This is a genomic window from Mesorhizobium sp. B2-4-19 (genome assembly GCF_006441315.1).
Taxonomy (GTDB): domain Bacteria; phylum Pseudomonadota; class Alphaproteobacteria; order Rhizobiales; family Rhizobiaceae; genus Mesorhizobium.
Genome location: NZ_VFUV01000001.1, coordinates 1 through 457591, shown reverse-complemented (window position 1 = coordinate 457591; position 457591 = coordinate 1). Strand labels below are relative to the sequence as shown.

423 protein-coding genes, 3 tRNA genes, 5 pseudogenes and 2 riboswitches (1 of these 433 cut by a window edge) are annotated in these 457591 nt (G+C 62.9%); of the genes and pseudogenes, 229 read left to right on the top strand and 202 right to left on the bottom strand.

What is annotated here, in order from left to right; all coding sequences use genetic code 11:
* The 5 genes in view from FJ546_RS02160 to FJ546_RS02140 are tightly spaced (at most 49 nt apart) and all read left to right on the top strand, a layout consistent with a single transcriptional unit that may run on beyond the window.
* Window positions 1–1242, top strand: partial view of an FGGY-family carbohydrate kinase gene (locus FJ546_RS02160; protein ID WP_140887698.1) — the 3' portion only. 312 nt of this gene lie to the left of the window's left edge; only the last 1242 of its 1554 coding nucleotides appear in the window; its start codon lies beyond the left edge, outside the window; its stop codon occupies window positions 1240–1242.
* Window positions 1243–1252: 10 nt separating this feature from the next.
* Complete coding sequence (locus FJ546_RS02155; RefSeq protein WP_140887697.1) at window positions 1253–2293, top strand: 2-hydroxyacid dehydrogenase; 1041 nt, start codon at window positions 1253–1255, stop codon at window positions 2291–2293.
* Between the two features lie 45 nt (window positions 2294–2338).
* Window positions 2339–3856 (top strand): glycerol-3-phosphate dehydrogenase, encoded by a 1518-nt coding sequence (locus tag FJ546_RS02150; protein ID WP_140887695.1) that lies wholly within the window; start codon window positions 2339–2341, stop codon window positions 3854–3856.
* Window positions 3856–4914 (top strand): class II aldolase, encoded by a 1059-nt coding sequence (locus tag FJ546_RS02145; protein WP_181167778.1) that lies wholly within the window; start codon window positions 3856–3858, stop codon window positions 4912–4914. The genes FJ546_RS02150 and FJ546_RS02145 overlap by 1 nt, the downstream gene beginning before the upstream one ends.
* Window positions 4915–4963: 49 nt before the next feature.
* Entirely contained in the window at window positions 4964–5905 is a 942-nt protein-coding gene (locus tag FJ546_RS02140; protein WP_140887692.1) for a TIM barrel protein, read from the top strand.
* Between the two features lie 62 nt (window positions 5906–5967).
* On the opposite strand, the gene fba is transcribed toward FJ546_RS02140, so the two are convergent.
* A complete protein-coding gene (gene fba / locus FJ546_RS02135; RefSeq protein WP_140887690.1) occupies window positions 5968–7032 on the bottom strand; it encodes a class II fructose-bisphosphate aldolase in 1065 nt (354 codons plus the stop codon).
* 275 nt (window positions 7033–7307) lie between these two features.
* On the opposite strand from fba, the gene FJ546_RS02130 reads away from it, so the two are divergent.
* From FJ546_RS02130 to FJ546_RS02120, 3 genes are read left to right on the top strand one after another with little or no spacing between them, the layout of a single operon-like run.
* Complete coding sequence (locus FJ546_RS02130; protein WP_140887688.1) at window positions 7308–8078, top strand: DeoR/GlpR family DNA-binding transcription regulator; 771 nt, start codon at window positions 7308–7310, stop codon at window positions 8076–8078.
* 47 nt (window positions 8079–8125) lie between these two features.
* Window positions 8126–8884 carry a triose-phosphate isomerase gene (locus FJ546_RS02125; RefSeq protein ID WP_140887686.1) on the top strand — a complete coding sequence of 253 codons (759 nt, stop codon included), beginning with the start codon at window positions 8126–8128 and terminating at the stop codon, window positions 8882–8884.
* A gap of 27 nt (window positions 8885–8911) precedes the next feature.
* Entirely contained in the window at window positions 8912–9355 is a 444-nt protein-coding gene (locus tag FJ546_RS02120) for an RpiB/LacA/LacB family sugar-phosphate isomerase (RefSeq protein ID WP_096455674.1), read from the top strand.
* Between the two features lie 79 nt (window positions 9356–9434).
* Here FJ546_RS02120 and FJ546_RS02115 read toward each other — a convergent pair whose 3' ends face one another.
* A complete protein-coding gene (locus FJ546_RS02115) occupies window positions 9435–10169 on the bottom strand; it encodes a FadR/GntR family transcriptional regulator (RefSeq protein WP_246686713.1) in 735 nt (244 codons plus the stop codon).
* A 249-nt stretch (window positions 10170–10418) separates the two neighbouring features.
* Here FJ546_RS02115 and FJ546_RS02110 point away from each other — a divergent pair, with 249 nt between their 5' ends.
* Window positions 10419–12344 (top strand): autotransporter domain-containing protein, encoded by a 1926-nt coding sequence (locus tag FJ546_RS02110; protein WP_140887684.1) that lies wholly within the window; start codon window positions 10419–10421, stop codon window positions 12342–12344.
* Here the strand turns inward: FJ546_RS02110 and dhaL are convergent.
* The 4 genes from dhaL to FJ546_RS02090 all read right to left on the bottom strand — a co-directional run bounded on the left by dhaL (window position 12339) and on the right by FJ546_RS02090 (window position 16052).
* Window positions 12339–12983 (bottom strand): dihydroxyacetone kinase subunit DhaL, encoded by a 645-nt coding sequence (dhaL, locus tag FJ546_RS02105; protein ID WP_140887683.1) that lies wholly within the window; start codon window positions 12981–12983, stop codon window positions 12339–12341. The two genes, FJ546_RS02110 and dhaL, sit on opposite strands and share 6 nt — an antisense overlap.
* A 15-nt stretch (window positions 12984–12998) precedes the next feature.
* Window positions 12999–14012, bottom strand: coding sequence for a dihydroxyacetone kinase subunit DhaK (locus FJ546_RS02100; protein WP_181167777.1), 1014 nt, complete (start codon window positions 14010–14012; stop codon window positions 12999–13001).
* A gap of 68 nt (window positions 14013–14080) precedes the next feature.
* Entirely contained in the window at window positions 14081–14554 is a 474-nt protein-coding gene (locus tag FJ546_RS02095; RefSeq protein ID WP_140887679.1) for a 6,7-dimethyl-8-ribityllumazine synthase, read from the bottom strand.
* Between the two features lie 77 nt (window positions 14555–14631).
* A riboswitch (FMN riboswitch) is annotated at window positions 14632–14776 on the bottom strand.
* Window positions 14777–14876: 100 nt separating this feature from the next.
* Entirely contained in the window at window positions 14877–16052 is a 1176-nt protein-coding gene (locus tag FJ546_RS02090; protein ID WP_140887677.1) for an MFS transporter, read from the bottom strand.
* A 48-nt stretch (window positions 16053–16100) separates the two neighbouring features.
* On the opposite strand from FJ546_RS02090, the gene FJ546_RS02085 reads away from it, so the two are divergent.
* Window positions 16101–16640 (top strand): Lrp/AsnC family transcriptional regulator, encoded by a 540-nt coding sequence (locus tag FJ546_RS02085; protein WP_140887676.1) that lies wholly within the window; start codon window positions 16101–16103, stop codon window positions 16638–16640.
* 12 nt (window positions 16641–16652) lie between these two features.
* Here the strand turns inward: FJ546_RS02085 and mtnA are convergent, their stop codons facing one another.
* Together mtnA and mtnK are read right to left on the bottom strand one after the other, a co-directional pair.
* A complete protein-coding gene (gene mtnA, locus FJ546_RS02080; protein WP_140887674.1) occupies window positions 16653–17747 on the bottom strand; it encodes an S-methyl-5-thioribose-1-phosphate isomerase in 1095 nt (364 codons plus the stop codon).
* Entirely contained in the window at window positions 17744–19015 is a 1272-nt protein-coding gene (gene mtnK / locus FJ546_RS02075) for an S-methyl-5-thioribose kinase (protein ID WP_140887672.1), read from the bottom strand. The genes mtnA and mtnK overlap by 4 nt, the downstream gene beginning before the upstream one ends.
* Window positions 19016–19152: 137 nt before the next feature.
* On the opposite strand from mtnK, the gene FJ546_RS02070 reads away from it, so the two are divergent.
* From FJ546_RS02070 to FJ546_RS02060, 3 genes are all read left to right on the top strand, one after another.
* The gene (locus tag FJ546_RS02070; RefSeq protein ID WP_140887670.1) at window positions 19153–20664 is read left to right on the top strand and encodes a sugar ABC transporter ATP-binding protein; all 1512 of its coding nucleotides are present in this window, start codon (window positions 19153–19155) and stop codon (window positions 20662–20664) included.
* An 81-nt stretch (window positions 20665–20745) separates the two neighbouring features.
* The gene (locus FJ546_RS02065; protein ID WP_140887668.1) at window positions 20746–21741 is read left to right on the top strand and encodes an ABC transporter permease; all 996 of its coding nucleotides are present in this window, start codon (window positions 20746–20748) and stop codon (window positions 21739–21741) included.
* 49 nt (window positions 21742–21790) lie between these two features.
* Window positions 21791–22843 carry a substrate-binding domain-containing protein gene (locus FJ546_RS02060; RefSeq protein WP_140887667.1) on the top strand — a complete coding sequence of 351 codons (1053 nt, stop codon included), beginning with the start codon at window positions 21791–21793 and terminating at the stop codon, window positions 22841–22843.
* Between the two features lie 70 nt (window positions 22844–22913).
* Here FJ546_RS02060 and FJ546_RS02055 read toward each other — a convergent pair whose 3' ends face one another.
* From FJ546_RS02055 to FJ546_RS02040, 4 genes are all read right to left on the bottom strand, one after another.
* Window positions 22914–23201, bottom strand: a complete 288-nt coding sequence (locus tag FJ546_RS02055) for a type II toxin-antitoxin system RelE/ParE family toxin (RefSeq protein ID WP_140887665.1) — start codon at window positions 23199–23201, stop codon at window positions 22914–22916.
* Window positions 23194–23469 (bottom strand): type II toxin-antitoxin system ParD family antitoxin, encoded by a 276-nt coding sequence (locus tag FJ546_RS02050; RefSeq protein ID WP_140887664.1) that lies wholly within the window; start codon window positions 23467–23469, stop codon window positions 23194–23196. The genes FJ546_RS02055 and FJ546_RS02050 overlap by 8 nt, the downstream gene beginning before the upstream one ends.
* Before the next feature lie 110 nt (window positions 23470–23579).
* Complete coding sequence (locus tag FJ546_RS02045; RefSeq protein ID WP_140887662.1) at window positions 23580–25634, bottom strand: bifunctional aldolase/short-chain dehydrogenase; 2055 nt, start codon at window positions 25632–25634, stop codon at window positions 23580–23582.
* Window positions 25635–25722: 88 nt separating this feature from the next.
* Entirely contained in the window at window positions 25723–26688 is a 966-nt protein-coding gene (locus FJ546_RS02040; RefSeq protein WP_140887660.1) for a sugar-binding transcriptional regulator, read from the bottom strand.
* A gap of 201 nt (window positions 26689–26889) precedes the next feature.
* Here FJ546_RS02040 and FJ546_RS02035 point away from each other — a divergent pair, with 201 nt between their 5' ends.
* The 5 genes from FJ546_RS02035 (at window position 26890) to FJ546_RS02015 (ending at window position 35431) form a co-directional block, all read left to right on the top strand.
* A complete protein-coding gene (locus FJ546_RS02035) occupies window positions 26890–28530 on the top strand; it encodes an acyl-CoA synthetase (protein ID WP_140887648.1) in 1641 nt (546 codons plus the stop codon).
* 185 nt (window positions 28531–28715) lie between these two features.
* Entirely contained in the window at window positions 28716–29321 is a 606-nt protein-coding gene (locus tag FJ546_RS02030; protein ID WP_140887647.1) for a TetR family transcriptional regulator, read from the top strand.
* 47 nt (window positions 29322–29368) lie between these two features.
* On the top strand, window positions 29369–30511 hold the full coding sequence (locus tag FJ546_RS02025; RefSeq protein WP_140887645.1) for an efflux RND transporter periplasmic adaptor subunit: 1143 nt from the start codon (window positions 29369–29371) through the stop codon (window positions 30509–30511).
* A 240-nt stretch (window positions 30512–30751) separates the two neighbouring features.
* Complete coding sequence (locus tag FJ546_RS02020) at window positions 30752–33892, top strand: efflux RND transporter permease subunit (RefSeq protein ID WP_140887643.1); 3141 nt, start codon at window positions 30752–30754, stop codon at window positions 33890–33892.
* A gap of 189 nt (window positions 33893–34081) precedes the next feature.
* Window positions 34082–35431 carry an LLM class flavin-dependent oxidoreductase gene (locus tag FJ546_RS02015; protein ID WP_181167776.1) on the top strand — a complete coding sequence of 450 codons (1350 nt, stop codon included), beginning with the start codon at window positions 34082–34084 and terminating at the stop codon, window positions 35429–35431.
* 52 nt (window positions 35432–35483) lie between these two features.
* Here FJ546_RS02015 and FJ546_RS02010 read toward each other — a convergent pair whose 3' ends face one another.
* The 16 genes from FJ546_RS02010 to FJ546_RS01935 form a co-directional block, all read right to left on the bottom strand.
* Window positions 35484–37193: an APC family permease gene (locus FJ546_RS02010; protein WP_140887642.1), complete on the bottom strand. Its 1710-nt coding sequence runs from the start codon at window positions 37191–37193 to the stop codon at window positions 35484–35486.
* A 253-nt stretch (window positions 37194–37446) separates the two neighbouring features.
* On the bottom strand, window positions 37447–39816 hold the full coding sequence (locus tag FJ546_RS02005; protein WP_140887640.1) for an aminomethyltransferase family protein: 2370 nt from the start codon (window positions 39814–39816) through the stop codon (window positions 37447–37449).
* A gap of 234 nt (window positions 39817–40050) precedes the next feature.
* Entirely contained in the window at window positions 40051–40677 is a 627-nt protein-coding gene (locus FJ546_RS02000; protein ID WP_246686712.1) for a sarcosine oxidase subunit gamma family protein, read from the bottom strand.
* Window positions 40670–43651, bottom strand: coding sequence for a sarcosine oxidase subunit alpha (locus FJ546_RS01995; RefSeq protein ID WP_140887638.1), 2982 nt, complete (start codon window positions 43649–43651; stop codon window positions 40670–40672). The genes FJ546_RS02000 and FJ546_RS01995 overlap by 8 nt, the downstream gene beginning before the upstream one ends.
* Entirely contained in the window at window positions 43651–43926 is a 276-nt protein-coding gene (locus FJ546_RS01990) for a sarcosine oxidase subunit delta (protein ID WP_140887637.1), read from the bottom strand. The genes FJ546_RS01995 and FJ546_RS01990 overlap by 1 nt, the downstream gene beginning before the upstream one ends.
* A 16-nt stretch (window positions 43927–43942) precedes the next feature.
* A complete protein-coding gene (locus tag FJ546_RS01985; RefSeq protein ID WP_140887636.1) occupies window positions 43943–45196 on the bottom strand; it encodes a sarcosine oxidase subunit beta family protein in 1254 nt (417 codons plus the stop codon).
* Between the two features lie 36 nt (window positions 45197–45232).
* A complete protein-coding gene (gene glnT / locus FJ546_RS01980) occupies window positions 45233–46540 on the bottom strand; it encodes a type III glutamate--ammonia ligase (RefSeq protein WP_140887635.1) in 1308 nt (435 codons plus the stop codon).
* Between the two features lie 65 nt (window positions 46541–46605).
* Complete coding sequence (locus FJ546_RS01975) at window positions 46606–47934, bottom strand: FMN-binding glutamate synthase family protein (protein WP_095771140.1); 1329 nt, start codon at window positions 47932–47934, stop codon at window positions 46606–46608.
* Window positions 47935–47940: 6 nt separating this feature from the next.
* Window positions 47941–48672 carry a GXGXG domain-containing protein gene (locus FJ546_RS01970; protein WP_140887634.1) on the bottom strand — a complete coding sequence of 244 codons (732 nt, stop codon included), beginning with the start codon at window positions 48670–48672 and terminating at the stop codon, window positions 47941–47943.
* Window positions 48673–48676: 4 nt separating this feature from the next.
* Window positions 48677–49573 (bottom strand): glutamine amidotransferase family protein, encoded by an 897-nt coding sequence (locus FJ546_RS01965; RefSeq protein ID WP_095786683.1) that lies wholly within the window; start codon window positions 49571–49573, stop codon window positions 48677–48679.
* Window positions 49574–49658: 85 nt separating this feature from the next.
* Entirely contained in the window at window positions 49659–49988 is a 330-nt protein-coding gene (locus FJ546_RS01960; RefSeq protein ID WP_140887633.1) for a hypothetical protein, read from the bottom strand.
* On the bottom strand, window positions 49985–50674 hold the full coding sequence (locus FJ546_RS01955) for a hypothetical protein (RefSeq protein WP_181167775.1): 690 nt from the start codon (window positions 50672–50674) through the stop codon (window positions 49985–49987). Before FJ546_RS01955 ends, FJ546_RS01960 begins: the two co-directional genes overlap by 4 nt.
* A gap of 45 nt (window positions 50675–50719) precedes the next feature.
* Window positions 50720–52117 carry an amino acid permease gene (locus tag FJ546_RS01950; protein WP_095771136.1) on the bottom strand — a complete coding sequence of 466 codons (1398 nt, stop codon included), beginning with the start codon at window positions 52115–52117 and terminating at the stop codon, window positions 50720–50722.
* A 13-nt stretch (window positions 52118–52130) separates the two neighbouring features.
* Complete coding sequence (locus FJ546_RS01945) at window positions 52131–52292, bottom strand: hypothetical protein (protein WP_140887632.1); 162 nt, start codon at window positions 52290–52292, stop codon at window positions 52131–52133.
* A 32-nt stretch (window positions 52293–52324) separates the two neighbouring features.
* Complete coding sequence (locus FJ546_RS01940) at window positions 52325–52702, bottom strand: hypothetical protein (RefSeq protein WP_140887631.1); 378 nt, start codon at window positions 52700–52702, stop codon at window positions 52325–52327.
* A 12-nt stretch (window positions 52703–52714) separates the two neighbouring features.
* Complete coding sequence (locus tag FJ546_RS01935; RefSeq protein ID WP_095771134.1) at window positions 52715–53002, bottom strand: hypothetical protein; 288 nt, start codon at window positions 53000–53002, stop codon at window positions 52715–52717.
* 284 nt (window positions 53003–53286) lie between these two features.
* On the opposite strand from FJ546_RS01935, the gene FJ546_RS01930 reads away from it, so the two are divergent.
* The 4 genes from FJ546_RS01930 to FJ546_RS01915 all read left to right on the top strand — a co-directional run bounded on the left by FJ546_RS01930 (window position 53287) and on the right by FJ546_RS01915 (window position 57152).
* Window positions 53287–54420 (top strand): aminomethyltransferase family protein, encoded by a 1134-nt coding sequence (locus FJ546_RS01930; RefSeq protein ID WP_140887629.1) that lies wholly within the window; start codon window positions 53287–53289, stop codon window positions 54418–54420.
* A gap of 41 nt (window positions 54421–54461) precedes the next feature.
* Window positions 54462–55058 carry a dimethylamine monooxygenase subunit DmmA family protein gene (locus FJ546_RS01925; protein ID WP_140887628.1) on the top strand — a complete coding sequence of 199 codons (597 nt, stop codon included), beginning with the start codon at window positions 54462–54464 and terminating at the stop codon, window positions 55056–55058.
* Window positions 55055–56020, top strand: coding sequence for a PDR/VanB family oxidoreductase (locus tag FJ546_RS01920; protein WP_140887626.1), 966 nt, complete (start codon window positions 55055–55057; stop codon window positions 56018–56020). Before FJ546_RS01925 ends, FJ546_RS01920 begins: the two co-directional genes overlap by 4 nt.
* A gap of 91 nt (window positions 56021–56111) precedes the next feature.
* Window positions 56112–57152 carry a DUF3445 domain-containing protein gene (locus tag FJ546_RS01915; RefSeq protein ID WP_019856866.1) on the top strand — a complete coding sequence of 347 codons (1041 nt, stop codon included), beginning with the start codon at window positions 56112–56114 and terminating at the stop codon, window positions 57150–57152.
* On the opposite strand, the gene FJ546_RS01910 is transcribed toward FJ546_RS01915, so the two are convergent.
* The gene (locus FJ546_RS01910) at window positions 57149–57862 is read right to left on the bottom strand and encodes an XRE family transcriptional regulator (protein ID WP_064983208.1); all 714 of its coding nucleotides are present in this window, start codon (window positions 57860–57862) and stop codon (window positions 57149–57151) included. The two genes, FJ546_RS01915 and FJ546_RS01910, sit on opposite strands and share 4 nt — an antisense overlap.
* A 261-nt stretch (window positions 57863–58123) precedes the next feature.
* On the opposite strand from FJ546_RS01910, the gene FJ546_RS01905 reads away from it, so the two are divergent.
* Window positions 58124–59482 carry an NAD(P)/FAD-dependent oxidoreductase gene (locus FJ546_RS01905; protein WP_140887625.1) on the top strand — a complete coding sequence of 453 codons (1359 nt, stop codon included), beginning with the start codon at window positions 58124–58126 and terminating at the stop codon, window positions 59480–59482.
* Between the two features lie 18 nt (window positions 59483–59500).
* On the opposite strand, the gene FJ546_RS01900 is transcribed toward FJ546_RS01905, so the two are convergent.
* The 6 genes from FJ546_RS01900 to FJ546_RS01875 all read right to left on the bottom strand — a co-directional run bounded on the left by FJ546_RS01900 (window position 59501) and on the right by FJ546_RS01875 (window position 67577).
* Window positions 59501–61480, bottom strand: coding sequence for an ABC transporter permease subunit (locus FJ546_RS01900; protein WP_140887623.1), 1980 nt, complete (start codon window positions 61478–61480; stop codon window positions 59501–59503).
* A complete protein-coding gene (locus FJ546_RS01895) occupies window positions 61477–62550 on the bottom strand; it encodes a glycine betaine/L-proline ABC transporter ATP-binding protein (RefSeq protein WP_140887622.1) in 1074 nt (357 codons plus the stop codon). The genes FJ546_RS01900 and FJ546_RS01895 overlap by 4 nt, the downstream gene beginning before the upstream one ends.
* A gap of 77 nt (window positions 62551–62627) precedes the next feature.
* Window positions 62628–63602: an ABC transporter substrate-binding protein gene (locus FJ546_RS01890; protein ID WP_140887620.1), complete on the bottom strand. Its 975-nt coding sequence runs from the start codon at window positions 63600–63602 to the stop codon at window positions 62628–62630.
* Between the two features lie 421 nt (window positions 63603–64023).
* Window positions 64024–64788, bottom strand: a complete 765-nt coding sequence (locus FJ546_RS01885) for an SDR family oxidoreductase (protein ID WP_140887619.1) — start codon at window positions 64786–64788, stop codon at window positions 64024–64026.
* An 89-nt stretch (window positions 64789–64877) separates the two neighbouring features.
* Complete coding sequence (locus tag FJ546_RS01880) at window positions 64878–65735, bottom strand: DUF427 domain-containing protein (protein ID WP_181167774.1); 858 nt, start codon at window positions 65733–65735, stop codon at window positions 64878–64880.
* 186 nt (window positions 65736–65921) lie between these two features.
* Window positions 65922–67577 (bottom strand): ABC transporter substrate-binding protein, encoded by a 1656-nt coding sequence (locus FJ546_RS01875; RefSeq protein WP_140887616.1) that lies wholly within the window; start codon window positions 67575–67577, stop codon window positions 65922–65924.
* 116 nt (window positions 67578–67693) lie between these two features.
* On the opposite strand from FJ546_RS01875, the gene FJ546_RS01870 reads away from it, so the two are divergent.
* Window positions 67694–68536 (top strand): LysR family transcriptional regulator, encoded by an 843-nt coding sequence (locus FJ546_RS01870; RefSeq protein WP_140887614.1) that lies wholly within the window; start codon window positions 67694–67696, stop codon window positions 68534–68536.
* A 78-nt stretch (window positions 68537–68614) separates the two neighbouring features.
* Here FJ546_RS01870 and FJ546_RS01865 read toward each other — a convergent pair whose 3' ends face one another.
* The 4 genes from FJ546_RS01865 to FJ546_RS01850 form a co-directional block, all read right to left on the bottom strand.
* Complete coding sequence (locus FJ546_RS01865) at window positions 68615–70657, bottom strand: ABC transporter ATP-binding protein (RefSeq protein ID WP_140887612.1); 2043 nt, start codon at window positions 70655–70657, stop codon at window positions 68615–68617.
* Window positions 70650–71528 (bottom strand): ABC transporter permease, encoded by an 879-nt coding sequence (locus tag FJ546_RS01860; RefSeq protein ID WP_140887611.1) that lies wholly within the window; start codon window positions 71526–71528, stop codon window positions 70650–70652. Before FJ546_RS01860 ends, FJ546_RS01865 begins: the two co-directional genes overlap by 8 nt.
* On the bottom strand, window positions 71525–72478 hold the full coding sequence (locus tag FJ546_RS01855; RefSeq protein WP_095771121.1) for an ABC transporter permease: 954 nt from the start codon (window positions 72476–72478) through the stop codon (window positions 71525–71527). The genes FJ546_RS01860 and FJ546_RS01855 overlap by 4 nt, the downstream gene beginning before the upstream one ends.
* Before the next feature lie 71 nt (window positions 72479–72549).
* Complete coding sequence (locus tag FJ546_RS01850) at window positions 72550–74214, bottom strand: ABC transporter substrate-binding protein (protein ID WP_140887609.1); 1665 nt, start codon at window positions 74212–74214, stop codon at window positions 72550–72552.
* Between the two features lie 116 nt (window positions 74215–74330).
* On the opposite strand from FJ546_RS01850, the gene FJ546_RS31065 reads away from it, so the two are divergent.
* Window positions 74331–74483, top strand: a complete 153-nt coding sequence (locus tag FJ546_RS31065) for a hypothetical protein (RefSeq protein WP_181167773.1) — start codon at window positions 74331–74333, stop codon at window positions 74481–74483.
* Here the strand turns inward: FJ546_RS31065 and FJ546_RS01845 are convergent.
* From FJ546_RS01845 to FJ546_RS01830, 4 genes are all read right to left on the bottom strand, one after another.
* Entirely contained in the window at window positions 74480–75664 is a 1185-nt protein-coding gene (locus tag FJ546_RS01845) for a mandelate racemase/muconate lactonizing enzyme family protein (protein WP_140887607.1), read from the bottom strand. The genes FJ546_RS31065 and FJ546_RS01845 overlap by 4 nt on opposite strands.
* A gap of 1 nt (window position 75665) precedes the next feature.
* Complete coding sequence (locus tag FJ546_RS01840; protein ID WP_140887605.1) at window positions 75666–76769, bottom strand: mandelate racemase/muconate lactonizing enzyme family protein; 1104 nt, start codon at window positions 76767–76769, stop codon at window positions 75666–75668.
* A gap of 36 nt (window positions 76770–76805) precedes the next feature.
* Window positions 76806–77498 (bottom strand): GntR family transcriptional regulator, encoded by a 693-nt coding sequence (locus tag FJ546_RS01835; RefSeq protein WP_140888042.1) that lies wholly within the window; start codon window positions 77496–77498, stop codon window positions 76806–76808.
* A gap of 121 nt (window positions 77499–77619) precedes the next feature.
* Window positions 77620–78408 carry a 2OG-Fe(II) oxygenase gene (locus FJ546_RS01830; RefSeq protein ID WP_140887604.1) on the bottom strand — a complete coding sequence of 263 codons (789 nt, stop codon included), beginning with the start codon at window positions 78406–78408 and terminating at the stop codon, window positions 77620–77622.
* A gap of 12 nt (window positions 78409–78420) precedes the next feature.
* Here FJ546_RS01830 and FJ546_RS01825 point away from each other — a divergent pair, with 12 nt between their 5' ends.
* Entirely contained in the window at window positions 78421–79305 is an 885-nt protein-coding gene (locus FJ546_RS01825; RefSeq protein WP_140887602.1) for a LysR substrate-binding domain-containing protein, read from the top strand.
* Between the two features lie 38 nt (window positions 79306–79343).
* Here the strand turns inward: FJ546_RS01825 and FJ546_RS01820 are convergent, their stop codons facing one another.
* A complete protein-coding gene (locus tag FJ546_RS01820; protein WP_140887601.1) occupies window positions 79344–80498 on the bottom strand; it encodes an efflux RND transporter periplasmic adaptor subunit in 1155 nt (384 codons plus the stop codon).
* A 15-nt stretch (window positions 80499–80513) separates the two neighbouring features.
* Window positions 80514–83699 (bottom strand): multidrug efflux RND transporter permease subunit, encoded by a 3186-nt coding sequence (locus tag FJ546_RS01815; protein WP_181167772.1) that lies wholly within the window; start codon window positions 83697–83699, stop codon window positions 80514–80516.
* Between the two features lie 481 nt (window positions 83700–84180).
* Between FJ546_RS01815 and FJ546_RS01805 the strand changes: the two genes are divergently transcribed.
* Entirely contained in the window at window positions 84181–84771 is a 591-nt protein-coding gene (locus FJ546_RS01805) for a TetR/AcrR family transcriptional regulator (protein WP_140887597.1), read from the top strand.
* A 333-nt stretch (window positions 84772–85104) separates the two neighbouring features.
* On the opposite strand, the gene FJ546_RS01795 is transcribed toward FJ546_RS01805, so the two are convergent.
* The 12 genes from FJ546_RS01795 to FJ546_RS01740 form a co-directional block, all read right to left on the bottom strand.
* Window positions 85105–86127: a LacI family DNA-binding transcriptional regulator gene (locus tag FJ546_RS01795; RefSeq protein ID WP_140887596.1), complete on the bottom strand. Its 1023-nt coding sequence runs from the start codon at window positions 86125–86127 to the stop codon at window positions 85105–85107.
* Window positions 86128–86257: 130 nt separating this feature from the next.
* Window positions 86258–87049 carry an ATP-binding cassette domain-containing protein gene (locus tag FJ546_RS01790; protein ID WP_140887594.1) on the bottom strand — a complete coding sequence of 264 codons (792 nt, stop codon included), beginning with the start codon at window positions 87047–87049 and terminating at the stop codon, window positions 86258–86260.
* Window positions 87050–87052: 3 nt separating this feature from the next.
* Entirely contained in the window at window positions 87053–88039 is a 987-nt protein-coding gene (locus tag FJ546_RS01785; protein WP_140887592.1) for an ABC transporter permease, read from the bottom strand.
* Between the two features lie 118 nt (window positions 88040–88157).
* Window positions 88158–89093, bottom strand: coding sequence for a substrate-binding domain-containing protein (locus FJ546_RS01780; RefSeq protein WP_140887591.1), 936 nt, complete (start codon window positions 89091–89093; stop codon window positions 88158–88160).
* A 382-nt stretch (window positions 89094–89475) separates the two neighbouring features.
* Complete coding sequence (locus tag FJ546_RS01775; protein WP_140887589.1) at window positions 89476–90633, bottom strand: fumarylacetoacetate hydrolase family protein; 1158 nt, start codon at window positions 90631–90633, stop codon at window positions 89476–89478.
* 160 nt (window positions 90634–90793) lie between these two features.
* Window positions 90794–91663: an aldose 1-epimerase gene (locus tag FJ546_RS01770; RefSeq protein WP_246686711.1), complete on the bottom strand. Its 870-nt coding sequence runs from the start codon at window positions 91661–91663 to the stop codon at window positions 90794–90796.
* Between the two features lie 16 nt (window positions 91664–91679).
* Window positions 91680–92435, bottom strand: coding sequence for an SDR family oxidoreductase (locus tag FJ546_RS01765; RefSeq protein ID WP_140887585.1), 756 nt, complete (start codon window positions 92433–92435; stop codon window positions 91680–91682).
* Window positions 92436–92450: 15 nt separating this feature from the next.
* The gene (locus FJ546_RS01760; RefSeq protein WP_140887584.1) at window positions 92451–93182 is read right to left on the bottom strand and encodes an ATP-binding cassette domain-containing protein; all 732 of its coding nucleotides are present in this window, start codon (window positions 93180–93182) and stop codon (window positions 92451–92453) included.
* A gap of 3 nt (window positions 93183–93185) precedes the next feature.
* A complete protein-coding gene (locus tag FJ546_RS01755; protein ID WP_140887582.1) occupies window positions 93186–94163 on the bottom strand; it encodes an ABC transporter permease in 978 nt (325 codons plus the stop codon).
* Between the two features lie 78 nt (window positions 94164–94241).
* Complete coding sequence (locus FJ546_RS01750; protein ID WP_140887581.1) at window positions 94242–95219, bottom strand: sugar ABC transporter substrate-binding protein; 978 nt, start codon at window positions 95217–95219, stop codon at window positions 94242–94244.
* Between the two features lie 24 nt (window positions 95220–95243).
* The gene (locus tag FJ546_RS01745; protein ID WP_140887579.1) at window positions 95244–96446 is read right to left on the bottom strand and encodes a mandelate racemase/muconate lactonizing enzyme family protein; all 1203 of its coding nucleotides are present in this window, start codon (window positions 96444–96446) and stop codon (window positions 95244–95246) included.
* Window positions 96443–97165, bottom strand: a complete 723-nt coding sequence (locus FJ546_RS01740) for a FadR/GntR family transcriptional regulator (protein WP_140888038.1) — start codon at window positions 97163–97165, stop codon at window positions 96443–96445. Before FJ546_RS01740 ends, FJ546_RS01745 begins: the two co-directional genes overlap by 4 nt.
* A gap of 105 nt (window positions 97166–97270) precedes the next feature.
* Between FJ546_RS01740 and FJ546_RS01735 the strand changes: the two genes are divergently transcribed.
* The 9 genes from FJ546_RS01735 to FJ546_RS01690 all read left to right on the top strand — a co-directional run bounded on the left by FJ546_RS01735 (window position 97271) and on the right by FJ546_RS01690 (window position 104791).
* Window positions 97271–98176, top strand: coding sequence for an SMP-30/gluconolactonase/LRE family protein (locus FJ546_RS01735; RefSeq protein ID WP_140887578.1), 906 nt, complete (start codon window positions 97271–97273; stop codon window positions 98174–98176).
* A 198-nt stretch (window positions 98177–98374) separates the two neighbouring features.
* A complete protein-coding gene (locus tag FJ546_RS01730; RefSeq protein ID WP_140887576.1) occupies window positions 98375–99259 on the top strand; it encodes an ABC transporter permease in 885 nt (294 codons plus the stop codon).
* Window positions 99256–100077 carry an ABC transporter permease gene (locus FJ546_RS01725; RefSeq protein ID WP_140887575.1) on the top strand — a complete coding sequence of 274 codons (822 nt, stop codon included), beginning with the start codon at window positions 99256–99258 and terminating at the stop codon, window positions 100075–100077. The genes FJ546_RS01730 and FJ546_RS01725 overlap by 4 nt, the downstream gene beginning before the upstream one ends.
* A gap of 25 nt (window positions 100078–100102) precedes the next feature.
* Window positions 100103–101173, top strand: coding sequence for an ABC transporter substrate-binding protein (locus FJ546_RS01720; protein ID WP_140887573.1), 1071 nt, complete (start codon window positions 100103–100105; stop codon window positions 101171–101173).
* 54 nt (window positions 101174–101227) lie between these two features.
* On the top strand, window positions 101228–101836 hold the full coding sequence (locus FJ546_RS01715) for a cupin domain-containing protein (RefSeq protein WP_140887571.1): 609 nt from the start codon (window positions 101228–101230) through the stop codon (window positions 101834–101836).
* Window positions 101826–102911 (top strand): ABC transporter ATP-binding protein, encoded by a 1086-nt coding sequence (locus FJ546_RS01710; protein ID WP_140887570.1) that lies wholly within the window; start codon window positions 101826–101828, stop codon window positions 102909–102911. Before FJ546_RS01715 ends, FJ546_RS01710 begins: the two co-directional genes overlap by 11 nt.
* A gap of 136 nt (window positions 102912–103047) precedes the next feature.
* Entirely contained in the window at window positions 103048–103686 is a 639-nt protein-coding gene (locus tag FJ546_RS01705) for a 2'-5' RNA ligase family protein (RefSeq protein ID WP_140887568.1), read from the top strand.
* Between the two features lie 128 nt (window positions 103687–103814).
* Window positions 103815–104168, top strand: coding sequence for a SnoaL-like domain-containing protein (locus FJ546_RS01700; RefSeq protein WP_140887566.1), 354 nt, complete (start codon window positions 103815–103817; stop codon window positions 104166–104168).
* A gap of 275 nt (window positions 104169–104443) precedes the next feature.
* On the top strand, window positions 104444–104791 hold the full coding sequence (locus FJ546_RS01690) for an ArsC family reductase (protein ID WP_140887564.1): 348 nt from the start codon (window positions 104444–104446) through the stop codon (window positions 104789–104791).
* A 102-nt stretch (window positions 104792–104893) separates the two neighbouring features.
* On the opposite strand, the gene FJ546_RS01685 is transcribed toward FJ546_RS01690, so the two are convergent.
* From FJ546_RS01685 to FJ546_RS01675, 3 genes are all read right to left on the bottom strand, one after another.
* The gene (locus FJ546_RS01685; protein WP_140887562.1) at window positions 104894–105250 is read right to left on the bottom strand and encodes a DUF488 domain-containing protein; all 357 of its coding nucleotides are present in this window, start codon (window positions 105248–105250) and stop codon (window positions 104894–104896) included.
* Between the two features lie 23 nt (window positions 105251–105273).
* On the bottom strand, window positions 105274–106530 hold the full coding sequence (locus FJ546_RS01680) for an aminopeptidase (RefSeq protein WP_140887561.1): 1257 nt from the start codon (window positions 106528–106530) through the stop codon (window positions 105274–105276).
* 184 nt (window positions 106531–106714) lie between these two features.
* A complete protein-coding gene (locus tag FJ546_RS01675) occupies window positions 106715–107629 on the bottom strand; it encodes a LysR substrate-binding domain-containing protein (RefSeq protein WP_140887559.1) in 915 nt (304 codons plus the stop codon).
* 96 nt (window positions 107630–107725) lie between these two features.
* On the opposite strand from FJ546_RS01675, the gene FJ546_RS01670 reads away from it, so the two are divergent.
* The 3 genes from FJ546_RS01670 (at window position 107726) to sbmA (ending at window position 110605) form a co-directional block, all read left to right on the top strand.
* Complete coding sequence (locus FJ546_RS01670) at window positions 107726–107950, top strand: hypothetical protein (protein WP_140888037.1); 225 nt, start codon at window positions 107726–107728, stop codon at window positions 107948–107950.
* 115 nt (window positions 107951–108065) lie between these two features.
* Complete coding sequence (locus FJ546_RS01665; protein ID WP_140887558.1) at window positions 108066–109226, top strand: YbfB/YjiJ family MFS transporter; 1161 nt, start codon at window positions 108066–108068, stop codon at window positions 109224–109226.
* Between the two features lie 116 nt (window positions 109227–109342).
* On the top strand, window positions 109343–110605 hold the full coding sequence (sbmA, locus tag FJ546_RS01660) for a peptide antibiotic transporter SbmA (protein WP_140887556.1): 1263 nt from the start codon (window positions 109343–109345) through the stop codon (window positions 110603–110605).
* Window positions 110606–110627: 22 nt separating this feature from the next.
* Here the strand turns inward: sbmA and FJ546_RS01655 are convergent, their stop codons facing one another.
* Window positions 110628–111635: a polysaccharide deacetylase gene (locus FJ546_RS01655; protein ID WP_140887554.1), complete on the bottom strand. Its 1008-nt coding sequence runs from the start codon at window positions 111633–111635 to the stop codon at window positions 110628–110630.
* A gap of 215 nt (window positions 111636–111850) precedes the next feature.
* On the opposite strand from FJ546_RS01655, the gene FJ546_RS01650 reads away from it, so the two are divergent.
* Together FJ546_RS01650 and der are read left to right on the top strand one after the other, a co-directional pair.
* Window positions 111851–112516, top strand: a complete 666-nt coding sequence (locus tag FJ546_RS01650) for a tetratricopeptide repeat protein (protein ID WP_140887553.1) — start codon at window positions 111851–111853, stop codon at window positions 112514–112516.
* A gap of 62 nt (window positions 112517–112578) precedes the next feature.
* Complete coding sequence (gene der / locus FJ546_RS01645) at window positions 112579–114018, top strand: ribosome biogenesis GTPase Der (protein ID WP_140887551.1); 1440 nt, start codon at window positions 112579–112581, stop codon at window positions 114016–114018.
* A gap of 18 nt (window positions 114019–114036) precedes the next feature.
* Here der and FJ546_RS01640 read toward each other — a convergent pair whose 3' ends face one another.
* Entirely contained in the window at window positions 114037–114954 is a 918-nt protein-coding gene (locus FJ546_RS01640) for a LysR substrate-binding domain-containing protein (RefSeq protein WP_140887549.1), read from the bottom strand.
* Window positions 114955–115074: 120 nt separating this feature from the next.
* Between FJ546_RS01640 and FJ546_RS01635 the strand changes: the two genes are divergently transcribed.
* From FJ546_RS01635 to FJ546_RS01605, 7 genes are all read left to right on the top strand, one after another.
* Window positions 115075–116367, top strand: a complete 1293-nt coding sequence (locus tag FJ546_RS01635) for an MFS transporter (protein ID WP_140887548.1) — start codon at window positions 115075–115077, stop codon at window positions 116365–116367.
* 145 nt (window positions 116368–116512) lie between these two features.
* Complete coding sequence (locus FJ546_RS01630) at window positions 116513–117697, top strand: cell wall hydrolase (protein ID WP_140887546.1); 1185 nt, start codon at window positions 116513–116515, stop codon at window positions 117695–117697.
* A gap of 256 nt (window positions 117698–117953) precedes the next feature.
* The gene (locus tag FJ546_RS01625; protein WP_010914825.1) at window positions 117954–118361 is read left to right on the top strand and encodes an AtpZ/AtpI family protein; all 408 of its coding nucleotides are present in this window, start codon (window positions 117954–117956) and stop codon (window positions 118359–118361) included.
* Between the two features lie 84 nt (window positions 118362–118445).
* Complete coding sequence (locus FJ546_RS01620) at window positions 118446–119204, top strand: F0F1 ATP synthase subunit A (RefSeq protein WP_140887544.1); 759 nt, start codon at window positions 118446–118448, stop codon at window positions 119202–119204.
* Between the two features lie 64 nt (window positions 119205–119268).
* On the top strand, window positions 119269–119493 hold the full coding sequence (locus FJ546_RS01615; protein WP_010914827.1) for a F0F1 ATP synthase subunit C: 225 nt from the start codon (window positions 119269–119271) through the stop codon (window positions 119491–119493).
* A gap of 62 nt (window positions 119494–119555) precedes the next feature.
* On the top strand, window positions 119556–120137 hold the full coding sequence (locus FJ546_RS01610; RefSeq protein ID WP_140887542.1) for a F0F1 ATP synthase subunit B: 582 nt from the start codon (window positions 119556–119558) through the stop codon (window positions 120135–120137).
* A 10-nt stretch (window positions 120138–120147) separates the two neighbouring features.
* The gene (locus FJ546_RS01605) at window positions 120148–120639 is read left to right on the top strand and encodes a F0F1 ATP synthase subunit B (RefSeq protein WP_140887541.1); all 492 of its coding nucleotides are present in this window, start codon (window positions 120148–120150) and stop codon (window positions 120637–120639) included.
* Window positions 120640–120784: 145 nt separating this feature from the next.
* Here the strand turns inward: FJ546_RS01605 and FJ546_RS01600 are convergent, their stop codons facing one another.
* Both FJ546_RS01600 and FJ546_RS01595 read right to left on the bottom strand, forming a co-directional pair.
* The gene (locus FJ546_RS01600; protein ID WP_140887539.1) at window positions 120785–121480 is read right to left on the bottom strand and encodes a ribonuclease HII; all 696 of its coding nucleotides are present in this window, start codon (window positions 121478–121480) and stop codon (window positions 120785–120787) included.
* Between the two features lie 151 nt (window positions 121481–121631).
* The gene (locus tag FJ546_RS01595; protein WP_140888035.1) at window positions 121632–122786 is read right to left on the bottom strand and encodes a PA0069 family radical SAM protein; all 1155 of its coding nucleotides are present in this window, start codon (window positions 122784–122786) and stop codon (window positions 121632–121634) included.
* 150 nt (window positions 122787–122936) lie between these two features.
* Here FJ546_RS01595 and FJ546_RS01590 point away from each other — a divergent pair, with 150 nt between their 5' ends.
* Window positions 122937–123464: a glycosyltransferase gene (locus FJ546_RS01590; RefSeq protein WP_140887537.1), complete on the top strand. Its 528-nt coding sequence runs from the start codon at window positions 122937–122939 to the stop codon at window positions 123462–123464.
* A gap of 137 nt (window positions 123465–123601) precedes the next feature.
* Window positions 123602–124576 carry a hypothetical protein gene (locus FJ546_RS01585; RefSeq protein WP_140887535.1) on the top strand — a complete coding sequence of 325 codons (975 nt, stop codon included), beginning with the start codon at window positions 123602–123604 and terminating at the stop codon, window positions 124574–124576.
* A gap of 31 nt (window positions 124577–124607) precedes the next feature.
* On the opposite strand, the gene moaB is transcribed toward FJ546_RS01585, so the two are convergent.
* The 6 genes from moaB to FJ546_RS01555 form a co-directional block, all read right to left on the bottom strand.
* A complete protein-coding gene (gene moaB / locus FJ546_RS01580) occupies window positions 124608–125153 on the bottom strand; it encodes a molybdenum cofactor biosynthesis protein B (protein WP_140887534.1) in 546 nt (181 codons plus the stop codon).
* A 1-nt stretch (window position 125154) separates the two neighbouring features.
* Window positions 125155–126042 (bottom strand): 4-(cytidine 5'-diphospho)-2-C-methyl-D-erythritol kinase, encoded by an 888-nt coding sequence (locus tag FJ546_RS01575; RefSeq protein ID WP_140887532.1) that lies wholly within the window; start codon window positions 126040–126042, stop codon window positions 125155–125157.
* A gap of 26 nt (window positions 126043–126068) precedes the next feature.
* On the bottom strand, window positions 126069–126254 hold the full coding sequence (locus tag FJ546_RS01570) for a hypothetical protein (protein ID WP_140887531.1): 186 nt from the start codon (window positions 126252–126254) through the stop codon (window positions 126069–126071).
* Window positions 126255–126393: 139 nt separating this feature from the next.
* Window positions 126394–127257 (bottom strand): S49 family peptidase, encoded by an 864-nt coding sequence (locus FJ546_RS01565; RefSeq protein ID WP_140887529.1) that lies wholly within the window; start codon window positions 127255–127257, stop codon window positions 126394–126396.
* Window positions 127258–127336: 79 nt separating this feature from the next.
* A complete protein-coding gene (locus FJ546_RS01560) occupies window positions 127337–128152 on the bottom strand; it encodes a tRNA1(Val) (adenine(37)-N6)-methyltransferase (protein WP_140887528.1) in 816 nt (271 codons plus the stop codon).
* Entirely contained in the window at window positions 128152–128376 is a 225-nt protein-coding gene (locus FJ546_RS01555) for a DUF2007 domain-containing protein (protein ID WP_140888033.1), read from the bottom strand. The genes FJ546_RS01560 and FJ546_RS01555 overlap by 1 nt, the downstream gene beginning before the upstream one ends.
* A 204-nt stretch (window positions 128377–128580) precedes the next feature.
* Between FJ546_RS01555 and FJ546_RS01550 the strand changes: the two genes are divergently transcribed.
* The 5 genes from FJ546_RS01550 (at window position 128581) to FJ546_RS01530 (ending at window position 133550) form a co-directional block, all read left to right on the top strand.
* Complete coding sequence (locus tag FJ546_RS01550) at window positions 128581–129597, top strand: polyprenyl synthetase family protein (protein ID WP_019856937.1); 1017 nt, start codon at window positions 128581–128583, stop codon at window positions 129595–129597.
* Between the two features lie 110 nt (window positions 129598–129707).
* Window positions 129708–130376: a GntR family transcriptional regulator gene (locus tag FJ546_RS01545; RefSeq protein ID WP_095771071.1), complete on the top strand. Its 669-nt coding sequence runs from the start codon at window positions 129708–129710 to the stop codon at window positions 130374–130376.
* Window positions 130377–130563: 187 nt separating this feature from the next.
* The gene (locus tag FJ546_RS01540) at window positions 130564–131157 is read left to right on the top strand and encodes a biotin transporter BioY (RefSeq protein WP_140887526.1); all 594 of its coding nucleotides are present in this window, start codon (window positions 130564–130566) and stop codon (window positions 131155–131157) included.
* On the top strand, window positions 131154–131591 hold the full coding sequence (locus tag FJ546_RS01535) for a DUF1284 domain-containing protein (RefSeq protein WP_140887525.1): 438 nt from the start codon (window positions 131154–131156) through the stop codon (window positions 131589–131591). The genes FJ546_RS01540 and FJ546_RS01535 overlap by 4 nt, the downstream gene beginning before the upstream one ends.
* A gap of 183 nt (window positions 131592–131774) precedes the next feature.
* Window positions 131775–133550, top strand: coding sequence for a tetratricopeptide repeat protein (locus FJ546_RS01530; protein WP_140887523.1), 1776 nt, complete (start codon window positions 131775–131777; stop codon window positions 133548–133550).
* A gap of 69 nt (window positions 133551–133619) precedes the next feature.
* Here FJ546_RS01530 and FJ546_RS01525 read toward each other — a convergent pair whose 3' ends face one another.
* Window positions 133620–134081, bottom strand: coding sequence for a GNAT family N-acetyltransferase (locus FJ546_RS01525; RefSeq protein ID WP_140887522.1), 462 nt, complete (start codon window positions 134079–134081; stop codon window positions 133620–133622).
* A 289-nt stretch (window positions 134082–134370) separates the two neighbouring features.
* Between FJ546_RS01525 and FJ546_RS01520 the strand changes: the two genes are divergently transcribed.
* From FJ546_RS01520 to FJ546_RS01510, 3 genes are all read left to right on the top strand, one after another.
* Window positions 134371–135291, top strand: a complete 921-nt coding sequence (locus tag FJ546_RS01520; protein WP_179297852.1) for a glycine--tRNA ligase subunit alpha — start codon at window positions 134371–134373, stop codon at window positions 135289–135291.
* Between the two features lie 434 nt (window positions 135292–135725).
* Window positions 135726–138104, top strand: a complete 2379-nt coding sequence (glyS, locus tag FJ546_RS01515; RefSeq protein WP_140887520.1) for a glycine--tRNA ligase subunit beta — start codon at window positions 135726–135728, stop codon at window positions 138102–138104.
* 196 nt (window positions 138105–138300) lie between these two features.
* Complete coding sequence (locus FJ546_RS01510) at window positions 138301–138615, top strand: ATPase (protein ID WP_140887518.1); 315 nt, start codon at window positions 138301–138303, stop codon at window positions 138613–138615.
* 237 nt (window positions 138616–138852) lie between these two features.
* Here FJ546_RS01510 and FJ546_RS01505 read toward each other — a convergent pair whose 3' ends face one another.
* Both FJ546_RS01505 and FJ546_RS01500 read right to left on the bottom strand, forming a co-directional pair.
* Complete coding sequence (locus tag FJ546_RS01505) at window positions 138853–139242, bottom strand: hypothetical protein (protein ID WP_140887517.1); 390 nt, start codon at window positions 139240–139242, stop codon at window positions 138853–138855.
* 178 nt (window positions 139243–139420) lie between these two features.
* The gene (locus FJ546_RS01500) at window positions 139421–139861 is read right to left on the bottom strand and encodes a hypothetical protein (RefSeq protein WP_140887515.1); all 441 of its coding nucleotides are present in this window, start codon (window positions 139859–139861) and stop codon (window positions 139421–139423) included.
* A 162-nt stretch (window positions 139862–140023) separates the two neighbouring features.
* Here FJ546_RS01500 and FJ546_RS01495 point away from each other — a divergent pair, with 162 nt between their 5' ends.
* The 3 genes from FJ546_RS01495 to FJ546_RS01485 all read left to right on the top strand — a co-directional run bounded on the left by FJ546_RS01495 (window position 140024) and on the right by FJ546_RS01485 (window position 143189).
* On the top strand, window positions 140024–140998 hold the full coding sequence (locus FJ546_RS01495; protein ID WP_181167771.1) for an L-threonylcarbamoyladenylate synthase: 975 nt from the start codon (window positions 140024–140026) through the stop codon (window positions 140996–140998).
* A gap of 9 nt (window positions 140999–141007) precedes the next feature.
* Window positions 141008–142438 (top strand): FAD-binding oxidoreductase, encoded by a 1431-nt coding sequence (locus tag FJ546_RS01490; protein ID WP_140887512.1) that lies wholly within the window; start codon window positions 141008–141010, stop codon window positions 142436–142438.
* A 184-nt stretch (window positions 142439–142622) separates the two neighbouring features.
* Window positions 142623–143189, top strand: coding sequence for a DUF6101 family protein (locus tag FJ546_RS01485; RefSeq protein ID WP_140887510.1), 567 nt, complete (start codon window positions 142623–142625; stop codon window positions 143187–143189).
* 32 nt (window positions 143190–143221) lie between these two features.
* Here FJ546_RS01485 and ubiA read toward each other — a convergent pair whose 3' ends face one another.
* Window positions 143222–144205: a 4-hydroxybenzoate octaprenyltransferase gene (ubiA, locus tag FJ546_RS01480; protein ID WP_181167806.1), complete on the bottom strand. Its 984-nt coding sequence runs from the start codon at window positions 144203–144205 to the stop codon at window positions 143222–143224.
* Window positions 144206–144273: 68 nt separating this feature from the next.
* Window positions 144274–145185: a LysR family transcriptional regulator gene (locus FJ546_RS01475; RefSeq protein ID WP_140887507.1), complete on the bottom strand. Its 912-nt coding sequence runs from the start codon at window positions 145183–145185 to the stop codon at window positions 144274–144276.
* Between the two features lie 90 nt (window positions 145186–145275).
* Here FJ546_RS01475 and FJ546_RS01470 point away from each other — a divergent pair, with 90 nt between their 5' ends.
* Complete coding sequence (locus FJ546_RS01470) at window positions 145276–146097, top strand: phytanoyl-CoA dioxygenase family protein (protein WP_140887506.1); 822 nt, start codon at window positions 145276–145278, stop codon at window positions 146095–146097.
* A gap of 153 nt (window positions 146098–146250) precedes the next feature.
* Window positions 146251–147528, top strand: coding sequence for a phosphoribosylamine--glycine ligase (gene purD, locus FJ546_RS01465; RefSeq protein WP_140887504.1), 1278 nt, complete (start codon window positions 146251–146253; stop codon window positions 147526–147528).
* Window positions 147529–147545: 17 nt separating this feature from the next.
* Here the strand turns inward: purD and FJ546_RS01460 are convergent, their stop codons facing one another.
* The 4 genes from FJ546_RS01460 to FJ546_RS01445 form a co-directional block, all read right to left on the bottom strand.
* On the bottom strand, window positions 147546–148658 hold the full coding sequence (locus FJ546_RS01460; protein ID WP_140888032.1) for a glycoside hydrolase family 25 protein: 1113 nt from the start codon (window positions 148656–148658) through the stop codon (window positions 147546–147548).
* A 128-nt stretch (window positions 148659–148786) separates the two neighbouring features.
* The gene (locus tag FJ546_RS01455) at window positions 148787–149290 is read right to left on the bottom strand and encodes a GNAT family N-acetyltransferase (RefSeq protein ID WP_140887503.1); all 504 of its coding nucleotides are present in this window, start codon (window positions 149288–149290) and stop codon (window positions 148787–148789) included.
* Window positions 149287–149574: a DUF1778 domain-containing protein gene (locus FJ546_RS01450; RefSeq protein ID WP_140887501.1), complete on the bottom strand. Its 288-nt coding sequence runs from the start codon at window positions 149572–149574 to the stop codon at window positions 149287–149289. The genes FJ546_RS01455 and FJ546_RS01450 overlap by 4 nt, the downstream gene beginning before the upstream one ends.
* A gap of 58 nt (window positions 149575–149632) precedes the next feature.
* A complete protein-coding gene (locus tag FJ546_RS01445) occupies window positions 149633–149869 on the bottom strand; it encodes a hypothetical protein (RefSeq protein ID WP_140887499.1) in 237 nt (78 codons plus the stop codon).
* A 213-nt stretch (window positions 149870–150082) separates the two neighbouring features.
* Here FJ546_RS01445 and FJ546_RS01440 point away from each other — a divergent pair, with 213 nt between their 5' ends.
* On the top strand, window positions 150083–151852 hold the full coding sequence (locus FJ546_RS01440) for an acyl-CoA dehydrogenase (RefSeq protein ID WP_140887498.1): 1770 nt from the start codon (window positions 150083–150085) through the stop codon (window positions 151850–151852).
* Window positions 151853–151883: 31 nt separating this feature from the next.
* Window positions 151884–152636: a crotonase/enoyl-CoA hydratase family protein gene (locus FJ546_RS01435; RefSeq protein ID WP_140887496.1), complete on the top strand. Its 753-nt coding sequence runs from the start codon at window positions 151884–151886 to the stop codon at window positions 152634–152636.
* Between the two features lie 12 nt (window positions 152637–152648).
* On the opposite strand, the gene pdxH is transcribed toward FJ546_RS01435, so the two are convergent.
* Window positions 152649–153266 carry a pyridoxamine 5'-phosphate oxidase gene (pdxH, locus tag FJ546_RS01430; RefSeq protein ID WP_140887495.1) on the bottom strand — a complete coding sequence of 206 codons (618 nt, stop codon included), beginning with the start codon at window positions 153264–153266 and terminating at the stop codon, window positions 152649–152651.
* A 40-nt stretch (window positions 153267–153306) separates the two neighbouring features.
* Between pdxH and FJ546_RS01425 the strand changes: the two genes are divergently transcribed.
* The 7 genes from FJ546_RS01425 (at window position 153307) to FJ546_RS01395 (ending at window position 159022) form a co-directional block, all read left to right on the top strand.
* Window positions 153307–153768, top strand: a complete 462-nt coding sequence (locus tag FJ546_RS01425; protein ID WP_140887493.1) for an RT0821/Lpp0805 family surface protein — start codon at window positions 153307–153309, stop codon at window positions 153766–153768.
* A gap of 99 nt (window positions 153769–153867) precedes the next feature.
* Window positions 153868–154797, top strand: coding sequence for a J domain-containing protein (locus tag FJ546_RS01420; protein ID WP_140887491.1), 930 nt, complete (start codon window positions 153868–153870; stop codon window positions 154795–154797).
* Window positions 154798–154902: 105 nt separating this feature from the next.
* A complete protein-coding gene (fabI, locus tag FJ546_RS01415; RefSeq protein ID WP_140887490.1) occupies window positions 154903–155721 on the top strand; it encodes an enoyl-ACP reductase FabI in 819 nt (272 codons plus the stop codon).
* Between the two features lie 52 nt (window positions 155722–155773).
* Window positions 155774–156361, top strand: a complete 588-nt coding sequence (locus FJ546_RS01410) for a histidine phosphatase family protein (RefSeq protein WP_140887488.1) — start codon at window positions 155774–155776, stop codon at window positions 156359–156361.
* Window positions 156362–156520: 159 nt separating this feature from the next.
* Window positions 156521–157426, top strand: coding sequence for a transglutaminase family protein (locus FJ546_RS01405; RefSeq protein WP_181167770.1), 906 nt, complete (start codon window positions 156521–156523; stop codon window positions 157424–157426).
* Between the two features lie 94 nt (window positions 157427–157520).
* Complete coding sequence (locus FJ546_RS01400; protein WP_140887487.1) at window positions 157521–158372, top strand: hypothetical protein; 852 nt, start codon at window positions 157521–157523, stop codon at window positions 158370–158372.
* 11 nt (window positions 158373–158383) lie between these two features.
* Window positions 158384–159022 carry a hypothetical protein gene (locus tag FJ546_RS01395; protein WP_140887485.1) on the top strand — a complete coding sequence of 213 codons (639 nt, stop codon included), beginning with the start codon at window positions 158384–158386 and terminating at the stop codon, window positions 159020–159022.
* Window positions 159023–159207: 185 nt separating this feature from the next.
* Here FJ546_RS01395 and FJ546_RS01390 read toward each other — a convergent pair whose 3' ends face one another.
* Window positions 159208–159468 (bottom strand): DUF1344 domain-containing protein, encoded by a 261-nt coding sequence (locus tag FJ546_RS01390; RefSeq protein ID WP_095771047.1) that lies wholly within the window; start codon window positions 159466–159468, stop codon window positions 159208–159210.
* A gap of 184 nt (window positions 159469–159652) precedes the next feature.
* Between FJ546_RS01390 and aroC the strand changes: the two genes are divergently transcribed.
* Together aroC and ribB are read left to right on the top strand one after the other, a co-directional pair.
* Entirely contained in the window at window positions 159653–160768 is a 1116-nt protein-coding gene (gene aroC / locus FJ546_RS01385) for a chorismate synthase (RefSeq protein ID WP_140887484.1), read from the top strand.
* A gap of 76 nt (window positions 160769–160844) precedes the next feature.
* Complete coding sequence (gene ribB / locus FJ546_RS01380) at window positions 160845–161945, top strand: 3,4-dihydroxy-2-butanone-4-phosphate synthase (protein WP_140887482.1); 1101 nt, start codon at window positions 160845–160847, stop codon at window positions 161943–161945.
* Between the two features lie 57 nt (window positions 161946–162002).
* On the opposite strand, the pseudogene FJ546_RS01375 reads toward ribB, so the two are convergent.
* A pseudogene (locus FJ546_RS01375) lies at window positions 162003–163243 on the bottom strand (MFS transporter).
* 119 nt (window positions 163244–163362) lie between these two features.
* On the opposite strand from FJ546_RS01375, the gene FJ546_RS01370 reads away from it, so the two are divergent.
* Together FJ546_RS01370 and FJ546_RS01360 are read left to right on the top strand one after the other, a co-directional pair.
* Window positions 163363–163971, top strand: a complete 609-nt coding sequence (locus tag FJ546_RS01370) for a TetR/AcrR family transcriptional regulator (protein WP_140887481.1) — start codon at window positions 163363–163365, stop codon at window positions 163969–163971.
* A gap of 236 nt (window positions 163972–164207) precedes the next feature.
* Complete coding sequence (locus FJ546_RS01360) at window positions 164208–165191, top strand: hypothetical protein (protein ID WP_246686710.1); 984 nt, start codon at window positions 164208–164210, stop codon at window positions 165189–165191.
* Between the two features lie 173 nt (window positions 165192–165364).
* On the opposite strand, the pseudogene bluB reads toward FJ546_RS01360, so the two are convergent.
* Window positions 165365–165871, bottom strand: a pseudogene (gene bluB / locus FJ546_RS31455) (5,6-dimethylbenzimidazole synthase); the annotation flags it as partial.
* 172 nt (window positions 165872–166043) lie between these two features.
* Window positions 166044–166224: riboswitch (cobalamin riboswitch) on the bottom strand.
* Window positions 166225–166344: 120 nt separating this feature from the next.
* Here bluB and FJ546_RS01350 point away from each other — a divergent pair.
* From FJ546_RS01350 to FJ546_RS01325, 6 genes are all read left to right on the top strand, one after another.
* Window positions 166345–167271 (top strand): histone deacetylase family protein, encoded by a 927-nt coding sequence (locus FJ546_RS01350; RefSeq protein ID WP_140887478.1) that lies wholly within the window; start codon window positions 166345–166347, stop codon window positions 167269–167271.
* Window positions 167272–167274: 3 nt separating this feature from the next.
* Window positions 167275–167526, top strand: coding sequence for an exodeoxyribonuclease VII small subunit (locus tag FJ546_RS01345; RefSeq protein WP_027046614.1), 252 nt, complete (start codon window positions 167275–167277; stop codon window positions 167524–167526).
* Window positions 167527–167624: 98 nt separating this feature from the next.
* Window positions 167625–167891: a DUF2277 domain-containing protein gene (locus FJ546_RS01340; protein WP_010914875.1), complete on the top strand. Its 267-nt coding sequence runs from the start codon at window positions 167625–167627 to the stop codon at window positions 167889–167891.
* Between the two features lie 39 nt (window positions 167892–167930).
* The gene (locus tag FJ546_RS01335) at window positions 167931–168851 is read left to right on the top strand and encodes a pirin family protein (protein WP_140887476.1); all 921 of its coding nucleotides are present in this window, start codon (window positions 167931–167933) and stop codon (window positions 168849–168851) included.
* 101 nt (window positions 168852–168952) lie between these two features.
* Entirely contained in the window at window positions 168953–170866 is a 1914-nt protein-coding gene (gene dxs / locus FJ546_RS01330; protein ID WP_140887475.1) for a 1-deoxy-D-xylulose-5-phosphate synthase, read from the top strand.
* A 147-nt stretch (window positions 170867–171013) separates the two neighbouring features.
* Window positions 171014–171307 (top strand): hypothetical protein, encoded by a 294-nt coding sequence (locus FJ546_RS01325; protein WP_140887473.1) that lies wholly within the window; start codon window positions 171014–171016, stop codon window positions 171305–171307.
* 17 nt (window positions 171308–171324) lie between these two features.
* Here the strand turns inward: FJ546_RS01325 and FJ546_RS01320 are convergent, their stop codons facing one another.
* Window positions 171325–171726: a GFA family protein gene (locus tag FJ546_RS01320; RefSeq protein ID WP_140887471.1), complete on the bottom strand. Its 402-nt coding sequence runs from the start codon at window positions 171724–171726 to the stop codon at window positions 171325–171327.
* A 167-nt stretch (window positions 171727–171893) separates the two neighbouring features.
* Between FJ546_RS01320 and FJ546_RS01315 the strand changes: the two genes are divergently transcribed.
* From FJ546_RS01315 to FJ546_RS01300, 4 genes are all read left to right on the top strand, one after another.
* Entirely contained in the window at window positions 171894–172658 is a 765-nt protein-coding gene (locus FJ546_RS01315; protein WP_140887470.1) for a TlyA family RNA methyltransferase, read from the top strand.
* Window positions 172655–173893, top strand: coding sequence for a class I SAM-dependent RNA methyltransferase (locus FJ546_RS01310; RefSeq protein WP_140887468.1), 1239 nt, complete (start codon window positions 172655–172657; stop codon window positions 173891–173893). Before FJ546_RS01315 ends, FJ546_RS01310 begins: the two co-directional genes overlap by 4 nt.
* 130 nt (window positions 173894–174023) lie before the next feature.
* Window positions 174024–176588, top strand: a complete 2565-nt coding sequence (locus FJ546_RS01305; protein WP_140887467.1) for a caspase domain-containing protein — start codon at window positions 174024–174026, stop codon at window positions 176586–176588.
* Between the two features lie 230 nt (window positions 176589–176818).
* Complete coding sequence (locus FJ546_RS01300; protein WP_140887465.1) at window positions 176819–177094, top strand: hypothetical protein; 276 nt, start codon at window positions 176819–176821, stop codon at window positions 177092–177094.
* A 207-nt stretch (window positions 177095–177301) separates the two neighbouring features.
* Here FJ546_RS01300 and FJ546_RS01295 read toward each other — a convergent pair whose 3' ends face one another.
* The 5 genes from FJ546_RS01295 to FJ546_RS01275 all read right to left on the bottom strand — a co-directional run bounded on the left by FJ546_RS01295 (window position 177302) and on the right by FJ546_RS01275 (window position 181004).
* Window positions 177302–178063 (bottom strand): transglutaminase-like cysteine peptidase, encoded by a 762-nt coding sequence (locus tag FJ546_RS01295; RefSeq protein ID WP_140888030.1) that lies wholly within the window; start codon window positions 178061–178063, stop codon window positions 177302–177304.
* 82 nt (window positions 178064–178145) lie between these two features.
* Complete coding sequence (locus FJ546_RS01290; RefSeq protein ID WP_140888028.1) at window positions 178146–178535, bottom strand: type II toxin-antitoxin system VapC family toxin; 390 nt, start codon at window positions 178533–178535, stop codon at window positions 178146–178148.
* Window positions 178522–178797, bottom strand: a complete 276-nt coding sequence (locus tag FJ546_RS01285; RefSeq protein ID WP_140887463.1) for an AbrB/MazE/SpoVT family DNA-binding domain-containing protein — start codon at window positions 178795–178797, stop codon at window positions 178522–178524. The genes FJ546_RS01290 and FJ546_RS01285 overlap by 14 nt, the downstream gene beginning before the upstream one ends.
* 74 nt (window positions 178798–178871) lie before the next feature.
* Window positions 178872–180284 (bottom strand): metalloprotease TldD, encoded by a 1413-nt coding sequence (gene tldD / locus FJ546_RS01280; RefSeq protein ID WP_140887462.1) that lies wholly within the window; start codon window positions 180282–180284, stop codon window positions 178872–178874.
* A 159-nt stretch (window positions 180285–180443) separates the two neighbouring features.
* Entirely contained in the window at window positions 180444–181004 is a 561-nt protein-coding gene (locus tag FJ546_RS01275) for an invasion associated locus B family protein (RefSeq protein WP_140887460.1), read from the bottom strand.
* 376 nt (window positions 181005–181380) lie between these two features.
* On the opposite strand from FJ546_RS01275, the gene coxB reads away from it, so the two are divergent.
* The 13 genes and pseudogenes from coxB to FJ546_RS01215 all read left to right on the top strand — a co-directional run bounded on the left by coxB (window position 181381) and on the right by FJ546_RS01215 (window position 191263).
* A complete protein-coding gene (gene coxB, locus FJ546_RS01270) occupies window positions 181381–182265 on the top strand; it encodes a cytochrome c oxidase subunit II (protein WP_095786887.1) in 885 nt (294 codons plus the stop codon).
* A 38-nt stretch (window positions 182266–182303) separates the two neighbouring features.
* A complete protein-coding gene (gene ctaD / locus FJ546_RS01265; RefSeq protein WP_140887459.1) occupies window positions 182304–183956 on the top strand; it encodes a cytochrome c oxidase subunit I in 1653 nt (550 codons plus the stop codon).
* A gap of 74 nt (window positions 183957–184030) precedes the next feature.
* The gene (locus FJ546_RS01260) at window positions 184031–184975 is read left to right on the top strand and encodes a heme o synthase (RefSeq protein ID WP_140887457.1); all 945 of its coding nucleotides are present in this window, start codon (window positions 184031–184033) and stop codon (window positions 184973–184975) included.
* Window positions 184976–184977: 2 nt separating this feature from the next.
* Window positions 184978–185136 carry a hypothetical protein gene (locus FJ546_RS01255; RefSeq protein ID WP_080512128.1) on the top strand — a complete coding sequence of 53 codons (159 nt, stop codon included), beginning with the start codon at window positions 184978–184980 and terminating at the stop codon, window positions 185134–185136.
* Complete coding sequence (locus FJ546_RS01250) at window positions 185136–185768, top strand: cytochrome c oxidase assembly protein (protein WP_140887456.1); 633 nt, start codon at window positions 185136–185138, stop codon at window positions 185766–185768. Before FJ546_RS01255 ends, FJ546_RS01250 begins: the two co-directional genes overlap by 1 nt.
* Window position 185769: 1 nt before the next feature.
* A complete protein-coding gene (locus FJ546_RS01245) occupies window positions 185770–186651 on the top strand; it encodes a cytochrome c oxidase subunit 3 (protein WP_140887455.1) in 882 nt (293 codons plus the stop codon).
* 78 nt (window positions 186652–186729) lie between these two features.
* Window positions 186730–186867: pseudogene (locus FJ546_RS31980) on the top strand (L,D-transpeptidase family protein); the annotation flags it as partial.
* Between the two features lie 2 nt (window positions 186868–186869).
* Entirely contained in the window at window positions 186870–187256 is a 387-nt protein-coding gene (locus FJ546_RS01240; RefSeq protein ID WP_140887453.1) for a DUF983 domain-containing protein, read from the top strand.
* Window positions 187253–188008 (top strand): SURF1 family protein, encoded by a 756-nt coding sequence (locus FJ546_RS01235; protein ID WP_181167768.1) that lies wholly within the window; start codon window positions 187253–187255, stop codon window positions 188006–188008. The genes FJ546_RS01240 and FJ546_RS01235 overlap by 4 nt, the downstream gene beginning before the upstream one ends.
* Window positions 188009–188113: 105 nt before the next feature.
* Window positions 188114–189124: a 4-hydroxy-3-methylbut-2-enyl diphosphate reductase gene (gene ispH, locus FJ546_RS01230; RefSeq protein WP_140887452.1), complete on the top strand. Its 1011-nt coding sequence runs from the start codon at window positions 188114–188116 to the stop codon at window positions 189122–189124.
* 5 nt (window positions 189125–189129) lie between these two features.
* On the top strand, window positions 189130–190092 hold the full coding sequence (locus FJ546_RS01225; protein WP_140887450.1) for a homoserine kinase: 963 nt from the start codon (window positions 189130–189132) through the stop codon (window positions 190090–190092).
* Between the two features lie 11 nt (window positions 190093–190103).
* Window positions 190104–190637, top strand: a complete 534-nt coding sequence (rnhA, locus tag FJ546_RS01220; protein ID WP_140887449.1) for a ribonuclease HI — start codon at window positions 190104–190106, stop codon at window positions 190635–190637.
* Between the two features lie 41 nt (window positions 190638–190678).
* On the top strand, window positions 190679–191263 hold the full coding sequence (locus FJ546_RS01215; protein WP_140887447.1) for a histidine phosphatase family protein: 585 nt from the start codon (window positions 190679–190681) through the stop codon (window positions 191261–191263).
* 4 nt (window positions 191264–191267) lie between these two features.
* Here the strand turns inward: FJ546_RS01215 and FJ546_RS01210 are convergent, their stop codons facing one another.
* From FJ546_RS01210 to FJ546_RS01200, 3 genes are all read right to left on the bottom strand, one after another.
* Window positions 191268–191744, bottom strand: a complete 477-nt coding sequence (locus FJ546_RS01210; protein ID WP_140887445.1) for a DUF2938 domain-containing protein — start codon at window positions 191742–191744, stop codon at window positions 191268–191270.
* Window positions 191745–191838: 94 nt separating this feature from the next.
* Window positions 191839–192321: a peroxiredoxin gene (locus FJ546_RS01205; protein WP_140887443.1), complete on the bottom strand. Its 483-nt coding sequence runs from the start codon at window positions 192319–192321 to the stop codon at window positions 191839–191841.
* A 95-nt stretch (window positions 192322–192416) separates the two neighbouring features.
* On the bottom strand, window positions 192417–193223 hold the full coding sequence (locus tag FJ546_RS01200) for a protein-disulfide reductase DsbD domain-containing protein (RefSeq protein ID WP_140887442.1): 807 nt from the start codon (window positions 193221–193223) through the stop codon (window positions 192417–192419).
* A 171-nt stretch (window positions 193224–193394) separates the two neighbouring features.
* Here FJ546_RS01200 and FJ546_RS01195 point away from each other — a divergent pair, with 171 nt between their 5' ends.
* A complete protein-coding gene (locus tag FJ546_RS01195; RefSeq protein ID WP_140887440.1) occupies window positions 193395–194003 on the top strand; it encodes a YqgE/AlgH family protein in 609 nt (202 codons plus the stop codon).
* Window positions 194004–194072: 69 nt separating this feature from the next.
* Here FJ546_RS01195 and FJ546_RS01190 read toward each other — a convergent pair whose 3' ends face one another.
* Genes FJ546_RS01190 through thrC form a run of 4 tightly spaced genes read right to left on the bottom strand, consistent with a single transcriptional unit; the run spans window position 194073 to window position 200280 of the window.
* Entirely contained in the window at window positions 194073–196961 is a 2889-nt protein-coding gene (locus tag FJ546_RS01190; protein ID WP_140887439.1) for an EAL domain-containing protein, read from the bottom strand.
* 3 nt (window positions 196962–196964) lie between these two features.
* On the bottom strand, window positions 196965–197561 hold the full coding sequence (locus FJ546_RS01185; RefSeq protein WP_140887437.1) for a GNAT family protein: 597 nt from the start codon (window positions 197559–197561) through the stop codon (window positions 196965–196967).
* A 14-nt stretch (window positions 197562–197575) separates the two neighbouring features.
* The gene (locus FJ546_RS01180) at window positions 197576–198868 is read right to left on the bottom strand and encodes a pitrilysin family protein (protein ID WP_010914907.1); all 1293 of its coding nucleotides are present in this window, start codon (window positions 198866–198868) and stop codon (window positions 197576–197578) included.
* A gap of 14 nt (window positions 198869–198882) precedes the next feature.
* Window positions 198883–200280 (bottom strand): threonine synthase, encoded by a 1398-nt coding sequence (thrC, locus tag FJ546_RS01175; RefSeq protein ID WP_140887435.1) that lies wholly within the window; start codon window positions 200278–200280, stop codon window positions 198883–198885.
* Between the two features lie 129 nt (window positions 200281–200409).
* On the opposite strand from thrC, the gene FJ546_RS01170 reads away from it, so the two are divergent.
* Window positions 200410–201138: a hypothetical protein gene (locus tag FJ546_RS01170; protein WP_140887434.1), complete on the top strand. Its 729-nt coding sequence runs from the start codon at window positions 200410–200412 to the stop codon at window positions 201136–201138.
* A 40-nt stretch (window positions 201139–201178) separates the two neighbouring features.
* Here FJ546_RS01170 and FJ546_RS01165 read toward each other — a convergent pair whose 3' ends face one another.
* A complete protein-coding gene (locus FJ546_RS01165; RefSeq protein WP_140887432.1) occupies window positions 201179–201868 on the bottom strand; it encodes an HAD family phosphatase in 690 nt (229 codons plus the stop codon).
* 176 nt (window positions 201869–202044) lie between these two features.
* Between FJ546_RS01165 and FJ546_RS01160 the strand changes: the two genes are divergently transcribed.
* A complete protein-coding gene (locus FJ546_RS01160; RefSeq protein WP_019857009.1) occupies window positions 202045–203178 on the top strand; it encodes a site-specific DNA-methyltransferase in 1134 nt (377 codons plus the stop codon).
* Between the two features lie 39 nt (window positions 203179–203217).
* Here the strand turns inward: FJ546_RS01160 and FJ546_RS01155 are convergent, their stop codons facing one another.
* Window positions 203218–203856, bottom strand: coding sequence for an HAD family phosphatase (locus FJ546_RS01155; protein WP_140887431.1), 639 nt, complete (start codon window positions 203854–203856; stop codon window positions 203218–203220).
* Window positions 203857–203866: 10 nt separating this feature from the next.
* Window positions 203867–204985, bottom strand: a complete 1119-nt coding sequence (gene mutY, locus FJ546_RS01150; RefSeq protein WP_181167767.1) for an A/G-specific adenine glycosylase — start codon at window positions 204983–204985, stop codon at window positions 203867–203869.
* Window positions 204986–205040: 55 nt separating this feature from the next.
* Here mutY and FJ546_RS01145 point away from each other — a divergent pair, with 55 nt between their 5' ends.
* From FJ546_RS01145 to smc, 3 genes are all read left to right on the top strand, one after another.
* Window positions 205041–205550, top strand: a complete 510-nt coding sequence (locus FJ546_RS01145) for a DUF721 domain-containing protein (protein ID WP_140887427.1) — start codon at window positions 205041–205043, stop codon at window positions 205548–205550.
* Between the two features lie 154 nt (window positions 205551–205704).
* Complete coding sequence (locus FJ546_RS01140; protein ID WP_095786596.1) at window positions 205705–206448, top strand: DsbA family protein; 744 nt, start codon at window positions 205705–205707, stop codon at window positions 206446–206448.
* A 60-nt stretch (window positions 206449–206508) separates the two neighbouring features.
* Window positions 206509–209967 carry a chromosome segregation protein SMC gene (gene smc, locus FJ546_RS01135; protein WP_140887425.1) on the top strand — a complete coding sequence of 1153 codons (3459 nt, stop codon included), beginning with the start codon at window positions 206509–206511 and terminating at the stop codon, window positions 209965–209967.
* 153 nt (window positions 209968–210120) lie between these two features.
* On the opposite strand, the gene FJ546_RS01130 is transcribed toward smc, so the two are convergent.
* From FJ546_RS01130 to FJ546_RS01120, 3 genes are all read right to left on the bottom strand, one after another.
* Complete coding sequence (locus FJ546_RS01130; protein WP_140887423.1) at window positions 210121–212211, bottom strand: O-antigen ligase family protein; 2091 nt, start codon at window positions 212209–212211, stop codon at window positions 210121–210123.
* A 142-nt stretch (window positions 212212–212353) separates the two neighbouring features.
* Window positions 212354–212428 (bottom strand) — tRNA-Gln (locus tag FJ546_RS01125).
* A gap of 127 nt (window positions 212429–212555) precedes the next feature.
* On the bottom strand, window positions 212556–212900 hold the full coding sequence (locus FJ546_RS01120; RefSeq protein ID WP_140887422.1) for a VOC family protein: 345 nt from the start codon (window positions 212898–212900) through the stop codon (window positions 212556–212558).
* A 227-nt stretch (window positions 212901–213127) separates the two neighbouring features.
* Here FJ546_RS01120 and ppdK point away from each other — a divergent pair, with 227 nt between their 5' ends.
* Together ppdK and FJ546_RS01110 are read left to right on the top strand one after the other, a co-directional pair.
* Window positions 213128–215806, top strand: a complete 2679-nt coding sequence (gene ppdK, locus FJ546_RS01115; RefSeq protein ID WP_140887420.1) for a pyruvate, phosphate dikinase — start codon at window positions 213128–213130, stop codon at window positions 215804–215806.
* 207 nt (window positions 215807–216013) lie between these two features.
* Window positions 216014–216754: a polysaccharide deacetylase family protein gene (locus tag FJ546_RS01110; RefSeq protein ID WP_140887419.1), complete on the top strand. Its 741-nt coding sequence runs from the start codon at window positions 216014–216016 to the stop codon at window positions 216752–216754.
* Window positions 216755–216785: 31 nt separating this feature from the next.
* Here the strand turns inward: FJ546_RS01110 and FJ546_RS01105 are convergent, their stop codons facing one another.
* Both FJ546_RS01105 and FJ546_RS01100 read right to left on the bottom strand, forming a co-directional pair.
* Entirely contained in the window at window positions 216786–217175 is a 390-nt protein-coding gene (locus tag FJ546_RS01105) for a DUF427 domain-containing protein (RefSeq protein ID WP_140887417.1), read from the bottom strand.
* A gap of 131 nt (window positions 217176–217306) precedes the next feature.
* Window positions 217307–217663, bottom strand: a complete 357-nt coding sequence (locus FJ546_RS01100) for a hypothetical protein (RefSeq protein WP_140887416.1) — start codon at window positions 217661–217663, stop codon at window positions 217307–217309.
* A 321-nt stretch (window positions 217664–217984) separates the two neighbouring features.
* On the opposite strand from FJ546_RS01100, the gene FJ546_RS01095 reads away from it, so the two are divergent.
* A complete protein-coding gene (locus tag FJ546_RS01095) occupies window positions 217985–219613 on the top strand; it encodes a fatty-acid--CoA ligase (RefSeq protein ID WP_140887414.1) in 1629 nt (542 codons plus the stop codon).
* 80 nt (window positions 219614–219693) lie between these two features.
* Window positions 219694–220479: a DUF1499 domain-containing protein gene (locus tag FJ546_RS01090; RefSeq protein ID WP_140887413.1), complete on the top strand. Its 786-nt coding sequence runs from the start codon at window positions 219694–219696 to the stop codon at window positions 220477–220479.
* A gap of 56 nt (window positions 220480–220535) precedes the next feature.
* Here the strand turns inward: FJ546_RS01090 and FJ546_RS01085 are convergent, their stop codons facing one another.
* Window positions 220536–221444: an MBL fold metallo-hydrolase gene (locus FJ546_RS01085; protein ID WP_140887411.1), complete on the bottom strand. Its 909-nt coding sequence runs from the start codon at window positions 221442–221444 to the stop codon at window positions 220536–220538.
* 114 nt (window positions 221445–221558) lie between these two features.
* On the opposite strand from FJ546_RS01085, the gene FJ546_RS01080 reads away from it, so the two are divergent.
* From FJ546_RS01080 to FJ546_RS01015, 14 genes are all read left to right on the top strand, one after another.
* A complete protein-coding gene (locus FJ546_RS01080; RefSeq protein WP_140887410.1) occupies window positions 221559–222149 on the top strand; it encodes a biotin transporter BioY in 591 nt (196 codons plus the stop codon).
* A 64-nt stretch (window positions 222150–222213) separates the two neighbouring features.
* Window positions 222214–223233, top strand: coding sequence for an NAD-dependent epimerase (locus tag FJ546_RS01075; RefSeq protein ID WP_140887408.1), 1020 nt, complete (start codon window positions 222214–222216; stop codon window positions 223231–223233).
* 128 nt (window positions 223234–223361) lie between these two features.
* Window positions 223362–224243 (top strand): glucose-1-phosphate thymidylyltransferase RfbA, encoded by an 882-nt coding sequence (rfbA, locus tag FJ546_RS01070; protein WP_140887407.1) that lies wholly within the window; start codon window positions 223362–223364, stop codon window positions 224241–224243.
* A gap of 3 nt (window positions 224244–224246) precedes the next feature.
* Window positions 224247–224807 carry a dTDP-4-dehydrorhamnose 3,5-epimerase gene (gene rfbC, locus FJ546_RS01065; protein ID WP_140887405.1) on the top strand — a complete coding sequence of 187 codons (561 nt, stop codon included), beginning with the start codon at window positions 224247–224249 and terminating at the stop codon, window positions 224805–224807.
* 11 nt (window positions 224808–224818) lie between these two features.
* Entirely contained in the window at window positions 224819–225889 is a 1071-nt protein-coding gene (gene rfbB / locus FJ546_RS01060; protein ID WP_140887403.1) for a dTDP-glucose 4,6-dehydratase, read from the top strand.
* Window positions 225886–226764 carry a dTDP-4-dehydrorhamnose reductase gene (rfbD, locus tag FJ546_RS01055; protein ID WP_140887401.1) on the top strand — a complete coding sequence of 293 codons (879 nt, stop codon included), beginning with the start codon at window positions 225886–225888 and terminating at the stop codon, window positions 226762–226764. Before rfbB ends, rfbD begins: the two co-directional genes overlap by 4 nt.
* 300 nt (window positions 226765–227064) lie before the next feature.
* The gene (locus tag FJ546_RS01050) at window positions 227065–228075 is read left to right on the top strand and encodes a glycosyltransferase family 2 protein (RefSeq protein WP_348641948.1); all 1011 of its coding nucleotides are present in this window, start codon (window positions 227065–227067) and stop codon (window positions 228073–228075) included.
* A gap of 1 nt (window position 228076) precedes the next feature.
* Window positions 228077–228700 carry a methyltransferase domain-containing protein gene (locus FJ546_RS01045; protein WP_140887400.1) on the top strand — a complete coding sequence of 208 codons (624 nt, stop codon included), beginning with the start codon at window positions 228077–228079 and terminating at the stop codon, window positions 228698–228700.
* 64 nt (window positions 228701–228764) lie between these two features.
* Complete coding sequence (locus FJ546_RS01040; protein WP_140887398.1) at window positions 228765–229637, top strand: hypothetical protein; 873 nt, start codon at window positions 228765–228767, stop codon at window positions 229635–229637.
* Window positions 229634–232129: a YfhO family protein gene (locus tag FJ546_RS01035; RefSeq protein WP_140887396.1), complete on the top strand. Its 2496-nt coding sequence runs from the start codon at window positions 229634–229636 to the stop codon at window positions 232127–232129. The genes FJ546_RS01040 and FJ546_RS01035 overlap by 4 nt, the downstream gene beginning before the upstream one ends.
* 295 nt (window positions 232130–232424) lie before the next feature.
* A complete protein-coding gene (locus tag FJ546_RS01030; protein WP_140887395.1) occupies window positions 232425–233483 on the top strand; it encodes an NAD-dependent epimerase/dehydratase family protein in 1059 nt (352 codons plus the stop codon).
* Window positions 233484–233585: 102 nt separating this feature from the next.
* Complete coding sequence (locus FJ546_RS01025) at window positions 233586–235520, top strand: rhamnan synthesis F family protein (RefSeq protein ID WP_140887393.1); 1935 nt, start codon at window positions 233586–233588, stop codon at window positions 235518–235520.
* 49 nt (window positions 235521–235569) lie between these two features.
* Complete coding sequence (locus FJ546_RS01020; protein ID WP_140887392.1) at window positions 235570–237483, top strand: rhamnan synthesis F family protein; 1914 nt, start codon at window positions 235570–235572, stop codon at window positions 237481–237483.
* Between the two features lie 345 nt (window positions 237484–237828).
* On the top strand, window positions 237829–239658 hold the full coding sequence (locus tag FJ546_RS01015) for a rhamnan synthesis F family protein (protein ID WP_140887390.1): 1830 nt from the start codon (window positions 237829–237831) through the stop codon (window positions 239656–239658).
* Between the two features lie 99 nt (window positions 239659–239757).
* On the opposite strand, the gene FJ546_RS01010 is transcribed toward FJ546_RS01015, so the two are convergent.
* The 3 genes from FJ546_RS01010 to FJ546_RS01000 form a co-directional block, all read right to left on the bottom strand.
* On the bottom strand, window positions 239758–240978 hold the full coding sequence (locus tag FJ546_RS01010) for a sulfotransferase family protein (RefSeq protein ID WP_246686709.1): 1221 nt from the start codon (window positions 240976–240978) through the stop codon (window positions 239758–239760).
* Between the two features lie 383 nt (window positions 240979–241361).
* A complete protein-coding gene (locus FJ546_RS01005; RefSeq protein ID WP_246686708.1) occupies window positions 241362–242009 on the bottom strand; it encodes an ATP-binding cassette domain-containing protein in 648 nt (215 codons plus the stop codon).
* Between the two features lie 59 nt (window positions 242010–242068).
* Entirely contained in the window at window positions 242069–242860 is a 792-nt protein-coding gene (locus tag FJ546_RS01000; protein WP_140887387.1) for an ABC transporter permease, read from the bottom strand.
* Window positions 242861–243362: 502 nt separating this feature from the next.
* Here FJ546_RS01000 and FJ546_RS00995 point away from each other — a divergent pair.
* The gene (locus tag FJ546_RS00995) at window positions 243363–244295 is read left to right on the top strand and encodes a glycosyltransferase family 2 protein (protein ID WP_140887385.1); all 933 of its coding nucleotides are present in this window, start codon (window positions 243363–243365) and stop codon (window positions 244293–244295) included.
* A gap of 179 nt (window positions 244296–244474) precedes the next feature.
* On the opposite strand, the gene FJ546_RS00990 is transcribed toward FJ546_RS00995, so the two are convergent.
* Window positions 244475–245929: a phosphomannomutase gene (locus FJ546_RS00990; RefSeq protein ID WP_140887384.1), complete on the bottom strand. Its 1455-nt coding sequence runs from the start codon at window positions 245927–245929 to the stop codon at window positions 244475–244477.
* 396 nt (window positions 245930–246325) lie between these two features.
* On the opposite strand from FJ546_RS00990, the gene FJ546_RS00985 reads away from it, so the two are divergent.
* Together FJ546_RS00985 and FJ546_RS00980 are read left to right on the top strand one after the other, a co-directional pair.
* A complete protein-coding gene (locus tag FJ546_RS00985; RefSeq protein ID WP_140887382.1) occupies window positions 246326–248314 on the top strand; it encodes a nucleoside-diphosphate sugar epimerase/dehydratase in 1989 nt (662 codons plus the stop codon).
* 153 nt (window positions 248315–248467) lie between these two features.
* The gene (locus tag FJ546_RS00980) at window positions 248468–249013 is read left to right on the top strand and encodes a sugar transferase (RefSeq protein WP_181167803.1); all 546 of its coding nucleotides are present in this window, start codon (window positions 248468–248470) and stop codon (window positions 249011–249013) included.
* On the opposite strand, the gene FJ546_RS00975 is transcribed toward FJ546_RS00980, so the two are convergent.
* Both FJ546_RS00975 and FJ546_RS00970 read right to left on the bottom strand, forming a co-directional pair.
* The gene (locus tag FJ546_RS00975; RefSeq protein ID WP_140887381.1) at window positions 249001–249954 is read right to left on the bottom strand and encodes an SDR family oxidoreductase; all 954 of its coding nucleotides are present in this window, start codon (window positions 249952–249954) and stop codon (window positions 249001–249003) included. The two genes, FJ546_RS00980 and FJ546_RS00975, sit on opposite strands and share 13 nt — an antisense overlap.
* A gap of 18 nt (window positions 249955–249972) precedes the next feature.
* Window positions 249973–251325, bottom strand: coding sequence for an O-antigen ligase (locus FJ546_RS00970; protein WP_140887379.1), 1353 nt, complete (start codon window positions 251323–251325; stop codon window positions 249973–249975).
* 491 nt (window positions 251326–251816) lie between these two features.
* On the opposite strand from FJ546_RS00970, the gene cysD reads away from it, so the two are divergent.
* From cysD to cysQ, 3 genes are read left to right on the top strand one after another with little or no spacing between them, the layout of a single operon-like run.
* The gene (gene cysD, locus FJ546_RS00965; protein WP_246686707.1) at window positions 251817–252722 is read left to right on the top strand and encodes a sulfate adenylyltransferase subunit CysD; all 906 of its coding nucleotides are present in this window, start codon (window positions 251817–251819) and stop codon (window positions 252720–252722) included.
* A gap of 2 nt (window positions 252723–252724) precedes the next feature.
* Complete coding sequence (gene cysN, locus FJ546_RS00960; protein WP_181167766.1) at window positions 252725–254662, top strand: sulfate adenylyltransferase subunit CysN; 1938 nt, start codon at window positions 252725–252727, stop codon at window positions 254660–254662.
* A gap of 10 nt (window positions 254663–254672) precedes the next feature.
* On the top strand, window positions 254673–255464 hold the full coding sequence (gene cysQ / locus FJ546_RS00955) for a 3'(2'),5'-bisphosphate nucleotidase CysQ (RefSeq protein ID WP_181167801.1): 792 nt from the start codon (window positions 254673–254675) through the stop codon (window positions 255462–255464).
* A gap of 13 nt (window positions 255465–255477) precedes the next feature.
* Here the strand turns inward: cysQ and FJ546_RS00950 are convergent, their stop codons facing one another.
* From FJ546_RS00950 to FJ546_RS00935, 4 genes are all read right to left on the bottom strand, one after another.
* Window positions 255478–256620 (bottom strand): DegT/DnrJ/EryC1/StrS aminotransferase family protein, encoded by a 1143-nt coding sequence (locus tag FJ546_RS00950; protein ID WP_140887376.1) that lies wholly within the window; start codon window positions 256618–256620, stop codon window positions 255478–255480.
* Window positions 256621–256880: 260 nt separating this feature from the next.
* Window positions 256881–257804, bottom strand: coding sequence for a carbohydrate kinase (locus FJ546_RS00945; RefSeq protein ID WP_140887374.1), 924 nt, complete (start codon window positions 257802–257804; stop codon window positions 256881–256883).
* Window positions 257801–258247, bottom strand: coding sequence for an RbsD/FucU family protein (locus FJ546_RS00940; RefSeq protein WP_140887373.1), 447 nt, complete (start codon window positions 258245–258247; stop codon window positions 257801–257803). The genes FJ546_RS00945 and FJ546_RS00940 overlap by 4 nt, the downstream gene beginning before the upstream one ends.
* The gene (locus FJ546_RS00935; protein WP_095770826.1) at window positions 258248–259474 is read right to left on the bottom strand and encodes an ROK family transcriptional regulator; all 1227 of its coding nucleotides are present in this window, start codon (window positions 259472–259474) and stop codon (window positions 258248–258250) included.
* 227 nt (window positions 259475–259701) lie between these two features.
* On the opposite strand from FJ546_RS00935, the gene FJ546_RS00930 reads away from it, so the two are divergent.
* The 10 genes from FJ546_RS00930 (at window position 259702) to FJ546_RS00885 (ending at window position 275954) form a co-directional block, all read left to right on the top strand.
* Complete coding sequence (locus FJ546_RS00930; RefSeq protein ID WP_181167800.1) at window positions 259702–260718, top strand: sugar ABC transporter substrate-binding protein; 1017 nt, start codon at window positions 259702–259704, stop codon at window positions 260716–260718.
* A gap of 160 nt (window positions 260719–260878) precedes the next feature.
* Window positions 260879–261940, top strand: a complete 1062-nt coding sequence (locus tag FJ546_RS00925; RefSeq protein ID WP_140887370.1) for an ABC transporter permease — start codon at window positions 260879–260881, stop codon at window positions 261938–261940.
* Entirely contained in the window at window positions 261916–262719 is an 804-nt protein-coding gene (locus tag FJ546_RS00920) for an ATP-binding cassette domain-containing protein (RefSeq protein ID WP_245318013.1), read from the top strand. The genes FJ546_RS00925 and FJ546_RS00920 overlap by 25 nt, the downstream gene beginning before the upstream one ends.
* A gap of 131 nt (window positions 262720–262850) precedes the next feature.
* Window positions 262851–265319: a glycogen/starch/alpha-glucan phosphorylase gene (locus FJ546_RS00915; protein ID WP_140887368.1), complete on the top strand. Its 2469-nt coding sequence runs from the start codon at window positions 262851–262853 to the stop codon at window positions 265317–265319.
* A 106-nt stretch (window positions 265320–265425) separates the two neighbouring features.
* Window positions 265426–267660 (top strand): 1,4-alpha-glucan branching protein GlgB, encoded by a 2235-nt coding sequence (gene glgB, locus FJ546_RS00910; RefSeq protein ID WP_140887366.1) that lies wholly within the window; start codon window positions 265426–265428, stop codon window positions 267658–267660.
* 19 nt (window positions 267661–267679) lie between these two features.
* On the top strand, window positions 267680–268945 hold the full coding sequence (gene glgC, locus FJ546_RS00905; RefSeq protein WP_140887365.1) for a glucose-1-phosphate adenylyltransferase: 1266 nt from the start codon (window positions 267680–267682) through the stop codon (window positions 268943–268945).
* A gap of 83 nt (window positions 268946–269028) precedes the next feature.
* Complete coding sequence (gene glgA, locus FJ546_RS00900) at window positions 269029–270474, top strand: glycogen synthase GlgA (protein ID WP_140887363.1); 1446 nt, start codon at window positions 269029–269031, stop codon at window positions 270472–270474.
* 3 nt (window positions 270475–270477) lie between these two features.
* Window positions 270478–272106: an alpha-D-glucose phosphate-specific phosphoglucomutase gene (locus tag FJ546_RS00895; protein ID WP_140887361.1), complete on the top strand. Its 1629-nt coding sequence runs from the start codon at window positions 270478–270480 to the stop codon at window positions 272104–272106.
* Between the two features lie 154 nt (window positions 272107–272260).
* A complete protein-coding gene (glgX, locus tag FJ546_RS00890; protein ID WP_140887360.1) occupies window positions 272261–274330 on the top strand; it encodes a glycogen debranching protein GlgX in 2070 nt (689 codons plus the stop codon).
* Window positions 274320–275954: an alpha-glucosidase family protein gene (locus FJ546_RS00885; protein WP_140887358.1), complete on the top strand. Its 1635-nt coding sequence runs from the start codon at window positions 274320–274322 to the stop codon at window positions 275952–275954. The genes glgX and FJ546_RS00885 overlap by 11 nt, the downstream gene beginning before the upstream one ends.
* Before the next feature lie 51 nt (window positions 275955–276005).
* Here FJ546_RS00885 and FJ546_RS00880 read toward each other — a convergent pair whose 3' ends face one another.
* Window positions 276006–277763 carry a TadG family pilus assembly protein gene (locus FJ546_RS00880; protein ID WP_140887356.1) on the bottom strand — a complete coding sequence of 586 codons (1758 nt, stop codon included), beginning with the start codon at window positions 277761–277763 and terminating at the stop codon, window positions 276006–276008.
* Window positions 277764–278210 (bottom strand): TadE/TadG family type IV pilus assembly protein, encoded by a 447-nt coding sequence (locus tag FJ546_RS00875; RefSeq protein ID WP_140887355.1) that lies wholly within the window; start codon window positions 278208–278210, stop codon window positions 277764–277766.
* A 283-nt stretch (window positions 278211–278493) separates the two neighbouring features.
* On the opposite strand from FJ546_RS00875, the gene FJ546_RS00870 reads away from it, so the two are divergent.
* The 4 genes from FJ546_RS00870 (at window position 278494) to FJ546_RS00855 (ending at window position 283922) form a co-directional block, all read left to right on the top strand.
* Complete coding sequence (locus FJ546_RS00870) at window positions 278494–280086, top strand: peptide ABC transporter substrate-binding protein (RefSeq protein WP_140887353.1); 1593 nt, start codon at window positions 278494–278496, stop codon at window positions 280084–280086.
* A 162-nt stretch (window positions 280087–280248) separates the two neighbouring features.
* A complete protein-coding gene (locus tag FJ546_RS00865; protein ID WP_019857069.1) occupies window positions 280249–281172 on the top strand; it encodes an ABC transporter permease subunit in 924 nt (307 codons plus the stop codon).
* Window positions 281165–282286 (top strand): ABC transporter permease subunit, encoded by a 1122-nt coding sequence (locus FJ546_RS00860; protein WP_140887352.1) that lies wholly within the window; start codon window positions 281165–281167, stop codon window positions 282284–282286. The genes FJ546_RS00865 and FJ546_RS00860 overlap by 8 nt, the downstream gene beginning before the upstream one ends.
* Before the next feature lie 16 nt (window positions 282287–282302).
* The gene (locus FJ546_RS00855) at window positions 282303–283922 is read left to right on the top strand and encodes an ABC transporter ATP-binding protein (protein ID WP_140887350.1); all 1620 of its coding nucleotides are present in this window, start codon (window positions 282303–282305) and stop codon (window positions 283920–283922) included.
* Between the two features lie 43 nt (window positions 283923–283965).
* Here FJ546_RS00855 and FJ546_RS00850 read toward each other — a convergent pair whose 3' ends face one another.
* The 7 genes and pseudogenes from FJ546_RS00850 to FJ546_RS00820 all read right to left on the bottom strand — a co-directional run.
* Complete coding sequence (locus FJ546_RS00850) at window positions 283966–284310, bottom strand: hypothetical protein (protein WP_140887348.1); 345 nt, start codon at window positions 284308–284310, stop codon at window positions 283966–283968.
* Window positions 284311–284633: 323 nt separating this feature from the next.
* On the bottom strand, window positions 284634–285071 hold the full coding sequence (locus FJ546_RS31060) for a hypothetical protein (RefSeq protein ID WP_181167765.1): 438 nt from the start codon (window positions 285069–285071) through the stop codon (window positions 284634–284636).
* A gap of 4 nt (window positions 285072–285075) precedes the next feature.
* Window positions 285076–285291, bottom strand: a complete 216-nt coding sequence (locus tag FJ546_RS00840; protein ID WP_140887347.1) for a hypothetical protein — start codon at window positions 285289–285291, stop codon at window positions 285076–285078.
* A 598-nt stretch (window positions 285292–285889) separates the two neighbouring features.
* The gene (locus FJ546_RS00835; protein WP_140887345.1) at window positions 285890–286171 is read right to left on the bottom strand and encodes a hypothetical protein; all 282 of its coding nucleotides are present in this window, start codon (window positions 286169–286171) and stop codon (window positions 285890–285892) included.
* A gap of 120 nt (window positions 286172–286291) precedes the next feature.
* Window positions 286292–286684 (bottom strand): hypothetical protein, encoded by a 393-nt coding sequence (locus FJ546_RS00830; protein WP_140887344.1) that lies wholly within the window; start codon window positions 286682–286684, stop codon window positions 286292–286294.
* Between the two features lie 280 nt (window positions 286685–286964).
* Window positions 286965–287041 (bottom strand) — tRNA-Pro (locus tag FJ546_RS00825).
* Between the two features lie 75 nt (window positions 287042–287116).
* A pseudogene (locus FJ546_RS00820) lies at window positions 287117–287292 on the bottom strand (NmrA/HSCARG family protein); the annotation flags it as partial.
* Window positions 287293–287362: 70 nt separating this feature from the next.
* Between FJ546_RS00820 and FJ546_RS00815 the strand changes: the two are divergent.
* Both FJ546_RS00815 and FJ546_RS00810 read left to right on the top strand, forming a co-directional pair.
* Window positions 287363–288262: pseudogene (locus FJ546_RS00815) on the top strand (LysR family transcriptional regulator).
* Window positions 288263–288304: 42 nt separating this feature from the next.
* Window positions 288305–290545 carry an AGE family epimerase/isomerase gene (locus FJ546_RS00810; RefSeq protein ID WP_140887342.1) on the top strand — a complete coding sequence of 747 codons (2241 nt, stop codon included), beginning with the start codon at window positions 288305–288307 and terminating at the stop codon, window positions 290543–290545.
* 7 nt (window positions 290546–290552) lie between these two features.
* On the opposite strand, the gene betB is transcribed toward FJ546_RS00810, so the two are convergent.
* From betB to betI, 5 genes are all read right to left on the bottom strand, one after another.
* A complete protein-coding gene (betB, locus tag FJ546_RS00805; protein WP_140887340.1) occupies window positions 290553–292016 on the bottom strand; it encodes a betaine-aldehyde dehydrogenase in 1464 nt (487 codons plus the stop codon).
* A gap of 79 nt (window positions 292017–292095) precedes the next feature.
* Complete coding sequence (gene betA, locus FJ546_RS00800; protein WP_140887339.1) at window positions 292096–293748, bottom strand: choline dehydrogenase; 1653 nt, start codon at window positions 293746–293748, stop codon at window positions 292096–292098.
* Window positions 293741–294742, bottom strand: coding sequence for a threonine/serine dehydratase (locus FJ546_RS00795; protein WP_140887337.1), 1002 nt, complete (start codon window positions 294740–294742; stop codon window positions 293741–293743). Before FJ546_RS00795 ends, betA begins: the two co-directional genes overlap by 8 nt.
* On the bottom strand, window positions 294742–296271 hold the full coding sequence (gene betC, locus FJ546_RS00790) for a choline-sulfatase (RefSeq protein WP_140887335.1): 1530 nt from the start codon (window positions 296269–296271) through the stop codon (window positions 294742–294744). Before betC ends, FJ546_RS00795 begins: the two co-directional genes overlap by 1 nt.
* Entirely contained in the window at window positions 296268–296858 is a 591-nt protein-coding gene (gene betI / locus FJ546_RS00785) for a transcriptional regulator BetI (protein WP_140887334.1), read from the bottom strand. The genes betC and betI overlap by 4 nt, the downstream gene beginning before the upstream one ends.
* A gap of 267 nt (window positions 296859–297125) precedes the next feature.
* On the opposite strand from betI, the gene FJ546_RS00780 reads away from it, so the two are divergent.
* Together FJ546_RS00780 and FJ546_RS00775 are read left to right on the top strand one after the other, a co-directional pair.
* Window positions 297126–298292: an acetyl-CoA acetyltransferase gene (locus FJ546_RS00780; protein WP_140887332.1), complete on the top strand. Its 1167-nt coding sequence runs from the start codon at window positions 297126–297128 to the stop codon at window positions 298290–298292.
* 124 nt (window positions 298293–298416) lie between these two features.
* Entirely contained in the window at window positions 298417–299421 is a 1005-nt protein-coding gene (locus FJ546_RS00775; protein WP_140887330.1) for an asparaginase, read from the top strand.
* On the opposite strand, the gene FJ546_RS00770 is transcribed toward FJ546_RS00775, so the two are convergent.
* Window positions 299414–300790: a TIGR03808 family TAT-translocated repetitive protein gene (locus FJ546_RS00770; RefSeq protein ID WP_140887329.1), complete on the bottom strand. Its 1377-nt coding sequence runs from the start codon at window positions 300788–300790 to the stop codon at window positions 299414–299416. The two genes, FJ546_RS00775 and FJ546_RS00770, sit on opposite strands and share 8 nt — an antisense overlap.
* 131 nt (window positions 300791–300921) lie before the next feature.
* On the opposite strand from FJ546_RS00770, the gene greA reads away from it, so the two are divergent.
* Window positions 300922–301395 carry a transcription elongation factor GreA gene (gene greA / locus FJ546_RS00765; protein ID WP_064982947.1) on the top strand — a complete coding sequence of 158 codons (474 nt, stop codon included), beginning with the start codon at window positions 300922–300924 and terminating at the stop codon, window positions 301393–301395.
* On the opposite strand, the gene FJ546_RS00760 is transcribed toward greA, so the two are convergent.
* From FJ546_RS00760 to FJ546_RS00745, 4 genes are all read right to left on the bottom strand, one after another.
* Window positions 301392–301775 (bottom strand): type II toxin-antitoxin system death-on-curing family toxin, encoded by a 384-nt coding sequence (locus FJ546_RS00760; RefSeq protein WP_140887327.1) that lies wholly within the window; start codon window positions 301773–301775, stop codon window positions 301392–301394. The two genes, greA and FJ546_RS00760, sit on opposite strands and share 4 nt — an antisense overlap.
* Complete coding sequence (locus FJ546_RS00755) at window positions 301772–302002, bottom strand: AbrB/MazE/SpoVT family DNA-binding domain-containing protein (RefSeq protein WP_140887325.1); 231 nt, start codon at window positions 302000–302002, stop codon at window positions 301772–301774. Before FJ546_RS00755 ends, FJ546_RS00760 begins: the two co-directional genes overlap by 4 nt.
* Before the next feature lie 71 nt (window positions 302003–302073).
* Complete coding sequence (scpA, locus tag FJ546_RS00750; protein ID WP_140887324.1) at window positions 302074–304194, bottom strand: methylmalonyl-CoA mutase; 2121 nt, start codon at window positions 304192–304194, stop codon at window positions 302074–302076.
* Window positions 304191–305633 carry a methylmalonyl-CoA mutase subunit beta gene (locus FJ546_RS00745; protein ID WP_140887322.1) on the bottom strand — a complete coding sequence of 481 codons (1443 nt, stop codon included), beginning with the start codon at window positions 305631–305633 and terminating at the stop codon, window positions 304191–304193. Before FJ546_RS00745 ends, scpA begins: the two co-directional genes overlap by 4 nt.
* A 307-nt stretch (window positions 305634–305940) precedes the next feature.
* On the opposite strand from FJ546_RS00745, the gene FJ546_RS00740 reads away from it, so the two are divergent.
* Window positions 305941–307488, top strand: a complete 1548-nt coding sequence (locus FJ546_RS00740) for a helicase HerA-like C-terminal domain-containing protein (RefSeq protein WP_140887321.1) — start codon at window positions 305941–305943, stop codon at window positions 307486–307488.
* Between the two features lie 62 nt (window positions 307489–307550).
* Here FJ546_RS00740 and FJ546_RS00735 read toward each other — a convergent pair whose 3' ends face one another.
* The gene (locus tag FJ546_RS00735) at window positions 307551–308381 is read right to left on the bottom strand and encodes a L,D-transpeptidase (protein WP_140887319.1); all 831 of its coding nucleotides are present in this window, start codon (window positions 308379–308381) and stop codon (window positions 307551–307553) included.
* A gap of 174 nt (window positions 308382–308555) precedes the next feature.
* Entirely contained in the window at window positions 308556–309215 is a 660-nt protein-coding gene (locus tag FJ546_RS00730; protein ID WP_140887318.1) for a haloacid dehalogenase type II, read from the bottom strand.
* A gap of 154 nt (window positions 309216–309369) precedes the next feature.
* Between FJ546_RS00730 and FJ546_RS00725 the strand changes: the two genes are divergently transcribed.
* From FJ546_RS00725 to FJ546_RS00710, 4 genes are all read left to right on the top strand, one after another.
* On the top strand, window positions 309370–310248 hold the full coding sequence (locus FJ546_RS00725) for a branched-chain amino acid aminotransferase (protein WP_140887316.1): 879 nt from the start codon (window positions 309370–309372) through the stop codon (window positions 310246–310248).
* Window positions 310249–310425: 177 nt separating this feature from the next.
* Window positions 310426–311025 (top strand): superoxide dismutase, encoded by a 600-nt coding sequence (locus FJ546_RS00720; protein ID WP_095786539.1) that lies wholly within the window; start codon window positions 310426–310428, stop codon window positions 311023–311025.
* A gap of 162 nt (window positions 311026–311187) precedes the next feature.
* Window positions 311188–311625, top strand: a complete 438-nt coding sequence (locus FJ546_RS00715) for a cytochrome c (protein ID WP_140887315.1) — start codon at window positions 311188–311190, stop codon at window positions 311623–311625.
* A 9-nt stretch (window positions 311626–311634) separates the two neighbouring features.
* Window positions 311635–312582 carry a cytochrome c gene (locus tag FJ546_RS00710; RefSeq protein ID WP_140888016.1) on the top strand — a complete coding sequence of 316 codons (948 nt, stop codon included), beginning with the start codon at window positions 311635–311637 and terminating at the stop codon, window positions 312580–312582.
* Between the two features lie 7 nt (window positions 312583–312589).
* Here the strand turns inward: FJ546_RS00710 and FJ546_RS00705 are convergent, their stop codons facing one another.
* From FJ546_RS00705 to FJ546_RS00695, 3 genes are all read right to left on the bottom strand, one after another.
* A complete protein-coding gene (locus FJ546_RS00705; RefSeq protein ID WP_140887313.1) occupies window positions 312590–312979 on the bottom strand; it encodes an SET domain-containing protein-lysine N-methyltransferase in 390 nt (129 codons plus the stop codon).
* 152 nt (window positions 312980–313131) lie between these two features.
* Window positions 313132–313758: a LysE family translocator gene (locus FJ546_RS00700; protein WP_140887312.1), complete on the bottom strand. Its 627-nt coding sequence runs from the start codon at window positions 313756–313758 to the stop codon at window positions 313132–313134.
* The gene (locus FJ546_RS00695; RefSeq protein WP_140887310.1) at window positions 313755–315878 is read right to left on the bottom strand and encodes a S9 family peptidase; all 2124 of its coding nucleotides are present in this window, start codon (window positions 315876–315878) and stop codon (window positions 313755–313757) included. Before FJ546_RS00695 ends, FJ546_RS00700 begins: the two co-directional genes overlap by 4 nt.
* 115 nt (window positions 315879–315993) lie before the next feature.
* On the opposite strand from FJ546_RS00695, the gene FJ546_RS00690 reads away from it, so the two are divergent.
* Window positions 315994–316179 (top strand): hypothetical protein, encoded by a 186-nt coding sequence (locus tag FJ546_RS00690; protein ID WP_246686706.1) that lies wholly within the window; start codon window positions 315994–315996, stop codon window positions 316177–316179.
* A 429-nt stretch (window positions 316180–316608) separates the two neighbouring features.
* Window positions 316609–317034 (top strand): MucR family transcriptional regulator, encoded by a 426-nt coding sequence (locus FJ546_RS00685; protein ID WP_019857114.1) that lies wholly within the window; start codon window positions 316609–316611, stop codon window positions 317032–317034.
* Between the two features lie 81 nt (window positions 317035–317115).
* Here FJ546_RS00685 and FJ546_RS00680 read toward each other — a convergent pair whose 3' ends face one another.
* Together FJ546_RS00680 and FJ546_RS00675 are read right to left on the bottom strand one after the other, a co-directional pair.
* Window positions 317116–317544, bottom strand: a complete 429-nt coding sequence (locus FJ546_RS00680) for a SufE family protein (protein ID WP_140887309.1) — start codon at window positions 317542–317544, stop codon at window positions 317116–317118.
* A 100-nt stretch (window positions 317545–317644) separates the two neighbouring features.
* Window positions 317645–317995, bottom strand: a complete 351-nt coding sequence (locus FJ546_RS00675; RefSeq protein WP_140887307.1) for a DUF5330 domain-containing protein — start codon at window positions 317993–317995, stop codon at window positions 317645–317647.
* A 533-nt stretch (window positions 317996–318528) separates the two neighbouring features.
* Between FJ546_RS00675 and FJ546_RS00670 the strand changes: the two genes are divergently transcribed.
* The 3 genes from FJ546_RS00670 to FJ546_RS00660 all read left to right on the top strand — a co-directional run bounded on the left by FJ546_RS00670 (window position 318529) and on the right by FJ546_RS00660 (window position 321479).
* Window positions 318529–320277, top strand: a complete 1749-nt coding sequence (locus tag FJ546_RS00670) for an ATP-binding protein (protein WP_140887305.1) — start codon at window positions 318529–318531, stop codon at window positions 320275–320277.
* Entirely contained in the window at window positions 320252–321049 is a 798-nt protein-coding gene (locus tag FJ546_RS00665) for a peptidoglycan-binding protein (protein ID WP_140887303.1), read from the top strand. Before FJ546_RS00670 ends, FJ546_RS00665 begins: the two co-directional genes overlap by 26 nt.
* 82 nt (window positions 321050–321131) lie before the next feature.
* Window positions 321132–321479 (top strand): DUF1491 family protein, encoded by a 348-nt coding sequence (locus FJ546_RS00660; protein ID WP_140887302.1) that lies wholly within the window; start codon window positions 321132–321134, stop codon window positions 321477–321479.
* Here the strand turns inward: FJ546_RS00660 and FJ546_RS00655 are convergent.
* Window positions 321457–322491, bottom strand: coding sequence for a hypothetical protein (locus tag FJ546_RS00655; protein WP_140887300.1), 1035 nt, complete (start codon window positions 322489–322491; stop codon window positions 321457–321459). The genes FJ546_RS00660 and FJ546_RS00655 overlap by 23 nt on opposite strands.
* Before the next feature lie 209 nt (window positions 322492–322700).
* On the opposite strand from FJ546_RS00655, the gene FJ546_RS00650 reads away from it, so the two are divergent.
* On the top strand, window positions 322701–322886 hold the full coding sequence (locus FJ546_RS00650) for a hypothetical protein (protein WP_140887299.1): 186 nt from the start codon (window positions 322701–322703) through the stop codon (window positions 322884–322886).
* Between the two features lie 109 nt (window positions 322887–322995).
* Here the strand turns inward: FJ546_RS00650 and FJ546_RS00645 are convergent, their stop codons facing one another.
* The 14 genes from FJ546_RS00645 to FJ546_RS00580 all read right to left on the bottom strand — a co-directional run bounded on the left by FJ546_RS00645 (window position 322996) and on the right by FJ546_RS00580 (window position 337859).
* Window positions 322996–323565, bottom strand: a complete 570-nt coding sequence (locus FJ546_RS00645) for a DUF1254 domain-containing protein (protein ID WP_140887297.1) — start codon at window positions 323563–323565, stop codon at window positions 322996–322998.
* Complete coding sequence (locus FJ546_RS00640; protein WP_140887296.1) at window positions 323558–324142, bottom strand: DUF1214 domain-containing protein; 585 nt, start codon at window positions 324140–324142, stop codon at window positions 323558–323560. Before FJ546_RS00640 ends, FJ546_RS00645 begins: the two co-directional genes overlap by 8 nt.
* Before the next feature lie 111 nt (window positions 324143–324253).
* Window positions 324254–326404, bottom strand: coding sequence for a penicillin-binding protein 1A (locus tag FJ546_RS00635; protein WP_140887294.1), 2151 nt, complete (start codon window positions 326402–326404; stop codon window positions 324254–324256).
* Between the two features lie 239 nt (window positions 326405–326643).
* The gene (locus FJ546_RS00630; protein ID WP_140887292.1) at window positions 326644–327888 is read right to left on the bottom strand and encodes a Zn-dependent hydrolase; all 1245 of its coding nucleotides are present in this window, start codon (window positions 327886–327888) and stop codon (window positions 326644–326646) included.
* Window positions 327885–328733, bottom strand: coding sequence for a BtpA/SgcQ family protein (locus FJ546_RS00625; protein ID WP_140887291.1), 849 nt, complete (start codon window positions 328731–328733; stop codon window positions 327885–327887). The genes FJ546_RS00630 and FJ546_RS00625 overlap by 4 nt, the downstream gene beginning before the upstream one ends.
* Window positions 328730–329641, bottom strand: a complete 912-nt coding sequence (locus FJ546_RS00620; RefSeq protein WP_140887289.1) for a ribokinase — start codon at window positions 329639–329641, stop codon at window positions 328730–328732. The genes FJ546_RS00625 and FJ546_RS00620 overlap by 4 nt, the downstream gene beginning before the upstream one ends.
* A gap of 2 nt (window positions 329642–329643) precedes the next feature.
* Complete coding sequence (locus FJ546_RS00615) at window positions 329644–330414, bottom strand: glutamine amidotransferase (protein WP_140887288.1); 771 nt, start codon at window positions 330412–330414, stop codon at window positions 329644–329646.
* A gap of 34 nt (window positions 330415–330448) precedes the next feature.
* Window positions 330449–331537 carry a phosphotriesterase gene (locus FJ546_RS00610; RefSeq protein ID WP_140887286.1) on the bottom strand — a complete coding sequence of 363 codons (1089 nt, stop codon included), beginning with the start codon at window positions 331535–331537 and terminating at the stop codon, window positions 330449–330451.
* A gap of 1 nt (window position 331538) precedes the next feature.
* Window positions 331539–332552, bottom strand: coding sequence for an ABC transporter permease (locus FJ546_RS00605; RefSeq protein ID WP_140887285.1), 1014 nt, complete (start codon window positions 332550–332552; stop codon window positions 331539–331541).
* Complete coding sequence (locus FJ546_RS00600; RefSeq protein ID WP_140888014.1) at window positions 332549–333346, bottom strand: ATP-binding cassette domain-containing protein; 798 nt, start codon at window positions 333344–333346, stop codon at window positions 332549–332551. The genes FJ546_RS00605 and FJ546_RS00600 overlap by 4 nt, the downstream gene beginning before the upstream one ends.
* 94 nt (window positions 333347–333440) lie before the next feature.
* Entirely contained in the window at window positions 333441–334382 is a 942-nt protein-coding gene (locus FJ546_RS00595) for a substrate-binding domain-containing protein (protein WP_095770772.1), read from the bottom strand.
* 140 nt (window positions 334383–334522) lie between these two features.
* Window positions 334523–335140, bottom strand: coding sequence for a cupin domain-containing protein (locus FJ546_RS00590; protein WP_140887283.1), 618 nt, complete (start codon window positions 335138–335140; stop codon window positions 334523–334525).
* A gap of 159 nt (window positions 335141–335299) precedes the next feature.
* Complete coding sequence (locus FJ546_RS00585; protein WP_140887281.1) at window positions 335300–336232, bottom strand: dimethylarginine dimethylaminohydrolase family protein; 933 nt, start codon at window positions 336230–336232, stop codon at window positions 335300–335302.
* 40 nt (window positions 336233–336272) lie between these two features.
* On the bottom strand, window positions 336273–337859 hold the full coding sequence (locus FJ546_RS00580) for an amidohydrolase (protein ID WP_181167763.1): 1587 nt from the start codon (window positions 337857–337859) through the stop codon (window positions 336273–336275).
* A 75-nt stretch (window positions 337860–337934) separates the two neighbouring features.
* Here FJ546_RS00580 and FJ546_RS00575 point away from each other — a divergent pair, with 75 nt between their 5' ends.
* From FJ546_RS00575 to FJ546_RS00485, 19 genes are all read left to right on the top strand, one after another.
* Entirely contained in the window at window positions 337935–338822 is an 888-nt protein-coding gene (locus tag FJ546_RS00575; protein WP_140887277.1) for a LysR substrate-binding domain-containing protein, read from the top strand.
* 150 nt (window positions 338823–338972) lie between these two features.
* Window positions 338973–340067 carry an ABC transporter ATP-binding protein gene (locus FJ546_RS00570; RefSeq protein ID WP_140887276.1) on the top strand — a complete coding sequence of 365 codons (1095 nt, stop codon included), beginning with the start codon at window positions 338973–338975 and terminating at the stop codon, window positions 340065–340067.
* 70 nt (window positions 340068–340137) lie between these two features.
* Window positions 340138–341250 carry an ABC transporter substrate-binding protein gene (locus tag FJ546_RS00565; RefSeq protein WP_140887274.1) on the top strand — a complete coding sequence of 371 codons (1113 nt, stop codon included), beginning with the start codon at window positions 340138–340140 and terminating at the stop codon, window positions 341248–341250.
* Between the two features lie 19 nt (window positions 341251–341269).
* On the top strand, window positions 341270–342103 hold the full coding sequence (locus FJ546_RS00560; RefSeq protein WP_140887273.1) for an ABC transporter permease: 834 nt from the start codon (window positions 341270–341272) through the stop codon (window positions 342101–342103).
* Window positions 342103–342909 carry an ABC transporter permease gene (locus tag FJ546_RS00555; RefSeq protein ID WP_140887271.1) on the top strand — a complete coding sequence of 269 codons (807 nt, stop codon included), beginning with the start codon at window positions 342103–342105 and terminating at the stop codon, window positions 342907–342909. The genes FJ546_RS00560 and FJ546_RS00555 overlap by 1 nt, the downstream gene beginning before the upstream one ends.
* Window positions 342910–343185: 276 nt before the next feature.
* Window positions 343186–343593: a DUF3168 domain-containing protein gene (locus tag FJ546_RS00550; protein ID WP_140887269.1), complete on the top strand. Its 408-nt coding sequence runs from the start codon at window positions 343186–343188 to the stop codon at window positions 343591–343593.
* 173 nt (window positions 343594–343766) lie between these two features.
* Complete coding sequence (locus tag FJ546_RS00545; protein ID WP_140887268.1) at window positions 343767–344066, top strand: hypothetical protein; 300 nt, start codon at window positions 343767–343769, stop codon at window positions 344064–344066.
* Between the two features lie 71 nt (window positions 344067–344137).
* Window positions 344138–344803 (top strand): response regulator transcription factor, encoded by a 666-nt coding sequence (locus FJ546_RS00540; protein ID WP_140887266.1) that lies wholly within the window; start codon window positions 344138–344140, stop codon window positions 344801–344803.
* 40 nt (window positions 344804–344843) lie between these two features.
* Window positions 344844–346214 carry an ATP-binding protein gene (locus FJ546_RS00535; RefSeq protein ID WP_181167797.1) on the top strand — a complete coding sequence of 457 codons (1371 nt, stop codon included), beginning with the start codon at window positions 344844–344846 and terminating at the stop codon, window positions 346212–346214.
* 209 nt (window positions 346215–346423) lie between these two features.
* A complete protein-coding gene (locus tag FJ546_RS00530; protein ID WP_140887262.1) occupies window positions 346424–346861 on the top strand; it encodes a hypothetical protein in 438 nt (145 codons plus the stop codon).
* Window positions 346862–347047: 186 nt separating this feature from the next.
* Window positions 347048–348187 carry a c-type cytochrome biogenesis protein CcmI gene (gene ccmI / locus FJ546_RS00525; protein ID WP_140887261.1) on the top strand — a complete coding sequence of 380 codons (1140 nt, stop codon included), beginning with the start codon at window positions 347048–347050 and terminating at the stop codon, window positions 348185–348187.
* Window positions 348188–348195: 8 nt separating this feature from the next.
* On the top strand, window positions 348196–348639 hold the full coding sequence (ccmE, locus tag FJ546_RS00520) for a cytochrome c maturation protein CcmE (protein WP_140887259.1): 444 nt from the start codon (window positions 348196–348198) through the stop codon (window positions 348637–348639).
* A 5-nt stretch (window positions 348640–348644) separates the two neighbouring features.
* Window positions 348645–350636 (top strand): heme lyase CcmF/NrfE family subunit, encoded by a 1992-nt coding sequence (locus tag FJ546_RS00515; protein WP_140888013.1) that lies wholly within the window; start codon window positions 348645–348647, stop codon window positions 350634–350636.
* A complete protein-coding gene (locus tag FJ546_RS00510; RefSeq protein WP_140887258.1) occupies window positions 350633–351100 on the top strand; it encodes a cytochrome c-type biogenesis protein in 468 nt (155 codons plus the stop codon). Before FJ546_RS00515 ends, FJ546_RS00510 begins: the two co-directional genes overlap by 4 nt.
* Window positions 351101–351233: 133 nt before the next feature.
* Complete coding sequence (locus tag FJ546_RS00505; protein ID WP_140887256.1) at window positions 351234–352784, top strand: Do family serine endopeptidase; 1551 nt, start codon at window positions 351234–351236, stop codon at window positions 352782–352784.
* Between the two features lie 355 nt (window positions 352785–353139).
* Window positions 353140–353814: a response regulator transcription factor gene (locus FJ546_RS00500; protein WP_027046649.1), complete on the top strand. Its 675-nt coding sequence runs from the start codon at window positions 353140–353142 to the stop codon at window positions 353812–353814.
* 109 nt (window positions 353815–353923) lie between these two features.
* Window positions 353924–355402 (top strand): ATP-binding protein, encoded by a 1479-nt coding sequence (locus FJ546_RS00495; protein ID WP_140887254.1) that lies wholly within the window; start codon window positions 353924–353926, stop codon window positions 355400–355402.
* Window positions 355402–358362 carry a bifunctional [glutamine synthetase] adenylyltransferase/[glutamine synthetase]-adenylyl-L-tyrosine phosphorylase gene (locus FJ546_RS00490; protein ID WP_140887253.1) on the top strand — a complete coding sequence of 987 codons (2961 nt, stop codon included), beginning with the start codon at window positions 355402–355404 and terminating at the stop codon, window positions 358360–358362. Before FJ546_RS00495 ends, FJ546_RS00490 begins: the two co-directional genes overlap by 1 nt.
* Window positions 358363–358501: 139 nt before the next feature.
* A complete protein-coding gene (locus FJ546_RS00485; RefSeq protein WP_140887252.1) occupies window positions 358502–358972 on the top strand; it encodes a hypothetical protein in 471 nt (156 codons plus the stop codon).
* A gap of 45 nt (window positions 358973–359017) precedes the next feature.
* Here FJ546_RS00485 and FJ546_RS00480 read toward each other — a convergent pair whose 3' ends face one another.
* The gene (locus FJ546_RS00480) at window positions 359018–361339 is read right to left on the bottom strand and encodes a PAS domain-containing sensor histidine kinase (protein ID WP_140887250.1); all 2322 of its coding nucleotides are present in this window, start codon (window positions 361337–361339) and stop codon (window positions 359018–359020) included.
* A 197-nt stretch (window positions 361340–361536) separates the two neighbouring features.
* Complete coding sequence (gene pepN / locus FJ546_RS00475) at window positions 361537–364179, bottom strand: aminopeptidase N (RefSeq protein ID WP_140887248.1); 2643 nt, start codon at window positions 364177–364179, stop codon at window positions 361537–361539.
* 152 nt (window positions 364180–364331) lie between these two features.
* Between pepN and FJ546_RS00470 the strand changes: the two genes are divergently transcribed.
* Window positions 364332–366638 (top strand): xanthine dehydrogenase family protein molybdopterin-binding subunit, encoded by a 2307-nt coding sequence (locus FJ546_RS00470; protein ID WP_140887247.1) that lies wholly within the window; start codon window positions 364332–364334, stop codon window positions 366636–366638.
* A complete protein-coding gene (locus FJ546_RS00465) occupies window positions 366635–367594 on the top strand; it encodes a DMT family transporter (RefSeq protein ID WP_140887245.1) in 960 nt (319 codons plus the stop codon). The genes FJ546_RS00470 and FJ546_RS00465 overlap by 4 nt, the downstream gene beginning before the upstream one ends.
* Here FJ546_RS00465 and FJ546_RS00460 read toward each other — a convergent pair whose 3' ends face one another.
* Genes FJ546_RS00460 through FJ546_RS00450 form a run of 3 tightly spaced genes read right to left on the bottom strand, consistent with a single transcriptional unit; the run spans window position 367595 to window position 370037 of the window.
* The gene (locus tag FJ546_RS00460) at window positions 367595–368407 is read right to left on the bottom strand and encodes a helix-turn-helix transcriptional regulator (protein WP_140887244.1); all 813 of its coding nucleotides are present in this window, start codon (window positions 368405–368407) and stop codon (window positions 367595–367597) included. It abuts the gene before it with no gap.
* Between the two features lie 58 nt (window positions 368408–368465).
* Complete coding sequence (locus tag FJ546_RS00455; RefSeq protein WP_181167762.1) at window positions 368466–369341, bottom strand: uracil-DNA glycosylase; 876 nt, start codon at window positions 369339–369341, stop codon at window positions 368466–368468.
* A 51-nt stretch (window positions 369342–369392) separates the two neighbouring features.
* Window positions 369393–370037: a hypothetical protein gene (locus FJ546_RS00450; protein WP_140887242.1), complete on the bottom strand. Its 645-nt coding sequence runs from the start codon at window positions 370035–370037 to the stop codon at window positions 369393–369395.
* Window positions 370038–370258: 221 nt separating this feature from the next.
* On the opposite strand from FJ546_RS00450, the gene FJ546_RS00445 reads away from it, so the two are divergent.
* Window positions 370259–371938 (top strand): electron transfer flavoprotein-ubiquinone oxidoreductase, encoded by a 1680-nt coding sequence (locus FJ546_RS00445; RefSeq protein WP_140887240.1) that lies wholly within the window; start codon window positions 370259–370261, stop codon window positions 371936–371938.
* A gap of 139 nt (window positions 371939–372077) precedes the next feature.
* Window positions 372078–372674, top strand: a complete 597-nt coding sequence (locus FJ546_RS00440; protein ID WP_140887239.1) for a DUF922 domain-containing protein — start codon at window positions 372078–372080, stop codon at window positions 372672–372674.
* Between the two features lie 140 nt (window positions 372675–372814).
* Here FJ546_RS00440 and FJ546_RS00435 read toward each other — a convergent pair whose 3' ends face one another.
* The 6 genes from FJ546_RS00435 to FJ546_RS00415 all read right to left on the bottom strand — a co-directional run bounded on the left by FJ546_RS00435 (window position 372815) and on the right by FJ546_RS00415 (window position 376776).
* The gene (locus FJ546_RS00435) at window positions 372815–373891 is read right to left on the bottom strand and encodes an endonuclease/exonuclease/phosphatase family protein (protein ID WP_246686704.1); all 1077 of its coding nucleotides are present in this window, start codon (window positions 373889–373891) and stop codon (window positions 372815–372817) included.
* Window positions 373892–373957: 66 nt separating this feature from the next.
* Window positions 373958–375421 (bottom strand): AMP nucleosidase, encoded by a 1464-nt coding sequence (locus FJ546_RS00430; protein ID WP_245318004.1) that lies wholly within the window; start codon window positions 375419–375421, stop codon window positions 373958–373960.
* A 116-nt stretch (window positions 375422–375537) separates the two neighbouring features.
* The gene (locus FJ546_RS00425) at window positions 375538–375732 is read right to left on the bottom strand and encodes a hypothetical protein (protein WP_140887237.1); all 195 of its coding nucleotides are present in this window, start codon (window positions 375730–375732) and stop codon (window positions 375538–375540) included.
* A 37-nt stretch (window positions 375733–375769) separates the two neighbouring features.
* Window positions 375770–375925, bottom strand: a complete 156-nt coding sequence (locus FJ546_RS31055) for a hypothetical protein (RefSeq protein WP_167514750.1) — start codon at window positions 375923–375925, stop codon at window positions 375770–375772.
* 222 nt (window positions 375926–376147) lie between these two features.
* Entirely contained in the window at window positions 376148–376489 is a 342-nt protein-coding gene (locus FJ546_RS00420) for a DUF2147 domain-containing protein (RefSeq protein WP_140887235.1), read from the bottom strand.
* Between the two features lie 68 nt (window positions 376490–376557).
* Window positions 376558–376776, bottom strand: coding sequence for a hypothetical protein (locus FJ546_RS00415; RefSeq protein WP_140887233.1), 219 nt, complete (start codon window positions 376774–376776; stop codon window positions 376558–376560).
* A 151-nt stretch (window positions 376777–376927) separates the two neighbouring features.
* Here FJ546_RS00415 and FJ546_RS00410 point away from each other — a divergent pair, with 151 nt between their 5' ends.
* Window positions 376928–377194, top strand: coding sequence for a sel1 repeat family protein (locus tag FJ546_RS00410; RefSeq protein ID WP_010915070.1), 267 nt, complete (start codon window positions 376928–376930; stop codon window positions 377192–377194).
* A 428-nt stretch (window positions 377195–377622) separates the two neighbouring features.
* Entirely contained in the window at window positions 377623–378744 is a 1122-nt protein-coding gene (locus FJ546_RS00405; RefSeq protein WP_140887231.1) for a branched-chain amino acid ABC transporter substrate-binding protein, read from the top strand.
* Window positions 378745–378827: 83 nt separating this feature from the next.
* Here the strand turns inward: FJ546_RS00405 and FJ546_RS00400 are convergent, their stop codons facing one another.
* From FJ546_RS00400 to FJ546_RS00360, 8 genes are all read right to left on the bottom strand, one after another.
* The gene (locus FJ546_RS00400; RefSeq protein WP_140887230.1) at window positions 378828–380810 is read right to left on the bottom strand and encodes an acetyl/propionyl/methylcrotonyl-CoA carboxylase subunit alpha; all 1983 of its coding nucleotides are present in this window, start codon (window positions 380808–380810) and stop codon (window positions 378828–378830) included.
* Between the two features lie 175 nt (window positions 380811–380985).
* Entirely contained in the window at window positions 380986–381354 is a 369-nt protein-coding gene (locus FJ546_RS00395) for a hypothetical protein (protein WP_140887228.1), read from the bottom strand.
* A 120-nt stretch (window positions 381355–381474) separates the two neighbouring features.
* Window positions 381475–382005 carry an O-acetyl-ADP-ribose deacetylase gene (locus tag FJ546_RS00390; RefSeq protein WP_140887227.1) on the bottom strand — a complete coding sequence of 177 codons (531 nt, stop codon included), beginning with the start codon at window positions 382003–382005 and terminating at the stop codon, window positions 381475–381477.
* Window position 382006: 1 nt separating this feature from the next.
* Window positions 382007–383614 (bottom strand): carboxyl transferase domain-containing protein, encoded by a 1608-nt coding sequence (locus FJ546_RS00385; RefSeq protein WP_140887225.1) that lies wholly within the window; start codon window positions 383612–383614, stop codon window positions 382007–382009.
* Between the two features lie 2 nt (window positions 383615–383616).
* Window positions 383617–384780 carry an isovaleryl-CoA dehydrogenase gene (locus tag FJ546_RS00380; RefSeq protein ID WP_140887224.1) on the bottom strand — a complete coding sequence of 388 codons (1164 nt, stop codon included), beginning with the start codon at window positions 384778–384780 and terminating at the stop codon, window positions 383617–383619.
* Window positions 384781–384851: 71 nt separating this feature from the next.
* Window positions 384852–385493 (bottom strand): TetR/AcrR family transcriptional regulator, encoded by a 642-nt coding sequence (locus tag FJ546_RS00375; RefSeq protein WP_140887222.1) that lies wholly within the window; start codon window positions 385491–385493, stop codon window positions 384852–384854.
* A gap of 84 nt (window positions 385494–385577) precedes the next feature.
* Window positions 385578–385862: an acylphosphatase gene (locus tag FJ546_RS00370; protein ID WP_140887220.1), complete on the bottom strand. Its 285-nt coding sequence runs from the start codon at window positions 385860–385862 to the stop codon at window positions 385578–385580.
* Between the two features lie 454 nt (window positions 385863–386316).
* Complete coding sequence (locus FJ546_RS00360; protein ID WP_140887218.1) at window positions 386317–387429, bottom strand: pyridoxal phosphate-dependent aminotransferase; 1113 nt, start codon at window positions 387427–387429, stop codon at window positions 386317–386319.
* Between the two features lie 120 nt (window positions 387430–387549).
* Here FJ546_RS00360 and FJ546_RS00355 point away from each other — a divergent pair, with 120 nt between their 5' ends.
* Together FJ546_RS00355 and FJ546_RS31050 are read left to right on the top strand one after the other, a co-directional pair.
* Window positions 387550–389202: a sulfotransferase gene (locus FJ546_RS00355; protein WP_140887216.1), complete on the top strand. Its 1653-nt coding sequence runs from the start codon at window positions 387550–387552 to the stop codon at window positions 389200–389202.
* Window positions 389203–389340: 138 nt separating this feature from the next.
* Window positions 389341–389499, top strand: a complete 159-nt coding sequence (locus tag FJ546_RS31050; protein ID WP_181167761.1) for a hypothetical protein — start codon at window positions 389341–389343, stop codon at window positions 389497–389499.
* A 290-nt stretch (window positions 389500–389789) separates the two neighbouring features.
* Here the strand turns inward: FJ546_RS31050 and FJ546_RS00350 are convergent, their stop codons facing one another.
* Window positions 389790–390938, bottom strand: a complete 1149-nt coding sequence (locus FJ546_RS00350) for a porin (protein ID WP_140887215.1) — start codon at window positions 390936–390938, stop codon at window positions 389790–389792.
* A 450-nt stretch (window positions 390939–391388) separates the two neighbouring features.
* Between FJ546_RS00350 and FJ546_RS00345 the strand changes: the two genes are divergently transcribed.
* The 3 genes from FJ546_RS00345 to FJ546_RS00335 all read left to right on the top strand — a co-directional run bounded on the left by FJ546_RS00345 (window position 391389) and on the right by FJ546_RS00335 (window position 394032).
* Window positions 391389–391479, top strand: a tRNA-Ser gene (locus tag FJ546_RS00345).
* A gap of 138 nt (window positions 391480–391617) precedes the next feature.
* A complete protein-coding gene (locus FJ546_RS00340; RefSeq protein ID WP_140887213.1) occupies window positions 391618–392721 on the top strand; it encodes a porin in 1104 nt (367 codons plus the stop codon).
* A 243-nt stretch (window positions 392722–392964) separates the two neighbouring features.
* Window positions 392965–394032, top strand: coding sequence for a site-specific integrase (locus tag FJ546_RS00335; protein ID WP_246686703.1), 1068 nt, complete (start codon window positions 392965–392967; stop codon window positions 394030–394032).
* 336 nt (window positions 394033–394368) lie between these two features.
* On the opposite strand, the gene FJ546_RS00330 is transcribed toward FJ546_RS00335, so the two are convergent.
* From FJ546_RS00330 to FJ546_RS00310, 5 genes are all read right to left on the bottom strand, one after another.
* The gene (locus FJ546_RS00330; RefSeq protein WP_140887211.1) at window positions 394369–395286 is read right to left on the bottom strand and encodes an alpha/beta hydrolase; all 918 of its coding nucleotides are present in this window, start codon (window positions 395284–395286) and stop codon (window positions 394369–394371) included.
* Window positions 395283–396089 (bottom strand): hypothetical protein, encoded by an 807-nt coding sequence (locus FJ546_RS00325; RefSeq protein ID WP_140887210.1) that lies wholly within the window; start codon window positions 396087–396089, stop codon window positions 395283–395285. The genes FJ546_RS00330 and FJ546_RS00325 overlap by 4 nt, the downstream gene beginning before the upstream one ends.
* A gap of 7 nt (window positions 396090–396096) precedes the next feature.
* On the bottom strand, window positions 396097–397179 hold the full coding sequence (locus FJ546_RS00320) for a fused MFS/spermidine synthase (RefSeq protein WP_140887208.1): 1083 nt from the start codon (window positions 397177–397179) through the stop codon (window positions 396097–396099).
* Between the two features lie 47 nt (window positions 397180–397226).
* Window positions 397227–397733 carry an adenosylmethionine decarboxylase gene (speD, locus tag FJ546_RS00315; protein ID WP_140887207.1) on the bottom strand — a complete coding sequence of 169 codons (507 nt, stop codon included), beginning with the start codon at window positions 397731–397733 and terminating at the stop codon, window positions 397227–397229.
* Window positions 397734–397880: 147 nt separating this feature from the next.
* A complete protein-coding gene (locus FJ546_RS00310) occupies window positions 397881–399911 on the bottom strand; it encodes a lytic transglycosylase domain-containing protein (protein ID WP_140887205.1) in 2031 nt (676 codons plus the stop codon).
* 301 nt (window positions 399912–400212) lie between these two features.
* Between FJ546_RS00310 and dapA the strand changes: the two genes are divergently transcribed.
* The 3 genes from dapA (at window position 400213) to FJ546_RS00295 (ending at window position 402522) form a co-directional block, all read left to right on the top strand.
* Window positions 400213–401094, top strand: a complete 882-nt coding sequence (gene dapA / locus FJ546_RS00305) for a 4-hydroxy-tetrahydrodipicolinate synthase (protein WP_140888007.1) — start codon at window positions 400213–400215, stop codon at window positions 401092–401094.
* 151 nt (window positions 401095–401245) lie between these two features.
* On the top strand, window positions 401246–401725 hold the full coding sequence (gene smpB / locus FJ546_RS00300) for an SsrA-binding protein SmpB (RefSeq protein WP_006202221.1): 480 nt from the start codon (window positions 401246–401248) through the stop codon (window positions 401723–401725).
* An 86-nt stretch (window positions 401726–401811) separates the two neighbouring features.
* On the top strand, window positions 401812–402522 hold the full coding sequence (locus FJ546_RS00295) for a GH25 family lysozyme (protein WP_140887204.1): 711 nt from the start codon (window positions 401812–401814) through the stop codon (window positions 402520–402522).
* A 9-nt stretch (window positions 402523–402531) separates the two neighbouring features.
* Here FJ546_RS00295 and FJ546_RS00290 read toward each other — a convergent pair whose 3' ends face one another.
* Both FJ546_RS00290 and FJ546_RS00285 read right to left on the bottom strand, forming a co-directional pair.
* On the bottom strand, window positions 402532–403188 hold the full coding sequence (locus tag FJ546_RS00290) for a uracil-DNA glycosylase (protein WP_140887202.1): 657 nt from the start codon (window positions 403186–403188) through the stop codon (window positions 402532–402534).
* Between the two features lie 11 nt (window positions 403189–403199).
* Entirely contained in the window at window positions 403200–403781 is a 582-nt protein-coding gene (locus FJ546_RS00285; RefSeq protein WP_010915096.1) for an NYN domain-containing protein, read from the bottom strand.
* Window positions 403782–404100: 319 nt separating this feature from the next.
* Between FJ546_RS00285 and rpoZ the strand changes: the two genes are divergently transcribed.
* From rpoZ to FJ546_RS00200, 17 genes are all read left to right on the top strand, one after another.
* On the top strand, window positions 404101–404502 hold the full coding sequence (gene rpoZ, locus FJ546_RS00280) for a DNA-directed RNA polymerase subunit omega (RefSeq protein WP_140887201.1): 402 nt from the start codon (window positions 404101–404103) through the stop codon (window positions 404500–404502).
* Between the two features lie 128 nt (window positions 404503–404630).
* The gene (locus tag FJ546_RS00275; protein ID WP_010915098.1) at window positions 404631–406859 is read left to right on the top strand and encodes a bifunctional (p)ppGpp synthetase/guanosine-3',5'-bis(diphosphate) 3'-pyrophosphohydrolase; all 2229 of its coding nucleotides are present in this window, start codon (window positions 404631–404633) and stop codon (window positions 406857–406859) included.
* A 30-nt stretch (window positions 406860–406889) separates the two neighbouring features.
* Window positions 406890–407468, top strand: coding sequence for an orotate phosphoribosyltransferase (gene pyrE, locus FJ546_RS00270; RefSeq protein WP_140887199.1), 579 nt, complete (start codon window positions 406890–406892; stop codon window positions 407466–407468).
* 46 nt (window positions 407469–407514) lie between these two features.
* A complete protein-coding gene (locus tag FJ546_RS00265; RefSeq protein ID WP_140887198.1) occupies window positions 407515–407916 on the top strand; it encodes a VOC family protein in 402 nt (133 codons plus the stop codon).
* A 264-nt stretch (window positions 407917–408180) separates the two neighbouring features.
* Window positions 408181–408780, top strand: a complete 600-nt coding sequence (locus tag FJ546_RS00260; protein WP_140887196.1) for a DUF2062 domain-containing protein — start codon at window positions 408181–408183, stop codon at window positions 408778–408780.
* Window positions 408777–409190 (top strand): holo-ACP synthase, encoded by a 414-nt coding sequence (gene acpS / locus FJ546_RS00255; RefSeq protein WP_140887194.1) that lies wholly within the window; start codon window positions 408777–408779, stop codon window positions 409188–409190. Before FJ546_RS00260 ends, acpS begins: the two co-directional genes overlap by 4 nt.
* A 77-nt stretch (window positions 409191–409267) precedes the next feature.
* Window positions 409268–410017: a signal peptidase I gene (gene lepB / locus FJ546_RS00250; protein WP_140887193.1), complete on the top strand. Its 750-nt coding sequence runs from the start codon at window positions 409268–409270 to the stop codon at window positions 410015–410017.
* A gap of 4 nt (window positions 410018–410021) precedes the next feature.
* Complete coding sequence (gene rnc, locus FJ546_RS00245) at window positions 410022–410735, top strand: ribonuclease III (RefSeq protein WP_140887191.1); 714 nt, start codon at window positions 410022–410024, stop codon at window positions 410733–410735.
* Window positions 410720–411652 carry a GTPase Era gene (era, locus tag FJ546_RS00240; RefSeq protein WP_140887189.1) on the top strand — a complete coding sequence of 311 codons (933 nt, stop codon included), beginning with the start codon at window positions 410720–410722 and terminating at the stop codon, window positions 411650–411652. Before rnc ends, era begins: the two co-directional genes overlap by 16 nt.
* 668 nt (window positions 411653–412320) lie before the next feature.
* The gene (locus tag FJ546_RS00235) at window positions 412321–413490 is read left to right on the top strand and encodes a porin (protein WP_140887187.1); all 1170 of its coding nucleotides are present in this window, start codon (window positions 412321–412323) and stop codon (window positions 413488–413490) included.
* Between the two features lie 305 nt (window positions 413491–413795).
* Complete coding sequence (gene recO, locus FJ546_RS00230; protein ID WP_140887186.1) at window positions 413796–414557, top strand: DNA repair protein RecO; 762 nt, start codon at window positions 413796–413798, stop codon at window positions 414555–414557.
* 185 nt (window positions 414558–414742) lie between these two features.
* Complete coding sequence (locus FJ546_RS00225; protein WP_140887184.1) at window positions 414743–417493, top strand: DUF2339 domain-containing protein; 2751 nt, start codon at window positions 414743–414745, stop codon at window positions 417491–417493.
* A 161-nt stretch (window positions 417494–417654) separates the two neighbouring features.
* Window positions 417655–418173 carry an RNA polymerase sigma factor gene (locus FJ546_RS00220; RefSeq protein WP_140887183.1) on the top strand — a complete coding sequence of 173 codons (519 nt, stop codon included), beginning with the start codon at window positions 417655–417657 and terminating at the stop codon, window positions 418171–418173.
* A complete protein-coding gene (locus tag FJ546_RS00215) occupies window positions 418170–418961 on the top strand; it encodes an anti-sigma factor (RefSeq protein WP_140887181.1) in 792 nt (263 codons plus the stop codon). The genes FJ546_RS00220 and FJ546_RS00215 overlap by 4 nt, the downstream gene beginning before the upstream one ends.
* A gap of 208 nt (window positions 418962–419169) precedes the next feature.
* Window positions 419170–420276, top strand: a complete 1107-nt coding sequence (locus FJ546_RS00210) for a peptidase C39 family protein (protein ID WP_140887179.1) — start codon at window positions 419170–419172, stop codon at window positions 420274–420276.
* Complete coding sequence (locus FJ546_RS00205) at window positions 420273–421736, top strand: RimK family protein (RefSeq protein ID WP_140887178.1); 1464 nt, start codon at window positions 420273–420275, stop codon at window positions 421734–421736. The genes FJ546_RS00210 and FJ546_RS00205 overlap by 4 nt, the downstream gene beginning before the upstream one ends.
* A gap of 20 nt (window positions 421737–421756) precedes the next feature.
* On the top strand, window positions 421757–422029 hold the full coding sequence (locus FJ546_RS00200; protein WP_140887176.1) for a DUF3303 family protein: 273 nt from the start codon (window positions 421757–421759) through the stop codon (window positions 422027–422029).
* Window positions 422030–422047: 18 nt separating this feature from the next.
* Here FJ546_RS00200 and FJ546_RS00195 read toward each other — a convergent pair whose 3' ends face one another.
* On the bottom strand, window positions 422048–422962 hold the full coding sequence (locus FJ546_RS00195; RefSeq protein ID WP_140887175.1) for a LysR substrate-binding domain-containing protein: 915 nt from the start codon (window positions 422960–422962) through the stop codon (window positions 422048–422050).
* A gap of 113 nt (window positions 422963–423075) precedes the next feature.
* On the opposite strand from FJ546_RS00195, the gene FJ546_RS00190 reads away from it, so the two are divergent.
* The gene (locus FJ546_RS00190) at window positions 423076–423966 is read left to right on the top strand and encodes a fatty acid desaturase family protein (protein ID WP_140887173.1); all 891 of its coding nucleotides are present in this window, start codon (window positions 423076–423078) and stop codon (window positions 423964–423966) included.
* Window positions 423967–423975: 9 nt separating this feature from the next.
* Here the strand turns inward: FJ546_RS00190 and FJ546_RS00185 are convergent, their stop codons facing one another.
* From FJ546_RS00185 to FJ546_RS00175, 3 genes are all read right to left on the bottom strand, one after another.
* The gene (locus FJ546_RS00185) at window positions 423976–426117 is read right to left on the bottom strand and encodes an EAL domain-containing protein (RefSeq protein ID WP_140887172.1); all 2142 of its coding nucleotides are present in this window, start codon (window positions 426115–426117) and stop codon (window positions 423976–423978) included.
* Window positions 426118–426182: 65 nt separating this feature from the next.
* A complete protein-coding gene (locus FJ546_RS00180) occupies window positions 426183–426818 on the bottom strand; it encodes an HD family hydrolase (RefSeq protein WP_140887170.1) in 636 nt (211 codons plus the stop codon).
* Window positions 426818–427678, bottom strand: coding sequence for a folate-binding protein YgfZ (locus FJ546_RS00175; RefSeq protein ID WP_140887169.1), 861 nt, complete (start codon window positions 427676–427678; stop codon window positions 426818–426820). Before FJ546_RS00175 ends, FJ546_RS00180 begins: the two co-directional genes overlap by 1 nt.
* A gap of 75 nt (window positions 427679–427753) precedes the next feature.
* Here FJ546_RS00175 and FJ546_RS00170 point away from each other — a divergent pair, with 75 nt between their 5' ends.
* Window positions 427754–429085 carry a dihydroorotase gene (locus tag FJ546_RS00170; protein WP_181167760.1) on the top strand — a complete coding sequence of 444 codons (1332 nt, stop codon included), beginning with the start codon at window positions 427754–427756 and terminating at the stop codon, window positions 429083–429085.
* Window positions 429086–429118: 33 nt separating this feature from the next.
* On the opposite strand, the gene FJ546_RS00165 is transcribed toward FJ546_RS00170, so the two are convergent.
* From FJ546_RS00165 to FJ546_RS00150, 4 genes are all read right to left on the bottom strand, one after another.
* Window positions 429119–429910: a hypothetical protein gene (locus FJ546_RS00165; RefSeq protein WP_181167759.1), complete on the bottom strand. Its 792-nt coding sequence runs from the start codon at window positions 429908–429910 to the stop codon at window positions 429119–429121.
* A gap of 71 nt (window positions 429911–429981) precedes the next feature.
* Window positions 429982–430239: a hypothetical protein gene (locus tag FJ546_RS00160; RefSeq protein WP_008874920.1), complete on the bottom strand. Its 258-nt coding sequence runs from the start codon at window positions 430237–430239 to the stop codon at window positions 429982–429984.
* 352 nt (window positions 430240–430591) lie between these two features.
* Window positions 430592–430969: a TIGR02301 family protein gene (locus FJ546_RS00155; RefSeq protein WP_140887165.1), complete on the bottom strand. Its 378-nt coding sequence runs from the start codon at window positions 430967–430969 to the stop codon at window positions 430592–430594.
* Between the two features lie 62 nt (window positions 430970–431031).
* Window positions 431032–431454, bottom strand: coding sequence for an NUDIX hydrolase (locus FJ546_RS00150; protein WP_140887164.1), 423 nt, complete (start codon window positions 431452–431454; stop codon window positions 431032–431034).
* Window positions 431455–431581: 127 nt separating this feature from the next.
* Between FJ546_RS00150 and FJ546_RS00145 the strand changes: the two genes are divergently transcribed.
* Window positions 431582–432343, top strand: coding sequence for an SOS response-associated peptidase (locus FJ546_RS00145; RefSeq protein WP_140887162.1), 762 nt, complete (start codon window positions 431582–431584; stop codon window positions 432341–432343).
* A gap of 58 nt (window positions 432344–432401) precedes the next feature.
* Here FJ546_RS00145 and FJ546_RS00140 read toward each other — a convergent pair whose 3' ends face one another.
* Entirely contained in the window at window positions 432402–432557 is a 156-nt protein-coding gene (locus FJ546_RS00140; protein ID WP_095203266.1) for a hypothetical protein, read from the bottom strand.
* Between the two features lie 416 nt (window positions 432558–432973).
* Here FJ546_RS00140 and cysS point away from each other — a divergent pair, with 416 nt between their 5' ends.
* From cysS to rarD, 8 genes are all read left to right on the top strand, one after another.
* A complete protein-coding gene (gene cysS / locus FJ546_RS00135) occupies window positions 432974–434407 on the top strand; it encodes a cysteine--tRNA ligase (RefSeq protein WP_140887160.1) in 1434 nt (477 codons plus the stop codon).
* A gap of 178 nt (window positions 434408–434585) precedes the next feature.
* Window positions 434586–434993 carry a DUF559 domain-containing protein gene (locus tag FJ546_RS00125; protein WP_140887156.1) on the top strand — a complete coding sequence of 136 codons (408 nt, stop codon included), beginning with the start codon at window positions 434586–434588 and terminating at the stop codon, window positions 434991–434993.
* Entirely contained in the window at window positions 434990–435376 is a 387-nt protein-coding gene (locus tag FJ546_RS00120) for a VOC family protein (RefSeq protein WP_095770709.1), read from the top strand. The genes FJ546_RS00125 and FJ546_RS00120 overlap by 4 nt, the downstream gene beginning before the upstream one ends.
* Before the next feature lie 3 nt (window positions 435377–435379).
* Window positions 435380–435871, top strand: coding sequence for a GFA family protein (locus FJ546_RS00115; RefSeq protein WP_140887155.1), 492 nt, complete (start codon window positions 435380–435382; stop codon window positions 435869–435871).
* Window positions 435868–436344 carry a GFA family protein gene (locus FJ546_RS00110; RefSeq protein ID WP_140887153.1) on the top strand — a complete coding sequence of 159 codons (477 nt, stop codon included), beginning with the start codon at window positions 435868–435870 and terminating at the stop codon, window positions 436342–436344. The genes FJ546_RS00115 and FJ546_RS00110 overlap by 4 nt, the downstream gene beginning before the upstream one ends.
* Complete coding sequence (pip, locus tag FJ546_RS00105) at window positions 436341–437291, top strand: prolyl aminopeptidase (RefSeq protein WP_140887152.1); 951 nt, start codon at window positions 436341–436343, stop codon at window positions 437289–437291. Before FJ546_RS00110 ends, pip begins: the two co-directional genes overlap by 4 nt.
* Window positions 437288–438910, top strand: coding sequence for a citramalate synthase (gene cimA / locus FJ546_RS00100; RefSeq protein WP_181167758.1), 1623 nt, complete (start codon window positions 437288–437290; stop codon window positions 438908–438910). Before pip ends, cimA begins: the two co-directional genes overlap by 4 nt.
* A gap of 83 nt (window positions 438911–438993) precedes the next feature.
* A complete protein-coding gene (gene rarD, locus FJ546_RS00095) occupies window positions 438994–439926 on the top strand; it encodes an EamA family transporter RarD (protein ID WP_140887148.1) in 933 nt (310 codons plus the stop codon).
* Here rarD and FJ546_RS00090 read toward each other — a convergent pair.
* Both FJ546_RS00090 and FJ546_RS00085 read right to left on the bottom strand, forming a co-directional pair.
* The gene (locus tag FJ546_RS00090; protein WP_140887147.1) at window positions 439904–440899 is read right to left on the bottom strand and encodes a transporter; all 996 of its coding nucleotides are present in this window, start codon (window positions 440897–440899) and stop codon (window positions 439904–439906) included. The two genes, rarD and FJ546_RS00090, sit on opposite strands and share 23 nt — an antisense overlap.
* A gap of 174 nt (window positions 440900–441073) precedes the next feature.
* The gene (locus FJ546_RS00085) at window positions 441074–441364 is read right to left on the bottom strand and encodes a muconolactone Delta-isomerase family protein (RefSeq protein ID WP_095204962.1); all 291 of its coding nucleotides are present in this window, start codon (window positions 441362–441364) and stop codon (window positions 441074–441076) included.
* 109 nt (window positions 441365–441473) lie between these two features.
* Here FJ546_RS00085 and FJ546_RS00080 point away from each other — a divergent pair, with 109 nt between their 5' ends.
* Entirely contained in the window at window positions 441474–442358 is an 885-nt protein-coding gene (locus FJ546_RS00080; protein ID WP_140887145.1) for a LysR substrate-binding domain-containing protein, read from the top strand.
* Between the two features lie 101 nt (window positions 442359–442459).
* Here FJ546_RS00080 and FJ546_RS00075 read toward each other — a convergent pair whose 3' ends face one another.
* A complete protein-coding gene (locus tag FJ546_RS00075; RefSeq protein WP_140887143.1) occupies window positions 442460–443071 on the bottom strand; it encodes a TIGR00730 family Rossman fold protein in 612 nt (203 codons plus the stop codon).
* A 142-nt stretch (window positions 443072–443213) separates the two neighbouring features.
* On the opposite strand from FJ546_RS00075, the gene FJ546_RS00070 reads away from it, so the two are divergent.
* A complete protein-coding gene (locus FJ546_RS00070) occupies window positions 443214–444626 on the top strand; it encodes a LysM peptidoglycan-binding domain-containing protein (RefSeq protein ID WP_140887142.1) in 1413 nt (470 codons plus the stop codon).
* A gap of 13 nt (window positions 444627–444639) precedes the next feature.
* On the opposite strand, the gene FJ546_RS00065 is transcribed toward FJ546_RS00070, so the two are convergent.
* Window positions 444640–445437 carry an NAD(P)H-dependent oxidoreductase gene (locus tag FJ546_RS00065; RefSeq protein WP_140887140.1) on the bottom strand — a complete coding sequence of 266 codons (798 nt, stop codon included), beginning with the start codon at window positions 445435–445437 and terminating at the stop codon, window positions 444640–444642.
* 93 nt (window positions 445438–445530) lie between these two features.
* On the opposite strand from FJ546_RS00065, the gene FJ546_RS00060 reads away from it, so the two are divergent.
* The 4 genes from FJ546_RS00060 to FJ546_RS00045 all read left to right on the top strand — a co-directional run bounded on the left by FJ546_RS00060 (window position 445531) and on the right by FJ546_RS00045 (window position 449269).
* Window positions 445531–446463, top strand: a complete 933-nt coding sequence (locus FJ546_RS00060; RefSeq protein WP_140887139.1) for a LysR family transcriptional regulator — start codon at window positions 445531–445533, stop codon at window positions 446461–446463.
* Window positions 446464–446576: 113 nt separating this feature from the next.
* Window positions 446577–446924 (top strand): metalloregulator ArsR/SmtB family transcription factor, encoded by a 348-nt coding sequence (locus FJ546_RS00055; RefSeq protein WP_140887137.1) that lies wholly within the window; start codon window positions 446577–446579, stop codon window positions 446922–446924.
* A gap of 25 nt (window positions 446925–446949) precedes the next feature.
* Window positions 446950–448833 carry an ABC transporter ATP-binding protein/permease gene (locus tag FJ546_RS00050; protein WP_140887135.1) on the top strand — a complete coding sequence of 628 codons (1884 nt, stop codon included), beginning with the start codon at window positions 446950–446952 and terminating at the stop codon, window positions 448831–448833.
* 88 nt (window positions 448834–448921) lie between these two features.
* The gene (locus tag FJ546_RS00045) at window positions 448922–449269 is read left to right on the top strand and encodes an antibiotic biosynthesis monooxygenase (RefSeq protein WP_140887134.1); all 348 of its coding nucleotides are present in this window, start codon (window positions 448922–448924) and stop codon (window positions 449267–449269) included.
* A 22-nt stretch (window positions 449270–449291) separates the two neighbouring features.
* Here FJ546_RS00045 and FJ546_RS31450 read toward each other — a convergent pair whose 3' ends face one another.
* Both FJ546_RS31450 and FJ546_RS31445 read right to left on the bottom strand, forming a co-directional pair.
* Window positions 449292–449753, bottom strand: a complete 462-nt coding sequence (locus FJ546_RS31450) for an SMP-30/gluconolactonase/LRE family protein (protein ID WP_246686702.1) — start codon at window positions 449751–449753, stop codon at window positions 449292–449294.
* Complete coding sequence (locus FJ546_RS31445; RefSeq protein ID WP_246686701.1) at window positions 449747–450154, bottom strand: hypothetical protein; 408 nt, start codon at window positions 450152–450154, stop codon at window positions 449747–449749. Before FJ546_RS31445 ends, FJ546_RS31450 begins: the two co-directional genes overlap by 7 nt.
* Window positions 450155–450490: 336 nt before the next feature.
* Between FJ546_RS31445 and FJ546_RS00035 the strand changes: the two genes are divergently transcribed.
* Together FJ546_RS00035 and FJ546_RS00030 are read left to right on the top strand one after the other, a co-directional pair.
* Window positions 450491–451189 carry a phosphatidylserine decarboxylase gene (locus FJ546_RS00035; RefSeq protein ID WP_095770693.1) on the top strand — a complete coding sequence of 233 codons (699 nt, stop codon included), beginning with the start codon at window positions 450491–450493 and terminating at the stop codon, window positions 451187–451189.
* Window positions 451190–451192: 3 nt separating this feature from the next.
* Window positions 451193–452011 (top strand): phosphatidylcholine/phosphatidylserine synthase, encoded by an 819-nt coding sequence (locus tag FJ546_RS00030; protein ID WP_032929550.1) that lies wholly within the window; start codon window positions 451193–451195, stop codon window positions 452009–452011.
* A 3-nt stretch (window positions 452012–452014) separates the two neighbouring features.
* On the opposite strand, the gene FJ546_RS00025 is transcribed toward FJ546_RS00030, so the two are convergent.
* The 4 genes from FJ546_RS00025 to FJ546_RS00010 all read right to left on the bottom strand — a co-directional run bounded on the left by FJ546_RS00025 (window position 452015) and on the right by FJ546_RS00010 (window position 456468).
* Window positions 452015–452617 (bottom strand): TetR/AcrR family transcriptional regulator, encoded by a 603-nt coding sequence (locus FJ546_RS00025; protein WP_181167757.1) that lies wholly within the window; start codon window positions 452615–452617, stop codon window positions 452015–452017.
* A gap of 75 nt (window positions 452618–452692) precedes the next feature.
* Window positions 452693–453520: an NAD-dependent epimerase/dehydratase family protein gene (locus FJ546_RS00020; RefSeq protein ID WP_140887131.1), complete on the bottom strand. Its 828-nt coding sequence runs from the start codon at window positions 453518–453520 to the stop codon at window positions 452693–452695.
* Between the two features lie 190 nt (window positions 453521–453710).
* On the bottom strand, window positions 453711–455933 hold the full coding sequence (locus FJ546_RS00015; protein ID WP_140887129.1) for an AMP-binding protein: 2223 nt from the start codon (window positions 455931–455933) through the stop codon (window positions 453711–453713).
* Window positions 455934–456060: 127 nt separating this feature from the next.
* Window positions 456061–456468: a 4-oxalocrotonate tautomerase family protein gene (locus FJ546_RS00010; protein WP_140887127.1), complete on the bottom strand. Its 408-nt coding sequence runs from the start codon at window positions 456466–456468 to the stop codon at window positions 456061–456063.
* Window positions 456469–456582: 114 nt separating this feature from the next.
* Here FJ546_RS00010 and FJ546_RS00005 point away from each other — a divergent pair, with 114 nt between their 5' ends.
* The gene (locus FJ546_RS00005; RefSeq protein WP_140887126.1) at window positions 456583–457446 is read left to right on the top strand and encodes a LysR substrate-binding domain-containing protein; all 864 of its coding nucleotides are present in this window, start codon (window positions 456583–456585) and stop codon (window positions 457444–457446) included.
* Window positions 457447–457591: the final 145 nt, after the last annotated feature.

Genomic DNA, 457591 nt, shown 5'->3' with positions numbered 1-457591 from the left:
CGCGCCGCGGCCATCGTCGAGGAGATCCGCGCGCGGCCCGAGGACCGGCTCCGCTTCGAGAAGACCGGCAGCGGGCTCGCCGCCTGCCAGCAGGGTTCGCAATTCGTCTTCATGAAGCGCGCCATGCCCGAAATGCTTGGCAAGGCGGCAACGGCATTCCATTGCAAGGACTGGCTCTATTTCAAGCTGACCGGTGAACGCGCCACCGATCCGTCCGAGGGCACCTTCACCTTCGGCGATTTCCACACCCGCGACTACAGCGACGATGTGCTCGACGTGCTCGGCGTCACCGATCTCAGACATCTGCTGCCGCCGATCGTCGATGGCACCAGGCACAGCACCGCTCTGTCGCAGGCGGCAGCCGATGCCACCGGCATACTGGCTGGCACGCCGGTCGTGCTCGGCTATGTCGACGTCGTCTGCACCGCGCTCGGCGCCGGCCTGCTCGACCGCGAGCGCAAGCCCGGCTGCTCGATCATCGGTTCCACCGGCATGCATATGCGGCTGGCCGAAACCCCTGACGACGTGCAACTGAACGAGGCGGCGACCGGTTATACGATGGCGATGCCGGCGCCCGGCGTGTTCGCGCAGATGCAATCCAACATGGCGGCGACGCTCAACATCGATTGGGTGCTTGGGCTCGCCTCGGGCATTCTCGCCTCGCAAGGCATTTCGCGCAGCAATGGCGAGATGATCGCGCTGGTCGATGCCTGGATCGCGGCCGCGCAGCCGGCCTCGCTGCTCTATCAGCCCTATGTGTCGGAAGCCGGTGAGCGGGGGCCATTCGTCGATGCCAATGCCAGGGCCGGCTTCGTCGGCATTTCCTCGCGGCACGGCTATGCCGACCTTGTCCGCGCCGTCTTCGAAGGCTTGGCCTTCGCGGCACGCGACTGCTACGCCGCCATGGGGCCGCTGCCGCGCGAAGTCCGCCTCACCGGCGGCGCTGCCAGAAGCCCGGCGCTGCGCAAGATCCTGGGGGCGGCGGTGGGGGCCGATATCCGCACCAGCGCGCGCGAGGAGGCGGGCGCTGCGGGCGCGGCAATGATCGCCGCGGTCTGCGTGGGTCTCTACCCGTCCATGGATGCGTGCGTCGGCGAATGGGTGACGCCGCTGCTTGGCGAGGCCGAGCCGAGCGACCGGAACCTCGCCGCGATCTACGACAAGATGACCCCGTCCTACATGTTGGCGCACCAGGCGTTGCGGCCTGTCTGGCGCGCGATGGCTTCAGTGCAGGCAAATTGAGAAGTCGAGTATGCGTAAGAAAATAGCGATCATTGGCGACAACTTCATGCTTCCGCAGGTGTTTCGCGCCGAAATCGAGAAAGTCTCGCGCGGTGACCTCGATATCAGGACATTGCAGACGGCCTGGCCCGATGAACCGATGGAATTCGGCAATCCGGCGCTCGGCCTCGACAAGGTCAAGGAGTATTTCGGCCATCCCGACGAGGTCGTTGATTTCATCGGCGATGCCGAGATCCTCGTCACCCAGCTGGCGCCCCTGTCGGAGGCCATGATGCGGCGCTTGCCGGCGCTTAGACTGGTCGCGGTTTCGCGCGGCGGACCGATCAATATCGACATGGCGGCGGCCAGGGTGCACGGCATCACCGTGGTTAATGTGCCCGGCCGCAACGCGAGTGCCGTGGCTGAGTTCACCCTTGGCGCCATCCTGGCCGAGACACGGCTGATCCGGGTCGGCCACGAGGCCTTGCGCAAGGGCGAATGGCGTGGCGACCTCTACCGCGCCGACCGCACCGGCCGCGAGCTCAGCGAAATGACCGTCGGCGTCATCGGCTACGGCAACATCGGCACCAAGGTCGTTCGGCTGCTGCGCGCCTTCGGCTGCCACGTCCTGGTTTGCGACCCCTATGTGCAGTTGAGCGCGGACGATCGCAATGCCGGTGTCGAACTCGTCGCTCTGGACAATCTGCTCGTCCGCTCCGACGTGGTCACGCTGCATCCCCGGGTGACCGAGGAGACGCGCGGCCTCATCGGCAAGGACACCATCGCGCTGATGAAACCGGGCGTGATTCTCATCAACACCGCGCGCGGGCCGCTGGTCGACTATGACGCGCTCTACGAGGCGCTGGTTTCAGGACAGATCGCCAGCGCCATGCTGGAGACGTTCGCGGTCGAGCCGGTGCCGTCGGACTGGCCCTTGCTGCTGCTTCCCAACGTGACGCTGACGCCGCACATCGCCGGTGCCTCGGTGCGCACCGTCACTTATGCCGCCGAACAGGCCGCCGAAGAGGTGCGCCGCTACCTCGCCGGCCTGCCTCCGGTCAATCCGTGCTGAGGCAGTGGCCATGACGCATCAAACCGGCATCGAGGCTACGGCGACATGAACGGCGGCCTGGAAATCGTCGACCTCTTCGTTGTCGGCGGCGGCGTCAATGGCGCCGGCATCGCCCGCGACGCAGCGGGCCGCGGTCTTTCCGTCATCCTGTGCGAAAAGGACGATCTCGCCGAAGGCACCAGTTCGCGCTCGGGCAAGCTCGTCCATGGCGGCCTGCGCTATCTCGAATATTACGAGTTCCGCTTGGTGCGGGAGGCGCTGATCGAGCGTGAGGTGCTGCTGGAATCGGCGCCGCACATCATCTGGCCGATGCGCTTCGTGCTGCCGCACAGCCCCGACGACCGGCCGGCCTGGCTGGTGCGGCTCGGCCTGTTCCTCTACGACCATCTCGGCGGCCGCAAGCGGCTGCCGGCGACTCGAACGCTCAACCTGCGCACCGCGCCCGAGGGCGCGCCGATCAAGGATGCCTTCCGGCGCGGCTTCGAATATTCCGACTGCTGGGTCGATGATGCCCGCCTCGTCGTCATCAATGCGCTCGACGCCGCCGAGCGGGGCGCCACGGTTTTCACGCGCACCGCCTGCACCGCCGCCCGCCGCGAGAACGGCCTGTGGGTTGTTGAGATGCAGGAGGGCAGGACGGGTATCAGGACGGTGGTCCGGGCGCGCGCGCTGATCAATGCCGCCGGCCCCTGGGTCAACGACATCGTCAACCGCGTTGCCGGCCAGAACTCCAGGCGCAACGTGCGCCTGGTCAAGGGCAGCCACATCGTCGTGCCGAAATTCTGGGAGGGGCGGCAAGCCTATCTCATCCAGAACAGCGACAAGCGCGTGATCTTCATCAACCCCTATCAGAACGATCTCGCTCTGATCGGCACCACCGACATTCCCTATGAGGGCCGGCCCGAGGACGTGGCGGCGGATGAGAGCGAGATCGATTACCTGATCAAGGTGGTCAACCGCTATTTCAAGCGGGGCCTTGCGCGCGGCGATGTCGCCTATTCGTTCTCCGGCGTCAGGCCGCTTTATGACGACAATGCCGACAACCCAAGTGCTGTGACCCGCGACTATATTTTCGAGCTCGACGCGCCGGACGCACAGGCGCCGCTGCTCTCCGTCTTCGGCGGCAAGATCACCACCTTCCGCAAACTGGCCGAGCATGCGCTGGACAGGATTGCGCCGTTCTTTCCCAGAATGGGCAAGCCCTGGACCGCGAAGGCGCATCTGCCCGGCGGCGATATCGCCAATGCCGATTTCGAACAGTTCCTCGGCGATCTCGCAGGCGAATATCCCTGGATGCCGGCATCCCTGCTGAAGCATTACGGCCGGCTCTACGGCACTAGGACACGGGCTTTGGTTGGCGCGGCGCGTTCGCTCGATGAGCTCGGGCGCTGCTTCGGCAAGGATTTCTTCGAGCGCGAGGCCGCCTATCTCTTCGACCGGGAATGGGCGGTGACGTCAGCCGATATTCTCGAGCGGCGCACCAAGCATGGCCTGCATCTGTCCGCCGAGGAAAGGGTGGCCTTCGAGCATTGGTGCGCGAACCGGCTGGCGAGGGCAGGCTGATGGTCCATTCCGTCGATACTGGCACCACGGAATTCCGCATGCTGCGCTCCTTGTCCGCCAGCATCGGCGCCGACCCGTTGCTGGTTCAGGGCGCCGGCGGCAACACCTCCATCAAGCAGGCCGGTGTGCTGTGGATAAAGGCGTCGGGCACCTGGCTGAAGAACGCGCGCGACGACGAGATCATGGTGCCGGTCGCGCTGGCGCCGTTGCTCGATGCCGTGGCGCATCGCAGCCCGGTGGCGGAGACCGCGGGGCAGTTCACGCTGGCGGACCTCAACCCTCGTCAGCTGCGGCCCTCCATCGAGACGACGGTGCACGCGCTGCTGCCGCAGAAGATCGTGGTTCACGTCCATTGCGTGGAGACGATCTCGATCGCCGTGCAGGCCAATGCCGAAGCCTTGCTGGAGGGGCGCCTGCGCGGCCTCGACTGGGCCTTCGTGCCCTATCGCCGACCCGGCCTGCCGCTGGCGCAGGCGATCGCCGAGCGGCTGAAGCCCGCGACCAACGTGCTCGTGCTTGGCAATCACGGCTTGGTGGTCGCCGCCGATACGGTCGCCGAGGCAGCCTTGCTGCTGCAACAAGTGACCGGGCTGCTCGCACGGCAGCCGCGTCCGGCTCCGACGCCCGATCTCGATGCGCTGCTGAGGCTAGCCGCAGGCAGCGACTACCGGCTGCCGGCCTCGACCGCTGCGCATGCCGTTGCGACCGACCTCGCCAGTTGCCGCATCGCCGCCTCCGGCAGCCTATACCCGGATCATGTGATCTTCCTTGGCGTCGGCTCGGTGATCGCCGGCCCCGGCGAGAACGCGGCGACGGTCGTTGCCCGCACTGAAGCCGCGCCGACATCCATCCTCTTTCCCGGCAAGGGTGTGCTGATGCGCCGGGATGCCAATGCCGGCGCCGAAGCGATGGCGCGTTGCCTGGCCGATGTCGTCGCGCGCGTCGATGGCGCCGCGCGCGTCAACTATCTCAGTCCGAAGGAGAATGCCGAACTGCTGAACTGGGACGCCGAGAAATACCGCCAGCAACTCAACCGCGAAGGGGCGACGCTGCAATGACGGCGTTCCGCTCCAATGTCTTGCTTTGCTTCGGGGAGGGATAACGGCCTTGGCCTTCACGCTCTCCCTCAACACCAATCCGCTGGTCAATCGCTTCGCCGATCCGGACGACCTGATCGACACCATCGCCTATGAGATCGGCATAAGGGACGTGCAGCTCACGCATGAATTCATCAATCCCGGCTGGCCCGCCGCGACGATCGTCAAATTCGTCCGCCTGTTTCGCGGCGCACTTGCCCGCACCGGCGTGCGTGTCACGTCCGGCATGACGGGTCCTTACGGCAGGCTCAATCATTTCGGCCACCCCGATGCCGATGTGCGTCGCTACTATGTCGACTGGTTCAAGACCTTTGCCGACATCTCGGCCGAGCTTGGCGCCGGCGGCATGGGCACGCAGTTCGCCATCTTCACCCATCGCGACTTTGACGACCCCCAGCGCCGCGCGCGGTTGTTCGACATCGCGCTGGACTGCTGGCGCGAGGTCGCCGAGCATGCCAGAGCCGCCGGCCTGACTTATCTGTTCTGGGAGCCGATGTCGGTTGGCCGCGAGTTCGGCCACACCATAGAGAATTGCCGGCTGCTGCAGTGTACGATCGACGACGCAGGCATGGCGATCCCGCTGGAGATGATGGTCGACATCGACCATGGCGACGTCACCTCGAGCAATCCGGCCGACATCGATCCGTACGCCTGGGCCGAAGCTTTTCCCAGGAAATCGCCGATCATCCACATCAAGCAGTCGTCTATGAACAAGGGCGGCCATTGGCCGTTCACATCAGCCTACAACAAGGACGGCCGCATCACGCCGCAAAAGCTGCTGGACACGGTGCGGCGCGGCGGCGGCACCGACAACGAGATCTGCCTCGAACTGTCGTTCCGCGAGCGCGAGCCGGTCGACCATCAGGTGGTCGCCATGATCCGCGAGTCCGTCGACTACTGGGCGCCGTTCATCGAGACAGGCAGGTCCGATCTTCTGCCAAAGGCCGGTTAGAAAACGGGCAGGGGCCGATGCGGCTCCTGCCCGTTGAATTCAGCAGATCAATCGACCGGAGCTCAGCCGAATTTCGGGTCGAGGCTGCCCGACTTGTAGCGCTTGGCCATTTCGGCGACCGGCAGCGGCTTGATCTTAGGTGCGTTGCCGGCGGTGCCGAACTGCTCGAAGCGTTCCTTGCAGAGCTTGCGCATCGCGGCCATTGCCGGCGTCAGGTATTTGCGCGGATCGAACTCGCTGGGGTTTTCCGTCAGCACCTTGCGGATCGCTCCGGTCAGCGCCATGCGGTTGTCGGTGTCGATGTTGATCTTGCGCACGCCATGCTTGATGCCGCGCTGGATTTCCTCCACCGGCACGCCCCAGGTCGGCTTCATCTGGCCGCCATATTTGTTGATGATCTCCTGCAGGTCCTCCGGCACCGAGGACGAACCGTGCATGACCAGATGCATGTTCGGCAGGCGGCGATGGATCTCCTCGATGACGTTCATCGCCAGCACCGCGCCGTCCGGCTTGCGCGAGAATTTATAGGCGCCGTGGCTGGTGCCCATGGCAACCGCCAACGCGTCGACATGGGTGTCCTTGACGAACTCGACCGCCTGTTCGGGGTCAGTCAAAAGCTGGTCGTGGCTGATCGCGCCTTCGACGCCGTGGCCGTCTTCCTGCTCGCCGCCGCCGCTCTCCAGCGATCCCAGCACGCCGATCTCGCCTTCGACGGACACGCCACCCCAATGCGCCATGTCGACGACGCGCTTGGTGATGCCGGAATTATAGGCGTAGTCGGCCGGCGACTTGCCGTCTTCCTTGAGCGAACCGTCCATCATCACCGAGGTGAAGCCGTACTGGATCGCGGTGACGCAGGTGGCTTCGTTGTTGCCGTGATCGAGATGCATGCAGACCGGGATGTCGGGATGGATCTCGACCAGCGCGTCGATCAGCTTGGCCAGCACCACGTCATTGGCATAGGCACGCGCACCGCGGCTTGCCTGCAGGATAACAGGCGATTTGGTCTCTTCCGCCGCCTCCATGATGGCGAGGCCCTGCTCCATGTTGTTCATGTTGAAGGCCGGCACGCCATAGCCGTATTCGGCGGCGTGATCGAGCAATTGTCTCAATGTGATGCGAGCCAACGAATAGTCTCCCGTATCTGGTTTCAAACCTGATGGTTGCGGACTGTCCGCGCATCGTCCAGCCCACCGATGCTTCTGGCCGGATTTCCGCGCAACCGCAACCGTCACCGGCCGTCCCGCCAGCAATTCTTGTTACAGCGCCGCGATCGAGGCAAGCGGGATATCCCAAGAATTTATCCCATTATCACAAAAGATTTGATACTTTTGCGATGATAGCTGTTATATCTCTGAACTCCGATCAAGCAGCCGCGCTTCGGCGTTGGCGGTCAGCGGCAATGAAGAGCGACATCAGGCGGCAAGGCATCATGGAGTTTCTGATGGACGCCGGTCAGGCCGGCGTCGACGATCTCGCCTTGCGCTTTGGCGTCTCGAAGATGACCGTGCATCGCGACCTCGACGAGCTCGAGGAAAGCGGTTTCCTGCGCAAGGTGCGCGGCGGCGCTTCGATCCAGCCGAGCAGCCTGTTCGAAAGCGACTTCCGCTACCGGCAGAAGCAGGCGACCGAGGAAAAGCAGCGTCTGGCGGCGGCTGCCGTGGCCATGATCGAACCTGGCCAGACGGTGATCGTCGATGACGGCTCGACGGCGGGTGGCATTGCGCACCATCTCGCCGATCTGCGGCCGCTGACGGTGATCTCCAACAATCTGGCCGTCATCCAGGAACTGGCCGGCGTCGTGGGGATCAACCTGATCGCGCTCGGCGGCCAATACAGCAAGAAGTTCCACGGCTTCTTCGGCCTGCTGGCCGAGGCTTCGCTCAAATCGCTGCGCGCCGACGTCGCCTTCCTGTCGTCTTCGGCCATCCATGGCGCTTCCGCCTTCCACCAGGATCAGGAGGTGGTGCAGGCCAAGCGGCTGATGATGGCGGCGGCGACCCGCAAATATCTGCTGGTCGATCACGGCAAGTTCGGCCGCACGGCGCTGCATTTCCTGACTGATCTCAGCGCATTCGACACGGTCTTCACCGGCCGCGCACCCGAGCCGGGCGTGCGCGCGGTGCTGGATGCCGCCGGCGTCTCGCTGACGGTGGTCGACAAGGGATCATGATCCCGGCATCGGGAGATCGTGATCAGCAAAATTAAGGAGCAGCACGCGTGGTCTACTGGGTCGGTACTAGCTGGAAGATGAACAAGACGCTCGCCGAGGCGCTGGATTTCGCGCAGCGCCTGGCCGGCTTCATCCCCGGTTTCGACGACCGCATCCAGCCCTTCGTCATACCGCCCTTCACGGGGGTGCGCGAGGTCAAGCGGGCGCTGTCGTCGACGCGCATCAAGGTCGGTGCCCAGAATATGCATTGGGCCGACGCCGGCGCCTGGACCGGCGAGATCTCGCCGCTGATGCTGAGGGATTGCGGGCTCGATCTGGTCGAACTCGGCCATAGCGAACGGCGCGAGCATTTCAGCGAAACCGATCGCACGGTTGGCCTGAAAACGGCGGCCGCCGTGAAGCACGGGTTGATCCCGTTGATCTGTGTCGGCGAGACGCTGGCCGAGCGCGAAAACGGGCAGGCCGACGCCGTGCTGAGCGCCCAGGTCGAGGGCGCGCTGCAATTCCTTGAAGGCGAGGCGAAGGGCGCGAAAATCCTCTTCGCCTACGAGCCGGTCTGGGCGATCGGCGACAAGGGCATTCCGGCCAGCGCCGACTATGCCGACAAGCAGCAGGCATTGATCAAGACAGTGGCCGGCGGTCTGCTGCCGTCGCTGCCGCCGGTGCTTTATGGCGGCAGCGTCAATCCCGGCAATGCCGCCGAACTGGTCGGCCAGCCCAATATTGACGGCCTCTTCATCGGCCGCTTCGCCTGGCAGGCGGACGGCTACATCGACATTCTCGGCCGCGCCTCGGCGGCGATCTGAAATCATCCGAACCGGAAAGGGAAAACCATGAAAATAGCCATTGGAGCCGACAGCGCCGGCAAACCGCTGCTCGACGTCATCGCCGCCCACCTTGCCACCAAATCCGGCCTGACGGTCAGCGATCTCAGCCAGGCCGGCTACTATGCCGACCTGTCGCAAAAACTCGCCCAGACCATCATCGACGGCGAGAACGATCGCGGCATCCTGTTCTGCGGCACCGGCATCGGTGTCTCGATCTCGGCCAACAAGGTGCCGGGCATCCGCGCCGCGCTCACCCACGACACCTATTCGGCCGAGCGCGCGGCGAAATCCAACAACGCGCAGATCATCACCATGGGCGCCCGCGTCATCGGCCCCGAACTGGCCAAGGCGATCGTCGATACGTGGCTTGCCTCCGAGTTCGACGAACAAGGTCCCTCGGCCGGCAATGTCCAGGCGATCAACAGGCTCGACGCGGCGAAACCCGCATGATCCGCGCGGGCAAGCCTGCGGCATAGGCTGAGAAAAGTACGATCCTGGCGTACCGGGCCGGCATGCGGCGCTGTCGGCTTTATTTCTGCCTGCCGAGCCTGGCCGCGAGGGAACGCCGCACGTCCTCTTCCGCTCCGTCCAGCAGGTCGATCAGCACTTTGCTGGTGGCTGCCGGGTCGCGCTTTTCGATGTTCTCGACAATCTGCCGGTGCAGGCTGAGCGAGTGGCGCTGACCGTCTGGATTGTCGTCCGAAAGCCGGAAGCTGATCACCAGCGCCGTCTCGATCAAGGCCGCCAGCGAACCGATCAGCTCATTGCCCGACATATGAAGGATCGCCTGGTGGAAGGCCAGATCCGGTACCGCGAAGCGTTCGCCGTCATCGCCGGCCTGTTCCATCTCCGCCAGGAGTGCCCGCAATTCGGCAATCTGCTCCGGGCTGGCGCGCTCCGCCGCCAAGGCCCCGGCCGTAGGCTCGATCGCGCGGCGCAGTTCGAACAGGGAACGCGCCTCCTCGGCCGTCGTTCTCGAGCCGAAACGCCACAAGAGCACATCCGGGTCGAGGAAATTCCAATCCTTGCGCGGGCGCACCCTGGTTCCGGTCCGGGGGCGCATTTCCACCATGCCCTTGCCCGCCAGTACCTTGACGACTTCCCGCAGGCCGGTGCGGCTCGCGCCGTAGGAGGCGCTCCAATCGTCGCCGTTCGGCAACTGGTCGCCCGGGATCAATTCGCCGCGCACGATGCTGAGGCCGATTTCGTTGAGCAGCCTGGCGTGGAGGCCGGAATGGGACGAGCCGGCCATACGCGACGTCATCCGGGATGCCCTGGGGTGGGCTGTTAAATTCTTCATACTATTCCCATTATTCATATGATTGTCACGTGCCCACCCTAGTGAGCACATCGTTGAACTCCCCGCCAGAGCGATCGACGAACCACACGCAGATAGCACCCGAAGAACCACAAAATCTCGCGTCTTGCCATCGGCGACGGCCGCCACCGTCGTTGGCCGATGTCGTGCGCGTCGAGCCGTCGATCATAAACACCAACAGGAACGCGCCAGAAAATGTCTCCCAAGATGATCGATCACGCCAGCAAAGCCGCCCCGAAGGGAGCGGCTCGCCTTCCGAAAACCATAAGCTCCTGCATCTTCGTGTCCAGCGCGCTTGCCGTGACATCGGTGCCGGCATTTGCCGTGGAGCCCTGGATCATGGTCGAGAAGACGACCTTCACCGGCAGCGCCATACCCTCAAAGCAGCAGGGTGTGACGACGGACGGCACGAACTGGTACTTCTCCGGCACCAATATTCTCGAGCGTACGGACAGGAACTACAACCCGTCGCTGAGGGTCTCGCCTGCCATTCCCGATGCCCTCAAGCTTCCGTCCCAATATTCCGACATCGGCCTGAACCATATCGGCGACATCGATTATGCCGACGGGCTTCTCTACATCTCGCTGGATTCGAGCAAGCGTGATCCGGTCACCGGCGGCAAGTATGAAAACCCGGTTTTCGCGGTGTATCGCGCCAGCGACCTCAGCTTCACCGGCCAGGCCTTTTCGCTTAATCCGCCTCACGGCATCCATGATATCGCCAGCTGGGTGGCCGTCGACGCCAAGAACGGGCTGGGCTACGGCATGGCCTATGAGGATGCGACGGAGATAGCCGTCTACAATCTGTCGGACTGGAGCTTCAAGGAATACATCCCGCTGACGCAAAAGATCGACCAGGCACAGGGCGGCAAGTTGCTCGACGGCTGGATGTATTTTTCGACTGACAATGATCAGAAGATCATCTACCGGGCGAACCTCAAGACCGGCGAAGTCGAGAATCTCGGCAATTTGAAGATCGGTCGCGAGCAGGAAGTCGAAGGGCTTTCCTTCAACCAGACGAAGGATGGCTGGTCGATGTACATCCTCAATCGGGAAGCGCTGGAGAGCGACCCCACCGTTGAGGCGGTCGGCTTCTATCGCTATCTGCGCCCCTACGGAAACGCGCTTTCCGGCGAGATCCACGCCGACATCAACGGCGCGCTTGTCGAGGACAGCCGCTTCGCGCGGGACGCCGCGAACAGCCGGATTCGCTCCGCCTTCGACGCGGTCTCCGCGCCCGTCCTGACCACCGCCAGCATCGACACCTACGGCTCGCACGCCGCGCCCGCCAATGCCGACGGCATCGTGATCTGGAGCCAGGCGCTTGCGATGACGGGCGATGCGAACGACTCCGGCGATGCCGCCGCCTTCGGCCGCAACACGACTGGATTCATCGGCGGCGCCGACGCGCCGGTCGGAAACTGGCGAGTTGGCGTGCTCGGCGGTTACAGTCATTCGCGCTTCGATGTCACCGACCGCGCTTCATCCGGCTCGAGCGACAACTACAATCTCGGTCTCTATGCCGGCACGCAATTGGGCCAGTTCGGTTTCCGCGCCGGCGCGATCTATGGCTGGCATGACATCGAGACCAGGCGCAGCGTGGTCTTCCCTGCCTTCAGCGAACAGCTCTCCGCCGGCCATAATGCCGCGACGGCGCAGGCTTTCAGCGAACTGGCCTATCGGTTCGACATCGGCCGCAATGCCTTCGAACCCTTCGCCAACCTCGCCTATGTCCAACTGAACACCGATGGTTTCGCCGAGACCGGCGGCACGACGTCAGCGCTGACGGCACAGAAGACGACGACCGAGAACACCTTCTCGACATTTGGCGTTCGCGCTTCGACCCGGTTCGACACAGGGGCGACCAAGACCGCCCTGCACGGCATGCTGGGCTGGCAGCACGCTTATGGCGACGTCGGTTCGACCGCCGATCTGGCCTTCAATACCGGGGCATCCTTTACCATCTCGGGCGTGCCGATCGCCAGGGACGCGCTGGCGGTCGAAGCCGGACTGGATGTCTCCCTGTCGTCCAATGCCACGCTCGGCGCGTCCTATTCCGGGCAGATCGCCAAGGACGCCCAGGGACAAGCCTTCAAGGTCAGCTTCGATTTGAAGCTATAGATCCGAAGCCAGACCCTTGCGCATCGCGCCGATCACGGTGACGGCCGATGCCGCGCCGGGGTCGATATGCCCGAGCGATCGCTCGCCGAGCCGCGAGGAGCGGCCCTTGGCGGCGATCATGTCCTTGGTTGCTTCCGCCCCACGCTCGGCGGCGGCAAGGGCCGCCTCGAGACACTGAGCCAAGGTCTTGCCGGCTACAGTGGCCGCGGCGACCGCTTCGGCCGCCGGTTGCCAGGCATCGACCATCGTCTTTTCGCCCGGTTCGGCCTTGCCGCGATCCTTGATGCCTTGTGCCATGGCCTGGAACAGGGCGGTGAAGTCCGCGTCCGCCAGCGTCGCCTTGCCCTTGACGGCGGCGCCGCCGCGCATGAAGGCCGTCGCATAGAGCGGGCCCGAGGACGCGCCGACGGCGTTGAGGAACGATTTCGCCGCCGTGTTGAGCAACGCCGTCGGCTCGGTCGCCGCGAGGTCGAGCGAGCCCAGCGCATCGCGCACGGCATTGAAGCCGAGCGCCATGGCAATGCCATGATCGGCGTCGCCAATGACGCCGTCGAGCTGGCAGAGCCGGTCCTTGTCGGCCTCGATCGCCACCGCGATCGTATCGAACATTCTTTTCAGGTCAGCGGCGTCGATGGTCACGGGAGCGCTCTTTCGTCAGCCGGCACGGAACATGGCGCAGTCGCAGGGGTGGTCGAGCATGGTCTGCAATTCATCATCGAGATGGAAAAGCGTCACCGAGGCGCCGGCCATTTCCAGCGAGGTGCAGTAATTGCCGACCCAGGTCACATGAATGGATACACCGATGTCGTCGAGCCGCTGCTTGACCCGCCGGTTCATGATGTAGAGCTCCATCAGCGGCGTCGAGCCGAGCGAATTGATCAGCACCGCGACCTTGTCGCCGCGCTTCGGCGCCATCTCGGCGAAAATCTTGTCCAGCATCTCGTCGGTGATCGCGTCGGCGGTCCCGAGCTTGCCGCGGGCGATGCCGGGTTCGCCATGGATGCCCATGCCGATCTCCATTTCGTCCGCGCTGATCTCGAAATTCGGCCGCCTTGTCTGCGGCAGCGAGCAGGGCGACAGCGCCACGCCCATGGTGAAGGCGTGGTCGTTGGCCTTGCGCGCGATGCGCTCCACCTCGTCCAGGGAGAGCATCCGGTCGCAGGCCGCACCGGCCGCTTTGAAGATGAAGAAATTGCCGGCGACGCCACGGCGCTTCTGCCGCTGGCCGCGCGGCGCCGAGGCGACGTCGTCGGTGGTCAGCACCGTGCGCACCTCGATGTCGTCCATCGCAGCCATCTCGGCCGCCATGTCGAAATTCATCACGTCGCCGGCATAGTTACCATACATGAACAAGACACCGGCGCCGCCGCTGGCCGCCTTGGCGCATTCGAGGATCGGATCGGGCGGCGGCGAGGCAAAGACATTGCCGATCGCCGCCGCATCCGCCAATCCCTTGCCGACAAAGCCGAGAAAGGTCGGCTCATGGCCGGAACCGCCGCCGATCACCAGCCCGACCTTGCCGGGCCGTGGCCCGTCGCGGGCGATGATCGAGCGCGGACTGCCGTCCGCGCTCCTGAGGTGGCGAGGATGCGCGGCGAGGATCCCTTCGAGCATTTCGTCGACGGCGCGGTTGCCGTCATTGATGATCTTCTTGGTCTGCACCGGCATCCTCCCGAACTCGGTATTTCGCAAATACTACCGGGTGTTATCGCGATTTCCACCCGGCCGGGAAGATTTCATGCCGCGATCTTTTCCCGCGCCGCGAGAATTTCCACGCAGGCCCTGGCCGCCTCCTTGCCCTTGACGGTGAAGTGCTCGAAGAAGAAGCGATGGTGCTCGGCGCTGTCGTGATAATTGTGCGGCGTCAGCACCGCCGAAAGCACCGGAACGCCGGTCGACAACTGCACGTTCATCATGCCGTCGATGACGGCGCTGGCGACGAACTCATGCCTGTAGATGCCGCCATTGACGACGAAGGCCGTGCCGAGGATCGCGCCATAGCGGCCGGTCTCAGCCAAGGTTTTGGCGTGCAGCGGGATTTCGTAGGCGCCGGGCACATCGAAGACATCGACGGCGAAGCGGTCGCCTCCGATGTCGGCCAGTTCCACCACGAAGGCGTTGACGCACTGATCGACGATATCCGCATGCCAGCGCGCGCGGATGACGGCGATGCGAACAGTTTCATAGTCTTTGTGGGAATGCTGATTCATGGGTCCATCCTTCCGTTTCGAACCAGAATCAGGACGCACGATACGCAATCCGGCCCGCCGGAGCGGTCCGTTTTCCGTTTCGTTCTCTTTCATCCGGACTGTAACCGTCGGCTCCGGGATCACACCGGATCTGCTGACCTTTCCGATTTCGGAAAGCGCTCGCGGGCTTTGGCCGAAACCATTACCGCCGGTGGGGATTTTCACCCCGCCCTGAGAACATTGACGCCTCTGTATGGAAGGGCAGGGGTGCCGATGTCAACCAGGCGACAGGCCGGTGGCCAATCACGTTCTGTCGCCTGGCGCAATTCCGTGAAGAGCCGCTCTATCGTGTGCGCCACGCGGCAGCCGCTGCGGCAACCAGCATCAGCAGCGCCGCAACCATCGCACAGACGGCAAAGCCGAAGCTGGAATAGATCGGCCCGAAGCCGGTGGTGCCGATAAAGACCGCGAGATAGGTCACGGCGCTGTTCAGGCCCATGATCGTGCCGCGCTGCGAGGGATCGAGCGCCGACAGCCGCATCACCAGAACATTCAATCCGAAATGATTGGCAAGCCCCCAGATAGCCACCATGGCGAGCGTCAGGCCGAAACTGTTGCTCGTCGCGGCAATGGCGACATAGACGGCCGCGACAAGAAGATAGGCGAACGGCATGACGCGGCGGGCGCCCAGGCGATCGATCGCGCCATCGAGGAGGGCAGCCGTGCCGAAGCCTATGCCGTAAGCGAGCGCGGCCCAGCCATTGGCGCTCACCGGCTTGCCCAGTCCGCTGTGCAGGTGGTCGCCGAGATAGCCATAGACACCGTAGAAGGCGGTCATGAAGGCCGCGCAGGCGATGAGAAGCGGCACAATGCCGGGAATGCCGAGCGCCGCCAGCGGCGTTGGTGCCGGGCCGCTCTTCCTGATGTCGCTCAGCGACGTCATGGTGAGGCTGGCCAGCGCCAGCACTGCCAGCACCGCGACGGCGGCGAATACGGCGCGCCAATGCACGAGATCGGCAAGCACGGCCGAGAGCGAAACGCCGGCCACCATGCTGAGCGTCCATCCGGTCAGCACCACGCCGATGGTGCCGCTTTCGCGGCCGGGCGGCGCGATCGCCGCTGAACTGGCATAGATCGCCGGCATGGCGACGCCGGCGGCGATGCCGGCGATCAGTTGCGCCGCGACAAGCATCATCACCGTCGGTGCTGCCGCGCTGGCGACGAGAGCAATGGCCAGCAACAGCAATGCCCCTTGCAGCATCCGGCGGGCGCCGAGCCGGTCGATGTAGCGGGCCAAGAACAGGGCGCTCGCCGAGGTTCCGAGGCCAAAGGCGGCCGCCGCGATCATCACGGTCGGGACGCTGCATGAGAAGGACGATGCCACGGCCGGGGCTATGGGCCCCAGGACCAGCGAATTCGAGCCGATTACGGCGATGCATCCGGTCAACAGATAGGCGAGGGCCGGGATCGGCGGCCTGGCGTCTGCTGGCAGGGCGGCGGCTTGATTGCTGTTCGACATATCACCATAATGGCCGTATTAAATTCCGTGGCAATCAGGATTGTCGAGATGGATGAAGAAACAGATGGCATTCTGCGGAACACACCAGCGCCCCGCGACGTCGATGCAATTGACCGAAAAATATTAGGCGTTCTCGTTGACGACGCGACGGTCAGCTATGCCGAACTTGGTGATCGCGTCGGGCTTTCGCCGCCCGCCGCGCATGAACGGGTCAAACGTCTTCGGCGCAGCGGCGCCATTCGCGGCACGGCAGCGATCATCGATCCCAAGGCGGTGAAGAAGCCGCTGCTCGCCTTCGTGCATATCGACACCAGGGGCTGGGGCAAGACCCCGGAGCTGATGGCGGTTTCGCAGTATCCGGAAGTCGAGGAGATCCACACCGTCGCCGGCGATACCTGCATGTTGCTGAAGGTCCGCACGGAAGATACGAGGGCGCTGGAAGGCCTGCTTGCTCGCCTCTACGAAACGCCGGGCGTCACCTCGACGCGCAGCTATGTGGTGCTGTCGACCTATCTCGAGCGGCCGGTGCAGCCCGGCATCACCGACAAGTGGCCGACGCCGGGGCACATGAGCAAGCCGTTGTACTAGCCGGCGTCGGCGCTATGCCCGTTCGGGGAACATTGCCTTCAGGCCCTCGCGCGAGGCCTTGGCGATGCCGCGTTCGGTGATCAGCCCGGTCACAAGCCGTGCAGGGGTCACATCGAAGGCTGGGTTCGCGGCCGGCGTCGCTTCGGGCGATATGCGCACCTGGGCGATCTCGCCGCTGTCGGTCTTGCCCCAGACAAGCGAAACCTCGTCGGCCGAGCGCTGCTCGATCGGGATCTCCTCGAGCCCGTCATGCACCGTCCAGTCGATGGTCGGCGAGGGCAGCGCGACATAGAACGGTACGTCATTGTCGGCGGCGGCGAGCGCCTTCAAATAGGTGCCGATCTTGTTGCAGACATCGCCATCGGCGGTGGTGCGGTCGGTGCCGACGATGACCATGTCGATCGCGCCGCGCTGCATCAGATGGCCGCCGGCATTGTCGACGATCAGCGTGTGCGGCACGCCGTGGCCGGCCATCTCCCAGGCGGTGAGCTGGGCGCCCTGGTTGCGCGGCCGCGTTTCGTCGACATAGACATGGACCAGGATGCCGGCTTCGCTTGCCAGATAGATCGGCGCGGTGGCGGTGCCGTAGTCGACGGTCGCCAGCCAGCCGGCATTGCAATGGGTCAGGATATTGACCGTCTCGCCCGGCTGCTTGCGCGCCGCGATCGCCTTGATGATGGCAAGTCCGTTCTCGCCAATGGCGCGGTTCAATCCGACATCCTCGTTGGCGATCTCGGCGGCACGCCGATAGGCGGCTGCGGCGCGTTGGTCTGTCGGCAGCGGCTTGAGGAAGCGCCGCATCTCGTCCAGCGCCCAGCGCAAATTGATCGCCGTCGGGCGCGTCTCGTGCAGCGTCTCCCACACCGCATCGAGCGCGGCGTCGGACGGATCATCCGCCATCTGCATGGCGACGCCGTAGGCCGCGGTGACGCCGATCAGCGGCGCGCCGCGCACCCACATGTCGCGGATGGCGGTGGCGATGCCGGCAACCGTGCCGATTGTCTCGATGCGGAAATCATGCGGCAGCCAGCGCTGGTCGATGATCTCGACCGAACGCCCGTCATCGCTCAGCCAGATGGTGCGGTAGTGGCGGTCGCCGACGTTCAAATGCTGCTCTCCTGTTCGATCAGCGCGGCCAGGGTGTTGACCTCGTCGATGCTGTGTATCTGGCGCCGGTTGACGGCGATGTGACGGCCGAATTTCAACGCCTTTGCCTCACAACTGGCGCGAAGCTCTTCATCGGCAATGGTCTCGAAATCGGCATTGTGGGCGAGGCCGAGGATACGCCTGTGCACCTCGATGCCGGCAAAGCCGAGCAGGTCGGTCCAGATCTGGTGCAGCACATGGTCGAGCGCCTGTTCCGCACCCAGCCTGTCGCCCTGATCCTCGAACAGGCTTTTTTGGTAGAGCATGCCGGTGCGCTCGGTGCGCCACAGATGCGAGAATTCGGTGCGGAACACCGCCCATGTCTCTGCGGTAACCCCGAGCAGATAGGCGCGCATGGCATCGCGCTTGCCCTTCTCCTCATGTCCACGCTGCGAAAAGAAGGACATCCAGAAATTGGCGAGCAGCATGCCGACATCGAAGGCCATCGGTCCGTAGAAGGCGAATTCCGGGTCGATCATCCGGGTCTCCGTGTCGGTGACCATGATCGAGCCGGAATGCAGATCGCCATGCAGCAATGTCTCGGCATTGGCGGCGAAAATGTGCTTCAGCCGCTGCGCCTCGACCTTGACGTCGCGATCGGCGCGCAGTTCGGCAACGACGCCGTCGAGCTGCGGCGTATGCCGGTTCATCTTGGCGTCGAAATAGGGATCGGAGAACACCAGGTTCTCGGTGATGTCGCAGAGCTCGACATTGTCGGCGAACAGCGCCAGATCGGCCTTGCGATCCCTGGTCACCATCGACAGGTCGGAACCGCGAAACAGCGTGCGGGCCATGAACAGGCCGATATCCCTGGCAATGTTCGGAAGCTGCCGCCCGTCGATCAGGGCACGCCTGAGAATGACGTGCGGCGGCGCCAGATACTCCATGATGATCAGCGCCTGGCCTTCATCGAAATGATAGATCGCCGGCACCGAGCCCGGCGCGCGCGCCTCTTGCCTTGTCAGCGCGTGATACTCGAAGAAGGAACGTTTCAGCGGCAGCGGCCAGCTGTCGCCGACCAGCCGGACATAGGGTAGGGCCTGTTTGACCACGGCCGCGCCGCCGGCGCCCTCGACGATGAAGACGAGGTTGAGATTGCCGTCGCCGACCTCGCGGACCTTCCAGTGTGTGGTGTCCCTGCCGATCTTGGCGCACAGCGCCGCGTTCGTGCCGAGGCGCGTTGCAAGCGTCTCCACCGACAGTGCTTCGAACGGCAATTTCCCGGTCATTCGTGTCCCTCCCGCCTGTGCGCTCCGATCATAAGGGAGCCGTGACGGCGGGGCCAAGCTAGGAAGCGATCTGGCAATTGTCAATCGTGTTGACAATTGCCGATATAGCCCATAGCGTCATGGTCAGGGAGGAACGCATGGTCGGCAATGCCGTGTTCCGTGTAGAGGGACTGAGGAAATCCTTTGGCCGCAACGAGGTGCTTGGCGGCATCTCGCTCGAGCTGCATTCCGGCGAAGTCACCGTGCTGATGGGCGCCAATGGCGCCGGCAAATCCACCCTCGTCAAGATCATAAGCGGCGTCTACGAGCGCGGCGGCGGCACGATGACCCTGGCGGACCAGGATTTTGCGCCGAACGCGCCGGCGGAGGCAATCCGCGCCGGCGTCGTCACCGTGCACCAGAACATCAATGACGGTGTGGTCGCCGACCTCGACGTCGCCACAAACCTCACACTCGACAGGTTGAGCGGCAGGGGCGTGCCGACGCTGTTCAATCCGACCCGCGTGCGCCGCGAGGCCAAGGCCGTCGCCGACCGCATGGGGTTGGCCATCGATCTCAAGGCCCGCGTCAACGACCTTTCGCTGGCCGATCGCCAGATGGTGGCGATCGCGCGCGCCTTGGCACATCAGCCGAAAGTGCTGATCCTCGACGAGCCGACGTCCTCGCTCTCCAGCGCCGAGGCCGACCGGCTGTTCGCGCTGGTCGACAGGCTGCGCGAACAAGGCGTGGCGATCCTCTATATCTCGCACCGCATGTCCGACATCAGGCGGCTCGCCGATCGCATCGTCTCGATGCGTGACGGCATTATTTCGGGTGTCTTTGATACCAAGCCGCTCGATTATGAAGGCGCGGTCAATGCCATGCTCGGCCGCAAGATCCATCTCGACCAGATCGTTGCCAGGAGTTCCGCCAAACCGGTCCTGACGGTCGAAGGCCTGCGCATCGGGCATGGGGCCAGGCCGATTTCGCTGACGCTTGGCGATGGCGAGGTCGTTGCCATCACCGGCCTCGTCGGCGTCGGCAAGACCGCGCTTGCCGAGACGCTGTTCGGCGTGCGCAAGCCGCTGGCCGGCACCATGACGATGAACGGCAAGCCCTATGCGCCGCGATCGGCCGGTGACGCGATCGCCTCCGGCGTGTTCCTCGTCGCCAAGGATCGCGCCACCAGCGGCATCGTCGGCGGCTTCAACATCGAGCGCAATGTCAGCCTGCCGTTCCTCAAGCGCATGTCGAATCTTGGTGTGCTCAAGCGCCGCCTCGAACGCGCCACCGCGCGCCGGCAGATCGAGGAACTCAGCATCGTCTGCCGCTCCGAGAAGGACGAGATGTCGGCATTGTCCGGCGGCAACCAGCAGAAGGTCATGGTCGCCCGCTGGATGGCGCAGAATGCCGCGCTGTTCATCCTCGACGAGCCCTTTCAGGGCGTCGACATCTCGGCCAGGCGCGACATCGCCGCCAAACTGAGGGCAAGCGCCAATGGCCGCGCGACGCTGTTGTTCGTCACCGAACTCGACGAGGCGCTGGAGACGGCCGACCGCATCCTGGTCATGTCGGAACACACGATCGTCGGTGAACACCGCAACGCCGAAGTCGATCTCGATCGCCTGCTGGCCGAGGTCGCCGGCGGGCCGCTGCACAGCGCCGCCTGAGCCGCGCGGCGGGTAGAATTGGAATGGAGAGACTATGGGTCCGAGTTGGATAAGAATGGCTGCGTCGCGCGGGTGGGCTGAATGACGCTGCGCGACCACGCCATACGCTATGGGTTCATCGTCCTCTTGTTCGGGCTGGTCGCCTATTTCGCGATCGCCGCCGACGGGTTCGTCTCGCCGCAAAGTGCCGTCTTCATCTTCCAGTCGGTGGCCATCACCGGCGTGCTGGCGCTCGGCGTCACCGCCACGCTGGTCGTCGGCGGCTTCGACCTGTCGATCGGCTCGGTCGCCACATCGGCCATGATGGCGGCTGCCTATGTCATGGTGGTGCTCGAGCAGAACGCTGTCGTGGCGGTCGTCGTCTGCCTGCTGATCGGCGCCGTTGTCGGCCTGATCAATGGCTGGCTGATCGTCTATATGCGCGTGCCCGATCTCCTGGCGACGCTCGGCATGATGTTCCTGCTGGTCGGCCTGCAGCGCATCCCGACCGAAGGCCGCTCGATCGCCACCGGCATGACCATGCCAGACGGTTCGGTCGCCAACGGCAAGTTCGGCGACGCCTTCCTGGCGCTCGGCCGCCACCGCTTCGATTTCTTCATCCCGAACCTCATTCCGGTGTCGGTGGTGGTGCTGCTGGTTCTGGCCGTGCTGATCTGGTTCTTCCTCGAATACACCCGCTTCGGCCGCATGATGTATGCGGTCGGCTCCAATGAGCGAGCGGCCGAGCTCGCTGGTGCGCCTGTCAAGGCATACAAGATCTGGGCCTACGTTATTTCAGGAGTTTTTGCCTCGATCGGCGGCATTTTGCTCGCCGCCCGGCTTGGACGCGGCGACATCGCCTCGGGTAATAATCTGCTGCTCGATGCGGTTGCCGCGGCGCTGATCGGCTACGCGGTGCTCGGTGCCGCCAAGCCGAACGCCTTCGGCACCGCCGTCGGCGCGCTGTTCGTCGGCATCTTGCTGCAAGGCCTGACGATGATGAACGCGCCTTACTACACGCAGGATTTCGTCAAGGGCGTGGTTCTGGTCGTCGCCCTTGTCTTCACCTTTGCCCTTTCGGGCAGGGGCAGGGGGTAGTCTCGACCGGACAGGATTTTTGGGTTCAACAAGAGTGGAGGAAAACAAGGTGAACATCACGAGAAGACTTCTGGGGAAGGTGGCGCTCGGGCTGGCCGGCGCAACCATGCTGATGCAGGTCCCGGCTTTTGCCGCGGACAAGCCGGCCCCGTTCGACAAGCCCGGCGTCAAGATCGCGCTGGTGCGCTATCTCTCGACCGGTGACTTCTTCCAGGCCTATCTCTCGGGCGTCGAGGCGCAGTCCAAGGCGCTTGGCATCGACCTGCGCGTGCTCGACAGCCGCCAGGATGCCGCCCTTCAGTCCGACATGGTTGACCAGGCCATCGCGCTCGGCGTGCAGGGCATCATCATCCAGCACGGCCTGACGGAATCGATGAAGGATGCGGCCCAGCGCGCGGTCGACGCCGGCATCAAGGTCGTGGCCTTCGACGTCAATGTCGAAAACCCCAAGATCCCGCAGATCGAACAGTCGGACAAAGACCTTGCCCGCCTCGCGCTCGAGCAGGCGGTGAAGGACAATGGTGAGGGCTGGAATGCCGGCTATGTCTACGTCGCCGGTATCGCGCCGCTCGACCGCCGCAACGAGACCTGGGTCGACGTCAAGAAGAAATATGCCGGCATCAAGGAAGTCGCGATGTTCGGCACGCTCGACAACCCGATCGCCAACTCGGTCGCCAACCAGGCGCGTTCGGTGCTGTCGGCTCATCCCGACATCAAGGTGATGTTCGCCCCCTATGACGAGTTCGCCAAGGGCGTGAAGATCGCCGTCGACGAAGCCGGCCTGAACAAGGGCATCAAGATCTATTCGGCCGACATCTCGACATCGGACATATCAGCGATGCGCGAGCCCGACAGCGCCTGGGCGGCGACCGCCGCCACCAATCCGGCCGTCGTCGGCCAGGTCTCGGTGCGCGCTCTGGCGCAACTGCTCGCCGGTGAAGACCCTGGCCACAACGTCATCGTGCCGCCGACGCTGATCACCCAGAAAGAGCTGATCGACAAGGACATCAAGAACATGGAAGACCTTTCGGCCAAGCTGCCGCAGTTCGCCCATGCAGATGTCGCCATGCCGGCCTGGATGCCGAACCCGAACGCGAAGTAGGGCTGCGCGTCCGACAAAACCGAAAGGGCGGCCACGAGCCGCCCTTTTTATATGGATGCAGCCGCTCGCTTTACAGCCAGTGTTCCGGATCGCGCATCCCGTGGACAATCGCCACGACCAGGACGCCGTCCGGCTGCGGTTCGTAGATGACGATGTAGCGGCCCTCGATGAGCACACGGGCCGTCGCGCTCAAGTCCGGCCGGGCCGTGCCCAACTTGGGATGCTGCGTCGCCAGGTCCAGCTTCTCAAAAATGCGCATCAGCAGCCTGTCCGCTGCCTTTTCGTTGTCGATTGCTATTGTGTACCAGATATCCCGCAAATCCTGCGCGGCGCGCGGTGTGAGGCGATATCTAGCCACGGGCGCGGCGTTCTGCCTTCAGGCTACGCAGGAACTCGGCGGGTTCGACTTCCACCGGCTTGCCGCTGGCCATGCCATCGGCATAGGCGCGTTTCAAGTGCTCGAGCTCAAGGGCGCGCAATTCTTCGCGCTGCTCCCACAGGCGAAGAGCGTCGCGGACAATCTCGCTGTTGGAGGCATATGCTCCGCCTTCGATGGCGCTTTGCAGGCGAGCACTCTGCTTCGCGGTAAGCGAGATGGTGAGGGTGCGCATCGGTTCGGCTTTCATGCCGATCCTGTATCACGCCTCACAAGAACTAGCAATATTTGTTAGGATTCCGGTATCGCGTGCTTGTGATCCCCTGCCATGCGGCCGGGGATCACAAGGCAAAGCTCTGCCTACCGCAGCGCCGCCGCGATGTTGCCTCCATCCACCGTCGTCACGTCGGCGGTGGTGCGTTCGGCCAGCGCGTGATGCAGGAAGGCCTGCGCCACGTCCTGCGCCGTCACTTCCTGGCCGAGCAGATTGCCGGACATATATTCCTTCTCCGATACGCCGCGCGCGCCCGAGCGGCTGGCGATCATGGTGTCGGTCAAAAGGCCGGAGCGGATGCGGTCGGCGTTGACGGCGTTCGAGCGGATGCCATGGGCGCCGTAGTCGAGCGCATATTGCCTGGACAGGAACAAAGTCGCCGCCTTCGGCACGCCATAGGCGCCGAATTTCGGACCCGGATTGACCGCTTGCTTGGAGGTGTTGAACAGCAGCACGCCGCCAGTGCCCTGTTCCAGCATGATGCGCACGGCATTCTGCGCCACCGACTGGTGGGCGAAGAAGTTGAGCTCGAAACTCTTGCGCAGCAGCGCATCGTCGAGTTCGCCGATCCGGCCTTCCCAGGCCGCGCCCGCATTGGAGACCAGGATATCGACGCCGCCGAAGACGGCGACCGCCTTGTCGAAGGCGGCCCGGACCTGGGCCGGGTCGGTGATGTCGGCGGCGACGCCGATCGAATTGTTGCCGGCTTTCTTGGCGGCATCGGCGGCCTTCTCGGCATCGAGATCGACGACGACGGCATGGGCGCCATTGTCGGCGAACAGCTTTGCCGTTGCGGCCCCGATCGCGCCGGCGCCGCCGGTGATCAGCACCACCTGGCCGGTCAGCGGCTTCGGCTTGTTGGAGGCAAGCTTGGCCTGTTCGAGCGACCAGTATTCGAGCGGGAACAAATCGGCCTTGGACAGCGGATGGAAACGGCCGACGGCTTCGGCGCCGCGCACCGCCTCGATCCACATCTCGCCGACATCGGAGGCGATCCTGGCATCCTTCAGCGTGCGGCCGTGGCCGAACATGCCGAGCCCCGGCACCAGCGTCAGCCGCGGCATCGGGTCGAGCATCGTGCGCTTGACGTCGTCGAGCGCGTCATTGGTCTCGAAATAGGCCCGGTACTCCTTGGCGAAAGCGTCGACATGGCTTTTGATGACGGCCTTGTAGTCGCCAACCTTGTCGGCATCGGGCGCCGGCACCGCCATCGGCCCGGTCTTGATGCGGATCGACAGGTCCGGTGTCGACACGCCGCGTCCGGCATAGTCGGCGATGGCGGCCGAATTGATGAAATCGACGATCGCATCGGAGGTGCGGAAGTCAGAGATCATGCGGTCGAAGCGGCCTTCGCCGCGCGCCACCGCAACGGCGCCGCGCAGCATCGGCGCGATGGATGCCGGCGTCGCGAGCTTTGCCGGCAACGCCGCCTTGGCAGCCTTCGGCTTGGCGTTCCTGGCGACGTACTCCTCGGCGACGTTCACATAGTGGATCATCCGGTCGTAAGCCTGTTTGGCATCGTCGCCAAAGGTGAAGATGCCGTGCTTGTCGAGGATCAGTCCTTCCACCGTCGGGTCGGCATCGAAGACGTCGGCCGCCGCCTTGGCAAGGTCGAAGCCCGGCATGATGTAGGGCACGTAGCCCATCTTCTCGCCGAAGACCGTCTTTACCAGCGGCTTTGAGTCTTCCTGGTCGACGATGGCCAGGATGGCGGTCGAATGGGTGTGGTCGACGAATTTATGCGGCAGGAAGGCATGCAGCAGCGTCTCGACCGAGGGGTTAGGCGAGGACGGATCGATGAGGTTTGCCCGCTGCAGCGCCACCATGTCCTCGTCCGCGAGCTTGTCCAGCGCGCGCGCCTTGAGCAGTGCGCCCATCTTGACCGCCGGCAGTCCCTGCGGCTCGATGACGGCCATGTCCCAGCCGCTCCCCTTGACGCACAGCACATCCCATTCATCGCCGACGAGGTCGGTCGCCTTGATCTTGCAGGACGTGTTGCCGCCGCCATGCAGGACCAACTGCGGCACGCCGCCCAGCAGCCGCGTCGTGTAGACGCGCAGCGCGAGGTCGCGGCCGACGCCCTTCTTGGCATAGTCGGCGACGAGTTTCTCGGCCGTGTCGTCGTTCCACAAATTCTTCATGTTCGCTTCGTCCAGTTGCTGTCTTGGGTGGTGAAACAGGAATGCCGCGACGCCTTGATGACGATGCGCCGGGCGAAGAGTTGCCTTTTCAGGATGCTTTTTGTGGTGCCGCTCCGGCATGATCGAGCAGCCGTTGCGCCATATGCGCGCCGACCACAAGATGCGTGCAAAGCCCGCCCGCGAGCGCCGCGAGCAATGGCTCGAACTTGCTGTCCTCCTGCACCACCATCAAGCGTTTTTCGATGGCACGCAGCGAGCCGAGTTCAGCCGAAATGACCCGGCGGTTGTAGCTGCAATCGAGCGCCTCGCCCCTGGCGTCGATGATCTGTCCGGCAATCACCCCGGCTGCGCCGATGCCGCGCAGCGCGGCCATTTCGTCCGGGTCGAGCGCGCCGCATTTGACGACATGGCTGTCTGCATCGACGGTGCCGACGGAGAAAAGCGCGAGATTGCAATCGCCGATGCCGGCAAGCTGTTCGCGGATCACCGGCTCGGCGCGCAACGCACGCGCGAGATCTTCCGTCGACAGCACCAGAGGCGCATAGAAATTGAGCCCCTTGGCGTTGAGCCGGCGCGCAATTTCCATGGTGCACTGGTCGGGCCGATAGGAGTAGGGCGCGCCGAGATTGCCGCAGAGCTGCACCACCGTGACATCCTGCAGGTCGGCATAGGACATGATGTCGGCGATCGTATAGACGGTGCGACCCCAGGCGACGCCGATGCGGTCGCCCTTCTTGACCAGTTCGAGAAAGACGCTCGCCGCCAGCACGGCGATATCCGTCGACGGGTCCGGGATATAGCCGTTCTCCGGCGCGATCCAGACCGCGTCGAGCTTCAAGGCGTCCTCGAGCCTGCGCGCCATCACGTCGTGGGTGAACAGCTGCGTCGAGGTCGAGATGTTGACGATGCCGGTCTCGCGCGCCTTGCGCAGATACATGGCCACCGAAGCACGCGAAATGTTAAGCTGGCTCGCGACCTGGTCCTGCCGCAGGCCATGCGCATAGTAGAGCCAGGCGGCTTTGTGAATGAGTTGTTCTGCCGGTCGGATCGCCATGCCGTCTCCTCGACTGACATTAGTCACGGCTCTCGACAAAAGTCAAATTGGCATGCGTGAGGGCGAACGCCTCTAAACAAAACGCATCCGGGATGGTCGTTCTACAAAGCCCGGACAGCATAGCATTTTCGGCCATTCAGGGGGATGGCCTGACGAAAGCCGTAAGGTTAGAAAGCTCGAAAAGGACTTGGGGAGGACGGGATGGGCAAACCTTACGAACAGGACCTCGACAAGAACGCGGCCAACCACCAGCCGCTGACGCCGCTCACCTATCTGGAGCGCGCGGCAAAGACCTATCCCGGCCACATCGCCATCATCCACGGCCGCCAGCGCATCAGCTACCGCGATTTCTGGCGCCGCTCGCTGAAGCTCGCATCGGCGCTGCAAAAGCGCGGCATCGGCAAGGGCGACACGGTCACCGTGATGCTGTCCAACACGCCGCCGATGCTGGAGGCGCATTTCGGCGTGCCGATGACCAAGGCGGTGCTGCATTCGCTCAACACTCGCCTCGACGCCGCGGTCATCGCATTCCAGCTCGACCATGCCAAGACCAAGGTGCTCATCGTCGACCGCGAGTTCTCCGGCGTCGTCCGGCAGGCGCTCGATCTGGCCAAGGTCAAGCCGCTGGTCATCGACTATGACGATCCCGACTACACGGCCGACGCCCCGTATCCGAAGGGAGAGCGGATTGGTGCGCTCGACTATGAGGATTTTGTCGCCGACGGCGATGAGGATTTCGCCTGGTCGATGCCCGACGATGAATGGGACGCCATCTCGCTCAACTACACCTCGGGCACGACGGGCAATCCGAAGGGCGTCGTCTATCACCATCGCGGTGCCGCCCTGATGGCCTACACCAATACCATCCATGCAGGCGTGGCCAAGCACGCCGTCTATCTCTGGACGCTGCCGATGTTCCACTGCAATGGCTGGTGCTTTCCGTGGACGCTGGCCGTCCAGGCCGGCACCCATGTCTGCCTGCGCTGGGTGCGGCCGAAGCCGATCTACGAGGCCATCGCCGATCACGGCGTCACCCATCTATGCGGCGCGCCGGTCGTCATGTCGGTGCTGATCAACGCCCGGGATGAGGACAAGCGCACGTTCGCGCAGACGGTGACCTTCAACACCGCGGCCGCGCCGCCGCCGGAAGCCGTGCTGTCGGGGATGGCCGATGCAGGCTTTGCCGTCACCCATCTCTATGGCCTGACCGAGACCTATGGCCCGGCCGTGGTCAACGAATGGCACGGCGAATGGGACGATCTCGCAAAGGGCGAGCGCAGCGCCAAGAAGGCAAGGCAGGGCGTGCGCTATGCCGCGCTCGAAGGCCTGACCGTCATGGACCCCGAGACGATGCAGGCGACGCCCGCCGACGGCAAGACCATCGGCGAGGTCATGTTCCGCGGCAACATCGTCATGAAGGGCTATCTCAAGAACCGCAAGGCCAGCGACGAAGCCTTCGCCGGCGGCTGGTTCCATTCCGGCGATCTAGGCGTCATGCATCCCGATGGATACATCCAGCTCAAGGACCGTTCCAAGGACATCATCATTTCGGGCGGCGAAAACATTTCCTCGATCGAGGTCGAGGATGCGCTCTACAAGCACCCGTCCGTCGCCTCCTGCGGCGTTGTGGCGCGCCATGACGACAAATGGGGCGAGGTGCCGGTCGCCTATGTCGAGCTGAAGCCCGGCAAGACGGCGAGCGAGGCCGAGATCATTGAGCACTGCCGCGCGCTGCTTGCCCGCTTCAAAGTGCCGAAAGCGGTGATTTTCGCCGAGATTCCAAAGACCTCGACCGGCAAGATCCAGAAATTCCGGCTCCGGGAAATGGCCAAACTCGCCTGAAGCGCCGACTGCCTCTCAAAAAATATTTCGAGTTGCCCGCATCCTTGGGCCGCTTGGTGACGTCTGCTGGATGTCACCATCTGTCACGATCTTGTACGCGTACGTCGATTTAGCGTTGACATTCCACCTTCTTCAATTTACGACTGACGAAAATTGAAATTCGTCACTTGTCAAACGAAAGAGCTATGTCCGAAGCCGCCAACATCATGGTCGATGCCGCCAGACAGGAGAATGTGACGCGCATTCTCGACTGCGCCGAGCGCCTTTTCCGGCACTATGGCTACGGCAAGACCAATGTCGCCGACATTGCCCGCGAGCTCGGCATGTCGCCGGCCAACATCTACCGTTTCTTTGCCTCCAAGGTCGAAATCCACCAGGCGGTGTGCGGCCGGATGCTCGGCGCCAGCTACAAGATGGCTTACGAGATCATGCACCTGCCAATCAGCGCGGAGGAGCGGCTGCGGCGCTACATTCACGCCCAGTACAAGATGACGCTGGAGACCATGCTGGACGAGCAGAAGGTCCATGAGATGGTCGTCGTCGCGCTCGAGCGCGACTGGGCCGTCATCGACAAGCACGTCAACAGCATCCACGACTTGTTCGCCGAGGTGATCCGCGAGGGCGTCGAGACCGGCGAGTTCAGGGAGCAGGATCCCGAAACTTCCTCGCGCTGCTTTGGCGCCGCGACCGTCATTCTTTGCCACCCGCAGATGGTGGCGCAGTGCCTTGCCAAGACCAATCGGGCAATGCCCGACGAACTTATCGACTACGCCATCAGAGCCTTGAAATAACCGCCGGCGCCGGTGTCGGCAGTCCGCCTCCAGTCGGGAGTATTACTATGTCCTTGTCCCATTCCATCATCCGCGGGTTGCCGGTCGCGGGCCTGGTTGTCGCGGCGCTCGCTCTTGCCGGCTGCAGCCAGGAGAAGGCCGAGGTCAAGGAGATCATCCGCCCGGTCAAGGTCGTCGAGATCGCCCAGGCGCATGACTCCCGCACGCTCTCCTATTCGGGGTCGGTGCGGGCCCGCACCGAAAGCGCCCTGGCTTTCCGCGTCAACGGCAAGATCACCGAACGTCTGGTCGACATCGGCCAGCATGTGGTGCCCGGCGATGTGCTCGCCCGTATCGATCCCACCGACTACGATCTGTCGGTCAAGAGCGCGCAGGCAGCGCTCGATGCCGCCGAACGGCAGGTCGAGACGACGGAGCTTGCGCGCAAGCGCGCCGAGCAGCTTTTCGCCAAAAACTTCGCGCCGAAATCGCAGCTCGAACAGGCGACGCTGACCCATGACCAGGCGGTCGCCACGCGCGACTCCGCCCGTTCGTCGCTTGACCAGGCCAAGAACCAGGTCGGCTATACCGACCTCAAGGCCGACAGGGACGGCATCGTCACGGCTGTCAACGCCGATGTCGGCCAGGTGGTCGGCTCCGGCACGCCTGTGGTCACTGTCGCGGTCGACGGCGAAAAGGAAGTGCTGATCGCGGTGCCGGAAATGGAGATCGCCGAGTTCAAGCCCGGCAAGTCGGTCAAGGCCGGGTTCTGGTCCGACAGCGCGCTGGCGCTCGACGGCAAGGTCCGCGAGGTTGCCGGCAGTGCCGATCCACAGTCGCGCACCTTCGCCGTCCGTGTCAGCCTGCCCAATGATCCACGTGTGCTTCTCGGCATGACCGCCAATATCGAGGCCTCGGCCGCCAACGAAAAGCAACTGGTTTCGATCCCCTTGAGCGCCTTGGCAGAGAAAGACAGCCAGTCGATCGTCTGGACCGTCGATCGTGACGCCGACACCGTTCATGCCCGTCCGGTGAAGGTTGCCAAGTTCGCCGCCGATGGCGTGCGTGTGGCCGAAGGATTGAAACCCGGCGATGTCGTGGTCGCCGCCGGCACCCAGTTCATGACCGAGAATCTGAAGGTCAAGCTCGCCGGCGGCGTGGCGCAGCAATCCGCGTCCGTCGAGGGCGACGACGCCAGCCGGCTGCGCTGAGGACAGATAGGTCGGCCGCGTTCCCGCGGCCGCAGGTTTCCGGGCGGCGTGCGCCCGAAGGTTGAGACATCACGGCCGATGTACCCCCGCATCGACCTAGCGTCCCACCGCGATGAGTGTCTCTCCGCTCGGAAAGCCTCGCCGCCCGGAAGCCAGATCGAACGCGGATGATTTCGTTTCGCGCGCCCTGCTTCTTCGAAGCGCCAGGCGCCGGCAAACAAGCAAAGTGGACCTGCAACGATGACGACCTCCACTGAAGAAAAGCGGCCCTTCAACCTGTCGCGCTGGGCCATCGGTCATCCCTCCATCGCGCGTTTCCTGTTCGGGCTGATCATCATCGCCGGTGCGCTCGGCCTAATGCGCATGGGCCAGAAGGAAGACCCGGATTTCACCTTCCGGGTGATGGTCGTCCAGGCGATCTGGCCGGGCTCTTCTATCCAGGAGATGGAGGACCAGGTCGTCAACAAGATCGAGCGCAAGCTGCAGGAAACGCCGCATCTTGACTTCGTGCGCTCCTTCACGCGCGCCGGCAGCGCCATCATCACCGTGCAGATCAAGGGCGACACCAACGCCGCCGAGGTGACGGACGCCTTCTATCAGGTGCGCAAGAAGGTCGGCGACATCTCCGGCGACCTGCCGCAAGGCCTGCTCGGCCCCTATTTCAACGACGAGTTCGGCGACACCTTCATCACCCTGCATTCGATCAGCGGTGACGGCTTCTCCTATCCAGAGCTGAAGAAGTTCGCCATCCAGGCGCGCGACATGCTGTTGACCACGCCAGGCGTCGAGAAGGCCGTCATCATCGGCGACCAGCCGGAAAAACTCTATATCGACGTCTCGTCCAAGGCGCTGGCCGAGCGCGGCCTGACGCTGACCGACCTGCAGAACGCCATCAAGGGCCAGAACAATGTCGATCCGGCCGGTGCCGTCGACACCGGCGTCAATTCGGTGCGCATCTCCGTCGAAGGCGACGTCACCAAGGCCGCCGACATCAGGGAATTGCGCCTGCGTGCCGGTGGGCAGGTCACCCGTCTCGGCGATATCGCCACCGTGACCTCCGGGCTCGAGGACCCCTTCCAGCGCAAATACCGCTTCAACGGTCATGACAGCGTGCAGCTTGGTGTCGTCATGGCCAAGGGTTTCAAGGTCACCGATGTCGGCAAGGACGTCGAGGCGACCTACAAGCGCTTTGAAGAAGCGCTGCCTTATGGCGTGTCGGTCGACCAGATTTCCGACCAGCCGGGCGTCGTCACCGATGCTGTGGCCGAGTTCATGCATGCACTCGGCGAAGCGCTGTTGATCGTGCTCGTCGTCTCGTTCCTGTCGATCGGCTGGCGCTCGGGCCTGGTCATCGCCATCGCAATCCCGCTGGTTCTGGCCGCTACCTTCGCCATCATGTACGAGCTCGGCATCGACCTGCAGCGCATTTCGCTGGGCGCCCTGATCATCGCGCTCGGTCTGCTCGTCGACGACGCCATGATCGTCGTCGAGATGATGGAGCGCAAGCTGGAGGAGGGGTTGGTCAAGATCGAGGCCGCGAGCTTTGCCTATACATCGACCGCTTTCCCGATGCTGACCGGCACGCTCATCACCACCGCCGGGTTCATCCCGGTCGGCTTCGCCGCTTCCACGGCCGGCGAATATGTGCGCACGCTGTTTTATGTCGTCGGCATCGCGCTGATCGTCTCGTGGTTCGTCGCGGTCTATTTCACGCCGTGGCTCGGCAACATGATCCTCAAGCAGCGCAAGCATGCCGGCAGCCATCACGATGTCTTCGACACGCGTTTCTACCGCCGGCTGCGCTCGACCGTCGGCTGGGCCGTGCGCCACCGCATCATCGTGCTCGCCATGACGCTGGTGACTTTCGGCACCAGCCTGTGGGCGTTCCAGTTCATCCCGCAGAACTTCTTCCCGCAATCGTCGCGGCCGGAAATCCTCGTCGACCTCTGGCTGCCGGAAGGCACCAGCATCAAGGAGGTCGAGGCGCAGGCCAAGGCGCTGGAAGCCAAGATGATGGACGACAAGGACAAGCGCTTCATCGCCACCTATATCGGCGAAGGCGCGCCGCGCTTCTTCCTGCCGCTCGACCAGCAGTTGCGCAACCCGAACTTCGCCCAGATGCTTGTCATGGCCAATGATGAGCCGGCGCGCGAGCGGCTGATCGTCAAGCTGCGCACGGTTCTGGCTGAGGATTTCCCCTCGATCCGCGCCAAGGTCGATCGCCTGTTCCTCGGACCCCCGACCGGCTGGCCGGTGCAGATGCGCGTCATGGGTCCCGATCGCCAGGAGGTGCGCCGCATCGCCGACCAGGTGAAGGCGAAATTCCGCGAGGATCCGCTGCTGGGCGCCGTGCATGACGATTGGCTCGAGCCGGTGCCGGCAATGAAGCTGGTCATCGACCAGGATCGTGCCCGGGCGCTCGGCGTTACCTCGCAGCGCATCCGCCAGATGCTGCAGGCGACTATGGCCGGTGCGCCGCTCGACGACTTCCGCGATGGCGAGGAGACGGTCTCCATCGTCGCCCGCGAGCCGGATGCCAGCCGCAGCCTGCTGTCCTCGGTCGACTCGGTCTACATCCCGACCGATTTCGGCGGCTTCGTGCCGCTGTCGCAGGTGGCCAAGGTGGTGCCGGTGCTGGAGCAAGGCATCGAGTGGCGCCGCGACCGCCTGCCGACCATCAGCGTGCGGGCAACGCTGCCCGATGGCGTGCAGTCCAACGACGTCGTCACCAAGATGTACAAGGACATGCAGGGGCTGCGCGACGGCCTGGCCCCCGGCTACAAGATCGAGATCCAGGGCGGTGCCGAGGATTCTGCCGAAAGCCAGGCGTCGATCGCCGCCAAGGCGCCGGTCATGCTGGCCATCATCGTCGTGCTCCTGATGATCCAGCTGCAGAACTTCGGCAAGGCGATGCTGGTGCTGGCCACCGGTCCGCTCGGCATCATCGGGGCTGCCGCCGCGCTTTTGATCAGCGGTGCGCCGTTCGGCTTCGTCGCCATTCTTGGCGTCATCGCGCTGCTCGGCATCATCATGCGCAACTCGATCATCCTGGTCGACCAGATCGACCAGGACATCGCCAGAGGCATGGAACGCTCGGAGGCCATCATCGGCTCGGCCGTGCGCCGTTTCCGGCCGATCGTGCTGACGGCGATGACGGCGGTGCTGGCGCTGATCCCGATCTCGCGCGCCGTGTTCTGGGGGCCGCTCGCCTACGCCATGATGGGCGGCATCGTGGTTGCCACCGTGCTGACCATCCTGGTGCTGCCGGCCGGCTACGCCCTGTTCTTCGGCCGCGAGCCGAAGAAGGTGGTGAACAACGAGCAGGCGCCCGAGCCAGAACTGGCGACCGAGCGGCCGCAACTGGCCCTGGCCGCGGAATAAAGAGGTTTCATCGCATCATCCGCCATCAGTTATGGCGGATGATGCGGTGTGACGGCTGGTCCGTCGCACCGATGAAAATGCTCCCCGCTGCCGATTTTGCAAAACAGAATTCCTTCCCGGGGCCGCAAAGCGGTTCCATGTTGAGCGACACCGGAGCGGCAACGCTCGTCCTCATCAGGATGTCTTCCCATGATTGAAAAACGGCAATTGCGGCTTGGCGCCTTCATGCGCCCGGTCAGCTTGCACACCGGCGCCTGGCGCTATCCCGGCGCCTATCCTGACGCCAATTTCAACTTCGCGCATCTGAAGCGCTTCGCCCAGACGCTGGAGGCGGCGAAGTTCGACGCTTTCTTCATGGCCGACCATCTGGCCGTGCTCAACATGCCGGTCGAGGCGCTGCGCCGCAGCCACACCGTGACCTCGTTCGAGCCGTTCACGCTGCTGTCGGCGCTGGCGGCTGTCACCGATCACATCGGGCTGGTCGCCACTGCGTCGACGACCTTCGACGCGCCCTATCACATCGCACGGCGCTTCGCGTCGCTCGACCATATCAGCGGCGGGCGCGCCGGCTGGAACATCGTCACCACGTCCAACCCCGATGCGGCGCTCAACTTCGGGCTGGACGAACATGTCGAGCATGACGAGCGCTATCACCGGGCACGGGAATTCTACGATGTCGTGACCGGCCTGTGGGACAGTTTTGCCGACGACGCCTTCATCCGCGACGCCGAAAGCGGGCTCTATTTCGATCCCGCCAAATTGCATGTGCTGGACCATAAGGGCGAGCACCTCTCCGTGCGCGGCCCGCTCAACATTGCACGGCCGGTGCAGGGCTGGCCGGTCATCGTCCAGGCCGGTGCCTCGGAGGCCGGGCGGCAACTGGCCGCCGAAACGGCCGAGGTGATTTTCGCCGCCCATGGCGATCTCGCGGCCGGGCAGCGCTTTTTTGCCGACGTCAAGGGCAGGGCACAGAAACTCGGCCGGTCGCGCGACGACATCAAGATCCTGCCTGGCGCTTTCGTCATTGTCGGCGACAGCGTCGAGGGCGCGCGGGCCAAGCGGACGAAGCTCGACAGCCTGGTCTATTACGAGAGCGGCATTGCCTCGCTGTCGATCGCGCTTGGGCATGACGCGTCGGCCTTTGATCCCGATGCAACGCTGCCGGACATACCCGAGACCAATGCCTCGAAGAGCAGCCGCGAGCGCGTCATCGAGCTTGCCCGGAACGAAAACCTGACCGTACGCCAGCTTGCCCAGCGGCTGGGCGGTTATTCCGGTCTCGCCTTCATCGGCACGCCGCAAACCATTGCCGACGAGATGGAGGAATGGCTGGTCACCGAGGGATCGGACGGCTTCAACGTCATGTTTCCCTATCTGCCCGCCGGGCTCGACGATTTCGTCGAGAAGGTGGTGCCCGAACTGCAGCGGCGCGACATCTTCAGGCGGCAGTACGAGGGCTCGACGCTGCGCGAGAATCTCGGCCTGAAGCGGCCGCCCAACCGGTTCTTCGAGAAGACGACGATCCGCAAGGCTGGTTGACGAAAAACATCGGGCGCGCCGAAGCGCGCCCGATGTTTCATAAGTCGGCCTGTCAGATGACGAATATCCAGTTGGCGATCAGCATCACCGCCACACCGGCGATCAGTGTCAGATAGGGCAGCATGCCCGCTTTCTTCACCGCGAGGTCAGCTCCCGTCATGCCGAGATCGGCCAGCATGTGGTCGGGGAACTTGCCCTTGTCCTGGATGTAGTGGCGGAAGCAGAACACCGGGATAATCAATGCCGCGGTGATCAGCCCGGCCCACAGCGCCATCGGGTTCCATACCTTGGCGCCGGCGCCCATGAAGATCGCGTTGACATAGGCGAAGATCGCCCCGATCCCGAGAAGCCAGGTCGGCGCTTTCCACGGCCGCGCGATATGGCCGTTGTCGATGCGATGGATCCAGCCGGCATTGAGGTTGAGGAAGTTGAAGATGATGTAGCCGCAATTCGACACGGCGAGGATGAAGAAGAAGCTCGTCGCGTCGGCCGAGGCGATGGCCAGCACGATCAGGTTGAAGCACAGGTCGGTCCACATCGCCCGCGTCGGCGCGCCATGTTCGTTGACGTGGCTGAGATAGCGCGGCAGCCAGCCATCGACCGAGCCCTGGTAGAGCGTACGCGAGGAGCCGGCCATCGCCGTCATGATGCACAGCACCAGCGCCAGGATCATCAGCATCACCAGCAGGCTGTGGATAATCTTGCCGCCGCCGACCATGCCGGCCAGTGCATCCGCCACACCCGAGCCGTCGACGATCGGTGTCGCCAGCATGCCGTTCAAGCCCAGCACACCCTGGAAGGTGAAGGGCACCAGGATGAACAGAAGCATGCAGAGCAGGCCGGAATAGAAGATGGCCTTGAACGTGTCGGTGCCGGGGTTCTTGAACTCGGAAGTGTAGCAGACGGCGGTCTCGAAACCGTAGGTCGACCAGGCGGCGATGAACATGCCGCCGAGCACCAGCGTCCAGCCGGCGATGTTCCAGGCGCCCGGGTCCGGCGCATAGGCGGCCGCCAGCGGCAGCAGCGGCGAGAAATTGGCCCAGTTGATCTGCCCGGTGAAGATCGGCACGACGCCGACGATCAGCATCGGGATGATGACCAGCAGGCCGATATATTTCTGCACATTGGCCGTGCCGAGGATGCCGCGATGCTGGATCGAGAAGATGATCAGCATCAGCACCGCGCCGATGAAGAAGGTGGCGTTGAGGGTGAAGGAGACCGGACCCAGCGTGTGGCTGTACAGCGTCCAGTTGCGGATCGCCGGTGTCGCGGCCGCGGTCACCGCCGTTATGGCGTCGGCGGGCGCCGTTCCGGCATGCGCCGCTATATAGGCGACGACATCAGGCGAGGTCTCGGTGAACAGCGGCACCGGCGCCAGCGCGTTGAGGATATAGGCGGCGGCGATCGAGCAGCCGAGCGACAGCACCGGCGACCAGGCGAACCAGTTGCACCACACCGACAGCGGCGCGATGAACTTGGAATAGCGCAGCCAGGCGGTGGCGCCGTAGATCGAGGCGCCGCCGGACTTGTTCGGGAACAGGCCGGCAATCTCGGCGTAGGTGAAGGATTGCAGGAAACCCATGATCATCGACACCGTCCAGATCAGGAAGGCCAGCGTCCCGGTCGTGCCGGCGATGCCGCCGATCGAAAACAGGACCAGTGCCGGAACGCCGCTCGCCACCCAGAAGGCGCCGCGCCAGTCGATATGCCTGAGCAGCTTGCTTTCGACAGGCTGCTCAAGGGCCGTGCTTATGGTGCTCATGTCAGTGACTTCCCCTTTTTCTCGTGTTCCCCGCCAGCGATGCCTCGGCTTTGCGAAGCTTGCTCCCTGGCACATGACCTGACGACTCCGGTGTTTCCACTCAGTTGTATTTTTTTCTTAGGAGTGAAGATTGATCCGGCGCGCTTTCACGTCAAGCGTTTTGTGACGCCGTGCACATCACGCTTGCGCGCGCAGGCGGCAATACATCTCGCGGCACCGCTGACGCGCGTTTTACCTGTCCGGATAGCAACAGTCAGGAGCGCGGCCGGGTCTTCTGCGGATCGTAATGGGCGAAGGCGACGACACGCGCCGGCAGCCGTTTGGCGAGGCCGTCGAGCTTGCCGATCTCGACCTCCGTGCCGATGGCCGCGTGGGTGACGTCGAGCCTGGCCAGCGCGATGTTCTTGCCAAGCACCGGCGACCGCATGCCCGAGGTGACAACGCCGATCTGGGCGCGGCCGACATGGACACAGTCACCATGGCCGACCGCGACATTGCTGTCGATGTCGAGGCCTACCAGTTTCGTCTGCGGGTTCTCCTTGCGACGGATCAGCGCCTCGCGGCCGATGAAGTCGTCGGTCTTGCTTTTCAGCGGCACGGTGAAGCCGATACCGGCCTCGAACGGATCGGTCTGGTCGGAGAATTCGTAGCCGGCGAAGATCAGCCCGGCCTCGATGCGCACCATGTCAAGCGCTTGCAGGCCCATCGGCTTTAGTCCACGCGGCTGGCCGGCTTCCCAGATCGCGTCGAACACTTTTTCGGCGTCGCGCGGATGGCACCAGATCTCATAGCCGAGCTCGCCGGTATAGCCGGTGCGCGAGACGACGACCGGAATGCCGTTGCCGCCGCCGATGCGGGCGACCGCGAAGCGGAACCATTCGAGCTCATCGATCGAAGGCTGCAGTGGCGAAGTCCAGATCACTTCTCTGAGGATATCGCGGCTTTTTGGGCCCTGTACGGCGACATTGTGCATCTGGTCCGTGGAGGAGCGCACCAGGACATTAAGCCCAAGCTTCTTAGCGGTCTCTCGCAGCCATTCGCCGGACAGATCGTCGCCGCCGACCCAGCGGAAATTGTCCTTGCCGAGCCGCAGCAGCGTGCCGTCGTCGATCATGCCGCCATGCTCGTAGCACATGGCGGAGTAGACGACCTGGCCGACGCCGAGTTTTTTCACGTCGCGGGTCAGCGTGTATTGCAGCAGCGCTTCGGAATCCGGGCCGGTGACCTCGAACTTTCTGAGCGGCGACAGGTCCATGATCACGGCGTCCCGCCGGCAGGCCCAGTACTCGGCGATGGGGCCTTCCTTGGCGAAGGAGTTGGCCAGCCAGTAGCCCCTGTATTCCGAGAAATTGCGGGTGTGCTTGGCAAAGGATGAATGGAAGGAGGTCTCGCGGGTCATTTTCGGTTCCGAATCGGGCGTCATGCGTCTGGCGATCGCTCGCGAGAATTTGTGCCGGCCGGAATAGGTCCGCACATGGATGTCGGTGAGATCCCAGCCATTGGCCGGCGTCGTGTCGTCGGGGCAGGCGGAGGAGACGCAGACGATGTCGGTCAGCGCCCTGAGCAGCACATAGTCGCCCGGCCGCGACCATGGTTCGTCGGACACCATCACGCCATGCGCGTCGATGGCGGTGTTGAAGAAGAAGTTGATCGCCATCCAGCCGGCGCGGGGATTGACGCCCTTGCCGGCCAGCGCGCCGTTGAAATTCTCAGAGCAGTTGGTGTGGCCGGGATAGCCGATGTCGTCGTAATATTTCGCAGCACAGGCGAGCGCGAAGGCATCATGCCGGCCGCATGTGTCCTGCACCACCTCGACCAGCGGCTCCATGTCCTGGTCGTAATATTTCGAGTGCAGGCCAGGCATCGGATAGCTCGACCCCATCAAGGTGCGCGTCGTCGTCACGTCGAGCGGATGGTTGAGGCCCTTGTCCAGCTTGCGCGCCGAAAAGCATTGGAAGTCGGTGCATTGCCGGCCGTCGACATCGATGATCTGCAGATAGTCGCCGGCCTTGACGAAATAGGATTCCGCCGTTGCCGAATGGACGCGCAGATCGAGCACCGGATCGGCGAGGGGATCGGCCAACTGCGATTTTGTCTTCAGGCGGATCGTGGCGCGGCGCACGATGACGGTAAGCGGCGTTGCCGTGTCATGGCTGTCGACCAGCATCGGTCCGCCGGGCGCGGCGATGGCCATCGAGCCGTCGCGCGTGACGGTGAAACTCTGCTCCGTCCCGGTGGGTGTCACGCCGCCGAACACGCGCAGCGCCTTTGCCTGATCAAGCTGCACCTGCCGGCGCGCCAGCCCGCGGCGCAAGGATGCGAGACTGTCATCGCCTTCGGCGAGGAGCGCCTTGACGCCGGCGGCATTGCTGTTGGACTTTTCGCCGAAGATGCCGGGATCGGTGGTGCCTTTGGTGTCCCAGGCCAGAAGTTCGCAGGCCTGGCCGCCTTCGACATTGCGTACGGTGACGATATCGCCGGCCTCAACCTCGATCAGCAAAGCCCCGTTGCCCTGGATCGTGTAACGCTCCATGCCCGGCGGCAGCGCGATCTGACCGGGCCTCAGGATGAGGCTCGGGCGCGGCGGTCCGGCTGTGACTGTTGGGTAGGGCGACTGGCTCATCTCAGCCTTGCGGTTCGAGAAACAAGTTTGCCTGTGCGTGAAATTATTTTAGCAGCAAGAATAGCAGCGCGGTTGCGTTTGGCAAGGCGGACCACCCTTTCCTCCTTCTCCCCTTGTGGGTTGAGGGGTGGGTGACGGAGTGCCGCCGGTGCCAAGCTGGAGCACCCCTCATCCGACCTCGCTTCGCGAGGCCACCTTCTCCCGCAAGGGGAGAAGGGAAAAAGCGCACGAGCGCTACGCCAAATCCTCGGAATGCGCGATCGCCGCGCCGTACTCCGCAGCCGAGTCCAGCATCGTGTGCCAAAGGCTCTCGGCGAAGGTCGCGAACACCAGAACGTTGAACACCGCCAGCCCATCCGCCAAGTCATTCCCACGCCAGAGCGTGACGCTAGTGTGATCCATCGACGTGGCCGCCGCCGCGCCGACGGCGAAGACACCCGAATGCAGATCGATCGACGACAGCTTGGCCAGCATCGCTCGCGCCTTGACACCAGAAACGCTGATCAGCACACGGGCATGCGACTGGTCGGAGAGCGAAGCCGATTGCGCGAACGCTTGGCCAAGCGCCCCAATCCCGTGTTTGCCGCCCTTCGACAGGACAAAAAACTGATCAGGTCCCGACCAGATCAGCGTGGCATCCGAGGCCTGCACCGCCTGCGGCGTTTCCGGAGCCGCAGCGCCGAAGCGTGCCTTCGCGGCCTTGGCCATCGCCGGCGCCCTGCCGCGCCGCGCCATCACCTGGACGAGGTCGAAATTGCGGATCTCGGTCAGCGTCACGCCGGCATCGCCATGCGCACCATACCGCCCCACCGCGAGCGCGCGATCGAGCGGACTGCGAACGTCCCACGAAAACTCAGCCACGCTGGCGCCCTCCATCTGGATCATAGAAGACGGAATTGCAGAGCTCGACGTCATAGTCTTCGCCGCGCAGCGGGTCATGCGCATGGGCGATCTCGCCGATGCGCTCGCGTCCTCGCTCGACAAGCGCCAGCCCGATCCACTGGTCTGATGCCGGCGAAAAGCAGACCGAGGTGACATAGCCCTGGTCGTTGCCTGGCCCGGGCGTCTGCCCCTTTGGGATGATGTGCGCGCCCGAACGCAGCCGGCGCGCTCTGTCTGTCGGCTTGATGCCGACGACGACCTGACGGTCGGGCGCGACAAGCGCCTCGCGACCGGCCATGACGCGGCCGATGAAGTCTTTCTTGGTCGACATCATCTTGCCGAGGCCAAGATCGGCGGCCGTCGTCGTGCCGCTCAGTTCCGGTCCGGCTACGTGGCCCTTTTCGATGCGCATCACGCCGAGCGCCTCGGTGCCGTAAGGCGTGACGCCGAACGGCTCGCCGGCCAGCATCAGATTGCGCGCCATCGCCTCGCCGTAGCGTGCCGGCACGGAAATCTCGAACGCCATCTCGCCGGAGAAGGAGATGCGGAACAGCCTTGCCTTGATGCCGCCGCGCAAGGCGACTTCCCGCGCGCCCATGAAGGGAAAGCCTTCATTGGAAAGGTCCTCCGCCGGGTCGACGATCGCCTTCAGCAGGTCGCGGGTTTTGGGGCCGGCGATCGAGAATTGCGCCCACTGGTCGGAGACGGAAGTTAGCTGCACGTCGAGTTCGGGAAATAGCACCTGTCGGCAGAATTCGAGATGCTGCATCACCAAACCGGCCTTGGCGGTGGTGGTGGTCAGGAAATAGTGGTCCTCGGTCAGCCGCGACGTCGTGCCGTCATCATAGACGATGCCATCCTCGCGCAGCATCAGCCCGTAGCGCGCCTTGCCGACGGCGAGGTTGGAGAAGGTGTTGATGTAAACGCGGTCGAGAAAGGCGCCGGCATCGGGGCCGTGCACGTCGATCTTGCCAAGCGTCGAGACATCGCAGAAGCCGACGCCGCTTCGCACGGCCTTGACCTCGCGGGTCACCGATTCCAGCCAGTCCTTCTCGCCGGCGCGCGGATACCATTGCGCGCGTTTCCATAGGCCGGTGTCGACGAAGACAGCACCCTGTTCGGCGGCCCAGTGATGCGACGGCGTCAGCCGCGTCGCGTGGAACGTCTCGTCGCGATGATGGCCGGCAAAGGCGCCGATGGCGACCGGCACGTAAGGCGGCCGGTAGATGGTCGTGCCGGTCTCTGGAATGGATTTTCCGGTCACCGCAGCCATGATGGCTAGGCCGGCGACATTGGACGTCTTGCCCTGGTCGGTCGCCATGCCGAGCGTGGTGTAGCGCTTCAGATGCTCGACCGATTCAAAACCCTCGCGCTGCGCCAGTTCGATGTCGGAGGCGGTGACATCGTGCTGGTAGTCGACGAAGGCCTTGCCCTTGCCGGCGACATGCCAGAGCGGCGTCAGCGAGAATGCCTCGTCGTTGGCGACGGGCGCGGTGCCTGCCTTGCCACTATGTCCGGCATCATGTGCCGCTGCCGCGCCGGCGGCAAACCCTTGGGCCAGGCAGGCGCCAAGGCCGAAGTCGCCGTTGGCCGCACCCGCTGCGACCATGCCGGGAGGCGCGCCGTCAGGCACGAACGCCGCTATGTCGTCGCGCCATTTCGGCCGTCCGCGATGATAGGAGGTGAGCCCGACCGCCGGATTCCAGCCGCCGGAAACGGCGAGCCCGTCGGCCTCGACTTCGGCGCGCGCGCCGCCGGCGAGCGACACCGCGATTTTCCGAACACCATCCTTGCCGCCGTGAACGCCGCTGACGGAGCCGTGCAGCACCGTGAAGCCATTCCTGGAGGCCAGCGATCGATGTGACGGCGAAATGTCCGGCCGCGCGTCGACCACCGCCGCGATCTGCAGCCCCGCACCAAGTGCGGTCTCGACCGTGCGCCAGCCATCCTCATTGTTGGTGAACAGCGCGATGCGCTTCGCAGGAACAGCGGCGTAGCGTCCGACATAGGTTCGCATTGCCGAAGCCATCATCACGCCGGGCGTGTCGTTGCCGGCGAAAACGATCGGCCGCTCAAGGGCGCCGGCCGCGACCACGCAGCGCTTGGCCACGATGCGCCACAGCCGCTGGCGCACCTGATGTTCGGGCGGGGAGGTCAGATGGTCGTTGACCCGCTCCAGCGCGCCATAGGTGCCGCCGTCATAAACACCGAACAGCGTCGTGCGGGTCATGATGCGGACATCGGGCATTGCCGCCAGCTCAGCCAGCGTCCGCGACAACCATTCGGCGGCCGGCAGGCCATCGATCGTGCCGCCATCCGACAGCAGGCGACCGCCGAACGCAAAATCCTCTTCGCACAGGATGACGCGGGCGCCGCTGCGGCCGGCGGCCAATGCTGCCGCCAGACCGGCCGGACCGGAACCGGCGATCAGCACATCGCAATGCGCCCACGCCTTGTCGTAGTGGTCGGGGTCGGCAACACCGGCGGCACGGCCAAGACCGGCGGCGCGGCGGATCGCCGGCTCGTAGATGGCTTCCCAGAATTTCGCCGGCCACATGAATGTCTTGTAATAGAAGCCGGCAACGAAGATCGGCGCGAACAACTGGTTCACCGACATCACGTCGAAGCGCAGCGACGGCCAGCGATTTTGGCTGGCGGCCTCGAGGCCTTCGTAAAGCTCGGCCGCCGTCGCCTTGGTGTTCGGCTCGCGCCGGGCACCGGTGCGCAGTTCGACCAGCGCGTTGGGTTCTTCCGAGCCCGCGGTCAGGATGCCGCGCGGGCGATGATACTTGAACGAGCGCCCGACCAGCTTGACGCCATTGGCAACCAGCGCCGACGCCAGCGTGTCGCCTTGGAAGCCGGAAAAGCTCTTGCCGTCGAAGCGGAAGTTCAGCGCCGCCGAGCGGTCGATGAGGCCGCCATTGTTCAGCCGGTTTGTCTGCGCGCCGACCATCACGCGCCAACCTTCGCCGCACCGGCGCCCGCCGCCGGTTCGATCGCCGAAATCTCATGCGTCAGCGTGTTGCGGGTGACCTTCAGCCACGCCCGGCAGCCGCCGCCGTGATACCAGTTCTCACTCATCACGCCGGCGATGTTGTCGCGCAGATAAACATAATCGTAGACGGCATCTTCACCGGCACCCGCCGCCGGCCGCACCGGTTTGGCGTCGCCGAGATAGGTGAACTCGCCGAGTTCGCGTTCGCCGCAGAAAGGACAGACAATGCGCATGATTTTCCGGCCGTCCTCAGTGCAGGTTCGGTTGGGCGCCCTGGCCCTTTTCGTCGATCATGGCGCCAGTCCGGAACCGGTCGAGGCGGAACCGTGCGGCTTCCTCATGCGGCGTGTCGCGGGCCAGCAGATGAGCGAAGACGAAGCCTGAGCCGGGCGTCGCCTTGAAGCCGCCATAGCACCAGCCCGCGTTGAGATAGAGGCCGTCGACCGGCGTCTTGTCGATGATCGGCGAGCCATCCATCGACATGTCCATGATGCCGCCCCACTGGCGCAAAAGCCGCACGCGGCCGATCATCGGCATCAGTGCCATGCCGCCCTCGCAGACATCCTCCATCACAGGCAGATTGCCGCGCTGGGCGTAGGAATTGTAGCCGTCAATATCGCCGCCGAAGACAAGGCCGCCCTTGTCCGATTGGCTGACATAGAAATGGCCGGCGCCGAAGGTCATGACATTGGGGATCAACGGCTTGATCGCCTCGGAGACGAAGGCCTGCAGCACATGGCTTTCGATCGGCAGGCGCAGGCCCGCCATTTCAGCGACGCGTGACGAGGAGCCGGCGACCGCCATGCCGATCTTGCCGGCGCCGATCCTGCCGCGCGAGGTTTCGACGCCGGTCACCTTGCCGTTGGCGTCCCTGACAAAGCCGGTCACCTCGCAATTCTGGATGATGTCGACGCCGAGCCCGCTCGCCGCATGGGCATAGCCCCAGACCACGGCATCGTGCCGCGCCGTGCCGCCGCGCCGCTGCAGCAATCCGCCTTGCACGGGAAAGCGCGCATTGTCGAAGTTCAGGAACGGCATCATCTTCTTGACCGCCGCGAGGTCGAGCAGTTCGGCGTCGATGCCGTTGATGCGCATGGTGTTGCCGCGCCGCGCATAGGCGTCGCGCTGCGCGTCGGAATGGTAGAGATTGATGACGCCGCGCTGGCTGACCATCGCATTGTAGTTGAGGTCCTGCTCCATCCGCTCCCACAGCTTCATCGACAATTCGTAGAAGCCGGTATTGCCGGGCAGGCCGTAATTGGAGCGGATGATGGTGGTGTTGCGGCCGGCATTGCCGGAGCCGATCCAGCCCTTTTCCAGCACGGCGACGTTCTTGATGCCGTATTCGCTGGCGAGGAACCAGGCGGTGGCCAGGCCATGGCCGCCACCGCCGATGATCACCACGTCGTAGCGATCCTTCGGCGTGGCGTCGCGCCAGGTGCGCTGCCAGTTCTTGTGGCCGGACAAGGCGGCCCGGGCGAGCGAGAAGATCGAGTATTTCATCAGTTCATTCCGAGGTCGCTCGCACCGGCAGGACGGTCATATGTCCAGCGTGTGGTCGCGCTCCCATTGCGTGAAGTGCGAAGCATAAGAATTCCATTCCTGGTGCTTCAGCTTTAGGTATGCCGACGAGAATTCCTCACCCAGCGCCGCCTTGAGCGATTTGTCCTTGTCGAACTCGCGCAACGCATCGAGCAGGTTGAGCGGCAGTTTCGGAGCGCCCTTCACCGTGTGGCCATGCTGGTACATGTCGATGTCGTATCGCTTGCCCGGATCGGCCTTCGAGCGGATGCCGTCGAGGCCGGCGGCAATGATCACCGCCTGCAAGAGATAGGGGTTTGCAGCACCATCGGGCAGGCGCAGTTCGAAGCGGCCGGGGCCGGGCACGCGCACCATGTGGGTGCGGTTGTTGCCGGTCCAGGTCACCGTGTTCGGCGCCCAGGTCGCGCCCGAAATTGTGCGCGGAGCGTTGATGCGCTTGTAGGAATTGACCGTCGGGTTGGTGATCGCGGCAAGCGCGGAGGCATGCTTCATGATGCCGCCGAGGAAGTTCTTGCCCTTGGCCGACAGGCCAAGCTCCATCGAATTGTCGGCGAAGACATTGGTCTTGCCCGCCTTGTCCCACACCGAGATGTGGGCATGGCAGCCATTGCCGGTCAGGCCCTGGAAGGGTTTCGGCATGAAGGTGGCCCGCAGGCCGTGCTTCTCGGCCACCGACCTGACCATGAACTTGAAGAAGGAGTGCTTGTCGGCGGTGGCGAGCACGTCGTCAAAGGCCCAGTTCATCTCGAACTGGCCGTTCGCGTCTTCATGGTCGTTCTGGTAGGGTCCCCAGCCGAGCGCCAGCATGTGATCGCAGATCTCGGCGATGACGTCGTAGCGGCGCATCACCGCCTGCTGGTCGTAGCAGGGCTTTGAGGCCGTGTCGTACTGGTCAGAGATGACGCTGCCGTCCGGCGAGATCAGGAAGAACTCGGCCTCGACGCCGGTCTTGACATGCATGCCGTCGCCGGCGGCCTCCGCGATCAGCCGCCTCAGCGTGTTGCGCGGCGTCTGGTTGACCTCCTTGTCGTCCATGACGCAGTTGGCGGCGACCCAGGCCACCTCCTTTTTCCACGGCAACTGGATAACCGAGTCCGGATCCGGTACCGCCAGCATGTCCGGATGCGCCGGCGTCAGGTCGAGCCAGGTGGCGAAACCGGCAAAGCCGGCGCCATCCTTCTGCATGTCTGATATCGCCTGCGCCGGCACCAACTTGGCGCGCTGGCCACCGAACAGGTCGGTGTAGGAAATCATGAAATATTTGACGTTTTTCGCCCTTGCGAATTCTGCAAGATCAGCTGTCACGGAAGTTCCCCACTTTTTTTTGTCTATCGTTGCCCCAGAGCGTGCGGGCTTCGGCCCTTCGTTGATCAGAAGCCGTTCTTCCCCGGTATCCAGTTGGTGCCGGCCAGCGGCACGCCGGCCATGGCGGCTGCCTCGATCGTCAATGCGACGAGGTCCTCGGGTTCGAGATTGTGCAGGCTGTTCTTGCCGCAGGCGCGTGCGATCGTCTGCGCCTCGAGCGTCATCACCTTCAGATAGTTGGCCAGCCGCCGTCCAGCAGCCACAGGATCGACCCGCTTCATCAGCTCCGGGTCCTGCGTGGTGATGCCGGCAGGGTCGCGGCCTTCATGCCAGTCGTCATAGGCGCCTGATGTGGTGCCGAGCTCGTTATACTCCGCCTCCCAGCGGGGATCATTGTCGCCGAGCGCGACCAGCGCCGCCGTGCCGATCGAGACCGCGTCGACGCCCAGCGCCAGCGCCTTGGCGACATCGGCGCCATTGCGGATGCCGCCCGAGACGATCAGCTGCACCTTGCGGTGCATGCCGAGATCCTGCAATGCCTGCACCGCCGGCCGGATGCAGGCGAGCGTCGGCTGGCCGACATTCTCGATGAACACTTCCTGCGTTGCCGCCGTGCCGCCCTGCATGCCGTCGACCACGACGACATCGGCGCCGGCCTTCACAGCAAGCGCGGTATCGTAATAGGGGCGGGCGCCGCCGACCTTGACATAGATCGGCTTTTCCCAGTCGGTGATCTCGCGCAGCTCGAGGATCTTGATCTCGAGATCGTCCGGGCCGGTCCAGTCGGGATGGCGCGAGGCGGAGCGCTGGTCGATGCCTTTCGGCAGGGTGCGCATCTCCGCGACCCGGTCGGAAATCTTCTGGCCAAGCAGCATGCCGCCGCCACCGGGCTTGGCGCCCTGGCCGACGACGACTTCGATGGCATCAGCACGGCGCAGGTCGCGCAAATTCATGCCGTAGCGCGACGGCAGATATTGATAGACCAGTTGCTTGGAGTGGCCGCGCTCTTCCTCGGTCATGCCGCCATCGCCCGTCGTGGTCGACGTGCCCGACAGCGTCGCGCCGCGGCCGAGCGCCTCCTTGGCCGGACCGGAGAGCGAACCGAAGCTCATGCCGGCAATGGTGATCGGGATCTTCAACTCTATCGGCTTCTTGGCATGGCGCGAGCCGAGCACGACGCTGGTGTCGCAGCGCTCGCGATAGCCTTCGAGTGGATAGCGCGAGATCGAGGCACCGAGGAACAAAAGGTCGTCGAAATGCGGCAGCTTGCGCTTGGCGCCGGCGCCCCTGATGTCATAGATGCCGGTCGCCGCGGCGCGGCGGATTTCGGAAAGCGTGTAGTCGTCGAAGGTCGCGGATTTGCGCGGCGTCGTCGGCGGGTTGCGATAGGTCATGCTGCCTCAATACGCGTCGGCGTTGTCGATATTGAAATTGTAGAGGGCGCGCGCCGAGCCATAGCGCTTGAACTCCGATGGCTTGACGCCGGTGATGCCGGCGCGGTCGAGCAGCCCCTGCAGCAGTTCCAGGTGTTCCCCCCGCATCTCCTTGGCGATGCAGTCGGCGCCGAGGCTGTCGACCTTGCCGCGCACGAACAGCCGCGCCTCGTAGATGGAATCGCCCAGCGCATCGCCGGCATCGCCCAGCACCACCAGATTGCCGGACTGCGCCATGAAGGCCGACATATGGCCGATATTGCCGTGCACGACTATGTCGATGCCTTTCATCGAGATGCCGCAGCGCGACGAGGCATTGCCCTCGATGACCAGTAGGCCGCCCTTGCCGGTGGCGCCGGCATATTGGCTGGCGTCGCCTTTCACGATGATCGAGCCCGACATCATATTCTCGCCGACGCCGGGTCCGGCCGAGCCGTGCACGGTGATGGTGCTGCCGGAATTCATGCCGCCGCAATAATAGCCGACGCTGCCGCGCACATCGATGGTCACGGGCTGGTCGACGCCGACGGCAACCGAATGACTGCCCTTCGGGTGCAGCACTTCCCACGCCGTTTCGTTCGAACCGGGCGTCAGATTGTGCAGCGCCTGGTTGAGCTCGCGCAGCGACGACACATCGAGATCGAAGATCCGCGAGGCGTGGTCGTGGGTCGCCGCCTTTGAAAGTTTGGTTGCCGTCATGAACTCAATGCTCCCAGAAATAGACGGTTGCGGGTTCCGGTTCCCAGACCCTCGCATTGTCTATGCCGGGCAGTTTGGTCAGCGCGCGATACTCCGAGCCGAAGGCGACATACTGGTCGGTTTCGGCCATGACGGCGGGCTTGCAGGCGATCGGGTCGCGCACCACGCCAAAACCGTTCTTGGTGCCGACGACGAAGGTGAAGAAGCCGTCGAGATCCGAGAGCGTGCCTTCCAGCGCTTCGCCGAGGTTCTTGCCATGCGCCATCTGGGACGAGAGATAGGCGGCGGCGACCTCGGTATCGTTCTCGGTCTCGAATTTCATGCCTTCGCGGATCAGCTCGCGACGGACATTGTTGTGGTTGGAAAGCGAGCCATTGTGCACCAGGCACTGGTCGGCGCCGGTCGAGAAGGGATGAGCGCCCATCGTCGTCACCGCCGATTCCGTTGCCATGCGGGTGTGCCCGATGCCATGCGTGCCGGCCATCTTGCGGACGTCGAAGCGATCGACCACCGCTTCCGGCAGGCCGACTTCCTTGTAGATCTCGACGACGTCGCCGGCGCCCATGATGCGGATGTCGGGGCGAAGTGCCTGGATGGCCTCGCGCGCTTCGTCGATCTTGGCCGGCGTCGTCCGAACGACGGCGTGCGTCGACTTGACCGCAATGCTCACCGGCGCACCGATGGCCTTGGCAAGCTCGGTATCGAGGTCGCGAAAATCGCGCGCGGGCTTCGCCGACTGGATGGTGATCTTGGCTTCATTCCTGGAAGGCGCGCCATAGATGGCAATGCCTGCACTGTCGGGCCCGCGATCGCTGAGCGATACCAGCATCTCCGACAGCATCGCGCCGAGCTTCGGCTCCAGCGACTTGTCCTTTAAAAACAGTCCGACAATTCCACACATGTCAGCCTCCCGGCGTTTGTAGCTAGAAGATGATGTATCGAATGAGTCCCGCAAATTCAATCATATGAAAAAAATTTTCCTCTAGTTACGTATGAGGCGCAATGCCGCCATGCGAATTATCGCTGCCCTGCGCGGCATTGTGAACCCACCGGGCGTGGCGGACACGGGCGAGCCTGTAGGCGTCCAGGATGGATAGCGCATAGATCAGGAAGCCGCCGGCGTGACGGCCGATGAAGCTGGCGTCGGGCGGCGCGATCTTGGCGGTCACCCATGCCAGGATCACCATGAAGAAAAGGAACTGCAGCCCGCGCACCGGCACGCCCAGAATGACATGGCCGCTCGCCGGCAACACGATTGACGCGCCGAGGACGAGATAAGGGCTCACCGGCGCCGGCTGCGTGTTCGAACTGGTCATGCGGCTTGCCGTTCGCTACGGTTGATGGCGTCGCGCAGCGCCGAGAGCGAGGTGAGCAGCCGCTCGATCAGCGTCGGATCGATCTGTGCCTCACCGAACGCGGCCTGCCGGAAAACGCCGTAGCGCGCCCGTTCGGCCTCGGCCAGAAGCCACACGATGCGCACCCCGTTTGGCGTGATCAGCAGCTCCTTGGCGCGCCCATCCGAAAAGGGTTGCAGGTGATCGGCGATGATGCCTTGCGGGAACCGCGTGCCGCGGCGGTCGGTCCGCAGCACCGCCTCGAGGGGAAATCCCGGAGCCTTCGGCAGCGTATGCTGGAGATGGTCGAAATTGGAGAAGGTCGTCGGCGAGCCCGGCCGCATCATCATGTCGAAGGTCGCTGGGACGGCGACTTTTTCGGTGATCGAAACGCTGAGCCAACGCGCCGGCAGTTTTCGTGTCGCCAGCGTGTCGACGATGGTGCGCAACTGAACCCGCTGGCTGTTCCACGACCCTTCCCAGGTGACGACACCGGCGGTGCCGTCCGAAACATCAGCGGCGTCGGCGACAATGGTGCGTATGCCGGCCTCCTCGGCGGCGAGCGCCGCCAATGCCCTGTTGCGGTTGCGCCGCGCCAGCCACGCAAGATGGAGGACAAGAGCCAGGACAATGGCCCCGGCGAGCAGTGCTGATGTCACGTCGGACATTTTGTCATGTCCGGCCCGCCAAGGATCGGGGCGAGCCGTCTCCCATCAATAGCCCTGCGGTTTCGGCCACGGCATGGTGAACTGGTCGCCGCGCCGCACGAATTTGTAGCGGTAGAAATGGAACCACAGCGAGATCAGGAAATAGAAGATGGTCATCGCGATCAGCTGCGAGCCGAAACCGAGGAAGATGGCGAAGAAGGTCACCACGCAAAGGCAAAATAGCACGATCGCCGGCAGCGGATGGAAGGGGTGCGTGTAGCCGCGGCGGATCGTGCCGAGCGGCCACTTCTTGCGGAACATCATGATGTTGATGCTCATGAAGGTGTATTGCAGCACGCCCGACAGGATCGAGAACGTGATCGCCTGGTTGAGGTCGGCAATGAAGGCGAAGGCGAGCGCGATCGGCAGCAGGAACAGGATCGAGCGGTAGGGCGTGCGGTATTTCGGGTGCACGGCCGAGAACCAGCTCGGCAGATAACGGTCGCGGCCGAGCGAGAACCATGCGCGCGCCGCATCGTTGATGCAGCCATTGGCGGAAGCCAGCGCAGCCAGCAGCGTCGCGATGAACAAGAGGTTTTCCAGCAGCGGACTGCCGGTCAGCTTGCCGGCGTCCCACAGCGGATAATAGGTGATGCCGAGATATTCCCAGGGCATCAGCGAGGCGCAGACATACCAGGTCATGGCGGCGGCGATCAAAAGCGTGATCATGCCGGCCATCGTGCCGTAGGGCAGCGAGCGGGCCGGCGAACGCACTTCCTCGGCCGCCTGCGTGGTGCCTTCGATGCCGAGATAATACCAGATGCCGAACTGGAAGGCGGCGATGACGCCGATCCAGCCATAGGGCAGCGCATTGCCCGGCGTCACCAGCTCGTTGAGCTTCAGCACCGCGCCTTGCGTCCACGGGCTGACCGAGAAGAACAGGATGACGATCGAAATATAGGCAATTGCGGTGATGACGAAGTTGACGTTGAGCGTCATCAGCACGCCGCGATAGTTGAGCCAGGCCAGCACGACGATGGTGGCGGCGATGAAGGAATTGTGGGTGAGCCCCTCGACGCCGGCCTTGGCGACGATGGTGTCGCCGAGCAGGATGGCGTCCGAGACCTCCAGCATCGTGTAGGCGAAGACCAGGAACAGCGCGACGTTGAAGGCCATCAGCGGCCCGACAATATGCTTGGCCTGCGCATACTGGCCGCCGGCCGCCGCCACCGTCGACGTCACTTCGGAATCGATCATGGCGACCGAGGTGTAGAGCAATCCTACGATCCAGCAGACGATCAGCGCGGCGAGCGCGCCGCCCTTGTCAGCCGAAAAATTCCAGCCGGTGAATTCACCGACCAGAACGATGCCGACGCCGAGTGCCCAGACATGGGCCGGGCCGAGCACCCGCAGCAGTGAAACCCTGTCGCCGTGAATTGCCGGTTCAAGTACGGTCGTCGTCATTGTTCGTCCCCACTCAAATCCGGTGTTTCTCGGAAACGGCTTCAAGCTCGCCTTCGCGTGACGAGGTCAGAACGTCTTCGGAATAGGTCGTGTCGACCCTGAACCAGTCGTAGAGCATCCACAGCGCGAGCACGATCGAGATGCCCCAGCATGCGTAAGAGAGTGAAATCCACATGGCGCGTCCCCGATTGCTTGTCTTCGGAACTCTTACTTGTCGTCGAATTTTTCGTTGATGACGTCGCGATATTCGCGGTCGGAGGCTCGGAACAGGAAGACGAAATAACCGATCAGCACCGCCGCCATGATGATCAGGGTCGGCCAGTCGATGACATAGTGGAAGTGATTCTGGATGATGTCATGCGCGGTCTCGGGTGTGTAGCCGAGCTTCTCCCAGATGGCAGCCATGGTCGGGTTCTGGCCGAGCGCTTCCCAGGTCTTGGCATCGAGCGCGTCGATGGATTTGGCGGCTCCGGCAAGACCGAGCTTCAGCGGCAGCCACAACGCCACGAAGATGGCGACAACCACGACGACGATATCGAAAACCTGGCCGGCCTTGCTCTGCTCCGGCGGCGTATAGCGGGACATTTCTTGTACCCCTCAGGACTGGCGGTTGCGGGATGCGTCGGCGTTCTTGATATCGAGGCCGTAGATGAAGTCCTTGTCTTCCTTGTAATGTTTGACCATCGCCAGGATCGCGGCCGTGTTGAAGATCAGCACGGCGGCGGCGGCAATTGCGACGACGGCCTTGATGCCGGCGTGCGGGATGTACGGCCATGTCATGAACAGGACGAAGAGGATCGTCGCCCACAGGCAGACGATCAGCAACGCGGATCCGCGCAAATCGGAACGGTACAGCGCCTCGATGCGCTGCTGCAGGTCTGACATCGGTTTTCCCCTTTTTCCGACGCCCGGTTCCGAATCCACCGCGCGCCGCTCTCTTTCAAGAGAGTGAAATTTTTTTCATAAATTCAGGCCGTTCACCGCAATTGTCAAGACGAATTTACGCTGAGTTAACTGTTTGCTCGGGCGGTCAATTTTGCCTGACAATGAAATTATTTGCTTTCAGGGGATTGCGGCTCTCCCGCGTTTGCGGTCAATATTCGCTCCAAAGCTCCGGCCACCGCGCAAAGGAGCGGGGAACAGTGGATTTTTGAACGGAGGACGAGCGGATGACGGCATCCTGGAGATTTTCGACCCTGGCGGATCGCCATCGCGCGCTGGGTTCGAAGCTCGAAGACTGGAGCGGCATGGGCACCGCCTGGACCTACGACAAGGATGCCGACGAGGAGTACATCGCCATCCGCACCAAGGCCGGGCTGATGGATGTGTCGGGCCTGAAAAAGGTGCACATCACAGGGCCGCACGCCTCGCATCTCATTGATCTCGCTACCAGCCGCGACGTGGAAAAGATCTACCCCGGCAAGTCGGCCTATGCCTGCATGCTGAACGAGGCGGGAAAATTCACCGACGACTGCATCCTCTACCGCACCGGCCCGAACAGCTGGATGGTCGTGCATGGCTCGGGCACCGGCCATGAGGAATTGCAGCGCGCCGCCATGGGCCGCGATGTCTCGCTGCGCTTCGACGACAATCTGCACGATCTGTCGCTGCAGGGGCCGACAGCGGTCGACTATCTGGCCAAGCATGTGCCGGGGATTCGCGACCTGAACTATTTCCATCACATGCAGACGCAGTTGTTCGGTTTCCCGGTCATGATCTCGCGCACCGGCTATACTGGCGAGCGCGGCTACGAGATCTTCTGCCGTGGCCAGGATGCCGGCACGATCTGGGACAGGATTCTCGACGAGGGCAAGAGCGCCGGCATCATTCCTTGCCGCTTCACCACGCTCGACATGCTGCGCGTCGAAAGTTATCTGCTGTTCTATCCCTACGATAATTCGCAAAAATATCCGTTCGAGAATGAAGGCCCCGGCGATACGTTGTGGGAACTCGGCCTCGACTTCACCGTCAGTCCCGGCAAGACCGGCTTCCGTGGGGCCGAGGAACACTACCGCCTGAAGGGCAAGGAGCGCTTCAAGATCTACGGCGTGCTGCTCGACGGCAAGGAGCCGGCCGACGAAGGCGCGCCGGTCTACCGCGACGGCAGACAAGTCGGCGTGGTGACCTGCGCCATGTATTCGCCTCTGGTCAAGAAATCGATGGGCATCGCCCGCCTCGACGTCGATTGCGCCGTCAAGGACACCAAGCTCGAAATCCGCAACAAGAGCGGATCGATCAAAGCGACGGCGCAGCCATTGCCGTTCGACGATCCCAAGAAGACCAAGCGCACGGCGAAAGGCTGAGGCATAATCAACAGCGAGGGGTTCGAGGCACGAAGATTTAAATGGCAGCAAAAAGCATCATCAGCCGGCCGGTCTACGGAACGCTCTCTCCGCAGCCCGGCAAACACCATCTTTTCATCGCCGATGCCGAAGGTGCGCTCGCTATTTCAGACATGGCCGCAAAAGCGCCTGCCGGGTTTTTCGATGGCGCCGAAATCGACTTTATCCCAGAGCCGGACAACAAACACGTCGCCGCCCTCGAAGCGCTGAAGCCGGCGCAGTTTCATCAGGCACCATCCTTCGCCAGCCTGCTGCCGAGGCTGAAGCAGACGCTGGGCAATGCCCATATGGGCCTGCGCCTCTACCTCGCCGGCACCGAGGGTCTGATCGGCCAGGCCATGCAGGTGGCGCTCGAAGCCGGCATCGATCACACCTCCATGCAGACGGAGCATCGCGGCTCGCTGGCAAGGCGCATGCAGTGCGTTCACTGCAAGGGCATCACCGAGAATGTCACGACACAGCCCGCGACCTGTTCGCATTGCGGCTTGCTGCTTCTGGTGCGCGATCACTATTCGCGGCGCCTCGCCGCTTTCCAGGGCGTCTGCATCAATGCCGAGGATCGCTCGGAGATTCCTCCAATGGAGGAGGCCTTCCCATGAGCACCGGCACCACAAAACTCGATGTCGTCGTCAGCGACGTCGTTCCGGTCAACGAACTGGTCACTCGCTTCCATTTCCGCCGGCGCGACGGCGAGCTGTTGCCGACCTTCTCCGGCGGCGCCCATGTCGTGGTCGAGATGCGCGACGGCGATCGCACCCGGCTCAATCCCTATTCGCTGATGGGTTCGCCGCTCGACACGCGCGAATACACGATCTCGGTGCGCCGCGACGATGTCGGGCGTGGCGGCTCGCTATTCATGCACAGGTCCGTCAAGCCGGGCCTGGAGATGGTGATCAGCTATCCCGTCAATCTGTTCTCCCTCGACTTGCGTGCCAAGAAACACCTGATGCTGGCCGGCGGCATCGGCATCACGCCCTTCATGGCGCAGACAGCGCAACTGGCGGGCGAGGGCGGCAATTTCGAACTGCACTACACCTGCCGGACCGCCTCTCTGGGTACCTATGCCGACGTGCTGCGGGAGCGCTACGACAGGCGCATCCGGCTCTACCATGACGACCGCGACGAGCGCATCGATCTCGATCGATTGCTGTCGACGCAGCCGCTCGGCACGCATCTCTATGTCTGCGGTCCCGCCGGCATGATCAACTGGGTGCGCGAGCGCGCGGCCGCCTTGGGCTGGCCGTCCGAGGCCGTGCATTTCGAGCATTTCGCCGCACCGCAGCCCGGCCTGCCTTTCGATGTGACGCTGGCGATCAGCGGCAAGACGATCCGCGTCGATGAACAGCAGAGCCTGCTGGAAGCGATCGAGGCGGCCGGCGTCGACCCGCCCTATCTCTGCCGCGGCGGCGTCTGTGGCCAGTGCGAGACCAACGTCATCTCCTACGATGGCAAGTTCATCCACAACGACCACTGGCTGAGCGAGGACGACCATCGCTCCGGCTGCAAGATCATGCCGTGCGTGTCGCGCTTCGAGGGCCGGTCGCTGGTGCTGGAGCGGTGAAGCATTTTGCAGCCAAGTGGATACACTTGGCGTCGCAGAAATGCGGCTGAAACAAATAGATAGAGCGGGCATCCCGCTCTAGGAGGAAATCATGGGCATCACCTTTCGCAAGGAAACCTTCCGCGACGATTTCACCTTCAGGAACAGCCCGGAGCACATCAGGCGCTTCCCGTTCCCGTTCCATGAAGACGCCTACATGTATGCGGTCAACATCGAGCCGCATGTCGTCGGGCCTAAGGGCTCAGTGCTGGAGAACCTGATCGACGTCGACGAGCACTACGTCGCCGAGATGCAGGACCGCGCTTTGGTGCTGGCCGAAGACCCGCTGCGCTGCCAGTCGCTGCCGCACATGACGCTGGCCGGCTGGGATCTGCTCGAACTGCTGATGGAACAGCAGGCGCTGGGTTATCCCGAGCATTTCACGCTGACGCGGGACGGCGATCGCTGGCGCTGGATCAACCGGCCACTCGGCATCGACGACACCTTCACCTTCGGCGACACCTCGACCCTGCCTTATGGTCCGATGGAATACATCACCCGCCAGAGCCAGGGCGATTTCTGCATCCTCGACCAGCGCGACGGCAATCTGTGGATGGATGCCGGCATGGTCACCACCCAGGCCGACTGGTCGCTCGATTTCGACATCGGCATGAATTTTTTCGAGTGGCACGCGCCGGTGCCGCTGGCGCATGAGAAGGGCATTTTCACCAGGGCGCTGAAATTCCTCACCAACATCCAGCAGGGCAAGCCGGCGCGGCGCCTCAACTGGACGATGACCATCAATCCGCGGCTCGATACCAGCCCGGAAAATTACCACAAATGGGGTCCGGACCGGACGACCGTGACGCCCGAAAATGTCGGCGACAAGGTGCATCTGCGCGTCGAGCTGCAGAGCTTCTGGCGGCTGCCGCGTTCCAACGGCATCGTCTTCCCGATCCGCTGCTACCTGATCAAGATGGACGAGCTGGTGACGCAACCGAAATGGGCGCGCCGCCTGCACCGCGTCATCCGCGACCTGCCCGAGGAACTCGCCACCTACAAGGGCCTCACGCGGTATCGGCCAACCTTGGTGGAGTGGCTGTCGAAGCTGGACGATGGAAGCGCGACGTCACCGGGGTTTGGGCCTGATTAACCCGCGCTGTTCTGCGGATAGCAGATGATCGACAAATACCGCATTGGCAGTTTCGTCAGCTGCTCCGGTCCGTGCGGCGCATCGGCGTCGAAGAACAGGCTGTCGCCGGGCTTCATCGGGTAGAGGTTGCTGCCGTGCCGGTAAACGACTTCGCCCTCCAGCATATAGAGGAACTCCATGCCCTCATGCTGGAACGTCGGGAACACGTCCGAATCTTCGGTCAGGGTGATCAGGTAGGGTTCGACGACGACGCCGCTGGTGTTCGACCCGATATGGCCTAGCAGATTGTACTGGTGGCCGGCGCGCGTGCCGCGGCGCTCGACATCCAGCCCTTCGCCGGCCTTGACGAAGACGGCGCTGCGCTCCTCCTCGAAGCGGCGGAAGAAGGCGGTGACGGGAACGCCGAGCGCCCGCGACAGCGCCTGCAGCGTGGTCAGCGACGGCGAGGTGATGCCGTTCTCGATCTTCGACAGCATGCCCAGTGAAATGTCGGTGGCGACGGCGAGATCGGCGACGGTGATGCCGAGCTTCTTGCGGAACGCCCGCACCTCGCGGCCGATGGCCACCTCTAGCACCTTCTCGCGTGTGTCGCGGATGGCGTGGGGGTTCTGCGTCAGTGGTGCGCGGATGGTCTTGCCGTCCGCCGAGACCTTTGGCTGGGGCTTCGGCTTGGCGCCGGCAAGCCCGGCCTTGGAACTGTCTTTTGCCATGTCGCCCCCGGACTTCGCGGATTTATTTCACTCAAGGTGAACATGTCAGGTGGCGATACAGCAGCGCGGCGGTGTCGGCAAGCTGTCTTAAGTCCCATCGGACGATCCCATGGCTCTGTCCGTGAACGTCTTTCGCCAGGAATCCTTTGCGGGCAAACGCCGTTCCCGCAGATGTCTGTTGACAGCACGGAAGGGCCAATTAGTGTCACTGTCAGTGAAATTTGTTTCGCTGGGGAAATCAAAAATGAGGAGGCCCTGGAAATGAAAACGCGCGTTGCCGTCATCGGCGCCGGACCGTCCGGCCTGGCACAGCTCAGGGCCTTCAAGTCGGCTGAAGACAAGGGCGCCGACATCCCCGAAATCGTTTGCTTCGAAAAGCAGTCGGACTGGGGCGGCCTGTGGAACTACACCTGGCGCACCGGCCTCGACGAGCATGGCGATCCCGTGCATGGCTCGATGTACCGCTACCTCTGGTCGAACGGACCGAAGGAATGCCTGGAATTCGCCGACTATACTTTCGAGGAGCATTTCGGCCGGCCGATCGGCTCCTATCCGCCGCGCGCCGTGCTGTGGGATTACATCAAGGGCCGCGTCGAAAAGTCGGGCCTGCGCAAATGGGTGCGCTTCAACAGCCCGGTGCGCATGGTGACCTTCTCGGACGAAACCAAGAAATTCACCGTCACCGCGCATGACCGCACCAACGACGTCACCTATTCGGAAGAGTTCGACAACGTCGTCGTCGCCTCCGGGCATTTCTCGGTGCCCAACGTTCCCTATTTCGAAGGGTTTTCCAGCTTCAACGGCCGTATCCTGCACAGCCATGATTTCCGCGACGCGATGGAATTCAAGGGCAAGGATATCCTGATCATCGGCCGTTCCTATTCGGCCGAGGACATCGGCTCGCAATGCTACAAGTACGGCGCCAGATCGATCACCTCCAGCTATCGCTCCAAGCCGATGGGCTTCAGATGGCCGGAGAATTGGAAGGAAGTGCCGCTCCTGCAGAAGGTCGTCGGCAAGACCGCCCACTTCAAGGACGGCACGTCAAAGGATGTCGACGCCATTATCCTGTGCACCGGCTATCTCCATTCCTTCCCCTTCCTCACCGACGACCTCAAGCTCAAGACCGCCAACCGCATGTGGCCGCTTGATCTCTATGAAGGCGTGGTGTGGGAAAAGAATCCGAAGCTGTTCTATGTCGGCATGCAGGACCAGTTCTACACCTTCAACATGTTCGACGCGCAGGCCTGGTTCGCCCGCGATGTCATCATGGGCCGCATCAAGCTGCCCTCCGCCGAGGCGATGGCCAAGCACAGCGCCAAGTGGCGCGCCCGCGAGGAAACGCTGGAAGAAGCCGAGCAGATGATCTGGTTCCAGGGCGACTATACCAAGGAACTGATGGACCAGACCGACTATCCCGGCTTCGATGTCGAGGCGGTCAACCAGACCTTCATGGAGTGGGAACACCACAAGGCGGAAGACATTATGAGCTTCCGCGACCATGCCTACCGCTCGCTGATGACCGGCACCATGGCACCGTTGCATCACACGCCCTGGCTGCAGGCGCTGGACGATTCCATGGAGAGCTATCTTGAGGTGAAGGGCGTCGCGGCGGAGTAGCCGCGGCGCATCTTCTGCCTATCCCAGCCTTGCCCGAGCCTTCGCCGTCCAGGCGTTGAACAGCCGGTCGGCGACGATGCCGATGAAGGCGATGGCCAGGCCCGCGACGATGCCGCGGCCGGAATCGGCCTTGGACAGCGCGATGAACACCTCCTGGCCGAGATCGCGCGTGCCGACCATGGCGCAGATGATGATCATCGCCAGTGCCATCAGGATCGTCTGGTTGACGCCGAGCATGATCTCCGGCAGCGCCAGCGGCAATTGCACGCGAAAGAAGGTCTGGCGCGGCGTGCAGCCCGACACCTTGGCCGCCTCGATCAGCGCCGGCGGCACCTGTCTTATGCCGTGATTGGTGTAGCGGATCGCCGGCACCACGGCGAAGGCTATCGTTGCAATCATGGCGGTCACGTCGCCGACTCTGAACAGCATCACCACCGGGATGATGAAGCAGAAGGACGGCAGCACCTGCAGCGTGTCGATGATGGGCGTGACGATCTTCTCGAAACGGTCGCTGCGCGCTGCCATCAGCCCGATCGGGATGCCGATCAGGCAGGCGATGAAGGCCGAGATGCCGCAGAGATAGACCGTCGCCATGGTCTTCTCCCACAGCCCGGTGACCGCGCAGAAAGCGGTCAGCGCGGCGACTAGGGCCGCCAGGCGCAGGCCCGAGAGCTGATAGCCGGCAAGGCCGAGCAGGAACACCGCGCCAAGCCACGGAAAGCCTTCGCAGAAGGCGCGCACCGGGTTGAGCACGTTGAGGATCAGCGCCACGCGAAAGGCTTCGATCGCATCGAAGAAGTTGATCGTCACCCAATTCACCGCCGCCTTCCACAGCGGCGCGGTGGTGAAGGTGATCGCCTTCGGCACCGCCGCGAAGGCCGGCACGAACAGGCCGAGCAGCGTGGTGACGGCAAGGATGGCGATGGCCAGCGACAGACTGGGATAGCGCCGCCAGAAGCTCGGGCTCACCGCCTGATGAACATGGCCCTTCGCCTGCTTGTGCGCGATGGCCTGGCTCAGCCGGTCGAGCGCGATCGCCAGCGCCACAATGGCGAGACCAGCCTCCATCGCCTCGCCAACCTTCAGCGCGCGTAGCGCCAGAAGCACGTCGTAGCCGAGGCCGCCGGCGCCGATCATCGAGGCGATGATCACCATGTTGAGCGCCAGCATGATCACTTGGTTGACGCCGACCATCAGCGTCGGCCGCGCCGAAGGCAACAGCACCCGCCACAGTTTCTGCCGCGCCGTGCAGCCGGCCATGTCGCTGAATTCGCCGATCTCCAGCGGCACGCGGGTGAGGCCGAGCATCGTCGCCCGCACCATCGGCGGCGTGGCGAAGATGGCGGTGGCGATCATCGCCGACACCGGGCTGTTGCCGAACAGGAGCAGCATCGGGATGAGATAGGCGAAGGTCGGGATCGTCTGCATCAGGTCGAGGGCAGGGGAGACGATAAGCCTCTCCGCCCAAGGCTTGCGCCAGGCCCAGATGCCGGCGAACAGGCCGGTGACGATGCAGAACGGCACGGCGATGGAGATCAGCGCCAGCGTCAGCATGGCGCTGGTCCATTGGCCGAACAGCGCGATGTAAAGGAAACAGCCGCCGACCAGCAGGCTGAGTTTCCGGCCGCCCACGGCATGGCCGGCGAGGAAGGCGATAGCGCAGACGCCAACCCAGGACAGGCGCGGCAGGACATAGGCATCCGCGCCGTGGCCGATCTTGAAGTTCTTGGCCAAGAGATTGAGCGCGAAATCGAGCGGCACGCCGAGAACCGCGGTGATCGAGCGGGTCAGCCATGACAGGTTCGATTTGATCCAGCCCATCAACGCGCTGACCCAGTCGGCGACCGGCACGACGGCATTGGCCGGGTAGTCGACAGCCCAAGGGACGCTTTCCTGCAGCAGGAACACCAACAGCACAGCGGCAAGGGCCGCCGCCCAGACGGGCAGCCACCGCTGAAGCGGCGGCCTCGGCTCGCTGGCGCTTGCCGTCACGGTCATGCGTCGGCTCTCGCGTGCTCGATGCCGGCCAGCAGGTCGATGACCGCTTGCGGCGTCACTTCGCCGATCGGCTTGCCGGTGCCGTTCACCACGGCGAACGGCTTGCCGGCTGAAACGATGCTGGCCGAGAAACTGGCGATCTTGGCATGCGGCGAAACCGTGCCACCATGCTCCGAACCATCGCAGGCACGCATCAGGCTGTACGCGGAAATCACCTTGGCGCGGTCGACGTCGCGGGTGAATTCTGCGACATAGTCGGTCGCCGGATTGACCACCAGTTCCTCCGGCGTGCCGATCTGAATGACCTCGCCATCCTTCATGATGGCGATACGGTCGGCCAGCCGGATGGCCTCGTCGAAATCATGGGTGATGAAGACGATGGTCTTGTGCAGCATGGTCTGCAGCCGCATCAGCTCGTCCTGCATTTCGCGGCGGATCAGCGGATCGAGGGCGGAGAACGGCTCGTCGAGGAACCAGATCTCCGGTTTGGTCGCCAGGCTGCGGGCGATGCCGACGCGCTGCTGCTGGCCGCCGGACAATTCGCGTGGGTAGAAATGCTCGCGGCCGCGCAAGCCGACCAGCTCGATGACCTCGCGGGCGCGCGCCTCGCGCGTTGCCCGGTCCTGCCCCTGGATGCTGAGCGGAAAGGCGATGTTGTCGAGCACATTGAGATGCGGCAGCAGCGCGAAATTCTGAAACACCATGCCCATGCGGTGGCGGCGCAATTCGATAAGCGCCGCATCGGAAATCTTGAGCAGGTCCTTGCCCTCGAATTCGATCTTGCCATGGCTCGGCTCGACCAGTCGCGACATGCAGCGCACCAATGTCGATTTGCCGGAGCCCGACAGGCCCATGATGATGAAGATCTCGCCCTGGCGGATTTCCAGATCGACCGCGCGCACGGCGCCGACCAGTCCGGCGGCAGTGACATCGACCATGCTGGCCCTGCCGTCGCGCTCGCGGATGAAGCTGGCTGCGTTCACTCCGAACAGCTTCCACACATTGCGGCAGGCAAGCTTTACTGGGCGATTATCAGTGCCCGGTTGCGTCGATCCCTGTTCAGTCGTCATCCAATCGTCCTTCTGGAACATCAAGACTTGAGACCCGGCCGATCAACGGCCAGGCCCCATTTTTCCAGTCGGAACAATCACTGCGCCCAGGCTTTCCAGTCTGCCTCGTGTGCGGCGATCCAGCCGGCGGCGACCTCTTCCGGCGTCTTGCCGTTGAGGTCGATGTCGCCGCTCATCTTGTTGAGTTCGTCGGTGTCGATCGTGTAGGCCTTGGCCACCTTGTAGGCGACCGGCCATTTCTCCTTCATGCCGTTCCAGGCATATTTCCAGATCTCGCCATGCGGTTTGCCGCAATCATATTTGGCGTCGGGGTTCACGCCCCACTTCGGATCGTTATAGCACTCGGGCGTGTATTCCGGGAATTGCACCCACTCGCCCTTGTACTTGGCCGGCGCCCAGTGCGGCGAATAGATCCACAGCATGATAGGCGCCTTGCGCTGATAGGCGGAATCGAGTTCGGCGAACATTGCCGCATCGGTGCCGGCATGGATGACGGTGAAGGGCAGTTTCAGCGCCGCGACGCGCTCGTCGTCAAAGCCCTCCCAGGTCACCGGGCCGCCGAGATAGCGCCCCTTCGGAGCGGTCTCCGCTGTCGAGAACGACGCCGCGCATGTCGCGTCGAGCAAGGCATGCCAGTCCGGCAGTGTCGGGCATTTCTCCTTCATATATTCGGGAAACCACCACTCTTCCTTGGCCTTCGGGCCAAGCTTGCCGAGGCGCTCCGTCTGGCCAGTCGCATCGGAGGCCTTCATGGCCTCGCCGGCAGTCGTGTCCCAGAATTCCAGACCGACATCGAGGTCGCCATTGGTGAGGCCGGTGGTCAGGCTGGAGAGATAGTCGGCGGTCGGGTATTCAACGGTATAACCGAGCTTTTCCAGGATGCCGCCGAGGATCTTGGCGTTGAGGTTGACGCTGGTCCAGTCGAACAGCGCGATCTTTATCGGGTCATTGGATTCCGGTGCGGCGGCCCGGGCGGAAGGTGTCAGCAGGCTTAGCGTTGCGAGCGCGACGGCGCCAATCGATAGTTTTGAAACTCGACTGCGAAATGACATGCTTGTTCTCCTTCAAGCTGTGACGGTTATCGGTCGTTCCCTTCTTGCGGCTTTTCTTGATTGTGTTGGATAGGCGGTTCGCTGCGCAAGGCCGTCGGCGCCAAAATTGTCGCCCTGGCTTTGGCCAGCGCAGGCAAGATGGTGCTCAATTCTCGTGATGATGGAATATGCCGTCCGCGTCATGGCTGCCGACAGACCGCTGGTGGAGCGATCATCCGCGGATCAATTGCCAGTCTTGCGGCGCCCTGCAAGGTGCAAGCCATCAAGGTCCCATGATCTCGGCTGTCGGCATGGCAAGCCCCATCTTGCCAAGCCTTTTCATAGGATGAAATTATATATACCAACGTTCATCTTGCGCAACGACTAACGCTTCGCAGATGCGCAAATTCAGACCGCAGGCGAAGTTCGGCGAGATGCGGCCCTACCAGCAGACGTAGCCCCCATCGACGATCAGGTCGAGGCCGGTGACGAAGCTCGACGCGCGGCTGGCCAGGAACACCGTCGGCCCGACCATTTCCTCAGGCGCCGCCATGCGCCCCATCGGCGTGTCGCGCTTGAAGATCTTGATCTCCTCCGCCACTTCCGGCCGCTTGTTCATCGGTGTCAGCGTATAGCCTGGGCTGACGACATTGACGCGCAATCCGCGATCAGCCCACTCCATTGCAAGGCTCTTCGACATGTGGATGACGGCGGCTTTCGACGAATTGTAGTGCGCCTGCGTCAATCCCCGATTGACGATGGTGCCGGACATCGAGGCGATGTTGATGATCGAGCCTTTGCGGCGCGCCAGCATCTTGCGGGCTTCGGCCTGGCAGGACAGGAAAACGCCGGCGACGTTGACCTCGTGCACCTTCTGCCACTTGTCGAGCGACAAGGTCTCGGCCGGTTCCGAACCGGCGATGCCGGCATTGTTGACGGCAACGGTCAATGCACCGAGTTCGGCCTCGACGCGATCGATTGCCACCGCCAGATCGGTCTCCGAAGTGACCGTGCCGGTCAGCACCAAAGCCTTGCGGCCGAGTGCCGTGATTTGGTGCGCGGTTTCTTCCAGCCCGCCTTTCGATGCATGACCGAAACACGCGACGTTGGCTCCTGCCTCGGCCAATCCAATTGCAATTGCCTGGCCAATGCCGCTACCGGCACCGGTGACCAGCGCGACATCGCCGTCCAGCTTGAAAAGATCCATCGATAGCCCTCCCCGTTTCAGGGAAGGTATGCGCTGCGCCATGTTTCGATCAAGCGCTCAATGCGCAAGCCGGCAGGGGGCAGCGATACCTAGAAATAGCCGTCCGATGCAGCGGTGGCTTCTTTCGGGATCTCGACGCCGTCGACCAGGATCTTGTCGACCAGTTCGTGGTGGAAGCAGACCAGTCCCTTGATGCGCTCGGCCTCGTGCACCGGCTCAGGATAGTACCAGACGAGATTCTCGTGCCGCTTCTTGGGCGTCGTCACGTGATAGTAGTTGGAGATGCCCTTGTAGGGGCAGCGCGAAATGTAGCGGCTGGGCGCGAACATATCGAGCCGCGTGTCCGAGATCGGCAGATAGTGGCGCACCGGATGGCCGGTTTCGAACAGGAACACGCCGCGGCGTGAATCGGCGACCTGTTCGCCGTCGAGGATGACCTGCACCCGTCGCGAGGAGGGCAGGCAGTCGACCCGGCGGAACGGATCGCGGGCGTGGACGAAGATCTCTTCGTCTTCCTCATACCAGTGCGTCATCTTGGGCCAATAGAAGGACATGTAGTCCGAAAGCAGCGGCGATCCCTTGACCGGATCCAGATAACGCCACGCGGCATCCTCGACCAGCGTGATGCCGGTGTTCAGCGAATAATGCGTGGCGACGCCCTTGAACGGGCTCTCTGTCGTCGTCCTGCTTGGCAGCAGGAACTCCTCGCGCACGTCACTCATCGGAAAGTAATAAACCGGCAGATGGTCGGATTCGTAGAGCACCAGCGCCTTGGTCGTGTCGGCGACGATCATCGATCCCACCTGCACGCGCAGCCGCTTCTGCATCGGCATGGTGAAGGCGACATAGCCCCGCTCGAACTCATACTGCACGATATTGTCGAGCAAGGGGAAATGCGGTCCGCGACCGCGCAAATGAGGCTTGCGAATGGTAGTCTCCCGTTTCATGTCTTTTGTCATCGAGCGTTGGCGCACAGCGAGATGAACCTGCATTGAGCCGTGGTGCCGCTGAGGGTTTCCGGGCGGCGGGTTTCCGTTGCATCGAGCCGCTCGAACGATGGCCCCCCATCGCTCCTCGCAGCCTTGCCAGCGGATAGCCTCGCCGCCCGAAAGCGGAATTGTCCAATCCAGCCTCTATCCCAGCGACACGCGATCGAGCAGCAGGCCGGCGGCGATCGGCGGCAGGCCGCTGACATTCTTGCGCACCGGCACCAGCAGATCCGGGAAGTAGCTGAAAACGACCGGCGTCTCGTCGAGCAGCAGCTTCTGGATGTCGGAGGCCGCCGCGCGCTGTGCGCCGATATCGAGTGCCTTGAGGTAGGAGGTGACCATGCCGTCATAGGCGGTGTTTTTGAAATGCGCCGCGTTCCACGGGCCATCGCTGACCAGCGGGCTCTTGAGGAAGACGTTCGGCACACTGCGATGCGCGTAGTCGGTGATCCCCAACGGGCTGTCCAGCCAGTCCGACTGGCCGAACACCGCCTTGCCGTAATATTTGTCCTGGTCCTCGATGTTGAGCGCGATGCGGGCGCCGATCTCCTTGGCGAAATTCTGGAACAGCTGCGCGTAGCCTGGAATGTCGGAATAGCGCAGCGTCGTCAGGGTAATGTCGAAGCCGCTGGCGAGGCCGGCCGCCTCCATGAGTTGCTTGGCCTTGGCGATGTCCTGGACTCGCTGCGGCACGGACTTGTCGGTGGCGGGGAAGGCCGGTGCGAATGGGCTGTCATTGCCGGTGGCCGCCATGCCGCGGCACAGGCCATCGACAAGCTTGGAGCGGTCGATGCTGAGCGCCAGCGCCTGGCGGACGCGTTTGTCGGTGAAGGGACCGGTGTCGCAGCGCATGTGCAGTTGGCGATGCGCGGTCGAGGCGACACGCAGCACCGTGATGTCGGGGCTGTTCAGCACCACCTGGCTGACGTCGAGCGGCACGGCGTCGAGGACGTCGACCTCACCGGCCTGCAGCGCCAGGATGCGCGGCTGCACGTCGCCGTAGAACTTGAACTCGAGCCGGTCGGGCAGCGCCTTGTCGCCCCAATAGTCGGGGTTGCGCACGAAGGTCGCGCCGACCTTCGGCGTATAGCTCTCCAGCCGGAACGGCCCGGTGCCCTCAAAGGTCTTTTCGTAGTCGCCCTTGTAGCTCGCCGGCAGGATGACGGCATTGTAATTGTCGATCGACACCGAATAGGGAAAGCTGCCGTTCGGCGCGTCGAGATGGAAGGCGACGGTGTGGTCGTCGACTTTCTGCGTGCCGCCCTTCGACAGCAGGCCCTTGAACACCGAAAGCGCGTTCGAGGCGCCGTTGGGATCGGCGAGGCGATCGAAGGTCGCCACCACGTCGTCGGCCTTGAAGTCTTCGCCATTGTGGAATTTCACGCCCTTGCGCAGCTTGAAGGTCCAGACACTGCCGTCCGCGTTCGGCGACCAGCTTTCCGCCAGCACCGGCTTCAAGGTGAGATCCGGCCGCGTGATGCAGAGGAATTCGGCGGTCTGGAAAACCAGCTGGTAGCTGCCGCTGTCATAATAGGTGACGGGATCGATGGCGCCGCCCGGCGTCGCCACGCCCGCGCGCACCGTGCCGCCCGGCTTGCCCTCGGCGCGGACTTGTTGCATGCCGAGCCCGGCGGCCGCGACAAGGCTGCCCAGGAACGGCAGGGAAAGGCCGAGCACGCTTCCGTGGCGCAGGAAATCGCGGCGGTCGAGCCTGCCGGCCAGCAAATCATCGACAGCGGAATTTTCGATTGCCGTCAGGTTCTTGCGAGCAGTGTCGATCGTCATGAAATGCCTTGGCATGGTTGCATTCCTCGCTTGCCCTTCGGGGATCGGCCATTTAGGCCATTGTTGACCGCGACCGGAAAGCGATATTTTTTGATAGGGTCCATCGAAATTTTCGATGCAGGATTTAAGCCATGGATACCGAGAACCTGCGCAGTTTCCTGGAGGTCGCCGAACATGGCAGCTTCACCGTCGCGGCCAGCCGGCTCAACCTTGCGCAGTCCACCGTCAGCGCGCGGATCAGGGGGCTGGAGGAACAGTTGGGGCGCCGGCTTTTCGTGCGCGACCGCGACGGCGTCACGCTGACGCCGGCTGGCCGGCAGTTCCTGCCGCACGCCTCTTCCATCACCCGCACCTGGGAGCAATCGAGGCAGGACATCGCCGTTCCCGACGGCTATGACAGCCTGCTGCGGCTGACCGCTCCCGCCTATCTGTGGGAGCGCATCACCTCGCCATGGGTCGAGTGGATGCGGGCCAGGCGGCCGAACGTGGCGCTGCGGCTCGAAGGCAGTTTTCCGGATCTGGCCATCGACCAGCTGGCGGAAGGCCTGCTCGACATCTGCATCCTCTATCTGCCGCGCCCGCATCCCGGCATCGTTTATGAGACGCTGGCCGTCGATCAGGTCGTGCTCGTCCAGCACGCTGCGCAGACCAAGCCGTGGACTGAAAACTACATACTGATGGACTGGGGGCTCGAATTCCGCATCGAGCACGACCGCGCCTTTGCCGGCATGGTCAAGCCGGCGATTTCCGCCGGCCTGGTCTTCATCGGGCTGCAGCATGTGCTGTCGCGGCAAGCGGCGGCCTATCTGCCGCTCAGCGCCGTCAGCGGTCATATCGAGCGCGGCGAGATGCGGCGTATCGACAACACACCGGTGTTTCAGCGGCCGATCTATCTCGCCTATCCATCGAATCCCGTCTCGTCGGATGTTCTGGACGTCGCGCTGACGGGCTTGCGCTCGCTGGCCAGGGACTGAACCAGCCAACAGGGTTTTTCGGAAGGCGACCGTTCCCTGGGCATGGCCGGCCTGAGCTAACCGGCCGGCGATGCCCTGCTATGCCGGTTCAGTCACGGCTGCCTTCTGCAGCCTGGCGAGTTCCGGGTAGGGGATATGGCAGCGGATGGAGTGGCCGGGCTGCGCCTCGGCCAGCGGCGGCTCCTGCTGCTCGCAGATCGGGCCGATCTTGCGCGGGCAGCGTGTGTTGAAGACGCAGCCCGGGGGCGGGTTGGTGGCGCTGGGGATCTCGCCGTCGAGCCGGATGCGCGCCGTCTCGGTCTGGTCGAGCTTGGGCACGGCCGACAGCAGCGCTTCGGTATAAGGATGATGCGGCCCGGAGAAGACTTCCTCCGAAGGTCCGATCTCCATGATGCGGCCGAGATAGAGCACGGCGATCTTGTCGGACAGGTAACGCACCACGCCAAGGTCGTGCGAAATGAAGATGTAGCTGACGTCTTCCTTGGATTGCAGGTCGGCGAGCAGGTTGAGGATCGCCGCCTGGACGGAGACGTCGAGCGCGGAGGTCGGCTCGTCGCAGACGACGATGCGCGGATCGCCGGCGAAGGCGCGCGCAATGGCGACGCGCTGCTTCAGGCCGCCTGACAGCTGGCGCGGCTTGACGGCCAGATGCCGGTCGGTGAGGCGCACCGAGCGGACGAGGTCGTCGAGGCGCGCCTCCTGCGCCTTGCCGGAGAGGCCGGCCAGCCGCTTCAAGGCGCGGCCGAGAATGTGGCGGATCGAATGCGAGCGGTTGAGCGCGGAGTCCGGGTTCTGGAAGACGATCTGCATCGCCTTGACCTGGTCGTCGCCGCGGTTCTCCAGCTTCGGCGCCAGCGTCTTGCCCTCGAGTTCGATGGTGCCGCCGTCATCAGGCGGCACAAGCCCGAGCAGCAGCCTGGCGAAGGTGGTCTTGCCGCTGCCGGATTCGCCGACCAGCCCCAGCGTCTCGCCGGGCCTCAGATCGAGCGAGACATCCTTGACCGCGCGCAAGGGATGACCATGGCTGGCATAGGTCTTGTTCAGCCCGGCGACGCGCAGCACCGGTGCGGTTGTCGGCTTGGGCGCTGTCGCAACATCGCTCGGTGTGGCGCGCGGCAGGGCTTGCGCCTCGTCGTGGTGGAAGCAGCGCGACAGCCGCTTGCCGCGCTCGTCACTCAGATCATAGAGCGGCGGCAATTCGGTGCGGCAGCGATTGTCGGCGAGCGCACAGCGGTCGGCAAAGGCACAGCCCTTGATGTCGGCGCCTATGCCGGGCAGGAAGCCCGGAATGGTGTCGAGCCGGCCCTGGTCCTTGCGCTGGCCGCCGCGTGGCAGGCAGCGCAGGAGCGCGACCGTATAGGGATGGCGCGGATCGTTGAAGACGACATCCGTCGGCCCTTCCTCGACCAGCATGCCGGCATAGAGCACGCCGACGCGGTCGCACATGTTGGAGACGACGGCGAGGTTGTGGCTGATGAACAGGATCGAGGCCGACAGCTCTTGCCTGAGCAGCGCGATGAGATCGAGCACCTCGGCTTCGACCGTCGCGTCGAGGCCCGTGGTTGGTTCGTCGAGGATCAGCATCGAGGGATCGTTGGCCAGCGCCATGGCGATCGCCACGCGCTGCTGCATGCCGCCGGAGAGCTGGTGTGGATAGCGCTGCATGACGCTTGACGGATCGGAGATGCGCACGCGGTTGAGCATGGCGATGGCGCGGTCGGTCGCTGCCTGTCCCGGGATCCCGCCGAGCTCGAAGATCTCGATCAGTTGCCGGCCGATGCGGATCGACGGGTTCAGCGCCTTGCCGGGATCCTGATAGACCATCGAGACGCTTTCGGCGCGCGCGCGCCGCAAGGCCTCGGCATCGAGCTTCATGACGTCCTGGCCGTCGAGCGAGATCGCGCCGCCCGATATCGAGCCGTTTCTTGGCAAATAGCGCACGACGGTGAGCGCCACGGTGGATTTGCCGCAACCGGACTCGCCGACCAGCCCATAGGCCTCGCCCTGCCTGATGTTGAGGCTGAGATTGCGCAGCACGGCGCGGTTGCGCCCGGCCACCCGGTAGGCGACCGACAGATCGTGCAACTCGAGGGCGTTTTCAGCCTTTGCGGAGTTAGTCATTGAGCGCTCCATGAACGCCGTCGGCCACAAGGTTGACACCGATCACAAGCGAGGCGATGGCGAGTGCGTCGAATAGCACAGTCCACCAGAAGCCGCCGCCAATCATGCCGTAATTGCTGGAGATCGACAGCCCCCAGTCGGGCGAGGGCGGCTGGATGCCAAAACCCATGAAGGAGAGCGTGGCGACCGCGAAGATGGCGTAGCCAAGCCGCACCGTGGTCTCGACCAGGATCGGTGGGATGACATTGGGCAGGATCTCGACGAACATAGTGTGGAAGGCGCTCTCGTGCCTCAGCTGCGCGGCGGCGACATAATCGAGTTCGCGCTCGGCCAGCACCGCTGAGCGCACGGTGCGCGCAATGATCGGCGCGAAGCTCAAGCCGATGACGACGATGACGGTGGCCTTGGACGTGCCGAGCGCGACGATGGCGAGCAGTGCGACAATGACCACGGGGATGGCCATGAAGGCTTCCAGGATACGGCTGACGACATCGTCGACGATGCCGCGGAAATAGCCGGTGAGCAGGCCGAGTGCCGTGCCGGCGATCGTCGCCAGCAAGGTCGCCAGCGGGGCGACAGTGAGGATGTCGCGCGAGCCGACGATGACGCGAGAGAAGACGTCGCGGCCGATCTGGTCGGTGCCGAACCAGTGTTCGGACGACGGCGGCGCCAGCGCGTTGATGATGTCGTCGGCAAGCGGGTCGTAGGGCGCAAAGTGCTCGCCGAACAGCGCGCAGGCGACCCAGAACAGCACGATGGCAAGACCGACAAGAAAGGTTCGCGAGCGCATGAGCGAGAAGAAGACTTCTGCCATGGGGCTGCGCCGGCGCGTGTCGTCTTGCGGGGAAGAGGTGGTCTGGACGGCGCTCATTGGTCTGACCCCAGCCGGATGCGTGGATTGAGCACGGAATAGAGGAAGTCGGCGATCAATGTCGCCACGGCATAGACGATGCCGATGGTGAGGATGCCGGATTCCAGCATCGGGAAATCCTTGCCGCGCGCGGCGGTGAAAATCAGCGAGCCGATGCCCTGGTAGCGGAATAGCGTCTCGATCACCACCAGGCCACCGATGAGATAGCCGGTCTGGGTGGCGATGACGGTGATGGTCGGCAGCAGCGCATTGCGCAGCACATGGCGCCAGATCACCGTGCGCCAGGGTAGGCCCTTGAGCACGGCCGTTCGCGTATAGTCGGAATCGAGCGCCTCGATCATGCCGGAGCGCGCCATGCGCGCGATATAGCCGAACAGCACCAGGAACAGCGGCAGCGACGGCAGGATCAGATAGTGGAGCTGGGTGAAGAAGCCGGCGTTCTTCGGCCACGCCGCCGAGATCGGCAGCCAGCGCAGCCAAACGCCGAAGATCAGGATCAGGATGATGCCGGTGACGAACTCCGGCAGCACCGTCACCGACAGCCCGCCCAGGCTGATGATGCGGTCGAGCGGACGGTTGAGGTTGAGCGCCGCCACCACCCCGCCCAGAATGCCGATCGGCACCACCAGCACGAAGGCAACCGCGGCCAGCTTCATCGAATTGCCCAAGGCATCGATGACGAACGGCGCCACCGGCGAGCGGAAGATGTAGGACGTGCCCATGTCGCCACGGATAAAATTCCAGATCCAGGTCGCATATTGGGTGAGCAGCGGGCGATCGACGCCCAGGGTATGGTTGAGCGCGTCGACCGCGCGCTGGTCGGCAAACGGCCCCAGGATCGCGCGCCCGACATTGCCGGGCAGCACCTGGCCGCCCAGGAACACCATGATGCTGAGCAGGAACAATGTAACCAGCGACAGCGACACACGCCGTGCAAAGAAGGAGAGAATGGCTAAGACTCCTTGTGGAGCCAGCCCCGCGCGGGAGCTGGCTGTTAGAGGATTGGCTTTCCCTTTTCGTTTTAGGCCTTCGATGCCTTTTCGAGGAACAGCTGCGACATCGCGGTCGGCCGCACGCCGGCCACGCCTTTTGCCGTTGCCGTCAGGTAGTCGTAGAAATAGCCGAAGATGACGGGCGTTTCCTCGAGCAGAAGCTTCTGGATCTTGCCCGCCGTCGCCTTTTGCGCCTCGAGATCGAGCGCCGCGATATAGCTGGTCGCCAGCGTGTCATAGTCCTTGTTCTTGAAGTGCGCGGCGTTCCAGGTGCCGTCGCTCTTCAGCGGTGCGGCAAGGTACACGTTCGGCACGCCGCGGTGACCATAGTCGGTGATGCCCATCACCGAATCCAGCCAGTTCGATTTGCCGAATACGGCGTCGCCGTAATACGCGCCCTGGTCCAGGATGTTGAGCTCGAGTTCGATGCCGATTTCCTTGACCCAGTTCTGGATCAGCTGGGCGTATTCGGGAATTTCCAGGTAGCGCTCGGTGGTCAGCGTTACCTTGAAACCCTTGCCGACGCCGGCCGCTTCCATGAGCTGCTTGGCCTGCGCGATATCCTGCTTGCGCTGCGGTATGCTCGTATCGGTCGAAGGGTAGACGGCCGCGAACGGGCTGTCATTGCCGAGCGCCGAGCGACCCTTCATCAGGCCTGCGGCCAGCTTGTCGCGGTCGAGGCAGAGCGCGATGGCACGGCGCACGCGCGCGTCCTTCAGCGGGCCGTCGTCGCAGCGCATATGCAGTTGCTGGTGGGCCGACGACTTCAGGCTGATGATGTCGACGCTCGGATCATTGAGCAGGGCGACGCCGGCGAGCACCGGCATCTGGTTGATGATGTCGATCTGTCCGCCCTGCAGCGCCAGGATCTGCGGCTGCATGTCGGCGAAGAAGGTGAACTCGGTCCGCTCCGGCAGCGCCTTTTCGCCCCAATAGTCCTCGTTGCGGACGAAGGAGGCGCCGACCTTGGCCGTGTATTTCTCGACCTTGAACGGGCCCGTGCCGTCGAAGCTTTTCTCGTAGTCGCCCTTGTAGCTCGCCGGGATGATGACGGCGTTATAGTTGTCCGACGACACCATGTAGGGGAAGTTGCCGTTCGGCGCGTCGAGATGGAACTCCACCGTGTAGTCGTCGACCTTCTTGGTGGCGCCCTTCTGCAGGATGCCGGTGAACACCGACAGCGCGTTGGACGAGTTTGCCGGGTCGGCGAGGCGGTCGATGCTGGCCACGACGTCGTCGGCCTTCATCTCGCCGCCGGAGTGGAATTTGACGCCCTTGCGCAGCTTGAAGGTCCACACCGTGCCGTTGTCGTTCGGCTTCCAGCTTTCGGCCAGCGCCGGCTTGAGCACCAGGTCGGGGCCGTCGACGCAGAGGAATTCGGCAACCTGCTGCAGGATCAGCAGGCCACCGGCATCGGCGATGGTGACCGGGTCGATGGTTGCCGCCGGCACGCTGCTGCCGACGCGGATGGTCGCGCCAGGCGCGCCCTGGGCGCGGGCGAGCGACGGCATGCCACTGAGGCCGGCAGCGGTGGTGATGCCGCCCAGAAGCGGCAGCGACAGGCCGAGCAGGCTGCCGTGGCGAATGAAGTCGCGGCGGCTGACACGGCCATCGACGAGACCGTCGATGAGATGGTTTTCGAGCGGCGAGCGATTGCGTCGAATCAGGTTGAGAATGCGGTAGTTCTTGCTCATGGGTTTAACCCTTTCCCCTGGTTTCTTATGGCTGAAGAAAGCACTTCCGGTTGACGAAATTCCGTGGAGTTCTCCTTGCCCCGGCCGTCAACGAAGTCGGTCGACGGGACTGTAGCATGCGGCTTTATCCGGTCCATCCGATCGTTGCGGCGAAGCGGTCAGATTTTCTTGAGGACGTTTCCACCCATCCTGTCCTGCCGTCGCGACCCAATCGCGGCGGCGGCGGCTTGTTTCTTGACGACGTCTCCTTTCCCTTCTCGTTCTCCTAGTTCAGCGGCAAACGGCGATAGGTTCCGGGCTTCGCCGGGTCGTGATATTTGTTGCACGGGCCGTTCTCGGCGAAATCGCGATGGCAGGCCGCCAGGTTTTCACGCGACAAGGTGATGCCGAGACCGGGACCTTCCGGGACGCGCACGACATTGTTCCTCGGCGAAAATGGCCCTTCCTCGGTGATGTCCATGGGCTGCATGCGAAACAGCGACTGGTTGGGCTCCCGGATCCAGCCGAGCGACGCGCACAGATGCAGGTAGGCGGCGCTGCCGATGCCGCTGTCGCCGCTGTAGCACCAGAAATCGACGCCGGCATGCTCGCAGGCGCCGACGAAACGCAGCAGGCGGCCGATGCCGCCATGCGCCGTCGGATTGCCGACGAAGGCATCCGGAACCTTGAGGTCCATGGCGCGCGCAATGTCGATGTTGTGGGTGGAGAACGGGATCGAGCAATGTTGCCGCAACTGCCGCATCTCTTCGAGCGTCGCCACCGGATCCTCCCAGTTGCGTACGCCGAGCTCTTCGAGCGGCCGCGCCAGCCGCCGCGCCGTCGCCAGCGAATAGGCCTGGTTGGAATCGATGCGGATCATCGCCTCGTCGCCGAGTTTCTCGCGGATCAGCTCGATCATTCTCAGCGAGACTTTCGGGTCTTCGGTCGAGAACTTGCCTTCGAAGAAGGTCGTGCCATGCGTCTCGTGCAATTCGACGCAATAATCGGCGACTTCTTCCGGCGTCGTCTCGCCTTTCACATCAGGCCCGTCGCCGCGCAGCGAGAAATAGTCGGTGAACGGGATGTCCTTGCGCACGGCGCCGCCGAGCAGCTGGTAGAGCGGCTGCTTCCACGCCTTGCCGCGCAGGTCCCACAGCGCCATCTCGATCGCGCCGAAAGCCATGATGCGGGTGCGGTCGTTGATCGACTGCACGCCGGTCCAGTAGGGCAGGCAGACATGCTCGGCGCCGGCGATGTCGAAGGCATCGCGGCCAATCAGGCGCTCGGCCAGAACATCATTGATGATTGCGGCCGCCGCCGGCGTCGGCGCCTCGCCGAGGCCGACCAGCCCATCCTCGGTCTCGACCTCGACAATGGTCTGCGAAAAGCCGTCGAGCTCGCCGAACACCCAGCCATAGGGTGCTTCGAGACGAAGATTGATCGGTGTGGCCGTGATGTCTCGGATCTTCATCTCAGCCGACCTCGAAGAAAGGCTTGCCGAGCAGGCTCGGGTCCACATCGATGCCGAGGCCGGGGCCGTCCGGAATGCCCATATGGCTGCCGGTGACCGGCGGGGCGTTGAAGGCGGTGCGCACCGTCACCCATTCATGGAAGGCAATGGCATGCAGCCTGCGCTCCTCCGGCGTCGACAGCGACAGATGCGCCATCGCTGCCGTGTCGATCTCGGCGCCGCCTGTGTCCTCGACAGTGATCATGAAGCCGAGGTCGACGGCAACGTCGCGGATCTGGCGCGTCTTCGTCACACCACCCAGCCGCGAGATCTTCAGCGTCAGCCCGTCGGCCGCGCCCCGGCGGTGGATCTCCAGCATCGCTTCCAGCGAGGTGACGGATTCGTCGAGCACCATCGGCTTGTCGAGCATGCGGCGCACCGACATGTTCTCCTCGATCGTCGTGCAGGGCTGCTCGAACGTATAGTCGATGCCACGCGTGGCATCGGCGAACTGCCGCGCCTGGTAGGGCGTCCAGCCGGCATTGGCGTCGCAGAAGATCACCGTGCCTTTCGGCACGGCCGAGGCGACCGTCGTCACTCGCTCGATGTCGTCGTGCACATTGCCGCCAACCTTGACCTGCAGACGGCGACAGCCCTCGGCGATGATCCTTTTTGCCAGTGCCGCCATCTGATCGAGCGTGCCGTGGGTGACGACCCGGTAGGTCTCCGCCATATCGCTCTCCTTGCCGCCGAGCAGCGTCACCAACGGCACACCGGCGGCGCGCGCGGCGAGATCCCAGCAGGCCATGTCGAGCGCCGATTTGATATAGGGATGGCCCTTGAACACCGTGTCCATCAGCCGGCCGATCCTGGCCAGCCCGCGCGGATCGTGGCCGATTAGATGCGTCGCGATTTCCGGCACGCCCGCGCGTGTTCCCGCCGGAAACGCGGCCGAGTAGAAATTGCCGAGCGGCGCCATCTCGCCCCAGCCGGTCAGGCCGCTGTCGGCGGTGATGGCGACGATCACCGCGTCGAAGGCGTCGGCCTGGCGCCCCTTGGACATGCGGTAGGGGCCGTCCACGAAGGGCTGCACGACATGGTAGGCTTTGATGGATTTGATCTGCACTCTGTCCGTCCGCTGGCTGCGATGTCTGGGAATTGGTCAGGCGCCCTTCGACGGGCGCTGTTCGAGGTTGCGCGCATAGGAGAGCAACTGCTCGAAGTCGAGATTGATATGTTCGCGCGCGTGACGCTGGGCAGCGCGCATATCGGTACCCTTCATCAGTTGCACGTAAGTCTCATGGACGTCTTCGGCCGGCACCGGCTCGTTGCGCGCATGCTGGTGCAGCGCGAAATACATTTGCAGCCGGCTGGTCAGCCTCTGCCAGGTTTCCAGAAGCACCGAATTATCGGCCCACTCATAGATCAGGCCATGCAGTTGCAGCGCCGTTTCGATCTGCCTTGTGGTGTCGAGGTTGCGTGTCGCCTGTTTCACCGCTTCGTGGCGCCGGTCAAGTTCGTCGAAGAAACGCTGGTCGCGCTGTGGCCATGTCCGTTCGATGGCGAACTCGTCGAGCACTTGGTTGAGCGAATAGGCATCGTCGATGTCCTTGGCGGTGACATCGATGACGAAGGTGCCGGCATAGGGAATGCTGGTCAGGATGCCTTCCTGCACCAGCTCGCGCATCGCCTCGCGCAATGGCGCGCGGCTGACCCGCATCTGTTCGGAGATTCGGAGCTCGTTGAGCTTCTGGCCGGGTTGCAGTTGCCCGGTCAGGATGGCGCGCCGCAGCAGCGCGACGATTTCGGCGCGACGCGTCGTATCGGCAATCGGGCTGAAATCCGTCTTCACAATCCGGCCCACTCCAGCGAGTACAGCGGGTAAGACAATCAGATTGTCGACAATCTAACAAGATGGCATTTTCAGATTTTTTCATCGTCGCCCGGCAATCCGACCCAGATGCGGTTTGGACGGCTCAGGCGGCGCGGCCATAGAAGCCGACCCGCTCCTCGGCGCTGAACATCACACCTGGTTTCTCGTAGTAGGAAAACACCGCGATCATGCGTTCGCGCTCGCCTTCGACCCTGGTGACGCGGTGCGCGGTGTTCTTGCCGCGGAAGACATTGAGCGTACCCGGCTTCATGCGCAGGATCTTGGCGTCGGGATCGCGGCCTTCGAGCAGCCTGGCGACGCCCTCATAGTTGGGGTCGTCATCCGACCTGAGATCGGTGCGGTATTCGAGGTCGCCGCCACGTTGCGACTGCTGCAGCAGCAGTGTGGTGGTGAATTCCGAGCGGTCGAAATGCCAGTTCAGCGCCTCGCCGGCGCGATAGGCCATGACATTGGTGCGAGCCAAAGGATCCTGCATGACATGCAGTTTTTCCTTGCCCATCGTCGCCGCCAGGAAACGCACAAGCGGTTCATATTCGTAGATGGACATCACCGTGCTGCCGGGAATCTGGTCGGCGCAGACAGTGTGACTGATGGTTTCGACCGTGTGCAGGGCCGGATGGTCAGGCGCGAGTTCGGGAATGCTGGGCTTGAAGTAGATGTTGTGCATGCGCTTGTGGACATGGGACTGCGTGTCCATCACCGGCTTGATTTCCCGCACCGCCTGTTCGGCGACGCCGGGCCGCAGAAAACCTTCGAGATTGAACATGCCGTCGGCCCGGAGGGCTTCGATCGACTGTTCGACGAGGCGCGTCCATTCGGCGCTGCCTTCGCGGTCGAGCGGATAACGGTTGAGATCGAGGATGTCTTTCATGTCGTGTGCTCCATGGGTTGGGCACAGAAGACCCGCTCCGGCAGCTTCACTTTGGCCGCGAACGAGCTTGGCGTGTCCTCGGCGGCGGTCAGCCAGCAGATCCGCAATCTCGAAACCTGGTTCGGCAAGCAGCTGTTCGTGCGCACAGGCAACCGCATCACGCTCACCGACGCCGGTCACGCCATCTATCCGCAGACCGCGCGTGCTCTTGGCGACATCGCGGCAATCGGCCAGCGCATGCTGGAAGGCGGTTTGAGGACACGGCTTGTCGTCAGCGTGCCGTTCTCGCTGGCAGAGCTGTGGCTGGCGCCGAGGCTGGCCGCTCTTCTCGAGGCCTTCCCGCATATGGCGATCGATGTGCGGGCGGAAGACGATCCGATCGACCTGGTGCGCTGGAATGTCGACCTGCGCATCTCCTATGGTGATTATCACTATCCCGGCCTGCGTATGGTTCGCCTCGTCCATGACGATGTGCTGCCGGTCTGCGCGCCCGAGTTCTGGCAAAGGCATGGCAACAGCGACAGAAGTCTAATGGACCTGCATGAGAGCCTGTTCATCCACACCAATTGGGGGCCGAACTATGCCTCGCACCCAAGCTGGGCGGACTGGTTCGCGGCATGTGGCGGCAGCCGCTCGCCCGACCCGTCGCATGGCCGGCGCGTCGGCCTGTCCAGCCTGGCGATCGCCTCGGCGAGGCTGGGTCTGGGCATTGCGCTTGGCCAGCGTGTGATGGCGCGGGCCGATCTGGAGGCAGGGCGCCTGATCGCGCTGTCATCGGTCTCGGTGCGCCTCGGTCACCCCTATTGCGCCTTCATGCCGCCGGCTAAGGCCGACCGCGCCGATGTGGCCGCTCTTGTCGGCCTGCTTGTGAATACGGCGCCCACGACCCGTGGGTAGGTCGAGGGCGCCGCGCGGAAACCGGGCCTGCGGGGGAGTCAGGTAGCCGGTTTCTGTGGCAGTGGCGAGATCGGCATTCCGGGTCCGATCGTCTGCAGATTGCCTGTGATCACCTGGTCGCCTTCCGAGACGCCGCTCAGAATGGCCACCAGGTCGCCGCTGGTCGGGCCGAGCGAGACCAGCCGCTGGTCGACCGTGTTGCCCTTGCCGACGACGTAGAGATATTTGCCGAGCTGGCTCGATCCCAGCGCCGTCTGCGGCACCATCAGCGCGTCCGGCTGTTGCCTGATGTGCAGCCGCACGCGGACGTACTGGCCAGGCATGAGCGTGAACTTCGCATTGCCGATGGTGGCGCGCGCGGTGATGGTGCCGGTCGAGTGGTCGACCGTGTTGTCGACGAAGGTGAGTTCGCCCTTCTGGCTGGTCTCGGTCTGACCTGGCAGCAGGACTTCGACATCGACCGGGCCGGCCGCGCGGGCCTGCTCGATCTCGGCCAGATCCGTCTCGCTCGGATTGAAGGTGACATAGATCGGGTCGAGCTGCACCAGCGTGTTCAGCACTGTGCCGGCGACGCTGACCAGCGTTCCGACCGAAGCCTGGTTGCGGCCCAGGCGTCCGGTGAACGGCGCATGGATCTCGGCGTAGCTCAGATTGAGCTCGGCCGTGCGCACGGCCGCCTGGTTAAGCGCCAGCGACGCCTGCGCTTCGCGCAAGGTGCTGGTGCGCTGGTCGAAGCTGTCCTTGTCCAGATAACCGCTCTTGGCGAGCTCGGTGCCGCGGCCGAGATTGGACCGCGCATAGTCGAGCGTCGCCGTATCGCGCTGGACCTGGGCTTTCGCCTGGTCGAGCGCGGCCTGGAAGTCGTCGGGCGAGATCCTGTAGAGAAGGTCGCCTTGCCGCACATCCGCGCCGTCCTGCGCCGTCTGTTCCTGCAAATAGCCGGGCACGCGCGCCTGCAGCGTGATGCTGCGGATAGGCTCGATGCGGGCGGCATAGTCGAGATAGATCGGGATCGTCTTCTTGACCACGCTCGCCACCGGCACCGGCATGACGAATGCCGCCGGAGCGGGCGTTGCCGCACCGGCCGTGCCGGTGCTCAGCCTGAGATTGCCCATATCGAGCAGGTGGACGCTTGCCACGGAGATCGCGCCCAACGCGACGGCCGCTCCCAAAGCGATTTTCCATTTACGCATAATATTTCTCCAATCTTATTCGGCCGCTTCCGCCAGGGGAGGGAAGGCGGGTTCGGCAGTTGGTTCAGTATGCTTGGAGGCGGGTTCGCCGCTTTCGCGGCGCTCCCGCAACTGTTCGATGACCGCGTAGAAGACCGGCACGAACACCAGCGACAGGATGGTCGCGGCGACCATGCCGCCAAACACCGTGGTGCCGATCGACTGGCGGCTTGCGGCACCGGCGCCGGTGGCGAACATCAGCGGCAGCACGCCAAGGATGAAGGCGAAGGCCGTCATCAGGATCGGCCGCAGCCTGAGCCGGGCGGCTTCCATCGCCGCCTCGACGATGCTGAGGCCCTCCTCGCGTCGCCGCCTGGCGAACTCGACGATCAGGATCGCGTTCTTGGCCGCCAGGCCGATCAGCATCACGAAGCCGATCTGCGAGTAGACGTCGATCTGCATGCCGCGCACCGATAGGGCCGCGAAGGCACCGAACAAGGCCAATGGCACCGCCAGCAGCACCATGAACGGCATCGCCCAGCTCTCATATTGCGCCGCCAGGATCAGGAAGACGAAGACGATGGCGAGGCCGAAGACGACGGACGCGATCGATCCTGCCTTGAGCTCCTGGAAGGTGATGCCGGTCCATTCGAAACCGAAATCCCTGGGGAGCGCGGTGGCCGCCGCCCGTTCCATGGCAGCGACAGCCTGGCCCGAGGAGAAGCCCGGCGCGGCACCGCCATTGATCGAGGCCGAGGCGTTGTTGTTGTAGTGCGGCACGGTTTCCGGCCCGACGAACGGCACCAGCTTGCCCAGCGTGCTGAGCGGCACCATGCCGCCCGAGGCGTTGCGTACATAGAGCCGCGAAATGTCGGCGGCGCCCGCACGTGCATCCTTGTCGGCCTGGATGGTCACCCGGAAGGTGCGGCCGAACAGGTTGAAGTCATTCACGTAGAGCGAGCCGAGATAGATCTGCAGCGTGTTGAAGACATCGGGCAGGTTGAGGCCGAGAAGCTTGGCCTTGCTACGGTCGAGGTCGTAGTTGAACTGCGGCGTCGAGGTCGAGAATGGCGAGAACAGCTGCTGCGGATTGATTTCCGGCTGCTTGCGCGCCTCGGCGATCACGGCCTGCGTCGCGTCATTGAGGGCCGTGCTGCCGCGACCAGTCAGATCCTCGACGACGAATTCGAAGCCGCCCGTGGTGCCGATACCCGGAATCGAAGGCGGATCGAAGGAGAGCGCGAAAGCTTCCGGAATCTGCATCAGCTTGCCGCGCACATCGGCGACGAGTTTCGATGCGCTCTGGTCGGGGCCACGCTCTTCCCATGGCTTGAGGATGGCGAACTCGACAGCCGAGTTCGACTGCGCCGCACTGGTCAGGAAGTTCAGGCCGCTGATCGAGCCGACAATGTCGACGCCGGGCGTCGCCTGCAGGATGTCGCGCGCCTTCTGCGCCACCGCGTCGGTGCGCTCAAGCGAGGCACCGTCGGGCAACTGGATGACGACGAAGAAATAGCCCTGGTCCTCGACCGGAAGGAAGGTCGAGGGCAGTTTCTGCCAGACGAAATAGGTGGCGACCAACCCGGCGGCGAACAGGCCGAGCATGATCCAGCGCAAGCGGATCAGGAAGCGCACACCATGGGCGTAGGCATGCGACAGCCTGTCGAAGCCGGTGTTGAACCAGCGGAACAGGAAGAACTGCGGCCCATGGCGATGACGCAGGAAAGCGGCACTGAGCGCAGGACTCAGCGTCAGCGAATTGAAGGCCGAGATGCCGACCGAAATCGCCACCGTCAGCGCGAACTGGTTGTAGAGCCGCCCCGACACGCCCGGAATGAAAGCGACCGGCACGAACACGGCCATCAGCACGGCGGTGGTGGCGATGATCGGACCGGTGACTTCGGCCATGGCGGCCTTGGTCGCCGCCAATGGTTTCAGCCCGGCCTCGAGTTGTCGTTCGACATTCTCGACCACCACGATGGCGTCGTCGACGACAAGGCCGATCGCCAGCACCATGCCGAGCAAGGAGAGCATGTTGAGCGAGAAGCCCAGCATCTCCATGACGACCAGCGTCGCCACCAGCGACACCGGAATGGCGATGGTCGGGATGATGGTCGTGCGCCAGCTCTGCAGGAAGATGAACACCACGGCAACGACCAGCACCAGCGCTTCGCCGAGCGTGATCAGCACGTCATGCATCGACGCCGAGACGAAGCGCGTCGTGTCGTAGTGCATGGCATAGGACACGCCCTTCGGGAAACGCGCCGACAGTTCCTGCATCTTGTCCTTGACGCGCTGCTGAAGGTCGAGCGCGTTGGAACCGGGCATCTGGTAGACGGCGAGGACCACGGTCGGGTCCTTGCCGAAGAAGGCCGAGGACGAATATTGCAGCGCGCCGAGCTCGATACGCGCGACGTCGCGCAGCCGCACCAGCGAGCCGGAGTCGGTGTTGGCGCGCACCACGATGTCGCCGAATTCCTTCGGGTCGCTCAGGCGGCCGACAGCGTTGACCTGCATCTCGAAGGCGGTGCCTGCGGGCGCCGGCGACTGGCCGATCTTGCCGGCCGCCACCTGGACGTTCTGCTCGGCGATGGCATTCTGCACGTCGACGGCGGTGATGCCGAGATTGGCAAGCTTGTCCGGATCGAGCCAGATGCGCATCGAATAGCGCCGCTCGCCGAAGATCTGCACGTCGCCGACGCCTTGCAGCCGCTTCAGCGGATCGACCACCTGCAGATAGGCGAGGTTCGACAGCGCCACCGGATCGACCGACTTGTCGGGCGAGGTGAGGTTGACGATAAGCACGAAGTTCGGGTTCTGCTTCTTGATCGTCACGCCGCCCTGATTGACGATCGCCGGCAGCGAGGAAGCCGCCTGCGAGACGCGGTTCTGGACGTCGACGGCGGCCGTGCTCAGGGAGTAGCCGACATCGAAGGTGATGGTGATGGTCGAGGAGCCGTCATTGGAGCTCGTCGACGACATGTAGGTCATGCCCTGCACGCCGTTGATCTGCTGCTCCAGCGGCGTCGTCACCGTGTCGGCCACGACTTGCGCGCTGGCGCCCGGATAATGGGCGCTGACCACGACCTGGGGCGGCGTGATGTCTGGAAACTGCGAGACCGGCAGCAGGAAATAACAAATCGTCCCGGCGAGCACCATGATGATGGCGATCGCCGAGGCGAAGATCGGACGGTGAATGAAGAAATTTACCACGACACACATGCCTCGCCGGCTGCTCTTGCCCGCCCGAAGGCGCTGGCAAGTCTGGATAACTGGCCGTGCCCGTCACGGGAGGCATCCCGTGAACGCAGCAACGGCACCTCGCGACGCTGCCCATCGGCAAGCGAGCGAAGCATCTTCTCGAGGGCGTGGGGGTCGACCCCATCTGCCTTCATGACCAGCCGGATCATCGGATCCCGGACGGCCTCATCTATGGTAAGATCGCGGCGCTGTGGCATTGGCCGGCTCCTTGTCTGTCGATTCGCAGCCCATGCTCGCGAACCGTTTTTCATTTCCTCACCGGCCGGAGCCGCATGACTGGCAGTTTCTCGTCCGTCTCATCTGGCAGGACCAGTTCACGGCCTTGTTATTGACGACGGGCGACATAGGTGTTACCAGTAAGTAACATTCTGGAAGTTACAGACCGGTAACACCCTAGTCAAGAGGTGGCCGAGGGTTTTTTGGAAACGAAAAGGAGATCATGATGACAGACGGCGTCGTGGAGCGCTCTCGTCCCAGGGATCGGATTCTGGAGACGGCACGCGACATGTTCCACAAGCACGGCATCAAGGGCGTCGGCGTCGACGCCATCACCGAAGCTGCCGGCACGAACAAGATGACGCTCTATCGTCACTTCGAGTCCAAGGACGAACTGATCGTCGAGTGCCTGCGCGCCAATGCGGTCAAGGCCGGCGCCATGTGGGATGCTTTCGAGGCCGAGTTCCCCGGCGACAAGCTCGCGCAGCTGCATGCCTGGGTTCGCAAGGCGGCCGCCATGCTCAATGCCGACGGCCGCGGCTGCGACATGGCCAATGCCGCCGCTGAGCTGACTGAGCCGGACCATCCGGCGAGACTGGTGATCAAGGAGCTCAAGGAAGCCCAGCGCGAACGCCTTGTGACGCTATGCCGGGGTGCGGGCATCGGTCAGGCCGAACTGCTTGCCGATACGCTGTCGCTGCTGTTCGAGGGCGCCCGTGTCAGCGTGCAGACCGTGGGCGCCGAAGGTCCGAGCACGCAGTTCGTGCGCATGGCCGAAGGGTTGATCGTTTCCTTCCGGGGCACCGCCGCCGGTTGAAATCCGCCGCGGCTGCTGGCGATTTGCCGGTCGTATGACCGAGACGATGCCTGGCGCCCTTTGGCGCGGCGGCACAGGAATTTCCGATGCTGAATGAAAAAAGCCCGCTGCCGGGAGGAGGTGGCAGCGGGCTCGATTTTCGAATGTGGCGCGGGAGGAGGTGCACCCCATTCAGCGTCGGCATCGCATCTGGGAGGAGTAGATGGCCGACAACCAGAAGCTACGAGTTGCCCAATGATTCGGCAACAATGAATTGTGCATAGCAGCTGTGCAGATTTGCCGTGTCAATTATCAGACAAATCCAGGAAGCCGGCATGGCCAGGCGGTCTCGCCTCACTGCACCGGCACGTTTTCCCTGAAAATCAGGCGCGGCTCGATGAATTTCCGGGTGAGATAGGGTGCCGATGAGGCGATGGAGCCGAGCAGGCGGATGACCGACTGTTCGGCGATCAGCCTGGCGTTCTGGTCGATGACGACGTCAACGAGGTCGTCGACGAGGTAGCCGCGCGTCTCCTTTGTAAGATCGTGGCAGATGAACACCGGCTTGCGGTTGGGCCTGGCTTCCCGGATGGCTTTGGCAACGCCGGAGCGTCCGGCCCCGACGCAATAGACGCCGAGCAGTTCCGGTTCGTTGTGCAGTGCCTTCATGGTTTCGGCGTAGCTGGCATCCGGTTCGTCGTTGATCTCGACGGCGCTGGTCACGGTGAGGTTGGGAAACTCCTCGCCAAGCACGGAACGGAAACCCATTTCGCGCTCCTCATGACCGCGATAGGAGCGTGAACCGACAACCATCGCCAGATGGCCGTCGCGGCCGCCGAGGAAGCGTCCCATCAGAAGTGCCGCCGTACGCCCCGCCACCCGGTTGTCGATGCCGACATAGGCCGAGCGGGGAGCGGCCGGAATATCGGACACCAGCGTCACCAGGCGGATGCCGGCTTCGACGATGTCGCGCAGGATGTTGCGGGTTCGCGGATGGTCGATGGCGATGACCCCGACGCCATTGGCCTTCAGCGACAGGTTTTCCACGGCGCTCTGCAGCGCGTTCGGCGAGATGCCGGCGAGGTTGTGGATCCGGCACGAAGCGACCAGCGGCAGGCGCGATGCATAGTCCTCGATGTGCCTTGCCAGATCCTGCATGAAGGCGTTGCTGCCGATCGGCAGGAAGAATTCGAGGTTTGCCGGTCTGGAGGGAAGCGTCACCTGATCGGCGACCGGCAGATAGCCGAGCTGCTTGGCGGCTTCCATCACGCGTTGCCGGTTGGCGGCGCTGGCGCCCGGCCGGTTGTTGAGCACCCTGTCGACCGTCGCGGTCGAGAGCCCGCAATTCCTGGCGATGTCGGAGACGGTGGCCTTCATGCCGCAACCCTACGCGCCGATGCGATGACGCGCCAGATAAGTGATTTCGCAGCCGATGCGATCCGAGGGACGCGGCACCCATCGCCGCCATGCGCATTGAGCAGCTTCGGCAAGACGGATCCGCCCGTCCTCAGTGCGACGGCTTGCCGTCGGCGATGGCGTCGCGGATTTCCTTGTCCGACATGCCGGTGATGATCCGTTCGACCTCCGTCACGGTTGTCTTCTTCGGGTCTATGTCGTCGGCGACCACCTTGCCCCGGCGCATGACGACGATGCGGTCGACCACCTGGAAGACGTGATGGATGTTGTGCGCGATGAAGATGCAGGAATGGCCGGAATCGCGGGCGCTGCGAACGAAGCTCAGCACCCCTTGTGTTTCGGCGACGCCGAGATTGTTGGTCGGCTCGTCGAGGATGATGAGGTCGCTGTCGAAATGCATGGCGCGCGCGATCGCCACCGCCTGGCGCTCGCCGCCGGAGAGCGAGCCGATCGGCGTCGCCGGTGGAATGTTCTTCGAAATGCCGACCTGTTTGAGCAGGTCGCGGGCGACGTTGTTCATCGCCTCCTGGTCCATGCGGTTGAGGAAACGCGGCGGCTTGATCGGCTCGCGCCCGAGGAACAGATTGCGGGCGATCGACAGTTGCGTGACCAGCGCCGAGTCCTGGTAGATCGTTTCGATGCCCTGCGCGATGGCGTCGCTGGTGCTGCGCAAGGTGACCTTCTTGCCGCGGATGAAGATGTCGCCGCTGGTCAGCGGCACCGCGCCCGACAAGACCTTGATCAGTGTCGACTTGCCGGCGCCATTGTCGCCGAGCAGGCCGACGATCTCCCGCTCGTTGACATGGAAATTAGCGTCCACCAGCGCCTGCACGCGGCCGTAGGACTTGCGGATGTTCTGCATGCGGATCAATGGCTCGGCCATGGTTCAAGTCCCTGCCTGGTGCCGGCGTTCCAGCCATGAGTGGAGCGCCATCATGCCAAGGATGATCGCGCCGATGAAGATATTGTAGGCAAGGCCGGGCACGCCGATCAGCACGATGCCGTTGCGCATCACGCGCAGAATCAGGATGCCGAGCACGGTGCCGATGATGGTCCCGCGTCCGCCGGTCAGCGCCGTGCCGCCGATCACAACCATGGCGATGACTTCGAGTTCGTAGCCTGTGCCGCTGTTGGGATTGGCGGCCGACGTGCGCAGCGAGGAGATGACGCCGGCCAGCGAGGCCATGAGCGACGACAGCACGAACAGGCCGATCTTGACGCGGTTGACATTGACGCCGCGGGCGCGCGCCGCGTTGGGATTGCCGCCCGCCGCCTGGATCCAGTTGCCGGTCCGGCTTTGCGTCAGCGCATAGCCGAGCGCGATCGCCGCGGCGATGAACCAGAACAGCGACATGTAGATGCGGAACGGCCCGATGAAGAAGTCGCCGACCAGCGCCTCCGCCAGCCAACTGCCCTCGGCGCTCCAGGTGCGCTGCGGAAAACCATCGGTGATGAAAAGCGCGCTGCCGCGCACCACCAGCAGCATGCCGAGCGTCACCAGGAAGGACGGGATCTTGAGCTGCGTGACGAACCAGCCATTGACCAGGCCGATCAAGGCGGCAACCACTAGCGCGACGATGAAGCCCATCTCCAGCGAGGTGACGCCGCCGTTGAACAGCGTCCACATCAGCACGGGCGAGAAGCCGAACAGGGATCCGACGGACAGGTCGAATTCGCCTGATGTCATCAGCAAGGTCATCGCCAGCGCGATCAAGCCGAGCTCGACCGTGAAGGCCAGGGTGTTGGAGATGTTCTGCGGCGACAGGAAATCGTGGTTGAAGCCCCAGAAAACGCCGATCTCGACGATGAGCAGCACGAAGGGACCGAATTCAGGCCGCGCAATCAGGCGTTGGACAAGCGAATGATTTTCCACTGGGAACCCGCGACATGGTTGGAACGGGCCGCGATCTCCACCGCCTCGGATGGATAGTCGGGCGCAAGCAGATATCTGGCGCCGCATGCCCGATGGGCGCGGCGCCAGGGATCGCGGTTTATTTGCCGGACAGGATCTTGTCGTAGATGCCGGCGGTGTCCTTCTCGTAGAGCGCGCCGGTGATGACGTTGAAGCCCGGGGGGATGCCTGACGCCGCCATGTTGGCGAGCGACAGCGCGACATAGCTGGTCGCCTGCGGGTCCTGCCACTGGCCGGCATTGACGTAGCCGTTCAGCACTTCCTGGGTGGTGTCGAGCGAGTTGCCCCAGCCGACAACAGGGATTTCACCCGGCTTGACGCCGACCTGGTCGAACACCCGCTTGATCGAGCCCGTGACGAGGTCGCCCAGGCCGATAATGGCCTTCACCTTGCCCTTGTGGGCGGTGAGGTAGTCGACCATGCGATTGATCACCTCGGCCTGGTCGAGCGTCGCTTCGGTCACTTCATAGGTGATGCCGAGCGGTCCGAAGACGCTCTTGATGCCTTCCTCTTCCTGGACGCCATAGGTGGCGCCGGGGATCTCGACCGGCATCCAGACGAAGTCGCCCTTCTTCACCAGGCCCTTGTCGACCAGATACTGCGCCCAATGCTTTCCGAAGGTGACGTTGTCGCCGCCGACATAGGCATTGAAATTGGCCTTTGGATCGGGCGTGTTGAAGTTGATGATCGGGATGTTGGCCGCGCGGGCTTCCTTGACGATCTCGACGAGGCTGCCCGGATCGGGGCTGGTGGTGACAATGCCGTCGGCCTTGGCCGAGAGGGCGGCGCGAACCGCTTCCTGCTGGGAGGCGACGTCGCCATTGTGGAACGAGGTGTTGACGGTGTTGCCGGTGTCCTTGGCCCATTGCTTGGCCCCGGCCAGGAAGTAGGTCCAGACCGGGTCGGCAGGGCCGCCATGCGAAATCCAGTAGAAGGTCTTGGCCTGCGCGGCTGCCGGAATGACCGTCAGCGCGACCAAAAGGCCGTAGAGCACAAGTCTCAGTCTTGTCAGCATTTGATTTCCTCCCGGTTGAAGATGATCCGTCCCTGTTCCGGCGTCGGCCGGATTGCGTCTTTTGCCAGCGCCGCTCGGATGTCTTAGAGCATTCCCTTTTTCGACGGATGGCAAGCCTCCCTCTGCAGATGTAGTTGGCGCCTGACGCGACGCCATCAACGGTCCCATCAGATTGCATCAGTCGGGGTGATTTTTCAGGAGCGGTCGGATGATTGGCGGCGAGGCTCAGCCGGGCGGATTGTCCGCGCTGTGTCTGGCGTGCCAGCGGCGCCGCAGCCTGATCAGCCGGTCGATCGCCAAGGCAGCACGACCGGAGCACCGGTGGTGAAGGCGGCCCGGATGGCATCCACGCCAAGCAAGGTCATGGCGCTTTGGATAGAGTCTAGATCAGATCGGCCTTTGCCAGGTCGCGCATGAGATGGCTGGCGCCGTAAGTCCAGTGCGGGCAGTCGGGCGACAGCCGCACCCGGTTGACCAGCGCGCCGAACTTTTCCGACGAGATGGTGACGATGTCGCCGACCTTGTGGGTAAACCCCTTGCCCTTCTCGCCGCGGTCCTTCGACGGCACGAACATGGTGCCGAGATAGAGCGCCAGCCCGTCCGGATACTGGTGGTGCGGACCCATCGCGGCGGCAACGAGTTCTTCGGGCGAACGGCTGATCTCGGCCATCGAGCTTGCGCCCTCCAGCGAAAAGCCATCCTCGCCCTCGACCTTGAGGCGCACGACCGCCTTCTTCACGTCGTCGATCGAGAAGGTGTCGTCGAACAGGCGGATGAAGGGTCCAAGCGAGGCCGAAGCATTGTTGTCCTTGGCCTTGCCGAGCAGCAGTGCGGAGCGCCCTTCGACGTCGCGCAGATTGACATCGTTGCCGATGGTGGCGCCGACGATCCTGCCGCTTGCGGCGGCGATCATCGCGATCTCCGGCTCCGGATTGTTCCAGGTCGACACCGGGTGCAGGCCGACATCGGCGCCGAAGCCGACCGAGGCCATCGGCTGGCATTTGGTGAAGATCTCGGCGTCGGGGCCGATGCCCACTTCCAGATATTGCGACCAGGCGCCGCGCGCGATCAGCTTGGCCTTGATCTCCATGGCTTCCGGCGAACCGGGCTTGAGCTTCGACAAATCGTGGCCGATCAGCCCGGCAATGTCGGCGCGGATGGCATCGGCCTTTTCCGCCGAGCCGCGCGCCTGTTCCTCGATTACCCGCTCGAGCAGGCTGACGACGAAGGTGACGCCCGACGCCTTGACCGCCTGCAGGTCGACCGGAGAGAGGAGATAGGGTTTTGCCGGATCGCGCCCGGCTGCAAAACTATTGGCCGCGATGTCGTCGAGCGAGCCGATCGGCTTGCCCTTGGTCGAGCGCACATGCCCTGCCGGATCGGCCATTTCGCAGATGTCCCGCACCGTTGGCGCCGCACTCGACGTAATGTCGAAGACGGTGCCGTCACGCACCGTGACCACCAGGGGATGGGGCAAAGCCGGTGATCGAGCGCGGCCGAGAAAGACGCCATCGTCAGGCAGAAACGTCATGTTTGTCATTGCACTCTCGTCATTACGCAGGATGGTTCGATGTTATGAGGTGCGCATGGCCTCTTCAAGCCGACACGCCCTGAAGCAGCATGTGCCAAGCGACGGACGATCAACGGAAATGGCCTTTGCCACCATGCCACCGCACCGCTTCGCGACTTCCGATCTGGCGCTACAACTCATCCCAACGTAACCGCAAATGCGCGCTTGTCGATCCGCCTTTGTCCAGCGTGGTCAGGCCGCTGCCGTGATGGGCGTCCACCACATGTGAAACGGGTTCGAAGCAGAAGAAATCAGCGTCTCGTGCCGGCGAATAGAGGACGAAGACATTCAGCGAGGGCGATGCCTCGACCGTGACGGCGATGGCGTCATCCGGCTGGATGATCGAGGCGTGCCCGTTCCAGCCTTCGAAGGCATTGTTGACCCAGGCGTCGGGAAGCGGCGCGGCTTGCGAAAAATCCCAGTCCGGCCGGGAGGCTAGCGGCACCACCCCCGTCGGCAGGTGTCGTTCGTCTTCCAACCAGACACTGTGCGCCGATGCTTGCAGCAGAGTGCGCGGGCGGCGCGGAAACCAGGGGTGGAAGCCCAGCCCGTATGGCAGGCGGATGGCGGCTCGGTTTTCGACAGCCAGCACGGCTGACAGCGCGCCTTCCTCCAATGCGTAGCGGACGCTTGCATGGTAGCGGTAGGGTCCGATCGCCCCATCCTCCAGAGCCAGCTCCATTTCAGTGCCGGTTCGCCTCGTCAACCGCCACGGTCTTTGAAATGCGTCGCCGTGGAGTGGGAACGGCTCGCCTTCGACATTGGGCTCTATCGCATGGAAGCGCCCGTCAAACTCGAAGCCTCCACCGGAAATGCGGTTTGACCAGGGAACCAGCAGTTGAGACCCGAACTTCAGCAGACCCCTCGATGGCTCAAGCACAGGCGTTGGTGCTCGGCCGGGGCGGAGCGCGTCGTAGCGCAGGATGGCGGCGCCCTCGCGGGGACGCACCACAAGGCTTGCACGCCCGTCGGCAAGTTCGATCTCATCGCCTTTGGTCATTGAAGGGCCGCTATGGCTACCATCCGCCATCGATGTTGATGTTCTGACCGCTGATCATGTCCGAGGCCGGGGAGACGAGGAATAGCACGAGATCGGCGATATGCTGCGGCTCGATGCGTCGCTTCAGGCTCTGGTTGGCAAGGATCCAGTCGTTGTATTCCTTGAGCCGTTCTCCGAAGACGCGCTCCTCTGCCTCGGAAACGACGGCGCCTGGCGACACCGCGTTCACGGTGATGCCGTGTGGTCCCAATTCCCGCGCCAGCGACTTGGTGAGTCCCAGCATGGCTCCCTTCGAAGCCACATAGGGCACGTAGCCGTCCCAGCGGCCGTTCAGCGTCACCGAGCAGAAATTGACGATCCTGCCCTGGCCCTTCTTCTTCATGCCAGGCGCGCAGGCGCGCGCCAGCGCGAAGGCGGCTGACGAATTCACACGGATCTGGTCCTCGTACTCGCCAAGTGAGAATTCCTCGAACGGACGGTTGATGATAAGCGCCGCGTTGTTGATCAGAATGTCGATCGTGCCTTCTTCGTCGGCGAGCGCCTTGACCGCTGCCTCGGCTTCGGCCAACTGGTTCAAGTCGCAACCGACATAGACGATCGTACCCTTGTTTGTCGCCGCCAATTCCGCTGCGATTTTAGGCCCTTCCGCATTCTCCGGCCGGTCAAGCAAAAGCACGCGCGCGCCAGCGCGGGCAAGCGCGGCAGCCTGGGCGCGGCCGAGCGAACCCAGACCACCCGTCAGGAGCACGACTTTACCGGAAAGGTTCGTCATCACCGTTCCCGTTCCTCAAAGCACGTTGTGAACTTCATCGATGGAGGTTTCCTCGATGCGCTTGTCGAGAACGACCTCGCCGCGCGCCATCGCGACCACGCGATCACAGCAATCAAAAACGTGATGCATGTTGTGGCTGATGAAAACGCCGGTCACCCCTTGCGCCTTCAATCCACGCACAAAGCCGATGACCTTGCTGGTCTCCTTGACTGAAAGGTGATTGGTCGGCTCGTCGAGGATCATCACCTTCGACTTGAAATGCATGGCCCGCGCGATGGCGACGCCCTGCCGCTGGCCGCCGGACAATTCACCGACCAGTGCGTCGGGCGAGCGCAGATGCAGGTCGACATTGGCGATCGCCTTGATGCTTTCGCTGGCCATCTTCTTTTGATCCAGGATGCCGACGCCGAACACGGAGAACAGCGTCGGTTCGCGGCCGATAAACAGGTTCCTGGCGATCGACATGGTGGGGACCATCGAATTGTACTGGTAGATGGTCTCGATACCGAGGTTCATCGCGTCGCGCGGCCTGGCGATCCGCACCGGTCTGCCTTCGACCAGGATCTCGCCCTCGTCGGCGGTATGGACGCCTGACAGAATGTTGATGAGCGTCGATTTGCCGGCACCGTTGTCGCCGACCAGCCCAAGTGCCTCGCCTCGCTTCAGGTCGAGGCTCACGCCCTTCAACGCATGGACGCCGGAATACCATTTGTGAAGATTGCGGACGGAGATGATTGCGTCTTCCATGGCTCAGCCCTCCATCTTGATCGCCTTGGCGCGCTTGCGCATCCAGGCGTTGGCGACGACGGCGAAAATGGTCAGGAAGCCGATCGCGAATTTGAACCAGTTCGCGTCGACATTGGAGAGCACCAGCCCGTTGTCGATGATGCGGATGAGGATTGTGCCGATGATGCCGCCGGCGACCGTACCGATGCCGCCTGCGAGCGAAGCGCCGCCGATGACCGCCGAGGCCACCGCCTGGAGTTCCAGACCTTCGCCGATGGAAGGCAAGGGAGAGCCCAGCCTCAGCACTTGCAACATGCCGGCGAAGCCCGACAGCATCGAGCAAAGCACGAAGCATGCGAGTTTTACTCTCGCGGTCGGGATGCCCATCGCGGCGGCAGCCGGGTGGAAGCCGCCGGTGGCCTTTATCCAGTTGCCGAAATTGGTTCTGGAAAGCATCAGCGACGTCAGCAGGGCAATTCCCGCAAACCACAGGAACGACATGCGGAACATGTTGCCGGGGCCGACGAACGAAGTGAACAGCCAGTTCGGAAGATCGGCGGGAAGCAAGGGTGGAAACCCGCCCGAGACGACGATCGTCAGTGACCGGGCGATGAAAAGCATGCCGAGCGTGGTGATGAAGCTCGGGATCTCGAACCGGATCGTCACATAGCCGTTGATAAATCCGATCACCGCGCAAACGACAAGCCCAGCCAGCAAGGCAAGCGGGAAGGGCACCCCTTCGACCATGAGGACCGCCATGCACATCGGCATCAGGGCAAACACCGATCCAACCGACAGGTCGAACTCGCCGCTGATCATCAAGATGGTGACGCCGATGGCGACGAGGCCCGTTTCCGGCAGGATGCCGAGCATGCCGCGAAGGTTATCCTGGTTGAGGAACACGCCATTCGAGCGGATCTCGAAAATCGCCACCAGAAGCACCAGCAGGATCAGTCCTGCCAGTTCCGGCTTTTCCAGATAGGTCTTGAAGAGGCGTTTCAAGGCAGGCTCCAGGAATTCGAGGCAAGGGACCACCCGGCGGCGCGAACAGCGCCGGGTGAACACATGGCGCGCGTGGGCTTAACGCAGACCTTGCGATGAAAGCGTCATGATCGCGTCGGCCTGATCCGGGCGCACGATGCCTTGACCCGTATCAATGTCGGAGGGGGCCAGACCTATCTTCTTGTTCAGGTAGGCTTCCATGACGGGCATGAAGCCCTGCATGTAGGGCTGTTGGTCCACCAAAGCCTGTACGTAGCCCTTCTGCATCTGCTGCAGGACTTCCGGCACCAGATCGAAACCGCCAAGGAGGACCTTGCCCGGCGCGACGCCGCGATCCTGCAGCGACCGCGCAACGCCCGCGCACCAGAAGCCGGTGTCGAAATAGGCTGTGGTGTCGGGATGTGCATTGAGATAGGCGCCGACACGATCGGACGTGATCGCAAGGTCCGTTCCGCTGTCGATCCGCTCCCATGAGACCTGGCGGTCGGGGTGTGCCGCCTTGTACTCTTCCAGGAACTGCATCACGCCCGCGCCGCGGCTTTCGGACCAGTTCTGGCCGGGTGCGGAAATGCCGACCAGAACCTTGATTGGCCCCTCTTTCGGGAAGCTCTCGGAAATCGCCTTGCCGAGTGAATAGCCCGCCGGCTTGAAACCCTGCCCGATGAAGGCCTGCCGCGCATTGCCCTTGGCGCCTTCGGTGTCATCCACATTGACGGCAATCACCAACACACCGGCATCTCGCGCCTCCTTGATGACGTCGTCGAACGCCTTGTTGTCGACAATCGAGGTCAGCAGGGCATCCGGCTTGGCCGCAAGCGCGGCGCGCATGTTGGCGAGTTGCTGCTCGACCGAGCCTTCGGTCTGGGTGAAAATCATGTTGCACTTAGCCTCGACCTTGCCGCAGGCATCGTCAAAGCCCTTTTTCACCGCCTGCCAGAAGGTGTTCGAGGCCGACGAATGGTGCGTGAAGACGATGTTGAGCCCGTCGGCGCTGGCGACGGAAGGCCCGGCGAACAGTGTCGTCGCGAGCAAAAGCGTTGCAGTCAGTCGTTTCATTACTAATCCTCCCGTTGGTGTTCTTCAGATGTCCGCCTTGTCGGAGACGCGGCGATGGACGGTGTATGCCCGACCGAGGTCGGGATTGAGTTCCAGCCCGAGGCCGGGGCCGGGCGGCACGGTGATCATGCCGACCTTGACTTCCGGTAGCGCGGTCACGAGGTCGCGATACCAGGTCCTGTAAAATGCCCGCACACTCTCCTGTACGAGTGCGTTGGGCGCGTTGAGGGATAAATGCGTGGACGCCGCCAGAACCACCGGCCCGGTGCAGTCGTGCGGCGCGACCGGCAAATGCCAGGCCTCCGCCATCGCGGCGATCTTGCGGGCTTCGGAAAGTCCGCCGCACCAGGAAATGTCCAGCATGACGATGCCCGCGGCGCCGGTCTCCAGAAGGTCGCGGAACGCCCAGCGACTGCCCAAGGTTTCCGACGCCGAGATCGGTGCCGGGCTCGCGGCCTCATAGCGCTTGAGATCGGCGAGGCTGTCCATGCGGATGGGATCCTCATGCCAGTACGTGCCGTAAGGCCCGAGCGCCTTGGCTATCTTGATCGCGGGCAAGAGTTGCCACATGGAGTGGAACTCGACCATGATGTCGACCTTGTCACCGACGGCTTTGCGGATCTTCTCGAAGGGCTGCAGCGCGGCTTTCAGGTCGCCGGCGGTGATGTCTTGCCCCCGGCTTTTCTCGGCGGCATGGTCGAAAGGCCAGATCTTCATGGCCGTGATGCCGTCCTCGATCAGCTCCGCCGCCAATTCGTCGGCGCGGTGGAGAAACCCGTTCAGGTCGTCGTAGCCTTGCCTTGTGCCGAGACCATAATTCGCGGTGGTCTGTCCCTTGCCGTCCTTGATGTATTCGGTGCCGGCGCAGGTGTTGTAGGTACGGATGGACTGCCGCGAAAAGCCTCCCAGGAGTTGCGCGACCGGCTGGTTCATGGCCTTGCCGAAAATATCCCAGAGCGCGATGTCGAAGGCGGAATTGCCGCGGACTTCGACCCCGCTTGAGCGGAAACCGAGATAGCCGACCAGGTCGGCGGAAAGCAGATCGATCTGCAGCGGATCGCGGCCGATTACGCGCGGCGCGACATATTCATGGACATATTCCTCGACCGTGCGGGCCAAGAAAAAGGTTTCGCCAAGGCCGGTGATGCCCTCGTCGGTATGCACCTCGATCCAGAGCAGATTGGGCCGCTCTTCGATACGAATGGTCTCAAGCGAGCGGATTTTCATGCGATCCCCGCGTCGATCAATGCCTTGACGCTTTTGTCGAAATGCGCGGCCATATGTTCGGCGGCGAGTTGCGGGTTCCCCGCGATGATCGCCCGAGCAATATCCGCGTGCCCCTCGATCATCTTGATCTGCTCTTCCTCGGTTGCACGCGTACGCCAGCCGATCACCCAGGTGCGTCGCGTGACGCCGCTGAAGGCGTTGATGATCAACGAAAATACCGGGTTGTGAGACGCCCGCGCGATCGCTTCATGGAATGCGATGTCGTGTTCCTTGACGATCTCGGGCGCACCGTAATTCTCGCGCATCAGCTGCGCGCATTTCTGTATTTCAGCCGCCTCCGCGTCGGTTCGCCGGAGTGCTGCGAGCGCCACCGTGCGCATTTCGATGGTGCGGCGCACATCATAGACTTGCTGGATGCTGATCTGTTCGGTCGTGACGCCGTGCTCGATCACCATCGACATGGCGCCAATGTCGAGCTTGGCAACGCTGGCGCGCCGCCCGGCGCTCATGTCGATGAGGCGCATCGCCGACAGCGACCGAAACGCCTCCCGCACCACCGTGCGCGAGACACTGAGCTTGCGGGTCATGTCGGCTTCACTAGGCAAGAGGTCGCCAGGGCCAAGGCCTTCAACGCGGATGTGTTGGGTGATGGCCTGAATGGCGGCGCTCACCAGCCCGGGATTCGTCTCGTCAGGCCCTATGCTGCGATCGCTTACCATTTGCCCAAAACCTGTATGACATGTTTTCTTGAAATGTGTATATCTTTGTGAAATCTTGTCTGTCAATAGCAGTTGACTACGCGACAGTTGGAGGGGAAAAGGGTAGTGGATAGCGGAGAAAAACAGCCAGGCTTGGTGTTCGATGCCCAGGATGTCGTCGGTGAGAGCCTGCTCTGGGACGAGAACAGGAAGACACTGATTTGGGTGGATATCATCCGGCGACGCATCCACCAGCTCGATCCGGTTACTCGCGATCATCAGAGTTGGCAGACACCGGACCTCGCAACCTCGATTGGCCTGCGTGGGGACGGTGGCGCGATCGTCGGGCTGCGAAAGGATGTGGCTCTGTGGGATTTCGGAGAAGCCTTCAGGACGATCGCGACGATCGAACCGGACAGCCCTGACACACGGTTGAATGAGGGCGTGGTCGCCCCGGACGGCTCGTTCTGGGTCGGCACCATGGAAAACAACATCGACGACGATGATCTTGCGCGCGATATTTCGCGAGATGCCGGGCGGATCTATCGCGTCGACACAGCCGGCATTGTCGAGGCGCTCAGTGCCGATCGCTTCGGCATCACCAACACGATGGTCTGGACGGCGGATAATGCCTTCATCACGGCGGACACGACGAAGAACCAGATCTTTCGCTATCGCTGGGACAGAGTGCGGTCGCGAATAACCGATAGGCGTCTCTTCTTCTCGGATTTTCCACGCGGCCTGCCGGACGGGTCGTGCATGGATGCGGAGGGCTATGTCTGGAACTGTCGCGTCGCGGGGGGCGGCTGCCTGGTTCGCCTTTCACCTGACGGGGTCCTGGACAAGGTGGTGGACCTGCCCTGCAGCTGGCCCACGAGCTGTACCTTCGGCGGCGAGAATCTCGATATCCTCTTCGTCACTTCGGCGCGGTTTACCATGAGCGAGAGACATTTGCAGGCAAACCCGCAGGAGGGCGGGTTGTTCGCGGTGCGCACAGGCGTTCGGGGCACACCGACGAAACGGTTCGGATGAGATTACCTGACTAACGCGGCCGAGAACGGCAGGCTTACCAGGTCGGCTACGGCTTATTCGACCATACCGGGCAAAGCCCCAACGTTCCGGCAGTCGCTGGAGCGTTTGTGACGGCCAATTCAGGAAAGCCGGATTCTGCTTGACAGTTTCACGAATATGAAAAACTGTTAGCCAATTTCAAGTTTGGTGGGCAGGTCGATGTCGGCCTTAGTTGCAGCACAAGCGCCAGAGGCCCGGTCTTCATCGGGCTTCCGGCTCGCCATGCTGTTGCCAGGGGCGCTGGTCACTTTCCTGCTGATCCTGTTCGCGCTTGGCCTGGTGCTGTTCCTCGCCTTCCGCGGCAATGACGGCTCGCTCCTCGGTGTCGGGCTGACCGTCGAGAACTTCGTCACCGTGGCCACCGATCCGCTCTACTGGACGGTGACGCTGCGCTCGCTGGTCATCGCCGGCCTGGTGACGCTGGCCACCGTCATCACCGCCTATCCCGTCGCCTATTATCTTGCCTTCCATGCCGGGCGCCGGCGCGGCCTGCTCTTGTTCCTGGTGACGCTGCCATTCTGGACCAGCTATCTGCTCCGCGTCTTCGCCTGGAAGATCGTGCTCGCCTATAATGGCGTCCTGAACTCGGCGCTAATCGAAAGCGGCATCTGGTCGGAGCCGACACTGGCCTTCCTCAACACGCCGGCCGCTGTGGTCGTCACGCTGGCCCACGCCTATGCGCCCTTCGCGATCCTGCCGATCTATGTGGCGCTGGACACCATCCCGAAATCGCTGCTCGAGGCGGCCTCCGACCTCGGCGCGCGGCCGTTTACCGCGTTCCGTCGCGTCGTGCTGCCGAACTCCATGCCGGGCGTATTGGCGGCCGCGCTCGTCGTCTTCGTGCCGACGGTCGGCGACTATGTCACGCCGGCCATGGTCGGCGGCCCGGCCAGCACCATGATCGGCACGCTGATCCAGTCGCAGTTCGGCAAGGCCAATGATTGGCCGTTCGGCGCTGCCCTTTCGGTCTGCGTCATGCTGGTCATCCTCGTCGTGGTGCTGGTCGCGCGTGGCGCCGACCGCAGATTTGGCAGCCGCACATGAAAGCCGAACGCGCCGGCACGAAACCGGATGGCCGTTGGCTCGGCCTCTACGTGCTTGCCTATCTGGTGTTTCTCTATCTGCCGGTCCTGCTGATTCCGCTGTTTTCCTTCAACGATTCCATCCAGGCGGCGTTTCCGCTGCAGGGTTTTACGTCGCAATGGTATGCGACGCTCTACGGCAATCCGGCGCTGTCCGGCGCGCTCCTGAACAGCCTCGTCATCGGCGCCATCGCCGCTTCCGGTGCTACGCTGTGCGGCATCACCGTGTCCTATATGGACCTCTATGGCCGCTCGCCGCTTGCCACCACCATAAGCGCTATAGCCCGCCTGCCGATCCTCATCCCCGGCGTCATCGTCGGCATATCGTTGCTGATCCTGATTAACCTCATCGGCCTTGGGCCGTCGCGCGTCGCCATCGTGCTCGGCCACATATTGGTGGCGCTGCCGACGACCGTCGTCGTCATGCGCAGCCGTTTCGCCGCCATCCCGAGGACGGTTCGCGAGGCAGCGCTCGACCTCGGCGCCTCCGACTGGACGACGTTCCGGCGCGTCATGCTGCCGCTCAGCCTGCCCGCCGTGCTGTCGGCCTTCATGCTGGCCTTCCTGATCTCCTTCGACGAGTTCATCGTCGTCTTCTTCCTTGCCGGAACCGAGCCGACCCTGCCGCTCTACATCTGGAGCCAGCTGCGCTTTCCCCGCTCGCTGCCGACCGTCATGGCGCTGGGGACGGTGATCCTGGCCACATCCTTCATCATCGCCGGCACTGCCGAGATCCTGCGCCATCGCGGGCTCGGTGCCGCGCGCCGCGATCCAGCCTGACCATAACAATGAGAGGAGAACGAAAATGACATTCCACCTGACATCGATAACCCGATACAAGGCGCGCGCCGGCCTCGCCGCGCTGGCGCTTGCACTGTCTTCGACCGTGGCGCTGGCCGCCGAAAAGCTGCAATATTTCACCTGGTCGGGTTACGAACTGCCCGATTTCAACAAGAGCTTCCTCGCCGCCCATCCCGATGGCGTCGAGGCCTCGATCTTCGGCGACGACGATGATGCCTTCACCAAGGTCAAGGCCGGCTTTCGCCCTGACATCGCCCATCCCTGCTACGACAAGGTGGCGCGCTGGAACAAGGAAGGCCTGCTGCAGCCGATCGACACCAAGCGCATCAAGAACTGGGATTCGATTTTCCCGGTGTTCAAGAACTTGCCTGACCTGCAGGCCGGCGACGGCAAGGTGTGGATGGTGCCGTGGGACTGGGGCAACACCTCCATCCTCTACCGCACCGATCTGGTGAAGAACCCCGAGGCAAGCTGGAACCTGCTGTGGGACAAGCAATATGCCGGCCGCATGGCGACCATCGACGCCGTGCATGACACGCCGATCGTCGCCGCGCTTCTGGCCGGCGTCAATCCGTTCAACATGACGCCCGCCGAGATGGACAAGGTCGCGGCAAAACTGCGCGAACAACGCCCGCTGCTGTCGAGCTACACCACGGACATGACGTCGGTCGAACAAGCGCTGGCCAGCGGCCAGCTTGTCGCCGCCATGACCTGGAATGCGTCGGCCACCTCGCTGAAGAAACAGGGCGTGCCGGTCGAGTTCATGAAGCCGAAGGAAGGCATGCTGACCTGGGCCTGCGGCTTCGTCATGCTGAAGGACGCCAAGAATGTCGATCTCGCCTATGATTTCATCAACAGCCGGCTCGACGCCGATTCGGGCAAGTACCTGATCCAGTCCTATGGCTATGGCAGTTCGCTGAGCACCGCCTTCGCCGGCGTGGCGAAGGAGGAACTGGAGAAACTGCAGTTGCCGTCCGATCCCGAGGTGATGCTGAAGAACACGATCTTCACCGGCCCGATGAAACAGAACGACGACGTCGCCAAGATGTTCGAGAAAGTGAAGGCTGGCGGGTGAGCGCTCTTGCCTTCTCCCCTTGTGGGAGAAGGGAAAGACAACGAGGACGAATGCATGGACATGCTGGACGAGCCCGCCGAAAAACCCAGGGACGATGCCGATGTTCGCGTCGGGCGCCGTGTGCGGGCGCTGCGGCTGGAGCGGCGCTTGTCGCTGGCCGAACTGGCGACCAGGACAGGGGTATCGATCGGCGCGCTGAGCCAGATCGAGCGCGGCATGTCCTCGCTGCGCGTCAAGGTGATCTGGCCGCTCGCCGCCGCCCTCGACATCGAGCCATCGGCGCTGATCGCCGATGGCGACGAGGCCGTCAACGATCTCTATTGCGTGCGCGCCGACAAGCGGCGCTCCATTCCCGTCAAGTCGGAAGGCATTGCCAAGAAGCTGCTGTCGCCGCCGGGTGCGACGCTGACCGGCATGCTGGTGACGGTGGAGGCCGGTGGCGGCACGGTGGAAGCCTATGCCCATGCCGGTCATGAATTCGGCTATGTGCTTTCGGGCGAGGTCGAACTGGTGGTGGATTCGACAAAATACGGGCTGAAGACCGGCGACAGCTTTGCCTTCAAGAGCACGCTGTTGCATGCCTTCCGCAATCCCGGCGCCGAGCAATGCCAGATCCTGTGGGTCAACACCACCAAGCCTTCCGAGGTTCGCGATGGCGCCTGATCCACTCGTCCGGTTGCAGGCGGTCTCCAAGGTTTTCCCGGGCGGCATCGTTGGGCTCGATGCCGTCGATCTCGACATAATCAGCGGCGAGTTCATCACGCTGCTCGGGCCGTCCGGCTGTGGCAAGACCACCAGCCTGCGCGTCATCGCCGGCTTCGAAAGCCCGTCGAGCGGCAAGGTCTTGCTCGACGGCCGCGACATCACGGCGCTTCGGCCTTTCGACCGCCCGGTCAATACGGTGTTCCAGGATTACGCGCTGTTTCCGCATATGGATGTCGCCGACAATGTCGGCTTCGGCCTGTCATTGCGCAGATTGTCGGGAATCGAGCAGGCAAAGCGGGTCGGCGAAGCGCTGGACATGGTCGGTCTCGCCGACAAGCTTCGCGCCCGTGTCTCCGAATTGTCGGGCGGCCAGCGCCAGCGCGTGGCACTTGCTCGCGCCATCGTCTGCGAGCCGCGCGTGCTCTTGCTCGACGAGCCGCTGTCGGCGCTGGACGCGCATCTGCGCGAACAGATGCAGGTCGAACTGAAGCGGCTGCAGTCGCGGCTCGGCACGACCTTCGTCATGGTCACCCATGACCAGACCGAGGCTCTGTCGATCTCCGATCGCATCGTCGTCATGAACAAGGGCCGCATCGAGCAGATCGCGCCGCCGGCGACGCTCTATGACCGGCCTGCGACGAAGTTCGTGGCGAGCTTCATCGGCACCATGAACCTGCTGCAGTCGCGCTTTGTCGGCCGCGATGGCGATCGTTTGCGCTTCACTGCCGGCGCTCTGCCGCTGGAGGCTACCTCCGAAACCGGCCAGTCACCCGGCGAAGGCGAGATGCGCACCATCGGCGTGCGTCCGGAGGATTTGCTTGCCGCCACCGAGGCGACCGAAGGAACCGCGCCGGCGCAGGTGAACAGCATCGTCTTCCACGGCCGTACCTTGCGGCTGCATGCTGAACTTGCGCAGGGGTTGCCGGTGGTGATCGATGCGCCGCGCCAGGCCGAGGGGTTCCAATTCAGCATTGGCGACGTGGCGCATGTCAGCCTGCGCCGTGGCGCCAACTGCCCCATGCTGCCGAGCTAGCCTCTTCTGCCTTCGCATGGTCGCCGCACAGTTGCGCGGCATATGCGGGAAGCACCGGCATTTCATTTTCGCTTGACATGTTCTTGTTTTGTTCTAAATTTCTTTGTCGGATACGATTTGCCGATCGAGTTCAGTTATGAGTGGGCAACCTGCATTCGGAACCGCCAAGAACGGCCAGACCTTTTTCCAATGGGAAGAGTTCGAGCGACATTTCGACGACCGGATATTCTTCGCCGTTCTTGCCGAGCGCGCTATTGCCGGCCGTCTCGCACGCAGGGCGGTCGCTCTGGATCGCGAGCTAGGGCTGCAGGGCTGGTTTGTCCCGGAAGACCACATCCATATCTCGCTCGTCGGGCTCGGCGACCATGACGGCTTCCCCCAGGGACTGGTCGAAATCGCCTGCCGCATAGGGTCGATGATCGTTGCAAAACCTTTCGAGGTTTCGTTCGATCGCTTGTCGGCTTTTGGCGGCGGTTCGCTTGTTCTACGCGGTGGCAATGACAGCAATTCCGCGCTGCGAGAATTCTGGCGCAACCTCACGGCGCTGATTTCCGACAGCCCGTTAAAACGCTTTCTCACAAAGTCCATTGAACCGCATGTCACTCTGCTTCGTGATGAAGCGCGTGTTTCCAACATTGGCGAGCGATTGATTGATCCAGTCAGCTGGTCGGTCCGGGATTTTGTGCTGATCCACAGTCTCATCGGCAAGGGTGTCTACAAGGAGCGTGGACGTTGGCAATTGACCGGCCAGGACGATTCCCTGGCCGGTATGTGAGAAATCATCGTCACAGAGCCGCGCTATATCGATCGTCCTGACACGGCTTGTCAGCTGTCATGTGGGCACAGGTGGCAGACGGGCAGGCTCTTCCCTAATTGCAGTGCGTCTGAACAGGAGGAACACACATGACCATCACGGACATTGCCAAGGATTTCACCGAACTCCTCAAGCAGGGTGATAACGCCGGTGCTGCTGAAAAATACAATGCCGACGACATCGCCAGCTACGAAGCCATGGAGGGCCCGATGGCCGTCAGCCATGGCAAGGAGGCCCTCAGGCAGAAAAGCCAATGGTGGCAGGAAAACCATGAAGTGCATGGCGGCTCGGTCGAAGGGCCCTATGTCAACGGCGACCAGTTCGCGGTGCGCTTCAAGTTTGACGTCACACCCAAGGCCACCGGCGAGCGAGTCACGATGGACGAGGTCGGCCTCTACACGGTCAAGAACGGCAAGATCACCGAAGAGCGCTTCTACTACTGAGGCCGGAAGCTCCGACTTGGGAGTCGGCTCTTCGCTGCAGAATCGAGAAACAAGCATGGCGGCCGGGACGGTGTACTGGCCGCCATGCGAGAGGTTCAGATCGTCTTCACATACTCGGCAAGCTGATCGGTCACCGTGCCCCAGCCGTCGAAGACACTCATCTCGTCATGGTTGTTGCCCGAAAGTTCCGCGGTTGCGGGCCCGGGTGCTGGCAAAGCGGGAAGGGCGGTTTTAGGCTGTGGGACGGATTCGACGGTCAGCTTGAGGGACGCGCTTTGACGATTATGATCTACGGCATCACCACCTGCGACACGGTCAAGAAGGCGCGCGTCTGGCTGGAGAGCCATGACGTGGCCTATCGCTTTCACGATTTCCGCGCGGAGGGGCTGGACGCGAAGCGGCTGGATGGCTGGGTCGGCAAGGTCGGCTGGGAAAAGCTGCTCAACAAGGGCAGCACCACATTCCGCGAACTGGCGGATAAGGACAAGCAAGGCCTCGATGAAAAGAAGGCGAAGGCGCTGATGCTGGCCAAGCCGACGATGGTCAAGCGCCCGGTGCTGGAAATCGGCGATCGGGTTCTGGTTGGGTTCAAGCCGGATGTTTATGAGCAGGCGGTGAAGTAGCTAGCGAAGCCGTTGAAGCTGCCGATCTCCCCCCTTGTGGGGAGATGTCCGGCAGGACAGAGGGGAGCGCTGTCCCGCCGGCCTCAGAAAGTTATGGCCGCCTCAGCCTCTCCCGCTCAAATACTCCGCCAGCGCCACCGCATTGTTGTGCGCCTCGTCATGGGCGCCGTAGAGCAGCGTTACCTTGCCCGCGCGAAGCAGGTCGCGCAGTTGCGTCACCGCTTCGTCATTCCGATCCAACTCGACGCGATAGCGTTTCTGGAACTCCGCCCAGCGCTCAGGCTCGTGCCCGAACCACTTCCGCAACGCGTCGCTCGGCGCGATCTCCTTCAGCCACAGCGCCAGCGCGGCATGCTCCTTGCTGACGCCGCGCGGCCAGATGCGATCGACCAGCACCCGCTGCCCGTCATCGGCAGCGGGCGGCTCGTAAATCCGCTTGACCATCAGGTCGAACGCCATTCGACCTCCCTACGCCGAACCTCTCAGGCCCACTCGCCCTTGCGCTTCACCGGCACGCGGCTGCCGTCCTTGTGGACGCCGTCAATGTCGATCTTGTCCGAGCCGATCATCCAGTCGATGTGGATGAAACTCTTGTTGCCGCCGCGCGCGGCGATCTCGTCCTGGCTGAGCGAAGCGCCGTCGACGAAGCATTTGGAATAACACTGGCCGAGCGCGATGTGGCAGGCGGCGTTTTCGTCGAACAGCGTGTTGAAGAACAACAGTCCGCTGGCCGAGATCGGCGAGGAATGCGGCACCAGCGCCACCTCGCCGAGCCGCCGTGCGCCCTCGTCGGTGTCGAGCACCTTCTTCAGCACATCCTCGCCCTTCGACGCCTTGGCCTCGACGATCCTGCCTTCCTCGAAACGCACCGAAATCTCGTCGATCAGCGTTCCCTGGTAGGACAGCGGCTTGGTCGAGGAGACATGGCCCTCGACGCGCCTGGCATGCGGCGTGGTGAAGACCTCCTCGGTCGGGATGTTGGGATTGCAGGTGATGCCGTTTTTGGCGGTCGAGGCGCCGCCCATCCATTCATGGCCGTCCGCCAGCCCGACCGTCAGGTCGGTGCCGGGTCCGGTGAAGTGCAGCGCATGGAAATTATGGCCGTTGAGCCACCCGGTGCGGCCGCGCAGCGCGGCATTGTGCGCCTTCCAGTTGCCGATCGGGTCTTCCACGTCGACCCGCGACGCCGCGAAGATCGCGTCGGCGAGCTTCGCCACCGCGACATCGTCGGCGTCATCGGGAAACACTTGCTTGGCCCAGGCGAGGTCAGGATAGGCGACGATGTTCCAGTTGATGTCGAAACCGGTGATCTTTTCCAGCGCCGGCTGGTAGGCCATGGAATTGGCCTTGTTGGCGCGCGCCACTTTTGCCGGGTCCTGCGCCGACAGGAGCGACGGATCCTCGCCGCGCACGGCAAGCCTGGCGGCATTGTTGGAAAAAGCCTTCGCCATGCCTTCGTAGAGCCAGCCGGCGGCGCGGTCGAAGCTGGCGTCGGCGCCGAAGCGGTAGCGCGCCAGCGTCATCTCGTCATCGTTGAAGATCGGCGTCACCAGACCGGCACCGGCCTTGTAGGCGTGCTCGACGATGCGCCTGGTCAGCGGCAATGCCGCGATCGACGAGGTCAGTACCAGATCCTGGCCGGGCTGCAATTGCAGGCCGACCTTGATGGCGACTTCCGCCAGCCTGTCGAGTTTCACCGGGTCGATCGTTGCGGAAACGCCGCGCGAATGTGTGGTCATGATCCTGCCTGCCGTGATGTGAGGTCCGATACCTTACATAGACCGGCGCCACCCGCCTTTCCACCTCGATCGCGCTGGGCCAGTTCAGCCGTGGTCCCGAAAAGCGGGAACCGGTTTTCGGATAAGATCATGGTCGACCAAAGGAGACAGGGCCCCATCCCGATTCCGTTGGGACGAAAAGGCTCTATGCCGCGCTTTCCATTGATCCGAACTGCGCCATCGTCGCCTCGATCTCTTCCTTGATCCAGGCCTTGAAATCCCGGACCTTGCGGGCTTCCGTCTTGGCCGACGCGGTCACCAGCCAATAGCCGAGCCCGCTCTGGGCGCGGATGCCGAACGGCGCCACCAGCCGCCCGTCGGCCAGCGCATCCGCCGTCAGCAACTGCCAGCCCAGCATCACGCCATGGCCGGCAATCGCCGATTCCAGGCACAGCATCGGGTCCGTGAAGCGCGCGCCTTTCTGGAAGGTGACGGGCGCGACACCGGCGGCCGCGAACCAGCTCTCCCAGTTGATCATCGCCCGCTCGTCGGTAATGGCGCAGGTCTGCGCAAGGTCCTCGATCGATTTCAGTTTCCGGGCGATGTCGGGTGCGCAGACCGGGAACACTTCCTGCGCCAGGAGCAGTTCGGCCTGTCCGCCGGACCATTTGCCGTCGCCAAGCCGGATGGCGATGTCGACGTCGGAATGGTCGAGATTGGCCAACCGCACCGACGCGTCGATGCGCAACAGCACATTGGGATGGCGGTCGAAGTGATGCGACAGCCTGGGCAGCAGCCATTTCGAAGCGAAGGCTGGCGCCGCCGAGACGACCAAGGTGCATTGGCTCGCTTCGTCGGCCAGCGCCACGGCCTGGGCAAGCTCACGAAATCCAGCGCCGAGGCGGGGCGCGAAGACGGCGCCGAACTCGGTCAGCACCAGACCGCTCCCCGTGCGCTCGAACAGCGCCTGGCCGAGCTGCTTTTCGGTGCGGCTTATCTGCTGGCTGACGGCGCTGACGGAAACATTGAGTTCGGCGGCGGCGGCCGCCAGCGAGCCGAGACGAGCTACGGTTTCGACGGCGCGAAGGCCGTTGAGATGAACGCGGTTGAGCATGGCCATTTGAGATTTTCTAAACCGATCCGGCTGAAATCTCAATTGAAAGAGACGCCTGAACGGCAGACTTTATCGATGGGAGCCAGATCCGAGGAGCCGGAAATGTTAAGGCTGTTGTCGTCGCTGAAGGTTCTGTTTGCCGCGGGCACGCCGTATGGCGCGGGGGCGCAGAACGACACGCAGACATGGCTGACCGATCCTCTGTCGCATCCTGTGCTGAACACCATGTCGGAGCGTGAATTGGGCGACGTGCCGTTCAGGCTGACGGCGCGGCGAACGGTGCACGAGACCGCTTCGTTGCACGCCGGTTTGGGTGGGCGCTGCTGAGCCGAGGACGCGCCTTCGGCTTAACTTGAAGTCGAACCGGTCGAGCCTCTCCGCACGCACTGGCCCAACTGATGGCGGATTGTTTCAGCGATCCCTGCATTTATTGTGCGCTGCAATGAGATCGGCCACCTCAACAGCACTGCGCTTCACCCTCGCCGGCATGATTGCAATGGCGGTGGCCATGGGCATCGGCCGCTTCGTCTACACGCCGATCCTGCCCGGCATGATGGAGGAACTGCATCTGTCGCCGGCCAACGTCGGATGGATCGCGTCCGCCAACTATCTCGGCTATCTCGTCGGCGCGTTTATGGCGGCGGGCGGCTGGGCGCATGGGCACGAGCGTCTGCTGATGCTGGGCGGTCTTGGCGCCAGCACCATCCTTGCCGGGTTGATGGGACTGACCGACGCCATGGCCGCCTTTCTCCTCATCCGCTTTCTGGCCGGTCTGGCCAGCGCCTTCGTCATGGTCTTCATGGCCAGCATCGTTTTCAGCCATATCAATGCCGCCGGTCGCGGCGACCTGCAGGCCTGGCATTTTGGCGGCGTCGGCCTCGGCATCGCGATCTCCGCGGTGATGATGGCGGTGCTGGTGACCGAGCATGCCGGCTGGGCGGCGGGCTGGTTGTGGTCGGCGGCGATTTCGGCTTGTGGCTTCGTGCTCGTGGCGCTGCTGGTGAACGAAGGCCCGCTCGCCAACGGCCAAGCCGTCCGTGAACCGGCCCTGCCGAAAGACCGGTCGCTGATGAAGATCATCATCGCCTACGGCCTGTTTGGCTTTGGCTATGTGGTGACGGCGACGTTCCTTGTCGCCATCGTCCGCCAGGGCGGCGGCAGCCGCGTCTTCGAGGCCATGGTCTGGCTGGTCGCCGGCCTTGCCGGCTTTCCCTCGGCCTGGTTGTGGCAGAAGATAGCCGGGAGAGTCGGGCTCAATGCCGCTTATGCGCTGGCATGTCTCATAGAAGTGATCGGCGTCACCGCCAGCGTGGCGCTTGGCGGATATTTAGGACCGCTGCTTGGCGGTCTGCTGCTCGGCGGCACCTTCATCGCCATCACCGCGCTTGGCCTGCAGGCCGCGCGGCAGCAGGCGCCGCAGGCGCCCCGGCGCATCTTTGCCTTGATGACGGCGTCGTTCGGCCTGGGCCAGATCATCGGCCCGATCGCCGCAGGCCTTTTGGCGCAGATGTCAGGCGATTTCTTCCTCGCTTCGATCGTCGCCGCGGCCATGCTGGTGGTCTCCGGCGCCATCACATGGTCGGCCGTGCCAAAATCGCCATGATTTGCGGTCTTGCTCTGCGCCGGGCATCGGGCACGGGCATTTTCTTTCCCCCTAATGTGTGACTTTATGCCCGCTGACATCAGCCGATTTGCGCACCGACCAAGGAATCCCTGACAGTGTTTGTATCCTTCTTCCCGCAGCCGAAGCTGTTTTTCACCTCGGCCGCCCTCTGGAGTCTTGCCGCAATCCTGTTCTGGTTTTTCGGCGGCGAGCAATTGGGTGCGGTTTTTGGACTGCCGCCCGCCGCGCCGGATGTCGCAAAGATCGTTGGTGTGTCGGTCTTTTGGTCCAAGCCGTTTCTTTGGTTCTACCTATATTTCGCCGTGGTGGTTCTGGTTTTTTACGGTTTCTGGGCGTGGTATCGCCCACATCCTTGGCAGAATTGGTCCATTCTTGGATCGTCGTTAATTCTTTTTGTGATCTATTATCAGGTTCAGGTGAGTGTCGCTTTCAACGATTGGTACGGCCCGTTCTATGACTTGATCCAGAAGGCCCTTGGTACGCCATTTTCGACCACCCCATGGGATTTCTACTCGCAGCTTTTGACGATTACGTGGATAGCGCTTGTGGCGGTTACTGTCGGAGTCCTCAATAGGTTCTTCGTCAGTCATTGGATATTCCGCTGGCGCACCGCGATGAACGATTACTACATGACCCATTGGGGAAGGCTGCGCCACATTGAGGGTGCGTCGCAGCGTGTCCAGGATGATACGATGCGGTTTTCCAATATGATGGAAGGTCTCGGGGTTAGCTTAGTGAGTTCGATCATGACATTGGTCGCATTCTTACCGCTGCTGATGCACTTTTCCGGAACCGTCACGGAGCTGCCACTCGTAGGCGAGGTGCCGCATTCGCTTGTGGTGGTTGCAATCCTCTGGTCGATCTTCGGAACGACTTTCCTTTGGCTGGTTGGGATCAAGCTGCCAGGACTAGAGTTTCGCAATCAGCGTGTAGAGGCTGCCTATCGCAAGGAACTTGTTTATGGTGAGGATGATGCGGCCCGTGCGCTTCCCCAGACCGTTGCCGAGCTGTTCCTCAATGTTCGGAAAAACTATTTCCGCCTCTATTTTCACTACGTCTATTTCAATATTGCTAGAATATTCTACTTGCAGATTGATAATATATTTCCATATATAGTTCTCGTCCCCACGATGGTTGCAGGAAAGATCAAGCTTGGCGCACTGAATCAGATTTTAAATTCCTTTGATCAGGTGCGATCTTCATTTCAATATCTGGTTAATTCTTGGAGTGAGATTGTGGTTCTCACCTCAATCTATAAACGCTTGCGCGCTTTCGAGGCGACTTTGGAAGGTGAGCCACTCCCCGACATTGACCGTCGTTTCATGGAGCGCCAGGCAAAAGAACCCGATCCGGCCTGATGTTGGAAAGGGCGTTGGCGGCTCAGCCGCCAACCGAGGCCTGCTTCTGGCTGGCAGCCTGCCGCGAAACGTAGTCGCGAAAACTGATGCATTCGACATCGGCCTTGACGCAGACCTCGCCGGCAAAGCGCTCCAGCGCGTTCCAGTAGGCGCCGTCATTCATCAGCGTGAAATGGAAGCCGAGTTCCAGCGGAATGCGCTTGCCCTGATACTGCGCGTCGAAGGCAGCGCGAAAGGCCTGATAGGTCCGGTTGGCGAACTCGTCCGCCATGCTCGGCCGCTCGAAACCGCCAGAATGCCTGACATAGAGATTGTAATCCATGGCGATTACCGGCCTGGATTTCGGTCCTTCTGGGATCTGCGGCAGTGAAAAGCGGGTGATGCCGCCGACGGTCGGCGGCTGGGCAGGACCTTGCGAGACGCCGCTGGCGTCGAATTCGTAGCCGGCGGCAGGCAAGGCCTCGTAAAGCGCCTTGCTGGCCGACAGATACGGCGCGCGGAAACCGATCACGGCATGCCATGCGAAATCGCGCCAGCCGGCGGGCTCAGGCGCGATGCCGTTGATTGCATAGGCGTTCTCGAGAATGTGTCTGAACGAGGCGAATTCTTTCAGCCAGTCGGCCTTGCTCCAGTCCTTGCCGTCGAAATGGCCGCAGGCATGGCTGGCGATATCGTGGCCTTCGTGCCTGGCAAGGCCGATCTGCTCGAGCCGCTCGGCCACTTCCTGCTTGGAAGCGGCAAAGCCGATGTTGGATTTGCCGGCTGTTTTGCCTGGTGCGGTGTATTCCTTGCGTGTCTCTGGCGACAGCAGGAAGACGCAGGAGAGGAAATAGGTGAAATGCGCGCCGGTGCGCTCCGCCAGAGCACGGCTGCGCTTCCACTGCGAGATGTCGCGAGCGCTGTCGAAGGAGATGATCACCACCTGCTTCGGTTTTGCCGGCATTGGCCGCGCGGGCGGATCGGCCAGGGCCACGCCGGCGGTGGCGAGCGAGACAAGCGAAAACGCGGCAACGCGGGACAAACAAGGCATCGGCAAACTTACAGGCTCCGGGCGGTCAGCAAGCCGGCTATCCCCGAAATGTGGCATGGGTGCGATTAGGCTTTTTGCCGGTTTGCCCGGGCAAACATCCGTTTGCCCGGTGGGAATAGGCGATTTTCCGGCCGAACCCCTTCCATGCCGACAAAATTTCGCTAAAACGCGGGCTCATGAGCCGCCCCGGCCCGGGGCAGGAATGGTTTTGATTGATGTCCGACGACAGTTTTATTCGTGAAGTCAACGACGAGATGCGTCGCGAGCAGGCGCAGAAGCTGTGGGACCGTTTCGGCCCGGCCTTGCTCGTCATCGCGATCCTCGTGGTGCTCGGCACCGCCGCCTTCGTCGGCTATCGCTATTGGGACGAGACGCGTGCCAACCGCTCCGGCGATGCCTTCTCGCAGGCGCTGAAGCTGGCCAATGACGGTAAGAACGACGAGGCGCTGGCCGCGCTCGACCAGCTGGAAAAGGATGGCTACGGCGCCTATCCGCTGCTTGCCCGCATGCGAGCCGCCACGGTCAAGGCGAGCAAGGGCGACACTGCTGCCGCCGTCAAGGATTTCGACGATGTCGCCGCCGACACCGCCATTCCCCAGGGCATTCGCGACATGGCGCGGCTCAGGGCAGCGCTGCTGCTCGTCGACCACGGTTCCTTCGCCGACGTGTCCAGCCGCGTCGAGGCGCTGACGTCGGACACCAACACGCTGCGCCACACGGCGCGCGAGGCGCTCGGCCTTGCCGCCTGGAAGGAAGGCAAGACCCAGGACGCGTTGAAGCTGTTCGACCAGATCGCCGCCGATGACGGCGCCCCGCGCAACATCCGCGAGCGGGCAACGCTGATGTCCGAGCTGATCCGCGGCTCGGGCAATGCCTCGTAAATGCATGTCGCCCAAAGTGTGCAGCGGTTTTGGGACAACGACATGCATGATTGTAGGACCGTATGACCTTCAAAGTCGCCATCATCGGCAGACCTAACGTCGGCAAATCGACCCTTTTCAATCGGCTGGTGGGAAGGAAGCTCGCGCTTGTCGACGACACGCCGGGCGTCACCCGCGACCGTCGCGTCCATGCCGCCAAGCTTTACGATCTGCATTTCGACGTCATCGACACAGCCGGTTTCGAGGACGCCGGCGCATCGACATTGCCCGGCCGCATGCGCGCGCAGACCGAGATCGCCATCCACGAAGCCGACCTGATCTTCTTCACCATCGATGCCAAGTCCGGCCTGCTGCCGGATGACAGGACCTTCGCCGAGATCGTGCGCAAGTCCGGCAAGCCGGTCGTGCTGGTCGCAAACAAGGCCGAGGCCAAAGGCGCGCAGGGCGGCATGCTGGAAGCCTGGGAGCTTGGACTTGGCGAGCCGATCCCGGTTTCCGCCGAACATGGCCAGGGCATGCCAGATCTGCGCGATGCGGTGATCGCCGCACTCGGCGAGGCGCGCGCTTTCGGTGAGGACGAAGAGGGCGAAGACGACGAGATCGCCGCCACCGAGGTGCTGATCGGCGAGGATATTGCCGACCCTGACGCCGAGGATGTGCACACTTACGACGAAACCAAGCCGATGCGCATAGCTGTCGTCGGCCGCCCGAACGCCGGCAAGTCGACGCTGATCAATGCGCTGATCGGCGAGGAGCGGCTGCTAACCGGACCGGAAGCCGGCATCACCCGCGATTCGATCTCCGTCGACTGGGATTGGCATGGCCGCCGGCTGAAGCTGTTCGACACGGCCGGCATGCGTCGCAAGGCGAGGATCCACGAAAAACTGGAAGTGATGTCGGTGCAGGACGGCTTGCGCGCTATCCGCTTCGCCGAGATCGTCATCATCGTACTCGATGCCACCATTCCCTTCGAGAAGCAGGATCTGCAGATCGCCGACCTGATCATCCGCGAGGGACGGGCGCCGGTGATCGCCTTCAACAAATGGGACCTGATCGATCATCCGCAGGAGCTTCTGGCGGAACTGCGCGAGAAGACCGAGCGGCTGCTGCCGCAGGTGCGCGGCATCCAGGCGGTGCCGGTCTCGGCCGAGACCGGGCGCGGCCTCGACAAGTTGATGGATGCGGTGCTGCGGACCCACAAGGTCTGGAACAGCCGCGTTTCGACCGGCAAGCTCAACCGCTGGCTGGAAGCCATACTGGCGCATCATCCGCCGCCCGCCGTTGCTGGGCGCCGGCTGAAGGTCAAATACGTCACCCAGGCCAAGACGCGGCCGCCGGGTTTTGTTGTCCAGTGCTCGCGTCCGGATGCGATGCCGCAATCCTATGTGCGCTATCTCTCCAACAGCCTGCGCGAAGCCTTCGACATGCCGGGCGTGCCGATCCGCATCGCGCTGCGCACCTCCGACAATCCCTTCGCCGGCCGGGCCAAGAAACGCGGCTGAGCCTCAGTGCTCGTCCGATCAGGCGACCGCACGCAAGCCGGCAGTCCGCGCATTGCCCGGCAAGGCCTGCCGCGCCGCCTCCAGCAATATGGCGGCGAGGCGGGCCGCCACCGGCTCGGGTTCGGCATCCCGGCGGTGCAGGAACAACGCCATCTTGGGCAGTGCCGGCAGACCGGCAATCTCCGGCGTCATCGCACTGACGCTGGCCGGCAGGCCGATATCGGTGCGGATCGTCAGCCCCAGGCCAGCCGCCACGGCCGCCCAGATGCCGCCAAGGCTCGGGCTGGAGAAAGCCATGCGCCAGGGCAGCCCGGCGCGGTCGAGCGTCTCGGTCGCCACCGTGCGCAAAAGGCATGGCGCCTCGAGCGCCACCAGCGGCAGCGGTTCGCCGTCGCGCAGGCTGGTCTCGATGCGCTTTGCCGGGCCGATCCAGCGCATGGGAACATCGGCGACATGCTCGCTGTAGGGCAGCGTCTGGCCGCTGTGCCAGGCGAGGGCGATGTCGAGGCTGCCTGACATCACCCTGTCGGCAAGCTCGTGGCTGCGCGCGATCCTGGCCTCGATCTTGACCTTGGGGTGGGCGCGGGCGAAGCGGCCGAGCACGTCGGGCAGCACCGCCTCGCCAAAGTCCTCCTGCAGGCCGAGCCGCACCCAGCCTTCGAGTTCGACATCATGGATCGCCGCCGCCGCCTCGTCATTCAGCTCGAGCAGCCGCCGCGCATAGCCGAGCATGGTCTCGCCGGCCTCCGTCAAGGCCAGCCCACGCCCCGATTTGCGGAAGATCGGCGTCGCTGCCTGCTCTTCCAGTTTCTTCAATTGCGCGCTGACCGCCGAGGTGGACCGGCCAAGCCGGTCGGCGGCCTTGGCAAAGCTGCCCAGCTCCATGCCGGTAACGAAACTGCGGAGAACGTCGAGGTCGAAGGTTACGCGTCGCATGGAAACGTCCTGCTTTTCAGGATTGATAGTAAAAAACTTCCTGATTTTAAGGACGAACTTATGGCGCTAGGGAAATGCCGTCAAGGTCCAGGCGACTGGACCACCACGGGAAATGAAACCATGTCCTCCATCGTCGGCTGCACCGACCAAGACACGCAGAAAGCCCTGGGAGGCAGTGCTGCCGGCCCTACCGGAAGGGTATTCAGCCCGGGCCACCGCTGGAAGGTCCTGGGCATCGGTGTCGCTGCGAACGCCAGCTTCTCGGCCACCTTCTCCGGCATACCGGCAACGGCGGTCGTGCTTCGTCAGGGCTATCACCTGAGCAATGCCGAGCTTGGCCTGGCACTCGGCCTTCTCGGCCTGGGCGTTGCACTCAGCGAATTGCCCTGGGGCTTGCTTACCGATCGCTGGGGCGACCGCCGCGTGCTGCTGATCGGGCTTGGCGCGACGGCGGCCTGGCTCCTTGCCATGGCCATGCTCGTCGTGCCGACAAGGTCAGGCGTTCCCGATGTCATGCTCCTGTCGGCAAGCCTGCTCCTCACCGGCCTGCTCGGCGGCAGCGTCAATGGCTCGAGCGGCCGTGCCATCATGGGCTGGTTCCGGGAAAACGAGCGCGGTTTCGCCATGAGCATAAGGCAGACGGCGGTGCCACTCGGCGGCGGCCTTGGCGCGCTTGTCCTGCCTTCGCTCGCCTTGGCTTTCGGCTTTGCCGCGGTGTTCGCGCTGCTGGCCGGCGCCTCCGCTCTCTCCGCCCTGTTTGCCTGGCGCTGGCTGCATGAGCCGCCGAAGGCGGGGCACGTCGCTGCGTCGGCTATGGCTGGACCGGCGCCGCTGCGCAACATCGAGGTCTGGCGCATCGCTACCGCCATCGGCCTGCTCTGCTTCCCGCAGGTGGCCGTGCTCACTTTCGCATCGGTGTTCCTGCACGACTTCGCCGGGCTGGGGACGGCGGCGATCAGCGCGAGCCTCGCAGCCGTGCAGATCGGCGCCATGGTCATGCGCGTCTGGAGCGGCCGCTTCACCGACCGCCATGGCAATCGCCGCCAGTTTCTGCGCGTGTTGAGTGCGCTCAGCGCGTCGGCTTTTTTGGTGCTTTGGCTGATGGTTCTGAACACTCCCGCAGTGCCGGGCGGCCAGTCCTTGCTGATTGCCGTCCTTCCCTTGGTGCTGATTGTTGCGGGTATCTCGGTTTCCGCCTGGCACGGCGTCGCCTATACCGAGCTTGCCACGCTGGCCGGCGCCGGCCATGTCGGAACCGCGCTCAGCCTGGCCAACACCTTCGTCTTCGTCGGCTTCTTCCTGGTGCCGGTGGCGATTCCCGGGCTGCTGCACCTCTGGTCATGGTCAGGCGTATGGCTGTCTGCCGCCATCTGCGCGCTGGTCGCCTGGCCGGTCTTCCTGCCGCCAGCTTGAACGCTCCGGCCCTAAAACCGCCCGACTTCGAAACCACGACCTTGAGCCGACTGAGAAAACCCGATCGATCCCGTTAACGTCCCATCAAGGTTAATGCATCATTTTGCTCTCCAGTGGGGTCAGTAGCGTTCCTGGAGAGAGTTCCGTGCATCGACGCGTCTTGAAGCGGCTTGTTGCCGCCGCCGGTGAGAAGAAACGCAATTTTGTGTCTCCTTTCATCATCGGCCTCGGCATCTGGATCGGCTTCCCGACCGTCGCCGCCTACCAGGACATGACCAGCCTCGTCTCCGGCCTCGAATCGCCGACCGCGCGCTGGAATTCCTATGTCGAGAGATCCGTCGCTGGTTCGACCCATGCTGCCGAGATGCCCTTCGTCGATTCCGATGTCACCGGTTCGATCTCCGGATCGGGTATTCACCTGGCTGGCGTCGGCAACGTGTCGTTTCGCGGCAAGGGCGGCAAGGTCAGCGGCTCGCCCGACGAGGATCGGGTGGTGCGCGCCGACAAGAAGGGCCGCATCGTCCAGGTGTCTCCCGTTGCGCCGCCGAAGAACTTCAATGCTGGTTCGATCTTCCAGCGGACCTCCTCTTTGATGCGGCCGAGCATGGACGGCGGCCTGAAAATGGCTTTTGCCAAGCCGCAGATCAAAGGCAAGGAAATCCAGATCGCCGCGGAATTCCATGCGCGTGAGGACAAGAAGCCGGATCCCGGCGTGCCGGCCATGCTTGCGGCCCTGGTCAACAACGATCATCCCGATGTTCTGGCGACGGCCTATGCGCAATCCGAGCCGGACTATGCCAAGGCCTCGCCCTTCGAAGCCCTGCTGCAGGATGAGCAGCCCAACAGCGGCCGCTTCATCCCGCCGATGGCCAAGGGCGACCATTGGTGGATCCAGAACCCGCTGCCGGCCAGCGTCTTCTCCAAGCCTGAGCAAAAGTGCTTGGCCAACGGCATCTATTTCGAGGCGCGGAGCGAATCCGTGCGCGGCCAGGCCGCCGTTGCGCAGGTCGTCCTCAACCGCGTGCGCAATCCGGCCTATCCCAATTCGATCTGCGGCGTCGTCTATCAGAATGACGGCTGGTTCAACCGCTGCCAGTTCTCCTTCGCCTGCGACGGCAGGAAGAAGAGCGTCGACAGCCCGGCCGCCTACAAGACCGCGCAGGATATCGCCATGGCCGTCACCGCCGGCAAGATATTCATTCCCGAGGTCGGATCGTCGACCCACTACTATGCCCAATATGTCCATCCGGGCTGGGCGCGCACCATGCAGAAGATGACGAAGATTGGCCTGCATATCTTCTACCGCACCTATGGCGGCGGCTGGAGTTGAGAGCTCGCCAGCCGATGGTCTTTTCCATCGGCCGCGGGCTCGACCAGGCAGCCATTGCCGGGAGGATTCGCGCAGCGCATCCCCATCATCGCGGCGGGCACGATGTCGCACCCCGCTAATCAATTGATTTTATTGCTTAAAATACATGGCAATGATCTTCCGCCCGTGGCTTGACGGGCGCAAACCCTCTAACTATGTTGCCGGCGACTTTAGAAGCGGACGGACGGTGACGGTCTGACCGGGCAGGGGGGTTGCGATGGCCGATAAAAGCAGGCCAGACGGAACCGGAGAAACCGGCCGCGGCAAGCAGCATGAACCTGACATCCGCGACGACGATCTTGAGCGACGTCGGCGTGAACTTGAAGCATCGCTTGCGACAAGGCTGCCGAACCGGCTCGAGGGGAAAGACGACGCGAAAGCGGGCAGTGCGGCCGGATATGGCCAGGCGGTCAAACTCTCCAGTGAATTTATCGCTGGCGTGGTGGTGGGCGCCGGCATCGGCTGGATCATCGACCGTATGGCGGGGACATCGCCGTGGGGCCTGATCGTTTTCCTGCTGCTTGGTTTTGGCGCCGGCGTGCTCAATGTCATGCGTTCGGCAGGCGTTGTGGCAGAATTCGGACAGGGCGATAAATCGCGCTCTGGCCGGGACGACAGCAAATGACCGTCTTTTAGGCGGCATTCGGAAATAGCCGCCCTCACGCGGCGATGGTAATTTGGCCGTACGCGGCATTGACGGGGTTAGAACGTGGCAGCTGACAAGGTCGATCCGATCCACCAGTTCCATATCATCAAGCTGATTCCGATTAACATCGGCGGCTACGACCTGTCCTTCACGAACTCGGCATTGTTCATGGTCGCGACCGTGATCGTCGCGGCGGCGTTCCTTTATCTGACCACATCGAGCCGCAGCCTGGTTCCCGGCCGGTTTCAGTCGATCTCCGAGATGGCCTACGAATTCGTCGCAAACATGTTGCGTGACGCCGCCGGCACGCAGGGCATGAAGTTCTTCCCGCTTGTGTTCTCCCTGTTCATGTTCGTGCTGGTCGCCAATCTGCTCGGCCTGTTCCCCTATTTCTTCACCGTCACCAGCCACATCATCGTTACCTTCGGCTTGGCCATCCTGGTGATCGGCACCGTCATCGTCTACGGCTTCATGAAGCATGGTCTTGGCTTCCTGAAACTCTTCGTGCCGAAAGGCGTGCCTCTCGTGATGATGGTGCTTGTCGTTCCGATCGAGGTGATTTCCTTCGTCTCGCGTCCCATCAGCCTCTCGGTTCGTCTGTTCGCCAACATGTTGGCCGGCCACATCACGCTGAAGGTGTTTTCGGGCTTCGTCGTCAGCCTGTCCGCGCTGGGCGCGGTCGGCGTGGCAGGTTCGATCCTGCCGCTGGCCATGGCTGTGGCGCTGACGGCGCTTGAATTGCTGGTCGCCTTCCTGCAGGCCTACGTCTTTGCGGTGTTGACCTGCATGTATCTCAACGACGCCCTGCATCCCAGCCACTAAGTTTTCACCGGCGCACGACGCCAACTACAATCTGCAACGACAACGGAACCACAAGGAGTTTGACATGGAAGTAAATGCAGCAGCTGCAATCGGCGCCGGCATCGCTTGCCTGGGCATGGGTGGCGCGGGCATCGGCCTGGGCAACATCTTCGGCAGCTATCTCTCGGGCGCGCTGCGCAATCCGTCGGCTGCCGATGGCCAGTTCGGCCGCCTGATTTTCGGCTTCGCCGTGACCGAAGCTCTGGGCATCTTCTCGCTCCTGATCGCGCTGCTCCTGGTGTTCAAGTAAGAAACACAGGCTGACGAAGGGGGGCGCATGGTGCGACCTAACCTTATGGACGGGGGAATGAGATGTTCGTGACATCTGCCTTTGCGGAAGAGACCGCGCCCGCCGTGACGGGAGGCGACACGCATTCCGTCACAGGTGTGCCTGCCGAAGCGCACGGCACGTTCCCGCCATTCGATCCTGCGACGTTTCCGTCGCAGCTTCTGTGGCTGGCGATCACCTTCGGGCTGTTCTACCTCTTCTTGAAGAAGGTAGCGATGCCGCGCATTGGCGGTATCATCGATGTCCGCAACGATCGCATCAGCCAGGACCTCGATCAGGCGAGCAAGCTGAAGGGCGAGGCCGACGCCGCCGTTGCTGCCTACGAGCAGGAACTGGCGGAAGCCAAGAAGAACGCCAACTCGATCGGCCAGCAGGCCGCGGATGCAGCCAAGGCGGAAGCCGAGACCGCGCGCAAGAAGATCGAGGCCGCGCTCGACGAGAAGCTTGGCGAGGCCGAGGCGCGCATTTCTTCCATCAAGGCCAACGCCATGAAGGAAGTCGGCGGCATCGCCGAGGACACTGCTTCGGCGATCGTCGAGGCCCTGGTCGGCGGCAAGGCCAGCAAGGCCGAGATCGCGGCCGCGGTCAAATCCGTGGCCCGGTGAGGAGCGCATCATGGACGCTACATCTCTCGCAACGCTCTGGGCCACGATTGCCCTGATCATCTTCCTGGGCGTCGCCATCTACATCAAGGTGCCCGGTCTTATCGCCAAGGCGCTCGACGCCCGCGCTGCCAGGATCAGCAGCGAACTCGACGAGGCACGCAAGCTGCGCGACGAGGCCCAGCAATTGCTCGGCCAGTACAAGAAGAAGCGCAAGGAAGCCGAGCAGGAGGCTGCGGACATCGTCGCGGCCGCTAAGCGCGAAGCCGAAATGCTCGCCACCGAAGCGCACAAGAAGACCGAAGAGTATGTTGCCCGGCGCACGGCACTTGCCGAGCAGAAGATCGGTCAGGCCGAGCGTGACGCGGTCGCCGAAGTGCGCGCCAGTGCCGTCGACATCGCCGTCGAAGCCGCCCGCGCGCTGCTCGCCGCCAAGGTCGACGTCAAGGCCGGAGCCGACCTGTTCAAGGCTTCGCTCGCGGATGTGAAGGCCAAGCTGAACTGAGCTGACAGCATTTGGAACTCAAAAAAGCCGCCTGGGCAACCAGGCGGCTTTTTTGTTGGGAGATGCGCCGAAGCTGCCAATCTCCCCCACGAGGGGGGAGATTGGCCCTTACCGCCGCCTGCGCCCGAGAGATAATCAGTTCGGCTCAGTCCAGCCCGGCCAGGCTCTCTTCCTCAACCACCTCAGCCCCGCCCAGCCTGAACGGCGCGAACGAAATGCGGTGCAGCCGTGCCACCGGGCCAAGCGTCTCGATCGCCGTGCGGTGCCGGGCCGTGGCGTAGCCCATATGGACCTCGAAGCCGTAGCGGTCGTGGTGGCTGCCGCAGCCGCACATCATGCGGTCGCGCATCACCTTGGCGACGATGGAGGCGGCGGCGATCGACTGCGAGCGCTGGTCGCCCTTGATCAGTGCGCGTCCGTCGCATGGCAGTCCTGGCGGCACGTCGCGGCCATCGGCAAGTGCGAGCTTCGGGCGAACCGACAGCCCGACCAAAGCGCGGCGCATCGCCTCGAGGCTGGCCTTGAGGATATTGCTGCCGTCGATGCCTTCGGCGCTGATCGACGCCATCGAAACCGCCTGCGCGGAGCCGAGAATGCGCAGGAACAGCGCCTCGCGCTGCAAATGGCTGAGACGTTTGGAATCGTCGAGGCCTTCGGGGATGTTGGCGGGATCGAGAACGACAGCCGCCGCGACGACCGGTCCGGCCAAAGGACCGCGGCCGGCCTCGTCCATCCCGGCGACCGGCCACAACCCGTCGGCCATCGCCTTCGTTTCGAAGGAGAAATCGGGTTTCTCGACGATTTCGAAGAGAAGCGGAGAATCGGAACGCGCGCGAGCCATGTTGCGGCGAGGTTCGCATCGGCTCCGATTCTCCGCAAGTCCCTCCGGGTCGGGTGGGGCGCCGGACCGGGAGGGCACCGTCTGCAGGCCGGGGCAGGCCGGACGGGATTCCTTGCCGTGGCAGCTCAAACCGCCGCGGCGAATTGCAGTCTCACAGCAGCATCAACTGCTCCTGGTCCTTTCCGGCGGCGATGAACTGGTCGGTGCGCAGCGTGCGCCGTTCGATATTGAGGCCGAGCCGCTTGGCGGTAATTTCGAAGCGGCGGCCGATCTGCCAGGCGTAGGGTCCGGCGCCCTTCATGCGCTTGCCCCATTCCGAATCATAATCCTTGCCGTCGCGCATCGACCGGATCAGCGACATCACGTGGCGATAGCGGTCGGGATAGTGGCGAAGCAGCCAGTCCTTGAAGATCGGGCTGACCTCCAGCGGCAGGCGCAGCACGACGTAACCGGCCTCGCGCGCGCCGGCGGCGTAAGCCGAATCGAGTATCCGCTCCATCTCCTGGTCGGTGAGGCCGGGGATGATCGGCGCCACCATGACCGAAGCCGGAATGCCGGCGTCAGAAAGCTGCCGGATCGCCTCCAGCCGCTTGGTCGGCGTCGACGCGCGGGGCTCCATCGTCCTGGCCAGCATGCGGTCCATTGTCGTCACCGACAGCGCCACCTTGGCCAGTCCGCGTTCGGCCATGCGCGACAATATGTCGATGTCGCGCGTCACCAGGGCGGATTTGGTGACGATGCCGACCGGATGGCCGCGCGCTTCCAGCACTTCGAGGATCTCGCGCATGATCCGGTACTGCTTTTCGATCGGCTGGTAGGGGTCGGTGTTGGTGCCGATGGCGATGGTGCGCGGCTGGTAGCCGTCCTTGGACAGTTCCTTGTCGAGCAGCCGCGCCGCATCCGGCTTGGCGAACAGTTTGGATTCGAAATCCAGCCCCGGCGACAGGCCCATGAACGCATGCGTCGGCCGGGCAAAGCAATAGACGCAGCCATGTTCGCAGCCGCGATAGGGGTTGATCGAGCGGTCGAAGGAGATATCAGGCGATTCGTTGCGGGTGATGATGGTGCGCGGCTTTTCCACCTGCACCTCGGTCTTGAACGGCGGCAGTTCCTCCAGCGAACTCCAACCATCGTCGAAGACATGCCGGCTGACCGGTTCGAAGCGGCCGGACGGATTGATGCCCGCCGACCGGCCGCGGTTGCGGTCCGGACGGATACGCATGCCGCTCTGCTCGATCATCGCATTGGCCATTTCGGCTCGTCCTGCCCCGAAGGCTGCAATGTCGGCGCGCACGATCGGTTCCATCTTGGCCCGCTCCCAGGGACTGTCCATGTTGTTTCGAATCGCTCTGTTCATGGAATTATTCCTATTTTGTTGATGAGAACAAAGCAAGAACTTTTTATGCTGCGCCGCAAAAACTGGCGCTGTGCGCGGCTTTCCGCTATTCGGCTAAATATGCTCAGTGTTCTCATCGAAACCCGCAATGACGAGGAGGCTCTCGCCCGCACGCTTGGCTCGCTGATTGGCGGCGCAGTCGAGGGCATGGTGCGCGAGGTTGTCGTCTGCGACACCGGCTCCACCGACCAGACGCATCATGTCGCCGAGCATGCCGGCTGCCACTATGTGGCAAGCGGCGGTATCGCCGCCGGGATAAGGCAGGCCAAGGGTGATTGGCTGTTGCTGCTGGAGCCGGGCGCGCGGCTGGTGGAGGGCTGGACCGACGCGGTCGTCGCCCACACGGTGAGGCAAACCATGGCGGCGCGGTTTTCGCGCGCGCGGGGCAGCCGAACGCCCTTCCTGGCCAGGGTCTTTTCGGGAAACCGTGCGCTCGCCGACGGGCTGGTGATCAGCAAGCGCCAGGCCGCATCGCTGTCAAAGAGTGCCAGCAGCGCCGAGGCGCTAGCGCGCGGCCTTGCGACGAAGAAGCTCGAGGCCGAGATCTGGGTGGCGCCGCCGAAGCAGCAACACCGCGCGCCGAAATGATTTTTTGCATCTGCTCTGCTCATTGTGCATTGCACAAAATCTGACGCCCGGTTAGCCTTCCCGAGGTGGGTGAATTGGGTTTGGGTCATGCGAGTGGTGGGCATCGATGCGGCATCGGTGTCATGGACGAGGACCCGATGACGCTTTCAACCCCCGACAATTCCGGTGCCGCCAGTCTCGAGGCCGTTGCGCGCAATGGCAGCCTGTTGCGGCGTATTGCCGTGCGCATTCCGACCTATCTCACGGACCTGCGCGAAAACCCTGCCTGGTTGCCGATGTTCATGCTGGCGCGCACCATGGCTGGGCGCCGGACGCATTGGTTGGGCGCAAAACGCTCCCTTCCTGCCGACAATGTCGGGGATACGATGTTCGCAGGTGTCGAGCGGGCGGCGGCGGTCGATGCGCTGCGTTCCGACGGCCTGTTCTCAGGCCTCATCCTGCCGCCGGAGATCCATGAAGAGATCGCGGATTTCGCCGGGCGCACGCCGTGCTTCGGCAATTTCGACCGCCGTCTCGAATTCATGCCGGGCGACCATGCGCAGGCCGAGAAACGCCTGGGCCGCTCTCTGCTCAGCGGGCACTATTTCGAACGCATCCTCGACTGCCCGGCGGCACTCGCCATACAGCGCGATCCGCTGCTTCTCGACATTGCAGCGCACTACCTCGGCGCTCAGGCGAAGCTGATCACGACGCGCGTCTGGTGGAGTTTTCCGACCGGCAAAGCCTCGGACGCCGACAAGAACCTTGCCTCGCTCGGCAAGTATCATTTCGACCTCGACGACTGGCGCATGCTGAAGTTCTTCTTCTACCTCAAGCCGGTCGATGCCGACACCGGTCCGCATGTCTATGTCAGGGGCAGCCACAGGCGCCGCGCCATCAAGCATCAGTTGACCCTGCTGGTCGGCCATCCCGCCCAGGAGGTGCTGGACGTCTATGGCGAGCACAGCCCGGTGACGCTGACCGGCGAAGCAGGCCTCGGCTTCGTCGAGGATCCGTTCGGCTTTCACATGGGCACCGTGCCGACGCGCACGCCGCGGCTGATGATGGAAGTCGGCTTCGGCGTCTCACGCCCCTCGCGCCGGCGCTTTCATGGCGAACCGGTCATTCGCTGAAGGCGGACTGTTGGAAGCGCAATTGCGCGTATTACTTCCCGCGCCGCAGATGTTCGTCCAGGCGAGGCATGATCTCGACGAAGTTGCAGGGCATGTGGCGGTAGTCGAGCTGCGCCTTGAGGATGCCGTCCCAGGCATCCTTGCAGGCCCCGGGCGAGCCCGGCAGCACGAAGACGAAGGTGGCGTTGACGACGCCTGCGGTCGCCCGGCTCTGGATCGTCGAGGTGCCGATCTTGTCGTAGGAGATACGGTGGAACACTTCCGAAAAGCCGTCCATGCGCTTTTCGAAGATCGGCTCCAGCGCCTCCGGTGTCACGTCGCGCCCGGTAAAGCCGGTGCCGCCGGTGGTGATGACGACATCGATGGCCTTGTCCCGCGACCATGCCAGCACCGTGTCGCGGATCTTGTCGCGGTCGTCCGTGACGATGTCGCGGGCGGCCAGGATGTGACCGGCCTCGGTGATACGGTCGGCCAGCGTCTGTCCGGATTTGTCATCGGCAAGGCCGCGCGTGTCCGAAACCGTCAGCACCGCGATACCCACCGGAATGAAGGAACGGCTCTCGTTGATCCCAGCCATGTCACTCAGCCTCCGATGGCATGCTGCGCGTCGCCGCGACGAACCAGTCGGGCTGGCGGCCGCGGATCTCGGCAGCCGCGCGCTTGGCGACGTTGCCGGTCTCGAACAGGCCGAAACATGTCGCGCCCGATCCCGACATGCGTGAAAACCCCGACCCGGCCTTATCGAGCCATGACAGGGCCCTGCCAATGGCGGGCTGCAGTGCAAGGGCTGCCGGCTCCAGATCGTTGCGGGTAATCTCCAGCCAGTTGCGCAGGCTGTGAAAATCGATGCTGCGCGGCAGCGGCGGCAGCGGCTCGCTGTCGCGGCGGGACAGGGCCGCGAAGACATCCGCCGTCGACACCGGCGTCCCTGGATTGACCAGCACCAGTCCCAGCGCCGAAAAGTCCGGTACCATCGACAACTCGTCACCAATGCCGCGCGCCACCAGTGGCTTTGCCGCCAGACACATCGGCACGTCGGCGCCAAGCGAAAGGCCGATCCGCGCCAGGCCGGCGTCGTCCATATCCAAGGTCCATGTCTGTGCCAGTCCGCGCAACACGGCCGCCGCATCGCTCGACCCGCCGCCGACGCCGGAGGCAACCGGCAGGTTCTTTTCCAGTTTTATGGAGACGGGCGGGGTCCGTGAGAGGCCAGCCTCCCGTCGCAAGGCGTCGCGCGCCTTGAGCACAAGATTGCTGGCGTCGAGCGGAACCGCCGGCGCATAACGGCCGGACACGGTGAAATTGTCGCTGTCGGCGAGCGCGATCTCGACCCGGTCGCCAAAGCGTGTGAACACCGCCAGACTGTCGATCAGATGGTAGCCGTCAGCACGCCTGCCGGTGACGTGCAGCGCCAGATTGATCTTGGCATGCGCGTGCCAGATGCACGAACCGATCTCGGTGTCCACGGCGTCCGTCGTATAGGGGATGATGCTCAGTCCTTGGCCAGCCGGTATTCGCCGGTCTTCGGGTCCTTGACCAGCGTTCCCATCGCGCCATTGGCCGCCTGCTTTTCGGTGCGCCGCACCTTGGCCGTCACACGCTCGGCTTCCCGGATGAAAGTGCGGTAGCCAAAATAGGCGGCGACGCCAACGACAGCTAAGAAGATGATCTGCGGCATGTCACAACTCCTACCACGCTGGGCCGGCGAAGGCGGCCGGTCGGGTCGGTTTATGCATGTCGCCCAAAACTGTGTCCGGTTTTGGGAAAACGGCATGCATGGACTTCAAGCCTTCATGCTAGACGGTTTTGCGCGGTTTTCAAAGCCCGAAGCGAGCCCACAATGCGCGCTCTTCCGCCGCATCGATGACGCCGCTGGCGGCGGCAGCGGCGATATCGGGCGCTGAAAAGCCCTTGCTTGAGCCGAACAGGCCGAAACGACCGAGGAAACCGCGCGGCGCGGTGATCAGCCTGAGCTGGGTCTTCGCGCCAAACCGGATCTTCAGCACCGAGCGCATGTCGCCGAGTGCATCGACGAGGCCGAGTTCCAGGCCTTTCTTGCCGGTCCAGAACAGGCCGGTGAACAGATCCGGATCGTCCTTCAGCTTCGTGCCGCGCCGCTCCTTGACCAGATCGATGAAGGTTTCGTGCACCTCGAGCTGCAGCGCCTTCAGCCGTTCCACGTCTTCCTTTTTCTCGGGCTTGAACGGATCGAGCACCGCCTTGTTCTGGCCTGCGGTGTGGACACGGCGCTCGACGCCGATCTTCTTCATCAGTTCGGGAAAGCCGAACGAGGCCGAGACCACACCGATGGAGCCGACGATGGAGGAGGGATCGGCAAAAATCTCGTCGCCTGCGACCGCGATCATGTAGCCGCCCGAGGCCGCGACATCCTCGACGAAGACCAGCACCTTTTTGTTCTTTTCAACAGCCAGGTCGCGGATGCGCCTGAAGATCAGCCGCGACTGCACCGGCGAGCCGCCGGGCGAATTGATCGAGATGGCGACCGCCGGCGCGTCGAAGGAAAACGCCTTTTCGATCAGCCCGGCGGTGGAGGCGAGCGACAGGGTCGGCCGGAACTGGCCGCCACCGGCCATGATCGTGCCGTGCAGCCGGATGACCGGAATGGTGACGACGGTGGAGCGCCAGGATTTCGGCAGCAGGCGGTTGAAAAGGCGTTTCACGAGGGCGCGGTCTCCGGTCGATGGGTTGCAGGCATGTAGGGATTTCCCGGCCAACGGCAATGCGGCGGCGAGGAATAGCTCAATCTCCAAACAGCGAGGCGAGACCGTTGGCAATCATTTCGCTGCGCTCGTCGGGGCCGTTGCCCGATTGCGCGTGAAGCATCAAAGGCGGACGGATGGCAAGCTTTCCGCGCGCGCCGAGCGCTGCCCGCACAATGATACGGATCGCCGCTGCGTCGGGGCGAGGGTGCACCGCCAGCATCTCGGCATCGCCGAAACGGCCTGACATCGCGTCGAGAATGGCGCCGAGCTGTTCGGGCCGCGCGATGACGGCAAGCCCGCCGCGCGGCCTGACCACCGCTGCCGCGCTGCGGATCCAGCTTTCGAACAGCCCGTCCTCCATGACATGGGCTTCCTTTCGCAGCCGGTCAGGCGTGGCGCGGTCCCTGGCTGCGTTGAAGGGCGGGTTCATGATGACATAGTCGAAGTCGTTGTCGGCCAGACCTGCCGCCACCCGGGCCTGGCCTGAAACCGTGACGTCGGCGACGAGCACGGATGCACGATCGCTGAGATGCGCATTGCCGGGGTGAGCAACGGTGGCCGATGCGAAGGCGGCCATTTCCGGTGCGCGTTCGACCAGAACGGCCCGGGCAGCCGGGCAGCGCGACAGCACCGCCAGGCCGGCAGCGCCGGCGCCGGCGCCGAAATCGGCGAGACGTCCGCCAAAGACGGATGGCACGGACGCTGCCAGCATCATCGCATCCATGCCGGCGCGGTGGCCGCCATGCTTGGGCTGGACGAGCCAGAACCGGCCGCGATGGAAGGCATCGACCGTATGGGCCGGCGTGTCCGGGCCAAGGGTGTCAAGGGCAGGGGCGGCTGGCGCGGCCGACATTATTTTGTGCGGATCTCGTTAGCGATGCCGGCGTCCCTGAGGATGCGACGAGCGACATCGGCCTGGTCGGCGTCGACCATGACGCGCTTCTGCAAAAGCCCGATCGAACCTTCGAGAATGCTCATATTCTGATCGGCGACAAAGCAAGCGATACCGGCGTCGCGCATCAGCGATTCGACGAAGGAGATGATCACGGCATCGTTGGTGCGGACAAGCTCTATCATCGTATGAAACTCGCAGTTTGCGCCATTGATGTAAACGGGCAGAGGATTCGGCGGCAGAGCCTTGGCTCCATCCAGGATCGTTAACAGGCTGTCACCGCCGCCGCGCCAATTCGCCACTTGCCGTGGCCGTGTCCGCCGCCCTAGAGTCCGTATCGGGACTAAGGGTGCCGTCGCACGCGTTATAACAAGACGGGAGTTATTGTCGTGGGTGTCGTTCTCAACATCGAAAACGGGAAGCGGGAGCCCGCCTCCATCAAGGATCTGATCGATCTGACGGCGGCCGACATGGGACGCGTCAACGAATTGATCCTGTCCAAGGCCGGCTCCGACGTCGAGATGATTCCGGAGGTCGCCAACCATCTGATCTCGTCCGGCGGCAAGCGGCTCAGGCCGATGCTGACGCTCGCCGCCGCGCAGATGTTCGGCTATGCCGGCGAAGGCCATGTCAAGCTCGCCACCTCGGTCGAGTTCATGCATACCGCGACTTTGCTGCACGACGACGTCGTTGACGAAAGCGGCATGCGCCGTGGCAAGAAGACCGCCCGTATGATCTGGGGCAACCAGGCAAGCGTGCTAGTGGGCGATTTCCTGCTTGGCCAGGCCTTCCGCATGATGGTCGATGTCGGCTCGCTCGAAGCGCTCGACATCCTGTCGAGCGCCGCCTCGATCATTGCCGAGGGCGAGGTCATGCAACTCGCCGCCGCCAAGAACCTCGAAACCACCGAGGATGAGCACTTCGCCGTCATCAAGGCCAAGACAGCCGCGTTGTTTTCGGCCGCCGCCGAAGTTGGACCGGTCATCGCCCAGGCGACCCGCAATGATCGCGCAGCACTACGCTCCTACGGCATGAATCTCGGGCTTGCCTTCCAGCTCATCGACGATGCGCTGGATTATGGCGGCACCAGCAAGGACCTGGGCAAGAATGTCGGCGACGATTTCCGCGAGGGCAAGGTGACCTTGCCGGTCATCCTCGCCTACCGGCGCGGCACCAAGGCCGAGCGCACTTTCTGGAAGCGCGCCATCGAGGACAATGTCGTCGACGACGCGGGCCTGGAAAAGGCGATCGGCCTGATGACCCGTCACGGCGCCATCGCCGACACGATCGGGCGCGCCCGCCATTTCGGCGAGATCGCCCGCGACGCACTGGCGCCGCTGGAAGAAACGCCGCAGAAATCGGCGCTGATCGACGTCATCGATTTCTGCATCAGCCGGGTGAACTGAGAAGGCCGACTTTTCTCCGAATTTCCCCGTCGCTTTGTACTGGGGAGAACGATGGCGAACACGCCCTCGTCGTCTCGACAAGCGGCCTTGCGGCAAATTATCTATAAAACATGGCAAAGGGCACGGACGACACTATCGCGGTGCGCATCAGCAAGGCGCTGGCGGACCGCATCATCTCGGGCGCGATCGAGCCTGGGGCGCGGCTGCGCCAGGATCATGTCGCCGAGGAATTCAACACCAGCCATGTTCCCGTGCGCGAGGCCTTCCGCCGTCTGGAGGCGCAAGGCCTTGCCGTCAGCGAACCGCGCCGCGGCGTGCGCGTCGCGGCTTTTGATCTCGGCGAGGTCAAGGAGGTCGCCGAAATGCGGGCCGCGCTCGAAGTGCTGGCGCTGCGTCACGCCGCGCCGCATCTGACGTCGGCCATTCTCGATCTTGCCGAGGAGGCGACCAAGGCCGGCGACAAATCCCGCGACGTCCGATCCTGGGAGGAAGCCAACCGCGCCTTTCACCGGCTGATCCTGGCGCCCTGCGGCATGCCGCGCCTGCTCGCCACCATCGACGATCTGCATGCCGCCAGCGCCCGCTTCCTGTTCGCGGCGTGGCGCTCGGAGTGGGAGGCGCGCACCGACCAGGACCATCGGGCGATCCTGACCGCCTTGCGGCAGGGGAACACCGAATCGGCCGCGGCGACGCTGGGGCGGCATGTCCAGTGGATCGGCCGCAAGCCGGTCAGGACGGCGTCCGGCGCGACGCGCGAAGCCTTCGCGATCGTGGGTTGATGCCCGTCACCCAAAAGTGGCCCTCAATTTGGGGCGACATTCAAAAAGCAATGGCCTGAAGCGCATCGCGACGCAGTTCAGACGCTCTTTGTCGTGGGAAGGCTTGCTATGTCGTGAGAAATGTGGATTCGATAATAGATCGAAAATAGAAATTATCTATAATTTCAAATCGACCGAAGGGACCCCCATGTCAGACATCGCATTCACGCCCCGTACGCCGTCCTTCAGCCCGCTTCGGCTGCAGGATCGCTCGCTCGCCTGGCAAGTCGGAGCCGTCGTGCTCGGCACGCTGTTCCTGGCGCTGTCTTCCTACATCGAGGTGCCGATGGTGCCGGTTCCCGTGACCATGCAGACCTTCGCGGTGACGCTGATCGGCGCGCTCTATGGCTGGCGGCTTGGCGCGGTCACCATCGCGGCATGGCTAATCGAGGGCGCTGCCGGCTTTCCGGTTCTGGCCGGGGGTGCTGCCGGCATCGCGCATTTCGTCGGGCCGACCGGTGGCTATCTCTTTGCCTTCCCGATCACCGGCGCCCTGGTCGGCTGGCTGGCCGAACGCGGCTGGAACGGCAACAGGGTGGTGCTTGCCTTCGCCGCCATGCTGCTCGGCAATCTTGCCTGCCTGGTGCTCGGCACGGCATGGCTCGCCGTCATGATCGGCACTGAGAAGGCCATTACCTTCGGCTTCCTGCCGTTCATCGTCGGCGGCTTGCTGAAGTCGGCGCTTGGTGCCGCGACACTCATGGCGCTCCCCCGTGGCAAGGCGAAGCCGGCCAATCCGTGACGATCAGGCTGCGCGCCCATCATCTCCTTTGCCTGCTCACCTATGTGGGCAAGGGATACAGCCCCGCCTTCACCGTCAACTATGACGCGATCGCGGAGCGCCTGAGCCGGGGCGAGGACATTCTCCTTGTTTCCGGCCCGGATGATGTCTGCGCGCCTTTGCTCGACGGGCCGGAGCCGCATTGCCGCAATGACAGCGTCATCGAGCGGGATCGGCTTGCCGCACGCGATGTCGGGGATCTTCTGGCCCGACCAATCGAGCCCGGCGTCCGCCTCGATCTCGACGCGGCAATCCTGGCGCGGCTGCGACAGGCGTTTTCTGTTGGCGGCGTGCGCAAGGCTTGCGGTGGCTGCGAATGGAACGAGCTGTGCGGTGCGATAGCGGCTGGCGGCTTTGCCGAGACGAAGGTGCGGCAATCCATCGTGCCGCGCTGACCTTGACGCCGGCTTTTCCGCGGTCGAAAATCCCCTCCAGCCATGGTTTGTTAATCGGCTGCCTCGATTGTGAATTTCAGGCGGATTGAAGCGCGACCCCAAAAAGGCCATGCTTTGCCCGGAAAGATCGAGTCTACGTCGATCCCGCTGAAGCGGAGATGGCGCCTGGCTGAAAGGGATACGATGCAGCAAGGACGTGCGCGCTGGCTGACAAGGCTGGCAATTGTGACGGGCATGGCGATTTCGGCTTTGCCGGCCTATGCCAAGCAATCCACCGAACCGGTCAAGATCTCGTCGTTCTCGGGCGCCTATCTGGCAGCCCGGATCGCCGAAGGCGACAACGACCTCGACAGCGCCATCGCCTACTACAAGCAGGCCCTGGCCTTCAATCCGAGCGACACCGGCCTGCAGCAGAGCCTGATGCTGTCGCTGATCGCGCAAGGTCGCTTCGACGAATCCCTGGTCTATGCCGACAAGCTCAAGGAAGTGCCCGATGTCGAGCGCTTCTCGCGCCTGGCGCTGGCCGTCGATTCTTTCCACAAGAAGGATTTCACCAAGGCCCAGTACTGGCTAAAGCTGTCACTGGAATCCGACCTTGACCGGCTGATTTCCGGCGTGATGTCGGGCTGGGCCGAACAGGGTGCTGGCCAAGCCGGCGACGCGATGGCTTCGATCGACAAGCTTCAGGGCCCGGACTGGTTCGGTCTGTTCAAATCCTTCCACCGCGCCCTGATCGCCGATGCCTCCAACATGCCCGAAAAGGCCGAGGCGATCTACGCCGCGACGATGCAGGATACCGCTGCCGGCGGTGCCGCGCCCGAAACTTGGATGCGCAACGCGCAGGCCTATGCTTCGTTCCTGGCCCGCAAAGGCGACAAGGCCAAGGCGATCTCGGTGCTCGACCAGGCTGAGGCGTTTTCGCCGGGTAAGCTCGAAATCGTTGCCTTGCGCGACAGGATCAGCAAGGGCGACAAGATCGCGCCCTTCGTGTCCGGTCCGTCCGACGGTGCTTCCGAAATCCTGCTCGACCTCGCCACCGCGCTCAACCGGGGCGGCGGCGAGCCGTTCGTTCGCCTTTATCTGCAATATGCGCTCGCCCTGCGGCCCGACAGCGACGCGGCTCTCGTGCAGCTCGCCGCCGTCGCCGAGCAGTTGAAGGACGGCGAGGGCGCCATCGCGCTCTATCGGCGCATTCCCGATTCTTCGCCGCTGAAGGAGCTTTCTGATCTGCAGCTTGGCCTCAACCTTGCCGATCTCGACCGTCATGACGAGGCGATCACCCATCTGAAGGCCTTCGTCGAGGCTCATCCCAACGACATGCGCGCCTATCTGGCGCTTGGCGGGGTCTATTCCTCCAAGGAGGATTTCCGCTCGGCCGCCAACCTCTACGACAAGGCCGTCGAGGCGCTGAAGACGCCGACCGCTGCCAACTGGAACATCTTCTACCAGCGCGGCATCGCCTATGAGCGGCTGAAGGAATGGCCGAAGGCCGAACCGAATTTCCGCAAGGCGCTGGAACTGCAGCCGGACCAGCCGCAGGTGCTGAACTATCTCGGCTATTCCTGGGTCGACATGAACACCAACCTGAAGGAAGGGCTGGCGATGATCCAGAAGGCCGTCGACCTCAGGCCGAGCGACGGTTACATCGTGGATTCGCTGGGCTGGGCCTATTTCCGCCTTGGCCGCTTCGATGACGCGGTGCGCGAGATGGAACGCGCCGTATCGCTGAAGCCGGAAGATCCGGTTCTCAACGACCATCTCGGCGACGCCTACTGGCGCGTCGGCCGCAAGTTGGAAGCCACCTTCCAGTGGAACCAGGCGCGTGACCTGAAGCCCGATCCCGACGTGCTGGCCACCTTGCAGCAGAAGCTGATGAAGGGCCTGCCGCCGATCGAATCCAACACGGCGCAGGAAACCCCCAAGGTCAAGCCCGAGCCGGTGCCTGTCCCGAAGGGGTGAGATCGGCTACTTTCGAATGCGAACGGGGCTTCTTTGAGGGCCCCGTTTTCGTTTGGAGGCGCGCAGCCCTCAAAACAGCTTCCGGTAGACGACGAAGCCGGAGCGTTCGCCGACCTTGTCATAGAGTTTCATCGCGGTCTGATTGGTTTCGTGCGTCAGCCAATACACCCGTCCGGTGCCGGCGGACTGCGCGCGCTCATAGACGCCTTCGATCAGCGCCCGGCCGATGCCTTTGCCACGCGAAGCCTGCGTGGTGAAAAGATCCTGCAGATAACAGTTCGGCGCGATCGCCGTCGTGCTGCGGTGAAAGAGATAGTGCACGAGGCCGAGGAGCTGTCCCCGGCTTTCTGCCACCAGCGCATGGACCGGTTCATAGGCGTCGAAGAAGCGCGACCACGTCATCGCTGTGATCTCGTTTGCCAGCGCCGTCTCGCCGGCGCGGCCATAAAATGCGTTGTAGCCGTCCCACAGCGGCAGCCATTGCTCGTAATCCTGTCGCGTGACCGGGCGGACGATGATGGAGCTGGGCATGGCTGGACCTGTGGTCGTTGATGTGGGCTGTAGGGACGAACAGACCGCAGGCTCCCAAGGTCGGCAATGGGCCAGTCCACGGCAAAGTCTTCAACACCGCGCGGCATACTCATGGCGGCTCGCGTCCGGCGCGCCCCTTGCTTGACGCTTCGCCGCCGTGTCTCTAGGACGGGCCGGCAAGTGCATGATCCCGAAAAGTGGATACCGGTTTTCGGAACAGATCATGCTCGAGGACAGGCTCCAGCCTTTGATGTCGAGGCCACCCGTGACGATTGAAATCCCTGCCCATATGCACCCCAGCCGCTCGTTCCAGGGGCTGATCCTGACCTTGCACAATTACTGGGCGGCCTATGGTTGCGTCATCCTGCAGCCCTACGACATGGAGGTCGGCGCCGGCACGTTTCATCCGGCAACGACGCTGCGCGCGCTCGGGCCGAAGCGCTGGAACGCCGCCTATGTCCAGCCCTCGCGCCGCCCCAAGGATGGCCGCTATGGCGAGAACCCGAACCGGCTGCAGCATTATTACCAGTACCAGGTGATCCTGAAGCCGAACCCGCCGAACCTGCAGGAGCTCTATCTCGGCTCGCTGGCGGCAATCGGCGTCGATCCGCTGCTGCATGACATCCGCTTCGTCGAGGACGACTGGGAAAGCCCGACGCTCGGCGCCTGGGGGCTTGGCTGGGAATGCTGGTGCGACGGCATGGAAGTCTCGCAGTTCACCTATTTCCAGCAGGTCTGCGGCATCGAATGCGCGCCGGTGGCGGGCGAACTGACCTACGGGCTGGAGCGGCTGGCCATGTATGTGCAGGGCGTCGACAATGTCTACGACCTCAACTTCAACGGCCGCGAAGGCGCCGACAAGGTCACCTATGGCGATGTCTTCCTGCAGGCCGAGCAGGAATATTCGCGCCACAATTTCGAATACGCCAACACGGCGATGCTGCTCAGGCATTTCGAAGACGCCGAGGCCGAGTGCAAGGCGCTGCTCGATGCCGGCGCGCCGGCGTCGAACGACAATCTGCCGATGCACAAGATGGTCTTTCCGGCCTACGACCAGTGCATCAAGGCCAGCCATGTCTTCAACCTGCTCGACGCGCGTGGCGTGATCTCGGTTACCGAGCGGCAGAGCTACATCCTGCGCGTGCGCAATCTGGCGAAGGCCTGCGGCGAGGCGTTTTTGAAGACACAGGCGGGTGGATTGGCGGCCTGAGCAATTCCAGGAAAAGCGCGTAGCATTTTCCCTGGGGAGTTGCGCCAAAACCAAGCTCTGCTTCAGGCAGACCTCATCGTCTCGAGGGAAGCGTTGATCGGTGACAGGATCTGGCCGCTCGGGCCTGCCATTGTCCGCAATGCCTGCCGAACACCCGGCATCGAGAAAGCGCCGTGGACCTGCGCCGTGAAGCAGGCGCTGAGCGCGAGGATCTGCAGAAGTCTGGATGCCGTTTTCATGGTCGTTCAGCCAATAGTTCCCTGCCTGAGCGTGGGTCGCTTCAGCGCTGCGTTCGGTTCATGGAAATCTTTGATCCAAGGACGGACTGGGGCGCCGTGTCCCGACAGGGCAGCCAAAATTTCTGGAAAGGGTGACAGCGGCCAGCCGAGTTGCTATGCCCCGCCCGGACCACTCTCCCGCATGAGCTGACCCCAATGCCTGACCTGCTTCTAGAACTTCGCTCCGAGGAAATTCCCGCCCGCATGCAGCGCAAGGCGGCGGGTGACCTCAAGAAGATGCTGACCGACGGTCTGGTCGAGGCGGGCCTGACCTATGAGGCGGCGCGCGAATACTGGACGCCGCGGCGCCTGACGCTCGACATCAGGGGCCTGACGGCGCGCTCGAAGGATATCCGCGAAGAGATCAAGGGACCATCGACGACGGCGCCCGAGCAGGCGGTCCAGGGGTTCCTGCGCAAGGCAGGGCTGTCCTCGGTCGCCGAGGCGCATGTCCATTCCGACCCGAAAAAGGGCGACTTCTATGTCGCCCACATTTCGAAGCCGGGCAGGGCGGCCGAAGAGATCATCGCGGAACTGGTGCCGGGCATTATCCGCAATTTCCCCTGGCCGAAATCGATGCGCTGGGGACCGGCCTCGGCCAAGCCAGGCTCGCTGCGCTGGGTGCGGCCGCTGCAATCGATCCTGTGCACCTTCGGCCCGGAAACCGAGGAGCCTGTCGTGGTCGATTTCGAGATCGACGGCATCCGTTCGGGCAACATCACCTTTGGTCACCGCTTCCTGGCGCCGGGCGAAATCACCGTGCGCCGCTTCGACGATTATGTGAGCAAGCTGGAAGCGGCAAAGGTCGTGCTCGACGCCGACCGGCGCAAGGAGATCATCCTTGCCGACGCCCGCAACCTTGCCTTCGCCAACGGGCTCGACCTGGTCGAGGACGAAGGGCTGTTGGAAGAAGTGTCCGGGCTGGTCGAATGGCCTGTCGTGCTGATGGGCGAGTTCGAGCAGGATTTCCTCGCCATACCGGCCGAAGTGATCCGGTTGACCATCCGCGCCAACCAGAAGTGCTTTGTCACCCGGCCGCAAGGCGATGGCGAGACACTTTCCAACCGCTTCATCCTCACCGCAAATATCGAGGCCAGGGACGGAGGCAAGGAGATTGCCCACGGTAACGGCAAGGTGGTGCGCGCGCGCCTCTCCGACGCGCTTTATTTCTGGACCACGGACCAGGGCGATCTGCCCGATCTCGGTGAACTCGAGGCATCGGCGGAAAAATTCGGGCTCGACCTGAAGAAGCCGCTCGACCAGCGCATGGCCCGCCTCGACCATCTCGGCGTCACCTTCCACGCCAAGCTCGGTACGCAAGGCGAGCGGGTGGAGCGCATCAGGCGACTCGCCGAAGAACTGGCGCCGACCGTCGGTGCTGACCCGGCGCTGGCCGCTCGCGCAGCGGTTCTCGCCAAGGCCGATCTCACCACCGAAGTCGTCGGCGAGTTCCCCGAATTGCAGGGCGCCATGGGCCGCAAATACGCGCTGCTCCAGGGGGAGCATCAGTCCGTGGCCGCAGCCATCGAAGAGCATTACAAACCACAGGGTCCGTCCGACTACGTGCCGAGCGATCCGGTGTCGGTCACCGTCGGGCTCGCCGACAAGCTCGATACGCTGGTCGGCTTCTGGGCCATCGACGAAAAGCCGACCGGATCCAAGGACCCCTACGCACTGCGGAGGGCCGCGCTGGGCGTGGTGAGGATTGTCCTCGAAAACAAGATCAAGCTCGCCGTCGGTACCGCGATTGCCGCGACGGTCGCGGCCGCACTTGATGCCTATGAGAGCTTGGGCGAAAGCGCTGAGAGCCGGGGCGCCGTGGCAATGCTGGATGCCCGGATTAAAGACTACAGAGGCGAGAGCCGTCTGTTGCCGGAAGCGGGACTTATTGCCGACCTGGTGAGGAACGGCCTCGACAGGGCCGTATCCGAAACATTCGAGGCCACCGATCCGGAGAGCGAATTCTTCGATGGGCAGCGTATGATGGAAATGCAAGCCTCGCTGGCTCCGTTTGTCGATGACCTCCTCGCCTTCTTCCACGACCGCCTCAAGGTCTACCTCCGCGACCAGGGCGCTCGCCACGATCTCATCGATGCCGTCATCACGCCACGGTCCGACGATCTCCTGCAGATCGTCCGCCGCGTCGAGGCGCTGGGCTCCTTCCTCGACACCGAGGACGGCAAGAACCTGCTCGCCGGCACCAAGCGCGCCGCCAACATCCTGGCCGCCGAGGAGAAGAAGAAAACAGCGGTCGCCGAAACCGTTGAGCCGGCCTTGTTCAAGGAAAATGCCGAGAAGTTGCTGTTTGCGGCGGTGAATCAGGCCGAGAAGCAAGCCGGCGAAGCGATTCAAAACGAAGACTTTTCCGCCGCCATGCTGGCGCTTAGCGCGTTGCGCGAACCGGTTGATTCATTCTTTGAAGGTGTTCTCGTGAATGATGAAGACCTGGCGGTGCGAGCCAACCGTCTGGCGCTGCTCACGCGCATCCGCGCGGCCACCGGTCAGGTCGCGGATTTCTCGAAAATCGCCGGCTGACTAGCATGATCCCGAAAAGTGGGTGCCGGTTTTCTCGGACAAACGGTTTCCGTTTGTCCAGAGATCATGCTCAGACAAAAAGGCCGCAGGGCTGAGAAAAAAATTGCGAGCCGGCCGTTCGAGCCGGCTTACAGTCATATGGCGATGATCTCTGCGTGGCAAAAGGGACATGTTCCCCAACCCAACGGAGGCTTCCATGAATTCCGATCACGACATCGAAGTGACTGAAGAAACCTCGGCCGTCGCCGAGGCGCTTGAATCCGCTTCCGAAACCGCCCTCGACCATGCCGCTTCCACGGCGGTCGAAGCCGCCGATCACTCTGACGACGAGGATGGCGACGAAGAAGATGGCGACGAGGAAGAAGGCGACGACGAAGATGGCGAAGAGTCTGACGAGAACGACGCCGATGACGCCGTGAAGGCGGAAGGCGACGACGCCGAAGACGAAGAAGAAGAATCCGAAGACGGCGAGTCCGAAGAAGACGAGGACGACAAGGAAGAAGCGGCCTGAGATTTCAATCCGGCTCTGTCGAAAAGAGGGCGGCGCATCGGCGCCGCCCTCAGATTGATTACAAACCCCTCGGTTTTTGACAGCAGTCAAAATCGAGGGGTTTTGATTCCGGTTTGTTCGCGATCTGAATCTGAGACGTTCCGTGAATCTTGGGTGATTTCGAGACGTGCGGAGGTTTGTCAGCAGTCTGAGGGCGGCGCATCGGCGCCGCCCTTTTGTCATCTTCCCGGACGCTTGTCAGTTCTCCAGGATGCTGACGCGCACGCTGTCCTCGTAGACGTCGACCTGGATCAGCGGTTCGCCGTTGACGATGGCGCGCTTGGTCGACGAACTCATCGCGCCGGGACGCTCCAGCATGCGCTGCAGGTCGGCGCGCTGGTCGTTGGTCCTGAACCAGGCATCACCCTCATCGTCGCTGTCGCGGCGATGGAATTTGTGCCAGTTGGCGCGGTCCTGCCGCACCATCTGCGCGGCGTTGTCCAGCGCATAGCCGTCGCTCGCCTGGTGATCCCGATCGGAAATACGCGCGACGTAGGATCCCAGCATGTCATCGGCTTGCGCTGCACCGGCGCCCAGCAGCGATGCCAGCAGAAGCCCGGCCACGGTTACGGTCTTGGATAGTCTCATGATCAACCCCCATTGAAACAAAATCCGGCTGCCAGAGCCGCCCCTTCTCCCTGAACCGCTCGACCAAATTCAGGCTGCGGCTTCGAGCGGCAAGATATGCCGGCACGAACTCGCGCGACAATGGTGCGCAGGGCGCCGTCAAGCTGTCAACGAACCGGCCCGGCAGTTTGCCGGCTGGCTACTTGACCTTGCCGACCTTGGAAGCGGGCGCCGATGCGGCTGCCGGTGCGGCCGGCTTCTTCTGCGTGCCCGACGCCGGAGCCGCCGAGGCGGTCGCCTGGGCCGGAGCAGGAGCCGCGACGGTGGTGGCGGCTGGTGCCTTGGTTTGTGTCGGTGTCGAGAAATCGCCGCCGACGATGCCGCCGCGAATGATCATCGGGCTTGGCATGAAGCCGTGTCGTGCCTCGGGCGCGTTGGGGATCGCCGCCACCTTCTCATAGGTGACGTCGGGCTCGCCGAGCGCGACGACGGACACCACATCGCTTGCCTTGATATCGGCCGCCTTCAGGGTCAGGATGGAGGGCGTCGCGGCCGGCGCGCCGGGAAAGACCAGGGACGAGGCCTGAACTCCGCTGGCCATCGTGGCCAGAGTTATTCCCAGCAGTACGCGCACGGACATTGATATAGCTCCCCTTTGCCCAGAAGCTGCTCAATAGCAGGCCGGAATTGATGCCGGCTTTCGCGGAAACATAGCATTTTAGGGATTGATAAATCGCCAAGACCCTCTCTTGCCCAACAGCCGCCATCGTACTACGCAGCCGGCATCTGCGAGGTGACGAGAGTGGCTGAGATACTTGCCGTCGGCGAGGCGCTGGAGCGGGCGCTGGCTTTGCTTCAGGGCGGCGATGTCGTCGCCATCCCGACGGAAACCGTCTACGGGCTTGCCGGCGATGCCACCAACGGCATCGGCGTGGCACGCATCTTCGAGGCCAAGGGGCGGCCGCGCTTCAATCCGCTGATCGCCCATGTCGCCGACATGGCCATGGCCGAGCGCATCGCCGTGTTTGATCCGCTGTCGAAGAAACTCGCACAGGCGTTCTGGCCGGGTCCGCTGACGCTGGTGCTGCCGCAGCGGCCTGGCAACGGCATCCATCCACTGGTCACGGCCGGGCTCGACACGATCGCCTTGCGCATGCCGAGGGGCTTTGGCGGCGACCTCATCGCAAAACTTGGCCGGCCGCTTGCCGCGCCCAGCGCCAATTCCTCCGGCAGGATCAGCGCGACGACGGCGCAAGCGGTGGCGGCCGATCTCGGCGCCCGCATCAAGCTCGTGGTCGATGGCGGCGCGACGCCGGTCGGGCTGGAATCGACCATCGTCAAGGCCGAAGGGGGAAGGCTGCGCCTGCTCCGGCCAGGCGGCATCGCCGCCGGGGAGATCGAGGCGGCCATCGGCATGGAACTGTTGCGCGGCGGAGGGGCGGGCGTCGAGGCGCCGGGCATGCTCGCCTCGCACTATGCGCCGGGTGCTGCCATGCGGCTCAATGCTGGAATGGTCGGCGAGGGCGAGGCACTGCTTGCCTTCGGCGGCCAGCGGGCCGAAGGGTGGCGCAATGCTGCCGCGTTCCTCAACCTGTCCGTATCGGGTGACTTGCGCGAAGCGGCAAGCAATCTTTTCGCCTATATGCAGGAACTCGATCGCAGCGGCGCGCGCACCATCGCTGTCGAGAAGATCCCCGTTGATGGTCTTGGCGAGGCCATCAACGACCGGCTCGCTCGCGCGGCCGCCCCTCGTGACAATGCACAGCCCACAACATAGTTTTCCCGCATGACCGAAATTTCGCAAAAACTTGCTCCCGCTCTCATCGACCGCTTTGCGGCGATCGTGGGTGACAAATACGCGCTGCGCGACGAGCAGGACATCGCGCCTTATCTCGTCGAGCGGCGCGGGCTCTGGCATGGCGCGACGTCGCTGGTATTGCGGCCGGGCAGCGTCGACGAGGTCAGCCGCATCATGCGGCTGGCGACCGAGACCGGAACGCCGATCGTGCCGCAAAGCGGCAACACCGGGCTGGTCGGCGCCCAGGTGCCGGACAAATCCGGCCGCGAGATCATCCTGTCCTTGTCGCGGCTGAACCGCATCCGCGAGATCGACGTCCTGTCCAACACGGTGACGGCGGAGGCTGGCGTCATCCTGCAGACGCTGCAGGAGGCGGCCGATGCCGCCGACCGGCTGTTTCCGCTGTCGCTCGCCGCGCAAGGCTCCTGCCAGATCGGCGGTAATCTTTCTTCCAATGCCGGCGGCACCGGTGTTTTGGCCTACGGCAATGCACGCGAACTCTGCCTCGGCGTCGAAGTGGTGCTGCCGACAGGCGAGGTGTTCGACGATCTGCGCAAATTGAAGAAGGACAACACCGGCTACGATTTGAAGGACCTGTTCGTCGGTGCCGAAGGCACGCTCGGCGTCATCACCGCCGCCGTGCTGAAGCTGTTCCCGAAGCCGAAGGGGCGTGAGGTCGCATTCGTCGGCCTGTCGTCGCCCGAGGCGGCGCTATCTTTGTTCAGCCTGGCGATGAACCGCGCCGGTGCTTCGCTCACCGCCTTCGAATTGATCGGCAAGAGACCCTACGATTTCACGCTCAGGCATGGTCAAGGTGTCGTGCGGCCGCTGGCCGACGACTGGCCCTGGTATGTCTTGATGCAGGTGTCCTCCGGCCGCTCGGAAGCCGATGGCCGGGCGCTGATCGAGGAAGTGCTGGCGGATGGTCTCGAGCAAGGCATCGTTGGGGATGCGGTTGTTGCGGCAAGCCTTGCCCAGGGCGACGCTTTCTGGAATTTCCGCGAGACGCTGCCCGAATGCCAGAAGCCGGAGGGCGCCTCGATCAAGCACGATATTTCGGTGCCGATCGCATCGATCCCGCGCTTCATAGAAGAGGCGGCCGGCGCGGTGGCGTCGGTCAGTGCCGGCGCCCGCGTGGTCTGCTTCGGCCATATGGGCGACGGCAACCTCCACTATAACATCTCGCGGCCCGTCGATGGCGACGACGATGCGTTTCTCGCCCTCTACCATCCCATGAACAAGGCGGTGCACGATGTCGTGCGCTCCTTCCACGGTTCGATCTCGGCCGAGCATGGAATCGGCCAGTTGAAGCGTGACGAACTGATCGCCACGGCGCCGCCGATGGCCATCGATCTGATGCGCCGGGTAAAAGCTGCCTTCGATCCGGCCGGCATCATGAATCCTGGTAAGGTTATCTGATCCTTTCAACATCTTGTGGTCGGTGGCATTCCGATAACCATCCCTGAGATCAGCAAAATTTAACCGACTTTCTTAAGCGCGGCGGTAAGGAGCCGGCGCTACTGTTTCCCCATAACGAGGCCGGGAAAACTGGCCCGGAGAGAACCGGACGCCGGCTCTCAGGAGACAGACAGGAAGGCACTCTATGAACACCGGACTGAAGCCAGTCTGGGCGGGACGCAACATGCGCCTCGACCCATTCCGACTGCCCCAGATGGTCAGCTACGCCACGCGCGACGATTATGGCGACGTGACGTTCACCATCGACCACCGTGGCGCCGTGATCCGCCGCATGCTCGAGATGAGCGGCGTGCCGGCAATCATCGCCCTGCCGGCCAATGCGTTCCGCGGCGTCGCCGCCCGCGCGATGGAGGATCCGGAAGGCAATGTCACGGTGACCCTGGAACTCCTGCACAATGATCCGATGCTGTCGGTGCCGCTGCTCGTGGCCGACGATCTCGACGATGTCGCCGCCGACTGGCGCGCCTGGGCCGATGCCTACCGCCTGCCGATGCTGTTGATCGAATCGGACGGCGTCGCCCGCACCCTGGAAGAATCGCTCGGCACCGCCATCAAGACGCTGCCGCCGCAGGATCGCCGCAAGGGCCGCGTTTCCAACACGCGCCGCCCGCGCTTCCTCGCCCGCCGCAGGGCCGGCAACCTCGGTCTCAGGCTGGTCATCGACGGCCAGGAGATCATTTCGAGGGACTGAACAACCCCGATCGCGGGAATTGCCTGAAGCCGCTACACCAGCGGCTTCAGCGCCACCCACAGCGCGCCACCGATCAGGCCGAGGAAGATCAGCCAGCCGACCTGGTTGTTCGACCGGAACAGCCGCAGGCATTGGTCCGGATCGTTAATGTCCAGCACCGCGATCTGCCGCGCCATGTGGGCGCCGGCGGCGATCAATCCGGCGAGCGCCACCACCGGCGCCTGCGCCGAGGCGAAGGCGATGGCGAAGCAGATCAGCGTGCCGCCGTAAAGTCCGGCCAGCCACGACTTGGTGTTGTCGCCGAACAGCCGCGCCGTCGAACGCACGCCGACAATGGCATCGTCTTCCTTGTCCTGGTGCGCATAGATCGTGTCGTAGCCGATCACCCACAGGATCGAGCCGATATAGAGCATGATGGCGGGGCCATCGAGATCGCCGAACTCGACCGCCCATCCCATCAGCGCACCCCAGGAAAAGGCAAGGCCGAGAAACAATTGCGGCCAGTTGGTTATCCGCTTCATGAATGGATAGATGGCGACGATCACCAGCGAGCAGATGCCGAGCAGAACGGCGAAGCTGTTGAACTGCAGGAGCACCACAAGGCCGACCAGGGCCTGCAGCACAAGAAACAGCCAGGCCCGACGGCGCGTGGTCTGACCCGATGGCAGCGGTCGCGAGCGGGTGCGTTCAACCTGGCTGTCGATGCCTTCGTCGACGATGTCGTTATAGGTGCAGCCGGCGCCGCGCATGGCGATGGCGCCGACCAGGAACAGCACGAGATACAACGGCGCCGGCAGCAGTGAGAGCAGCGGGTCGCCGGGGCGCGGATAGGCGCTTGCCGCGAGCGCCGCCGACCACCAGCATGGCCACAAAAGCAATTGCCAGCCGATCGGCCTGTCCCATCGCGCGAGCTGCGCATAGGGCCAAACCGCGCGCGGCAGCACACGGTAGACCCAATGGCCGTTGGGCGCATCGGCAACACGGCCCTGGGCCGCTTTCGACTGGATAGGTTCCATGTTCATGGAGTGGCAGCAGCCGCGGAAACCGTCAAGCGGCAAGCGGATGAGCAGCGACCGTCAACCTGTCAGGAGGTGAAGATGTCGCGCGTGGAAAACCAGTCTTTCGCCGTCTCGATGAATGCCAAAGCCGCATTCGACACGCGCTGATGCGTGTCATAGGTGAGGATGATGCGTTGCATCGGCAGCGGATCCGACAGCGGCTTGCAGATCAGGGGCAGTCCATCATAGCTGCGGTCGCCATGCGGGCGGGTGTAGCTGACGGCGACGCCAAAACCGTTCGCCACCATGCTGCGCTGGAGCTCGAACGAGCTTGTCGCCCTGTCGGCCACCGGCGAGAGGCCACGGCCACGGAACAGGTCGAGCATGTGCTGCCAGCTGTGCGGCTGGTCCGTCGTGACCAGCGGATAGGCCGCCAGATCCGCCAGGCTGACCTCGGGATAGTCCACCAGCGCATGACCTGCCGGCAGCAATGCATGCGGCCGCAGCTCGTGCAGCAGGATGCGGGCGAAATGCGCGGGCAGGCCAAGATCGTAGCTGAGGCCGAGATCGATGGCGGCATCCGCCAGACGCCGCCCGAGCGTTTCGAACGTTTCGTCGCGAACGATCACCGCGACGTCTGGATGGCGTTCGGAAAAGGCGCGGATCAGACGTGGCGCGAAATAGGGCGCCAGATCCTCGAAACATCCAAGCACCAGCTCGCCGCCGACGGCCGAATTGCCCGAACCCAGGCTCATCAGTTCGTCGGTCTCGGCAAGAACCTGTTTTGCCTTGGCCACGACGACGCGGCCGAAGGAGGTCAGCGAAACACCGCTGCCGCGCTGGCGCACGAACAGTTTCTGGCCAAAATCCTTCTCGACCGCGTCGATCGCCACCGAAATCGAGGGCTGTGAAATGTTCAGTGCTCTGGCCGCGCCGGTGACGCTGCCGAGGCGGGCGACAGCGACCAGATAACGCAATTGGGTGAGGCTGAGGCCCATAGCCTTGTTCTATGTGTCAGATGAGAAGTTATTATTTTACTGAATGAATGCGGGTTGCGATAGTCATCTCGATCCTGAAAGGAGGACACCATGGCTTCCCAGACTGCCGCCCGCGCCATCGACACCGGCCTGATCGATGCGGAGACGATTGCCGACTACCAGCGTGATGGCGCGGTCTGTATCCGCGGCGCTTTCAAGGGCTGGGTCGACACGATTGCCGCCGGCATCGAGCGCAACATGCAGAACCGCAGCGCCACCGCGTCCGACATCGCCAATGGCCGCGGCAGTTTCTTCGACGATTACTGCAACTGGGAGCGCATTCCCGAATTCGTCGAGGTGGTGCGGAAATCGCCGGCCGCCGAACTGGCGGCGGCGGTGATGCAGTCGCGCACCGCGCAGTTCTTCCACGACCACGTTCTGGTCAAGGAGCCCGGCACGCAGAAGCCGACGCCCTGGCATCAGGACATCTCCTATTACTTCGTCGATGGCCGGCAGACGGTGAGCTTCTGGATCCCCATCGACCCGGTGAAGGAGGCGACGCTGCGCCTGATCGCCGGCTCGCACAAATGGGACAAGATGATCCTGCCGGTGCGCTGGCTCGACGACAGCAATTTCTATGCCGGCGAGGGCGACTACCTGCCGGTGCCCGATCCCGACAAGGACCCGTCGATGAAGGTGCTGGAATGGGAGATGGAGCCGGGCGACGCCATCCTGTTCGACTTCCGCACCGCGCATGGCGCGCGCGGCAATTTGACTGCGGCACGGCGCCGGGCGCTGTCGCTGCGCTGGGTCGGCGACGATGCCCACTATGTCGAGCGGCCGGGCCGCACCTCGCCGCCCTATCACGGCCATGGCATGCGGCCGGGTGAGAGGCTGCGCGAGGACTGGTTCCCGGTGGTCTTTCCCGGCTGAAGCGGGCCAGAATAGGGGCGCCGGAATTCGGCGCCCATATTCGGCCGGGATAACGTTCCCGTGCGCAATTCGGATCAAAACACCCTGATGCCTTGACCCGTCGCCCGGAGAGCAATAGCGGGTGCTCTCCAGGGTTTGCATCAAGAGGTGGCCATGAACGTTCTTCTTCTGGGCTCCGGCGGCCGCGAACATGCGCTTGCCTGGAAGATCGCCGCCTCGCCGCTGCTGACCAAGCTTTACGCGGCCCCCGGCAATCCGGGCATCGGTGCTGAGGCTGAACTGGTGAAGCTTGACATCACCGACCACGCCGCCGTGACCGCGTTCTGCCGGGAGAAGAAAATCGACCTCGTCGTCGTCGGACCGGAAGGGCCGCTTGTCGCCGGTATCGCGGACGATTTGCGCGCCGAAAACATCCGCGTCTTCGGGCCTTCGAAGGCTGCGGCGCGGTTGGAAGGCTCCAAGGGTTTCACCAAGGACCTCTGCGCCCGATACGATATCCCCACTGCCGCCTATGGCCGTTTCAACGATCTGGCCTCGGCCAAGGCCTATGTCGAAAAGACGGGTGCGCCGATCGTCATCAAGGCCGATGGGCTCGCCGCCGGCAAGGGTGTCACCGTCGCCATGACGCTGGATGAAGCACGGGCGGCGCTCGATGCCTGTTTCGAGGGCTCCTTCGGCGCCGCCGGAGCGGAGGTGGTGATCGAGGAATTCATGACCGGCGAGGAGGCCAGCTTCTTCTGCCTCTGCGACGGTACCACGGCACTTCCTTTCGGCACGGCACAGGACCACAAGCGTGTCGGCGACGGCGATGTCGGCCCCAACACCGGCGGCATGGGCGCCTATTCGCCGGCGCTGGTGATGACGTCTGAGATGGTCGAACTCACCATGCGCATGATCATCGAGCCGACCATGCGCGGCATGGCCGAGCTTGGCGCGCCCTTCGCCGGCATTCTCTTCGCCGGGCTGATGATCACCGACAAGGGGCCGAAGCTGATCGAATACAACACCCGTTTCGGCGATCCCGAGTGCCAGGTGCTGATGATGCGGCTGAAGGACGACCTGCTGGTGCTGCTCAATGCCGCTGTCGACGGTCAGCTGGCGCACACGTCCATACGCTGGCGCGATGAGGCGGCACTCACCGTGGTGATGGCGGCGCGGGGTTATCCCGGCACGCCGGAAAAGGGGTCGGTCATCCGCGGCGTCGAGCAGGCGGCAGGCGAAGGCGTCCAGATCTTCCACGCCGGCACCGCCATCAATGGCGGCGCGCTGGTCGCCAATGGCGGCCGCGTCCTCAATGTCACCGCGACCGGCGCCACGGTCGGCGAGGCGCAGGCGCGGGCCTATGCCGCGCTCGACCGGATCGACTGGCCGGACGGATTCTGCCGCCGCGACATCGGCTGGCAGGCCGTGGCGCGCGAGCGGGCGAGCTGAGATTTCGGAGCGGCGGCCTACGGCTGACCGCGATCGATCTCGGTCGAACCGGTGCTGACCGGGTCGGCCGCGGCAAGGGCGGCGTCCAACTGTTCGGCTGAGCGTTGCCCGGTCCGCTTCCAGGCGACGTATTGAACGATGCCGAAGCCCGGCCTGCCCGGCACCGTCTTCACCACGGGCATGCGGAACCCGTCGCGGAATTTGGACCAGCGCGAACCGAGCACCGCGACCATTTCCTCGAAAGTCGGCGGGGTTGCCACATCCGCATAGATGAGGGTGGTCTTGCCGGCGAGCGCTGCTTGGCGCGAGAGCGGCACCGGCACGCTGGCAAGGTAGTCTGATGGCACGTCGATGAGCCCGCCAAAGGGCCATTGCTGGCGCAGCGTGGCGGCATCCGTCGGCACGACGTTGACATCGATATTGTTGGGCGTGCCGGCCACCCTGTAGGGGCAGCGGAAGCGGCCGCAATTGGCTTGCGCGGAAAATTGCCAGAGCGCGTAGCCCTGCCAGTTGCCCATCGGGAAATGCACGTCGATATCAGGCTTGTAGCGCGCGTACCAAAGCGGCAGCCGCGACAAGAGCCGGTATTTGTAGCGATTGTCGGCGATATACTGCGCGGTCTTGCCGTTGGTGTAGAGCACCGGGAAGCGGCCGATGCGCCGATGCACCTGGCGCACGAACTCCTCGGCATCGTCGAGCGACATCCATTGCGAGGGATCGATGCCCTCTATGTCGAGCGCCATGAGATCGTCCGGCGCGGGAGCGGCGAAATCGAGGAAATTATTGGCCTGCTCGACCGGATTGCCAGGGCGGGCGAGATGATAGGCGCCCCATTTCATGCCGAGCGCCTTGGCCACGACCCTTCGCGTCTGAAACAGTTCGCGCGTCACCGCATGGCGCTTCCACAGCGCCTTGCAGAGCTTCACGTCGGTGTCGCTGCCGAAACAGAAATAGGGCGGCGGCATGCCGTCGGAGGCCTTGTTGATGAAGGCGACGATGCGCTTGTCGGTGGCAAGCTGCGCCCAGTCGATGGAATTGTACTCATAGGCGTCGACGACCAGCGCGCGGTCGGCGTTCTTCCACGGCTCGGAGAAATCCGAAGCCTTTGCCGCCGATATCAGCGCCATCATCGCCGCAAGAGCGATCGCTGAGCGGCGAAGAAGGTGCGCCGGCGTTTTCAAACAGGGGATCCCCGTTGATCAAACACCGATGGTGAACCGCCATGGTTAAGGAAGTGCTTTCGAGGCAATGCGGTGAGTCAGCCGAACAGCTTCAATGCCGTTGCTACAGACAGGAACATCGACAACGGGCGGCCTTGAAATGGCGTGAAACCATGCTTGCGATAAAAAGCGGCAGCCTTGTCGTCCTTGGCGTCGACGATCAGCGCGAAGGAGGCGGGAGCAGCTTGGGCGCAGCGCCGAAGCGCGTCCACGATCAGTATCGATCCAACTCGTTGTCCTTGATATCGGGTATCGACCGCCAATCTCTCGATCAATATGGCGGGCAGAACTGGATAGCGCGGTAGGCGTTTTGTCAGGTCGTTCGGCAGAGAAGCGATAGGCACACTCGATGCTGCCAGAGTGTAATATCCGGCAATCAGATCGACGTCACGTTCTGCAGCGACGAAGCAGTTGCTGATTCGGCGTTTGACGTCCTGGCTCGCCTGCTCGCGTAGATAGTGGTCGAGTGCCGCCACGCCGCAGCTGAATGCCTTACGATCATGCGACCCGCCCAGCGGCTCGATGATCAGGTCGAGACTCACCGGGATTGGACGACAAGTCGCTTGTAGGCGTCGGCGGCTTTGCGCAGCGCTTCGTTGGGTTCGGGCGGATTGAGAATGGCCTCTACCAGAGCGCGCTGATCCTCGATGGAAAGGCGGATGATAGCCGTCTCCTCAATGGTACGCTGTGCAGCTTCCTGCGCTGCGGAGACCACGAAGTCGCTGACGCTTCGGCCCTGGATTTCGGCGGCGCGTTTCACCACACTCAGCATATCCGGTGAGATCCGAGCTTCGAGACGGGCGGTACGAGTCGGTTGGCTTGTCATCGCTATCACCTCCAGCGCGATATGTACGGCTTTTGCCCGTACATATCAAGCGCCGCACTCATCGCCGGCTGAATGGCTGAGATTCAAACGGATCGGGCGCGGGCTCCTGCCGCAGCGTGCCTTCGGCGGCGCGCTTGCGGTAGTGGGCAAGAGAACATTGCGGCGAGCACAATATGCCGCGATCCGACCAGTAGGCGGCGCCATGCTCCAACTGGCCGCCGTGATGCCAGAACCCCGTTGCGCGGTAGGGCAAGCCGCATTCGATGCAGCGATAGGCGTCGGGTCTGGCGAGCATGGGCTTGTTCCGGTCGGCTGGTTCTGGTGTGTCGCCGGTCGGCTTGATGCGGCGCCTATCGAATTTAATACAGGCCGGCGCGATTGCAAAATCCGCGTGACAATGTTTGACGTTTACGTAAAAAGAAAAGTGAGACTGCCCAAAGGCGGGTGGCTTTGCGGCCGCGCCGGCTCTAGGGTTGGCGAGGTCGGTGCATCAGGAGGATCGAGCGGCATGTATCGGGCACCGGTCGAGGATATCGCGTTCACGCTGAAGCATGTTGCCGGCATGAAATCCGCCCTCGACGCCGGTAGGTTCGGCGATCTCGGCGAGGACCTGGTCGACGCCGTCCTTGGCGAGGCCGGCCGCTTCGCCACAGAGGAGGTGGCACCGCTCTACAAGATCGGTGACGAGCAGGGTGCGGTGCTCAAGGATGCCGCCGTCACCATGCCGCCCGGCTGGAAGGCGCTTTATCGCCGCTGGATCGATGGCGGCTGGAACGCGCTGTCTGCGCCTGAAGACCATGGCGGCCAGGCGCTGCCCACCATGCTGGGCGTCGCGGCGCTCGAAATGTGGAACTCCGCCGCCATGGCCTTCGGCATCGGCCCGACGCTGACCATGGGCGCGGTCGAAGCGCTCGACAAGCACGCTTCCGAAGCGCTTAAGGCGACGTATCTCGCCAAGCTCGTGTCGGGCGAATGGATGGGCACGATGAACCTGACCGAGCCGCAGGCCGGCTCCGATCTTGCCGCCTTGCGCGCCCGCGCCGAGCCCGCCGGCGACGGCACCTACCGCATCTTCGGCCAGAAGATCTTCATCACCTATGGCGAGCACGATTTCACCGACAACATCGTCCATCTGGTGCTGGCACGACTGCCGGACGCGCCCGCCGGCACACGCGGCATCTCGCTGTTCCTGGTGCCGAAATTTTTCGTCAACGACGATGGCTCGCTCGGCGCCCGCAACGACGTCTTCTGTTCCGGCCTCGAGCACAAGCTCGGCATCCATGCTTCGCCGACCTGCACCATGATTTATGGGGACGGTTTCCAGGGCGCCAGGCCTGGCGCCATCGGCTGGCTGATCGGCGAGGAGAACAAGGGTCTCGCCTGCATGTTCACCATGATGAACAATGCCCGCCTGGCCGTCGGCATGCAGGGTGTCGCGGTGGCGGAAGCCGCCACCCAGAAGGCGATCGCCTATGCCAATGAGCGCCGCCAGGGCAAGGCGGCGGATTATGCCGGCGCCGGCATGGCGCCGATCGTCCATCACCCCGACGTGCAACGCAATCTCCTGACCATGAAGGCGCTGACGCAGACGGCGCGGGCGATCAGCTATTCCTGCGCCCACGCCATCGACATGGCGCGGGTCTCGGATGGCGATCAGGCGTCACACTGGCGCGACCGCGCCAATCTTTTGACACCGCTGGCCAAGGCGTTTTCGACCGATGTCGGCGTCGAAGTGGCTTCGCTCGGCGTGCAGGTGCATGGCGGCATGGGCTTCATCGAGGAAACCGGCGCTGCAGCCTTCTACCGCGACGCCCGCATCGCGCCGATCTACGAGGGTACCAACGGCATCCAGGCGATCGATCTGGTCACCCGCAAGCTGCCGCTCGGCGGCGGCGAACATGTGCATGGCTTCATCGGCGAACTGGCCGCCGTCGCCAAAGCCGTGCGTACTTCCAACCTGCAAGGATTCGGCCGCACCGCCGATGCGCTCGACGCAGCCCTTGGCGACCTGACGCAAGCGACGCGCTTCCTGCAGAAACTGTCGGCCGACGGTCGGTCGGACGAGGCGCTGGCGGGAGCGACGCCGTATCTCAGGTTGATCTCGCTTGCCGCCGGCGGCGCCTATCTGGCGCGCGGCGCGCTTGCCGATCAGGACCGCATCGCCCTGTGCCGCTTCTTCGCCGAAAACCTGCTCGGCGAGGCTCTCGCCCTGAAGGAACGCGTCATCGACGGCGCGGAGAGCCTCGCTGCCGCCGGCAAGACGCTGATATCAGCTTGAATTCTCACAGCGCTCACCAGGGAAGAAGACCGTGACAGACCATATCCTCGTCGAGCGCAAGGGCGCCATCCAGATCATCCGCATGAACCGTCCCGACAAGAAGAACGCGCTGACGCGTGCCATGTATGCAAAGATGTCGGCGGCGCTTGCCGAAGGCGATGCCGATCCGGCGATCCGCGTCCATGTCTTCCTCGGCGTGCCCGGCGCCTTCTCCTCCGGCAACGATCTTGCCGATTTCATGGTTGTCGCCACCGGCGGTGACGGCGGCACGGAAGTCTGGGATTTCCTGATGGCGCTGGCCAGGGTCGAAAAATCCATCGTCTCCGGCGTCGACGGCATCGCGGTCGGCATCGGCACGACGATCAACCTGCATTGCGACCTGACCTTCGCCACGCCGCGCACCGTGTTCAGGACGCCTTTCGTCGATCTTGGCCTGGTGCCCGAGGCCGGCTCCAGTCTGCTGGCGCCGCGCATCCTGGGTCAGCAAGGCGCCTTCGCGCTGCTCGGCCTTGGCGAAGGTTTTTCCGCCGAGCGCGCGAAGGCCGCCGGCCTGATCTACGACGTGATCGAGGAGCGCGCGCTGGAGGCCTCGGTGCTGGCGGCCGCCGGCCAGATCGCCGCCAAGCCGCCGCAGGCGCTGAAGATCGCGCGCGACCTCATGCGTGGCTCGCGCGACGATCTCGTCGCCCGCATCGGCGAGGAAAGCCAGCATTTTCGCGAGCGGCTGAAGTCGGATGAGGCGCGCGCCGCGCTCACCGCGTTCATGACCAGGAAGAGGAGCTGAGGCCTTGCCCTCTCAGGGATAAAGCCGCGTCTTGTCCCAATCGCCTTTGGCGTTGCGGGTAAAGACCACCCGGTCATGCAGCCGGAACGGACGGTCGTGCCAGAACTCGATCGTCTTCGGCACGATGCGGAAACCCGACCAGTGCTTCGGCCGCGGAATCTCGCCGATGGCGTAGCGCGTTGTGTATTCGGCGACAGCTTTCTCCAGCGCGAAGCGGCTTTCCAGCGGCCGTGACTGCTTCGACGCCCAGGCGCCGATGCGGCTGCCGCGTGGGCGCGTCGCGTAATAGGCGTCGGCCTCGGCATCGCTGACGATCTCCACCGGGCCGCGAATGCGCACCTGCCGGCGCAGCGATTTCCAGTGGAAACACATCGCCGCCTTCATGCTGCCAAGAATCTCCTGGCCTTTCGCGCTCTCGAAATTCGTGTAGAAAACAAAGCCGCCTTCATCGAACCCCTTCAGCAGCACCATCCTCACATCCGGCATGCCTTCGGCATCGACGGTCGCCAGCGCCACGCCGTTGGCATCGTTGATTTCGCTCTTGGTGGCGTCGTCCAGCCATTCGGCAAAGAGGCGAAACGGCTCGGCCGCTTCGGCAAAGTCACTGGTTGTTAACTCTGTGTCGCTCATAGTTTTTCTCAAATTGTCACGAAATCAGGGAGGTTGCCGATTGTCGCGTATCGCGCAAGCTTTTGACAGCAGGCAATGGGGCGTTATCGCTTCGGCCAGCGCGAAAGCGGCGATCGTGGCGGCGGCTTTGCCGCTTGCCGCCTGCGGCGCGGGTGGCTTCAGTCTGGAAAAGGCCGAAGTCGACCGCTCGATCCTGACCAGCAGCACCCAGGCTCCATCGGTGCCTGCCGATTCGGATCGCGACTCCGACCAGACGACGATCGGCAATGCGGTGTCCTCCGCCGACATCGAGCAACTCGGCGGCCAGGCCGTGCCGTGGGCTAATGCCGGCACCGGCTCGCGCGGCTCCATCACCGAACTGGCGGAATTGAAGGACAGGGGCCAGACCTGCCGCCGCTTCAAGGCCTCGCGCGAAAGCTTTGACGGCGTTGCCATGTTCGAGGGCGAGCTCTGCCTGGCCAGTGCCGGCGGCTGGCGCATGCAGGGCTTCAAGGCGCTCTGATTTCCGCTTTCAATATGGCCATCAGCTACTGGAATTTCTTCCTATCCGAGCGCATATAGGAGGCAAGTATGGACTCAACTCATTTCCAGGGCAGGAAGCATGCGCGACCCGTATGAGGTCCTGGGCGTTGCAAAGAACGCATCGGCCAAGGACATAAAATCGGCGTACCGGAAACTCGCCAAGAAACATCATCCGGACCAGAATCCGAATGATCCCAAGGCGAAGGACCGTTTTGCCGCGGCCAATCAGGCCTATGAGATCGTCGGCGACGAGAAGAACCGTGCCGCTTTCGATCGCGGCGAGATCGACGCCGACGGCAAGCCGCGCTTCCAGGGCTTTGAGGGCGCCGCCGGTGGCGGCGACCCCTTTGCCGGGTTTCGCCGCCAGCAAGGCGCCGGCGGTTCGCGATTCGAATTCCGTTCGGGGCGCCCGGGCGGGGATCCGTTCGACGGCAACAGCGATATTTTCAGCCAGATCTTCGGCGACGCCTTTTCAGGCGCGCGCGGTGCCGGCATGGGCGACCGCCGCCAGCCCGCGACAGCGGCCGATCTGAACGTCACGCTCGACGTCACCATCGAGGAAGCGGCGACCGCCGAAAAGGTGACCGCGATGTTCCCCGATGGCCGCAAGGTGGCGGTCAAACTGCCGGGCTTTGTCGAGGATGGCCAGACCATCCGGCTGAAGGGGCAGGGCGAGCAGGGGCCGGGCCAGCCCGGCGACGCGCTGGTCAAGATCCATATCCGCCGGCATCCGCGCTACCGCATCGAGGGCCGCGACCTGCATGCCGATCTGCCGGTGTCGCTGGCGGATGCGGTGCTGGGCGCCAAGGTGCCGGTCGAGACGCCGACCGGCAGGCTGGCGGTCAACGTTCCCGCCTGGTCGAGCTCGGACAAGGTCCTGCGGCTCAAGGGCAGGGGCCTGCCGGAAAAGGCCGGCGGCCATGGCGATCTCTACGCGCATGTCCGCATCATGCTGCCGGAAGGCGGCGACAGCGCGCTCGAAGCGTTGCTGCGTGGTCAAAAAGGCTGATCCAGCGCTCTTGTCCCCCGAACTGTCAGGTTTGAGCGCTTGAAGGGGCTGTGTGCCTGTGCGATAGGCACTCCACAAAGCACAAACCTTGCGGAGAGCGCTCACATGGCGGGTGGACAGGGCCTGATGGCCGGCAAGCGCGGCCTTATTCTTGGCGTCGCGAACAACAGGTCGATTGCTTACGGCATCGCCAAGGCATGCGTCGACCATGGCGCCGAGATCGCGCTGACCTATCAGGGCGAGGCGTTCAAGAAGCGCGTCGAGCCGTTGGCGGGGGAACTGGGCGCCTTTGTCGCCGGCCATTGCGATGTCACCGATCCGGCTAGCCTCGACGAGGTTTTCGCCAATGTCGCCGGGCATTGGGGCAAGCTCGACTTCCTCGTCCATGCCATCGCCTTCTCCGACAAGGACGAGCTGACCGGCCGCTATGTCGAGACGACGCGCGACAATTTCCTGCGCACCATGGACATTTCGGTGTTTTCCTTCACCACCATCGCCAAGCGCGCCGAGGCGCTGATGACCGAGGGCGGTTCACTGCTCACGCTGACCTACTACGGCGCCGAGAAGGTGATGCCGCACTACAACGTCATGGGTGTCGCCAAGGCCGCGCTCGAAGCCAGCGTGCGTTACCTCGCCGTCGATCTCGGCGGCAAGAAGATCCGCGTCAACGCGATCTCGGCCGGCCCGATCAAGACGCTGGCCGCCTCGGGCATCGGCGATTTCCGCTACATACTGAAGTGGAACGAATACAATTCGCCGCTGAAGCAGACGGTCACGCAGGAGGAGGTCGGCGATTCCGGCGTCTATTTCCTGTCCGACCTGTCGCGTGGCGTCACCGGTGAGGTGCACCATGTCGATTCCGGCTATCACGTGGTCGGCATGAAGGCGGTCGACGCGCCTGACATTTCGACGGTCAAGGAATAACGCCCTCCGCTCATCCTGCGCCCAGGCCCTGGCCCGACCTCCGGAAGACCTGATGTACCCGCTGGTTTATATCGTGCGCCACGGCCAGACCGCGTGGAACGCCGAGTTCCGGCTTCAGGGCCAAGCCGACACCGATCTCAATGCCCTTGGCCGCGAGCAGGCGACCGCGAACGGGCGCCGGCTGGCCGAACTTGTCGGCGACCCCGGGGAATTCGACTTCGTCGCCAGCCCGATGCGGCGGACGCGCGAAACGATGGAACGCGTCCGCGCCGCGATGAAGCTCGATCCGCTCGCCTATCGAACCGATATCAGGCTGGTCGAGGTCAATTTCGGCGACTGGCAGAGCTTTACCTTCGCCGAGCTCGAGACGCAGTCTCCCGGAGCAAGCCGGGTCCGCGCACTGGACAAATGGAACTTCCAGCCGCCCGGCGAGGGGGCGGAAAGCTACCAGATGCTGCTCGAACGGGTGAAACCCTGCTTCGACGGGATCGACCGCAAGACGGTCTGCGTGACGCATGGCGGCGTCATGCGCACCCTGTTCCGTTTCGTGCTCGATATGGCGGAGGACGAGGCCGCGAACCTGGAAATACCGCACGATCGCGTGCTCAAACTTGAAGGCCAGAACCTGGAGTGGGTTTAAGCTCGCCGACAGCAAGTCCCATGCGAGGCTGTTTTCAACCCACGAGCGGCAACACCTGAATGAGAATTTCTTGCAATTTCTGGTGGAAACCCGTCCGGGCTCTATCTTTAATCGGGCCGCAATTGTCAAATTTTTGCCTGCGGTCGGAGAGGGAACCTGATGAACCGCTTGGCTGCCAGATCTCTTTTCGTGCTGATGCTCGGCGTTGCGTGGGCTTGTCCCGCTATATCAGGTGAAGCGCCCGCGATCTTTGTTCGCCAGCTGCTCGATGCACCCGCCGCTGAGTTGGACTTTGCCCACGCCAAGCTGGCCGTGGACAAATTCGCTGACCCCAGCATTGACGAAACCGCCACGCTTGCCGAACTCGACGGCATGGCGGCAACGATCCATAAGATGCTCGGCACGTTGCCGCCCGAACAGGCGACGACCAGCATGGAGAAGATGAAGGCTCTACGGGCCTTCCTCTACGAGCCGGGACGGTGGAACGGCGGCAAGCCATTTCAATATGATCTCTCCGACCCATTCGGCCAACAGCCCGGCGCGCAGATGCTGACACGCTACCTCGCCACCAAAAAGGGCAACTGCATTTCGATGCCGATGCTGTTTCTCGCGCTTGGCGAACGGCTCGGCCTCAACCTGACGCTCTCGACCGCGCCGTTGCATGTGTTCGTGAAATTCACCGACGACGCCACGGGCAAGACATGGAATCTTGAAACGACGAGCGGCGCGGGCTTCGCCCGTGACGAGCACTATCGCAAGATCACGCCGATGACCGACGAGGCGGTGCGCAATGGCGTCTACCTCAAGACAATGAGCCGCCGCGAAGCGCTTGCTATCATCGCGACCGGCATTCTCGACAATTTGATTGCGACCGGGCGCTACGAGGATGCAATCACCGTCGCCGATGTGTTGATAGAGGCGGGACCCGACCGACGCCTATGCGATGGTCAAGAAGGGCACAGCCTACTATCGGCTGCTGGATCGGGATTTCATCAAGAAATATCCGAACGAAAGCGACATTCCGTCAAGCGAGATGCCGCGCGCAGCCGAACTGCACCGCGCTAATCAGGAAGCTTTCGCCAAGGCTGAAGCACTCGGTTGGCGTGAGCCGACGCTGAATTAGTCACCAAGGGCGATTTGGGATGGCGGGGATTTAATGATGAGATTGACGACAGGAAAGATTTTGCAACGCCTGCTGGCCATGGTGCTGGCGGTGTCTATGGCGGTTTCCGGCACGGCCGGAGCCTATGCGGCATCAGCGTACGGCTCGCACGTGATTCGGCAACAGAATGCACACCACAATGTCCAGTCTGTCCGTTTCATCTCGCCCGATACAATGGACCCGACATTGCCGGGGGTGGGAACAAACCGCTACGCATATTCTCAAAATGATCCGATCAACAAAAGCGATCCGAATGGGCATATAGCAATCGTTGACGATGGTGCCGAAGCGTTATTGGGGGGCCTCATTATCGGAGGCCTAGCTGTTGCTGCCTACATGGGCTGCACCTCATGTCAAAAAAGCCTTGATAACCTCGGCAGCATGATTTTCGGGCCTACGGCCAATCAGGAAGCGGCTCCCGAAAACAAAGACGGTAAGAATGCATCTGGCATAAGCAGTGGAAATCCGGATGTTGATTCCATCTTTGGAGGAGCGACGCCAACTGACAAAGGGACAAAGGGCTATGAGGTTCCCGGAGACCCCGGCACGTTTGAGAGCAAGCTGAAGGGTATTCCAGGTGCGAATCAGGATGTGACGAATGTCGGCACAACAACAACGCTACCTGACGGCACGAAAGTTGATACATATCCAGGCCGAACATCTACAGGAAAACCTGGCTGGGCCATTACAAAGCCTGGACAAAAGAAAGCCGAGATAAAAGGGTCATTTGTTGATAGAACAAAGGATTCCCAAAAAGACGCTGAAAGATCGGAAAGTGATAAATCTGACGGATCGTCAGAAAATGATAAGTCTGACGGATCGTCAGAAGGTAGTAAAGATAGCAAGTAAGAGGCCGAAGAATGTCATTCTACGATGTTGAGCAGAAACAATTTATTTTGCCAGAGGCGGAAGGATTTTTCGCAAAAAACAACGTTTTACTGCTAGACGTAGATTCAGCTAATCGAATTGTCCCGGTTGATTTGTTCGAAAACGTTTCAGTTGATGGGGGGGTTTTGTGTCTTCCGAAAAGGACGATGGTGAACACTCCGATTCCGTACGATCCATTGGATCACGAGGAATATAAAATTAATAGTATTCCAATATCTATTATAGTTGAAAATTACGTAAACGAAAATTTCTCTGAAAGAAAGTATATATTATCAGGAAGGCCTGACGTATTCCTAGCGCTTGAATTATCGATATTTAGCTACGAGATTTTGGCTCTCATTCAATCTGGGCATCTGACAACACCAATTTTACTATTTGACGACTCCAAGAAGGAAGTCATTTTTTTTGAATACGATCTAGAAATAAATACAATATCGAGGCAAAGGTTATATGATAGCAAGCTTATAGGTGGGAAAAGTGGCGAATTCTGGGTGGATTACTTTAATGTAAATTTTCTTAAATCTATATCTTATAATCAAAATCACATTGATATAATCAATAAGTACTATGGTCCACTGATAGACGGCTTGCGGATCGTTTCGCGGGCCTAACTGCTCTCAATCGCCAGTGGCGATTTGATGGCCGTGGCCGCCATTTCGGTTCCGGCTTAACCGGGATAGTCTGCGCCTGCCTTGGCACGGCGCGCGGGACGTCGCCAGCAGGCGAAGGGGCGGCGACGGCTGCCAAAAAAGCGGGTTTCACTCGGCCGTGCCGCATCCAATTCAGGTTGGGATGCTCAGTTCGTGTCGCTGTCAGGCAACTGCATATCGGTCACGACATTCTCGCCATTGGTCACGTCGTAGGCGATGACGATGTCCATGCCCGGCTTCAGCGAGTCGAGATCGGTTTCGGCGTTCAGCTTGTAGGATTTGCCGTCGTCCAGCGTCAGGGTCAGCGCGTCCTTGTCGATCTTCTTGATCAGGCCTTCGGTCTGTCCGGCGAACGCGGCGGTGGAATAGAGCAGGGCGGCGGCAACAGCGCCAATCAGGGTACGCATGATCGTCCTCTTTGGTCATTGCGCCGGCACTGTGGCGGCGGATCCTCAACGGCGGATGGAAGAAAGCAGAAACCAGCCGAATGTGTCAAAACTTAAACGGCAGGGATGACAGTTTGACCACCGCAAAAAACGCCAATAGAACGCAGGCTTCAACCGGCTCCGCTGCCGGCAGGGCACTTTATCCATGTCTCACAACACGTTCGGCCACCTTTTCCGCGTCACCACCTGGGGCGAAAGCCATGGCGCAGCACTTGGCTGCGTGGTCGACGGCTGCCCGCCCGGCATCCGCTTCACGCGTGACGAGATCCAGGCCGAACTCGACAAGCGCCGGCCCGGCCAGTCGCGCTTCGTCACCCAGCGCCGCGAACCCGACGAGGTGAAGGTGCTGTCTGGTTTCGTCCTCGACGAGGACGGCCAGACGATGATCACCACCGGCACGCCGGTCTCCATGCTGATCGAGAATGTCGACCAGCGTTCCAAGGACTATGGCGAGATCGCCCGCCAATACCGGCCGGGCCATGCCGACTACACCTATGACGTCAAATACGGCATACGCGACCATCGCGGCGGCGGCCGCTCCTCGGCCCGCGAGACAGCGGCAAGGGTCGCCGCCGGCGCGCTCGCCCGCAAGGTCGTGCCGGGCATGGTGGTGCGCGGCGCCCTGGTTTCGATGGGCGAAAAATCGATCGACCGCGCCAACTGGAACTGGAATTTCATCGGCGACGCGGAGAATCCGTTCTTCACACCCGATCCCGCTTCGGTTCCCGTCTTCACGCAATATCTCGACGGTATCCGCAAGGCCGGATCCTCGGTCGGCGCCGTGATCGAGATCGTCGCCGACGGCGTGCCGCCAGGGCTTGGCGCGCCGATCTATGCCAAGCTCGACCAGGACATTGCGTCGGGCCTGATGTCGATCAACGCCGTCAAGGGCGTCGAGATCGGCAACGGCTTCGAGGCCGCCCATATCACCGGCGAGCAGAATGCCGACGAGATGCGCATCGGCAATGACGGCAAGCCGGTGTTCCTGTCCAACAATGCCGGCGGCATCCTTGGCGGCATCTCGACCGGCCAGGCGATCATTGCGCGCTTCGCCGTCAAACCGACCTCATCGATCCTGACGCCGCGAAAGTCGATCGACAAGGACGGCAACGACGTCGAGGTGATGACCAAGGGCCGGCACGACCCCTGCGTCGGCATCCGCGCCGTGCCGATCGGCGAGGCAATGGTTGCCTGCGCCATTGCCGATCACTATCTGCGGCACAGGGGACAGACGGGGAAGGGAATAGGCAGTAGGGAATAGGCAGTTGGCCGCCCGACACAGCCTTTCATTTCCCTACTGCCTATTCCCTAGTCCCTGCGAGCGAAGCGAGCATCCCATGCCTTACGATCAGAAGAAGATTGTCGAAGCCATCCGCGCATTCGAACGCGGCGAGGTCGTCGTCGTCATGGATGATGACGGGCGCGAGAACGAGGGCGACCTGATCGTCGCCGCCGTTCACTGCACGCCGGAAAAGATGGCCTTCATCGTGCGCAACACTTCGGGCATCGTCTGCACGCCGATGCCGCGCGAGGAAGCAAAGCGGCTCAACCTGCAGCCGATGGTCGCCGACAACGATTCGGCCCACACCACCGCCTTCACCGTCAGCGTCGATTTCAAGCATGGCACGACGACGGGCATTTCGGCTGACGATCGCACGCTGACCGTGCGCAACCTCGCCAACGGCAATGTCGGCGCCTCCGATTTCGTCCGCCCCGGCCACATCTTCCCGCTGATCGCCCGCGAAGGCGGCGTCCTGATGCGCTCGGGCCATACCGAAGCGGCGGTCGATCTCTGCAAGCTTGCCGGCCTGCCGCCGATCGGCGTCATTTCCGAATTGGTCAACGATGACGGCACCGTCAAGCGCGGCCCGCAGGTGCAGGCTTTCGCCGAAGAGCATGGCCTGAAGCAGGTTTCGGTCGCCGACCTCATCGCTTACCGCCAGCGCAAGGAAACGCTGGTCGAGCGCGTCGCTTGCTCCGATATCGACACGCTTGGCGGCAAGGCGCAGGTCTTCACCTACACGCTGCCCTGGGACACGATGCATCACGTCGCAGTCGTGTTCGGCGATATTCGCGATGGCGAGGACGTGCCGGTGCGTCTGCATTCCGAGGATGTGGTGACGGATGTCTTCGGCACCAGCCATCGCCTGGACGGCATCATGAAGGCGATGGGCGAGCGCAAACGCGGCGTCATCGTCTATCTCAGAGAGGGCTCCGTCGGCGTCGCGCACCAGGAGCGCAAGCGTCCGCTGAGCGGTGACCGCGAGGATCACGAAGAGGCGCGCCGCCGCGAGAACGAATGGCGTGAAATCGGCCTCGGCGCGCAGATCCTGAAGGATCTCGGCATTTCCTCGATCAACCTGATCGCCTCGCGCGAGCGCCACTATGTCGGTCTCGAAGGGTTTGGCATCCACATAGCCAAGACCGAGATCCTCTAAAATATATCGACATTCAGGTCAGGTCGGCCTGACCTGAATGTCGACATATGCTGGCTGTCACTCGGCCGGAACGGCGACTGCTTCGCATCCGTCCAACTCGCATTTATGCGTGGCCAGGATGCGCTGGCCGAGCAGCACAGTGGCGAGCGCTATCGTGCCCGATGCCACCGACACCCAGAAACCGTTCTGGGCGCCGAACGCATCCACCACGGCGCCGGCGGCGAAGGAGCCCAGCGCCATGCCGATGCCGATCCCGGTGGTCACCCAGGTGATGCCTTCGGTCAGCATCGCTTCGGGAACATGCCGCTCAATCAGTCCGAAGGCCGTGATGAAGGTCGGTGAGATCGCCACGCCGCTGATATCGCCACGCCGCTGATGAAGACGGTCAGCGCCAGAAGCGGTACGCTGTTGGCGGTGAGCGGCAGCAGCGTGCCGAGCGCGACCAGGGCGACCGCGATGGCGAGCTGGCGTTGCAGCGGTGCCTTCAGGTTGAGCGCGCCGACAATGATGCCGAGCACGAACGACCCCAGCGCGTAAACGCCGATGACGAGGCTGGCTGCGCCGGGCTGGCCGAGCTCCTTGGTGATGGCCACCGTGCTCACTTCCGTCGTCGCGAAGGTCGCGCCGATGAAGATCAGGGCAAAGGTGATGACCTGTACCGGCCGCAGGCGGATCGCCGAGCCGCTCAAGCCATGGTCCACCGGGCGCACCTGCGGCTCGGTCGATCGCTGCAGGATGAACGCGGTCGAGCCCAAGGCGAGGAACAGTGTGCTTGCCAGCATGCCCGCTTCCGGAAACAGGGCGGCGCTGAGGCCGACCGACAGCGATGCGCCGGCGATATAGACCAGTTCATCCGCCGCCGATTCGAAGGCGAAGGCGGTGTTCATCTCGGGCCGACCCCGGAAAAGCTCCGTCCAGCGCGCGCGCACCATGGCCGGCATGCTGGGCATGGCCGCCGCCAGCAGCGCCGACACGAACAGCGTCCAGACCGGCCAGTCCTGATTGGCGGCCGCGACCAGCGTGATGAAGGCGAGCACGGAGATGATTGTCGTGGGCACGACGATCCGCGTCTGGCCAAGGCGGTCGACCAGTCTTGATATTTGCGGCGCCAGGAATGCGTTGGCCAGCGCGAATGTCGCCGAGACGGCACCCGCCAGCCAGTATTCGCCACGCGTCTGCGACAGCATTGCCACGATGCCGATCGGCGCCATGGCGATCGGCAGGCGCGCCATGAAGCCGGCGGCCGCAAAGCCCCTCGCTCCAGGGGCGCGGAAGATTTCCGAATAGGGGTTTTGCATGGGGTTCCTCGACAAAGGGCGGTTCGACAATTACATACGAAGCGTATGAGGATTAGATAGAGCGTACGCGGCGTATGTCAATTGGCATACGGAGCGTATGTGAATAGGACCAGCCGGAAATGCACAGACCCCGCAAGGAAATGATCGCCGAGACGCGCGCCAAGCTGATTGCCGCGGCCCGCCAGGCCTTTGGCACGATCGGATATGCCGAAGCGTCGATGGATGATTTCACGGCATCGGCCGGGCTGACGCGCGGCGCCCTCTACCACCATTTCGGCGACAAGAAGGGACTGCTGGAGGCGGTTATCGCCGAAATCGACGGCGAGATGGCTGCTCGGGTCAATGAGGTCGCGTCGAGAGCGCCGACCCGCTGGCAGCATTTCGTCGACGAGTGCACGACCTATATCGAGATGGCGCTGGAGCCGGAAATCCAGCGCATCATGTTCCGCGACGGTCCGGCCGTACTGGGCGATCCCGCGCAATGGTCGAATGCCAATGCCTGCGTCGGTTCAATGACCGATCATCTGACCGCGCTGCAGGGGGAAGGGGTGGTCGTCCCGGGCGTCGACCCCGAGACCGCCGCGCGGCTGATCAACGGGGCGAGCAGCCAGGCGGCGCAGCGGATCGCCAATTCGAACGACCCGGAAGCGACGTCGAAGATCGTGGTTGCGGCGTTCAAGCAACTGCTCGAGGGGCTGCTCAGAAAACCAGCTTCGCAACAGAGCTAAATCCCGTTGCGCGCCGCTGTCCACCCAGGGCTCCGAATCCGGGTTAACGGGTTGGGCTACCGAGGATTGTCTTGAGGTAAGTGGTATCCCATCCTGCGATTTTGCGCCTGCTCTTGAGGGATCGCTTGTCGGCTACGGCCCTGAGGAGATTGAAAGCGAAGCTGTCCACCGCTCATGATTGACAATCCTCGGGGTGAGCGCATCCTTCCCAGCCATCTCTGAGGGGAGATTCGGGCATGTGGGATTTCGATATCGGCACGTCGGTGTCCATCATGATGCGGACCTGGCCTTTCATTGTCTTTCGCATGATCGTCTATTTCGGCATCACGCTTGCCTATATTGTGGCGACCGGCACGGGAGCGTCGGTCGGCTTTGGCATCGGCCATATCTCCACGGATCCCGACGGGCCATTGTCCTTTGCCTTGTGGGGCGGCGTGGTCGGCTTCGGCGTGGTTTCGATCGCCGTCTACTGGATCCGCGAATATATCCTCTACGTCGTGAAGGCCGGCCATATCGCCGTGATGGTCCATCTGATCGACGGCCGGGATGTCCCCGACGGCCAGAACCAGATTGCCTATGCCAGGCAGGTCGTGACCGAGCGTTTCGCCGAGGCCAATATCCTTTTCGTCGTCGACCAGCTGGTCAAGGGCGCCATCCGCGCCATCACCGGCCTGCTCGGTGGCATCGCCGCTTTCCTGCCCATTCCGGGGCTGAGCGGTCTGGTCTCCTTCATCAACACGGTGATCCGTCTGTCGCTCACCTATGTCGACGAGATCATCCTCGGCTACAACATCCGCATCAACTCGTCCTCACCGTTCGAAACCGCTCGGCAAGGCGTGGTGCTCTACGCCCAGAACGGCAAGACCATGGTCAAGAACGCCGTCTGGCTGGCGGTCATCATGTGGGGCGTCTCTTTCGTCATCTTCCTGCTGATGCTGGCTCCGGCCGGCGCCATTCTCTTCATCATGCCCGGACAGCTCGCCGGCTGGGCCTTCGTGCTCGCCATCGTCCTCGCCTGGGCCTTCAAGGCGGCCTTCATCGAGCCTTTCGCCATCGCTTGCCTGATGCAGGTCTATTTCAAGACCATCGCCGGCCAGGTGCCCGATCCGGCCTGGGATATCAGGCTGGCCGAGGCCTCGTCGAAGTTCAGGGAGTTGAAGGACAAGGCGCTGGCCTCCTTTGGTGGCTCGCGCTGGGGCACGGCCGGCGCGACGAACTGATCGGCTGGGCAGGTCGTCGCCGGCGCGACATCGGAGGCGTTGAGGCGGGCCACGGTCGATTTCAGTGGCGCCTCACCTTGCCCGCAAAAAGTCTCGCTCATGATCAGGTCGGGCAGCGGCAGCCGCCGGCCCCAGCCATGTGTTTCCAGGTCTGGTTTGGATGCGAACTCGGAAACCCGGCCGACGCAGAGATAGGCGACGGGCGTCACATGCTCGGGAATGGACAGCAGGCTCTTCAACGCTTGCGGCTCGATGATGCTGACCCAGCCGACGCCGACGCCTTCGGCACGCGCGGCCAGCCAGAAATTCTGCACCGCGCAGACCGTGCTGTAGAGATCCATCTCCGGATTGTGCCAGCGGCCCAGCGGCGAACCCTGCGAGCGCCGGCGGTCGCAGGTGATGCAGATGTTGAGGGCGCTTTCGCAGATACCTTCGAGCTTCAGCTTGCGGTAGAGCGCCTGTCGTTCCTCCTCGATTTCAGGCAGTTCCTGTTCGCGCGCGGCCAGGAACAGGTCGCGTACCTCTGCCCGTCGCGCGGCGTCGCGGATGACGATGAAATTCCATGGCTGCATGAAGCCGACCGATGGCGCGTGATGTGCGGCAAGCAAAAGCCGCGCCAGCACCTCGTCGTCGAGCGCGTCGGGCAGGAAATGGCTGCGCACGTCGCGCCGCGTGAACATGGCGCGATAGACCGCGTCGCGCGCCGTCTGGTCAAATCCGTCGCCCACAGGAGCGGTCATGTGTTCCGGCATCGCTCGTCCCCTTGCGATTGCAATAGTTCCACACCGTCAGAGCGCACTTTGTGCATCCAACTGGACGCACGTTGCTCTGATGCCAGCCGCCTGACCATGCGGATGACGATGCCTGCCAGGCCGGTCTTCTGGCTCGGGATCAACCCGCGTCCGGTGCCTTCCCGTCATCGACAGTGGCATTTACCGGCGCGGTCCCCCTCACAGCGTTGGGCACGCCACGGGATTCAACCGTGTTCCCGATTCTCCCGCTTGCGGCGGGCACCAGGCAGTGGCGCGACCTTACGCCGAAGCCTTGGCCGCGCCAATCCCCGCAGCGACGCCAACGGACGCAGGCGCGATTTTCCCCAGTGATCGAGCCGCAATGCATGGCCATCGCGGCGCCGGGGCACTAGATAGGGGGCATGACAACCCGTCTCTACACGCACCCGATCTTCCTCGAACACATCACGCCGCCCGGCCACCCCGAGCGGCCAGACCGCTTGCGCGCCATCGAGCGCGTGCTCGACGACGAGGCCTTTGCCGCGCTCGATCGTGTCAAGGCGCCGGAGGGCGACGAAGCCACTATCCTCTACGCGCACCCCGCCGATTTCGTCGCCCGTGTGCGTGCCGCCATTCCCGAAGAGGGTATTGCCCGCATTGATGCCGACACCACCGCCAGCCCCAAGAGCTGGCAGGCGGTGATCGCCGCGATCGGCGCCGCCAACGCCGCCGTCGACGACGTCTTTGCAGGCCGCGCCGACAATGTCTTCGTCGCCGCAAGGCCGCCCGGCCATCATGCCGAAAAGACCACCGCGATGGGCTTCTGCTTCTTCAACACGGCGGCGATCGCGGCGCGCTATGCCCAGAAGAAGCATGGCGCCGAGCGTGTCGCCGTGGTCGACTGGGATGTGCATCACGGCAACGGCACGCAGGATATTTTCTGGGACGATCCCTCGGTTCTCTATTGCTCGACGCACCAGATGCCGCTTTATCCCGGCACTGGCGCGAAGACCGAAACCGGCGCCGGCAACATCGTCAACGCGCCGCTGGCGCCGCAGGCCGGCAGCGAGGCGTTTCGCGATGCCTTCCTGTCGCGGGTGCTGCCGTCGCTCGACAATTTCGCGCCTGACCTGATCATCATCTCGGCCGGTTTCGACGCGCATCACCGCGATCCGCTGGCCGAGATCAACCTGACCGAGGACGATTTCGACTGGGCGACCGGCCAGCTGATGCAGCGCGCCGCGCGCCACAGCGGCAACCGGCTCGTCAGCCTGCTTGAGGGCGGCTACGATCTGCAAGGACTGGCATTTTCGGTCGCCGCCCATGTCGGGCGACTGATGAAAGGATGAATGATGGCTGGTGAAACCAACGAAGACGTCAAGGCGATGAGCTTCGAGCAGGCGCTCGACGCGCTGGAGAAGATCGTCGATGATCTGGAGCGTGGCGACGTGCCGCTCGACCAGTCGATCAAGATCTACGAGCGCGGCGAGGCGCTGAAGGCGCATTGCGACCGGCTGCTGAAGGCCGCCGAGGACAAGGTCGAGAAGATCAGGCTGTCGCGCGACGGCAAGCCGGTCGGAACAGAGCCGCTCGACGCGGACTGAGGCACGGAGCAGCCTTACCGGTTTTGGACACGATCATGGTTGAGGATTAAGCTCGCCCCGATTGAAACGGCTCCAGGACAAGAGGAGATACGGAAGCGATGTGCAGAAACATCAAGACCCTGTTCAATTTTGACCCGCCCGCAACCAATGACGAAGTGCGTGACGCAGCCCTTCAGTTCGTCCGCAAGCTGAGCGGAACGACACGGCCGTCGAAACAGAACCAGCATGCGTTCGATCATGCGGTCGAGGCCATCGCGGCATCGGCGCGCGAACTTCTCGATTCGCTTGAAACCAACCAGCATCCGCGCAATCGCGAAGAGGTGGCGGCCAAACTGCGGGCAAAGGCGGCGATCCGCTTTGCCTGATGCCGTCACGTGGCCCTCGACCAATGACAAGGAGAGTCCATGAGCTTCTTTCCCGGGAAAGACCCTGAAGCCGGCGACGCCTTTGCCAGCGACCAGATCGAGTTGATGGTCATCCCGAACGCCAAGGACATTGGCGGCTTCGAGGTGCGTCGCGCTCTGCCCACCGCCAGGCGGCGGCTGGTCGGGCCGTTCATTTTCTTCGATCGCATGGGTCCGGCGATCCTGCGGGCAGGCCAGGCTCTCGATGTCCGTCCTCACCCGCATATCGGCCTGTCGACGGTGACCTACCTGTTCGATGGCAAGATTCGGCATCGGGATTCGCTGGGCACCGAAATGGTGATCCAGCCCGGCGATGTGAATTTGATGACCGCCGGCCGCGGCATCGTTCATTCCGAGCGCACGCCGGAGGAATTGCGCGGCGCGGCGATGTCGATCTCAGGCCTGCAGACATGGCTCGCCTTGCCCGATGGCAAGGAGGAAGTGGCGCCGGTGTTCGAGAACACCGCTGCCTTGCGGCTGCCCGAGATCGATGCCGAAGGCGTCCGCGGCCGCATCGTCATTGGCGATTTCCAGGGGCTTCGCTCCCCGGTGAGGGCCGATTCCGAGACACTTTACGCTGACCTTAGGCTGGCGCCGGGCGCCAGCATAAAGATTCCGGCCGACGCGGAAGAGCGCGCCATCTACACGCTGGAAGGCGAGGTCGCGATTTCGGGCGACGTCTTTCCGGCGGAGCGGCTCCTGGTGTTCCGGCCGGGTGACGAGATCATCATATCGTCGCAAACCGGTGCGCATTTCATGCTGTTCGGCGGCGCCTCGCTTGGCTCGCAGCGCTACATCTGGTGGAATTTCGTCTCCTCGTCGAGGGAGCGCATCGAACAGGCCAAGCAGGAATGGAAGACGGGACGCTTCGATATCGTTCCTGGAGATGAGAAAGAGTTCATCCCGCTGCCGGAAAGCTGAGGAAATCTGCGAGGGGACCTGATAGATCCGCGTCACCGACACGCATTTACTTTCGCCGGCCGGCGGCTTATCCCGCCGTTGAACAGAAAGCCTGAGCTCCCGTGAACGCAACGCCGCATACGCCGCTTCTCGACAAGGTCCGCATCCCGGCGGACCTGCGCGCGCTTGACGAGAGTGAGCTGCCGCAACTGGCGTCCGAGCTTCGCCTCGAACTGGTCGACGCGGTGTCGCGCACCGGCGGCCATCTCGGTGCCGGCCTCGGCGTGGTCGAACTGACGGTGGCGCTGCACTATGTCTTCAACACCCCTGACGATCGGCTGATCTGGGATGTCGGCCACCAGGCCTATCCGCACAAGATCCTGACCGGCCGCCGCGACCGCATCCGCACGCTGCGACAGGAAGGCGGCCTGTCCGGCTTCACCCGCCGCGCCGAGAGTGAATACGATCCCTTCGGCGCCGCGCACTCCTCGACCTCGATATCGGCCGGCCTCGGCATGGCAGCCGCCCGCGACCTCTCCGGCGGCCGCAACAACGTCATCGCCGTCATCGGCGACGGCGCCATGTCGGCCGGTATGGCCTATGAGGCGATGAACAATGCCGGCGCGCTCGATGCCCGGCTCATCGTCATCCTCAACGACAATGACATGTCGATCGCGCCGCCCACCGGCGCCATGAGCGCCTATCTGGCGCGTCTCGCCTCGGGCAAGGCCTATGCCGGCCTTCGCGACTTCGGCAAGAAGCTGACCTCTTACCTCGGCAAGCGTGCCGATCGTGCGATCACGAGGGCTGTCGAGCATGCGCGCGGCTACGTCACCGGCGGCACGCTGTTCGAGGAGCTCGGTTTCTACCATATCGGCCCGATCGACGGCCACAATCTCGAACATCTGATCCCGGTGCTCAAAAACGTCCGCGACAATGGCGAAGGCCCGGTGCTGATCCATGTCGTCACCCAGAAGGGCAAGGGTTATGCGCCGGCGGAGGCCGCCGCCGACAAGTACCACGGCGTCAACAAGTTCGACGTCATCACCGGCGCGCAGGCCAAGGCGCCGGCCAACGCACCGGCCTACACCAAGGTGTTCGCCGAAAGCCTGATTGGGGAAGCCCGCGAGGACGACCGCATCGTCGCCGTCACCGCCGCCATGCCGAGCGGCACGGGGCTTGATCTGTTCGGCGAAGTGTTCCCGTCACGGACCTTCGATGTCGGCATTGCCGAACAGCATGCGGTGACCTTTGCTGCCGGTCTCGCGACCGAAGGCTACAAGCCGTTCGCGGCGATCTATTCGACCTTCCTGCAGCGCGCCTACGACCAGGTCGTCCATGACGTCGCCATTCAGAAGCTGCCGGTGCGTTTCCCGATCGATCGCGCCGGCTTCGTCGGCGCCGATGGCGCCACCCATTGCGGCGCGTTCGACACCACCTTCCTGGCAAGCCTGCCGGGCTTTGTCGTGATGGCGGCCGCCGACGAGGCGGAATTGCGCCACATGGTGCGCACCGCCGCGAGTTACGATGAGGGCCCGATCGCCTTCCGCTATCCGCGCGGCAACGGCGTCGGCGTCGACATGCCGGAGCGCGGCTCGGTTCTCGAACTCGGCAAGGGCCGCATCGTCAGGGAAGGCACAAAGGTGGCGCTGCTGTCGTTCGGTACGCGCTTGCAGGATTGCCTGATCGCTGCCGAGGAACTCGGTGCGGCCGGGCTTTCCACCACCGTTGCCGATGCCCGCTTCGCCAAGCCGCTCGACGAGGATCTGGTCCGCCGGCTCGCCCGCTCGCACGAGGTTCTGGTCACGGTGGAGGAGGGGGCCATCGGTGGATTTGCCAGCCATGTGCTGCAGTTCCTTGCCCATGAAGGACTGCTGGAAAGCGGTCTGAAGGTGCGCCCGCTGGTGCTGCCCGACATTTTCACCGACCACGCCAAGCCGGAGAAGATGTATGCCGATGCCGGTCTGGATGCCGCCGGCATCGTGCGCACGGTATTTGTCGCCCTCGGCCATACAGCCCGCGCCCAGCGCGCGTGAATCAAAGTCTCAGGGGCTTCAATCAGTTTGCCGGCTTGACGTCTTAACACATTGTTAACGCTGCCGTTTGGCATTCTGCTTACCGTGTCCCTTGGCCGTTTTTCAACGGCGCCCTGCTAGATCGGTGATCAGGCAGGGAGACAAACAATGAGAACGCTTCTGTGCGGCGTGGCGCTTTCAGCGGTCATCGTCGCGCCGGCCGTCGCCGAAACGCGCTATGATCGCAGCCTTGAAAAGGCGGCCATGGGCATCATCGCCGGCAAGGTGGGCGATATCCGCGGCGGCTTTTCCTACAAGCAGGTGCCGCAACTGGTCGTCCTGCCGGATCCTGTTCCGGCGCCTGCGGTTGCGACCGAGCATCCACGTGAGCAAGCTTCGGGAGATCGCGATGACGGTTTGGCTCCAGCCGTCGATCGCCAGGTTTCGCGTACCATTTTCTAGTGCATGTCGCCCCGCGATTAAAACCACATGTCGCGGACACAGCGGCCGTCGCGCGGCAAGTCGTCGTACGTGTCGAGGCCATCGAAATGGTCGATCGGCAGATCGGCGACGGCCTCGGGTGGCGCCAGCCGCACATTGACGGCGATGCGTGTTTGGCCAGACGCCTCTGCGCGCAAACCACGCCAGGCGAGCACGCAGGCGCAGGTCGGGCAGAACAGGATTTCGAGCGACGGCATGTCCTTTCCGGCGCGCGTGTAGCTGCCCATCGGTCCCGAAACGCGAATGCGTTCGTCGACATAGTCATAGGCCCAGAGCACGCCATAGCGCCGGCAAAGCGTGCAGTTGCAAGCTGTGATCGGCCCAGGGTCGCCCTCCAGGGTCCAATGGGTTGCGCCACAATGGCAGGTTCCCGTCAGCATTCGTCCTCCCCGGTTCCGACAATAGAGTGCTGGTCTCCTCGATTTTCATTTTGCCGGACCTCACACGATGGAGGCAAGCAGTAGCGCGGCTCGATGGGGTCGCCGCTTCTTGCCTTGTCCGGCCCCAATGTCCTTGCCTTCGCTGCCGGCTTTCGCCATGAAGGCCGATGAACTCGCCTCCGCCTGCCAGCACCCGCCAGCGGCTCGACGACCTGCTCGTCCAGCGCGGCCTGTTTGCCAGCCGTTCGCGTGCCCGCGACGCGGTCGAGCGTGGCACGGTGACGGTTGACGGCACCATTGCCCGTAAGCCCGGTCAGAACGTTTCGCCGCAATGCCTTGTTGCCATCGATGATCCGGCGCAAGGCTATGTCTCGCGCGCGGCGCTGAAGCTCCTCGGCGGGCTCGATCACTTCAGCCTCGATCCGGCCGGCCGCGAGGCCCTCGACATCGGCGCCTCGACCGGCGGCTTCACCCAGGTGCTGCTGGAGCGTGGTGCCTCCCATGTCACCGCCATCGACGTCGGGCACGGCCAGATGCATGCCGATGTCGGCAAGGACCCGCGCGTGACGGTCATCGAGGGACTGAATGCCCGTGACCTCACCGCCGCGGATCTTGCCGGCCGCATTCCGGATTTCATCGTCTCCGACGTCAGCTTCATCTCGCTGAGACTGGCGCTGCCGCCGGCGCTCGCCGTCGCGAAGCCTGGTGCTGCCGCGGTCTTTCTGGTCAAGCCGCAATTCGAGGCGGGTCGCGAGGCGATCGGCAAGGGCGGCCTGTTGAAAGACCCCTTCGATGCCGCCCGTGTCGCCGGCCTGTTGCAGGATTGGCTGGACGCCGTTCCGGGCTGGCGTTCGCTCGGCCTGCATCTGTCGCCGATCGAAGGCGGCGACGGCAATCGCGAATTCCTGCTTGGTGGGATCAAGGATCGATGAGCGCGCGCTTCACCATAAAAAAGCTTGGCGCCCAGGGCGACGGCATCGCCGAAACCGAAAGCGGCGACCTGTTCATCCCCTTCACGCTGCCCGGCGAGACAGTCACCGCCGCGCGCGAACGGGATCGTGCCGCGCTGATGGCGGTGCTGGAGGCCTCGCCGCTGCGCATCGAACCCGCCTGCCGCCATTTCACCGAATGCGGCGGCTGCGCCCTCCAGCATTTCGAGGCCGAAGCCTATCGCCAGTGGAAACGCGACAAGGTGGTGCACGCCCTGAAGGGCATCGATTGCGGCATCGACGAATTGGTCGCCTGCGCGCCGCACACGCGCCGCCGTGTCGTGCTCGCCGCCCGGCGCGCCGAGACGGGCATGCTGCTCGGCTTCAACCGTCATTTGTCGCCGGAAATCATTTCCATATCGGAATGCCCGATCTCGCTGCCCGAGATCGTCGCAGCACTCGACCGGTTGAAGGCGCTCGCCGATTTGATATGCGCCACCACCAAATCGTTCCGGATGGCGGTCACCGTGACGGGTTCGGGCCTCGATGTCGCGGTGCATGAGTCCGGCAAGCTCGGCGAGCATCAGCGCCGAATCGCTTCCAACTTTGTACTGACGCAAGGCTTTGCCAGGCTGTCCATTGATGACGAGATCATCATCGAACCGAGGAAGCCCGTGGTCATGTTTGGCAGCGTTGCTGTCGCCGTGCCGCCCGGCGCCTTCCTGCAGGCGACCGAGGCCGCCGAACGGACCATGGCCGAGATCGTCGGCGGACATTTGAAACGCGCCAAGAAGGTCGCCGATCTTTTCGCCGGTTGCGGCAGCTTTGCCTTGCGGTTGGCCGCGAAGTCGGAAGTCCACGCGGTGGAGGGCGATGCGGCGGCTCTCTCGGCGCTCGATCGGGGGGCACGATTCGCGACCGGCCTGAAGCGGGTGACGGGCGAGCGCCGCGACCTGTTCCGCCGGCCGCTGACATTCAAGGAGTTGAACGCCTTCGACGGCCTTGTCTTCGATCCACCGCGCGCGGGTGCCGAGGACCAGTCGAAGCAGATCGCCCGCTCGGATGTTCCCTTCGTTGCCGCGGTGTCCTGCAATCCGGTGACGCTGGCTCGCGACCTGCGCATCCTCATCGACGGCGGCTACACCCTGAAAAGCGTGACGCCGATCGACCAGTTCCTGTGGTCGTCCCATGTCGAGGCTGTCGCCCTGCTGGAAAAGCCCAGGAGAAGGCGCGGCTGACGCCGGCCCGTGATCACGTTTCGTTGAGACCAGCCACTTCAGCCTCTCCCGGCCCAAAGCGGCCGGATTGACGCCGCAAAGCCGCCTTCTTGTAGCAGCCTAGTCCGGCATAGGCATTCTCACCTGACGGATGATCGTAATGCGGACGGTCTCGAAACTTCTCGCCTTCTTTCTTGCCCTCGCCATTTTCGCGTTCGGGTCGACGGCAGCGGCGCTGGCGCAAAGCCAAAAGCGCCTAGCCTTCGTCATCGGCAATGCCGCCTATCCGGCGGGCGCGCTGGCGACGCCGGCCAACGATGCCGGCCTGATTGCCCAGACATTACAAGCGGCTGGGTTCGACGTGGTCGGCGCGCGCGACGTCGACCAGGAATCGCTGCGCGGCGCCTATCGCGATTTCCTCGCCAAGGTGACGGCAGCCGGTCCCGACGCGGTGGTGTTCGTCTATCTGGCCGGCCAGGGCCTGCAGTTCGAGGGCGAGAACTACTTCGCGCCTATCGATGCCCAGATCGCCAATGCCGCTGACGTGCCGATGGCCGCGGTGCGGATATCCGACCTCACCAAGCCGCTTGCAGCGCTGCCGACGAAGGTCAACATCGTCGTGCTGGACGCGGCGCGGCCAAACTCCTTCGCCAAGTCGAACCAGCCGCTGGCCGGCGGCCTTGCACTGGTCGATCCCGACCCGAACATGCTGATCGCCTTCAACGCCGCCCCGGGCACGGTCGCGCCGGAAGGCAAAGGGCCTTACGGCGCCTATGCGCAGGCGCTTGCCGAGATGATCAGGGATGGCGGCTTGCAGCTCGGTGATGTCTTCGACCGCACGCGCCTGCGCGTCAACGAGGTGACGCAGGGTGCGGAATTGCCCTGGAACGCCTCCAAGATCACGGAGCCTTTCGTCTTCTTCGACCGCGGGCCGGATGCCCCGCCGCAGCAGATGTCGTCAGCCGAGGTCGGCGCCATGCGGACCAAGCAAATCCGCGACTTCGATGCGCATGATGCCTATATCGCGGCTCTCGATCGCGACACGATGCGTGGCTACGAGGATTTTCTGGTCGCCTATCCCCACGACCCGATGGCCAGGCGGGTGCGCGCGATCCTGGCCGCGCGGCGCGAGGCGATCACCTGGCGCCAGACCTGGCTGAGGGATACGCCCGAAGCCTACTGGTCCTATCTCGATCGCTATCCGCACGGTCCGCACGCCTGGGACGCAAGGCGCAGGCTCGAGCATTTCGATGCCGCGCTTGAACCGCCGCGGGGTTTTGCCGTCTACGCCTACGACGTGCCGCCGCCACCGCCCGATGAGATCGTCTATGTCGACCGGCCCGTGCTCTATTTCGACGACCCGGAATTCGATTTCGCGCCGCCGCCACCCGTGGCGGTCATCTTCCTGCCGCCGCGGCCGCGCGACTTCGTTGAACTGGCACCGCCGCCGCCGCCGGTCGGAATCTTCCTTCTGCCGACACCTGTTTTCGTGCCGGTGCCCGCCTGGGTGAACCCGCCGCGTGATATCTCCCCGCCGCCGAACGACGTCATCTTCAACAACATCCACAACACCACCATCAACAACACGACGATCAACGAGAACAACAACCAGGGCGGCAGTCTCACCACCGGCCAGAAACTGACTGCTGGCGCCGTGGGCCTTGGTGCGGCGGCGCTGGCAACGAAGGTGGCGTTGCCGGCTTTCCTGCAGAAAAAGGAAACCGTGCTGTCCAAGCAGAACCCGGGCGGCCTCCCGCTGAAGCCGGGGCAGGGTGGCCAGCAGCCGGGCGGCGTCACGCCGCTGTCGAAGACATTGCCTGCCAACAAGCTGACGGGCCATGCCTTGCCCGGCGCCGACGGCAAGACGCTGCCACTCGTCAATGGCAAGCCGGTGCTGAATGGACAGAACCGGCCCAACAACCCAAATCTGCCTAAGCAGAACCCGGGCGGCCTCCCGCTGAAGCCGGGGCAGGGCGGTCAGCAGCCGGGCGGTGTCATGCCGCTGTCGAAGACATTGCCTGCCAACAAGCCGGCGGGTCATGCCTTGCCCGGTGCCGACGGCAAGACGCTGCCGCTCGTCAATGGCAAGCCGGTGCTCAATGGACAGAACCTGCCCAACAACCCGAATCTGCCCAAGAACAACTCTAGGAAGCCCCTGAACAAGCAGGCCACGGCCGGCGGAAACGCCGTGGCCGGACACCCGGTGGTGAATGGGCAGAATGGGGCCAATAGCCAGGGCAATGGGCAAGGCCAGAATGGTACGGGCAAGAATGCCAAGTTGCGCAAGATTCCGGGCGCCAACGGCACGTCTGCCGCGAATGGGGTGAACAGCCCATCGGCGTTCAATGGCCAGAATTCAGGCCAGAAGCCGCCCAACGGCAAGTTCAAGAAGCTTCACGATCAAGGCGGCCAGCTGAACGGCCAGGCCAATGGGCAAGGCAATGGTGGGGCCCAGGTCAATGGCAACGGGCCGAAATTCCACAAGTTGCCTGCCAACGGAAACGGCGGCGGCAGTGTCCAGCAGAAATTCAAAGTCAACAACGGCAACCCGCAGCTGAAGGTGCAGGCTCAGCCCAGGCCGCAGAGACCGGAGTTCCACGCCCAGCCGAAGCAGCAGATGCAGCAGCAGCGGCCGGCACAGCCAAGGCCGCCGCAGCCACCGGCCGTCAAGCAGCCGTCATGCGGGCACCCCAATGAGCCCGCTTGCAAGAAATAGCGCATGTCGGCCAGAGGTGGTTCGGCCTGGGTCGGGACATGCACGAAACGCGTCGCGGGTCGCGTTGTGTGAGGTAACCCGGCCGTGTCGGCCGGCGACAAACCATGGCGGGCCGCGGCGGCTGTCCGCAATCAGATCACAACTGCGTGGTTGGCCACCGCCAAGATTGCGCGGTGCCTCGGCCCGCTGGTACCTAATCGGCGCCGGGGGGCCTCAACGGAGTGAGCACAATGAGGATTGGAAGCCTCCTGACGTCTATCGCCCTGGCCGGGTTCGTTGCGACGGGAGTCGCCGCGGCAGCGACGACAGCAGCGACCACGACCACGACTGCCCCGGCCGCCACCGCGGCCGCCCCGGCGAAGAAGCCCGCGGCGTCTGCCATGACGCCGGAGAAGACCGCGATCTCCAAGCAATGTTCCGCACTCGCGGACGCCAAGAAGCTGCACGGCAAGGCGCGCGAGAAGTTCCGGGCCGACTGCAAGAAGAACGGTGGCAAGGCCACCTGATCAACAGCTGATTTGGGCAATTGTTGCCAGCTTGCCTGCCGGGGCAGGCTGGCGGCAGTTCAGCAAAAACATGAATCGGGTTTCCGTCTGAAGCCGTGTTCATTGGGTTCGTCAAGGGCGGGCCGGACGGTCGCGGAATCTACCATCCCGAGTGCTGAAAACGCGTCGACCGTACGTGACGCTTGGACCGCTGTGGTGAAAGGTTGCTCAGTCTACGAGCTTGGCAACGTTCGTGAGGGTCTGCGGCGTGCCGCCTCGCCGGTTGATCGACACCCAGATATTCGGGTTCTGCTGCGACTGGCGTTTCACGAAGTAGTAGCCGGTCGCGTTCCAGGGCCTGATTTCGTCGACCAGATTGTCGAGGACCAGATCGCCCTTGTCGGTTTTCACCGTCAGGATGGTGTGGCCTTCATTGTCGAGGTCGTGCACCACGGTCATCAGCAGCGCCTGCCGGGGAAATCCCGCCTCCATGAGAAGCTTGCGCTTGTAGAGCGCGTAGATCTTGCAGTCGCCCTTGCCGTCCACCGGATAGTCCCAGTGGTCCATCATCGTGCCCCAGTGATCGAAGTTGCTCACCGGTTTGATGGAACTGTTCGCCTTCTGATTTATCCGCTTGAGGATGCGCAGGGTCTGCGCGGTCAGCTTGACGTTCGCGGCCGGCAGAGCGGGCACCTTGCACTCTTTTGGTCGGCGATGGCAGAAATCGACCCACCCGTAGGGGACGCTGGTGGGGCCGCCAACCGCGGCGGAGAGTGAGGCACCCGAGGGTGATTGCGTCTTCCCGAACAATGTCGACTGCTTTGGCAAGGTGGATTGCGCTGACGCCGAACCGACATTCAGCCACGTTGCGCCAAACAGCCAAACACAGCCAAGCAGGAAGGAGGAAGTCAGGACGCCGAGGGAACGCAGCACTGGCAACACCACCGCACGAGAGGACCGATCAAAAGTAATGTGGCGATCGTGCGCGATCAATTAAACATTTAAGAAGGCGTTAACATGTTCGTGTTCGCGGCCCGCAACGCGGCGTGGCGCCACTCCGCCACGCATCGCGCTATGCTTCTTGCACGTCCCCGAGCCCCGCTGCCTGCACGGCCCCGATCAATTTGCGGTCGAAGGTCGCAAATCCCGTGCAATGCGCGGACTTGCGGAGGTGCAGCGCATCTGCGAAAGCCACACCGGTCTCGACCAGATCGAGCGCGGAAGACACAATTGCCGCGTCTTCGATTTCAACCGTGGGAAGGCCGCCGAACGCCCGCAAAGCTCTGACGATAGCGGCCTGATCATGGCCGTAAGCGCTTCGCAGCGCCCATTCGGCTTCCAGGATGACCGTCACGGCGACAAATACGGGTCGGTCATCGATCACGCGCCGGGCGCGCGGGGATTGCTCGGGATGGTCGTTCATCAGGTACCGAACGACGACATTGGTATCAATCGCGAGCATGCCGCCGTGCTTCGGCGAGAACGCCCGCATCCATGTCTTCAAGCGTCTTCGGCCTGCCGTTATGAGGCAGCAAACCAAAGACGTCTTGAGGCCGGGTAGCGGCGAAGGCAGGTGCCGACTTCAAGATGACGCCTTCAGGCGTGTCTTCGACCACCAGCCGAGTGCCGGCGCCCCACTCCTTGCGTTTGCGGATGGCGCTCGGCAGGATCACTTGCCCCTTGGTTGAGACGGTGGTGGTGGTGAGCTTTTCGGAGCCGGCCATTGTCACTTGCCTCAATGTAAGACAAACGTAAGATAGTCGGAAGTGACGCTGATTTCAAGGCTATAAGGTCCCCATCAAACCCTGGTGCCGCCCACCGTCATCTGGTTCATCCTCAGATGCGGCTGGCCGACGCCGACAGGCACGCCCTGTCCGGCCTTGCCGCACATGCCGATGCCATTGTCGAGCTTCATGTCGTTGCCGACCATCGAGACGCGGTGCATGGCGTCCGGCCCATTGCCGATCAGCATCGCGCCCTTGATCGGCTGTGTCACCTTGCCGTTCTCGATCATGTAGGCCTCGGTGCAGCCGAACACGAATTTGCCCGACGTGATGTCGACCTGGCCGCCGCCGAAGGAGACGGCGTAGATTCCGTTCTTGACCGAGGCGATGATCTCGTCCGGCTCCATGTCGCCCGACGTCATGTAGGTGTTGGTCATGCGCGGCATCGGCTGGTGCGCATAGCCTTCGCGCCGGCCGTTGCCGGTGGCCTTCATGCTCATCAGCCGGGCGTTCTGCCGGTCCTGCATGTAGCCGACCAGTTTGCCGTCCTCGATCAGCACATTGCGGGCCGAAGGCGTGCCCTCATCATCGACGGTGAGCGAGCCGCGCCGCTCCGGGATGGTGCCGTCGTCGACGACGGTGACGCCCTTGGCGGCGACCTGCTGGCCCAGCAGCCCGGCGAAGGCCGACGTCTTCTTGCGGTTGAAATCGCCTTCCAGCCCGTGCCCGACGGCCTCGTGCAGCATGACGCCCGGCCAGCCGCTGGACAGCACGATGTCGAAGGTGCCGGCCGGAGCGGGGATGGCCTCGAGATTGACCAGCGCCTGCCTCAGCGCTTCCTTGGCGGCATGCTTCCAGCTGTCCTCGATCAGGAAGTCGCCGAATGCCTTGCGTCCGCCCATGCCGTAGGAGCCGCTTTCCTGGCGGTCGCCGTCGCCGACCACGACCGAGACGTTGACCCGGACCAGCGGCCTGATATCGCGCACCACCTGGCCGTCGGCGCGCACGATCTCGACATGCTGCCAGGACGCGGCGAGCGAGGCCGTCACCTGGCGCACCCGTGGATCCTCGGCGCGCAGCCAGGCGTCGATTTCCTGCAGCAGCTTTGCCTTGGTCTCGAAGGAGGGCGAGGGGATCGGGTTCTCGTCGCCGTAGAGATGGCGGTTGGTGCGGGCGGGGGCGGCGGCAAGCGTACCGGAATAGCCGCCCTTGACCGTCGAGACGGCGGCGGCCGCGCGCAGCAGCGAGGCTTCGGAGAGGTCGCTCGAATGGGCGTAGCCGCTGGCTTCACCCGCGACCGCACGCAGGCCAAAACCCTGGTCGGTGTTGAAATTGGCGGTCTTCAGCCGGCCATTGTCGAACATCAGCGCCTCGCTCTCGCTGTATTCGAGAAACAGTTCGCCGTCATCGGCGCCCTTGATGGTGTCGGCGACGATCTGCTTGATGCGATCGTCGGAGATATCGAATTGGCCGATCAGGCTTTTCATGGCGCGTCCGTCCGTGGGAAGATTGCTTTCCCCCGATGTAGGCGCGAAGCCGCGCCCGCACAATCGGCAATGAGGATCAGCGTCGACGAATGGCAACGGCCGGCCCATGCGGCATTCACGAAAGCTGAGTCAGAACCCGGTTCTGCGCAAAGCACGGGATCAGGGCAGGGCGGCGAAACCGTCGGCAAAACCCTTGAGGTCGACAGGGATGCCGATGCCTTCCTCAGGCGTCTGGAAGACAATGAACGTCGCCGACGTACCGGTCTTCAACGTGTCGAGCAGCGGCTTTTCGAGGATGACCTCGGCATAGCAGCCGTCCTGGAAGCAGCGCACGAAATAGGCGCGGCCGATGTCCTTGCCGTCGACATTGAGGCCGAGCCCGTTCGGCAAAAGCACGCCGAGCGGCGCCAGCACGCGCAGGATCTCGGCCTTGTTGTCGGCGGTGCGCAGCACGACCACCGACAGCCCCATCTCCGGGCGGTCCTCGGCGACGACATTCTGCATCATCACGCATTGTTCGGAGGTGGCGCCTGCCGGCGTGTCGCAGATGATCGACCATGCGCCATGCGTCGAGCGCACCGTGCCGCTCGGCTGGGCGGCATTGGCCTGACCGGCGACGAACAGGCTGGCCGCGGACAAAGCGGCAAGAAACATGGCCTTGACCAAGGTGCTCGAAAGCCCCGGTCTCGTATGCCCCAGTCTCGAAAGCCAAGAGTTCATGACGGCTCCATTGCGAATCACGGCACTTTAAGCCGCGCCAATGCCAAGTAAAGGACGAGACCGCTGCCGAACTGTCCCGAAACAGGCAATCCAGCGCTTTTCCCTGCCAAATTCGCCTGAATTACGACGCATCGCGCACCTTGCCAACATGAGGCGAGCAGCCGGCCAAACATACGCGATTCGCCGCCATCGCCGCTGCCCCGGAAGAGCCGTCTCGGCTTGCGCGCAAAAATGCCGCACAGTTTCCTCCGCTCCTTTCTTGCGGAGGGAAAAAGAGTATGGTTTGAACCAGCTTGAGACTGTCGGGATTCCCGTCCCGGCATTGTTCGTTATTCTCGTTGGCACCGCCGCGAGGAACTGGGAGACGAAGAGGGCGATGAGAAATTTCCTAGCAGACGCCAAGTTTCTAGCCAGTGCTGGGGCTGCCACCGCGCTTTTCGCCGGCACGTCCGCCCATGCCGATCAGCCCGTGGCGTGGGAGACGACCTTCCAGGCGCCGGCGACCGACATGATGCGGCAGATCGAATGGTTCGGAAATTATACGATGTGGTTCATCGTCCCGATCACCATCCTGGTGTTGCTTCTCCTCGCCTACTGCATCGTCAGGTTCCGCGCGAGCGCAAACCCGGTTCCCTCCAAGACCAGCCACAACACGCTGATCGAGGTGATCTGGACCGTCGGCCCGGTCGTGGTCCTGCTCTGCCTCGCCATCCCCTCGTTCCAGTTGCTGACCGCGCAGTACACCCCGCCGGAGGAAGCCAAGCTCACCGTCAAGGCGACCGGCAACCAATGGAACTGGGACTACGAATACCAGACCGACAACACGCTCTCCTTCAATTCGGCCATCCTCCAGGATGGCGATCGCGCCAAGGCCGGCAAGGAGGATCGCAAGGTCTATCCGCGCCTGCTCGCCGTCGACAATGAGCTGGTGGTGCCGGTCAACACGATGACACGCGTGCTCGTCACCGCGACCGACGTGATCCACTCCTTCGCCATGCCGTCCTTCGGCATCAAGATCGACGCCATTCCGGGGCGCACCAACGAGACCTGGTTCAAGGCGGAGAAGGAAGGCCTCTATTACGGCCAGTGTTCGCAGCTTTGCGGCAAGGACCACGCCTTCATGCCGATCGCCATTCGTGTCGTCTCCGACGCGCAGTTCAAGACCTGGCTGGCTGCGGCCAAGACCGATCTGCCCGGCGCCAACAAGACGCTGATGGCCGAGGTCGATGGCCAGAACAAGGTAGCGGCCGCCGGCAATTGATGCCGCGGGTTAGCAAGATTTAGGGAACGGAGCGGAACATGGCAGACGCTGCAGCTCACGACGGCCACGACCACAAGCCTTATCATGGCTGGGTGCGCTGGGTCTATTCGACCAACCACAAGGACATCGGCACGCTCTACCTGATCTTCGCGATCATGGCCGGCATCATCGGCGGCGCGCTGTCGGTCGCCATCCGCATGGAGCTGCAGGAGCCTGGCATCCAGATCTTCAGCGGTCTGGCCCAGATGGTCTACGGCATGAACGGTGACGCCGCGATCGACGGCGGCAAGAGCATGTACAATGCCTTCGCCACCGCGCACGCGCTGATCATGATCTTCTTCATGGTCATGCCGGCGCTGATTGGCGGCTTCGCCAACTGGATGGTGCCGATCATGATCGGCGCGCCCGACATGGCGTTCCCGCGCATGAACAACATCTCCTTCTGGCTGCTGCCGCCAGCCTTCATCCTGCTGCTCACCTCGATGTTCGTGCCGAGCGCGCCGGGCGCCTTCGGCGTCGGCGGCGGCTGGACGCTGTATCCGCCGTTGTCGACCTCGGGTCAGCCCGGACCGGCCATGGATCTGGCGATCCTGTCGATCCACATCGCCGGTGCCTCGTCGATCCTCGGCGCCATCAACTTCATCACCACCATCTTCAACATGCGCGCTCCGGGCATGACGCTGCACAAGATGCCGCTGTTCGCCTGGTCGGTGTTGGTCACCGCCTTCCTGCTGCTGTTGTCCCTGCCTGTGCTGGCCGGCGGCATCACCATGCTGCTCACCGACCGCAATTTCGGCACCACCTTCTTTGCGCCCGATGGCGGCGGCGATCCGCTCCTGTTCCAGCACCTGTTCTGGTTCTTCGGTCACCCGGAAGTGTACATCCTGATCCTGCCGGGCTTCGGCATCATCAGCCACATCGTCTCGACCTTCTCGAAGAAGCCGGTGTTCGGTTATCTCGGCATGGCCTACGCCATGGTCGCGATCGGCGCCGTCGGCTTCATCGTCTGGGCGCACCACATGTATACGACCGGCCTGTCTCTGGACACGCAGCGCTACTTCGTCTTCGCCACGATGGTCATCGCGGTGCCGACGGGCGTCAAGATCTTCTCCTGGATCGCGACGATGTGGGGCGGGTCGATCTCGTTCAAGACGCCGATGCTGTGGGCGCTGGGCTTCATCTTCCTGTTCACCATCGGTGGCGTCACGGGCGTTCAGCTGGCCAATGCCGGCCTCGACCGCTCGCTGCACGACACCTATTTCGTCATCGCCCACTTCCACTACGTGCTGTCGCTGGGCGCGGTGTTCGCCATCTTCGCCGGCTGGTACTACTGGTTCCCCAAGATGACCGGCTACATGTATTCGCCCGTCATCGCCAACACCCACTTCTGGGTCACCTTCGTCGGCGTCAACCTGATCTTCTTCCCGCAGCATTTCCTTGGCTTGGCCGGTATGCCGCGCCGCACCATCGATTATCCGGACGCGTTTGCCGGCTGGAACTATGTGTCGTCGATCGGCTCCTACATCTCGGCCGTCGGTGTGGCGATCTTCCTCTACTGCGTTTTCGAAGCCTTCCAGAAGAAGCGGATCGCTGGTGCCAACCCATGGGGCGAGGGCGCCACCACGCTCGAATGGCAGCTGCCTTCGCCGCCGCCGTTCCACCAGTGGGAGCAGCTGCCGAAGATCAAGTAAGGCGGCTCCCGCCCGAATACGAAACCGCCGGCCCGCCGGCGGTTTCGGCCAACGGAATGATGGACTGAGTACGCATGGCCCTAGTCGACGAAACCAGCATTGACGAAGCGGGCTTCCGCATGTCGGAAGCGACAGCGGGCGATTTCTTCGCCCTGCTGAAGCCGCGCGTCATGTCGCTGGTGGTGTTCACCGCCTTTGTCGGGTTGGTCGCCGCCCCGGTGACCATCAACCCGCTGCTGGCGGTGATCGCCATCCTGTCTATCGCCATTGGCGCCGGCGCCTCGGGCGCGCTCAACATGTGGTACGACGCCGACATCGACGCGGTGATGACCAGGACTGCAAGCCGTCCGGTGCCGTCCGGCCGCATCCAGCCGCACGAGGCGCTCAGCTTCGGCCTGGTGCTGTCGGTGCTGTCGGTGATGACGCTCGGGGTGCTGGTCAACTGGCTGTCGGCGACGCTGCTGGCCTTCACCATCTTCTTCTATGCCGTCGTCTACACGATGTGGCTGAAGCGCTGGACGCCGCAGAACATCGTCATCGGCGGCGCGGCCGGCGCCATTCCGCCGGTTATCGGCTGGGCCGCGGTGACCGGATCGGTCAGCCTGGAAAGCATCGTCCTGTTCCTGATCATCTTCCTGTGGACGCCGCCGCATTTCTGGGCGCTCGCGCTGTTCAAGTCCGGGGATTATGAGCGTGCCGGCATCCCGATGATGCCCAACGTCGCCGGCCACGCTTCGACCCGCCGTCAGATATTCGCCTATGCGCTGGTGCTGGCCCCGGTCGGCGTCGCGCCGTGGCTGCTCGGCTATACGACGCCTTTCTATGGCGTGGCCGCCATACTGCTTGGTATCGGCTTCGTCTGGTACGCCTGGAAAGTGCTCGGCATGGCCGATGACGACCGCATCATGAAGCCGGCCAAGGCGCTGTTTGCCTATTCGCTGCTTTATCTCTTCGCCATCTTCGCTGCCTATCTGGCCGACAGCGTTGTCGAACGCGCGCTTGCCATGGGTGGGGCATGATCATGGTCGAGGAAAAGCTTGAAACGGTCACCTTGACCGAGCGTCAGAGGAAGGCCCAGCGCAGCCGATCCATCGCCATAGGCGTGGCGTTGGCTGTGCTTGTCGTCATTTTCTACATCGCCACGATCATCAAGTTCGGCCACAATCTGGGCACGATGTGATGAGCGTCGAGATGTCCAAAAAACCGGCCGGCAAGAACAGCAACCGCATCGTCGCGGCGGTGTGTCTTGCCTTCTTCACCGGCATGATCGGCATGGCCTATGCCGCCGTGCCGCTCTATAAGATGTTCTGCCAGGCGACCGGCTACGGCGGCACGACGCAACGTGTCGAGAAGCAGTATGCCGGCCGTGTGCTCGACCGTGAGATCACCGTCCGCTTCGACGCCAATGTCGCCGGCGTGCCGTGGGAATTCCAGCCGGTCCAGCGCTCGATGACCATGAAGATCGGCGAGACCGTGCAGGCGCATTATCAGGCGACCAACAAGTTCGATCGCCCCGTCACCGGCCGCGCCACCTTCAACGTGCAGCCGGAACTGGCGGGCCCGTATTTCAACAAGGTCGAGTGTTTCTGCTTCACCGATACGTCGCTGAAGCCGGGCGAGACGCTGGACATGCCGGTCCTGTTCTATGTGGACCCCGATATCGTGAATGTGCCGGAACTGAAGGACGTGAAGACCATCACGCTGTCCTATACGATGTTCCCGGTCGAGAAGAACAAACCGGTCGCCTCGTCGGAGCCGGTCCAAGGCACCAGCAAGACAATTTCAGATGCCGAAGCAAATCTCGGGGGTTGATATGGCAGACGCGCACGCAAAACCACAGCATGACTATCATCTGGTCAACCCGAGCCCGTGGCCCTTCCTGGGCTCGATCGGGGCGCTCGTCACGGCCTTCGGCGGTGTCTGCCTCATGGAGTATTTGAAGGGCGGCTCCTTCCCGATCTTCGGCCACAACATCGCCAATCCGTGGCTGTTCTTCATCGGCCTGGTGATCGTGCTCTACACCATGTTCGCTTGGTGGTCGGACACGATCAAGGAAGCGCATGAGGGTCATCACACGCGCGTCGTGTCGCTGCATCTGCGCTACGGGATGATCATGTTCATCGCCTCGGAGGTGATGTTCTTCGTTGCCTGGTTCTGGGCCTATTTCGATGCCAGCCTTTTTGCTGGCGAGGTGCAGAACTATGCGCGCCACACATTTACCGGCGGTGTCTGGCCGCCGAAGGGCATGGAGGTTCTCGATCCCTTCCACCTGCCGCTCTACAACACCATCATCCTGCTCCTGTCGGGCACCACGGTCACCTGGGCGCACCATTCGCTGATCCATGGCGATCGCAAGGGCCTTATCAACGGCCTGGTGCTGACCGTCGGCCTCGGCATGCTGTTCACGATGGTGCAGGCCTATGAGTACATACACGCACCGTTCGGCTTCAAGGATTCCATCTACGGCGCCACCTTCTTCATGGCGACCGGCTTCCACGGCTTCCATGTCATCATCGGCACCATCTTCCTGCTGGTTTGCCTGATCCGCGCGATGAAGGGCGATTTCACCCCCAAGCAGCATTTCGGCTTCGAGGCGGCTGCCTGGTACTGGCACTTCGTCGACGTGGTCTGGCTTTTCCTGTTCTCAGCGATCTATGTCTGGGGATCGGCTGGTGCGGTGATCGAAGGCCACTGATCCGGCCTTTGCGATTGGATTTCAGGGAGGGGCGGCCGCGGCGACGTGGCCGCCTTCTTCTTTTCGGCGCAATGATTGCCGAATGGTTTCGGCTGGTGGAACCGTCTGCTTCAATTGGTCGACTGGACTGATGGCTGCATTGCCGTTACGGACTCCGACATGAACGAAATCTGGGCAATGGTGGCCGATGGGACACCGATAGAGATCGAGCAGTAGCGATGAGTGAAGACAAGGCGATCTGGCCTCCGATCGATCCGATTTCGGCCGGCCTGCACGGCCGCTGCCCGCGCTGCGGCGAAGGGCGGCTGTTTTCCGGCTTCCTCACCGTCGGCAAACGCTGCGTCAATTGCGGCCTCGATTATTCCTTCGCCGATGCGGGCGACGGACCGGCGGTCTTCGTCATCCTGATCATCGGCTTCATCATCGTCGGACTGGCGCTCTGGGTCGAGGTGACGCTGAGCCCGCCGCTATGGCTGCATCTGCTGGTCTGGATCCCGCTGGCCCTGGTGCTGTGCCTGACGGCGCTGCGGCTGATCAAGGGCGTGCTGCTCACTCTCCAATATGCCAACAAGGCGGCCGAAGGCCGGCTGGACCGCGACGAATGAGCGAAGCGACCATCAAAGGTGCCGGCCGTTCGCGGCCACGATCGGCATTGCTGCTCGGCCTTGGTCTGGTCCTGCTTTTGATCTTGCTGGCGCTCGGCACCTGGCAGGTCCAGCGCCTGCACTGGAAGGAAGGTCTCCTGCAGACCATCGGCCAGCGCACGCATTCGGCGCCGCTGCCGCTGGCCGAAGTCGAGAAGGAATTCGCCTCGACCGGCGACGTCGACTACACGCCTGTCACCGTCTCCGGCACGTTCCTGCATTCGGGCGAACAGCATTTCTACGCGACCTGGGAAGGTGACGCCGGCTTCAACGTCTACACGCCGCTTGCCCTCGACGATGGCCGCTTCGTGCTGATCAATCGTGGTTTCATACCCTATGATCTGAAAGACCCGGCCAAGCGTGCCAACGGGCAGATCCCAGGCAAGGTGACCATCACCGGGCTTGCCCGCAATCCGCTGCCGGCAAAGCCGTCGATGATGCTTCCCGACAATGACGTGGCGAAGAACATCTTCTATTGGAAGGACCGCGACGCCATGGCGGCGAGCGCCGGCCTGCCGGCCGGGTTCACGCTGGTGCCGATCTTCATCGATGCCGACAAGACGCCGAATCCCGGTGGTCTGCCGATCGGCGGCGTCACCATCATCGACCTGCCGAACAGCCATCTGCAATATGCTGTCACCTGGTATGGGCTTGCCGCGGCACTTGCCGCAGTGCTCATCCTGCGGCTTCGCCGTCCCGCGAAAGAAGAATGACCACGCGCGATGCCCCCTTGCTGCCGACGCCCCCTTTCTACCGACGCTCTTGACAGGGCAGGGCCAGGCACCTCATTTCGGCGCTGACGAACCGGCCAGGATTTGATGCATAAGACAACCAACAAGCCTCCGCTGACGATCCGGCTCTGCCAGCCACGCGGTTTCTGCGCCGGCGTTGACCGTGCCATCCAGATTGTCGTGCTGGCGCTGAAGAAATACGGCGCGCCGGTCTATGTCCGCCACGAAATCGTGCACAACCGTTACGTTGTCGAAGGGCTGCAGAGCCTTGGCGCCGTCTTCATCGAAGAACTCTCCGAGATCCCGGCCGAACACCGGCAGTCGCCGGTCGTCTTCTCGGCGCATGGCGTGCCGAAATCGGTGCCGGCGGACGCGCAGGCGCGCAACCTGTTCTATCTCGACGCTACCTGCCCGCTGGTCTCCAAGGTCCACAAACAGGCGATGCGCCATCAGCGGCTTGGCCGCCATGTGCTGTTGATCGGCCACGCCGGCCACCCCGAGGTGATCGGCACCATGGGCCAATTGCCGGACGGCGCTGTCACGCTGGTCGAGACCGAGGCCGATGCCGCCAGGCTCGTGCCCGCCGATCCGAAGGCGCTTGGCTTCGTCACCCAGACCACGCTGTCGGTCGAGGACACCGCCGGCATCATCCGAGCGCTGCGGGAGCGCTTCCCCGATCTGCAGGCGCCGGCGGCGGAATCGATCTGCTACGCCACCACCAACCGCCAGGAGGCGGTCAAGGACACCGCCCCGGGCGCTGATCTCTATCTGATCGTCGGCGCTCCCAATTCCTCCAATTCGCGCCGCCTTGTCGAAGTGGCCGAGCGTGCCGGCGCCACAATGTCGCTTCTCGTGCAGCGCGCCGCCGAAATTCCATGGAATGACATCGGCACCATTTCGACGCTTGGCCTGTCGGCCGGGGCATCGGCGCCGGAGATCATCGTCGACGAGATCATCGACGCGTTCCGCCAGCGCTTCGATGTCACCATCGACCTGGCCATCACGGCCACCGAAACAGAGGATTTTCCGGTCATGCGGGTACTGCGCGATGTCGAACTGACGCCGGCCGACATGGCCTTCGTCAATGGGGCCGCGTAAGGCAGATGGCGGTCTATACCGACGTTGCGGAGGGCGAACTCGGCGCTTTCCTGAAGCAGTATCCGGTCGGCGATCTGCTGTCCTACAAAGGCATCGCCGAAGGCACGGAAAACTCAAACTTCCTGCTGCACACCTCCAGCGGCTCCTACATACTGACGCTCTACGAGAAGCGCGTCGAGAAGGCGGATCTGCCGTTTTTCCTCGGGCTGATGGGCCATCTCGCCAACAAGGGCGTGTCCTGCCCGCTGCCGGTGACCGCGCATGACGGCAGCGTCATCGGCACGCTGGCCGGCCGGCCGGCGGTCATCATCACCTTTCTCGAAGGGCTTTCGCTGCGGCGGCCGGCGGCGACGCACTGCGCCGAGGTCGGCAAGGCACTGGCCGCCTTGCACCTGGCCGGTGCCGATTTTCCGATGACCCGCCCGAATGCGCTCGCCATCGACGGTTGGCGCAAGCTGTGGCACGCGGCCCGCGACCGGGCCGACGAGGTCGAGCCAGGCCTGGCGGCCGAGGTCGACGCCGACTTCGCCGATTTCGCGCGCAACTGGCCCAAAGGCCTTCCGGCAGGCATCATCCATGCCGATCTGTTTCCGGACAACGTCTTCTTCCTGGGCGAAAAACTGTCCGGCCTGATCGACTTCTATTTCGCCTGTGACGACCTCTATGCCTACGACGTCGCCACCTGCCTCAACGCCTGGTGTTTCGAGAAGGATTTCTCATTCAACCTCACCAAGGGCAAGGCACTGCTCGCCGGCTATCAGAGCGTGCGCCCGCTGAGCGAAGAGGAAAAGGCGGCACTGCCCATGCTGGCTCGCGGTTCGGCCCTGCGTTTCATGCTGACCCGGCTTTACGACTGGCTGACCGTTCCCGATGGCGGCCTGGTCATGAAACGCGACCCGACCGAATATATCAGGCGGATGCGGTTCCATCGGGCGATCAAATCTGCTTCGGAATATGGATTGGCCTGATATGGGGTGTCATGAGCAAACAGGTTGAAATCTTCACCGACGGCGCCTGTTCGGGCAATCCCGGCCCTGGTGGCTGGGGTGCCATCCTGCGCTTCAACGGCAACACCAAGGAGCTCTCCGGCGGCGAGGCCGAAACGACCAACAACCGCATGGAGTTGCTGGCGGCCATATCGGCGCTGAATGCGCTGAAGGAGCCATGCACGGTCGAGCTTCACACCGACAGCAAATATGTCATGGACGGCATTTCCAAATGGATCCATGGCTGGAAGAAGAACGGCTGGAGGACCGCCGACAAGAAGCCGGTCAAGAACGGCGAGCTGTGGCAGGCGCTGGATGAAGCCAACCGACGCCACAAGGTCACCTGGAACTGGGTGAAGGGCCATGCCGGCCACACCGAGAACGAACGCGCCGACGAGCTCGCGCGGGAAGGAATGGCGCCGTTCAAGAAGGGCTCCTTCAAGCCGGCGGTATCAGCGCCGAAGCCGGATGCCCAGCCGAAGCAGTCGGTGGCCACGAAAGCGCGTCGGTCGACCCAGAGCTATTGAGTTCCGGCGGCCGGGTCCACGTCCAGGCAGGAACCTCGATCGTGCCGATCCTCTACTATGTCACGCATCCCCAGGTTCAGATTGATGCCGCCATTCCCGTGCCGGAATGGGGGCTGTCCGACGTCGGGCGGGCGAGAGCCGTTGCCATGCTCGATCAGCCATGGGTCGGTGCGGTCCGGCGCATCGTGTCGTCGGGCGAACGCAAGGCAATAGAGACGGCCGAAATCCTGGCAAGCCATCTCCGCCTTGCGGTCGAGGTCAGGGAGCAGACGCACGAGAATGACCGCTCCGCGACCGGCTTCCTGCCGCCGCCGGAGTTCGAAGCGGTCGCTGAGCAGTTCTTCGCCAACCCGCGCGAAAGCATTCGCGGGTGGGAGCGGGCCATCGATGCTCAGAACCGTATCGTGAGCGAGGTCACAGTCGTGCTCGACGGCAATGACGCCGATGACATTGCATTTGTGGGCCATGGAGGCGTTGGAACGCTCCTGCTGCTGTCCCTCAGCGGGCGGGAGATCAGCCGCGAGGCGGACCAACCGGCCGGCGGCGGCAACTATTTTGCCTACGATATCGGCGCCCGCCGCCTCATCCATGGATGGCGGCCGATCGACAGGCTGGAACAGCCTTAGACTCTCAGCGTATCAGCAGCGCCGTGCCCCAAAGTCCGAGCGCGAAGACCGTGTGCGCCACCAGGTTCAGCGCCCGGATCCGCATCGGATCGGGCCGCTTCGAAGCTGCCCATCCGGCACCCATGCCGGGCGCCAGCAGGAACCAACCGGCGCCGACGGTGACGATCCCAAGGATAAAGGCCGGCAGGAAGGTCGGCGCGGCAAGCCAGCCCGTTCCAGCCAGCACGACCAGGATGATGGCGTAGACGATGCCGACGAAATAGTGAAACGCCCAGCCAAGCGCCACTTCGTGCGCGTAGGGTGCCGCGTCGCCGATATCATCGTGAAACACCTTGTCGGTGAGATGCCAGACCCAGCGACCGACCGGTCCCCAGTTCGGCCGTGGCTGGCCAAACGCCTTGTGGAGCAGGATGGCCCAGAGATCCATCAGCACCGTGGCGCCGATGCCGATCACGACGGCGCGCCAGAAGACGTCAAACATCGTTGGGATCCCCCCGAAGACCGGCAGTTCTGGGGTGCAAGCGGTCCTCGGGCGAGGCTAGCCTTGCGGCCTCGCCCGACGCGACCGTTGAAGCCTAGAGCTGTCCGAGAATATGAGCGGCGCCGGACTCGTCGACGCCGGACTTGGTCTCGACATTGATCGCGGTGACCTTGCCGTCGTCGACGATCATCGAAAACCGCTTCGAGCGCAGGCCCATGCCGGCGGCGGAAAGGTCGTTGTCGAGGCCGACCGCCTTGGCGAAATCGCCGCTGCCGTCGGCGAGGAACAGGATCTTGCCCTCACCGCCGGTGAAGCGCGCCCATGCGCCCATGACATGGACGTCGTTGACCGACACGACGGCGATGGTGTCGACGCCGCGGGCCAGGATGGCGTCATGGTTTTCGAGATAGCCGGGCAGATGGTTGTTGCTGCAGGTCGGCGTGAAGGCGCCGGGAACACCGAACAGGACCACTTTCTTGCCCGGAAAAATCTCGGCTGAGGTGATCGTCTTGGCGCCGTCGTCGGTCATCGTCTTGAAGGTTACTTCGGGCAGCTTGTCGCCGACGGAAATGGTCATGAGTTCCTCGCTTGGGGAATGGGAAGGAAGGAAGGAAGGATGCATGCTTGCGTAGCGAACTCGGCGGCGTCCTGCAACCGTTCGGGCAAGCTGGATCAAGGGAAAGGCAGCAGCCCTTGGACGGCGCCGGCCGAGCTCGTCAGCGTGTAGTGAAGTCCGCCATCCGTTGGCGTTGTCGAGGGGCGGTCGAGGATCGGCACGGTGAAGATCAGCTTGCCGTCCTTTTCGCTGCGGGAAGGGGCGCCGAACATGTAATTCCGCTCGCCGGCGACGAAGAAATCCGCCGCGTCGGGGTCACCGGGAAAACTCGCCTCGACAACCAGCGTCTCGTGATCGCCCGGCAGGACATTGATGCCGAAATCCGATCTCGCGGGCGCCGGCAACGCTGCGAAACTGGCCTTCACCAGCGCTGCATCGTCCGCATTGTCGGGGTCGGAACCAGGGTCGACCGTCAGCCGCGTCTGCACCGGTATGCAGATCGTTTCGCAAATGCCGAGGAAGACGTCGGCGTCGATGACGGCCGAGTCCTTCGCTGCCGACAATTTGAACACCACCGGCAGCGAAACCGGATAGTTGTAGCCTGCCCATTTGCCATAACCATCGTCATGGCGTTGGGGTGCCGGAAACGAGAGTGTGGCATTGGCAATATTGGTGCTGGCCGAAACATCGAGCTGCGGCGGCACACCGGCATCGCCCGGATCACGCCAATAGGTCTTCCAGCCCGGCTTGAGCGCGATGTCGAGAACACCCTGGATGCGGCCGGCCTCGTCGGGTTTGCCCGATGTCACCAGCCGAACTTTGCCGCCTTCGCTGTTGTACCAGGCGGACGAGGAGGCGGAGGCGGGGAGAACGCTCGCCGACCCGATGGCGGCGCCGAGCAGCAGGATTTTCAAGCTTTGCATGGTGGTGATTTGATCGTCAGTTCGTGGCGGTGCAATGATTTCATCGCCCTGCCGGCATCATATTTGCGTGACCCATGGTGGCAAGCCATGGCGGCCTGGGCACCATGGGCTTTGGTCGAATCCGGCGCGGCGCATCTTTTCGGCGCCCGGGAAACACGGTACCCTTCTGCCATGGATTTGTTGCGCCACAAAAAGACGGCTGCTGGACGCGGCTTTCTCGACGATCAGTTCCTGATTGCCATGCCCGGCATGAAGGACGATCGTTTCACGCGCTCGGTCATCTACGTCTGCGCGCACAGCGATGAAGGCGCGATGGGCCTGATCATCAACCAGACGCAGCAGATGCTGTTTCCGGATCTGTTGGTGCAACTCGGCATCATGAACGAGCAGGAGGCGATCCGCCTGCCGGCGCAGGCGCGCGATTTCGTCGTGCGCAATGGCGGGCCTGTCGATCGCAGCCGGGGCTTCGTCTTGCATTCTGGCGACTACCGCGTGGAATCGTCGCTGACCGTTTCCGACGATATCTGCCTGACCGCGACGGTTGATATATTGCGCGCCATATCGTCCGGCCGCGGCCCGCGTCACGCGCTGATGGCGCTCGGCTATTCCGGATGGGGCGCCGGCCAACTGGAAACCGAGATCGCCGAGAATGGCTGGCTGACCTGTCCAGCCAGCTCCGAACTTCTCTTCGACACCGACATCGAGCGCAAATACGATCGCATCCTCGCCTCGATCGGCATCGACCTCGCCCATCTCAGCCTGGCCGCCGGACACGCGTAACTCGCAGGCATTCGAGATTGGCCGAAGCCGCCCCCCACCCACCTTCGGTCGCGACGCGCCTGAACCCAATCAGGCCTGCGTCAGCGGATACTGTTCCTTCAACGTCTTCAGCACCTGGTCGCCCGGCATCGGCGCGCCGAACATGAAGCTCTGCACGTATTCGCAGCCCATCTGGCGCAGTTCTAGCGCATCGCGTTCGTCCGAGATGCCCTCGGCGACCACCGACAGGCCGAGCTCATGCGCCATGTTGACCATGGATTTGAGCAGCACGGCGCGCTTCGGCGTGCTGTCATCGACAAAGCTCTTGTCGATCTTGATCGTGTCGAACGGGAACCGTGTCAGATAGGCGAGCGATGAATAGCCCGTGCCGAAATCGTCCAGTGACAGGCCGATGCCGAGCTGTTTCAGCTTGGTCAGCACATGGGCGGTCTGCTCGGGATTGTCCATCACCAGCGACTCGGTGAGCTCGAGCCGGAAGCAGCGCGGCTTCAGATTGGCCCGCGCGATGACCGAGCGGACATCGCTGACCAGGTCGCGGCGGATCAGCTGGCGGCTGGACAAATTGACCGAGACCGACAGCGGGGCGTCGCCGATCTGCTTTTGCCATCCGGCCAGGTCCTCGGCGGCCTGCTGCATGGCGAACAGCCCGAGCTGCACGATCAGCCCGCAGCTTTCGGCGACCGGAATGAAATCCGCCGGCGGGATCATGCCGCGGCGCGGATGGTCCCAGCGCAGCAAGGCCTCGAAGCCGGCGACGCTGCCGTCCTCCAGTCGCACGATCGGCTGGTAGGCCAGCGTGAATTCGCGCCGCTCGATGGCGCGCCGCAGGTCGGATTCGAACTGCAGCCGGTCGGTGCCGACGGTACGGAAGGCCGGGCGGAACGGCTCGATCCTGTCGCCACCAAAACGCTTGGCCTGGTGCATGGCAAGCTCGGCGTCCTTGACCATGTCCTCGGCCGAAGTCTGCGCCGAGGTCCAGGTGATCAGGCCGATCGAGGCGGTCAGCACGATCTCGCGCTTGGCGAAGGTGATCGGGTTGTTGATCGCATGCTTGATGGCGTCCGCCACGCCGGCGATGCGGGCAGGGTCCTGTTCGGACAAAAGCATCAGCGCGAACTGGTCGCCGGCAAAGCGCGACAGCGAATCCTTCGGCTTCAGCAGCCGGTGCAGGCGGCGCGCAATGGTGAGCAGGATGGTGTCGCCGGCCGAGATGCCGAGCCCGTCATTGACCTGCTTGAAGCGGTCGATGTCGATGACGAAGACGGTCGGACGCACCTTCTCTTCGGTGCGGGCGATCGAGATGATCGCTTCCAGCCGGTTCATGAACAATTCGCGGTTCGGCAGGCCGGTCAGATTGTCGTGCACGGCGTCGTGCAGCAGCCGCTCCTCGGACTTCTTCTGCTCGGTGACGTCGACCATGGTGCCGACGCAGCGGATGACCTCGCCGTCCGATCCGATGACGGGCCGTGCCCGCAAGGCGAACCAGTGATAGTGCCCGTCGGCGCCGCGCAGGCGGAAATTCTGCGCCACCCGGCCGCGGCGGTGCTCGAGCACCACGTCGAGCGTCGTGCGGAACGTGTCGCGGTCGTCGGCATGCAGCACTGGCAGCCAGTTGCGCGCCGCACCCCCAAGGCTGTTGGGCGCCAAGCCAAGCTGGATGCTGACGTCGGGCTTGGTGACGACGCGGTCGCGCAGCACGTCCCAGTCCCACACCGTGTCGCCCGACCCGGCAACGGCCAGCGCCTGGCGTTCGAGGTCGGAGAACAGCCCCTGATGCAGTGCACCGCCGGCAAAGGCGTGCTGCATGACGGTGAAGCCGATGAGCAGGATGATCAGGATCAACCCGCCGCCAAGCGCCGGCTGGGCGATGTCGTTGTCGAGCATGCCGGTGATCGCCATCCACGACCCGCACAGCCACAACAGCACCATGACCCAACTGGGCACCAGCATGATGGCGCGGTCATAACCACGAATGCCGAGGAAGATGATCAGGCCGAGCCCGGTCAACGCGGTGGCGGCAAAGGAGATACGGGCGATGCCGGCGGCGACCGCCGGATCGACGATGGCCACGCCTGCAATCAGCACCAGCCCGAGGATCCAGACCAGCGCGCCATAGCTGAAATGGCCGTGCCAGCGGTTGAGGTTGAGATAGGCGAACAGGAAGACCACGAAGGTCGCCGCAAGCGCCACCTCCGTTCCCGCCCGCCACATCTGCTCGTTGCCGGGCGAGATCTCGATGACCTTGTTGAGGAAGCCGAAATCGACGCAGATATAGGCAAGCACCGCCCAGGCAAGGGCCGCCGTCGCCGGGAACATCGAGGTTCCCTTGACCACGAAAAGGATGGTCAGGAACAGCGCCAGAAGGCCTGCAATGCCGATGACGATGCCGCGAAACAGCGTGTAGGAATTGACCGAGTCCTTGTAGGCCTCCGGCTCCCACAGATAGACCTGCGGCAGCTTGGGCGAGGCGAGTTCGGCGATGAAGGTGATCACCGTTCCCGGGTTCAGTGTCACCCGGAACACATCGGCGTCGGGGCTGGTCTGGCGGTCGAGCGCGAAGCCCTCGCTGGGCGTGATCGCGGCAATGCGGGTGGCGCCAAGATCGGGCCAGAAGATGCCGGAATTGACCAGCCGGAAATGCGGCGCCACGATCAGCCTGTCGAGCTGCTGGTCCGTGGTGTTGGCCAGCGCGAACACTGCCCAGTCGCCGGTCGAGCGCGCGTCCTTGGCCTCGACCTCGATGCGCCGCACGATGCCGTCGGGCCCGGGCGCGGTCGATACCTGGAAGTTCTCACCCTGGTTGCGGTAGATCTCGAAGGCGCGCGACAGGTCGAGCGCGACGTCGTCGCGGGCAATCTTGATCGGTTCGACGGCAAAGGCCGACGAAGCCGCGCACAGCGTCAGGATTGCCGCGAGGACAAAGGCGAACAGCGGCCCGTTTCGCAGGAAATTCGTCAAAAATCAGTCCTTCGTTCCTGCGTCCAGCGGATCGTCCGCGATCCGGGCGTAGAGGTAATGGTCCTGCCAGATGCCGTTGATCCTGAGATAGGATCGTAACAGTCCTTCGCGCCGGAATCCGGCTTTTTCAAGCACGCGGATCGACCGGACGTTGTCGGGAATACAGGCCGCTTCGATCCGGTGCAACCTCAGCGTATCGAAGGCGAAGCGGGCCACGACCTTGACCGCGTCGGTCATCAGGCCGCGGCCGCCGAAGCGCTCGCCGATCCAGTAGCCGACATGGCCGCTTTGCGAGACACCGTGGCGTATGTTGCCGAGCGTGATGCCGCCGGCCAGCTTGCCGCTCGACTTCTCGAAGATGAAGAAGGCGATCGCGGTTCCCTGCGCATAGTCTTCGCGATAGCGGCTGATGCGCAGGCGCCAAGCCGTGCGGTCGAGCTCGTCGGGGGTCCAGCGCGGCTCCCACGGCTCCAGGAAGGCCCGGCTTTCGCCGCGCAATGTCGACCATTCCCGATAGTCATTGGTGTATGGCACGCGCAGCGTGACGAGATTGCCCTTCAGCGCCGGCAGGTCACGGCGAAAGAAAGGGAGCGCGAACACGGCGCTTTGGGGACTTAGACGGCGAGCCTGCGGGCCGTGGTCTGCGTGCCCGGAAGCGAATCGAGGATCGCCTCATATGGTGCCAGCGTACCCACGGGCCCGACAGCGGTAAGCGTCGGCTTGGTCGAGAACATCCGCGACGACAGGTCGGTCAGCCGCTCCACCGTCAGCGCCGACAGGCGCTCCATCAATTCCTCCTTGGCGATCGGCCTGCCGAACAAAAGCAGTTGCCTCGCGATCTGCGAGGCGCGGCTGGCCGGGCTTTCGGCGGACATGATCAGCCCGGCGCGATACTGGGCGCGGGCGCGGTCGAGTTCTTCCTGCAGGATGTTCTCGCCCGCCTTCTGCAACTCGTCGATGATGACAGGCACGAGTTCGGCGATGTCGCTCTGGCCCGTCGCGGCGTGGACGCCGAAAATGCCGGTGTCGGAAAAGCCCCAGTGAAAGGCATAGACCGAATAACACAGGCCGCGTTTCTCGCGGACTTCCTGGAACAGGCGCGACGACATGCCGCCGCCGAGGATCATCGACAGCACCTGCGAGGCGTAGAAGTCGCGCACATGGTAGGCGCGGCCTTCGAAGCCCAGCACGATCTGTGCATCCATCAGGTCGCGGTCCTCGCGGAAATCGCCGCCGACATATTGTGCATATTGCGGGATGGTGCTGTCAGCCTTGCTGCGGAAACCGCCGAGCTGCTTCTCCACCTCGCGCACGAAATTGTCGTGCTTGATGTCGCCGGCGGCCACGATCACCATCCGTTCGGCGCCATATTGGCGTTCGATGAAATCATGCAACTGCTTGGAAGTAAAGGATTTGACGGTGTCCGGCGTGCCCAGGATCGAGCGGCCGATGGTCTGGTGGCGAAAGGCCGTCTCGGTGAAACGGTCGAAGACGATATCGTCTGGCGTATCGTGCGCGGCGCCGATCTCCTGCAGGATGACGTGCTGCTCGCGCTCGAGCTCCTGCGGGTCGAATTCCGACTCCTGCAGGATGTCAGCGAGAATGTCGACGGCCAGCGGCACGTCGTCGGACAGCACCCTGGCGTAGTAGGAGGTGGTCTCGACACTGGTGGCGGCGTTGATCTCGCCGCCGACATCCTCGATTTCCGAGGCGATTTCGAAGGCCGTCCGCCGCTTCGTGCCCTTGAACGCCATGTGCTCGAGCAGATGGGCCATGCCATGCTCTTCGTCACGCTCGTTGCGGGCACCGGACTTGACCCAGGCACCCAAGGCAACCGATTCGATACTTGGAAGGGTTTCGGTGGCGACTGTCAGGCCGTTCGACAGACGGCTTACCTCAACACCCATATGGCTCGTACTCCCTAACGCGCCGCTCGCGCACGGCGGCTGACGTAATCTTCCACCATTTTCAGGTCGGATGGAAGTACCGTGTATTTTTCCTCAAATGTCATCAATCCACCTAGCCATGCGGGCAGGGCCGGCGAGACACCGCTGGCGGCCTCGACTGCGGCTGGAAATTTTGCCGGATGGGCGGTGCCCAGCACCACCATCGGCACGGCGCCCGATGCCTTGCCGGCCGCGACATGCATGGCCGCGGCGGTATGCGGATCCAGAAGATAATTGCTGGCTGCGAGCGTCGAACGGATGGTGGCGGCGACCTCGTCCATGGTGGCACGGCCGGCGTCGAATTCGGACCGCATCCCATTGATTTCGCGGGCTTCTATAGTGAAGGCACCGGATTGCTTCAGTCCGTCCATGTAGCGCCGCACGGTCGCCGCGTCGCGGTTGGAGGCCTCGAACAGCAGGCGTTCGAAATTCGACGAAACCTGGATGTCCATCGACGGTGAGGTGGTCGCAAAGACTCCCTTGGTGCGGTACTCGCCGGTGGCGAAGGTGCGCGCCAATATGTCGTTGTCGTTGGTGGCGATGACCAGCCGTTCGATCGGCAGGCCCATGTTCTTGGCGGCATAGCCGGCGAAGATATCGCCGAAATTGCCGGTCGGCACGGTGAACGACACCGGCCTGTCCGGCGCGCCGAGCGACAGGGCCGAGGAGAAATAGTAGACGATCTGGGCCATGATGCGCGCCCAGTTGATCGAATTGACCCCCGACAGCGCCACCCGGTCGCGGAAGGCGTGGTCGTTGAACATGTCCTTGAGCAGTCCCTGGCAGTCGTCGAAATTGCCTTCGATCGCCAGCGCGTGGACATTTTCGGCCTTCGACGTCGTCATCTGGCGCTGCTGCACCGGCGAAACGCGGCCATGCGGGAACAGGATGAAGATGTCGGTGCGGCTGCGCCCGGCAAAGGCGTCGATCGCCGCGCCGCCGGTGTCGCCTGACGTGGCGCCGACGATGGTGGCATGCTGGTCGCGTTCGGCAAGCACATGGTCCATCAGTCGGGCGAGCAGCTGCATCGCCACATCCTTGAATGCCAGCGTCGGCCCATGGAAGAGTTCGAGGACAAACGTGTTGGGACCGGTCTGGACAAGCGGGCAGACCGCCTCGTGACGGAACGTGGCATAGGCTTCGCGCACCAGGCGTTCGAAGACCGGCGCCGGAATTTCGCCGCCAAGGAACGGCGACAGCACGCGGATCGCGAGATCGGGATAGGCAAGGCCACGCATGGCGCGGATCTCGGAAGCTGAAAACCGCGGCCACTCGCGCGGCACGTAAAGCCCGCCGTCGCGCGCCAGCCCCGCCAGCACGGCATCGGAAAATCCAAGCGCGGGTGCTTCCCCGCGCGTACTCACATATTGCATGTCTCAGTCCCGTTGCCGCTTGGCTTTTCCGTTCACCACAAGGTGGTTAATTTCTGTGCCGGCTCCAGTCGCATTTTTGCCGCGCCGTTGATATACGTCACCAGCTTTACGAGAGGGAAGTGCAGTTTCATGGCGTTTCGTACATCAAGTGGCCGCTTTTTGGCGGGTCTTGCGCTCACCGGCTTTATGCTCGCCGCCGCCGGCTGCCAATCGGGCGACAATGGCATCCTTAACCTCGGTTTCGGCAAGAAGGACCCGACGGCGCCTCCGCCTCCGCAGGATCCCAAGATTCTGGCCAGCCAGCTGAACGCCTATTGCCCGCGGGTGACGGTGCGCGACGGCACGGCCTTTTTCAACACCTATGCCAACGAGGTCAAGAAGGCCAAGCCGAAGCTCAAGAAGACCGGCGATGCCGCCGCGGACGCCGCGGCCCAGGCAGCGGCTGACGCCGCCGCTGCCACACCGCCTGATGATTCCGCGAGGATCATCTACCAGGCGTCGATTTCCGACGTGACCCGCGATTGCAGCCGCGCCGACGGACAGCTGACGATGAAGATCGCGGTTGCCGGCAAGATCGTGCCGGGAGCGAAGTTTACGCCCGGCACCATCACCATGCCGATCCGCACCGCGGTGATGCACGGCACCGACGTGCTTTACTCGCAGATTCACCAGTACCAGGTCCAGGTCACCGATCCGTCGGTCGCCACCCAGTTCGTCTTCACCGATTCCAATGTCGTCGTGCCGGCACCGACGGCGCAGGATTATCAGGTCTATGCCGGCTATGACGAAACCGCGCCGAAGGCGACGACGGACAAGCCGAAGAAGACTCGAAGGAAGAAGCCCGCCGCGGCGAACTGAGCGGTCATCGATACAGCGTGCGCCCAGCCGGGCGCGCGTCTCAGGCGTCGGCCGACCATTCCGACAGCGCCGCGATGACGCTTTTCAGCTCTGCCCAGCGGCGGATCACCGTTTCGGCGCCGGCCTCGGTCAGCGCGTCGGCATGGCCGGGATAGGTGTGACTGGCGCCGGTGAAGCCGATCACCCGCATGCCGGCTGCCCTGGCGCCAGCGACGCCGTGCACGGAATCCTCGATGACGAAAGTGTTCGCTGGGTTCGCGCCGAGTCTTTCCGCCGCGAACAGGAACACCTCCGGCGCGGGTTTGGTTTTTTTGCTCGGTATTTCCCGTGCCGAGAAGATGCGGCCGGCGAAGAACGGCAGCAGGTGCACTTTCTCCAGCATGAATTCTATCCGCTCCGAGCGTGAGTTGGAGCAGATACAGCGTTGCGCCGTGACCGATACGACCGCTTCGCGCACGCCCTCGATGGCACGCACATCGCTACGCAGTTTGCGGTCGACGAGCTCTTCGGCGCGGTCGATCAGCGACGCCTGGAACGGAATCTTGGACTTCTCCTCGATCCGCATCAATATGTCCTTGAACGTCAGACCCGCATAACTTTCGCCAATCTCCTCGGCCGAGATTTCATATCCGGCGAGCGTTATCAGCTCGGCCTCGACCCGCGCGGCGATGATTTCGGAATCGACGAGCACGCCGTCGCAATCGAAGATGACAAGGTCTGGCTGGGGCATGGTGATCCGGACAAGGAAAGGATGAAGCGGCCGTGAGAGCCTCGGGCGGCGCGGCATACACCAATGGTCCGGCCTTCGCAAACCTGGCAGGCCTATCCGCGAGCCTTCACCGAATATTTACGCTGATCGGTAACCATAACGGGGAGTAAACAGTAACGCGTGCCTTGGGTGTAAAAATGTCTGCCGTGCGTCTTCTCCACGAGTTGTCCCACGCTCCCCAGCAATCCGAATGGCTGGACACGATCCTCAAGGGCGACTGCGTCGCGGCCCTCGACCGGCTTCCGGAAAAATCGATCGACGTCATCTTCGCCGATCCCCCCTACAATCTGCAGCTCGACGGCGATCTGCACCGCCCCGACCAGTCCAAGGTCGACGCGGTCGACGATCACTGGGACCAGTTCGAGAATTTCGAGGCCTACGATGCCTTCACCCGCGCCTGGCTTTTGGCGGCGCGCCGCGTGCTGAAGCCCAACGGCACCATCTGGGTCATCGGCTCTTATCACAACATCTTCCGGGTCGGCGCCAAGATGCAGGACCTGGGCTTCTGGATCCTCAACGACGTGGTCTGGCGCAAGACCAATCCGATGCCGAATTTCCGTGGGCGCCGTTTCCAGAACGCGCATGAGACGATGATCTGGGCTTCCCGGGACCAGAAGGGCAAGGGCTACACCTTCAACTACGAGGCGTTGAAGGCATCCAACGACGATATCCAGATGCGTTCGGACTGGCTGTTCCCCATCTGCACCGGCGGCGAGCGGCTGAAGAACGACAATGGCGACAAATTGCACCCGACGCAGAAGCCGGAGGCGCTGCTCGCCCGCATCATGATGGCCTCGACCAAGCCGGGCGACATCGTGCTCGACCCTTTCTTCGGCTCCGGCACGACGGGTGCGGTCGCCAAACGCCTCGGTCGCCATTTCGTCGGCATCGAGCGCGAGCAGGCCTATATCGATGCCGCCAATGAACGCATCGATGCGGTGCGGCCGCTGGAGGATGCCGATTTGACGGTATTGACCGGCAAGCGCGCCGAGCCGCGCGTTGCCTTCGTCAGCCTTCTCGACACCGGGCTGATGCAGCCGGGCGTCACGCTGTACGACGCCAAGAAGCGCTGGGCGGCCAAGGTGCGCGCCGACGGCACGGTGGCGATCGGCGACAGCGCTGGTTCGATCCACAAGATCGGCGCCGAAGTGCAAGGCCTGGACGCCTGCAATGGCTGGACCTTCTGGCATTATGAGCGCAGCGGCGGACTGACCCCGATCGACGAGCTGCGCCGCATCGCCCGTCTCGGCATGGAACGGGCAGGGGGCTGACCCCTGCTGAATTATCGCGTATCACGTTGAATCAAAATCTCAGCGGATCGCCGCAAGCGATTCAGATCGCGCCTTGATTCCCAAGCGTTCAAGATCTGCTTGAAGCGTCCTGGCATCGATGAACAGCACGGCTTGCCAGCCCGCGGCCTGGGCGCCGTCGACATTCTTCTGGCTGTCGTCGATGAACAGCGTCGCCGAGGGTTCGAGCCCGAACGCGGCCACGTGATGGTCGTAAATGTCACGATCCGGCTTGATCATGCCGATCTCGCCGGAGATGGTCACCCCGCGCGGACGATTGAGGAAATCGAAGCGTTCGCGGGCTTCCGCCAAAGTGTCGGAGGCAAAATTGGTCAGCATGGTCACATCATGGCCGCTCTCGATCAAGCCGAGCATGATGGCGACGCTGTCGTCATAGGCATGCGGCACCATGTCGTGCCAGTGGCGGCGGAAATTGCGGATGTTTTCCGTGTGATCGGGATGCTCAGCGATCAAAAGCGCCTCGGCCTCTTCCCAGGTCCGCCCGCGATCCTGCTCGATGTTCCAGTCATGCGTGCAGACATTGTCGAAGAACCACTTCCTCTCTTCGGCATCGGGAATGAGGCGGCTGAACGGAATGTTGGGGTCGTAGTGGATCAGCACGCGGCCGATGTCGAACACGATATGGCGAATCTCGCTCATGAAACCTCTTTCAATGCGGGCGTTGCTTTTTGGTCGCGCCGGGTATCGCAGCCTCGATTGCCTTTTTCATGACGGTGGGCAGGGCCTCACCGGAAATTTCGTGGGCCAGCGACCAGAAATGCCCTTCCGGCGCTTCACCTTTGATGTGAGCGTGAAAGACTTCGAGCTCGAGCGCGAAATGGGTGAAGACATGCGTGATTGTCCCGGCGCGCCGCCAATCGCCGGGAAAGGGCGCTGCCGCCTGCGTGGTGGCTCCGTCCACCCGCGCGGTCCAGCCCGTTGTCGGCACCTCGGTCATGCCGCCAAGCAAACCTTTCTCCGGCCGTTTGCGCAGAAGAATGGCACCATCCTCACGCATGGCGACGAAAGCAGCGCCGCGTCGCTGCGATTTGTCGGCTTTGGGCAGCCGCACCGGGAAGTTTTCAGGGTCGCCCGAAACGACGGCACTACAGCTTTCGCGCAGCGGGCACAGCATGCAGCGCGGCCGGCGCGGGGTGCAGATCGTGGCGCCGAGATCCATCATCGCCTGGGCGAAATCGCCCGGCCTCGCCGCCGGCACCATGGCCTCGACATGGGCGCGTATCTCGGTCTTGGCTTCGCTCAGCGGCGTGGTGATCGAAAACAGCCTCGATATGACGCGTTCGACATTGCCGTCGACCACGGCGGCGGGGCAGTCGAAAGCGATCGCCGTGATCGCCGCAGAGGTGTAGGCGCCGATGCCGGGCAGGTCTCTCAAACCGGCCTCGGTGTCGGGAAACCGGCCGCCACGCGCCGCCACTAGGTCGGCGCATGTCTTGAGGTTGCGGGCGCGGGAGTAATAGCCGAGCCCCGCCCAGGCCTTCATGACGTCCTCCGTCGGTGCCGCTGCCAGTGCCTCGACATCGGGCCATTTCTCGACAAAGACGCGGAAATAGGATTTCACCGCCTCGACCGTGGTCTGCTGCAGCATGACTTCGGACAACCAGATGCGGTAGGGGTCGGGCCGCACGCCGCGTGCATGCTCGCGCGGGCTCACCCGCCACGGCAACTCACGATGATGCACGTCGTACCAGGCGAGCAGGCGCGGCGCCATATCGTCGGGCATCCTCGTGCGTGTCTGGGCCTTGCGGGTCTGGTCTGCTGGTGCCATTGATCGTGTATTGGCCTGGCCGGTAATCTGCTGGGGTCGTGGCTGGAGAACGTACATGGCAGGGAGAACGCCCTACGGCAATCCCGTCCCGGTAAGCGATCTTGCCACCAAAATCCTCGACCCCGTGCTGCGCAAGCGGGCAGGCATCTCGATTGGTCTCGTCCAGTCCTGGGAAGAGATCGCCGGGCCGCGCCTCGCCAGCCGCTCGCGACCTGAGAAAATCCAGTGGCCGCGCCGCCTGCATGAGGACGATCCGTTCGAGCCGGCGGTATTGGTCATTGCCTGCGAAGGCATGGCGGCACTTCATCTGCAGCACGAGACCGGCGAGATCATCAACCGGGTCAACGCCTTCCTCGGCTTTACGGCAATAGGCCGCGTCAGGATCGTGCAAAAACCGGTGACGACGGACAAGGGACGGCCTAAACCGACCTTCAGGCCATTGACGGCTGCGGAGCAGGCCAGATTGTCCAGTACGGTTGGACTGATCGAGGATGACGGGCTGCGCGCCTCGCTGGAAAGGCTTGGCGCAACCATTTTGGGTGAAAGGAAGTCAAAAACCCCTTGAAGACAGTCATGGATTTGTCGTCAACATCTCGCATTCGTGATCGCCCTAGTCAGGTTTCGCGATTGGATTGGGGATGGAGATGCCTTAATTCGCGCCAACTCTCGCCTTTTCGTGCCTTTGCATTGCAAAATTCAAACCTTGTCAGGTGATTCGTATGAACCGTCCTCCGTTCGGCAAAAGTCTGTCTCGCAGAAACGTCCTGTCTTCGCTGGCTGCCATTCCGGCGGTGGCCCTGCTTGCCGCCTGCAGCGACTCCGGAGAACAGGCCAAGGCGGCGGATGTGAAGCCCGCGGACCCGGCCGCCCCCGCGAAGCCGGCCACGCCGGCTGCCGCTCAGGTTCCCGAGTCCCAGGGCAATGTCGACATGGCGGAACTGCTGAAGCCGGGCGCATTGCCCGACAAGCAGCTTGGCAAGGATGACGCCAAGGTCACCATCGTGGAATACGCCTCGATGACCTGCCCGCATTGCGCGCATTTCGCCGAAACCACATTCCCGGACCTGAAGACGAAGTATATCGACACCGGCAAGGCGCGCTATATCCTACGCGAATTCCCGTTCGATCCGAGCGCGGAAGCCGGTTTCATGCTGGCGCGCTGCGCCAAGGATAACTATTTCCCGATGGTGGACGTGCTGTTCAGGCAGCAGGCGAACTGGGTTGGCGTGTCGAACACCAAGGATGCGCTGCTGCAAATCTCGAAGCTCGCCGGTTTTACACAGGAGTCCTTCGAGGCCTGCTTGACGGACCAGAAACTTCTGGACGATGTGAGATCGGTCCAGAAGCGCGGCGCCAATGAATTCAAGGTCGACTCGACACCGACCTTCTTCATCAACGGTAAGACCTACAAAGGGGCGATGTCGATTGAGGAAATGTCGGCCATCATCGACCCTCTGCTCTGACGCTTGCTCAGCGCTGAAGCGGCAGCGCTTCGGCGTGCCCATCTCCATGGGGCGGCGCGAATGAGGTTTTCGCGCCTTCGCCTCCTCGGTTTCAAGTCCTTCGTCGAGCCGGGCGAGTTCGTCATCGAACGCGGCCTGACGGGTATTGTCGGGCCGAACGGCTGCGGCAAGTCGAACCTTGTCGAGGCGTTGCGCTGGGTGATGGGCGAAAGCTCCTACAAGAACATGCGCGCGTCCGGCATGGACGATGTCATCTTTTCCGGTTCAGGCACACGGCCCGCCCGCAACACCGCCGAAGTCACGCTTTTCCTCGACAACAGTGACCGTTCGGCGCCCGCTGCCTTCAACGACGCCGACGAGTTGCAGGTGTCGCGCCGCATCGAGCGCGAGGCGGGCTCGCTCTACCGCATCAACGGCAAGGAAGCGCGCGCCAAGGATGTGCAGCTTCTGTTCGCCGACCAGTCGACCGGCGCGCGCTCGCCCTCGATGGTCGGGCAGGGCCGTATCGGCGAACTAATCCAGGCCAAGCCGCAGGCGCGCCGCGCCCTGCTCGAAGAGGCCGCCGGCATTTCCGGCCTGCACACCCGCCGCCACGAGGCGGAACTTCGGTTGAAGGCAGCCGAACAGAATCTGGAACGCCTGGACGACGTCGTCGGTGAATTGGAAAGCCAGATCGAAAGCCTGAAGCGCCAGGCGCGCCAGGCCTCGCGCTTCAAAAACCTGTCGGCCGATATCCGCAAGGCCGAAGCGACGTTGCTGCATCTGCGCTGGACGCTGGCCAAGACGCAGGAAGGCGAGGCACGTTCCGCGCTGGCTGTTGCCACGGCACTGGTCGGCGACCGCGCCGCCGCGCAGATGAACGCGGCCAAGGAGCAGGGCATCAGCGCTCATCGCCTGCCCGATCTGCGCGATGCGGAAGCAGCCGCTGCCGCCGCCTTCCAGCGCCTGTCGATCGCCAGGTCGCAGATCGAGGAGGAGGCCGGCCGCATTCGCAACCGCCAGGCTGAAATCGAGCGCCGCCTGCAGCAACTCGACGGAGACATCGCCCGCGAAGAGCGGATGGTGCGCGACAATGCCGATGTCCTCGAACGCCTGCGCACCGAGGAAGCCACGCTGAATTCCGAAAACGCCGGTGCGGCGGAGCGCGAGGCCACCACCCGCGCGGCGTTTGAACAGGCGGCATCGACGCTGGCGCAAAGCGAAGCCAGGCTCGCCGCTCTGACCGCCGAACGGGCCGAGGCCGCCGCTTCGCGCCATCAGATCGAGCGCACGCTGCGCGAAACCGCCGAGCGCCGCGACCGCTTCGCCCGCCAGCTCGCCGAGGTCGACCGCGAATTGTCGGATATCCTCTCCAAGGTCGCCGGTCTGCCGGATCCGGCTGAAAAGCGCGTTCTGGTCGAGCAGGCCATGGCGCTGCTGGAAGAATCCGAGGCCGCCGTGGCGCAGGCCGAACAATCGGTCATCGATGCCCGCGCCGCTGAAAGTGCTGCCCGCCCGCCGCTTCAGGATGCCAGGGCCGAACTGGCGCGGATCGAGACCGAAGCACGCACGCTGGCCAAGATCCTCAATGCCGCCAGTGGCGATCTCTTCCCTTCCGTGCTGGAGCAGATCAGCGTCGAGCGCGGCTTCGAGACGGCGCTGGGTGCTGCCCTTGGCGAAGACCTCGACGTGCCGCTAGACCGCAGCGCGCCGGCGCATTGGGGCGAAAGCCAGATCCAACCCGGCGACGCGGCCCTGCCGGAAGGCATCAAGAGCCTGGCCAGCGTGGTTCGTGCCCCGGCGCAGCTTGCCCGCCGCCTGGCGCAGATCGGCATTGTCGAGGCCGCTGACGGCCGCCGGCTGCAGGCGCTGCTTGCGCCTGGCCAGAGGCTGGTCAGCCGCGAAGGCGCGCTGTGGCGCTGGGACGGCCTGACCGCCAGCGCCGATGCACCGACGGCCGCCGCACAAAGGCTGGCGCAGAAGAACCGGCTTGCCGAACTCGACGCCGAAGCGGTGCAGGCGACGCTCGTCCTGCGCCAGGCCGAGGAAGCGCTGGCACGGGCCGAGCAGGCGCTTCGCCAGGCGAGCGAGGCCGAACGCAACACACGCCAGGCCGGACGCGATGCACAGCACCGGCTGGACGCGGCCCGCAATGCGCTGGCCGAGGCCGAAAAGGCCGGTGGCGAGCTGGCGAGCCGGCGCGCGGCGCTGGATGAGGGGCGCGCGCGCATCGTCGACAGCCATGAGGAAACCTCGGCGGCTTTCGTCGAGGCCGAAATGCTGCTGCAGGACGCGCCCGATCTCGGCGACCTGCAATTGCAGCTCGAACAGTCCTCGGCCAATGTCTCCCGCGACCGCGCCACGCTTGCCGACGCGCGGGCCGTGCATGAAGGCCTGCGGCGCGAGGCCGAGGCGCGGACGCGCCGGCTCGATGCCATCGGCGCCGAGCGCAGCAACTGGCTGGTACGCGCCGAAAACGCCTCGACCCAGATCGCCTCGCTTGGCGAGCGCAAGGCCGAGGCCGAGGCCGAGCGCGAACGGCTGGCCGATGCTCCGGACGAGATCGATGCCAAGCGGCGCGCGCTGCTGTCGCAATTGACCGAGGCCGAGACCTTGCGCAAGGCGGCCGCCGACCGGTTGCAGGAAGCGGAAAACAGGCAGGCCGAATTGGACAAGCTGGCCACGTCAGCCATCCAGTCGCTGGCCGAGGCGCGCGAGACCCGTGCCCGTGCCGAGGAAAGGCTGACGGCGGCCGACGAGCGCCGGCTGGAGATCGAGGCGCGTATCCAGGAAACGCTGAACACGCCGCCGCATCTGGTCATCCGCCACACCGGCTTGGAAGCCGACGACCCGATGCCCGAAATGGCCGAGATCGAACGCCAGCTCGACCGGCTGAAGATCGAACGCGAACGGCTCGGTGCCGTCAATCTGCGCGCCGAGGAAGAGCAGAAGGAGCTCTCCGACCGGCTCGAAGCGATCGTTGCCGAGCGCGAGGACATCATCGAGGCGATCCGCAAGCTCCGGCAGGCGATCCAGAGCCTCAATCGTGAAGGCCGCGAGCGGCTTCTGGCCGCCTTCGACGTCGTCAACAGCCACTTCCAGCGGCTGTTCTCGCATCTGTTCGGCGGCGGCACGGCGGAATTGCAACTGATCGAATCCGACGATCCGCTCGAGGCAGGCCTCGAAATCCTTGCCCGCCCGCCCGGCAAGAAGCCGCAGACCATGACGCTGCTGTCCGGCGGCGAGCAGGCGCTGACGGCGATGTCGCTGATCTTCGCCGTCTTCCTGACCAATCCGGCGCCGATCTGCGTGCTCGACGAAGTCGACGCGCCGCTCGACGATCACAATGTCGAGCGCTTCTGCAATCTCATGGACGAGATGGCCAAGACCACCGAGACGCGCTTCGTCATCATCACCCACAACCCGATCACCATGGCGCGCATGGACCGGCTGTTCGGCGTGACCATGGCCGAGCAGGGCGTGAGCCAGCTCGTTTCGGTCGACTTGCAGGCCGCCGAGGCGATGCGCGAGGCGAGCTGATCCATCCGGGCTGCCGGATCGCCGCTGGGGCAGGCCGTCTGGCCGTTTTCAGCCTCTGCGCTGCCAAATCGAGTTCATGGAGACCAGGGCCAGCAATCTCATCCTGCGCCAACGACAATCTGTAACCGCCGCACACGCGGCATGCCGGGCCGCCTAGAAATAGGTTCTAGGCGCGACAAGGTTGTTCTGTTGGCGCAGATAGAAACAATAGAAGCCGAATGCGGCAGCAAACCACATGAAGGCCTCGCCCATCGCCAGCCGGTTGTTCGAATTGCTGAGGATGGTGAGGGCAAAGAAAACCAGCGTCGAGATATAGCAGGACCAGGCGGCCGGCGCGATGAGCCCGGCCCGCGCGGCCAGCAGCACCTGCCTGGCCGACCAGATGTAGAGAAAGGCAAAGAAGGCCAGCCCGACCACGCCATAGCGCACGGCTATCTCCAGATAACCGTTGTGGAAGACGTTATAGATCATCGGATGATAGGTTCTGTTCTGCCATTCGGTGAGCCAGCTGGAACTGGCTCCGAAGATCGGGTGGCGTTTCCAGACCTCGATAGCGTCGTACCACAGCATAAGCCTTTCCCTGGCCGCAAGCGGGACCGTACTGTTTGCGATGGCGCGGTCGAAGGCCGGCAAGACGCCATGGCTCAAAACATCCGAAACCAGGCTCCTGACGAAGATCATGGTGTCGCCGGCCGTGGACCAGAAGATGTCGTGTGCGGCGACAACGCCGGCTGCCACGATTGCCAGCACACCCCCCCCGACCATCAGCTCGCGGCGATGGCCTCTCGCCAGCGTCATGACCGCCAACACGAGCAGGGCGAGCGCCAACGCAAGCCAGACCCCCTTTGATCGCAGCGCAATGATGTTGATGAGAGCAAACACAAGGACGGCTGTCGACAGCGCCCAGTGCAGGCTCCTGGTCACTTTGTCCAGGTCGGTTCTTTGGGCCGTGTAAGCCATGAACTGCAGCGTGCACAAGAAGATGAAACCAGCCGACACCGAGGCATGGATGGGATTGTTGAAAAGCCACGGCTCCGGTCTGGTGCCGTGAAGCATGTCCGAATAGCCGGTGTCAGCCGCCAGGAAGACAAGGCTGAGGATCATGAACCAGAGGACGAGCCGCGCCGGCCGCCTGACAAACAGCAGGAGGGCGAAGCCGGTCGTCGCATAAAGCAGCGGAAACAGATAGATGCCTTCGGCGCCGCCCAACTGGTGGGTGCCGAAATAGACGATCGCCAGTCGGATGAAGGCATAGAGCGACCAAGCCACGCACAGAGCGCCGACCCAACCGATCAGTGGCTTGCTGTAGGTCCACAAATCCACCCTGAACCAGCGGATGAGCGCGACCGAGGCTAGGGCAAGGCCCGCATAGCGATAGGTGTGGGCCTCGCGCCAGACCGCCGAGACCAAAGCCAGAATGGCGAGTGCCGCAAGCAACAGAAGCAGGGTGTTGCGCGGCGCGTCCTCCCTGGCGTAGTCCACGGTTTCCCGCGGCAAGGGCGGCCGCAGCAGCACGTGGTGCAGGCGGCGCAGCTCGTCGATGGCTCGCAATGCCCCGGCACTTAGGCGACTCGGCCCGCGAAGCCTTGCGGATTTATAGCTGCCCGAAGGGCCGGCTATGTCCGAAATCGCGCTGTTCCTGGCAAAGCCAAGCACGTTTTGACGAACCGAATAGACTTTCAGGCCGGTATCCCAAAATCGTTCGAGTGCGACGTCCCACGGCATTTTCATCACCGCGAGCGCCGACAACAGCCCCCGTGCCCCCTCCCGTGTCACCAGATAGGCGGCCGCCGAGCCTTGTGGGCCATGCAGCGCTCGACCGATCTCGTCGCCTTGCGTCGTCGCGACGGCGCGCATGAAGAAGCTCATGCGATGGTTGGTCAGCTTTATGACGTCGAAATCCGGCACCGCGGCAATGATGGCCTCGATGCGCCGTATGGTGTTTTCGCTGAAGAAGACGTCGTCCTCGACAATCAGGCCATGGGAGCCGCCGCCGGCCAGGAACGTTTCCAGCGCTTGGATATGGCTGCGATAACAGGCATATTCGCCGGGCAGGATGTCGCGCCCGCTCAGCTTGCGCGCGGTTGGAAGATCGATCTCCGTCCAATCCTCTTTGGCGAGCGCCCGCCCGTCGATGGCGGCAACGCGCTGCAAGGTCAGCCCGGCCGCCTCGGCGCTGGCGCACAATTCGCTCCAGCGACCGGTTTGGCGATCGAGGTTGATGGCGAAGATAGGAAGGTTCATTGAAATTCCACGTTGGACCGCCACCCTTCGATGACCTTGTCTGGAAAGGGTGAGATGTTCAAGGTGATACTGTTCAGGCCAGATGCAACATGGCGGCCCCGATTTGCCGGCCCTCATGTGTCCAGAATGAACCTTGTGCGCTTGGCTGGGGCGCCAGGATTCGAACCTGGGAATGTCGGTACCAAAAACCGATGCCTTACCACTTGGCGACGCCCCAATAGCCGTCAGAGTCGCTTGTGCGGCGCGTTATTAGCAGAGCAGCCGAAAAGCACAATGCTTATGAGCGATGGCAGGAACGCCCCAATCGAGCAATCCACAAGGCAGCCGGATCCCATTCGGGTGGGCTATTGCCCCCAGACAGCCAGCTCATTGCCGGCCGGATCGACGAAGTGGAAGCGCCGGCCGCCGGGAAACGGGAAGATCGGCTTGATGATCGTGCCGCCTGCACTTTCGACGGCGCCGAGGGTTTCCTCGAGGTCGTCGCTATAGAGCACGGGCAGCGGCCTGGCTGGTGCTTCTGCGGCATCCGCCTGAAAACCGCCATCCAGGCCCTCGGCAAAGGCCGAATAGGTCGGCCCATAGTCGGTGAACGACCAGGCAAAGGCAGCACTGTAGAAAGCCTTCAACCGGTCCAGCGTGCCGCCGGTCGCCGGCATTTCCAGATAATCGAGTTTTCCGGTCAGTTTCATGGGGCACCTTTTTGTTCTCTTTATGTTCTAGTCATCAAGTCGTGAGGTGGCAAGTCTTTTTGACGCATGCCCAGGCGAGGCTTTTTTCTTAATCGATTGTAGCGGCGGGACGGCTCCGCCGGCGCTTGCCTTTCGCACTGCAGCATCATATCGCTCCAAAGTCGGACCAGGGCGGAACCCTTCCGTTTCGCCAATCTTTCCAATCTCCTGCAACCGGAGAGCAAAGCATGACCAAATGGGTTTTCACCTTTGGCGATGGTGCGGCGGAAGGCCGTGCCGGCGATAAGAATCTGCTGGGCGGCAAGGGCGCCAACCTGGCCGAGATGTGCAGCCTGGGCCTGCCGGTGCCGCCAGGCTTCACCATCACCACCGAGGTCTGCAATGCCTACTATGCCAATGGCCGCGCCTATCCGGCGGGGCTGGAAGGCGATGTCGCGGCCGCGCTCGATCACATCGGCCGGCTGACCGGCCGCCGGTTCGGCGATCCGTCGAAGCTGCTGCTGGTGTCGGTGCGCTCCGGGGCTCGCGCCTCGATGCCGGGCATGATGGACACTGTGCTCAATCTTGGCCTCAACGACGAAACGGTCGAGGCGCTGGCTACCGATTCCGGCGATGCGCGCTTTGCCTATGACAGCTACCGCCGCTTCATCCAGATGTATTCCGATGTGGTCATGGGCCTCGATCACGAGGTGTTCGAGGAAATCCTCGAAGACCAGAAGGCAAGCCTCGGCCATGAGCTCGACACCGAGCTGACGGCCATCGAATGGCAAGGCGTGATCGCGCTTTACAAGGCCAAGGTCGAGGAGGAGCTCGGCAGGCCGTTCCCGCAGGATCCGCAGGAGCAGCTCTGGGGCGCCATCGGCGCGGTGTTCTCAAGCTGGATGAACAACCGTGCCATCACCTACCGGCGCCTCCACGACATCCCCGAAAGCTGGGGCACGGCGGTCAACGTCCAGGCCATGGTGTTCGGCAATATGGGCGAGACTTCGGCCACGGGCGTCGCCTTCACCCGCAACCCGTCCACCGGCGAAAAGCAGCTCTATGGCGAATTCCTGGTGAACGCACAGGGTGAGGATGTCGTCGCCGGCATCCGCACGCCGCAGAACATCACCGAGGCCGCCCGCATCGCCGCAGGCTCCGACAAGCCGTCGCTGCAGAAGCTGATGCCGGAAGCCTTCCAGTCCTTTGTCACCATCTCCGACAGCCTGGAAAAGCACTATCGCGACATGCAGGATCTCGAATTCACCATCGAGCGCGGCAAGTTGTGGATGTTGCAGACCCGCTCGGGCAAGCGCACCGCCAAGGCGGCACTGAAGATTGCAGTCGAAATGGCAAGGGACGGCCTGATCACGAAGGAGGAAGCCGTCGCCCGCATCGATCCGGCCTCGCTCGACCAATTGCTGCACCCGACCATCGACCCGAAGGCCGCACGCGACGTCATCGGCGTCGGCCTACCGGCATCGCCTGGCGCTGCCACCGGCGAGATCGTCTTTTCCTCCGGTGATGCGGAGGACCTGAAGGCACAGGGCCGCAAGGCGATCCTGGTGCGCATCGAGACCAGCCCCGAGGATATCCACGGCATGCATGCGGCCGAGGGCATCCTGACCACGCGCGGCGGCATGACCAGCCACGCCGCCGTCGTCGCGCGCGGCATGGGCAAGCCTTGCGTCTCGGGCGCCGGCTCCCTGCGCGTCGATTACAAGGCCGGCACGCTGCTCTCGATGGGACAGACCTTCCGCAAGGGCGACATCATCACCATCGACGGCGGCAACGGCCAAGTGCTGAAGGGCGCCGTGGCAATGCTGCAGCCCGAACTGTCGGGCGATTTCGCCGCCATCATGGAATGGGCCGACGCGGTGCGGCGCATGAAGGTGCGCACCAACGCCGAAACGCCGCTCGATGCCCGCATGGCGCGCTCCTTCGGCGCCGAGGGCATCGGGCTTTGCCGCACCGAGCACATGTTCTTCGACGGCGCCCGCATCGTCGCCATGCGCGAGATGATCCTGGCCGACACCGAGAAGGACCGGCGCGCCGCCCTTGCCAAGCTTCTGCCCATGCAGCGCTCGGATTTCCTGGAACTGTTCGAGATCATGGCCGGCCTGCCGGTGACGATCCGCCTGCTCGATCCGCCGCTGCACGAATTCCTGCCCAAGACCGAGGCCGAAATCGCCGAGGTCGCGGCCGTCATGAATGTGTCGCCCGACAAGCTCAGGCAGCGCACCGAGGCCTTGCACGAATTCAATCCGATGCTTGGCCATCGCGGCTGCCGGCTGGCCGTCTCCTATCCCGAGATCGCCGAGATGCAGGCACGCGCCATTTTCGAAGCTGCAGTCGAGGCCGGCCAGAAGGCCGGCGCGCTGGTTGTGCCCGAGATCATGGTGCCGCTGGTCGGCCTGGTGAAGGAACTCGACTACGTCAAGGCACGCATCGATGCGGTCGCCAAGAGCGTCATGGATGAGAGCGGCGTCAGGATCGATTACCTGACCGGCACGATGATTGAGCTGCCGCGCGCGGCGATCCGTGCCCACGTCATTGCCGCTACAGCCGAGTTCTTCTCCTTCGGCACCAACGACCTCACCCAGACCACGTTCGGCATCTCGCGCGACGATGCGGCCTCGTTCCTGGAGACCTACCGCCAGAAAGGCATCATCGAGCAGGATCCGTTCGTCTCGCTCGACATCGATGGTGTCGGCGAACTGGTGCGCATGGCCGCGCAAAAGGGCAGGGCGACACGCCCCGACATCAAGCTCGGCATCTGCGGCGAACATGGCGGCGACCCGGCATCGATCCGCTTCTGCGAGGAGGTCGGGCTCGACTATGTCTCGTGCTCACCCTATCGCGTGCCGATCGCCAGGCTGGCGGCCGCGCAGGCTGCGGTACAGGTGGCGAAAGCGGGACGCGGATAGGGAGATCAAGGCATTGCGCAATCGCACCGAAATGAAGCCGGAACGCCCTGTCTGAAGGGCGACTGGTCGTCAGGCTACCGAATGGCGCTTGCACCAGGGCGGTCAAATTGCCGCGCCATGCATTTTTCTGCTATCCATCGTCCGATTTCCGCCTTCATGCGGGTCTTTGGATGCCGGCTTGAAATCGCCAATCAGGAATTCGGTTTGATGCGTCTGCTGCAAAGACACCTCTGCACGATCGCCATGTCTTTGGTGGCTGTATGCAGCGCCAATGCCGCGACGCTGGTCGAGCCCACCCTGCACATCAAGCCCGCGGCGAGCGGAGCGGGCCGCGTTGCGCTCACGCTCGACGCCTGCGACGGACAGACCGACACGCGCATTCTCTCGGCGCTTGTGGAAAACAAGATCCCGGCCACCATTTTCGTCACCGGAATCTGGCTGAAACGCAATGCGGCGGCCGTCGAGATCATGCGGGCGCATCCTGACCTTTTCGAATTGGAAAATCACGGTGGCCGCCACATTCCGGCGGTCGACACGCCGCAAAAGATTTATGGCATAAAGAGCGCCGGCAGCCCGGATGCCGTGCTGGCCGAAGTCGAGTCAGGGGCCGCGGCGCTTGCCAGGACCGGTCAGCCGGCGCCCAAATGGTTCCGCGGTGCAACCGCCGAATACAGCCCCTCGGCGATCGCGATGATCCGCAAGCTCGGCTTCAAGATTGCCGGCTTCTCGATCAATGGCGATGGCGGTTCGCTGCTCGGCGCCAAGGAAACCGCCAGGCGCATCGCCGCGGCCAAGGACGGCGACGTCATCATCTCGCATATCAATCAGCCGACCCACGCCGCCGGCGAAGGCGTGGTGCAGGGCCTGCTGGCGCTGAAGGCCAAAGGCATGACCTTCGTGCGCCTCGACGACGCCGACGGCACGGGCAATCACGGCACCACGGACTGATCCCGCAGCACGTGCTGGAGCTGGCTCTTCCTCAACCCGGCTTGGCTTCGATCGTGACCTTGCTGGCGTAGAACGCACCGTGGTCGCGGATTTCGGTCATTTCGTCGAAAGGCCGCTCATAAGCCCACATCGCATTCTGACCGGTTTCGCCGGCGGGCAGCACGCTCCAATAGCTGGCATCGCCCTTGTAGGGGCAATGGGTCGAGTGTTCGGTGCCGCTCAGCCTGTCGAAATCGATGTCGGCGAACGGAATGTAGAAGACGGCGGGATAGGGCGCTTCGCTCAGCACCTTGGCCTTGGTGGACGACGCGATGACCGTATCGCCGGCGCGCACCGTGACGGTGCCGACATAGGGCTCGATGGTGATGATCTTGTCGGGGTTGCGCTGGAAGCCGGGGGCCGGGTTGGCGATCTTGTCCATGCTGGTTCTCCTTGCGTGGCCCTTAAAGTGTGGCGGGCACAGCTGTTGCGCAAGGTGGCTTCGGATCACGAAAACAGGCGCGCCAATCGCCGAGGCGTGGCATGACAGGGCTTTCGAGCGTCAGCCGAGGCTCAGGCGGCGGTCTTGAATGCGTCCATCAGTCCGGCATAGGCCGCTGCGATGCCGGCAACCGGGTTGCTGCTTCTGGAAACGGTCTCGACTTTCAGCGAGCCGCCGCCGGTCGGCAAGGTGAGCAGCAGGAACTGGCGATTGCCTCCAGCGCCGACGGATGCGGCCGCGACGTGCTGGCCTTCCCCTTCGTTCTGGACGCACATCTTGAACAGCAGCGTGCCGCCGACCGCTTCAAGCGCGCCGCCGACAACTTCAACAAATTCGTCTTCGGAAACAGTCTTTTGATCCGGCACCAGATCGGCCAGGCTTTCGGCAAGTGTGCTCTCAAGGGCTTTGTCGTCGAGCTGCGTATCCATGCGAACCTCTTTCAGTCGCCAATCGCCCCCTTTACCCGTTAACGAAGCTTAACGCCGACGATGGCCGGATTGTGGCGGATTTCCCGGTCATTTCGTGGGATAGGACACCGTCGCGGCTGTCGTGTTTTTGACCCTCCTGCCATCGCGTTGGCACGAATGCCCAGCAGTCCAAAATCCAAAACATGTCAAAATTCAACTGCTTGCCGTCGCGGCACGGACCCTGAAATTCGTGTCCCGAGCGAGCGGGTGACTGGACAATCCGCCGGTTCGCTTCACAATGCGCCAAAGCTACGACGCAAAATGCGCGAGGGAGGAAACCGGATGCTGGGGCTGATGCAGGAATGGCCGCTGCTGTGCCACAAGCTTATCGACAACGCCGAACGGCAGCACGGAGTGCGCGAGATCGTGTCGCGCTCGATCGAGGGGCCGATCGTGCGCACCACCTATGCCGACCTCCATCGTCGTTCTCTCAAGGTCGCCCAGCGGCTGGAGCGGGACGGTTACGGGTTGGGCGACCGCATCGCCACGCTGGCCTGGAACACGGCGCGCCACCTCGAGGCCTGGTACGGCATCATGGGGGTCGGCGCGATCTATCACACGCTCAATCCGCGCCTGTTTCCCGAGCAGATCGTCTGGATCATGAACCATGCCGAGGACAAGGCCGTCTTCGTCGACCTCACCTTCATACCGCTGCTGGAGAAGATCGCCGGTGCCGTCAAATCGCTGAAGAAGGTGATCGTGCTGACCGACAAGGCGCACATGCCGCAGACGACCTTGTCCAATGCCGTCGCCTATGAGGACTGGCTTAACGAGGTCGATGGCGACTTCGCCTGGAAGACCTTCGACGAAGGCACCGCCGCCGGCATGTGCTATACGTCGGGCACCACAGGCGATCCCAAGGGTGTCGTCTACAGCCACCGCTCGAACGTGCTGCACGCCATGATCGCCGCCATGCCCGACGCGATGGGCCTGTCGTCGCGCGACACGATCCTGCCGGTTGTGCCGATGTTCCACGCCAATGCCTGGGGCCTTGGCCAGAGCGGGCCAATGATCGGCGCCAAGCTGGTCATGCCCGGCTGCAAGATGGACGGCGGCTCGATCTATGAATTGCTCGACACCGAGAAGGTGACCTTCAGCGCCGCCGTACCGACCGTCTGGATGATGCTGCTGCAATATCTGGAGGAGACCGGCAAGAAGCTTCCCTATCTGAACAAGGTCGTCATCGGCGGTTCTGCCTGTCCACGCGCGATCATGACGAGGTTCCAGGACGATTACGGTGTCGAGGTCATCCATGCCTGGGGCATGACTGAAATGTCGCCGCTCGGCACGCTGTGCACCCTGAAACCGGAATATACCGTTCTCCAGGGCGAGGCCCGGCTTGATGTCAAGCAAAAGCAGGGCTACCCGCCCTTCGGCGTCGAAATGAAGGTGACCGATGACGAGAACAATGCGCAACCCTGGGATGGCAAGACCTTTGGCCGCCTGAAAGTGCGCGGCCCGGCCGTCGCCCGCGCCTATTATGGTGGCGCCGGGGCGGAGCAATTCGATGAGGACGGCTGGTTCGATACCGGAGATGTCGCTCACATCGACGCCGGCGGCTACATGCAGATCACCGATCGCGCCAAGGACGTCATCAAGTCCGGCGGCGAATGGATTTCGACCATCGAGCTCGAGAATCTGGCCGTCGGCCACCCGGACGTGGCGGAAGCCGCGGCCATCGGCGTCCATCATTCGAAATGGGGCGAGCGGCCCTTGCTGGTCGTCGTCGCCAAGCCGGGCAAGGAGCCGACCAAGGCGGATATTCTCGGCTTCATGGACGGCAAGGTGGCCAAGTGGTGGATGCCCGACGATGTCGCTTTCGTCGGCGAAATACCGCATACCGCCACCGGCAAGATCCAGAAGACTACCTTGCGCAAGCAGTTCAGGGACTACCACCTGCCGACGGATTGAGGGGATGTTGCGTGTTTCGGCTTCAAGCCGCCGCGAAAAGGCACTAAACCTCCGTCCGGGTTGGGGCAACGCAGAGAACCATGGTTAGCATTCCCGAACGGCGAACGTCGAAGGCTGCCGGCTGGTCGCGCCGCACGGCCGCGTTTTCAGCGGTACTTTTGCTGACCGACTTCGTCGGCCACCGCTTCGATCTCGTCGAAACGCCGGTGTTCCTGTGGGTGCTGGGCATCGTAGCGCTGCTTGCGGCGCTGGCGCTGCTGTTCGCCGCCTTCGCCTTTTCGAGACTATGGAAATTCGGCGATCGCGGCGGCCGCGACCTGACTGTCGGCGCCTTGCTGGCAATGCTGGTGCTGGTCCCCTATGGCGTTGCCGCCTACTGGGCGACGATCTACCCGCCGCTGAGGGACATTTCGACCGATTTCGATGAGCCGCCCGCGCTCGACGTCAGCGAGCGGACAAAGGACATGAATGTGTTGTCCCCATCGACACCGGGCGAACAGAGGCTGCAGGCCGACAGCTATCCGCTGGTCACCGCGCGCAGCTACGACCTTCCATTCGAGACCGTCGTCAATGCCGTCGAAACCGTGCTCGACCGGCGCGGCTGGGATCTTTCCGAACCCTATCCCGACCTTGCCGGGCAAAGCGACGTGACCATTACCGCTGTCGCCAAGGGCTTCGTGGTCGGACTTCCGGCCGATGTGGCGATCCGCGTGACGGACGATGGCGATAGCGTGATCGTCGACATGCGGTCGGCTTCGCGTTACGGCCGCTACGACCTTGGCGACAATGCCGCGCGCATCACCGATTTCCTGGCGGAACTGGATCAGGAAGTCGCTGGCCAGGTCGGAGCGGCTCCTGCCGAATAGGCACTTCTCGCCGATCCGGCGCGTGCGAGGAGGGTTGGGCACCGGGCCAGACCGGCCTATCGCGCCGGCGTGAAAATGCCGTCGATGGCGGGGACGGCATCTGTCGATACCATGCCGCGCGCCACCAGGTCCTCGAGATGGGCAAGCACCGACAGCCCTGCGGCGCCATGCAGCCTGGGATCTGTATCCCTGTAGATCGCCTTGACCATGTCGGGAACCGTCCGGTCCCCGGCTCTGACCCGCTCCAATATGGCCCGCTCGCGCATTTTGCGATGCGTCTTCAATCCCCGCATGAAAGCGCGCGGCTTGGTGACCGGCCCGCCGTGCCCAGGCAGCAGCAGGCGGTCGTCGCGCTCGATCAGGCGGTCCAGCGATGCCATGTAATCGGCCATGGCCCCGTCCGGCGGCGCGACAATCGATGTCGCCCACGCCATGACATGATCGGCCGAAAACAGGATGCCGGTTTCTTCCAGCGCGAACACCGCGTGATTGGCGGTGTGGCCGGGGGTCAGAACCGTACGGATCGCCCAGCCGTCGCCGGCGACCAACGCACCGTCCGGCAGTGCGATGTCGGGATTGAAAGCGGTGTCGGCGCTGGCGTCGAGCGCATTGGTCTCGCCGATATGCAGTGGCCTCGCCGGCCGGTGCGGCCCTTCCGCCATCACCAAAGCGTCGGTGCGCTCCTTCAGTCGGGCCGCCAGCGGGGAATGGTCGCGATGCGTGTGGCTGACGAAGATATGGCTGACGGGCCTGCCGGCGATCACGCCGAGCAAGGTCTGAAGATGCGCCTCGTCATCCGGCCCGGGATCGATTACCGCCAGCGTGTCGCGCCCGACGACATAGCTGTTGGTGCCGTGAAAGGTGAAGGGGCTGGGGTTCCGGACCGTGATGCGCTGCACGTCCGGGCCGACGTTCACGCCCTGGCCGTAGTACGGATCGAAGCTGGTATCGAATTTGAGAGCCATGTCGGCACATTGTTCCCGGAACGGCAAAACCGATTGCCGCATAGCACGCAAGCCAATATAGGAAAACGCAGGATCGCGATTATCGGATCGCGCTAGATCGGATTGGGGAAGACCATGGCAACTGCAACGACGATGCGTCCGCTTGTTTCTCTGGCTTTGCCGCAGGAAGGCGCGGCGCGACTGGCAACACAGCTTTTCCTGGCGATCGCCGGAACGCTGCTGCTGACCCTGTCGGCCAAGACCAAGGTTGTGCTGGGGCCCGTCGACATCTCGATGCAGACGCTCGCCGTCTTGCTGATCGCCGCCACCTTCGGCCTGCGCCTCGGCGTCGCCACGTTGCTGCTCTACATTGCGGAGGGCGCGATGGGCTTCCCGGTCTTCCAGGGCACACCGGAGAAGGGCATTGGCCTTGCCTACATGGTCGGCCCGACGGGTGGCTATCTCGCGGGCTTTGTCGTCATGGCGGCGATTGTCGGCTGGGCCGCGGATCGCGGCTGGGATCGCCACCCGATCAAGCTTTTCAACGCTATGCTGGTTGCAGAAGTGGTGATGATGGCGATGGGCTTTGCCTGGCTGGCGCTGCTGATCGGCCCGGAAAAGTCCTGGCAGTTCGGCGTCGTGCCGTTCATTGTCGGCGATCTGATCAAGGTTGCGCTGGCGGCAAGCCTTGTGCCGGCCGTCTGGTCGCTGCTGAAGCGCTCCTGAGGTCTGTAGGAAGATTGGCGTGCCATAGACATTAGGGATCCATTCCCGAGGATGGGCGCTTCCGATGAAGGTTCTGGTCACCGGCGCCGCCGGCTTCATAGGCTATCATGTCGCCAGGCGGCTCCTGGAGCGTGGCGACGAAGTTGTCGGCATCGACAGCGTCAACGACTATTATGACCCGCGGATCAAGCAGGCGCGGCTGCGGCTGCTGGCCGAAGCCAGCCAAGGCACCAATGCCGGCTATCATTTCATCCACGGCAATCTTGCCGACAGAGAAATCGTGGACGGCTGCTTTGGCGATCATGGCTTCGACCGGGTGATCCATCTCGCCGCCCAGGCGGGGGTACGCTACAGCCTGGAAAACCCGCGAGCCTATGTCGAAAGCAACATCGTCGCTTTCACCAACATGCTGGAGGCCTGCCGCAATGCCGGCATGGCGCACCTGACCTATGCCAGCACCTCGAGCGTTTACGGCGCCAACACCGACATGCCGTTTTCGGAGCACCGCCCGGCCGATCATCCGCTGCAGTTCTACGCCGCGACCAAGCGCGCCAACGAGCTGATGGCGCACAGCTACAGCCATCTGTTCGGGCTGCCGACGACCGGGCTGCGGTTCTTCACCGTGTACGGGCCTTGGGGGCGCCCCGACATGGCGCTGTTCCTGTTCGCCAGGAGCATCCTGGCCGGCGAGCCGATCAAGCTGTTCAACAATGGCAACCACACGCGCGACTTCACCTATATCGACGACATCGCCGAAGGCGTGATCCGGACCAGCGACAGTCCTGCCGCCGGCAATCCCGCCTGGGATTCAGGTCATCCGGATCCGGCAACGAGCAGCGCGCCCTGGCGCATCTTCAACATCGGCAACAACAATCCGGTGAGGCTGACCGCCTATGTCGAGGCGCTGGAAAGCGCGCTTGGCCGCAAGGCCGTCATCGAGCTCTTGCCGCTGCAGGCCGGCGACGTGCCGGACACCTTCGCCGACACTTCCGCGCTGCAGGAGGCTGTTGGCTACCGCCCCGGCACGTCCGTATCAGACGGGGTAGGGCGGTTCGTCGAGTGGTACCAGGCGTATTTTGGGTAAGGCTGAGGTCATGTGCTGGCGTGCGAAACAGGCCTCTCCTGTGTCGCGTGCCGCATTGACAAGCCATTGAATGAAACCTAAGCACGATCGATCAGGGCCGGGGGGCTCGGCATGTCAAGGAGCGCTTCTTGAAAGGAATTATCCTTGCTGGAGGCAGTGGAACGCGTCTTTATCCACTGACATTAGCAGTCTCTAAGCAAATCCTTCCGATATACGACAAGCCGATGATTTATTATCCGCTGAGCGTACTGATGCTCGCGGGAATCCGTGAGATTCTGATTGTTTCGACACCGCGTGATCTGCCGGCTTTTCGTGATTTACTCGGCGACGGATCGGAGTTCGGGCTGGCGTTCTCCTACGCCGAGCAGCCGCAGCCCAATGGTCTTGCGGAAGCTTTCATTATCGGCCGGGATTTCATCGGCAAAGACGGCGTCGCGATGATTCTTGGCGACAACATCTATTTCGGTGACGGCCTTTCGCAGCTTTGCCGCGCCGCCGCCGCGCGCGAAGCGGGTGCTTCGGTGTTCGCCTACCATGTCGAGGATCCCGAGCGCTATGGTGTTGTGTCCTTCGACAAGGCGACCGGAACCGCGCTGACGATTGAGGAAAAGCCGCAGAAGCCGAAGTCGAACTGGGCTGTCACCGGTCTCTATTTCTACGACAATGACGTGGTCGACATCGCCCCGACGATCCGCCCCTCGGCGCGTGGCGAGCTCGAGATCACGGCGGTCAACAATGTCTATCTCGAGCGCGGCAAGCTGCACGTGCACCGTTTGGGGCGTGGCTATGCCTGGCTCGACACCGGCACGCATGACAGTTTGCACGAAGCCTCTTCTTTCGTGCGCACGATCGAACATCGGCAGGGCATCAAGGTTGCTTGCCCTGAGGAGATCGCCTTCGAGCAGGGCTGGCTGACGGCAGAGCAAGTGCTGCAACGCGCAACCCAGTTGGGCAAAAATGAATATGCCGCCTATCTGCGGCGGCGCGTCGCCGATCTGTTGGAGGGCTAAGCTTTGGAGATCAGGTCCCTCGGCATCGATGGCGTGCTGGAAATCGTCCCCAGGCGACATGGCGATGCACGCGGCTTCTTCATGGAAACCTACAATGCCGAGCGGTTTTCGCAGGCAGGCATCGACTTGGTTTTCGTGCAGGACAACCATTCCTATTCCGCCATGGCAGGCGTCTTGCGAGGGCTTCACTATCAGCTCGAGCCGCGGGCCCAGGACAAGCTGCTGCGCGTCATTCGCGGCAGTATCCTCGACGTCGCGGTCGATATCCGCCGTGGTTCGAAAACCTTTGGGAAGTGGGTCGCCTGCGAGATTACGGCCGAAAAGGGCAATCAGATTCTGGTTCCGAAGGGTTTCGCGCATGGCTTTGTGACGCTCGTGCCCGACACCGAGGTTCTCTATAAGGTTACAGACACTTATTCGCCCGAGCACGATCGGTCTATCCGCTTCGACGATCCCGTCATCGGCATCGAATGGCCTTCGGTGGCTGGCGGATTCCAGCTTTCGGACAAGGACCTCAAGGCGCCGGTGCTCGCCGAAGCCGATGTGTTTGCCGGATGGGCATGAAGGATAGCGGCATGAATTTTCTGGTGACAGGCGGGGCTGGCTTCATCGGTTCGGCGGTGTGTCGGCATCTGTGCGCCAATCCGGCCTATAGGGTGACCAATCTCGACAAGCTCACCTATGCCGGCAACCTGGCCTCGCTGCGGCAAATCGAGAACGCGCACAATTATCGCTTCGCCCAGGCCGATATATGCGACGAGAAATCGGTGCTCGACATAATGCACCGTGACGATATCGACATCGTCATGAACCTTGCCGCCGAGAGCCATGTCGACCGCTCCATCGATGGGCCCGGCGCCTTCATCGAGACCAACATCGTCGGCACCTACCGCATCCTCAATGCGGCGCTCGAATACTGGCGCGGCCTTGCCGACGACAGGAAAGGCCGCTTCCGCTTCCATCACGTGTCGACCGATGAAGTGTTCGGCGACCTGCCTTTCGAAGGCGGCATGTTCGTCGAGGAGACGCCCTACGCGCCGTCCTCGCCCTATTCGGCCTCGAAGGCGGCCTCGGACCATTTGGTCCGAGCCTGGCACGAGACCTACGGCCTGCCGGTCGTGCTCTCCAACTGTTCGAACAATTACGGCCCCTATCATTTTCCCGAAAAACTGATCCCGCTCGTCATCCTCAACGCGCTCGACGAAAAGCCGCTGCCGGTCTATGGCGCCGGCGCCAATGTGCGTGACTGGCTGTTCGTCGAGGACCACGCGCGGGCCCTGGAACTCGTTGCCACCAAAGGCACGCCGGGCGAGAGCTACAATGTCGGCGGCAATTCGGAGCGGACAAACCTCGGCGTCGTCGAGACGATCTGCGACCTGCTCGACAGCAGGCGTCCCCGGGCCGGCGGCAAGAGCTACCGTGACCTGATTTCCTTCGTCACCGACCGCCCCGGCCACGACCGCCGCTATGCCATCGACGCATCGAAGATAGGCCGGGACCTCGGCTGGGCGCCCAACGAGAATTTCGACAGCGGCCTGGCCAGAACCGTGGACTGGTACCTCGACAACAAATGGTGGTGGGGGCCGATCCGCGAGCAGAACTATGCCGGCGAAAGACTGGGCGAAGCCCGCAAGGGGGCCGCGTGAGGCTCGTCGTCACCGGACGCGAAGGCCAGGTTGTGTCGAGCCTTCTGGAGGCCGGCCAGCTTGCCGGCGTGGACGTCATCGCCATTGGCCGTCCGCAGCTCGACCTGGCAAACCCCGACACCGTGATCGAAGCCATTGCTGCGGCCAAGCCTGACATCGTCGTGTCGGCTGCCGCCTACACGGCCGTGGATCAGGCCGAGGACGAGCCCGATCTGGCATTCAGGGTGAACGCCGTCGGCGCCGGCAAGGTGGCGGAGGCCGCGGCGCGGCTTGGCGTTCCCGTCATCCACCTTTCGACCGACTATGTCTTCGACGGCAGCGCTTCCGGCGCCTATGTCGAAACCGATGCAACCGCGCCAGCCAGCGTCTACGGCGCCTCCAAGCTCGCCGGCGAACAGGCGGTGGCATCAGCCAATCCGCGCCACCTGATCCTGCGCACCGCCTGGGTCTACAGTCCGTTCGGCAAGAATTTCGTCAAAACCATGCTTCGGCTTGCGGCCGACCGCGACGAGATTTCAGTGGTGGCCGATCAATGGGGAAATCCCACCTCAGCGCTGGATATCGCCGATGCGATCCTGCATGCCGCGGCCACGCTGCAACGCAACAAGGACTTCGCCGCGTTCGGCACCTATCATCTGGCCGGCACGGGCGAGACCAACTGGAGCGGCTTTGCCCGTCATATCCTCGACACGAGCCGCGTGTCTGGCGGTCCTTCAGCGCGTGTCCGCGACATAACGACGACGGACTACCCGACCAAGGCGCGACGCCCTGCCAATTCCCGGCTGTCGAGCGCGAAGTTCGCCTCCGCCTTCGGCTGGTCTGCGCCGGACTGGCGGCGTTCGACGGAAGCAGTGGTGCGCCGGGTCCTGTCCTGAGAGACGCGAACCGGCGCAAGGCAAAGCCGGCCACCGGCGCTGGGCATACCGGCAAGCTCAGAACAGATGTCGGTCAATGTCGGCGCCCCGCCGTCCGGCTCGTGACCAATGCATGATGGCTTCCTGAGCGAATTCGCCTGAACGCCACGAACTCGGCGCCGCCCGGAGCCTGCTCGCGCCGCTGTTGGCAGCCGCAAAAAACAGCTTATTTTGCCAAAGCAGGTAGCGCGCGGAAGCAAAGTTCTTTAGGTCCATATGGAATACGGCAGCCGATCAGCCTTGCGGAAAGAAGAGGGTGGATTGTCAAAGCTTATTATTCAAATCCCATGCTTGAATGAGGAGGGGACGCTCGCCGTCACGCTGGCCGATCTGCCGCGTCAGGTCACGGGTTTCAGCACGGTGGAATGGCTCGTAATCGATGATGGCTCCACCGACCGAACAGCAGAGGTTGCCCGGGAAAACGGCGTCGATCACGTGGTCTCGCTGCCCCATAATCAGGGGCTTGCCAAAGCGTTCATGACCGGCATCGAAACCGCGTTGAAACTGGGCGCGGACGTCATCGTCAACACCGATGCGGACAACCAGTACGATGCCTCCTGCATTCCCGATCTGGTCCGGCCCATACTGGAGAAAAAGGCTCAGATCGTCATCGGCGCAAGGCCGATCAGCGAGATAGATCATTTTTCGCCGGTCAAGAAATTTCTGCAGAAGTTTGGCAGCTTCGTTGTCAAGCTTGCCAGTGGCACGACGGTCCCTGACGCCCCGAGCGGTTTCCGGGCCATTCATCGCGACGCGGCGATGCAGCTCAATGTCTTCAATCGCTATACCTATACGCTGGAAACGATCATCCAGGCGGGGCGCAGGAACATCCCGATCACCTCGGTGCCGATCCGCGTCAACGGCGATCTTCGACCCTCACGGCTGGTCAAGAGCATACCGAGCTATGTTCGGCGCTCGTTGATAACGGTCGTGAGGATTTTTGTCGTCTATAGCCCGCTGCGCTTCTTCTCGACATGTGCGGCAATCGTGGCCGCGCCGGGGTTGATCGGGGTTATCCGGTTCCTTGTCCACTATTTGATGGGCGAAGGCAATGGCAACATCCAGTCACTCGTTCTGTCCAGCGCCTTGCTCGCGATTGCCGGCATTCTTGCGATGAGCGGCATCATTTCCGAGCTCATCGCGGTCAACAGGCAATTGCTTGAAGAAATAAGGATCAGGCAATTGCAGCAAGAGTATGGTGCAAAGGCTAGGATCCGGTCGTTTACAGTTGAAAGCAAAATCAAGAAAGAAAGTGTAGGCGGAACGATATAAGATGAATGATACGCCGGTCGCTTACGATAACATTCCAGGTAATTACTATGACAAGTACAACACCCGGAATCCGGTTGCGCGATATTTGATGGATGGCTTTTTAAGCAGATTCGATGCGTTGACGGCCGAGACAGGTGTTCGCAATGCCTACGAGGTCGGCTGTGGAGAAGGAAATTTGTCCATTCGACTTCATGATCGGGGGTGGAACGTCCGCGGCAGCGATCTGGAAGGCGTCAGTGTTTCGCAGGCCAACGAGCAATGCGTCAAGCGTGGGATAGCGCCGTTGTTTGAAACGCGCTCGCTATTCGAACTGACACCGCAAGTGAATTCCGCTGAATTGGTAATATGCTGCGAGGTTCTGGAGCATGTTCCAAATACGCAACAAGCGCTCTCGGTCCTGAAATCACTTGGCAAGCCATATCTCCTTGTCAGCGTGCCGCGAGAGCCGATCTGGCGGGTCCTGAATGTTGCCAGGGGAAAATATGTAACCCAGTTTGGCAACACGCCAGGGCATATCAATCACTGGTCATCCGCGTCCTTTATCGATCTGCTAAGCAAGACGCTAAAGGTCGTGAAAGTCAGCAAGCCCTTTCCTTGGACCATGGTCCTTTGCCGCTGTGACTGAGGCAATGCAGACGGCACAACCACCCAAAAGCAGCAGGCTAAAGTCTTTAGTTCGCCTTGGAGCGATGGCCGTCAGTCTCGCGGCGCTCGTCTTCGTGGGGCTGGCGATCCATCGCTCCTTCGGCGATGTGCAGCGCCAGCTCGTTTCCCCACTCTTCTTGATCGCCATATTGGGGTGCGCTGTCGCTTATGCCGCCATTCTGCAACTGGTCGGCATCGCCTGGTACCGGTTCCTGGTTCTCGTCGACGGACCGTCGCTTGGATTGGGCCGTGCGCTCGCCATTTTTGGTAGGACGCAGATTTACAAATACCTGCCGAGCAATGTGATGCACATGGTTGGTCGCTTCGCCCTTGCCCGCAGTGCCGGGGCTTCGAACAGGGCGCTTGCCGTTGCCCAGGTGGGGGAACTGTCCGTCATTGTTCTCGCCGCCGGGGCGTCGGGCGCGTTGCTGACGTGGCCTATTTTCCAAGCTGCGTATGCGCGATATGGTCCCGGCAACCCTACTTTGACTGTGGGATTGATCGCCGCCGGTCTTTTGGCGATCGCGTTTGGGATGGGACTTTTGTTCCGCTTCAGGATGGCGGGCATCGGGGGCAGGGCGCTCATCACATCTGCAGAGGCCTTTTTCCTCTATGCCCTGTTTTTCATGGGCAATGGGTTTCTGATCGTCGCGCTTGTGAGGGCCATAAACGATGGAGGCCATATTGCTGAATTGATCGGCATAGGAGCCACGGCTTGGCTCGTTGGCTTTGTCGTTCCGGGGGCGCCAGGCGGGCTTGGCGTGCGCGAGGCCGTTCTGATCATGGGATTGACTGCCGCGGGTTTGCCGCCTCCATCGGCCACCGCGGCTGCCCTTGGTAATCGGCTCGTCACCGTTCTCGGAGATTGCCTGGTCGCCTTGGTAGAGTTGGTTTTGCGAAAAGGGAAAAGCGCATGACGGCAACATCCGTGCAAGACACCCATTTGCCGGGCCGGATTCCGTTTTTGCGACACATCATTTCGATGGTGCTTCTTTTCGCCCTGGTCCTGGGGATTGTGGGCGTGAATCCTTTTCGGCAAACGCTGGCGCCGATGGATTTGATGTTGGCTTATCCAGGATGGGACAATGCCGGGATCGACACCGACCTTGTCAATGCGGAGCGTTCTGACGCCTTGGATCACCGGCTGCCAAACTGGCGGGAGTTCAGGCGAGAGTTGCGGGAAGGGCATATCCCGCTGTGGAACCCCCTCCACCAGCTGGGTGCGCCGGGCATCCAGGCACCGATTTACGAAGGCCTGTCGATACCCTTCGTAGTTTATGCCCTCACGCCCAATGAGGCCATGGGCTACACGTTCGCACTTTTATCAAATTATCTGCTGGCGACTTTCGGTACCTATTGCCTGCTGTTTTTCATGTTCAGAAATCATGTGGCTGCGGTTTTCGGCGCCATTACATTCGCATTTTGCGGGTTCAACATCGCTTGGGCGCACTGGCCGCACCTGACAACGAGCGCTCTTGTCCCCTGGGTTCTCGCCACTCAGCTTCGCTATTGGCAAACCGGCCGTTTGGGTTGGGCGTTTGGGTTCACTCTCAGTGTCGCCTTGACGGGTCTGGGCGGCTTTCCATTTGTGGCCGTCCTTGGAGGGATATCCTCCCTGATACTCGGGATCGTGGTCCTCTTTGCCGAAGTCCGGAGTGCCGGCATCAATCAGCTTCCGGTCAGGCGAATTTTTGGGCTGGGATTAGCAGGCATTGCAGGCGCGTTCCTTGCTCTTCCCGGCCTCTTGCAAGTTAAAGAAATTCTCGATTCAACTGATTTGTCGAGCCGAACAGGCGGAACTTGGTTCACGCCCTACGACATCGTCAATATGTTTGGCTCTGACTTTGTGAACAATCTAGGCGTCGAGCGTACCTTTTCGGCAGGAATACCTGCTGCTCTCCTAACCCTTCTCGCGTTTTATTTCATTTTCAAGTCACCCAATCGATTTGCTTTTTTTGGGCTATTCGTGGCGGTATTTACGCTGGCAACCGTATTTGGCATGGCGCCGGCTAGCATAGTGAACGCAATTCCGGGGTTTGGTTTCAATACGTGGAGCAGGGGGTCGGTTTTATTTGGATTGTCGGCGGCTGTATTATCTTCATATTCGGTGAAATTCATATCGCCGTCGTCTCCGAATCCTGAATCATCTTATAGATTTCATTTGGTGATTTTTATATGCCTCTTACAGGCAATCAATCTTGGCTATTGGTTCAGGCAGCTTAATGCGCGACCTGACATCGAGACTTTTTTCCCGGACACGCCATCGATATCCTATGTGGCATCCAAGATCCTTCCAGGTCAAAGCATCATTGCGGACGGCAGCTTTCTTGTCTCGGGATTTTTGTCGAACTACCGGCTGCCAGAATTGTTTGCTCACGGATTTCGTACCGATGCTCAAAACAAGATAGCCGCGGACATAGCCCCTTCTTTTCAGACAACATACACGGCCTCCATCATTCAATGCTCTGACATTAACTTTTCCAGCCCGGGGATTACCTATGCTGCTGTCCGTTTCTTCCTTGTCAAAGAGGGCTGTACTGAATCGGGTTACGAGACCACTGGCATTGGCCAGCGGGCTACTGCGTCCCTCACCAATGGCGCTCTTCAAGGTGAATTGGTAATTGACAAGTCCATCAGCGCTACGAACACGCAAGTGTTATTCGGAACCTATGATAGGGATTTCGCCCCTTCGGCGGTGATGTTTGATCTTTATCGAGACAAGCTCCTCGTAGCTCATGCTGAATTGACACCGGAGGCGATACGCAACAACCAATATGCTACCTTTAATTTCAATCAAGACGTTCCTCTTGTGGCCGGAACGTATCGGTACGTCATTTCAATGGCCAAACCCGACAGCCAGAAGATGCTTAGTGCATGGGCGTTCGATACCGCTGGAGGGGCAACTTATCAAATTGGGTCGAGTGTATTTCCCGGCATCCCGAAAATGAGGATTGGTGAAAGAGCGCGTCTTCCACAGAATCTCTCGATCGCGTCGGCAGAGCGGGGCATTAGCGTTATTGAAAATCACACGGTTTCAGGTTCGGGCTATTATGTGAACGGGTTAAGCGGACAACCGGAAGCGGATTTTGGCCCTGTGCGCCTTGCGACGTATCGACCGGACGACCTGACAGTGGAATATTCGGACGCAACCCATGGATGGGTCGTTTTCCCCATTCGTGCCAATAAGTATTGGCGAGCCACGCTAGATGGGAAACCGGTCGAACTAGGGAAGTTTTTAGATTTTTTCCCTGCCGTGGAGGTGAACGGGCCAAGCAAAATTCGTTTCTATTACGACAGCAGTCACTTGCTGAAAACGCTGGAACTTTGCACTGCCGGCTTTGCGGCTTCAGTCATTCTCTTGATCATGGTGAATGGCAGAGCTTCCAGGCCACGAGCCGGCGCTGGCTAATTGGTTGCCTGGGTGTCGAAAATGGGACCGCAAACCAGACCGGTGCATAGCATTGCACGTGGCTGGATCGCGATAAATTTGGAGTGCTTCAGGAAGCAGGCAACATGTTGATCGGCTGATCGGGTCGTTTCGTCAGAGATTCGCCGTTTGCTGCAACCTTCTGCAGGCAGGCGCGGAAACCCGAATGCGACACCCCAAAATCCGATTCGACTGGAGCTGAACCTCCTGTATCTATTCAAATGAGGTTGACGCTGATAACGAACGGCCAAGTCATTGAAACAGGAATGCTGCCTGAATGTCTAAAACATGCGTGGTGACCGGCGGAGCTGGATTCATTGGATGCGCGTTGTCCGCCAAATTGGCAAACCGCTTCGATCGCGTGGTTGTCCTCGACAGCTTGCATCCGCAGATCCACGCAGAGCGAAAGCGTCCCGCCGACCTTGATCCTCGCGTTGAACTCGTGGTTGCCGATGTGACGGAGGCCTCGACCTGGGCGCAGGCACTGGAAACCGTCCGACCTGAAGTTGTGGTGCATCTGGCTGCCGAAACCGGCACGGGTCAGTCGCTCACGGAGGCCTCTCGCCACGCAATAGCAAATGTTCTTGGCACCACCCGCATGTTGGATGCCTTCGCCACGGCATCGCACGTTCCAGAGCGTTTTGTCCTGGCTTCGAGCCGCGCCGTCTATGGAGAAGGGGCATGGCGGTCCGGGAAAACAGGCGAGATAACGTATCCCGGTCAGAGATCGAAACAGCAGCTCGAACGCGCGGAGTGGGATTTTCCCGGGCTCGAACCTCTGCCGATGGACGCGGAAAAAACGATGCCGAATCCAACCAGCATCTACGGAGCAACGAAACTAACCCAGGAACAGATATTGCGGGCTTGGGCTCTTTCGTTCGGAACAGCTGTCAACGTGCTTCGCCTTCAGAACGTATATGGTCCTGGCCAATCGCTGACCAACAGCTACACGGGAATCGTGTCGTTGTTCATCAGGATGGCGAAGGAAGGCAAGAGCATCCCGATCTATGAGGACGGGGATATCGGACGCGACTTCGTCTTCATCGATGATGTGGCGTCGGCTCTCGACAAGGCCACGACAACAAAACTGTCGCAATCGCTCGCCTATGATGTCGGCACGGGCTCCAAGACCACGGTCCTTGACCTAGCAAGGATCGTCGCAAAAAGATACGGGGCGCCGGAACCGCACGTCAACGGCATGTTCCGCAACGGCGACGTTCGCTGCGCTGTCGCCAACATCGACAGGACGGTGCGCGAACTGGAATGGCGACCTTTGAAAAGTGTAGACGAGGGGATCGGCCAGCTTTCCGAGTGGATCGATTCACAACTTGGCTAGAATTATGACATCGTGACAACGGAAGCGTTTTGCCGTCGAGATGCTTCCATGGGAGACGTGGCCCCTATACCACACGGATCTGATTTTTGCGGGGAATTGGCAATGCGGCGTGCAGCGATATTTTTCTTCTATGACGAACGCGGCCAGGTTGATGACTATATATTCTACCTTCTAGAAAAATTGCGGCCATTCGTGGAGACGATTATTTTTGTCTCAAACGGGGAAATTTCAAAATCATCGGAAGCTTCACTGCGATCCGCGGTTGACGAGACTATTATCCGCGAAAATACAGGATTTGACGTTGGGGCGTATCGCCAAGGGCTCGAGTTCATCGGTTACGACAAGCTCGGCGATTATGATGAAATCCTTTTGCTTAACCATACATTCTACGGACCTGTTTTCCCGTTCTCGGAAATGTTTTCGGAAATGGAACGCCGGGACTGCGATTTTTGGGGCATATCCGATCACAAGGAGGTAACCCCCAATCCTTTCACTGGAACAGGGGTCTTGCCCCGCCATCTGAACTCTCATTTTATCGCCGTGCGGAAAGCGATGCTTGAGTCGATCGCTTTTCGAAACTACTGGGAGAGAATGCCGAAAATCAGAGACTATGCGGAGTCTGTTCTCTTGCATGAGTCGCGTTTTACACTTGTTTTTGAGGACTTGGGATACAAGTCTGAAACATACCTTGACTCGGATAAATACAATTCCGCTTACCCTGTGATGATCGATGTCGATCAGATTTACAATGATAGAAGCCCAATTTTAAAGCGTCGTCTTTTTTTCAATGATCCAACCTTTTTGGATAAAAACGCCGTCGATTTGCCGCGTGCTTTGCGGGTGCTCCAAGAGACATCCGACTACGACCTCAATCTGATTTGGCGCAATGTTCTGCGTTCTTCGGATTTGAGAACCCTCAACACCAACGCGGCGCTGATGAGTGTCTTGCCGGACAAGCGGATTAAAGGTGACGGTGCTGCTGCCGACTATGGCAAGATCGCTGTCTGCGCGCATATCTACTACACCGATATGCTCGACGAGATACTAGGCCTGACCGGCAATATCCCGGTATCCTATGATTTCATTGCCACCACGAATACGCCGGAAAAAAAGGCCGAAATCGAAACCGCCCTGGCGAACCGCCCTGGCGTGAAGAACGTCATCGTCCGCGTCGTCGAGCAGAATCGCGGCCGTGACATGTCCTCGCTTTTCATCTCCCTGCGCGATCTGCTTGTCGACGATCGCTATGACCTTGTCTGTCGCCTGCATACAAAAAAATCGCCTCAAGTGCAGTCATCGATGGGCAACCTGTTCAAGCGGCATATGGTTGACAATCTGCTGAATAGCCGTGGCTACGTGCACAACGTGTTGGATATGTTTCACGACAATCCTTCGGTCGGCCTGGCCATTCCGCCTATCTTTCATATCTCATATCCGACCATGGGGTTCTCGTGGTTTGCCAACAAGCCAAAGGTTGAGGAAACCGCGCGGCTTTTGAACATCGACGTCAAGTTCGATGAGAACACTCCGGTGGCTGCCTATGGCACCATGTTCTGGTTCCGGCCACGCGCCCTGCACAAAATGTTCGAACACAAGTGGAAATGGGAGGAGTTCAATGCCGAGCCGGATCATGTCGACGGCGGCTTCGCTCATGCGCTGGAGCGGCTGATCGCTTACGCGGTTCAGGATGCTGGATATACCACGCAGCACATCATGTGCGCGCATCAGGCGGCGCACAACTACACCATGCTGGAGTTCAAGCTGCAAAAGCTCGCCAGCTTCATGCCGTCAGGGGACTTCCCTTGGCAGTGTCATATGGTGTCTGAGTGGAGAAAGGGCGGCTATCCCTTGGGAAGCCATGTGTCGGCCACTCCGGCACCAATGCCGACGTCGGTGAAGCATTCTCTGGCAGAGCTCAATTTGGCCGTTAAAAGCTCTTTGATGTTCAGGGCGCCTATCCTGTTCAAAGCACTACGGCCGATCTATCGCGGCACGAGAGCGGTTTTGAAACCGAACTCTCGGCGTGGCGGCGGTTAATGGCGGGCATCAGACACGTAATGTTCACGGTCTAGTCAGGAGCATCAAGGTGCGTCGTATTGCCGTATTTTCTCTCTACAACGAGCATGGAATTGCCGATGACTATGTCATCTTCCTGCTCGAAAAGCTGCGCGAGTTTGTCGAGAGGATTGTTGTCGTATCCAATGGAAATCTTTCCAAGCTTTCGGAAATAGCGATCAAAGCCAGTTGTGATCAGCTTCTGGTCCGGGAGAACGTGGGATTTGATGTATGGGGATACAAGACCGGTATTGACGCTGTCGGCTTCGACGCTCTTTCCGAGTATGATGAACTTATCCTGCTGAATGACACCTGCTACGGGCCTCTTTTCCCGTTTTCGGAAATGTTTTCGGAAATGGAGCGCCGGGATTGTGATTTCTGGGGCAGCGCTGCTCATTCGCAAATGACGCCAAATCCGTTTACCGGAACAGGCCATCTGCCCCGCCACCTCACAGCAAACTTCATTGCTGTCCGCGAGAAGATGCTGAAATCACGCGCCTTCAAAACATACTGGGAAAACCTGCCGGCGATCAAAACTTACATCGACGCTATTATGCTTCACGAGTCGCGGTTTACCAAGCATTTTACAGATCTTGGCTACTCGGCGGAAGCGTATGTCGATCCGGATAAGTATGGCTCGCACTATCCGGCGTTTATTAACGTCGATGAGACAATCATCAACCGCTTTCCCCTGCTAAAGCGACGTCCGTTTTTTCATGATCCGACGTTTTTGAATGCTCAAGGCATTGATTTGCCGCGCGCTTTGCGAGTTCTTGAAGAGACATCCGACTACGACCTCAATCTGATTTGGCGCAACGTCCTGCGCACTTCGGAATTGAGGAATCTAAACACCAATGCCGCGCTGATGAGCGTCTTGCCCGATGAGCGAGCCAAAGACGACGACGCTCCTTCCGACTACGGCAAGATCGCTGTCTGCGCGCATGTTTACTACACCGATATGCTGGACGAGATACTGGGCCTGACCGGCAACATCCCGGTACCCTATGATTTCATTGCCACAACGGATACGCCGGAAAAAAAGGCCGAGATTGAAGCCACACTGGCAAAACGCCCTGGCGTGAAGAACGTCATCGTCCGCATTGTCGAGAAAAATCGCGGTCGTGACATGTCCTCGCTTTTCATTTCCTTGCGCGATCTGCTCGTCGACGACCGCTATGATCTTGTCTGTCGCCTGCATACAAAAAAGTCGCCTCAAGTGCAGGCGTCGAGAAGCAATCTGTTCAAGCGGCATATGCTTGAGAATTTGCTGAATACGCGTGGCTATGTCCACAACGTGTTGGATATGTTTCACGACAATCCTTCGGTCGGACTGGCCGTTCCGCCTGTCGTTCATATTTCCTATCCGACCATGGGGCACGCATGGTTCTTCAACAAGCCAAAGGTTGAGGAAACCGCGCGGCTTTTGAATATCAAGGTCAAGTTTGATCAGGACACCCCGGTGGCTGCCTATGGCACCATGTTCTGGTTCCGGCCACGCGCCCTGCGCAAAATGTTCGAACACAAGTGGAAATGGGAAGACTTCAATGCCGAGCCAAATCATGTTGACGGCGGCTTGGCTCATGTGCTGGAGCGGCTGATCGCCTATGCGGCTCAGGATGCCGGATATACCACGCAGCACATCATATGCGCGCATCAGGCGGCGCACAATTACACCATGCTGGAGTTCAAGCTGCAAAAACTTGCCAGCCTGATGCCGTCAGGCGACTTCCCGTGGCAGTGCCATTTGTTGTCTGAGTGGAAGAAGGCGGGTTATCCCGTGGCAAACCATCTACCGCCCGCTGCGTCATCGTCGCAGACGTCGGTAACGTCAGTGAGGCGCTCTCTGGGTAAACTCAATTTGGCCATCAAAAACTCTCTATGGTTCAGAGCGCCCACCCTGTTCAAAATACTGAGACCGATCTATCGAGCCGTGGCCAGGCCCTAAAATCAACTCCAGGCGTGGTGAAAACGCTGTGCGCTTTTCCTGGAAGGCGGGCCTCATTTGGCAAGCCGCATGTCGGCGTCGCGTAGAAGATCGCATGTGGTCGGTCTTTTTTATCGCCACCGAACGGTTTAATGGGTGCGGCCGACGTCCTGCCAGATGGTGCCATTCCACCCAGCGGTCTTGGAATACCTGTTTTTCAACGCTATCACGGGCATCGAGGGCGCAACCTGGTAACACCGCCTCTCGATGATGTTTGCGTGGCAGGATGTGGTTCGGCGCCGCCGGCGATCCCATATCGGAGCGTTCCAATTCTAAGTGCCATTTGCACCAGAGAGAGATAGGTCGATGAGGCGCCTGGCAATCGCATTTTATTACGATGAAGAAGGCAAGATAGATGAGTACTATTTCCACCTGATTGCATCGATAAGGCCTTTTGTTGAAAAACTGCTGGTCGTTTGCAACGGTCCGGTAGACGACGAGGCACGATCTCGCCTTTCTGACGCTACCGACAGCTTTCTGGTCAGGGAAAACAAGGGGTTCGATGTCTGGGCCTATCGGGCTGCCCTCGAACATATCGGGTGGGATGAACTTTCACACTTCGACGAGATATTGTTTTTCAACCACACTTTCTACGGGCCGATTTTCCCCTTCTCGGAAATGTTCTCGGAGATGGACCAACGTCACTGTGACTTTTGGGGAATCTCCGCCCACAAGGCGATAAGGCCCAATCCGATCGACGTCAGAAAATCGGAACTGCCCTTCCACCTCAATTCCCATTTCATCGCAGTGCGACGGTCCTTGCATCAGTCGAAGGCGTTTCGTGACTATTGGACCCGGATGGTTTCCATCAACTCCTATATGGAGTCAGTTGCGAAGCACGAGACGGTGTTCACAGCGCATTTTCAGGCTTTGGGCTACACCTGTTCGGTATTGCTCGATCCGGAACGATACAAGACGCCGTACCCGGTTTTCATGGAGCCGGACAAAACGCTGGAGGACCGGAGCCCGATCCTGAAGCGTCGCCTCTTCTTTCATGACACGCTGTCCCTCGAGCGCGCGGCCATCAACCTGCCGCGCGCCTTGGAGATCGTGGAGAACCAATCTGATTATGATTTGTCGCTGATATGGAAAAGCGTTGGCCGCTTGGGCTCGCCTCGTACGCTAAATGGCAATGCCGCATTGCTCTCCGTCCTGCCGGACATCCATATTGGTGCGCAAAGGAATTGGGACGATTATCGGATAGCAGTTCTTGCGCATGTGTATCACGTTGACATGATCGGTGAGATTCTCGGTTATGCCGAAAACGTGCCGAAAGGCTACGATCTGATCGTCACGACCGACAATGCCAACAAGCAGGCGTTGATCCAGCAAGCCGTCGCGAAGGCGACGAACGCCAGGAATGCGGTCGTCCTGGTCGTCCGGAACGACGGCAGGGATACTTCCGCCCTTCTTGTCGGTTGCAGGGATTACGCACTCGAGGATCGGTACGACTTGATCTGCCGGGTCCACTCCAAGCGATCTCCCCAAGACGGCCCGAGGGGAGAGTTGTTTAAACTCCACACTTTTGAAAACCTTCTTCATACGCCTGGATATGTCTCGAATTTGCTTGAACTCTTTGCCAACAATCCAGCGCTTGGTCTCGTCATGCCGCCCTTGGTCCATATTGGGTATCCGACCATTGGAAATTCATGGGCTGGCAACAAAGCCAATGTAGCGAAGCTTGCCCGACAGTTGGGTTTGATCGTGCACCTGGATGATAGTACACCTGTCGCGCCTTACGGTGGGATGTACTGGTTTCGTCCTGCAGCTCTAAGGAAGCTTTTCGAAGAAGAGTGGGGCTGGAACGATTTTGCCAATATGGATTATCGGGATGGGAGTTTGGTCCATGCCATAGAGCGGATCATAGCCTATGTTGCAATCGACGCTGGCTATACCTTCCGGCACGTGATGACTGCCGGGCATGCTGCTCACAACTACGTAATGCTGGAGGCTAAATTGCAAGCTCTATGCGAGAACGGGGCTCCAGCGGAATTCGGAAACTATGGAGTGGCAAGATCCTTTCGTGGCCTCATCTTCTCGATCAAGAGATCGATTGTAGCCAGATCGCCAATAGCGTTCAGGATTCTCAGGCCACTCTATCGCGGCCTACGACGGATAATCGCGTTTGGGGATTAGCCAGATCGCGATGCAACAAACTGAGCTCGCTCACCTGGGCAAGTCGCTCGTGAGGCGCTCCAGATGCCTCTCGCCGCGCGTTTGCTGTCCGCGCCTGCATCAGCCACGGGCGAACAGACCACCTATCAGTCGCAAAGGTGCGGTCAGCCGCCAACTGCGCGACGTGAGCAGCGCGTCGCGCTCATTGGCGATGCAGTTCATGTCCCGTAGGAGCGCATCGCGTTCGGCGATTAAGCTAGCGTGGGCATCTACGAGCGCATCGCGTTCGGCGATTAAGCTAGCTTGGGCATCTACGAGCGCATCGCGTTCGGCGATTAAGCTAGCTTGGGCATCTACGAGCACATCGCGTTCGGCGATTAAGCTAGCTTGGGTATTTACGAGAGCATCCCGTTCAGCGATCAGAGTGTCGCGAGTTCCGACGAGGGCATCACGTTCGTCCGCCAAGCCGCGGATTTCGACGGATTGCTGTTCCAAAAAGCTCGCAAGCTTCGAATTTTCTTGACGGACCTGCTCCGTCTCTGTGCCGCGTGCGCTAAGTTCACCACGCAATTGCGCAACCGCCAATTCCTCCGTCGCCATGGCTACCGAGAATGTTTCGCAGGCTTCGTCGAATCTCGTCCGCATAATATCCAGCTGAGCAAGCAAGCCATTGTCTTCATCGCCGGCGGCGATTGCGGTCAGAATTTGATAGGTCTCACGGACCAGCGACGTAACATCCGGATGATTACGCACATCTTCGAGCGTGGACCTTTCATGATAAAGGTCTGTCGTCAGAAACTGCTCGATCTTGACGTCCGCGTGGTCGGACTGAGCAGGCCAGACAACACCCGTTTTTTCAGCTGCGCGGTCCATATGCTTTCGCCAGTCGCCCAGGAACCCTTCATATGACAGAATATATCGCGGCATGTGTCGTGAATGATATTCGGCTTCGAGCACATGCCTGAGCCACAACAGCAGGGACTCTGGCAGCGTGATTTTATCCCGCCGGTGCAGCGAATATGCGACCTCAAGAGGATTGCGTACGGGCAGAAGGGCGACAGGGCTGACATTCATTTCGTCCAAGATCGACGACATGAACGGAACAAATCTGCATGTCCGCGGGTCTTTGATAACGATCAATGGTTCGTCACCGAACTCCTCGATGAGCAGCTGTTTTATTTTCTGGCGACACGGCTCTGTGGCCTTTGAGTTCATCCTTTGCTGGTCGAGTTGACGCCAGTCAAGCCAGGACGTGCCTGCCAATGCGAGCAGTTCGTCGTGGGCAATGGCAAGGGGCGCGCTCTCGAAGAATCCGCGCGGATTGGCCGCGTGCGACGGCAACGGGGTCTTCGGGCCGGCTGCTCCCAATGCATTGATTACGCCCCCAAGCGCAGAGGTTCCGCTCCTGTGCATTCCCAGGATTAGGATGGCTTGACGCCTCGGTGCCTGTGGCAATCCGGCTGTTCGGGTTATCAAATTGAAGGTGCTTTTCGGTCCGGTTGGTCAACGTTCAGTACGCTTAGACCAGGCTCTATCAAAACGTCAATTCTATGAAGATCGCGACGGACGCAGCTCCTGGTCGGGTTGCGGGACTGACAGGGCGGGCCGATTTCTGTTGCTCGGCCGCGACTTCGAGAGTGGTTTTGTTGAAGGCCTGCGGAAAAGGATGACGCTACGACTATCGAGCCCTCGCTCGACCGCGATATCGAATAGCGCGAGACGCTTTAAGCCAGAGACTCCACCCGGCCAGCTCGAAGTGTGAGTTTCTTCGTGCAGACGCGCCGGATGAGCGCATCGTCGTGGCTGGCCAGCACGATGATGCCGGCCTTTTCCGCCAGTTCGTCCATGCGTCGTTTGGCTTTTTCCTGGAATGACGCGTCGCCGGCGCCAATCCATTCATCCATCAGCAGAATTTCAGGCTCGAGAGTGGTCGCTGCTGCAAACGCCAAACGTGCCGCCATGCCTTGGCTGTACGCCTTGAACGGCAGGTCGATGAAGTCGCCCAGTTCGCTGAAATCGATTATTTCTTCCATCTTCTCTTCGATCTCGGCCGCCGTCCAACCGCTGATCAAGCCTCTCAGCACGATGTTTCGGCGCCCGGTGGCCTCGGGACGAAACCCTATGTGGATGTTGAACAGGGCATCGACCTTGCCGGTGATCGATATCGTGCCACCCGATGGCTGGTAGATTCCGTATAGAACCTTGAGCAGTGTGGTCTTGCCGGCGCCATTCGGGCCGACAAGCCCTAACCGGTCGCCCGCCTTGAGCTCGAAGCTGACACCGTCGAGCGCCTGTACGACCTGTCCGGTGCCCGACTTGGCTATGTTGCCGCCGAGAGCGCTCCGACGCCGGCCGGGCGCCGAAAGCGTCAACTTTTCAAACAGGCGATAGACGAGGCTGACATTGTTCAGGGTGATGGAGGTCATGGAACTCAGATCAGGAAAACGATGCGCTTGCGATAAAGGCCCAGCAGCAGCAGCGCAATAGCCCAGAGGCCGAGGCAGAAATAACCTGTCACCGCCAAGGAATGCCCCGGAAATATGCCTGCCGTGATCGGCTCGCGCACGCCCTCCAGGAAATAGGTGAACGGGTTCCAATGATAGGCATATTCTTGAACGCCCTCTTGCCCACTATAGACCCAGAAGACCGGCGTGAAGAACATGCCCACCCGCATCAGGTTGCCAACGATGAATTCGCTGTCGGGAAAGAATGCGCCCAGAAACGCAAAAACCACCACAAATGCAGGGGTTGCCAGGATGAGGAGCAACAATCCCATCAAGGACAGCAGCCAGTTTGTGTTGATTCCGTAACCGCTCAAAAGCAGAATGAGAACGCAACCCGCCAGCGAATAACCAGCCCGAATGATGCATTGCATCGTCAAGCGCATCACATACACGAACAACGGCAGCGTCGTGCCCTGAATGAAGCTCGCTTCGCGCTGGAAGAGAGACACGCTCATGGTGATGGTCTCGGTAAGATAGAACCACACCAGCATGCCGATGGCCACATAGGCTATATAGCTTGGGTTGCTTGCGTCCTTGGTAACGAAAACAAAGGCAAATGTGCCGACGAACGCGAAATAGTTGACCAGCATCCAAAGCGGGCCTAGCGTCGTGCGTCTGTGCTGGTCGCCGATATCCTCATGGGCAAGCGCGATCCAGACCCGGTGTAGTCTCATGGCTTTTGAGATGTCGTCAAAAGCGCCGTTTAGTGCCGCAATCATAGCTGGGAGTATCGCAATCCGTTGTTCTGGCGCATTGTCCTTCGCCGGCCATGGCGAACCACCACACCCATCTCTAATAGCCATTTCGACAGGCACATGGCAACGCATTGCGTCGTAACGAGGTCACGAGCAGAGTCAACTGCGGCAAAACTGGACACGGGCTGATGCCGTGCGGCTTTCTTCGTTAGCCGAGACTAATGTCAGGCTCGCGGCAATCACCCAAGAATGATGCACCATGCTTCTCCATTGACCGTCCGCTCGTCCCGAAAAAACCTCTGGCTATGACTTCGAGCCCACAGTATGCGATACAACGCGACGGGCCGGAAATCGCCCTTTGAGAAAAGTGAACGGCCATGAGCGATTTTCGTGTTCGCACTTTGCTGGTGTTCACGTCCACGAGCCTGGAGCTGGTGCCATCCGATGAAGCTGGAATCTGTATTCGGACTTCGGCCACAGATGCACCTCGCCTTCCTGAAGAACTCAAGTAAGGTGTTCGACATTCGTGGATAGGGCAGATCTGCGCATAGCGGTGCTGATGGGCACGAAAGACGGCGCCGCGTTCATTGATGAGCAGTTGCAATCCCTGCTCGCACAGTCGCATCCGCTCATCGACCTCTGGATCTCCGACGATGGCTCCGTCGACGGCACGGTTCCCATCATCGAAGCCTGGAAGTCCCGCTGGACAAAGGGTCGAGTGACGTTGGTAGAGGGGCCGCACCGAGGGTTCGCGGCCAATTTCCGTTCGATGATAGTCGACCGGCGTGTCGATGCCGACTTCTATGCCTTCAGCGATCAGGACGATGTCTGGGAGCCGGACAGGCTGGAAAGTGCCATCCAATGGATGCAGGCGTTCGGCGCGGAAACGCCATTGATGTTCTGCTCGCGAACCGCGACCATGACCGAAACGGGAAGCCTTGTCGGCCAGTCGCCATTGTTTCGGCGGCCGCCATCCTTCCGCAACGCGCTCGTGCAAAGCATCGCCGGCGGCAACACCATCCTGCTCAACCGTGCGGCGCGCGATCTGTTGGCAAGGGCTTCGGCACGCACGGGCTTCGTCAGCCACGACTGGTGGGCCTATCTGATTGTCACCGGAGCCGGCGGCGTTGTCCACTACGACCCGCGGCCCCTGGTGCACTACCGGCAGCACGCGGCGAACCTTGTCGGCGCCAACGTGTCGTGGCGGGCAAGGGTCTCGCGGCTTGGGCGCCTGTTCAAGGGCGAGTTTGCCGACTGGACCGATGTCAACCTTGCCGGTCTGGCACTCAATCGCGACCTCCTTACGCCGGATGCCGCGGCGTGCCTCGACCTGTTCGCAAGCGGTCGGCAGGGCGGTCTTTTCCAGCGTTTGCGGACTCTGCCCGCAAGCGGCGTCTATCGGCAGACCCTTGCCGGGACCTTGGGGCTTTATCTCGCATTCATCCTGGGTCGCATCTGAAATCGAATCGCTTCAGGGCGCGTGGTCGAGCGGTGCACCAGTGCCCGTTCGGCCGAGCGCTTCTTCGCCGGCACAAGTTGACGTCGGGGAGTTCTCGCATGAGGCCAGCGAACGCAGTGACCGCCGTCGGAAGGGGTCTTGCACCAGTGCGAGAACCATCTTCATGAGACGGCCGCTGTTCAATCCGCGGACGTGATCGCCAGCGCCCTTTCAAGCGTCAATGCCACGATCGCAGCCGCTCTGTCCGGGTTTGCAGCCTCCGAATAGCAGCGAAGTTCAGGTGCGTTGCCGGAGGGCCGCAAATGGATGACCTCACCAGTTTGCATTCGCATCCTGAAGCCGTCGGTCTCGTCGACCTCGGCAACGGTCCCGAAAGGCGCCAGGAATTGCTGCAATGCATCCCGATCCGCGAGGCGGCGCATCAGGCTGTGCGCGCTTTCCACCGGGAAGTTTTCAAGTCGCTCGCTTGCGCAAACCGGAAGCTTCCAAACCGCGCGCAGCCGCGACAGCGTTTTCCCTGTCGAGGCAACCAGACCTAGGACGGCGAGGATCGGGAGTAGGGAATCCCGTGTCGGCAATGCCGCCAGTGTCTTTCCGCGCAGGGAACAATCCGATCCTAGGAGAACGCCGCCGTTGGCCTCGAAGCCGACGACGATGCGGCCGGCATGGTATGATGCTTCCATCCCTTCGATAACAAAGGGAGATCCGACCTTCGTTCTCACGACCTCGAAACCGAAAGCTTTCGAAATGCCCGAATTGGAGGTCACCGGCGTCACGACGATGTCTGCCCGCAAGAACAAGGCCGTGGCGAGGCCGATCAGGTCGCCGCGAAAAAGATCGCCATTCTCGTCGGCGATAAGCGGACGATCGGCATCGGCATCTGTCGACACGATGGCATCGAGGTTGAATTCTCCGGCCCAACGCTTGAATCTGGCAAGTGTGGTCGGGCTGACGGCTTCGGTGTCGACGGGCACAAAGGTACCGGATTTCCCGACAGGCGTCACATGAGCGCCAAGGGATTGGAGAATCTCGACCAGCAGATCCGCCGCCACCGAGCTGTGCTGATAAACGCCGACCCTTATGCCGGAAAGGGAATTGGGCTCCGATATGATCTCGGCGCGCGCGCGATAGGCGGCGATCGCCTGATCATGGCGTGTTGGCAAGGCCGTTCCTGGCGGAGGCGGAGGGCGATAGGCTCCCGATCTTCCGGCGGCGTATTGTGCCATGGCGGCTTCATCCGCCTTGCTGATCTCGCCGCGCGGGCTGTAAAATTTGATACCGTTGCGGTCAGCGGGAATATGCGAACCCGTCACCATAAGTGCCGCTGCTGCACCATGCTGCTGGCCGTACAGCGCCAAAGCCGGTGTTGGAATAGCGCCGCAATCGACCGGTTGAAGCCCGCTTGCCGCCAGGGCTGCCATGCAGTTGGCGGCAATGGTGGGGCTGCTGTCGCGTAGGTCACGACCCACCAGCACCATGGCATTCGGCTGAATCCCGCCGGCAGCCAGGCGCCAGGCGAAAGCTTCAGTATAAAGCCCACTCGGGTTCCCGACCAATTCCGAAGCCAGGCCTCTGAGGCCACTCGATCCAAATTTCATCACTTCGCTTTGGCTGATGAGAGGGAAGGCTGTCATATCGAGGTAGGTTCCCTGTTAACCGAAAAGCGCTTTGCCGCCCACCCGAGGTTTTCCCCGAGAGCTTGAAAGATAGTGCGTCGCGATGAACGAACGGGTAACGGCAGCGCGGTGGAAAGTGCGTCGGACGCCAGCCAATCGCATCGCCCGACCTGCTCCTGGCAACAGCGTGAACCTTAAACCTCTCCGCCGGTTGCGCGATATCTGGTCGACACTTGATCGCAATCGAACCGTCTGTGAAAAAATCCCTGGCGATGACCTCACGTCCACGCTATGCGGTAGCGACGGCGGGGGCCGAGGATTTGACGCTGAGAATAGGTGGCCGTTGACGGATGGTATTCGATCTGACGCCGCATTAGTGTTGAAGTTCTCACGCCTGGAGTTCAATACTCGCCAATGACTTCCAATGCAGAAGCCGTGTTCGGATTTCGACCGAAGATACGGCGCGTCATCATCATGATCCAGGACATGCTCATGGTCCTGGTTGCGGTGGCGCTTAGTCTCGTCCTCTCCCGGTCAGACCTTTCGTTCGATGCATTCTCCTACCAAGGCCTGATCGCCTGGGCCGGGATCGTTCTCATCAGCCACCTGCTGTTCAGATATTGTGGTCTCTACACCACGATCTGGCGCTTTGCCTCGACCCCGGACTTTTTCAACATTCTGAAGAGCTGTGCGATTCTGACGGTCGTGCTTTATGCTGTTTCGCGGATGTTTCGTCTCATCCAGCCCGTGGCTGGCCTCAACGAACGCCAATTCATCGTCTTTTTCCTCGTTTCCTTCACCATTATATCGGCGCCGAGGCTGTTCTACCGATTTCTTCGCGACGGCGCGAGCTGGGGCATCCTCACCCTCAGGGTCGATAAAGTGCAAGCCAGGCGGGCGCTGTTCGTCGGTCGGCTTGGTGAGGCCGACCTGATCATTCGCTTCACGCGCACGGCAGAGCCGACCGATTATTCCATTGCCGGCATCATGGCGACCGAGCGCGGCGCGCCGTTGGGCACACGGATTCAAGGTGTTCCCGTGGTGGCGTCCCGGCCACGCCTGATCGATGTCCTTGAGGACTACGCCGCCGGCACCAGGAGCATCGACCTGCTTATTTTCGGCAGCGGCGTCGAGCATGAGATCGAGGAATATTCCGAGCTTGTGCGTGTCGCCCGGCATGGCGGCATAACCGTCTTGCAGTTCTCGAGCCTTTCGCAGCTTGGGCAGGAGGGAAAGATCGTTCTCGACGAAGTCGAGATGGAAACGATCCTGCGCCGCCCGACCGTGCCATCCGATATCGCGCGTATTGGTGCCTTCGTCGGCGGCAAGCGCGTCCTGGTGACGGGAGGCGCCGGATCTATAGGCCGCACGCTGGTCAAGCGGTCGCTGGAGCTGGGGGCGGGGGCGGTGCTGGTCGCCGACAATTCCGAGTTCGGCATCTTCCAGTTGAGCCAGTATGTCGACGAAAAGCACCATGATCGCCTGAAGGTGCGCATTGTCGATGTCGCGGACCGGCGTCAGATGACTCGTGTCGTCACGGAATTCAAACCGGACATCATCTTTCATGCCGCGGCGCTGAAGCACGTTCCGCTGCTCGAGGAGAACTGGGAATCGGCTATCCAGACCAATGTTTTCGGTACGCTTGTCTGCGCTGAGGTTGCCGCCAAATGCGGTGTTCCGCAGTTTCTGCTCATATCGAGCGACAAGGCCGTGGATCCGACCTCGGTGCTTGGCATCACAAAGAGAGCCGCCGAGCAACTCGTCAGTTCCTTGCACGAAAGCCACGCAATCGCGCCGGACGGGCGCCGTACCGGCACCAAATTCATAGCCGTGCGGTTCGGCAACGTGTTTGGCTCCAATGGTTCGGTGGCGACCATCTTTCAGGCACAGATTGAAGCCGGCGGCCCGGTCACGATTACCGATCGACGCATGACCCGCTATTTCATGACGGTGGCGGAAGCCGTCGACCTCGTCATCATGGCGGCCGCCGACGCCCAGTCGCGTAACGGCAAGGACGACTATGCCATCTATATGCTGGACATGGGCAAGCCCGTGCCGATTCTTGAAGTCGCGGAGACCATGATCCGCTTGGCCGGCAAGACGCCCTATGCGGATATCCCGATCCGCTTCACCGGCATCAGGCCCGGCGAGAAGCTGCATGAGACGCTTCAGGGCGCCAACGAAGAGATCATCACGCTCGACATCGCCAAGATCTTCGGTCTCAGGACCGATGTGGTGGCGTGGCCTACGGTTCAGGCTGCGCTGGCCGCGTTGCAGGCGGCAATGAAGAGCCAGGACAAGGCTTCCGCCCTTGCCGTGTTGGCGCAACTCCATCTGCCGGAGACGCCAGCGCCCGACACGCGGCAGGAAACTGGCCCGAGAACGGTCGGGCAAGCAGGTTAGATACGTTGCGGCTGACGGTTGAATGGCGGGATTTTGGCTGGATATCGATCCGCGGTCGACGGTGTCGGAGCAATTTCCGCCGGGAAAGCGCTCCTGGCTTTTGCCGGGCAAACCGTTTCACACTCTTCCTGGAATGGCGCTAGTGATGAGGGGATGGCCGTGAAGGGACTGAAGCGTGCCTTCGATCTCGTCGCGGCGGTCTTGCTGTTGTTGGTGATATCCCCTGTTCTATTGCTCTGCATGCTTGCGGTGCGGGCATCGTCGCCCGGTCCGGTGATTTTTTCGCAGACACGGGTCGGCCGCGATGGTGTGTTGTTTCTCTGCCATAAATTGCGGACGATGTATCAGGGAACGCCGTCCTTGCCCTCGCACGAGGCGCCAGCAAATGCCGTGACCGCGGTCGGAAGAACCTTGCGGAAGTTCAAGCTCGATGAGCTGCCGCAATTCTGGAATGTTCTTCGGGGCGAGATGAGCCTGGTCGGGCCGCGCCCTTGCCTGCCGACACAGACGGAACTGATCGAGCGCCGCCGGCAGCTGGGGGTTTTGACGGCACGTCCGGGCATTACCGGCATGGCCCAGATCAGGGGCATCGACATGTCCAACCCGCGGCTTCTGGCCGAAACGGATGCCGCCTATCTCAGGACGGCGTCGTTCTGGCTCGACCTTCGCATCCTGTTTGGAACGCTCTATCGCACCTGAGGCGATTGAGCGTCTCCGAGCCGCGCTATTTCGGCCAGCCGCTCCAGCGTCCCGGTTTCCGGCAGCCAGCCTTCGGATACGAGCAGGGAGGGGTCGCATATCTGGGTCGCGGTCAGGCTGTCCCAGGACGCCCGCTTGCCCAAGAGGATTGCGGCCGCCCGCAACGGCCTGGCCGGCATGGCCATAAGGCGCCTGGGCCGTCCGAAACCGTCGCGAAAGGCGCCGACAATGCCGGCGGTCGAAACCGGTGGCACATCGCTGGCGACATAGATCGATCGCAGCCGCGCCGAAAGGCTGAGCAGATGCCATACCGCGCCTGCCGTCGATTGCGATGACAGCAGCGAGCGGGTTCCCGTCAGGGCACCTGTCGGCAGCGGCAGGCCCGTATCGGCCAGGCGCATCAGCGCCGCCAGGTTTCCTTTCATGCCGGCTCCGTAGACTGGAGGCAGCCGCAACACGGTGGCATCGGAACGGCCATGCGACGCATAGGCTTCAAGCACCCTGATCTCTGCTTCGCGCTTCGAGCGCCCATAGGCGCATTGCGGATCGGGAATCGTGTTCTCGTTGATCGTTGCGCTGACGCGGGCACCGATCACGGCCCGGATCGACGAGAGCTGGATGAACCGTCCGCTTGCCTGTTCGGCCGCCGCCTGCGCCAGCCTTGCGCTCAATTCCGCATTGGCCGCCCGAAAATCGGCTTCGGCGGCGTTGCCTTCATCATTGTTCAAACCCGCGCAATGAACGACATCGGTAACACCCCTGGCAAGCGCCAGGAAGGCAGCCGTCGGCGCATCGACATCGGGCATCTGCATGGCATCATGTCCCCGACCAAGCCTCTCCGGGTAGCGGGACGCGAGGCGAAGCTCGGCGCCGGCCTCACGAAGCCGATGCACCACCTGGCGGCCGATGAAGCCTGTCGCGCCTGTGACCAGAACTTTCATTGGTCTTGCCCCGAACGGCTATTGAGTGAATCGAAGCGCCCGATCTTCCATTCCTGGAAGAGGGGCGTCTTCCGTCACCGGCGGAAGCACTCGCTCTTCCGTCTCGGGCGGAAACGCCTGGTCTTGCGGCAACGGAGCCTGACGGCCCAAGGCGAGATACGTTCCCGACACCAGGAAGATCATCAGCACCGAGTCCAGAATGTCGTGGCCAATCAGGATGCCTGTCATCCCGGACGTGAGATAGGTGATCACCACGATGACAATCATCGTAGCGCCAAAACGCTCGATCGGATCGGTGCTATTTCGCAAAACCACGGCTGCATTCCTGGCGGCAACGACGAAGATCGCCGCCAGCGTCAAGGCGCCCAGGAGTCCTGCCTGCACCAGGGCGGTCAGGAAGCCGTTGTGGAAATGATTGAAACCTGCATCCATCCCGAACTGATCGTGGAAGCCCTGTCTTATCAAGGCCTGGGTGGCACCCACTCCATGTCCGAACAGCGGCATCTCACGAAACGCCTTCAGGCCAATATCCCACACGGCCATTCGCAATCCTATGGCCGTCGTGTGGTCACCGTTGAGGACGAGCGCGTCCAAGTCGGAACGCAGGAAGTCGACACGCCCGGATATTGTCTGGAAGCCGACAGCCGCGATGACGGCACCGGCCGCCAGCAACAGCACCAGCAGGCGAATGGCGTTCCTTCCCTTGAGCCTATGCTGGTTGATCAGCAGAACGGCGATACCGGCAATCAGCAGTGCCAGCCAGACAATACGGGTGCCGGAGTAGATGATGGCGATCGTCCCGCCAAGTGCCGCGCAAATGAGGGCGATCCTGTGTCGCTCGATGTCCGACAGGGCGCCGGCCACGCAGACCACCACGGCAAGGCAGAGGACTTCCGCGAATACAATTGCATTCCCGGCACCACCCTCGGCGCGGATACCAAGCCAATGTTGTTGGAAGACCGCCAGAAGCAGGGCGACAAAACAGGCCGCCATGCTGCTCAGCACGATGATACGGACAAGTGTCGTCTTCTGCGTAATGCTCCAGGTCGAATAGGAGATGGGGAAAAACAGGAAGGTGACAAGCGGGATCAGGTGCAATGCGTCCCTGGCGATCGCATTGTTGACGATGGACGCCACCAGATTGGCCGCGCAATAGGCATAGATCGCGATCGTCGTCGCCATCATCGCCGGGTCGGTATTGAAGCGCCTTTTCTTGAGGGCGATCAACAGGACGGACCACAGAGCGCCGCCATTGAATACGAAGCTGACCACCGATCCCAAAACCGGTGGAAAAAAGAAGCAAAGAATGGAGAAGTAGATATTGACCCGCGAAGGCGTGAGTTGCTGACTTGCAGACGAAAGCCGAGTCAAGTTTCGGGCTCGCTATTCTCGAGTAGCTCTATACTGCACATCCTGTTCGGCGGAACCGAGTGTGCTCGCGTTGAAATTTGCTCTGCCTGATGACGCATCTTGCCCGCTTCCGGTGGCTATATAGCGGCTGGGCTGTCTCTTCGATAGTGCGGTGGAGCTTGTCGTCACCTAAAATCGGCGGCCGGTGCCCGAGGATTGGGAATGGGCTCAAGGAGCGTCCGCCGTCATGGTCTGCCGAGCAATTTTTTCCCAGCCTTTTCCCGGCTGCAGGCCTCGCGAACAGAAATTTCCGGGTTTTGGCGGAAGGATGGAAAAATCATTCCCGAACTGACTGCTGCCGGGCTCGTCTTGCATTGTTTTGCCGTGCGCCGATCTGCTAGAACGCCCGCACGAAACACTTTGTCCAGAAGCGACGCTTGAACCGGGCACAAAAGCTCGATGATTTGACGCAAGGTCTTCTGTCGCAAGGCATGAGAGAACGCTCACAGTCTATGACAATCGCGCTTACGCATCTGCAGCGGCTTGAAGCCGAGTCCATCCACATTTTCCGCGAGGTTGCGGCCGCCTTTGCCAAGCCGGTCATGCTCTATTCGGTCGGCAAGGATTCATCCGTGCTGATGCATCTGGCGATGAAGGCGTTTTATCCCGCCAAGCCGCCTTTCCCGTTCCTGCATGTCGACACGACCTGGAAGTTCCGCGAGATGATCGCTTTCCGCGACCAGATGGCGCAGAAACTGGGCTTCGACCTTTTGGTTCATGTCAATGAAGACGGCGTGCGCGACAACATCAATCCGTTCGACCACGGCTCGAACACCCACACCCATGTCATGAAGACCGTGGCACTGCGCCAGGCGCTCGACAAGTACGGTTTCGATGCCGCCTTTGGCGGCGCCCGCCGCGACGAGGAAAAGTCGCGCGCCAAGGAGCGCATATTCTCGTTCCGCAATGCCCAACATGTCTGGGATCCGAAGAACCAGCGCCCCGAAATGTGGAGGATCTTCAACACCCGCATCGCATCGGGTGAATCGATCCGCGTCTTCCCGCTGTCGAATTGGACCGAGCTCGATATCTGGCAGTACATCCTGCAGGAGAACATCCCGATCGTGCCGCTCTATTTCGCCAAGGAACGGCCGGTGGTGGAGCGTGACGGGATGCTGATCCTCAAAGACGATGACCGCATGAAATTGCGCCCCGGCGAGACAGTGGAGAACCGCCTGGTGCGGTTCCGCACTTTGGGCTGCTATCCGCTCACCGGCGCCATCGAATCCGATGCCGACACGCTCGAAGCCATCGTCGGCGAGATGCTGACCGCGCGCACATCCGAGCGGCAGGGCCGCCTGATCGACCGCGACGAAGCCGGCTCGATGGAAAAGAAGAAGCGCGAGGGGTATTTCTGACCATGCGCCACATCATGGCAAAAAGCCTCGCCCCCACCGACAGCATCCGGGACTACCTGGCCGCGCAGGAGAAGAAGTCGCTGCTGCGCTTCCTGACCTGCGGTTCGGTCGACGACGGCAAGTCGACGCTGATCGGCCGCCTCCTGTCCGACACCAAGCAGATTTTCGAGGATCAGCTCGCCGCGCTCGAACGCGATTCGCGCAAGCACGGCACCACCGGCGATGACATCGATTTCGCGCTGCTGGTCGATGGTCTCGAGGCCGAGCGCGAGCAAGGCATCACCATCGACGTCGCCTACCGCTTCTTCGCCACGCCCAAGCGCAAATTCATCGTCGCCGACACGCCCGGCCACGAGCAATACACCCGCAACATGGCGACAGGCGCCTCGACCGCCGATCTGGCGATCGTGCTGATCGACGCAAGGCAAGGGGTGCTGCGCCAGACAAGGCGCCATTCGATCATCGCCTCGCTGCTCGGCATCCGGCACATCGTGCTGGCCGTCAACAAGATCGATCTCGTCGATTTCGATCAGGCGGTCTTCGACCGGATCGTCGAAGACTACGGCAAATTCTCGCGCGATCTCGGCTTCCAGACCATCGTGCCAATCCCGATGTCGGCCCGCTACGGCGACAATGTCAGCGGCCGCTCCGACAACATGCAATGGTATTCCGGTCCAACGCTGATCGAGCACCTCGAGACCGTGTCGGTCGAAGAAGCCGCCGTCGAGCAGCCGTTCCGTTTTCCGGTGCAGTACGTCAACCGCCCCAATCTCGATTTCCGCGGCTTTGCCGGCACGATCGCTTCGGGCGCCATCGCGCAGGGCGACGAGGTCGTCGTCGCCAAATCCGGCAAGTCCTCGCATGTCAGACGCATTGTCGCTCATGGCGGCGATCTCAAACAGGCGGTGGCCGGCCAGGCCATCACGCTTGTTCTCGACGACGAGGTCGAAGTCTCCAGAGGCAATATGCTGGTTTCGCCGGCCGCCAGGCCGCAGGTCGCCGATCAATTCGCCGCCAACATCGTCTGGTTTGACGAGCATGCGCTGCTGCCGGGCCGCTCCTACATCCTGCGCACCGAGACCGACCAGACCAGCGCCACCGTCACCGACCTGAAATACCGCATCAACGTCAACGACTTCGCCCATGAGGCGGCCAAGTCGCTTGAAATGAATGAAGTCGGCATCTGCAACATCTCGACACGGGCGCCGATCGCCTTCGATCCCTTCGCCGAAAACCGGACCACCGGCGCCTTCATCCTGATCGACCGCATCTCGAACGCCACCGTCGGCGCGGGCATGATCGTGCACTCGCTGCGTCGTGCCGAGAACATCCACTGGCAATCGCTCGATGTCGGCAAGCGCGTGCGCGCCGATATGAAGAACCAGCGGCCTGCTGTGTTCTGGTTCACCGGGCTTTCCGGCTCCGGCAAGTCGACCATCGCCAACCTGTTCGAGAAGAAGCTGTTCGCCACCGGCCGCCACACCTATATTCTGGACGGCGACAATGTCCGCCACGGTCTCAACCGCGATCTCGGCTTCACCGATGCCGACCGCGTCGAGAACATCCGCCGGGTCGCCGAAGTGGCCAAGCTGATGGCCGATGCGGGGTTGATCGTCATTGTTTCGTTCATTTCGCCGTTCAGCGCCGAACGGCGTATGGCGCGCGAGTTGATGGCCGATGGCGAGTTCATCGAGGTGTTTGTCGACACGCCTTTCGAGGAGTGCGCCAGGCGCGACCCGAAAGGCCTTTATGCCCGCGCGCTGAATGGCGAGATCAAGAATTTCACCGGCGTGGATTCACCTTACGAAGCACCGGAAAACCCGGAAATCCGTCTGAAGACGCTCGGCAAATCGGCGGAAGAGATGGTAGATGCCTTGGAACATTGGCTGAATGAGCGCGACATTGCCGAAGACCAATATGAAAGTGGCGGCGGTATCTGACGACAGGTCGATGCTCGACATCTTCGAGCGGCTGGCCCTGGCGGCTGGACGCGAGGTGATGCGCGTCTTCCACGCCGGCTGCGCCGTCGACCGGAAATCAGACGCCTCGCCGGTGACAGAGGCGGACCGCGAGAGCGAGAAGATCATTCTCTCCGGCCTGCGCGCCGCATTTCCCGAGATTCCCTGCGTGGCCGAAGAGGAAGCGGCGGCTGGAATCATGCCGACCGATCTTGGTGAGGCCTTTTTCCTTGTCGATCCGCTCGACGGCACCAAGGAATTCGTCAATCGCCGCACCGACTTCACCGTCAACATCGCGCTTGTCCGCCATGGTGTGCCGGAAGTCGGCGTCGTTTTCGCGCCTTGCACCGGCCGCTTCTTTTCGGGACGGCCGGGCCGCGCGGAAGCCCTGGAAATCGATGATGACTATCAGATCGTCGGCCGCCGGCCGATTTCGGTGAGAGCGGCCGCATCACCGCTGGCCGTGGTTGCCAGCCGCTCCCACAACACGCCGGAAACCGAAGCCTATATTCGCGACCTCGGCGCAGCCGAGATCGTTTCCGTTGGCTCTTCCTTGAAATTCTGCCTTCTCGCCAGCGCCGAGGCGGATGTCTATCCTCGCTTTGGACGCACCATGGAATGGGACACCGCTGCGGGGGACGCGGTGCTGCGCGCGGCGGGAGGTACGACACGAACGCTGGATGGCAAGCCCTTGGCTTACGGCAAACGCGATCAAGCCGATGACGAGGATTTCGCCAACCCGCATTTCATTGCCAGCGGCAGGGCAGGGGCGAGTCCCCTCTGATATCCGCTGCCGATTACTCGGCCGCAGCCTGCGCCGAGTTCGAGCCGATGTAGTTGCGGATCGTCTCGATGATCCGGTCCTGGTCGGCTTCGCTGAGATAGGGGTGCATCGGCAGGCACAGGATGCGCTTCGGCAGTTCCTCCGAGACGGCAAGACCGGTCGGCGTGCGCGGGTAGTCGCTATAGGCGACCTGCGCATGCAGCGGCTTGACGTAGTAGATGACGGACGGAATGCCCTTTTCGCTCAGATGCGTCTTCAGGCCGTCGCGCCTGGGTGTCTCGATGGCGTACTGTGCCCAGGCCGAACGGCTGCCATCGAGGTTGCGGGCTGCGGTGACGATGTCGCCCAGCCCTTGGGCATAGCGGTTTGCCACCAACTGGCGCGCCACCATCTCGTCTTCGAGAATGGCGAGCTTTTCGATGAGGATCGCCGCCTGCAGCGTGTCGAGCCGCGAATTGATGCCGACGCGGATGTTGTCGTACTGCGTCTCGCCCTTGCCGTGGAAGGCAAAGGAACGCAGCTTGTCGGCCATCTCGTCGTCGTTGGTGAACATCGCGCCGCCGTCGCCATAGCAGCCAAGCGGCTTGGCGGGATAGAAGCTGGTCGAGCCGACATGGCCGAACGCACCGCACATCTTGCCGTCGAGCGACCCGCCCGTCGACTGGGCGGCGTCCTCGATCACCAACAGCCCTTCGCGGTTGGCGATCGCCATGATCGCATCGTAGTCGGCGGCGAGGCCGAACAGGTCGACCGGGATAATCGCCTTCGGCTGCAGCCGGCCTTCCTTCTTGATCATGGCGATGGCCGCCTCGAGGCTGGCGATGTCGATGTTGTAGGTCACCGGATCGACATCGACGAACACAGGTTCCGCCTTGGCCAGCGCCACCACTTCGGCGGTGGCGGCAAAGGTGAAGCTCGGCACGAACACCGCGTCGCCCGGGCCGATCCCGGCGGCGAACAGCGGCAGCAGCAGCGCATCGGTGCCGTTGGCGCAGGCCACGACATGTTTTGTGCCGATATAGGCCGCAAGCTTCTTCTCGAACTCCGCGACCTGCGGGCCCAGTATGTATCGGCCGTCCTCGACGACATGGTCGATCGCGGCCTTCAGCCGGTCGCGGATGCGTTCGCGCTGTGCGCCAAGATCGATGAACTGCATGTCAGCCTCAAAAACGATTTTTAACCGGGCGGTTTAGCCAAAGAACCCGCTGGTACCAGAGTTGTGCTTGCCGAGAAAGCCGGACAGCCAGAGCCGCCAATTGCCTAGGTGTCGCAGTCTGTTACCTCCGATTTCCGGCGTATCTTCACAAGATGCCGGAAATCCGGGCTTTGTCGGGCGCGTTTGCGTCTTTATAATCCCGCTGGGCGGCCCCGCGAAACATAAAGTGATCGGCTGGCTCAGCTTAAATTGAGCGTTACTCAGGCGATTTCATGCCGCCATGGCGGATTGGCGCCCGCGCGCGACACGGTCACCGCCGCTGCCTTGGCACCAAGCGCCAATGCCTTGCGAATGGCGTCTTGCGGAAGGTCGCCGATGGCCGCCTTCGTCAGCAGGCCCTGTTCATGCAGCGAGGCGAGAATGCCGGCGTTGAACGTATCGCCCGCGCCGACCGTGTCGACCACCTCGACCTTTTCCGGCATCACGGTGACGGTGTGGTCCTTGGTGTAACCGACGGCACCTTCGCTGCCATGGGTCACGACGATCAGCTTGGGTCCTCGGTCGAGCCAGTTGCTGATGACATCCTCATGCGAGCCGGCTTCGCCGAACCAATGGAGGTCTTCGTCCGACAGTTTCACGATGTCGGCCATCGCCATCATCTCGCGGATGCGCCTGAGGTGCTTGGCCTTGTCCGGGATGAAGTTCGGCCTGATGTTGGGGTCGAGCATCATGACGCGGCTTGCATGCTCGCGCCGCATGAACTCTTCATAGGCGCCGCCGGCGGGCTCCGAGATCAGGCTGATGGCGCCGAACAGCATGGCTTCGATCTCGTTGCCGAGCGACGGCAGGTCGTCGATCGTCAGCATGCGCCCCGCGGTGTTCTCGTCGTAGAACGTGTAGGTCGCCTGGCCATTGGTGAGCCGTACGAAGGCGAGCGTGGTCGGCCTGGGCGAGGTGTGGGCATAGGTGGAACTGACCTTGCTCGCGCCCAGCGCATCCCTGAACTGGCCGCCGAAAAGATCCGACGACAGGCCCGAAAAGAAGCCGGCCGGCGCACCCAATCGGCCAAGCGCGATCGCCGTGTTGAACACCGCGCCGCCGACATAGGGGGCAAAGGCCGGCTCGCCCTGCGTCGTGATGCGCGGCAGCATGTCGATCAGGGCTTCGCCGCAGCAGAGGATCATGGCGTCTTGGTCTCCGGCGGATAGATCACGCCCTTGCGGATGATGATGTTGGCGTAAAGCCTGGGCTCGCTTGTCGCGACAATGGCATGCGCCGACTTGACCCGTGCATAGAAGTCGGCGCCTGCCAGTGCAACCACCTTGCGGCCCGGTGCGTGCTTGGCGCAGATTGCCTCGATCTCGTGATGGACTGGATCGGCAATCGAGGGATTGCCTTTGACGGAGGCGCGAAACAGGGCTTCCGGAACGGCGTCGTCGACCGGCAGCACGCTCAAGATCGCATCGAGCACCGGAATGAGAGGATGACCATCGGCCCGGATCAGGCGCTTTGCCTGCTCCTCGGCCGGATAGTTTCCGTCGACCAGGGCGATCTCATCGCCATGGCCCATGGCGCGCAGTGTCGCCAGGAGGTCCGGACCGAGCAGCGCCGGGATTCCGATAAGCATTCAGGCGCTCCTGGAAATCGTCGTCGAGCCGATCAGGAAGCGCTCGGAAAGCGGCAGGCTGGCTCCGCCGAGCGCTCGGGCATGAATGCCGACGGTTCCCTCGCGAACGGCGGGAAGTTTCAGACCTTCGCCGTCGATTGTCGCAATGGCCGCGATGATGGCATCGACCAGCCTGCGGCGCACCGCCTGCGGCATCCAGCCGTCGACCACCGCCGCCTCGAAATCGATGACCGAGGACGCCGCGACGATGGCATAGGCAAGCGCCTGTGAAGCGCTGGCGATCCAGTCGTCGAGTTCGGAACCGATCTCGCCCCAATCCTCGGGCGACGTCCATAGGTGCGAGGCCTCGACGCCGCGGGCATTGAGCGCTTTTTCCAGCATGGCGATCGACGCCACGTCGATCAGCTGGGTCGGCTTGCCGTCCGGCCCGGGCACCGGCATGGAGCCGAGCGCGCCGGCATTGCCGGTTGGCCCGCCGAACAGCCGGCCGTTGAGCACGATGCCGCCGCCGGCGAAGGCGCCGATATAGAAATAGACGAAGTCACGCGCGCCGCCCGCCTGGCCGAAGACGAGCTCGGCGCCGCAGGCCGAGGTGGCGTCGTTCTGCAGATAGACCGGGAAATCGCATTGCGACTGGATATCGGCCCTGATGTCGCGGTGGCGCCATTCGTCCATGACATCGCGCGGCGCACCGGCGGTGTCGGCCCAGTTCCACAGTTCGAACGGCATGGCGATGCCGAGCCCGGCGATGCGCTTGTCCTGCGCCGGTGTCAGTTCGCCGCGCATCTTCTTCATGCCTGAAGTGACGAATTCAACCGTCTCGCGCGGTGCCGGATAGCGATAGGAGTGCTGCAGCATAGAGCGCACGTGCCCAAGAAAATCGATCAGCACCAGTTCCGCGCTGCGGCGGCCGATCTTGAGGCCGATGAAGAAGGCGCCCTCCGGATTGAGCGCCATGGGTATGGAAGGCTGGCCGATCTTGCCGCGCAGGGGCGCCTGGCGCACGAGTAGGCCTTCTTCCTCGAGTTCGCGCATGATGACCGAAACCGTCTGCGCCGAAAGTCCGGTCATGCGGGCGATGTCGGATTTCGCCAGGCTGCCTTGCTGGCGCACCAGCGAGAGCACCAGCCGCTCGTTGTGATCGCGCATGCCGCTCTGGTTGGTGCCGCGGTGAATCAGGCTGTCATTCGCTTCGGGCGAACCGTGCCTCGCAGTGGCGGTCTCCACCCTGTTCCTCCCATCGTTTCCCCTCAAGGCTTTTGGGCCAGAATGAGTGAACGACGCAAGGCTGTCAATAATAAATAAGAGTGATTTAATTATTGACAGCGGCTGCGGTCTGGTGTCTGTTGAGGCGGCGTCCACGCTGGGAGAATTCGTAGGATGCGCCGTAGATGCCGGTGGCCGGCATCCGGAATGGTTCCACTGGGAGGAAGACCGTGACCAATACAAAATTGTTGAAATCGACCGTGTTTGCCGCGGCTGCCTTGGGTCTGATGGCGTTTGCGTCGTCCGCCTCCGCAGCCGGCGTCGGCGCTTGCCTGATCACCAAGACCGACACCAATCCGTTCTTCGTCAAGATGAAGGAAGGCGCGACCGCAAAGGCCAAGGAACTCGGCGTCGACCTCAAGACCTATGCCGGCAAGATCGACGGCGACAGCGAAAGCCAGGTGGCGGCGATTGAAAGCTGCATTGCCGACGGCGCCAAGGGCATCCTGATCACCGCATCCGACACCAAGGGCATCGTGCCGACCGTGAAGAAGGCGCGTGACGCCGGCCTGCTGGTGATCGCGCTCGACACGCCGCTCGACCCGATCGACGCAGCCGATGCGACCTTTGCCACCGACAATCTCGAGGCCGGCAAGCTGATCGGCGCCTGGGCCGCCGCGACGCTCGGCGACAAGGCCAAGGACGCCAAGATCGGCTTCCTCGACCTGACGCCGTCGCAGCCGACCGTGGACGTGCTGCGCGACCAGGGCTTCATGATGGGCTACGGCATCGACGTGAAGGATCCCAACAAGATCGGCGACGAAACCGATCCGCGCATCGTCGGCCACGACGTCACCAACGGCAATGAGGAGGGCGGCCGCAAGGCTATGGAGAACCTTCTGCAGAAGGACAACACCATCAACGTCATCCACACCATCAACGAGCCCGCAGCAGTCGGCGCCTACCAGGCGCTCAAGGCTGTCGGCCTTGAAAAGCAGGTGCTGATCGTCTCAGTCGACGGCGGCTGCCCCGGCGTGAAGTCGGTGAAGGAAGGTGTCATCGGCGCGACGTCGCAGCAGTACCCGCTGCAGATGGCGGCCCTCGGCATCGAGGCGATCGCCGCCTTCGCCAAGGATGGAACCAAGCCGAAGCCGACCGAAGGCAAGAATTTCTTCGACACCGGCGTCAACCTGGTGACCGACAAGCCGGCCAACGGCGTGAAGTCCATCGACACCAAGGAAGGCCTCGCCAAGTGCTGGGGCTGATGCCGGTCTGACCGGCAATTATGGAACTCGAGCGGTCGGGGCTTGATCCCCGGCCGCTTCGGGTGGACGATGGGTCGCGTGACCGCGAACAATCCCGGCGACAGACCGGAAAGACGTGGACGGGCGTCGGCGCTAGGCTGATCCCTCACGGGGAGGAAACATGGCTCAAACTCAGGAATTCGAAAAGGTTCTCTCGGCCAGCGACACCAGCGTTGCCGCGTTCGACGAACACAAATCGGCAGTCAGGCGCGTCCAGCATTTCCTGCATTCGACGCCGGCGGCGGTGCCGCTGATCGTCCTGGTCCTGTCGATCATCATCTTCGGCATCACCATTGGCGGGCGCTTCTTCTCGTCCTACACGCTGACGCTGATCCTGCAGCAAATCGCCATCGTCGGCATTCTGGGCGCTGCGCAGACACTGGTCATCCTGACCGCCGGCATCGACCTGTCGATTGGCGTCATCATGGTGATCTCAGCCGTGATCATGGGCAATTGCGCCGTCAGTTACGGCTTGCCGAGCGTAGTGGCCGTGGCGTTCGGGCTTGCCGCCGGTGCTGCCTGCGGGCTGCTCAACGGGTTGCTTGTCGCTTACATGAAGCTGCCGCCTTTCATCGTGACCCTTGGCACGTGGAACATCGTCATGGCCACGAACTTCATCTATTCGGCCAATGAAACGATCCGTGACACCGACGTCGACACCCAGGCGCCGCTGCTGCATCTGTTCGCCCTGAGCTTCAAGGTCGGTACCGCGGTGCTGACGCTCGGCGTCATCGCCATGGTCGCGCTGGTGCTGCTGCTCTGGTACGTCCTCAATCACACCGCCTGGGGCCGCCATGTCTACGCTGTCGGCGACGACCAGGAGGCGGCCAAGCTGTCGGGCATCCAGACCAAGAAGGTGCTGGTGACGGTCTACACCCTTGCCGGGCTGATCGCCGCTTTCGCCGCCTGGGTCTCCATCGGCCGCAATGGTTCGATCTCGCCGTCGGCGGCCGTCACCGACTACAATCTGCAGGCGATCACCGCGACGGTGATCGGTGGTATTTCCCTCTTCGGCGGGCGCGGCTCGATCCTGGGCACGCTGTTCGGCGCGATGATCGTCGGCGTCGTCTCCATGGGCCTCAACATGCTGGGCGCAGACCCGCAGTGGAAAGTGCTGCTCACCGGTGTGTTGATCATCGGCGCCGTGGCGGTCGACCAATGGATCAGAAAGGTTTCGGCATGACCCAGGACCCCATTCTCACCGCGCGCGGCCTGGTCAAGCGCTATGGCCGCGTCACCGCCCTCGACAATGCCGACTTCGACCTCTATCCCGGCGAAATCCTCGCCGTCATCGGCGACAACGGCGCCGGCAAGTCGTCGCTCATCAAGGCGATTTCAGGCGCTGTCGTGCCCGACGAAGGCGAAATCCGGCTTGAAGGCAAAACCGTTGCCTTCAAGTCGCCGATGGAGGCTCGCGAGGCCGGTATCGAGACCGTCTACCAGAACCTCGCGCTGTCGCCGGCATTGTCGATCGCCGACAACATGTTCCTCGGCCGCGAGATCCGCAAACCCGGCTTCCTCGGACAATGGCTGCGTATGCTCGACCGTCCGGCGATGGAAAAGCGCGCCCGCGACAAACTCACCGAACTCGGCCTGATGACCATCCAGAACATCGGCCAGGCGGTGGAAACGCTCTCGGGCGGCCAGCGCCAGGGTGTTGCGGTGGCGCGCGCCGCTGCCTTCGGCAGCCGCGTGGTGATCATGGACGAGCCGACGGCAGCCCTTGGTGTCAAGGAGAGCCGCCGTGTGCTCGAACTGATCCTGGACGTCAAGAAGCGTGGCCTGCCGATCGTCCTGATCTCGCACAACATGCCGCATGTCTTCGAGGTGGCCGACCGCGTCCACATTCATCGCCTCGGCCGTCGCCTCGCCGTCATCGACCCCAAGCAATATACGATGTCCGACGCCGTCGCCTTCATGACCGGCGCCAAGGCGCCTCCTGAGGCTGCACTGGCCGCCTGATTGTCAAATTGCCGCAGGGTAAGGTGGCGGACGTTCATCTAAATCGATTGAATATATGTTGCGATGCGGTAACATGGGCTGGGATGAATGGTGAAAGCCGGTATGATCGTTGCAACCGCACGAGAGGCAGCATGACGCGCGCAATGACATCCGAAACCCTTCCGCCCCTGCTCGAAAATCCCGATCCGAAGACGCTCGCAAGGGAAGTCTTGGTGGCCCTCAAATACCGGGTCGGCAAGGACACCACGGTCGCGACCCAATACGACTGGCTGACGGCCTCGATCAAGGTCGTGCGCGACCGCATCGTCGATCGCTGGATGCAGGCAACCAAAGAGGCCTATGACCAGCAGGAAAAGCGCGTCTACTATTTGTCGCTGGAGTTCCTCATCGGCCGCCTGATGCGCGACGCCTTTTCCAATCTTGGCCTGATGGCCGATATGCGCGAGGCGCTGTCGTCGCTCGGCGTCGACCTCGATCTCATCGCGGCGCTGGAACCCGACGCGGCGCTCGGCAATGGCGGCCTTGGCCGGCTTGCCGCCTGCTTCATGGAAAGCATGGCGACCGTCGACATTCCCGCGCATGGCTACGGCATCCGCTACGCCAACGGCATGTTCCGCCAGGAGATCCACGACGGCTGGCAGGTCGAACTGCCCGAGACCTGGCTCGATCACGGCAACCCCTGGGAGTTCGAACGGCGCGAACGCTCCTTCGAAGTCGGCTTCGGCGGTTCGGTGGAATCCATCACGTCAAAGGACGGCCGGCTCGAGCGCCACGTCTGGAAGCCGACCGAACATGTCCTGGCTGTCGCCTACGACACGCCTGTCGTCGGCTGGCGGGGCAACCGCGTCAACACGCTTCGGCTGTGGTCGGGCATGCCGGTCGATCCGATCCTGCTCGACAAGTTCAATGCCGGCGACCACATCGGCGCGCTCGCCGAAAGCAACAAGGCGGACGCGCTGTCGCGCGTGCTTTACCCCGCCGATTCCCACAAGGCCGGGCAGGAGCTCAGGCTGCGGCAAGAGTATTTCTTCTCGACCGCCTCGCTGCAGGACATCGTGCAGCGCCATCTCAGCCAGTATGGCGACCTGAAGTCGCTGCCCGACAAGGCGGCGATCCACTTGAACGACACCCACCCGGCGATCGCCGTGCCGGAGCTGATGCGGCTGTTGATGGATGTCCACGGCATGGACTTCGATCTCGCCTGGGACATCACCAAACGCACCTTCGGCTACACCAACCACACGCTTCTTCCCGAAGCGCTGGAAAGCTGGCCGGTGCCGCTGTTTGAGCGGCTTCTGCCGCGCCATATGCAGATCGTCTACGCCATCAACGCGCAGGTGCTTCTGGAGGCACGCGCCACCGACCAGTTCTCGGGCGAGCAGATCAGCTGCATTTCGCTGATCCAGGAAAATGGCGACCGCCGCGTGCGCATGGGCAATCTGGCCTTTGTCGGCTCGCACTCGATCAACGGTGTCTCGGCACTGCATACCGAGCTGATGAAGGAAACGGTGTTTGCCGACCTGCACAAGCTCTATCCCGATCGCATCAACAACAAGACCAACGGCATCACGCCGCGGCGCTGGCTGATCCAGTGCAACCCCGGCCTGACCTCGCTCGCCCGCGAGGCGATCGGTGACCGTTTTCTCGACGATATCGACGCCATCAAAGGGCTCGACGGCTTTGCCGATGACAGCGCTTTCCGGGAGAAGTTCGCGGGCGTCAAGCGCCAGAACAAGGCGCGGCTGGCCAATCTCGTCGCCGACCGGCTCGGCATCAAGGTCGACCCGTCGGCGCTGTTCGACATCCAGGTCAAGCGCATCCACGAATACAAGCGCCAGCTTCTGAACATCCTCGAGGCGATCGCGCTCTACGACCAGATCCGCTCGCATCCCGAGCGCGACTGGATGCCGCGCGTGAAATTCTTTGGCGGCAAGGCGGCGCCCAGCTACCACAACGCCAAGCTGATCATCAAACTCGCCAATGATGTCGCCAGGGTCATCAACCGCGACCCGGCGGTGCGCGGCTTGCTGAAGGTGGTGTTCGTGCCGAACTACAATGTCAGCCTGGCCGAAGTCATGATGCCGGCCGCCGACCTGTCCGAACAGATTTCGACCGCCGGCATGGAAGCGTCGGGAACCGGCAACATGAAGTTCGCGCTCAACGGCGCGCTGACCATCGGCACGCTCGACGGCGCCAATGTCGAGATCAAGGAATGCGTCGGCGACGACAACATCTTCATCTTCGGCCTGACCACGGCCGAGGTCGCCGAACGGCGCAACAATGGCTACAACCCGCGCGCCGTGATCGAGGGCTCTTCAGAACTGTCGCAGGCGGTCGCGGCCGTTTCCTCGGGCGTCTTTTCGCCGGACGACCCGGACCGTTACCGCGACCTCATCAACGGCCTCTACACCAGCGACTGGTTCATGGTCGCCGCCGATTTCGACGCCTACGCCGCCACCCAGCGTGATGTCGACGCTGTCTGGCGCAACAGCCCGGACTGGTATGCCAGAGCAATCCGCAACGTCGCGCGCGTCGGCTGGTTCTCGTCCGATCGCACCATCCGCCAATACGCGAAAGAAATCTGGAACGTGCCCGCCTGATGTGATTGCATGAGGCCACGAACAATGTGGTCCCGGTGATTTGGGTTGAATGCCAACTCACATCACCAGAAATAGACACTTGGTGCCCTGGGAGGGACACTGCCTGATGAGGAAGCCGCGCGTGACCGCTGCGACAAGCGGGCCGGACGGACTGGCGCCAGCCAGCGATGTTGCGGCGATTGTCGCCGGCACGCACGGAGATCCGTTCGCGGTCCTCGGTGTCCATGAGGTCGGCAAAAGCCTGTTTGCCCGTTGCTTCGTTCCGCATGCCGAGACCGTCGCTGCCTATACGCTGACGGGCATCGAGGCCGGCGCGTTGTCCAGGCGAGACGATGCCGGCTTCTTCGAAGGCAGTCTGTCGATCAAGAAGCGGCAGCCGCTGCGCTATCACGCGCGCAATGCCGGCGGTGACTGGTGGCTGACCGATCCTTATTCGTTCGGCCCGGTGCTCGGGCCGATGGACGATTACTATATCGCCGAAGGGTCGCATCTCAGGCTGTTCGACAAGCTTGGCGCGCACGTCATCGAGCACGAAGGCGCCACCGGCGTGCATTTCGCCGTCTGGGCTCCCAACGCAAAACGCGTCTCGGTGGTCGGCGATTTCAACGACTGGGATGGCCGCCGCCACACGATGCGCGACCGCCGCGACACCGGCATATGGGAGGTGTTCATCCCGGACATCGGTGCCGGGCGACCCTACAAATACGAGATCATTGGACCCGATGGCGTCAGGCTGCCGCTGAAGGCCGATCCGTTTGCGTTCAAATCCGAACTGCGTCCCGCTACGGCTTCGGTTGTCGCCGTGCCGCCGGCGCATGAGTGGGGCGACGAGGCGCATCGCAACTACTGGCGCAATGCCGATCCCCGGCGCGAAGCCGTCTCGATCTACGAAGTCCACGCAGGGTCCTGGCAGCTTCACGACGACGGCACGTTCCTGTCATGGGACGAACTGGCCGATCGGCTGATCCCCTATGTGGTCGAGACCGGCTTCACCCACATCGAGTTCATGCCGATTTCCGAGCATCCCTATGACCCGTCCTGGGGCTATCAGACGACCGGCCTCTATGCGCCGTCGGCCCGCTTCGGCGATCCGGACGGCTTTGCCCGTTTCGTCGATGGCGCGCACCGCGCCGGCGTCGGCGTCATCCTCGACTGGGTGCCGGCGCATTTCCCGGTCGACGCGCATGGCCTGGCCCATTTCGACGGCACCGCGCTCTACGAACATGCCGACCCGCGCAAGGGTTTTCATCCCGACTGGAACACCGCGATCTACAATTTCGGCCGCCGCGAGGTGGTGTCGTTCCTGGTCAACAATGCGCTGTTCTGGGCCGAGAAATATCATGTCGACGGTTTGCGCGTCGATGCGGTCGCCTCGATGCTTTACCTCGACTATTCCCGCAAGGCCGGCGAGTGGATCCCCAACGAGAAAGGCGGCCGCGAGAACCTCGAGGCGGTCTCTTTCCTGCAGAAGATGAACAAGGAGGTCTACGGCCACCATCCCGGCGTCATGACCATCGCGGAGGAATCGACCTCATGGCCGAAGGTTTCGGCGCCGGTGCATGAAGGCGGGCTGGGCTTCGGCTTCAAGTGGAACATGGGCTTCATGCATGACACGCTGGAGTATTTCTCCAAGGAGCCGATTTTCCGCAAGCACCACCACAACGACCTGACCTTCGGCCTGACCTACGCCTTCTCGGAGAATTTCGTGCTGCCGCTCTCGCATGACGAGGTCGTGCACGGCAAAGGCACGCTGCTGGGCAAGATGGCCGGCGACGACTGGCAGAAATTCGCGACCTTGCGCGCCTATTACGGCTTCATGTGGGGCTACCCCGGCAAGAAGCTCTTGTTCATGGGACAGGAATTCGCGCAGCGCCGCGAATGGAGCGAGGCGCGCGCGCTCGACTGGAATCTGCTCGATTTCCGCCCGCATCGCGGCGTCTGGCAGACCGTGCGCGACCTCAACTATCTCTATCGGTCGCGCCCGGCACTGCACGGCCGCGACTGCGAGCCGGAAGGGTTTTCCTGGCTGATCGTCGACGACAGCCAGAATTCGGTTTTCGCCTGGGTGCGCAACGCGCCGGGCGGCAGCCCGGTGGCCGTCATTTCCAACTTCACGCCGGTGCCGCGCGACAATTATCGCGTGCCGCTGCCGAAGACCGGCAAGTGGCGCGAGATCATCAACACCGACGCATCCGAATATGGCGGTTCCGGCATGGGCAATGGCGGCATGGTCGAGGCAAGGGCGGAAGGCAAGAGCATCTCGGCAACGATGCTTCTGCCGCCGCTGTCGACAATCATGCTCGAACTCGTGGCCGAGGCCGACTCACAGGGCGAGACTTGAGTAAATTGGGAGGGTAGAAATGGCAGACTTGAAACGGACCCAGCCGCTGGCGCGCGATGCCATGGCCTATGTACTGGCCGGCGGCCGTGGCAGCCGCCTCAAGGAACTGACCGACCGTCGCGCCAAGCCGGCGGTCTATTTCGGCGGCAAGACGCGCATCATCGACTTCGCGCTCTCCAATGCGCTCAACTCCGGCATTCGCCGCCTCGGCGTCGCCACCCAGTACAAGGCGCATTCGCTGATCCGCCACCTGCAGCGCGGCTGGAACTTCCTGCGGCCGGAACGAAACGAAAGCTTCGACATCCTGCCGGCCAGCCAGCGCGTCTCGGAAACGCAGTGGTATGAAGGCACGGCTGACGCCGTCTACCAGAACATCGACATCATCGAGGCTTACGGCCCCGAATACATGGTCATCCTCGCCGGCGACCACATCTACAAGATGGACTACGAGATGATGCTGCGTCAGCATGTCGACGCCAATGCCGACGTCACCGTCGGCTGTCTCGAAGTGCCGCGCACGGAGGCGACGGGCTTTGGCGTCATGCATGTCGATGCCAAGGACAACATCATCGCCTTCGTCGAAAAGCCAGCCGATCCGCCCGGCATTCCGGGCAATCCGGACTTCGCCCTGGCCTCGATGGGCATCTACGTCTTCAGGACCAAGTTCCTGATGGAGCAGTTGCGCCGCGACGCCGCCGAGCAGGGCTCAAGCCGCGATTTCGGCAAGGACATCATCCCCTATATCGTCCAGCACGGTAAGGCGATCGCGCACCGTTTCACCAAATCCTGCGTGCGCTCGACCGCCGAGAACGAAGCCTACTGGCGCGATGTCGGAACGGTCGACGCCTATTGGGAAGCCAATATCGACCTGACCGACGTGACGCCGGAGCTCGACCTCTACGACCGTGACTGGCCGATCTGGACCTATGCCGAGTTGAAGCCGCCGGCAAAATTCGTCCATGACGAGGATGGTCGGCGCGGCTCGGCCGTTTCCTCGCTGGTCTCGGGCGATTGCATCGTCTCCGGCGCGACGCTGAAGAGGAGCCTGATCTTCACCGGCGCGCGCATCAATTCCTATTCGACGCTGGAAGAGGTGGTCATGCTGCCCGACGTTCATGTCGGCCGGAACGCAAAGTTGAAGCGCGTCGTCATCGACCACGGTGTTAGGATACCCGAGGGGCTGGTGGTCGGCGAGGATCCCGCGCTGGACGCCAAGCGCTTCCGCGTTTCGGAGAAGGGCATCTGCCTGGTCACGCAGGACATGATCAACAAACTCGGGCTCTAGAGCAATTCCGCGAAAAGTGCGAAACGGGTTTCCGTCCGGGATTTGCCTGGAAACAAAGAATTGGACAGGATCGGGATAGACGCATGCAGGTTCTGTCGGTCACGCCCGAGATATTCCCGCTGATCAAAACCGGCGGGCTTGCCGACGTGACCGGTGCGCTACCCGTCGCGCTGGCGGCCAAGGGTGTGACCATGCGCACGCTCATTCCGGGCTTTCCCGCGGTGATGGAGGGTTTCAAGAAACGCAAGGCCGTCTACCAATATCCGCTGCTGCAAGGCGGCAAGGCCTCTATCCACGCCGTCGAGCTTGCCGGGCTCGACCTGTTCGTGCTCGACGCGCCGCATCTGTTCGACCGTCCCGGCGGTCCCTACGGCAATGCTTCGGGCGCCGACTGGCCGGACAATTGGCGGCGTTTTGCGGCCCTGAGCCAGGCCGGCGCCGATATCGCCGGCGGTGCCATCTCGGGCTACCTGCCCGACATCGTCCATGCCCATGACTGGCAGTCGGCGATGACGCTGGCCTATATGCGCTACGGCAAGGCGGTCGGCACGCCGTCGATGATGACCGTCCACAATCTCGCCTTCCAGGGACAGTTCGGCGCCGGCATCTTCGGCGAACTCGGCCTGCCGGCGATGGCGATGGCGCTTGACGGCGTCGAATATTATGGTGGCGTCGGCTTCCTCAAGGCCGGCCTGCAGGCGGCCTGGGCGATCACCACGGTGAGCCCGACCTATGCGCAGGAGATCCGTTCGCCGGAATTCGGCATGGGCCTCGACGGCCTGATCAACATGCGCTCCAGCGATCTCTATGGCATCGTCAATGGCATCGACACCGCCATCTGGGATCCGGAGACGGACAAGCATCTGGTGTCGAACTATACGGCCGCAACGCTCAAGGCACGGGCGCCGAACAGGGCGGCCGTGGAGGAGCGTTTCGGCCTCGACCGCGACGACAGCCCGATCGTCTGCGTCATCAGCCGGCTGACCTGGCAGAAGGGCATGGACATATTGGCGACGGTGATCGATGGCATCGTCGCGACTGGGGCGCGGCTGGCCATTCTGGGCTCCGGTGACGCGGGCCTCGAAGGCGCGCTGCTTGCCGCCGCCGCACGCCACCGTGGCCGCATTGGCGTGGTCATCGGCTATGACGAAGGGCTGTCGCACACCATGCAGGGCGGCTGCGACGCCATTATCATCCCGTCGCGCTTCGAACCTTGTGGACTGACGCAGCTCTACGGCCTGCGCTACGGCTGCGTGCCGGTGGTCGCCCGCACCGGCGGCCTTGCCGACACCATCATCGACGCCAACGAAGCGGCTATGGCGGCCGGCGTGGCGACAGGGTTCCAGTTTGCTCCCAACAATGGCGGCGCGATGCTGCACGCCATACGCCGCCTGGTCGATGCCTACGCCGATTCCGCGGCCTTCGAGACCATCCAGCGCCAAGGCATGAAGGCCGATGTGTCATGGGACAAGAGCGCGGAAAAATATCTTGAACTCTATCGCCTGCTGCTTTCGAAAAGGGTTGCCTGAAGCATGATACGGACCGTCCCCACCAAGCCCTATTCAGACCAGAAGCCCGGCACGTCGGGCCTGCGCAAGAAGGTGCCCGTGTTCCAGCAGGAGCACTATGCCGAGAATTTCATCCAGTCGATCTTCGACGCGCTTGACGGCTTCAAGGGCAAGACGCTGGTGATCGGCGGCGACGGCCGCTTCTACAACCGCGAAGTCATCCAGAAGGCTATCGCCATGGCGGCCGCCAACGGCTTCGGCAAGGTGATGGTCGGGCAGGGCGGCATATTGTCGACACCGGCCGCCTCGCATGTCATCCGCAAATACAAGACCTTCGGCGGCATCATCCTGTCGGCCAGCCACAATCCCGGCGGCCCGCATGAGGATTTCGGCATAAAGTACAATGCCGGCAATGGCGGCCCGGCGCCGGAAAAGCTGACCGATGCGATCTTTGCCAAGACCAAGGCGATTTCGAGCTTCAAGACATCAGACATCGATCCGATCGACATCGATACGATCGGCACCGTCACGGCCGCCGGCATGACGGTCGAGATCATCGATCCGGTCGCCGATTATGCCGAGCTGATGGAAAGCCTGTTCGATTTCGACGCGCTGCGCAGACTGTTCAAATCGGGCTTCCGCATGCGCTTCGACGCCATGCACGCGGTGACAGGTCCCTATGCCAAGGAAATCCTCGAGAACCGGCTTGGCGCGCCCAGCGGCACCTGCCGCAACTTCAAGCCACTGCCGGATTTCGGCGGCCATCATCCGGATCCGAACCTGGTGCACGCCAAGCATCTCTATGACGAGATGATGGGCTCGGACGCGCCGGATTTTGGTGCTGCTTCCGACGGTGACGGCGACCGCAATCTGATCATCGGCAAGGGCATTTTCGTCACCCCGTCGGATTCGGTGGCGATGCTTGCCGCCAATGCCCGTCTGGCGCCCGGCTACAAGGACGGGCTGGAGGGCATCGCCCGCTCGATGCCGACCAGTGGCGCCGCCGACCGTGTCGCCGAAAAACTCGGCATCGGTATCTACGAGACGCCGACCGGCTGGAAGTTTTTCGGCAATCTGCTCGATGCCGGCATGGCGACGATCTGCGGCGAGGAGAGCGCCGGCACCGGCTCCAACCATGTGCGCGAAAAGGACGGACTGTGGGCGGTGCTGCTCTGGCTCAACATCCTCGCCGCGCGCGGCGAAAGCTGCAAGCAGGTCGTCACCGAGCACTGGGCGGCCTATGGGCGCAACTACTATTCCCGCCACGACTATGAGGAGGTCGAGAGCGACCGCGCCAACGCTCTGGTCGACGAACTGCGTGCCAAGCTCGGCTCGCTGCCCGGCACCAGCGTGCGCGGCCTGAAGATCGCCAAGGCCGACGATTTCGCCTATCACGACCCGGTCGACGGTTCGACCAGCGAGCATCAGGGTATCAGGATCCTGTTCGAAGGCGGCTCGCGCGTCGTCTTCCGGCTTTCCGGCACCGGCACGTCCGGCGCGACTTTGCGCGTCTACATCGAACGCTACGAGCCGGACAAGGCCAGGCACGATCTCGACACGCAGGCAGCCCTTGCCGACCTCATCGCGGCCGCCGACGACATTGCCGGCATCAAGAGCCACACCGGCCGCAACAAGCCGAGCGTGATTACTTGAGGGTGGTGCCTTGGCGATTGGCCGAAACCTCCACCGCTTCGGCATCCCAGGGCGAAGCAGGAGCGAAGCTCCGTCGCGGAGACCCTGGGATGCCGAATTCTAGGAGGCTTCCGCTAATCTCCAACGGTTGCACCGCGCTTCAGGGCCGGCTCCCATGACCCAGCTTGGCGCCACCGTCACCCGCGAAGGCATCCGCTTCGCAGCCTTGTCCTCGTCGGCACGCCGCCTCTGGGTGTCGATCTTCGACGGGCACGGAAACCGCGAACTCGACCGGCTGGAGCTGAAGCCGGAAGGCGAGGGGGTGCATGCGCTCTTCGTTCCCGGCCTTGCCGCGGGCACGCGGTATGGCTTTCGCGCCGACGGCGACTATGCCCCCGAGCGCGGGTTGTGGTTCGACCCCGACAAGCTGCTTACCGATCCCTACGCCGTCGAAATCGACCGGCCATACGCCTATCACTGGCGGCTCGCCGCGCGGCGCAATGAGGGCGCAGACACCGCGCCGCTTATGCCCAAGACCGTGGCGAAAGCCTTGCCCGAAGCGGTGCCTGTGTTGCCGCCGCTGTTTCGACCGGGCGGCCTGATCTACGAGGTGCCGGTGCGCGCCTTCACCAAGCTGCATCCGGACATTCCGCCAGCGCAGCGCGGTACGATCGCGGCGCTTGCTCATCCTGTCGTCATCGAGCATCTGCAAAGGCTCGGCGTGTCGGCCGTCGAACTGATGCCGGTGACGGCGTCGATCGACGAGCGGCACCTGCCGCCGCTGGGCCTGGGCAACGCCTGGGGCTACAATCCCGTCACCTTCATGGCGCTCGACCCGCGTCTTGCGCCTGGCGGCCTCACGGAATTGCGCGACACCGTGGCGGCGCTGCGGAAGGCCGGCATCGGCGCCATCCTCGACCTCGTCTTCAACCACACGGGCGAAAGCGACCGGCTGGGGCCGACGCTGTCGCTGCGCGGCCTCGACAACCAGGTCTACTATCGGCACCAGCCGGATGGCAGGCTGGTCAATGACACCGGCACCGGCAACACCGTCGCCTGCGATCATCCGGCGGTGCGGGGCATGGTGCTCGACACGCTCCGGCATTTTGTCTGCAATGCCGGGGTCGACGGCTTCCGCTTCGATCTGGCGCCGGTGCTGGGCCGAGTCGGCGGCGTGTTCGATCCTGCGGCGCCCTTGCTCGCGGCGATCGCCGGCGATCCCATGCTGGCCGATCGCGTGTTGGTCGCCGAACCCTGGGATATCGGTCCTGACGGCTACCAGCTCGGCAACTTCCCGCCGCGCTTCCTCGAATGGAACGACCGCTATCGCGACGATGCCAGGCGCTTCTGGCGAGGCGATGCGGGCGCGCTAGGAGCGCTGGCGACGCGGCTTGCCGGTTCGTCCGATGTTTTTGGCAAGGCCGGCCAGCCGGCCAGCCGCACGCTCAATTTCATCGCCGCCCATGACGGCATGACGCTGGCCGACCTCGTCGCCTATGAGCGCAAGCACAACGCGGCCAATGGCGAGCAGAACCGCGACGGCCACAACGACAATTTGTCCTGGAACAACGGCGCCGAGGGCGAGACGGACAGTGCGGCGATCACCAGGGCGCGCTTCGACGACCAGTGCGCATTGCTCGCCACGCTGTTTGCCTCGCGCGGTACCATCATGCTGACGGCGGGCGACGAGTTCGGCCGCTCCCAGAAAGGCAACAACAATGCCTATGCGCAGGACAATGCCATCACCTGGCTCGACTGGGCCGGCCGCGACCAGGCGCTGGAGCGCTACGCATCGGCGCTCGGCATGCTTCGCCGTACCGTCCCCGCTTTGTCGGATACGGATTTCCTGACAGGACAACCGGCCGATGCGACAGGCATCCCCGACGTCGCCTGGTTGACCGAGACCGGTATGCCGCTTGCCGAGACGGACTGGAACGACCCCGCGCGACACCGCCTCGTCATGCTGTTGGGTGATGCAAGCGGCGACCGCCTTGCCGTCATGATCAATGGCGATCGTCGCCAATGCGTCTTCACCTTGCCCGCGCGGGAAGGCTTCCGATGGCAGCCGGCGATCGAGACGCAGGCGATCGACCTTGCGCGGCCGCTGCCGGGCCGCAGCGTCCACTTCATGGCAGAGCATCGGACCGAAAAGTGGCACCCGGGGTTCGGGCAATCCGATGCGAAAAAACCAGTTCGCGCCGGACCGCCAAGGGTCGCGCCAGGAAGGGTTCGTGATGGCCGATGACAATGCGGGGCAGGCGGCCGAATGGTGGCGCGGCTGCGTCATCTACCAGGTCTATCCGCGCTCCTTCCAGGACACGACCGGCGACGGCAGCGGCGATCTCAGGGGTATCACTGCGCGGCTTGACCACATCGCGTCGCTCGGCGTCGATGCCGTCTGGCTGTCGCCCTTCTTCAAGTCGCCGATGGCCGATATGGGCTACGACATTTCGGACTATCGCGACGTCGATCCGAAATTCGGTTCGCTGGAGGATTTCGACGCTCTGGTCGCGGAGGCGCACCGGCTGGGCCTGAAGGTCGTCATCGACCAGGTCTTGTCGCACTCATCCGACGAACACGAATGGTTCATCGAAAGCCGCGCCAGCCGCGACAATCCCAAGGCCGACTGGTACGTCTGGGCCGATACGAAACCCGACGGCAATGCGCCCAACAACTGGCTGTCCGTCTTCGGCGGCCCGGCCTGGGAGTGGGATTCGACCCGCCGGCAATATTACATGCACAATTTCCTCGCCTCGCAGCCCGATCTGAATTTCCACAATCCGGAGGTCCAGGACGCGCTGCTGGACACGGTGCGCTTCTGGCTGGAGCGCGGCGTCGACGGTTTCCGGCTCGACACCGTCAACTATTATGTCCACGACCGCTGGCTGCGCAGCAATCCGCCCTTGGCGTCGAGCGTCGCCGGCACCAATGGCGAGACCAACACCTATCTTTTCCAGGAGCATTTGTTCGACAAGACGCAGCCGGAGAACCTGGCTTTCCTCAGGCGTTTCCGGGCGCTGCTCGACGAATACCCAGACCGCGCCGCCGTCGGCGAAATCGGCGATGAGGGCCGCTCGCTGCAGACGCTGGCCGCCTACACTTCCGGCGGCGACAAGCTGCAGATGTGCTACACCTTCGACCTGCTCGGCCCGCAATTTTCGGCGGCGCATGTGCGCGGCTGCGTCGAGGCCTTCGAACATGCGGTTGCCGACGGCTGGGTCTGCTGGGCGTTTTCCAACCATGACGTGGTGCGCCATGTCAGCCGCTGGACAGCGCCGGATGGCGATGCCGAGGCGGTGGCCAGATTCTCGATCATGCTGCTCGCCTGCCTGCGCGGTTCGATCTGCCTCTATCAGGGTGAGGAACTTGGCCTGGAGGAGGCGGAGCTTGCCTATGAGGATCTGCGCGATCCCGTCGGCATCCGTTTCTGGCCCGGTGTGAAGGGCAGGGATGGCTGCCGCACGCCGATGGTTTGGGAAGCCGGCGCCGACAATGCGGGCTTCTCGACGGGCAAACCCTGGCTGCCGGTCCCCGCCAGCCATCGTGCCCGCGCCGCCGATGTGCAGAACGGCAGCGACCAATCGGTGCTGTCCGCCTACCGTTCGACGCTCGCCTTGCGCAGGCGCCATCCGGCGCTGGTCAGCGGTTCGATCCGCTTTCTCGACGCCGAAGGCGACGTGCTGGCCTTCATCCGCGAAGGCGGCGGGCAGAGACTGCTCTGCGTCTTCAATTTCGCTGGAGAGCCGGCGAATTGGCCCTTGCCACGGGATATTGGCGCTGTCGCCGCTGTCCTGGCTGGCACCGCTGCCGGCGAGGAGGAAGCGCTCTCGCTGCCGGCTCTCGGTTGCTTCCTTGGCCGGCTCGACTGACTGGCCGTCCGACTGCGCCTTGGCCAGGCGACCCGCTTGGCCATGAAAACCTCACTGAACGAGCACCGCCCGACCGCAGGTCGCTCCGGTGACGCGTACGTCGGCCTGGCCGACGCCGACACCAAGCGCGGACAGCACATTGTAGAGCAAGTCGTCGACGGGCGCCGTTACGGTGTTGAGCAGGGTCACCACCGCCGGTTTGACCGTTCCGAGCAGGGCGGTGAGATCGATGCCGAGACCAAGCACATTGACCGAGAGCGACAGGTTGTTAACCAGCGACGTGGTGAGCGATTGCGATATGTTGCGCGTCGAAACGGTTTTGACCGTCTTGTTGGCGATATCGGTCGCATTGAACGTCAAGGTCTGCGGGTTGTTGTTGGTGATCGCGGTCGCGGCCGAACCCATCACCTGGATCAGCGGTATCAACAGCAGCTTCACATCGGCGATATCGGCATCGGTGAAGGTCTGCGGCTGGCTAAAATCGGCAAAGCCGGAGGGATTGTTGCTGTTGGCCAGGTTAAGCTGGGCAACGCCCGGGTGCGCGGCGATGGAAACGCTGATGCTGGAAGGCCCTGTCGGACAGGTGATGTCGGTCAGCTTGGCTTCGGCATAGGCGACTTCGACATTGAGCGGCAGATTGACGGCTACCAGGTTGACGCCGCCGCCGATGCCGGGCGTGCCGATACCGACTGACGCCGTCAGTTTGATGCGTGTCTGGGCGGTCCGCACGACCGTCCCGATGCCGTCGACCGCGAGCCAGGGCGAGGATTGCGCGGGCTGGCCGATGGCGATGTTGAGCTTGGTCGAGAGCAGTCCCGGTATGGTGGCGCCGAGGTCGATCGCGGCTTGGTTGGTGCCGTTGGCGAGCACGGCGGCGGCGGTCAGCATCCCCATGGCGCTTGCATCGACGCCGAGGCCGGACGGCTGCTGCCCGAGGCCCAAGCTGCCGACGGAGCCGAGATCGACAAGGCTACTGAGCGGGATCTTGACCGCGCTGGTCGACTTGGAGGCGATGGTCTGCAGGGCGACCTTGGCCGTGTTGCCGAGGCCGGGGACGTTGGCCATGGCGGTGGCGATCTGGCCGACAGTCGCTTTCGAGGCCAGTACGTCCGAATAGGTGCCGGCCGTAATGTTCAATTGTGTGGCGAGCGCGCTGATGAAGGACAAGACGCTGACATCGGCCGAGATCAGCCCGTTATAGTCCATGACACTGAGCGAGATGTTGCCGCCAAGGAGCCCGCTCAGCAAGGCATTGAGGATGCCGCCATTGACGCTGAGCAGTCTCGACCCCACCGAGAATGCCGCCTGCGGCGTCATGCTGGCCGTGGCTTGGGTGCCGATGACCGGAGTGGGGATGAGCGAACTTGCAAAATAGCGGGTGGGGACTTTCGCCAGTGTGACACGTACCGCATTGTAGGGTGTCACGCCCGCCTGGAAGCGTTGGGTGACATTGGTGGTCGTCGAGGCATATCGGCCTTGCGTGACCGTCACCACCGTCTTGCCGAGGGCCGGGGCAATGGTCTGGCCAGAGGCTTGAACGACGACACCCGGCATGCCGTTGTCGGTGAGCGTGGTGACAACCGCCGTGTTGACATTGTTGATGTTCGAGGCTGCGGTGATCGCCGCCAGATCGACCATCGCCTGGGCCTGCCGGCGCTCGGAGTAGATGGAGGCTTCATCAATGGCCACCGCGGCCAGCGCCAGGGCGACCGGCGCGCTCAGCGCGGTCATGACGGCGAAGTTCGCCTTCCTGTCCCCCATCATAGACCGTGCAAGCCGGCCGATGCCCTTGCCCGCACGCTGCAGCATTCAGATACCCCCAATCCTGATCGTTGACTGACGCCTGATGGTGGTCCCTGGCATGGCTATGCCCGGGAAGAGATTCCAGATCGGCAGGTTGCGTGCATCGTACGAAATCGACACCACGAACTGGCTGCCGTCGGCCACGCTGTCATTGGCCTGGTAGGTCAGTTTGCTGGCGTCCACGAAGGGGTAACCACCGGCATTGTTGGCGAGGAAGGCGGCCACGAGCGTCTGCCGCTCGGTCTGGTTCAGCCCGGCAATGGCCGTCCGGGCGGCATCCGCCGCGATCTGCTGGATCGAGTTGGCAGCACCAAAATAGATACCGTACGCAACCATTCCGAGCAGAAGAAGGATAAAAATCGGCGACAGCAGGGCGAACTCGACCGCCGACGTTCCCGAATTGTCTGTTCGGAACGCGCGTCTTCGGAGCCTGGAAATGAGGTTCTGAACCATGATACCAGCATGCCAAAGTTCGCATGCAGAAAGCGAAAACTCCGGGTGCAACCTGGGGATGCGCGCGATTGAAAATGCCGTTCTAATTTAGCTGTTGCTTCTTCGATTCTGAGGATTGACTTAGGGTCAATCAGTACTCGGTTGAAAAGAGCTTACCTCCTGTCTAGTCTCCTGCCACCAGCTGCCGGGGGGAACCGGCGGCACGCTCAAAGGAACCAGGCATCGGTTCCGGGGCGTCAACACTCAAAGGCGCGCCCACGGCAGCGCCGACAGGGAGAACTTCATGCTGAAAAACATGCTGAAGGCGACGGTATTCGCCACCACCATGGCGGTAGCCGCCGGCGCATTCTACTCGCCGGCGTTCGCCGAGAGCGTCTACAACAGGGGCACCGCCGCCGAATCGGAGTCGGTCGACCCGCACAAGACCTCGACGGTGTATGAAGCCAACGTGCTGCGCGACCTGTTCCAGGGACTGGTCATGCAGGACGAGAAGGCAAACCTCATTCCGGGCGCCGCCGAAAGCTGGACGGTATCGGATGACGGCACCGTCTACACCTTCAAGCTGCGCAAGGACGGCATGTGGTCGGACGGCAGCCCGGTGACGGCCGACGACTTCGTCTACGCCTTCCACCGGCTGGAAGATCCGGCGACCGGGGCCGAATACGCCTCGATGCTGTATCCGGTGAAGGGCGCCGAGGACGTCAACACCAAGAAAGGCAAGCCCGAGGACATGGGCGTCAAGGCGATCGACGCCAACACCCTGGAAGTGACCCTGAAGGCGCCGACGCCCTACTTCCTGGAGATGCTGACCCACCAGGCGACCTATCCGGTCAGCAAGGCTTCGATTGAGAAACTCGGCGCCGACTGGATCAAGCCCGGCAAGCTCGTCTCGAACGGCGCCTACACGCTGGCCGAATGGGTTCCCAACGACCACATGAAGCTGGTCAAGAATCCGAAATTCTGGGACGCCGCGACCGTCAAGTTCGACGTGGTCAACTATATCCCGACCGAAGACCGCTCATCGGCGATGAAACGCTTCGAGGCCGGCGAACTCGACAGCTATGACGATCTGCCGACCGAACAGCTCGCCGACCTCAAGACCAAGTTCGGCGATCAGATCCATGTCGGCCCGTATCTCGGCACCTATTACTACGCGATCAAGACCGACAAGGCGCCGTGGAACAATCCTGAACTGCGCAACGCCATCTCGATGGCGATCGACCGCGACTTCATCGCCGAAAAGGTCTGGCAGAACTCGATGCTGCCCGGCTATTCGATGGTGCCTCCCGGCATCGAGGGCTACACGCCCGCAATGGCCAAATATGCCGAGATGCCGCAGATAGACCGCGAGGACGCGGCCAAGAAAATCCTCGAGAAACTCGGCTACACGCCCGAACATCCGCTGAAGATGGAAATCCGCTACAACACCTCGGAAAACCACAAGAACACCGCGGTCGCCATCCAGGAGCAGCTGAAGCCGCTTGGGGTCGACGTCACGCTGCTCAACACCGACACCAAGACGCACTACTCCTTCCTCGAGCAGAAGGGCGACTATGACGTGGCGCGTGCCGCCTGGATCGCCGACTACAAGGATCCGGAAACCTTCCTTGGCATCTCGCGCAAGGCGAGCGGCAACAACTACTCGAACTACAACAGCCCGGCCTATGAAGCGGCGATGGACAAGGCAGCCGCCGCCGGAGGCAAGCCCGAGGAGCGCATGAAGGAACTCTCCGAGGCCGAGCGCATTCTCGTCGACGATGTCGGCGAGATCCCGCTGCTCTACTATAGCTACCACGACATCGTGTCCTCGAAGCTGCATGGCTTCGTCGACAATGTGATGGACGTCCATCCGTCGCGTTTCGTCAGCAAGGACTGATCCCTGGCCAAGCCGCCGCGCACTTCGTGCGCGGCGGTGCTGGTTTGCCATCGCATCGGCCGGGAAGCGCAATCGATTTTCGGAAAATCCGGTGCGAAGATTTGAAGGCTGGAGCACAATGGTCCAATCGGACAGGCGTGTTCCGGATCAAGTGGGGCACCGATGCTGCGATACGTATTCCGGCGGCTTTTGACCGCCATACCGACGCTGTTCGTCATCGTGACGATGGCGTTCTTCCTGATGCGCGTCGCGCCAGGCGGGCCATTCAACCAGGAGCGGGGGCTGAGCCCCGAGATCAAGGCCAACCTTGAAGCCCAGTTCGGCCTCAACGATCCGCTCTGGCTGCAATATGTCCACTATCTCGGCAATCTCTTGCGCGGCAATTTCGGCCCGAGCTACAACATGCCGGATTTCACCGTCACCGAACTGTTCGCCAAGGGTCTGCCCATTTCGGTGCAACTCGGCGCCTCGGCGCTGATCCTGGCGCTGCTGCTGGGTTCCGTGCTCGGCACCATCGCCGCGCTCAACCAGAACAAGCTCGGCGACTATACGGTGATTGCGCTGGCCACGGCCGGCAGCACCATTCCCACCTTCGTCATCGCGCCGGTGATCCAGCTTCTCTTCGGCCTGACCTGGAAGCTCCTGCCAATCGGCGGCTGGGGCGATGGCGCCTTCATCAACAAGGTCGGCCCGGTGCTGACGCTTGCCTTGCCGCAGATCGCCATCGTCGCCCGCCTGATGCGCGGCTCGATGATCGAATCGCTGCGCTCCCATCACATCCGCACCGCCCGCGCGCTCGGCCTTTCCGACTGGTCGGTTGTGGTCAAACACGCCTTGCGCGGCGCCATCTTGCCGATCGTTTCGTTCACCGGCCCGGCGGCGGCGGCCCTTTTGACGGGCTCCGTCATCGTCGAGACGATCTTCTCCATTCCCGGCGTCGGCCGCTACTTCGTCGATGCCGCGCTCAACCGCGATTACACGCTGGTGATGGGAACGGTGGTGGTGATCGCCATCTTCACCATCGTCTTCAACCTGATCGTCGACGTCATGTACGCGGTCGTCGACCCGAGGGTGCGCTATGACTGACATCGCAGCCACGGCTCCCGCCATCGTCGGCCGCTCGCTGTGGGGCGATGCCTGGGCGCGCCTCAAGGCCAACCGCGCCGCCATGTTCAGCCTCTACTACCTCGCCTTGATCGGGCTCGTCAGCGTGTTTGGCCCCTGGTTCGTGCCGCATCAGTACACGACCATCTATGCCGACTATGTGCGCATGCCGCCAAGCCTTACAGCCTATCCGAAGCCCGACATGATCGAGTCCGCGCTCAACGATGCGATCAAACGCATGCGGGTCGATATCAAGGAATGGCACCAGGACGGCAATCAGGTCTTCGTCACGGTCAAGTCGGCCAAGCCGATCGATGACCGCAACATCCGCTACCTCGACCGCTCCGATGCCTTTGACGACACCAAGATCGAGAGCAAGTCGCCCGACGGTCTGGAAGTGACGATGAGCGCGTCGGTCAAGCAGCAATATTTTCTGTTCGGCACCGACAACACCGGCCGCGATCTGCTCTCGCGCACGCTGATGGCCGGTCGCATCTCACTGGCCATCGGCCTGCTCGCCGGCGTCGTGGCGGTGGTGATCGGGGTGATCTATGGCGCCGCCGCGGGTTTCTCCGGCGGCAGGATCGACGAGGTGATGATGCGCATTGTCGATGTGCTCTATTCCTTGCCGTTCATCTTCTTCGTCATCATGCTGGTGGTGTTCTTCGGCCGCAACTTCGTGCTGATGTTCCTGGCGGTTGGCGCGGTGCTGTGGCTCGACATGGCGCGCATCGTGCGCGGCCAGGCGCTGTCGATCCGCCGCCAGGAATATGTCCAGGCGGCGGAGGCCATGGGCGTCGGCCAGCGCGGCATCCTGCTGCGACACGTCATCCCCAATTTGCTCGGCCCGGTCGTCATCTACATGACCTTGCTGGTGCCGCAGGTCATCATCCTGGAGAGTTTCCTGTCGTTCCTCGGCCTTGGCGTGCAGGAGCCGATGACCAGCTGGGGCGTGCTGATTTCTGTCGGCGCCAAGAACATCGGCACCGCCAACTGGCTGCTCCTGTTTCCTGCTTTCTTCCTCGTCTCGACGCTGTTTGCGTTGAACTTCGTCGGCGATGGCCTGCGCGACGCGCTCGATCCGAGAGATCGATAAGATGGGGACCGCTGACATGGGCACTCCCGAAGCGATCCTCAGCGTCAAGGACCTGCGTGTCCGCTTCCGCACGCTCGACGGCGCGATCGAAGCAGTGAAAGGCATCAACATCCACGTCAATGCCGGCGAGACCGTTGCCGTGGTCGGCGAGTCCGGCTCCGGCAAGAGCCAGACCATGATGGCGGCGATGAGCCTGCTCGCCTCGAACGGCGAGGCAACGGGCAGCGTCGACTATCGCGGCCGCAACCTGCTGACGCTGAGTAAATCCGACCTGAACAAGGTCCGTGGCGCCAAGATCAGCATGATCTTCCAGGAGCCGATGACCTCGCTCGATCCGCTCTATTCGATCGGCAATCAACTGATCGAGCCGATCCGCCGGCATCGCGGCCTGAATGCCGCCGAGGCGCGCGAAGAGGCGCTCAAGCTCTTGCGGCTGGTGCACATTCCCGATCCCGAACGGCGGATGAAATCCTACCCGCACGAAATGTCCGGCGGCCAGCGCCAGCGTGTGATGATCGCCATGGCACTCGCGAACGATCCCGACATCCTGATCGCCGACGAGCCGACCACGGCGCTCGACGTGACCATCCAGGCGCAGATCCTGATGCTGCTCGCCGAATTGCAGCGCAAGCTCGGCATGGCCATCGTCTTCATCACCCACGATCTCGGCATCGTCCGGCGCTTCGCCGACCGGGTCTATGTCATGCGCCAGGGCGAGGTGGTCGAGGAGGGCGAGGCGGGAGCGATCTTCGCCAACCCGCAGCACGCCTACACCAGGATGCTGCTGGCGGCCGAGCCGACGGGAAGCAAGGCGCCGCCGCCCGCCAACGCACCGGTGGTGCTCGAAGGCAGGCATGTCGAGGTCACATTCAGGATCGGCGGCGGGTTTCTGGCCGGCGAGCCGCTGATGCTGCGCGCCGTCGACGACATTTCGATCCGGCTGCAGCGTAACCAGACCATCGGCATTGTCGGCGAATCCGGCTCGGGAAAATCGACGCTTGGCCGCGCTCTGCTGCGGCTGCTGCCGAGCGATGGCTTGATTCGTTTTGGCGATCGCGACATTTCGACAGCCGACCGCCAGGCGATGCGGCCGCTGCGGCGCCAGATGCAACTCGTCTTCCAGGATCCTTTCGGCTCTCTGTCGCCGCGCATGACCGTCGGCCAGGTCATCACCGAAGGGCTGCTGGTGCATGAGCCCAATCTGTCGGGCAAGCAGCGCGACCAGCGCGCGGTCGAGGCCTTGCGTGAAGTCGGCCTCGATCCCAACGCCCGCAACCGCTACCCGCACGAATTCTCCGGCGGCCAGCGGCAACGCATCGCCATTGCCCGCGCCATGATCCTGAAACCAAAGATGGTCGTGCTGGACGAACCGACCTCGGCGCTCGACCGCTCGGTGCAGAAACAGATCGTCGAACTCCTGCGCAAGCTGCAGGCGGACCATGAACTGTCCTATCTGTTCATCAGCCACGACCTCGCCGTGGTGCGCGCCATGGCCGACTACATCATCGTCATGAAACAGGGCAAGATCGTCGAGGAGGGGCCGACAGAGGCAATCTTCAGCAACCCGCAGCACGTCTACACGCAGACGCTGATGGCCGCGGCGATCGATGTCACCCGATTCCGGCTGAGCGCCTGAGACGTTTCAGGTAAAGGCAATCATCTTGACGGCGTCCGTTCGCTCAGCCCGCTGACTTGGGACAATTGCGCGCGCGCGCAGCGGCGATGGCGTCCTGCTGCTGTTTCAGCCGATCGATCCTGGCGGTCTCACGATTCGCGACGGCGGTCTTCACGCGCGAAACACCAAGCAGCCAGCGCGGAACACTGGTGTTGGCGACCTTGCCCCGGGTGATGGCGGTTTGTGAGATTTCGGTGGCCTTTTCGCCTAGCGCGCTGTTGAGTTCGGTGCAGCTCATTCTATCGTACGTCACCGGATCGGCGGTCGTGCCGATTGACGAGCAGCCGGTAACGAGAAGCGCCGCAATCACAAGAACCGGTGTCGAGGTCGTCGTCGCGATCAAATTCATGTCCACACCGGCTCACCGTTTCACTGGCTTCATCATATCCACCGAACTATCTGGAGCCGATGATCATTTCGTCAAAGATTGGGCTCGCGAAAGAGCCCTATGGGCATGGACCACGGAGGCCAGCCGATATGGGAACGTTACCGGTCGCCTCGAAGTCGGTGTCCGTCGAGTGTCCTGATGCAATCACTGGAAACGAAGAGGGGCCGCCTCGGTTGACGCCGGGGCGGCCTTCTGTCGATTCTGGCCGACGGTGCGACCTCGGCGGCTCGCGCTGGTTGTGGCGCCCAGCCTTCGTGCCGCCGTTCGTTCAGCCTGCCTGAAATTCAGGCTGCTTCGGCGATGATTGCGGTGGGAGCGCAACCGTCCAGCACTGCCTGGGCGATGCCGGTTTCATTTTCATCGACATGCGCCGTCACCAAGACGATGCCCTCGGCAACGGTCCGATCATCCGACCTTGCCGCTGTGGTCATGAAGGCACCGAGCAGCCCGCCGGCACCGCCGCCACAGACCGCGCAAACCAGTGCTGTTGCCGGCAGTCCGGCTGGAGGAGAACTGACGCCGCAGACCGCGAGGGCGCCCACGCAAGCCAATGCCGCGCCGACGGCGCAAAGCATGACGCTTGGAGATCTTAGGACTGTTAGCTCGTCCTGGTAGGGTCCGATAATGGCAATCTGAACGCGAGGAACACCGACCGCGACCAGCTCTCCAGCAACCCGGGCGGCTTCGGCGTGGGAATCAAAAAGCTTGCTGATTGTCCGCATGGTCTCAGAGCGTTTTCTTGTCCAGGAATGTGTCCGCAACGAATGAAGCGGCGATCAAATCGTCGCCATCAATGCTGCCTCGTCCGCCGACCATCATGGCCGCGACCTTTTGGAAGGTCTTCATTTCGCTCATGGTAATCCGGGCCTGCCGCATTCTGGCCTTGAGGTCAGCTACACGCACCCCCAAGACATCGGATTGTATGGCCTCGCTGTTAGACATGGTGACGTTCCTCCAGTTTCGCTTCCTCGTTTGATCGTCCCCGCGCCGCCCAACCACTCGAAACAGAGCCGCGGCGAAAACGTTCCCTGGCTGGGCTTCGGTCCGGCGGAGCGCCGGACCTTGGTCTGGCCGTAAAATGCAATGGTCCTGCCTGTTGTGCCGCTCGGAACGGCCACCGTTCGTAGCCGTTGTCAGCTACACGTTCGGGAGGAAGCTGATGGAAAAGAGTGTTCGCCAAGCACGCTGGTTGCTTGCAGTGATCTTCGCCATGCCCATCACCTTCATGGCGATTGGAATAGCCTTTGGCTGACGATCCGAGAGTATCAATATTTGGCAGATTGGCGCAGCTACGTCCCTTCCTGCGCTGATAGGGTTCGTCCACTGCGCTGGCGTGGTGGGCGAACCCAAATATCTGCAGGCACCGTAGCGGCATCCCAGCCTACAAGACGAGATTTCGCGACCTTTCGGAGAGGCCGAATGGCATCGTAATCACACGGCCGTTCGTTGATGATGCCTTGTGCCGGCACGCAGATCGCCCAGCGACATTTCAGATTTCATGCAGAAGGCCCGGCTGCAACGAGCCGGGCCTTAGGGCCGATCAATAGTCGTTGTTTTGAATCACCACGGGGCGACGGTGATGGTGCTTGGAGACCGAGCTCGTGACAATGACGGCATCCGGACGATGGTGCCGGCGGCCACGATCATAGAACGCTACGGTACCGTGGTGGCGGTGGTGCAGGCGCTGGCCGTCCTCGTTGATGATCTTGACGTTGCTGTGGTGGCGATGGTGAGTCCTGATGATAACGTCGGCTTCGGCCGCCGAAGCGACAGCCGGCAATCCGATGGACAGCGCCAAAGCGCACATGATCATTGATTTCATTGCAATTTCTCCATTGCCTTGATTAGCCCTTCGTTGGATAACTGCCGCTGGACCCTTTGGTTCCGGGTGTCCCAGGACAGTCGGACCGCCTCCGGCAAACCGGATGGACGAGCCGTAGGGCTAAGGCTGAGAAGGGGCCGACTCTCGCTGGCGGTACTTGCAAAGAACGAAGTGGCTCGATGCATCGGACGCGCTCGCGTCGGGCAGCACGACGATCTGTGCCCAAAAATCGCAATACCTGGCTATCGCTTCCGGTACCTCTTTGGCGGTGACGCCGGCGATGGTGGCGATGTCGCCGTCTCTGCAGTTGGTCTTCCCGGAAAGCAGGGTTGCGGCTGCCATGATCTGGCATGACCGCTCATCGTCCGCCTGAGAGGGCGCGCAATGGCAGGCAAATGCAAATACCGCCGCTGCGAAAACCAGTCTTTTCATATTGGCTCCGATGCCACCGGCGTTCTGGCGTTCCTCGGGAAAACACGCGAACGAGCTGTGAGCTTTCAGGAGGTTGTCCATTCGGACCGGACCGAGGAGGCTGGAGTTACCAGGCTTCAGCACTCATCGGAGGGTCCGAATGAACGTCCACAAGAATGCCCGTCTCACGCCGCTGCGTCGAGAGGAGATGGCGATGCGGACATGCGTTCCATCGAGCACGATCGTGTCGCCGTCCAGAACGACCGGCCAATTGGCGAGCAGCATCGCAGAGAGCACATAGGGCTACGCTCCCGCTGCGCGTAAAACGCGATCCCAAACCGTGGGCATCGGGAGAAACAGATATTTAAGTATCTGTTTTTTCTGGTCGGAGTGGCAGGATTTGAACCTGCGACCCCCTCGTCCCGAACGAGGTGCGCTACCAGGCTGCGCTACACTCCGTGACCAGACGGCGGGCTTATAGCCGCCACACTTCATTCGTGCAAGCGGCAATGGCAGCGCTTCTGTCGCATTTCATCAGCTTTCGCCGCGCTGGCCGCTGGCGCCCCAGTCGAACGCGTGCGCCCAGTCGGCAAAACCGTGCCACCGACCTCGGGAAATTGCCTGTGCAAGGCAGCGATATCGACATCGTAACCGACGCGGTCGAACCATTCGAACATCAGTGCCGCGTCCTTGCTCTGCTGTTGTCTGGAGCAAAAAATTAGGCTCTATCTCATTGATAATTGCCTATAATTGGAAAAAATCGTCCCATTAATGAATACAATGATCGATCTCAACGATGTCGTCGTGTTTGCCCGCGTCGTCGAAGCCGGCAGCTTCACCACCGCCGCGCACCTGCTGGCTATGCCCAAGACGACCGTCAGCCGCCGTGTCGCACGCTCGAGTGCGAGGTGGTTGGTGTGCGGCTGCTGCAGCGCACCACACGCAGCCTCAACTGACGGATGCCGGCCGTCTCTACTATGAGCAAAGCAGCCAGGGGCTACGGACGATCGAGGAGGCGAACCTGCGTCTTGCGGAGGCGAGGGTGGAGCCTTCGGGCACGATCCGCATTTCAGCGCCGGTTGGTTTTGGCAGTCACTTCCTCATCCGCGCCGTGGTCGACTTTCTGGCTCTGTACCCGAAAACCAATGTCGAGCTGCGCCTCACCGACGACAAGCTCAACCTGATCGAGGACGGCATCGACCTTGCCTTCCGCACCGGAAGGCTCGAGGATTCGGCGCTCATCGCCCGCAAGCTGGGTTCCACGCACAGGTTGCTCTGCGCCAGCCATGACTATCTCGCACGCTACGGGATCCCGGAAGGCCCGGCCGATCTTGCCCGCCATCGATGCGTCATCGCGGGCCCGTCGGCCTCAGGCGCTCATTGGGTGCTGGATGGACCACAAGGCCAGGAAACTGTCGTGGTCGCCGGGCGCTTCGCCGCCAACGAGATGCAGGCGGTGGTGGCGGCCGCGCTCTCGGGTTTCGGCATCGCCCAATTGCCCCAGCCGCTGGCCGACGGGCTGATCAACGAGGGGCGGTTGCGGCGCGTTCTGGACGGCTACACGACGCCGGCCGGCGGCCTGCACGTTCTCTTTCCCAGCAGCCGGCACCTTTCACCCTGGTTAAGGCCTTCATCGATCTGGCGGTCGAGCGGATTTCCAATCGGGCAAACACGGCTTAAGGCATATCTGCTACCTCCGACCAACTTCTCAGCGAGACCCGAATGAGTCAGCGCATCGTCAGTTTTGTCATGAGCGGCGGCGTCGGCTCGCGGCTCTGGCCGTTGTCGCGCGAGGACAATCCGAAGCAGTTTCATGATTTTTCGGGTGATGGCTCGATGCTGGCCAAGACCTTGCGCCGCCTGGCGGCAAGGCCCGACGGTAAAACTCCGATCTTCCTGATCGCTTCGGAGCGCCACGCCGAACGCGTCCATGCCGATCTCGCCGGCCTCGATCTTGCCGGTGGCGGTCCGCTGTTCGAACCCACAGGGCGCAACACCGCCGCAGCGGTGGCCCTTGCAACGCTGCGCACCTTGTCCGAATTCGGCGACAGCCTGGTGCTGGTGGTGCCGTCGGACCACGAAATATCGACGGCAGGGCAATTCTGGCAGAGCGTCGAGGCAGGCGCCGAGGCGGCGCGCGCCGGCCGGCTCGTTGTGTTCGGCATCAAGCCGACACAGCCCGAAACCGGCTATGGCTATATCGAGGTCTCCGCCGAGAAGGGCGGGGTGTTCGACGTTTCGCGCTTCGTCGAAAAGCCGGACCTGGCGACCGCGCAGGGCTATCTGGAAGCCGGAAACTTCTATTGGAACACCGGCATCTTTCTGTTTCGCGCCGGTGCCATGCGCGACGCTTTCGCTATGTTCCAGCCAGACATCTGGCAATCGACCGAAGCGGCCTACAAGGCGGCGACATCGGGTCTGTCCGGCTTCTATATGCCGCTCGAACTCTACGCGGCCATCCCGTCGAATTCGATCGACTATGCCATCATGGAGCGGGCGAGGGACATCGCGATGGTGCCGGCGGGCTTCCGCTGGAACGATCTCGGCTCCTGGCAGTCGCTGCTCGATGTCGGCCCTGCCGATGACCAGGGCAATGTCATTGTCGGCGATGTGGTCGCCATCGATTGCGAGAACTCCTACATCCGCAGCGACGGCCGCCTTTTGTCGGCGATCGGCATGAAGGACGTTGCCATCGTCTCGACATCGGACGCCACTTTCGTCGCTCCGGTAAGTCACAGCCAGCACGTCAAGAAGGTGGTCGAGCAGCTCGAGAAATCGGGCCGGCTGGAAACCAGATTCACCCCGGCGCATGATCGCGTCATCGAAAGCGGCGCCTGGCGGCGGCGCGTGCACCACTGGCTGTTCCAGGAAACCTTGCCGCTGTGGTCGACATCGGGCGTCGACGAGCGCCATGGCGGCTTCCATGAAGCGCTTGGCTTCGACGGCTCCCCGCTGATAAAGCCGAAGCGCATGCGCACGCAGGCCCGTCAGGTCTATGCCTTCGCGGTTGCCAAGGAACGCGGCTGGACGGGCCCGGCCGAGCGGCTGATCGCGCATGGCATCGACTTCATGGCAGGAAAGGGACGCACCGAACGCGGCGGTTGGGTGCGCACGCTGAATGTCGACGGCGCTGTCGCCGACGCCACGGAAGACGCCTACGATCATTCCTGCGTGCTCTTGGCGCTGGCGCATGCGCACATGTCGGGCAATCCCGATGCCTTGCGGCTCGGTGAGGAAACCTTCGCCTTCCTCGACGCCTATCTCGAGGATCATCGCATGACTGGCTTCCTCGAGACATCGGACGGAGAGGGCGAGCGTCGCTCAAATCCGCATATGCACTTGCTGGAAGCCTTTCTCGCCTGGTATCAGGCGACCGGCGAGCGCGCCCATCTGCGCCGCGCGGCGCGCATCATCGACCTCTTCCGCAGCCATTTCTTCGATGCCGAGAGCTGGACGCTCGGCGAATTTTTCGATGCCGAATGGAAGCCGGCCGCAGGCGAAAAAGGGGGCTGGACCGAGCCAGGCCATCACTTCGAATGGGCTTCGCTCCTGGTCGATTTCGCTGGACGCAGCGGCCAGGCCGAACTGAGCGGCTTCGCCAGGAAACTCTACGCCTCGGCCATCGCCAACGGCCTCAACCGGGCCACCGGCCTTGCCTATGGCGCCGTCTCCAGGCAAGGCCTGCCGCTCGACCTGATCTCGCGCAGCTGGCCGCAGGCCGAAGCCATCAAGGCGGCGATCGCGTTGGATGGTTCAGGCGGCCCCGATCTGAAGCCCGAGATCGAGGCCCGTGTCGGCCGGCTGTTCCGCTGGCACATCGACCCGGCCCCGCTCGGCCTGTGGATCGACCGCATCGACGAACGCGGCCGCTCGCTGGCGTCAGATGTTCCGGCCAGCATCTTTTATCACCTCGTCTGCGCGCTGACGCAGTACCTGGATGGGACGGCGGGGGAGGCGGTCTAGGCTCGGCTCAATATGGACTCGCCACGTCCCCCGTCTCGACATAGATCGACTTCAGTTGCGAGTAGAGCGCTAATGCCGCCAGAGAATTCTCGCGGCCGATGCCGGACTGCTTGAAGCCGCCGAAGGGGATTTCCACCGGCGTCAGATTGTAGGCGTTGATCCAGCAGGTGCCGGCCTGCAGCTCGGCGATGACACGGTGGGCGCGCGGCAGGTCGCGGGTGAAGACGCCGGCGGCAAGGCCGAATTCGGTGTCGTTGGCGCGGTCGATAACTTCGTCCTCGCCGTCGAATTTCAACACGCTCATGACCGGTCCGAAAATCTCCTCGCGGGCGATGCGCATCGTGTCGGTGACACCGGTGAACACCGTCGGTTCGACGAAGAAGCCGCCCTGGAAACCCTGCAGCGAAGGCACGTTGCCGCCACAGGCCAGAACAGCGCCATCCTGCTTGCCGACCGCGATATAGCCGACGACCTTGTCGTGCTGTGCCTTGGAGACCAGTGGTCCCATCTGCGTTTCGGGATCGAGTGGGTCGCCGATGCGGATTTTCTTCGTCCGCTCGACCAGCCGCTCGACAAAGCGGTCGTGGATGCTGCTCTGCACGAAGACCCGCGTGCCGTTCGAGCAGATCTGGCCGGTGGAGTAGAAATTGCCGAGCATGGCGCCGCCAACGGCGTTTTCGATGTCGGCATCGTCGAAGACGATCAGCGGCGACTTGCCGCCGAGCTCCATCGTCGCGTGCTTCATCTTCGAACCGGCAAGCGACAGCACCTTGCGCCCGGTCGGCACCGAGCCGGTGACCGAAACCTTGGCGACGACATCGTGGCCGACAAGGCCCGCGCCAACATCACCATAGCCCTGCACGACGTTGAACAGCCCGTCGGGCAGGCCCGCCTCGCTGTAGATTTCCGCCAGCGCCAGTGCCGAAAGCGGCGTATTTTCCGACGGCTTGAACACCATGGCGTTGCCCATGGCGAGCGCCGGCGCGGATTTCCAGCCGGCGATCTGGATCGGATAGTTCCAGGCGCCGATGCCGACGCAGACGCCAAGCGCCTCGCGCCGCGTATAGGCGAAGGGGCCGCCGAGATCGACGGCCTCGCCATTATAGGCGGCGACCGCGCCGCCGAAATATTCAAGGCAGTCCGCGGCGGAAGGCGCATCCGCCACCAGCGTTTCCTGGATCGCCTTGCCGGTGTCGAGCGTCTCGATGCGGGCGAGGTCGGCATTGCGGGCACGCAGAATGTCGGCGGCCCGGCGCAGGATGCGGCCGCGCTCGACCGGCTTCAGCCGCGCCCAGGCCGGCTGCGCGGCGCGTGCGGCCTCGATGGCGAGTTCCAGCACATTCGGCGTCGCCGAGCGCAGCATGGCGATGGTCTCGCCGGTTGCCGGATAGATGACCGGCAGCGGCGCTCCTTGCTCGTCGTCGATATAGCGTCCGTTGACATAGTGCGATGCCGTGGGCTGGGCGCGCATGGGTAGTCTCCGAATGTCTGAGCCCCAAGAATGGGCGGCTCGATCTAGGGACGGCTCAATCTGTCGCGTGGATCATGCTCTATCTGTCCGACTGCTGCCAGCGCGGATTGATCCATGGTTCCTGGTTGGACGGCGCCAGCGGCGTGCGGCCGAGGATGTGGTCGGACGCCTTCTCGCCGGTCATGATCGACGGCGCGTTCAGATTGCCGTTGGTGACGCGCGGGAAGATCGAGGAATCGGCGACCCGCAGCCCGTCGACGCCAATGACCCGGCATTCCGGATCGACAACACTTGATCGATCATCAGCGCGGCCCATCTTGCAGGTGCCACACGGGTGGTAGGCGCTCTCGGCATGGTCGCGAATGAAGACATCGAGATCGTCGTCCGACTGCACATGGCTGCCCGGCGAGATTTCCTGGCCGCGAAAAGCGTCGAACGCCGACTGGCCGAAGATCTCGCGGGTCAGCCGGATGCAGTGGCGGAACTCTGCCCAGTCGTCCGGATGCGACATGTAGTTGAAGCGGATCACCGGCTTTGCTTTCGGATCCGGCGAACGCAGGGTCACCGAGCCGCGCGACTTCGAGCGCATCGGCCCGACATGCGCCTGGAAGCCGTGCGACTTCGCCGCCGCCTTGCCGTCATAGCGCACTGCCGCAGGGATGAAGTGGTACTGAATGTCGGGATAATCGACGCCGGCGCGCGAGCGTACGAAGGCGGCGGCTTCGAAATGGTTTGTGGCGCCGAGACCCGATTTGAAGAACAGCCACTGTGCTCCGATCAGTGCCTTGGAGAACGGGTTCAGCACGGAATTCAGCGTGATCGGCTTGGTCGATTCCTGCTGAATATAAAGCTCCATATGGTCCTGCAGATTGCGGCCGACGCCGGGCCGGTCGGCGATCACGGCAATGCCGTTTTCGCGCAAATGCTCGGCCGGTCCGATGCCGGACAGCATCAGGATTTTGGGCGAATTGATCGACGACGCGGCGACGATCACCTCACGTCGCGCCTTAACGACCTGAATCTGTTTGTGAGCCTCGATCTCGACGCCGATGGCGCGTTGATTCTCGATGATCACCCGACGGGCAAAGCCCTTGACCAGACTCACGTTTTTCCGATTGAGCGCCGGCTTCAGATAGGCTGATGCCGCCGACCAGCGGCGGCCGCCGCGGATGGTCTGTTCCATCGGCCCGAAACCTTCCTGCTTGGAGCCGTTGTAGTCGTCGGTCAGCTCGAACCCGGCCTGGCGGCCTGCTTCGACGAAGGCGCCGTAGAGCGGATTTTTGCGCGAGCCGCGCTGCACATGCAGCGGCCCGCCATGTCCGCGCCAGCCGTCCTCGCCGCCGTCATTGTCCTCCATGCGCTTGAAGTAGGGGAGCACGTCGGCAAAGCCCCAACCCGTTGCACCTTCTTCGGCCCAATGGTCGAAGTCGCGGGCATGGCCGCGCACATAGACCATGCCGTTGATCGAGGACGAGCCGCCGATCACCTTGCCGCGCGGCGTCGCCAGCACGCGGCCGCCGAGATGCGGTTCCGGCTCGCTGGCAAAACCCCAGTCGTAAAGGCTCATATTGAGCGGGATCGACAGCGCCGACGGCATCTGGATCAGCGGCCCGATATCGCTGCCGCCGAATTCGACGACGATGACCGAATGCTTGCCGTCTTCCGACAGGCGATAGGCCATGGCCGAGCCGGCGGAGCCGGAGCCGATGATAACGAAATCCGCTTCAAGCATGGTTCATATGCGCCATAAAATCGGCGAGCGAGACATTGCCGCCGGTAGCCACAACAAGGACGGTTTTATCAGTCACATCCACCTTGCCGCCGAGCAGCGCCGCCAGCGACGCAGCCCCGGACGGCTCCAGCACCAGCTTCATCCGCTCGAAGGCGATCCGCATGGCACGCCGCACCGATTGATCGTCGACGGTGGTGCCGCGAACACCTGCGGTCTTGACCGCCGCGAACGGCGCGTCGCCCGGCCGCCGCGACATCAGCCCGTCGCAGATCGATTTCGGGCCGATCGGCATGGTTTCGATGCTGCCATGCGCCAATGACGAGCCCATGCCATTGAAACCTTCCGGCTCGACGCCGATGATTTCGGTCGCCGGCGACAGATAGTGGAAGGCCAGCGAAACGCCGCCGATCAGCCCGCCGCCGCCGACCGAGCAGAACAACAGATCGGCGCTGGCGCCCTTGGCCTCAAGCTGGTCGAGCGCTTCGAGGCCGGCGCCTGCCTGGCCGGCGACGATCTCCGGATCGTCGAAGGGATGCAGCAGGGCCAGCCCTTCCGTCTGCGCGATCTCGCGGGCCTTGGCCGCGGCGACCTCTTCTCGCGCGCGCTCGCCATGGTCGGTCAGCACCACGCGCGCACCATAGCCCGCGGTCGCGTCACGCTTGGCGGCCGGCGCATCGATCGGCATGACGATGGTGACGGGAATGCCGAGCGCCTGGCCGGCAGCCGCCAGGCCTTGGGCGAAATTGCCGGAGGAATAGGCGACGACGCCCCTCTTCGCCTCGTCGGCCGAAAGCCGCTTCAGCCGCCAATAGGCGCCGCGTATCTTGAAGGATCCGGCCCATTGCAGCGATTCCGGTTTGACGAAGACACGGGCCGCACCGGTCTCCCGGGCAAGCGCGGCCGATTCCAGCAGCGGCGTGATCTGCGTCGCCCTGGAGGTGACGGCGTAGGCCTGCTTGAGATGGTCGAGGGAGGGCACAAGGATCTGGGTCATCATTCGCCTCGCGGATACCGTTTGCTCTCTTCGAGATTGTCGAGGTTCATGTGGTTGCGCATATAGCGTTCCGAGGCCTTCTGCAGCGGCTGGAAGTCCCAGGGGTAATAGGCGCCGTTGCGCAGCGCCGGATAGATCACCCAGCGGCGTGCCTGGCTCTCCCGCACGGCGGCATCGAATGCGGCCATGTCCCAGCGTGCCCGGACCTTATCCATGAACTTGGTCACCAGGCTCGCATTGGCCGGATCGTCGGCGAGGTTGTCCCGCTCGAGCGGGTCGGCATCGAGGTCGAACAGCTGCGGCGGGTCGAGTTCGCAATGGACGAATTTGTATTTGCCCTCGCGGATCGCGACCAGCGGCGCGTAGGAACCTTCGGCGGCATATTCGATCAACACGGGCGCGGTGCGCTGCGTGCCGTCGGTCAGCGGCAGCAGCGACTGGCCGTCGGTCCATGGCGCGATGGCACCGATGTCGATGCCGGCAAGGTCGCAAAGCGTCGGCGCCACGTCGAGATTGGAGACCGGCGCATCGATCAAGCCGGGACGAATGCCCCTGCCGGCGATCATCAGCGGCACCCGCACCGAGCCTTCGAAAAAGCTCATCTTGAACCACAGGCCGCGCTCGCCGAGCATGTCGCCATGGTCGGAGCAGAACAGGATGATCGTGTCGTCGGCCATGCGCGTTCGTTCGAGCACGTCGAGGATCTCGCTGAGCTTGTCGTCGACGTAGGAGATGTTGGCGAAATAGCCGCGCCGCGACCGGCGCACCTGGTCGGGCGTGATCTCGAAGGAAGGATAGTCGCTGGCGCAATACAGGCGCTGCGAATGCGCGTCCTGCTCGCCACGCGCGATGAACGCCGTTTCCGGGTCGAGCGCCTGGCAGTTTTCGTAGAGATCCCAATACTGCTTGCGAGCGACATAGGGATCGTGCGGATGCGATAGCGAAACGGTGAGGCACCAGGGCCGATGGTGCGCATCGTCCTGTTCCCGCGACAGCTGATAGAGTTTTTGCGTCGCCATGAAGACGACCTCGTCGTCATACTCCATCTGGTTGGTTGTCTCGGCCACGCCCGCGCCGGTCACCGAACCCAGATTGTGGTACCACCACTCGATGCGCTCGCCGGGCTTGCGGTAGTCGGGCGTCCAGCCGAAATCTGCGGGATAGATGTCGGTGGTCAGCCGCTCCTCGAAGCCATGCAACTGGTCCGGCCCGACGAAATGCATCTTGCCCGACAGGCATGTGTAATAGCCGTCGGCGCGCAGATGATGCGCGAAGGTCGGGATCGACGAGGCGAACTCGGCAGCATTGTCATAGACCTCGGTGCGCGACGGCAACTGGCCGCTCATGAACGAGGCCCGGCCCGGCGCACAGAGCGGCGAGGCCGTGTAGTTATTCCTGAAGCGCGCCGCGCGTGCGGCCAGCGCCTTCAGATGCGGTGCATGCAGGAAGTCCGCCGGGCCATCGGGAAATAAGGTCCCGTTGAGTTGATCGACCATGACGATCAGGAAATTGGGTCGTTTCGCTGTCACTGTTTTTGCCGCTCGCCGAGTTTGGTTTCGAGATAATCCTGGACGAGCGCGATCGCGGTCGCGGCGTCGGGCACGCCTTCCTTCAGCGCACGCCTGATGTAGAGCCCGTCGATCATCGCCGCTGTCGCTTCGGCGGCACGGTCAGCCTCGGCCCTGGGCAGGATGCCGGTCAGCCCGCTCATCAGGTTCGAATGCAGCCGCCGTGCGTAGATCTTGAGCAATCGGCGCAACGCCGATGATTTCTGCGCCTCGACATAGAAGGCAAGCCAGGCCGCGATGGTTTCGGCCTGGAACTGGATGTCGGAGAAGTTGACGGCGACCACTGCGGCGACGCGTTCGCGCGGGGACTTGGCGGATTGCAGGGCGCGGCGCATGTCGATGGTCAGTTCGGCGAGGATGTGCCGCATCGTTGCGAACAGCAGTTCGTCCTTGGCACCGAAATAGTGGTGGGCAAGGGCCGAGGACACGCCGGCGCGCCCGGCGATCTCGGACATCGTCACGTCAAGCGAGCCGCGCTCGCCGATCGCCGAGATCGCAGCGTCGATGAGCGCCTTGCGGCGCAGTGGCTCCATTCCGACTTTTGGCATGCTGTTCTCGCATTTTGCGCGGAGGTTATTTTTTATTGACGCGTCAATCAACAAAAAAACGATGTGAGGACGACCTGTACCAAGCGATTGCCCTGTTCCGGCCCTTCACGGTTCGGCGAAGAATGTTTATCTTTGAACAATAAAGGCGAAGTGCGCCATGAGTCCGGTATGCTAAGGTGTGTTGAGCTTCAGGTGAGGCCGTCTGCAGGCCGGCATCATCCGAAACCCAAAACACAGCTTTGGCTGGCGCCAAGGATGGAGATTGCCATGACCGCATGCATCGTTGGCTGGGCGCATTCGCGCTTCGGCAAGCTCGAGGGCGAGACGCTCGAAAACCTCATCGTCAAGGTCGCGACGGATGCGCTCGACCATGCCGGCATCGGTCCGGACGAGGTCGACGAGATCGTGCTCGGCCATTTCAACGCCGGCTTCTCGGCGCAGGATTTCACCGCGAGCCTGGTGCTTCAGGCCGACGACCGGCTGCGCTTCAAACCGGCTACGCGTGTCGAGAACGCTTGCGCGACGGGATCGGCGGCGGTCCGGCAAGGCATCCGTGCCATCGACGCCAACGCTGCCCGCATCGTGCTGGTGGTCGGCGCCGAGCAGATGACGACGACGCCGGGACCGGAGATCGGCAAGAACCTGCTGAAAGCGTCCTATCTACCGGAAGACGGCGAGACACCGGCCGGCTTTGCCGGCGTCTTCGGCAAGATCGCGCAGGCCTATTTCCAGCGCTATGGCGACCAGTCGGACGCGCTGGCGATGATCGCCGCCAAGAACCACAAGAACGGCGTCGACAATCCCTATGCACAGATGCGCAAGGATTTCGGCTATGAATTCTGCCGGCAGGAGAGCGAGAAAAACCCCTTCGTCGCCGGTCCTCTCAAGCGCACAGACTGCTCGCTGGTCTCGGACGGCGCTGCCGCCCTTATCGTTGCCGACACGGCGACCGCCCTGAAGATGCGCCGCGCCGTCGCCTTCCGCGCCAACGAGCATGTGCAGGACTTCCTGCCAATGTCGAAGCGCGACATCCTGGCCTTCGAGGGCTGCGAACAGGCCTGGGTCCGCGCGCTGAAGAACGCCGGCGTGACGCTCGACGATCTCTCCTTCGTCGAGACACACGACTGCTTCACCATTGCCGAACTGATCGAATACGAGGCGATGGGCCTGGCCAAGCCCGGCGAGGGCGCGAAGCTGGCGCTTGATGGCACGACGGCCAAGGACGGCCGCCTGCCGGTCAATCCCTCCGGCGGGCTGAAGGCCAAGGGCCACCCGATCGGCGCCACCGGTGTCTCCATGCACGTCTTGACCGCCATGCAGCTTGTCGGCGAAGCCGGCGGCATCCAGGTGCCGGGTGCGAAGCTTGGCGGCATCTTCAACATGGGTGGCGCCGCGGTCGCCAATTACGTTTCCATTCTCGACCGGATCAGGTAAACCGCCCCGACATTACAGCGCCGCGCGCCTTTTGGGGCGCGCAAAGGACGCTGTAACACTTTGATTTTGCGCATGACCCCGAGATCGATTTCGATTTTCGAGGACATGCGCTGCGGGAGGTGGCATGGCAAATCCGGTTCTGATCGAGGTCCTGCGCGGCGCGATCGTCGAGAGCGCGCATCGCGGTGCAGTCGCGGTTTTCGATGCCGACGGCAAACCGGTGTTGGAGATCGGCGACACCTCGAAACCAGTGTTCCCGCGCTCGGCGGTCAAGGCCATCCAGGCCTTGCCGCTGGTCGAAACCGGTGCCGCCGATGCCTATGGCTTTGGCAACCGCGAACTGGCGCTGGCCTGCGCCTCCCATTCGGGCGAACCGGAGCATGTCGAACTGGCGCGGTCCATGCTGGCCAGGGCCGGGCTCGACGGGTCCGCGCTCGAATGCGGCGCGCACTGGCCCTCGAGCCATGCCGCCGAGATTGCACTCGCGCGAGCCGGCGGTTCTCCAAATGCGCTGCACAACAATTGCTCCGGCAAACATTCCGGCTTTCTCTGCACCTGCGTGCATTCCGGCATTGCGCACAGTGGCTACGTCAAGGCGGGTCACGCCTTGCAGGAAATGGTGCGCGACGCGATGCAGTCGGTCACAGGTGCTATCCATGGCGCCGATGAGCGGGCGACCGACGGCTGCTCGATCCCGACCTATGCGGTGCCACTCAGGAGCTTCGCGCTCGGCTTTGCCCGCATGGCCACGGCAAATGGTTTCGGCCCCGAGCGGGCCAAGGCGGCAAAGCGGCTGCTGGCTGCCTGCATGGCGGAGCCTTTCTTTGTCGCCGGCACAGGCCGCGAGGACGTCTCGCTGATGGAGGCAGCACCTGGGCGGATTTTTGCGAAAGGCGGCGCGGAAGGTGTCCATTGTGCCGCAATTCCGGAACTAGGCCTCGGTATTGCGCTCAAATGCGATGATGGCGCCCACCGCGCCAGTGAAGCCATGGTCTCCGCCGTCCTCGCCAAGCTGCTGCGTTCGGACGAGGCCCTGGCGGCGAAACTCATCGAACTGGCAAATGCGCCGATCCAAAGCCGGATCGGAGCCAAGGTAGGCGCGGTGAGGCCGACTGCCGCCCTCAACTGACGCGGTTGCGCTCAACGGTCAAATGCGCAAAGCCGCTGCTGCTTAGCTGGGTGAGGTCTGCCGTCACCGGCTCGGCCCAGCGCTGGCCGATGACGGCGCCGTTCAACGCGCCGTCGATGACGTTGTCGGAGATGACGGCAGTGCCCGCACCCTCTACCACGCTGACGACGATGCCTGTGCCGGCCTTGCGGATGATGTTGCCCGTCGCCACGACATTGCGCAGATACGGTCCCCAGCCGATCGACATGCCGTAGAGCGGCGCGTTCTCGATGACGTTGTTGGAAGCGATGGTGTCCGCCTCGACACCGATGCCGACGCCGAAGCCGGGCGGATCGGCGGTGTAGGGCCCGCTGGTCGACAGATTGCGCACGATGTTGCCTGAGCAGACACCTATGCGGCCGCCTTCGTTGAAGTTGACGATCGAGATGCCGTTGGCCGCGCCATCGACGATGTTGTTGCTGACGACCGCACCCTCGAACGAGAATTCGGAATAGACCGCGGTCTCGCCCGAGCGCGAGCAGGTATTGCCGGAAATCTGCAGATTGCTGGAACTGTTGGCGCGGATCGCCGAGAAAGCGCAATCCGAGACGACATTGCCCGAAATGATGACGTTGCCGGCACGGAAGGCGTTGATGCCATTGCCGTTCTGGCCGGTCCCGCCGCTGCGCGCGCCGATGCGCTCGACACGGTTGCCCGTGACCATCGTGCCGTCTTCGGCCGCCTGCCAGCGATGCACGAGGATGCCGCCATTGGCACAGTCGGAGACCGTGTTGCCTGATATCGTCAGTCCAGCCGCCTCGACCGAATAGATGCCGGCGTCCGCCGCGCCCGATATGTCGGAGCGCTCGATGCGGCCTGTCGCATGGTCCAGCGCCAGCCCGTTCTTGCCGCTGCCGGTTATCTGGCAATTGTCGACAACGAGATGGCCGACCCGTCGAAGATCGAGCAGCCCTTGCGCATAGTCGCCCATCGAACGGTTCGAACCGTCGAAGACCAGCCCGCTCAGTTCGATATGGTCGGCCTGTTCGGCCATGAAGAGATGACCGTCGCCGCCATAGACGATCCGCGTCGCGCCCGGCACGCCGGAAAGGCGCACGCGGCTGGGCAGCGAGAGATTGGACACCACATAGGTGCCCGCCGGCAGGAACACCGGCATGTCCCGGCCGTTCGCGTCGCGCAGCAGCTTGGCGAAGGCCTTGCTCTGGTCGTCGAATGTGCCGGGCTGCACGCCCAGTTCTGTGGCATTGATGGAACCGCGCATCGAGGCCTTTTCGATACCGGTCAGGCCGGCGGCCGCCGCCTTGTCGAGCGCGAGGCCCACAACGGCAAAGCCGGCGGTACCGGTTAGCAGCGTTCGTCTGTTCAACATCGGCACAGAATCCCAGCGTTCAACCTGACGTCGCAGGAATCGTGCCAAACGTTCTGTTCCTTTTCACCCAAACGTTCTGTTCCTTGTCACAATGACTTGTCGAACAGCTGCTCGAGGCCTACGTTCAGGCAATGAGCAGAGCTTTCACCCGCGAAGAAGACAGCGAGAATGCCATCGCCGGCGTCGGCGAGCGGCCGATCAGCACGCATCGCAATCTTGTGACGGAACGCGGCCTTGCGCAGATCGAGGAGAATCTGGCCGATCTGCGCGACGTACTGGCGAAAGCCGAGAAGAAAGCCGATCGCGAGCGCATCGCGGTGGTGTCACGCGATCTACGCTACTGGACGGCGCGGCGCGAAAACGCCGAGCTTTCCGTGCCGGAGCCCGGCAGTGACGTCGTCCGCTTCGGCATGGGCGTCACGCTGGAAGGCGACGATGGCAAGAAAGTGCATTGGAAGATTGTCGGCGAGGATGAGGCCGATCCTACCAAGGGAAGCATTTCGCATGTTTCGCCCATGGCCGTCGCGCTGTTCGGCAAGAAGGTCGGCGACGTGGCCGCGGTCAACGGCAAGGAATGGGAAATCGTCAAGCTTTCGGACAGCTAATCCTCGAGCTTGACGACATGGTCGCGGAAGAATGCCGCGGCTCCGGCTTCATCGATTTCGCCGGCGGCAACCATCAAGACCAGCTGAATGATATCCTGTTGCTCAGCTTCGACGCTGAACCCGTTGAAGTAGAGAAACAAGTCCGCTGCGGCAAAAGCGGTGCGCTTGTTACCGTCGACGAAAGGATGGTTGGCAATGCCGAAGAGATACGCTGCCGCCAGTTCGCACAAATCCGGCTCGCCATAGTTTTCTCTCTGTTGCGGCCGGTGGAGCGCCGATTCCAGCATGCCTTCATCGCGGATGCCTGCCGCGCCGCCGTGAAGGCGCAACTGCTCAGCGTGAAGCGACTCCACGAATTCGCGCGAATGATGTTCTGTCATTTCGCGAGTGCGCGGTAGGCAACCTCGTACTTTTTCATCCGCTCACGCGCGATCTTCATCTTGCGTTCGAATTCTTCGGCGCTGTCCGCAGTGCGGCGCAAGCGAAGCTCATTGCCTTCCTGGACGATGATGATGCTGTCGCCCGCCTTGAGACTTAGACGGTCGAGCAGGTCCTTGGGCAGGATCACGCCTTCGGAATTGCCGATCTTGCGAATGATGGTGTTCATGATGGTTATCCTGTTGTAACGCCAATTATAACGCAATCAGCGCTCTGTTCCAACGGATATTATAACAAACTTCAGGCCGATAGCAGCCGGTCCATCAGCCGATCCGCTGCTTCCGGAATAACGGTTCCCGGCGGGAAGATTTCCGCGGCACCCGCCTGCAGCACCGCGTCGTAATCCTGAGGCGGGATGACGCCGCCGGCCACGATCAGCATGTCGCCCCGGCCGAGCTTTTTCAGCGCATCGCGCAATTGAGGGATCAGTATCAGGTGTCCCGCCGCCAGCGACGAGGCGCCGATGATATGGACGTCATGCTGGACCGCCAGTTTGGCGATCTCTTCCGGCGTCTGGAACATCGCGCCGACGGTAACGTCGAAGCCGAGATCGGCGAAAGCGGTGGCGATCACCTTTTGCCCACGATCGTGGCCATCCTGTCCCATCTTGGCAACGAGGATGCGCGGCTTGCCGCCGTTTTTCTTCTCGAAAGCGCCAATCTTGCCCTGCAGCCCGTCGACCAAGGGATTGTCGCCCAGCGCCTTGCGGTAGACGCCGGAAATGGTCTGCACCGTTGCGACGTGGCGGCCAAAGGCCCGTTCCAGCGCAAACGAGATTTCACCGACCGTGGCATTGGCCCGCGCGGCGCGGACGGCGAACTCCAGGAGATTCTCATTGCCTTGCGCGGCACGGGTCAGCGCATCGAGCGCGCTTTCCACCGCAGCGACATCGCGTGTGCCCTTCAGCCGTTGCAGCTTCGACAATTGCCGGGCCCTGACCTCGGCATTGTCGATCTTGAGCACGTCGACCTCGATGTCATTCTCGGGGCGATGCGCGTTGACGCCGACCAGCATCTGCTCGCCCGAATCGATGCGCGCCTGCGTGCGCGCCGCCGCTTCCTCGATGCGCAGCTTCGGAATGCCTTGTTCGGTCGCGGCGGCCATGCCACCGAGAGCCTCGACTTCCTCGATATGGCTCAGTGCGCGCGCCGCGAGATCATGCGTCAGCCGTTCCAGATAGGCCGAGCCGCCCCACGGATCGATGATGCGCGTGGTGCCGGACTCCTTCTGCAGGATGAGCTGCGTGTTGCGGGCGATGCGCGCCGAATGGTCGGTCGGCAGCGCCATCGCCTCGTCGAAGGAGTTGGTGTGCAGCGACTGGGTATGCCCCTGGGTCGCCGCCATCGCCTCGATCATGGTGCGGATGATGTTGTTGTAGGGGTCCTGCGCCGTCAGCGACCAGCCGGACGTCTGGCAATGGGTGCGCAGCGACAGCGAGCGCTCGTCCTTCGGCGCGAAATTCTTCTTCATCAGCGTCGCCCACAGCAGGCGCGCGGCCCGGAGCTTGGCCACTTCCATGAAGAAGTTCATGCCGATCGCCCAAAAGAAGGACAGGCGCGGCGCGAAGCGGTCGATGTCGAGGCCCGCCGCGACACCGGAGCGGGCATATTCGATGCCGTCGGCGATCGTATAGGCGAGCTCCAGATCGGCTGTCGCACCGGCTTCCTGCATGTGATAGCCGGAGATCGATATCGAATTGAACTTCGGCATGTTCTTCGACGTGTAGGAGAAGATGTCCGACACGATCCGCATCGAGGGTTTTGGCGGATAGATGTAGGTGTTGCGGACCATGAACTCCTTCAGAATGTCGTTCTGAATGGTGCCTGCCAGATCCTTCTGCGCAACGCCCTGTTCTTCCGCCGTGACTATGTAAAGCGCCATGATTGGCAGCACGGCGCCGTTCATCGTCATCGACACCGTCATGTCGCCGAGCGGAATGCCGTCGAACAGCTGCCGCATGTCGAGCATGGAATCGATAGCGACGCCCGCCATGCCGACATCGCCGGCAACGCGCGGATGGTCGCTGTCATAGCCGCGATGCGTGGCGAGATCGAAGGCGACCGACAATCCTTTCTGGCCGGCGGCGAGATTGCGCCGGTAAAAGGCGTTGGACTCTTCGGCCGTGGAGAAGCCGGCATATTGCCGGATCGTCCAGGGCTGCTGGACATACATGGTCGGGTAGGGGCCGCGAACGAAGGGCGGCAGGCCCGGATAGGTGTCGAGATGCGGCAGACCCTTGAGGTCGCCTTGATTGTACAGATGCTTGACGACAAGCCCTTCCGGCGTCGTCCGCTGGCCCTTGACCTCGACAGGCGCGCGGCGCGGCGGCGCCCAGCCGATTTGACTGAAATCCGGAATCAAGAGGCGGCCCCGATGGATTGGTCGATGCGGACAGGAGACAGCGGATCGCACAGCACGACGCCTTCGGTGAAGGCAGGCCGCTGCTTCGCATCCAGCGTCTCGACCGGGCGCTCGCTCCTCTGCGGATAGAGCGTGGTGCCGATGATGGCCCGCTCACCTGCCTTGAAGGCGGCGTCGCGCCGGGCGGCCGCGGCGCGAACGCGCTGTTGGATGTGTCCGTCCCGAAGGCTCGACAATACGCCTCCTTCGGCCTCGATCGCCTGCAGCTCCGCCCAGGCGGCTTCGCAAAGGTCTGCCGTCAGCGCTTCGACCGCGCCGGACCCATAGGCGGGATCGGCGACGTGATCGACATGGCTTTCATTGGCCATGATCAGCTGGGCGTTGCGCGCCACGCGGCGGGCAAAAGGCGCCGGCAGACCGTGGGCGATCGTGTGCGGCAGGATGGAGATCGAATCGGCTCCTCCCGCCGCCGCCGCGAAGCAGCTGATCGTCGTGCGCAGGATGTTGGTTTCGGGATCCAGCGCCGTCATCATGCGGAATGATGTCTCGGCATGGATGTTAGCCGTGGAGTTGGGGATCGAGCAGGCCTCCTGCACACGTGCCCACAGAATGCGCAAGGCCCGCACTTTGGCCATCGAGAGGAACTGGTCCTGGTCGACGCTGAGCGCGAAGCCGATATGCGGCGCGGCATAGACCAGCGGCTGCCGCGCCTTCTCGAACATTCTGAGATATGAGACCGCCGAAGCCAGCATGATGCCGAGTTCCTGCGCTTCCGTGGCGCCGGCATTGTGGAAGACGCGACCGTCCGCCTCCAGCAGCACGCCGGGAACGCCCATCGAGAAGAAATGCGCCAGCGACTGGGGCATCGATTCCTGCAGCGCCTCGATCGACATGCGCAGCCGTCCGGTACCGGCAAGGATCGCCGCCGGATCGATGCCGAAGGACAGGTTGAGCTTTGCCGGATCGGAGCGGCGCTTGCCCAGGAACGCCACCAGCCAGTCGGCCATGGGGCGGCTCCACGGGTGCGTGTCGATGCGGATCTGGATCCGATTGAGAGGCACGCCCTCCAGCACCGTTTCCAGCGCCTGAGCGGTCCTCGGCAGGCCGTAACCGAATGCGTTCGGGGCGCCTTCGAAGACGAGCGACAGTCCTGTCGCGCCCTGCGCGATATCATCCAGAACCTGGGCCTTGGCGCGATCGACGTTGGGGTCGTCGACGCGTTGGCTGACGATCCAGGGCGATCGGGGATTCGTGCGCACGAGCGGTTCGGCCCCGGTCGCGCGGTCATAAAGGGGCTCGATGCGGATGGCGTCGTCGGTGTGCGAAACAAGCTTTTCCTCGAAGGACGCGCCTGCCAGTGCCTTTTCCGCCAGGGCCAGCCATCGCTGGCGCTCGGCGCCAACTGGTTCAACATCCTTGGTCAAGGCTCCGGCGCCCATCCATCTTCCTCGTTCATATGGCCGCATCAGCCGGGCAGTTCAGTCTACGGTTCCCGGCCGGTTATCGCAATGCGCATCCCGAGCCAGAATTCGATCCACCTGATATAGGTCGGCTTGCATGGACGAACCATGAACGATTGCCAAACACCAGCAAAATCCGCAAGTTCCAAAATCCGATTTCGACGATAGGCCTGTTCGGGACGATTGGCCCCGCTTCGGACAATTGGCATTGTCGCTATGCGACAGCCTCACTATACCTTCGGGCAAAGGCTGGCTTTTGACACATCAGTTTGCGGAGACCCGACATATGGCTGACGACACCAGTATTTTCATCGGCGCCAGCCGCAAGCCCGACGACAGCTATCAGCGCCCGGAGCAGCTGCTGCTGCAATATGGGAATCGCCATGGCCTGGTGACTGGTGCCACCGGCACCGGCAAGACCGTCACCTTGCAGATCCTGGCCGAAGGTTTTTCGAATGCCGGCGTGCCGGTATTTTGCGCTGACATCAAGGGCGACCTGTCCGGTATCGCGATGATGGGCACGGCGCAGGATTTCCTGGTCAAGCGGGCCGCGCAGGTCAAGCTCGACCCTTACGACTTCCAGGAATTCCCCGTCATCTTCTGGGACCTGTTCGGCGAGCAGGGCCACCCCATTCGCGCCACCATTTCGGAAATGGGACCGCTTCTCCTGTCGCGGCTGATGAACCTGACCGACGCGCAGGAGGGCATCATGAACATTGCCTTCCGCATTGCCGATGAAGAAGGCCTGCTGCTTCTCGATCTCAAGGACCTGCAGGCGTTGCTTGCCAACATCGCCGAGCGCGCCGAGGAGATCAGCGCGCGCTACGGCAACGTCACCAAGCCGTCGGTGGGTGCCATCCAGCGCACGCTGCTGGTGCTGGAGCAGCAGGGCGCGGCCAACTTCTTCGGCGAGCCGGCCCTGCGCATCTCCGACATCATGCGCACCACGCGTGACGGCCGGGGCGCCGTCAGCGTGCTGGCCGCCGACAAGCTGATGATGAATCCGCGCCTCTACGCGACCTTCCTGCTCTGGCTGATGTCGGAGCTGTTCGAGGAACTGCCCGAGGTCGGAGATCCTGACCAGCCGAAGCTGGTGTTCTTCTTCGACGAGGCGCATCTGCTGTTTGACGAGGCGCCGAAGGTGCTGATCGACCGCGTCGAGCAGGTGGTCCGCCTGATCCGCTCGAAAGGCGTCGGCGTCTATTTCGTCACGCAGAACCCCCTGGATATCCCGGAAAAGGTCTTGGCCCAGCTCGGCAACCGCGTCCAGCACGCGCTGCGCGCCTATACGCCGCGTGAGCAGCAGGCGGTTCGGACGGCGGCGGAAACGTTCCGCCCCAATCCCGATTTCGACTGTGCCATCACCATCACCCAGCTCGCCACCGGCGAGGCGCTGGTCTCGACACTGGAGGCCAAGGGCGTGCCGTCCATGGTCCAGCGCACGCTGATCCGGCCGCCATCCTCGCGGCTTGGACCCATAACCCCTGCCGAGCGGCAAAAGCTGATCGCGGAAAGTCCGGTCACTGGCCAGTATGATCAGGTCATCGACCGCGAATCGGCCTTCGAGATCCTGCAGAAAAAGGCCAAGGACGCACAGGACGCCGAGCAGCAGGCGCAGCAGGCAGGCACAGGCGGCTCGCGCTGGACCATACCGGGTTTCGGCAATGACGATCCCGCGCCGCAGTCCGGTGGCCGCCGCGCGCCGGCGCCGCGCCCCTCCAATCGCCAGACCGTGACGGAGGCCGCGATCAAGTCGGTGGTGCGCTCGGTCGGCTCGTCGGTCGGACGCGCGATCGTGCGCGGGATTTTGGGAAGCCTATCGAGAGGCCGCTAGGCTGTAGCGCCGCGCGTTCCCTTGAACGCGGGGCGCTAAGCATCTGTGTAGGCGCTGTCGGATCAGAAGATCGCGTCCGTCACCGCCTTGACCGGACCGAGCAGCACCGATCCGTCCGGCACGCCGGCGTCGATCGGGATCGCCTTGTGGTTCGCCGTTGCCGCCGCCGCCATCGGCTGGCTGGCATCGCTGGTCACGATGACAGGGGTTTTCGAGGGCACGCGGTCGTAGAGGTCGATGATGTCCTGGTTTATCAGGCGCACGCAGCCCGACGACACCGACTTGCCGATCGACTTCCATTCCGGCGAGCCGTGTAGGCGGTAAAGCGTGTCCACATTGCCCTGGAAGAGATAGAGCGCGCGCGCGCCGAGCGGGTTCTTCAGCCCGCCAGGCATGCCGCCATTGTCGGCGCTGTATGGCTTCAATTCCGGCTGCCGGGCGATCATCTCATCCGGCGGCGTCCATTTCGGCCATTCCTGCTTCCACTGGACGACGGCGTCGCCCGACCATTCGAAGCCGGCACGGCCGAGACCGACGCCGTAGCGGATGGCCTGGCCGCCCGGACGAACCAGATAGAGGAAATGGCCCGTCGTATCGACGACGATGGTTCCCGGCTTCTGCCCGGTCGGGTCGGGAACGATCTGACGCAGGAACTGCGGATCGATCCTGTCGAAGGGGATGGCCGGCAGGTCGAAGCCGCCATCGCTGACGGCCGCGTACATCGACGCATAGTCGGCGAGCGGTGGCTCGACATAGGTCGGCGGCGGAGGCTCGACCGGCCCCGGCCCGGTGGTGGCGCATGCGGAAACCGCGATCGATGCGGCGCCCAATGCTGCGGCGTTGAGAAAGCCGCGACGGCTCAGGCGATAGGATTCGATTTCGGTTATGGACATGGCTGCCTTCTTTAGGACTCAAATTGCAACAAAGCGTGAATACGCTTGCCGCCACGCGGGTGCCTGACAACACCTGAGGCGATAGGCGGTTCCGATTCTGGCCCGAACGTGGACAAACAAAGGCGAAGCTGTGACTGCGCCGCCACTGTGGCGCCTGGGCCACAGCTCGACAGCTCAGGCGGTGACCAGCGCTTCGAGGGTCGGCAGGATCAGGGCCGGCGGAAAATCCCGGTATTCCTCAGGCTGGTTGGAGCGGTTGACCCATACGGTGCGGAAGCCGAATTTGGTGGCGCCGGCAATGTCCCAGCGATTGGAGGACTGGAAGGACACCGCGCCGGGATAGAGGCGCCAGCCTGTTGCGACCATATCGTAAACAGCCGGATCGGTCTTGAAGCGCCTCACCGTATCGACAGAATAGATGTCGTCCAGAACCTGATCGAGCGCGGCCGATTTGACCGCCGCTTCCAGCATTTCGGGCGAGCCGTTGGAGAGGATCGCCAGCCTGGCTCCGGAGGCCTTGAGCGCCTTCAGCACGGCCGGTACCTCCGGGTAGCAGTCCAGCCGCCAGTAGGCTTCCAGCAGTTCTGTCCTGAGGCCGGGATCGGCGGAGGGGACCTTGCGCAAGGCGAAGTCGAGCGCCTGCTCGGTCAGCTGCCAGAAATCGGCATAGGCGCCCATCAGCGAGCGCACCCAGGAATATTCGAGCTGTTTGGCGCGCCAGATTTCGGACAGCAACTGGCCGTTCGGGCCGATCCGGTCGGCATGGCGGCGCACGGCGGCGTGCACGTCGAACAGCGTGCCGTAGGCGTCGAAAACATAGGCGGCGTATTGCATGGCGACAGTTTTGAGGCGAGGCGGGGCAAGGCGCAAGCCTTGATTGCACCGCTGCGCCGCTGGCATCAACAAAACTCCCCGATGCCCGTTGACGACGGCGGCCAAAGCATCATCCAATGTTGTCACACAAGATTGATCGGAACGGGATAACGCGATGACACTGGCGGCAGCGGCGCAATCCGCGACATGGACTTTCGTCGACGGCGACTGGTACGAGGGCAATGTCGCCATTCTGGGCCCGCGCAGCCACGCCATGTGGCTCGGCACCAGCGTGTTCGACGGGGCGCGCTGGTTCGAAGGCGTGGCGCCCGACCTCGACCTGCATGCCAGGCGGGTGAACGCCTCGGCGATCGCGCTCGGCCTCAAGCCGAACATGTCGCCCGAACAGATCGTCGGGCTGACCTGGGACGGATTGAAGAAGTTCGACGGCAAGACGGCGGTCTATATCAGGCCGATGTACTGGGCCGAGCATGGCGGCTACATGGGCGTGCCGGCCGATCCCGCTTCGACCCGTTTTTGCCTCTGCCTCTATGAATCGCCGATGATCTCGCCGACCGGGTTTTCGGTGACAGTGTCGCCGTTCCGACGCCCGACGATCGAAACCATGCCGACCAACGCCAAGGCCGGGTGCCTCTATCCCAACAATGGCCGCGCCATCCTCGAAGCCAAGATGCGCGGCTTCGACAATGCGCTGGTGCTGGACATGCTGGGCAACGTCGCCGAGACCGGAAGCTCCAACATCTTCCTGGTCAAGGATGGACACGTGCTGACGCCGGCGCCGAACGGCACCTTCCTGTCCGGCATCACACGCTCGCGCACGATGGCGCTGCTGGGCGAGTACGGATTCAAGACGACGGAAAAGACGCTGTCGGTGCGCGATTTCCTCGAAGCGGACGAAATCTTTTCGACCGGCAACCACTCCAAGGTGGTGCCGATCACCCGCATCGAGGATCGCAATCTGCAACCCGGCCCGGTAGCCAAGAAGGCGCGCGAGCTTTATTGGGATTGGGCGCATTCGCCGTCGGCCGGCTGACGCGCTGCTTCGGCCTTTTTGTCGCTGCGCGCTTCGCCGCAGGAAAACCGTGTGACAGTTTTCCGGAACCCGCTTAGAAAGGGAACCGGCGCTTCACTTCCGGAGTTGTTCCAGCTCAATCCAGTCCTATCTTAATCCGGTATCCACACCGGATTTTTCCACGAGGGAGTACTACCCATGGCTTTTGAATTGCCCGCTCTGCCCTACGACTATGAGGCCTTGCAGCCTTACATGTCGAAAGAGACGCTGGAATATCACCACGACAAGCATCACAAGGCCTATGTCGACAATGGCAACAAGCTGGCTGCCGAGGCCGGAATGGGCGATCTGTCGGTCGAAGAGGTGGTCAAGCAGTCGTTCGGCAAGAATGCCGGTCTCTTCAACAATGCCGCGCAGCACTACAATCACATCCATTTCTGGAAGTGGATGAAGAAGGGCGGCGGCGGCAACAAGCTGCCGGGCGCGCTGCAGAAGGCTTTCGACAGCGATCTCGGCGGCTACGACAAGTTCAAGGCTGATTTCATCGCAGCCGGCACGACGCAGTTCGGTTCGGGCTGGGCCTGGGTTTCGGTCAAGGACGGCAAGCTGGCGATCTCTAAGACCCCGAACGGCGAAAACCCGCTCGTTCATGGCGCGTCCCCGATCCTCGGCGTCGACGTCTGGGAACACTCCTATTACATCGACTACCGCAACGCCCGCCCGAAATATCTCGAGGCCTTCGTCGACAGCCTGATCAACTGGGATCATGTGCTGGAGCTCTACGAAAAGGCGAAGTAATCGACAATCAGAAAGGCCCCGGCAATCCCGGGGCCTTTCTTTTTCTGTGCCGATATCAGTGGCTGCGAGGGCCCGGAAAAAACCATCCAAGCAGAGGGAATATTCCCTCCGCCGGATCCGTTAACGTCGTGTCCCAAATACCTTCATCACGGAGCCAAATGAATGAGAAAGCTTGTCATCGCCCTCTCAATGCTCGCCTTCGCCGGTTCGGCGGCCTTTGCCGATCCGATCATCGACCGGCAGGCTCTGATGAAGGAACGCGGAAAGATCGTCGGCGGCTTGGCGAAGGTCGCCAAGGGCGAGGACTCCTTCGATGCCGGCGCCGTGCTGACGCAGTTGCAGGCGTTGCAGGCGAATGCCGAAAAGTTCGACGTCGATGCGTTGTTCCCGAAGGGCAGCGATGCCGGCGACACCACGGCGGGGCCGAAAATCTGGGAAGACACGGCCGGCTTCAAGGCCGCCGAAGACAAGTATCTGTCCAACGTCAAGGCCGCGGTCGCGGCGGCTCCCGCCGATGTCGACGCGCTGAAGGCGCAAGTCGGCGCCATCGGTTCGGATTGCGGCTCCTGCCATCAGGGCTACAGGGTCAAGAAGGGCTGATTGCCTGATATGGCATGGCTGAAGAAGCTCGTCGGCGCGGCCATCATTCTGGGCGGCGTCGGCGCGGCTGGTGGCTGGCTGCTGTCGGCCCCGGTCAAGCTGGACGCGACGGCCCTGGCGCAACTTGGGCCGGGCGACGCGACCAAGGGCAAGCGCATTTTCTATGCCGGCGGCTGCACCTCCTGTCATGCGAAGCCGGGCTCGCAGGGCGATGCCCGGCTTCAGCTGGTCGGCGGCCTCCAACTCAAGACGCCGTTCGGCACCTTTGTTCCGCCCAACATTTCGCAAGACCCAAAGGACGGCATTGGTGCGTGGTCGGTCGACCATCTCGCCAACGCTATGCTCAAGGGCGTTTCGCCGTCCGGCGAGCATTTCTACCCGGCCTTTCCCTACGCGTCCTATGCCCGCATGAAACCATCGGACATTGCCGATCTCTATGCCTTCCTGAAGACGCTGCCCGCCGTCGCCGGCAAGGCGCCGGACAATTCGCTCGCTTTCCCCTTCAACATCCGTCGCGGCATCGGCCTGTGGAAACGGCTCTATCTTAACAACCAGCCTGTTGTTGCGTTGGCCAGTAGCGCACCTGATCCGGTGGTAGCCGGCCGCTATCTGGTCGAGGGGCCGGGTCATTGCGGCGAATGCCACACGCCGCGTGACTTCGCAGGCGGGACGAAGAAAGGCGAGTGGCTGGCGGGTGCCGTGGCGGCCGAGGGCTCAGGCATCGTGCCCAACATCACATCGGGCAAGGGCGGCCTCGCCAACTGGTCGGAAGCCGACATCGCCAACTATCTCGAAACCGGCTTCACGCCCAATTTCGATTCCGTCGGCGGCGCGATGGTCGACGTCCAGCGCAACATGGCCGAGCTGACAGCAGGGGACCGGGCCGCGATCGCCGCCTATCTCAAGGCTGTGCCGCCGCATCCGAACGGTTATCCCGCGCGCAAGCCGGCGGGCTGATTGTCGACTAGAGGTGCCGATCGCCGAGGAAATCGAAGCCCGTCTCGAAGAAGTGGTTGTAGTTGCAGGTCAGTTCCTCACCGGGTGCGATGTCGCGCAAGGCATAGGTCTCCTCGGGTGAGGAGACATCGCAATTCGGCTCGTCGTCATGGTTCATGTAGCGGGCGTCGTCGGCTTCGAAGACGATATAGGCCGGATCGCGCCGGTCCGGGTAGGAATAGCGGTCGAGATAGTTCTTCACCGGCCCGGTTTCGCCCTCATAGGTCTCGACGTCGATGATCCGGTCGAAGCGGGGGTCGAGCTTCCAGATCAGCGTGCCCTTGGGGATGGGATGCTTGGCAAAGACGCCAATGCCCTGGATCGGCGATTTGTCGAGATAGACGTCGACGAGCAGCATAATGGACCCTTGTGCGAGTGCGGGCTTCGTCGCCCGGGAAAGTCGTGCCTTGGGTTAACGCGCGACCATCGCAATTGCGAGTGGAAATGAGCAAAGCGGAATTCAAAAAGTCATGATTGCCGAACCCAAAAGTGAACGTGCTATCCGGAGCCTTAGCGTTGCTGCAAGGCCAGGCGGACGCCCAGGGCGCAGTAGATGCCGCCGACAACCTTGCCCTGCCATTTCAGCACCGTCGGATTTCGACGCAGGAAGGAGCCGAGGCGACCGGCGCTGACGGCAAAGACGACCGTGCTGAAAAGACCGAGCACGACAAAGACAATTCCCAATAGCGCCAATTGGAGCATCACCGTTCCGTTTTCGGGCCGCACGAACTGAGGCAGGAATGCCAGGAAAAACAGCGCGGTCTTGGGGTTGAGCACTTCGGTCAGGACAGCCTGCCGAAACGCCTTGCCGGCCGAGATCGCGAGCCCGCCGGCGGAGGGGTCGGTCGGCGTTTTCTCGATGATGGCGCGAATGCCGAGGTAAACGAGGTAGGCCGCGCCGATGTATTTTACGATGCTGAAAAGCGTCGCCGACGTGGCGACGATCGCCGAAATGCCGACCATCGCCATGACAGTGTGAAATATGTCGCCAGCCGCGATCCCAGCGCCGGTCGCGATCCCGACCTTCGTTCCCGAACTCGTTGCCCGGGCGATCGTCAACAGCGTGGCCGGACCCGGGATAAAGACAAAGCCGAGCACGACGGCGATATAGGCAATCAGCGTGGACAGATCGATCATTTAAGCGTCTCCTCGGCAAGCGGCGCCTTTCCCGTAACCTTCAGCGCGAAGGAATAGGTATAGGCGATTTCTTCCAGGCGTGAGAACCTGCCGGACGCGCCGGCATGGCCGGAATCCATGTTGATCTTGAACAGCACCGGATTGTCGCCGCTCTTGCGGTCGCGCAGCCGCGCCACCCATTTGGCCGGTTCCCAATAGGTGACGCGCGGATCGGTGAGACCGGCGAGCGCCAGGATCGGCGGATAGTCGAGGGCCGCGACATTGTCGTAGGGCGAGTAGGCGGCGATGGTGCGGTAGTCATCGGCCGAAGCGATCGGATTGCCCCATTCCGGCCATTCCGGCGGCGTCAACGGCAAGGTCGCGTCGAGCATGGTGGTGAGCACGTCCACGAAGGGAACTTCGGCAACGATGCCGCCAAAACAGTCCGGCGCCATATTGGCGATGGCGCCCATCAGCATGCCGCCGGCCGAGCCGCCTTGCGCGACCATGCGGTCATGCGCGGTATAGCGCTCGGCAACGAGATGGCGCGCGCACGCGATGAAATCCGTAAACGTGTTCATCTTGTGCGCCCGCTTGCCGCCATCATACCAGCCGTAACCCTTGTCCTTGCCGCCGCGAACATGAGCGATGGCATAGACGAAGCCGCGGTCGACCAGCGAAAGGCAGTTGGTGTTGAAGGCGGCCGGCACGGTGATGCCGTAGGAGCCGTAGCCGTAAAGCAGGCAAGGTGCTGATCCATCGAGCGGCGTGTCGCGATGGTGCAGAAGTGAGATCGGCACCAACTCGCCATCGGCGGCGGGCGCCATCAGCCGCCTGGTGACATAGTGGTCCGCGTCATGGCCGGATGGGACTTCCTGGGTCTTGAGCAAGGCCCGTTCGCGGGTGCGCATATTGTAGTCGAACACCTGCGCCGGCGTCGTCATTGACGAATAGGAAAAGCGCATGATCTCGGTGTCGTATTCATAGGAGCCCGACAGGCCGAGCGAGAAAGCCTCCTCATCGAGAGACAGAAGATGCTCTTCGCCACTGGCGCGGTCGCGCACGACAATGCGCGGCAGTCCCTCCTTGCGCTCGAGCCGGACCATATGGTCCTTGAAGCCGATCACCGACAGGATCAGCCGGCCCGGTTCATGCGGCACCAGCTCCCGCCAGTTGGCGCGGACCGGATCGCTTGCCGGGGCCGTCATGATCTTGAAGTCCTTGGCGCCGTCCGCGTTGGTCAGGATGAAGAAGATGTCGCCGCCTTCCTCCAGCTCATATTGAAGGCCGGTCTCGCGCGCTGCAACCAGTCTGGGTTCGGCAAACGGATCGCTGGCGCTCAACAGGCGATATTCCGAGGTCTCGTGATCGTTGATGCCGATCATGATCCATTGGTTGTCGCGGGTGCCGTCGACATTCATGAAGAAGCCCGGATCGGTTTCCTCATAGATCAGGCGGTCGGTCCCTGGGTCTTGTCCAAGTGCGTGGAACAGCACCTTGGACGGCCGGTGATTGGGGTCGAGGCGCGTATAGAAGAACCCGTCATTGCCAGCATCCCACACACCCGAGCCGCCCGTAGCGGGAATCTGGTCCGCCAGGTCCTTGCCATCGGCAAGGTCGCGCACGCGCAGCGTGTAGAACTCGGAACCCTTGTCGTCGAAGGCCCACAACAGCCTGCGGTGATCTGCCGAATGGTCGACACCGCCGAGCCGGAAATAGGGCTTGCCTTGCCCCTCGATGTCGCCGTCGAGCATGATCTGCTGGGTTCCGCCCGCGCGCGGCATACGGAAATAGCGCGGCTGCTCGCCGCCGAGCCTGAAGGAGGACCCGTAGGCATAAGGCCCGTCCTTCATCGGAACGGAAGAATCGTCTTCCTTGATGCGGCCCTTCATCTCCTTGAAAAGCTGCTTCCGCAGGTCTGAAGTATCGGCCATTAGCTTCGACTGGTAGGCATTCTCGGCTTCGAGTTCGGCGCGGATGCCGGCATCGAGCAGGGAAGGGTCCCGAAACATCTCCTGCCAGTTGTCGGCCCGCAGCCAGGCAAATTCATCGGTTCGCGTGATGCCGTGATGCGTGTCGTAAACCGGCCGCTTCTGCGGTGTCGGCGGGCTGACGATCGGAAATCGGGAAGTCTTGGTCATTGCGTCTCGCTTGGGAACTATCTTGAATGATGAATGAACACACCGATCAGGGGGGTTCAAGGGCCGTAACCTAGAGGTGGTGTTGGCTCCATGAGGTGGGCCCGGGAGGAAGCTGATGACTATTCGATCGCGGATCGCTGCGACTGTCGCCGTTGCTTCGCTGACTCTGGTCTTTGGCGGCCAGTCTCATGCGACCGTATTCGCGGCTTGGCAAGTGGCCAATGTGCCGTTCGGCGACACGCACCAGCGGGGCCTATGGCAAGTATACCTCACCCCGTATCGATCGACGGTCGTCGATTGATCGTAAATGCGCCCGGTGGGACATGTCGCCTTGTTGTCTGCGAAAAGATGAGCGGCAACCTACGGTTTTGTAGACAGATGTGAACAACCAAGATTGAAGGCGCTCTTGCAAAGCAAACCAGAGCATTGAAAATTGCTTTGTGAGTTATCGCGAATGTAACGCTCATCTGACGTAACGTCAGGCGATGCCGGTTTGGCGAACGAAATATCGAAAAATTACATGATGCACGAAAGATTGAAGCTGACTGGCGAATAGTTGATCAGCTTTCATAAATATAATGCAAAGGGAGAATTGACTTACTTGCCCCATGGTCGCATTGATGTGCCCACGACACGAATCGTAGAAACACTACCTGCTCAAAATTCGTGCGATGCCCTGCCTGTAAAAAAGGGCGCATATCGACGTAACTCTTGTTGGGGCCTGAAGACCATGGATATTGTCGAAACACCTTCCAGAAACAACGATGCGCTGATCGAGCTGACCGCCGATGTGGTGGCCGCCTATGTCAGCAACAACCCCGTGCCGGTCGGCGAATTGCCGAACCTCATATCCGATGTCCATGCCGCTCTCGGGCGTGTGGGCGGAACCGCCGAACAGCCCCCTGCCGACAAGCAGAAGCCGGCTGTCAACCCGAAGCGCTCGGTTCATGACGACTACATTGTCTGCCTTGAAGACGGCAAGAAATTCAAGTCGCTCAAGCGTCACCTGATGACCCACTATGATCTGACGCCGGAGCAGTATCGCGAAAAGTGGAACCTCGACCCAAGCTATCCGATGGTTGCTCCGAACTATGCGGCAGCCCGCTCGCAGCTCGCCAAGAAGATGGGCCTTGGCCGCAAGCGCAAGGCGCGGTAGTCGCTGTTCCCTCAAGTCGAACCGACATCGACGGCGCCTTCGGGCGCCGTTTGATTTTGCGGAACAGGCTGGCCGGAAGCGTCAGGCGGTCTGCTTGAGTGCCATCTCGGCATCGCGCTTGATGCGCTTGACCATCGAGCGAAGGCCATTGGCGCGCTGCGGCGACAGGTGCTCGTCCAGGCCGAGTGCCCTCAGCGTCGCTTCCGCATCGGTTTTCTGGATTTCGCTGGCGGTCCGTCCGGAAAACAGCGCCAGCATGATGGCGACCAGACCGCGCACGATATGGGCGTCCGAATCCCCCGTGAAAGTGATGACCGGATCGCTGCCCGGTCCCTGTTCGGTGGTCAGCCAGACCTGGCTGACGCAACCCGGGACCTTGTTGGCAGCATTGCGCTCCTCATCGGGAAAGGGAGGCAGCGCCTCGCCGAGCTCGATGACGTAGCGATAGCGGTCCTCCCATTCGTCAAGGAAGGAGAAGTCGTCGCGGATCGTCTGGATCGTGGTCGTCATAACCCGGATATAGTCACGCGGAGGCCCCGCGTCACGGAAAAAACAAGGACACCGCGGGCTTCGAGAGGGCAGACGGCCCGCGGTGCGCCGCCGAGACGGCTTAATTCTTGACCGGCAGGTTGACGGTCTCGGGCAGGACGATCTCTTCCGCCACGCTGCCCGTCATTGTCGAGGTATCGGGGCCGGTAGACTTGTCGTCCAGCATGGCTGCCGCGATCTTGGCGGTTTCCTTGGCACGCGCGGTGATGGTGTGCATCGCCGACTTGCCCGTCTCACAGACGTCGGGCTTGCGCCCGCAGATGCCGGCAATGTCGCCCACCGCGTCGCGTGCCGCGAACAGGGCCTGGATCGGCCCGACGCTTTCCTGACCCGGCTCGTCGGAACCGACACTCAGCGGCAGCGCCAGCAGCACCAGTGAAAACCAGAAAGCCATTCTTATCAGGAAGAACATGCCTTGCCTCTCGTCGTGACCGGATCATGCGTCATATGGCATGACCTCTTTTATGGGCAGGATGTTGGCACACAGGCGCAAAGGACGGCTTGCGCGCACAGCGACAATTTTCCTCAAATTTTAGGCAAATTCGAAACGAAGCGTTTTGCCATGGATCTGTTTCATATCGGGACGATTTTCGCTACCTCTTGATAACCATGTATCCTGCTGTTTCCATTGGATTTTTCTGGAATTCGGCCGGTTCTCTCCTTGTCCATGATCCGGTGACGGCAGGCGTTCGCGGATAACCCTCCATTTACTATGGCGGCATTTGCCCGGGTTTTCGACCGCCGCGATCCCGATATTTGCCACGGGCCGGGCTTTGGTCGGCCCTGCCTTATCCATTCCTTAAACGCTGGATGAGAGTTTCGGAGCCAATCAAAACAATCTGCATAAGCAGAGCTGTTCACGACGAGTGCGAGTGCGTTGAGTTGATGCCGATCAAGGCCAGATACGCTGAATTGCCTGGCGCGATTGCCGCCGGTTGCGAACGTATGGTCCATCCCTCCATTCTCGGGCAGAGCGGCCGCGAGCGCCAACGCCGTTTCATCGGTGTCATGCTGGCGGCGCCATTCTTCGCCGCCGGTGCCGCTGTCACGCTGGTCACATCAGGCATGGGCGCCGCTGTGACCATGGCCGCCATCTTCGCCGCGTTCGGTCTGTGCTGGTTCGTCGCCTTGCTGGTGGCGGCTACCGGCAAGATGCCCGTGGCGGCACCGATTGTCCTGGCGATGGCGGCTGTTGCCCTTGGCGGTCTGATCGCCGCCGCCGGCGGGTTGAGTTCTCCCGTCGCCGTGCTTGCCGTGGCGCTGCCCTTCGAAGCCTGGTGGATCGGCGCTTCGCGGCGTGCGGCCCTGTGGGGAGCGGTCTCGGCCATTGCCGCCATTGCCCTTCAGCCTCTGGCTGCGGCCTTCTTGCCCTTCGCGGGCGCGCAGATCGCGGCCTGGCATTGGCTGGTGCCGCTGGCCTGGGCGCTGACGCTGATCCCGCGCCTGTCGGCGTTTCGCGATAGCGCCGGTGCGGCCGATACGCTGGATACCGGCGACCGGCTGGAAGACATCATCGACGCGGTGATCCTGCGGGTCGCCCGCCATGGCGAGGTGCTCGATGCGTCCGCCAAGGCACGCACGCTTTTGAAATTGCCGCCGGAACTGCTTTCCGGAACCGGCCTCTTCGACCGTGTCCATCTGTCGGACCGTGTCTCCTACCTCAGCGCCCTGGCCGACATGCGCGATGGTGCTGCCTCGCGCCGCCTCGAACTGCGCGTCAGGCTGCCCCAGAACGGCAATGGCCAGAATGACACGCGCTCGATGGCCGACAATTACCGGCCATTCCTGCTCGAACTGCTGCGTGGCGAGGAGCAGAGCGACGTCTTCACGCTGGTGCTGCGCGAGAATGACGAGACTGCCCGGCTGCGTGAAGAACTGGCGCAGGCCAATGAGACGGCGGCAGCCGCGGAAGTGGCCAAGGGCCGGTTCCTGGCGGTCGTCAGCCATGAACTGCGCACGCCGCTGAACGCCATCATCGGCTTCTCGGACATGCTGCTGCATGAGATGTTCGGCGCCTTCAAGGATCCGCGCCAAAAGGAATATGTCACCCTGGTGCGGGATTCAGGGCAGCATCTTCTGGCCGTCGTGACATCCATACTCGATGTGTCGAGGATCGAATCGGGCGCCTACACGGCGGACCCGGAGCCGTTCCGGTTCATGGAAGCCGTCGACATGTGCCAGTCGATGATGCGGCTGCAGGCGCAGGCCAAGAACATCAATTTGCAGACGCAGATCGCCCCCGACGCCGGCGACATCAATGCCGATCGCCGCGCCGTGCAGCAGATGCTGATCAATCTCGTCTCCAATGCGATCAAGTTCACGCCCGACGGCGGCGATGTCGTCGTTGGCGCCAAGCGGATCGGTTCGCGCCTGCATTTCTGGGTGAGGGACACCGGCATCGGCATTGCCGAGGAGGATTTCGCCAATCTCGGCAAGCCCTTCACGCAGATCCAGAACGACTATACGCGCCGTTTCGAGGGGACCGGCCTTGGCCTGTCTCTGGTGAAGGGCTTGGTGGCGCTGCACGAAGGCACCATGTCGATCGAAAGCATGCCGGACGAGGGCACCACGGTGACCATCAGCCTGCCGATCAACGGGCCGAAGGGGCGCCCGGCGAACCAGACAGGGGTGCTGACGATGCCGGTGACGAGGGCGAAAGGGGACAGAAATGGCTCGCTCCGCAAAACAGCCTAAAGCGGTCAAACGCCGCAGCAACGCCTTCCAGGACGGCGCCATGGCCGTCGGCGGGATGATTTCGCGCAACCCCGTCCTGGTGGGCGGATCGACGGCATTCCTGGTGACGCTGTTCTATGTCTCGGCGAATGCGCTGTGGTATCAGCCTTTCCCGCATGCCGGGGCCTTCTTCGCTACCCGCAATTTCCAGGGGTTTCCGCACACTGCCTCCGACGAGCCGGAGACGACGATCAACATCGTGCGGCCCAATGCGGCGCCCGCACCGATGAAGGGCGATCCGGTGGTCGAGCAGGTGCAAGGCATATTGAAGGACCTCGACTTCTATCCCGGCACGGTCGACGGCATTTCCGGCCCCAACACGCGCAAGGCCATACAGGCCTACCAGCAGAAGGTCGGCCTCAACGCTTCCGGCGAGATCGATGCCCTGTTGCTCGATCAGCTTGGCGCAACGCCGAAGACCGCCTCCGTACCCAAACCGCAACCGCGCTCGGATACGCAGGCCGCCGTGCCGGTGTCCCTGCAGACAAATTCTGGGCAGACAAATTCCGGGCAGACGGATGCCGTCCAGGCCCAGGGACCCGACCCCCGCATCGTCAAGATCCAGGCCGGGCTCAAGGCGTTCGGCAATGACGACATGCGGCTGGATGGTGTCGTCGGCGCGCGCACCAAGGCGGCGATCAAGGAATTCCAGTCGCTGTTCGGCCTGCCGCAGACCGGCGAGCCCGACGAGATCGTCTACGTCAAGATGCGCGAGATCGGTCTGACCAATTGAGGTCCGACCAACGAGGCCGAAACGACGGCTCGCCGAGCGACGGAATTATCGCTAGATAGCCCGCACGCTTTCGGAGCTTCTCATGCGCGTCACATCGGATCTGTGGGTTTCTGCCTTGGTGCGCCGCGTTTTCGGCGCTGGCGGATTTGCCGCCGTGGTCAACCGCGGCGCGACCGAGGCCGGTGCTGTTTTCGTGCTGACGCGGGGTAGGCTGGGTGACGTCGCCCTCTACGGGCCGGCGCCGCAGACAAGCTACGATTCGGCCAAGCCCGACGACCGTTTCTTCAGCCTTCTCGCCGCCGGCGATGATCCGGCCGTGCTCGCTGCCCGGCTTGAAAGGGAAAAGAAATTCGATCCCGATATCTGGGTGGTCGAGATCGAAGGCGGCACCGTTCCCGTCGAGGAGCTTATTTCCGTGAAGACGCCCTGAGGCCGCGAGCCGTGGTTTCGTCGCTGTTCGACGCCTGGCGGCTGTCGCTGTTTGCAGGCGATGCGTCACGAACCATCCTGGAGAGGGCCTCTGCCTTCCACCCCCGTACCCGGTCCAGAGCCACATCGCGATGCAGCAGGCGGTAGCAGTCGAGATAGGTGCGGATGGCCTGGGGATGCGGGAACAGGCTGGGATAGATGGCGACCGTGATCAGGAAGGCCCTGTCTTCGCTGAAGTCGAGCGAGCGCAGCGCCGCGAGCAATGATGCATAGTTCTGGCTGGCAGTCAGCGAGCGCGCGGTCGAGAAATCAATGTCGAGCGCGTCCGCAAGCGCGGTCTGGAAAAACGCGGCGTTTCCTGTCAGCGCCGTCTCGCGCAATTTGACATAGGTATCCGACCCGGGGAACGCATCGACCTTCGCCGCCGATGCTTCGTCGCCGGTGCGCATCATGGAGCGCAGCCTGCGCCGCGCATTCTCGGCGGCAATGCCGGGAGACTGTTGGCTTGGAGCATAGTCCTCGGCAGCTTCGGCATCCGCGGCTGCGACGGTTGGCGCCGTGGGAGCTTGCACGTCCGGTTCCCGCACCCTCACCAGTGTCGGCCGTTCGAGCGCCCGGATCAGGTCGGCAATGGTCGGGTTCAAGTCCTTGCGGCGCGCTATGGCGCGCGCATGCGGCAGGCCGTGCCGGCCGATCAGCGCGATGAGGTCGATATCGCTGACGGCGCGTGAGCGGATCAGCAGCGGCGCTGCAATATCGACCGGTTCCTCGCAGAGGCGCCGCACCAGTGCTGCGGGCGCATATTCACATTCGGAAAGGGCGGCGGCGACGTAGCGTCGAGATTCGACGGACACATCGTCGAACAGCGGCAGCGTCAGATCTTCGAGCTGGCCGATCTCGCGGCGTGACGGGCGGGTCAGCGAGCAGAACGCCGACACCGCGGCGCGGAACAGCCTCTCGGCCTTGCCCGATTCCGTCCGTATCGCGATTTGCCTGAAGTCCGAAGATGACACGAAGGATACCCGATACTCGATACACAGCCTTGGGCACGCTCAACCGGGACCGTGTCGGTTTCGCGATTGCTCCGGTCAGAACCTCCTGACCTCAAGACAAAGATCAAGTTAGCGGTGATCCGTTAGCGCTCCGTTAACCCTCTGCCGGCCTAATGATATTTGGAGGCGTTGCGTTGTGCTCCGGGGAAACCGAGAGGAATGCGCGAATCATGGGCATGGTACTGTCTTTCGTGCCGCGTGCGGCACCGACCAATCGAGCCAAGCAAACCACCGAAATACCGGCGGCGGTGATCATCTTTCCCGGCATCCGTTATGAGCGGTCCAGCACCGGCGAAGCTCGGCCTGCCGGCTCCGACAAGCCGGGATCGCCACGGACGCCGGTGCCGCACCACTGAAGCCGTGGCCTGGTCCGTCAGGCCGTCAGTTCTGCGCTTCTGGCCAGAGCAATTCCAGGAAAAGTGTGAAGCGGGTTTCCCTAGGGAATTGCGTCAAAGACAAAGAGCCTTAGAAATCCTGCAGCTCGCAGGAACTCTGGTCGAGAAAGCGTGACACGATCGGCTTCCAGCTGTCGTCCGGAACGAAGCTGCGGATAACGAAAATCCCCTCGCCGATAGGCGCTTCGACGAAGATCGCTCCCTGCAGGTCCTCGGGCAAATCCTTGCGCACGTCGATCATCTGCGCCGGCGTCAGCACCACGGCATCGAGTTTTCCGTCGGCAGCCGTATGGTCGTTGAAGGAATAGATGTTGTGGCCGTTGCGGTCATAGACCGACACCGACCAGAAGGGGACGTTCCCCGGCGCCTTGATCCGGACCATGCCTTCCTCGAGGTCGAACCGGCAGGCCGCGGCGTAGAACAGCGGGTCGACCGATTTCACCACCGGCGCGCCGCCCGCCTCGGCATCGAGCCGGTTCATCCGGTAGAGGTCGGATGCCATGGACAGTCGCGACCAGGCATCGCGTTCCGAAAATTCCGGCACCAGAAGCAGCACCACGATGTGGACGATGCCTGCACCGACCAGGCCGAGCAGGACGGCGTGAAAAAGACGGCGCAGCGCGGCCAGGACATTACGCATCGCAGCCGGCCTTCACGATCCTGGGCAGCGAGACGTCCGACAGGCCGGTGCTGCTGGCGATCGGCGTGTCGTAGAAGGTCAGGACGAAATACATCCGTCCGGAACCGTTGGTCAGAAGCCAGTTGCCGGGCATGGGGCGATGGCCGACCGAGATGGTCACCGAATTGTCGGCCTGGCGCAGCACCTGGTAGGACTGAAGCGCGGCAAGCCGCGGCTTGCCGGTCTCGACGACGCCGAGCGATTGATCGGCGGCATAGAGCGTCCAGAAGCGGGCGGTCGGGAATCCGCCCTCTATCCTGTAGCTGCATTCCCGCTTGAGCTGGTCGCCGGCAGCGTCATTTTCCGCGACGAAGGACAGCCCTTCGGCGCGGCCGAGTGCAAGCACGCCCTCGCGCGCCACGCGGGCCTTCGAATAGGGGTCGGCTGCTGGTGTGCCGATGTCGGGGAAGGCCGTCCATTGGCCGATGCGGATGGCGCCGACACCGTCCTGGATCTCCAGCGCATACCAGACGCTGGCGCCGCCGCCGCCAATGGCAATGGCAAGCGAAAGCAGCATCAGGAAGGCGTTCTTGAGCATGAAGGGCCGCGTGCGCGAAGGATTGCCGTTCGGGGATATCGCGGCGCGGGGCCTTGTGGCAAGCGGGCGTGATGGATTTGCCTGTTGGCTTGCTCCGCGCCGAGGCCGAAGTCACAGCGCCGAGAGCGTTTCGGGCGAGGCGGCGTGGAGTTTGGGCGCGGATTGGAACAGCTGCGTCATGTCCCTCAGCGTCTGCGTGGTCCGGCTGGACAGCACCGCCGGGCGTTCGGCGGCCGCGTCGGCCGCGGCCTGTTCCTCGCCCTTCTTCTGCGCTTCGGCCGCCTTGGCCGCGATCTCCTCGTCGATGAACGGCTTGTCAATGCCGGGGATCGGCTTCAGGTCGATGTTCTGGTGCGCGTAGACCATCAGGCGCTGCCACACCATCGCCGGCAGCGACCCGCCCGTCATGTTCTTGGTCGGGGTGAAATCGTCGTTGCCCAGCCACACGGCCGCCGTGTAGTTGCCGGTGAAGCCGACGAACCAGGCATCACGATAGGATTGCGTCGTGCCGGTCTTGCCGGCGACGACGATGTTGGGAATTTGCGCGCGCCGCGCCGTACCCATCACCGGCACGGCCGCCAGCATGGTGTTCATGGATTTCAGCGCCTGCTCGGACAGCACCCGGTGCGGCGGCGGCGCATCCTTGGTCCAGTCATACACCACGTCGCCGGTGCGGGTGACAAGCTGGGTGATGCCGTGCCTGGAACCGACGAAGCCGTTCTGGGCGAACACGCTATAGCCCGTCGCCTGGTCCATCACGGTCATGCCCGAAGTGCCGAGCACCATCGTCTTGTGCGACTCGAGCGGCGATTCCACGCCCATCGCCTCGGCCATCGCCTTGATCGGCGCGATGCCGAGATGGTCCTTGGCCAGCCGCACCGGTACGGTGTTGATCGACTTGGCCATCGCCATGATCAGCGTGATGTTGCCGGCCGATTCGCCGCTGTAATTGTGCGGTGACCAGTTGCCCCAGCTGATTGGCCCGCCAGAAATGATCGAATTGGGCGTAAAGCCATGTTCCATCGCCGTGGCGTAGACATAGGGTTTGAAGGACGAGCCGGTCTGGCGCAGCGCCTTGGTGGCGCGGTTGAACTGGCTGGCGCCGTAGTCGCGGCCGCCGACGATGGCGCGGACCGCGCCATTGGTCTCGATGACCACCACGGCACCTTCGGTGACGTTGTACTCCTTGCCGAACTGGCGCAGGTGGAACTCGATGGACTCTTCCGCCGCTTTCTGGATGTTGGCGTCGAAGGTGGTGTGGGCAACCAGCGAATGCTGGCCGGGCTTGGCGATCTTCTTGACCTCGTCGAAGGCCCAGTCGAGGAAATAGTCGGGGCTTTTCTGTTCGCCGCGGTCGACGACGTCGGCCGGATGCAGCCTTGCCTGCAGCACTTGGCCTTCGGTCATGAAGCCGGAATCGACGAGGTTGGACAGCACCACATTGGCGCGGGCGCGCGCCGCCGGCAGGTTGATGTGTGGAGCGTATTTGGTCGGCGCCTTGAACAGGCCGGCCAGCATCGCCGCCTCGGCGAGATTGAGATCCTTGACGCTCTTGCCGAAATAGAAGTCCGCCGCCGCCTCGATGCCGAACGTACCGCCGCCCATATAGGCGCGGTCGAGATAGAGCTGCAGGATTTCCTTCTTCGACAGATTGGCTTCGAGCCACAGCGACAGGAAGGCTTCCTTGATCTTGCGCTCGAAAGTGCGCTCATTGGTCAGGAACAGGTTCTTGGCCAATTGCTGGGTGATGCTGGAGCCACCCTGGACGACGGAATTCGCCCGCACATTCTCGAAGATCGCGCGTGACAGGCCGAGCACGTCGATGCCGTAATGGTCGAAGAAGCGACGGTCCTCGGTGGCAAGCACCGCCTTGATGACGTGATCAGGCATCTCGTCGACCGGCACGGAATCGCGCTGGATGATGCCGCGCTGGCCGATCTCGTTGCCATAGCGGTCGAGGAAGGTGACGGCGAAGTCGCCCTGGGCGCGCCAGTCGCCGGCCGTATCCTGGAACGCCGGAATGGCCAGCGCCAGCATCACCACGACGCCGCCGGCACCGAGCGTGAAACCCTCGCTCAAAATCTCGATGATGCCGCGCCGCCAGCCCTTGAGACGGAAGCGCCGCGAGAAGATCGTCGCCGCTTCCCAGAACTGCCGCGCCTTGAACCCGATCTCGTAGAGCGAGGAATCGATCCAGGCGTCAAGCGCCAGAAGGCGCGACGCGATCGGACCTCTTCTCTTGCGCGGTTCAGGGCTGACCATTCCAAAAACCCGGCTCGGCTGTGGCGTGACCTGAAAACCGCAAGCCGGCAATTTCAGGGGCAGCGCCCTGTCCCGACTATTCATCCATTTTGCGGGTGCCACAAGGGCTGCGAGGACACAGCTGCAAGGTTTGTCGACGAGAGGGCAGGGGCAGCCATGATTGGCGACGGTCGCCGCCTCGAAACCGCGCTTCGTCGGCTGACTGCGATCAGCCTATCATAGACGGGTGCTATGAATGGTCATCGCGGCGAGGCGACCATGATGGCCGTCCGCAGCAGAACGTGTGCGCCGATCACTGCGTCGCCAGGTTCCACATACTCCGCCTCGTTGTGGCTAAGCCCGTCACGGCACGGCACGAAGATCATTGCGGCAGGCGCGACGCGGGCGAGGAACAGCGCATCATGGAAAGCGCCCGATATCATCTGCTTGTACTGAAGCTGCAGGGAACTGGCGGCCTCCTCGACGGTTTTGACCATAACCGGCGAGAAGGTCGCCCCGGGCATATCGAACGATCGCTTGATCGTTGCCCTGCAATGCTGGGCCTCTGCTTCCGCAGCGCAGACCCGGCGGACCTCAGCCTCTATGACGTTGAGCTGCTCTGCCCTCGGATGCCTGATATCGACGGTGAAGGCCACCGATTGCGGTATGGCGTTGATCGATCCCGGCCTGGCGGCGATCCGGCCAACCGTCAGCCGCGCGCTGCTGTCGAGCGGCATGATTGTCGTTTGCAGCCTGTGTATCGCGGCAATCGCGGCGACCATCGGATCCCTGCGGTAGGCAAGGTCTGTCGTGCCCGCATGACCGGCAGTGCCCTGGAAGGAGACTTCCAGCCAGCGCGTACCCTGGACGGCGGTTACGACACCGATCGGCAACTGCTCCTTTTCCAGCGATGGCCCCTGTTCGATATGCAGCTCGATATAGCCTGATATCGGCATGCCGGTTGGACGAAGGGCAGCCTCCGGCAAGGCGGTGATCGTCGCCTCCAGCTCAGCTGCGAGGAGCGCACCGTCGGCGCCGACAATGGATTTCCACGCGGCGGTATCCGCGCCGGTGAAGGCCATGGAGCCCATGACGCCCGGCGCGAAGCGGCTGCCTTCTTCATTGGCCCAGGCGACGACCTCGACCGGCATTCGGGTTTCAGCCCCTGCGTCCTCCAGCGCCTCGATCACCTCGAAGGCGGAAAGCGTGCCGAGCGCACCGTCGAAGCGGCCGCCTGTCGGCTGGCTGTCGAGATGGCTGCCGATCAGGAGCGGTGGCAGCGTGGCATCCGTACCTTCGCGGCGAATGAAGAGGTTCGCGATACCGTCCTGAAAGACCGTGAAGCCACGCTCCAGGGCCAGCTCCGCCAGGAGGCGCCGGGCCCTGCGATCCTCGACGCTGAACGCCTGCCGGTTGACACCGCCGGCTGGTGTCGCCCCGATCCTGGCGAAAGCATCAAGCCGCCCGAGCAGTCTGTCGCCGTCAATCCGAGGCGTCAAACTCATCGCTTGAGGCCGCTGATGAAGGCCTTCACCCGCGGTGGATCGACTTGGTTCCACCAGACACCATCATGTTTCAGCGAACTGGCGACGATGACGCCGTCGACAATGTCGAGAATGTCGTTGGCATTTTCGGGCGTCACGCCGCTGCCGACAAGCGTCGGCAGCCCGGCCGCGTCCTTGATCATCCTGATGTAGCCGAGGTCGGCGGCGTGGCCGGTGCGTTGGCCGGTGGCGATCACCGCATCGGCATCGAAGAACACCAGGTCCTTGACCTGTTCCTCGACCGGCCGGTCGCCGACGATCGCATGGGCGCCATGCTTGACATGGGCATCGGCGAAGATGCGGATGCCGTTGGCGCGAAGCCTGGCGCGGAAGCGCATGGCGCGCGCCGCCTCGCCTTCGATAAAGCCTTCATTGGCGACATAGGCGTTCGCCCACTGATTGACGCGCACGAAGGAGGCACCCGAGGCGCTGGCGATCGACAGCGCGGGGATGGAGGCATTGGCGAGCACATTGATGCCGATCGGCCGGCCGAGTTCCCTGCGGATGCGGTCGGAGACGACTGACATGTAAGCGGAGGTCTCGGGGCCGATATCGTCCGGCTTGGCGAAGGGCACGTCGCCATGGTTCTCGACGATCACGCCGTCGCAGCCGCCATCGAGATAGGCTTTGGCATCGTCGAGGCCGCGCTGGTAGATGGCCTCGACCGCCTCGCCATCGTAGCGCGGCGCGCCCGGCAGGGGCGCCAGATGCACGACGCCGATGACCACTTTCTTTCGGCCGAAGATCGACTGCAGCGCGTCATCGGCGACCTGCTTGGAGCCGATGGAGTTGGGGGATTTTGTCATGCGGTTTCCGCTTCCGTCGTTTCCATGAGTATCTTCATCTCTTGCCTGTCGGGGCAGGAGCCGAGCGTGCCGGGGCGACCGACAGAAATGGCCGCGGCTCGCACCGCGATCCGCGCTGCCGCGGCGAGGCCGATGCCAGCCGCAAGGCAGCCTGCAAGGCAGCCGCAAAAGACATCGCCCGCGCCGCTGGTATCCACCACGTCCACCTTGGGCGCCGCGAACCGGTCGATCCGTCCTTCGCGGTCGGCAACCAGGCAGCCGGCCGCGCCAAGTGTCACGATCGCGCTGTCGGCGCCTTGACGGATCAATTCGCGGGCCGCCGCGGCTGCATCGCCGGTTCCGGTCAGTTGCTCTGCTTCGCCTGCGTTGACGACAGCGAGGCTGACCGCTCCCAGATACGGTGTCGAACCGACCGCAAGCGGACTCGGATTGAGGACCGTCAAGGCGCCCGCGCTGCGCGCCGCTTGCAGGCAGGCTGTCGTTACATCGGGAAGAAGATTGCCTTGCATCACCACGATGTCGCCGCGTTCGACCGACGTCGCGAAACCGCTGTCGGCCAGCGGATCGAAGGCGGCGGCGCAGCTGGCACCGGTGACGATGAGGTTTTCGCCGCGCTCATCGACGATGATCGTCGACCGGTCGCTGGGCAGCGCCAGCATCGACAGATGGCTGGCGTCGAGGTCGCGGCTCAGCCGTTCCCGTATCCAAAGGCCGGCTGCATCGTCGCCGATCGCCGCATGGAAACGGACATCGGCTCCGGTGCGGGCGGCGGCCACCGCCTGGTTCGCCCCTTTGCCGCCAAGTCCGTCAACATGACTGGACGCGTTCAACGTCTCGCCAGGCCGCGGAAAGCGGCCCAGCTGAAACGTCGTATCGACGCAGGCATTGCCGACGACATGGACGCGCATGGCTAATCCCTGGCTGTCGCCCAGCCCAGCATCTGTTCGAAGAGCGTCTTGTAGCCATTCCAGGCGATGAAGCCCGGCGGCAGCCAGTGCGGCCCGACATCCGATGTCCAGGCTACGGTGCGGCCCTTGCCATATTTGCCGGTCACCAGCAGTGGCATGGAACGGTAGTCGGAAGACACGGTGGCGAGGACTTCGGCGCCCTCCTTGACCGTGACCTCGTTGAAGCCGAGCAGGATCGGCCAATCCTTGCCCAGGCCCTTCAGGATCGGATGGCTTTGAGGACCGACAACGACCGGCGCATAGCCCTCGGGCACCTCGACGCGATCGTCCACCGGCAGGCAGGTCACCGGCAGGACGTCCTCGACCGGCGTCTTGTGGTAGCGTGCGCCGCCGTTGATGCCCTGGAAGCTGTAATAGCCGCCGAACATCAGGAGGCCGCCGCCATTGCCGACATAGTCGCGCAGCAGCCGCAGCCGGTTCGGCGTCGGCTTGGAGTGGACCCAGGTGTCGGGGTGAAGCAACAGCGTATTGGCGCCAAGGTCGGAGAGCATCACTGCGTCATAAGCCGAAAGCGTCTCCATGGTTTGGGGAAAATTCCGCTGCGCTTCGTGCGCCGGCATGAAAGTGACGTCGAACGGACCATCCTTCAGCGCCGCCAGCAGTTCATCGGCGCCGGTGTGATAGGTCACGGTCGGAAACTGGTCGAAGCCCTTGATGTGGGTCGCGGTCGAGACCCAGGACTCGCCGGCGAGAAGAACTTTCTTCCTGGACATGTACACTCCCTGTTTTTTTGCTGTGGCCGGCAGCTCAGAGGCTCGCGGCGAACACGGTCTTTGGGTTGTCGATGAGCATGCGGTCGATTGCCGATTGCTCGACACCATGGCGTTTCAGCCTTGGCACGAAATGTTTGAGGATGAAGCCGTAGCCGAAGCCGCCGAAGCGCGTCAGCATGATCTTCAGGAAGACGTCCTGAGACAGCAGGATCCTGTCGATCAGCCCCATGTCGATCAACGACCGGATCGCCTGCGCGTTCTGCTCGTCGGAAGGCGACTGCGCATCCTGGTCGGCATAGTAGAAATCCATGCCGATCATGTCGTATTCCAGGAAGGCGCCACGCGCGGCGAGGCTTCTCTGGTAGGCAAGATCATTGTGGCTCGGATTCATATGGCAAAGGATCGTATGTCTCAGATCCGCGCCTTCGGCCTCGACCACGTCGAGCACGTCATGCGCCAGCCGTTCCCAGCCGGGCAGATGGATGGTCAGTGGGACGCCGGTGATCCTGGCCGCGCGCGCTGAAGCCCGCAGCGACTTGCGTTCCTCTTCGGTGAAATCCTTGCTGACGCCGACCTCGCCGATGATGCCGGCCATGATTTCGGGCTGCGTCGAGCCGCCGCCGACATCGTTGACGAGAAATTCCGTGACGGCGTCGACGTCCATCGCCTTCAGCCAGTCGGGATGGGTGTGCTGCAGATAGAAGCCCGTGCCCATGACGATGCGCAAGCCGGAGGCGCGGGCAATACGCGCCAGTTTCACCGGATCGCGGCCGATGCCGATATTGGTCGCGTCGACAACCGTGTGGCCGCCCAGCGCCCGGTACCTGGCGAGCTCGGAAAGCGCCAGGTCGCTGTCGTCGAGCGAGACATTGTCGCGGTTCATGTAGGGGTTCATCCGCAATTCGCCGATGATCTCCATGCTGACCGGCTGCTCGGCGATCTTCCTGTCGTCGGGATGGCAGGGGCATTTCCAGGATGTCGAGCCATCGAGCAGGATATGCTCGTGCATCAGCGTCACGCCCATGTCGGCGATCGCGACCGGGCCGGTAACGGTCATCACGGTCCCGGAGCGAACACCGATCGGCGCCCTTTGCCTTGGCGTGTTGTCGAACAAATGATCCATGTCAGCGGCTCCGCGTCGCGCCCTTGAACAGGCGGAAATTCAGCCAGATGGCAACGAGGATGATAGTGCCGGTGACAATCGGCGTCAGGAAGGGCGACATGTGCGCCAGGATCAGGCCGTTGCCGATGACCGCGACGGTCAATGCGCCGAGCACGGTGCCGATGATCGTACCGCGCCCGCCGAACAGGCTGGTGCCGCCAAGCACCACGGCGGCGATGACATCGAGCTCGAAACCCTGGCCGGAATTGGACGAGCCGGAGCCCAGCCGCGCGGCCAGAATGACGCCGGCCGACGCTGCCGCCATGGCCGACAGTACATAGACGAAGAGCGTCATGAAACGCGTATCGACACCGGCGCGGCGCACAGCCTCGGCGTTGGCCCCGATGCCGGTCACATAGCGGCCGAACGGCGTCTGGTTGAAGGCGAGATAGGCGATGGCCAGGACGACAAGGGCGAGCAAGGCGGGTACCGGCACACCGAGGAACCAGGCCCTGCCGATGTTGACGAAGAAGCTCGTCGGCTCGACCGGGATCGAATAGCCGCCGGTGATCAGCAGCGCCACGCCACGGATGACCGAGAGCCCGGCAAGCGTGACGATGAAGGCCGGGATGCGCTCATAGGCGATGAAGAAGCCCTGCAAGGCGCCGATCGCCGCGCCAAGCGCCAGCATGCCGACAACGACCAGCGGCCATGGCAGGCCGGCCTGCAGCGCAACGGCCGAAAGTGTCGCCGTCAGTGCCAGCACGGACCCGACCGAAAGATCGATGCCTCCGGTGGTGATGACGAAGGTCATCGCCGCCGCAACGATCAGCAGCGGCGCCGACTGGCGCACGATGTTGAGCAGATTGGGCGTCGTCAGGAAGGAACCGGTGACCAGCGCGAAGACCACGCAGACGACGATGAAGAACAGCGCGATGGAAACGACGCTGCCATTGGCTGCCGCCACATCCTTCCAGGTGCTGTTGTGGGCGCGTTTGGGCGGCGAGGCGCCAACACCGGCGGAGGTGACGTTCATGGCTGTACCCCCTCGTCGCGGTTGGCGCGCGCCGAACGCGCGGTGAATTTCCGGCCGACGATCAGGTTGACGACCTCCTCGATGCTGGTGTCGCCGATCCTGCGTTCGGCGACGTTGCGGCCCTCATACATGACCTGGATGCGGTCGCAGACCAGGAACAAATCTTGCAGCCGGTGCGTGATGAGGATGACGCTGACGCCGCGGGCGCTGACGGCGCGGATGAGGTCCAGCACCGCCTCGACTTCCGCCACCGCGAGGGCGGCTGTCGGTTCGTCCATGATCAGCACCGATGGATCGAAGGAGGCGGCGCGGCCGATGGCGATCGACTGGCGCTGGCCGCCGGACAGGTTCTCGACCTTGAGCCTGGTGTCGGCGATGACGATGCCGAGCCGGTCGAGCATCTCGCGCGTCTGGTCATGCATGCGCCTGTTGTCGAGAAAGGGGACGCCGAGCACGTGGCGGCGAGGCTCGCGGCCGAGGAAGAGATTGCCGGCCACATCCACCGTGTCGCAGAGCGAAAGGTCCTGGTAGACCATCTCCACCCGTGCGGCGCGGGCATCGGCCGGCGAGGAAAAGGACACGGCTTTGCCATCGATCTCGATCGTGCCGGAATCCGGAATGACCGCGCCGGACAGAACCTTGCTCAAGGTGGATTTGCCGGCGCCATTGTCGCCGACCAGGCCGAGCACCTCGCCAGGTTTCAGCTTCAGCGAAACATCATCCAGCGTCTGGATAGGGCCGTATCGTTTGGAAATACCGGTCATCCTGACGCGGCAGGTCTCGCCATCGCTCATCATGGTTCCAGTTCTCATGCGGCATGTTTAATCGGTCGCCGGGCTGCGCGACGACCACAAAGTCGACGCGCGGCCCGGCGGTCTGGGGAGGATCTTACTTGAACATGTCCTTGAACTGGCCGACATTTTCCTTGGTTACGATGGTGATCGGAACGTTGATGATCGGATCGATCTTCTCGCCCTTCTTCAACTTGCCGAAGGCTTCGATGGCAGCCTTGCCTTCACCGGCCGGATCCTGCTGGACGACGGCGATTACCCAGCCCTCTTCGAGGCCTTGCACCGCGGATTTGGTCAGGTCCCAGCCGAACACCTTGACGTCGCCGGTACGGCCCTGGCTGGTGACGGCCGAAACGGCGCCGAGCAAGGCCGGCTCGCCGGTCGCATAAAGCGTCGTCATGTCGGCATTGGCCGTCATCAGGTTTTCGGAGGCCGACAGCGCCACGTCCTGCACGTTCTGGCCATCGACCGTGTCGAGGAAAGTCACTTTCTGGCCGCTCTCGGTGACAGCCTTCTTGAAGCCGTCCAGGCGCTGGTTCTGGATGAACGAATTGAGCGCGCCGACAACGCCGATCTTGGCGGTTCCGTTCAGCTTGGTCTTGACGTATTCGGCGTAGAACTTGCCGATATCCTCGCCGGCCTTGGTGTTGTCGACGCCGACGAAGGCGACATTGTCGCCGTTCGGGATCTGCGCGTCGATGGCAATCACCGGAATACCGGCGGCTTTGGCCGCGGTGATCGCGGGCTTCACGCCGTTGACATCGATGGCGACGAGAATGATGCCGTCGACCTTCTGGGTGATGTAGTTCTCGATCGCGTCGTTTTGCGCGCTCGGCACATTGTTGGCGTTGAAGATGACGAGGTCGACGCCGGCGGCCTTTGCCGCGGCCTTGGCACCGTCATTGATCTGGTTGAAGAACAGGGCCTGCTGGTTGATGGTGACCAGCGCATAGGTTTCGGCCATGGCCGAGGCGGAGCCAAGCGCGAGGGTCATGGCGATGGCTGCGGCGCAGCCTGAAAGGATCTTGGTAAGACGCATTCCGGTTCCCCTTGGTTTTGCGGAAAAGGCCCTTGATCGGGCTCATCAGGCGCTGGGCGCAGACGCATAATTCAAGATACTTGATTTCTTGTCAAGTGACTTGAATTAGCACTGGCGAAAGGAGACGGGGGCTGGCGAGATCAGAATGTCGCCGGCGTATTCACCCAGAAAATGCTGGCGCGTTCGTCGCCGACATTGCGGTACCAGTGCGGCAGTTCGGAGTTGAAAACGAAGGAATCGCCGGCGGACAGGCGAAACGTCTTTTCACCGACCATCAGTTCGATGGCGCCTTCGAGGAGATAGCCGACTTCCTCGCCGGCATGCTGGATCGGGCCGGCGCTTTCACCGCCCGCCTCGATATGATGGATATTGCACTGCAGAAGGTGGCCCGGCGAATAGGGGATGACGCGCTCCAGCGATATGCCTTCGCCGCGCCTGAGCGGATCGAGCGCGATCAGCGGCCGCGCTCCGGCGCGAAAGACGATGCCTTCCTCGCCATCGGCTTCCTCGAACATCCAGCCGATGTTGGTGCCGAGCACCTCGACCAGCCGGTGAAGCATGGGCAGCGAGGGTGAGACCTTGCCGTTCTCGACCTTGGAAAGCAGGCTTTCAGAGCAGTTGGCGGCAGCCGCGAGCGCCTTCAAGGTCAGCCCACGCGTCTGCCGGGAGAGCTTCAACCTTGTGCCGAGCCGCAGCAGGCTGGTGGCGGTAGAGCGCTCGTCGCCGCCCTTGCTGTTGTGGGTATCGATCTTGTTCATTGGGGGGCGCGAACATCTCCGCTGGTTGGGCTGACTCGTAAAACCGATCCCGGGCGTTGTCCATCCTGTGAAAAACGGACGATGCATCGGATCGAGCCTGGAACCCGTCCACGGCAGTCTCCGCGCCCCGCCGTATAACATCGGCGGGGCGGTGATCTCTTACGCTGCTTCGCGCTTCAAGGCCTGCGCCATGCAGTGGATGCCGCCGCCGGTCTTGGAGATCTCGCTCATGTCGATGGCCGCGACCTCGAAGCCGCGCGCCTTGAGCTGTCCGATCAGCGTCTGGCTCGAGGTCGGCGCGATCACCCGGTCCTTGCCGAGCGACATGAAGTTGCAGCCGAGCGCCATCGTGTCCTGGAAGGGAACATCGATGATCTCATGGCCCTTGCCCTTCAGCCAGTCGACGATGCCGGGCTCGGTGCAGGCGAGGCACACTGCAGTGAGCTTTTCGGCGATCGGCACCACCATCAGGTCGATATGGACATAATATTCGTCGATGAAGGCGATGCGGGTTTCCCAGCCCTCCTTCTCGAACCAGGCCTGCACCTGGCGGGCGCCTTCTTCCTGCGTGCGGGCGCCGCCGCAGCCGATCAACACCACGCCGTCCTCGATGACGTTGAAGTCGCCGCCCTCGAACGTGCCTGCCGTGACCATGTCGTAGATCGGGATGCCGAGCTTCTCGTAGGTGCGGATGGCGGCATAATTTTCGCCGCGCCGCCACCAATTGGCCATGGCGGTAATGATCGCACCGTAGGGCGTCATGACGCTGGAATCACGGGAATAGACCTGCATCGGCAGTTCCGGCGTCGGCTCGTGCCAGTGGATGTTGACGCCGAAATGCTCGTAGGCGGCGACCAGGTCCTTGTGCTGCGCCTGCGCGATCTGGACGTTGCAGGGCGCCTCGCGCAGGTGCTTGCGCGACAGCGAGCTGGTCGACAGATGCCGCAGGAAATTCGGCGATCCCAGCAGCACGTCGGTCAACATGTCGGTTTCGTTGGCGAAGCCCCATGATGTCAGCGGCTTGGTGCCGCCGGCCGGATTGCGGCGCTGCAGCGAAAACGGCTCGGCGACGATGCGATCATGAACGGTCATGCGGTTCTCCTCGTGGGCTTGTTCTCAAGAGTTGGTCGGGTCATCCCTTGCTTGGGATCCACCAGCCGCGGCCGCGCGCCGTGGTGACATATTCCGGCCAGCGGAAGTTGATCGGCGGTTCGTAGTCGCAGAGCGGCGCGATCCAGTTTGTGCCGCCAATTCCGCCGCCTGTGCGGGTGACGAACTCGTCCATCGCCGCATCGCGGGCTTTTCCGTCCTCGAGCAGGCGCAGCGCCGCCAGCGCGACCGTCCTGGCCGCACAGGCAATCATTGGATCGATCGTCGCTGAAATGCCGCCCAGCGCATTCATCACCCAGGAGGGATAGGCATGGCCGTTGGCCGAACGCAGCGCCGGACGAGCGACGTAAAAGCGTGCGGTCGGCGCGTGCCAGCTCATGTCGGTGTAGTCGTCGGAGGTCGAATTCAGCTGCGAAGGCGGCAGGTCGCGGCGCAGGATCGCTTCCGCCTCCTGCGGTGCGATCAGCCGCTCCAGCTCGTCGATGAACGGGTTCTCGGTCGCGGGACCTCCGGCATTGACCTGGATTTCGCGCCCGATCGCCCTGGCGGTCTCGTCCCAGCGTGGCGGCCCGACCGTCGACAGCGCTTCATAGGCAATCTCGGCCATGGCGTGATTGGCCAGCCCGGGCCGCGACTTCGATACCCAGTGGCGCTCATAACGGCAGCCCCCGATCGCCGCCGCCGCCGCGGCATTGCGGTCGAGCACGGCGGTGACCTGCTCGGCCATACGAAGCGTCGGCACGCGGATCATGTACTGGATCTCGGCCAGCCCCGCCGGCAGATTGTCGGCGGTCGCCTGGCCCGCAGTCAGGATCGCCTCGCTGATCGACCAGCCCCCCTGATGCGGTAGCATGGAGTCGCGCAGCGCCTTGGACGCCATGTACATCGTCATCAGCGCGTCGTTGGCGCCCGGCGCGCGAACCGCCGAATGCGCCTGCGGGATCGGTGCGCCATCGCCTGCGCGAACCCAGTTTTCGGGTTCGTCGCAAACGAAGCGGTAGATCACGGCGTAGGCTGCCCCACAATGCGTGTCCCAGCGCGCGGTGTTGCAGAGCGGCAGCATGTAGAAGGGATGGAAGGAGATCATGCCGGCAAGGCCGTCATAATAACCCTTGGCCGCATGGATAGGTTTCGAGCCGCGCACCTTTTCGGCCGGCTCGCCGGTAAAGCGCAACGTGCCTGGAATGCCGTGGTGCTGCATTGCCGCCTTGGTGGCCAGCAGGCCGCCGAGGCTTGCCATGCCGAGCCCCGAATGCGGGTCGGTGTGGCCGCCGGCCTCGACGCCAAGGCCGGGCCGCGGCTGCTTGACCGTGACCGCGTCCTGGCAGTTGCCGGGAACCGCGTCATATTCGGCATACAGGCCGATCGTCGGCCCGGCGCCATTCGTCCAGTGGGCGCAGAAGGCGGTCGGCATGCCGCCGGAACCTTCCTCGACGGCAAAGCCTTCCCGCTTCAGTCGCTCCACATACCACGCGGCGGACTGATACTCGCGCCAGGCGGTCTCGCCGAAATCGAAGATGGTGCGCGTCCACGCCGACAGCAGCGGCTGGATGCCGTCGAGGCAGGCAAGGGCGGTCTCTTGCGCCGATGTCGTCACCGGTTTGTCCATGCATCAAAGAAAGCAGTGAAGCGGCTCGTCAAAAAGTGATATGTTTTCCCGGTTCATGCAAATTCGGTTCACCTCTTGAGAATTCCATCCACGCAGGCGCTGCGCGCCCTCGACAGTTTCGCCCGCCACGGCAGCGTCTGGCGTGCCGCCGACGAACTGCACCTCACTCGCAGTGCGGTGAGCCACCAGCTGCGGCTTTTGGAACGCGATCTCGGCTTCGATCTGCTGCAGCGCATCGGCAAGGGGGTGGCGCTGACGCCGCGTGGCCAGCGCTACGCAGCCGATGTCAGGAAGGCGCTGACTGTGCTCGGCGACGCGGGAGCGCAGACGAACGGCGCCGGCGTCGGCGGCTCCTTTGCCATCTCCTGTCCGCCCGGCTTCGCCTCCATGTTCCTGTGCACCCATATCGGCGAGTTCCAGCAGATGTATCCTGACGTGGCGCTCTCGGTGCTGACGCCGCGCCGGCTCGATGACGTCTCGAATCCGGACGCCGACGCCTTCATCGCCTTTGGCGTCGGCAACTGGCCGAACCGGGTGGTGGAGCTGCTCTGCGAAGTCCACTTCACGCCGCTCTGCAGCCCGACATTGCTCAACAAGGTCGGCGGCTTTTCCAAACCGGCGGACGTCCTGCGCGCCAACCTGCTGCATCTCTCCGACACCGAGGATTGGGCGCGCTGGCTGGCGCTGTCCAAGGTGGAAAACCCGGATACCGAAGGCGGTATCTTCTTTTCCGACATGAACCTCGTCTTCTCGGCGGCGGTCGCCGGTCAGGGAATTGCCATGGGCGACGAGCTGACCGGCCGCCGGGCGCTGAGCGAAGGCCGGCTGGTCAAGCCATTTGAAGCGTCAGTGCCCTCGCCACGCTCCTATTTCCTGGTTTTCGAGCACGCCAAGGCCGGCCATCCCGTGCTCAACGCCTTCAGCGACTGGCTCAGGGCGAAGCTGTCGGAGAGCCGACTCTGATCTGTCCCTCTCAAGGGACCCCTGATGCGGAGATTTAGTGTGTCCCGACTGCCAGACGTGAATCAAATTTGCCGATCAGGCGAAAACTATTCGGTTGCGGTGAGCCGCCAGCCTGCCTACGATTTCACCTGGGACTGAGGAAGAGGCAGGATGCAGCAACCCGGCCGGGCCGCAGAGATCAAGGCAATTGGAATCGGCAAGAGCTTCGGCTCGTTCCGTGCGTTGGACAATCTGTCGCTCAATATCGGCCGCGGCGAGTTCCTGACGCTGCTCGGCCCTTCCGGTTCGGGCAAGACCACGTTCCTGATGATCCTGGCCGGCTTCGTGCAGCCGACAGAAGGCAAGCTTTTCAGCGACGACACCGACATCACCGACCGCCCGGCCGAGCAGCGCGCCGCCGGCATGGTGTTCCAGGGCTACGCGCTGTTCCCGCATATGAGCGTCGAGGCCAACATCGCCTTCCCGCTCAAGGTGCGCAAGAAATCGGCCGCAGACATCAAGAAGCGGGTCGGCGAGATGATCGAGCGCGTCGGCTTGGTCGGCCATGAGAAGAAACTGCCCTCGCAGCTCTCCGGTGGCCAGCAGCAGCGTGTCGCGCTGGCCCGCGCACTGGTGTTCGAGCCGGGGGTGCTTCTGCTCGACGAGCCGTTCTCGGCGCTGGACAAAAGCTTGCGCGGCCAGATGCAGGCCGAGATGAAGCGCCTGCACCAGGAAACCGGCACCACTTTCGTCTTCGTCACCCACGACCAGAGCGAAGCCTTGGCGCTGTCTTCGCGCGTCGCCATCTTCAACCATGGCAAATTGCTGCAGGTCGGCGCGCCGGACGAAGTCTACGACCGGCCGGACAACCGCTTCGTCGCCGAATTCCTCGGCGAGATCAACATGCTGCCGCTGAAGGGGGTCAAGCCTGCCGACAATGGCTCGACAGGCCTTTGCGAAGACCGCGCGGTCAACATGCACTGCAAGGCCGAGAAGGTCCGTGGCGACGCCATCCTGGCGATCCGGCCCGAGCATATGTCGATCGCCCGCGAAGCGGCCGCCGGCGAAAACGGCATCGCGGCGACCGCGATTGCCTCGACTTATCTGGGGGCGGCGACCAAGCTCGATCTGACCACGCGCCAAGGCGCGAAGGTGACCGTCTCGGTGCCGAACGAGGTTGCCGCCGCGGCACTGAGCAAAGGCAATTCCGTCTGGCTGACCTGGCCGGCGGAAAAGGGTTTCCTCCTTCCGGACGGAGGACGATGAGCACCGGCGCGGCCTGATCCGCCGCACCGGCTTCCGGATTGAAATCAACGAAAAACAAAGGGGAACTGACATGAACGACACCAAGAAACACGCCATCGAAACGCTGTCCGAAAGGACCAGACGCGGCGAGATCTCGCGCCGGCAGTTCACGCAGCTGGCAGCCCTTGTGCTCGCCGGCACGCCGATGCTGCTGCGCTCGACCGGAGCCTTTGCCGCGGCCAAGGAACTGGTGCTGGTCAATTGGGGTGGCGACGCCATCACCGCCTATGATGCGGCCTATGGCCAGGCTTTCACCAAGGACACCGGCATCACCGTCAAGATGGACGGCTCCGGCCCGACCGAAGGCGCCATTTCGGCGCAGTTCAAGAGCGGCGCGCCGACCTGGGACCTGGTCGACGTCGATCCGTTCTCGGCAATCACCCTCGGCGCCCAGGGTGCGCTCGAGCCGATCGACTACAACATCGTCGACAAGAAGAAGATGCGCCCTGGCTTCGGCTGGGAATATGCCGCCTCGACCTATTTCTTCTCCTATGTCATCGCCTATGATTCCGAGAAATACGGCAGCAATGCCCCAACCGGCATGGCCGATTTCTTCGACGTGAAGAAGTTCCCCGGCAAGCGCTCGCTCTACAAATGGGGCGTGTCGAGCTGGGAAGCGGCGCTTTTGGCCGACGGCATCGCGCCGGCTTCGCTCTACCCGCTCGACCTCAAGCGGGCGCATGACAAGATCGCAGCCTTCAAGGAAAACGTCGTCGCCTACTGGGGTGGCGGCGCCGAGAGCCAGAGCGTGCTGCTCAACGGCGAAGCCTCGATGGCCATCGTCTGGTCGACCCGCGCGTCGCTGATCGAGCAGGATTCCGGCGGCAAGATCAAGTTCATCTGGGACCAGGGCCTGATCTCGCCCGGCGCGCTGGCCGTGCTCAAGAACAATCCCGGCGGCAAGGACGCGGCGATGAAGTTCATCGCCAGCGCGCAGGATCCGCAAAAGCAGCTCGTCATGTTCGACAAGCTCGGCCAGGGCCCGGCCAACCCTGCGGCCGACGCGCTGATCCCCGCCGACAAGAAGCGCATCAACCCCGTCGATCCCGAAAACATGAAGAAGCAGATCGCGCTCGACATGGACTGGTACGCCAAGAATTACGGCGCGGCGCTCGACGAATACACCAAGATCATCTCCGCCTGATCGGCAGCGATGATCTGAGATGAGAGGCGTTCTCTCCGACAGGATGGGCGCGGCGCTGTTGATGGCGCCGCTGCTCCTGTTTCTCGTCCTGGCCTATGCCTGGCCGTTTCTCGGCGTGGTGAAGTGGAGCTTTGCCCTGCCGACGCCGGGGCTTGGCCAGTATGATGCCTTGCTTACCGACGATCTGGTGCAGTCGGTGTTCATCCGCACGCTGCGCATCGCGGCGATCGTCACGGTTGTGTCGGTCGCTGCCGCCTACGCCATCACGGTCGTCTGGGTGCGCGGCAGCCCGGCGCAGCGCCTCATCGCCGAATTCTGCATCCTGGTCCCGTTCTGGATCTCTGTGCTGACGCGCGCCTTCGGCTGGGTGGCGCTTCTGTCCAATCGCGGCCTGATCAACACCTGGCTGCAGTCGATCGGCTTCATTTCCGAACCGCTGACCCTGGTGCGCAACGAATTCGGCGTCGTCGTCGGCATGACGCATTTCCTCATTCCCTTCGCGGTCTTTCCGCTGGCGTCCGCCATGCGCAGCCTCGACGACCGCGTGCTGCTTGCGGCGCGTGGGCTTGGCTCCAGCCGCGCGCGCACCTTCTGGACGGTGTTCGTGCCGATGACACGCTCCGGCATCATCGGTTCGGCGCTGATCGTGTTCGTCTTCTCGCTCGGCTTCTTCGTCACGCCTGCGATCCTCGGCGGCGGCCGCAGCGTGATGATCGCCGAACTGATCTATCTCAGGATCTTCCAGAGCCCGGACTGGGGGCTGGGAGCTGCGATCAGCGTCGTGCTGGTGGTGTTCGTCGGCGCGCTGATGGGGCTGCTGTTCCGCTATGTCAGACCGAAGCAGTTGATCTGATGCCGACCTACCGCCCCGGACCCATCTCGCTGATCCTCGCCGCCCTGGTGGCGCTGTTCCTGCTGATGCCGCTGCTTGCGGTCATCCCGGTGTCGCTGACGCCGAGCCGCATGCTGGCGATGCCGACGGGCGAACTATCGCTGCGCCACTATCGCTCGCTGATCGAGGATCCTCGCTGGCTCCAGTCGATCCTGTTGTCGATCCGCATCGGTATCGTCAGCAGCGCGATTTCCACGGTGCTGGCGCTTTGCTTCAGCCTCGGTGTCTGGATGTTCCAGCCGCGCTTTACCGCAGCACTGGTCGGTTTCGTGCTGCTGCCGATGGTTGTGCCGCCGGTGGTCTCGGCGATCACGCTCTACTTCCTGCTGACCTCGATCTCCGGCTTCAGCTCGTTCTTCGGCTATGACACCTGGCTCGGCGTCGCCATGGCGCATTCGGTGATGACGGTGCCTTTCGCCACGGTGCTGATCCTGGTCTCGCTCAGTCAGCTCGACCGCCGCATCGACCTTGCCGCGCGCGGCCTTGGCGCAACTGTCTGGGAGCGCGCCACCCGCATCATCATGCCCAACATCAAGTTCGGCATCATTACCGCAGCGCTTTTGTCCTTCGTACTGTCCTGGGAAGAAATCGGCGTCACCCTGTTCATCACCTCGGTCAACGCCATCACGCTGCCCCGCCTGATGTGGATGGGCCTGCGCGACAACATCGACCCGGCGATCGCGGCCCTTTCGGTGATCCTGATCATCATCACGGTGCTGGTTCTGGCGGTGCGCAGTGTGATCACCAGGCAGCGTCCCGGGCACTAGACAAACCGCACCGAGGCGCGGCCGAATCTGGGCCCGTCTCCTCGACTTCATTCACGCTCGGGCAACATGCCGGCTGAGCCGATAGGCTCTCCAAGGTTGCTCGGCATGGCAATCTGTTCATAACAGAGTCGTATTCTCGAGATCATCGGCGTCCATCATCGCGCCGAGGCGAATCATGCGATATGGCGCAGGCTTGACGAGCGGGTAAGCTGCGCGTGAATTTGCCAGTATGACGAACCGCTTGCACAAGGCATAACAGGCGAGGGGGGACGATAAATGACCGCGCCCGGCGATTTGCTGCAGGCACTTTTTCTAAGGCTCAAAAGCGATAAGGCGCTGTCGGCGCTGCTTGGTGGCGCCGGGCTGCTCGAACGGGCGACGGAAAATGCCGCTTTCCCCTACGTGACTTTTGGTCAGACCACCGCCTTCGACTGGGACACCGGCGCCGAGAACGACGACGATCAGTTGATTACGCTGCATGTCTGGTCGAAAGCCCATGGTAACGACGAAACCCTTGCCATCATGGCCGCCATCAAGGCCCGCCTTGCCAACGCCGCACTGGTGGTCGGCCGGCGCGGCAAGACGCGGCTGTCGCTTGAATTCACCGAGGCCCGTTACGACGAGGATCTCCTCGTGCATCACGGGTTGCTGCGGTTTCGCGCACTGACGCAGGAAAATGCCTGATACGCTTTCAATCCGGCCGAAACGGAGTCTAGACTGGCGTCCGCGGGATTTCGTCGCGTCGGGGCGTCGAAATCACGGTTGGTCGTTTCGCGTTCATGAGATGTAGCGGGCATGGTTTTCGCATCGATCACCGTTCATTTCACGTTCAGCACCGATGCGTTACAACGCCGACCATGAAAACGCTTCGCTCCCACTTTCGAACCGCGACCCTGGCGCTCTGTGCCGCCGGGCTGTTGGCGTCGCAGGCGACGGCGATGCCGCTGATCGCGCCCGACCAGTCCAGCCCGATCGTCCTGGCCGCATCCGACTGCTACGCGATCGGCCAGCAGGTGGCCGAGCAGAATGGCGGGACGCTGGCCAAGGCCTCGCAGTCGACACGCGGTGGCCAGCCGGTCTGCGTCATCGTCGTGCTGGTGCCTGGCAAGGACGGGCAGCGTCCGCGCCGTTCCGAAATCGTCGTTCCGCAGAACTGACCCACCCGTTTCCCAGGCCGCCGGAATCGGCCTATATCTGAACAAGTCCTTCGAAAGGTATCGATCTCCGCATGCGCGTACTCGTCGTCGAGGATGACAAGGATCTCAACCGGCAGATAGCGGACGCGCTGGTCGACGCCGGCTATGTCGTCGACCGTGCCTTCGACGGCGAGGAAGGCCATTTCCTCGGCGACACCGAACCCTACGACGCCGTCGTGCTCGATATCGGCCTGCCGCAGATGGACGGCATCAGCGTGGTCGAACGTTGGCGCCGCGGCGGCCGCAAGATGCCGGTGCTGATCCTGACCGCGCGCGACCGCTGGAGCGACAAGGTCTCCGGCATCGATGCCGGCGCCGACGACTATGTCACCAAGCCGTTCCACATCGAGGAAGTGCTGGCGCGGCTCAGGGCGCTGATCCGCCGCGCCGCCGGCCATGCCTCATCGGAACTCACCTGCGGGCCGCTACGCCTCGATACCAAGGCCTCGAAAGCCGATGTCGGCGGCGTGCCGCTGAAGCTGACCTCGCACGAATTCCGCCTGCTTGCCTATCTGATGCACCATATGGGCGAGGTGGTCTCGCGCACCGAACTGGTCGAGCATCTCTACGACCAGGATTTCGACCGCGATTCCAACACCATCGAGGTGTTTGTCGGACGGCTGCGCAGGAAGATGGGCATCGACATGATCGAAACCGTGCGTGGCATGGGCTACCGCATGCGCGAGCCGGAGGCGTAACTCGGAACCGCTCAAACCAACCGCAGGGGCGCCGCTTTCGCTGCGTTTGTGGCCGCGTTCGCTGACGTTCCGCGTGATCGCCTTTTCCACTGTGTGGGCGATCCTGACCCTTGTCGTCATTTTCACCCTGATCACCACGCTCTACCGTCAGGCCAGCGAGCGCGGCTTCGACAGCCTGCTTTCGGCGCATCTGTTCAACCTGATCGGGTCCATCGGCATTTCCGACACGGGTGCGCTCACCGGCGCCCCGGACCTTGGCGACCTCCGTTTCTCCGAGCCGAATTCCGGTTGGTATTGGTCGGTCGAGCCGGCCTCGGAGGGCGTGCATGGTGATCTTCATTCGTCGTCGATGACGAGCAAGATTCCGTCGCCAAGTGTCGCCGAGGTGCCCTTCAATGCCAGCTTCCAGCGTAGCTATTCGGCCAAAGGCATAGACGGCGAGCAGCTCGAAGTGTTCGAGAGCGAATTCGTGCTCGATGCCAAGAACCGCGCCGCACGTTTTCGCGTGATGGGCAACCAGAGCGAACTCGAACAGGAGATCGCCACCTTCCAGCGCCGCCTGCTGACCTATCTCAGCCTCTTCGGCGTCGGCATGATCGCCATCAACGCCATTGCCATCCTGCTCGGCCTGCAGCCGCTGCGCCGGGTGCGCAACGCCCTTGCCATGGTGCGCGAAGGCACCGCGCAGCGGCTCGACGGCCGCTTCCCTGCCGAGATCGAGCCGTTAGCCAACGAAACCAACGCCTTGATCGAAAACAACAAACGCATCGTAGAGCGCTCGCGGACCCAGGTCGGCAATCTCGCCCATTCGCTGAAGACGCCGCTTGCGGTGCTGCTCAACGAGGGCCGGGCGCTTGGCGGCGCCAAGGGACAATTGATCGCCGAGCAGGCCGCCTCGATGCAGAAGCAGGTCGACCATTATTTGCAGCGCGCCCGCGTCGCGGCGCAGCGCGACAGCGTCGTCTACCGTACGCCGGTGGCGCCGCTGGTGCAGCGCATGGTGCGGGTCTTGCAGAAGCTCAATCCGCAGACCAGCCTGTCGCTGTCGCTACCGGCCACCGAGATCGTCTTTGCCGGGGAGCGCGAGGACCTCGAGGAACTGCTGGGCAATCTGCTCGAAAATGCGATGAAATGGGCAAAAAGCGCGGTCTCGGTCACGGTGGCACCCCTGGCCGGCAAGGACGACAATCTTTTCGAGATCAGCATCGACGACGACGGTCCCGGCATTCCCGAGGACAAGGCGCGCGACGCGCTGAAGCGTGGAAGGCGCCTGGACGAGACGAAACCGGGAACAGGTCTTGGTCTTGCCATTGTCGCCGACCTCGTCAACGAGTATGGAGGCGTTCTCGCGCTCGAACGGTCCGGCCTGGGTGGATTGAAGGCAGTGGTGCGCTTGCGGAGCCTTCAGTGACGCTTTCCCGAACCAACCGACAGCGATGGAAGGCGTTTGTTATGGCGGCATATCGATTGATCCCGGAGCAAATGCCGATTGCTCTCGAACTTGCTGGCAGCGGCCAAATTTCCGACAAATATCAATACTATGGCCACGCCTACTTCTCCGATGACGCGGCCCCCGGCGCATCCATGGCAGGCTCCAACTCAAGAAAACCGGTTGTTGGCATGAAGATTCGCGTCGCGCTTGTTTCCGCATTGCTGGCCGTCTCCGGCTGCACCACCTTGAACGGCAAAGGTCCCACCGTGACGCCGACACCGGCCTCGACGCCTCCGACAAGCGGTAAGGTCACCAAGTCGATAATTTCGGCAATGGACGGCGGCCTCATCGGCGGCTCGATCGGCAATGGCCTCAGCGACGCCGAGAAGCGCAGCGCGCTCGAGGCCGAATACAAGGCGCTCGAATATACGACGAGCGGCCAGAAGGTGGCGTGGAAGGGCGATCAGGCTTCGCACTATGGCGAGGTGGTTCCGGCCCAGCCCTATCGCGTCGGTTCGCAGGACTGCCGCCAGTACACGCAGACGGTGTTCACCGGCGGCGCCGGGGTGACGGCGCGCGGAACCGCTTGCCGCAATGCCGACGGCAGCTGGACGCCGCTGACCTGACAGCTCGCATGTCGCCCAAAGTGCGCAGCGGTTTTGGGACAACGACATGCACAAACAAAGACCGGACCGGCTCCGGTTGGAATCCGGCCGGTTGATGTCGATCAAGGACGTCAGGCGCGCTGACCGTCAAAGCGTCGCAGGATGCCTGTGTTGGCAGGGCAGGGCTCTGTCGTTATTGGAAGAACCATGCTATTCTGGGTCATAGCCGCGACACTGACGCTCGGCGCGAGCCTGGCGGTACTGCTGCCGCTGGCCGCGGGATCCGAGGACGCGTCGTCGAGTGGCGATCACGATCTGGAAGTTTATCGCGACCAATTGTCCGAGCTTGACCGCGACGCCGGGCGCGGCTTGATCCAGCCGGCGGAAGCAGCCGAGGCACGCGCTGAAATCGCGCGCCGCATTCTGCGCCTCGACAATGCCGATACGGCCGTCAAGGCATCGGCCCGGCAGGCCTCGGTCATGGCGCGGCTTGTCGCAACCGTGGCCGTGCTGGCGGTGCCATTGGTCAGCTGGGGTGTTTACAGCCAGATCGGCTCGCCTGACTTGCCGGCGCAGCCGCTCAGCCAACGGCTGGCCAAGAACCCGGCCGACAGTTCGGTCGACGAATTGGTTGCACGGGCCGAGGCCCACCTTGCCGCCAACCCGTCCGACGGCAGGGGATGGGACGTGCTGGCCCCGGTCTATTTGCGCATGCAGCGCTTCTCCGATGCGGTCGCCGCGTACCGCAATGCCATCCGCCTCGACGGCGACAGTGCTGTTCGCCAGGCCGGCCTCGGCGAGGCAATCGCCGGTGCCGCGGGCGGCATCGTTTCCGCCGATGCCCAGGATGCCTTCGAGGCGGCGCTGAAGCTGGATCCCGCCAATGCAAAAGCCAGCTTCTACCTAGCCATGGCCTTGGCGCAGGAGGGACGCAACAAGGAAGCCGCGACGGCCTGGCAGGCGATGCTGGGCACTTTGCCGCCGGATTCGCCTTGGCGCAGTGCCGTCGAGCAGGCACTGGCAAAATCCGCCAGCTCCGAAGTCGCTTCCGGCGCGGCCGCGAAAGGCCCCGATGCCGCGGATATCGACGCCGCGTCTTCCCTGTCGCCGCAGGATCGCGAAGCCATGATCAACACCATGGTCGCCGGCCTCGACGAAAAACTGCGGCAAAATCCGCGCGACCCGGAAGGATGGATGCGGCTCGTTCGTTCCTATGTCGTGCTGGGCAAGGCCGATCAGGCGCGCGAGGCGCTCGGTCGCGCCATTGCCGTCTTTGGCCCGGGCAGCGACGAAGCCAAGAAATTCACCGCCCTTGCCGCTTCGCTCGGCCTGACGGCGACGGAGTAGAACGTGTCATGACACGCAAGCAGAAGCGATTGTCGGTGATTGTCGGCGGATTGGCCTTCCTGGGTGCCGCCACCGGGCTGACCTTCTACGCGCTTGGCCAGAAGGCCTCCTATTTCTACATGCCGGCCGACCTCACCACGGCGAGTGTCCAGCCCGGCCAGCGCATCAGGCTCGGCGGTTTGGTCGAAAAAGGCACCATCCAGCGCGGGCAGGGCGCGACGGTCGCCTTTTCGGTCACCGACACGCGCAAATCGGTCAGGGTCACCTATACCGGCATCCTGCCCGACCTTTTTCGCGAGGAGCAGGGCGTCATCACCGAAGGCAGTTTCGGTCCGGACGGCGTCTTTGTTGCCGACAGCGTGCTTGCCAAGCATGATGAGCGCTACATGCCCAAGGAAGTGGCCGACGGGCTTAAGGCCAAAGGTGTCTGGCAGGAGAGTAAAAGTGAGTGAAGGGCATGGTTGAAACCGGACATTTCGCCCTGGTCCTGGCGTTCGCGCTTTCGCTGGTGCAGACGATCGTGCCGCTGTTCGGCGTGCGCCTCGACAACCAGCGCCTGATGGCTGTCGGTGGTCCAGTCGCGGTGACTGGTTTTGCCCTGACGGCGCTGTCCTTTGTCGCATTGGCGAGCGCCTATGCGAACTCCGATTTCTCCGTGGCGAGCGTCTGGGAAAACTCGCATTCGCTACAGCCGATGATCTACAAGATCACCGGAACCTGGGGCAATCACGAAGGCTCGATGCTGCTCTGGGTGCTGATCCTGACCTTCTTTGGCGCGCTTGTCGCCGCTTTCGGCTCCAACCTGCCGGCGACGCTGCGCGCCAATGTGCTGGCCGTGCAGGGCGCTATCGGCGCTGCCTTCTTCCTGTTCATCCTGGCGACGTCCAATCCTTTCATCCGGCTCAATCCGGCGCCGATAGAGGGCCGCGACCTCAATCCTGTCCTGCAGGATCTCGGCCTCGCCATTCATCCGCCGTTGCTCTATCTCGGCTATGTCGGCTTCTCGATCTGCTTTTCCTTCTCGGTCGCCGCCCTGATCGAGGGCCGAATCGATGCCTCCTGGGCGCGCTGGGTGCGGCCATGGACGCTGGTCGCCTGGATGTTTCTGACCGGCGGCATCGCCATGGGGTCGTACTGGGCCTATTACGAACTCGGCTGGGGTGGCTTCTGGTTCTGGGATCCGGTCGAGAACGCCTCCTTCATGCCGTGGCTGGCGGGCACCGCGCTGCTGCATTCGGCGATCGTCATGGAGAAGCGGTCGGCGCTGAAGATCTGGACGCTGCTGCTCGCCATCCTCACCTTCTCGCTGTCGCTGCTCGGCACCTTCCTGGTCCGCTCGGGCGTGCTCACCTCGGTGCATGCCTTCGCCACCGATCCGGCGCGGGGCGTCTTCATCCTGTGCATCCTGACGCTGTTCATCGGCGGCTCGCTGGCGCTGTTTGCGCTGCGCGCCTCGCGATTGACGGTCGGCGGCCTGTTCCATCCGATCTCGCGTGAAGGTGCGCTCGTTCTCAACAATCTGTTCCTGACCACGGCGACCGCCACGGTACTCGTCGGCACGCTCTATCCGCTGGCGCTGGAGGCGCTCACCGGCGACAAGATCTCGGTCGGGGCGCCGTTCTTCGACCTGACCTTCGGCCCATTGATGCTGCCGCTTCTGGTCCTCGTGCCGTTCGGCCCGCTGCTGGCCTGGAAGCGCGGCGACGTCATCGCCGCGTCGCAGCGCCTGATGGCGGCCTTCGCCACGGCGCTGGCGGCAATGCTCGTCACCGGCCTGTTTATCGACGGCGCGTCGGTGTTCGCGGCCCTCGGCATCGGCCTTGCGGTCTGGCTGGTCACCGGTGCGCTGACCGACCTTGCCGTCAAGTCCGGCGTCGGGTCGGTTGCGCCGGCCGTCATGCTCAGGCGCTTCGCCGGCCTGCCGCGCTCGGTCTTCGGCACAGCCCTGGCCCATCTCGGCCTTGGCCTGACCTTGCTCGGCATCGTCGCCACGCTCTCTTTCGGCACCGAGAAGATCCTCACCATGCGCGCCGGCGAGACGGTGGAATTGTCTGGCCATACGCTGCGTTTCGTCGGGCTTTATCCGGCGCAGGGGCCAAACTACAGCGAGGACCGTGGCCGCTTCGAGCTGATCGGTGTCAGCGGCAGTCCCGTCGGCGAAATCAGTTCCGCCAAGCGTTTCTATCCGGTGCGGCAGACGACGACGACGGAGTCCGGCATCAAGACCCTCGGTCTTTCCCAACTCTACATCTCGCTTGGTGACGAAGCCAAGGACGGCTCGGTCGTGGTGCGCCTGTGGTGGAAACCGCTGGTGACGCTGATCTGGGGCGGCGGTCTGGTGATGATGGCGGGCGCCGCCATGTCGCTGATGGACAGGCGTCTGCGTGTCGGCGCGCCGTCGCGTCGGCGCAAGCAGGCGAGCGCCGAGGCGCCCGCGGTCCTGCCATGAAGGCAAGGTTCTCCGCCGCGTTGCTCGTCCTGATGCTGGCGCTCGGCTTTGCCGGCACGGCACTGGCGGTAAAGCCTGACGAAATGCTGGCCGATCCGGCGCTCGAGGCGCGGGCGCGGGCGCTGTCGGAAGGCCTGCGCTGCATGGTCTGCCAGAACCAGTCGATCGACGAATCCGACGCCGACCTTGCCCGCGACCTGCGCATCCTGGTGCGCCAGCGCCTCGTCGCCGGCGATACCGACCAGCAGGTCATGGACTATGTGGTCTCGCGCTACGGCGAATTCGTGCTGCTGAAGCCGCGCTTCGACCTGCGTAACGCGCTGCTTTGGGGCACGCCTGTGCTGTTGCTGCTGGTCGGAGGCGTGTTCATCGTGCTGACCGCGCGCTCGCGTCGGACCCTGGCGACAAAGACCCTGTCGGCCGACGAGCAGGCGGCATTGGACGCTATCCTGCACCGCGACTGACGGCTGCCGTCGCCCGCCAACATTACCAAAGTTTCATGTGTCGGAAATGGCGCGGTAATGTGTGCCGCTCTAATTCTCCTTGCCTGAGGATGCCGATCAAGGCGCGTCCCTTTGAAGAGGATACGAGACCACCATGAATATTGCCCCCAATTCATATTCCCGCACCCGCAAGCGTCTCCTGGCTGCCGCCGCTTCCGTCGCCGTTGCCGGCGTGATCGGCGTTGGCGCGCTGACCAGCGGAACCAGCCCCGTTCTGGCCGATGCCGTACGCGTCGAGGCGCCGCAGGTGCAGGGCTTCGCCGATGTCGTCGAGCACGTTTCGCCCGCCGTGGTCAGCGTCAAGGTGAAGGCCAAGATCCAGCCGACCGCAGATGATGGCTCCGATGGCCAGGACGGCTTTGACAATCTCCCCAACAATCCGCAACTGCGCCGCTTCTTCAAGGAATTCCGCGGCTTTGGCGACCAGGGCGGCCAGGATGACGAAGGCCATCGCCGCTTCGGTCACCGCGACCGCGGCAATGACCAGCCGCGCCCGGTGGCGCAGGGCTCCGGCTTCTTCATCTCCGAGGACGGCTACCTCGTCACCAACAACCATGTCGTCGAAGAAGGCACCGCCTTCACCGTGGTGACCAATGACGGCAAGGAACTCGACGCCAAGCTGGTCGGCACCGACCCGCGCACCGATCTCGCCGTCCTCAAGGTCGAAGGCGGTGGCAAGTTCACCTATGTCGACTTCGCCGATGATTCCAAGATCCGCGTCGGCGACTGGGTCGTGGCCGTCGGCAATCCGTTCGGCCTCGGCGGTACCGTCACCGCCGGCATCGTGTCGGCGCGCGGCCGTGATATCGGCGCCGGCCCCTACGACGATTTCCTCCAGATCGACGCCTCGGTCAACCGCGGCAATTCGGGTGGCCCGACCTTCAACCTCAATGGCCAGGTCGTCGGCATCAACACCGCGATCTTCTCGCCCTCGGGCGGCAGTGTCGGCATCGCCTTCGACATCCCTGCCTCGACCGCCAAGCAGGTTGTCGAGGACCTGATGAAGAGCGGCGCGGTGCAGCGTGGCTGGCTCGGCGTCGAAATCCAGCCGGTCACCTCGGACATCGCTGAATCGCTCGGTCTGAAGTCCAACAATGGTGCGTTGGTTTCGAGCGCCCAGGACGATGGCCCCGGCAAGAAGGCCGGCATCACGGCTGGCGACGTCATCACCCAGGTCGACGGCAAGGATGTTGCCTCGCCGAAGGAACTCGCCCGCCTGATCGGCGCCTATTCGCCCGGCAAGTCGGTTGACGTCACAGTCTGGCGCGACGGCAAGAGCCAGGCGATCAAGGTCGATCTCGGCAAGCTGCCGGCCAGCGACAAGCAGGCCTCGAACGACCACCAGCAGCAGCCCGCCGCTCCGGCAAAGCCTGATACGCTGGCCGATCTCGGCCTCACCGTCACCAAGTCCGAAAACGGCAAGGGCCTTGTGGTGACCGATGTCGATCCCGACAGCGCCGCGGCTGACCGCGGCATCCAGCCGGGAGACATCATCACCGCGGTCAATTCGAACGAAGTGAATGGCACCGAGGATGTCACCAAGGCGATGACCGACGCGGTGAAGTCCGGCCGCAAGGCGGTGCTGATGCAGGTCACCCGCGACAACAACAATCGTTTCGTCGCGCTGCCCGTCGCCAAGGGCTGACAACGACTTTTCCGGTGCGGCGGTATCAAACACCCCCGAGCCGCCGCATGGGAAAGCATGGAGCCGGGTACGTTAGTCAGTCATCGTGCTCTCCTCCAGCGGCAGCGGGCCTCCCATCGCCCGCTGCCGCACATTTTGAAAGCCGCCTGAAAACGCTGCCACGGGCCTGGGCCGAGCGAATGTGATGATTTGCCCGATCATGCCCCGAAGCAGGCATGTTCGGGATGAAGACAACCAGAGAACAAGATTTTATCGCGCGCGACCTCGATCATCTTGATCGCGGCGCGCTTTGGCAAAGGCTAAAATGCAGATGCCGGCTACTCAACCTTCCAGCGAAATCGCGTATAACGGCCCTATGAAGATTCTCGTCATAGAAGACGATCGCGAGGCTGCCGATTATCTGCAGAAAGCCTTCACCGAGGCTGGTCATACCGCTCATGTCGCTGGTGACGGCGAGACCGGTTTCGCGCTTGCGGATGCCGGCGACTATGATGTGATGGTCATCGACCGGATGATGCCGCGCCGCGACGGTTTGTCGGTGATTGCCGGTCTTCGCTCACGGGGCAACACCACGCCCGTGCTGATCCTGTCGGCGCTGGGCGAGGTCGATGACCGGGTCACCGGCCTGCGCGCCGGCGGCGACGACTATCTGACCAAGCCCTATGCGTTTTCCGAACTTCTGGCTCGCGTCGAGGTGTTGAACCGCCGTGCCAGTGCCAAGGAAGCCGAAACCGTCTACCGGGTTGGCGATCTTGAACTCGACAGGCTGTCGCATTCGGTGCGCCGGGCGGCGCGCGAGATCACCCTACAGCCGCGCGAGTTCCGCCTGCTCGAATACCTGATGCGCCACGCCGGCCAGGTGGTGACGCGCACCATGCTGCTTGAAAATGTCTGGGATTATCATTTCGACCCGCAGACCAATGTCATCGACGTCCACGTCTCGCGGTTGCGCGGCAAGATCGAAAAGGGCTTCGACAAGCCGATCCTGCATACGGTTCGCGGCGCCGGTTACATGTTGAAGGGCGGCTAGGGCATGATCCCGAAAAGTGGATACCGGCGTTCGGAAAAGATCATGCTCCAACAAAGAGCTAGATCAGCATGACGATTCGACCAATCGTCGCGCTGATCTAGGCGACAGCATGGCTCTTTCCGTGCCGGCCATCATGAAGACGACGGCAGCGCGGCTTTCGGCGCTCTACCTTCTGCTCTTCGCGCTCTGCGCCGTGCTGCTCGTCTTCTACATGACCTCGCTGTCGGCGCGCATGCTGACGGCGCAGACGCAGGAGACCATCAACGACGAAGTGCTGGGCCTCGCCCGCGCCTATCAGCGCGGCGGCCTGCCCGTGCTGGTGCGCGTGGTCGAAAACCGCTCCCGCCAGCCTGGTGCCAATCTCTATCTCATCGCCGATGCCAATGGCCAGATCCTGACCGGCAACGTGCAAAGCCTCGAACCGGGGGTGATCGACACGGAGGGCTGGACGACCGAGCCGTTCTCCTACAAGCGCTTTGGCGAAGGCGAGCTTGACCGCCTGCGCAGCGGAACGTCAGACCAGACGCCGCCGCCTGCGACCGGCGAGAACGCGGTGCAGGCCGAAGGCGAGAAGGGCCACAACGCCATCGCCTTGGTGCTGCGGCTGCCCAACCAGATGATCATGCTGGTCGGCCGCGATCTTGGCGAGCCGGAGCGTTTTCGCGCCGTCATCCGCCGAGCGCTGACGCTGGCGCTTGGCATGATGGGGCTCGGCGGACTGCTAATCTGGTTCTTTGTCGGCCGTGCCGCGCTGAAACGCATCGACAGCGTGTCGGAGGCCAGCCGCCGCATCATGGGTGGTGATCTCTCGGGCCGGCTGCCGGTGACCGGCGCCGGCGACGAATTCGACCGGCTTTCGGAGAATCTCAACTCCATGCTGGCCAGGATCGCCACGCTCAACGAAGGCCTGAAGCAGGTCTCCGACAACATCGCGCATGATCTGAAGACGCCGCTGACCCGGTTGCGCAACCGCGCCGAAGCGACACTTTCGGGCAAGCACAAGCCCGCCGATTACCGCCAGGCGCTGGAAGGCACCATCGCCGAGTCCGACCAGCTCATAAAGACCTTCAACGCCATCCTGATGATCTCCCGGCTCGAGGCTGGATATTCGTCAGAGCACACCAACCGCGTCGATCTGGCAGCGGCCGTGCGTGATGTCGCCGAGCTCTACGAGCCGGTGGCGGAAGAGGCCGGCGTTTCGCTCGAAGCCGAAGTGAATGGGGCTTTTCTCGTCGACGGCAACCGCGAGCTGATCGGCCAGGCGCTGTCCAACATCGTCGACAACGCGATTAAATATTCGACGGACTCCACGTCCAAGCCGGCTGTTCGCGTGACGTTCGAGCGGACCCATGGCGAGATCAGGCTTTGTGTTGCCGACAACGGCCAGGGCATTCCCGACGATGCCGATCGGGCCCGGGCGACCGAACGCTTCGTGCGGCTGGAGAAAAGCCGTTCGCAACCGGGCTCCGGCCTTGGCCTCAGCCTCGCCAAGGCGGTCATGAGTTTCCATCATGGGCGGCTTGATCTCTTGCCTGGCAATCCGGGACTATCCGTGGTCATGAGTTTCCCCGCACGGGAGGATCACTGATGGCTGCGGTTGCGAAACGGACGATCACGGACTGGTTATTGAAGCCGGTGGCTGGGCTCGCCCCTCTCGACGAAGGCCGGTCGCGGCAGGAACTGGCCGAGATCGCCGCGGCGGCACGCGAAGAAGGGTTGACGCGGCTGGCCAAATTCCTGGCCGGCAAGGGGGAGGGGCAGGATTTCCTGGCCGCCGTCTTCGACCTCTCGCCGTTTTTGCGCGACACGGCGCGTCGCAGGCCTCGTATCCTGGATGCTCTTTTCGAACAGCCGGTCGAGGCGCGCCTGGAGGCGATCACCGCCGCGATCGAACAGGCGCCGTTGGCCGAGACGGTCTCCGAGTCCAACCTGATGATGGAGCTGCGCCACTGCAAGGCCGAGGCACATTTCCTGATCGCGCTGGCCGATCTCGGCGGTGAGGCCGAAACGTCGCTGACCGTGCGGCGGCTGAGCGATCTTGCCGATGCCTGCACGCGCGCGGCCGTCGACTTTCTGCTGCGCGACGCGCATGGCCAGGGCAAGCTCAAACTGCGGGATCACGACAACCCGTCGCTGCAATCGGGCTGGATCCTGCTCGGCATGGGCAAGCTTGGCGCGCATGAGCTGAATTTCTCCTCCGACATCGATCTTGTCGTCTTCTTCGATCCGGAAGCGCCCGCCGTGGTCGACCCCCTCGACGCCACGGAGCTGTTTTCGCGGCTGACGCGCCGCTTGGTGCGCATCCTGCAGGACCGCACCGAGCACGGCTATGTCTTCCGCACCGATCTCCGGCTGCGTCCCGATCCCGGTTCGACGCCGCTGGCGATCCCGGTTGAAGCGGCTCTGCGCTATTACGAAGCGCGCGGCCAGAACTGGGAACGCGCGGCAATGATCAAGGCGCGTCCGGTGGCCGGCGATCTCGCTGCAGGCGCCGCCTTCCTCAAGGAACTCCAGCCCTATATATGGCGCAAATACATGGACTACGCGGCGATTGCCGACGTCCACTCGATCAAGCGCCAGATCCACGCCCACAAGGGCCATGGCGAGATCGCCGTGAAGGGCCACAACGTCAAGCTCGGCCGTGGCGGCATCCGCGAAATCGAGTTCTTCGTCCAGACCCAGCAGCTCATCGCCGGCGGCCGCTTTCCCGAACTGCGCGGCCGCGAAACCGTGCCGATGCTCGGCCAGCTCGCCGCGCGCGGTTGGATCACCGCTGACGCGCGCGACGCACTCGCCCGCCAATACTGGTTCCTGCGCCGCGTCGAGCATGCTGTTCAGATGGTGGCGGACGAGCAGACGCACACGCTGCCGGAAGACGATGAAGGGCTGGAGCGCATCGCCCACATGCTGGGCTTTGCCGATGCGGCGGCGTTTTCCCTGGCATTCCGCGCCTCGCTGCAGCAGGTCGAGCGCCATTATGCAGCACTGTTCGAAACGGCCCCGGAGCTTTCGGCGGGGATTGGCAATCTGGTCTTCACCGGCGATGTCGATGACCCCAACACGCTGCAGACCTTGCACGGTCTCGGCTTCCAGCGGCCGAGCGACATCTGCCGCGTCATCCGCGGCTGGCATTTCGGCCGCTATCGCGTCACCCAGTCGGCGGAGGCGCGTGAGCGGCTGACGGAGTTGACGCCGGCGCTGCTCAAGGCCTTCGGCCAGACGCGCCGGGCGGACGAAGCCTTGATCCGTTTCGACGAATTCCTTGCCGGCCTGCCTGCCGGCATCCAGCTGTTCTCGCTGCTGCAGTCCAACCCGGCGCTGCTCAAGCTGATGGCCACGATCATGGGCGCCGCGCCCCGGCTGGCGGCGATCATCACGCGCCGGCCGCATGTGTTCGACGGCCTGCTCGACCCGGCCTTGCTGACTGAACTCCCCGACCGCGCCTATCTCTCGGCACGGCTTTCCGCCTTCTTGGAAGGCGACAGGGCCTATGAGGAGGTGCTCGACCGGCTGCGCATCTTTGCCTCTGAGCAAAAGTTTCTGATCGGCGTGCGGCTGCTTGCCGGTTCGATCGATCCGGCCCGCGCCGGCCGCGCCTTTTCCGATCTCGCCGATCTCACCATAGAGGCGGCGCTGCAGGCGGTGACCGCCGAATTTTCGGCGCGCCACGGCACGATCGCCGGCGGCGTGGTTTCGCTGCTCGGCATGGGCAAGCTCGGCAGCCGCGAATTGACCGCGGGGTCGGACGTCGACCTCATCCTGCTTTACGACCATGACGCGGACGCCGAAGACTCCGACGGCGACAAGCCGCTGGCGCCTTCCCACTACTACACCCGCATGACGCAGCGGCTGATCTCGGCCGTATCGGCGCCGACGGCGGAGGGGGTGCTGTACGAACTCGACCTGCGGCTGCGACCGTCCGGCAACAAGGGGCCGGTGGCCACCCACATCGATGCCTTCAAGAAATACCAGCGCCAGGAGGCCTGGACCTGGGAACACATGGCGCTGTCGCGGGCGCGTGCCATTGGCGGCGATGCCGGCCCGTGCGCCGAGGTCGAAGCGGAAGTCGCAGCCGTGCTTGGCCAGCCGCGAGACGCGGCAAAGGTCAAGACCGAGGCTTCGGACATGCGCGCCATGATCGAGAAGGAAAAGCCGGCACGCGATCTCTGGGACATCAAGCTGATCCCCGGCGGGCTGATCGACCTTGAGTTCATCGCCCAGGTGGCTGTCATCACCGGGCAGGTCGAGGCCGGGCCGCGTGTCACCGGTACGGCCGAGATTTTGTCCCGCCTCGCGCCTGGCTTCGCCAGTGCCGGGGTCAGGCAGGAGCTTGGTGCCGCCTTCGCACTTTATCTGGCGCTGACCCAGATGACCCGGCTGTGCCTCACCGGCCCGTTCGAGCGCGACGACGTTCCGCCGGGGCTTTCGGACCTGCTTCTGGCGGTCACCGACCTGCCGGATTTCGGTGTGCTGGAAGCACATCTCAAGGAGACGTCGCAGAAGGTCAGGAAGGACTTTGACCTTCTGCTTCGTGCCGGACGACGATGAAACAGCTGTCGAAGCATCGGACCCAAAAGTGGAAGCCGGTTTTGGGAAAATCCGATGCTCGAACAAAGAGATAGAGCGGCAACAGGATCGACGATCCGCCGCTCTAGCATCGGGGGTGACGATGCAACAGGAGAAGACCATGAGAAAGTCAACCAAGCTTGCCCTTGCCTTCGCAGCACTTGCCGGCGCCGTCGGCACCACCGCCTATGCCGAAAACAATGCCAGCGCGAAAATGCGCGACGGCATGATGGCCCGCCTCGACAAGGCGATGACCGCGTCAGACGGCGCCATCACCTTCGACCAGTTTTCCGACGCCATGAACGCGCGGCTGAAGAAGCTCGTTGCCGACAATGGCGGCAAGCTGACCGTCGCCCAACTCGCCGACGCACTGGAGAAGGCGCGCTTCGAGCGGATGGCCAGGCGCATCATCGCCCGCTACGACACCAAGGGCGACGGCACGCTGACCACGGATGACATCACCGGTCGTGAGAAGAAGGTGTTCGCCATGCTCGACAAGAACAATGACGGCAAGATCGAGAAGAGCGAACTGCCGAAGGGCCATCGCTTTGGCCATCTCCGCCAATCGGATGATGACGACAGCGTCCAATAAGATTGTTTGATCCAGGCTCCGGCGATGTCGCTCGGAGCCTGCCGCTCAAGCGGCGGCCTTGACCGCCGGCGGCGCCTTCTTCACCGGAATGCGCACCGACACGATCGTGCCGACACCTTCGGTCGAACGGATCTTCAGCGCGCCGCCCTGGAGCTCGGCCAGCGAGCGTGAGATGGCGAGGCCGAGGCCTGATCCGGCGTGGTTCTTGGAGAACTGGTTCTGCACCTGTTCGAAGGGTCGGCCGAGCTTGCCGAGCGCCTCTTTCGGGATGCCGCAGCCATTGTCCTCGATGGTCAGCACCAGCGCGCCGGACGTATTGCGGGCCCTGACCGATATATGGCCGCCCTGGCCGGTGAACTTCACCGCATTGGACAGGAGGTTGATGACGATCTGCTTGATCGCCCGGCGATCGGCGAACAGACTCAGCGCGTCGGCGATGCGCGTTTCCACCGTGATCGCCTTTTGCGCGGCCTGCAGCGAGACGACGCGCACCGTCTCGCTGATCAGCGGACCGAGGTCGATCTGCTCCTGGTCCAGCGAGAACTGGCCGGCCTCGATCTTGGACATGTCGAGAATATCGTTGATGACGCCGAGCAGGTATTTGCCGCTGCTGTTGATATCGGTGGCGTACTCCTCGTAGCGCGACGAGCCCAGCGGGCCGAACAACCCCTGTTCCATCAGCTCGGAAAAGCCGATGATGGCGTTCAATGGCGTGCGCAGTTCATGCGACATGTTGGCCAGGAATTCGGACTTGGCCCGGTTCGCCGCCTCGGCGCGCTCGGTTTCCTTCATGTATTTGCGATTGAGATCGACCAGTTCGCGCGAACGTTCCTCTTCGGCCCGCCGCGCGAGGCTGAGATCATGGATCGTCGCCATCAGCCGGCGCTCGCTGTCGACCAGCTTCTCCTGGTGCAGCTTGATCTGGGTGATGTCGGAGCCGACCGAGACGATGCCACCATCCCTTGTCTTGAGTTCATTGACCTGCAGCCAGCGGCCGTCGGACAGCTGCCGCTCGAAAGTGGCGCCGCCTTGCGGACCATTGGTGTTGGCAAGCCGGCGTTCGGACGCAAAGGCCAGCATCCGCCCTTCCAGCGAAGCGCGTGTCACACCCGGCATCACGTCGCGATCCGACAGCCCGTTGTCCTGCTGGTATTTGGAGTTGCACATGATCAGCCGCTGCGCCGAATCCCACAGCACGAAGGATTCGTTGATGTTCTCGATCGCCGTCCTGAGGCGAAGGTCGGCAGCTTCGGAACGCAGCGCCAGATGGCGCTGCTCGGTGACGTCGACGGCGATGCCGATCAGCTGGATTTCCGGCGCCTCCGGATCCATGACCTGCGCGCGAGCACGCATCCACACCCATTGGCCATCGGCATGCCGCATCCGGAACACCTGGTCGATGTGGTCGATTTCGCGGGCGACAATTCTGTTCGCGAGCTCGAACAGGTCGCCGTCTTCGGGATGGATGATCTCGTCGACCTCGCCGAAGGACAGCATCGTATCGCAGGGCTCGTAGCCCAGCATGTCGTACATGGAACGCGACCAGTACATCTTGCCGCGCACCATGTCCCAGTCCCACAGACCGCAGCGGCCGCGCACCAGCGCCATGTCGATGCGCTGATGCGCTTCGAGGTAGATGCGGTCGGCGGCCTGGGCGCGCGCCGCCTGCCCGAAATAGGCGTAGAGGATGATGATCAGCACCCCGGCCGTCAGCACGAACAAGGTGACGTTGAGCGAGACGGTCTTGCGCCACGTGTCGAAGACCGCCTCCTGCGGCACCAGCGCCGCCGCGGCTCCCTTCCGATCCTTGGCCACGCTGACCGCGGCGTACCAGTCCCGGCCGCCGATGTTGACCTCCATGACGCCGGCGCGGTCGCCGAACATGAACAGCGGCTGGCCGCCCTGGACGAGGCCGTCGAGCGAATGGCCCTGCCAGGGCATCGAGCGCGGCGTCACCGCGATGATCCTGAAAGCGCTGTCGGTGATGACGAGCACATGGCTGCGGCCCATCGCGCCCTGGCGGCTGGTGGTCTCCAGCAGGTCCTGGACGGCGCCGGGCACGGTGTCCGAGGTGGTGGCCAGCGAACTGGCCAGCTGACCCGCCGCCAGCGTCAGGATCGCCTTGGCGTCGCGCTCGACATCGTCGCGCTCATTCATCAGCGACAGCACGCGCAGCGCCGCGATGACGAGCAGGAAGATGATGATCAAGGCCGGTATCGACCGGCGCAGCAGCGGTTCGGCGGCCAGAAGCCGCTTGTAGGCCGGTTCGGCAATGAGCCGCGTATTCCCGGCAAGGCCGTCGCTGCGCGTCTCGCGACGCGCAAAAACCATCCCACCGGGCGCGCCCCACGCGTCCGCCTTTGCCATAAATGGCACTCCCCGAATTTGCCTATGCTGCTTTGTGATCCGGCAAACGCCGCACTTCCGAATCGTCAGTAAAGAATCAAACGTGATTCGCCTTGTCCAGTGGTCCGGCGAAAAAAGATTAAAAATCGACTAAAATAATGCGCTTCTGGAGGTGCGGCGGCTGTGCCTTCTTCCACACGGGAGAAGGTAAGGCGCGTTTAGGCCAGCGTACGCTCGACAATATCGCGCAGGTCCGCCGACAGGTTTTCGGCATTGGCGATCGAAAGCAGCGCTTCCCTGGCCTTGGCCTGCCGGCCCGGTTCGAGCGAACGCCACGACCGCAGTGCCGTCGCCAGCCTTGCCGCCACTTGCGGATTGCGCCTCTCGACCTCGAGCACCGTTTGCGCGAAGAACCGGTAGCCTTCGCCGTCGGCGCGGTGGAAGCCGGTCTGGTTGGCGCTGGAGAATGTGCCGATCAGCGAACGCACCCGGTTCGGATTGGCCATCGAGAAGGCCGGATGGGCGGTTAGCGCGCGGACCGTTTCCACCGCCTGCGGCCCTGGCACGCTGGCCTGGATCTGGAACCATTTGTCCATGACCAGCGGGTCGGACGCATAGGTTTTTTCGAAAGCCGCCAGCGCCTTGTTTGCCTCCGGCGAGGCATGGTGGCGATGCGCGAGCACGGCAAGGGCGGCCGCGCGGTCGGTCATGTTGGTCGCGGACTGAAAATGCCTGGCCGCCAAAGCCGCTCCGCCTGGCAGCAGCGAGAGATAGTCCAGCAAAATGTTGCGCAGGGCGCGTCGTCCCGCGCTCGCCGCATCGGGACTGAAGGCCGCCTTGTCGGCGAGCCTGTGGTAGAGGCTGGAAAATGCCTCGGCATTGGCCGTGGCGATCGCCAGCGCAAGGGCCTGCCGGGCTGCATGAATGGCATCCGGGTCGATGTTCTTGCCGATGTCGCGGGCGATATCGGCATCGCCCGGCAGTGCCAGCGCAAGCGCCCGGTAAGCAGGTTCCAGCGTCTCATCGCCGGCGATGCTGCCGGCGAGGTCGGTCAGTCGTGTCGCGAAGACCGGCTGCCTGCCGCCAAGGAACTCGCGGAAGGCAGCGATCAGCGCATCGGTCAGCAGCGAGTTGAAGGCTTGCCAGCGCGAGAAGGCATCGCTGTCATGGCGGGCAAGGAAGAACTGGTCGTCGGCCTTCTGCTCGACCGACAGTGTCACCGGCGCCGAAAAGCCGCGGTTGAGCGACACCGCCGGCCGCTCAATCACACCCGAAAAGCGCACCATATGGCGGCGCTTGCGCAGATGGATGACGCCATCCTCGACGTTGGCGCCCTCGACGCCGCTATAAGCGACAGGCTTGCCGCCGGCGCCGATCAGCCCGAAGGCGAGCGGAATATGCATCAGCCGCTTGCGGCTTTCGGAGGGCGTCGGCGGCACCGACTGCTCGATTTCGAGCGTGAATTCCTGCGCCGCCTGATTGTGCGTCGAACTGACCGTCAGATTGGGCGTGCCCGCCTGATGATACCAGAGCGCGAACTGCGAAAGGTCGCGGCCCGAGGCATCCTCGAACACTTTGATGAAATCCTCGATGGTCGCCGCTTCGCCGTCATGCCGTTCGAAATACAGGTCCATGCCGGCGCGGAAGGCATCTGCCCCCAGGATGGTGCGGATCATGCGCACCACTTCGGAGCCCTTTTCGTAGACCGTCGCCGTGTAGAAATTGTTGATCTCGCGGTAGCGGCGCGGCCGCACCGGATGCGCCAGCGGACCCTGGTCCTCGGGAAACTGGTGGGCGCGCAGCGTGCGCACCTCGGCAATGCGCTTGACCGCGCGCGAGCGCTGGTCGGCGGAGAATTCATGGTCGCGGAACACAGTCAGGCCTTCCTTCAGGCAAAGCTGGAACCAGTCGCGGCAAGTGATTCTGTTGCCTGTCCAATTGTGGAAATACTCATGCGCGATGATCGCCTCGATATTGGCGAAATCGGCGTCCGTCGCCGTCTCCTCGTCGGCCAGAACATATTTGTCGTTGAAGATGTTGAGGCCCTTGTTCTCCATCGCGCCCATGTTGAAGTCGGACACGGCGACGATGTTGAAGACGTCGAGGTCGTATTCGCGGCCAAACGCCTCCTCGTCCCATCGCATCGACCGCCTCAGCGCGTCCATGGCGTAGCCGGCCAGCTTCTCCTTGCCGCGCTCGACATAGATGCCGAGTTCGACCTTGCGGCCGGACATTGTGGCGAAACTGTCGGCGACCTGGCCGAGATTGCCGGCCACCAGCGCGAACAGGTAGGATGGCTTGGGGAAGGGGTCATGCCAGACGGCATAGTGCCAGCCGTCCCCGATATCGCCCTTGTCTCCCGGATTGCCGTTGGACAGGAGCAGCGGCGCCTCATCGCGCAGCGCCTCGATCCGCACGGTGTAGACGGACAGGATGTCGGGACGATCGAGGAAATAGGTGATGCGGCGAAAGCCCTCGGCCTCGCATTGCGTGCAATAGACATTGTTCGAGCGATAGAGACCCATCAGGGCCTCGTTGCCCGCCGGCGCCAGTTCGGTCTCGATCAGCAGTTGGAAGCGGCGCGCGGGCGGCTTGAGAATGGTGAGCTGGTCAGGCGTCGCCAGCAGGTCCGCCGGTTTTGCCTTCTTGCCGTCGATCTCGACGCGCTTGAGCGTCAGCCCGTCGCCGTCGAGCACCAATGGCGCCGCCGCGGCTACGCCGTCGCGGCGTTCGACAGTCAGTGTCGCGGTGACGATCGTGGCCTCGGGCGAAAGGCGGAAGGTGAGGTTGGTCTGCGGAATGAGATAATCGTTGGGGCGATAGTCTTCGAGCTTGAAGACCTGGCCGGTGTCCGTGCGCATTCCGTTGTTTTTCCTGTCGATTGCGTTGGACGCGGAGTTCCCGCTGGTCCAAGAAATTTGAAGTCCGCGCTCTTTACACGAAATGGTCCCTCGACAAAACTCGGCCGATGCCTATTTCAGGCATTCGTTCTCCACATCCCCGCGAGGCAGCCATGACCGTCGTCACACCGAAATTCGGCATGGGCGCTTCCGTGCTGCGGCGCGAGGATACCGCCTTCATCCAGGGCCAGGGCCGCTACACCGACGATATCAAGCCAGACGGCGTCCTGCACGGCTATGTCCTGCGCTCGCCGATCGCCAAGGCGAGCTTCACCATCGGCTCGACCGAGGCGGCGAAGGCGGCACCTGGCGTCCATCTGGTGCTAACCGGCAAGGATCTCACCCATCTGCGCGATCTCAAGTCCGGCGTCATGCAGGCACAGCCGGACGGCACCAAAGCGCCGACGCGCGACATTCCGATCCTGTGCCGGGACCGCGTCAACTATGTCGGCGATGCGGTTGCCTTTGTCGTCGCCGCAAGCCGTGCCTTGGCGCAGGATGCCGCCGAACTGATCGAGGTCGATTATGACGGCGAGGACGCTGCCTCCGGCACCGCGACGGCGCTTGCCGAGGGCACGCCGCTGGTCTGGCCGGAACTCGGCTCCAACCGCGCCTTCACCTATCATGTCGGCGACAAGAAGAAGACGGACGCGGCTTTCGCTGGGGCCGCTCACGTCACGCGCATCGAATTCGTCAACAATCGGCTGGTCTGCAACTACATGGAGCCGCGCTCGGCGATCGGCGAATGGAATGTCGGGGAAAACCGCTTCGTGCTGACCACTGGGTCGCAGGGCGTGCATTCCATGCAGTACATCCTGGCCAGCGTGTTCAAGATCAAGAAGGACCAACTGCGCGTCATCACGCCCGATGTCGGCGGCGGTTTCGGGCCGAAAAGCTTCGTCTACCGCGAATATCCGCTGGTGCTCGAGGCGGCGAAGCGGCTCGGCCGTCCGGTGAAATGGGCCGGCGACCGCACGGAACATTTCCTCACCGACGCCCAAGGCCGCGACAATGCGGTGACGGCCGAGATGGCGCTCGGCAAGGATGGCCGCTTCCTCGGCATGCGGGTCGATCTGCTTGCCAATATCGGCGCCTATGTCTCGCAATATGGCCCTTTCATCCCCTATATCGGCGTCACCATGTCGACCGGCGTCTATGATATCAGGGCGCTCGATGTCTCGGTGACCGGCCTCTACACCAACACCTGCCCGGTCGACGCCTATCGCGGCGCCGGCCGACCCGAGGCTGCGTTCCTGTTGGAAAAACTGGTCGATGCCTGCGCGCATGATCTCGGCCTGCCTGTCGAAGAGATCCGCCGCCGCAATTTCATCCGGCCCGAGCAGTTTCCCTATCGCACGCAGACAGGCCGGCTCTACGACAATGGCGAATTCGAAGGGCATATGGACCGCGCCATCGAACGGTCGCAGTGGAAGACGTTTCCGCAGCGGCTGGAACAGTCCAAAGCCAGCGGCAAGATCCGCGGCATCGGCATGGCGACCTATATCGAGGCCTGCGCCTTTCCAGGCTCCGAACCGGCCTTTGTCGAGCTCAATGGCGACGGCACGGTGACGCTGAAGATCGGCACCCAGACCAACGGCCAGGGGCATGCCACCGCCTATGCGCAGTTCCTGGCGGAAAAACTCAATTTCGACATCGACAAGATCCATGTCCGCCAGGGCGACACCGACGAATTGAAGGCGGGTGGCGGCACCGGCGGCTCGCGCTCCATTCCGCTGGGAGGTGTATCAGCTTCCCGAGCGGGCGAGGATTTGGCCAACAAGATCAAGCGCATCGCCGCCGACGAGCTTGAGGCCTCGGCCGGCGATATCGAATTGTCCGATGGCGTTGCGCGCATCGTCGGCACCGACCGGAGCATCGATTTCTCGAGCATCGCCAAGGCTGCGAAGACGCCGGATGACCTTAAGGGTTTCGGCGAGTTCGTGCAGGACGAGTGCACCTATCCGAACGGCACCCACATCTGCGAGGTCGAGATCGATCCCGACACCGGCGCGACCGAGATCGTCCGCTACACCATCGTCGACGATTTCGGCGTCACCGTTAATCCGATCCTGCTCGCCGGCCAGGTCCATGGCGGCGTCGTGCAAGGCATCGGCCAGGCGTTGACCGAGAACACCATCCATGGCGAGGATGGGCAGCTCTTGACGGCGAGCTTCATGGACTACGCCATGCCGCGCGCCGACAATTTCCCGTTCTTCCATTTCGAGACCCGCAACGTGCCTTCGACCACCAATGCGCTGGGCATCAAGGGCGCGGGCGAGGCCGGCACGATCGGCTCGACACCGGCGGCGCTCAATGCCGTCACCGATGCGCTGTGGCGCGCCTATGGCATCAGGCATATCGAGATGCCGACGACGCCGGCGCGCATCTGGGCCGCGATCAGGGGCGCATCGCCGACGTGACATCAGGGGCGGAACCAGGAACGACGGGAGGCCACGGCACACTGCGGGGCATCGCGCTGAAGATCGTGTCCGTCGCGGTCTTTGTCGGCATGCAAACCTGCATCAAGGCGGCCGGCGACGTGCCGGCCGGGCAGATCGTCTTCTTCCGCTCCTTCTTCGCCATCTTCCCGATCATCGCCTTCCTGGCGGTGAAGGGACAGCTGCCGACGGCATTCGTCACCAAACGCCCCCTCAACCACATCGCGCGCGGCGTCGTCGGCGTTGGCGCCATGGGGCTGGGCTTCTTCGCGCTCACCAGGCTGCCGTTGCCGGAGGCGATCACCCTGAACTATGCGCAGCCGCTGCTGGTCGTGGTGTTCTCCTCGGTCTTCCTTGGCGAGTCGATCCGCGTCTATCGCTGGAGCGCGGTCGCCGTTGGCCTTGTCGGCGTGCTCATCATTTCCTGGCCGGAGCTGACGCTGCTCAACTCGGATGAAGGGCTCGACGACCAGGAGGTCCTGGGCGTCATGGCCGCGCTGGTGGCCGCGGCGATCTCGGCGGTCGCCATGCTGCTCGTGCGCAATCTCGTGCAGACGGAGAAGACGGCGACCATCGTCCTGTGGTTCTCGTCGACCGCCAGCGTGCTCTCGCTGCTGACACTGCCTTTCGGCTGGCAAGCTCTGACGCCGGCGCAAGCGGCGCTGCTCGTCATGGCCGGCTTCTGCGGCGGCCTCGGCCAGATCCTGATGACCTCGGCCTATCGCCATGCCGAGGCCTCGGTGGTGGCGCCGTTCGAATACACCTCGATGATCCTCGGCGTTGTCGTCGGCTATTTCATTTTCGGCGACGTGACCTCGCTCAACACGCTGATTGGCGGTGCGATCGTGGTGGCCGCCGGCATCTTCATCATCTGGCGCGAGCGGCAACTGGGCCTGGAGCGCGCGCGAACGCGCAAGGCGGCGCTGCCGCAGGGGTGATCAGGACCGTTCCGACCGCTCCTTCGCCAGCCGCACCAGTACCGCACGGGTCTGCTCGTCGGCCGGGAAGAAGGACTCGATCGCCAGTTCCGATAAGGTCACGTCGAGCGGCGTGCCGAAAACGGTGATAGTGCTGATGAACGACAGCACCTGATCGCCATGCGCGAGGCGCAGCGGATGCACGATGGCATTCGGCTCGACGGGCGTTGGCCTGCTGCCTTTCAGCCCGGACGGATAGGCGCGCAACTCGTGCTCCAGTTTGACCAGCACCGGATCGCCGCTGGCATCGTTCTGGTGCTTGAGACGCTCGAGCAGGTGCGTGCGCCATTCCGCGAGATTGACGATGCGCGGCGCGATGCCGCCGGGATGCAGGGAAAGGCGAAGCACGTTGACCGGTGGCGCCAGCAGCGAAGCCTCGGCGACATCGGCGAGGAAAGGAGCAATCGCGGCATTCGCCGAAACCAGGTTCCAGTGCCGGTCCACGGCCAGCGCCGGGAAGGGCTCATGCCCCTTGAGCACGATCTCGACCGCCGCCATCGCTGGCGCCAGCGTTGTGTCGCTGAGCGGCCGTTCGCTGAAGCTCGGTGCGAAGCCAGCAGCGAGCAGCAGGCGGTTGCGCTGCCTTAGCGGGATCGAAAGTTGCTCTGCAAGATGCAGCACCATGTCGCGCGAGGGCGCGGCGCGCCCGCTCTCGACAAAACTCAGATGCCGCTGGGAGATTTCGGCCTCCATGGCGAGGTCGAGCTGGCTCATGCGGCGGCGCGTGCGCCATTCGCGGATCAGACTGCCGGCGGAGGTTTGGGCTGATGTCATGACAGGATGGTTAGGCCGACAGGGGCGGCATTTCAATTACCTGCGAGGTTATGGCGATCTACGAGAGTGCCCGCAGCTTGACCTTCACCTCGAGAAAATCCCGCCATGCCAGCTTCTTGTGCGCCGGCGTGCGCAGGAGATAGGCCGGATGCAGCGTCGGCATGGCCGGGATGGCGATGCCGGAGGCCGTGGTGTGGACGCGCCAGTTGCCGCGCAGCCGCAAAATGCCTTCCGAGGTGTCGAGCAAGGTCTTGGCCGACGGGCCGCCGAGGTTGACCAGCACCTTGGGATTGACCAGTTCGATCTGCCGCTCGATGAACGGCCGGCAGATCTCGGTCTCGTGCGGCGTCGGCGTGCGGTTGCCCGGCGGCCGCCACGGGATGACGTTGGCAATGTAGACCGAACTGCGGTCGAGCCCGATTGCGGCCAGCATGCGATCGAGCAGCCGGCCCGAGCGGCCGACGAAGGGCAGCCCCTCGATGTCCTCGTCGCGGCCCGGCGCTTCGCCCACCAGCATCACCGCGGCGTCCGGGTTTCCGTCGGCGAAGACCATGTTCTTGGCGGTCGCCTTGAGATTGCAGCCGTCGAAGGCAGCCATGTGCTGGCGCAACTCGTCCAGGGTCGTTGCCGTCGTCGCCAACTGGCGCGCAAGCGCCGCCTGGGCTTCGTCTGGCACCGCGGCGACCGATGAACGCCCCGGGGGCGCATCCGGCACCTTGCTTGCATCCAGTCCGGGCGGTGCCGCTGGCCGCTCCGGTGCCTTCTCCTCGCGAGGTGGCGCCACCGGCGCCGGCGCGCGCTCGACAGGTCTCGGCGCCGCCTCGGCGAAGCGATTTACCGGGGCGTCTTCCAGCGCCTCGTCGACGCCGGCGCTGGCATAGAAGGCCAGGATGTCGGCAATATCGGTCGGGCTGTTGGGGGACGCGGCAGTCATGGGGCGCACATTCTTCCGCATGACTGCAATTTGCAAGACCGGCCGCTTGCCCTATCCGGTCGGGATGCGCGGATCCTGCACCAGATAGAACGTCCATCGCGGCGTGTAATCGGTCATCAGGAACTCGAAGCTGACGGTCTTCAGCGGGTCGACCTTGCCGTTCTTGAACAGCAGACGGTCGTAAGGCTCGAATTCCCGGTCGAAATCGGCGAAATTGCTCGACCAGATATTCTCCGGCGTCTTGTTGCGTTGGTCGAAGGAAAGCCCGTCTCCAAACACGCTCGGCTGATCCAATATCTCCTGAAGTTCGAACTGGAATTCGATCCAGGCCTGGCCGCTGTTGTTGAGCACGTTGATGCGCATATACATGATGCCATTGGCGAATTCGCCCGCCTTGCCGAATGTCTGGATCGGCTTTGTCGTGCGGATGGTCAGCGTCACCGGAGTTGCCGAATTCAGCTCTTCGGTGATGACCAGCGGATCGTCCTTGGTTCCGATGCCGGAAGCTCCGGTGATGTGGAAGCCGCCGAGCTCGTCGGAGAAGGAATAGGCGCCTGTCGCCCAGACTTTCACCTCGTTCGCGGCGGCGTGACCCGGTGCCGCCACCAGAAGGGCCAGAAGAATCGCCCGGCGGACCCGGCCGGGCGGGAAAAGAAAGCGCGTCGAAGAAAAGCCCGCTGGCCCAAGAATGCGCATGGCGGGAAGTATGGCCGATAAGCAAGCCGCCGAACAATTAAAAAAACGCAGGCGTGGCCGGTCTCACCGGGCGCAAATGGCTGCCCTGCCGCAAGATACGCGACTTTTTGGCCAAATCCGCATTGTCACGTCTGCGCCGGTTTCCTGTCGCCAATTGATGCGCTATGCAGCGCAAGAGCCAGCAAGATACGCAACAGCGGCAAGCCAATGCGGAGGGGTTGATGAGCGATATCGAACGCGAAAGCATGGAATTCGACGTGGTCATCGTCGGTGCCGGTCCGGCCGGCCTTGCCGCGGCCATCCGCCTCAAGCAGGTCAATCCCGAGCTTTCCGTCGTCGTGCTGGAAAAGGGCGGCGAGGTCGGCGCCCATATCCTCTCCGGCGCCGTCGTCGATCCGATCGGCATCGACCGGCTGCTGCCCGGTTGGCGCGAGGAAGAAGGTCACCCGTTCAAGACGCCGGTCACTGCGGATCATTTCCTGGTGCTCGGCCCTGCCGGCTCGTTCCGCCTGCCCAACATTTTGATGCCGCCGCTGATGAACAATCACGGCAACTACATCGTCTCGCTCGGCAATGTCTGCCGCTGGCTGGCTGGCAAGGCCGAGGCGCTCGGCGTCGAGATCTATCCGGGCTTTGCCGCTGCCGGCCTGCTTTACAATGAGGAGGGCGCCGTCACCGGCGTCGTCACCGGCGACATGGGCGTCGAGAAGGACGGCACGCATGGCCTGGGCTTCGCGCCGGGCATGGCGCTGATGGGCAAGTATGTGCTGATCGGCGAAGGCGCGCGCGGCTCGCTCGCCAAGCAGCTGATCGCCAAGTACAAGCTTTCCGACGGTCGCGAGCCCGGCAAATACGGCATCGGTCTCAAGGAACTCTGGCAGGTCAAGCCGGAGAACCATCGGCCGGGCCTAGTCCAGCATTCCTTCGGCTGGCCGCTCGACATGAAGACCGGCGGCGGCTCCTTCCTCTACCATCTCGAGGACAACCAGGTGGCGGTCGGCTTCGTCCTCCACCTCAACTACAAGAACCCCTATCTGTCGCCGTTCGAGGAATTCCAGCGTTTCAAGACCCATCCGGCGATCGCGGGCACGTTCGAGGGCGCCAAACGTATCGGCTATGGCGCGCGCGCCATCACCGAGGGCGGCTGGCAGTCGGTGCCGAAACTGTCCTTCCCGGGCGGCGCGCTGATGGGTTGCGCTGCCGGTTTCGTCAACGTCCCGCGCATCAAGGGCTCCCACAATGCAGTGCTGTCGGGCATGCTGGCGGCCGATCATGTCGCCGAGGCGATCGGCGCCGGCCGTGCCAATGACGAGCTCACTTCCTACGAGCAAGCCTGGCGCGCGACCGATATCGGCAAGGATTTGAAGAAGGTTCGCAATGTCAAGCCACTGTGGTCGCGCTTCGGCACTATCGTCGGAGTCGGTCTTGGCGGCCTCGACATGTGGCTGAACACGCTGTTCGGCATCTCGCCCTTCGGCACGTTGAAGCACGGCAAGGCCGACTATGCCACGCTCGAGCCCGCCGCCCTGCACAAGAAGATCGCCTATCCGAAGCCCGACGGCGTGCTGACCTTCGACCGCCTGTCCTCGGTGTTCCTGTCCAACACCAATCACGAAGAGAACGAGCCGGTCCATCTGCTGGTCGGCGATATGGAACTGCAGAAGCGGTCCGAGCACGATGTCTTCGCCGGGCCTTCGACACGCTATTGCCCGGCCGGCGTCTATGAATGGGTCGACAAGGACGGCAACGCCGCCGCCGATCCGGCGGCGAAGGACGTCCGCTTCGTCATCAACGCGCAGAACTGCGTCCACTGCAAGACTTGCGATATCAAGGATCCGAACCAGAATATCGACTGGGTGCCGCCGCAAGGCGGCGAGGGTCCGGTCTACCAGGGCATGTGACGTCGCGCGGCCGGCGGTTTCGGCCTCGGCGGCAGAAAATGCGGGTGGGGCCGGCTGCGAGGGCATGCAGGCCAGCAGAACCGTTGAAACGGCCGCCGGTCTATGGTTGGTTCCCTTCTCCGGGATAGGGAGAAGGCCGATGCGCCGCATAGTTCTGACATGCCTCGTCGCCATCGGGGCGCTGTGTGCGCCTCAGGCCTCGGCCGGCACCAGGGCGGTCGTCCAGACGCGGACCTACGACGTCACGGGAGGCTCGGGCGCCGCCCTCGTTGACGCCATGGACAGACAGGGCCCCCGGCACGGCTTCATGACGCATGCCATCGCCACAACCTCCTATACCGTCGACTGGGATCTCGACCCCGGCCAGGGCAACGGCTTCTGTCTGATGCGAGGGGTCAACGGCACGCTGAATCTTTCCTACACCTTCCCGCGCCTTGCTTCACCCGCGACGCCGGCCCTGAGGAGCCGCTGGAACAGGTTTTTCGCAGGTGTTCGCGCCCATGAGGAAACACATGGGCGCATCGCCAGGGAGATGATGCGCGCTACGGAAAGGTCGATAACCGGCCTGCGGGTCGCCAACGACCCGTCCTGCTACAAGACGCGCCGCGAAGCGCGGCTGCGCATCAAGGCGATCTATGCCGAATATGAGGCTAAACAAAACGCTTTCGATCGGCGCGAACACCGCAATGGCGGCCATGTCGAGCATCTGATCGCTGCCTTGACCGGAAAACCTTGAACCAAGGCAATTCCAGGAAAAGTGTAAAACGGTCTTCCCGGGAAAGCGCCGCAGCGCTTTCCCTTGGGAATTGCGTTAGGACAAGGACTAAACCCCTCGCAATCGCGGGACCTCGCCGCCAGCCCCGCTCGATTGGCGCGTCAGCTTTGCGGCTTCACCGACAAGTCGCTCGCCGCGAGCGCGGTGGCGTGGTCATTCTCAGGCTGCTTGTCGTCTGGCCTTAGCGTGAACTCGACAAGCACCGGCAGATGGTCGGAGCCGGTGTCCTCCAGCCGCTTCGAAGACAGGATCGTCAACCCGCCCTTGCTGAACACCTGGTCGATCGGCAGGCCCGCATAGCGGCGCAGGGCGTCGGGCAGTGTCCGGTGGATCCAGGTCGGCCCGGCCGAAGGCATAACTGTCAGCCCGCCGAAAGCCGCGACCCGCCGCACCGCCGCACTCCACGGCACGGCGTTGCAATCGCCGGCCATGATCGCGGTCTCGCCCAACCCGGCCAATGTCTGCACCAGTTCGCCGATCTGCCAGTATTGCTCCTTCGGCCACGGCCAGCTCAAATGGATCGCGGCGACATCGACGTCGATCCCGCCGAAGTCGATGGTGGCGGTTGCCATCGCGCCGCGCGGCTCGCAGCGCGGTGTCGTGCCGGCCACGAACGGCCGGCGCGACAGCAACGCCACCCCGAACATGCCGTTCGGGTAGGGGCACAGGATACGGTAGGGATACGCGCTTGCGATGTAGCCAAGCTCGGTCGTCCACATCTCCGACACCTCATCGAGGGTGATTACGTCCGGGTTGGTGCGGCCGATCAGGGAGAGCACTTTCTTCGGCGTCGGGTTGTTGAAGCGCAAATTCATCTGCAGCAGGCTGTAGACAGCCTGATCGGCGGGCTTGGCAACCGCCGGCTGCGGCCAGAGCCTCGGCAGGGCGCTTGCCGTCGTGGCCAGGCAGGCGATGGCAAACAGCAGCCCCGCTGCCGCTTGCAGCCGAAACGAGCTGGCAAGCAGCGGCAGTGCCAGAAGCGCCATGAGCACGCTGAAGTGAATGCGGAAATGCGAGAAGGAATCGAGAGCCGGATGCAGCGTGCCGAAGAATCCGGCCAACAGCGCGGCCGATAGCGCCGTCATCGCCAGGAATGCCAACCCAGCCATCATTTTCAAGCGCGCGCCTGTCATCATCGAGGTCGTGTCTGCCGGATGCCGCCTGACGATCCGTTCCATCTGCTTATCGGCCAGATTGCCGCCCGGGCAAGACGACGAAATGCCTCGCCCAGGCGCTGCGGCCGCCTATTGGAACGCTGTCTCCGAAAAGCTCCGGAGCTTGCGCGAATGCAGCCGCTCCATCGGCATCTCGGCCAGTTTCTCCATCGCCCTGATGCCGATGGTAAGGTGCTGCGCCACCTGGCGCTTGTAGAACTCGGTCGCCATGCCAGGCAGCTTCAACTCGCCATGCAGTGGTTTGTCGGAAACGCACAGCAGCGTGCCATAGGGGACGCGAAAGCGGAAGCCATTGGCGGCGATCGTCGCCGATTCCATGTCGAGCGCGATAGCGCGCGACTGCGACAGGCGCTGCACCGGTCCACGCTGGTCGCGCAGTTCCCAGTTGCGGTTGTCGATGGTGGCGACCGTGCCGGTGCGCATGATGCGCTTCAGATCATAGCCGGACAGGCCGGTGACTTCGGCGACCGCTTCCTGCAGGGCAACCTGGATTTCCGCCAGCGGCGGGATCGGCACCCAGACCGGAAGGTCGTCGTCCAGCACGTGATCTTCGCGCACATAGGCATGCGCCAGCACATAATCGCCGAGCGCCTGGGTGTTGCGCAGCCCGGCGCAATGGCCAAGCATCACCCAGGCGTGCGGCCTCAGCACGGCGATATGATCGGTGATCGTCTTGGCATTGGAAGGGCCGACGCCGATGTTGACCATTGTGATGCCGCCATGGTTTGGCTTTTTCAGGTGATAGGCCGGCATCTGCGGCAGGCGCTGCGGTCCAACGCCTTCGCTGGGCGCGTTCTGTCCGGCCTTGGTCACGACATTGCCCGGCTCGACGAATTCCGCGTAACCGCCGCCGCCCTTCTCCATCAGGTCGCGGGCGCGGGCGACGAACTCGTCGATGTAGAACTGGTAGTTGGTGAACAGCACGAAGTTCTGGAAATGCTGCGGGCTGGTGGCCGTATAATGGGTCATGCGGTGCAGCGAATAGTCGATGCGCTGCGCCGTGAACGGCGCCAGCGGCCTTGGTTCGCCGAAGGCCACTTCGAACGTGCCGTTGGCGATCTGGTCGTCGGTGCCGTCGAGATCCGGCACGTCGAACAGGTCGCGGATCGGCCGCTCGATGCGTTCCGCGGCGGCACCGTCGACGTAAGTTCCCTCCAGGAAGGCGAAATGCAGCGGAATGGGCGTGGTCGATTCCGAAACCGTGACCGAGACACCGTGGTTGCGCATGATCAGGCGCAGCTGTTCGACCAGGTAGCTCTCGAACAGGTGCGGCTGCGTGATCGTGGTGGCGAAATGGCCGGGTGTCGGCATATGGCCGTAGGCTTGGCGCGAGTCGACCTGGGTGAACGAACTCGTGGTGACGCCGATCTCGGGATAGAAGGCGCGGTAGCGCTTGCTGCTGTCGCCGCCGGCGGCCGCCAGGGCCGCGAAGGCGTCACGCAGGAACTTGGTGTTGCGGTCGTAAAGCAGCTGCAGTGCGGCAACGGCTTTTTCGGCGCTGTCGAAGCTTTGCCGGCCAAAAGGCTCCGGCATAACGACAGATTCGATGGCTTGGGGGTAGATTCGCTTTTCCATGGCTCAATATAGAGACTTGGACGAGCGGTTGGGAGGGGTGTCGCTGCCGAAGGTGCTCAAAGCGCGATTTTTCTTTATCCCCGCTGCAGGCTGACCAACAGAACGAAACCCACACCGGACTTCCTCAGGGCCGGCGCCTCGATCGTCGAGCCGGTATTGGTACGCATCATCGGCACCGCCAGGACCGGCGCGGCCAGGAGCACCAGGATAAGCGCCGCCCGCGGCAGGAGCCGAAGGGTCTTGAGAGTGTTGGCGGCGATGCGGGTCATGATGTCTGAGCTTTTCTTCTCGAGGTCCGGGTTTGTTTCAGTGGCGAAGGTTGGTCGGGCAGGCGAGGCGGCATAGTCTGGTGGCTTCGTCCCAGGAGCGGGGAGAACGGCCTGCTTCGGCGACGAGGATGGCGAAGAACATTCCAAACAGGCTCATCAGCAGGCAGACGATTGTGAAGCGGCGAGCAAGCATTGGGTCGTGTCTCCTTCAACGCGCTGGAGAATGCCCCAACGCCTCTGAACCGGCTCTGATGCCGGTGTTCATCTGCGGTTCAAATTGATTGACGGGATCGGGACGGTTCGTCGCCGGCGTGCGCGGCTACCGGCAGCGGGGAAGAGCCCCAGGGCTTGACGTGCCGGTGAAACGAAAACGGGGCCCGTCGGGCCCCGTCAGGATGTCACAAGGATAGGCTGATCAGAGCTTGTGCCAGGTCTGGCTCTTGCAGATCAGTCCGCCAAGCACGCAGCCGCTCATCTTGAGCGCGGTGCCCGACAATGTCGCCTTGCCCGAATAGGTCTTGTCGTTTGCAGGATCGGTGATGCTGCCGGCATATTTGTTGTCGCCTGCCGCCTTGAGCGAGCCGATCGTCTTGCCGGCATATTTGCCCGATTTGAGCGTGATGGAAAACGAGTCGCTGCCTGAAATGGCCGCGGTATCGCCGGCTTGCGTTTTCCAACTGCCCTCGATCGGATCGGCCCATGCCGCACCCGCCATGATCAATGTGGCTGCAAGAGCCAGGCTCACTTTTCGAAACATGTCTTGCTCCCTTTGGATAGCCGGCCGGATTCTCCGCCTCGCCGGTCTGCCGCTTACGCAAACGTAAGCTAATCCAGCTCCCGGCAAAACAAAAGCGGTGCCGCAGCGGAAGATCTTGGCATTTCAAAGCCCCCTGAATTGGCGCCGTCGGCGAGGAAATGAAAACGACCGGCGCGTCCTGTTTGTTTCCCGTGGTTAGCGGAGTGTTGATCGACGCTCAGAAAATTTTCGTCGAATTTGACGAAAATCGGCTGAATTGCTGGCTTCGTATCCTTAACGAATTTCACCGTTTACCTATTGTTTTAGCTTTGTTTTCCTCAAATTAAGCACGCCATTTAACGGCGGATTCAAGCCTCGTCGGCATTCTCGAAAGCATCGAAAGAGCGGCCCGGACAAGACGAACGGAGGCAGCTCTCGGGAGCCAGACAGGGGACTAAAATGGCACGTTTTGAAATGCTTGAAGCAGGTTTCGGCGCCATGGGGGCAACTGCCCAGGCCGACATTCTTTTCGAACTGGGCATGATGTATGCGACCGGTCGCGATTGCGAAACCGACGTCGTTGCCGCCCACAAATGGTTCAACATCGCCGCCATCAAGGGCTCGGCCCGCGCCGCGGAACTGCGCTCGGAACTGTCGGCCGCCATGTCGAAGGTCGAGATCGCCAAGGCGCTGCGCGAAGCCCGCGAATGGATGACCATGCACTAGATTTCCGGCAGACGGGGACGCTCCGGCCAAGACCGCTCCAAGACGGTCGGGCCAAAACAGGGACAAGGCTGCGCAGACAGCCAGGCCACAGGCCATCAATAACAAGAATGCGGCAGGCAGGACCGGCCAAGCCGTGCGACGGACCATGATCCCGAAAAAGAATCCAGGTTTCGGATCATGGCAGGGACGACGGGGAAGGCTACGTTGGGTTTCGCGGCGCGGGGGCGCTGGGGAAACAGCCCGATAGGCAAAAAGCCACGACCAGCCGGAACAAGGCTGGCGTGGCTTTTTGCGTGGATGAGGGCTTGCAGGCCCAATCGAGTGGCGCCAATGCGCCTAGACAGGCCCAATGAAGGATGAAATTGTCCCGCCTCTCTGGAAGAAGCGCGGCCGGGGCGGCCGCGCGTGAGTGGAGGAGTTCTATTGCCATGAAAAAAATGAGTATTTTGAGCGCGGCCATTTTCGGCCTGATGATGAGCGCGCCGGTGGCATTCGCCGACGACATCACCGTTTCGGTGGTCGGCCCGATGACCGGACAGCTCGCCACCATCGGCGACCAGTTCAAGCAGGGCGCACAGGCCGCCGCCGACGCCATCAACGCCGCGGGCGGCGTCAACGGCTCGATGATCAAGCTCGACATCGAGGACGACCAGTGCGATCCCAAGCAGGCCGTGTCGGTCGCCAACCGCATCGTCGCCAACGGCGTCAAGTTCATCGACGGCCATGCCTGCTCGGGCTCGAGCATTCCCGCTTCGGCCGTCTATGCCGAGGCCGGCGCGCTGATGATGAGCCCGGCTTCCTCGAACCCGGTGCTGACCGACGCGGCCGCCAAGGCCGGCTGGCCGACCATCATGCGCCTCTATACGCGTGACGATGCACAGGGCGCCTTCATCGGTCCGTGGATCGCCAAGAAATATGCCGGCAAGAACGTCGTCATCCTGCACGACAAGAGCGCTTACGGTCAGGGCGTGGCTGATGCCGTCAGGGCGACCATGAATACTGGCGGCCTCAAGGAAGTCTACTATGACGCCATCAATCCCGGCGAAAAGGACTATTCGGCGCTCGTCACCAAGCTGAAGGATCTCAAGGCCGACGTCGTCTATTTCGGCGGCTACCATCCTGAAGCCGGCCTGATCCTGCGTCAGTCGGCCGAACAGAACCTGAAGTTCCAGCTGATCATGCCGGACTCCATCGCCTCGCCGGAATTCTGGCAGGTTGCCGGCCCGGCTGGCGAAGGCACCATGTTCGTCTTCCCGTCGGACCCGCAGGCTAAGCCGGAAGCCAAAGCCGCTGTCGAGAAGATCAAGGCCGGCGGCTTCGTGCCGGAAGGCTTCACGCTGTTCTCCTACGCCGTGGTCCAGGCTTTCGCCGAAGGCATCAAGCGTGCCGGCAGCGACGATCCGGGCAAGGTTGCCGAAGCGTTGAAGAACGGCACGCCGATCAGCACCGTTGTCGGCGACGTCACCTTCGACGAGAAGGGCGACCTCAAGAACGCCAGCTACGACATCAACCAGTGGCATGACGGCAAGTACGCGCCGATCGCGCAGTAATCTCGGGTAATAACGTAATCCAAGGAAATGGCCGGGGTTTCACCCCGGCCATTTTGTTTGCCGTTCGCGAAGCGTTCCGCTCATCAGCCCGCGGCAGCGGTCTGGGCGCTCTGTTCCTCTAAGAACCGCACCAGCACAGTCCCGTCGGTGACCTGCGCGCCTTCCGTGGCGATCTCGGCAACCACCCCGTCATGCGGGGCGGCGATGGTGTGCTCCATCTTCATCGCCTCGAGGATAAGCAACGGTTGCCCCTTGATTACCGCGTCGCCCTTCGCCACGCGCACCAGCTTGACCAGCCCGGGCATCGGCGCGCGCAGGCTGCCGGAAGCGGCAGCCGCGTCATCGCTCCGTGCCAACGGGTCCGGCACCGCGAATGTGTAGCCGACGGCGCCTTCGAACACCGTGATGTGGCCAGGCCAGCGGGCGAGGCGGGGAACGGCGCGAAGATCATGCGAATTGGTGCTGTCATAGGGCGCATCGAGCGCCACCTGGAAGCGTCCGTCCGGCCGCACCGAAACCTTTGCCAGTATATCGGTCTCGCCGAACTTCAGCCGCGTGCGCCGCGCCACGCCGTGGAAATGCGCGTAGCCGGAAAGCGACGACCATGGGTCGTTCGATGGCGGCAAGGCTGCTGCGCCGGAGGCGGCAAGGGCTGCCGCCGAGATGATTTCGCCGGTCGGCGGCGCGACCCCGGTCAGTGCCGCCTGATGTCTGCCGATCAGGCCGGTGTCGACATCACCAGCACAAAAGTCGGGATCGGCGGCAAGGGCGGCAAGGAATCCGGTGTTGAGGGTGGAACCGGCGATTTCGGTCTGCGACAGCGCCGTGCCGAGCGCTTCCAGCGCTGCTTGCCTGTCCTTTGCATGAACCACCAGCTTGGCGATCATCGGATCGTAATAGGGGGAGATGGCATCGCCGGCCCGCACCCCGGTCTCGACGCGCATCGTGGCGCCCTCACAGGCCGCCTCAGGGAACTTCAGATGATGCAGCGTGCCCGTTGCGGGCAGGAACCCCTTTGCCGCATCCTCGGCATAGATGCGCGCCTCCAGGGCATGGCCGGTCAGCGCGATCTCACTCTGCGTCTTCGGCAGCCTTTCGCCGCTGGCAACCCGCAACTGCCACTCGACCAGATCGGTGCCGGTGACCATTTCGGTGACGGGATGCTCGACCTGCAGCCGGGTGTTCATCTCCATGAACCAGAAGCGGTCGGCCTTGAGGCCTTGCGAGGCATCGACGATGAATTCGATGGTGCCGGCGCCTGAGTAGCCGATCGCTTTGGCGGCTTTCACGGCGGCTTCCGTCATCGCCTTGCGCAGCGCCGGCGTCATGCCGGGGGCAGGGGCTTCCTCGATCACCTTCTGGTGGCGGCGTTGCGCCGAGCAATCGCGTTCGTAGAGATGCACCGCGTTGCCGAAATTGTCGCCGAACACCTGCACTTCTATGTGCCGTGGCTTGTCGACATATTTTTCGACAAGCACGCGGTCGTCGCCGAAAGCAGCCTTTGCCTCGCGCCGGGCACTGGACAGCGCCTCGGAGAAATCATCGGGATGCTCGACGCGCCGCATGCCCTTGCCGCCGCCGCCGGCGCGCGCCTTGATCAGCACGGGATAGCCGATCTCGCGTGCCTTGGAGGCAAGCAGCACGATCTCCTGCGCTTCGCCATGATAGCCTGGAACGACGGGAACGCCGGCTTTCTCCATCAGCCGCTTGGCGGCATCCTTCAGCCCCATGGCGCGGATCGAGGCCGCCGATGGGCCGATGAAGGTAAGCCCCGCCGCCGCCACCTGGTCGACGAAATCAGGGTTTTCCGACAGGAAGCCGTAGCCGGGATGGATGGCCTGCGCCCCCGTCGAAAGCGCAGCCGCGACAATCCGGTCGCCGCGCAAGTAACTCTCACCGACCGGCGAGGGGCCGATGTGAACGGCCTCGTCGGCCATCTCGACATGCAGGGATTTCGCGTCGGCGTCCGAATAGACGGCGACGGTGTGCACACCCATCTTGCGGGCCGTTCGGATGACACGGCAGGCGATCTCGCCCCGATTGGCGATCAGGATTTTGCTGAACATGGAGCCTCCGTAGCCAGACCTTGCTGAAAGCGACGCAGGCGTTCCTTCGCGCCCCCACTGGGTCGCAAACCTATATGGATGGGCTTTCCGTTTGCCGGATGCTGCCTTGCAGTTCGGCACTTGATGTAGAGCGCCCCCTTACCAAGGGAGTGCTCTGCGAGCGAAGCGCATGCGCCTATTTCGATGCCGAGATCGCGCAGCCGCCACTTGCGGTCTTGAGCTTCCAACGCGTCAATCCAGCCTGGCAGTTGCGCAGCGCCATCTCTTCCGCGGCCTTCTGGGACGGTGCGTTGAGCTTCGTCCCGCAGATGATGTAGAGGTCGACGACGCGCGAATAAAAGGTCGTGGCGTAGGCCGAATGACCGCTCGCCGCGACGTAGCCTTTGTAGGCAACGTTGCATTCGCCCGAGCCCAGGGTCGGCGGAAAACGCACGTCTCCCTTGCTTCCTGCGAGTGATCCGGCCTGGCCGGCGCCAGCTGTGGTGAATATTAGTATGGATGCAAGTATCGAGGCAGCCATCCCCCGGCAATATTTCAGTTCCATTCCAACCCTGTCCCCATTGCATTGCGCGGGACAAGCAGTAGCGAATATTTTTCCTCACCGCTAGTTCGTTGTCGGGGGTCCGACTTTGCATGTGCTGATGAATCGATTGGTCCATACAGTTCAACCCTTTCGGAGCGCAGCAACGGTTCGCCGGTATAGTTCCGCCGTAGGCTCGTCGAAGCAGCAGAAGATGACGGTTTCGGGCATGGGGTTCTCTTCGATGATCATGCTGACCGTGCCGACAGCGATCTCGGTCGCCTCAACCCGGGGGTAGCGGTAAACACCGGTCGAGATCGCGGGAAACGCCACCGAACGGCAATTATTGGCGGTCGCGAGTTCCAGCGACCTGCGATAGCAAGAGGCCAGCAGTTCGGCTTCGCCCTTGCCGCCGCCCTGCCAGACCGGCCCGACCGTGTGGATGACATGTCGAGCCGGCAGCTTGTAACCCTTGGTGATCTTGGCCTCGCCGACCCTGCATCCGTTCAGCATCCGGCATTCGAACTCGAGCTCACGACCCGCCGCGCGGTGGATGGCGCCATCGACTCCACCGCCGCCGAGAAGCGAGGTGTTGGCGGCGTTGACGATGGCGTCGACATCCAGCTTCGTGATGTCGCCGGTGTGGATGCGGATCCTGTCCAGCGCCTTGCCCATCTCACATCCTGAACACGCCGAAGCGCGTGTCCTCGATCTCGGCGTTGAGCGACGCGGAAAGGCTGAGCGCCAGCACCTCGCGCGTCTTCGCCGGATCGATGATGCCGTCGTCCCAGAGGCGGGCGGACGAGTAGAGCGGATGGCCCTCATGCTCGTATTTCATCAGGATAGGCTTCTTGAATTTCGCCTCCTCCTCGGCGCTCCATTCACCGCCCTTGCGCTCGATGCCTTCGCGCTTGACCATGGCAAGCACGGTTGCCGCCTGTTCGCCGCCCATCACTGAGATGCGCGCATTCGGCCACATCCACAGGAAGCGCGGGGAATAGGCGCGGCCGCACATGCCGTAATTGCCGGCGCCGAACGAACCGCCGATGATGACGGTCACCTTCGGCACCCTGGCGGTGGCAACCGCCATCACCAGCTTGGCGCCATCCTTGGCAATGCCGCCGGCCTCGTATTTCCGGCCGACCATGAAGCCGGTGATGTTCTGCAGAAAGACCAGCGGGATCCCGCGCTGGCAGCACAGCTCGATGAAATGCGCGCCCTTCAGCGCGCTTTCGGAAAACAGCACGCCATTGTTGGCGATGATGCCGACCGGCACGCCGTGGAGATGGGCAAAACCGGTGATCAGCGTCGTGCCGTAATTCTGCTTGAACTCGTCGAACTCGGAACCGTCGACGAGGCGCGCGATCACCTCGCGCACGTCATAGGGCTGGCGCAAATCGGTCGGCACGACGCCGTAGAGTTCATCCGGCGGATGAAGCGGCGGAATCGATCTCTGTAAGTTTAGGCTTACGGTCTTGTTCCGGTTCAGGTTTTTGACGATGCGCCGGCAGATGGCGAGCGCATGTTCGTCGTCAATCGCATAGTGGTCGGCAACGCCGGAAAGCCGCGTATGCACATCCGCGCCCCCCAGATCCTCGGCGCTGACGTCCTCGCCGGTGGCCGCCTTCACCAGCGGCGGGCCGCCGAGAAAAATGGTCGCCTGGTTGCGCACCATGATCGTCTCGTCCGACATCGCCGGTACATAGGCGCCGCCGGCCGTGCAGGACCCCATGACGCAGGCGATCTGCGGGATGCCGGCAGCCGACATATTGGCTTGGTTGTAGAAGATGCGGCCGAAATGATCGCGGTCGGGAAACACCTCGTCTTGGTTGGGCAGATTGGCGCCGCCGCTGTCGACCAGATAGATGCAGGGCAGATTGTTCTGCAGCGCGATTTCCTGCGCGCGCAGATGCTTTTTCACCGTCAATGGGTAGTAGGTACCGCCCTTCACCGTGGCATCGTTGACGACGACCATCACCTCGGTGCCCTCGACCCGGCCGACGCCGGCGATCATGCCGGCCGAGGAAATCTCCTCGCCATACATCGACCACGCCGCGAACTGGCCGATCTCGAGGAAGGGCGAACCAGTGTCGAGCAATTGAGCCAGGCGTTCGCGCGGGAGCAGCTTGCCACGCGAAATATGGCGCTCGCGCGCCTCCTCCGAGCCGCCGCGCTCGACGGTCGCGGCCTTTTCGGCGATGTCGGCGACCAGCGCGCGCATGCGATCGGCATTGGCGCGGAAGGTATCGGAGGAGGGGGATATCTGAGTCTGTAGGATGGCCATGCTCACGTCCCCTCCGCCATGATCTCGCGGCCGATGAGCCAGCGCCGGATTTCGCTGGTGCCGGCGCCGATCTCGTAAAGCTTGGCGTCGCGCAGCAGCCGGCCGGTCGGATAATCGTTGATGTAGCCGTTGCCGCCCAGCAGTTGGATGGCGTCCAACGCCATCTGCGTCGCCTTTTCGGCGGCGAACAAAACACAGCCGGCGGCGTCCTTGCGGGTGGTCTGGCCGCGGTCGCAGGCTGCCGCGACGGCATAGACGTAGGCGCGCGCGGCGTTCATCACCGTGTACATGTCGGCAAGCTTGCCTTGCACCAGCTGAAACTCGCCGATCGGCTGGCCGAACTGCTTGCGTTCGTGCACATAGGGGATCACCACGTCGAGGCAGGCTGCCATCAGGCCGATCGGGCCGCCGGCAAGCACCGTGCGCTCATAGTCGAGGCCCGACATCAGCACCTCGACGCCGCGTCCTTCCTCATGCAGCACATTGTCGAACGGCACCTCGACATTTTCAAACACCAGTTCGCCGGTGCTGGAGCCGCGCATGCCGAGCTTGTCGAGTTTCTGCGCCACCGAAAACCCTGCAAAAGCCTTTTCGACGATGAAGGCGGTGATGCCGCGCGATTGCCGCTCCGGGTCGGTCTTGGCATAGACGACCAGCGTATCGGCGTCCGGGCCGTTGGTGATCCACATCTTGGTGCCGTTGAGCACATAGCGGTCATTGCGCTTTTCGGCGCGCAGCTTGAGCGAGACGACGTCGGAGCCGGCGCCGGATTCAGACATCGCCAGCGCGCCGACACGCTCGCCCGAGCACAGCGATGGCAGGAACTTTTCCTTCTGCGCCGGCGTCGCCCAGCGGTTGATCTGGTTGACGCAGAGGTTGGAGTGGGCGCCGTAGGAAAGGCCGACCGAAGCCGACGCGCGGGAAATTTCCTCCACCGCAATCACATGGGCGAGATAACCCATGCCGCTACCGCCGAAATCGGGATCGGCGGTGATGCCAAGCAGGCCGAGCGCGCCGAGCTCGCGCCACAGATGCGCCGGAAATTCGTTCTGGCGATCGATATCGCCAGCGATCGGGGCGATCCTGTCCTGGGCGAAGCGGCGCACCAAGTCGCGCAGCGCCTCGATGTCCTCATCATGCCCGAAGCTGAGCGTGTTGGTGTACATGGAGTTCCTCCCGCCGCATGACCCGAAGATCGACTTCGATTTTCGGAAAGATCATGCGCAAAATTCAAGTGCTACAGCGTCGTCTGCACGTCCGAGGGACGTGCGGCGCTGTAGGTATCCATCCTCGCGCCAACCAGGCGCATTGTCATTGAAAGATATGTCGCCGTCACTTCAGGGACCGACAGCCGCTCGCCCGGGCGAAACCAGACGATAACGCCGGTCATCATCTGGATCAGCGCTATGGCCGTCAGGCCGGTGTCATCGATGCTGAAGTCGCCGGCCTCGGCGCCTTCGCGCAGGATGCTGCGCAGTTCCTTTTCGTAGGCTGTGCGCATGCGCAGGATCTGTGTCAGCCTGTCGGGCGACAGGCTGCGCAGTTCCATGTTCGACACATGCGTGGCATGCCGGCGCTCGATGTGGAAAGCGATGTGGTTGCGCACATAGGCCGCAAGCTGCTCCGCCGGATCTGCATCGGTTGGCCTCGCGTCTTCCCAGGCCTGGCGAAGCCCCTCCATGTGCTCGCGCATCAGCGTGAACAGCAGGTCTTCCTTGGTCGGAAAATAGCGATAGAGCGCGGCCGCCTGCACCCCGACCTCGGCCGCCAGCTGCCGCATCGACATCGCCTCGTAGCCATGGCGTGCGATCAGGTTGACAGCCGCTTCGCGGACTGCCGCCTCGGTTCGCTCGCCGTCGGATCCCGTGGTGCGCGCCATGATCGCCCCATTAAGTTTGCAATAATAAAACGAACGTTCAATTAATTCAAGGGCGTCATACTGTTTCAGGTGATGCGCATGCGCCTACGCGACGATCTTGAAATCCCCAGGCGCGGTCCAGGTCTCGATCTCCTCGATATCGACCCGCGAGACTGAAGCGCCCGCCGGTCCCTGCCAAAGCCGTTCGATCATGGACGAAACCGCCGTTTCGGCGCCGGCGAGCCATGCCGTTACCGAGCCGTCTCTTTCGTTGCGCACCCAGCCCACCAGCCCAAGCCCTGCCGCTTCGCCTTTCGCCCAGATCCTGTATCCGACGCCTTGCACCCTGCCATGTACGCGGGCCTGCACGGCCCTTTTCCGATCGTTCATCGTGCGCTCCTTGCATAGAGTCTGGCGCAGGATCGAGCGAAGGCAACTGGCTTGAAGGGAACTGACTAAGTCAACTTTTTCGCAATGATCCACCGATGTATTACCGCCACCCCTGGCGATAAGGCAGGCTTTCTGGCACGGGCGTTTCAAATCGATTTCGGACCAGCAGCGTCCGACATTGCCAGGGAACTCCAACTGGATCCGTCACGAGAATCCTTAGAAAATTCTCTGCCGCGGGCTTGACCGAAATGCGCACCGGCCCCTGGGCTCTGCGGTCGCGTCCTCTCGCTCACCGTTCGCGGCCAGGCCGCGCTTGCCACACTCCAGGCAGCCACGGTCTCACCCGCCTCACCGTGGACCTGGGGGACGATGAAGCCGTCCAATTGTCGGATATATTGGCACGCGCCAGGCATCTGCTAAGCGGAGCGCCAGCATCCGAACGCAGCTGAATTGCCTAGTTCCCCCGCGCCGCCGCCAGCGCGCCCGGCAATTCCTCGGCAAAGATATCCAGTTCGTGGTCGAGGCCGACGCTGACGCGAATGCAGCGGTCGAGTCCTGGCGCCATCGGCTTGCGGATGAACACATCACGTGACAGCAGGCCTTGCAGCACTTTCAGCGCGAAGGGGCCGTCATGGCCGCAGTCGATGGTGACGAAATTGGTCGCCGAGGCCAGCGGCTTCAACCCGTTGTGCTCAGCGATATCAGCGATGCGCCGGCGCCCGGCGGCCACCCGCGCCACCACCGTCTCGAGATAGGCCTGGTCGGCGAGCGCCTCGACGCCGGCGATCTGCGCCATGCGGCTTACGCCGTAGTGGTTGCGGATCTTCTCGAAGTCGCGGATCACCTGGGCCTCTGCCACCGCATAGCCGCAGCGTATCCCGGCAAGCCCATAAGCCTTTGAAAAGGTTCGCATGCGGATGACGTTCGGCCGCGAGATGTCGATCGGCGGCAGGGCCGAGGCCGGCCCCAATTCGCCATAGGCCTCGTCGAGCACCAGCATGGTGGTTTCCGGCAAAGCCTCGATGAAGCGGATGATTTCGCCAGCCTCCCACCAACTGCCCATCGGGTTGTCCGGGTTGGACAGATAGACCAATGGTGCCTTCTCCTTGACGACCGCCTTAAGCAAACCATCCAGGCTTTCGCGGTCGTTCTCGTAAGGGACTGTCACCAGCCGCCCGCCGACGCCGGCAATATGGAAGTTGAAGGTCGGATAGGCGCCGAGCGAGGTGACCACGGCATCGCCAGGCGCCACATACATGCGCGCCACCAGGCTGAGCAGCCCGTCGATGCCTTCGCCGACAACGACGTTCTCGACCGCCACGTCGTGATGCGCGGCAGCCGCGACCTTCAGCTCGTAATTGTCGGGATCGCAATACATCCACTGGTCGCGCGCCACCCGCTCCATGCGGGCGATGACGCGTGGCGATGGGCCAAAACTGCTCTCATTGGCGCCGATGCGGGCACGAAAAGCCCGCCCGCGCTCCCGCTCCTGCGCTTCCGGGCCGACAAAAGGCACGGTCGAGGGAAGTGCTGCGATAAGCGGCGAAAGGGCAGGGCGCAGACGCATGATGGAAGCTCGCTTGGAAAAAGGGACTTCTTGCTAGCGTGGCCGGGCTGGCGGTGCAAGCACCCGCGGTTTCCAGCCGCAGCGCTGGATTCCGTCGCCTCTTTTTGCTAGCGAAGGACCATGAACAATCGTCTGCCGCCCGCATGGTCCAAACACATCAAGCCTGGCCCCATGCCGAAGCCAAATCTGTCGACGGCAAAGTCGCTTTCACCTGGGCAGGCCGATGAAGCGCTGCTGAAACAGGCCTACGCTCTCCAGCAGGCCAAGCGCCTCAACGAAGCACAGGACCTGTGCCTTCGAGTTCTGTCGCGCACGCCGAATCACCCGCTTGCCCTGTATATACTGGGGACCATTTGCCTGGGTTATGAGGATGAGGCGGCTTTGCGATATTTCGCGCGAGCGGTCGATGCGGAACCCAAGAATCCCTATTACCATCTCGGTCTGGCCTCGGCCTATGTGAAGGTAAGCGAGTATTCGCCAGCGATAAAGCATATGCAGTATGCCTTGGAATTGCAGCCAGGCCTTATCGAGGCGCTTTGTGCATTGGGGGATGCTTATGTTGATTTTGACAAGCCCGAGATGGCTTTGCCGCTGTACGAGAAGGCGCTGAAAATCAATCGGGATCATCCAAAGGTGCGGATCGGATTGGCCCGTGCGCTCACCAGTGTGGGACGCATGGATGAAGCCGCCGGGTACCTCCATGAGGCAATCGAACGTCGCATCGCTGTGCCGACAGCCTACAACGATCTTGTGCAGACGCAAAAATTCGCCGAAGAGCCAAGGGAACTCGAATCCATCCTTGGTGAACTCGAAAATCCCAAGCTTGATCGGGACGGTGCCGAAAAGCTCCATCTCGCGGCCGGCAAGGTGCTGAACGACCTCAAGCGCTATAAGGATGCGTTCGCGCATTTCAACAAGTCGAAAAAGGCCTCAGGCCGCAACTTCGATATCGGTCGATACCGTCTCTGGATCGATTCGTTGATTGAGACCTTCACGCCGGAAATGCTGGCTGCCAGGACCGGTTTTGGGAATCCTTCCGAGGTTCCGGTGTTCGTGGTCGGCATGCCGCGCTCGGGAACGACGCTTACGGAACAGATTTGCGCAAGTCATCCCGATGTTCACGGCGCGGGCGAACTTATGAAGCTTAGGCGGGTCGCGAATGCGATCGGACTGAGAAAGTCGTCGGCCGGAGATCTGAACCAGGCGATCGCATCGATCACAAAAAACCTGTCTGGAACATTGGCCGAAGAGCACCTGACTTATCTGAGCGAGCGGGCACCTGCCGCACGTCGGATCGTGGATAAGATGCCGCACAATTTCGAATTGATCGGTTTGATCGGCCTTCTTTTCCCCAACGCGCGCATCATTCATTGCCGTCGTGATGCTATCGACAATTGCGTCTCTTGCTTTGTCCTAAGGTTCGGCGAGGGGCACAGCTACAACACCGACCTGAGGACGCTTGGCCTGTATTACCGCGAATATGACCGGCTGATGCAGCATTGGAACAAGATTTTCCCAGGCTTGATCTTTGAGAATCGCTACGAGACGCTCGTTGACGATCAGGAAGCGCAGTCGCGCCGGCTTATAGACTATCTCGGTCTGCCCTGGGACGACGCCTGCCTTCGCTTTTTCGACAGGGATGGTTCGGTCAACACGCCCAGCCGCTGGCAGGTGCGTCAGCCGATCTACAAATCTTCCGTCAAGCGCTGGAAGAATTATGAAAGCGAGATTCAGCCGCTGATTGAAGCGCTTGGCGACCTGGCGGATACCTGATCATAACGCGCAATTTGCGCGCCGTGATTGGTGTACATATGGCGTCGGCGACTTTCGTTGTCGACGCTGAAAACCGAGGCAAAGGACCTTTAATCTACCCCGCCGAAAAGTCAGATCTTATGGATTCGATTGGTTTTTTTGCTGGCCAAGGCTGATGGGCAATCGACTGCCGCCGGCCTGGCCCAAGCACCTGAAAATTTCGCCCGGACGGAGATCCTGCGGCCGAAAATCGCCTCCGGCATCGATTTGCCGATGAAGCCCCTGCCGGAGCGCGTCGCCGACCCGCGCGCGCAATAGCTGGCTCGAATTCGGTTGCATGGAAGCGTTGTGTCAGCGTGTGACCCTGCACGAAAGCTCTCTGGGTGCCGTCGGCACTAACAAGGCTCTGGCCGCGCGACATGTGACGGAGCTGCCTATCGGCTGAGTCATCAGACTAAACTGTCAGAGGCGCGGCCTCGGTTCTTCGACCCTGTCAATTTTTTACAAGAAGGCCTCGGCCTCGCGAAGGCATCGCGGCACCTTCGACGAGCCCATGAAAAAACCCGGCGGTTGCCCGCCGGGTTTCGATTTCGACAAGGCGAAATCTATTAGAACGAACGCTGGAAGCGGAGGATACCGCCGACGTTGCTCTTCTTGTCGGCGCCGAACCAGCCCTTGGCGAGGTCGTCGCTGCCGACGTTCTGGTAGTCGACTTCGGCCGTGACGGTGAAGCCGGGAACGACGTCATACGCGATGTTGGCTGCGATGCCGAGGTTCTTCCAGTCGTCATACGACACCTGAGCGTTGAACGAGGTCTTCTCGTTGAACTTGTAGGTGCCACCGCCCCACACTGCCCAGTTGCCGCCCCACTGCTTGTACATGGCGCGGCCACCGGCAAACCCGGTCGTCGGAGAATCGCCAATGTTGTTATCGGCGCCGTAGCCGCCCATGATGAACAGCGACAGTTCATTCGAGACATTCACGTCCAAGCGGACCTTGCCGGACACTTCTTCGTAGTTGCTGTCATAAGCAACAACACCGGTGATCGCGCCCCAGCCCTGAGTCCACTTCACACCGCCGACGACATGCGGAACGTAGCTGTCGATCGAGTAGGCGCCGTAGCCTTCTTCCAACGAGACCACTGCCGAGAAGCCGTTGCCGGCGTCGAAGTAGTACTGGACGACGTTGGTGTCAAAGCCGCCGTAGGGAACAATCGTATCCTGGATGACATTGCCGGCGTAGCCGATGAACGTATCGAACGCCGATTCGTCCTTACCAACACGCAGGCCGCCGAGCTGGATCCAGGCGAAGTTCAGCGAGGTACCCTTGTTGTGGCCCTGCCAGTTAGTGTTGAGGCCGCTCGTATAGTCGCCCGTGTTGTTGCCGAAGTTGAAGCGGGTTTCGGTGTAGGTCTTCAACGTGCCGAGTTCGGTTTCCTGGCCGGTCCAGGTCTTCAGCGTGAAGCGAGCCTGCTTGTAGTAGGTGTCGTGGCTGCCATCACCCATGTGGTCCGGAACGTTGTTGACGCCATCGTTGGTGCCATGGTCGCCCACGCCGATGTCGTAACGGACGTAGCCGCCGATGCGCAGGCAGGTTTCGGTGCCGGGGATGTAGAAGTAGCCAGCGCCGTAGACGTCGCAAATCTTGACGTATTCAGCGGGTTCCGGCTCGGCGACGACGACGGCGTCGGCGGCGCGCGCACCGGAAACTGCGATCAGGGCCGCAGCGGAGCCGAGAAGAAGGCTCTTGATGTTCATTTTCTGACCTCCAGTCAAAAGTTAAAAAACGGGTCTGGGTATTCTTTGCTGAAGGACAGCGTTCCCTGCCCCATCCCCACTACCGAAAAAGATGCGCACCGCGCCGCTCCTTCGAACTCGACATTACCCATGAGGCGGCGGCGTTCAACAACGATCGTACCGGCGAAAGGGCTGTTCGGCTGCTATCCCCCAGCGTTGTTGCACAAATGACACGATTTGGCCTCACTCAGAAAGCTCTCGTTAACCATTCGGCCGCCGCAACCGCTTGTTTCCAGCCGAATCCGGCGCTCAGCCGACGGAATCATGGCACGGCCGCGAGTCGCCGGCCAGGAGTTGCCTTAGAACCGCCGCACCAGCGAACGCCGTCAGCTCGGTGGATCCTTATTTTTCCATATTAATGACGCGGGCTTGTTGATTGTGCCGGCGCTTTTCTTTATCCAGCGGCGCAACGGAGAGGTGGCCGAGTGGTCGAAGGCGCTCCCCTGCTAAGGGAGTAGAGGTCAAAAGCTTCTCGTGGGTTCGAATCCCATCCTCTCCGCCATTTTTGCCTCCCGCGAGGCAGAGAATAGACAATCTCCCAACAATAACAATTCGATAGCCAGAAGCGGAGCCACTCCAATGGTGCCGTGGATCTCCCTGCAGGGCACCATTTCGTTCGATTCTGACTGGAGGTCAGAAAATGAACATCAAGAGCCTTCTTCTCGGCTCCGCTGCGGCCCTGATCGCAGTTTCCGGTGCGCGCGCCGCCGACGCCGTCGTCGTCGCCGAGCCGGAACCCGCTGAATACGTCAAGATTTGCGACGTCTACGGCGCTGGCTACTTCTACATCCCCGGCACCGAAACCTGCCTGCGCATCGGCGGCTACGTCCGTTACGACATCGGTGCCGGCAAAGTTAACGGCCTTACGGACGTCAACGATCGTTCGGATCCTGGCTCGCTCAACGACACTTTCTACAAGCACGCTCGCTTCACGCTGAAGACCTGGACTGGCCAGGAAACCGAGCTCGGCACGTTGAAGACCTACACCGAAACCCGCTTCAACTGGGAAACCCAAGTTGACGCCGCTAACTATGCCGTGGCTGCCGGCAGGGGCGTCTCGCTGAATTTCGCCTGGATTCAGCTCGGCGGTTTCCGCGTTGGTAAGGACGAGTCGGCCTGGGTCACGTTCAGCGGTTACGCTGGCAACGTCATCGACGACTCGCTCGTTGGCTACGGCGGCGACTTCGACACCGGCGTGGTGCAGTACTATTTCGATGCTGGCAACGGCTTCTCGGCGGTGGTCTCGCTCGAAGACGGTGCTGGTGTTAACACCGTCGACAGCTATATTCCGCATGTCGTCGGCGGCGTGAAGTACACGCAGGGCTGGGGCTCGATCAGCGCGACCGGCGTCTATGACAGCGTGTGGGAAGAGTGGGGCGCCAAGGTTCGCTTGGATGTGAACGCCACCAATGAACTGTCGCTGTTCGCCATGGCCAACTACGGCACCGACGACAACATCAACCACAATTCCTTCAAGAACTGGGATGGCAACTGGGCCCTCTTCGGCGGCGGCACTTACAAGTTCAACGAGAAGACTTCGTTCAACGCGCAGGTCTCCTACGATGAAGGCAAGAGCCTCGGCGTGGCCGCGAATATCGCTTACGACATCGTGCCCGGCTTCACGATCATCGGTGAAGTTGACTACGTCAATCGTAAGGCCTTTACGGACAGCCAGGGACTTGTTGTCCGCGCTGCTGACAGCGACGGCTTCGGCGGTATCCTCCGCTTCCAGCGCTCATTCTAAGGGCTGGTTCCTTACAGGTGAAATCCAGCCCGGGCGCACAACCGCCCGGGCTGTTTTGTTTCGTGACTGGGCTTTGGGCAAACAGAAGGAACAGGGGGAACGGTAGCTGAATTGAAGTCTGCGGAACGGTTTCGTGGGATTCGCCGCCAGGTGGATGAAATTGTTTTGTCGGACAAAAACTCTTGAAAGGACGCTTCCAAGTGGGCTAGGTCTGACCTATCCACTCGGGGGGTGTGGCTAATAATGACAAACGAAGCGATTCAAGAGGGGTATCCCTCTGATCATTTTGCGGTGTTTTCTTCTCATAACTCCAAGATAAAATACACGTTCGACAAGATCAGAGAAGTAAAGTCGCATAGGGTCGGAGATCTTTTTTCAGCATACCGGGATATATTGTGGGATGATGGGCGGCATAAGTACAATGTCAGCTCGTTCATTGGCGAAATAGACGAGATCCTCCTCGGGGAGCGTTTCAGCGCCTTTGACCAGAGTACCCTTGATAACCTTATCGGCACCTTGCGCCAGCGCGGCAACAGCAACGCAACCATCAATCGAAAGATGGCTGCCCTCAGCAAACTGCTGCGCAAGGCTTACAAGATGGGGGATATCCATAGCCTGCCCGAGTTCCGCCGCCAGAAGGAGCGGGCGGGACGGATTCGCTTCCTCGAGCGGGATGAAGAGGCAAGGCTGTTCGCCGCCATCAGGAGCCGCAGCGAGGATGCCTATAGGCTTTCCGTCTTCCTGGTCGACAGCGGCTGCCGTCTTGGCGAAGCACTCGGACTGATCTGGAACGATATCCAGGAACGTCGCGTCTCCTTCTGGATCACCAAATCCGGCCGCAGCCGCACCATTCCGATGACGGAACGGGTCAAGGAGGTCATCAAGCTGCCTCCGACCGAAGGCCGCCGGCCCAAAGGTCCGTTCACCAAGCTCAGCCAGGCGCAATATCGTGCCATCTGGAACGACGCGAAGGCTGAAGTCGGTCTTGGCGCCGACGATCAGGTGGTCCCGCACATATTGCGCCATACCTGTGCCTCCCGTCTTGTCCAGGGCGGAATCGACATCAGGCGCGTGCAGATGTGGCTCGGCCATCAGACCTTGTCGATGACCATGCGATACGCGCATCTGGCCACCAATGATCTCGACGGCTGTGTCACCGTGCTCGAGACGCCTCGGGTGTGTGGAGGGACCAACAGCGTTGAAAGCTCCGCATTTTCGTCGCCGCTGACCACGCCTTCGGCCTCGAAGCCGGCGCGCAAATCGAAGAGCGAAGCGGTAAAGGCCGGCGGTAAAGGCTCCAAGGCAAACTAGCTCCGCGCCGAGCTTCCCAATTGATCGCGCGGGTCGGCGCTGCCGCTCGCCTGCCTGACTGCATCCTCTCTCCCCGTGTATAGTGATGGGGAGAGGGCGCTTTCATTGCCGGTCTCGCAATCGCCGGCGTTGCAGGATGAGTTGAGAAAGTTGCGGCCGGCGCCATTCTCAGCTCGGCATATAGGCCGAGCTCATCATCGATGGTTCGCCAATTGTCGGCGATGCAAAGGCCAGCCGTTTTCTCCTCGTCTCCGTACGGAGAGGTAAGGATCGGTCCGCGCGCGGAGGAAAAGCCAATCGGCTTATGAAGTCATGAAGTCAGGATTATTTGAATTTTCAAGCCCCTGAAGTTTGCTCTGAACCGCTCTGCAGTCCCGCACTGTCGAGAAACGCGCCAATTGAGTCGGGCAAGCCGCCGGTTTCAAGGAAAGGGGCGTGGCCTTGGCCCTCGACGATGATCGCTTCCATCATCGGATGGCGCTGGCGCATCTGCTCCAGAGTTTCAGGCGACAACAGCCTGGAATTGGCGCCACGGATGGTGAGCAGGGGAATGGCTGCCAACGCCTCGAACTGCGGCCACAGCGCCGGCAATGGCTGTGACAGGTCAAGATTGGCGACCGTATCGACCAGTTTCGGATCAAAATCCGGCAACAACCCTTGAGCCGTCTCGCGGTACAGCGCTCCCACCATCCGCGTCCAGTCGGCGTCGGTGAGCTTGGAAAAATCCTTGCCGTGAACGCTGCGCTGAGCATCCATCGCCTCGGTGAAGGTTTTCGGCTTCGACGTGCGTTCGAGGTAGGACTGGATATGGGCGAGGCCGGCCGGCTCGATCACCGGCCCGATGTCGTTGAGAACAATGGCCTTCAGCACGGCCGGCCGCAGCGCGCCAAGCACATGGATGATCAGCCCGCCGCGTGAGGTGCCGATGAAGGCCGCTTCCTCGATGCCAAGCGCGGCCAGCCCGGCAAGGATGTCGCTGGCCTCGACGCCGACATTGTAGTGGCTGACATCGGGATCGTGGGCCGACTGTCCGCGTCCGCGATAGTCGAAGGCGACCACTTGGCGCGGTATCGGGGATCGCGCCGAAAGATAAAGTGCCAGCTCATGAAAATCCCGCGCGTTGCGGGTCAGGCCGGGCAGGCAGATGACCGGCCAATGTCCGGACTTCGCTTCGCCATAGAGGCGGGCATGAAGTCTCAGCCCGTCTGGCGCGGTGTAGAAGAAGTCGGGAAGTGTCGAGGGATCATCAGTCATCTAGAAAAGAAATCGACCAGCAACACGGCCAGCTCCGCTAAAATTGCAAGAAGGATGGCTGTTTCGATCCATACTTCGACCAGATAGTTTCGATGTTCGATCAGTCTATCATTAGCGAGCTCGTAGAGGTCCTCACCGACCTCGATCGCGTCGTCAAGCGTGCGGACACGAGATATGAGGTCGGCCTGTAATGCAAGCTCACCAAAGAGCCTTCTTGTTGCCGTGGAGAGCTTAGGTTCCGGGCGCTGCAAAGCGATGTCCATCCGAGCCACAAAAATGCGTGCGGTCTGAAACTGCCGGGTCATCTGGTTGACGCGGCACTGCTCACGCAACGCGATACGCCGAACGTCGTGTGTGAGAGCGACGTCGTTTGTCATCGACTGCCATGTTGTTTCCAGACGCGACTCCTCGGCCGATAGAGCGCCATAAACATGTGAAAAGACGGCCGCCGCCGCAAGACAGTCTTCGGCTGCCTGGATGGGCGCGAAGGCCAGACCTCGCCGACCTCGCCAGACAAGGCGTACATTTCGACCCGACACGTCCAGATAAGGTGCCGTTGTATCGCCCTGTAGCACCCAGGTCTCAAATTCCTTCTGGACGTCAAAAGGCGTCTCGATCCCTGGTAACAGATGGACGAATGTCAGAATCGTCTCCTTATCCGACGGTGCCGGTACGCCGCTCAGTGGCTCCCGCATGAGTTCAAGTGAAGTGGGTTGTTGAAGCGTGAGCCAGACATTGCTGTCACCAGGGGTGGCCTGCCTGAGACGCCAGATCGCGGGTTTGTACGCCTCCGGTGACGTCATATGGCGGTCAATCGGACAAGGCCGGTAAAATCTGGCCGAATGGTTGTTCTTCCGCGATATCGGGAGGCTCGACAAAAGCTACATCGTCCTCGAGGATTGGACCAGGCAGATCGAGCAGAAACCGGGTTTCCTTGCAGTGGCTGAAGCTGGCTTTGATGAAGTCCCCCGTGGCGTGGTCGAGCCATTCTGAGCCGAGGCGGGCCAAGATCGCCCTATCAAGCGCATCGGAACCGAAATCGTGAGGGGAGACGCTTTGCGAGGCGATCAAAAATCCCCAACTGCCGAGAAAAGATGGAACGCATGTCTTGTAGCTGTGCACTTCCGCGAAGACGGTTCGAAGCGTGCGCAAAAGAGCGCAATGGGCCTTGTAGTCCGCAAAGGAAAATTCGAGCCCTTGCACGACGAGGATACCACCCGCACGCAGATGTCCGTGTGCAAGCTCGTAAAATTGTCGCGTGTAGAGACGCTGCGCCGGCCCGTTTTCAAGCATGTCCACGACGTCTATGATGATGATATCGAACTTCGCGTCGGTCTCCTCGAGATAGCGTCGTCCATCCATATAAAGCAACGTCGCCCGCGGGTCTTCGAATGCGCCGCAGTGCCAGGTTGGCATCTGGTCACGGCAGACCGCGACAACCTCCCGATCAATATCGATCATCACAGCGCTGCCAACCGACCGGTGCGCCAGGACCTCCCTCAGAGTCGCTCCTTCTCCGCCGCCGACGATCAGCACGTCGCGCGGATTGTCGTGCATCAAAAGCGCCGGCTGTACGAGCATCTCGTGGTACAGAGCCTCGTCTTCGGCAGAACTTTGAATTGCGCCGTCCAGGAACAGAGCGCGTCCGAAATTGTAAGTGTCGGCAATTACGATGTCCTGGAACTGCGTTCGTCCCGTATATACAATGCTCTTTACGCGATAATTGTATTCGTCAAATGGGTCGGCGTCTTCGCGGACGAAGATCCCGCCGGATCCAAGCGAACGCGGGTCTTCGGCCTCGACGTAGAAATGACCGGGCGGTAGAGGTGGCAAAGGATACGGCCGCAACGGTACGTCGCCAGTTATTTGCTGAAAATCTTGGCGGACCGGCATTCTATTCCTCAATCTGCGGGACAAGGGCCACGTTTGTAATGGCAAATTCAGTCTATGGCATCCAAACCGCGGGTCAGGTCCAGTACCCGCGCGCGCTTTGGACGGAAAGCCATTGACAAGGCAGGCAGACAAGCGAGGGGATTACAGACACCGCACATAAAGATGTCGAGTGCCGCATAGCATTCGATAGGCCAAGTATGGATAGAAATATGGCTCTCGGCCAGCATCGCAAATGCAGTGACACCACCGGAAGGTGTGAACACATGGTGGTGCAGTGCGAGGAGTTGCGCTTTGGCGTCCTCGGCTGCCTGGCGCAGGACCTGCAGAACAAAAGCGGCGTTGTCGAGACCAACCGCTTCGTGAAATTCAACGATAAGATGCCGCCCCGGTAGGCTCCCCGGCGCTTCCAGGCGGCTAGCTATATTCTCCGGTATCGGGAACGGCGGATCATACGCTCCTGAACGCCAGCAATGCACAGTATAACTATCCCGTCGCGGCACAGAAGCGACAGGTCCAGCCAACAGCATCTGTCCCACCCGCGCAAGCTGTTGCATTCAATCAACGACGATAAAACTTGGCCTATCTTTGTCAAGGATCGCGTGCCGCCCATGAAACGACGGTGCGAGCCCGCAGCGTCAAGGTATGAGCCCGCCTGCGTCCGCAAAAGATCGTGGTCAGGCCTATGATCCCCAATCTTTCGGTCAACTCCGCCCGTTCACGAGGTCGCCGACGATGTCGTATTTGCCGGAAATACGCATCTTGTAGACCTCGTAATTCTCCATCACGCGCTGGACGTAACTTCTTGTTTCCGTGTAGGGAATCCGCTCGATCCAGTCCACCACCGCATCGATGTCCTTGCCGCGCGGGTCGCCGTATTTCGCCACCCACTGGCTGGCCCGGTTGGGGCCGGCATTGTAGCCGGCGAAGGTCAGCACATAGGAGCCGTTGAAGCGATCGAGCTGCTCGCCGAGGAAGGCCGAGCCGAGTGTGGCGTTGTAGCCGGCGTCGGTGGTCAGCCGTGCCTGTGAAAACTGCAACCCGGCCTTCTTCGCCAGTTGCTTGGCGGTTCCCGGCATCAGCTGCAGCAGCCCGCGCGCGCCGGCGCTGGATACGGCACCGATGTTGAATTCGCTCTCCTGGCGGGCAATCGCATAGGCCAGCGCCTTGCCCGAGCCGGAAATATTGGCCGAATCAGGAATGACGCCGAGCGGATGCGACAGCGCGCCGACATCGATGCCGCGCGCGCCGGCGATCTTGCCGACCTTCAGCGCCATGAAATGGTTGCCTTGCTTTTCGGCAAGGACAGCAAGCAGCGCCAGTTCGCCCGGGCTGGTCAACTGGCCGGCAAGGTCGCGATAGAGCGTTTCGGCATAGCGATCATAGCCTGCCTCCTGCAGCCGCTTGATCGCGCTGACAGCCTCGCGGGCGGCAAAATTCTGCCGGTCGGCGGCACTGGGCGTGGGATAGGCGATGTTGAGCGCCTGCCGGCCGACACGTTCGGCGGCAAGCTGCCCGTAAAAGGTCGTGCCATAATTGGCGGCGCGCCCAAAATAGTCCTTGGCGTTGCCGGGACCGCCGACTTCCGCGGCACGGCCGAGCCAGTAATAGGCGCGCGACAGGGTCATCGGCCCTTGGGCAAGGTCGGCGATGCGCGAAAAATGCGTCGCGGCAAGCTTAGGGTCGCTGAGGCCACGCAGTGCATACCAGCCGGCATGGAACTCGGCCTCGGCCGCATTGGCTGCACTTTCGGCGGCATGCGTGGCGACAATCTTGTACGCCGTCTTCATGTCGCCCTGGTCGACAAGTTCGCGCGACAGCACCCGGCGCTCGACCCACCAGGCGTCCGGGTCGACCAGAGCCTCGCGGTCCGTCGGCGCCTTCATCACCATGGCGGCGGCGCCGGCAAAATCCTCCTGCTTGCGCAGATATTCGGCCTGCGCGAAGAAATAGCCGGCAGAACGCTGGGATGCCGGGACGGCCTTCAGCAGCTTGAACGCATTCTTGTCGCCCCTGTCGGCCGCGGCCCAGGCCTCGGCAAACGGCTGGGCGCCGGCAAGACCGGCAATGCGCAGCGCGGAATTCACCCGGTCGGCATAGAACATGCGGTCCATGCGAAAACGGTGGTCGGCAGCAGGGATAAGACCGCCGAATTCCTTGATCAGCGACGTCTCGTCCTTGGCTTCCAGGACCGTGGTGCGCCAGAACGGCGACAGCACCGAGCGTGCCGCCTTGACATTGCCCGTCGCCACATAGGCGCGGGCGAGAACCATGACGCCTTCGAATGTCTGCGGCTGGCTGCCGTCGAACGCCGCAATGACGATGTCGGGAGCGGGGTTTTCTCGATAGAGCGCCCGCTCGCTGTTCTTGCGCAAGGCAATGGTGCCCGGCCAGTTGGGCAGCATCTTCGCGGCGGCGGCGATGTCGCCGCTCGGAACCTTGTCGCCGCCGTAAAGTGCGATCGCCCAGGCCAGTATGTGCTGGTCGAGCGATTGAGCGGGAAGCGCATCGCGCACACCGCGAGCCCCAGGAATATCACCGGCCGCCAGCGCGTCCAGCCCGCTCTTCAGCAGCAAGACGCTGGGCGAGGGGGCCTGCTGCGCACTGTCCTGCGGGTTCGGCATCGGGATCGCCGCGGTGGCCCGCGCATCCACGCTGCCACTGATCGCCACACCGGGCATCAGCGCGGCGATGGCGCCAAGCAGCGCGAAGAGGTGGGGCCGACGGGTCGGCATGGTCTCGTGTCTTCCTTGGTTCAGCATTCTACCAGCAGGCGAAGATGCCACGAAGCCTAAACTTAGGTCGTGAAGGGCTCGTAAACAAAGAGTTATCAAGGCTGTTCGAATTGCGCTTGCTGGCACCATGGCAATGCTTGCCGCGCAACCATGTCGAGACTATGGTGCGCCGCTTCGCTTTCGGTTAGAAGGCGCGCACGACAAACTGATCGACAAAACACCGATGCATGTCGCCCAAATTGGATACCGGTTTTGGGACGACGACATGCATAAACAAACAAGTCCCAAGGAGTTGGACGACATGCTGAGAGGCTCGCTTACTGCGCTCGTGACACCGTTCGAAAAGAGCGGGCGTTTCGACGAGAAAGCCTTTCGCGCCTTTGTCGAATGGCAGCTCGCGGAAGGCACGACCGGCTTGGTTCCCGTTGGCACCACTGGCGAGTCGCCGACGCTGTCGCACGATGAGCATCGCCATGTCGTCAAGGTCTGCATCGAGGTGGCCAAGGGCCGCGCTCCGGTCGTCGCCGGCGCCGGTTCCAACAACACGGCGGAAGCCGTCGGCCTCGTGCAATATGCCGAAAAGGCCGGCGCCGATGCCGCCCTGGTCGTCACGCCCTATTACAACAAGCCGACGCAGCGCGGCCTCTACGAGCATTTCGCCGCCGTCGCCAGGGCGACCAAGCTTCCGATCATCATCTACAACATCCCGCCGCGTTCGGTGATCGACATGATGCCGGAGACGATGGGCCGGCTGGCTCACGACTTCAAGAACATCGTCGGCGTCAAGGACGCGACCGGCAAGGTCGAGCGTGTGTCCGAGCAGCGCATGACCTGCGGCAAGGATTTCATCCAGCTTTCCGGCGAGGACGCCTCGGCGCTCGGCTTCAACGCCCATGGCGGCGTCGGCTGCATTTCGGTGACTTCGAACGTCGCACCGCGGCTATGCGCCGAATTCCAGGAGGCGACGCTTTCCGGCGACAGCGCCAAGGCGCTGGAATTGCAGGATCGTCTCTTGCCCCTGCACAAGGCGATCTTCCTGGAGCCCGGCGTGTCCGGCGCCAAATACGCGCTGTCGAAGCTGGGCAAGGTCGAGAATGTGATGCGGTCGCCGCTGGTCACAGTCGAGGAGTCGACCGCGGCGAAGATCGATGCGGCCATGAAGCACGCCGGCTTGATTAATTAGCGAGCCCGTTTGGAAACTCCACTCCTGCGGCCAACTGAAGGCGCCACCTGCGCTTCCGGTGCTCACGTACTATATGTACGCTCCGCTCCGGTTCTCGGTGGCACCATCATCTGACTCGCAGGAGCGAGTTTCGAAATGGACTCTAGACGTCATGAATCAAGTCAGAAAAGCCGATCCCAACAACAAAACCGTTGCGGAAAACCGCAAGGCGCGGTTTTCCTATGAGGTGCTCGACACGATCGAGGCCGGCTTGGTGCTGACCGGCACCGAGGTCAAGTCGCTTCGCCAGGGCCAGGCCAACATCCAGGACAGCTATGCCTCGGTCGAAGGCGGCGAGATCTGGCTGATCAATTCCTATCTGCCCGAATATCTGCAGGCCAACCGCTTCAACCACGAGCCCAGGCGGCGGCGCAAGCTCCTGCTCAACAAGCGCGAGATGGCCAAGCTGTCGCAGAGCGTCGACCGCGAAGGCATGACGCTGGTGCCGCTGAAAATCTATTTCAACGACCAGGGCCGGGCCAAGCTGCTGCTCGCCGTCGGCCGCGGCAAGAAATTGCACGACAAGCGCGAAACCGAAAAACAGCGCGACTGGTCTCGCGAGAAGGGCCGGCTCTTGAAGGAGCGTGGGTGAGAGACATCAGGCGGTAGCCTTCGAAAAGCCAGGTTGGCTTCCAAATTTCGGGCAAGCGCAACCGGCAGATACCAGAGGGGATCGCTTTGAAGAACCGGATCATCCTCTGGGGATTGATGGGCCTGGCGTTTGCGGCGATGGCGGTGGCCGGCGGCTTCTTCTACTTCCACACCTATTCTCCCGACCGTAACAAATATCCGGTCAGAGGCATCGACGTCTCACATCATCAAGGCCAGATCGATTGGCGGCGCGTTGCCGCCGACGATGTCGCCTTCGCCGTCATCAAGGCGACCGAGGGCGGCGATCATGTCGATCGCGCTTTTGCCACCAATCTACGTGAGGCCCGCGCGGCCGGCCTTGCCGTAGGCGCCTATCATTTCTTCACCTTCTGCCGGCCCGGCGCCGACAAGGCGAAGAATTTCATCTCGGTGGTACCGCACGATCAGCCCTTGCTGCCGCCGGTCGTCGATGTCGAGTTCGGCGGCAACTGTCCGCAGCGTCCGTCGCCCGAACAGTTGAATGCCGAACTCCAGGCTTTCCTCGGACCTGTCGAGGAGGCGTTCGGCAAGACGGCGATCGTCTATCTGACCGATGAGGCCGAGGCTGCTTATGCCGGGCAGATCGCTGCTCGCCCGCTCTGGCTTCGCTCGCTGCTGGTGGAACCGGACCGCCACGACTGGATCTACTGGCAGTACCACAACCGGGGGCGCGTGGACGGTATCGAGGGTGACGTCGACCTGAACGTTCTGCAGGGCGGGCCGGAGAAATTGGCGGGGCTGCTTGCGCCGGCGCATTGAGGAGTGGACCTATATCTTCAGGAACGCCGCTATCTCGCTGAACACGTTGACGAACATTTCCTCCGTCAAGACGCCGGTGTTGGTGTTGTAGCGTGAGCAGTGATAGCTGGAAAACAGCGTGATGCTACCGGCCGGCAACTGCCCGCCATGCCTGAACGGATAGGCGGCGACGCGCTCACCGAGCGCCCGCACGGTCGACTGGTGCGCGATCGACCCGAGCGCCAGCACGGCGCGTAGCTTTGGGAAGCGGGCGATCGTCGGCACCAGGAATGTCCGGCAGGTCGAGATTTCGGCGCCGACAGGCTTGTTCTCCGGCGGCACGCAGCGCACCGCATTGGTGATCGCCGTGCCGACAAGCTCCAGCCCGTCATCGGGCCGCGCCTTGAACTCACCGCGTGCAAAGCCGTGCGCGATCAGCGTCGAGTAGAGCAGGTCGCCGGCATAGTCGCCGGTGAAGGGGCGGCCGGTGCGGTTGGCGCCGCGCAGACCGGGCGCCAGCCCGACGATCAGAAGCTGGACGGTGTCCTCGCCCTGCGGCGGCAGGAAGGTCGGCACCGGCGCGTTGAACCAGGACGGCTCGCGTCGCCGCCACTCGGCGATGAAGTCATGCAGCCGCGGGCAGAGCGGACAGTCGCGGCTGGGTTCGGAAGCGGGGAAGGCGGTCAAGGTGACCGGCCTCAGTAGTCGTCCTCGTCGACTTCAGCCGGTTCGGGCCGGCGCACGGGCCGCTCGGAAGGATCGCGGCCGACTTCGTTCTTCAGCGTCGTCAGGTCGATGAAATGGTCGGCCTGGCGGCGCAGATCATCCGAGATCATCGGCGGTTGCGAGGCCATGGTCGAGACGATCGACACCTTGCGGCCGCGCCGCTGCAGCGCCTCGACCAGCGTGCGGAAGTCGCCGTCGCCGGAGAAAATGACATAGTGGTCGACGACATCGGCGAGCTCCAGCGCATCGACCGTCAGTTCGATGTCCATATTGCCCTTGATCTTGCGGCGGCCGGTCGAGTCGGTGAACTCCTTGGCCGGCTTGGTCACCACCTTGAAGCCGTTATAGTCGAGCCAGTCGATCAGCGGGCGGATCGAGGAGTATTCCTGATCCTCGACCAGCGCCGTGTAATAATAGGCGCGCAAGAGATAGCCGCGCTTCTGGAAACTCGACAACAGCTTGCGATAGTCGATGTCGAAGCCGAGCGCCCGCGACGTAGCGTAGAGATTGGCACCGTCGATGAACAAGGCGATTTTTTCACGTGGGTCGAACATGGAAAATATTCCTTTTCGAAAAATGCGGCCGTCTAAACGAAATGCGGTAGCGACTATCGGTCAGGCCCACAATAAACCGCCTGACCTTGCCCATCCGAGATAACGCCAGTTTGGTGGCAATCCAAGGCATGATGGGGCAATGCAAGCAATTGTGATCGCGGCGTCGAACGAACGACGCGGGCGGCTTGCCAAATCCGGTGTTTGGGCAGGGATTGAGCGCCAATAGTCCCGCCAATGCCATGATGCTTGTATTTTGGCGGCGTTCGGGTTATGGACCGCGCCTGTTTTCCATTAAATCCAGGCATGAAAGGGGCAGTCCATGGCCCGCGTAACCGTTGAAGATTGCATCGACAAGGTCGACAACCGCTTCGAGCTGGTGCTTTTGGCCGGCCACCGTGCTCGCCAGATCAGCCAGGGCGCGCAGATCACCGTTCCTCGCGACAACGACAAGAACCCGGTCATTGCCTTGCGCGAGATCGCCGACGAGACACTGTCGCCCGACGACCTCAAGGAAGATCTGATCCATTCGCTGCAGAAGCATGTCGAGGTAGACGAGCCCGAGGCCGAGGGCGAGGTGATCGCCGACCAGACCGGCGGCGCTGTCGCGGCCACCGAAACCGACGATGCCGAGGACAACATCACCTTCGATCGCATGACCGAGGAAGACCTGCTGGCCGGCATCGAAGGTCTGGTACCGCCGGAAAAGAGCGACGACTACTAAGAGAGTTTTCTGGACCTGCCCGGAACACGTTTCCGGCACTTCCGTCCCGGCAGTTTCGTGGCTATCTATGACATGCGCCGTACAGCAGTGCGGCGCATGATTCATTTCATCGCTGAGAGATTCCGCCCATGATGCGTCAGTATGAGCTTGTCGAGCGCGTCCAGCGCTACAAGCCTGACGTCAACGAGGCGTTGCTCAACAAGGCCTATGTCTATGCCATGCAGAAGCATGGCCACCAGAAGCGCGCTTCCGGCGATCCCTATTTCTCGCATCCGCTCGAAGTCGCCGCCATCCTCACCGAAATGCACATGGACGAGGCGACGATCGCCGTCGCTTTGCTGCACGACACGATCGAGGACACCACGGCGACGCGGGCCGAGATCGACGATCTGTTCGGCCCCGAAATGGGCAAGCTGGTCGAGGGCCTGACCAAGCTGAAGAAGCTTGATCTCGTGTCCAAGAAGGCAGAGCAGGCGGAGAACCTGCGCAAGCTGCTGCTGGCGATCTCGGAAGACGTCCGGGTGCTGCTGGTCAAGCTCGCCGACCGGCTGCACAACATGCGCACCCTCGACCACATGCCGGAAGCCAAGCGCCTGCGCATCGCCGAGGAGACGATGGACATCTATGCGCCGCTGGCCGGGCGCATGGGCATGCAAGGCATGCGCGAGGAACTTGAGGAGATCGCCTTCCGCTACATCAATCCGGAAGCCTACCGTGCCGTCACCGCGCGGCTCGCCGAGATATTCGAGCGTAACAAGGGCGTGCTGACCGACATTGAAAAGGCGCTGTCGGCGCTGTTTGAAAAGCATGCCATCAACGCCGGCGTGAAGAGCCGCCAGAAGAAGCCCTGGTCGGTGTTCCGCAAGATGGAAGCCAAGGCGCTGTCTTTCGAGCAACTGTCCGACATTTTCGGCTTCCGCGTCGTCGTCGATACGGTCGAGGACTGCTATCGCGCGCTCGGCGCCATCCATACCACATGGTCGATGGTGCCCGGCCGCTTCAAGGACTACATCTCGACGCCGAAGCAGAACGACTATCGCTCGATCCACACCACCATCGTCGGCCCCTCGCGCCAGCGCGTCGAACTGCAGATCCGCACCCGCGAAATGAACAAGATCGCAGAATACGGCGTCGCGGCGCACTCGATCTACAAGGACACCGGCGGCAAGACGAATGGCGCCGGCCATGCGATCTCGAAGGAGACCAATGCCTATGCCTGGCTGCGGCGCACCATCGAGCAGCTCGCCGAAGGTGACAATCCCGAGGATTTCCTCGAAAACACCAAGCTGGAACTGTTCCAGGACCAGGTCTTCTGCTTCACGCCAAAGGGCATGCTGATTGCCTTGCCGCGCGGCGCCACGCCCATCGACTTCGCCTATGCGGTGCACACCGATGTCGGCGACACCTGCGTCGGCGCCAAGGTCAATGGCCGCATCATGCCGCTGATGACGGAACTGAAGAATGGTGACGAGGTCGAGATCATCCGCTCCAAGGCGCAAGTGCCGCCGGCAGCGTGGGAATCGGTCGTCGTCACCGGCAAGGCGCGCGCTGCCATCCGCCGGGCCACCAAGAACGCCATCCGCAAGCAGTATTCCGGCCTGGGCGCGCGCATTCTCGAACGCGCCTTCGAACGGGCCGGCAAGAATTTCACCAAGGAAAGCCTGAAGCCGGTCCTGCACCGGCTGGCACGCAAGGATATCGAGGACGTGCTGGCGTCCGTCGGCCGTGGCGAACTGGCTTCCACCGACGTCATGAAGGCGGTCTTCCCCGACTACAAGGACGAGCGTGTCACGCCGGCAGCGCCAAAGCAGCGCGAGGAGGGCTGGTCGAAGATCCGCAACGCCGCCGGCATGCTGTTCCAGATTCCGGGCCGGGCCGCGCGCAAGGACAAGGACCAGCCGCGCGACGGCGCCGTGCCGATCCGCGGCGTGCGCGGCGACCTGCCAGTGCGCTTCGCGCCGGAAGGCGCGGTGCCGGGCGATCGCATCGTTGGCATTGTTCAGCCGGGCACCGGCATCACCATCTATCCGATCCAGTCGCCGGCGCTGCAGGCTTTCGATGACCAGCCCGAGCGCTGGATCGACGTGCGCTGGGACATTGACGAGCGCACCAAGGAGCGCTTCCCCGCGCGTGTCTCGGTCACCGCCATCAATGCGCCGGGCTCGCTCGCCGATATCGCCCAGGTCGTTGCGTCCAACGACGCCAACATCCATACGCTGTCGATGGTGCGCACCGCGCCCGACTTCACCGAAATGCTGATCGATCTCGAAGTCTGGGATCTGAAGCATCTCAACCGGCTGCTGTCGCAGCTCAAGGACAATTCGAGCGTCAGCGACGCACGGCGTGTGAATGGCTGACATGGCTGATCTATCTGGGGGCAGGCGTAGATGAAGACCGATGAAGTGCTGGGCATTTTCCGCGAGGCGGGTGCTGTTCTGGAGGGGCATTTCATCCTGACGTCAGGCCTGCGCAGTCCGGTCTTCCTGCAGAAGGCGCGGGTGTTCATGCATGCCGACAAGACCGAGCGGCTTTGCAAGGCGCTGGCCGAAAAGATCCGGACGGCGGTGCCAGGCAAGATCGACTATGTCGTCGGCCCGGCGATCGGCGGCCTGATCCCGGCCTACGAAACTTCGCGCCATCTCGGCGTGCCGGCGATCTGGGTCGAGCGGGAAGGGGGCGAGTTCCGCCTGCGCCGCTTCGAGATCGCCAGGGGTGCGCGCGTCGTCATCGTCGAGGACATCGTCACTACCGGCCTGTCGATCCGCGAAACCATCGAGTGCCTGCGCGGGCTTGGCGCCGAGGTGGTGGCTGCCGCCTGCATCATCGACCGTTCATCTGGCAAGACCCATGTCGGCGTGCCGTTGATCGCGCTCGCCGAATACGAGGTTCCGGCCTATCCGCCGGACCGGCTGCCGCCGGAGCTTGCCGCGATACCGGCGGTCAAGCCCGGCAGCCGCAATATCTGACCACGCATGTCGCCCAAAAGTGTGCGGCGGTTTTGGGAGTGACGACATGCGTGAAGGCAAATACGAAATGATCGTCGGGATCGATCATTTCGTGCTGACGGTGGCGTCGCTCGAAGCGACCTGCGCCTTTTACCAGCGCGTGCTGGGTTTCGAGCGTATCGATACGCCGGGCCGGCCGACAGCGCTGGCTTTTGGCGGCCAGAAGATCAATGTCCACGAGATCAGCCGCACCTTCGAGCCGAAGGCGAAGGCGCCGACGCCAGGGTCGGGCGATTTCTGCCTGATCACCGAACGACCGCTCGACGAAGTCCGCGCCAGTCTCGAAGCCAATGGCGTTGTGCTCGAACTGGGACCGGTCGAACGCATCGGGGCGCACGGTCCGATGATGTCTGTCTATTTCCGCGATCCGGACGGCAATCTTGTCGAAGTCAGCCAGTACTTGCGGTAGTGTCACAGATATACGGCTGCGACGATAGGCCTAAAGCCATTCTCAAATTCGCAGCGATTGTCAGGTGTTGGAGACGTGAACCTTACCAAAGATTATGGCGGCGCGGCCGCTATACAGGTACCCTTCGGTTGTTGTCGGGCTTGCGGATCGCTATATCAAAGTCGCGATTGCCTTCGGGTGACCGTAAAGCGCAAGATGTGGCGGTTTAAGCCCGGCTGAAGACGGCCGGCACGCAAGCTGTAAAGTATCGGGAATAGGAAGAGAGTGCTTTTTCGTCGCCGCAAGCCTGATGGTCTTTTGGAGCGGGTGCGCACCTATCTGTGGCCGCGCCGGTCGTTCTCGCGCTCGCTGCAGTATTTCTCCAAGCGCATCCTGCGGCTGAAGGCCACGCCGCACGCGGTGGCAGCCGGTGTGGCGGCTGGCGTCTTCGCTTCATTCTTTCCCGTGGGCTTCCATTTCATCATTGCCGCCGTTCTGTGTTGGGTGATCGCCGGCAATCTGGTGGCGGCGGCACTCGGCGCTGTTTTCTTCGGCAATCCGCTGACTTTTCCCATTCTGTGGGGCGCATCCTGGGAAACCGGCAAGCTCATCTTGCACGATCGCCTGCCGGCGCATGGTCCGCCGGCGCATCTGGGCGAGATGCTGCACACGCTTTCCTTCGCGAAACTGTGGCATCCCGTGCTGGAACCCATGCTGATCGGCGCCGTGCCGCTCGGGCTGGTGTTTGGCCTCCTGTTCTACGGTGTCACGCGCTGGGGCATGAATGCCTTTCGCGAGCAGAGGCGCAAGCGGCTGGCCGAGCGCGCAAGCCGCCGCGAGCAGCCGCCTCGTCCCGGAGCAAGCATCGGTTCCGCTACGCGATGATCATCGGCATCGGCAGCGATCTGATCGATATCAGGCGCATTGAGAGCTCGTTGGAGCGTCACGGCCAGCGCTTCGTCCAGAGGATCTACACCGAGGTCGAACAGGCGCGTTCGGAGAACCGACGTGCCCGCGCCGCTTCCTACGCCAAGCGCTTCGCCGCCAAGGAGGCCTGCGCCAAGGCCCTCGGCACGGGTCTGGCGCAAGGTGTGTTTTGGCGCGACATGGGCGTCGTCAACCTGCCCAGCGGCGCGCCGACCATGGCGCTGACCGGCGGCGCGCTGGCACGGCTCGAAAAAATCCTGCCCCCGGGGCACAAGGCGGCGATCCACCTCACCATCACCGATGATTTCCCGCTCGCTCAAGCCTTTGTGATCATCGAGGCGCTGCCCGTCGAACAAGCGCCACATTGATTGCATCTGACGACCGGCATTGACGTTGCCCAGCGCGCGCCGAGACTCTATACATCCAACGCACAATCGAGGACGACATGAGCGTGGCTGAAAAATCCCAGAAGAAATCCGGCGGGCTTGGCGAAACCGTCAGCGTCATCGTCCAGGCGCTTTTGCTCGCGCTGGTCATCCGCACGCTGTTGTTTCAGCCTTTTTCGATCCCGTCGGGATCGATGCGGCCGACGCTCCTGGAAGGCGACTATCTGTTCGTCACCAAATGGTCTTACGGCTATTCGCGCTATTCGCTGCCGTTCGGGCCTGATCTCTTCTCGGGCCGCATCTGGGGCTCCGCGCCCAAGCGCGGCGACGTTGTGGTGTTCAAGTTCCCGCCGGATCCGTCCGTCGACTACATCAAGCGCGTGGTCGGCCTGCCCGGCGACAAGATCCAGATGAAGAATGGCCAGCTGTTCATCAACGGCGTCGGCGTGCCGCGCGTCAAGACCGGCCAGATCGACAATCCCGATATCACCGAAATGCCTCAGCCGATCGACGTCTACCGGGAAACCCTGCCCAACGGCGTCAGCTACGACACGCTCGACCTCAATCCGAATTCGATCGGCGACAACACGCGCGAATTCGACGTGCCGCCCGGCCACTATTTCATGATGGGCGACAACAGGGACAATTCCGCCGACAGCCGGTTCACCGTCGGCTACGTTCCGGCCGAGAACCTGGTTGGCCGCGCCAACCTCGTCTTCTTCTCGATCGCCGGCAAGGCTAGCCCTCTCGAAATCTGGAAATGGCCGTCGCTGATGCGCGTTTCGCGCCTGTTCCATTTCGTCAACTAGGGTCATGGCGGCAACAAAACGGTTGACCGCCGATGCGCTCGCCGAAGCGCTGGTGGAGCGCACGGGCCATGCTTTTGCCGACCGCCAGCGCCTGCAGCGCGCGCTGACCCACGCCAGCGCCCGCGGCGCCAATGCCGGCACCGATTACGAGCGTTTCGAATTTCTCGGCGACCGGGTTCTCGGCTTGGTCGTTGCCGATATGCTGCTGGCGGCGTTTCCCGATGCGGCGGAAGGCGAATTGTCGCTGCGGCTCAATGCGCTGGTCAATGCCGAGGCGCTTTCCGAGATCGCCGAATATATCGGGCTGCCGGACCTGGTCCGCGCCGGATCGGACGTGCGCGGGCTCGAGGGGCGCAAGCGCGTCAATCTGCGCGCCGATGCCTTGGAATCGCTGATTGCCGTGCTCTATCTCGATGGCGGGCTGGACGCGGCGCGCGCCTTCATTCACAAATACTGGCAGCCGCGTTCGCAGGCTTCCGGTGCAGCGCGCCGCGACGCCAAGACTGAATTGCAGGAATGGGCGCATCAGGCGGCAAGTGCGGTTCCCGCCTACCAGATCGACAGCCGCGAGGGGCCGGACCACGATCCGTTGTTCACCGTCAGCGTCAGGGTCGGCGCATTTCAACCGGCGACCGGCAGTGGCCGTTCCAAACGTGAAGCGGAGCAGGCAGCCGCGGCTGCCCTTCTGCTGCGCGAAGGTGTATGGAACGCGGCATGACCGATATTGAAACTGCTGAAACCCCCACCACGCATTCCGGCTTCGTCGCGCTGATCGGCGCGCCGAACGCCGGCAAGTCGACGCTGGTCAACCAGTTGGTCGGCGCCAAGGTGTCGATCGTCACCCACAAGGTGCAGACGACGCGTGCGATCGTGCGTGGCATCGCCACGCATGACAATGCGCAGATCGTCTTCGTCGACACGCCCGGCATCTTCAAACCCAAGCGGCGCCTCGACACCGCGATGGTGACCACCGCCTGGGGCGGCGCCAAGGATGCCGATATCGTGCTTTTGCTGATCGATGCGGAGCGCGGCATCCGGGGTGACGCCGACGCCATTCTCGAACGGCTGAAGGATGTGCGCCAGCCGATGGCGCTGATCCTCAACAAGGTCGATCGGGTCAAGCATGAGACGCTTCTGGCCCTGTCCGCCGCAGCGAACGAGAAAGTGCCGTTCAAGCGCACCTTCATGGTCTCCGCACTGACCGGCTCCGGCTGCAAGGATCTGCTCGACTATCTGGCGCGGGCGCTGCCGGCCGGCCCCTGGTACTATCCGGAAGACCAGATTTCCGACCTGCCGATGCGGCAACTGGCGGCCGAGATCACCCGCGAAAAACTGTATCTCAGGCTGCATCAGGAACTGCCCTATTCCTCGCATATCGAGACCGAGAAATGGGAAGAGAAGCCGGACGGCTCGGTGCGCATCGACCAGACCATCTATGTCGAGCGCGACAGCCAGAAGAAGATCGTGCTCGGCCACAAGGGCGAGACCATCCGCGCCATCGGCCAGGCCGCACGCATGGAAATCGCGGGCATCCTCGAGCAGAAGGTGCACCTTTTCCTGTTCGTCAAGGTGCGCGAGAACTGGGGCGATGATCCCGAGCGTTACCGCGAGATGGGGCTCGAATTCCCGCACTAGCGGCCTGGCGTGTCATCGACGCGGCGCTGGCCGACCGCAGGCGCTGGACATGACGTGATTCCTCGACCGTCTTTGTTCTCGTTCGCGCGCACCTGTCGCGCTGGGCTCCCTAAAGCCTGTCCGGTGGCACGCACCGGCATGTGACTGTCATAGAGCGAGAACGCTACCGCCGCAAATCGGGAACGCGACAGCGCGCCGGTGCGTTTCGATTCCTTTGGCTGATAAGGCCAACCCAGCGACCAGCGTGGGTGTTCATCGCAGCCTCGATGTGGATTGGATGCCAGTCAACGATAGATGGAACGAAAAATAACCGCCGATTGTCGCCGTAGATAGCCAAAAAGTCCCGTTTTATGGGGTTTTGTGGAATGGTAATCTGTTTAAAACATATTTAGCCGAGAAACTATCAGCATATATATTGATTATATGACGTTGTGCCGATTGTGCCGATAACTATGACGGCGAGTGTTATTTGTGCAACACAGCATTAATCTGTTCGAAGAATCGCCGTTATTTTCAAAACCGTCATTGAAGGCGGAAGTTTGATCGGTATGTTCGCCTCGAAAAGGGGACGCGGTGCGCGCCTTTTTCGTTGTGGGGGTGAGGCGGGAAAACATATCCGCCAGCCACAAATCCGAAGCCATTTAAACTATGACTGGAGAGGTCAGAAAATGAACATCAAGAGCCTCCTTCTCGGCTCAGCCGCGGCCCTGATCGCGGTCTCCGGCGCTCGCGCCGCGGACGCCGTCGTCGTCGCCGAACCGGAACCCGCTGAATACGTCAAGATCTGCGACGTCTACGGCGCCGGCTACTTCTATATTCCGGGCACCGAAACCTGCCTGCGCATCGGCGGCTATGTCCGTTACGACATCGGCGTCGGCGATGCCGGCTCGCTCGATGGTGTCAACCATGTCCCGGATCATCAGGACGCCGGCACCACTCATTCGACCTATTACAAGAACACCCGCTTCACGCTGAAGACCTGGACCGGCCAGGAAACCGAGCTCGGTACGCTTAAGACCTATACCGAGACCCGCTTCAACTACGGCAACAGCAGCGGCGACTATTCCAATCAAGCCGCTTCAAGTGCGAACGACTGGCAAGGCCGCAACAAGTCTCTCTCGCTGCGTTTCGCGTGGATTCAGCTCGGTGGCCTGCGCGTCGGCAAGGACGATACGGCTTTCGATACGTTCATCGGCTACGCCGGCAACGTCATCCAGGATACGCTGGTTCCGTATGGCGGGCAGGAGAGCAATGTCGTTCAGTACTACTTCGACGGGGGCAACGGGCTGACCGGGTTGGTCTCGCTCGAAGAAGGCGCCGGTGCTGTCGGCACCATCGACAGCTATGTTCCACACGTCGTCGGCGGCCTGAAGTACAAGGCCGACTGGGGCGCGATCACCGGTGTTGTCGCCTATGACAGCAACTACGAAGAAGTGGCCGGCAAGGTTCGTTTGGACGTCAACGTCACCAAGGAACTGTCGCTGTTCGTCATGGGTGGTTATGGTTCGGACAACAACCTCAACGATCCGACCAATGCAACTAATGCCAAAGGCCGTGGCTTCTACAAGCAGTGGGGCGGCAACTGGGCAGTCTGGGGCGGCGGCACCTACAAGTTCAACGCCAAGACTTCGTTCAACGCCCAGGTCTCTTATGACGACTGGAAGAACCTTGGCATCGCCGCCAACGTTGCCTATACCGTTGTGCCCGGCTTTGTGGTCACGGCCGAAGTCGATTACCTGAACGCTGGGAAGTTCGACGACGTCGACTTCAACAATTGGACCAAGGCCAACAAGAAGAGCAGCCTCGGCGGTATCCTCCGCTTCCAGCGCTCGTTCTAACCGATCGACTGACCTTACCAGGCCGCCCGCAGCGTATCGCTGCGGGCGGCTGCAGATTGATTACAAACCCCTCGGTTTTTGACAGCAGTCAAAATCGAGGGGTTTTGATTCCGGTTTGTTCGCGATCTGAATCTGAGACGTTCCGTGAATCTTGGGTGATTTCGAGACGTGCGGAGGTTTGTCAGCAGTCTGGGCCGCCCGCAGCGTATCGCTGCGGGCGGCTTTTTTACGCGTTGTCGCAAGGGCCCGCCCAGGCGCCAGGCCCATACCTTGATTTCGCCACCCGATCGGTGAAAAGCTCAGACATGGAATGGCGCGACGAGGGAATCATTCTCGGCACCCGCAAGCATGGCGAAACCAGCGCCATCCTCGAGGTGATGACCCGCGCGCATGGCCGCCATCTCGGTCTCGTGCGCGGCGGCCGTTCGCGCAAGCAGCAACCCGTTCTCCAACCCGGCAATCGCGTCGATCTCTTGTGGCGAGCGCGCCTTGACGAGCATCTCGGCACGTTCCAGGCCGAGGCGATCGAGATGAACGCTGCTAGGCTGATGGACAGCGCCGTTGCCGTCTACGGCCTGCAGACCATGGCCGCGCATTTGCGCCTCTTGCCCGAGCGTGACGCCCATGGCGGCCTTTACGAGGCGCTTTCCGTGATGATCGTCCATCTCGACGATGCCGATGCTGCCGGCGAACTGGTGGCGCGCTTCGAGCTTCTGATCCTTGATGAACTTGGCTTCGGGCTCGATCTCAGCCAGTGCGCCGCCACCGGCACGAGGCAGGACCTGGCCTATGTCTCGCCGAAGTCGGGCCGCGCTGTGTCGCGCGAAGCCGGCGCGCCATGGCGCGACAAGATGCTGGCGCTGCCGGCCTTTTTGCAGCGCGGCTCCGGCCTGCGCGGAGATCCGGCCGCGATCGAGGATGCCTTCCGGCTCACCGGTTTCTTCTTTACCCGGCATGTCTATGAGCCGCGCGGTATCGAACAACCCGATGCCCGCGCCGGCTTTCTCGCCGCCTTGCGCAAGCATCATGCGACGCGCAAGGCCATTGCCGGAGACAATGCCACATGATGAAGGTCGAATTTTATCGGGGTCGGATTCGTCGGTCGGCGGCAAGCACTTGGCTTTCGGCACAGAGACATGTTCCAGCCGCCGATCTGGCGGCGCGTCGAGTTTTTCAGCCGTTTAGTCCGCGGCATTTGGATATCAGTGAGATGAAACGTCAGTGAAAACTGGCCTGGTTTGGGGGAACCGCCATGTTTGAAAGCCTGATTGGCCTTGTCGCCATCATCGCCTTGTTCGTCATTATTTCGCGTCAGCAAAGCCGCATCGGTCTGATCGAACGCGAGCTTGGCGCGCTGCGCAGTCTCGTCCTTTCAGGTGCCGTGCCGCCGGTGGCCAAGCCGGCAGAACAGATGGCGGCCGAGGGCAAGGCCGACGCGGCGCCGATGGCAGCGGCTGCGGCCGATATCGCCGCGCCGGCGGTCAGCGAGCCGGTCGTACAGGCGCCGGCTGCAGAAACGGAAGCTCCAGCTGGCGGGGCTGTGTCCGGCCCCTGGTCCGCGGGCGAGGCTCCGAAGGCAGCAGAACCTGTCGAGCCGGTTCCAGCCCCCAAGGCTCCCGGCAAGCAGGATATCGAGACGGCACTCGGCACGCGCTGGGCGGTCTGGGTCGGCGGCATCGCGCTGGCGCTTGGTGGCCTGTTCCTGATCCGCTACACAATCGAGGCTGGCATTTTCGGCCCCGGCGTGCGGCTCACCATGGCAGGGGTGCTCGGGCTGGTATTGGTTGCCGGCGGCGAGTTCATCCGCCGCACCGGCTTCAATGTGCCGGTGCAAGGCGTCGCCGGCGCCTATATTCCGGCGATCCTGACGGCGGCGGGTGCCTTCATCCTGTTCGGCACCGTCTATGCCGCCCATGGCATTTACGGCTTCATCGGCCCGGCGCTTGCCTTCACGCTGCTTGGGGCCATCGGTGTGGCGACGATCGCGGCGGCCCTGGTCCATGGCCAGGCGCTGGCCGGCATCGGTCTTGTCGGCGCCATGGTGACGCCGGTGCTGATCGCCTCGCAGGCGCCCAATCCCTGGGCATTGTTCGGCTACCTCGCCATCGTGCTTGCCACCACCGCTGTCATCGCCCGCATGCGTGACTGGAAAGCGCTGATGGCGGCCGCCTTTTTCGGCACCGGCATCTGGACCATTCTTTACATGACCGACGCGCCGGGCGCGAACCTCTCCGCCATCCTGTTCATCGACGCCGTCACCCTGGCCGTGCTCGCTTTTGTCTGGCTCGGCCGCCATCGCGACGAAACCGCCAGGGCCTTCGACTGGCCGTCCATCGTGCCTGGCCTGTTCGTTGCCTTCTCGGCACTGGGCCTGTCGGTCGACCCGGCCTTCGTCGCGGCCGGCTACGCCTTGCCGGGCGCCGTGATCCTCGCGGCGATGGTGGCCGTCGCACTTTATCGACCGCTGGCGCTGCCGCTGCTTTACGCTGCCGGACTGGCAACGGTCATGATCTATCTCGGCATCATTCCGCCAACCTCGATCGCGTCCGACTTTTCGGCCGGCGCTCTCGGTGTCGATGGTTTGCCCGTGGCGACGTCCAATACCCTGACCTTGCGCATCGGCATTGCGCTGGGCCTGGTCTTCATCGGCGCGGGCTTGTGGGCCGCCCGCAAATTCGCGGCATCTGCCTCGTTTCGATCCGCCTCATGGGCGGCATCGGGTGTCATCGTCCCGTTGGTCATCCTGCTGGCACTCTGGTTCACCTTCGGCAATCTCGACCGCGATTTTGTCTACGCCGCCGTCGCCGCGCTGCTGGTCGTGGTTTTCGCCGGAGGCGGCGAATGGATCGCGCGCGCCGAAGAGCCTTCGCTCAAGGGCGGGGTGGCCGTGTCGTTTGCTCTGGTCGGTGCGGCGCTCGCCGGCCTCTTGATGCTGCACATGGCCTTCAATTCCGGCTGGACCACCATTCTGCTTGGTGCAGGAGCCATAGTGCCCGCGCTGGCTACGCGTTGGCGCTCCTACCCGGTGCTCGGCTGGATTTCGGTTGGCGCCGTGATCGCTGTGCTCGGCCGAGTCGCCTTCGATCCGACCATCGTCGGCGCGGAGTTCCTGTCGACGACACCGGTGTTCAACTGGCTGCTGCCGGGCTATGGCGTCCCGGCGCTCGCCTTTGGCTTCGCCGCCTGGCAACTCGCCCGCACCACCAATGGCCGGCCGCGCCTCGCCATGGAAGCGGCGGCGGCGCTGTTTACGCTGCTTGCCGTTGCCATGCTGGTGCGTCACGCCATGCATGGCGGCGTCATCGACACGGGTCCGATGACGCTCGCCGAACAGGCGATCTACACGCTGATTGCCATCGGCGCCGGCGCCATCCTGGTCGCCATCGACATGCGCTCGCCAAGTTCGGTGCTGCGCTATGGCTCAATGGCGGCGGGCGTGGTTTCGGTCGCCCTGATCGTCATCCGGCACTTCATGGTGCTCAATCCGCTGTTTACGGACGAATCGACCGGCCGGATTCCGGTCTTCAACCTTTTGTTCCTCGCCTATCTCCTGCCGGCCGTCGCCGCCGGCGGACTGGCGCTCTATGTCAGGGACAAGCGGCCGAAATGGTATGCGCAGATGTTGGCGGTGGTGGCGGCCATGCTTGCGCTGGCCTATGCCACCCTGTCGGTCAGAAGGCTGTTCAAGGGTGAGTTCATCGGCCTGTGGAGCGGGCTCGGCCAGCTGGAAACCTACACCTATTCGGCGCTCTGGCTGGTGATCGGCGTGGCGCTGCTCACCGCCGGCGTCTGGCTGAAGTCGCAGGTGCTGCGCATTGCTTCGGCCGCGTTGATCGCGATCGCCGTGCTGAAGGTCTTCCTCTTCGACATGTCGGAGCTGGAGGGCGTACTCAGGGCGCTGTCCTTCATCGGCCTCGGCGCCGTGCTGATCGGCATCGGCCTGTTCTACCAGCGACTTTTGACCAGGGCCGCGAGGGAGAAGATACCGGTCGTCGAACAATGACGGCAGGCGTTCAATCAAGCCGGGAATAAACCGGCTCCCGCCAGCGTTATCTCATTGCTTGGGTGACCGGGGCGGCGGACCGCTTCGCGCTGGCCGCTTGCGTCGCGCCGGGAAGGCGCGTTGAATCGGGATCAACAAGGGCGATTTCAGAACCAGCGGTCATGGACGAAAAGAAGGCAGCAATCCTTGGCGAAATACCGCGCCTGCGCCGCTACGCACGCTCGCTGTTGCGCGACCGGGATGCTGCCGACGACCTCGTCCAGGACTGCCTCGAGCGCGCACTCATGCGGCTCGACAACTGGCAGACGGGAGAAAGCCCCAGGAGGTGGCTGTTTACGATCATGCATCATTTGTTCATCGACCAGATGCGCAAGGTGAACCGTCGCGGCGAAGCGGCGATGCTGCCCCTGGAAGCGGGCGAGGCGGTTGCCCAGCCGGCCGAGCAGTTGGACGGCATAGCTTCACGCGAGATCATCGACGCGCTGCAGGCGATCAGCCCCGATCGCCGAGCGGCCCTTGTCATGGTCGCCATCGAAGGCTTCTCCTATGCCGAGGCCGCCAACATGCTGGGCGTGCCCGCCGGCACGCTGATGTCGCGCATTGCGCGCGGGCGTGAGGAGCTGCGCGGCTTGCTGGATGATACGACGCGTCGCCGCGCGATAAGGATCGTCGAGAAATGATCCGCCGCGATTTTTCAGAACGTGACATCCATATGGCGCTCGACGGCGAACTGCCGGCCGACGAGCGCGCCGCCTATGATGCCTGGCTCGACGCCAATCCCGAGATGAAGGCCAGGAGCGTCCGCTTCACAGCCGACCGGGAGGCGCTGCGCTCGGCCTTTGCCGGCGTGCTGGATGAACCTGTTCCCGCGCGCTTGCGCAAGGTGGTGCTCGGCGAAGCGCCGGTTAAGGCTGCGATGCCGCGCTCGCGCTGGTGGCTTGCGGCTGCCGCCGCGGTGCTTTTGGCCACGGGTGGTTTTGGCGGCTACTTTGCCGGCATGGATGGCATCCGACAGGAGGATCCGGCGGAAGATCGGCTCGCCGAACAGGCGATTGCCGCCCATGTCATCTACGCCGCCGAGAAGCGGCATGCCGTGGAAGTGCCGGCCAGCGACAAGGATCATCTGCAAACCTGGCTGTCCAACCGGATCGGGCTGAAGCTGGTGGCGCCGGACCTGACCGCGAACGGCTTCCAACTGGTTGGCGGCCGCTTGCTGCCGGCCGGCGACAGCAAGGCCGCGATGCTGCTCTACGAGGACGACAAGGGCGAGCGCATATCCCTCTTCGTCACCGCGGAATCGGCGGAGAATGCCAAGGGCACTTATGCTTCGGCGCAGGACGGCCCGCAGGCCGTCTACTGGCTGGACAAGGGCTATGGCTGCGCCGTCGTCGGCTCGCTGCCGCGCGAGCAATTGGCGGTCGTGGCCAAGAATGCCTACGGCCAGCTTCTGGCAGGCCTCGCGAGCTGAGTTGGTTGCAATTGTTCGCAGCCGGTGGCCTATCAAAACAGCGATCCCGTTCAAAGCCGGCGAGCTTCCTTGCCGCGGCGGAAACTGTCACAATTCGGCCCTAATCAAGGAGCGATAGCGCTTGATGAATACCGGCGCTTCGGCCGGTGTTTGCGACGCTTTTGACCGGGGCCGTTTCCGCAACGCAATCGAGGTTTTCTCAAGTCGCATGCCTGCCGAGATCCGCACGGCCCGCGCGTCTGACGTCGATGATCTCGCCGCCATCGAGAAAGCCGTTTTCTCGAGCGATCGCATTTCCCGTCGCTCCTTTCGCCAGTTCATCGAGCGCGAGACGGCCGAGACGCTGGTCGCCGAGCTCGACGGCCGCGTCGCGGGCTACGCGATCGTGCTGTTTCGCAAGGGCAGTGGGGTGGCGCGGCTCTATTCCATAGCCGTCGGCCCATTTTTCGGCGCGCTCGGCATCGGGCGCCAGCTTTTGACCGCGGCGGAGGAGGCGGCCTTCGGGCACGACCGCATGATGCTGCGTCTCGAAGTGCGCGAGGACAACGGCCGCGCCATCCGCATCTACGAGCAGGCCGGCTACCGCAAGATTGGCCGCGAGCCTGGCTATTACGAGGACGGCGCGACCGCGCTTCGTTATGAGAAAACCCTGCGCGGCGACCTTCCGGTCGCCACAAGGGTACCGTTCTACCAGCAGACCTGCGAGTTCACCTGCGGCCCATGCTGCCTGATGATGGCCATGGCCAATTTCGACCGCGACTTCGTGCCCGATCCGGTGATGGAAATCCGCCTCTGGCGCGAGGCCACGACTGTCTTCATGATGTCGGGGCCGGGCGGCTGCGAACCATTCGGCCTGGCTGTCTCGGGTTATGAAAGCGGACTCGCGGCGGAGATCTTCGTTTCCTTCTACGGCGCGCTGTTCCTGCAATCGGTGCGCAGCGAGGATAAGCGCCGCGTGATGGAACTGGCCCAGGTCGACTTTCGCCGCCGCGCGGAACTTTACGGCATCCCGGTGAATTACCGCCCGTTCACCATAGATGACATCAGAATCGCGATCGCCGCGGGAAAACTGGTGCTGGTGCTGATCAGCGGCTTCCTGATGTTCGGCAAGAAGGTGCCGCACTGGGTGCTGGCCATCGGCGACGACGGCGATCATATTCTGATCCATGACCCCTGGGTCGAGGACGAAAGGCAGGAAACCATCCTTGATGCCGCCAACATTCCCGTGCCCTACGGCATCTTCATGAACATGGCGCAGTTCGGCCGCGACGGACTGCGTGCCGCCATCACTCTGGGGAAGCGCGACACACAATGACCTGGGTCATCCTTACCGGCCGGCAGAGCGATCTCGACCAGGTGGCGACACCGCACAAGATCATCACCAATCGCGACTATCTCGCGCATCCGTCGCTATTTCGCGGCCAGCGGCCGAAGGTCATCAACCTGTCGAACAATTACGGCTACCAGAGCCGCGGCTACTATGCCTCGCTGCTGGCGAGTTCGCGCGGCCACAAGGTCATTCCGACCGTCGAGACGATGATCGACCTGTCCGAACGCAAGCTCTACGAACATGCGCTGCCGGAACTGGAACTGGCGCTCAACAAATGCCGCAAGGACCTCGGCGGCGCCTTTCCGGCCAAGGTGTGCATCTTCTTCGGTATCGGCCCGTCGAAAGTCTGGGACCGTTTCGCCAAGCTCCTGTTCGACTGGTTCCGGGCGCCGGCGCTCGAGGTCCACATCAAGGACAGCGCCGAATGGGCCTCGATCCGCAAGATCGGCTTCCATCCGCTGGCGCGCATGACCGAGGATGAGGAAAAAAGCTTCATCCAGTGCCTGGAGACCTACACCAACCGCGAATGGCGCGACACCAAGGGGCGCACGCCGGCGCGCTACACCTTCGCCACGCTGGTCGATCCGCACGAGGAACTGCCGCCGTCGGAAATCTCGTCGCTGCGCTACTGGGCCAAGATCGCCGAAAAGATGGGCGTCGAAATCGAGCCCATCACCAGGAAGGACCTTGCCAAGCTTGCGAACTACGATGCGCTGTTCATCCGCGAGACCACCTCGATCTCCAACCACACCTATCGTTTCGCCCGCCGCGCCCAGCAGGAAGGCATGCCCGTCATCGACGATCCGCTGTCGATGATCCGCTGCACCAACAAAGTCTATCTCAACGAGCTGATGGCCTACAACAAGGTGCCGGTGCCGCCGACCGTGATGATCGCCGGCAGCTCCGACTTCGAACTGGCAGCGCAGACGCTGGGCTTCCCGCTGGTGCTGAAGATCCCGGATTCGTCCTTCTCGCGCGGCGTCAAGAAATGCGAGAATATCGAGGAACTGACACGGCTTGCGACCGAGTGGCTGGAGGATTCCGACCTTCTCATCGCGCAGAAATTCATTCCGACCGAATATGACTGGCGCGTCGGCGTGCTCGGCGGCCAGCCGCTGTTTGCCGTGCACTACCTGATGGCCAAGAAGCACTGGCAGATCGTCAACCACAAGGCCAATGGCAAGCCCGACCAGGGTGGCATCAAGACCTTCACGTTGAAGGAGACGCCGGCCCATGTCGTCGAGACGGCGGTCAAGGCGGCGCGCTGCATCGGCGACGGCCTCTACGGCGTCGACCTCAAGGAGACCAAGGACGGCGTCTTCGTCATCGAGGTCAACGACAACCCAAATCTCGACCATGGCTGGGAGGATTCCGGCGAGAAGGACGAGGTCTGGGTGCGGCTGACGCAGTGGTTCCTGGAGCGGCTCGACCGGCCGGGGCGGTAACGGTCAACCAAGGGGAAGACATGCAGTTCATCGTGATCGAGGATTTCACCGGCTGCGACCGCAAGGATATCTACCGCCGCTTCCGCGATCGGGGCCGCCTGAAGCCGGAGGAGCTTGTTGTGCACAACAGCTGGATCGCCGCGGATATGAGCCGCTGCTTCCTGCTGGTGGAGACGGACGACGTCACGCTGCTGCAGCGCTGGGTGATCGAATGGGCTGATCTGGTCGAGTTCGAGATTGTTCCGGTGGCGACGAACAAGGACATGGTGGCGGCCTTGAGCGGGCACCTCTGACCACGGGAGCCTGACAGATCACCGCAGCGCCGGCGAACCCACAGCACGCCGGCATTCCTCTATAAGCCAATCGCGGAACGCCGCCACGACATCGCGCCTGGCGCTGCGCTCCGGAATGGTCAGGCAATAGGGCTGGCGCAGCGCGATCGCCCCGGCGGCGGGTCGGACCAGCCTGCCGTCCTCCACCGCTTCGGCACAATAGACCCCTTGCGCCAGTGTGACGCCCAGCCCCGAAATGGCAAGGTCGAGGGCGGCGCGCGACGAGTTGGCCGATAGGCCCCGCTGCGCCCGTCCGGGCTGGGCACCTTCAGCCTCGAACCAGTTGCGCCAGGACGGAAACGAGGCGCCCGTCGGTCCCCAGTCGGTGTGGATCAGAGGCAACCCGGCGAGTGGACTGTCGTCCGCCTTGATCACGCTGGCAAGCCCCGGTGCGCAGACCGGATAGACGGCGTCCCGGGTGATGTCCTCGGTCGGGTGCTCGCGATAGTGCGGACCGTAGGAGAGCCTGATGTCGATCAGTTCACGGTCGAACGGCACCGGGTCGTCGTCGCCGCGCAGCGAGATGTCGGCGGCACCGTGGCTTGCGACGAAGCCCGCCAGACGCTGCGAAAGCCAACCCATGGCCATCGAAGGCGGCACCGACACCACCAGGCGCGGGCGGAAAGCGTCGCCGCCCAATTCGCGCGAGACACTGCCGATTTCCTGAAAGGCCATGGTCAGCCGCGGCAGCATCTCCACGCCGGCCTCGGTGAGCACAACCTTGCGGTTGACCCGATGAAACAGCTTGCGCCCCATCTGTTCCTCGACGGTGCGGATAAGCTGGCTGACGGCGGCGGCCGAGACCGAAAGCTCTTCCGCCGCCGCGGCGAAGCTGCCCTTGCGCGCCGCGGCCTCGAAAGCCTGAAGTCCTTTGAGCGATGGAGATGTGACCATGGTCGCCAGATAGATAAGGTGAGCTTATCCAAATCGCAGGAATCGTCGTTTTTGGAAAGCTTTTTCACCAGCTAGAGTGGGTCTTATCAAATCGCCAGCCTGGATCGGAACCGATGGATCATCGCGACATCATCGCGTCACTTACCCCGGAAGAGCGCCGTCGCCTGACCGCCAAGTCCAACGCTGCCGGTCTCGTTCGGCTCGGCGCCCATTGGGGAGCGATTGCGATCATCGGATCGCTGATCGCCGCGAAAGTGCCATTCTGGCCGCTGCTGATGCTGCCGCAAGGCATCCTGATCGTCTTCCTGTTCACGCTGCTGCACGAGACGGTTCATCGCACGGCCTTTAACACCCAATGGCTGAACGATGCCGTAGCGCGCGTATGCAGCCTGGCGCTGGCGCTGCCGGCCGACTGGTTCCGCTATTTCCATTTCGCCCATCACCGCTTCACACAGGATCCCCAAAATGATCCGGAGCTGGCGTTTCCTAAGCCGGAAACGCTAAGGCAGTATCTCGTGCATGTTTCCGGCATCCCGCTGTGGTGGGGTCATTTCAAGACGCTCTACGCCAATGCGGTTGGCGGCAGCCAGGAAAGCTACGTGCCCCCGAAAGGCCGGCCCAAGGTGCGGGCCGAAGCGCGCGCCATGATTGCCTTCTACGCCGTCGTCCTTCTGCTCGCCGCCTATTTCCGGCTCTCCGTGCTTCTCTATGTCTGGATCATTCCCGCTCTGTTGGGGCAGCCGTTTCTGCGCCTCTATCTGCTCGCCGAGCACGGCCGCTGTCCGTTCGTGGCCAACATGCTGGAGAATACGAGAACCACGCTGACCAACTGGATGGTGCGCAAGCTCGCCTGGAATATGCCGTTCCATGCCGAGCATCACGCCTATCCCGGCGTGCCGTTTCATCAACTGCCGCAGTTTCACGCGCTGATCGAGCGGCACCTGAAGGTGGTCGAGCCCGGCTATGTCAGCTTCCACGAGAAATATATCGAAACGCTGAATTGACCGATGCCATCAGCCGGTCTGGCTGCGTAGCGCACGCGCCTTCAACAGACGCTGGATGTCCGCTGCCTTCGAGGGGACACCGATCAGATAGCCTTGCGCCTCGGCACAGCCATTGTCGCGCAGCATGTCGAGTTGCACCTCGGTCTCGACGCCCTCGGCTGTGACGACAATGCCAAGCTCGTTGCCGAGCCCAATGATGGTGCGGACGATCGCCGCCGTATCGCGATTGCCGATATCGCGGATGAAGGAGCGGTCGATCTTGATCTTGTCGACCGGGAAACGCCTGAGATAACCGAGGGAGGAATAGCCGGTGCCGAAATCATCCAGCGCGATGCGGATGCCGAGATCGCGCAACTGCCGCAGCGTCTTCAGCACGGCCTTGCTCTCGTCCATCAGCACGGTTTCGGTGATTTCCAGCTCCAGCTGTCCGGCCGGCACGCCTGAGAAGGCCAGGGCCGAGATGACGCTGCGGGCAAACCCGCCGCTTTTGAGCTGCACCGCCGAGACATTGACCGCGATGCGCAGGCCGGGCGGCCAGCTGGCCGCCGCCGCGCAGGCCTTCCTCAGTGCCCACTCGCCGAGCGGCACGATCAGGCCGGTCTCTTCGGCGACGGGAATGAACGCGTCCGGCGCGACAGTGCTGCGCGCCGGGGAATGCCAGCGCATCAAGGCCTCCGCGCCGATGATCTCGCCGGAGGCGATGTTCATGATGGGCTGGAAATCGAGATCGAACTCATGGCGCGGCAGCGCCGCGTCGAGGTCGACCTCGAGCGCCCGCCGGGCCTGCACGATGGCATCCATCGCGGGCTCGAAGAAGCGATAGAGGTTTCTTCCTTCGCTCTTGGCCCGATAGAGCGCCGTATCGGCGTTTTTCAGCAGCGTATCGGCGTCCTTGCCATCTTCAGGGAAAACGGCAATGCCCAGGCTGATGCCGATATGCATATCCCGGCTCTTGTCGCGAAACGGTTTTGCGATGGCCTCGACGATGCGCTTCGCCAGTTTTTCAGCATCGGCGATGCCCCTCGAGTTGAACTGCATGACGACGAACTCGTCGCCGCCGAAGCGGGCGACGACGTCTGTCTCGTTGCGCAGGCAACGCTGCAGCCTTTCGGCGACGCTTTTCAGGAGCCAGTCGCCGGCGGGATGTCCCCAGGTGTCGTTGATCGCCTTGAAGCGGTCGAGATCGAGCGAGAAGATCGCCAACGGCGGCGCCGCCGCATCCTCCAGCGCCAGGTCGAGCCGTTCGCGGAACATCGAGCGATTGGGCAGTCCGGTCAGCGTGTCGTGATGCGCAAGATGGATCATGCGCTCTTCGGTGCGTCGACGTTCGGTGACGTCGTCGAAGGTCACCACCCAGCCGCCGCCGCTCATCGGCTGGCGCGTGACCAGAATCGTCCTGCCGTCGGTTAGATAGCGATAGGCCTCGTGCATTTTTGCCGCCATCAGGCAGGCTTCGGTCTTGGCGACTTCGCTCTCGACGTCGATCTTCTGGTAGATGCCGAGTTCCAGCAGTTTTTCGAGCGCGTCGCGATGCGTCGTTCCAAGCGGAAAGTCCGCCGCGGTGACGTTGTAGAGCTCCAGAAAACGCCGGTTGCGCACGATCATCTTGCCGTCGGCGTCGTACATCAGCAGGCCTTGCGACATGTTGGCGAGTGCCGCGTCGAAACGGCGATGCTGCTCCTTGAGGTCCTGCTCGGCGCGCCGCTGTTCGGTAATGTCCTCGTAGATCGAGACCCAACCGCCGAGGGCCAGCGGGCGGTGCGAGATGTTGATGATGCGACCGTCCGACAGCGTTTCTTCGTAGGTCGAGGGTTTCGCCTGGTCGATATAGGGTTTGCGAATGGCATAGAGCTCGTCGGCGCTTTGCGAGGCGATGCCGATGTCGACGCTGTGCCGCAGGATGTCGACGAAGCGGATGCCCGGTCGTACCAGCTTGGCGTCGAGGCAGAAGATGTTGATGTAGTTGCCGTTGCAGATGATCAGGCGTTCGTCGGCATCGAACATGCACAAACCATGCGACATGTTCTCGACAGCGGCGGAAAAGCGCTCGTTCTGTTCGCGCAACTCGTCTTCCATGTGGCGAGAGCGCTCCACGCCTTCGGCCGCCCGCTCCGGGACGATCGAACCATCCTTGACATCCACGACGGGCATGATGCGCCCCTGCGGTGCGTGATCGAACACCACACTGTTGCCGTTTCCGGTTAATTTAGCGTTCTCTACCCTACCGCCGATGTCGCAACGGGATGCCGCGACTTTTCAAGCGCCGAAAACCGCTTCAGGAAGGCATCCTGCGCCCAGGTGACCGAGCGTGGTGTGAAATCGAAGCGCTCGGCGGAGAAACCGCGCGGACGGCCGAAGAATTCGGTCGCTTCGGCGGTCGAGAAGCCGGCAAGCAGCGTTGCCTCGAAATAGGCGGCGATCTGGTCGGCGCGCTTGATGTCCCTGCGCACCGCCGCGGCCGGTTCGGGAGGCAGCGAAAAGCGTTGATGGATGGCGCGCTGCAGGCGCAATTCGCAGTCCTTGTAGCTGCCGCCCATCACCGACTTGAACGGCGAGATCATGTCGCCGATGACATATTCAGGCGCATCGTGCAGCAGCGCCGCGAGCCGGTCGGTGGCAGAAGCCTGAGGCACCAGATCGTTGAACAGGGCTTCGACCAGCAGCGAGTGCTGGGCGACCGAAAACGCATGCTCGCCGCTGGTCTGGCCGTTCCAGCGGGCGACGCGGGCAAGCCCATGGGCAATGTCGGAAATCTCGATGTCGAGCGGCGAGGGGTCGAGCAGGTCGAGCCGGCGGCCGGACAGCATGCGCTGCCAGGCGCGCGGCGGCGCCCCGGTGCGGTCCGCCGCCATCAGGCTTCCTCCGCGCTGACGGTTTCCTGCGGAAAACCGAACTTGGCCCAGGTGGGAATGGCCATCGTCACCGGCACATCGCCAGCCAGGATCGGCTGGCCGGCGTCGAGCGCCGCCTTGACCCTGTCGATGCGGGCAATGGCAAGCCCGATGTCGCCGGCGCTCGAGCCGAGCGTGCCGACCGGCCGGCCCTCGACGGTGAGTTCGGTGCCGGAGGCAGGCAAGGCAAGCCCAGCTTGGACGATCAGCACACGTCGCCTGGCGGTGCCGCGGTGCTGCATGCGCGAGACCACTTCCTGGCCGACATAGCAGCCTTTCTTGAAGCCGATGCCGCCGGTCTCGTCGAGCAGCACGTCATGCGGGAAGGCGTCGCCCAACGCATAGTCGGCACCGCTCTCCGCGATGCCATGGGCGATGCGGAAGGCCTGCCATGCAGCGATGTCGCCGGCATCCGCAATGCCGGCATAAGTGCGTGTGACGCTTTCCTTGGCAAAGCGCTTATCGGCAAACGCGGTTGAATCATTTTCTGAGGCGATTGACTCTTTTCCCCACGCAACAGCGACAAGGGACTGTTCCGACTTGGCAATCTCGACCTTGGCGCGAAGCTTGTAGAGCATCAGCCGGCGAATGAAATCATCTGAAATGTCGGTCCGGCATTCCAAGCGGAAGGCGTTTTCGCCGGCACGCGAGATCAGGAAGTCGAACAGGATCTTGCCTTGCGGCGTCAACAACGCGCCCGGCTTGGCTTCGCCGGCGCCGAGCGTATCGAGATCTGTGGTCAGGATGTTTTGTAGAAAGTGCTCGGCATCCGGGCCGGAGACGGAGATGAGTGCGCGGTCTTTCAGCAGGGCAGAGGGCATGGGGAGGATAAAAGCCTGATCTTGCAAAACGGTTGGCCATTACGTAAGCCGCTGACACTCCCCCCGCAAGAGAGCATGGCCATGACCTACGACCTCATCCTGACAGGCGGCACAGTGGTCAACCATGATGGCGAGGGGGCACGTGATATCGGCGTGAAGAATGGACGCATCGCCGCAATAGGCGATCTCCGCCAGGCCTCGGCCGGCGAGACGATCGACTGTCGCGGCCTGCACATCCTGCCGGGCATCATCGACAGCCAGGTGCATTTTCGCGAGCCGGGACTGGAGCACAAGGAAGATCTGGAAACCGGCTCGCGGGCGGCGGTGCTTGGCGGCGTCACCGCGGTGTTCGAGATGCCCAACACCAATCCGTTGACCACCAGCGAGGCAACGCTGGCCGACAAGGTGCGGCGCGGCAGCGGGCGCATGCATTGCGACTTCGCGTTCTGGGTCGGCGGTACCCGCGACAACGCCAGGGATGTCGGCGAGCTCGAGCGGCTGCCGGGCGCCGCGGGCATAAAGGTTTTCATGGGTTCGTCCACCGGCGACCTGCTGGTCGAGGATGATGAGGGCGTCGCCGCGATCCTGCGGAACACCCGCCGCCGTGCCGCCTTTCATTCGGAGGACGAGTTCCGGCTGCGCGAGCGCCTTGGCGAACGCATCGAGGGTGAGCCGTCATCGCATCCGGTCTGGCGCGACGAGATCGCCGCCCTGCGCTGCACCGAACGGCTGGTGCGCATTGCGCGCGACGTTCGCGCCCGCATCCATGTCCTGCACATCTCGACCGCCGAGGAAATCTTGTTCCTCGAACAGCACAAGGACGTCGCGACCTGCGAAGCGACGCCGCACCATCTGACGCTGAGCGCCGACGACTATCTCAGGCTCGGCACGCTGATCCAGATGAACCCGCCGGTGCGTGCCTCCCGCCACCGCGATGGCGTCTGGCACGGCATCGAGCAAGGCATCGTCGACGTGCTCGGCTCCGATCACGCACCGCACACGCTGGCCGAAAAGGCAAAACCCTATCCGGCCTCGCCCTCGGGCATGACCGGTGTGCAGACGCTGGTGCCGATCATGCTCGACCATGTCAACGCAGGCCGGCTGACCTTGCAGCGCTTCGTCGACCTCTCCAGCCACGGCCCGCAGCGCATTTTCGGCATGGCCAGAAAAGGCCGCATCGCCGCCGGCTACGACGCCGACTTCACGGTAGTGGACATGAAGCGGCGCGAGACCATCACCAATGCGCAGGCCGGCTCCAAGGCCGGCTGGACGCCCTATGACGGCAAGGAAGTGACCGGCTGGCCGGTCGGCACTGTCATTCGCGGCCGCCGCGTCATGTGGGACGGCGAAATCGTCACGCCTGGGCAGGGCAGGGCGGTGGAGTTTTCCGAGGCCCTTGTCGTCTGAGCCTCCTTTCCCCCTTTTATCAGGGGCAAGCCCTCAGTCTCCGGCGACGAAAAATGTCCACTGGCCCGCAGGCGTGATGCCGACGCGATAGAAAATATAGGCGCCGAACTGCTTCATGTCGTCGAAATCGCCAGCGGTGACGATCTTGAACAGTTCGACCCGCTGCTTGGCGTCGAGCTTGTCCAGCGGCAGCGCGAAGAAATACGGCCAGACATAGAGTTCCTGCGCTGTTCCGGCGTCGACATGGACATAGCCGGCGCCGAGCACTTCCTCCAGTATGGCCAGGATCTCCTGGCCGTCAGGGTCGCCCGACAGGCCCTTGAGGAAGGCGATGGCGTCGCCGTCGATGTCGGCCAGCGACAGCTGGGTCATGCTGGCGCCCTTGCCGATCAGGGGCCGGAGCTTTTCAATGTCGCCGCTTTTGCAGGCCTCAATGATTAGATCATGCATGCGCCGCACGGGCTCGGGCAGCTTGCTGAGGTCGTAGACGACCTCAGGCAAGGGTGCTTCGGGATCGACACGCGGCCTGTTGGTGCCGCCATCCGCTGGACTGTCGGGCTCCGCCGCGTCCGGAGCGGCCGGCTGTTGGCCGGTCGGAGGCGGCGTTCCCACTGGATCGGGCATGGGAATCACGCCGCCGGGCGACGAAACGTCGTCAACCGCCGACGGTGCGACAGGCGAGGGGAGCTCTTCGCTTTGGATCTCGCTCAGCGCATGGGCAGGGCTGCTTGCCAGGCACGTCACAAAGGCAATCGCGGCACAGCAAGTCGCGAGGTGGATGTAGAGGACCATGCCCTTCGGCCGGCCTGACATCGGAAAATTCACTGCCCGTATCTCCTTGGCTCCCGGGCATGATGCCCAAGCGGCGCTCGATCGTCAAAGAACCGGAAGCCGGTTCAGTGCCGCAGCCGCTCGGGTTCGAAGGCGCCAGCAATCACCTTTTCACGCATGCGGTCGAGCAGGGCAAGGGCCGATGTCTCGCCGTTGGCGCGCAGCATTTCACCAAATGCGGTCTCAAGCGCCGCCTCGGCAATGATCTCGGGCTCGATGCCGGCCGAAAGGCCCTCGGCCCAGGCTTCGCTGTGGCTTTCCACCGCCGTCAGGCGTTTTTCTTCCCTGACCAGCGCGTCGATGTCGTTGACACCATGTTCCATAAGCGATGTCCACCCTTTCAAGCTGCGATCCATCAGTGCGGATCGGGCTTGATCTGTTCCGTTTAAACGCAGCCTTAACTAAGTATCTGTAAATACGACATTTTTTTGATCGTCTTTTACAGCGGACGGCTGTGTTTGGCGAAGCTGCGTTTCAACCCCGATCAAACTTAGCCGATTAGTCCGGCCTGCGGGGTGAAAACCTTCAGTTTGAGTTAATTTCGCATTCTTGCGGTAACGTTTGATTAACGTTGTTGCAGAAGTGCAACATCAGGATTGCACCAAGCCACAGACCGCTACAAGCCGGATTTGTCTGATAGGTCCAGCGACGGCTCGGATATCTGTTGATGGACGCCTAATTGCCGTAGCGCGAGGCGATGTCGCGCGACAGCGTCTCGCCTTCCTTCATGTAACGGCTGATGGCTTCCGTGGCTGAAGCGGTGCACTGCGTATAGGTGCCGCCGAAGGAACGATAGCCGCGATTGAAGCTGGCGATGAAGCGGGCGCGACGCTCCGGATCCGGATTTTCCGATTCGAGCAGTTTTTCCATTTGGCCACGCCATTGGTCGCCCTTCTCGCCGCACAGGTTGCGCAGGAAATGCAGCGACCCCAGCACCTCCGCCAGCCGCATCAGTCCCGGCTCGAACGGCGACTCGGCACCGAACGCCGGCCGCACGGCCACGGCCGTACCGACGGCAAGGCACAAAGCGACAAGAAAAGCAGCACGGCTCATAAGTCTATGTGGCCAAACAATTTGTCGCCTGCAAGGCGTTTCCGGCGCGGCGGTTGGGGAATTCAGCGACTTTCAGGTCGGCCAAGCAAATCTTCCGCCACCGCGAACACCGAGCCGGCAAGCGGCAGCGCCGCCATCTCGCGGAGCGTGTAGAAGGCTGCTGTCTCGGCATCATCACTGGCCACGGCCTCGCCGCCGGCATAAGCGGCACCGAAGACCGTGAGTCGGTAATCGACCGGGTGGGAATCTTCCCTGCCGTCGATATGGATTTCCCGAAGCGGGCGCAAACCGGTGGCACGCAGGCCGGTCTCTTCCAGCAACTCGCGCCTGACAGCATCCTCCAGCGTCTCGCCGGCCTCGACCTTGCCGCCAGGAAAGGCATAGAGACCCTGTGAAGGTTGCCGCGCCCGCTTGACCAACAGCACGGTGTCGCCGCGCACCACGGCTACCGAGACTGCCGGCAGTATCTTTCGTGTATCGTTCATGGCTCCCAACCGTTCGGCCGCCGCAACCCGCTGTGGACGGCCGCCGCCGGACAGCTTTAGCGGTTGCAGTGCGGTTGTTCCATCGCCACTTTCTGGCGGAACCATTCGAAGGCAGGAGCAATCGATCATGTGCGGACGTTTCGCCTTGACCGCCACACCGGATCAGACAGCTGCCTTTCTCGGCCTGCCCGAACTGGAGGAGTTCCCGGCGCGCTACAACATCGCGCCGACGCAACCGGTGCTGATGGCGACCGCCGGTGCGCCGCGGGCGCCGGGTTCCAATTTGCCGGATCGGCAACCGATGCTGGTGCGCTGGGGGCTCATTCCCACCTGGGTCAAGGACACAAGGGAGTTTCCGCTGCTGTTCAACGCGCGCTCGGAAGGCGCAATCGAAAAGGCCTCGTTCAAGGCCGCCATGCGCCATCGCCGCGCGCTGGTGCCGGCGTCAGGCTTCTACGAATGGCGGCAGAGCGGGGGCAAGAAGGGGCAACCCTACTGGATCCGGCCCAGGCATGGCGGCCTGGTCGCCTTTGCCGGCCTGATCGAGACCTATGCCGAGCCCGGCGGTTCGGAAATGGACACCGGCGCCATCCTGACAGTCAACGCCAATGCCGCCATAGCCCACATCCACGATCGGATGCCGGTGGTCATCGATCCCGGGGATTTCGCCCGCTGGCTGGATTGCCGCACGTTGGAGCCGCGCGATGTCGCCGACCTGCTGCGCCCGGCGCAACCCGATTTCTTCGAGGCGGTTCCCGTCTCCGACCTTGTCAACAAGGTCGCCAACACTGGCCCGGAGATTCAGCAGAGGGGCGAGGTCGGGCCGGAGCCCGAGAAGACCAGGCGCCAGAAGCCCGGCGCGGACGACAGTCAGATGACGTTGTTCTAGCTGAAGTTTCTGTCTGGAGCCTTATACGCCTCATGCCCGGCGCCGGCCGCACTCTGCTTCAGGCAGCGCGGGGCGATACGATCTTCGGCGCCGGCTTCTTTTTCTTCGCGGTGTGAAGAAGGGCGGCGACGATCGCGGCCGGGCCGATGGCGCGATAGTGGCTGGCCAGCGCCGGTTGCTTGGCGCGGGTGGCTTCCTGCTTGCTTCGAGGCATGTTTCTCTTCCCAGGTAACGTTTTCGTGTTCGCGTTTGACTGTCGAATCCGACCAAATCGTGACGTTTGGTGATCTAGCCGGCGAATGTTTCATGACTGTGCCGACATGTTTAATAAAATGTTTCACTGCCTGATTCCGCGTGATCGAGCGACGCGTTTGCCAATCGTTACGGCGTTTTTCTCGGTAGCAGCGACTTGACGGCAACACTGACCAAGGCGATAAAGCCGCCCATGAAAACGTCTTTCGCCATTTGTGGCATTTGCATTATTGGCTAGCCTCGCGCTGGTCCGGACGTTTTCGCCTCATCTTTCCCCAGAGTGGACAAACGCCCCGGCCAGCAGGCTGGAGTCTGACTTGCGCCTCGGCGCGGGCTGGCTCCATCCAGATAAAAAGTTCTGAACCGGGAAGGGATGGAATGTCCGACGCATCGCAGGGCCTGCGCCTCTACAACACGCTGACGCGTGCGAAAGAGAATTTCGTTCCGATCGATGCGCTCAATGTGCGCATGTATGTCTGCGGCCCGACCGTCTACGACTTCGCCCATATCGGCAATGCCAGGCCGGTCATCGTCTTCGACGTGCTGTTTCGCCTGCTGCGCCATCTCTACGGGCAGGCGCATGTCACCTATGTGCGCAACATCACCGACGTCGACGACAAGATCAACGCGCGTGCGCTGCGCGATTTCGGCAGCGAGATATCGGCCGGAAAGCTGTCGCTCAACGAAGCGATCCGACGGGTGACCGAAAAGACCGCCGACCAATTCCACAGGGATGTCGCCACGCTGGGCTGCCTTGAGCCGACGGTCGAGCCGCGCGCCACCGAATTCGTCGAGCCCCGCGCCGACGGCAAGGCCGACATGATCACCTTGATTCAAAGCCTGATCAAACGCGGCCATGCCTATGTCGCGGCAGGCGAAGTTCTGTTCGACACGGCGTCGATGCCGGACTACGGCCAATTGTCGAAGCGCAATCTCGACGAACAGCAGGCCGGCGCCCGCGTCGCCGTTGATGCGCACAAGAAGAACCCTGGCGATTTCGTGCTGTGGAAGCTGTCATCGCCGGAAGAGCCGGGCTGGCAGAGCCCGTGGGGCAGGGGCCGGCCGGGCTGGCACATCGAATGCTCGGCGATGTCGGCGGCCTATCTCGGCGAGGTGTTCGACATCCATGGCGGCGGCCTCGATCTCATCTTCCCGCATCATGAGAACGAGATCGCCCAGTCGCGCTGCGCCCACGGCACATCAGTCATGGCCAATGTCTGGATGCACAATGGCTTCCTGCAGGTCGAGGGGCAGAAGATGTCGAAAAGCCTCGGCAATTTCTACTCGATCCACGAACTGCTGGAGACCGAGACCTTCGGCGGCCGCAACTGGCCGGGCGAGGTGCTGCGGCTGGCGATGCTGATGACGCACTACCGCGAGCCGATCGACTTTTCCGTGCGCAAGCTCGAGGAGGCGGAGAACACGCTGCGCAAGTGGAAACGCGCGGCGGATCTGGCGCCTGCGGCAGGGCGGTTGCCGGTGGAGGTCATCAATGCCTTGTCGGACGACCTCGCCACCTATGCCGCCTTCCAGGTGCTGACGCAGTTGGCCAGCGAGGCAGCGGAAGGCAACGAAGCCGCCGCCGCGCTGAAGGCGTCACTGCTGTTCCTCGGCTTCGATGTTGCCTCGGCAAAGGTCGACGAAGACAAGATCGCCAAGGCAATCGCCAATCGCCTCGCTCTCATCGCCGCCAAGAACTGGGCCGAAGCCGACCGCATCCGCGACGAGCTTTTGGCGCAAGGTGTACAGCTGAAGGACGGCAAGGATCCGGCCACCGGCGAACGTGTGACGACGTGGGAGGTCAAGCGGTGAGGGTAGCGCCAAGCACCCCCCTCTGCCCTGCCGGGCATCTCCCCCTCAAGGGGGGAGATTGGACGTCATTTCCGCTTTCGCCAATCGCGGACGTCGATGATTGGACGCCGTCGGCGAAGCTGCCGATCTCCCCCCTTGAGGGGGAGATGTCCGGCAGGACAGAGGGGGGCGCCTCGCAATGACCCATCATCACGTATCTCCCGTCAATCGCGGCAATGCGCGCAAGATGCGCAAGGCTATGACCGACGCCGAGCTGAAGCTTTGGAATGAGATACGCGCGCACAGATTGATGGAACTGGCGTTTCGACGTCAAATGCCGATAGCTGGCTACATCGTCGATTTTGCTTGCCCCAACAAAAAGCTGATCGTCGAGCTGGATGGCTCCCAACACGCTTCTCATGAGATTTCGGCGTCCGACGCCGCGCGAACAGCCAAGCTTGAGGCTCTGGGCTGGACTATCCTGCGTTTCTGGAACGACGACGTCATTCGCGATATCGACAATGTCTGCCAGCACATCGTGATCGAGGCCGGTTTGGCCGGTACCGAAGTGCCAGCACTTGAACCAGCAAGGGAGGCATTTCCATGATCGACCATCTCGGCATCGACGTTGCAGATTTCGACGCTTCGAAGGCTTTCTACGACAAGGCGATGGCGCCGCTTGGTGCTTCCCTGCTCTATATGGTGCCGCTGGAATACACCGGCGGCGAAAAGGTCGGAGGCTATGGCCGTGATCGGCCGGTGTTCTGGCTGCAGGAAGGCAAGCAGGGGCAAAAGGCCCATCAGCATGTCGCCTTCACCGCGCGCAGCCGCGCCGAGGTCGATGCCTTCCATGCCGCGGCCCTTGCCGCCGGCGGCAAGGACAATGGCGCGCCGGGCCTGCGCCCGCACTATCATCCGAACTATTATGGCGCCTTCGTCTTCGATCCCGACGGCAACAATGTCGAGGCCGTCTGCCATGATCCGGAGTGAGCCATGAGCCTTGACAACCGGCCGGTCTACACAGGCGGCTGCCAATGCGGGGCAGTGCGCTTCCGCGTCGAAGGCGCGCTTGGCGACGCCTCGATCTGCCACTGCCGGATGTGCCAGAAGGCGAGCGGCAATTTCTACCTTCCGTTGGTCTCGGTGCGCGGCGCCAGGGTTGACTGGACACGCGGCGAGCCCAAGCGCTTCCGCTCCTCCAATGCCGCCTGGCGCGGCTTCTGCGCCGAATGCGGCACCCCGCTGACCTTCGAGGCGCCCGACGGCATGGCGCTGGCGATCGCCGCCTTCGACGATCCGGCTGGTATCGCACCGACCATCCAGTGGGGTACGGAGGCAAAACTGCCTTATGTCGACACTATTCCACAACTGCCGGGCGAGGACACGATGGCGGACATGGGTTCGGCTCCCTATCTCGCCGAGCTTGTGTCCTACCAGCATCCCGATCACGACACCGACCAATGGCCGCCGGAGGAAAGACCATGACCGAAACTATCCGAACCGGCGGTTGCCAGTGCGGCGCCGTGCGCTTCCGCATCAAGGGCGCGCTCGGGCGCCCGTCCATCTGCCATTGCCGCATGTGCCAGAAACAGTTCGGCTCGTTCTTCGGTGCGCTGGTGACGGCACCCAGGGACGGTGTCGAATGGACGCGTGAGGAACCAAGCTATTTCCAGTCTTCGGTCAACATCGATCGTGGTTTTTGCGCCCGCTGCGGCACACCGTTGACCTACCGCCAGCCCGGCGGGCTCGAGATCGCGATCGGCGCCTTCGACGACCGCTCGGATCTGGCGCCGCAAATTCAGGTCAACTATGCGGCGAGGCTGCCCTGGGTGGAAAAGATCTTCGAGGCGCCGGTCCATGACGATCCCGACTTTTATGCAAGGCAGGAGCAGATCATCTCCTTCCAGCACCCCGATCACGAAACGGCCAACTGGCCGCAACAGGGCCTGAAACTATGAGCTTGCGTACCCTCTACCCGGAGATCGAACCGTTCGACAGCGGCATGCTCGATGTCGGCGATGGCCATCAGGTCTACTGGGAGCGTTCCGGCACTAAAGGCGCAAAGCCGGCCGTGTTCCTGCATGGCGGGCCGGGCGGCACTATCTCGCCCAAACACCGGCGGCTGTTCGACCCAAAACTCTACGACGTCATCCTGTTCGATCAGCGCGGCTGCGGAAAATCGACGCCGAACGCCTCGCTGGAGGCCAACACGACCTGGCATCTCGTCGCCGACATCGAGCGCCTGCGCGAAATGGCCGGCTTCGACGCATGGCTGGTGTTCGGCGGCTCCTGGGGATCGACGCTGGCGCTCGCCTATGCCGAGACGCACCCTGATCGCGTCAGCGAGCTGGTTGTGCGCGGCATCTACACGCTGACCCGCGCCGAACTCGAATGGTACTATCAGTTCGGCGTCTCCGAGATGTTTCCCGACAAGTGGGAGCGTTTCGTGGCGCCGATCTCCGAGGCCGAGCGCGGTGACATGATGGCCGCCTACCGCAAGCGCCTGGTCGGCTCGGACCGCAAGGCGCAGCTGGAAGCAGCCCGCGCGTGGAGCCTGTGGGAAGGCGAAACCATCACGCTGCTGCCGGAACCGGAAACCAGCGACAAGTTTGGCGAGGACGACTATGCCGTCGCTTTCGCTCGTATCGAGAACCATTATTTCGTCCATGCCGGCTGGCTCGACGAGGGGCAGCTTCTGCGCGATGCCTGGAAGCTCAAGGATATCCCCGGCACCATCGTCCATGGCCGCTACGACATGCCGTGTCCGGCACGCTATGCCTGGGCGCTGCACAAGGCCTGGCCGAAGGCCGATTTCCATCTGATCGAGGGCGCCGGCCATGCGTATTCGGAGCCCGGCATCCTTGACCGGCTGATCCGCGCGACGGACAAATTTGCAGGCAAATGACCATGACCCGCAAGCGCCTCTATCTCTTCGACACCACATTGCGCGATGGCCAGCAGACGCCGGGCATCGACTTTTCCGTCGAGGACAAGATCGCGATTGCAAAACTGCTCGACGATTTCGGCATGGACTACGTCGAGGGCGGCTATCCCGGCGCCAATCCGACCGACACGGCCTTCTTCCGGCAGAAACGTACGGCACGCGCCAAATTCGTCGCCTTCGGCATGACCAAGCGGGCAGGGGTCTCGGCCTCGAATGATCCCGGCCTTGCGGCGCTTGTGCAGTCGAAATCCGACGCCATCTGCTTCGTCGCCAAGAGCTGGGACTATCATGTCCGCGTCGCGCTCGGCTGCACCAATGAAGAGAATCTGGAGTCGATCAAGACTTCGGTAGAAACCGCTGTCGCCTCGGGCAAGGAGGCGATGGTCGATTGCGAGCACTTTTTCGACGGCTTCAAGGCCAATCCGGACTATGCGCTGGCCTGCGCCAGGACGGCATACGACGCCGGCGCACGCTGGGTGGTGTTGTGCGACACCAATGGCGGCACGCAGCCTTCGGAAGTGCGCGCCATCGTCGCCAAGGTCATCGCATCAGGCATTCCCGGAGATCATCTGGGTATCCACGCCCATGACGACACGGGCCAGGCGGTTGCGAATTCCCTGGCCGCGGTCGAGGCCGGCGTGCGGCAGATCCAGGGCACGCTGAACGGCATTGGCGAGCGCTGCGGCAACGCCAACCTGATCTCGATCGTGCCGACACTGGCGCTGAAGCCGGCATTCGCGGATCGCTTCGAGACCGGCATTTCGGCGGACGCGCTGACCGGCATTTCGCGTCTGTCGCGCGCATTCGATGAATTGCTGAACCGCGCGCCGGAAGTGCAGGCGCCCTACGTCGGCGCCTCGGCTTTCGCCACCAAGGCCGGCATCCATGCCTCCGCACTGGCCAAGGAGCCGGCGACCTATGAGCATGTGCCGCCGGAATCCGTCGGCAACCGCCGTCGCGTCATGGTCTCGGACCAGGGCGGCAAGGCCAATTTCCTCGCCGAGCTGAAGCGGCGCGGCATCGAGGTGCCCAGGGACGATCACCGGCTCGATGCGCTGATCGCGGTCGTCAAGGAGCGCGAGGCCGAGGGCTATGCCTATGAGGGCGCCGATGCGTCCTTCGAGCTGCTCGCCCGCAAGATGCTGCACGGCTTGCCGGAATTCTTCAACGTCACCTCGTTCCGCTGCATGGTCGAGCGCCGCTTCGACGCCAATGGCCAGCTGAAGACGGTGTCCGAAGCGATCGTGAAAGTGCTCGTCGACGGCGAGGAAAAAATGTCGGTGGCGGAAGGGCACGGCCCGGTCAACGCGCTCGACATCGCGCTGCGCAAGGATCTCGGCAAATACCAGAGCGAGATCGTCGACCTCGAGCTCGCCGACTTCAAGGTGCGTATCCTCAATGGCGGCACCGAGGCCATCACCCGCGTCCTGATCGAATCGCATGACGGCACCGGCGCGCGCTGGTGGACGGTCGGGGTTTCCGAAAACATCATCGACGCCTCGTTCCAGGCGCTGATGGATTCGATCATCTACAAGCTGATGAAGAACCGTGAGATGGCCGGGCTTGTTGCCGCCGAATAAGGTTGAACCATCAGCGAAAGTCCATTGATCCATCAGAACTTTGCGATGGTCTTGCCAAGGTTACTGGGCCATAGCGTTGGGCCATGGTCACTGAAGCAATTATCCTGGACGCGGAATCAAAGGCCCGTCGCGGCTTCCTGCTGGCGCTGGGCGCCTATCTGTTGTGGGGGTTGCTGCCTTTCTACATGAAGGCCGTGGCGCACCTGCCGCTTGCCGAGGTGATCGCCCACCGCATCGTCTGGTCGGTGCCGATCGCCGCTGCGGTCCTGGTCTGGGCCGGCCGCACGGCGGACTTCAAGGCGGCAATCCGGTCGCCCCGCACCATTGCCATGGCGGCGCTGACGGCGGCGTTGATTTCGGTCAACTGGGGCATCTATGTCTGGGCGATCGCGGTCGACCGCACTGTCGAGACCGCGCTTGGCTATTACATCAACCCGCTGGTCAGCGTCGTCGTCGGTGCGCTGCTGCTTGGCGAGCGGCTGGACCGTCTGCAGATCGCGGCGGTGGCGCTGGCGACGGTCGCCGTCACGGTGCTGACAATCGAGGGCGGCAAGCTGCCCTGGGTGTCGCTGGCGCTGGCTTTTTCCTTCGCCGCCTACGGCTTCTTCCGCAAGACGCTGCCGATCGGGCCAAGCCAGGGCTTTTTGCTCGAAGTGCTTTTGCTGTCCGTGCCGGCTCTCGGCTACATCGTCTACCTGATCGCGACGGGACAGGACCACATCGTGTCGAGCACCGGCACCGACACCGCGTTACTGATGGGCTGCGGTCCGGTCACGTCGGTGCCGCTGCTTTTGTTTGCGTTCGGCGCCAAGCTTTTGCGCCTCTCGACCATCGGCATCATGCAATACATCGCGCCGACCATGGTTTTCCTGATCGCGGTTCTGATCTTCGACGAGCCGTTCGGCACGGCACAAGCCATTGCCTTTGCCCTGATCTGGACGGCCCTGGCGATGTATTCCTGGTCGATGCTGGTCACGGCGCGACGGGCGGCGGCTACATCTGTCCGAGCCGCCTGACGAACAGGTACGTCACGCCGGCGATCAGCAGCGAGACCGCGGTCACCACCCAGAAGCCCATCGGCGTGTCGACCAGGGGCAAACCGCCGACATTCATGCCGAACAGGCCTGAGATGATGGTCATCGGCAACAGCACCGCCGTCATGACGGAGAGGATGTAGAGAAGCTGGTTCGACTGCATGGTCAGTTTCGCCATCAGCTCGTCCTGCAACAACCTTGTGCGTGCCTGCAACTGCTCGCCGTCATTATAGAGGGTGAGTGCCCGGTGCGAGAGTCTGGCCGCCATATCATTGATCAGATCAGGCAGCTCGTCGCGATGCGAATGGTCGAGATGCCGGAACAGGTTGGTGAGCGTCGCCATCTGCCGGTGGATCACCACCAGTTGCCGGCGCGCCTCGACCAGCGCCTGGCGTTCATTGTGCCATGCATCGCGCACGACGCGATCCTCTATGCCGTCGAGCGCATCGCCAAGCTTGCCGAGCTCGCCCGACATGCCGTCGAGCGACTGGCCCATGACCGCCTCGATCAGGTCCGACGGCGAGCGGAATTTCCGCGATCCATTCTCCACCGCCTTGCGGATGGCGTCGACCGACTCCAGCGGCTGTTTGCGGGCGCCGATCAACATCGTGTCGTTGAAGGCGAAGCGGAAATGGACGAGCCCGCGCGCCTCCGAGAAGTCGTGCTTGAGGTCCGGCAGATCGCCATAGAGCCAGCCATCCTCATAATCGATGTGGCAGCCATGGCTGGGGGCGAGGAATGCGTCGCGCGCCGGGGCCGGCAGGGCCAGCTCGGCGCCGATTTCCTGGCGCGCGTGGAGGTCAGTGATCTGGTAGCTGCGCCAGGTCCAGCGGGCTTGCGCCGGATCCTTGGTGCGCACGCCTTCAGCGGTGAAATGGTAGATGAAGAACAGCCCGTGTTCATCAGGCAAATAGGGCGAAAGATCGGTGCCTTCGGCGGGGAGGGCGATGTTCACTGTCGCTTCTCCAGATGGTCCAAGCAACGAACCGCGCAAGCGGCTCACTGCAAGGTCTTAGCACGCGGGAAGCCGGTTTCGTGTGACAGTTTCCTGACATCCGCCGATCTCGGTGTGCCGAGCAGGAGCGCGGTGACGGCGCCTTCACCGCCACCGCATCGCGATCAGGGTAACTCAGCGCTTCGGCCCAAACCCGGGGTAGGGGTTAAGCGGCACGATGGCGGCGATCTCCATCATGCCGGCCTTGATCAGCGGCAAGGTGGCGAGGTGGCCGCGCACTTCGGCGTCGTCGGCCGCCTCGAACATCATGCCGCTCCCTGGGATGTCGCCACGGTTCCAGACCTGGCGCACCGCGCCTTCGGCGTAGAGCGTGCGGCGCTGCTCGGCCTCGCCGGGCAGAAGCGGCGCAAAGTCGGCGTCGCCAAACTTTGCCGTATTACGGGTGAGAAGGGCAAAGAACTGCATGTCGGTCTCCTTTGGTTGGGATGGCCGACAATTCCTTTGACTAGTCAGACTGTCCAAGACTGATTAGGATAAAGTTGAGACCTTTGAGATCATAAAACTCGGAGAAAAAGTGTTCGACCTGCGCCAGCTCCGCTACTTCATCACGGTCGCCGAAACCGGCAATGTCGGTCGCGCCGCCGAAATCCTGCACATCTCGCAATCGCCACTCAGCAGGCAGATCATACAGCTCGAGGAGCAACTGGGCGTCACTCTGTTCGAACGGGCAAAGCAGCGGGTTCATCTCAATGCGGAGGGCCGCGCCTTCCTCACCGAGGCCCGCGCTCTGATTGCCAATGCGCGGCGCGTGGAGGAGTTCGGCCGCAGCCTCGCCGGCGGCGCGGTCGGCCGTCTCGCCATCGGCTATGTCGAGGGCGCCGTGCACGCTGGCCTGGTCGCCGGCATGCTCAGGCAATTCCGCCGCGAGCGGCCGCAATTGCATCTGAGCCTGATGAGCCTGCGCTCCGCCGCGCAGTTGGAAGGTCTGCGCCGGCGTACGCTCGATCTCGGCCTGGTCTATTCGCCGCCGTCGGCCGACTATCCCGAAATTGCCTCGATGCTGGTCCGCCGCGAGCCGCTGGTGCTGGCGATACCCGAGGGCGATGCACTTACGGCTGTCGCCGACATCGGCCCGCATCATCTCGACGGCCGCCCGTGGATCACCGTGGTGCGCCAGCCCGCCGACACCAACCGCGGCCAGTTCCTGGCGGCTTGCATCGAGGCCGGGTTCGTGCCCGACATCGCCTATGAGACCGCCGATCCCTTGACCTCGCTCGGCTTGGTCAGCGCCGGGCTGGGCCTGGCGACGGTGCAGGAAAGCCTACGAAGTGCCGCGCCGCCGGGAATAGTCTTCCGCGACCTTCCCTGGTTCGAGCGCAGCGTGGCGATTTATCTCGCCTGGCGCCGGCAGGACGAGCGCGCGGTGATTGGGGATTTGCGGAAGGCAGTAGGGCAGTAGGGCAGTAGGGCAGTAGGGCAGTAGGGCAGTAGGGCAGTAGGGCAGTAGGGCAGTAGGTGCGGTCTTTCCCTACTGCCTTACTGCCCTACTGCCTTATTCCCTTACATCTTGTCGATCACCGACTGCACGCCCTCGGTCGGGGCGTCGACGGAGGAGCCTGCCACCATGATGGCGGCGACGATGGCCTCCGGATCGTTGACGACCAGCGGCTTGACCCGTTGCGCGGTGTGGATGAAGCCCTCCGCCGTCATGTGTTCAAGCAACGCCGTCATCGGGTCCCAGAATCCGTTGATATTGCCGAAGACGATCGGCTTGCGGTGATGGCCGAGTTGCGCCCAGGTCATGATCTCGACGATTTCCTCGACTGTGCCGATGCCGCCCGGCAGCGCCACAAAGGCGTCGGATTTCTCGAACATCTTGTGCTTGCGCTCGTGCATGTTGTCGGTGATCAGCAACTCGTCGAGCCGGTCTAGCGCGGTTTCGGTTGCTTCCCTGTTGATCAGGAAGCGGGGAATGATGCCGGTCACCTTGCCGCCGGCCTTGAGCGCGCCATCGGCGACGGCGCCCATAATGCCTTTGGTGCCGCCGCCATAGACCAGCCGCAGGCCCGCTTTGGCAATCGAGCGTCCAAGCAGGTGCCCGGCCCTAGCATAGATTTCATCGCGGCCAGGAGACGAGCCGCAATAGACGCAGACGGATCGAATCGTGTTCATGCGGATGATTGGTGATTGGGTCTGAATGCGTGGTCAAGCCCCAAGGCTTGACAAGCCGGGGTTTTTCTTGACGGCCCGTTTTTCTTGTCGGCATTGGCAAAACACGCTAGACCGGCGTTAGGTGGCTAAGGGGTAGGGAAATATGGCAATTAATCCACTGAAGGCGTTCCTGTTCGCGGCGGGTGGGACCGTCGCGGCCGCGGGAACCGCCTATGTATCGGGCGCACTCGACCCGTATCTTCATCCAACGCCGCCGGCGAAGGTCGCGGCCTTGGCGCCGAAACCGGCTGATCCCGGCACGGAAGGGCGACTGCCGGCGCCGGCGGTGCCGGCTGCTCCCGCCGCAGCACCACAGGCGGCTGCTCCAGCCGCACCCGCGACAGAGGCTACGGCTCCGGCAGCGCCTGCACCGGGCGCACCCCTAGCAGCCGGCCCGATCTCGCCGACTTTCGATGTCGTGCGCGTCGAGGGCAATGGCTCGATCGTCATTGCCGGCAATGCAGCGCCCAGTTCAAAGGTCGAGATCCTGAGCGGCACGACGGTGCTTGGCTCGACTGTGGCGGGTCCCGATGGCGCCTTTGTCATCGTGCTCGACGACCCGCTGAAGCCTGGTGACTATACGATTGCCTTGCATTCGACCGTCGGCACCGTTGTGACCGTCTCGGTGCAGACCGCTGTCGTTTCGGTTCCCAAGGATGCCGCCGGCCAAGTGCTGGCCATGGTCGAAGAGCCGGGCAAGCCGGCCGAACTGCTGACGGTCCCGGCGCCAGGGACGAAACCGGCAGCTCCCGCCACCGGCGACCAGGCTGCTGCTCCGTCGCCGGCCGCTCAAGCGCCGGCAACTGCTGCTCCGGCTCCCGCCGCGCCGGCAACACCGCCCGCCGGCGTGGCCGAACCCAAGATCGTCGTCGAGGCGGTCGAGATCGACGGCAACAAGATCTTCGTCGCCGGCCTCGCCGATCCAGGCCGCAAGGTGCGCGCCTACGCCAACGACATCCTGCTCGGTGACGCGCTGACATCGCCGGACGGTCATTTCCTCGTCGAAGCGACGCGCGACATTCCGGTCGGCAGCTACACCATCCATGTCGACGGCCTCGATGCCGACGGCGTGAAGGTCGTGGCCCGCGCCGCGGTGCCGTTCGAGCGCGAGCCGGGCGAAGCGGTTGCCGCCGTGGCGCCTGCCGGGACCAAGCCGGCGGATGCCAAGCCAGCTGAGACCAAGCCGGCCGCACCGGCAGCGCCGGCTCCGGCCGTTGTCGCTGCCACCACGCCGCCAAGCGACGTGCCGGAGGCAGTGGCGCCCAAGCTCGAACATGCCGACGGCACCGTGATTATCCGCCGAAACGACACGCTGTGGCGGATTTCGCGACGCGTCTACGGCTACGGCGTGCGCTATTCCACCATCTACCTCGCCAACCAGGACCAGATCAGGAATCCCGACCACATCTGGCCCGGCCAGGTGTTCAAGGTCCCGGAAAAGTCCAAGGAAGGCGAAGCCGCCGACCTCAAGGCAATGGGCGAGCAGGCGACGACTGCGCCGACCAAGGCGCAGTAGAAGCCTATATCGATCAGCTGGCATCGCCTGCTTGGTTGGAGTGAAGCGCGAAACCGTTTGCCCCAGGATCGCCCAGCTCAGGGCGGAGATTCATGCTCGGAATGAGATAATCTCCGCCATTTTGCCGACGGTATGGGATGGGCGCCGTCTTCGCCAGCGTCCGCATCCTCTCACGCAGCTGTTCGGCCGCTGGCTCGAAGCCGGTCTCGTCGAGTCGATCGACCTTGTAGACCACGAACGGCGGAAGCACGTCGTATCCGGGGTAATAGAGGATCCCGTGATTGATCGGGAACAGCAGGTCGTCGATGGGGCCGTTGATCCCGCGTGACCTGTAGTGTTCCTCCCAGCCCCCGGCGGTCACGATCAACATAGCGCGTTTCCCGACAAGGGTGCCCTCGCCATAGCGATCGCCCCAGCGCCGATCACTATGCTCACCAACGCCATAGGCGAATCCGTAGGCGAACACACGGTCGACCCAGCCCTTGAGGATTGCCGGCATGGCGAACCACCAAAGCGGGAACTGCAGGATCAAGGTGTCGGCCCACAGCAGCTTCTCGATCTCGGCCTGTACATCTGCGGTTAGCGTGTTGGCCTCGAAACCTTTCTTGGAAGCCGCGACCGGGATGAGCCGCGCATCGGGTTCCAGCGACGGGAAGTCGGCGCGATCGACTTCGGATTTCCAGCCATCGGCGTACAGGTCCGATACGCGCACCTCATGCCCTTGAGCCTCGAGTTCCCTTACGGCGACGTCACGGAGGGCGCCGCTCAGCGAGCGTGATTCAGGGTGAGCGAAGACGAGCAGAACTTTCATGGGTCAGATCCAATATTGAGGAAACTGACGGGAAGGTAGCCAATGGCCGTTCAATCCACTATATGCAGGTAATGTATAATATTGTGCCGGATAATGGATAAGTCAGACGTTACATTCGAGCGCATGCGCACCTTCATTCGCGTGGCCGAGCGTGGCAGCCTGTCGGCCGTCGCGCGGGAATTTGGTGTCGGGCAGTCAACGATCACGCGGCATGTGCGGGAACTGGAAGAAGCTGTCGGCGTGTCTTTGCTCAGCAGGACGACCCGGCGGGTCACGATGACCGCCGAAGGCAGCCGCTATTATGCCAATGGCGTTCAGATCCTGCGCCTCGTGGAACAAGCCAGCGATGAGGCCCGGGGCACACGTGGCGCGCCCGCCGGCACCATCCGGATAAGCTGCACGGCAGCTTTCGGTGTCTTGCACGTCAGCCGCCTGATCTTCGCTTTTCAGGACCGTCATCCCGACATCGGGATTGACCTCAGCCTTACGGATGAGCGGGTGGACCTCGTCCGCGAGGGTGTCGATATCGCCGTCCGGCTGGGGCCGCTCACGGACAGCTCGTTGAAGCTACGAGCCCTCGGCCAGTCGCGGCGTCTGCTCGTGGCGTCTCCGGATTATCTGGCGGCGCGAGGACGACCCGTCGTCCCTTCGGATCTGTCCCTGCATGAGGGCATCCGGATGTCGAACGTGGCGGGCAGCGAAACGCTCGCCTTGCACGGCGCCGGCGGCGAACGCCACACGGTGCCTTTCGCGGGGCGACTGCGTATCGATCATGGACTTGCCGCGCGGCAGGCCATGATCGCCGCTCGCGGGATCGCGCCGGCGCATCGATGGCTTGTAGACGATCTTCTGGCGGCGGGCTTGCTCGAGACGATACTGGCGGATTATTCGCTGCCGTCCGTCCCGCTGAACATGTTGATTGTCCCGGAGCGCGCAGGCGTCGCAAGGGTCCGCTTGCTGGTCGAATTTCTGGCTGAACAGATCGCCGCTGTTCCAGGGATCGAGAAATCCATCTCGGAGCATTGATGCATGCCGCCCAAAAGTGACCTCGGTTCCGCGCGCCGCGCCTTAGCCGCCGTTCGATCTGCCCGGAAGAGTAGCTTGCGGCGGTGCCGTCCATCGTCTATCGCCGATGAACGATGACCGAATCCGCCCTTGAAACAGATCGCGCTGCTGGCGCTCGACCCAACCGCAGCTCGGATAGCCACGCTGTCGCGGCGCAATTTGCGGCGTTGTCGCATCCGGCGCGCATTGAGATACTGAAGCACCTCTCGGCCAGCAATTCCTGCTGCTGCCGCGAGGTCGTCGACCGTTTCGATCTGGCGCAGTCCACCGTGTCGCAGCATCTGAAAATACTGGTCGAGGCCGGTCTGGTCCGCTTCGAGCCCGACCGCCAGCGCTCGCGCTATGCCGTTGATCGCGTAGCCCTTGCCGATGTATCGGCATCGCTGAACGCCCTCGTCAATTCCTGCTGCTCCGGCCGCTGACCCTCTCACCCAAAAGGCAAGAAAAGTGGTCGAAAAAACCGTCTCCGCCGACACCTCAACGCTCACGACATTGCGCAATTTGTGGCCCTATATGTGGCCGGCCGACCGCGCCGACCTCAGGGCGCGCGTCACCTGGGCGACGCTGCTGTTGGTCGTCGCCAAGCTAACGCTGGTCGCCGGGCCCTATTTCTTCAAATGGGCAACCGACGCGCTGGCTGGCGGCTTCAAGACGCCGCCGCCGCTGCCGTCTTTCATGCTCGCGCCGGTGATGCTGGTCGTCGCCTACAATGTGCTGAGGCTGGTTCAACTCGGCTTCAACCAGTTGCGCGACGCGCTGTTTGCCCGCGTTGGCCAGCATGCCGTGCGCCAGCTTGCATTCCGCACCTTCGTCCACATGCACCAGCTGTCGCTGCGCTTCCACCTGGAGCGCCGCACCGGCGGCCTGTCGCGCATCATCGAGCGCGGCACCAAGGGTATCGAGACGATCGTGCGCTTCATCATGCTCAACACGGCGCCGACCATCCTCGAATTCGCGCTGACCGCCGGCATATTCGGTTTTACCTATGGCTGGAAATATGTGGCCGTGGTGGCGATCACCGTCTGGCTCTATGTCTGGTTCACAGTCAAGGCGAGCGACTGGCGCATCTCGATCCGTCGCGACATGAACGACAGCGACACCGACGCCAACACCAAGGCGATCGACTCGCTGCTCAATTTCGAGACGGTCAAATACTTCACAAATGAGCGCATGGAAGCCGACCGCTTCGACCGTTCGATGGCGCGCTACGAGGTCGCCGCCACCAAGACCTGGACCTCGCTCGGCTGGCTGAATTTTGGCCAGGGCGTCATCTTCGGCGTCGGCACGGTCGTCGTCATGTGCATGTCGGCGCTGGAGGTGCAGGCCCACACGCAGAGCGTCGGCGATTTCGTCTTCATCAACGCCATGCTGGTGCAGCTTTCCGTGCCGCTCAACTTCATCGGCTTCATCTACCGTGAAATTCGCCAGGGCCTTACCGATATCGAGCATATGTTCGACCTGCTCGACGTGCCGCAGGAGATTGTCGATAAGGCGGACGCCAAGCCGCTCACCGTCGGCGCGGGCAAGGTCGAGTTCCGCGACGTGCATTTCTCCTATGATCCGAATCGCAAGATCCTGAAGGGTGTTTCCTTCGAGGTGCCGGCCGGCAAGACGGTCGCCATTGTCGGGCCGTCGGGCGCCGGCAAGTCGACCATTTCGCGGCTGCTGTTCCGCTTCTATGACGTGCAGGCCGGCCAGGTGCTGATCGACGGCCAGGACATCCGGGATGTCACGCAGGACAGCCTGCGCGCGATGCTCGGCATGGTGCCGCAGGACACGGTGCTGTTCAACGACACCATCGCCTACAACATCCGCTACGGCCGCGTCGGCGCGAGCGAGGAGGAAGTCCGCAAGGCCGCCGAACTCGCCCAGATCGGGCCATTCATCGAAAAGCTGCCAGACGGCTACAAGGCGATGGTTGGCGAGCGCGGGTTGAAGCTTTCCGGCGGCGAAAAGCAGCGCGTCGCGATCGCCCGCACCATTCTGAAGGCGCCGCCGATCCTGATGCTCGACGAAGCGACTTCGGCGCTGGACAGCCACACCGAGCAGGAGATCCAGGCCGCGCTCGATCTCGTCAGCAAGGACCGCACCACCATTGTGATTGCCCACCGTCTGTCGACGGTGATTTCGGCCGATGAGATCATCGTGCTCAAGGACGGCCAGATCGCCGAACGCGGCACCCATGTCGAGCTGATGCGCAAGCACGGCCTCTATGCCTCGATGTGGGACCGCCAGCGCGAGGCGACCGAAGCCGAGGAGCGCCTGCGCCTTGCCCGCGAGGGCGACGAGTTCGGTGTCATCGTTCGCCGGCGGACGTCGGAGGTAAATTGATTTTTCCGCTTGACCTCAACTTAAGTTGAGATTGTATGCCGTTCCCGGAGCCTGAAAACACGATTATCCAGGAAACGGAACAATCGAAATGAACGACATAAATCAGAACGTTAACGGTGGCAGCGTGTTCAGGGTGGACAAGTTCGTCGTGCCGGCCGCCGCCCGCGAGGAGATCCTCGTCAAGGTCAGGACGACGCACGAATTGCTCCGCCAGCAGCAGGGTTTCGTGCAGGATTTCCTGCTCGAACAATTTTCAGGGCCGGGCGAATTCAACCTCGTGACGATCGTCGAATGGGAGAGCCAGGCCGCCGTCGACAAGGTCGTTCCGATCGTCAAGGTCGCGCACGAGCGCATCGCGTTCAATCCGCAGGAGACGATCGCCCGGCTTGGGGTGCGCGCCGACATTGCCAACTATCAGCGGATTCCCGAGGCATAGAGCAACGTGAACTGCTCCAGGCTTACGGCCAGCCGACGCCGGGTGCCGGCGCTTCCACGCTGAGCACTTGGCCGGTGCGTGCGTCGCTGACCATGTGCTCGAAGCCGCGCCACTCGGCGGCGACGATGAACAGGGTTTGCCTGTCCGCGCCGCCCAGCATGCAGGCGAAGCAGCCGCGATCGACGGTGACCGTCTGCAGCACCGCGCCGCCTTCGCGCACCCGCACGCAGTGCTTGTTGGGAACATCCGCGTACCAGATCGCGCCTTCGGTATCGAGGCAGATGCCGTCGGGATAACCGTCGAACTCGGCCCAGACGCGCCGGTTGGACAGGGTGCCGTCGGCGGCGATGTCGAAGGCGGTCAGCCGGTTGCCATGGGATTCGGCAAGGATCAGCGTCTTGTTGTCCGGGGTCACCGCCATGCCGTTGGCGAAGGCGATGTCGTCAGCCACTTGGCGGATCGCGCCGTCCAGCGTGATCAGCACGATGTGCCTGGGCCGAAATGCTCACCGGCAGCCGGCGCGGGGCCGCCGCCATTGACATAGATGTTGCCGCGCCCGTCGACGACGATCTCGTTCCATGGGCTTTTCGACAGGCCGCGCAGATCGGCATGGGTGACGAGCCCGCCATCAGCCTCCTGCCGCAACAGCAAGCCTTCGCGGCCTGAGACGACAAGCAGGCATCCATCCGGCAGCCAGTCGATGGAATAGGGCAGGACGGCCGGCACGGTGAGCATGATTTCGCGGTTGCCGTCGGCATCGATCGCGATGATCTCGCCGGTACCCCAGTTGCAGACCCACAGGCGTCCGTCATGCCAACGTGGGGATTCGCCGAAGGCAAGGCCGGCGGTGACGAGACACGCCGATGTGGCCGATTTTATCTGCATTACGGACCTCCTTGTTGCGCGTCATCGTGGCTGAAAAGGCCTTGGAAGGACGCCGTCTCACCCAAGGACGGGCGAGGGGTCCTCTTCCCGACAGCCGCCTTGTTATTCCGTTCAGGAAACATTGCCGGTAGGGCGTTGGCACCGCATGACGGCGGCTTGTCGGTTGTCGTCGGTATCGACCCGCGGGTCTTGACCGTACCGCCAATATCGCACGGGCTGTAGCCCGTCGTAGCGCCCGCCAGCCGCAGCCAATGCGGGGCCGCCGATTGTCGCGTTGCGGGCGGGGGGTGTTTCGGCTATTGAGGCCGGACCTGAAACAGGGACCGCCCCCACCCCATGAGCCTTGTCGACACGGTCAAGAACGCGTTCGTACCGATCCATCGTGAAGGCTACCCCTTCATCGCGGCCTTTGGCGCGGGCACACTTTTCCTTGGCTATTTCTCCTCGATACTGTTCTGGATCGGCCTGATCCTGACTGCCTGGTGCGTCTATTTCTTCCGCGATCCCGAGCGCGTCACGCCGGTCGACGACCGCCTTGTCGTCAGCCCCGCCGACGGCATCATTTCTGCGGTCGGCCCGGCCGTGCCGCCGCGCGAGCTTGGCCTCGGCAATGTCGAGATGACCCGCATCTCGGTGTTCATGAATGTCTTTTCCTGCCACGTGAACCGCGCGCCCGTACGCGGCCGCATCACCAAGATCGAGCATCGGCCTGGAAAATTCCTCAACGCCGAACTCGACAAGGCCAGCACCGAGAACGAACGCAACGGCCTGGTCATCGAGAGCCCCAACGGCACGGTGGCCGCCGTCCAGATCGCCGGCCTGGTGGCGCGCCGCATCGTCTGCTGGGCCGAGGCCGGAGGCTCGATCGGCACCGGCGAGCGTTTCGGCCTGATCCGCTTCGGCTCGCGCGTCGACGTCTTCCTGCCTTTGGCCGCGACGCCGCGTGTCGCCGTTGGCCAGACGGCGGTCGGCGGTGAAACCGTGCTCGCCGAATTCGGCGGCGTCGCCGGCACCCCGCTCGTCAGGATTTCCTGAGCCTTGGGCGCGCCGTTCAAGAAGTTCGAGGCCCATGCCAGCGGCGGTCCGCGCATCCGCGAGATCCCGATGCGCATGGTGCTGCCCAACCTGGTCACCGTGCTTGCCATCTGCGCCGGCCTGTCCGGCATCCGCTTTGCCTTCGAAGACCGCTTCGAGACGGCGGTGGTGATGGTGCTGCTGGCTGCCTTTCTCGATGGCATCGACGGCCGGCTCGCACGCATGCTGAAGGCGACTTCGAAATTCGGCGCGCAGATGGATTCGCTTGCCGACATCGTCAATTTCGGTGTCGCGCCGGCTCTGGTGCTTTATGCCTTCCTGCTTGACCGCGCCGGCTCGCCGGGTTGGATCGCCGCCCTTCTGTTCGCCATCGCCTGCGGGCTCAGGCTCGCCCGCTTCAACGTGCTCGACGACGAGAAGGCCGAGCGGCCCCTGTGGCAGTCGGAATATTTCGTCGGCGTGCCGGCGCCGGCGGGCGCGGTGCTGGTGATGCTGCCGCTCTATCTGTTCTTCCTGAGGCTCGGGCTGGAGCCAAGCCGCCCAGCCGCCTTCGTCGCCACCGGCTTCACCATCCTTGTCGCGTTCCTTCTGGTCAGCCGGCTGCCGGTCTATTCCGGCAAGAGCATCAAGATCCCGGGCGATAGGGTGCTGCCGGTCATTCTGGCCGTCGTGCTCTACATCCTCTTGCTGATGACCTATCCCTGGTACACGCTGACGGCATCGGTCGCGGGATATCTGATCTTCCTGCCGTTTTCGGTGCGCGCCTATTCCAAACGCGCCAAGCTCGAAGGCGAGAAGGTACCGCCTTCGGACATAGGCTGATCGCTAAACTGGTCTGGGTCGCAAGCCGCCAAGCAACAGATCGCCCCAGGCGGAGGCAAAGCGTTCATCGCTGATCTCAATTGCACGTTCACCCCAGATCGCTTCGAAGACCCGGAACATGGCGACGCAGCCGACGATCACGGCGGCGATCGCCTCGCTGTCGTGCGGGCGCAGTTCGCCCCGACGCTGGCGCTGCCGCAGCCATTCCGCGACGGCAAGATAAGTGCTTTGCATGATCTCGCCACGCGCGGAGGCTTTCAGCGCTGGGAAATGCTCCAGGTCGCGCCACAAGATCCGAAGCACGTCGCGGTTGGCGCCGAGCTTTTCAAGCATGCTCTCCACAAGCCGCCGCGAACTTTCGTCGATGGAAAGCGTTGTCTCGCCAAGTTCGGCACGGCCTTCCCGTGCCGTATTGACAAACTGATCGATCGCGGTGGCAAGCAGGTCCTCTTTTGAAGGGAAGTGCTTGTAGAGTGCGCCGGAGCCGCGCGACAGGCCTGCCGCCTCCTGAATGTCGGGAACGCTCGTCCGGTCGTAGCCTCGCTCGGCAAACAGTCGGATGGCTTCACGCAGAATGCCTTCCCGTCCAGTCGATGGCGGTTTCATAGCGGATCGCGGCTCCATGACTTGGTAGGGGATTCTCGAAGGACAATAACACCACGCGCATAATTACAAACGGCGCTAGCCGGCGGCCTGGCGATGCGAATCGACTGCCGCGTGCTTGTGTCGTTCGCAAAGCCACGCCCTCCAGTTCCTTTGACCAAGCCGCTCATTGGTTTCGACCAAACCCATTTTGAAGCTCATCTTGCGGCTGACCGGCAATGGCAGGACGAGCCGCCTGAGCCCGAGCGCATCGCAGTATTGCCGTGCGAAACTCGAGAACGGCATCAGGTCCGGGCCGCCGATCGCAGGGCGTACCCCGCGCTTCCCGTCATTCACCGCCTCCGCCAGATAGCGGGCTACATCACGCGTATCGACGGGATTTGAGAGCGAATTTGGCAACGGCCAGACAGGCAGCCATTTCAGCCCGCCGAGCATCTGCTCCAAGAGGTAGTAGAATGGCGTTGCGCGAATGACGGACCACGCAAGCGGGCACTCCCGCACAAGCTGTTCGCCCGCCAACTTTGCTCGGGCATAGGGCAGGCTGCTGAATTCGAGGCCGACGATCGACACGAAGATGAAGTGGCCGATACCGGCGCGACGCGATGCTGCAAGCAGGCGCCGCGTGCCTTCGACATCGACGCTTGTCGGGCTGAAGAAGAAGTCGATCGGCCTCATGCCGCGCCTGGCGATCGGCGAAAGGGTCGCGGCATGGATCACGGTGTCGATGCCGCCAAGCGCGTCATCGATGCCTTCGCCGGTTGCCAAGTCGCCCAAGGCCCATTCCAGGGAGGGATCATTCATCGGTTTCCTGGCTAGCAATCTGACGACGTGACCGGCCTGGGACAGCGCCGGCACAAGATCGCGACCGAGATGTCCGGTCCCTCCGGTGACAAGGATTTTTGCCATGTGCAGCTTTCCTCCCCAGGTTGGAAATCTCGCCCCGATGGAGAGTGAATGATCACTCACCATTTTGGCGATTCTTTGGCGAGGGGCCATCTTCAGAGGTGTCGAGGCATGGACGAGGCGTGAATCCTACCGGATCTCGCCGATCATCCCGGCTTGCCTGAGGTGAAACGATTGGTTGGATCTGGCGGCGTTACGCCGCGATGCCCCGCCCCAGCCTGTCGATCGCCAGCTTTCTGGTCGAGACATAATCGGTCTTGCCGGAACCGAGCACCGGGATTTCCTCCACCTTGACGATGTCGTTCGGCACCATCAGTTCGGCGGCCCCGGCTTTCTTGCCGAACTGGCGCAGCTCTTCGGGATTGGCATCGTCGGCGGTGGTGACCAGCACGATGCGCTCGCCGCGCCTCTTGTCGGGCACCGCCACCGCCGCATGGCGTTCTTCCGGCCACAGCGACTGCACCAGCATCTCGACCGCGCCCAGCGACACCATCTCGCCGGCGATCTTGGCGAAGCGCTTGGCGCGGCCGCGAATGGTGATGAAGCCTTCGCGGTCGACGGCGACGATGTCGCCGGTGTCGTGCCAGCCGCTCAGCGGCCGCAACTCACCGGGGCGGTCCGATGTCATGTAGCCCATCATCAGATTCGGTCCGTCGAGCCACAACTGGCCGGCGTCCGAGATGCCCTCGACCGGCTCCAGCTTCATGCGCATGGCCGGCAGCAGCCTCCCGACCGTCCCGTCGCGCCCGTGGATCGCGGTGTTGACGGCAACCACCGGTGCGGCCTCGGTCAGCCCGAACCCTTCGATGATCTCGGCCTGGAAGCGCTCGCGGTAGACGCGGCGGGTTTCCGGCTTCACAGCTTCGGCGCCGGCAACGACGAAGCGCAGGCTGGAGAAGTCGCCGTCCTTGGCGGTGCGCGCATAGTTGGCGAGGAAGGTGTCGGTGCCGAACATGATGGTCGGCTTCACCTTGCGGGCGATCTCGGGGATGATCTTGTAATGAAGCGGCGAGGGATAGAGGAACAGCTTTACCCCGGTGACCAGCGGCAGGATGGTGCCGCCCGTCAGGCCGAAGGAATGGAATACCGGCAGCACGTTGAGCAGGATGTCGGCCGGCGAAATGGTGATGCGCGCCTCGGCCTGCATGGCATTGGCGAGAAGGTTCTTTTGCGACAGGACAACCGCCTTCGGCGTTCCCTCAGAGCCGGAGGTGAACAGGATAACGCCCGGCTTGGCCGCATCCTGGCGCTGCAGCGGCAAACGCCACAGCAAGGCGGCGGCAAGCTTGTCCAGCGCGGTGACGCTGGTCCGGGCGTCTTCCAGCCACAGCAGCCTGGCGCCGCCTTTTTCGACCGCGGCGACGATATCGGCGAGATCGGCCTTCTCGACGAAGGCGCGCGAGGAGATCACGGTGCGGATGACGGCCGTGCGGACGGCCGCCGTGACGCTTGCCGGCCCGGCCGTGTAGTTCATCATCGCCGCCACTCGGCCCGCCGAGAGAAGACCGACGAATGACAGCACGACGCCATTGGCGTTGGGCAGCATTATCCCCACCGCTTCGCCTGGCGCCGTCACCGCCTCGAAGCGCTTGCCCAGCACGCGGGCGCCGATGAACATCTTGCGGTAGCTCAGCGCGCCCGAGATGACGTCCTCGATGATCGGATGCGAGGCGCCGACCCTGGCTGCGGCATCGCGCATGGCCAGGAACAGGCCGCGGTCGAGGTCGTTGCCGAAAAGCCGGGCCTCGGCGACGCGGTCGAACAGTGCATTGGTGTTCGAGGCCTGATCCGGATTACGTGCCACCAGTTCGGCGATGGTCATCGGCTCCAGCACGCTCATCACGAGCTGCGGAAACCAGTGCCGCGGTGCCGCTGCCGCCGGCGTCAGGGAAACAGGCAGGCTGCGGGCGCCGGCGACAAAGATCGGCACGATGCGGGCGTCGGCCTGCATGGCAATGCGGGTGACGGCGCGAAACAGCCGAAACGTCTTGACGTCAGGCTCGACCGCGTCAGGCAGATAGACCGCGAGCCGGCCCTTGCCCTTCAGCACGCGCACCAGCCGGCGGCTGACGAAAAGATGTTCGGCATTGAAGGCGATCGTGCGGCCAAGCTCACGCCAGGGTTCCAGCCACGGCGAGCGCGCCGAGACCTCGTCCAGAATGTGCAGCGTGTCATCCGGCAGCAGCGACAGCATCAGCGCCGGTTCGAAGCGCGACTGGTGCGAGATGACGTAGATGACGGGAGCCTGCGCCTTGCGCGCGATCCGGATGCGGCCGTCGCTGATCCGGTAGGCGAGCTTGAACGGCACGTAGAGCATCGCCTGGCTGAGACGCAGGCCGAGGCGGAATTTTTCCACCACGCCGATCAGCAGCCAGGCCAGAACGAGACCCGCAAGCATCGCCAGTGTCAGGATCATGCCGCTTCTCTCCCAACAATTTTTGTCATTGCGGCTCTTCCGCGGCCGCCTCGGCGCAGAGGGTAGCGCAAGTGGGCGCTAGGTCAATGTGGGAAGAGACGGTGTTCCTTCTCCGCAAGAACGACGCTTACGCTGCCTTCAACCGCCCGCTGATGAAACGGAACTCCTGCGTCTTGCCGCCATAGCCATAGGCGGGTGCCGGCACTTCATGCACTAAGGCATAGCTTTCCTCGTGCACACCGCCCAACAGGCGGCCGAAGGCATCGAAGAGGGCCTTGAGATAAGCTTCCAGCTCGAGCTTGGTATTGGTGCCGTCGACCACCTTGATATCCAGCCAGAACGTGTTGGTGCCATGCTCGGCCAGCGACTTGCCGCCGGCGAACCAGTGCTGCGGATCGATATAGGACACGGCAACGGCGGTGATCGTCGGATCCTTGCGCAATTGCGTGGCGGTGATCTCGGTTATTTCCCTGGCGATGCTGGCGGACAAGGCGGCGTCCGGCTTGCCGGTGACGCTGATATTGATGAGAGGCATTTTTCGTCTCCTTGGTTTCTAGCGGCGTCCGGTTGCCGTTGGAGGGACCATGTCACCGTCATTGAGTCAAAAAAATCGAATTGTTTTCAACTGAAGATTCGATATTGTCGAATTATGGAAACGCTCGATCCGGATCTGCTCAAAACCTTCCTCGCTTTCGTCGACAGCGGTTCGCTGGCGCGGGCGGCTATCAGCGTTGGCCGTTCGCCTTCGGCGGTGACCGCCCAGATGCAGCGGCTGGAGGAGATCGTCGGCGAGCCGCTGCTGGCGCCGCAGGGCAGGGGCCGCGGCCTGACGCCGGCTGGGGAGGACCTCGTCGGCCACGCAAGGCGCATTCTTGCCGCGCACCGCGAGGCATGGCTGGCGCTGAAGGGGGCGCGGGCAGCCGGGCGTGTCGCCATCGGCACGACGCAGGATTTCGCCGACAACGGCCTGCCGGATCTGCTGCGTGCCTTCGCCACCAGCCATCCGCGCGTCAGGATCGAATTGCGGGTTGGCCGCTCCGCCGAACTGGCGCAGGCGCTGCAGGCCGGCAGCCTCGATCTGGCGATTGTCATGCGCCAGGCGGCCGCGCCCGACGAGGTCGGCGTGCTGCGTGAGCCGATGATGTGGCTGTGTTCTGGGAAAGGGCTGGCCTGGCGGCAGGAAGAGTTGCCGCTGGCGCTGCTTGATCCCTATTGCGGGTTTCGCGAGGCCGCACTGGCGGCGCTCGATGCTGCCGGCCGCCGCTACCGCATCGCCGCCGGCAGCGCCAGCCTGGCCGGCCTGCGCACCGCGGTGAATGCCGGCGTTGCGCTGACCTTGCGGACCCCGCGCTTTGCCCATTCCGGCATTATCGAAGCGCCGCGCGAGCTGGGCCTGCCGCCGGTTCCGATGGCCGAATTCGCGATCCGGCTGCGTACCGATGCTGATGCTTCCGCAGGCGATCTGGCGGCGCTGCTCAGCGGCAACCTGGCCCTGTCCCAACCGCCCGGCTGATTTGGCGCCAGCCTATCGCAAGAAAACGCCGACCTTACGGTCGGGCCTATCCAGAAAGAAAAAGCCGACCTTGCGGTCGGGCCCATTTAGAAAGAAAAAGCCGACCTTGCGGTCGGCTTGGAGTAGGACGGGCCGAGGGGTTTGG

Excerpts from the sequence above, each read along its gene's own strand:
- FJ546_RS02155 (WP_140887697.1), top strand. The coding sequence starts at position 1,253 with ATGCGTAAGAAAATAGCGATCATTGGCGACAACTTCATGCTTCCGCAG.
- FJ546_RS02150 (WP_140887695.1), top strand. The coding sequence starts at position 2,339 with ATGAACGGCGGCCTGGAAATCGTCGACCTCTTCGTTGTCGGCGGCGGC.
- FJ546_RS02145 (WP_181167778.1), top strand. The coding sequence starts at position 3,856 with ATGGTCCATTCCGTCGATACTGGCACCACGGAATTCCGCATGCTGCGC.
- FJ546_RS02130 (WP_140887688.1), top strand. The coding sequence starts at position 7,308 with ATGAAGAGCGACATCAGGCGGCAAGGCATCATGGAGTTTCTGATGGAC.
- FJ546_RS02120 (WP_096455674.1), top strand. The coding sequence starts at position 8,912 with ATGAAAATAGCCATTGGAGCCGACAGCGCCGGCAAACCGCTGCTCGAC.
- FJ546_RS02115 (WP_246686713.1), bottom strand. The coding sequence starts at position 10,169 with ATGACGTCGCGTATGGCCGGCTCGTCCCATTCCGGCCTCCACGCCAGG.
- FJ546_RS02110 (WP_140887684.1), top strand. The coding sequence starts at position 10,419 with ATGTCTCCCAAGATGATCGATCACGCCAGCAAAGCCGCCCCGAAGGGA.
- FJ546_RS02100 (WP_181167777.1), bottom strand. The coding sequence starts at position 14,012 with ATGCCGGTGCAGACCAAGAAGATCATCAATGACGGCAACCGCGCCGTC.
- FJ546_RS02095 (WP_140887679.1), bottom strand. The coding sequence starts at position 14,554 with ATGAATCAGCATTCCCACAAAGACTATGAAACTGTTCGCATCGCCGTC.
- FJ546_RS02090 (WP_140887677.1), bottom strand. The coding sequence starts at position 16,052 with ATGTCGAACAGCAATCAAGCCGCCGCCCTGCCAGCAGACGCCAGGCCG.
- FJ546_RS02085 (WP_140887676.1), top strand. The coding sequence starts at position 16,101 with ATGGATGAAGAAACAGATGGCATTCTGCGGAACACACCAGCGCCCCGC.
- mtnK (WP_140887672.1), bottom strand. The coding sequence starts at position 19,015 with ATGACCGGGAAATTGCCGTTCGAAGCACTGTCGGTGGAGACGCTTGCA.
- FJ546_RS02070 (WP_140887670.1), top strand. The coding sequence starts at position 19,153 with ATGGTCGGCAATGCCGTGTTCCGTGTAGAGGGACTGAGGAAATCCTTT.
- FJ546_RS02065 (WP_140887668.1), top strand. The coding sequence starts at position 20,746 with ATGACGCTGCGCGACCACGCCATACGCTATGGGTTCATCGTCCTCTTG.
- FJ546_RS02050 (WP_140887664.1), bottom strand. The coding sequence starts at position 23,469 with ATGAAAGCCGAACCGATGCGCACCCTCACCATCTCGCTTACCGCGAAG.
- FJ546_RS02045 (WP_140887662.1), bottom strand. The coding sequence starts at position 25,634 with ATGAAGAATTTGTGGAACGACGACACGGCCGAGAAACTCGTCGCCGAC.
- FJ546_RS02040 (WP_140887660.1), bottom strand. The coding sequence starts at position 26,688 with ATGGCGATCCGACCGGCAGAACAACTCATTCACAAAGCCGCCTGGCTC.
- FJ546_RS02035 (WP_140887648.1), top strand. The coding sequence starts at position 26,890 with ATGGGCAAACCTTACGAACAGGACCTCGACAAGAACGCGGCCAACCAC.
- FJ546_RS02030 (WP_140887647.1), top strand. The coding sequence starts at position 28,716 with ATGTCCGAAGCCGCCAACATCATGGTCGATGCCGCCAGACAGGAGAAT.
- FJ546_RS02025 (WP_140887645.1), top strand. The coding sequence starts at position 29,369 with ATGTCCTTGTCCCATTCCATCATCCGCGGGTTGCCGGTCGCGGGCCTG.
- FJ546_RS02020 (WP_140887643.1), top strand. The coding sequence starts at position 30,752 with ATGACGACCTCCACTGAAGAAAAGCGGCCCTTCAACCTGTCGCGCTGG.
- FJ546_RS02015 (WP_181167776.1), top strand. The coding sequence starts at position 34,082 with ATGATTGAAAAACGGCAATTGCGGCTTGGCGCCTTCATGCGCCCGGTC.
- FJ546_RS02010 (WP_140887642.1), bottom strand. The coding sequence starts at position 37,193 with ATGAGCACCATAAGCACGGCCCTTGAGCAGCCTGTCGAAAGCAAGCTG.
- FJ546_RS02005 (WP_140887640.1), bottom strand. The coding sequence starts at position 39,816 with ATGAGCCAGTCGCCCTACCCAACAGTCACAGCCGGACCGCCGCGCCCG.
- FJ546_RS01995 (WP_140887638.1), bottom strand. The coding sequence starts at position 43,651 with ATGGTCGGCGCGCAGACAAACCGGCTGAACAATGGCGGCCTCATCGAC.
- FJ546_RS01990 (WP_140887637.1), bottom strand. The coding sequence starts at position 43,926 with ATGCGCATTGTCTGTCCTTTCTGCGGCGAACGCGAACTCGGCGAGTTC.
- FJ546_RS01985 (WP_140887636.1), bottom strand. The coding sequence starts at position 45,196 with ATGAAATACTCGATCTTCTCGCTCGCCCGGGCCGCCTTGTCCGGCCAC.
- FJ546_RS01975 (WP_095771140.1), bottom strand. The coding sequence starts at position 47,934 with ATGACCTATCGCAACCCGCCGACGACGCCGCGCAAATCCGCGACCTTC.
- FJ546_RS01970 (WP_140887634.1), bottom strand. The coding sequence starts at position 48,672 with ATGACGGCAACCAAACTTTCAAAGGCGGCGACCCACGACCACGCCTCG.
- FJ546_RS01965 (WP_095786683.1), bottom strand. The coding sequence starts at position 49,573 with ATGTGTGGAATTGTCGGACTGTTTTTAAAGGACAAGTCGCTGGAGCCG.
- FJ546_RS01960 (WP_140887633.1), bottom strand. The coding sequence starts at position 49,988 with ATGACCAGTTCGAACACGCAGCCGGCGCCGGTGAGCCCTTATCTCGTC.
- FJ546_RS01955 (WP_181167775.1), bottom strand. The coding sequence starts at position 50,674 with ATGTCCGACGTGACATCAGCACTGCTCGCCGGGGCCATTGTCCTGGCT.
- FJ546_RS01950 (WP_095771136.1), bottom strand. The coding sequence starts at position 52,117 with ATGACGACGACCGTACTTGAACCGGCAATTCACGGCGACAGGGTTTCA.
- FJ546_RS01945 (WP_140887632.1), bottom strand. The coding sequence starts at position 52,292 with ATGTGGATTTCACTCTCTTACGCATGCTGGGGCATCTCGATCGTGCTC.
- FJ546_RS01940 (WP_140887631.1), bottom strand. The coding sequence starts at position 52,702 with ATGTCCCGCTATACGCCGCCGGAGCAGAGCAAGGCCGGCCAGGTTTTC.
- FJ546_RS01935 (WP_095771134.1), bottom strand. The coding sequence starts at position 53,002 with ATGTCAGACCTGCAGCAGCGCATCGAGGCGCTGTACCGTTCCGATTTG.
- FJ546_RS01930 (WP_140887629.1), top strand. The coding sequence starts at position 53,287 with ATGACGGCATCCTGGAGATTTTCGACCCTGGCGGATCGCCATCGCGCG.
- FJ546_RS01925 (WP_140887628.1), top strand. The coding sequence starts at position 54,462 with ATGGCAGCAAAAAGCATCATCAGCCGGCCGGTCTACGGAACGCTCTCT.
- FJ546_RS01920 (WP_140887626.1), top strand. The coding sequence starts at position 55,055 with ATGAGCACCGGCACCACAAAACTCGATGTCGTCGTCAGCGACGTCGTT.
- FJ546_RS01915 (WP_019856866.1), top strand. The coding sequence starts at position 56,112 with ATGGGCATCACCTTTCGCAAGGAAACCTTCCGCGACGATTTCACCTTC.
- FJ546_RS01910 (WP_064983208.1), bottom strand. The coding sequence starts at position 57,862 with ATGGCAAAAGACAGTTCCAAGGCCGGGCTTGCCGGCGCCAAGCCGAAG.
- FJ546_RS01905 (WP_140887625.1), top strand. The coding sequence starts at position 58,124 with ATGAAAACGCGCGTTGCCGTCATCGGCGCCGGACCGTCCGGCCTGGCA.
- FJ546_RS01900 (WP_140887623.1), bottom strand. The coding sequence starts at position 61,480 with ATGACCGTGACGGCAAGCGCCAGCGAGCCGAGGCCGCCGCTTCAGCGG.
- FJ546_RS01895 (WP_140887622.1), bottom strand. The coding sequence starts at position 62,550 with ATGACGACTGAACAGGGATCGACGCAACCGGGCACTGATAATCGCCCA.
- FJ546_RS01890 (WP_140887620.1), bottom strand. The coding sequence starts at position 63,602 with ATGTCATTTCGCAGTCGAGTTTCAAAACTATCGATTGGCGCCGTCGCG.
- FJ546_RS01885 (WP_140887619.1), bottom strand. The coding sequence starts at position 64,788 with ATGGATCTTTTCAAGCTGGACGGCGATGTCGCGCTGGTCACCGGTGCC.
- FJ546_RS01880 (WP_181167774.1), bottom strand. The coding sequence starts at position 65,735 with ATGAAACGGGAGACTACCATTCGCAAGCCTCATTTGCGCGGTCGCGGA.
- FJ546_RS01875 (WP_140887616.1), bottom strand. The coding sequence starts at position 67,577 with ATGCCAAGGCATTTCATGACGATCGACACTGCTCGCAAGAACCTGACG.
- FJ546_RS01870 (WP_140887614.1), top strand. The coding sequence starts at position 67,694 with ATGGATACCGAGAACCTGCGCAGTTTCCTGGAGGTCGCCGAACATGGC.
- FJ546_RS01865 (WP_140887612.1), bottom strand. The coding sequence starts at position 70,657 with ATGACTAACTCCGCAAAGGCTGAAAACGCCCTCGAGTTGCACGATCTG.
- FJ546_RS01860 (WP_140887611.1), bottom strand. The coding sequence starts at position 71,528 with ATGAGCGCCGTCCAGACCACCTCTTCCCCGCAAGACGACACGCGCCGG.
- FJ546_RS01850 (WP_140887609.1), bottom strand. The coding sequence starts at position 74,214 with ATGAGCAAGAACTACCGCATTCTCAACCTGATTCGACGCAATCGCTCG.
- FJ546_RS31065 (WP_181167773.1), top strand. The coding sequence starts at position 74,331 with ATGCGGCTTTATCCGGTCCATCCGATCGTTGCGGCGAAGCGGTCAGAT.
- FJ546_RS01845 (WP_140887607.1), bottom strand. The coding sequence starts at position 75,664 with ATGAAGATCCGAGACATCACGGCCACACCGATCAATCTTCGTCTCGAA.
- FJ546_RS01830 (WP_140887604.1), bottom strand. The coding sequence starts at position 78,408 with ATGAAAGACATCCTCGATCTCAACCGTTATCCGCTCGACCGCGAAGGC.
- FJ546_RS01825 (WP_140887602.1), top strand. The coding sequence starts at position 78,421 with ATGGGTTGGGCACAGAAGACCCGCTCCGGCAGCTTCACTTTGGCCGCG.
- FJ546_RS01820 (WP_140887601.1), bottom strand. The coding sequence starts at position 80,498 with ATGCGTAAATGGAAAATCGCTTTGGGAGCGGCCGTCGCGTTGGGCGCG.
- FJ546_RS01815 (WP_181167772.1), bottom strand. The coding sequence starts at position 83,699 with ATGTGTGTCGTGGTAAATTTCTTCATTCACCGTCCGATCTTCGCCTCG.
- FJ546_RS01805 (WP_140887597.1), top strand. The coding sequence starts at position 84,181 with ATGACAGACGGCGTCGTGGAGCGCTCTCGTCCCAGGGATCGGATTCTG.
- FJ546_RS01795 (WP_140887596.1), bottom strand. The coding sequence starts at position 86,127 with ATGAAGGCCACCGTCTCCGACATCGCCAGGAATTGCGGGCTCTCGACC.
- FJ546_RS01790 (WP_140887594.1), bottom strand. The coding sequence starts at position 87,049 with ATGGCCGAGCCATTGATCCGCATGCAGAACATCCGCAAGTCCTACGGC.
- FJ546_RS01780 (WP_140887591.1), bottom strand. The coding sequence starts at position 89,093 with ATGCTGACAAGACTGAGACTTGTGCTCTACGGCCTTTTGGTCGCGCTG.
- FJ546_RS01775 (WP_140887589.1), bottom strand. The coding sequence starts at position 90,633 with ATGACAAACATGACGTTTCTGCCTGACGATGGCGTCTTTCTCGGCCGC.
- FJ546_RS01770 (WP_246686711.1), bottom strand. The coding sequence starts at position 91,663 with ATGACCAAAGGCGATGAGATCGAACTTGCCGACGGGCGTGCAAGCCTT.
- FJ546_RS01765 (WP_140887585.1), bottom strand. The coding sequence starts at position 92,435 with ATGACGAACCTTTCCGGTAAAGTCGTGCTCCTGACGGGTGGTCTGGGT.
- FJ546_RS01760 (WP_140887584.1), bottom strand. The coding sequence starts at position 93,182 with ATGGAAGACGCAATCATCTCCGTCCGCAATCTTCACAAATGGTATTCC.
- FJ546_RS01750 (WP_140887581.1), bottom strand. The coding sequence starts at position 95,219 with ATGAAACGACTGACTGCAACGCTTTTGCTCGCGACGACACTGTTCGCC.
- FJ546_RS01745 (WP_140887579.1), bottom strand. The coding sequence starts at position 96,446 with ATGAAAATCCGCTCGCTTGAGACCATTCGTATCGAAGAGCGGCCCAAT.
- FJ546_RS01740 (WP_140888038.1), bottom strand. The coding sequence starts at position 97,165 with ATGGTAAGCGATCGCAGCATAGGGCCTGACGAGACGAATCCCGGGCTG.
- FJ546_RS01730 (WP_140887576.1), top strand. The coding sequence starts at position 98,375 with ATGTCGGCCTTAGTTGCAGCACAAGCGCCAGAGGCCCGGTCTTCATCG.
- FJ546_RS01725 (WP_140887575.1), top strand. The coding sequence starts at position 99,256 with ATGAAAGCCGAACGCGCCGGCACGAAACCGGATGGCCGTTGGCTCGGC.
- FJ546_RS01720 (WP_140887573.1), top strand. The coding sequence starts at position 100,103 with ATGACATTCCACCTGACATCGATAACCCGATACAAGGCGCGCGCCGGC.
- FJ546_RS01715 (WP_140887571.1), top strand. The coding sequence starts at position 101,228 with ATGGACATGCTGGACGAGCCCGCCGAAAAACCCAGGGACGATGCCGAT.
- FJ546_RS01710 (WP_140887570.1), top strand. The coding sequence starts at position 101,826 with ATGGCGCCTGATCCACTCGTCCGGTTGCAGGCGGTCTCCAAGGTTTTC.
- FJ546_RS01705 (WP_140887568.1), top strand. The coding sequence starts at position 103,048 with ATGAGTGGGCAACCTGCATTCGGAACCGCCAAGAACGGCCAGACCTTT.
- FJ546_RS01700 (WP_140887566.1), top strand. The coding sequence starts at position 103,815 with ATGACCATCACGGACATTGCCAAGGATTTCACCGAACTCCTCAAGCAG.
- FJ546_RS01685 (WP_140887562.1), bottom strand. The coding sequence starts at position 105,250 with ATGGCGTTCGACCTGATGGTCAAGCGGATTTACGAGCCGCCCGCTGCC.
- FJ546_RS01680 (WP_140887561.1), bottom strand. The coding sequence starts at position 106,530 with ATGACCACACATTCGCGCGGCGTTTCCGCAACGATCGACCCGGTGAAA.
- FJ546_RS01675 (WP_140887559.1), bottom strand. The coding sequence starts at position 107,629 with ATGGCCATGCTCAACCGCGTTCATCTCAACGGCCTTCGCGCCGTCGAA.
- FJ546_RS01670 (WP_140888037.1), top strand. The coding sequence starts at position 107,726 with ATGTTAAGGCTGTTGTCGTCGCTGAAGGTTCTGTTTGCCGCGGGCACG.
- FJ546_RS01665 (WP_140887558.1), top strand. The coding sequence starts at position 108,066 with ATGAGATCGGCCACCTCAACAGCACTGCGCTTCACCCTCGCCGGCATG.
- FJ546_RS01655 (WP_140887554.1), bottom strand. The coding sequence starts at position 111,635 with ATGCCTTGTTTGTCCCGCGTTGCCGCGTTTTCGCTTGTCTCGCTCGCC.
- FJ546_RS01650 (WP_140887553.1), top strand. The coding sequence starts at position 111,851 with ATGTCCGACGACAGTTTTATTCGTGAAGTCAACGACGAGATGCGTCGC.
- der (WP_140887551.1), top strand. The coding sequence starts at position 112,579 with ATGACCTTCAAAGTCGCCATCATCGGCAGACCTAACGTCGGCAAATCG.
- FJ546_RS01640 (WP_140887549.1), bottom strand. The coding sequence starts at position 114,954 with ATGCGACGCGTAACCTTCGACCTCGACGTTCTCCGCAGTTTCGTTACC.
- FJ546_RS01635 (WP_140887548.1), top strand. The coding sequence starts at position 115,075 with ATGTCCTCCATCGTCGGCTGCACCGACCAAGACACGCAGAAAGCCCTG.
- FJ546_RS01625 (WP_010914825.1), top strand. The coding sequence starts at position 117,954 with ATGGCCGATAAAAGCAGGCCAGACGGAACCGGAGAAACCGGCCGCGGC.
- FJ546_RS01615 (WP_010914827.1), top strand. The coding sequence starts at position 119,269 with ATGGAAGTAAATGCAGCAGCTGCAATCGGCGCCGGCATCGCTTGCCTG.
- FJ546_RS01610 (WP_140887542.1), top strand. The coding sequence starts at position 119,556 with ATGTTCGTGACATCTGCCTTTGCGGAAGAGACCGCGCCCGCCGTGACG.
- FJ546_RS01605 (WP_140887541.1), top strand. The coding sequence starts at position 120,148 with ATGGACGCTACATCTCTCGCAACGCTCTGGGCCACGATTGCCCTGATC.
- FJ546_RS01600 (WP_140887539.1), bottom strand. The coding sequence starts at position 121,480 with ATGGCTCGCGCGCGTTCCGATTCTCCGCTTCTCTTCGAAATCGTCGAG.
- FJ546_RS01595 (WP_140888035.1), bottom strand. The coding sequence starts at position 122,786 with ATGGAACCGATCGTGCGCGCCGACATTGCAGCCTTCGGGGCAGGACGA.
- FJ546_RS01590 (WP_140887537.1), top strand. The coding sequence starts at position 122,937 with ATGCTCAGTGTTCTCATCGAAACCCGCAATGACGAGGAGGCTCTCGCC.
- FJ546_RS01585 (WP_140887535.1), top strand. The coding sequence starts at position 123,602 with ATGACGCTTTCAACCCCCGACAATTCCGGTGCCGCCAGTCTCGAGGCC.
- moaB (WP_140887534.1), bottom strand. The coding sequence starts at position 125,153 with ATGGCTGGGATCAACGAGAGCCGTTCCTTCATTCCGGTGGGTATCGCG.
- FJ546_RS01570 (WP_140887531.1), bottom strand. The coding sequence starts at position 126,254 with ATGCCGCAGATCATCTTCTTAGCTGTCGTTGGCGTCGCCGCCTATTTT.
- FJ546_RS01560 (WP_140887528.1), bottom strand. The coding sequence starts at position 128,152 with ATGTCGGCCGCGCCAGCCGCCCCTGCCCTTGACACCCTTGGCCCGGAC.
- FJ546_RS01555 (WP_140888033.1), bottom strand. The coding sequence starts at position 128,376 with ATGATAGAGCTTGTCCGCACCAACGATGCCGTGATCATCTCCTTCGTC.
- FJ546_RS01545 (WP_095771071.1), top strand. The coding sequence starts at position 129,708 with ATGGCAAAGGGCACGGACGACACTATCGCGGTGCGCATCAGCAAGGCG.
- FJ546_RS01540 (WP_140887526.1), top strand. The coding sequence starts at position 130,564 with ATGTCAGACATCGCATTCACGCCCCGTACGCCGTCCTTCAGCCCGCTT.
- FJ546_RS01530 (WP_140887523.1), top strand. The coding sequence starts at position 131,775 with ATGCAGCAAGGACGTGCGCGCTGGCTGACAAGGCTGGCAATTGTGACG.
- FJ546_RS01525 (WP_140887522.1), bottom strand. The coding sequence starts at position 134,081 with ATGCCCAGCTCCATCATCGTCCGCCCGGTCACGCGACAGGATTACGAG.
- FJ546_RS01520 (WP_179297852.1), top strand. The coding sequence starts at position 134,371 with ATGCACCCCAGCCGCTCGTTCCAGGGGCTGATCCTGACCTTGCACAAT.
- glyS (WP_140887520.1), top strand. The coding sequence starts at position 135,726 with ATGCCTGACCTGCTTCTAGAACTTCGCTCCGAGGAAATTCCCGCCCGC.
- FJ546_RS01510 (WP_140887518.1), top strand. The coding sequence starts at position 138,301 with ATGAATTCCGATCACGACATCGAAGTGACTGAAGAAACCTCGGCCGTC.
- FJ546_RS01505 (WP_140887517.1), bottom strand. The coding sequence starts at position 139,242 with ATGAGACTATCCAAGACCGTAACCGTGGCCGGGCTTCTGCTGGCATCG.
- FJ546_RS01500 (WP_140887515.1), bottom strand. The coding sequence starts at position 139,861 with ATGTCCGTGCGCGTACTGCTGGGAATAACTCTGGCCACGATGGCCAGC.
- FJ546_RS01490 (WP_140887512.1), top strand. The coding sequence starts at position 141,008 with ATGACCGAAATTTCGCAAAAACTTGCTCCCGCTCTCATCGACCGCTTT.
- FJ546_RS01485 (WP_140887510.1), top strand. The coding sequence starts at position 142,623 with ATGAACACCGGACTGAAGCCAGTCTGGGCGGGACGCAACATGCGCCTC.
- ubiA (WP_181167806.1), bottom strand. The coding sequence starts at position 144,205 with ATGGAACCTATCCAGTCGAAAGCGGCCCAGGGCCGTGTTGCCGATGCG.
- FJ546_RS01475 (WP_140887507.1), bottom strand. The coding sequence starts at position 145,185 with ATGGGCCTCAGCCTCACCCAATTGCGTTATCTGGTCGCTGTCGCCCGC.
- FJ546_RS01470 (WP_140887506.1), top strand. The coding sequence starts at position 145,276 with ATGGCTTCCCAGACTGCCGCCCGCGCCATCGACACCGGCCTGATCGAT.
- purD (WP_140887504.1), top strand. The coding sequence starts at position 146,251 with ATGAACGTTCTTCTTCTGGGCTCCGGCGGCCGCGAACATGCGCTTGCC.
- FJ546_RS01460 (WP_140888032.1), bottom strand. The coding sequence starts at position 148,658 with ATGATGGCGCTGATATCGGCGGCAAAGGCTTCGGATTTCTCCGAGCCG.
- FJ546_RS01450 (WP_140887501.1), bottom strand. The coding sequence starts at position 149,574 with ATGACAAGCCAACCGACTCGTACCGCCCGTCTCGAAGCTCGGATCTCA.
- FJ546_RS01445 (WP_140887499.1), bottom strand. The coding sequence starts at position 149,869 with ATGCTCGCCAGACCCGACGCCTATCGCTGCATCGAATGCGGCTTGCCC.
- FJ546_RS01440 (WP_140887498.1), top strand. The coding sequence starts at position 150,083 with ATGTATCGGGCACCGGTCGAGGATATCGCGTTCACGCTGAAGCATGTT.
- pdxH (WP_140887495.1), bottom strand. The coding sequence starts at position 153,266 with ATGAGCGACACAGAGTTAACAACCAGTGACTTTGCCGAAGCGGCCGAG.
- FJ546_RS01420 (WP_140887491.1), top strand. The coding sequence starts at position 153,868 with ATGCGCGACCCGTATGAGGTCCTGGGCGTTGCAAAGAACGCATCGGCC.
- fabI (WP_140887490.1), top strand. The coding sequence starts at position 154,903 with ATGGCGGGTGGACAGGGCCTGATGGCCGGCAAGCGCGGCCTTATTCTT.
- FJ546_RS01410 (WP_140887488.1), top strand. The coding sequence starts at position 155,774 with ATGTACCCGCTGGTTTATATCGTGCGCCACGGCCAGACCGCGTGGAAC.
- FJ546_RS01405 (WP_181167770.1), top strand. The coding sequence starts at position 156,521 with ATGAACCGCTTGGCTGCCAGATCTCTTTTCGTGCTGATGCTCGGCGTT.
- FJ546_RS01400 (WP_140887487.1), top strand. The coding sequence starts at position 157,521 with ATGAGATTGACGACAGGAAAGATTTTGCAACGCCTGCTGGCCATGGTG.
- FJ546_RS01395 (WP_140887485.1), top strand. The coding sequence starts at position 158,384 with ATGTCATTCTACGATGTTGAGCAGAAACAATTTATTTTGCCAGAGGCG.
- FJ546_RS01390 (WP_095771047.1), bottom strand. The coding sequence starts at position 159,468 with ATGCGTACCCTGATTGGCGCTGTTGCCGCCGCCCTGCTCTATTCCACC.
- aroC (WP_140887484.1), top strand. The coding sequence starts at position 159,653 with ATGTCTCACAACACGTTCGGCCACCTTTTCCGCGTCACCACCTGGGGC.
- ribB (WP_140887482.1), top strand. The coding sequence starts at position 160,845 with ATGCCTTACGATCAGAAGAAGATTGTCGAAGCCATCCGCGCATTCGAA.
- FJ546_RS01370 (WP_140887481.1), top strand. The coding sequence starts at position 163,363 with ATGCACAGACCCCGCAAGGAAATGATCGCCGAGACGCGCGCCAAGCTG.
- FJ546_RS01360 (WP_246686710.1), top strand. The coding sequence starts at position 164,208 with ATGTGGGATTTCGATATCGGCACGTCGGTGTCCATCATGATGCGGACC.
- FJ546_RS01350 (WP_140887478.1), top strand. The coding sequence starts at position 166,345 with ATGACAACCCGTCTCTACACGCACCCGATCTTCCTCGAACACATCACG.
- FJ546_RS01345 (WP_027046614.1), top strand. The coding sequence starts at position 167,275 with ATGGCTGGTGAAACCAACGAAGACGTCAAGGCGATGAGCTTCGAGCAG.
- FJ546_RS01340 (WP_010914875.1), top strand. The coding sequence starts at position 167,625 with ATGTGCAGAAACATCAAGACCCTGTTCAATTTTGACCCGCCCGCAACC.
- FJ546_RS01335 (WP_140887476.1), top strand. The coding sequence starts at position 167,931 with ATGAGCTTCTTTCCCGGGAAAGACCCTGAAGCCGGCGACGCCTTTGCC.
- FJ546_RS01325 (WP_140887473.1), top strand. The coding sequence starts at position 171,014 with ATGAGAACGCTTCTGTGCGGCGTGGCGCTTTCAGCGGTCATCGTCGCG.
- FJ546_RS01320 (WP_140887471.1), bottom strand. The coding sequence starts at position 171,726 with ATGCTGACGGGAACCTGCCATTGTGGCGCAACCCATTGGACCCTGGAG.
- FJ546_RS01315 (WP_140887470.1), top strand. The coding sequence starts at position 171,894 with ATGAACTCGCCTCCGCCTGCCAGCACCCGCCAGCGGCTCGACGACCTG.
- FJ546_RS01310 (WP_140887468.1), top strand. The coding sequence starts at position 172,655 with ATGAGCGCGCGCTTCACCATAAAAAAGCTTGGCGCCCAGGGCGACGGC.
- FJ546_RS01305 (WP_140887467.1), top strand. The coding sequence starts at position 174,024 with ATGATCGTAATGCGGACGGTCTCGAAACTTCTCGCCTTCTTTCTTGCC.
- FJ546_RS01300 (WP_140887465.1), top strand. The coding sequence starts at position 176,819 with ATGAGGATTGGAAGCCTCCTGACGTCTATCGCCCTGGCCGGGTTCGTT.
- FJ546_RS01290 (WP_140888028.1), bottom strand. The coding sequence starts at position 178,535 with ATGCTCGCGATTGATACCAATGTCGTCGTTCGGTACCTGATGAACGAC.
- FJ546_RS01285 (WP_140887463.1), bottom strand. The coding sequence starts at position 178,797 with ATGGCCGGCTCCGAAAAGCTCACCACCACCACCGTCTCAACCAAGGGG.
- tldD (WP_140887462.1), bottom strand. The coding sequence starts at position 180,284 with ATGAAAAGCCTGATCGGCCAATTCGATATCTCCGACGATCGCATCAAG.
- FJ546_RS01275 (WP_140887460.1), bottom strand. The coding sequence starts at position 181,004 with ATGAACTCTTGGCTTTCGAGACTGGGGCATACGAGACCGGGGCTTTCG.
- coxB (WP_095786887.1), top strand. The coding sequence starts at position 181,381 with ATGAGAAATTTCCTAGCAGACGCCAAGTTTCTAGCCAGTGCTGGGGCT.
- ctaD (WP_140887459.1), top strand. The coding sequence starts at position 182,304 with ATGGCAGACGCTGCAGCTCACGACGGCCACGACCACAAGCCTTATCAT.
- FJ546_RS01260 (WP_140887457.1), top strand. The coding sequence starts at position 184,031 with ATGGCCCTAGTCGACGAAACCAGCATTGACGAAGCGGGCTTCCGCATG.
- FJ546_RS01255 (WP_080512128.1), top strand. The coding sequence starts at position 184,978 with ATGGTCGAGGAAAAGCTTGAAACGGTCACCTTGACCGAGCGTCAGAGG.
- FJ546_RS01250 (WP_140887456.1), top strand. The coding sequence starts at position 185,136 with ATGAGCGTCGAGATGTCCAAAAAACCGGCCGGCAAGAACAGCAACCGC.
- FJ546_RS01245 (WP_140887455.1), top strand. The coding sequence starts at position 185,770 with ATGGCAGACGCGCACGCAAAACCACAGCATGACTATCATCTGGTCAAC.
- FJ546_RS01240 (WP_140887453.1), top strand. The coding sequence starts at position 186,870 with ATGAGTGAAGACAAGGCGATCTGGCCTCCGATCGATCCGATTTCGGCC.
- FJ546_RS01235 (WP_181167768.1), top strand. The coding sequence starts at position 187,253 with ATGAGCGAAGCGACCATCAAAGGTGCCGGCCGTTCGCGGCCACGATCG.
- ispH (WP_140887452.1), top strand. The coding sequence starts at position 188,114 with ATGCATAAGACAACCAACAAGCCTCCGCTGACGATCCGGCTCTGCCAG.
- FJ546_RS01225 (WP_140887450.1), top strand. The coding sequence starts at position 189,130 with ATGGCGGTCTATACCGACGTTGCGGAGGGCGAACTCGGCGCTTTCCTG.
- rnhA (WP_140887449.1), top strand. The coding sequence starts at position 190,104 with ATGAGCAAACAGGTTGAAATCTTCACCGACGGCGCCTGTTCGGGCAAT.
- FJ546_RS01210 (WP_140887445.1), bottom strand. The coding sequence starts at position 191,744 with ATGTTTGACGTCTTCTGGCGCGCCGTCGTGATCGGCATCGGCGCCACG.
- FJ546_RS01205 (WP_140887443.1), bottom strand. The coding sequence starts at position 192,321 with ATGACCATTTCCGTCGGCGACAAGCTGCCCGAAGTAACCTTCAAGACG.
- FJ546_RS01200 (WP_140887442.1), bottom strand. The coding sequence starts at position 193,223 with ATGCAAAGCTTGAAAATCCTGCTGCTCGGCGCCGCCATCGGGTCGGCG.
- FJ546_RS01195 (WP_140887440.1), top strand. The coding sequence starts at position 193,395 with ATGGATTTGTTGCGCCACAAAAAGACGGCTGCTGGACGCGGCTTTCTC.
- FJ546_RS01180 (WP_010914907.1), bottom strand. The coding sequence starts at position 198,868 with ATGGGTGTTGAGGTAAGCCGTCTGTCGAACGGCCTGACAGTCGCCACC.
- thrC (WP_140887435.1), bottom strand. The coding sequence starts at position 200,280 with ATGCAATATGTGAGTACGCGCGGGGAAGCACCCGCGCTTGGATTTTCC.
- FJ546_RS01170 (WP_140887434.1), top strand. The coding sequence starts at position 200,410 with ATGGCGTTTCGTACATCAAGTGGCCGCTTTTTGGCGGGTCTTGCGCTC.
- FJ546_RS01165 (WP_140887432.1), bottom strand. The coding sequence starts at position 201,868 with ATGCCCCAGCCAGACCTTGTCATCTTCGATTGCGACGGCGTGCTCGTC.
- FJ546_RS01160 (WP_019857009.1), top strand. The coding sequence starts at position 202,045 with ATGTCTGCCGTGCGTCTTCTCCACGAGTTGTCCCACGCTCCCCAGCAA.
- FJ546_RS01155 (WP_140887431.1), bottom strand. The coding sequence starts at position 203,856 with ATGAGCGAGATTCGCCATATCGTGTTCGACATCGGCCGCGTGCTGATC.
- mutY (WP_181167767.1), bottom strand. The coding sequence starts at position 204,985 with ATGGCACCAGCAGACCAGACCCGCAAGGCCCAGACACGCACGAGGATG.
- FJ546_RS01145 (WP_140887427.1), top strand. The coding sequence starts at position 205,041 with ATGGCAGGGAGAACGCCCTACGGCAATCCCGTCCCGGTAAGCGATCTT.
- FJ546_RS01140 (WP_095786596.1), top strand. The coding sequence starts at position 205,705 with ATGAACCGTCCTCCGTTCGGCAAAAGTCTGTCTCGCAGAAACGTCCTG.
- smc (WP_140887425.1), top strand. The coding sequence starts at position 206,509 with ATGAGGTTTTCGCGCCTTCGCCTCCTCGGTTTCAAGTCCTTCGTCGAG.
- FJ546_RS01130 (WP_140887423.1), bottom strand. The coding sequence starts at position 212,211 with ATGAACCTTCCTATCTTCGCCATCAACCTCGATCGCCAAACCGGTCGC.
- FJ546_RS01120 (WP_140887422.1), bottom strand. The coding sequence starts at position 212,900 with ATGAAACTGACCGGAAAACTCGATTATCTGGAAATGCCGGCGACCGGC.
- ppdK (WP_140887420.1), top strand. The coding sequence starts at position 213,128 with ATGACCAAATGGGTTTTCACCTTTGGCGATGGTGCGGCGGAAGGCCGT.
- FJ546_RS01110 (WP_140887419.1), top strand. The coding sequence starts at position 216,014 with ATGCGTCTGCTGCAAAGACACCTCTGCACGATCGCCATGTCTTTGGTG.
- FJ546_RS01105 (WP_140887417.1), bottom strand. The coding sequence starts at position 217,175 with ATGGACAAGATCGCCAACCCGGCCCCCGGCTTCCAGCGCAACCCCGAC.
- FJ546_RS01100 (WP_140887416.1), bottom strand. The coding sequence starts at position 217,663 with ATGGATACGCAGCTCGACGACAAAGCCCTTGAGAGCACACTTGCCGAA.
- FJ546_RS01095 (WP_140887414.1), top strand. The coding sequence starts at position 217,985 with ATGCTGGGGCTGATGCAGGAATGGCCGCTGCTGTGCCACAAGCTTATC.
- FJ546_RS01090 (WP_140887413.1), top strand. The coding sequence starts at position 219,694 with ATGGTTAGCATTCCCGAACGGCGAACGTCGAAGGCTGCCGGCTGGTCG.
- FJ546_RS01085 (WP_140887411.1), bottom strand. The coding sequence starts at position 221,444 with ATGGCTCTCAAATTCGATACCAGCTTCGATCCGTACTACGGCCAGGGC.
- FJ546_RS01080 (WP_140887410.1), top strand. The coding sequence starts at position 221,559 with ATGGCAACTGCAACGACGATGCGTCCGCTTGTTTCTCTGGCTTTGCCG.
- FJ546_RS01075 (WP_140887408.1), top strand. The coding sequence starts at position 222,214 with ATGAAGGTTCTGGTCACCGGCGCCGCCGGCTTCATAGGCTATCATGTC.
- rfbB (WP_140887403.1), top strand. The coding sequence starts at position 224,819 with ATGAATTTTCTGGTGACAGGCGGGGCTGGCTTCATCGGTTCGGCGGTG.
- FJ546_RS01045 (WP_140887400.1), top strand. The coding sequence starts at position 228,077 with ATGAATGATACGCCGGTCGCTTACGATAACATTCCAGGTAATTACTAT.
- FJ546_RS01040 (WP_140887398.1), top strand. The coding sequence starts at position 228,765 with ATGGCCGTCAGTCTCGCGGCGCTCGTCTTCGTGGGGCTGGCGATCCAT.
- FJ546_RS01035 (WP_140887396.1), top strand. The coding sequence starts at position 229,634 with ATGACGGCAACATCCGTGCAAGACACCCATTTGCCGGGCCGGATTCCG.
- FJ546_RS01030 (WP_140887395.1), top strand. The coding sequence starts at position 232,425 with ATGTCTAAAACATGCGTGGTGACCGGCGGAGCTGGATTCATTGGATGC.
- FJ546_RS01025 (WP_140887393.1), top strand. The coding sequence starts at position 233,586 with ATGCGGCGTGCAGCGATATTTTTCTTCTATGACGAACGCGGCCAGGTT.
- FJ546_RS01015 (WP_140887390.1), top strand. The coding sequence starts at position 237,829 with ATGAGGCGCCTGGCAATCGCATTTTATTACGATGAAGAAGGCAAGATA.
- FJ546_RS01000 (WP_140887387.1), bottom strand. The coding sequence starts at position 242,860 with ATGATTGCGGCACTAAACGGCGCTTTTGACGACATCTCAAAAGCCATG.
- FJ546_RS00990 (WP_140887384.1), bottom strand. The coding sequence starts at position 245,929 with ATGACAGCCTTCCCTCTCATCAGCCAAAGCGAAGTGATGAAATTTGGA.
- FJ546_RS00985 (WP_140887382.1), top strand. The coding sequence starts at position 246,326 with ATGACTTCCAATGCAGAAGCCGTGTTCGGATTTCGACCGAAGATACGG.
- FJ546_RS00980 (WP_181167803.1), top strand. The coding sequence starts at position 248,468 with ATGGCCGTGAAGGGACTGAAGCGTGCCTTCGATCTCGTCGCGGCGGTC.
- FJ546_RS00975 (WP_140887381.1), bottom strand. The coding sequence starts at position 249,954 with ATGAAAGTTCTGGTCACAGGCGCGACAGGCTTCATCGGCCGCCAGGTG.
- cysD (WP_246686707.1), top strand. The coding sequence starts at position 251,817 with ATGACAATCGCGCTTACGCATCTGCAGCGGCTTGAAGCCGAGTCCATC.
- cysN (WP_181167766.1), top strand. The coding sequence starts at position 252,725 with ATGCGCCACATCATGGCAAAAAGCCTCGCCCCCACCGACAGCATCCGG.
- cysQ (WP_181167801.1), top strand. The coding sequence starts at position 254,673 with ATGCTCGACATCTTCGAGCGGCTGGCCCTGGCGGCTGGACGCGAGGTG.
- FJ546_RS00950 (WP_140887376.1), bottom strand. The coding sequence starts at position 256,620 with ATGCAGTTCATCGATCTTGGCGCACAGCGCGAACGCATCCGCGACCGG.
- FJ546_RS00945 (WP_140887374.1), bottom strand. The coding sequence starts at position 257,804 with ATGATCCTCTGCTGCGGCGAAGCCCTGATCGACATGCTGCCGCGCATC.
- FJ546_RS00940 (WP_140887373.1), bottom strand. The coding sequence starts at position 258,247 with ATGCTTATCGGAATCCCGGCGCTGCTCGGTCCGGACCTCCTGGCGACA.
- FJ546_RS00925 (WP_140887370.1), top strand. The coding sequence starts at position 260,879 with ATGGCTCAAACTCAGGAATTCGAAAAGGTTCTCTCGGCCAGCGACACC.
- FJ546_RS00920 (WP_245318013.1), top strand. The coding sequence starts at position 261,916 with ATGGATCAGAAAGGTTTCGGCATGACCCAGGACCCCATTCTCACCGCG.
- FJ546_RS00915 (WP_140887368.1), top strand. The coding sequence starts at position 262,851 with ATGACGCGCGCAATGACATCCGAAACCCTTCCGCCCCTGCTCGAAAAT.
- glgB (WP_140887366.1), top strand. The coding sequence starts at position 265,426 with ATGAGGAAGCCGCGCGTGACCGCTGCGACAAGCGGGCCGGACGGACTG.
- glgC (WP_140887365.1), top strand. The coding sequence starts at position 267,680 with ATGGCAGACTTGAAACGGACCCAGCCGCTGGCGCGCGATGCCATGGCC.
- glgA (WP_140887363.1), top strand. The coding sequence starts at position 269,029 with ATGCAGGTTCTGTCGGTCACGCCCGAGATATTCCCGCTGATCAAAACC.
- FJ546_RS00895 (WP_140887361.1), top strand. The coding sequence starts at position 270,478 with ATGATACGGACCGTCCCCACCAAGCCCTATTCAGACCAGAAGCCCGGC.
- glgX (WP_140887360.1), top strand. The coding sequence starts at position 272,261 with ATGACCCAGCTTGGCGCCACCGTCACCCGCGAAGGCATCCGCTTCGCA.
- FJ546_RS00885 (WP_140887358.1), top strand. The coding sequence starts at position 274,320 with ATGGCCGATGACAATGCGGGGCAGGCGGCCGAATGGTGGCGCGGCTGC.
- FJ546_RS00880 (WP_140887356.1), bottom strand. The coding sequence starts at position 277,763 with ATGCTGCAGCGTGCGGGCAAGGGCATCGGCCGGCTTGCACGGTCTATG.
- FJ546_RS00875 (WP_140887355.1), bottom strand. The coding sequence starts at position 278,210 with ATGGTTCAGAACCTCATTTCCAGGCTCCGAAGACGCGCGTTCCGAACA.
- FJ546_RS00870 (WP_140887353.1), top strand. The coding sequence starts at position 278,494 with ATGCTGAAAAACATGCTGAAGGCGACGGTATTCGCCACCACCATGGCG.
- FJ546_RS00865 (WP_019857069.1), top strand. The coding sequence starts at position 280,249 with ATGCTGCGATACGTATTCCGGCGGCTTTTGACCGCCATACCGACGCTG.
- FJ546_RS00860 (WP_140887352.1), top strand. The coding sequence starts at position 281,165 with ATGACTGACATCGCAGCCACGGCTCCCGCCATCGTCGGCCGCTCGCTG.
- FJ546_RS00855 (WP_140887350.1), top strand. The coding sequence starts at position 282,303 with ATGGGCACTCCCGAAGCGATCCTCAGCGTCAAGGACCTGCGTGTCCGC.
- FJ546_RS00850 (WP_140887348.1), bottom strand. The coding sequence starts at position 284,310 with ATGAATTTGATCGCGACGACGACCTCGACACCGGTTCTTGTGATTGCG.
- FJ546_RS31060 (WP_181167765.1), bottom strand. The coding sequence starts at position 285,071 with ATGCGGACAATCAGCAAGCTTTTTGATTCCCACGCCGAAGCCGCCCGG.
- FJ546_RS00840 (WP_140887347.1), bottom strand. The coding sequence starts at position 285,291 with ATGTCTAACAGCGAGGCCATACAATCCGATGTCTTGGGGGTGCGTGTA.
- FJ546_RS00835 (WP_140887345.1), bottom strand. The coding sequence starts at position 286,171 with ATGAAATCAATGATCATGTGCGCTTTGGCGCTGTCCATCGGATTGCCG.
- FJ546_RS00830 (WP_140887344.1), bottom strand. The coding sequence starts at position 286,684 with ATGGACAACCTCCTGAAAGCTCACAGCTCGTTCGCGTGTTTTCCCGAG.
- FJ546_RS00810 (WP_140887342.1), top strand. The coding sequence starts at position 288,305 with ATGAGTCAGCGCATCGTCAGTTTTGTCATGAGCGGCGGCGTCGGCTCG.
- betB (WP_140887340.1), bottom strand. The coding sequence starts at position 292,016 with ATGCGCGCCCAGCCCACGGCATCGCACTATGTCAACGGACGCTATATC.
- betA (WP_140887339.1), bottom strand. The coding sequence starts at position 293,748 with ATGCTTGAAGCGGATTTCGTTATCATCGGCTCCGGCTCCGCCGGCTCG.
- FJ546_RS00795 (WP_140887337.1), bottom strand. The coding sequence starts at position 294,742 with ATGACCCAGATCCTTGTGCCCTCCCTCGACCATCTCAAGCAGGCCTAC.
- betI (WP_140887334.1), bottom strand. The coding sequence starts at position 296,858 with ATGCCAAAAGTCGGAATGGAGCCACTGCGCCGCAAGGCGCTCATCGAC.
- FJ546_RS00780 (WP_140887332.1), top strand. The coding sequence starts at position 297,126 with ATGACCGCATGCATCGTTGGCTGGGCGCATTCGCGCTTCGGCAAGCTC.
- FJ546_RS00775 (WP_140887330.1), top strand. The coding sequence starts at position 298,417 with ATGGCAAATCCGGTTCTGATCGAGGTCCTGCGCGGCGCGATCGTCGAG.
- FJ546_RS00770 (WP_140887329.1), bottom strand. The coding sequence starts at position 300,790 with ATGTTGAACAGACGAACGCTGCTAACCGGTACCGCCGGCTTTGCCGTT.
- greA (WP_064982947.1), top strand. The coding sequence starts at position 300,922 with ATGAGCAGAGCTTTCACCCGCGAAGAAGACAGCGAGAATGCCATCGCC.
- FJ546_RS00760 (WP_140887327.1), bottom strand. The coding sequence starts at position 301,775 with ATGACAGAACATCATTCGCGCGAATTCGTGGAGTCGCTTCACGCTGAG.
- FJ546_RS00755 (WP_140887325.1), bottom strand. The coding sequence starts at position 302,002 with ATGAACACCATCATTCGCAAGATCGGCAATTCCGAAGGCGTGATCCTG.
- FJ546_RS00745 (WP_140887322.1), bottom strand. The coding sequence starts at position 305,633 with ATGGGCGCCGGAGCCTTGACCAAGGATGTTGAACCAGTTGGCGCCGAG.
- FJ546_RS00740 (WP_140887321.1), top strand. The coding sequence starts at position 305,941 with ATGGCTGACGACACCAGTATTTTCATCGGCGCCAGCCGCAAGCCCGAC.
- FJ546_RS00735 (WP_140887319.1), bottom strand. The coding sequence starts at position 308,381 with ATGTCCATAACCGAAATCGAATCCTATCGCCTGAGCCGTCGCGGCTTT.
- FJ546_RS00730 (WP_140887318.1), bottom strand. The coding sequence starts at position 309,215 with ATGCAATACGCCGCCTATGTTTTCGACGCCTACGGCACGCTGTTCGAC.
- FJ546_RS00725 (WP_140887316.1), top strand. The coding sequence starts at position 309,370 with ATGACACTGGCGGCAGCGGCGCAATCCGCGACATGGACTTTCGTCGAC.
- FJ546_RS00720 (WP_095786539.1), top strand. The coding sequence starts at position 310,426 with ATGGCTTTTGAATTGCCCGCTCTGCCCTACGACTATGAGGCCTTGCAG.
- FJ546_RS00715 (WP_140887315.1), top strand. The coding sequence starts at position 311,188 with ATGAGAAAGCTTGTCATCGCCCTCTCAATGCTCGCCTTCGCCGGTTCG.
- FJ546_RS00710 (WP_140888016.1), top strand. The coding sequence starts at position 311,635 with ATGGCATGGCTGAAGAAGCTCGTCGGCGCGGCCATCATTCTGGGCGGC.
- FJ546_RS00705 (WP_140887313.1), bottom strand. The coding sequence starts at position 312,979 with ATGCTGCTCGTCGACGTCTATCTCGACAAATCGCCGATCCAGGGCATT.
- FJ546_RS00700 (WP_140887312.1), bottom strand. The coding sequence starts at position 313,758 with ATGATCGATCTGTCCACGCTGATTGCCTATATCGCCGTCGTGCTCGGC.
- FJ546_RS00695 (WP_140887310.1), bottom strand. The coding sequence starts at position 315,878 with ATGACCAAGACTTCCCGATTTCCGATCGTCAGCCCGCCGACACCGCAG.
- FJ546_RS00690 (WP_246686706.1), top strand. The coding sequence starts at position 315,994 with ATGACTATTCGATCGCGGATCGCTGCGACTGTCGCCGTTGCTTCGCTG.
- FJ546_RS00685 (WP_019857114.1), top strand. The coding sequence starts at position 316,609 with ATGGATATTGTCGAAACACCTTCCAGAAACAACGATGCGCTGATCGAG.
- FJ546_RS00680 (WP_140887309.1), bottom strand. The coding sequence starts at position 317,544 with ATGACGACCACGATCCAGACGATCCGCGACGACTTCTCCTTCCTTGAC.
- FJ546_RS00675 (WP_140887307.1), bottom strand. The coding sequence starts at position 317,995 with ATGTTCTTCCTGATAAGAATGGCTTTCTGGTTTTCACTGGTGCTGCTG.
- FJ546_RS00670 (WP_140887305.1), top strand. The coding sequence starts at position 318,529 with ATGGTCCATCCCTCCATTCTCGGGCAGAGCGGCCGCGAGCGCCAACGC.
- FJ546_RS00665 (WP_140887303.1), top strand. The coding sequence starts at position 320,252 with ATGGCTCGCTCCGCAAAACAGCCTAAAGCGGTCAAACGCCGCAGCAAC.
- FJ546_RS00660 (WP_140887302.1), top strand. The coding sequence starts at position 321,132 with ATGCGCGTCACATCGGATCTGTGGGTTTCTGCCTTGGTGCGCCGCGTT.
- FJ546_RS00650 (WP_140887299.1), top strand. The coding sequence starts at position 322,701 with ATGGGCATGGTACTGTCTTTCGTGCCGCGTGCGGCACCGACCAATCGA.
- FJ546_RS00645 (WP_140887297.1), bottom strand. The coding sequence starts at position 323,565 with ATGCGTAATGTCCTGGCCGCGCTGCGCCGTCTTTTTCACGCCGTCCTG.
- FJ546_RS00640 (WP_140887296.1), bottom strand. The coding sequence starts at position 324,142 with ATGCTCAAGAACGCCTTCCTGATGCTGCTTTCGCTTGCCATTGCCATT.
- FJ546_RS00635 (WP_140887294.1), bottom strand. The coding sequence starts at position 326,404 with ATGGTCAGCCCTGAACCGCGCAAGAGAAGAGGTCCGATCGCGTCGCGC.
- FJ546_RS00630 (WP_140887292.1), bottom strand. The coding sequence starts at position 327,888 with ATGAGTTTGACGCCTCGGATTGACGGCGACAGACTGCTCGGGCGGCTT.
- FJ546_RS00625 (WP_140887291.1), bottom strand. The coding sequence starts at position 328,733 with ATGACAAAATCCCCCAACTCCATCGGCTCCAAGCAGGTCGCCGATGAC.
- FJ546_RS00620 (WP_140887289.1), bottom strand. The coding sequence starts at position 329,641 with ATGCGCGTCCATGTCGTCGGCAATGCCTGCGTCGATACGACGTTTCAG.
- FJ546_RS00615 (WP_140887288.1), bottom strand. The coding sequence starts at position 330,414 with ATGTCCAGGAAGAAAGTTCTTCTCGCCGGCGAGTCCTGGGTCTCGACC.
- FJ546_RS00610 (WP_140887286.1), bottom strand. The coding sequence starts at position 331,537 with ATGGATCATTTGTTCGACAACACGCCAAGGCAAAGGGCGCCGATCGGT.
- FJ546_RS00605 (WP_140887285.1), bottom strand. The coding sequence starts at position 332,552 with ATGAACGTCACCTCCGCCGGTGTTGGCGCCTCGCCGCCCAAACGCGCC.
- FJ546_RS00600 (WP_140888014.1), bottom strand. The coding sequence starts at position 333,346 with ATGAGCGATGGCGAGACCTGCCGCGTCAGGATGACCGGTATTTCCAAA.
- FJ546_RS00595 (WP_095770772.1), bottom strand. The coding sequence starts at position 334,382 with ATGCGTCTTACCAAGATCCTTTCAGGCTGCGCCGCAGCCATCGCCATG.
- FJ546_RS00590 (WP_140887283.1), bottom strand. The coding sequence starts at position 335,140 with ATGAACAAGATCGATACCCACAACAGCAAGGGCGGCGACGAGCGCTCT.
- FJ546_RS00585 (WP_140887281.1), bottom strand. The coding sequence starts at position 336,232 with ATGACCGTTCATGATCGCATCGTCGCCGAGCCGTTTTCGCTGCAGCGC.
- FJ546_RS00580 (WP_181167763.1), bottom strand. The coding sequence starts at position 337,859 with ATGGACAAACCGGTGACGACATCGGCGCAAGAGACCGCCCTTGCCTGC.
- FJ546_RS00570 (WP_140887276.1), top strand. The coding sequence starts at position 338,973 with ATGCAGCAACCCGGCCGGGCCGCAGAGATCAAGGCAATTGGAATCGGC.
- FJ546_RS00565 (WP_140887274.1), top strand. The coding sequence starts at position 340,138 with ATGAACGACACCAAGAAACACGCCATCGAAACGCTGTCCGAAAGGACC.
- FJ546_RS00560 (WP_140887273.1), top strand. The coding sequence starts at position 341,270 with ATGAGAGGCGTTCTCTCCGACAGGATGGGCGCGGCGCTGTTGATGGCG.
- FJ546_RS00555 (WP_140887271.1), top strand. The coding sequence starts at position 342,103 with ATGCCGACCTACCGCCCCGGACCCATCTCGCTGATCCTCGCCGCCCTG.
- FJ546_RS00550 (WP_140887269.1), top strand. The coding sequence starts at position 343,186 with ATGACCGCGCCCGGCGATTTGCTGCAGGCACTTTTTCTAAGGCTCAAA.
- FJ546_RS00545 (WP_140887268.1), top strand. The coding sequence starts at position 343,767 with ATGAAAACGCTTCGCTCCCACTTTCGAACCGCGACCCTGGCGCTCTGT.
- FJ546_RS00540 (WP_140887266.1), top strand. The coding sequence starts at position 344,138 with ATGCGCGTACTCGTCGTCGAGGATGACAAGGATCTCAACCGGCAGATA.
- FJ546_RS00530 (WP_140887262.1), top strand. The coding sequence starts at position 346,424 with ATGAAGATTCGCGTCGCGCTTGTTTCCGCATTGCTGGCCGTCTCCGGC.
- ccmI (WP_140887261.1), top strand. The coding sequence starts at position 347,048 with ATGCTATTCTGGGTCATAGCCGCGACACTGACGCTCGGCGCGAGCCTG.
- ccmE (WP_140887259.1), top strand. The coding sequence starts at position 348,196 with ATGACACGCAAGCAGAAGCGATTGTCGGTGATTGTCGGCGGATTGGCC.
- FJ546_RS00515 (WP_140888013.1), top strand. The coding sequence starts at position 348,645 with ATGGTTGAAACCGGACATTTCGCCCTGGTCCTGGCGTTCGCGCTTTCG.
- FJ546_RS00510 (WP_140887258.1), top strand. The coding sequence starts at position 350,633 with ATGAAGGCAAGGTTCTCCGCCGCGTTGCTCGTCCTGATGCTGGCGCTC.
- FJ546_RS00505 (WP_140887256.1), top strand. The coding sequence starts at position 351,234 with ATGAATATTGCCCCCAATTCATATTCCCGCACCCGCAAGCGTCTCCTG.
- FJ546_RS00500 (WP_027046649.1), top strand. The coding sequence starts at position 353,140 with ATGAAGATTCTCGTCATAGAAGACGATCGCGAGGCTGCCGATTATCTG.
- FJ546_RS00495 (WP_140887254.1), top strand. The coding sequence starts at position 353,924 with ATGGCTCTTTCCGTGCCGGCCATCATGAAGACGACGGCAGCGCGGCTT.
- FJ546_RS00490 (WP_140887253.1), top strand. The coding sequence starts at position 355,402 with ATGGCTGCGGTTGCGAAACGGACGATCACGGACTGGTTATTGAAGCCG.
- FJ546_RS00485 (WP_140887252.1), top strand. The coding sequence starts at position 358,502 with ATGAGAAAGTCAACCAAGCTTGCCCTTGCCTTCGCAGCACTTGCCGGC.
- FJ546_RS00480 (WP_140887250.1), bottom strand. The coding sequence starts at position 361,339 with ATGGCAAAGGCGGACGCGTGGGGCGCGCCCGGTGGGATGGTTTTTGCG.
- pepN (WP_140887248.1), bottom strand. The coding sequence starts at position 364,179 with ATGCGCACGGACACCGGCCAGGTCTTCAAGCTCGAAGACTATCGCCCC.
- FJ546_RS00470 (WP_140887247.1), top strand. The coding sequence starts at position 364,332 with ATGACCGTCGTCACACCGAAATTCGGCATGGGCGCTTCCGTGCTGCGG.
- FJ546_RS00460 (WP_140887244.1), bottom strand. The coding sequence starts at position 368,407 with ATGACATCAGCCCAAACCTCCGCCGGCAGTCTGATCCGCGAATGGCGC.
- FJ546_RS00455 (WP_181167762.1), bottom strand. The coding sequence starts at position 369,341 with ATGACTGCCGCGTCCCCCAACAGCCCGACCGATATTGCCGACATCCTG.
- FJ546_RS00450 (WP_140887242.1), bottom strand. The coding sequence starts at position 370,037 with ATGCGCATTCTTGGGCCAGCGGGCTTTTCTTCGACGCGCTTTCTTTTC.
- FJ546_RS00445 (WP_140887240.1), top strand. The coding sequence starts at position 370,259 with ATGAGCGATATCGAACGCGAAAGCATGGAATTCGACGTGGTCATCGTC.
- FJ546_RS00440 (WP_140887239.1), top strand. The coding sequence starts at position 372,078 with ATGCGCCGCATAGTTCTGACATGCCTCGTCGCCATCGGGGCGCTGTGT.
- FJ546_RS00435 (WP_246686704.1), bottom strand. The coding sequence starts at position 373,891 with ATGGAACGGATCGTCAGGCGGCATCCGGCAGACACGACCTCGATGATG.
- FJ546_RS00430 (WP_245318004.1), bottom strand. The coding sequence starts at position 375,421 with ATGCCGGAGCCTTTTGGCCGGCAAAGCTTCGACAGCGCCGAAAAAGCC.
- FJ546_RS00425 (WP_140887237.1), bottom strand. The coding sequence starts at position 375,732 with ATGACCCGCATCGCCGCCAACACTCTCAAGACCCTTCGGCTCCTGCCG.
- FJ546_RS31055 (WP_167514750.1), bottom strand. The coding sequence starts at position 375,925 with ATGCTTGCTCGCCGCTTCACAATCGTCTGCCTGCTGATGAGCCTGTTT.
- FJ546_RS00420 (WP_140887235.1), bottom strand. The coding sequence starts at position 376,489 with ATGTTTCGAAAAGTGAGCCTGGCTCTTGCAGCCACATTGATCATGGCG.
- FJ546_RS00410 (WP_010915070.1), top strand. The coding sequence starts at position 376,928 with ATGGCACGTTTTGAAATGCTTGAAGCAGGTTTCGGCGCCATGGGGGCA.
- FJ546_RS00405 (WP_140887231.1), top strand. The coding sequence starts at position 377,623 with ATGAAAAAAATGAGTATTTTGAGCGCGGCCATTTTCGGCCTGATGATG.
- FJ546_RS00400 (WP_140887230.1), bottom strand. The coding sequence starts at position 380,810 with ATGTTCAGCAAAATCCTGATCGCCAATCGGGGCGAGATCGCCTGCCGT.
- FJ546_RS00395 (WP_140887228.1), bottom strand. The coding sequence starts at position 381,354 with ATGGAACTGAAATATTGCCGGGGGATGGCTGCCTCGATACTTGCATCC.
- FJ546_RS00390 (WP_140887227.1), bottom strand. The coding sequence starts at position 382,005 with ATGGGCAAGGCGCTGGACAGGATCCGCATCCACACCGGCGACATCACG.
- FJ546_RS00385 (WP_140887225.1), bottom strand. The coding sequence starts at position 383,614 with ATGGCCATCCTACAGACTCAGATATCCCCCTCCTCCGATACCTTCCGC.
- FJ546_RS00380 (WP_140887224.1), bottom strand. The coding sequence starts at position 384,780 with ATGTACACCAACACGCTCAGCTTCGGGCATGATGAGGACATCGAGGCG.
- FJ546_RS00375 (WP_140887222.1), bottom strand. The coding sequence starts at position 385,493 with ATGGCGCGCACCACGGGATCCGACGGCGAGCGAACCGAGGCGGCAGTC.
- FJ546_RS00370 (WP_140887220.1), bottom strand. The coding sequence starts at position 385,862 with ATGAACGATCGGAAAAGGGCCGTGCAGGCCCGCGTACATGGCAGGGTG.
- FJ546_RS00360 (WP_140887218.1), bottom strand. The coding sequence starts at position 387,429 with ATGCGTCTGCGCCCTGCCCTTTCGCCGCTTATCGCAGCACTTCCCTCG.
- FJ546_RS00355 (WP_140887216.1), top strand. The coding sequence starts at position 387,550 with ATGAACAATCGTCTGCCGCCCGCATGGTCCAAACACATCAAGCCTGGC.
- FJ546_RS00350 (WP_140887215.1), bottom strand. The coding sequence starts at position 390,938 with ATGAACATCAAGAGCCTTCTTCTCGGCTCCGCTGCGGCCCTGATCGCA.
- FJ546_RS00340 (WP_140887213.1), top strand. The coding sequence starts at position 391,618 with ATGAACATCAAGAGCCTTCTTCTCGGCTCCGCTGCGGCCCTGATCGCA.
- FJ546_RS00335 (WP_246686703.1), top strand. The coding sequence starts at position 392,965 with ATGACAAACGAAGCGATTCAAGAGGGGTATCCCTCTGATCATTTTGCG.
- FJ546_RS00330 (WP_140887211.1), bottom strand. The coding sequence starts at position 395,286 with ATGACTGATGATCCCTCGACACTTCCCGACTTCTTCTACACCGCGCCA.
- FJ546_RS00325 (WP_140887210.1), bottom strand. The coding sequence starts at position 396,089 with ATGACGTCACCGGAGGCGTACAAACCCGCGATCTGGCGTCTCAGGCAG.
- FJ546_RS00320 (WP_140887208.1), bottom strand. The coding sequence starts at position 397,179 with ATGCCGGTCCGCCAAGATTTTCAGCAAATAACTGGCGACGTACCGTTG.
- speD (WP_140887207.1), bottom strand. The coding sequence starts at position 397,733 with ATGCAACAGCTTGCGCGGGTGGGACAGATGCTGTTGGCTGGACCTGTC.
- FJ546_RS00310 (WP_140887205.1), bottom strand. The coding sequence starts at position 399,911 with ATGCCGACCCGTCGGCCCCACCTCTTCGCGCTGCTTGGCGCCATCGCC.
- dapA (WP_140888007.1), top strand. The coding sequence starts at position 400,213 with ATGCTGAGAGGCTCGCTTACTGCGCTCGTGACACCGTTCGAAAAGAGC.
- smpB (WP_006202221.1), top strand. The coding sequence starts at position 401,246 with ATGAATCAAGTCAGAAAAGCCGATCCCAACAACAAAACCGTTGCGGAA.
- FJ546_RS00285 (WP_010915096.1), bottom strand. The coding sequence starts at position 403,781 with ATGTTCGACCCACGTGAAAAAATCGCCTTGTTCATCGACGGTGCCAAT.
- rpoZ (WP_140887201.1), top strand. The coding sequence starts at position 404,101 with ATGGCCCGCGTAACCGTTGAAGATTGCATCGACAAGGTCGACAACCGC.
- FJ546_RS00275 (WP_010915098.1), top strand. The coding sequence starts at position 404,631 with ATGATGCGTCAGTATGAGCTTGTCGAGCGCGTCCAGCGCTACAAGCCT.
- pyrE (WP_140887199.1), top strand. The coding sequence starts at position 406,890 with ATGAAGACCGATGAAGTGCTGGGCATTTTCCGCGAGGCGGGTGCTGTT.
- FJ546_RS00265 (WP_140887198.1), top strand. The coding sequence starts at position 407,515 with ATGCGTGAAGGCAAATACGAAATGATCGTCGGGATCGATCATTTCGTG.
- acpS (WP_140887194.1), top strand. The coding sequence starts at position 408,777 with ATGATCATCGGCATCGGCAGCGATCTGATCGATATCAGGCGCATTGAG.
- lepB (WP_140887193.1), top strand. The coding sequence starts at position 409,268 with ATGAGCGTGGCTGAAAAATCCCAGAAGAAATCCGGCGGGCTTGGCGAA.
- rnc (WP_140887191.1), top strand. The coding sequence starts at position 410,022 with ATGGCGGCAACAAAACGGTTGACCGCCGATGCGCTCGCCGAAGCGCTG.
- era (WP_140887189.1), top strand. The coding sequence starts at position 410,720 with ATGGAACGCGGCATGACCGATATTGAAACTGCTGAAACCCCCACCACG.
- FJ546_RS00235 (WP_140887187.1), top strand. The coding sequence starts at position 412,321 with ATGAACATCAAGAGCCTCCTTCTCGGCTCAGCCGCGGCCCTGATCGCG.
- recO (WP_140887186.1), top strand. The coding sequence starts at position 413,796 with ATGGAATGGCGCGACGAGGGAATCATTCTCGGCACCCGCAAGCATGGC.
- FJ546_RS00225 (WP_140887184.1), top strand. The coding sequence starts at position 414,743 with ATGTTTGAAAGCCTGATTGGCCTTGTCGCCATCATCGCCTTGTTCGTC.
- FJ546_RS00220 (WP_140887183.1), top strand. The coding sequence starts at position 417,655 with ATGGACGAAAAGAAGGCAGCAATCCTTGGCGAAATACCGCGCCTGCGC.
- FJ546_RS00215 (WP_140887181.1), top strand. The coding sequence starts at position 418,170 with ATGATCCGCCGCGATTTTTCAGAACGTGACATCCATATGGCGCTCGAC.
- FJ546_RS00210 (WP_140887179.1), top strand. The coding sequence starts at position 419,170 with ATGCCTGCCGAGATCCGCACGGCCCGCGCGTCTGACGTCGATGATCTC.
- FJ546_RS00205 (WP_140887178.1), top strand. The coding sequence starts at position 420,273 with ATGACCTGGGTCATCCTTACCGGCCGGCAGAGCGATCTCGACCAGGTG.
- FJ546_RS00200 (WP_140887176.1), top strand. The coding sequence starts at position 421,757 with ATGCAGTTCATCGTGATCGAGGATTTCACCGGCTGCGACCGCAAGGAT.
- FJ546_RS00195 (WP_140887175.1), bottom strand. The coding sequence starts at position 422,962 with ATGGTCACATCTCCATCGCTCAAAGGACTTCAGGCTTTCGAGGCCGCG.
- FJ546_RS00190 (WP_140887173.1), top strand. The coding sequence starts at position 423,076 with ATGGATCATCGCGACATCATCGCGTCACTTACCCCGGAAGAGCGCCGT.
- FJ546_RS00185 (WP_140887172.1), bottom strand. The coding sequence starts at position 426,117 with ATGCCCGTCGTGGATGTCAAGGATGGTTCGATCGTCCCGGAGCGGGCG.
- FJ546_RS00180 (WP_140887170.1), bottom strand. The coding sequence starts at position 426,818 with ATGGCGGCGGACCGCACCGGGGCGCCGCCGCGCGCCTGGCAGCGCATG.
- FJ546_RS00175 (WP_140887169.1), bottom strand. The coding sequence starts at position 427,678 with ATGCCCTCTGCCCTGCTGAAAGACCGCGCACTCATCTCCGTCTCCGGC.
- FJ546_RS00170 (WP_181167760.1), top strand. The coding sequence starts at position 427,754 with ATGGCCATGACCTACGACCTCATCCTGACAGGCGGCACAGTGGTCAAC.
- FJ546_RS00160 (WP_008874920.1), bottom strand. The coding sequence starts at position 430,239 with ATGGAACATGGTGTCAACGACATCGACGCGCTGGTCAGGGAAGAAAAA.
- FJ546_RS00155 (WP_140887165.1), bottom strand. The coding sequence starts at position 430,969 with ATGAGCCGTGCTGCTTTTCTTGTCGCTTTGTGCCTTGCCGTCGGTACG.
- FJ546_RS00150 (WP_140887164.1), bottom strand. The coding sequence starts at position 431,454 with ATGAACGATACACGAAAGATACTGCCGGCAGTCTCGGTAGCCGTGGTG.
- FJ546_RS00145 (WP_140887162.1), top strand. The coding sequence starts at position 431,582 with ATGTGCGGACGTTTCGCCTTGACCGCCACACCGGATCAGACAGCTGCC.
- FJ546_RS00140 (WP_095203266.1), bottom strand. The coding sequence starts at position 432,557 with ATGCCTCGAAGCAAGCAGGAAGCCACCCGCGCCAAGCAACCGGCGCTG.
- cysS (WP_140887160.1), top strand. The coding sequence starts at position 432,974 with ATGTCCGACGCATCGCAGGGCCTGCGCCTCTACAACACGCTGACGCGT.
- FJ546_RS00125 (WP_140887156.1), top strand. The coding sequence starts at position 434,586 with ATGACCCATCATCACGTATCTCCCGTCAATCGCGGCAATGCGCGCAAG.
- FJ546_RS00120 (WP_095770709.1), top strand. The coding sequence starts at position 434,990 with ATGATCGACCATCTCGGCATCGACGTTGCAGATTTCGACGCTTCGAAG.
- FJ546_RS00115 (WP_140887155.1), top strand. The coding sequence starts at position 435,380 with ATGAGCCTTGACAACCGGCCGGTCTACACAGGCGGCTGCCAATGCGGG.
- FJ546_RS00110 (WP_140887153.1), top strand. The coding sequence starts at position 435,868 with ATGACCGAAACTATCCGAACCGGCGGTTGCCAGTGCGGCGCCGTGCGC.
- pip (WP_140887152.1), top strand. The coding sequence starts at position 436,341 with ATGAGCTTGCGTACCCTCTACCCGGAGATCGAACCGTTCGACAGCGGC.
- cimA (WP_181167758.1), top strand. The coding sequence starts at position 437,288 with ATGACCATGACCCGCAAGCGCCTCTATCTCTTCGACACCACATTGCGC.
- rarD (WP_140887148.1), top strand. The coding sequence starts at position 438,994 with ATGGTCACTGAAGCAATTATCCTGGACGCGGAATCAAAGGCCCGTCGC.
- FJ546_RS00085 (WP_095204962.1), bottom strand. The coding sequence starts at position 441,364 with ATGCAGTTCTTTGCCCTTCTCACCCGTAATACGGCAAAGTTTGGCGAC.
- FJ546_RS00075 (WP_140887143.1), bottom strand. The coding sequence starts at position 443,071 with ATGAACACGATTCGATCCGTCTGCGTCTATTGCGGCTCGTCTCCTGGC.
- FJ546_RS00070 (WP_140887142.1), top strand. The coding sequence starts at position 443,214 with ATGGCAATTAATCCACTGAAGGCGTTCCTGTTCGCGGCGGGTGGGACC.
- FJ546_RS00065 (WP_140887140.1), bottom strand. The coding sequence starts at position 445,437 with ATGAAAGTTCTGCTCGTCTTCGCTCACCCTGAATCACGCTCGCTGAGC.
- FJ546_RS00060 (WP_140887139.1), top strand. The coding sequence starts at position 445,531 with ATGGATAAGTCAGACGTTACATTCGAGCGCATGCGCACCTTCATTCGC.
- FJ546_RS00055 (WP_140887137.1), top strand. The coding sequence starts at position 446,577 with ATGACCGAATCCGCCCTTGAAACAGATCGCGCTGCTGGCGCTCGACCC.
- FJ546_RS00045 (WP_140887134.1), top strand. The coding sequence starts at position 448,922 with ATGAACGACATAAATCAGAACGTTAACGGTGGCAGCGTGTTCAGGGTG.
- FJ546_RS31445 (WP_246686701.1), bottom strand. The coding sequence starts at position 450,154 with ATGCAGATAAAATCGGCCACATCGGCGTGTCTCGTCACCGCCGGCCTT.
- FJ546_RS00035 (WP_095770693.1), top strand. The coding sequence starts at position 450,491 with ATGAGCCTTGTCGACACGGTCAAGAACGCGTTCGTACCGATCCATCGT.
- FJ546_RS00025 (WP_181167757.1), bottom strand. The coding sequence starts at position 452,617 with ATGAAACCGCCATCGACTGGACGGGAAGGCATTCTGCGTGAAGCCATC.
- FJ546_RS00020 (WP_140887131.1), bottom strand. The coding sequence starts at position 453,520 with ATGGCAAAAATCCTTGTCACCGGAGGGACCGGACATCTCGGTCGCGAT.
- FJ546_RS00015 (WP_140887129.1), bottom strand. The coding sequence starts at position 455,933 with ATGATCCTGACACTGGCGATGCTTGCGGGTCTCGTTCTGGCCTGGCTG.
- FJ546_RS00010 (WP_140887127.1), bottom strand. The coding sequence starts at position 456,468 with ATGCCTCTCATCAATATCAGCGTCACCGGCAAGCCGGACGCCGCCTTG.
- FJ546_RS00005 (WP_140887126.1), top strand. The coding sequence starts at position 456,583 with ATGGAAACGCTCGATCCGGATCTGCTCAAAACCTTCCTCGCTTTCGTC.